This is a genomic window from Maritalea porphyrae, from assembly GCF_030159895.1.
Taxonomy (GTDB): Bacteria; Pseudomonadota; Alphaproteobacteria; order Rhizobiales; family Devosiaceae; genus Maritalea; species Maritalea porphyrae.
This window is the reverse complement of sequence record NZ_BSNI01000002.1, coordinates 1,941,026-2,402,398: the sequence shown is the minus strand read 5'-3', so window position 1 is coordinate 2,402,398 and position 461,373 is coordinate 1,941,026. Positions and strand designations below refer to the sequence as shown.

Below are 461,373 nucleotides of genomic sequence, written 5' to 3'. Positions count from 1 at the left end.
ACGGCGGCAAGAACGACAGTACCAAATGATGCGGATATGAGTGCGACCCAAACAAGGGACCCAGGAACTTCGCCAATCAATGGCAATGCTGTGATCTGTTGGGAAAGTCCCCAGAGAATAGGTAGGAAAACTGCAAGTGTCATCATTGCATAGACGAAGTTTACGCCGAGCGATTCAACTCCGTCAGCGAACCGCATTGCATCTTCCTGCACACGCTGTGACGCGCCTTCAATATGCCTAAGATGCGGCCAGAAATTCATGTAGTAGAAGTTCATAGCGGTACGCCAGCGAAAGACATAGTGGCTCGTTATGAAATTGATCAACACAATCAAAAGAATGTTTGGCGCCGCAACATAGGCTACGAATATCAGGTTCCCCCAATAGTCTTCAGGGGCAACACTGCCTGGGCTGGTAAGGGCAGTTTGCAGGAGATTAAAGAAGTCGCCGTACCAATCGTTTAGCCATGCCTGTACCTGCACGTTTGCGAACAGCATCAAGATAATCGTTGCTGAGCCGACAACCGACCACCAGTACCATCTGTGCCTTTGGATAAAGTACCAGGGCACGCAAAACAGATACACACCCATGACCACATATTGATATAGCCATGCTTTTTGGTTGGTTAGAAAGGGCGTTGAATCATCGCCTGCATTTGGGGTTATTAGCGGATCGAGACTGATCACGCTTTGCAGTGCTGGTCCAGCAGTGAACCAAATCAAAAAACAGATTGCTGTCCAGATGACTGCGGAGCCAAAAAACACCTTTGGCATTGGAAAGAATGATCGAAACACAAGCTACCTCCCATTTGTGGTTCGTTTGTGAGTGTCATCCTTCCTTCATATTCCAAAAGACGCAAGCAAATACCTGAATCTATTAATATGTTAATGAAAATGCATGGCTTTTTGAGGTTCAAAAATGCGTGATAGATAAAAAGCGGTCTATTTGTTTCCAGTTTTTTCACTCTATTTAAATAAGAGTTTTGTTATTAACCGTATCGAAGCGATGTCTATGCGCATACTGGTGGACAACAATGGCGTAAAAAACGCTCATTGATCGTGGTAGGGAATATTAATGCGAATTGGATTTGATGATCTTATGGACCGGATCCCCGGTCCCCCGACGAAAAAGTGGCCTGACGGTGTCTGGTTCGCTCGGGCGTTCGCAAGTGATACCCTGTCGGTTCAGCTCTATACGCCAAAGTCCGGCATGTATCCGGTTCCGCCCGGGGTTCACATCATTTACATTGTTATGCGTGGCCGCGCCCATCTTAAGGTGGGCAACAAGAAGCATGACATGCAGCCAGGCGATGTGGTGCCAATTGGCGTCGATGTTGTGCATGAGTTCGAAAACTTCACCAAGGATTTTGCGACCTATGTGATTTTCTGGCGTTCGCTGGAAGATCTGCGCAACATGAAGTTGAAAGAGCAGCAACAAAAAAGTGTTGCCTAAAGACGCGCTGTCTTGCCCCTTTTCAAAAGCAACTAAACAACGTATCGCTGCACCCACAAAAAAAATTGGGACAGTGTTGAACCATGACAAATGCGCAGCAGCAAATTGGCGATGAATTCACCAATCTGTATCGCGATATTCCACAGAGCGTTGAATTCAAGAAACTGCGCAAACGCTTGCTGCGGCAAACGCGTGAGGCATTGAACCAGTTTGGAATGGTGGAAGAGGGTGCGCGCTGGTTGGTTGCACTTTCCGGCGGCAAAGATTCCTACAGCTTGCTGGCACTTCTGATGGATTTGAAAGCCCAGGGCTTGCTACCTGTTGAGCTTGTGGCGTGCAATTTGGATCAAGGGCAGCCGGGCTTTCCCCAGCATATTTTGCCTGACTATTTGAACCAACTGGGCATTGAACACCATATTGAGTATCGTGACACCTATTCGATAGTGAAAGAAAAGGTGCCAACCGGCGCGACTTACTGTGGCTTATGCTCTCGTTTGCGACGCGCCAATCTTTATCGCATTGCGCGCGAGAAAGGATGCTTATCAGTTGTGCTCGGACACCATCGAGATGATATCCTTGAAACGTTTTTGATGAATATGTTCCATGGTGGACGGATGGCAGCGATGCCGCCCAAGCTTCTCAATGATGATGGTGACCTTACTTTGTTGCGCCCTTTGAGTTATTGCGCTGAGGACGATCTGCAAAAATTCTCTGACGCAATGCAGTTTCCTATCATTCCGTGCAACCTTTGCGGTTCGCAAGACGGATTGCAGCGCGTGATGACGAAGAAAATGCTTGCGGACATGGAAAAGGCTGACCCAGGGCGCAAGGACCGGATGATGCTCGCCTTGGCCAACATCAACCCTTCACACATGCTCGATGCGCAATTGTTTGATTTTGCTGAGCTCACGCCCGCAAAAATCTAACTATTGCGCTGGCATGGCCGCTTGGAAACGTTCGGATCGTTTTTCGCTAATCGGAATATGCAATGCGGTGGCCGCTAGACCGAGTAGAATGCCGAGATACCAAACAAGGTCATATGAACCTGTGCGGTCGAACACGATGCCGCCTAGCCACACCCCAAAGAACGAACCAACTTGGTGGGATAGAAAAGCAAAGCCATAGAGCATGCCCATATACTTCGGGCCGAAGAAGCCTGAAACCAGTGCCGCAGTTGGCGGGACCGTTGCTAGCCACAGCAAGCCGGTGAACGCGGCGAACAAATAGGCTGAAACTTCGCTGACTGGAATCAGCAGGAACAAGCCCGTGACCACGACGCGCGAGAGATAGATGGAAGCGAGCAATAGCTGTTTTGGCACCTTTCCGCCTAAATAGCCAGCGCCGAGCGAGCCCACAATGTTGAATAGACCGATAAGCGCCAGCGCCCAGCTGCCAACATCTGGCGAAAGGCCACACTGCACCAAATAAGCGGGCATGTGCACCGTGACGAAAGCAAGGTGGAAGCCACAAACGAAAAATCCCGCAACAAGTAGATTGTAAGAACGATGCTTGAATGCCCGTCGCAGCGTTTCAACAACGGAGAGGTCTTCGGTGTCTTCGGCGGAATGCTCGGTTTTGCCTTTCAGCGCAAACGATAAGGGCAAGATCAGCATCAGAACTGCGGCAAAGTAAATCAGCGTCGTTTGCCAGCCGAAGGAATTGATGAATTGCTGCCCGATTGGAGCGAACACAAACTGACCGGCTGACGAGGCGGCTGTGGCAATACCGAATACAAAGCTGCGTTTTTCTGCAGGCACCGCACGACCAAACGCGGCCATTACAACGGCGAAAGACGCCGTGCCTATGCCAATGCCAGCAAGGACACCACCACCAAGATAAAGGCTTGCTTCAGTTCCACCAAGTGCCATTAACAGCAGGCCCGCGGCATAGATCAGTGCGCCCGCGGACAGCGTTTTGGCGGTGCCATATCGATCTGCCATGCCGCCAGCGACTGGCTGTATGAGGCCCCATACAAGGTTTTGAATCGCTAGGGCGAGGCCGTAGACTTCGCGACCCCAACCAAACTCAGCGGTAACGGGCAGGGTGAATAGCCCAAATGTTGAGCGCACCCCAAATGAAGCCATCGCGATGAAACAGCCTGCGACAATAATGATTGGCAGCGCTACGCTAGCTGCGGATTTGGAGTTTGTCATGGTTCTCACCCTATCAAAAGCGGTTGCTGACGGTAGCGCTGGGGCGCGTCAGCCACAAATCAATTTATCGAATTGAGCCATCAATAAATCAGATGGGGTCGTGATGCGCTTGGAATAAAGTGCCATTTTCGGCAATTAGAACAAGTATCACACTGATGGAGCCAAAAATCAGATAGCCGAGGGCGATTGGCAGCACTGTGCCGTCATATGATTGGCCAATCAACGTGCCCAACAGCGCGCCACCTGCGGTTTGCATGAAGCCAAATACAGAAGCTGCCGTGCCAGCAACTTTGCCTAATGGCTCCATGGCCAGCGAGTTAAAGTTTGTCCCCGTTAGGCCAAACAGGAACATGATTGGCGCTTGCAGAGCGATGAACAACCAAAGGGGTAGCGCATCAAAATAGGCTAGCACCGACCAAACTGCGCTTAAGGCGACAAAGCCTAGCAAGGCGGCATGTGAAAGCAAACGCATGCCAAATCTGCCCACAAATTGCGAGTTCACGAAAGATGCGCTGGCCATCACTAGAGCAATGAAGCCAAATGCGACGGGGAACAATGCGCCAAGTTCGTATAGTTCGCCATAGATTTGTTGCGACGCTGTTAGGAAGCCAAAGAGTGCGCCGATTTTCACCATATTGGCCAAGCCGTACATTAGCGCAGATCTGTTGGTGAACACGATCCTGAACCCGTCAATCACCACATCTGGTCGGTATGCGCGGCGATTTTCTGGCTTTAGAGTTTCGGGCAAACGGAATGTCACCCAAACTAAGGCAACAAGCGCGATTGCGGCCATGGCGATGTAGATCCATTGCCATGGGCCGACCATAATAATCAACTGCCCAAACGCTGGTGCCAAAACGGGCATAACCATAAAGACCATCATAATCAGCGACATGACCTCTGCCATCGCGCGGCCCGAGAAACTGTCTCGAACCATGGACAGCGCAACGACGCGCGTTGCACCCGCGCCGATGCCTTGAATGACACGCATGGTAATCATGGCTGCAAAACTTTCAGTCATTGAACCTAGAACCGCTGCGATAATGTAAATCGTTACGCCGATGAAAAATGTTTTGCGCCGTCCTATGGCGTCGCAAAGCGGACCAAAGAACAGTTGGCTGATGCCAAAGCCAATGAGAAAACTTGTGATCACATATTGCCGATGATTCTCGCTAACGACCGCGATTGCATCGCCAATGTCTGGCAAGGCTGGCAGCATAATATCGATGGCCAGCGCGTTGAGCGCCATGACCAGGGCAGCTAGCGCGATGAACTCGTATCGGTTGTTGGTGATGTCTAGTTTTGCGATTTTCATTTATGCTCCAGAGAACCGTCGGCGCAGCCGCAAGATTGGCGGCTGTTGGTTGGGCTTGATTGATCTGTCGGTAAGTGCAGGGCCGCTAGGGTAAGTGGCGCACATCAATATGTCTTGTTGGATAATGTCAGGCGAAAACGGCCTTGGCAATAGGTTTGACCAATTTTGAACTATCGTTGACACCCGCATAGTATGGGCGTAGCGATATAAAACCTGCCAATTTCCTAGCCCCATTTGTCACTGAAGGAAGCCCCATGCTCACCGCATTCGAGAATATTTTGCCAATTTTTGCGCTGGTTATGATTGGTTTTGGCTTACGCAAAAGCAATTTTGTCGAAGCAGATAAATGGCAAATTGTTGATGAATTGTGCTTTTGGGTGCTGTTTCCTGCGCTGCTCGCGCATACTTTGATCAAAGCGGATTTTAGCCAAATACAGCTTGGTGCCGTCACAATTGTAATGTTGATGGCAGTCTTTCTGACGACTATTTTGTTGCTCGGGTTACGCGCGGTTTTGCGCGCCGTGTGGGGAACAAAAGACCCTCAATATACGACAATATTTCAAACAGTTAGCCGATATCACGGCTTTATCGCGCTTGCGATTGTGCTCGAGTTATTTGGTGAGGCGGGTGCAGCTGTTATCGCGCTTTCATTTGCCGTTTTGGTGCCGATCAATCAATTCATTAATATCGTTGTTTTGGTGGTTTATAATGGCAAGGGCGATTTCAGCGTCAAAAACGTCGCGGTGACCGCCTTTAAGAATCCAATCTTTATGGCTGCAGTTGCTGGGTTGTTGATCAGTTTGTTTGGCATTCCCATTTGGAAACCCGCTGTGACCATGTTGGACCTGTTGGGCAAGGCCGCGTTGGGTCTCAGTTTGTTGGCGCTTGGCGCTGGTCTGAGCCTGAAGGCTGCGCTTAGCCCGAGTAAAGAAATGTGGGTTGGTGTGCTTGGCCGTTTGATCGGCATTCCAACTTTGACCGCAGGTTTGTGTTTGATCTTTGGCGTTTCCGGGCTCTCTGCGCAAGTGATGCTGATCCTTGCGTCGGTGCCAGCTGCTATGAATGGGTATGTATTGGCAAAGAAGATGGGTGGTGACGCAGAACTTTACGCTTCGACGCTGACGGTGCAGACCGTATTGTCGTTCCTCACGGTGCCGATTGCAATTTGGGTAGGTGAAGTTTACTTCGCTTAGTTTGCGGGTTCAGCCTGCACTTCTTTTGGTTTTGACAAGAGCATTAGCGTAAATGCAATCACACCGCACAGCGTAAATCCTAGTGTGACCGGCAATATTGTGCCGTCATAGAAATAGCCGATGCCCGCGCCGACGGCAGCGCCACCAGCTGTTTGGAAAAAGCCGATGGTCGACGATGCTGTTCCAGCAACTTTGCCTAATGGTTGCATAGCGCATGTGATTTGGTTGGTTCCAGCAAAGCCAAAACACAACATCAATGGTTGATGAAAGGCGATAAACATCCACAACGGTAATATGCCGATTTGCCATGCCGTTGCGCTCCAAAGAGCGGCGAGAATGGCAAAGCCAAGGGTTGCCGAAATGGCTATCCTTTCGGGGCCAAATTTCCTTACAAGCCTTGAGTTGATCAGCGAAGCAATTGCCAAGCTGGATGCAGTGAATGCGATCATGAGCGGGTAGAGCACGCCAAGATCGTAAATGTTCAAATAGATCAATGGCGAAATGCCCAGAAATCCAAGTACAGTGCCCAACAAGAACATGTTCGCTAGCGTTTGCGAAATTGCGTATCTGTGTCTCAGCACCAAGGAAAAGCTTGTTGCAACCGATTGAAGTGAAAAGCTTTTCCTTTTGTCTGGTGGCAGCGTCTCTGGAAGTCTGAAATAGGCCCAGCATAGGGTGATTATTGCCATGGCGGCCATGAACAAAAATGTGAAATGCCACGTGCTCACTATGATTATGACTTGCCCCAAACTTGGGGCGATTATGGGCATTGCCATGAAAATCATCATGATCAATGACATGATTTCCGCCATCGCGCGACCTTCAAACCTGTCTCGGACAATCGAGGTGGCAATGACCCGAGATGCTCCCGCGCCCAACCCTTGGAAAAAGCGTAAGGCCAAAAGGGTGCTGTAGTCAGGCGAAAATGGTGCAACAGCGACGGGCACAAGAAACAGAATGGTGCCGATAAAGACAACGGGTCGACGGCCAATTGAGTCCGATAGCGGTCCATAGAAAAGCTGCGATAATCCGAATCCAACAAGATAGAGCGTCAGCATAAGCTGCTGGTCGTTGTCGCTTTTTGCGCCCAGCTCGTCGCCAATGATCGGCAGGGCAGGCAGCATAATGTCGATCGCAACGGCGTTTAGGGCCATCATCAAAGCGATAAGGACAATAAACTCAACTTTGTTCTTATGTGGATTGAGGTGCATGGGGGCAAAGACTTTAAGGAGGGAGTGCCCCGAAAGTGAATGGCGGGCGCAAAGAGCGCAAGCCCGCCAATTCAGTATTCGTGTAAATTAGCCTTTTGGCATGTCACCATTGATGACATAGGAAAGAATTTGGACCGCTTGCGCTGGTGTTTCGATAACCGCTAGCGCTGCAGCATCGACTTCTTTGAGGGCATGTTGATGATCATCACCATGCATCACAACAAGAGGTGTGCCTGACGCTGCTGCGAACCCAGCATCAAATGCAGCGTTCCACTGTTTGTATTTGTCGCCAAATCTAACAATGACCAAATCGGCTTCTTCTATCAGCGTGCGGGTGCGGATGGCGTTCAGCTTTGCACCCTTGTGGTCGTGCCAAAACTTCTTGTCTTCGGCACCCATAATGGCCACACCGCAATCATCGCTGTCCGCATGATTGGTGTTTGGTGATGAGAACGAAACATTAAGGCCAGCTGCTTCCGCACCAGCCTCAATTTCTTGTCGCCAATCGGTATGAATTTCGCCCGATAGATAGACGTTCCAATGCCGCATTAGCTGGCTTCTTTAACAGTGATGCCATTCGTGGTCATGTGCGACTGCAATTCGCCCGCCTGGAACATTTCGCGGATAATGTCGCAACCGCCAACAAACTCACCTTTGACGTAAAGTTGCGGAATCGTTGGCCAGTTGGTGTAGGTTTTAATGCCTTCGCGCAATTCGTCGCTCTCAAGAACATTGGCGGAAGCATAGTCAACACCAAGATAGTTCAAGATTTGCACAACTTGACCGGAAAACCCGCATTGTGGGAAATCTGGTGAGCCTTTCATGAACAAGAAAACGTCGTTGTTTTTAACTTGCTCTTCGATGAATGCGTTGATGTCGCTCATTGTTTTGTCCTTTTGCGTTCCTTTGATCAAGCAGACGCAAGGGTACGCCGCCCGCAAATGTGAATTTCGTTGTCCACTATTTAAGTGATCAATATTCAATTGTCGAGAATGCTCTCTTCACCTTTTGTTGCACGTGTTTGCAATTGCGCAATGAATGCGTCGATCGCTTGTGGTGAATAGTCGAGCAATTTGCCGATTTTTCTTTCCCAATTGTAGTCTGGCGAAGAATGCCTTTTTGCGACTAGCTCCATGAACTCCTCGACCCGAGCTTCTTCACCCGGAAGGTAGTAAATGGCCGCAACCTCAATAACAGCGCCTTCGCGGATGTTTTCTTTGAACTGCTCATAGAAATTTCGGGTGTAGTCATACCACGCAAATCTGCAAATTACGCCTTCTTCAACATACGGGGCGAACACGTCAATTGGGTCCAGATCAGCAAACCAAGCTAGGCGCTTCTTGCCTTTAAGCATTAGCGACAGTTCGCGGTTTTCGTGTGGCCCTATGAGGTCGGAGTATTCGATTTCGCCCGAGGTCATATCGAAGGCGTTGAGTTTGACGCCGCCGCGCGTATCGTGCGTGACTTCTCTTTCAACTCGATAGCCAAAATGCTCGTAGAACTGGACTGCAGGTGCGCTGGAACTGACTATGATTTTTTCCGGTTGTTTCTGAAACATGTTTATGCAGGCGCGGAAAAAAAGCCGTTTGCCAATGCCGCGCCCCTGATGTTCAGGGGTGACGTAAAGTCCGCATATCTCATTGTCTTTGTAACCACAAAAGGCGAAGGGCTTGTCATTCTCATCAACCGCTATGATGAAGTTTTCACCGCTGGCAGCGCTTTTTGCGTAGCCTTCGCCGGTAAGCCCGTGTGCCCAGCTTTCGCGTTGCTCTTTTGTGTAGAATTCGTCGCTTGTGGCAAGGATAGCGCGCCTGTGCAAAGCTGCCATGTCTTGGCCATCTTCCTCATCCCAAGAGCGGATGATGAAGCCATTGTCCCAAGGGTTCATGCTGTGTTTCATATTTGCGATTCTTTTTGAGGGGGTGGTATGATACGCGCAGTGATCGGCATATCAAATTAGTCTTCGCGACGATTTCGCATGCGCTCTAAAAAGGCTTTTATCGCGTAGCTTGGATAACCTAACAACTCACCCATTTCCAGCTCTTCCGCGCTGTCATATTGCCCTTCAATCATGTGTTTGTGCAAAAGCGCTACAAGTCGGTCTTTTTGGTTTTCAAACTGCGCAAGGTAGTAAATCACCGGGGCAACAGGATTGATGTCCAACTCGCCATTGTCTTGCAGTTGTTGCTTTAGATGATCCGCACGATCCTGCCAAACGAAGCGTTTAACCTCACCTGTTGTTAAATGGGGCCGAAACTGTTCAATTGGGTCACTATCTTCAAAGTAGGCGATGTTCTTCTTGCCTGCTTGCATCAGCTCAACTTCACGACCTGTGTGTGGTGGAGAGGATATTGGGGCCTTCATGTCAAAAACCGGCATAAATGCGCCGCCCCGGGTGATTTCTTCCCGTTCTTGCAAGGTGACAAATCCTTGCTTTTCGAAGAAAGCGAGTGCGGTGTAGCTGGTGGTCAACGTGATTTGCGCCGGGCGTCCTTTCAACAATTCGTCAATGGCCTTGTTATAAAGGGCTGTGGCAACACCTTTGCGCTGGTGGTCTGGTGCTACAAATATTGCGGTGATCTCATACCCACGAAAACCGCAGAAGCCTATTGGGTTTTCGCTGTCATCGAGCGCGACGTGGAATACTTCTCCGTCTTCTGCTGAATGAATATATCCCTCGGGGATAAGGCCCGTTGCCCAGCTTTTCCTGGTGCTTTCGTCATAAAACTTGTCGGGAACCGCAAGAATCGCGGCACGGTGAATATCGGGCAACTTTACCCAATGATCATCAGCAATTGGGACAATTTTTATAGTCATTTTCTCCAAATCTGTTTCGCTTGCGGAAAATGAAGAATGCTATTTTTTGAATAAAGTCTAAGTACGATTCGAATCCTCGCTCGGGTTCAGCATCTATCTTTTTTTGCTAAACGTCAAAGAGCACAGACTTGCGGACGGCGTGGACAGATCGATTTCTGCACTTTTTGTCCCAGCTCCTCGGTAAGGATAGGAGTTCAGGATCGCGTGTTACTCTAGTTGCTCTTTGACCCAAGGGTGGCTGAAGAAGTCGTTTTCCGTGAGGAAATGTACGCCCTCCCAACCATGATTAGTCGCAGCTTCAACATTGCCTTTGCTATCGTCAAAAAACAATGGGGCAGTGCTTTGGTCGCCAAGCAGCGCAGTCACCTTTTCAAAGTAAGCTGGGTCCGGCTTTTTGCAGCCTAATCTTGCGGAGTAAAACATGTCATCAAATATGTGACTTAACTTGAGCTCGTGCCATAAAAAGAATGCGCGCAAGTGTTCCTGATTGGTGACAAGATAGAGCTTCACATCGGCTTTGCGCTGGAGTTGTTTTATGCCGTCGAGTAGGGGACGGTTCAGCGGCGTGTCGTTTTTAAACCAGTATTCCAAGAGGTCGAGGCTGTTGACATGTTCTGCGCCTATTGTAGGCAGAAATTCGTCCAAAGCTGCCACGATAGAGCGTTCACCCGTGGCTACACCTTGATAGTTGGTTTGGAAGAACTTTTTGAAGTCTTCTACGGCGATGCCAAAATCCATCTCCAGATGCTGTTTCCAGTTTCGAATTCGGGAGGCATCTGGATGGAATAGGGAGTGGATGAGCACGCCATCCACATCAAAAAGGACGGCACGCACCGAAATTATTCCGGTGCGTTGGTTTTAAGAGCGAGGGCGTGCAACGCGCCGCTATCTAACACTTCTTTTAGCGCAGCATTGACCATTTGGTGCTGCTGCACGCGGGTTTTGCCTTTGAACGCATCTGCAACAACAGTTGCTGTATAGTGATGACCATCGTCAGTTTCCGCATGCACATCTGCGCCGGGGATTGCTTCGGTGATCAAGCGTTCAATTTCTGCGGTGCCAATAGACATAAATTGCCTTTTCCCTTTGATTTTTTGCGTTGCAGCTACTGCGCTGCTTCCGCCGTCATGTAGTCAGGGAACCAGCTTTCGTGTGCTACACGCATATCTGTTACCTTCAGGCTTAACGCATCGCCAAACATCAAGCGGTCTCCGCCAACTGTTCCCAATTGGACGATGGTGACATTTTGCTCAGACGCGCGCGCCAGAATTGAGTCGATATTAGCAGAATTAGCTGTAATGCAATAGCGCGCTTGGTCTTCTCCAAACAAAGTTTGTAGATCTGTGCTAACATTTATTGTCGCACCCAAATTGCCTGCAATCGACATTTCTGCCAAAGCAACCGCCAGCCCACCATCTGATAGGTCATGCGATGCAGTTAGCAGCTCGGCATCGATCAAGCCGCGTACGAATGCACCGTTCTTTGCTTCTTCGTCCAAGTCAACTTTTGGCGCGTCACCTTCAATCCGTCCAAGGCAGTCGCGCAAAAATGCAGACTGACCAAGATGGGTGCCATTTTTGCCAATCAAAAGAATCACATCGCCTTCGTTTTTGAAGCTTTGAGTCATCATTTTTGACCAATCGGCCATCAAGCCGACGCCGCCAATGGCAGGGGTTGGCAGAATGCCAATACCGTTTGTTTCGTTGTACAAGGACACGTTTCCAGAAACGATTGGGAAGTCGAGTGCGCGGCACGCATCGCCAATGCCCAAAATTGATTGGGCGAACTGTTCCATGATTTCAGGCTTTTCTGGATTGCCGAAATTGAGGTTATCAGTTGAAGCCAAAGGAAGGGCACCCACTGCCGATAGATTACGCCAGCATTCAGCGACTGCTTGCTTGCCACCTTCGCGCGGATTTGCTTCACAATAGCGCGGGGTCACGTCCACTGAAAAGGCGAGGGCCTTTTTGCCGTCTGCGCCTTCAACGCGTACCACACCGGCGTCACCGCCTGGGATTTGCACCGAGTTGCCTTGGATGAGCGTATCATACTGTTCCCAGACCCAGCGGCGAGATGCGCCATTGGCATTGCCAATTAGCGTCATAAGTGACGCAGCAGGGTCAATATCGGCTGGAATATCACCAAGGGCCGGAGGCGCTGGATATTCAGAACGAGGACGATCATATTCTGGTGCTTCGTCGCCAAGATCTTTAATTGGCAAGTTTGCCACTTCCATGCCGTCATAAATACAGCGGAAGCGCAAATCGTCGGTTGTTTTGCCAACGATTGCGAAATCCAATTCCCATTTTTCAAAGACAGCTTTGGCGATATCTTCTTTTTCGGGGTCAAGAACCATCAACATGCGTTCTTGGCTTTCGGACAACATCATCTCGTATGGTGTCATGTTTTCTTCGCGCGTTGGCACATCGTTGAGGTTCAATTCAACACCAAGGTTGCCTTGTGCGCCCATTTCAACAGCCGAGCAGGTAAGACCAGCTGCGCCCATGTCTTGAATGGCGATCACCGCGCCGGTGGCCATCAATTCAAGGCATGCTTCTAGCAAGCATTTCTCAGTGAACGGGTCACCAACCTGGACGGTTGGGCGCTTTTCATCAATGTCATCGCCAAATTCAGCAGAAGCCATTGTAGCGCCGCCAACGCCATCACGGCCGGTTTTGGCACCAAGATATACGATGGGCAGACCAACGCCTTTTGCGGCGCACAAGAAGATTTTGTCGGTGTCCAACAGACCAGCAGCAAACGCGTTTACCAGGATGTTGCCATTGTAGCGCGGGTCAAATTCAACTTCGCCGCCAACTGTGGGTACTCCGAATGAGTTGCCGTAGCCGCCAATACCTTCAACAACGCCGGATACAAGGTGGCGGGTTTTCTCGTGCTCTGGTGCACCAAAGCGCAGAGCGTTCATCGCAGCGATTGGGCGTGCGCCCATGGTGAACACGTCGCGAAGAATACCGCCGACGCCGGTTGCTGCGCCCTGATATGGTTCAATGTAGGATGGGTGGTTGTGGCTTTCCATTTTGAAAGCAACTGCCTGCCCGTCACCAATATCAACAACACCAGCGTTTTCACCTGGTCCATGGATTACTCGGTCACCTTTGGTCGGCAAAGTCTTGAGCCAGATCTTTGACGACTTGTAGGAACAGTGTTCGTTCCACATTGCAGAAAAAATGCCAAGTTCGGTGTAGGTTGGTTCGCGACCAATCAGTTCGAGGATTTTTGCATATTCCTCATCATTAATGCCGTGTTCAGCGATAAGGTCTTTGGTGATTTCGATGTCGATATTCTTGAGCATTTATGCCACCGCTTTCACAAGGCTTTCAAAGATGAAACGGCCTTGGATGCCGCCATGCGCTTTTTCAATCAGGTTTTCAGGGTGTGGCATCATGCCAAGCACATTGCCGCGCTTATTGAGTATGCCTGCGATATTGTCGATTGACCCGTTTGGATTTGCCGCTTGCGATGTGTTCCCATCCGCATCGCAATATCTAAATGCAATCCGATCATTATCCTGCAATTCTTTCAAACCGTCTGGATCAACTTGATAGTTGCCATCATGATGGGCAATCGGGCAGGGGAACACTGGTGCTTCAGCATATTGGTTGGTGAATGCGCTTGTTGTGTTTTCTGCCTTTAGATGGATTGTCTTGCATAGGAATTTCAAATCGCGATTGCGCATCAGCGCGCCGGGGAGCAGACCCGCTTCAGTGAGGATTTGAAAACCGTTGCAAACACCCAATGTCAAACCGCCAGCGTCTGCGTGCTTCTTCACTTCGGCAAGTGCTGGGGACCGTGCTGCGATGGCGCCTGCGCGCAAATAGTCGCCATAGGAAAAGCCGCCAGGTACGACCACCAGGTCGACTTTGGGCAATTCGGCGTCACCGTGCCAAATAGCATGTGGCTTGTGTCCGGTGATTTTTTCTAATGCGGCAAGCATATCCCGGTCGCGGTTCAGACCAGGAAAGAGAATCACAGCTGATTTCATGTTCAGTCCCCATTGGGTGTTGAGTGCTGGATTGGGCGTGGCATGACGTAAAAAAAGGCGACGGCCACTTTTGCCCTTCTTTGACGGAAAACTGAGGTAAAAAGCAAGAGGCCCAGCGGTGTGCTGAGCCTCTTTTTTTGCTTTTATGACATTTTATTGATCGGTTATTCTGCGGGCGCACCATATTTGATTGAATGGTCAGATTTTTTGCCGTTTTGAGACAGTGTTGCCCATTGCGGTCTGTTGAACAAAAAGCCGCCAAATCCGACCTTTTGAATGACCCAATAACCGGCAAGCGGCACAATCAGTGCAATGATCATGGTCACTGCGCTCAACATGGTGGTGTCAGAAATTAGCCCGAGTTTCACCAATGCCAAACGTGAGAATCCAAGTGGAATAACGAAGGCGACATAGATTGCCAAGGAACGCTGGCCAATTAATGTGAGCCAGCCCATCCATTTTGCCTTCGAGAGCAATCCAGCTAGAACACACAGCGCAATTGAGCCTGACAGTGCGAGTGCAAACTCGAGCAATGGGTTTTCTGCCAATCCCATGGTGAAATGCCCAGGCTCAGCCACAAAGCCCGGTGTGAATACCAGAGCACCATTCAACGCTGCCCATGCCAGTAATCCAGTTGTTGCAATAACAGGAGCTGCGATAGCGCGGCTAACGAGTTTGAAGATCACTGGTGCAAGCGCGTAGCCTGCGTAGAAGAACACGAAGTAGCGAGCGAATTGGTCAAACGCATAGCTTGGCGTATCGAACTGCGCCATCGATAGGGCTGCAGCGCCGGCAAATGTCAGCCAATGCGGTATGCGAAGTTCGGTAACAACTTTTGCTGCAATGCCGGTTAGAGCAAGCACGTAGATGAACCACAAAACGCCATAGGGTTGAACCAAAGCCCAAACAAACTGTTGACCGGCTCCAACAGGGTCAGCAGATGCCAATCCAACTTTCAAAATGAGATGGATGGCTGCCCACAAAAGGTAGAAATAGAGGTAGTGAACGACGCGCCGGTCGGCAAACTTAGCCCAAGGGCGTGCGATTACATTTGCGAGGAACAAGCCTGAGATCAGAAAAAACTCTGGCATGCGGAAAGGGGTTGCGAACCCAATAATATAGTGAAATGCACCAACGCCGTTTGTCGCTTCGCCCGCGCCATTGGTGGCGTACAGCATCACCACAAGCAGGATTGATATGCCTTTTGCTGCATCAACCCAATCAAGCCGTTTCGTCTGATCCATTTCAACGCTCCTCATTACATATGCGTTGAATTGAATTTACCAGATTTTAACGATAGGTGCGATCACGAGGATGTGAGAGAGGCAGGTTTTGGTGAGTGTGATTAACGGGTAATCTTAACGCGTAAAACTTTATCGAATTGGTATCTGAAATCTGGTTTAGGCGGGCAAAGTCCCATAGGCGGCGACCCAAATACCCATTGCTAGAAAAAACATAAGAGACAAAGAAATAGATTTTAACATGACAACTCCAACGTGCCCAAAGCCGATGCCTTGAGCATTTAATTCAAATTCATAACAGGAATATTTCAGTTTGGCTGAACGCAAACTGAATGCGTGGTTAATCGCGCAGCTCGATTGAATAGTTTTCAATCACTGTATTGGCAAGAAGCTTTTCGCACATTTTTGCAATCTCTGCTTCTGCTTCTTCTTTTGAAGAGGCATTGACCTTGAGATCAAAGATTTTGCCTTGGCGAACCGCGTCAACACCTTCAAAACCAAGGCTATCAAGTGCGCCTTCGATTGCTTTGCCCTGAGGGTCAAGAACGCCATTTTTTAGGGTGACGAATACACGTGCATTCATTTGATGTACCATTCAATTCATCTATTGGCCCGATGGCCAGTTATTTTACCAAACGCGGGCCGGTGGTCAGCGCGTTTTCTGATTCAACAAGGATGCCGAGGCGCTGCGCGACTTCGCGGTAGCTGTCGACAAGATCGCCAATTCCTTGGCGGAAGACGTCTTTATCTAGCTTTTGCTGGGTCTTTGCGTCCCATAGCCGGCAATTGTCTGGCGAGATTTCGTCAGCCAAAACAATGCGCATTGTGTCGTCTTGATAAAGGCGACCACATTCGATTTTAAAATCGACAAGTTGGATGCCGGCGCCCATGAAAAGGCCAGACAAAAAGTCGTTGATGCGCACAGCCAAAGTCATGATGTCATCAAGCTCTTGAGGGTTCGCCCAACCAAAAGCGGTGATGTGCTCTTCTGAAACAATTGGATCGTTCAGCGCGTCATCTTTATAGTAGAACTCGATAATCGAGCGGGGCAGGCGAGTGCCGCTTTCAAGACCCAAACGAGGGCAAATCGAACCAGCCGCGATGTTGCGAACAACAACTTCAAGCGGTATGATTTCGACTTCGCGAATAAGCTGTTCGCGCATGTTCATACGGCGAACAAAGTGGGTTGGAATGCCCAATTCGTTTAGCTTGGTGAAGATGTATTCTGAAATACGGTTATTCAGAACGCCTTTGCCTTCGATGATCTCGTGCTTGGCGCCGTTGCCCGCAGTTGCGTCATCCTTGAAGTGCTGAACCAGCGTGCCTGGTTCTGGACCTTCATAGAGGGTTTTGGCTTTGCCTTCGTAGATTTTGCGGCGACGGTTCATCTTGTTCCCCGTGATTCTGAACTCAGTTAAAAGCTGTTGGGCGCTTCATGCGCCTTTTTGGGGTTTAATTGCAAGTAATTTATCACTGATTGAGGCGAGAACAGTTGGCGTTCCACGTAAATTTGACCCCAATCAATGCGAATTCGATCAAAACCAGTAAAAATCACCTCGGAAATGGTCAATGTATCGTTGATTTATTCGCCTATTAGCTCTATCTCGTTGGTAACGAGGCCAAAGGGCTCAACCCTTATAAACGGAGACGAACATATGTCCGGATTTGATGATCGCGAAAAGGCAGCAGAAGCAAAGTTTGTGCATGACGAAGCGACAAAATTCAAAATTGAAGCGCGCCGCAACAAGCTTTTGGGTCAGTGGGCGGCAGAACAACTGGGCATGAGCGCTGCTTCTGAGATCGAAGCTTACGTTGGTGAAGTTATCTCTTCTGACTTTGAAGAAGCTGGCGACGAAGACGTTTTCCGCAAAGTGCGTGGTGATTTTGACGCAAAAGGTGTTTCAATTTCAGACGATGATTTGCGCAGCAAAATGAAATCGCTTTACGCAGAAGTCGCAGAGACATTTAAGCCAACCAACTAAGTCGGCCAAATCTACAAGTTTTGAAACGGCCCTGCATTTGCGGGGCCGTTTTTCTTTGCGTTTTATTGCGCGCTATGCTGACATCACAGAAAAAAGTGGTGGGGATATGAGCGGCAAACGTTCGATTTTTCAGAATGTTACTTTTCGCAAACTCTTTGGTGCGCAGCTTATTGCTTTGGCGGGTACGGGCCTTACGACCATCGCCTTGGCATTGTTGGCATACGAGATTGCTGGTGAACGCGCTGGGCTGGTGCTTGGCACCGCACTAGCAATCAAAATGATCGCCTTTATCTTCGTGGCGCCAATAGTCGGCGGATTGATCCGCCCACAGGGTCGAAAAACGCTTTTGGTTGCGCTTGATGTTGCGCGCGCCGCATGTGTACTGTTGTTGCCTTTCGTTACAACCGACTGGCAAATCTACATTCTGATCTTTGTCTTGAATGCTTGTTCGGCTGGTTTTACCCCGACATTTCAATCGATCATTCCGCAGATATTTGAGGACGAAGAAGACTATACCAAGGCGCTATCGATGGCGCGATTGGCATATGATCTTGAAAATCTCTTGAGCCCGACAATCGCCGCTGCGCTATTGTTGGTCGTCGGTTTTGACGTGTTCTTTGTCGCGAATGCAGCAGCATTCGTTGTGTCTGCAGGTCTCGTATTGTCTGCGACTATGCCGATGGTTGTTGATATGCAAGACAAAGCGATGTCGGCACGCGAAAAGATTGCGCAGGGATTTAAAATATATCGCAAGACGCCACGGCTGATGGGCATGTTAGCCATGTTTTTGGTTGTGGCCGCGGCTGGTGCGATGGTTATTGTGAACACCGTTGTGTTGGTGCGTGTGCAATTTGGCGGCGGTGAAAGCGAAGTTGCCATCGCCATGAGTGCGTTTGGTCTTGGCTCGTTGATTGCTGCGCTGATGGTGCCGCGTTTGGTCAATCGCTTGGGTGATCAAGCTGTGATGCGGCGCGGTGGGTGGCTGTTGGCTTTGATGTTGGTTCTGGCTTCATATGTGAGCCAATTTGAATTGCTGTTATTGGCTTGGTTTGCTCTTGGTATTGGGTATTCATTGGTGCAAACACCCGCAGGACGAGTGTTGCGTCGCTCTGCAAATGACGAAGATTTGCCAAAATTGTTTGCCGCTCAGTTTACGTTGAGCCATGCCTGTTGGTTGTTAGCCTATCCGGCCGCTGGTTGGTTGGCAAATGTATATGGTTTCAATGCAGCTTTTATAATTTTTGCGATTGCATCAATTCTTGCAATGTTGCTTTCCCAGCAGCTTTGGCAAACTGACGATCCCGCTGAAATTGAGCATCAGCATGATGCACTTTACCATGATCATCTGCACTATCATGGGCCGCACCACCAGCATGAGCATGAGGGGTGGGAGGGGCCAGAACCGCATCGCCACCCGCATAAACATGAGGCGGTGCGCCATAGCCATAAATATGTGATTGATGGCCACCACACGGAATGGCCAGCAAAAACCAATTAGAGCTTTTTCATCAAGTTGGCGAATGCCATTAGCCCTTCGGGCCAAGCGCCAAAACCGGATGCTGGGTTCACATGGCCCAATTCACCTGGCACATTGAATGCTGAACCCCATGCGCTGGCCATTTCCGCGGCAGCCTCTACCGAGCAGAACGGATCATTTGCGGACGCGATGAAAGATGATGGGAATGGCAGCGGGTTGTGCGGTATCGGGGCAAAGCCTTTGATTTGCTTCGGAATGCCCTTTTTCTGATCAAGGTCGGGTGCAGCAACCAGCAGTGCACCGGCAACCTTGCTATCTGTCAAGCGTTCTGCGACGTGCGCGATTGTGGTGACCCCAAGGGAGTGCCCTACAAATACTACCGGCCGGGTCGACATCAGTACTGCCTGATGTACATTTTCGACCCAAGATTGGAGGTCAGGCTTGTCCCAATTATCTTGTTCGACAATTTGGGCTGTTGGCATTTTTTGTGCCCAGCCATGTTGCCAATGTCCCTTTGGGGAGCCTTGATAGCCGGGAATGATAAGAATGTCTGCGTCTGCTATTTTCATGTGCCTTAGGTGCACAATCTGCGCAATGGATGCAAGCACAAAGTACTTGACTTAATAGGTTAGTATATACTAACGGTTAGTAATGACTAACCTATATAAAGTTGATACAGAAAACGCGATGTGGTTGGCGCTGGGCGACCCAACAAGGCGTGCTGTGTTTGAAATTGTCGCGCAAAAACATAGCGGTGTGCAAGAAATTGCCGATCAACTGCCTGTGTCGCGTTCGGCTGTGTCACAACATTTGAAGCTGCTTGGTAATGCGGGTTTGGTGCACGCGAGAAAGGTCGGACGCAATCGCATCTACGCGGCGCATCCGGAAAAGCTGCAAGAATTGCGCGAATGGTTGGATGTCTATTGGACGAAAGCCATGCAGGACTTTGCCGATGCTGCCGATAAAGATGAGGAGGTAAGAGATGATTGAACCTGTGGTCGTTGATGTGAAAACAAAGAAATCGCCCATAGATGCATTTGAGTTTTTCACCAAGCGGATGCATGATTTTTGGCCAATGGGGCATTCAATTTGCAAGGAACCGCGAACTGGTTTGGTTGTTGAGTTGAAGCTGGGTGGCCGTTGGTATGAGGTGTGTGGTGAACAGGAATGTGATTGGGGCAGGGTGTTGGAGTTCACGCCCGGCGAGCGCATTCTATTTGCTTGGCATCTCAATGCGGAATGGGAATTTGATCCGGAGGTCTATACCGAAGTGTTGGTGACCTTTTCAGCAACAAGTGATGGCACAGCTGTCAGGCTTACCCATTCAAAGTTGGAACGTTATGGCGAACGTGCAGCGAGCGTGCGTCAGTCGCTGGGCGCAGAAACAGGGTGGCCGGATATTATAGGAGCTTTTGAAAAACTTGTTAGCTGACAAGTTTGGTCTTCCATAACCCAAATTTGCTACCAAAGATGTTGATGGCCAAACCAACAAAGATCACGAGTCCGCCAATAATAGCAGGCACACTCATGGTTTCGCCTAAAAAGAGTACGCCGGAAAAAACGCCGAAGATTGGTACAAGCAATGAAAATGGTGCGACCAAACTGGCGGGGTGCTTTTTAAGTAACTGGTTCCAAATGGCAAATCCGACGATGGTTGCCGGGTACGCTTGAAACAGAGCGGCGCCGATTCCCAACGCAGTAGGATTTGTAAATGTCGCGACGATAGCATCGTGATCCTCAAAGAGCCATGAAAGCAGAAATAGTGGAATAACGGGCGCGATGCTTGTCCAGATGGTGAAGGCAAACATATCAATTTGACCTGCCTTTTTGGCGATCACATTGGCTAAGCCCCAGAACACGGCACCAATCACCAAAAGGATAAATGGTAAGAATGCTGAGCCGCCTAAGCGTTCGATTCCCATTATGGCAATGCCGGAAAAGGCAATGGCAGCACCTGCGAGTTGCCAGGGCTTTGGCTTTTCACCGAGCAGGAGGACGGCGAAACCCATCGTGAAAAACACTTGAAGTTGGGGAATGATCGAAGACATGGATGCATTTACGCCAAGCTTCATGCCGAGAAAGAGCAGCCCGAACATCAGAACACCTAAGCTTATTCCATAGCCAATAATGTTCGCCCAACTTGTTGCTGGGCGTTTTATGAATAGCATTAGTGGAAAAGCGGCAAGCAGGAATCTCAACCCGGTCAGCAGCAAAGGCGGCACTTCCGCAACGCCAACTTTGATTACGACGAAGTTGAAGCCCCAAATGGCGACGACAAGAATGGCGAGCAACACGTCGCGAATGGGCATGAGAAGGACCTAAAGAAAAAGGGCGGGCAACTCTGCCCACCCTTTCAATCATATTCAATATGGTCAAGATCACATCAAGACAATTTGATGGATAGATTATGCCTCGCCAAAAACTCGAGTGAAGATCGTGTCCACATGTTTGAGATGGTAGGCATCATCAAACATATCATCGATTTGAGCATCGGTGAGGGCGCTAGAAACCTCTTCATCGGCTTTCAAGAATGCTGCAAATTCGCCTTCGCCGCGCCAGACTTTCATGGCATTGCGTTGTACGGCGCTGTAGCTGTCTTCGCGTGACAAACCAGCTTGGGTGAGAGCAAGCAACACACGCTGTGAATTGTGCAGGCCACCAAGTTTGTCCATGTTGGCCTTCATATTTTCAGGATAGACAACCAAGTTTTCAACTACGTTGGTCAAACGGATCAGTGCGAAATCCAAAGTGACGGTCGCGTCCGGGCCAATCATGCGCTCAACAGAAGAGTGTGAAATGTCGCGTTCGTGCCAAAGCGCTACGTTTTCCATCGCTGGTGTTACCGCGCTACGTACGATCCGCGCCAAACCAGTGAGGTTTTCAGTAAGGATTGGGTTGCGCTTGTGTGGCATGGCCGATGAGCCTTTTTGGCCCTTAGAGAAGAACTCTTCAGCTTCCAAGACTTCGGTGCGTTGCAGGTGACGGACTTCGACAGCCAAACGTTCAATTGATGAGGCAACAACGCCAAGAGTTGCGAAATACATTGCGTGGCGGTCACGAGGGATCACTTGGGTTGATACTGGCTCAGATGCCAAACCCATTTGTTCCGCCACATATTCTTCAACACTTGGATCGATATTGGCGAAGGTGCCGATGGCGCCTGAAATTGCGCATGTGGCAATCTCTTCACGCGCGTTAATCAAGCGCTGTTTGCAGCGATCAAACTCTGCATATGCCTGCGCCAACTTAATGCCGAATGTGGTTGGCTCGGCGTGAATGCCGTGGCTTCGGCCAATGGTGATTGTGGTTTTATGCTCAAATGCGCGTTTTTTGATGGCAGCAAGCAACTTGTCCATATCTTCAAGCAACAAGTCGGTCGCTTTGACCAATTGCACGTTAAAGCATGTGTCCAAGACGTCAGATGATGTCATGCCTTGGTGTACAAAGCGCGCTTCAGGCCCAACGATTTCAGCTAGGTGCGTCAGGAATGCAATAACGTCGTGTTTGACTTCGCGTTCAATTTCATCGATGCGCTCAACATTGAATTGTGCGTCTTTGCCTTTTGCCCAAATCACATCGGCTGCTTCTTGCGGCACAACGCCTTGTTTAACCTGCGCCGAGGCTGCATGTGCCTCGATGTCGAACCAGATTTTGAATTTTGATTCAGGCGACCAGATTGAGGTCATTTGTTCGCGAGAGTAACGAGGAATCATGGGCTTAGCTGTCTTTCTGAAATTTTTGATTCAGGATTGGATTAGCCGCGTCCCGAAAGGGCGGCGTTGCGGATCGCATCCATGCGCGGTCCATATGTGGTCGGATCATTGCCTTTATAAACGGCAGAACCAGCAACTAGTGCATTGGCACCAGCGGCCGCGATTTCTGCAGCGTTGTGTTCTGTCACGCCGCCATCAACTTCGATGTCGATTGGACGGTCGCCGACAAGGGCTTTGGCTTGACGGATTTTTTCAATCGCTTGCGGGATAAAGGCTTGTCCGCCAAATCCTGGGTTCACACTCATGATCAAAATGAGGTCCAAACGATCAATCACATTTTCGATCACAGAAACGGGTGTTGAAGGGTTTAGTGAAACGCCAGCCTTTTTGCCCATGTTGCGAATGGCCTGCAAGGAGCGATCTAGGTGAGGACCGGCTTCAGCGTGAACGGTGATGATATCTGACCCAGCTTTTGCAAAAGCTTCGAGATAAGGATCAGCGGGTGCGATCATGAGATGAACATCCAAGATCTTCTTGGTCACGGGACGGATCGCCTCGACGATCATTGGTCCGATGGTGATGTTTGGCACAAAGTGTCCGTCCATCACATCAACGTGGACCCATTCGCAACCAGCGTCATCAATGGCTTTAACTTCTTCGCCAAGGCGCGCAAAATCTGCGGAAAGGATGGAAGGGGCGATCTTGATCGGCAAGTCGGTCATCACACTGTCCAATATGTATCATAGGGGGTTATGAGGCGCGGGTTAGCACATGTTTTGCACGCTGCCAATTGGCCGAAGGGCGAAAGCGGCGGATTTCTGGCATTTTGCGAGATTCTCAACAAGATTCACAATCGCTTGAGTGCGACAGTGAGGTGCTTGCGCGTTTGGTGTTGATCGGGCAATAGAGGGGACAGAATGGAGCACTTATGATCTCTTTGAGCATTCCTGTCATTTTCGGCGCCGGTATTTTGAGTTTCCTGTCACCGTGCGTGTTGCCGCTGGTGCCGCCATATTTGAGTTATATGGGGGGAACAACGTTTGAAGAGTTGCGCCGTGAAGGAAGCACCGGGAGCGCTGTTTGGTGGCGCACTGTTCTCACTTCATTCTTCTTCATTCTTGGCTTCTCGACAATCTTTGTTGGCTTAGGTGCTACCGCGACCCTGTTTGGGGAAATGCTGCGCTCGTCACTTTCCTGGCTCACTTCTCTTGCTGGCATAGCCATCATTGTGATGGGGCTTCACTTTTTGGGCGTCCTGCGCATCGGGTTTTTGTATCGACAAGCCAAGTTTGATGGGCCGTCCAAAGCATCTGGTCCGCTCGGGGGATATTTGCTCGGTCTCGCTTTTGCGCTGGGGTGGACACCTTGTATCGGCCCGATATTGGCGGCGATTTTGCCAGTAGCAGCGAACTCTGAAACCGCTTGGCAAGGTGCCGGGCTTCTTGCTGTTTATTCAGCGGGTTTAGGCGTGCCGTTTTTCTTGGCGGCATTAGCGGTTCGCCCATTTATGAGCTTCTTCTCAAAGTTCAAGAAAAACCTAGGAATGGTCGAGAAAGTTATGGGAGTGTTCTTGATCATCACCGGCATTTTATTTCTTACCGGCGACTTCACACGGATTAGCTTTTGGCTGCTTGAAACATTCCCTGTGCTGCAGAGCTTTGGGTAATATTAACCCTAAAGCAAATTGTTCGCTTATCTAGAGCCCAGCTTTGCTATCGTTTGCGAAGGTTTTAAGGGTTTTGGTGTGAGGATGCTCCGCGATATTTTAGGAGCATGCTGTGAAGTTGGCTGACGAACATAAAAATGGGAAATCTGCATTGGTGCATGATGGTTCGCCTTCAGATTGGAAGCCCATGTTCACCGTTACATCGGACATCTACGAAGTAGAGCCGCAATGGCGCGCGCTAGAGGCCTTTGGCATCCAGTCGCCTGGGCAAAGCTTTGATTTTGTGCGCTCGTGGGTAGAGCAGTGCGAAATTCCACTGCAACGCCAGTTCTATGTCACCGCATACTGCAACCGAGAACCTTTTGTGGTTCTGCCGCTCATGATGACCCGGCGCTTGGGCGCAACAGTTCTGACGTGGTTCGTGGGCTCGCATGTGGCCTGCAATGGTCCGTTAATCAACACGGCCATCATGTCCAAACTGTCCGAAGACGATCGAAAAGAATTCTGGCGGACCTTGGTGCGCGCATTGCCGCCCTCAGATGCGGTTTATATGCCTGGCGTGCTCACGGGCGAGAATATTGAGTTCGAAGCATTCGAGGGACAGAGCAAGAAGCCTGTTTGTGATTATGTTTATCGAACTGAGTTTGACAGTTGGGAAGAAGCGGATAAGGAACGCAGGGACCGTAAGCGCCGCCGTCGCGACAAGCAGCATCGCCAAAAGCTAGATGCACTCGGCAAAGTTGAGCTGAAGAGCTTTGAACTTCCCGGTGAGATAGTGCATCCGCTCAAAACTGTATTTGCGCAAAAGCGCGTTCGATTTGAACAGCTCGACATTGAAGATCCGTTTGCCGATGAAAAGGTGCGTGCTGCTTATGCGGATGTGTTCGCGACGGCTAATTCTGTTCGCCCAATTATCTATGCATTATGCCTTGATGGTGAAGTGATTTCTGCGCGCTATTGTATCGCACATCAGCGCAAATTGTTTATGCTGATTTCGTCAATGACCGATGATGCGGGTGTCATGGCTGGATCGCCAGGCAATCAATGCCTTCTCGAAGTGCTAAAAACTGAGTTGAATGACGACGGTTTTAACCTTGTTGATATTGGTGTCGGCGAGGCTGATGAGAAGCGGCGCTGGTGCAACGTTATGCAACCAGTATGCACCTGTTTTATTCCGCGTACTGTAAAAGGGTGGGTCTTCTTTGTCGCCCAAGCCGGGATTGAACGGCTTAAGATGGTCGTAAAAGGAAATGCAAAGCTATTCGCTTTTTACAAAACGATTAGAGGCATATTGCCGCCTGTCCTTAAGACTTAAAATAGCTTCAGCCCCCGCAATGACGCATGCCCGTCTTTTGCAATAATAATATGATCGTGCACGGTGATACCAAGCGGCTTGGCGATCTCATCTATCGCGCGGGTCATTTGAATATCGGCATTTGACGGGGTTGGGTCGCCTGACGGGTGATTGTGCAATAGAATCAGCGCTGTTGCGGATAATTCTAATGAGCGTTTGATCACTTCGCGCGGATAGACGGGCGTGTGGTCAACAGTGCCAACCTGCTGCACTTCATCAGCGATCAGTTTGTTCTTCTTGTCTAAGAATAAAATCCGAAACTGCTCTTTGTTTTCATATGCCATTTGTGCATGGCAATAGTCGAGAAGCTCGGACCATGACCCAAGTGTTGGGCGTTCAGGAACTTTTGATTTGGAAAATCGCTGCGCTGCGGCCTGAATGACTTTAATGTCTGTTGCCGCTGTCGGGCCCAAACCGTCTATTTCTTGCAAGAGATTTGGTGGCGCTGACAATACCTCAGAGAAACTACCAAATCGGTCAATTAGGGCTTTGGCTATGGGTTTCGTGTCGCGGCGCGGCAGAATGCGGAACAGAAGTAATTCGAGCAATTCATAGTCCTGCATGCCTTCCGCGCCTGCTTTCTGAAAGCGTGCGCGTAGTCGGTCTCGGTGGCCATGATAATGTGGCTGCGGCGCCTCAGACATGCCAGACAACTTGTTTTTGTCGGACTGTTTCGGGCCTTGATCCATTATCTGCTCGCCTCAAGCGGGTTGAACAAGCCGTTTGGACTTTGTGTGAAGATTTCACATCCGTGCTCGGTTATTCCAATGGAATGCTCGCACTGTGCAGAGAGTGTGCGGTCACGTGTCACCGCGGTCCAGCCGTCAGCCAAAACTTTTACATGTTGTCGGCCCAAATTGATCATTGGCTCGATGGTGAAAATCATGCCGGGTTTCAATTCAGGGCCAGTGCCGGGCGTGCCAAAATGCATGATGTTTGGTTCATCATGGAATAGGCGTCCAATACCGTGGCCAACAAAATCGCGAACAACAGACGTGCGCTCGCCTTCGGCAAAAGATTGAATTGCTGCCCCAATGTCGCCAGTGGTGTTGCCGGGTTTTGCCACCTCAAGTGCGCGCGCAAGACTTTCATAGGTCACTTCAATTAGGCGCTCTGCTTTTCTTGAAATGTCACCAATTGGGTACATCCGGCTCGTGTCGCCGTGCCAGCCATCAACGATCAGAGTGATGTCAATGTTGACGATATCACCATCTTTGAGCGCTTTTTCGTTTGGAATGCCGTGACAAACCACATGGTTGATGCTGGTGCAGATTGAATGCCGATAGCCGCGATAGTTCAATGTGGCAGGCACGGCATTGTTGTCTTTGGCAAACTCAAATGCAATTCGGTCAAGTTCAGCTGTGGTGATACCGGGTTTGGCGTGCTCATACATGATGTCGAGCGCCTGGGCAGCAAGTGCACCAGCTTTGCGCATGCCTTCAAAGCCTTCTTCGCCATGAAGCGGGATGATGCCAGGTGTGCGCTTTTGATATGGTTTTGCGGATGCGTAGGTGACCATTAGTTCTTCTCAATTCGATTTGAGCGCAAACTAGCTTGAAGGCAATAAAATTGGAAGCCTTGAAGCAAGACGAATTTCATTGCGGCTGATGTCGCAATCATAGCACAAAAATTCAACCCCTTCATCGTGGGCTTTGCGGACCGCATTTGCATATTTGGGCGCCAAGTCTTGCGCAAACCCGAAACGATCACAATCCGTGCGCTGGACCAGATAGAGATTTATCGCCCGATGTCCCGCAGCCACCATATTCGCAAGCTCATTCAAGTGTTTGACGCCTCTTTCCGTTTCGCAGTCGGGGAACTCCGCTAAGCCATCACCGCGTGCCAAGTGTACATTTTTGACTTCTAAATAAGTCATTTGGTTCGCTTTTTGGTTGAGAAGGAAGTCGATGCGCGAGTTTTCGCCATATTTGACTTCTGCCCTGAAGTCCTCAATTGGGTTTAACTCCGAAATGGCGTCCTCCGAAAGCGCTTCACCAACAATTTTGTTTGGGTAGTTGGTGTTGATCCCCACAAGGCCAGTTGGGAGCTCTACCAATTCAAGCGAATATTGAAGTTTGCGTTTTGGGTTGTCAGACTTGGAAACAAATACAGGCAGGCCGGGCATGTTAAGTCCTAGCATTGCGCCTGGATTTGCACAGTGGGCAGTGATCAACTCGCCGCCTTCTAACGTTATGTCTGCAAGGAAACGTTTGTATCGTTTAATCAACGTGCCACGCAAAAGTGGCGAGGGAAGGCGCAAAACTGAACTCCGGGGTAGGATGATGGTGCCGAACAGGCTTGCAATTGTTCTTAGGCTTGGGCATTCAGTCAAGCAAAGAGTTAGGTGAAACATATGGCTGATGCGAATAACCAGAAACGAGTGACTGCCGGCATGCTGGTGATTGGCGACGAGATTTTGTCCGGGCGCACGAAGGACAAGAATATTGGCACAGTTGCAGACTTTTGTGCCGACCTTAACATTGAGCTTTGTGAAGTCCGGGTCATCGCTGATGAGATTGATGAAATCGTTGATGCGTTGAACGCGCTGCGCAAGAAGTTCACTTATGTCTTTACAACAGGTGGCATTGGCCCCACGCACGACGACATCACCGCCGACGGCGTGGCTAAAGCATTTGGTGTGGCACTGAAAGTGGATGATCGTGCCATCAAGATGATGCAAGATAGGTTCACCGACTATCCAATGAATGAGGGACGCTTGCGCATGGCACGCATCCCTGATGGTGGCGAGTTGATCCCCAACACCGTTTCTGGTGCGCCGGGTATTCACATCGGCAATGTCTACGTGATGGCTGGCGTGCCAAAGATCATGCAGGGCATGCTCGAAGCAATTGCGCCGAAATTGGAAACGGGAATAGAGGTCTTTTCGGCCAGTTGTGACTCACAGGTTGGGGAAAGTTCACTATCTGAGCCACTTGCGGCATTGCAAAATTCTTACCCAACGGTCAAAATCGGCTCTTACCCTCAAATGGGGTCGGACAAATATGTAACGCAAATTGTGTTGCGCTCCGCCGATAAGCCTTTATTGGATGAAGCGACGCAAAAAGTTCGGGACATTATTGCTGCGGCAACGAAGAACAAATTGAAAATCTAAAGAGGTTGGCCATGAGCGCACCGCAAAATAAAAGCTTTCCCGTTTCATGGGACCAATTTCACCGCGATTCGCGCGCATTGGCGTGGCGATTGAACTCCGAAGGGCCGTTTGACGCCATAGTTTGCATCACCCGCGGTGGTCTTGTGCCTGCAGCAATCATTGCGCGTGAGCTGGGTATCCGTGTGATTGAGAGCGTTTCGATTTCCTCATATGAGTATAAGGATCAGGGCAAGCTACAAGTGCTCAAATCCATCGCAGATGACATCCTGGCGCTTGATGCGGCGGATGACAAAAAGGTATTGATTGTTGACGACCTTGTCGACACCGGCAAAACGGGACGCGCCGTGCGGGCAATGCTGCCCAATGCGCACTTTGCGACCGTTTACGCGAAGCCATTAGCACGCGACCTAGTGAACAGCTTTGTGACGGAAGTATCTCAGGACACTTGGATCTATTTCCCATGGGACATGGACGTTTCGTACGCGCCACCAATTCATGGGTCGGATGACTAAGCGGCAACCAATTAGGCAAACAAGCGAAGGCGCCCTGCGGGGCGCTTTTTTGTGCGTATGCCACAAGACTATGGGTACAGTTCCAAAAATCGTTTGCATCTTCGCATTGCAGAACCATGAGCCAAATCAATGCGCCTTGTTGAGTGACGGACCAGACTGATTTTTGCTTCCAGTTTTGCGGTGATGTGGTGAGGCATGCTGGTGTTGTTGTTTGCTAATTGGTGTGCTTAGGGAGGTATTGTTATGCTTGCAAATCGGCGGAAAAAGCGTCTGCAATACTTAATGGAAAATGCAGGGCCGACAATTCGTCATCTCCTTTTTCAGCGATTTGATATTGGCAGCAACGAAGAACGCACAAGCAATTACGAGGAAATGTTGGCACTTCCTGAAGTCGCAAAATGGCGGAGCCTTATTCCAAATGAAATATCTGCGTCCACTTTGTTGGGCAGTAACGATGGTTGTTTTGAAAATGCGTTTGGCAAGCTGCTGCAGTTTGGCCTTGCAATCGAAGATATTCTAACTGCAAAGCAAAGGCGCGAATATCTTCGCTATCTGGAGGTATCAACAAATGACGACATTTATGCGTGGCTCGCTCGGTATGTCGTCGCCAGCTATTTCTGCATCACAGGTGAAGTTCATCCAACGGCAGTGACCATTGTTACGGACAGGTTGCAGTCACTTCACTCGTTTGTAAGGAGTCCATCTCAACGCCATAACATTTTTGTTGATAGCTTGCATGCAAAATTGCCGAAGGCATATGAAGGTCGAAAATTGATTAATCCAGGTCTTTACGCAAGTGGTGAACTTTGCCTGCCACTTGTTCATGATGTATTTGTCTTTTCGCACCTCTATGAGCAATTTGATAATGAACAACGTAGACAGGTGGGCGACATAATAGATTTCATTGCCGATAAAAAATACCAGTCGATTGATTATGGTTATGGCATGGTGAGGTCAAATAAGAACAAGTGGCATGCGATGGGGTGGAGTGCGCATATGCCCCTTTTCAATGAGCAGTTGTCGACAGCATACTTCCACAAAGGTCTTGTGTTTCGCGCAGGTCTTTTTTCCCGTCTTAGAAACCAGAAGAGTAGTAAGTGGCTGGCTAGCGTTTTCAATACATTTGAGAAGTTCAAGATTGATGATTTTAGGTTTTCGTTTCCTGGCGAACTCATGCCGGAGACACCAAACTCATACTATCTGAATGGTCGGCATCTTGGACTTAACGAGAACAGGCGCCAAAAAGAGGGGCGGATCATTGAGTCTACCTACTACGCTCACCTTGTAGATATTGATGGCTAACGAAAGTGTCGTTGAATTAGTATTGCATTATTTGGTGCGGACGACGGGACTTGAACCCGTAAGCCGGTTAGGGCGAGGGATTTTAAGTCCCTTGTGTTTACCAATTTCACCACGTCCGCGAATTTGAGCGACAGAACAGTCACTGGCGTCGGTTTGTCATAAAATTGACACCATTTCAATGGGTAAGTTGCCAACAATACATGATGTGCTTTGACGTTATCAAAATCTGGATAAATAGGTTGGCAATTCAAATTTGCATTGGTATGGAAATGACGATATTCGGTAATCTTTAGATCTAAAATTGGAGTTTTTCATGTCGTGCAGTGTTGGGCGTATCGTGCCGGTAATCCTTGCGGGGGGCAAAGGAACGCGGCTTTGGCCAATTTCTCGGTCTGCGCGGCCAAAGCAATTTTTGAACCTCGCTGGCGATAACAGCCTTTTCCAACAGACGCTTGAACGTGTTTCAGATCGTGAAAAATTCGCTGAACCCATCGTCATCACCAACAATGAATATCGTTTTTTGGTTGCTGAGCAGGCGCTTGAAGCTGGTGTTGAACTTAGTGCTGTTTTGTTAGAGCCAGTTGCGCGCAATACAACCGCTGCTGTGTTGGCTGCAGCAAAGTATCTGGCAGGGCAGCAAAGTGAAGACACACTGATTTTTGTTTTGGCCTCAGATCATCGCATTGTCGAAGATGCAGATTATGCCGCAGCTGTTGATGCGGCAGCACTATGCGCAGCAGCTGGCAATTTGGTTACATTCGGAATTAAACCAACAGAACCTGCAACGGGCTATGGCTATATCGAGCAGGGTGAGGCCATAGAATGCGGCGGCTTCAAAGTTGCGAAATTTGTTGAAAAACCAAATCAAGACGTCGCTGAACAGCTTGTGGCTGGCGGCCAGCATCTTTGGAATTCTGGCATGTTCTTGTTTGAGCGTGATGTGATTATCGCTGAGTGTGAGGCATTGGCGCCTGATGTTGCAAGGGCGGTTGCTGCCGCGGTTGAAAAAGCGGACAAAGACTTGGACTTTGTGCGTTTGGACGAGGCTTCATTTGCGCAATCCCCCGACATTTCAATCGATTATGCGATCTTTGAGAAAACCAAAAAGGCAGCGGTTGTGCCTGCGCCCATCGAGTGGTCTGATTTGGGAAGCTGGGATGCTGTTTGGAAAGTTGGCGCTCAGGACCAATTAGGCAACGTCGCTGTTGGCGATGTCATGCTCAGCGAGACAAAGAATTCACTCGTTTACTCCGAAACGGGGCAGGTTACCGTCAACGGTCTGGACGATGTGGCTGTCATCGTTAGTGAAGATGCGATCTTCGTCGGTGCGCTTAGTGATGCGCAAAAAGTCGGCGCGTTGGTGAAAACGCTTCGTAGCGATGCGCGTACTGCGCCGCTGACTGAAACACACCGCACATGCTATCGCCCGTGGGGTGGATATTCTTCTTTGGTTGTGGGTAATCGCTTCCAAGTGAAACGGTTGTTCGTGAAACCTGGCAAAAAGCTTTCGTTGCAAAAGCACCACCACCGATCAGAGCATTGGGTTGTGGTTAGCGGTACGGCTGAAGTGACTGTCGACGATAGCGTGAAGACGCTTAGCGAAAATGAATCAGTTTATATTCCGCTGGGCGCAGTTCACCGGCTCGAGAACAAAGGCAAGATTTTGCTGGAGTTGATTGAAGTGCAAACGGGCTCATATCTAGGTGAAGACGACATTGTACGCATCGAGGACGAGTTCGGCCGCGCATAGCAACGTTTAAGACGGTTTGTTGGTTGCGCCGTGCAACATTGTTGCACGGCGTTTCCTTTGCATGGCAATTTTGGATAAAATATACAAAACGAACTAAATTGATGATTTGTGCGCTTGAAAATTGTTATGCGATGCTGTCGACTGGGTGTGAAATCTAAGAGGTCTACATGCAAATTCCATTTATTTCTATTGAAGAAGTTGAGCACAAACTGCGCTGGCGAGAGGTCGCTGACGCCATGCTTGCAGGGCACAGGCAAAACAAAGCCCGCCTTGGAGACCTTGCGCTGGAGCGTGGTACACAGTCTATGCTCAACCGTGCGGCATGGATTGATGGATTGGGGTTAGCCCTTAAGTCGGTGACAATTTATCCCGACAACGCAGACCGGAAGCCGCCATTGCCAACAATCGAATCTGTTGTTGTGTTGTTTGATGATGAAACAGGCGCAATTCGCGCGCTGATTGACGGTCAGCTGGTAACCAAATGGAAAACTGCGGGCGACAGTGTATTGGGTGCACGTCTATTGGCTCGACCAGATTCTAAGCGCTTGCTGATTGTCGGTTCCGGAACCGTTGCGGGTTCACTTGTTGATGCGTATCGCGAAGTCTTTCCTGCGCTTGAAGAAGTTCACATTTGGAGCCGCAACTTGGACAATGCACGTGCGCTTGCAGATACAAAAGGTTGCTCGGTGGCAGATGACTTGCAGCGGGCTGTTGAGCAAGCAGACATTGTTTCGACAGCCACTATGGCGCGACAGCCGATCATAATGGGTGACTGGGTTCGTCCCGGTACGCATGTGGATCTGATCGGCGCATTTCGATTGGACATGCGCGAAGCGGACGATGTTTTGATGCGGAAGGGCAAGTTATTTGTCGATTCTCGCGACACAACCATTCATGACATTGGTGAACTAAGCATTCCAATTGCTGCTGGCGTGTTGTCAGAAGGCGACGTGATTGCCGACTACTATGATTTTGCAAATGGTGAGGCTAGTGGGCGTGGAAGTGCCGAAGACATCACTGTTTTTAAGAACGGCGGTGGTGCCCATCTTGATCTAATGGTCGCCAAACTCATTTATGACAAATGGTCAGCCTAATTTTCTGCTTCGCCAGTTTTCGCTGATTTGTTTTTCTTAGAGAATAATCCTGAACGTACAGTGGCTTGGAAGAAGATTGCGGAGCCGACCAAAATGGCGATGCCAGCGGCAAAAAACGCAACGCCTGGGAAGTATGCTGGCGCATTTGGCGACATCGTGAAGTAGGCAAACAATTGCGTCGCGGCGAGGGGGCCAAGAATTGCGGTGATGGAATTCACCGCATTCACGCCGCCTTGCAATTCGCCTTGCGCGTTGTCTGCGACACGGTTGGACATGAGGCCGTTAAGCCCAGGACCAACGAATCCACCTAAAGCACCGGGGAGCAGGAAGATATAGAGCCCCACTGCAGTATCGATAAAAGCCATGCCAAAGAACCCGATAGCTGCGAAGGCGAGTCCAAGTACAACAGTCCAGAGTTCACCAAAGAACTTAATTGCTGGGCGCATTAGTCCGCCTTGCACCACCGCGAACATAATTCCAAAGACTGAAAGCGAGATGCCAATTTGCCCTGGTGACCATTGGAATCGCTCGATGGTGAAAAAGCTCCAAATGCTTGGATAGGCTTGGCCGGCAAGCGAGAAGAAGAACAGTACGCCAAGGAACGAGATTACGAATGGAAACTGCTTGAGAGAGAGAATTGTGCCAAGTGGATTGGCGCGCTTTACGTCAAAGCGGCGACGTTTGCGCATGCCTAGGCTTTCGGGCAGCACAAAGTAGCCATAGATCAGATTAAGGAACGCAACGCCAGCAGCTGCAAAGAACGGTACGCGCGTGCCAAATTCACCAAGCTGACCACCAATGGCGGGGCCGATAATGAATCCTGCGCCAACCGCAGCACCGATTAGGCCGAAGTTTTGGGCGCGTTTTTCTTTTGGTGAGATGTCGGCAATATAAGCGGTCGCTGTGGAAATTGCAGCGCCCATAATGCCCGCGACAATGCGACCAATGAAGAGCCAGACGATGGTTGGTGCGAAGCCCATCAAAAGATAATCAAGTGTGAGCCCAAGCAGTGAGGCGAGCAGCACCGGGCGACGCCCAAATCGATCGGATAGATTTCCTAGAATCGGCGAAAAGATGAATTGCATCAACGCATATGCCGAAATCAAAAAGCCACCATATGCGGCAGCGCTTGAAACTTTCTCTGCGGTCAGCTCTTCAAGCAGACCAGGCAGCACTGGCACAATGATCCCAAGGCCAAGAATGTCGATAAATACGGTGACCAGAATAAAGATCAGCGCAAGCCGGGGGTTTTTCACTGCCGTCATCGGATTTCTTCAGCCTTGATTGATTATTTGGGGCAATTGACACGTCCAATATAGGATTTGCAAGCGCTTTGTTTAGGGGCAGGCGCGTCTTTTTGACCGTGCTGTCAATTTGGGTGCAACAGTCAATTGCAGTTTTTCGCATCTATTTGATGACGCTACTGCGCATTGCCATGCTATTATAATCTAAGGTTGTGTTTTCTAGGCGAAGAATGTTTTGATGTCACAGGTTACGGGCCGCCGCGCCAAGCGTATTCATTATTCCCAAGATATTAGTGAGGCAAAATCGACGCATGTGCATCGATTTGTGGGGGGGCAAAGTGTTGAGCATATTGATCCAGTTTTGTTGCTCGATGTGTTTGAAATGCAAGTTGGCGCCACTGCGGCAGGGTTTGAAGCACACCCGCACAAGGGATTTGATACGTTGACCCTTGTGCTATCCGGCGCGGTCGATCACAAGGATAATCAGGGCAACTCTGGGTCGGCTATTTCGGGCGACATGCAGTGGATGCGGGCTGGCAATGGTGTCATTCATGAGGAAAAACTACGCGATGGTGATGACGGGGTCGGCGCAAAAGGCGTGCAGCTTTGGCTAAACCTTAGTAGCGCAGAAAAAGGTCAGCCGCCGCAATACGCGCTCATCAAATCAGACAGAATTGTTCAGACGAACAAAAAGGATGGTGTTGTAGTCAAAGAGCTTGGCGCTGCGTTGCCCGTGCAATCTGGGTTGCCCGAGAGAATTGAATTTCTTGATGTGTCATTTCGACCAGGTAGTCGGATTCATCGGGAAATTGAAGCATCGTCGCTACTGGGGTTAGTGATAGAAGGCACCGTCTGCGTGCCAGACAATGATGGCGGCACCATAATTGTGGGTCCAAACGCAATGGTTGAATTTGAACCCACATCCGAAGCGGTCGATATCGATAGTGATACAGGTGGGCGTTTGCTGCTGATTGGTGGCACACCAATTGGCGAACCGATTGTGCGAAAGGGCCCATTTGTCATGAACAGTCGCGAAGAATTGAAACAGGCGTTTGCGAATTATTCTTCAGGTGGATTTGGCCCGACCATACCTTCAAACGGGTCGTGAGCGTATATCCAGTCCAAGCGTTCTAGATGAGCTTCTGCACTTTTGCCAGCGACCACTGCGTCCCGACCCCAGCTAAGCGGTGGAGACATGTGAAATACGAATCCGTTTTTCTGGCTCTGATCTTGAACCTTGGTTGCACGAGCATGTCGTAGATTTTGCCATTTGCCAAATGCCGTCGCGTTGTCGGTTTCGCTGGCAAGAATCGTTGCCATAAGACCCGCATCTTCAATTGACATGGCCGCACCTTGCGCCTGGAAAGGCAGCATTGCGTGAGCTGCATCACCAAGGATTGCCACGTTGCCTTTGTGCCAAGTCTCTGTCTTTACGCTAAACAGCGGCCATGCGGTCCAAGGATCAGAAATTGATTCCATAATCGCAGATAACTTACTGTTTTTGCGCAGAGATTTGTTGCTGATTTCCGGCGTGTCACTGTCTTCAAGTGGCAATGCAAACTCGGTGACGAGCACTACATTGAATTGATCGCGTTGTGGCAGCGGATAGACAACCATGTGGTAGTCAGTGCCCCAGAAAAGGGATGTGCGATCCTTCGGCAGCAAATTGCCAAGTTGCTCAAGATCGGCCATGGCACGCCATGCCACATAACCGGAATATTGTGGACGTTGACCGCTGAGCGATTCAGTACGCGTTACGGATCGAACTCCATCCGCACCGATTTGCGCGCGCGCCGTCAGCGGATAACTTGGTTTACCTTCGCGCTCTATCATTACGGATACAGCGTCTCCCAAATCTTCGACACGCGTTTTTGTGACGCCAAAAAGAATTTCGATATTTGGAAAAGCTTTGGTCGCTTTGTAAAGCTGTTGAGCGAGATCAGCGCGATGCATTACGGCGTAAGGGGTGCCCTGGTAACGCTGTTTGGCGAATTGACCGAGTTTGACGTGAGAAATTGGATCGCTTTTACCGTGCCGGTAAATGTCGATGCCTTCTGGCTCAAAACTGTGAGCAGTAATTGCATCATCTAGACCAAGCTCGGTGAGAACCCGGCGCGCGTTAGGGCTGATTTGCATCCCTGCGCCAAATTCAGAAATCTCATGATGCTGTTCCGCGATGACCACGCGGAACCCAAATTTTGCGAGCGCAAGCGCCAGCGTTAAGCCAGCAATGCCAGCCCCATTGATTGAAATCGTCTTTTCGGGGCCCATGTTTTTCCTCGTTTGCTACGCCTTGTGGGCGTCGTAAACGGCTTCTTTTGGAGAAGATGCTGCGGCGCCCAGATTGCCATTGTGAATATAATGCGTAGAGCAGTAGGGGCACACAATGTCACTATCATCGCCCATATCCAAAAACACATGTGGATGATCAAATGGCGGCAATGCGCCCACACATTTAAACTCTTTGGACCCAATTTCGATTTTTTGGACGCCCATTGCGTTGTGGTAATGCGGTGTTGTGCCGTGTGCCATATTGCTCTCGTTTTTTCAAAAATGGTCTCGTGACAAATTAGGTTGAAACATATCCAAACCCAATCGCGTTGACCAGCGTATAACGCCTGCCGATCAAGTTGACAATTTGCCAAAACACATTTTGCTGATATTGAGCGGTGCAAATGCAACTAAATAGGGTCCAAAATGCCGCACTTCCAATCTGAAGGCTATGAAATTGCCTATTCCATCTATGGCGAAGGGCCATCAATATTGCTTGTTCATGGATTTGGCTCGAACGGCAAAGTGAACTGGGTTGATACGGGCTGGGTCGATTCTTTGGTGCGCGCTGGCTATCGGGTAATCACGATTGATAATCGGGGACACGGAAAATCCCAGAAGATTTATGACAGTGACGCCTATCCTTCGAGCGAGATGGCCAAGGACTCGGTCAATCTTATCAAGTTTCTTGGACTCAAGCAGATTGCAATAATGGGTTATTCCATGGGCGCGCGCATATCCGCTTACGTTTCAATGTCTGCGCCGGAATTGGTCAAATGTGCGGTATTTGGCGGTTTGGGCGAACGAATGACCATCGGCATGACAACTTCTGGGGTGATTGTTGATGCATTGTTGGCACCAACTTTGGAAGAAATTACGGACAAAACCGGTCGGATGTTCCGCATTTTTGCTGATCATACAAAGAGTGACCGTCGGGCACTGGCTGCTTGCATGGCTTCGTCGCGGCAACGTATTACAGAAGAAGATATTTCAAAGATCGAATTGCCCGTGCTCGTGGCTGTGGGCAGCGAAGACGAGGTTGGCGGTCGCCCAGAGCCGTTGGCTGCGTTGATGAAACAGGGCGAATCTTACGTAATTGAAGGTCGCGATCACATGCGCGCGACGGGGGATAAACAGTTTAAGCAAGCTGTGTTATCATTCCTAGAGCGCCAATATCCAATTTAGTGCGCGTTGGGTGGAAATCTAGGATTTGATCACCCATATAGAATTGAGTTGAATTAGGAGATCTCCGATGGCTGAGACAAAGCTGCAATCGCAAAAACCGACAATTGTAGACCCGGTTTGGCGCTCAATTTGCAGCGATGCGGAGCAAATGATGGCGAATGAGCCAGCGTTTTCAGGCTTTGTCATCGCCAATGTGCTGAACCACGAGCGGGTGGAAGAGGCGATAGCTTATCGTGCGTCGGAGCTATTGGACCATCGGGATATGCCTGCGGCGATTATCCGTCGCGCGTTTTTTGATGTGCTTCGGGACAACCCGGCGATTGCCGACAACATACGTACAGATTTGGCAGCAACACTTGAGCGTGATCCTGCATGCAATCGTGCAATCGATCCGGTGTTGTTCTTCAAAGGCTTCCAAGCCATTCAAACCTATCGGTTTTCTCATGAGTTGTGGAAGACGGGCCGCAAAGACTTCGCAAAATATCTGCAAAGCAGAGCATCGCAAGTATTTCAGGTGGACATTCACCCCGCAGCTGTAATTGGACGCGGTATCATGGTCGACCATGCAACTGGTTTGGTTATCGGTGAAACTGCGCGTGTTGGAAATGACGTTTCCATTTTGCACGCTGTGACGCTTGGTGGAACAGGCAAAGAAGACGGCGATCGCCACCCAAAAATTGGCTGTGGCGTTATGATTGGTGCTGGCGCAAAGATTTTGGGCAACATTTCAATTGGGGATTGCGCACGAATTGCTGCTGGTTCAGTAGTTTTAAAGGATGTTCCTGCTAAGACCACTGTTGCTGGCGTTCCCGCCAAGGTTGTGGGAGAGGCCGGTTGCGCCCAACCTGCATCCAGAATGGACCAAATGATTGTCGATGATAGCGGTAAATCCAAATCAGAATGAGCTTACAGCAACAGAACAAGATATAGTTGATCAGATATGGCAACGGGAAGAGCAGTTGGCGGTGCCTTCTGCTACGTCCGGAGACGTTGCCAATATGGTCGCGTCTGATTTTGTCAGTTTTGATGCGCAGGGCAACACTGTTGCCAAGCACGAGTATGTTGATCAGTTGAACAATACCGACTCGGAGCGCACAGGAATCACGCGCTTGTGGGCGCATTTTGGGTCTGAGAATAGTTGTTGTCTTGCCTATATGCGCGAAGCTGAGCGGACGCAGCCTGATATTTGCATGGCGCTATGGATTGAACGCGATGGGGCTTGGCAAAAAACCTTTCACCATCAAAACGCGAAATTCGGCTAAGGTTGGGGAAAACCAAACTAGCTGTTGAGCAATTGGGTGATCTTGTTAGTTTCGCCCTCTAACTTTTAACGCCAAAAGCGGTGGTCAAAATGACAAAAGAAGAAATCGAAAACCTCACCAAATATTTGCGCGGCAAATTTGGAAATCCGGCGTTTGAAGTGCGCGCGCGTCCAAAAAAGGATGATTCTGCTGAAGTTTATCTCGGCGATGAATTCATTGGCGTAATGTATTTGGATGAAGATGAGGGCGAGCGTTCTTTTAACTTCCAAATGGCAATTCTTGATATCGATTTGGAAGAATACGCCTAATTTGCTTGTAGTGATGCCAAGCGCCGTTCCATCGCAACTGAGAATGGCCGCCAATAGGGCATCAGGCTTTGTTCAAACTGAATAAGCGCGGATACGCGCTTATTGACCAACACGGTTGTAATACAATTCTTTGCATTCGTGTTTGCCGCCTCTTCGTTGAGGCATTTGGCAACAAAAGGGCTGGCGCTTAGCGCATCGTACCAGATCGACTCATCCTCATATCCTGCTTCGTTACGCAGCTTTTTCACAACAAGGCCAAACCGTTGATCGGAAGGGCCGGGCGCGAAATTGTGAATGTAAAGGGAATCGAGCAGATACGCGCTGGGCGCTGCACGAGCTGCAGGTAGCAGCGTGGTTGTTACCTTAATCGAAAAGTCTTCAATCTCAATTGGTATGCTCAATTGCAGCAAGTTCACCACTGATTGCTCTTCATTGAAATCGGAAGTGATCCACGTTCTTGGCGCCTGCATTTTTGTTGCCGAAATTGAAAACTCCACCAACTTATTGTCCGCTTGGCGTTGGATGTTTCGGGTTTCTTCAAAAAAATCTAATGCGTAGACCGTTGCCAAACCCAGTAGGCTTAGACAAATAAGAAGGATTAAGATGTTGGTTCCTAAGCCATTTTTCGCTTTTTGGGAGCTTGGTTTGGTCATTTCTCTCCAGTTGCGGCGTTAACCATTTCGCGTGCTCTTACGTGACAAGTGATAGCGCCAAGAATATGTTTAACAAATCGTAAACGTGCGCACGTTGTTTGGGCGGGAGATAGTTGTGGCCAACGAGTTTTTGATTTCTTTGTATATTATAGCTGTGGGCATGGCATTTGCCGGCGGGGCTACATATTTTTACCAATGGGTGTGGAAACAAGAAGCTGTACTGCGATTCGATGGTGCGAATGTGTTTGGCACAGCGGCTCATTTGATGATGAGTTTTGTTTGTGGCCCGTTCATCATGCTCAACATGGGTTGGCGACGTGACAGTGCTGGTGGTTTGCACATGAGTCAAGCGCTGCTTTCTGCTTTCATCGCGTTCGGTTGGAGCTTTATCATCGGCCTGTTCGTTCTATACACCTATATCGGCGTTTTAGAGCTGTAAGCACGTGCAATACTCATTTGAAGGTGATGTGCCGCAAATCGCATCTGACGCATTTGTTGCCGACAGTGCAGACCTAATTGGGCGCATTGTGGCTAAATCCAAGTCAAATATTTGGTATGGCTCGGTACTGCGCGGGGATATCGAACCGATCATTGTTGGCGAAAATGCCAATATCCAAGACCTCACTGTGATTCATACTGATGCAGGATTTCCAGTCGAAATTGGTGAATACTGCACAATTGGCCACCGCGCAATCTTGCATGGCTGCAAGTTGGAAGAAGGTGTGCTCGTGGGGATGGGCGCAACTATCATGAACGGTTGCGTTATTGGCAAGGGTTCGATTGTTGGGGCAGGGGCTGTTGTGACCGAAGGTCAGATTATTCCGCCATTTTCAATGGTTTTGGGCATGCCTGGCAAGGTCAAGAAAGAACTAGATCCATCAAGTTTTGATGATCGCATCGCGCATGCAATGGGTTATGTGGATCGCGGTCAGCACTATTTGACAGCTGTTAAGCCCCTTTAGGGCCAAACGGTATCCAAAAAGGCCAAAGACCAGCCTCGGGGAAAGCTGGTCTTTGTGTTTCGGCCGGTGTCAGGGTTGGAAGTTTGGCCGAAAGTTGGGGAATTTATTGAGCGATTAGTTGCTCGCTAGAGTTATGGTTCTGTTATCCGAAAGCTCCATCCAGCGGCCCGCATGTATCTGCGATTGGCGCTTGATGTAGGCGTACGGCGTCTCACTCCAAACTTTGATTAGTCCTTCTTGGTTATCCAGAATTAGGTCACCTCTGTCCGTTCGCACTGTCAGCACCGCGTGTCCTTCGCCCGATTGTTGGCGTACAACCGTTACGAGCAGCGTGCTTGGTGCCCAACCGGCTTGGATCAAGGCTTTTCGCTTAGCCAAGACATAGTCTTCGCAATCGCCATACCCGCGTGGATAGGTCCAGTATTCTTCGGTTTGGTACAAATCGATGTCGTTGATCGGCTTAATTTCGGTATTAAACTTGGCGTTGACGTTTAAAAGCTGCTGCCACTTGGCTTGCGTAAGCTTTTCATAAGATACGAAATGTGTGTTCTGTGCGCATTCGGATGGACGCGTTTGACAAAAGGCGGCGTGCCCCATCGGTATTGAGGTTTCACGTACTTCTGCAACGAATGCATCGTTGGATGAAATAGCAAGCGCAGGCGAAGCGAATGCCGCGAGCGCGGTCATGCCTATCATGCAGTTGCGAAATAGCTGTTTTAAATTCTTCATTTGTAGTCTCCCTGACGAGGACCACTATGGAGATCGGAAATTTCCGGCCTGAAAAATAAAACGGCAGACTTTTATTCAAAAACAATGGGTTAGATTCAGGTGCTGTTAAGCATGGTGGGAGAGCCGTTGGGCAACACCTGCAGGTTTGCATTTAAACAACGCGCACAAAAAAGCCCGCTCAAAATGGCGGGCTCAATTCAATGCAGGATTGATTATCTTATTCGGATCGTAAGTTTGCCTGAACGACTGTAAAGATCTCTTGGACAGAAGAGAACTCAACCGCAATACCGTCGTCGAAGTGGCGAACAACGCGGGCGCGCATTCTACCCAATGTAATTGGTGTGCCCATGGCGGGTTTTACGTCTATTTCAACGGCAGCGCCTGAAAGCGAGATATCAACAATCTTACAACGATAGTTGCGACCATCCTCCAAAATGATACGTGAGTGACGAATGTCAGGTACCTGACGTTCATGTCTACGATCTTCTGGAAGATTGAGAATGTCTTTGTTGGCGAACCATGTTAGCTGCGCGGCAAGTTTGTCGCGTTTGCGCGGCGAAGCGTTTACGCTGATAACAAATCCGCCTTCTTCTTCACCTTGAATTGTGCCTTCAATCCGGCCGAGATGATCAATATAGGCGATAACTTTTTCGCCCAGTTTGCCTATCTCAGGTGCGATAATAACTGCATCACCCGGTGACATTTCGACAACCTGACAAGGGAACTCGCGGCGGTCCGCCAGCATGTAGCGACCAAGTAGCGATATCTTGACGCGTTGAAATCTGCCAGGTTCAACCTGGTTTGGATGCTCTGTTCTCAACGCCTGGGTGTGCATAGGGCATTTGCCATATTGTTCTGATCAACTATAGCAAAGATAACACCTAGTTAGTTAACCGAGTGTAATGGCAAATGTACTTTGATTACTGTTTTCCGCCATCAATTACCGACAGATGAGCGTAACGTCTTGCATTAATACCAAATACTTTGGCTGATTGCCCAAAAGAAGATCGAATATCAATGACATCTGCGTCGTCATCCGCTGCGACTTCTGTGCTAAAGTCTTGGCCAGCAAACTCATTTTGATGGTCGTCTGGCCAAATCAGTCGAAGACCAGAAATACGTTGTTCCATAATAGGTTGAGTGCCAAACCAGAGCGGTTCGTCGAAAGCGGTGATTGAGCCGATGATCCGGTTGTTTGTTGCACCATTGTGGCGAAGTGGCAAAAGCAATGTTTCGAACGTCAGCTGCGCATTGTGCTGGCTTGTTGCGTTGAACGTAACAAGCGCTGCGGCGTGATCGTCGGTGACAGCTTTGATCAAGGTTTCAATCGCATCTTTGTCGCGACGGTGCCAAAGGTCGATGAATGAGCGGTTCTTTAGCTCACGGCAATAGGTCGAGCAGATATGCGAACCGGCGAGACGGAAATTGAAGGTCTCGTGGTCAGGGGAGGCTTCCAGAATAAAAGTGTTCGCCAAAGCGTTGCGAATCTTAGTCGGATCCACGTCACGGCGTTCAGGCGCACTGCGTGTGCCCCGCAATTCGTTCCAATATTTATAGAGCCGCTGCGTGCTTTGCATCTGCATATTCGTCATATTCCCCGCATAAAACTGGCTGGCACCGTTTGCTCGGTGCTCAGTTCGGCCTCATTCGTCAATTTCAGTGGAGCCAATTTGGACCAAACCGCGCAAAAAATCGCCCTTAAAGCTTTATTAAGGTTAACGCGGCGGGTGATTGTGGAAAAGTACGTAAAAGACGGGCATAAGAGGGGGAAGGAGTATTTATGAACCAACCAACTGGACAGGACGAAGCGCCTGAACCGAGCAAAAATCCACCAGCGTTCAACTTGCCTTTAGTTGTTGGGGCCACGATTGGCCTTTTGTTTCTTATTCATTTGGCTGCTGAGCTGGTTTTGACGCCCGAATCATACCGCAATTTCTTTTTGCAATTTGGCTACATTGCGCAGCGGGACCTCTTGCCTGATGAGTTTAGAGGTGGTGAGTTGGCGCGCTATTACACCTTGTTTTCACACGCTTTTTTGCACGCTGGGTGGCAACATCTGCTATTTAATATTGCTTGGTTGGCCGTGTTTGGAAGTCCAATTGCTCGCCGGTATGGCAATCTTGGATTTTTTGGTGTGTTCTTTTTTGGCTCGGCAAGTGGGGCAATCGTATTTGCCTTTTTCACAGGTGCTCAGTTTTCGGTGCTCATCGGTGCATCAGGTGCCGTTTCTGCGCTGATTGGTGGGGCAACACGATTCGTGTTTCAGCCTGTGCAAACGCTGGTTGATGAGGACACGGGCCAAGTGCATGTTTTGGGCCGAAAACTGGCAACATTGACTGAAATTGTTAAGAACAAGCGCTCGCTAAGCTTCGCGGGCTTTTGGTTGGGACTAAACATCGTTTTTGGCTTGATGCCGGGTTTGATGGGCGTTGAAGGCGCTATTGCGTGGCAAGCGCATTTGGGTGGATATCTTGCAGGATACTTGATGGTCGCGTGGTTGGAACGCCGACCATTCTAGGCAATCACGATTTGTATTTCTCAGCCGGATCAAACAATTGTGGCATGTCCAGCGATTGCAGCCTTACATCCCCATCTGCCATGAATACTTTTCGGTAGAGGCAGGACTTGCGGCCGGTGTGGCATGCAGCCCCTGTGCCGGTTTGGATGGCTAAGACCTGTAAAATGTCCTGATCGCAATCGGTGCGCATTTCCACGAATTCTTGCAACTCACCTGAACTTTCGCCTTTTTTCCAAAGGCTTTGGCGAGAACGTGAATAATAATGCACGAACCCGGTCTCAAGGGTAAGGCGAACCGCTTCCTGGTTCATATAGGCTGCCATCAACAATTCATTTGTGTTGGCATCGCACGTGATTGCGAGAATAAGTTCGTTCTCATCGAATCGTGGTGCGAAAACGTCACCGGACTCCAGTTCGGACTTAGTCAGTTCTTTTGGGTCGGCGAAAATGGACATTCTGTACTCGTGATATTCGGTCAATCCGAGATTCCGGATTAGCTTTTTTGCATATTTAGAAGCGAGAAGAAGCGCTGCTGTTCAGCTGTTTCTTCGGCAAAAACACCCGTGAAGCGTTGGGTGATTGTGGATGCGCCATGTTTTTTAATGCCGCGCATCGACATGCACATATGTTCCGCTTCAAGCATAACTGCAGCGCCGCGTGGATTAAGCGCATCATTGATCGCGTCAATGATTTGAGCGGTCAGGGTTTCCTGGGTCTGCAAACGACGCGCAAAGACGTCGGTTACACGCGCCAATTTTGACAGCCCAACAACGCCTTCGGTTGGCAGATAGGCAATATGCGCCTTGCCAACAAACGGTACCATGTGGTGTTCGCAATGGGAGAAGAATGGAATGTCACGCACAAATACGATGTCGTCATAGCCACCAACTTCATCAAAAGTGCGGCTTAGAATTTCGTGTGCGTTCTGCCGATATCCTTCATAGAGCTCTTCATAAGCCTTGACCACGCGCTTCGGCGTGTCCAGCAAGCCCTCGCGTTCTGGGTTGTCGCCAGCCCATGCGATTAGGGTTTTTACGGCAGCTTCTGCTTCTGCGCGAGTGGGACGCTGTACTTCGGGTTCCACTACTAGAGCAGGTTTAATTGGTTTGGCGGTCGCATCCATAATCATCTCCTGATGGCGTCGACCTTTAATACTCACGCAGCGACTGAACGGTTCACTATTTCGAACGCCTCATCGAAATAACCGAGCACTGGTGTTTTCTCAACTCGACCCTATATAAGGTAATGGTGTAACAATAAACAAGTGTGTACCCAACTTTGTGATGAACGCGCGATGAGCATCAACCAAATCTATAGCGACAAAATTCTTGAACTGGCGGGCAACCTGCCACAATTGCCGCCGCTTGACGCGCCGGATGCTACAGCGCGCCGCGTCTCTCGGGTTTGCGGATCGTCAATTGATGTCCAATTGGGAATTGAAGATGGCCAAATCACGCAATATTCGCACGAAGTAAATGCCTGTGCGCTGGGGCAGACCGCTGCTTCGGTTATGGCGCAGCACGTTGTCGGTTCAACTTTTGATGAATTGCGCACCGTTCGCACTCAAATGGTGGCCATGCTCAAAGCTGACGGTCCGCCGCCAAGTGGCCGGTGGGAAGATCTAAAATATCTTGAGCCTGTAAAAGACTACAAACCGCGCCACACTTCGACCTTGCTGGTGTTTGAAGCGGTGGTTGATGCCATTGACGAATATGAGCTAAATCGAACTGAACGCGCCGGATAATGCTGCGGATTATTGGCCAGATAATTGACTTTCCATTCCGATGGCTCGCCGTCGGGTTTATCCTTGTTTATCGTTATTCGCTTTCTGCGTTTATGGGCAGAACTTGTCGCCACGCGCCAAGTTGTTCTGAGTTCACAATGGACGCGATTAAGCGATTTGGTTTCTGGCCCGGTGGCTGGATGGGGGCGGGACGTGTCTATAGGTGTCGCCCGGGCGGTAGTGACGGATTTGACCCAGTCCCAGAAAAATTACCTTCAAATGGCCGTTGGTACGCGCCATGGCGTTTTGGGCGCTGGAAATAATTCCAAAACATGTTAAAGCAACTTTTCTGACCGAATGCGGGGCAATAGTGCTGCCGCGACGATTTTATATGAAATGGAGAAAGATCATGGTCAATGTGTCGTTTCCTGATGGTGCTGTTCGAGAATATCCTCGGGGTACCACCGGCACCACCATTGTAAACTCCATTTCCAAGTCATTGGCTAAGAAAACTGTAGCCATGCGCGTTGATGGCGAACTTGTTGATTTGGCTCAGCCGTTTGAGCACGATGGTGCAATTGAATTTGTATTGCGTGATGACGATGCAGCGCTTGAGCTCATTCGTCACGATTGTGCGCACGTTCTCGCTGAAGCGGTACAGGAATTGTGGCCAGATACACAGGTCACAATTGGTCCTTCAATTGAAAACGGCTTTTACTACGACTTTGCACGTGATCAGCATTTCACCGAGCAAGATTTTGAAGCTATCGAGAAAAAGATGCGTCAGATTATCGAACGTGGCGCGGAGTTTACCAAGGAAGTTTGGGACCGCGATGAAGCAAAGCGCGTGTTCAAGTCCAAGGGCGAAGACTACAAGGTCGAGCTAATAGATGCGATTCCTGAGGATGAAAGCGTCAAAATCTACAAGCAGGGCCAGTGGATGGATGTCTGCCGTGGACCGCATATGCGTACCACAAAAGACATCGGCACCGCATTTAAGCTTACGAAGGTAGCGGGCGCTTATTGGCGTGGCGACAGCAACAATAAAATGCTGTCTCGCATCTACGGCACAGCATGGGCAAACCAGAAGCAGCTTGATGCGTATCTTCATATGATTGAAGAGGCTGAAAAGCGCGACCACCGCAAACTTGGCAAAGAGTTGGACTTGTTCCACCTGCAAGAAGAAGCACAGGGGTCAGTATTCTGGCATCCAAAAGGCTTTACCATCTACAATCAGATGGAAGAGTATATTCGTCGCAAGGTACGCGGCGCTGGCTATGGTGAAGTGAAGACGCCACAATTGATGGACAGCAAACTTTGGGAGCAATCTGGCCACTGGTCTAAGTTCCGCGAAGACATGTTTGTTGTGCCTGATATTGAATTTGCCTCTGACTCAGAGCATTTGGAAATTGAGCAGGACGCAAAACTATTGGCGCTTAAGCCAATGAACTGTCCCGCCCACATCCAAATCTTTAATCAGGGTATCAAATCTTACCGAGATTTGCCGCTTCGATTGGCTGAATTTGGCTGTTGTCACCGGAACGAAGCACATGGTGCTTTGCACGGTTTGATGCGCGTGCGCCAAATGACCCAGGATGATGGACATATTTTCTGTCGTGAAGATCAAGTGACTTCTGAAACAGAGGCGTTCTGTGCGTTGCTGGATTCCGTATACGAAGATATGGGTTTCACCGAGGTCAAAATCTTGTTGGCGACACGCCCCGAGATGCGTGCGGGTACCGACGAAGTTTGGGATCAGGCTGAAAAAGGCTTGGGTGACGCTTTGCGTGCTACAGGCCGTGAGTTCGAGATTGCTGAAGGTGAAGGCGCGTTTTACGGGCCTAAGCTTGAGTTCCACTTAAAAGATGCGATTGGTCGCTCGTGGCAGTGTGGCACTTTGCAGCTTGATTTCGTTTTGCCAGAGCGTTTGGGCGCGACTTATGTGGCGGAGGATAGCTCTCGCCAGATGCCTGTGATGCTACACCGTGCGATCTTGGGTTCACTTGAGCGCTTCATTGGCATTTTGATTGAAAACCATGCGGGACGTATGCCTGTTTGGTTGGCGCCAACCCAAGCGGTTGTGGCAACGATTGTTTCAAGCGTTGACCCAGCAGCATTGGCAGTGGTTGAGAAACTGAAAGCTGCGGGTATTCGTGTTGAAACCGATTTCCGCAACGAGAAGATCAACTACAAGGTACGCGAACACTCGACAAATAAAGTGCCGGCGATTCTTGTCCTCGGCGAGCGTGAGGCGAACGAAGGAACCGTTTCCGTCCGCCGCTTGGGGGAACAAGGCCAAAAGGTCATGCCCGTCGAGGACGCAATTGCTATGTTGGTCGCAGAGGGAACCCCTCCAGACCTTCGCTAGCAATATCTTGATTGATTAAAGAGCGGCGCTTATTTTCTTGGCTTTGTCCTTGGAGTAGGCGCCGCTTACTGTTGCGAGCACCTTTCCATTTCGATCGATTACGATCGCATGGATTGTGCTCTTGCCGCTCACACCAACAGCTCGGTTGAACTTTGATACGTTTGTGTAAAGCGTAATAGTTTTCGCGCGTGTCGATTTGCTGGTTATGCCAGAGCGCATACCATTATCGATGAAGCCACTCATTAGTTTGTAGCCAGATGATATCACTGGCGTTTCGTAGTATTTGACGCCTGATTTTCTAGCCATTTGATCTAGAAAAGGCAGCCAAGTATTCACATCGTCTTGCTGCTTTTGAGTATATGCGATCATGACAATCGAGCGACGGGCACCGAAGTCTTGCGGCAGATTCATCTCGACTTTATTTAGGTTTTCCGCTGTTATCGTTGGAAATTGGCCAGCGATCGCGCTTGATGCAATGCTCATCGCGCCGATCAAAGCTGCAGCAATAATGGTTCGCTTTTTCATCTTGTTCTCCCACATGAAGTTGGGGAGGTTACGCAGGAGTGATAGAACTGGATCAGTTCGCTTCCGCTAATAATTCAATTTCTCTGGGAAGACCGGGTACAATTTCGAATTCGCGGTTGAATACTCGGCTTCCAAGTTTTCCAATGAGAATATATTCGCCTTGTTCCAGAACTGTTTGCGGAAATGCGTTTTTCTCCTGAAACACTGTCTCACCGTCTAGGGTTTTAATGATCCAAGATGTATCGGCGATGGCTTCGCCGCCCGGTTCAGAAACCAGTTTGAACGTCACTTGAGCCGCTTTATGATAAAGGGTGGCTGCAGTGAGTTGGCCCGGTTCTACCCGCAAATCAGCGCGCGCGCTGGCGTTTACGTCGCCGAAGTGAGATACCACACTATAGACGCCAGAATTCAAATAGAGTTTTCGGCCCGGCGCGACGGCTTGTGCAACAATCTTCTTTCCGCCGCCATTTGGGCTTTCCCCATAAACCGTGAAGCGCAGCCAACGGCGAGGAATTGGAATATCGCCAACAACGGCGGCGTTCAATTCCAGTCCGCCTGCATCCAAAATGATCTCAATTTGGTTTGGACCATTTACAACGGTTACCGTGTCTGACGCTTGGGCGCGGCCATAGGCAGCGTGGGCGATGTATTGGCCAGCTGGTAGTGAAAAGCTCGCGATAGAATCGCTTGAGCGTGCCAATAGGTCCAGCTCACCTTTTTCGTTTGGTGTGATTGAGTAGATGCGCCACTCTACGCCGGAAGGAATAAAGGGACCATCTTCTGCAACGCGCGCACTCATAGTAACCGGTTGAGGTGGGCCATCACTTGCCGGAGGGACAACCGTTTCAGGGCCTTCGTCTGGCGCATCCATCAGCTCTTCTGGTTCTTCAGCGTTCTCATCCTGATTCTGGTTTTGATCAGAAGGGCTTGAAATATCTAAATAATCCGGTCGAACAGGCGGAACAGGCGCGGTCTCTTGTGCTAAGCTTGGAGACACCAGCCACAAGCCGATCATGAGGGCAGAAGTTAATCTAATTTTGTTCATGTGCGCCGCATTCGCCATTCCACAATTGTTGATCGCAGCTTATGCCTTTTCGACCAAACAAACTATGAAGCTTTTGGATTAAGTTTGCGGCCAAGCTATGGCATAAACAATCCAAATTTTCAAAGTGACATGGGGATGAATCGCGAAATGGGCAAAAACCAACAAATGATCGACTATCTCAAATCGCGCCGTTCGGTAACATTGCCGTTTTTGTCCGAGCCAGGACCCAACGAACAAGAGTTACAGACTTTGCTGGAGATTGGCACACGTGTGCCTGATCACGGAAAGCTGGCGCCTTGGCGGTTGATTGTTATTGCAGGGGATCAGCGCGCGATTGCGGGCGAAAAACTTGCCGCATTAGCAAAGAAGCGCGATCCTGATATATCGGATGATTTGTTAGATGCGGAATATAATCGGTTTTTGCCAGCGCCACTGACCATTGGCGTGATCTCGGCTACTCAGGCGCATCCAAAGGTGCCTCAGATTGAACAGCAACTCTCAGCTGGTTGTGTGTGTTTCAATCTTGTTCATGGCGCTCATGCACTTGGATTTGCTGCGCAGTGGGTAACCCGTTGGTACGCATTCGACGCTGAAGCTGCCGTAATCTTTGGTGCCAAAGAAGGTGAGTTTTTCGCGGGTTTTGTTCATATTGGAACTGCTTCAATTACCCCGCAAGAGCGCCCAAGGCCGGATATTGATGCAGTGGTCGAATATTGGTGCGGTTAATGATTGCTTAACAGCATTTATGTTTTGTTAAGATGTTGATCGAGCAAGGTTTGATTTTGCAATGCCAAGTGTAAAACCGGTTCAAGTTCCAAACCATCTTACCCAGGCCCTGACGCGGGCAGGGGACAAGAATGGTGTGGATTTTGACTATTTGCTGCAAACAGCCATTCGTGAAAGTTCTCTCGATCCACATGCTAAAGCAAAGACTTCTAGTGCAGTCGGATTGTTTCAATTCATTGAAGGCACTTGGCTCGAAGTGCTCAAAGAAGAAGGGCCAAAGCTCGGCTACGGCTCAATTTCGGACAAGATTGCGCGTACTGACGACGGGTATGAAGTAAAAGACCCAAAGATGCGGGATGGCATTTTGGCATTGCGCGAGAATCCAGAAATGTCGGCTGATCTGGCGGCAGCTTTTACGCGGCGAAATGGGGCTTATTTGCATGACAAGTTTGGCCGTATGCCGTCTCCGGGGGAGCTATATATTGCTCATTTTATGGGCGCGCGTGGGGCTGAGAAATTTTTCAATCTGGGCCTAACTAGTCCCAATGCCAACGCCGTTAAGCATTTTCCAGCACAGGCGCGCGCAAACGAGGCGATCTTTTACGACAAGGGTAAGCCGCGCACGATAAAGCAAGTATATCAAGTGCTTGTTGCAAAGCACCGGGCTTTGAGTGTTGAGGCGCCGGGCACTCAAACTGCGGCATTTGCCGCTCAACAGATGGCAACATCAAATCAAGGCCCATTCTCAGTTTCGCAAACCCAAGGCCCTGCATCTCCGTTTGCGATGCTCTATAGAGCCGCGCCAAGCGTTGAAATACAAAGTAGGGTAGGCGCTGGTGCTACGGCGGTGCCGACTTCGCAGCCTGCTGTGCTTTCCCAAGAAGAAATTGACGCGCGTCGCCAAAGCTTTTTTTCACGCTTTTATTCAAAATAGACCTCCTACATTTATGGTGAACGCTTCATTAAGTCTTCCCGGGTAGTCTTTGGGTAACCGCTTGATGGGGTTAGTTGTTTGAAGGCGTAGGCGTGCTCGGTTTCCACGAATATCATAGATTATCGCAGTCTGCTCATAGTGAGCAACGCGGCCAAGCTGCGCGTATTGCTGCGCGAGCATATTTGGAACATGACGGCCCTGCCGATGAGCAAGCAGCTCTTTATGCCGCAGTTTTGAGCTTTCTTGATGATAGTTCGGTGAAAGTGCGGGCAGCGCTGGCATATGAGTTGCTGCGATCGCCCAATGCACCTCGTCCCGTGATGTTTGCGCTGGCGCAGGATGAGGCGATTATCGCCGCCGCGGTTGTTCAATTTTCCCCTGTATTGCTTGATAGCGATTTGGTTGCCCTGGCGCGCAAAGGGTCTACGCGAATTGCAGAAGCGATTTTGTCTCGAGCGCGGGTCGGTCTCAATGTTTGTCGCATTTTGGCCGAAGAACACTCTCGATCAATTGATGAGATGTTGTTGCAGCGACGGGATTTGGCGTTGCCTTATGATTTGCTGATCGAGCTTGCTGACCGGTGGTGCGATGACGCTGCAATGCGTGGAACGTTGCTCAACCGTGATGATCTGCCAATTGCGGCGCGTTTTCTGCTCACCGAACGTATTGCCGATGCATTGCTTGGCGCACGTATCGTGAAGGGAAGTATCCAAAAGCAGCGGCTTTCACGCTTGATGCGGGATCAACTCGATAAAGCAACGACGGGTTTGGTAAATGGTGACCCAACTGCTGAACATTACAATTATCTTGATGCCCTTTATCAATCGAACCGCTTGACGCCGCGATTGCTCATCAACTCCGTTGTAAATGGTCGGCTGCAGTTCTTTGTTACCGCTTTGGCCGTATTGGCAGATTTGCCCACGCGAAAGGCTGAAGGCATTCTGCGATCAGGCACACGTCGCGCACTACATGCTCTGTTTACCCGATGTGGATTTGAACCCTCTTTGCGAAACCTAATGGCACGCTTAACAATTTTGGCACGCGATGCTTATTTAGAAACCGATGTGGCGGCACGCCATTTTGTGGTTTCTCAGCTCATTTCGGCTCTTATCGACGATCATGATGGCGATATTCCGGAGAGCTTGGAAAGCGTATTTGGGTATTTGAACGAGCAGAATGTCTCATTGGCGCGCGAAGCCGCGCGCGGTGTCATGGCAAGCTTTGTCGAAGAGGCAAGTGAAGACGCTTCAATTTCTATTTCGCATTTGCGCGACGAACAGCTTGCGTTACCTGCGGCTTAACATCTTTTAGTAGTCGAATTGCTCATTGAGCACACGTTCATCAAGGCTGTGCCCCGGATCAAACAGTAGCGTCACTGAATGGGTCCGCGATTCACTCACCTTTACCTCGACAACGTCATTGATTTCTTTGCTGTCCGCGACCGCGTTCACGGGGCGTTTCTCGATTTCCCGAATTCGGAATGTGACTTCAGCGCGATTTGAAAGAATCGCTCCGCGCCAGCGTCGCGGGCGAAATGGCGATATTGGCGTTAGCGCCAGCAACGGCGCCTCAATTGGCAGAATCGGGCCGTGCGCCGAAAGATTGTAGGCTGTGGAGCCAGCCGGTGTGGCCACCAGCACGCCATCGCATACCAATTCTTCTAAGCGTGGTTTGCCATCTATGAGAATTTCGATTTTTGCGGCTTGATATGACGTTCTAAGCAATGAAACTTCGTTGAGGGCAAGGGCTGTGTGCTCATTGCCACGCGTGTCTGTTGCGGTCATGCGCAAGGGATGAATGACGGTCGGTTCCGCATTTGCTAGGCGCTCAGCAAGATTGTCAGCGCCATAGTCGTTCATCAAAAAGCCAATAGAGCCAAAATTCATGCCATAAACAGGAATGCCGTTGTCCATTACGTTGTGCAGCGTTTCGAGCATCAGGCCATCACCGCCAAGGGCAACGATTACTTCAGCTTCGTCCATTGAGCAGTTGCCGTACTTTGCGCTCAAAACATCGCGTGCCTGTTCAGACTCCTTGGAACCAGAAGAGACGAATGTAACTTTGTCTGTTGAGAATTTAGGCAAAATGGCGCTCCAAAAAGGCTGCTCGATTTATTGTGTTGCACCGTGCCACAGCTTGAGCGCAATCGAAAAGCCCCAATTTTGACAAATGGTTCTAAGTTTTTCGCAGGTGGTGTGAAAAATCTCTACAATTTTGAAAATTGATGCTTGCACCAAATCAAATCATTATGTATCAAGCGCGCGTTGCCGGTTTAGCTCAGTTGGTAGAGCATCTGATTTGTAATCAGAGGGTCGGGAGTTCAAGTCTCTCAACCGGCACCACTTTTCTCCCCTTATTGTTATAATCTCTTCGCATCCGGATCTGTTTTGACAGCTCGTGTTTGGCCAAAAAAATCCAATGCTGTTTGGCACTGGTTAACGGGTGCCAGTGTATGTTGGACTTCATAATAGGAGTATATGGCCCCGTGGGTTCGGTCATTATTGTACATGGTTTGGTGCTTATTTTGGGCTGCCTAATGGGGGCGGGCCTGGTTTACTATGCGCGAAAGCATTTGCGAACCCGAGCAGCGTTTCGTAAGAAAATCAGAGCGTTAAATAAAGAACTTCAGAACACGCGTAGTGAAAATACGATCATGGAATTGATCGTTAATAACGCGAATGATGGGATTCTGATCCAGGATTTGGAAGGTCGAATTGAATGGTCTAACCCAGCCTATTCTAGGATGACTGGGTTTTCAGCTGATGAGATTCGCGGGAAAAAACCGCAAGAGTTTGTGATCCCACCGGAATCGCGGCCAAGTCCTGAAGAGATTGAAGAATTCCGCTACGATATCTCATCTGGGCACTTGGAAGATTTTGAGAGCATTCTCAACATTCGAAAGAATGGCGAACTCTTTTGGAACCAGCTTAGTTTTGCGGTTGCTACCTTTGAAGAGGGGGCAGAGCCTAAGGTTGTCATCATCGCGCGCGAGATCACGGAGCAGCGCGAGCATGAAGAGGAGCTTAAGCGTTCCGAGAGCCGTAATAAGGAACTCGCTGAATTTGATTCTTTGACCGGATTGCCAAACCGAATGAAGCTGTCCAAACATTTGGAAGCAGTTGTTGCCAGTGCAATGGAAAGCGGAAAAACGGCTGGCTTGCTCCACATCGATTTGGATCAATTCAAAACAATCAATGACACGCTCGGCCATTCGGTGGGCGATAAGGTGCTTATTCACGCTGCGGAGCAAATGACTGCCATTGTGGGCGAAATGGGCATGGTTGGTCGATTTGGCGGTGACGAGTTTTTGGTGGTTTTTGAAGAAACGTTCGGATTTGAGCCACTCAAGGAAATAGCCAAGAAAATTCTAAATGCGTTAGAGCAACCATTTCAGTCTGGCGATCATGTTGTTCAATTTGGCTGCAGCATCGGCATCGCTATTACGGGCGACCATGCAAAAACCGCTAATGATCTTATTAAGCACGCGGACGTTGCGCTTTATGAAGTGAAGCGGAGCGGTAGGCACAATATTTCGTGTTTTAACAAGGTGTTGGGCACGGTCTATGCGCGTCGAATGGAATTGTCTTCGCAGCTCGCGAGTGCAATTGAAGAGGGGCAGTTGTGCGTTGAGCTTCAGCCCCAGTATAATCTTGAGCGTGGAACGGTACATGGGTTTGAAGCGCTCATAAGGTGGCATCATCCCAAATATGGCAAACTGCCGCCACAAGAGTTCCTGACCATTGCTGAGCAAAATGGATTGATGTCGCAAGTCGATAGTGTTGCTATGCATGGTGCACTAGATGCGTTGCGTGCGATGGATGATGCCGGTCATCATGATTTGCGCATTTCCATCAATGTTTCCACCGCAACGCTTAATCAGCCAAACTACGTTAAAGATCTGTGCTCTGCGGTAAGTTCTCGTGAGTTGAGCAATGACCGCGTTACGCTTGAAGTGCTCGAAACAAACCTTTTGGAAGGCATGAATGGGTCCAATTTGGAGGCCATTCGCGAGGTCAGCAATGAAGGATTTAAGGTCGAGCTGGATGACTTCGGTATGGGCTATGCCGGTCTTGCGCACCTGACACGCATTACCACACATGGGGTTAAGATCGATCGTTCGATGGTGCGCAATATGTTGCTTGATCCTGCAACGCTGACAATTGTGCGGACGATCATCGCTTTGTGCAGTGAGTTGGGCATGACTGTCGTTGCTGAAGGCATCGAAGAGATCGAGCAGGCTGAAGAGCTTCAAGCAGCGGGTTGCACTGTTATTCAGGGATTTGGTGTTGGTCACCCAATGCCGCTGAGCCAGGCACTCAAGTGGCTGCAGCGATCTGAGGTTTCGCCAATCATTGCCAATATCTCGCCGACTTATAAGCAGTTCGACGAGTTGCGCGATTTTCTGACCGCGAAATAGTTTTTCGATAAGTCCTTAGAACAGTATCTCTACCGCTTGATCGAGGAATGTTTCCTCAGAATACGGATTTCCGTTCATCAGAATGACAAAGGCTGCTTTTGATTTCGGATAGTATCGCACATCAGCTTCGTATCCGTCATACGAGCCTGCGTGTCCAAACCATTCCCCTATACGATCCGTTTCGTAGCCAATACCCAAGCCATAGCTCTGCTCGTGTGTTGATCCGGAAAGCATTTCGATGAGCGTATCAGGACCAATGAGGGTTTTGTTCTGCAACAGCGCGAGCATGAACTTGCCAACATCTTGAGCAGTTGAAATGACAGGTCCGTCACCCATCACACTTGCTCGGGCTTGTGCTGTGGCGTTTTCCCCAAATTCGTCAAATCCATGGGCGAGCGAGCCGTCACTTTGGTCTGTGCCAACAGTGCTCTTTCGCATGCCTGCCTTTTCGAAAACACGAGATTTGAGAGAAGCACTCAAAGAGCCGTCAATTTGCGCCAGGATGTGGCCAAGCAATATGTAGTTTGTATTGGTGTATTCAAACGCAGTTCCGGGTGGAAAGGCTGGTTCTAGATCAAAGGCAAATGGCAATGCCTCCGCTGCTTTCCAGCGTTTTGTTGGTTCCATTTTGCTCGCGTCATCAAACTCGTCGCCCAAATACTCCGCCAATCCAGAAGTATGGTTCAGTAATTGACGCAAAGTGACCTTGTCTGCGTTTGCAAGCGCTTTAACTCCATCAATCTCTTTAATGTGTGGCCAGATAGGTGCATCAAGTTTCAGCTTGCCTTCTTCTACCGATGAAAGGATGGCGGCGGCGGTCATCATCTTGCCTGTCGAGGCAATATAGAAACGAGTTTCATCTGTTGTCGGTGTCGTTTGGCTTTCGTCAATTGTCCCAGCAGCGATCTGTAGCACCTTGCCATTGATGTTCGCGTAAAACACAGCGCCATCAATGTCTTGATCATCGATATATGCAGTCAATGCGCGTTCTAATTCAGCTGTCTGGGCATGCGCTGGCGCGCAAATAGCGCAAATAGCGAGGCAGATCACTGCAATTGTTATCTGGATATTCATTTGGGCGTCAGCTTTGGTTGTTCAGTTGGGAATGTCTAGTTTAAGCAAAATCGTAGTGGCGTTTTTTGTGGAGCTATTCGGCGATATTGTGCAACCCGACATCGTTTATGTCACGCTCGCCACAAAGGGCCATTGTGGTGTCCAATTCTTTTGCCAATATCTCGAGCGATTTCGTAACACCCTGTTTGCCCATTGCACCAAGTCCATACAAATAGGGACGCCCGATATAGACGCCCTGTGCGCCCAACGCGCGGGCGCGCATTATGTCTATGCCCGTACGCACGCCGCCGTCCATATGTACTTCGATATCGCCTTGTACAGCGTCTAAGACCCTTGGCAGCATAGAGATGGCTGAATGTGCGCCATCAAGTTGGCGACCGCCATGGTTTGAAACAATAATCGCATCCGTACCGGTCTTAATCGCAATTTGAGCGTCTTCGGGGTCTAAAATGCCCTTTAAGATCAATGGGCCATCCCATTGTTCTTTGATCCACTCCACATCTTGCCAAGACAATGTTTCGTCAAATTGTTTGGCAGACCATTCGTGCAGCGACGCCAAATCAGTAACGTCTTTGATATGACCATAAATGTTGCCAAACTGATGCCGCTTGGTTTGAAGCATTTGCCAGCACCAGCGCGGGCGCGTGGCGAATTGCAAGAATGTGTTTAAATTGATTTCTGGCGGGGCTTTAAGGCCGTTGCGCAGGTCTTTGTGTCGTTGCGCAAGTATTTGCAGATCAAGTGTCAGGACCAGCGCAGAACAGCCTGCTGCTTTTGCACGTTCGATCAACCGCTTATTAAAGTCGCGGTCTTTCATCACGTAAAGTTGGAACCACAATGGTTTGGTGGTTGCTGCGGCAACATCCTCTAGTGAACAAATGCTCATTGTGGAGAGCGTGTAGGGCACCCCAAACTCTTCAGACGCCTGAGCCGCCAAGATTTCGCCATCGGCGTGCTGCATGCCCGTTGAACCTGTTGGCGCGATTGCAAGTGGCATCGAAACATCTTGGCCAATCATAGTGGTGGCAAGCGAGCGGTTGCTCATATCCACCGCAACACGTTGGCGTAGTTTGATTTTTTCGAAATCAGATTCGTTTGCGCGGTAGGTGCCTTCAGTAAATGACCCGCTGTCCGCATAGTCAAAGAACATCTTTGGGACCCGCTTTTGTGCAAGTCGTTTCAAATCGTTGATTTCAAGAATTTTCATAATGCTCTCCCGCCGGGTCAATTTTCTATAAATGTCGCCAAGCGGCAAGGGCCTTAAACGAATTATCTGTGGTTGTTTTACGCGTTGCTCATTCGCGCAATGACCAAAACAGATGGAAGGTTCGATTGCCCATAATATCTTGTTAACCCCGTTATGTGGAAAAGTGCGTGAAATCACCTTCTTAAACTTTGGTAAAACCCTGCGATTGCATTGTAGAAAGCTGGATAGAGTTTGTTTAACTCAACTTTGAATTGCAATCCGAGATGGAGTTACTTGTGGTTTTTGCAACTGACTGTGAAAAGCAGGTGAAAGATTTGCGTGTCCTTTTGGTCGGCGATGATATGCGTTCGTTCCTTGCTTGTGCACGGGCTTTGGGGCGTCGCGGGGTCGAAGTGCATGCCGCTCCGTTTAATTGGTCAGCGCCTGCGCTTAAGTCCAAATATGTGCGTGAAGTTCACAGGCTGCCGCGGCTTGGCCGAAGTGCAAATGTTTGGGTTAATGCGGTGCGTGAACTGCAGGCCGATCATTGTTTTGATTTGGTTGTGCCATGCGATGAACGCGCCCTAATTCCGTTGTGTGCTGTACCGGAAGAAATGCGTAATTTCAAAGTTGCGGAACCGGGCGCGAAAGCACTCAAGTATTTATTTGATAAAGCAAAGACCCGCGAGTTGGCGCAGAAATTGGATATTCCAATTGCGTCTGGAGAGTTGGTCGACCGCCACTCCAATGCAGAGCTGTTGGTTGCTCAGCTTGGACTTCCGATGATGTTCAAAGCGCGCGAATCTTACTCCGCGGAGGATTTAGAGGATCGCGGTGAGGTGTTCGCGGTTCATTCGGTCGAGCAATTGGACGATGAGTTGCGTGCGCTTTTGGAAGATGATGTCTTCTTGGTTGAAGGGTTTTTCCCCAAAGAAGGTGGCGCTGATGGCATTGGTGTATCAGTCGCTGCGCGCAATGGTGAGATATTGGCGGCATTTCAACATCGCCGATTGATTGAAAAGCCAGGCGGTGGCAGCAGTTCTGTGCGGATTAGCGAAGATCTAGATATGGATATGCTGGATGCCGTGGAAAAAATGTGTGCTGCAACCGAGTTGAACGGCGTTGCAATGTTTGAATTCCGCCAGTCTGTTGAAACCAAGGAATGGATTTTGTTGGAAGTGAATGCGCGCCCGTGGGGCTCCATGCCGCTGCCATTGGCGCTAGGCGTTGATTTTCCAACTATGTTCTTGGATGTCCAACTTGGACTTAACGCCGAATATGATGGCGAGTACAAATCTAGTGTTGTCGGTAAAAACCTTGTTTTGACGCTGCTGCATAAGTTTCAGGGGCGCAGCAAAGGCGCGATTCCTCTTGTGTTCTCCTGTCTTGGAGAGACGGTGGCACATGTTTTGAATTGCGCGCGTGGTCGCGAGGTTTCTGATAGTTTTGTGTGGGATGATCTACGGCCTGGTATTCACGAGTTTTCAGCATTGCTGAGGCGCGGGATTGATCGGGTTGTTTGGAACAAGCAAGGTCAACCTGAACGCAGAGCTGGTGACATCAATGCCCCGACACAGAATAAAACCCATTCTGCACAAGCTGATAGTGAGCGGGCGAAAGAGAAGCACGACATTGCCAGCTAACACCGGGTGTTTTTGAGGGCAGGGCCGTGAGCATCATCTCTAAGTTGAAGAGCAAAATTACGGGCGATACATCCACCGGACTTGCCACGCTTTTGGTTCGCGTGATGGGTGCTGGGATTGGCTTTTTATCGCACTTGCTGCTTGCGCGGCTTCTGGACCCATCTGAGTATGGTGTTTATGTTTTTGCTTGGACAATTGTGGTCTTGCTTGGCACATTTTGCGGCATTGGCTTGCCCGTTGCAGCCACAAAGTTTGTTTCCACCTATCAGGATCAAGACCAGCCCGCGCGGCTAAACCTGTTTTCACGTTTCTCTGTGCTTGTGGCACTCGGCGTAACTGTTGTTGCAGCAGTTCTTGTCATTCTTGTCCTTAACATTGTGCCCACAACTCTGATTGAAGCGGTTTATCGGCCAGCCTTATTTGTAGGCGCATTCTGTATTCCTCTGTTCACGCTTACCGAGATCGGCAAAGGGCTCGCTCGCGGTCTGGGGCGGAATGTAATTGCATATGCGCCTGGTTTTTTGTGGCGTCCTATTTTGTTGGGTGCCGGTGTCGTGGCGCTTTACTATTTCGGTGTTGAATTGAACGCCGGACAGGTCATGCTCTTGTGCGTGGCGGTGCTATTGGTTGCGTTTGTTTGGCAGTTGTGGCACCTGCGCGCCATGTTTGGGAAAACTTCAGGTGAAGGGGCCGTAAAGGGGCAAAAACGCGAATGGTTGATGACGGCGCTACCGCTAACCACCATGGAAGCCTATAATATCTTGCTGGCAAACACGGACATTTTGGTGCTCAAATTCTTTGTGTCACCAGACCAGTTGGCGTTCTACTTTGTTGCGACGAAAATTGCCGCTCTTTTAGGTTTCATTACATTTGCGGTTAGCGCAACGGCAGGAAAGCCAATTGCGGCTGCTTACGCAAAAGAAGACCATCAGAAAGTGCGCAGCTTGATGTATCAATTCACGGCGATGGCGTTCTGGCCGACGCTGTTGGGTTTTGTTGGGCTGTTCGTGTTGGGCGGCTATCTGCTTTATTTGTTTGGCGATGTTTATGCGGTTGCGCACGGCCCGCTGCTCATTTTGGCATTTGGCCTGTTGGCGCAAAGCTATTCTGCAGTTACTCGTTTCGGCCTAGCCATGACAGGTGGGCAGCAGGGCTTGTCGATCATTCTGATCGTATCGTTGGTGCTCAACGTCGTCTTTAATCTAGCGTTGGTCCCAACATTTGGCATTTATGGTGCAGCGAGTGCAACGCTTGCCACCACCTTGTTCTCAGTAGTTAGTTTGTTGATTTTGACCAAAAAACGATTGGGTTTTTGGGCTGTTGCAGGCTGGCCAAAACTAAGCCTTCAGTGATCGCAAGAGTTTCACGAATGCTGCCGCAATTGCCAATTCAGTGATAATTGCAAATAGAATACCGAAACCAGCAAATCCGCGCGCCAGTTCAAATATCCCGACGGACGCCAGTCCAAGCATCATGACGATGGTTCCAAGTGAAAATGCACGCTGCGTTTGCGGCGCATTCGCGCCTCGGAAGTTCCACGACAAAACTGCAACGCCTAAAAACAGCATCGCTGCACGCCTTGCCAACAAATCCGCGCTTTCATGGGCAGGAATGGCAAAAATCGAATAGATGAGCGGCGGGTAAAGCAGCAGAATGGCAAATAGGCTGATCGACAAAGCAGCTGTCAGCAAACAAAGCGTTCTAAATGTCATTTTTTTGCTCCCAAACCATCCATAAACATACGCTAGCGTACTTTATCCGTAGCTTGGACCTGACAAACTGTCGCTATTTTCTAGTTGCGGCAAATAAAGCGATTGCGGCAGCATTTGACACATTGAGGGATTTAATTGGCCCGGGCATATCCAAACGTACCATTTGGTCGCACAGTTCGCGCGTACGCTGACGAAGGCCTTTGCCCTCGGCGCCCAATACAATAGCGAGTTTGTCGCTTGTGCCACCCGCTTGCAGCTCTTCTGGTGCCTCTGAATCAAATCCAAGGCAGGTGAAGCCCATATTTTTGAGTTCTTGGATGGCATTGCCAAGGTTGCGCACCTCAATCATTGGCGTCCAATCAAGGGCACCAGAAGCAGATTTGGCCAAAACGCCAGATTCTTGCGGGGTAAATCGGGCAGGGGTCACCACTGCATCGGCACCAAAAGCACAAGCGGAGCGCAAGATTGCCCCCACATTGTGTGGGTCGGTAACCTGATCAAGTATCAACAATAGCTTGGCATCTTCTAATCCGTTGAACGACTGGCGTTCAATCGGTTTGCAGTGGAGTGCTGCACCTTGGTGTACCGCGTCTTTGCCCAACATTTCGTCAAGGCGTTTTGGCGTAACGTCTTTTACTTTGACGTTGATTTCCGCGCCTTCTTCTTCCAAACGACGGATGGCGTTTGGAGTGGCATAAAGGGTGTGTTTCACACGCCCTTCGTTCGCCAAAGCGGCTTGAACAGGGTGCAGTCCATATATATAGAACTGGCCCTCATCAATTGGGTTGCGTTTAGGTTTCCGGCGGGGTGCGAAGCGCGATTTATCTTTCATATCACGCTCGGTAACGTGAAAGTTCAGTGAGGTCCAGCACATTTCGATAATTCATTGTCGTGCAAAAGCGCGGGAAACTGGGCGTGAAGTAAAAAGGTTCACAAAAACAACATATTTGGTGTTGACAGATTGCGCCGTGGTGACCATAAACCGCGCGTTAGTTTGTTTCATTTATTTGTGCAAACCAACAAGACTCGGTCCCGAGTTGCATTGAATAAATGTGGAGGGGTGGGTGAGTGGTTAATACCACCAGACTGTAAATCTGGCGCCTTAGGCTACACTGGTTCGAATCCAGTCCCCTCCACCATTCAATGATTTAAGCGGACCGAACCGGACGCGGGTATAGCACAATGGTAGTGCAGCAGCCTTCCAAGCTGAATATGCGGGTTCGATTCCCGCTACCCGCTCCAAGGTTTCATTAAATCCACGGTTTAACGCACAACATGCACAAGCGCGGCTTGTGCATGGGTTTTTCGCGAGGCGTGTTCGCTACCGCTTCATCACCACAAAGCTAGTGAACAAGTTAGATCTAAACGCGTTTTTGCGCTCAGAGGTTGCTTCGGTTGAGCAGGGGGCGTCTTTGTCTACGGGTTTCTTGTCGCAAGTTGTGGTTTTGCCGTCATGCGTGCAGCTATAGGTTTTCTTGCCGTTTCTTGTTTTGCCACCGTCCAACATGCAGTTCTGGAACAATTGCCCATCATCAAATGTGATCTCCGGCGCTACATTGTCTGCGGCTTGGGCAAATGTGATGCCTGATAGGCTAAGAGTAAGTGCGAGTAGTGTGGCTGAAGTAATGTTTTGAATTGTCATGATATTCCCCAATGGTTGTGTGTTTTGATAGGGAGCACATTAGGCTGCGCGAAATGAGTGGAATGGGAACGTGGTGTTCATTTTGGGTTCATATGGTGCCGGCGCGCCCTGTGATTTGCTTAACCCTTTAAAAACCATGTCTTTTAGCGCCGAATTCAGCTTCCCAGATTAGATTATTCGTAGGATTTCGGGGAGTTTAGCTATGGCTGCTGCAAAAAGTGGTTTCAAATTCAACTTGGCAATCGGCATTTATGTGCTCTGCGCGGCTATTGTTGTGGGTTTTGCCGGGTCAAACTTCTACGTTTTGAGCACCGCTGGCGATGTCGCCAACAAGGTGCAACATGAGGCAGAGGCGAACCTCGTTGCTAAAGAAGTCCAACTCGAACTTCAGGACCTTGCGGACGACCAATCCGACATTTCGTACTGGGATGAAAGCGTTTATGCGTTTTACCGAGATGATATCGACATGGATTTTGTCGAGGAAGAAATCGTTGATGGCAGTTGGGACGAAATGGATTTGGAGCACGTCATCGTCGTTGATGAGGAAGGGCGCCCCGAAGTTACAGTTTATCGTGACCAGTTGATGGATCCCAACGATGGCTTGGCAAATATTGTTGCCAATTTCGATTTGATACAACGTGCACGCACAAAATATTTCGCTAATCGCAAGGTGCGCGGCAAAGGGTTTGTCACCATTGGTGATCCTGTGTGGTCAAAAACTTCAATCTATGCGGCGGACTATCGGATTGTCGAAGGACAGTTGGGTATGGCCGTTGCGCAAGCAATTGTCCCAGACATTTTAGAGGTTCTGCCAGACGGAAATCCAAAAGTATTGTTCACCTTCCGCCCGCTCAACAAGTTCGCTTTTGCGCAAGTGCGTGACCAGTTGGGGTTGAGCCGGTTTGCCATTGTTGAGCAATCAGAAGCGAGCCCGGAACTGGATCAAATGGTAATCGGTGGGCTGGGCAATGACAAAATCGTTGCGGTGTGGCAGGCGACAAAGCCTTCGACCAATATTTGGGATCAAACCATACCATTTTTGGCGGGATTGTTGGGCTTGATTGCTGTGGGTCTTGGCTTCATTGGCTATAGATATTCCAAGATCGTTACGCGTATTCAAATTAGTGAAGAACGCAATCGATTTATGGCAGAGCACGACGCGTTGACTGGGCTGCCGAACCGGCTGCAGTTTGACAATCAACTAGATGACATTATCGCCAAAGGCGAATTGGACCGTTGTGCAATTATCTGTACCGACCTTGATAAATTTAAGGCGGTCAATGACACCTATGGTCACCAAGCCGGTGACGCGGTGATCAAAACGGTTGCGAACCGAATTGCAGATATTGTTGGCGATAAAGGTATGGCTGCCCGCGTTGGTGGTGATGAATTCATCATATTGCTGCGCAATGGATTGGACGAAGACAGTGTGATGATGCTGTGCGACAGCATAATTGAAAGCGTGTGTGAAGAGGTGGTCTTTGACAATGGCAGCGCCGCTGTTGGCGCCAGCATTGGCGTTGCATGGTGGCCAGACGACGCTTTGACCGCCAAAACTGTAATCCGCAGTGCGGACCAAGCCCTATATCGTGCTAAAGAACTTGGGCGCGGTCAGACGGTTCGTGCAGCCGCGCCAAACGATCATCCGGACCGTCGGAACACTATTGATCGCCGCAAATTTGTTTAGCTCTTGAACTTGCTTGCCAAGTTGCGCATTGCATTGGCATAGGCCGTTACGTCGATGCCAACTGCAACAAATGTTGCGCCGAGTGCCATGCATCTATTGGCGAACGTTTCGTCCAGGGTGAGGATGCCAGCCGCTTTGTCTGACGCTGCGATTTTTGAAATCGCATTTTCAATTGCGCTGATAACCTTTGGTTCCTTTGGGCTCCCGAGATAACCCATATCGGCCGCGAGGTCCGCTGGCCCGATAAACACACCATCAATGCCTTCCACCGCCAGTATATCGTCGAGCGCATCCATGCCAGCTTGGCTTTCAACCTGCACCAGCAAACATATCTGTTCGTCTGCGGTGGTTAGATAGTCAGGAATGCCGCCAAAGTTTGAGGCGCGGGCGAGGGAAGCACCGACACCGCGTACGCCGTTTGGCGGGTAGTGGCAGGCTTTGACCAACTTTCGTGCTTGCTCAGCGCTCTCCACCATGGGCACAAGAATCGTTTGTGCCCCGGCATCTAAGGCCTGTTTGATCATCCAGGTTTCGCCAATGGGCAGTCGTACGGCAGCTGACGAATTTGATTTTTCGATTATTTGTAGTTGCGTAAGCATTGAGCGGAGATCGTTAGGTGCGTGTTCGCCATCGACCAAAAGCCAATCAAATCCTGCACTTGCGGCAATTTCTGCACAATATGAATCGGCAAGGCCGATCCAGCAACCAATTTGCTTTTCGCCATTTTTGAGGGCCTGTTTGAACTTGTTTGTTGGTGCGGGCATTTGGTTTCCTCAAGTTCTAGAATGTGCAATTGACATGACCGAACGGTCCAAAGTCTGCATGAATTTTGTCGCCGTGCTGTGTTTCAACTGGCCGAATAAATGAACCGGAAAGTACGACGTCACCTGCGCTAATAGACTGATTATATTGTGCCAGACGATTAGCGAGCCAGACAATGCCCATCACTGGGTCATTGAGAACACCTGCGCCAAGGCCGGTTTCTTCAACTTCATCATTCGTGGCAACAATTGCGCCGACCCAGCGTAGGTCGAACGCGTCAATCCCGTGCTTTTGCTCGCCAAGCACAATTCCAGCGTTCGCTGCATTGTCGGCTATCGTATCAAAGATTTTGCGCGGTGTTCCGGTTGATGGATCTTGGCGCAATATGCGCGTGTCCAAAATCTCGAGGGACGGGCAGACATAATCCGTTGCGGCAATCACGTCTTCACGGGTGATATCTGGTCCGGTGATTGCAGATTTCATCACAAAGGCAATCTCTGCCTCAATGCGTGGTTGGATGAAGCGGTTGCGCGGAATTTGGCCGCCGTCGGCGAAGAACATATCCTCAAACAAAATACCACTGTCCGGAATGTCGATGCCCAGAGCAGATTGCATGGCTTTCGATGTTAGACCGATTTTCCAGCCGCGCTGTTTGCCGCCTGCTTCAAGCTTCTTCCCAACGAGTGCAGACTGAATGGCGTAGGCATCATCCATTGTCATGTCCGGGTGGGCGAGTGAGATCAGGCCCGTTTGTTGGCGCGATTTCTCTGCCGTAAACAGGGCGTCAGCGGCTGTTTGGATTTGCTCCGGTGTCATTGCTCATCCTCAACGCCGTTGATGAGCGTGCCCACGCCGGACACTTCAACTTCAATATTATCTCCGGGCTTTAAGAACTGCGGAGGGTCCAGCCGCGCGCCAGCGCCTGTTGGTGTGCCGGTGACGATGATGTCGCCGGGTTCAAGTGTGGTAAATGTGGAGATATATTCGATTTGCTTACGGATCGGGAACAACATGCGAGTCGTATTGTCTTGTTGGCGGATTTCGCCATTTACGCGGGTGATAATGTCTGCGTTTTCAACCTGTTGCGGATTGCTGAATGGCACAAGCCAAGGGCCCATGGCGCCAGATTTGTCGAAGTTCTTGCCTTGCGTGACGTTGAATTTTGCGTGGCGTACCCAGTCGCGAATTGTGCCTTCGTTACAAATGGTTAGGGCTGCAATGTGATCAAGAGATTCACGTTGCGAAATGTGCCGACCGCCTTTGCCAATGACGATTGCAATTTCGCCTTCATAGTCGAGTTGGTGCGAAGCTTTTGGTCGGATTAGCGGTGAATTGTGGCCGGTGAAAGAGCTTGGAAAACGCACAAACAAAGACATGTTTGGAGGGGCCTCTTGCCCATCTTTATACTCTTCATTGCGGGCCGGGAAGTTGACACCAACGCAGATGATCTTGCCCGGATTTGGTATTGGAATGTCGAGAACTGTTCCGGTCAATTCACGCGAAATCTCGCACTTTTCTGCCAATTCAAGTGCTTCGTTCTGGGCATTGAGCTGGAACACATCGCGCAAGGTTGGAAATTGTGTCATGAGGGGCGATAGGTCGACAATGTCTTTGCCATCAGTTGCGCCCCACATCGGCGTGCCCTTGATGGTGTAGGAGATAAATCTATCCATCATAGCTGCGCTGCCATTTGTGTGATCACATCGTATGCAAATTCCATATCGCGTTGTTCCATATCGAAAGAACCGCACTGGAAGCGGATGACAAATTGCCCCTCAATTTTTGTTTGGGTGAGGTAGATGCGACCATCATTATTGATGTTGGTGATCAGCTTCAAATTGAGCGCATCAAGATCATCAACCCCTTTTGGCGCATAGCGGAAGCTGAACAGCGATAGCATCGGCTCCGTGATCATTTCAAAGTCAGGATGAGCAGACAATTTGTCAAAAAGCTGCTGCGACCAATCCACATGGTTGCGGATCATTTGGCGCAAACCCTGAAGCCCATATGCACGTAGCAAGAACCAGATTTTGAGCGCGCGAAAACGCCGACCTAGCGGTACGGACCATTCAGAATAATTGATGATGCCATCGGTGCCGTGGGTCTTGAGATATTCCGGTTTGATCGCCAGCGTGCTGACAAGTGCGTCAGGATCAGCAACGAAATGGGCAGAACAATCAAATTGTGCGCCCAGCCATTTGTGCGGGTTGAAGACAATACTGTCAGCGCCTTCAATGCCCGTCCAGAAATGACGGAACTCGGGGCAAATCATTGCCGCACCGGCCCATGCCGCATCAATATGCGTATATAGGTCTTCAGCTTTGGCGACAGCAATAACGTCTGCAATATTGTCGGTTGAGCCGACAGACGTACCGCCAACGCAGGCTATGATACCTGCAGGGATGAAACCAGCGGCGCGATCTTCGGCGATTGCTTTTTTGAGTGCGTCCACATCCATGCCGCGCAATTTGCCCTTGTGCGGAATGCGGACCAAGTTTTCTTCGCCGATGCCCGCAACCCAAATAGCGCGGTCAATGGAGGTGTGCACCTGGTCAGAGCAATAAATGCGCAGCTGCTTGTGCGCAGCCAATCCTTTTGTGTTGCCTTGCCAGTTCAGTGCGCGTTCGCGCATGGTCAAAACGGCGGCGAGGGTGGCTGAAGAGGCGCTGTCTTGGATCACGCCTGTAAACCCAGAGGGCAGGCCAATGGCTTGGCGCAACCAATCAAGGACTTTTGTCTCAACTTCTGTGGCGGCAGGTGATGTTTGCCACAACATGCACTGCGCCGCGATTGAATTGACCAACATTTCAGCCAACACAGAAGCTGGAGCGGCATTGGCCGGAAAGTACGCAAAGAACCGCGGGTGCTGCCAATGGGTGATGCCGGGCATCATTTTTTCTTCAAAATCAGCAAAGATCGCTTCCATATCTTCGCCCTGTTCAGGCGGGGTGTCTGGGAGTTGCGCAATAATTTCGCCGGGCTTTGTTTGCGCCCGTACGGGGCGGTCGCGCAGGTTTTCGCGATAGTCTGCGCCCCAATCGACAAAGCGTTTGCCCCATTGGCGGAATTGGTTCCAGTCCATAAATGCTCCTATGGCGCAATGATTGGTGTGGCGTTCAGATCAGACATCACGGGCTCCACATTGGCGAAAGTGCTGCCATGTTCAAACCAGCTGCGCGGCGCTGCCGCTCCCCACAAGGTTTGGCGCTGTGGGTCTTTTAGGTCCCATTTGATTGGCTCAAGGTCCGGGTCAACTGTTTGATAGTCTGAGCAATAAATTTCAATTCGGTGACCGTCTGGGTCCAAGATATACAAGAAAAACGCATTTGAAATGCCGTGCCGGCCGGGGCCGCGCTCAATATTTGCGACATAACCAGTGGTCGACATCAAATCGAGCAGGTCGATAATGTTGAGTGGGTTTGGTACCCAAAAAGCGGTGTGGTGCAGGCGCGGGCCTAGACCGTTTGTGAAAGCCATGTCGTGCACGCCGCCTTTGCGGTGCATCCACGCGGCCCAAAGGCGTTTGCTTTCCTCGTCTTCGGTATATTCGGTGGTGCGGAAGCCAAAGTCTGCGTAGAAGGCAACGCTTTCATCGACATTTTGCGAGAATACGTTGAAGTGATCGATGCGCAGCGGCTTCACCCCATTATAGAGCTTGTATTTCTGGTGAATCGGTTCCAACCGATCCATTTTGAAATAGAACTCAAGCGGAATACCATGACAATCTGATGTGCGAAGTGTCCGACCCTGGAATGGGCGTTCAATCCATTCGGTTGGACGGCCCTTTGATTGGAAATAACTCTCTGCCTTGTCCAGTTCTGGCTCGTCATAGACCTTGAAGCCCAAAACATTGGCTTGGGCTTTCTCGCCCTTTTGCAAGATGATGCAATGGTGACCGCGCTCTTCCATGGCACGTAGATAAATTTCATTCTCGTCTTCGTGGGTGACTTGTAGGCCCAATGTATCAACATAGAATGCGCGGCTGGCTGCCAAATCGGTTACGACGAATTCAACATGGCTTAGGCGCAGCACATTGAAGGGCGGATAAAGATTATGCTCTGGCAATGGCATGAATTTTCCTCAACTGTTCGCGCGCATGACTCTCCCACATGCTCGCATTGTATTTTGCGATCATCCACCTAATTTTGGGATTCTGTGATCAGTTGTCGCAAACGCGACATTTTTTGTTTCCATGTAGAAGTCAAACGACCAATCGCCGCCATCTCGACCAATGCCTGATGACTTGACGCCGCCAAAGGGTGAGGGCAGGTGTCGGGAGTTTTCGGAGTTTACCCACACCATGCCCGCTTGCAATTGATCGGACACACGGAAGGCGCGAGTGACGTCATTGGTCCAGACATAGCCTGCAAGGCCATAATCAATGTCGTTCGCAATTTCCAATGCTTCGGTTTCATCTTTGAATGGAATAGCGGCGAGTACCGGTCCAAATATTTCTTCTTGCGCGATCCGCATATTGTTGTTGGCATTGGTGAACAATGTCGGTTGCACATAGCAGCCGCCGCCTGGCCCATCATGTTTTTTGCCGCCCAAAGCGATGGTCACCCCATCTTGCTTGGCGATGTCGAAATAGCTGAGCACTTTTTTCTCATGCTCTGGATGGATTAATGGGCCAATGGTCGTTGCGGGATCAAGCGGATGCCCGACTTTGATTTGGCTGGCTTTTTGTGCAACTTTAGCGGTGAATTGCTCGTAGATCGATTGTTCCACCAGTAGCCGTGATGACGAAGTGCAGCGTTCGCCATTGAGCGAATAGATCATGAACACAGCGGCTTCGGCGGCGCGGTCTAGGTCAGCATCTTCGAACACGATGACGGGGTTCTTGCCGCCCAGTTCAAAGTGTACGCGTTTCAAGGTTGGTGCGCCTTGCGCCATAATCATTGATCCGGTGCGGCTTTCGCCGACAAATCCAATTGCTTTGATCAATTTGTGTTCGGTCAATGCTTTGCCTGCATCCTCGCCAAACCCGTTCACAAGGTTCCATACGCCTTTTGGTAGGCCCGCTTCTTCGGCGATTTCCACAAGCAGGCGCGCTGTTATGGGCGAAAACTCTGCTGGTTTGTGCACAATTGTGCAGCCGGCGGCTAATGCAGGGGCGATCTTCCAGGTGGACAACATGAAGGGCGTGTTCCACGGGGTGATGACGCCCACTGGACCAATAGCGCTGCGCGTGGTCATGTTGATCTGACCTTCTTTACGCAACGACTGGCCATCTTGCGCCATTGGCGCACGGTCAGCAAAAAACCTAAAGTTTTCCGCGCCGCGCAGGGCTGCTTTTGACATGAAGCGCATAGACTGGCCGGTGTCCATTGTCTCAATTAGGGCGATTTCTTCCGCCCGTGCTTCAATGCCATCAGCGATTGCGTGCAAAATGCGCTTGCGCTCGGTGCCGGGCGTTGTGGACCAGTTTTTGAAAGCGGCGTGTGCTGCTTTCGCGGCAAGGTCAATGTCTGCGGCTTTGCCGCGTGCGACGTCGCAAAGTTTTGTAAGATCAATCGGGGTGATGTTTTCAAAGGTTGCGCCATCTTGTGCGGGGCATGCTTCCCCATTGATGTAGTTGCTTACACCTTCAGCGCGGAAACGTTCCAAATAGCGATTGGCTTTATCCAAGTTGGATTGAAAACTGGTCATAAAATCAGTCCTATTTGGGTTGGTTTTTCAGGCGCGGGTGAATGGAGTTGGTTTTCCAGCTGAACTCTGGATTGATCTCGACAATCTCGAGCGACAAAGCGAAATGGGGGGTCGCGAGCAAATTGGTGCATTTTGCTTCGAGCTTCTCCGTCAGCTTGTTGCCGACCATGTTTTTTTGCTCTTGTGACCTGCCAACGCCGATGCGCAATACAGCGTCCAAGAAACTATTCTCTTCGTGATTATCGGCGATAGAATATACGGCGACGGGAATGGCGCGGACGCGAATGCCCCCAACAGGAAATAATTGAGTGTCGGCGAGCGTTGAATTTAGATCCCGGCACAGTTGCGCGAAATCAATGCGGCTGGGCAAATTGTCAGAATACTGAAGTTGAAGGTGTGGCATATTCGCTCCTAACAATTAACATGTTAAGTAAACCTGTTGGTATTGTCAATATGCGCAATTGGTATGTTTTCTTGCAAATTCGTGAGATTTCAGCAAACCCTAGTATATGGAAAATGAGAATCACAGCATGACGTCAGAGCAATTATTGGAAACTACAAATCGGTCATTGCCCATTGTGTTGTTGCGAGCGCGCGAAGCGGTTATGGCACATTTTCGGCCCATGTTAGCAGCGCACGGGCTGACAGAGCAGCAATGGCGTGTATTGCGGGTTCTTAGTGAAATGGGCGAGCTGGATGCGAGCCATCTGGCGCATCATGCCTGCATTTTGCCCCCAAGCTTGACGCGGATGCTGAAAACGCTTGAGGCAAACGGTTGGATTGAAGGGCGACGCGACAAAGATGATGGTCGGCGGATGCTTTTTTCTGCGACCGAAGAGGGAATGCGTTTTATTGCAACGGTTTCGCCAAAGGGTGCTGCCATCTATCACGATCTTGTTGACGCCTATGGCGAAGAAAAGCTGCGCCAGCTCGTAGATCTACTCGACGAATTGCAAACAAGCGTGAATGGCGTCGCCAAATAGCGACGCCTTTATTGCTAGGCGTTGGCGGCAGCCGATAGCCCTTTATCAATTGCATCGACAATTCGGGAAACATCAGTCGCGGTGATGACCAATGGAGGCGACAATATAATGTTGTTGCCGGACACCCGGATGGTCACGCCTGCTTCATAAGCGCCGTCAAACGCCGCCCCGACAGCCGCTTTTGATGCTGGCGCTTTTGTGTCTCGATCAGCAACCAATTCCACCGCCGCCATCAGGCCGATGCCGCGTGTGTCGCCGACAATTTGGTGTTTATCTTTGAGTTGGGCCAAGCCAGCTTGTAACTCAATGCCGCGGTCCTTGGCGTTTTCCCAAACGCGGGCCTTTTTTGTTTCGGCCAAGGTTGCAAGAGCGGCCGCACAACCCACCGGGTGGGCTGAATAGGTGTAGCCATGGCCGATGCTGCCTGTCGCGTCTTTGTTGCTTTCAAAGGCTTCGGCGACTTTTTCGCCAATCATTGCCGCACCAAAAGGAAAATAAGAGTTTGTGACCGCTTTTGCAGTACACATCATATCTGGTGCAACACCCCAAAGGCGCGAACCGTGAACGTCACCCGTACGCCCAAATGCGGTAATGACTTCGTCCGCGATCAGCAAAATGCCGTGCTTGTCACAAACATCGCGCACCATTGGCATGAATGTCTCATGCGGCACGATAACGCCACCAGCACCCAGCACCGGCTCCATAATCATTGCAGCAATAGTATCCGCGCCTTGGAACGCAATTTCCTCTTCCATCAACGCGATGATGCGATTGGCAATTTCTTGGGCGTCGTCTGTGCCAAACGGATTGCGATAGGTCCAAGGGGCAGGGAGTTGGAAACAGCCCGGCAGCAGGGGTTCGTAATTGCGTCTAAAATTTGCGTTGCCATTCACCGATGCGCCGCCAAAGTGGGTGCCGTGATATCCCTTTTTGAGGCTAATGAACTTGGTGCGTTCGCCTTCGCCGCGCACTTTGTGATATTGCCGGGCAAGGCGCAGGCAGGTTTCAACTGAATCTGAACCGCCGGAGGTGAAAAAGGCGCGCACCAGTTTTTCGGGTTTAAACCATTCCATCAACTCATATGACAGCTCAACCGCCTTGTCGTTGCTGGTGCCACGGAACGCGGAATAGTAGGGCAATTCCATCAATTGCTCAGTCATTGCGTGTTTGATGCTGTCTACTGAATAGCCAAGATTTGCATTCCAAAGTCCGCCCACAGCATCAAGGGTTGTGTGCCCGTCGATGTCGGTAATCTCGACGCCTGAAGCACCGGTGATCATTTTTGGCGGATTGGATCGCATGTCAGCCGGGTGCGCCATTGGGTGCCACATATGTTTGGCGTTGTTTTCTTTCAGGAAATTTGAATCGCGCATAATTTGCTCCCTAGACAACTACTTGTTGGCAGATTTTTGTTAGTCAGCTTCATGTAATTAGCTGCTGTACGTTTGGGTGGACGACGCCACCAATTGCGGTTGTGATGCGGGCAGAAGCTGCTGCCACATGGCGCTTGGTTTTCTCAACAATTTCGTTTGTTTTTCGATTGATCGGCATGGCAACAGCAATAGCGCCAGCAGCAGAACCGTCTGCATTGATATAGGGGGCGGCAATGCCCGCAACTTCGGATTCAAAGCCATGCTCATTGAGATAGAACCCATCATTGCGTGCTTGGTCTATCCGCTTGCGCAGCACTTCAGGATTGGTTTCGGTTTGATCCGTATGGCGGTGCAACTCTTGGGCAAACACTTTTTCGATCAGGCTGTTAGGGCTGAAAGCTAAGTAAGTGATTCCGGATGCTGTCGCGTGAAACGGCAGTGGTTCCGTTGGGTCGATCATCACCACAGTGCCACGGTTTGGCTCTTTGTGCGCGACAGTGATTAAGGCGTCCGGTCCGGCGACGCTCGCATGGGCGGTTTCGCCGGATATTTCGCAAAGCCAATCAACCGTTTGGTTCGCAATGGCTGTTATTGGCGTTGTTGCCTCGCGTATGCGCGCCAAGTGCAAGAAGCCGCTGCCCAGCCGATAGGCTTTGGTGAGGCCGTTCTGCTCGATGAAATGGTGATTGCTGAGTGAAACGAGGATGCGTCGCGTGGTTGCCTTATCAAGGTCAGCAAGGCGCGCCAGCTCCGATAGGCCAATCTCGGGTTGAGATGGCGTGAAGTAGCTTAGAAGGCGCATCGCTTTGTCGACAGTTTTCATTGGCGAGAAACTCAATTCATTCACATGATAATAAAAATCTTGACTCAGATTGTTTCACAATGCAACCATTAATTGTACCGATGGTGATAATAATGAACCAGTTGGTGTGCGAACGCAGTAGGGGAGGACATTATGCGTGCGATGATTTTGGCGGCTCTATTAGGAGCTGCAACAGTAGCGGGGGCGGTTACGCCAAGTTTTGCTGAATATCCAGAAAAGCCAGTTTCATTTGTGGTGCCATTTCCACCAGGTGATTTGGAAGATGTTTTGACCCGCATGATCGCGGAAGAGTTTCAGTCTATGTATGGCGTGCCAGCGGCGGTCGTGAACAAGCCCGGCGGTGGCGGCGGCCCATTCCCAGGCGCTGCCGAAGTGGCGCAAGCGCCAGCGGATGGCTATACAATTGGCTCGTTCGTTGTGGATGTGCCACTTGTCGGTCCTTATGTGGGCATCCCAGCGCTCAACCCAGATCCGTTTGAGCCAGTTGGCATTTTCCTCACTTATCCATTTGTGATCGCAGCATCCAAGAATGCGCCTTATCAAACAATGGATGAGTTGGCGGCTTATTCAAAAGACAACAAAATGTTGCTTGGGCATTTCGGCTCGTTCCTCATTCCGACCCAAGTAACAATGGCCTTGGGTGAGGCAAACGGCACATCTTACTATTCTAACGCTGCGTTTGATGCGCTCGATTGTAACACGCTTGCTTCTGGCGATGCGGATGTGATCAACACAACGCTTCAATTGATTTTGCCTTGCTTGGACAAAGTGAATGTCTTGGCGACGGTCACTTCAGAGCGTATTCCGCTGGTGCCAGATAGCCCAACCGTTGGCGAGTTAGAGCCTTCGCTTAATATCGCGCTTTGGAACGGGTTGTTTGTGCATAAAGACACACCAGCTGACGTGCGCGAAAAGATTGCGGCGGCGGCCCAAAAAGCACTTGCAAGCGATGCGGCCATGAAGTTGGCGGCAGAAACCGGCGCAGGTGTTTATTGGAAAGGCGCAGAAGAATCTGTGGCGCAGATAGCAGCGGATAGCGTGATCGCTGACTCTATTGCCAAATTCGCCGAATAGATATGCAATGCTTGTCGGGGCTACATGCCCCGGCAGATGCTGAAACAGGTTTATTCGGGTTATGATCCAAGAAAATGAGATTGGGGCGAAAACAAATCGGCAAGGCAAGGTCGAAGATTACTTCATTTCGCCTTACAGCTCGGCGCTGGTTTGGTTTGGCGTTTGCACTTTCCTTGTGGCGGTGTTTCTGGCCAGTCAGTTGGGCAGTCAAACTAAGTTCTTTGAGGGTATGCCACTCGAAAAACAACCTGGGCTTTGGGCCGCCATTGGCATAGTGGGCATGCTGATATTTGGCTTTTTCCAAATGGTTCAATTCTGGTTTCACCGCAACGGTTTGCAAGCGCCCGGATTTGTTGCTGAAGTGCTGATTTGGGCGCGCGCCGGCGAGTATGTGCTGTGGTTCATGATCTACGTTTCGTTGGTGCCGCTCGTTGGCTATTTGCCGACAACGCTTGGATTTTTGCTGTTGATGTCGTGGCGTCTTGGCTATCGCAAAACAAAGTATTTTGCGTCTGCAATTTTGGCCGGGGTTCTGATCGTCGTGGTGTTCAAAAGCTTCTTGCAGGTCAAAATTCCGGGCGGGGCCTTTTACGAGTTTTTGCCTGACGCACTGCGCAGCTTTGCCATTTTGTATTTGTAGGAGCAGTCAGTGGAACTCCTTTTGACAAGTCTAAGTGCGTTGGCCCGAATAGATGTGGCGATCGCGCTGCTAATCGGCTCGATTGGCGGCGTGGTAATCGGCGCCATTCCTGGGGTTGGGCCCGCAATCGCGATTGCAATATTGTTGCCGGCAACCTTTGCCATGGAACCAATTGTTGGGCTGACCTTATTGCTCGGTGTTTATGGTTCTTCCATGTATGGTGGCGCCATTCCAGCCATCTTGGTCAACACGCCCGGCACGGCAGTGAATGCACTCACCACTTATGACGGTTTCCCAATGACCAAACGCGGCGAGGCGACCCGTGCTTTGTCACTCGCGTTTGGAGCGAGTTTTTGCGGTGCAATCATTTCCATCATAGCGCTCATTTGCTTGTCGCCGGTTTTGGCAGCCGTTGCACCTATGTTTGGCTCTCGCGAGATATTCCTTGCAGCGTTGTTGGGTATGGTTTTGGTGGTCGTCACCCATCGCGGACAAGCACTTGCTGCAGGGGCGCTGCTTTGCCTTGGCATTTTCATCAACACGATTGGTCTTGAATCAATTCGCTACACCCAACGCTTCACGTTCGAGCAGGCGTGGCTTGCGTCAGGGATTGACCTGATCGTTGTAGTCCTCGGCCTATTTGCGCTGTCTCAAGCATTTTTACTTTTGGTGGGAGAAGATGAAGACAACAAACCGCCCGCAATTGTTGGGCGCTTGTTCGACGGTTTCAAGGAAGTATTGCGGATGCCAAAAATTGTGCTGCCATCTGCCAGTTTTGGCGTTGTGATGGGCATGATCCCCGGCGTCGGGGAGTTTTTGGCTCAGTTCTTTTCTTATTCGCTTGCGCGCAAAACATCTGGCAATGGCGAAAAATTCGGCAAAGGCGCACCGGAAGGCTTGGTTGCATCTGAAGCGGCGAACAATGCGGTGCCTGCAGCGGCGATGATCCCATTGTTGGCGCTGGGCATCCCAGGCGAAGCGCTGACCGCGATGATGCTTTCAGTGTTTTACGTCCATAACGTCATTCCCGGGCCGCAGCTCTTCGCCAATGAGTTCGATTTTATCCTCAGCCTTTATTTGGCGTTGATTGCATTGAATGTTCTCGCCTTTGCCTTTTTGCTGGGTGCGACGCGCTGGCTAACTCACGTTGTGCGCATCCCCAACCGATTTTTGGGCATGGTGATTTTGGTGCTCAGCTTTGTCGGCGTCTATTCCCTGCGCAACTCGATCATCGACTGCGCCATCGCGGCGGCTTTTGGCATGTTTGGACTGATGCTTAAGTGCCTCAAATTGCCGATTGTGCCGATCATTTTGGGCATGGTTCTCGGCGGTATCATGGAAGTGAAGTTTCGCACCAGCATGGCGCGAGTGGAAACCGCATGGGATTTTATAGAACGGCCAGTGGCGCAAGTCATTTTCGGCTTAATAATCATTGTACTCGGTGCGCATATCTTCTCGCTATTGCGCACTAAGCCATCAAAGGGAACTGCCAAATGATTACGCAAACAGAAATTGATGCGCTTCGGCACAAAGAGATCAAGCCGCAACAATTGCTGATCAACGGCAAATGGCAAGACGCTGAAAATGGCGCGGAGATCGATGTTGTCAGTCCAATTGATGGACAAAAGATCACAACGATTGCTGCCGCATCAGCAGCTGATGTGGATGTCGCCGTTTCTTCCGCACGTAATTCATTTGAGCGCGGTGATTGGTCCCGCATGGCGCCGCAGGGTCGCATGAGAATTATGCACCGCATTGCTGACCTGATCGCTCAGAACGCAAAGGAACTGGCGGTTTTGGGCGTGCGCGACAATGGCACAGAAATTTGCATGGCAATAAAAGCTGAGCCGGGCTCTGCCGCTGGTACATTTCGCTTTTACGCAGAGGCAATCGACAAGGTCTATGGTGAAATTGCGCCCACGGCAGACAATGTGCTGGCGCTGGTGCATCGCGAACCAGTGGGCGTTGTTGGAGCCATCGTGCCGTGGAATTTCCCTTTGATGATTGGTGCTTGGAAAATTGCGCCCGCCTTGGCGGCAGGTAATAGCGTTGTGCTCAAACCTTCAGAAGCCGCGTCGCTAAGCTTGTTGCGATTGGCGGATATATGCCTTGAAGCTGGATTGCCGCCCGGCGTTTTGAATGTGATTACTGGCAATGGCGCTGTGGCCGGTGAAGCGATGGGGTTGCACAATGACATTGATATCATTGCATTTACGGGCTCAGGCGGTACCGGGCGGCGCTTGATGGAGTATGCGGCGCGCTCAAATATGAAGCGGCTCTATTTGGAACTGGGGGGCAAATCCCCAAACGTGATTTTTGCCGACGCTGAAGACTTGGACCAAGCCGCCAAAGTTTCGGCTGCGGGCATATTCCGAAATTCGGGTGAAGTTTGCGTCGCGGGTTCGCGGATACTTGTCGAGCGAGCTATCTATGATGAGTTTATTGAAAGGCTGAAAAACCAAGCCGAAAAGCTGAAGGTTGGCGATCCACTTGATCTCGCCAATAACATCGGCGCGATTAGCACCAAGCAGCAGCTTGAAGGTGATTTGGCCTTTGTTGAACGCGCCGTTGCGGAAGGTGCGCGACTGGTTTGTGGTGGTCAGCAGCTTCATGCAGCAAGCGGTGGCTACTATATGCAGCCCACCATTTTTGCTGACGTGAGGCCGGAGATGGACCTTTTCCAACATGAAGTGTTTGGGCCGGTTGTTGCTGTCACGCCATTCGAGAATGAAGAAGAAGCTGTTGCGCTGGCGAATGGCACAGACTTTGGCCTTGCTGCCGCCGTTTGGACGTCCAAACTATCTCGCGCGCATCGAATGGTCCGCAACATCAAATCAGGCGTTGTGCATGTGAATACTTATGGTGGAGCGGGCAACAATGTGCCGTTGGCGGGAATGAAGCAATCTGGCAATGGGGCAGATAAGTCGCTTCATGCGCTGGAAAAATATGAAAACCTAAAAACCGCATGGATCAGTTTGTGAGGGGCAGATAATGACAAAGACGATTTTGGTGATTGGCACCTACGACACAAAATCTGACGAATTGGATTATCTTACGCAAGCCATCAAAGAGCAAGGCGGCAATGTGCTCACTATGGATGTGAGCGTGTTGGGCGATCCGCCCGCGCCAACGGATATTTCCAAGCATCAAGTTGCGGAAACAGCCAATTCATCTATTCAAGAAGCAATTGACAGTGGAGATGAAAACACTGCCATGCAGATCATGGCGCGCGGGTCTTCTGCCCTTTGCCGAATGTTATATTCTGCTGGTCGAATTGACGGGATGATCGCCATGGGTGGCTCCATGGGCACAGATTTGGCGCTGGATTGCGCGCGGGCATTGCCGCTTGGCGTGCCCAAATACATTATCTCAACCATTGCGTTTTCAACACTCATTCCAGCAGAACGTTTGGCAACCGACATCCAGATGATTTTGTGGGCGGGTGGATTGTATGGTCTCAATTCTGTTTGCAAAGCGTCGCTCAGCCAAGCGGCGGGTGCCGTATTGGGCGCAACGAAAGCGGTTGAGTTGCCGCAAAAGGTGCCAATGGTTGGGATGACAAGCCTTGGCTCATCTTGTTTGAAATATATGAAGGTGTTGAAACCCGAGCTTGAGGAGCGGGGCTTCGAAGTCGCCATATTTCACGCCACGGGAATGGGCGGCATGGCGTTTGAGAACCTGGCGCGGGAAGGGGCGTTTGCCTGCGTCATGGATTTTGCGCCGCAAGAAATGGGCAATCACCTAATGGGGTCGTCAGTCAATTCCGGCCCAGATCGATTGCGCGGCGCCGCCGCTTCTAAAACACCGGCGATCATTGCGCCCGGTTGTGTGGATTTGGTGGACTTCCCTGGCTGGCAGAGTTTTCCAGAGCAATTTAGGGATCGCTCGTTCCATGCTCATAATCGGCTTTTGTCATCTGCTACCTTGAACGCGGACGAACGGCGACAGGTAGCGCGGGAGTTGGCAAAACGTGCAGCTGAAAACAAAGCGCCGACGCATATCATTTCGACCATCAAGGGCGTTGAGGAGTGGGACAAGCCGGGCGAGCCTGCGCATGAACCGGAAAATCACGCGGCTTTTGTGAAGGAATTGGCAAGTGCTGTTCAGCCGTCAGTGGGTTTCTCAGAATTGGATTGTCACATCAACGATCGGGAATTTTGTTATGAAGCGCTGCGGGTTTTTGATAGCTGGCTCGAAAACGGCACCGTCAAATCCAAATCAAACTAAAATGGCCACCCCTAGATAATCCTCTGAACTAAAACAAAACTCAATGCCATATTGGCCAGAATATTTGCGATTTTGGCAATTTTTGCAGTGGTTGAATTTTTAGTTGGTTGCTACCGTCTGTTCACTTGAGAACAGGGATAGACTTATGCGCCGCGATTTTTCATTGCCCCAAGGCACCATTCACCGCATCAAAGTTCAATCAATTGCGTTAGAAGCCAATATGCTTGACGACCACACGGTGCGCGAAGTTGATGTGTATGTACCGCATGGCCATGATGGTAAGGACCTTCCGCTGATCGTGGATTTGGCCGGTTATACGGGTAGCGGCCTGTCGCGCACGAACTGGAAGGGCTTTGACGAAAATGTGCCCGCGCGTTTGGATCGCTTGATTGCAAAAGGCGAGATGAAACCTTGTGTGATGGCATTCCCGGATTGCTTCACCCGGCTTGGCGGCAATCAATATATCAACTCAGCAGCCATGGGGAACTGGGCTGACTTTTTGATCAAAGAGATGTTGCCGCAGGTTGAAGCCCAGTTCGGCTGTGGCGGTGCTGGTAAGCGTGGGGTGATGGGCAAATCATCTGGTGGCTATGCGGCGATGATCCACGGCATGCTCTATGCAGACACTTGGTCGGCAATTGCTTGCCATTCAGGCGATATGGGCTTTGACGTTGCTTATCTGCCTGATATGCCAAAGGCTTTGCGCGCATTGGCTAAGCATGAAGGATCAGCTGAGAAATTTGTGCGTGCGGTTGAGGAAAACCACAATCCCGGGCACGATGACATTCATGCGCTGATGATTTTGGCGATGGGCGCAACATATGATCCAGACCCCGATGCGTTTTGCGGCATTCGATTGCCGGTGGATCACGACACGTGCGAGTTGGATGAGACTCGTTGGGCTGAGTGGTTGAAATGGGATCCTCTGCATGTATTCGACGATCATGTTGATGCACTTAAATCCCTCAAGGGCTTGTGGATTGATTGCGGCGATGTAGATCAGTTCAACTTTGTTTATGTGGCGCGCCGCATGCAAAGCAAATTGAAGGGAGCAGGGGTTGATCATGTCTATGAAGAGTTTCCGGATGATCACTTCTCGATTGACTATCGCTATGATCGCAGCTTGCCCTATTTGGCTGACAGGCTCAGTTAGATAGTTTTACCCCGATAAAATATTTTACCCGGGTATTATTGACTCTTTAGTTTTACCCCGATAAAACTCTCGCAACTTAACGCGGAGACTATTGTTGTGTCTTATTCACCAGATTTGGAATGCGCGGCCTTTGTTGGCCATCAACTGATCGCCAGCGGTGCGCTGGCTGAAGTGGTGCATGAAGTCAAACGCCATTACGACCAGAATCCAAATGATCTGATTTTGGTTTTTGAGAACAAAACGTCAAATGTCATCGAGCTCGATTTGCGTGGGTCAATGGATGAAGTTTTTGCTCGGCTTGAGCAGTCTGTTGCGCCCCAGCGGTCACAAACAAAGGTCAAGAAACCGGGGCGACCAAAACTTGGTGTCATCAGTAAGGAAGTGACCTTGCTGCCCCGCCATTGGGAGTGGCTAAAAGAGCAACGCGGTGGCGCTTCGGTGACTTTACGCAAGCTAGTTGGCGAGGCAATGCATGCTGCTGACGATGATCGAGTGCGGCGGAAATCGCAGCAAAATGTCTATCACCTCATGACAGCAGTTGCAGGCGATTTGCCCAATTATGAAGAGGCTATCCGTGCGCTGTTCGCGGCTGATGGCGACAAATTTTATGCGCAAATTGCGGATTGGCCGGACGGGCTGCGTTCACATCTGAGCCAGCTTTCCGCAGATGCATTTGCGCCTCAATAGCAATATTTTGTTTTAAGGAATTGAATCATGAATGATACGCAAGTGTCTGAAGATAATAACTATTTAACGCAGCCCATTGGGCGCTTGTTTCTTTCAACAGCATTGCCGATCATTTTGGTGATGTTGGTCAATGGGCTGTTCAACTTGGTGGATGCCTATTTCCTTGGGATATTTGTGGGGGCAGCGGCACTGACCGCCGTCACCATCATGTTCCCCGTGCAAATGCTGATCTATTCGCTGACCACCATGATCGCCAACGGTTTCGCTTCTATCGTGGCGCGACGCTTGGGGGCAAAGGACATGCGCGGCGCAGCGGAGAGTTTTGCCGTGGCTATTGTCATGGGCGTCGGCCTGAGTGTCATAATGATGATTGCGTTTTTATTGTTTGGCGAAGCGCTGGTCTCTTGGGTGACCAATGGCGATCAAGAACTCACCGAAATGGCGTGGACATATATGTCGATTATGATGTTCACGTCGCCACTTATCTTCATCTTGTCTGTGCAATATGACGGGCTGCGCAGCGAAGGCAAGATTGGCTTTATGACCTTGGTTTCGCTTGGGGTGACCCTTTCGAATGTGGCGTTCAACTATGTCTTTATTGTCATTTTGCAGTGGGGCGTTGCCGGGTCCGCTTGGGGCACAGTTGCTGCGCAAATGATGTCGTTGATTGCCATTATGGTCTATCGGCTGCGCGGTCAATCAAAACTTGGCTTTCACATGCCAACTGGCCCAGTGTTCCGCAAAATTGCGAAAGAGAATCTAGCTCTCGGCGCGCCACTGAGCCTAAATTATCTCTCGATTTCACTGATCGCTGGCAGCGTTGTGGCCATGCTTAAGCTTTATGGCACCGACAATTATACGGTGACCGTTGGTGCCTATGGCATCGTCACTCGCTTGTTGACCTTTTCATTCATGCCACTCTTGGGTTTGTCGATGGCATTCCAATCCATCGCGGGCAACAATTTCGGTGGCAATATGGCGGGCCGGGTGAACTTTAGCACCAAAACGGCGTTGCTGGTTTCCTTGGGCTATTGTTTGGTGATCGAGTTCACCTTCATGCTGTTTCCCGGTCAGTTGGCAGGGTTGTTTGTTCAAGACGCTGGCATGATCAGTGAGACGGCGCGCATATTGCCATACTTGATGATCATGTATTTCACCGCCGGGCCTGCGATTGTCTTGTCGGGCTTTTATCAAGCGATTGGTGATGCAAAGCGCGCGGCGATCCTAAGCTTGTCGCGCAACTACCTGATAGGGTTCCCACTTTTGATGGTGATGCCGCGCTTGTTTGGCGAACCAGGTATTTGGTATGCGTCACCGATTGGGGACATCATAATGGTGTGTTTAACCATTGCGGTGCTTGTGGTTGCGCAGCGGCGAAAAGGCTATCGGGGTGGGGTGTTTCTTCCACAAACTGCTTAACAACGCCTAGTTGCGCCAGATCAATTTGGCGCAACTATTTTCTTGTCATGATGGGTGCAACCAAAAAGGGGTACCATTATGCGTGATTTAGAGATCTACAAAAACCGTCTGCTGGCGCGCAAGGCCGAGCTTGATGCGCGTCTGCACAAAATTGAAGACCAGCTTGACGATACGCCAAACCCAGACGCGGAAGAGCGTGCGGTTGAGCGTGAAGACGACGAAATGCTTGAAGGCTTGGGCAATGCTGGGCTTAAAGAGCTGAAGAAAATTGATAACGCCTTGTCTCGCATGGAGAATGGTACATTTGGCATTTGCGCAAATTGTGGCGAAGAGATATCTGACGCGCGGCTTGATATTGTTGCCTACGCCACCAAGTGTCGGCATTGCATGTAGTCACATTTCTTGACATCTGGGGTTGGGCGTAACATAGCCTCTAAGGCAATTGGAGGTTCTATGTCTAAACTACCCATTATCATTGATTGCGATCCGGGCCAGGATGATGCCCTCATGTTGTTCTTGGCGCTCAATGCGCCAGAATTGGATGTGCGCGGCGTTGTAGCGTGTGGCGGCAATGTGCCATTGGCACGCACCGAATTGAACTGTCGGATATTGGTGGAGATGGCGGGGCGCACCGATGTGCCGGTGTTCGCCGGATGCGAAGGACCGATGGTTGAACCCTTGTTCACCGCGGAGTATGTCCATGGTGAAACGGGCATTGATGGGATCGACTTCTTCGAGCCAACAATTGAGAAGCAAGCGCAGCACGGTGTCGATTTCATCATCGAAACGCTACGCGCAGCTGAAGACAATGAAATCACCTTGGTGCCAACTGGGCCTTTGACCAATATTGCGATGGCGCTGGTGAAGGCGCCGGACATTGCGGCAAAGATCAAGCAGATCGTTTTGATGGGCGGTGCGAGCTTTGAGGGGGGGAATGTAACCCCTTCTGCTGAGTTCAATATTTATGTGGATCCGCACGCAGCAGACGTGGTGATGCGTTGTGGCCGCCCGATTGTGATGTTCGGGCTCGATGTTACTCACCAAGTGATGACCGACGACAAAGTGGTTGCGGATATGCGGGCGCTCGATAATCGGGTGGCACACGCATCTGCGGGCATGCTTGAGTTCTTTGGCCAATATGATGCCGCAAAATATAGCGCTGATGGTGGCCCTTTGCACGATCCATGCACCATTGCTTGGCTGTTGGAGCCTGAGATTTTTGAGCTCAAAGCGTGCCATGTGGCCATTGAAACGCGCAGTGAGCTTACGCGCGGACACACTGCGGTCGACTTTTGGGGTGTTACAGGAAACACGCCAAATGCAATGTGGGCATACAAGGCAGATCGAACGCGATTCTTCGCATTATTGACTGAGCGGTTGGCCCAATATTAACAGCTTCTTACATCATGCAAAATTAGGGCTTTTGTTCGCTCAATTTTTGCGCTAAGAGACCCCCGAAATTCCGGCAGGGGTTGGTCCCTTTGTTTGTTAATTAGCCGGATGCTAAGCGAACGGAGAAATTACGCATGGCGAAGGAAAAGTTTGAGCGGAACAAGCCGCACGTAAACATTGGGACAGTTGGTCACGTTGACCACGGCAAGACAACATTGACAGCAGCGATTACGAAAGTATTGGCTGAGGCTCAAGGTGGTACAGCTACAGCGTTTGACGAGATTGACAAAGCGCCTGAAGAAAAAGCACGTGGTATTACCATTTCCACTGCTCACGTTGAGTATGAGACAGACAACCGTCACTATGCGCACGTTGATTGCCCAGGGCACGCTGACTATGTGAAAAACATGATCACTGGTGCGGCTCAGATGGATGGTGCTATTTTGGTTGTTAACGCAGCTGATGGCCCAATGCCACAAACACGTGAGCACATTTTGCTTGCACGTCAGGTTGGTGTTCCAGCACTTGTTGTGTTCATGAACAAAGTTGACCAAGTTGACGACGAAGAGTTGCTTGAGTTGGTTGAGATGGAAGTACGTGAGTTGCTTTCTTCTTACGAATTCCCTGGTGACGACATTCCAATCATTGCAGGTTCTGCATTGGCAGCTTTGGAAGGCCGTGACGACAATATCGGTAAAGAGAAGATCCTTGAGTTGATGGCTGCAGTGGATGAGTACATCCCAACACCAGCACGTCCTAAAGATCAGCCATTCTTGATGCCAATTGAAGACGTATTCTCAATTTCTGGTCGTGGTACAGTTGTTACCGGCCGTGTTGAGCGTGGCGTGATCAATGTTGGTGAAGAAGTTGAGATCGTTGGCATCAAAGACACGCAGAAAACAACAGTTACTGGTGTTGAAATGTTCCGTAAGTTGCTCGACAGCGGTGAAGCTGGCGACAATATCGGTGCTTTGATCCGTGGTGTTGACCGTGAGCAAGTTGAGCGTGGCCAAGTTCTTTGTAAGCCAGGTTCAGTAACGCCTCACACCAAGTTCATTGGTGAAGCGATTATCTTGACCAAAGACGAAGGTGGTCGTCACACACCATTCTTCAACAACTACCGTCCACAGTTCTACTTCCGTACAACTGACGTGACTGGCGTTGTGACATTGCCAGAAGGCACCGAAATGGTGATGCCTGGTGACCGTGTTGAGATGAATGTTGAATTGATCGTGCCGATCGCGATGGAAGAGCAACTCCGCTTTGCTATCCGTGAAGGTGGCCGTACCGTTGGTGCCGGCGTCGTTTCAAAAATCATCGAGTAGATTTAACAGCGCAAAGGCGGCGCGTTCATTAACGTGCCGCTGACGCGTATTTTTAGGAAGCATCGACATGAATGGTCAAAACATTCGTATCCGGCTTAAAGCGTTCGACCATCGAGTACTCGATAGTTCAACGAGCGAGATCGTAAACACTGCTAAGCGCACAGGCGCTCAAGTTCGTGGCCCGATCCCGTTGCCAACACGAATTGACAAATACACTGTCAACCGTTCGCCGCACATCGATAAGAAGAGCCGCGAGCAATTTGAAATTCGGACTCACAAGCGTCTTTTGGACATTGTTGAGCCTACTCCACAGACAGTGGATGCACTCATGAAGTTGGATCTGGCGGCCGGTGTGGACGTCGAGATCAAACTTTAAGATAAAAGAAAAAGGTGTAAACCGATGCGTTCAGGTGTGATCGCACAGAAGCTGGGCATGACCCGGATCTTTACTGAGGATGGTCAAGACATCCCTGTAACGGTTCTTGGTCTTCAGAACTGCCAAGTTGTCGCTCAGCGGACGGCGGACAAAGATGGTTATACAGCGCTCCAATTGGGTGCGGGTACAGCCAAAGTAAAGAATGTAACAAAGGCAAGCCGTGGACATTTCGCGGTTGCTAAAGTTGAGCCAAAGCGCAAGCTGGCTGAATTCCGTGTATCGGAAGACAACATGATTGATGTGGGCGCCGAAATGTTGGCTGACCACTTTAATGTTGGTCAGTTGGTTGACGTTTCAGGTACTTCAATCGGTAAAGGTTTTGCCGGTGCGATGAAGCGGCACAACTTTGGCGGCATGCGTGCTACTCACGGTGTTTCGATCTCTCACCGTGCGCACGGCTCGACTGGTCAGTGTCAAGATCCAGGTAAAGTCTTCAAAGGTAAGAAGATGGCTGGTCATATGGGTGCTGTTCGGACAACAACTCAGAACCTTAAAGTGGTTAAAACTGACGTAGAACGCGGTTTGATCATGGTTCAGGGTGCTGTTCCAGGCTCAAAAGGTGGCTGGATTATGGTTCGCGATGCTGTGAAAAAAGCAATTCCTGCTGATGTGCCAACTCCTGGTTCATTTAAAGCGGTTGTTGTTGCAGCTGAAGCTTCAGAAGGGGGCGCTGAATAATGGAACTTTCAGTTCAAACCCTTGAGGGCAAAGCTGCTGGTAAAGTTGAACTTGCAGATGACGTGTTCGGTCTAGAGCCACGCGCTGACATTTTGCACCGTATGGTTCGCTATCAGCAGTTGAAAAAAATGGCTGGTACTCACGAGACCAAAGGTCGTTCTGACATTCGCGGCACAACAAAGAAATTTGTTCGCCAAAAAGGTTCAGGCGGCGCTCGTCACGGTAACCGTAAGGTTCCACAATTCCGTGGTGGTGGTCGTGCTTTTGGACCAGTTACTCGCTCACATGCGATTAGCTTGCCGAAAAAGGTACGTGCATTGGCGCTTAAACTTGCTTTGTCTTCTAAGGCAAAAGCGGGTGACCTTGTGATCCTTGATAAAGCTGAAGCAAAAGAGCCAAAAACAGCTCAATTGAAAAAGTCTTTTGGTGCACTTGGTTTTGACAACGCATTGATCATTGGTGGTGCTGAGCTAGACGAGAACTTTGCTCGTGCGGCGCGCAACATTCCACATATCGATGTTTTGCCTGCGCAAGGTATCAATGTTTATGACATCCTTCGTCGCAATAAATTGGTCTTGACCAAGGCGGCATTGGAAAGCTTGGAGGCACGTTTCTCATGAGCACCGAACGCGCATATGACATCATTCGCAACCCAGTTGTGACTGAAAAATCAACTTATGCTTCTGAGCATAACCAAGTTGTTTTTGACGTCGCGATCGACGCAACCAAGCCTGAAATCAAAAAGGCGGTTGAAGGTTTGTTCTCTGTTAAGGTTCAAGCCGTTAATACGTTGATCCGCAAGGGTAAAGAAAAGCGTTTCCGTGGCCGGGTTGGTCAGCGTAAAGACGTGAAAAAGGCAATCGTTACATTGGCTGAAGGTCAGTCAATTGACATTGCTACCGGACTTTAAGGCAGGGACGATTAGAAAATGGCTTTGAAGCAATATAATCCCACCTCGCCAGGCCAGCGTGCCTTGATCGGTATCGATCGCTCTGAACTACACAAGGGCGGTCCGGTCAAGAAGTTGACGTCAGGTCTGACATCTAAGGGTGGACGAAACAATTCTGGTCGCATCACCATGCGTCGCCAAGGTGGTGGCGTGAAGCGTGCCTACCGTTTGGTAGACTTCAAGCGTCGCAAATATGACGTTGTTGGTACTGTTGAGCGTTTGGAATACGATCCAAACCGTACAGCCTTCATCGCTCTTGTGAACTATGAAGATGGCGAGCAAGCCTATATCTTGGCTCCACAGCGTTTGGGTGCTGGTGACAAAGTTGTCGCTTCACGCAACTCAGTGGACATCAAGCCAGGCAACGCAATGCCACTTGAGCGCATGCCGGTTGGTACAATCGTACACAACGTTGAAATGAAGCCATTGAAGGGCGGTCAGATCGCTCGTTCAGCTGGCACATATGTTCAATATGTTGGTCGTGACCAAGGTATGGCTATCCTTCGCTTGGGTTCAGGTGAAACACGTTTGGTTCCAGGCTCTTGCATGGCAACAGTTGGTGCGGTATCTAACGCCGATCACTCCAACACAAACCTTGGTAAAGCTGGCCGTAAACGCTGGTTGGGCAAACGTCCTCAGGTTCGTGGTGTGGCCATGAACCCGATCGATCACCCACACGGTGGTGGTGAAGGTCGTACTTCTGGTGGTCGTCACCCAGTGACACCCTGGGGTAAGCCAACTAAGGGCAAGCGTACCCGCTCTAACAAATCAACGGACAAATTTATTGTTCGTTCACGTCATCAGAAGAAGGGCAGGTAGGTCACATGACACGTTCTGTTTGGAAAGGTCCGTTTGTAGACGGATATCTGATCAAAAAAGCCGAGAAGGTCCGGGAATCTGGCCGCAACGAGGTTATCAAAATCTGGAGCCGTCGCTCTACAATTTTGCCTCAGTTCGTTGGATTGACCTTTGGCGTTTACAATGGCCAGAAACACGTGCCTGTGAATGTGACTGAAGAGATGATTGGCCACAAGTTTGGCGAATTCTCTCCGACCCGCACATATTACGGCCACGGCGCCGATAAGAAGGCGAAGAGGAAGTAACAATGGGTAAGGCAAAGCGTGAGCGTACGCTGAAAGACAACGAGGCACGGGCAGTGCTGCGCCAAGTGCGCACCAGCCCTCAAAAGTTGAACCTTGTTGCAACAACTATTCGTGGCAAGAAAGTCGAAAAAGCTTTGGCTGATTTGGCATTCTCACCAAAACGAATTGCCAAAGACGTGAAAAAGACATTGGAAAGCGCAATTGCCAATGCTGAAAACAACCACGGTCTGGATACAGACGCGTTGATCGTTGCTGAAGCATATGTTGGCAAGTCGCTTGTGATGAAACGTTTTCGTCCGCGTGCACGTGGTCGTGTAGGAAAGATCTTGAAACCTTTCTCTCACTTGACAATCGTTGTGCGTGAAGTTGAGGAGGCTGCATAATGGGCCATAAGATCAATCCAATTGGTTTCCGCCTCGGCGTAAACCGCACTTGGGACAGCCGCTGGTACGCCAACAAAGGCGAATTCGGCACGTTGTTGCAGGAAGATCTGAAGATCCGCAAAATGCTTGAGAAGACTCTTAAGCAAGCTGCAGTTTCTAAGATTGTTATCGAACGTCCACACCGTAAGTGTCGTGTGTCTATTCACACAGCGCGTCCTGGTATCGTGATCGGTAAAAAAGGCGCTGACATCGAAAAACTTCGCGCAAAAGTGCGCAAGTTTACAGATTCAGAAGTGCACTTGAACATTGTTGAAGTTCGCAAGCCTGAAACTGACGCAACTTTGGTTGCGCAAGGTATCGCACAGCAGCTTGAGCGTCGGGTTTCGTTCCGTCGCGCTATGAAGCGTGCCGTACAAACAGCAATGCGCATGGGCGCTCAAGGCATTCGTGTGAATGTTGCGGGTCGTTTGGGCGGTGCTGATATTGCGCGGACTGAATGGTACCGTGAAGGCCGTGTGCCGTTGCACACTCTTCGTGCTGATATCGACTATGGTACAGCAGAAGGTGAAACAACTTTCGGCATTATCGGTGTAAAAGTTTGGATCTTTAAAGGCGAAATCCTTGAGCACGATCCAATGGCACACGAACGTCGCGCTACAGAAGGCTCAGGCGAAAAGCCTCAGCGTCAGCAGCGTCGTCAGAACGCCGGTTAAGGAGCATATTGAAAAATGTTGCAACCTAAACGCACCAAATTCCGCAAAATGCACAAAGGCCGTATTCGCGGCGTGGCAAAAGGCGGTAGCGCATTGAACTTTGGGTCTCACGGCCTTAAAGCACAAGAGCCAGAACGTGTGACGTCTCGCCAGATTGAGGCAGCTCGTCGTGCGATGACCCGCCACATGAAGCGTGCGGGCCGTGTTTGGATCCGCATCTTCCCTGACGTGCCTGTAAGCACGAAGCCGACAGAAGTTCGGATGGGTAAAGGTAAAGGTTCGATCGATTATTGGGCCGCTCGGGTTAAGCCTGGTCGGGTCATGTTTGAGATTGACGGTGTATCGGACGAAGTTGCACGTGAGGCTTTGCGCCTTGCAGCAATGAAGTTGCCGATCAAGACACGTGTTGTTACACGTATCGCCGACTAAGGGATCGATAAGATGAAAGCGAATGATGTGCGGGCTAAGACCGCAGATGAGCTGAAGCAAGAATTGCTGGACCTTAAGAAAGAGCAGTTCAACCTGCGTTTCCAAGGTGCAACGCAACAGCTTGAAAACACCGCGCGAGTTCGGCAAGTACGCCGCGACGTTGCACGGGTTAAAACAATCCTGCGCGAAAAAAGCGTAGCGGGCGAGTAGGAGCGGCTTAAATGCCTAAACGTATATTGCAAGGGACAGTAGTCTCTGACAAGAACGACAAAACGGTTGTTGTGCGCGTCGAGCGTCGCTTCACACACCCACTACTGAAAAAAGTGGTACGTCGTTCGAAAAAATATCAGGCTCACGACGAGGCGAACACAGCGAAAGCTGGCGATATTGTTCAAATCCAAGAATGTGCGCCGATTTCGAAGAACAAAAGATGGGCCGTTATTCAAGCTTCTTAAGAGCTTTGAACTTCGGACTTTGGATTTAAGTAGAGGTTGGCATAAACCAACCAACAATTAAGAAGGCTACCAGTCATGATTCAGATGCAGACGAATCTCGATGTCGCGGATAACTCCGGTGCACGTCGTGTTATGTGCATCAAGGTGCTGGGCGGCTCTAAGCGTAAATACGCTTCTGTAGGCGACACAATTGTTGTTTCCGTTAAAGAAGCTATTCCGCGTGGCCGTGTTAAAAAGGGACAAGTTATGCGTGCAGTTGTTGTACGTACAGCTAAAGACATTCGTCGTCCTGATGGTACCACGATCCGTTTTGACCGCAACGCAGCGGTTTTGGTGAACACTAGTGAAGAGCCAATCGGCACACGTATCTTTGGCCCAGTTCCTCGTGAACTTCGCTCAAAGAACCACATGAAGATTGTTTCGCTTGCACCGGAGGTGCTCTAGCAATGGCTGCGAAAATTAAAAAGGGCGACAAGGTTATTGTCCTCACAGGTCGCGACAAGGGTAAAACCGGCGATGTGTTGAGCATCAACCCAGGTGACAACCGTGCGGTTGTCCAGGGTGTGAACCTTGTTAAGCGTCACCAGCGTGCGACCCAAACTGAAGAGGGCGGCATCTTTACAAAAGAAGCGCCAATTCATTTGTCAAACATCGCGCTTGTTGATCCTAAAGAGAACAAACCAACTCGTGTTGGCTTTGTTGTTAAGGACGGCGAGAAAAAGCGCGTTGCAAAACGTTCGGGAGAAGTGATCGATGGCTGAGAACTACGTCCCACGCCTGCGCACGCACTATGACGAAGTTGTTCGTGCAGCGCTGATCGAAGAATTTAACTACAAGAACCCAATGCAGGTTCCTAAGCTCGACAAGATCGTGCTGAACATGGGTGTTGGTGCAGCAGTTAATGACAGCAAAAAAGTGAAATCAGCAGCTGCTGATTTGGAAGCAATTGCTGGTCAAAAAGTAGTGATTACTAAAGCTAAGAAATCTATCGCGGGCTTTAAAGTTCGTGAAGAGATGAACTTGGGTTGTAAAGTAACTCTACGTAAGACGCAGATGTATGAATTCATGGATCGTTTGGTAAACATTGCTTTGCCACGTGTACGTGACTTCCGTGGTCTGAACGAGAAAAGCTTTGACGGTCGTGGCAACTTTGCTATGGGCATTAAAGAACATATCGTTTTCCCTGAAATCAATTACGACAAAGTCGACCAAATTTGGGGCCTTGACGTGATTGTTTGTACGACTGCAAACACAAATGAAGAAGCGTTGGCGCTTCTTAAGGGCTTTAACTTCCCGTTTGGGCAAACAGCCTAAAACGTGACAGTCGGATAAGGACGAGAGAAGAATGGCAAAGAAAAGCGCCGTAGAGAACAATGAGAAAAAGCGCCGTTTGGTAGCACGTGATGCTGAAAAACGCGCGGCTCTCAAGGCGATCACGAAAGACGCTTCACTTCCACTGGAAGAGCGGTTCCAAGCACAGCTAAAATTGGCTGCGCTACCTCGCAATGGTGCAAAAGTTCGCTTGCGCAACCGTTGTGAAGTAACTGGTCGCCCACGTGGGTATTATCGCAAGCTCAAAATGTCACGTATTGCACTACGCGATTTGGGCAATAAGGGAAAAATCCCTGGCCTCGTGAAATCGAGCTGGTAAGGAGAATTAAGCGATGAGTTTTACTGATCCGCTTGGTGATATGCTGACACGTATCCGGAATGCGCAAATGCGTAACCGGACTAGTGTCAAAACACCTGCATCTAAATTGCGGGCTCGTGTGTTGGATGTTTTGAAGTCTGAAGGCTTTATTCGCGGCTACACCGTTACTGAATTTGAAAACGGTTCTGCAGAATATGACGTTGAGTTGAAATATCTCGACGACAAGCCTGTCATTCGCGAAATCCAGCGTGTTTCTAAACCTGGCCGTCGCGTGTATGCTTCTGTGAAGAATATTCCACAAGTTGCGAATGGTTTGGGCGTTTCGATCGTATCTACACCAAAAGGTGTGATGGCTGATCACGAAGCACGTTCCAATAATGTTGGTGGGGAAGTGTTGTGCCGCGTCTTTTAAGGCGTTCACAATTATCCTCTTTAAAAGCTACGGTTTGATCCGAGAAGGCAAAAGAAAATGTCTCGTATTGGCAAGAAACCAGTCGCCCCAGTTGATGGTGTGACGGTCACAATCGAAGGCCAGACGGTTAAGGCAAAAGGCCCAAAAGGCGAATTGTCTGTCGATCTGGTGGATCTCGTGACTGTTGAAATGACCGACGAAGGCGTCAAGGTCACTCCTGTGAACGAAACGAAAGCTGCTCGTTCTGCATGGGGAATGTCACGCACATTGGTACAAAATATTATTACCGGTGTGAAAGATGGATTTGAAAAGAAGTTGGTAATCAGCGGTGTTGGTTATCGTGCGCAAATGCAAGGTTCTGACCTTAAGTTGGCGCTAGGCTTCTCACATGACGTGATTTTCAAAGCCCCAGAAGGTATTCAACTTCAGGCGCCACAGGCGACTGAGATTGTTATCTCTGGCATTGATAAACAAGTTGTTGGGCAAGTTGCCGCAAACATTCGTGAATTCCGGCCACCGGAGCCTTATAAAGGCAAGGGTATCCGTTATGAAGACGAATATATCTTCCGCAAAGAAGGTAAGAAGAAGTAAGGACGCGAAAACATGGCGAACCGCAGCCAATCTAAGGACCGCCGTAAGGCGAGGGTACGTCGCGCAGTTAAGTTGCGCGCTAATGGGCGTCCTCGTTTGTCGGTATTCCGCTCTGAGAAAAACATTTATGCTCAGGTCATCGATGACACAACAGGCCGCACGGTAGCTGCTGCATCAACATTGGACAGCGATGTCAAAGTTGATAAAGGCTCAAACCAAGCAGCTGCGACTGAAGTAGGCAAATTGCTTGCTGCACGTGCAGTGAAAGCCGGCGTTGAAGACGTTGTGTTTGACCGTGGTGCATATCTTTATCATGGCCGCGTGAAAGCTTTGGCAGAAGCAGCACGCGAAGGTGGTCTTCGCTTCTAATGAATGCGATGACTGAATTGAGAACAATTGAGAAGAATTGGTTGAGACGATGAGAGACAATCAAGAGCGCGATAGCGAATTTGTTGATCGCCTGGTCCACATCAATCGCGTGGCGAAAGTGGTAAAGGGCGGCCGTCGTTTCGGCTTTGCTGCACTTGTTGTGGTTGGTGATCAGAAGGGCCGTGTTGGCTTTGGTCATGGTAAAGCACGTGAAGTGCCTGAAGCGATCCGCAAGGCAACTGAGCAAGCTAAACGTCAAATGATCCGTGTGCCACTACGTGAAGCACGTACATTGCACCACGATGTAAATGGTCGCCACGGCGCCGGTAAAGTTCTGCTTCGCGCAGCTCCTGCTGGTACTGGTATCATTGCTGGTGGTCCTATGCGTGCGGTTTTTGAAACTTTGGGTATTTCCGACATTGTTGCGAAATCTCAAGGTTCAGCAAACCCATACAACATGGTGCGCGCTACCTTTGATGCTTTGAAAAACCTTGAAAGCCCACGTTCAGTTGCTGCACGTCGTGGTTTGAAAGTTTCTGAAATCCAAGGTCGCCGTCGTGAATCTGACGTTGGCGAAACAGCAAGCGCATAATATAAGCGTTTGAACTGGAGTTGAGACATGGCTGATAAAACAGTAACAGTAGAGCAGATTGGTAGCCCAATCCGCCGCACTCAGGACCAACGCGCTACGCTTGTTGGTCTTGGCTTGAACAAGATGCATCGTCGTAAAACACTGGAAGATACACCAGCTGTTCGCGGGATGATCAACAAAGTTTCCCACCTCGTTCGCGTTGTCGACGAGAAGTAATTAAAGGGTTTGTCATGCGACTGAATGAGTTGGCCGACAATCAAGGCTCTACAAAAAGCCGTACACGCATTGGTCGTGGTATCGGTTCTGGCAAAGGCAAGACAGGTGGCCGCGGTGTTAAAGGTCAAAAGTCACGCTCAGGCGTGTCTGTAAATGGCTTCCGCGGTGAACAGACTAACCTGATCCAGCAAATGCCTAAGCGTGGATTTAACAATCCTTTCGCGAAGAAGTTTAATGCTGTGCGCTTGGATCGCATTCAATCAGCTATCGATGCTGGTCGTTTGGACGCCAAGGGTGTGGTTGATGTGACAGCTCTCGTTGGTGCAGGCGTTATCCGTCGTGCTAAAGACGGTGTGCGCTTGATCGCTGGTGGCGAATTCACTGCGAAAAAAGTGACATTTAAAGTTGATCACGCATCAAAGGGCGCTTTGGCGGCCGTTGAAGCTGCTGGTGGTAAAGTAGACCTTCCTGCAGCTGAGTAATAACGAACATTTTTCCTTGAGTTAAGGACTGAGCTATATGGCTTCGGCAGCAGAACAACTTGCCCGGAACTTAAATTTTTCGACCTTTGCCAAGGCAAAAGATCTTCAACAGCGCATCTGGTTTACCCTAGGTGCGCTTTTGGTCTATCGGCTCGGCACATATATTCCTATTCCAGGAATTGACGGCGACGCATTTGCTGCGACGTTTGACCGTGCACAATCTGGCATTTTTGGCATGTTCAACATGTTTGCCGGTGGTGCGGTTGAGCGTATGGCGATTTTTGCCCTCAACTTGATCCCTTACATTACGGCTTCGATTGTTATCCAAGTGATGACCACCGCTTCGCCAACGCTTGAAGCGTTGAAGAAAGAGGGTGAGCAGGGGCGTCGTAAGATCAACCAGTACACCCGCTATTTGGCAGTGGTTTTCTGTGCGTTGCAAGCATATGGCATTGCTGTTGGCTTGGAAGCGAGTGAAGGCGTTGTGTCTAACCCGGGCTGGTTCTTCCGAATTTCAACAGTTGTGACACTCGTTGGTGGCACTATGTTCTTGATGTGGCTTGGTGAACAAGTGACATCGCGTGGTGTTGGTAACGGTATTTCGCTGATCATTTTCGCCGGTATTGTGGCAACACTCCCTGCGGCGATTGCACAAACTCTAGAGCTTAGCCGTACAGGCGCATTGCCAACAATTGGTGTTGTTGGGCTCTTGGTTCTTGCGGTTGTGGTGATTGCGGTGATTGTGTTCTTTGAACGAGCGCAACGTAAGCTGTTGGTGCAGTATCCAAAGCGCCAGGTTGGCAACAAGATGTTCCAAGGCGATACATCTCACTTGCCGCTTAAGCTGAACACAGCTGGTGTTATCCCAGTGATCTTTGCTTCGTCTTTGCTGTTGCTGCCGGCCACAATGGCTTCGTTTGCAGCACAAGGTGACGCGCCAGGCTGGTTGACAACAACCGCTGCTGTGTTGGGTCGTGGACAGCCGGTCTATCTTGCTATCTTTGCGTCATTGATTTTCTTCTTTGCGTTCTACTACACCTCAATTGTGTTTAACCCGACTGAGACAGCAGACAATTTGAAAAAGTCAGGTGGGTTCATTCCGGGCATTCGCCCAGGCGAGCGCACAGCACAGCACATCGACTATGTGTTGACGCGGATCACGATTGTGGGCGCCATTTATTTGACACTCGTCGCTCTTATTCCTGAGGTCCTTGTGTCGCAGTTGAACGTTTCGGCGTTCCTTGGTGGGACATCGTTGCTTATTATGGTGACGGTAACACTTGATACAATTTCACAGGTCCAGTCGCATTTGATTGCGCAGCAATATGAGGGCTTGGTGAAAAAATCACGTTTGGGAGGACGGCGGAAAAAATGAGGCTAATTCTTTTAGGACCACCAGGGGCAGGCAAGGGTACTCAGGCTCAGTTTTTGATTGAGAAGTACGGTATCCCGCAATTGTCTACTGGCGACATGCTTCGTGCAGCCATTGCTGCAGAAACAGCGCTCGGGCTTGAAGTTAAAGACATCATTGCGCGTGGGGATTTGGTTCCTGATGAAGCAGTGGTTGGAATTATTTCTGATCGTTTAGACGAATCAGATTGTGCAAACGGCTTCATTCTAGATGGTTTTCCTCGCACAACAGCTCAAGCCGAGGCGCTTGAGGAGTTGTTGAGTGATAAGGGAATTGCCTTGGATGCTGTTGTAGAAATCCAAGCAGATGCGGACACGCTCGTTGGCCGTATTTTGCAGCGTGCAGCTGAATCTGGCGGTGCTCGTGAAGACGACAACGAAGAGGTTCTTCGCAATCGTTTGGACGTCTACCATGAGCTTACAGCTCCTTTGGTGGATTTTTATTCGAAGAAGGGCCTTGTTAAAACCGTTGACGGCATGGCGGGAATCGACGAAGTCACTGCATCAATAATGGCGGCCTTGGACGCTAACTAAATATCAGCTTTCTGTCGGGTCAACCTAGCTGTTGACTTTGGTCAGGAAACTCGGTTATGAACCGCGCTTAGTTATACGCATTGGTGCGACTGGGCTCGGTTTCTTGAAAATTGCAAGAGATCGAATGCTGGTCTGTTGCTGTTGTGTGGACGCAGATCATGGTGATTCTGCAGAGAATTTAAGGAGATCAGCAACGTGGCTCGTATTGCTGGTGTGAACATCCCAACGAATAAGCGTGTAGAAATTGCGCTTCAATATATTCACGGGATTGGTGCAAAACACGCATCTGAAATTTGTGAAAAAGTCGGCATTCCTGCTGAACGTCGCGTGATGGAACTTTCCGACGCGGAAGTTATTCAGGTTCGTGAGACAATCGATCGTGATTACATGGTAGAGGGTGACCTTCGTCGCTCAGTTGCTATGAACATCAAACGATTGATGGATATGGGTAACTATCGCGGTCTTCGTCACCGTCGTGGTTTGCCTGTGCGTGGTCAGAACACGCACAACAACGCTCGTACTCGTAAGGGTCCAGCGAAGCCTATCGCAGGTAAGAAAAAGTAATTTTGGTGCCCTGAATTGGTCAGGGCACTATTTGTTTCGGTGGAGCTACCGTCTGAGAACGGTGGTGATGAGATCGCATAAGGAAAAAGCATGGCTAAAGAAGCACGCGTAAAGCGTCGCGAGCGTAAAAACATCACTTCTGGTGTTGCGCACGTAAACTCAACATTCAACAACACAATGATCACCATCACTGATGTACAGGGCAACGCGATTGCTTGGTCATCAGCGGGCACAATGGGTTTCAAAGGCTCTCGTAAGTCTACTCCATATGCTGCACAGGTTGCTGCTGAAGATGCTGCTAAAAAAGCACAAGAGCACAACATGAAGACATTGGAAGTTGAAGTCTGCGGTCCAGGTTCTGGCCGTGAGTCAGCATTGCGCGCTTTGCAAGCTGCTGGATTTACAGTCACAAGCATCCGCGATGTGACTTCAATTCCACATAACGGATGTCGTCCACGCAAACGTCGTCGCGTTTAGTTCATATTACTGCCCGTTCGGCCAAACGGGTGGGTGTGGAATTTTACATTTCATGCGGCTATTGGCGGATAGTCCGCATTATTGAAAGGGTGTAAACTATAATGATCCAGAAAAACTGGCAGGAACTGATTAAGCCGACAAAACTGGACATTGTACCGGGAAATGATCCGGCACGGGTTGCCTCAGTTGTCGCTGAACCACTAGAGCGTGGTTATGGTTTGACATTGGGTAACGCTTTGCGTCGGGTATTGTTGTCTTCACTTCAAGGGGCTGCTGTTACTGCAATCCAAATTGATGGCGTATTGCACGAGTTTTCCTCTGTGCCTGGCGTTCGTGAAGATGTCACCGATATGGTGCTCAACGTAAAAGAAATTTCTATTCGCATGGAAGAAGAGGGACCTAAGCGTCTTACTCTTTCTAAGAAGGGCCCTGGTGCCGTTCTTGCCGGTGATATTGAAGTTTCTGGCGATATTGAAGTTCTGAACCCTGAGTTGGTTCTTTGTCACCTTGATGATGGTGCTGAGATCAATATGGAATTCACAGTTGAGACTGGCAAAGGTTACGTACCTGCTGATCGCAACCGTCCAGAAGATGCACCAATTGGCTTTGTGTCAGTTGATGCGTTGTTCTCACCAATCAAGCGTGTGTCATACAAAGTTGAGAACACCCGTGAGGGACAAGTTCTTGATTATGACAAGCTAAACTTGACTGTTGAGACAGACGGTTCAGTTTCACCTGAAGATGCTGTGGCTTTTGCTGCACGTATTTTGCAGGACCAACTGAATGTGTTCGTGAACTTTGAAGAGCCTGAGAAGGAAGTGGTTGAAGATGCAACGCCTGAGCTTGCATTTAACCCAGCTCTCTTGAAGAAAGTTGACGAGCTTGAATTGTCTGTTCGTTCTGCAAACTGCTTGAAGAACGACAACATCGTGTACATTGGTGATTTGATCCAGAAGTCGGAAGCGGAAATGTTGCGCACACCGAACTTTGGCCGTAAATCACTGAATGAAATTAAAGAAGTTCTGGCGCAAATGGGCCTACATCTTGGTATGGATGTAGCCAACTGGCCGCCTGAAAACATTGAAGATCTCGCGAAGCGTTTTGAAGATCACTATTGATCTTTTTCGCTTACCGCATTGAGTTGACAGGAGAATAGAATGCGCCACCGTAAAGCTGGTCGCAAGTTGAACCGGACAGCAAGCCATCGTAAAGCGATGTTTGCTAATATGTCTGCATCGCTTATTAAGCACGAGCAGATCGTTACAACTTTGCCTAAGGCCAAAGAACTACGCCCAATCGTTGAGAAGTTGATTACACTGGCGAAAAAGGGTGATCTTCACTCTCGTCGTATCGCAGCATCTCGCATTGGTGATGAAGCACAAGCAAAGAAATTGTTTGATGTTTTGGGTCCACGTTATCAAGACCGTCAAGGCGGCTACACACGTGTTCTTAAAGCTGGCTTCCGTCATGGTGACAATGCACCAATCGCTGTGATTGAGCTTGTTGATCGCGATGTTTCTGCAAAAGGTCAGGACTCTGGCCCAACAGCAGATCGTCAAGAAGAGACAGAAGAAGCCGCAGCATAAGTCTTCGGCTATCTGACAAGAATTAAGGCGTCCTTCGGGGCGCCTTTTTTTGTATTTGCCTCTCAAAACTGCCCAAGTCTGATGCTATTTGTTTTGCAATAAAGTGATTCAGCTAAGTGGGATAAGTCTATGTTCCGTCATCTGTTTATAACTTTTGTGCTTCTGTTTGGTTGTGTTTGGCCGGTGGCAGCGCAGGAAAAGCAAGTGCCTCAATCTAAGGTGCAAATTGATTTGTCATTCGCGCCGGTTGTGAAGAGCGCGGCGCCATCTGTGGTGAATGTTTATGCCATCAAGATTGCTGCCCAGCGGCAATCTGTGTTTAACGATCCATTCTTTGATCGGTTCTTTGGTCAAGACAGCCCATTCTTTGAACAGCGCCCGCGCAAGTCGCAGTCTTTGGGTTCAGGGGTAATCGTTGATCGTTCTGGGATCATCCTAACCAACCACCACGTGGTGGAGGGTGCGCAAGATATTCGGATATCTCTGGCGGACGGTCAGGAGTTTCATACTGAACTAGTCCTCGCAGATGAAAAGACCGATTTGGCCGTTTTGAAAGTGAAAAACCCACCTGCTGATGGTTTTGTTGAGCTGCCATTTGCTACTGATGAGAGTCTAGAGGTGGGTGATTTGGTGTTGGCAATTGGCAACCCATTTGGCGTTGGACAAACGGTTACCAGTGGCATCGTATCGGCGTTAGCACGCACTGGCGTTGGGGTGAGTGACTTTCAGTTCTTCATTCAAACCGATGCGGCGATCAATCCAGGTAATTCTGGCGGGGCGCTTGTGAATATGCGCGGCGAGCTTGTTGGCATCAACACAGCGATCTACTCGCGTTCAGGTGGTTCGAACGGCATTGGTTTTGCCATACCGTCGAGCATGGCGAAGTTCATTGCGACTGCTGGCATTAATGGTGGTGAAATTGTCCGTCCGTGGTTGGGCGCTAGATTGCAGGCCGTGTCCAGCGATTTGGCCGCAGGATTGTTGCTTGGTCCGCCACGCGGCGCATTGATAACCGATGTTTATCCGGGTGGTCCTGCTGAAATCGCCGGTTTGCAATCTGGCGATGTGATTTTGGAGGTTGATGGACGTCGCATTGAGGACCCTGGCGCATTTGAATACCGTTTCTCAACTCAGCCAATCGGTGATCAGGTGCAGCTTTATGTGGCGAGGGGCGGGGACGCGATTGAAATTAATCTGCCGCTTATTCCACTTGATGCAAGCCTAGATGGCGATCAGTTGATGCTGCAACAGGCTGGGCGCTTTTCTGGTGCTTATGTGGCAGACATTGGTCCTGCGGCGATTGAGGAGTTTGGCCTACCGTACAATTTTTCCGGTGTGATCATCAAAGCGTTGGCGGACAACTCACCGGCGCAGCGATTGGGCCTACGCGAAGGCGATATCATCCTAGCGCTAAATGGCACTGAGATTCGTGATGTGCGACAATTGGAGAAAATTGTGCAACAGCGGGTCAATAGTTGGCGGCTCACCGTGCGGCGTGGTAATCAGGTCATCAATAGCTTTGTAAGCGGATGATATGACCGACCTGTTTGTTGATGAATTGCGACAAGAACCTGATCAAGATCGGCCTTTGGCCGATCTTCTGCGTCCGCAATCTTTGACAGATGTGGTTGGGCAAGACCATTTGTTGGGTGCAGATGGTGTGCTGACACGGATGATCAATTCGGGTCGACTTGGTTCGCTGGTATTTTGGGGACCACCTGGGTCGGGCAAAACCACGGTCGCGCGTCTGTTGGCAGAGAATGTCGACTATCATTTCCATCAGATTTCGGCAATTTTCTCGGGTGTTGCGGAACTCAAAAAAGTCTTTGAACAGGCAAAGGATCTCAAAAGGTCGGGCAAGCGCACTTTGCTATTTGTTGATGAGATCCATCGTTTCAACAGGGCACAACAAGATAGTTTTCTGCCCGTGATGGAAGATGGCACTTTGGTGCTGGTTGGTGCAACCACAGAAAACCCTTCTTTTGAGCTCAACTCCGCTTTGCTGTCGCGAGCGCAAGTTTTGACCTTCAAGGCGCATGATGAAGATGCTGCTGCACAGCTTTTGGCACGCGCTGAAGCGCATATGGGGCGTGAGCTGCCACTAACCGCAGATGCTCGTATATCGCTCGCAGAGCTTGCTGATGGCGATGGGAGGGCATTATTAGGGCTGGTCGAAGAGTTGTTTGCCGCGACGAGCGAAGGCGACGAACTTGATCGCGAAGGGTTGGAGCGGGTCGTACAACGCCGTGCGCCGGTTTACGATAAAGGGCAAGACGGTCACTACAATCTGATTTCTGCGCTTCATAAGACGGTTCGTGGGTCTGATCCGGATGCCGCACTTTATTATTTGACGCGTATGTTGGTATCGGGCGAAGACCCGATGTTTCTTGCGCGTCGTCTTATCCGGATGGCGGTTGAGGATATTGGTATGGCTGACCCGCAGGCGCTGAACCAGTGTGTTGCGGCACGGGACGCCTATCAAATGCTTGGGTCGCCAGAAGGCGAGTTGGCGCTTGCGCAAGCTACGGTTTATTTGGCGACGGCGCCAAAATCCAACGCCGTCTATACGGCATATAAACAAGCAACTTCGTTTGCCAAGCAAACAGGTTCGCCAATGCCGCCAATGAATATATTGAATGCCCCGACCAAACTGATGAAAAATGAAGGTTACGGCGAAGGGTATATTTATGACCATGACACGCCCGAAGGCTTTTCTGGTCAAAACTATTTCCCTGACGATTTGGGGCGACAAGAGTTCTATCATCCTGTAGAACGCGGGTTCGAACGAGATGTTCAAAAGCGTATGGACTATTTCAAGCGCTTGCGTCTCAATAAAAGCACAGGCAAAAACTAGCCTGAAGAATGAAGTGAAAGACAGTTAGATGTCGTATTTGCTTGTCGGTTTGGGCGGCGCACTTGGCGCTATGGGGCGACACGGTGTTGGTCAATTGGTGCTGCGCCTTGGTTTTACTGGGTTCCCTTACGCCACCATGATTGTGAATGTGCTTGGCTCATTTATCATTGGGTTGGTGATTGGCTATTTGGCCAAATCAACACCTGAGTGGAGTCAATCTGCACGCCTTTTGTTGGCGACAGGATTTTGCGGCGGCTTTACCACATTCTCTGCGTTCTCGCTCGATGCGTTTGTCTTGTATGAACGCGGACAGGTTTTGGCGGCCGCTGGATATGTTGGTTTTTCAGTTGTGCTTTCTATTGCAGCATTGTTTGGCGCATTGGCGCTTATGAGAGGTTTAGCCCTATGAGTGGCGTACAGCAACGAATTGTGAGTGCAGAAGAAGAAGGCATGCGGCTTGATCGCTGGTTTTCAATTCATTTCCCAGATCTTCCGTTTTCGCGTTTGCAGCGGATTATTCGCAAGGGTGAAGTGCGGATTGATAAAGGTCGAGTGAAAGCCAATACACGGCTGGCCAAAGGGCAGACAATTCGTGTGCCACCGATTGGGGATTTGCCAGAGTCTCATCGTGAATATGTGCCGCGCATTATTGAAAAAGATGTGCGATTGCTGCGCGACATAACACTGTACGAAGATGATACGATCTTGGTGATAAACAAGCCTCATGGTCTTGCTGTGCAGGGCGGTAGTGGCACCAAATATCACGTCGACAAGTTGCTTGAGAGCATTCCCAACAAAAAAGGCGAAAAGCCTCGACTTGTTCATCGCTTGGATAGAGATACGTCAGGCTGTTTGTTGATTGCTAAAACACGCCAAGCTGCATCTCATTTCGGGAAGGTTTTCCGCTCACGTTCTGCGCGCAAGATTTACTGGGCAGTAACCGCATATGTTCCGCACCCGAAACAAGGCAAGATCTCATGTTTTGTTGCGCGTCAACAAACTGAAGATGGTGAGCAAATGCGTGTGGTTGCAAATGGAGTTGATGGCGCGCAGCATTCGCTGACCCACTATTCGGTTACTGAAGATGCCGGCGGCAAATTTGCTTGGGTCACGCTAAAACCAGTTACTGGTCGTACGCACCAGTTGCGTGTGCATATGCAGCAAATGGGCACACCGATCATCAACGATCCGCGTTATTTTGATATCGAGAATTGGGAAAAGCCTGACGATTTGGGCGAAGGTTTGCATTTGCATGCGCGAAGGCTCGCTTTGCCTTTGCCGGGCGGTAAACGCTTGGACATTACAGCGCCTTTGCCGCCACATATGCAAAAGACATTCGATATGTTTGGATTCAACACCAAGCACTATGATCCGAGTGAAGAAGACGCCTTAGACGAGGATTGATCTCATGCCAAATTTAAGCCATTTCGACAAGTTGAGTGAACCAGTCGCAGCGATTGCACATGCCGTTTACGAGATGGTGGCTGAAATCAATCCTGATTTGGCTCGCATGAAGCGTTGGGGTTTTCCCGGTTTTGTCGGCAACTCGACGATTTGTACCGTTTGTGGGCAGCCCAATCACGTCAATTTGCAGTTTTTCTATGGGGCGCATTTGCCTAACCCTGAAGGCTTACTCGAAGGGACGGGCAAAGATTTGCGACACATCAAATTTCGCTCGATGTCGGACCTGGCACGTGATGGCTTGAGGGACGTTGTTTTGGCAGCAATTGAACATGACAAGTCTTTGAAAGACGAAGGTTTGCGAGCAAGGGCGGAAACTCAATGAGGCTGGCAATATTCGACGTAGATGGCACTATCGTTGATAGCGCTGCGCATATTGTAGATACGGCGCAATATGTGTTTCGTCAGAACGAGTTGACCGTGCCAACTGATGCGGATGTGCGCGGTATTATCGGCCTGAATTTGGAAGTTGCGATGCTAAAACTTTGCCCTAGTCTTAGCGAAAACGAAGCTGAAGCGTTGGCACAAGACTATCGCGACCACTTCAATAACAAAATTGAAAATGGTTTGATTGAAGAGCAGCTTTATGACGGTGCAATAGCGACGATTGAAACGCTTGCAGGTCAAGATGAAACCTTTTTAGGTATCGCAACCGGCAAACGTCTGAGGGGCGTTGAACGGTTGTTCAAGGACTGGGGATTTGGCCACCATTTCCACACGCTCCAAACGCCAGATAATAATCCATCAAAGCCTCATCCTGGCATGATTGAAACAGCGATGTCGGATACTGGCATCGACCCGAACAAAACAGTGATGATCGGCGATACATCTTATGATATGGCCATGGCCAAGTCCGCTGGTGTGAAAGCGATCGGCGTGAATTGGGGATATCATGATCATTCTACCTTACGCGAAAATGGCGCGGATTTGGTGATTGATCACTATCATCAGCTTATTGATGCAATTGACGAATTAACAGGATAGACCAGATGCGTGAGATTTTGGAAGACGCACAGGCGCATATCGAAGATGGATATGGGCGCGCACAAAAACACCAAAAACAACAATTGCCCAAACGCTTTTATAAAGAAGCAAGTGTGGGTGAGCGCGATGGTGGTTTCGCTATTTTGCTTGATGGTAAGAACATCAAGACGCCCGGTAAAGTCAATGTGGTTGTTCCAAGTGAGGAGCTGGCTAATTTGGTAGCCAAAGAATGGGCCGCGCAGGAAAAAGAAATTGACCCGGCGACGATGCCTCTCACTCGGTTGGTCAACACGATTGTTGAGCGCGGGAATAAAGCACTTGATGATGTGAAGGCTGAAATTGTGAAATTTGCTGGTAATGATCTACTGGTTTATCGCGCAGATAGTCCGCAAGAATTGGTCGATTTGCAAACCAAGCATTGGGGCGGCGCGCTCGAGGCTTTTTCAAAACGTTATGACGTGTCATTCAACGTTATTACTGGCGTCATGCATCAAGACCAACCGGCTGAAGTTCAGGCGCGTATAGGCGAGATTATCGCTCACTATAGTGACTTTGAAGCTTGCTCAACGATGTCCATCACTTCGATTACTGGTTCTGCTGTACTTGCGATTGGTTTGAAAGAGGGGTTGTTTACCCCTGCGCAAGTTCTTGAAACGGCTTATGTTGATGAAGACTACCAAGCTCAACACTGGGGCGAGGACGCAGAAGCGACACGCATGCGTGCCTTCAAGCGTCAGGATTTTGACGCGGCAGTTACGGTTTTGGGATTAGTTGCTGCTTAGTGCTCAAGCGTTTGCTTGTTTTTTTATCCATTCAACGACAGATGGTGCGATCTCTTCGAGGGGATCGATAACAAATGCGCGTTCATGTGCGTGTGGATGAGGAATAGTCAACCGTTCGGATTGCAGTATGGACTGCCCAAATGCGATTACATCGATGTCGATGAGGCGTGGGCCCCATTTTTCTTCGCGCTTGCGGCCCATTGCCTCTTCGATCATCAAACATGAATCAAGCAGGTCGATTGGACCAAGCGCGGTTTCAACCTCGATTGCCATGTTGAGAAATGGGTCTTGGTCGGTTTTGCCCCAAGGGTCTGTTTCAATAATCCGGGATTTGCGGGTGATGTGAATGTCAGGATGTGCATCGAGACGGCGCAGAGCTTCCAGCAATTGTGCGCGTGGACGACCAATGTTGGCACCTAGGCCCAGCCAAGCTTTTCCCATTATGCCTGCTCCCGATCACGCACCATTTCAACGGCAAATTCACCGGCAACAACGGGAATAGGCGCTTCAGGTTTGCGTACACGTACTTTGACCCATTCGATTGTTGTGAATGTTTCAAATAGTCCGTCGATAATGTGTTGCCCCAAAGCTTCAATTAGCTTGAAGCGTGTTTGGGTGACCCGCTCGTTGACGAGGTTGAAAATCTGATCATATGAAATCGTGTCTTCGACTTCGTCGGACTGTCCAGATTTTGACAGGTCGACACCGCATTCCAAATCAATCCGAAAGCGCTGCCCGAGGTCGTTTTCGGCCTGCATAACACCATGGTAGCCATAGAAGGCGAGGTCTGCGAGAACGATCTTATCTTCTGTTCGATTTGGGTTCGACATAAGTTCAAATATCCTGAGCGGGCGGTGGGCCATAAGTGGTTGCGCGAGCAACCTGCAAGGCATCAAAGTTTTCTCGCACATCATGAACGCGGAAAATATGCGCGCCTTGCCCATATGCTAGTACAGTGGTTGCACCAGTTGCCGCAACCCGTTCTTTAGGCTCAACCCCCAAGAGTTTCCCCAATGTGGATTTTCGTGAGAATCCTACTAGAACAGGGTAGCCCAGTTCTACAAGTTCGTCGATCCGGCCGAGCAATTCAAAGTTTTCTTCGTAGGATTTTGCGAAACCAAACCCTGGATCTAAGACTACTTGGCTTTTAGATAATCCCGCATATTCAGCTATTTGAATACTTTTATCAAAGTAACGCTTTAATTCGCTGATGATGTCCCTTGCTACGTCGCGTTCAGGGTCCCAGTGCATCAGAATCGAAGGTGTTTGATAGTGTGCTGCAACGTCAGCAAGTTCAGGATCGCGTTGGAACCCCCAAACATCGTTGATGATGTTTGCACCCGCCTGAATAGCCTGATGACCAACAATCGCTTTGTAGGTGTCAATCGAAATTGGCGCCTCGATTCCCGCTGCCTTTAGCGCATCCAGGGCTGGCATGACCCGATCAAGTTCGGCCTGTGCGCCCACTTCATCAGCGCCGGGTCGAGTGCTTTCACCGCCAACGTCAATTATGTCAGCGCCCTGTGCGATCATGCGCTTGGCTTGCTCTGCAGCCTCTGAGGCAACATTGTGGTCGCCGCCGTCAGAAAAACTGTCCGGCGTAACGTTCAATATGCCCATAACCAATGGTTTTGGGCCCAGTTCCAAAGTCTTATCGCCCATTTTGAGGGAGAAAGACTTATGCATCTGGTTTGACCTGATACTGTGCTTCAGCTGGTGCACCGAACAGATCATATTCGTCAGAATCGGTGATCGTGACTTTGACCATGTCGCCGGGTTTGATGTTTTGTGCGTCGTCGATGAACACTTGCCCGTCAATCTCTGGCGCATCCCACTGGCTACGTCCCAGCGCGCGATTGTCTTCTGGAGCGACATCGTCAATCAAGACGTCAATTGTTCTGCCAACTTTTTGGCCCAGACGATCAATTGAGATCGCTTGAGCTTTTTCCATCAAGCGGCCATAGCGCTCTTGTTTGACCTCGTCTGGGACGACGCCTTCTAGATCATTTGCCGGCGCACCAGCGACAGGTTCATAGGTGAATGCACCAACACGATCGATTTGGGTTTCGTCCAACCAATCAAGCAGTTGTTGGAAGTCTTCTTCGGTTTCACCAGGGAAGCCAACGATAAATGTCGAACGGATGGCCAGGTCTGGGCAGATTTCGCGCCACGATTTAATGCGGTCAGCGGTTTTGACTTGATTTGCAGGGCGGCGCATTGCTTTGAGCACATTCGGTGCTGCATGCTGGAATGGAATATCCAGATATGGCAGGATTTTGCCTTCAGCCATCAGATGAATTGATTTGTCCACATGCGGGTAGGGGTAGACATAGTGCATGCGAATCCATGCATCCATATCACCCAATTCGCGCGCCAAGTCATGAAAGCGAGCATCAATGTCGCGCTTGTGGAAGCGTGATTGCGCGTATTTGATGTCCTGGCCATATGCGCTTGTATCCTGCGAGATGACCATGATTTCTTTCACGCCAGCTTTGACCAAGCGTTCTGCTTCATAAAGAACGCTGGCAATTGGGCGAGACTGCAAATCGCCGCGAATGGCGGGGATAATGCAGAAAGTACAACGGTTTGAGCAACCTTCTGAAATTTTCAAATAGGCATAGTGCCGCGGAGTTAGGCGCAAACCATCGGCAGGAACCAAGTCTTCGAAAGGCTTGTGCACAGGCGGTAGATTTTCATGAACCGCTTCAACTACCGCTTCATATTGATGTGGACCAGACACGGCGAGAACTTTGGGGTGCGTGTCACGGATCAGTTGTTCTTCAGTTCCCAAACAACCCGTAACTACGACCTTGCCATTCTCATTGATCGCTTCGCCAATTGCTTCCAAGCTCTCAGCTTTAGCGCTATCCAAGAACCCGCACGTATTGACGATCACAAGGTCTGCGCCTTCATAGTCGTGCGAGAAATTGTAACCTTGTGCACGCAGTGTTGTCAGAATGCGTTCTGAATCAACAAGCGCTTTTGGGCAGCCGAGGCTAACAAGTCCGATGGTTGGGTTCTGGTTCATCCAATTTGCCTTTTCGAAGGATCAAAGCGCTTTCTAACGCTTTCATGCCGTACGTCAAGCAAAGTCGGCCATAACCTTGTCCAAAGTATCACACAAGAAGTCAGCGTTGGCGCGGCTAAACACCATTGGCGGCTTGAATTTTAAAACATTTTCGAAGGGACCATCTGTCGAAAGCAAGATTGCCCGTTCGCGCATTTCATTGACGATCTGGCCCGCAAGGTCTGTCGCGGGTTCGAGCGTTTGACGATCTTTCACCAATTCGATGCCTAAAAACAAACCGTGGCCGCGGACGTCGCCAACAAATTCGTATTTGTTTTTTAGCGACTGCCAGCGATCTAAGATGTAGGCGCCGAGTTCTTTTGCGTGGCTTTGCAGGTTCTCATTCTCGATGACGTCCATTACCGCCATACCGACGGCCATTGAAACGGGGTTGCCACCAAATGAATTGAAATATTCCATGCCGTTTGCGAAATTCTCGGCCAGTTCGCGCGTTGTTACTACAGCGGCGAGGGGGTGGCCATTGCCGATTGGCTTGCCCATTACCACAATGTCAGGCACCACATCCTGCAATTCGAAACCCCAGAAATGGTCACCAACGCGCCCAAACCCACACTGCACTTCATCAGCAACGCAAATACCGCCTTCGGCGTGTATCGCTTCATATGCCGCTTTTAGATAGCCTTTGGGGTAGGCAATTTGACCGCCAACGCCTGAAATAGACTCAGCGATAAAGGTTGCGGCTCCATTGCCTGTTTTTCCCTTGATCGTTGATACACACTCGGCAACTGATTGCGCATAAGCTTTGCCTGAATTCTCAGAATAGCCTTTGTGTGCACCGCGATAGGGATCTGGGAAGTCGGCAATTTCCACAAAGTCAGGTTGCGGGAAGCCACCTTTGCGCTTGAATTTGTAAGGGCTAATATCCACGGCACCTTGTGAGTTACCGTGATATGCCCAATCCAAGACAACTGTGTTTTTCTGCCCTGTCGCTTGGCGTGCGATGCGCAAAGCGAGTTCGTTGGCTTCTGTGCCTGAGTTTACGAAGAATGCAACCGAAAGCGGATCTGGTAGTTTTGAGGTGATGCGCTCTGCATAGTCGAGTACCAACTCGTGCAAGTAGCGGGTGTTCGTATTTAGGATTGCTGCTTGCCTGCTGATTGCCTCCACCAAATGAGGGTGGCAGTGGCCAATGTGCGTAATGTTGTTGACGCAATCGAGGTGGGCGCGACCAGTATGGTCATAAAGGTGAGCCCCTTCGCCACGCACAATTTTTAGCTTGTTTTTGTATGAAACACTGAGCGAAGGGCCAAGCAACTTGTTGCGGCGCTCCATCAGTTTTTCAGGGCCGGCATTGTCTATATTGTATGTTTCACTTGCTTGGCCGAGCATAAGATCAGGGTCAATGCAGATTTGTTGCCAAATATGCCAAAGACTTTTGTGTCCAACCCCGTAGAAGTTTTCGGTATGCCCGAACATATCCGTCATGATTTGGAAATGTAGATGTGGCGACCAACCGCCATTAACATCCCAATCGCCGATATGTCCGATCAATTGTCCTGGCTCAATTTCATCGCCGACTTTGTGCAGATCAAAGATTGATGGAGAAAGGTGGCCGTAAAGCGAGTAGAAGGGGATCCCTTCATCCGTCTCGTGACGCAAAATTAGAGTTGGGCCATAATCGAGATGAAAAGCGTTGTTGTGAACTGTGTAAACCGTGCCAGCAATCGGAGCGTACAATGGTTCGTCGGCGTCCACGAACACATCAAGGCCCATATGCACCGTTCGGCGCTCAGGTGAAGCAGGTGAAGTGAACGCCGCTGACTGATAGACTGATCGATCTTCACCGTAGCGTCCAACACCGTAGCGTGCACCGGTTCGCTTGCGCTTGGCGTTGAACCAGCTGTCGAAGTTTTCGGCTGAAATGTCCGGCACCGTAGGGTCGCTGCCATCTGCAGGGATAACGAAGCGTCGTTGATACTTGAAGTCAGGCATAAACATTGGCGCGAGGTGGGATCGTTGAGCCTTCAAGTAGGCGGCAACCGCATTGCCACCTCTAATTGCTTCCATTCCTGCAGCATCGCGGAACAAAGCCGTCATAAAGCCAACGTCACCAGAATCCAGTCGCTCAAGCAGTTCAAATGCTGGTGCCTGCGAAATGGTGAGATATTCATTGTCAGGATACTTTTTGGCCTGACGAGAGGACATGCAAACGCTGGAGACGAGCCGCATTCGCGCCAAGTCGAACAGCACTTCAAGCTCATTTTCGGTTAGCGGAAACGCTTTTGTGTAACCGCGCACTAAGGCGTGAGAAGCGGTGTAGATGTCTTCCTGGCCCAACAGCGCGTAGGCAAGGCATACGGCCAATTCATTGACCTGACGCCCAAAACACATATCGCCAAAATCGAAAACCCCTTTGATTTGGAATGTATCATTCGGGTCAACGATGATGTTGTTGTCATTGGCATCTTGATATAGGACGGCATTGCGCAGATTCTTCAATTTTGGTGCGACAACTGAGTGATAGCGTTCAAACAAGTCGTTGACCCGTTTGCGATTTGCGTCATCGACGATGTCGTCGCACATCGATTGAAGCGCTCCAACATTGTCGAGATTCCATTCAAAATCTGGACGATTGGCTGCTGAATGTGAGAACCCTTGCAATGCTGCGGACAATTCACCAATTGCTGCACCAAGGTTTTCTAACGTTTGGATCGTTGGCTTTGACGCGCTAAGTAGCGGGCCATCAATGAACGAAATCAAACGTACCGCATGCGTCTTGCCGTCTTGCTCGACGGTAAAGATGTTTTTCCCGTCACGATTTTCAATTTGAGTGGGCGCAAATTGATAGCCTGCATTGGCCAGGTGAGCCATTGCTTGGGATTGTAATTCTAGAAACTCTAAGTCTTCTTCGCCATGTGCGATTTTAAGAACAAATTTTGCCTTGGCGGTTTGCACGGCGATATTCTGGTCGCGCTCGCTCTCAAGCATTTTGTGCTCGCCACTTAGTCCAAAGTGATCACGCAGGATCTCATCGATTTGGGTGGAGCTGAAAGCTGGGGGAGGAATATCAAACGCAGACATAGGCGACCCGAGATGTTAGATTGTATCCAATGTCGGCAACATAGTGGAAATTGCGGTTGCTCGACAGTGGGAAGTGGGGCCGCTGGTGCGAATTCTTTTAATGGGTTGATGCACAAACCGCATCAACCCAAAGATTTGTATTTGCTATTCTGATTTGGCTTTAGTTGTGCGGCTACGCGCTGCGGTTGTTCGCTTGCGCGCTGGTGCGCGTTTAGCAGCTGGCTTTTTCGCAGGCGCTTTTTTAGGCGTTGGTTCAATGGCTTTTTGCTCTTCAAACTCAACATCGTCTTCGGCAAGCTCTTCCAACGCGTCTTTCACATCATCAAATATGCTGGTTGCCGGACGTACGCTGGCGGCCAATGTGACGTGCTCTTCGTTCTTTTTGAAAAACACCAATAGTGTTTCGCAAATTACGCGAAGCAAGACAAAGCTACCTAGGCCAATAACGCCAATTTCCAGTAGACCCCAAATGCCGTCTGCAAATGACTGCCCAAATGTGCCAAATAGGTGTCGAATTGCCCAAATCGCAATCGTGCCAAGCCCTAAGAGATAGAGCATTTTGATGATTTTTGGTGCGATCATTCGGTCGAGATTAAAAATGGTGCCGCTCGTGGCGAGCTTCTTTAGGTCATCGAGTGTCATTGTTTTGCTCAAAATCTGATTTGTTGGTGGATTGGCCAGTTCTATTTCTATCAGAATGGCAGTTCGTTATCTAGAATTTTGCTTTGCTGATTTCAATTGGGCCAAAATGCCGTTCAAAGCTGAGTTTTAGTGCGGAATCGAGTTCGGGCATTGACGCCAATTGACCAAGATCCTCAAAGCTTGTGACGCCTTGATCAGTTATGCCACATGGCACGATGCCTTTGTAGTCGCCTAAATCTGGATTGAGATTGATAGAAATGCCGTGAAAGCTGATCCATCTAGACACGCGAACGCCAATTGCAGCGATTTTGTCTTCTTTGCCGAACCCCTTGTCCGGTCGTTTGACCCAAACGCCGACGCGGCCGTCGACTTGATAACCTTCAATGTTAAATTGAGCGAGAGTGTCGATTACAAGTGATTCCATCGTCCGCACGAATGCACGCACGTCTCTACCGCGCTCGCGAAGATCGAGCATGAAGTAGACCACTCTTTGGCCCGGACCATGATAAGTATATTGTCCACCGCGCCCGGCTTCAAAAACAGGCAGAAAATCTGGGTCAGTTAGATCGTCTGTTTTGGCTGATGTACCTGCTGTGTAGAGTGGTGGGTGTTCAAGCAACCATACCCGCTCCTGTACGCCATTTGCCGCCATTTCGGCCACTTGATTTTTCATTTTTTTAAGTGCAAGCGGGTAGGGCACAAGCTCGTCTTCTATCTGCCATGCTACCGGTTTGTCGTCTGTGCGAAAAAGAGTTGCATCTGGCATAAGCTTGGTGTTCTAACCTATTCAAAATGGTGCAGGTGATTTGCTGTTGTTAATGGTTCGCTAACTATAAATTCAGCATAGTCATCTTTGTGGAGTCTGATTTAGGGCAATTCTGCCGTGGCTTCAATTGTCTATTGTATCAAGATTTGGTGTTGGCAGTTTCATGGATAGGTTAAAAGCGATCGAGGTTGATATAACGGTTGAACTTGGTGCAACCGATATGCCGATCCACCATTTGCTGCGCATGGGCCGTGGCGCTGTGATTGAACTTGATGCAACCGAGCATGATCCATTGAAAATCTATGCCAACAATACGCTGGTTGCGATTGGTGAAATCAAGATTGATGATGGCCAGCTTTCGGTGGATATTACCGAGAAGATTGTGCGCCACAAATAGGCAGCTGGAAAGTTCTCATAAAATCAATCAAATCGCTTGTCACCTGCAAATGCATTTGCTAATTGGTGGCGCGCTCGCGTGATTTGCGAGCCATTCTACCGGATGCGGTCGTGGCGGAATTGGTAGACGCGCAGCGTTGAGGTCGCTGTGGGGTAACACCCGTGGAAGTTCGAGTCTTCTCGACCGCACCAATCAAAAAAGCCCTGTGAAGCTTAATTGCTCACGGGGCTTTTTGGTGTTTTGGGATGATATATGCTTTTTTAGCCGAACTCTTGGGTTGCTGCCCGTTTGGTTTTCTTTTCTCTTAGTGTTTCTTCGATCAACCTGCGCATGTTTTTTTCAAAGCTGTCAACAGAGAATAGATCAGCTCGTGACTCGCAATCTTTGCGCATTGTTTTGGCGACAGCAGGAGACAGTTGTTGGACTGCGTTTATAACGTCCATCGTTTTGAAGGTTGAAGGAAGGAGTATTCCGGTCTTTCCAGGCACCACAGTCTCCACCAAGCCACCTTCCGCAACTCCAATGACGGGTTTACCAGCCGCCATAGACTCAACCGGTGACATTCCAAAGTCTTCTTCTCGCGCTAGATAAACAGTTGCAATTGCTTCTGAAACTAATTTCTTCATTTCATTGTCAGTTACCCAACCCAACACTTTAATGTTTGGTGCGGTAGCTGACATTGCCTTAATTTTGTCGAGTTCTTCGCCACCAGATGCAACTATCAGTTGTACATCTGGCAATTTGCGGAACGCTTTGACAATTTCGGTTACTCGCTTCAGCGGAGTGAGGCGCGCATTCGACAGATAATATCCCTTTGCTGGCTGCCAGTTAAAAGACGTTGTCTCGACTGGCGGATATACTACGACCGCGTCGATGTTTAGGAATTCTTTTACTCGTCTCTTAATGTTCTCAGAATTCGCAACGACGACGTCCATGTTTGAGACCGCTTTTTCGTAACGAGTTTTATACCAGGACAGTATTGGGGGCGCTATGACTTGGTTAAGCGGAGAAAGATTGGCGTGGTAGAATTCTTTCTGATCAAAAACAAAACGCGGCGGTGTGTGACAATAGTACAAGTTTATGCCAAGTTGTGTTTTGGTGGCAGCCATGGGCGCTGCCACGCCAGAGAAGATCCTGACGTTGTGACGTGTTGAAAGAGCAGCTTCTTTCCCAAAGGCACTGCATAGCGACAAAAGTCTGGTTCCTTTTCTACGCAGCGCCAGCGGAATGTCGAGGGATTTGGTGGCTGCAGGAAAGCGATCTAGCGCGTAGGATTGTTCCGTTATATAACCAGTGGTCAAGGCACAATCTTGCAACGATTCAGCGAGTGTTAGAACGAGTTTTTCGCCGCCCCCCCTAATATCAAAATAGTCGTGGTAGATTACATTCTTCGGCATCTAAAGCGCTGCCTTAGACGGGTTGTGCATTTCTGAGTTTCTTCTGCGTTTTTCGATAAGCTGTTGGTAGAGATCACCGTAACTATTGGCCATTTTTTCGACGGTAAACAGGTCCATGAATCGCCTTCTGGCTCCAATGCCTAGTTGGTGTGACAGATGTTGGTTGTAAAAGAGCTTTTCCATAGCTTCTTTGATCGATATGGGATCAGCTGGCGGCACGGTAATGCCGGTTCTGCCATTGACGTTCACAAAACTTGTTCCGGTGCCAATTTCGCAGCTGATCATTGGTTTTCCAGCACGAGCTGCTTCCAATAGCGATATGCCGAATGCTTCTGAGCGAAGATGTGACGGAAGAATGAACGCCTTGCACAGTTCGAGCAATGCTTCTTTATCAGGATCTGAAACATTGGTAATGTGTGTGATGTTGTCAGGAAGAGGTGCCTTGCTGGATGTCTCTAGTGCGCCTTCGCCAACTATCACAATCGGAATGTTTGTCAGGCGAGAAGCTTCAATCAGGTATCTAATGCCTTTGTAGTATCTGAGCGCACCGACAAAAAGAATGAAATCATTACCTAGTCTTTCTTGCCACTTACCTACCAGTTTGTTGTTCAATTTCGGTCTCTCAGCTAAACCGATTGGGATCGTAGTCACTTTGTTTCGGAAGTTTTGCAGAACGGGGCTTGATTCTGCATAGTTTACTGATGTCGCAACAATTGAATCGGTCCTGTTTAGGAACCACTTCATTAGTGGATTGTAGATTTTGGACAAAGACTTCTGTTTTACGATGTCCGAGTGATAAGTAACTAATGTCGGCAAATTGTGTCGATGCGCGAGTTCGAGCAAATCGCCCGCCGGCCATGGGAAATGATAGTGTATGATATCAACGGATTGCGCCAATTCTGCGAACTTGCCAAAAGCCTCTCTGGAGAAGCTTGTTGAGGCTATTTGGATGTCGCGCTTTGCAAGGTGGACTTGATGACTATCGACCACTATTGGTTTGGGATTACAGCCTTTCGATGTCGCCAAAACGACCGTTTCGACAGACCGAGAGGTCAGCCCTTCCGCAATGCTGTGAATAACCCGTGGCACACCTGTGAAGTCCTCGGGGCGGTATACTTTGTAGACTTGCATCACGCGCATTGAGATTTCCTAAGGAAAACAAATCACTTCAACCGAAGCGCAGGAGCGTCTTTGACACTCTTTGTGTCTGACACAGTGAGTGCGAACGGATTCGCTTAATAACCAAATAGCACATTCGAACGCAATGTCTAATAACATCAGAATGTGTGAATATTTTTCTTGGAACTGCTATTTGTATTCGATAGGTTGCGGCCAATTGTTGAGCGGATTTGCAGAATGCCGTGACCAATGTGGTTATGGTCCACTTGCGAGCGGGTTGTTAGGCAAATCTCTAAGCTTGTTAAAGGGTGATGTTTTGTTGGAATTGCTTAGGTTGGAGTTGAGCCAAGCGCTCAAACGGCTCGATCTTGCCCTATATTTGGCATGGAGTGATACCCGAACACGTTACCGCCGCAGTGTTCTTGGCCCATTTTGGCTGGTCCTGGGAACTGCAATCGGCGTCGGTGGTTTGGCATTTGTTTGGAGTACTCTTTTCGATGTGAATCGAGAGGAGTTTGTTCTGTCGTTAACCATTGGGTTGGTCGTTTGGTATTTTCTGTCAGCGACAATCGTCGAGTCTTCTTCCGTTTTCTACAACAGTAGGCAATTGATGTTGAACTTACCAATCTCCTCGTTTCTGGTTTCAATTCAATTGCTTATGCGTCAGCTTGTAAACTTCGCCCACAATTTGGTGGTCGTAATGGTGGCGGTGTTTCTATTTCCGCAACATCTCGGATTTGAAAACTTAATCGCATTTCCTGGAATGTTCTTGGTGGCGCTAAACATGCTCGCTGTTATTCAGCTGGTTGGCTATATTGGCGCTCGATATCGTGACCTAGAACCTTTGCTTGCAGCAATTATGCAGCCATTGTTTTTCTTGACACCGGTAATTTTTCGACCACAGCAATTAGGTGCAAACGAGTATATTTTGAATTTTAATCCGTTTGCGCACTGGTTGAAATTGATCAGAGGCCCGCTGATGGGAGAGGTTCCGCCAGTAGAGACATGGCTCATCGTTGTTGTCATGACGGTGGTGTCATGGATTGCGGCACTGTGGATGACCGCGGCCAAGCGACGACGTCTAGCATATTGGGTGCATTAGTATGGCGTTTATCAAGTTTGAAAATGTTTCTGTTGAGTATCCGATTTATAGTGCGGGAAGCATGAGCTTGCGAAATACTTTGGTGAAGGTGGGAACCGGCGGTGTAGTTCAACGCGGCACCAACAATATCATAACCGTCAAGGCACTCGATAACGTTTCGTTTAGCATTCAAGACGGAGACCGGGTTGGCCTTGTAGGTCACAACGGCGCCGGAAAATCGACATTGCTCCGCACCATGGCTGGGATCTATTCGGTAACGCAGGGTACAGCCGCGACAGAAGGTAAGATTTCGACAATTTTTGATTTGGGTGCCGGGCTTAATACTGAGTTGAGCGGATATGAGAACATTGTTCGGATGGGAATGTTTTTTGGTGCCAGCAAGAATACGGCAGAAAGCTTTGTGCCAGATATCGAAGAATTCACTCAGTTGGGCGACTTTCTGAAAATGCCTGTACATACGTACTCGGCGGGTATGATGACGAGGCTTTCTTTTGGGGTCGCAACGGCTGTAAAACCTGACATTTTGCTAATTGACGAGGTGCTTGGCGCGGGCGACGCAGAGTTTCAGCAGCGGGCCAAAGTACGTATGGAAAACTTGATTGACAGTGCAAAAATAATGGTGCTTGCGTCACATTCTGACGACATCATCTCACACTATTGCAACAAAGTGATGAAGTTTGAACATGGGCGATTGGTTTCCCCTGGGTCACCAAAATCAATGGAGATCTAATGATGACAACTAATAGCTCAACTCGACGCTTGTTTCTTGTCGATCATATGTGCGTACTCCCTTTTGGACACAACCTTAATGCAATGGTGTTGTTCGAGCGAGAGCTCGGGCGCTTTTTTGAAGGCACAATGTGCCTCGCATGTAGCGCGTTGCCCGATTATGCGGAACAAGCAAATCAAGTGAGACGAGAACTGAGTTTTCCATACGACGGAGTACTAGAGCGTGCTGCGGCAACCAAGAGAAGTGATGGCGTTGCAGTCAACAAGACTCAGCTGGGTATTCGACCGTTGCTAAACAATCGCTTGGTACGCAAGGCTCTTTACACAGCGTCGTTTGAATTCTTGGGTATAGACATAGTTTCCGGTAGAACGCTTTCGGATTGGAAATCTATTTTCAGACGACACAAAATCTCGAGAGCAGATGCGATTTTTTTCCCGAGTGCTGAATTCTATGGATGCGTGACGCTGTTGGAATTGCTGGGTCAATTGCCTGAAACGGAGCGCCCTTCGGTTCACTTTAGGTTTATTGGCGTTGGGGAAAATGTAAAGTATTCGTTTTCACAGGCACGACCCATTTTTTTAGATGCGATCCGTCGTGCAAAATTGAATGGCACTCGTCTTAGTGTTTCAGCCGAGACTCCAAGATATGTTGAGTATTTGCGAAATATTTTGGATATTGATGTTTTGTTTGTGCCTTACCCACTTGCGTCAGAGAGTGCTTCAATTCCTTGGCGACAAAACAAAACCATAGCGTCACCAGGACAGGGGCGAGCAGACAAAGGCTTTTTTAGATTGAACTCAATAATTGGTGAGATCGCTGAGCATTATCCTGAAGTTCGGTTCGAGTATGATGTTCAGAATATGCGGACGCGCGACCGCGACTACCGTAGTCGGTACGAAAGCGGTCTTGCCCGAATTCCGAGAATGAACCTGCGGCCAGAACGGCTTAGTCAGGATGAGATTAATTCTGTATATGAGAAGTCTGATATTATGCTCTTGCCTTATGACGCGGAAACTTATGCCATGCGGGGGTCAGCAGTTTACCAAGAGACACTTGCTGTCGGTCGGCCGGTAGTTTGCTCGCGTGATCTCGGCTTTAGCGATCTGGTTGTGAGATATGGCAACGGTCTTTTAGCTGAATCTGACACTGAATTTGCCGATGCGCTAGTAGAGTTATCCAGCTGGGATAAAAAGAAGGTGGAAAAAGCATGCCGCGATGCAAGAAACCTATTTGAACGGGATGTGGAATCGGCGTTTACGCAGGTTGCGGAGATTTTGCAGTCATGAGCAAACACAAAATCGCTTTTTTGGATTTACCCTTTCATAGAAAAACACGTTCGTCTTCATTCTTTGTTGAGCTTCTAAGTGAGGAATTCGAGGTTGACGTTTTCTATGTAGACACGGATCCTAGGGCCACCTTGCAAGAGTTGGCGCAGTCTTCGTATGAGACTATCATTTGCTGGCAAACTGAGTTTGCTGCCCCCTATTTTTTATTAGTGGGAAAACGAGTTGTTTGCGTGCCCATGTATGACGGCGTTGCAACGGCACCAGATTGGTATTGGACTGCCATGGCGCAAGCTCGCTTTGTTTGTTTTTCGACGACACTGCATAATAGGCTGAAACGACTAGGATTAGACTCGCTCTCTGTCCAGTATTTTCAAGGAGCAGGAGACACTAAAGCACAGTCAAAATTTGAGACCCTCAATGGATTTTTTTGGCAGCGAAGACCTGAAGAAGGTTTGGATCACCGTTTTGTTCAAAAACTGATTGGTCGGGTTGTGCAGAGGTTGCACATTCACAATGCACCCGATACTGAAAATGCGAGAGATTGGACGCCTTCAGGCGATGTTTCTGTCTCCCATTTTACCGAATCGGGGGATGAGTATAAAGCCGCACTTACCGCTTCAAACATATATGTAGCTCCGAGAATGACTGAAGGAATTGGTCACACAATAACCGAGGCGATGTCACGTGGGATGTGCGTGGTTGCACATGATGAGGTGACGGCAAATGAATACATTGTCGATGGTGTAAACGGTATCCTGATCGACTATGGTAATCCGCCTCAGTTTGTCCGCTATCCTGAGCGAACCGCAGTCGAAAAGGAAATAGTATTAACTCCGGCAAAGGCTAACCGGCTTGGCGAGTCAGCACGTAGGAGCTTTGAAAAAGGCTTAGAGACTTGGACACAGGCTCGGCACGCTGTTCTATATTACGTATTAACAACACCCAAGGCAGATTTCGGCCCAAATTCAAACGAGTTTGTGCAAAAGTACTTGGCTCTAACAAAGTATGCACGTTCAGATTTTGGATTGTTTTTGGCTCGGTTGGCCAGCTTTTTGCGATCTGGATATGACCCTCGCGAGTATGCGACTGTTTCGTTTCTTGAAGCGCTTTCGTTCAGATTTAGGGCCCTGCCAGGTGTTCAGAACTTAGCAAGAATTGCAAAAAAGGTACTCACCTTCAGGCGGTAGCAAAAACCTTGGCTCAGTGTTTTGCTAAGGATTTCATTCCCGCGGTGGCTAATATAAAAACAAATCGGAATGAAAATGAGTGATACAAACCGAATTACAATAGGCCGGGCCACTCTACGTTTGCCCGATGATCATACTCTGAGAGAAATATATCTAGCGCATCCATCATATGATTTTGTTCACTGGAATATTATCTCATCGTTGGTAGCCGAAAACGGGTTGTCAAATATCGGTTTGATAGATGTTGGTGCAAATGTCGGCGACTCCATCGCACATTTTCGCCGCAGGCACTTGGGGCGCATAATTGCAATTGAGCCGGATGAGGTTTTTAGAGGGTTCTGTCAAGAAAACTGCAATCAGTTCAACGACGTTTCGGTATTGCAGTCATTGGTCTGCCCGCAGGAGTATCAAGGTGCTGTTTCTTTCGAGAAGATTGTTCAAACAGGAAGGACTGTTCTCGGTGACGGCGAGGTTTATCGCGGGTCATACATCTCGGTCAGTCAGTTGCTCAAGAGAATACCTGGCCCGTTAGTGTTCAAGACGGATACCGATGGTTTCGACGCGGAGATTTTATGTGAATTAGTCAATTGTATTGAGCAAGGTGACGGACGTGTAAAGGTTATTTCGTTCGAAGGACCAACAGAGGAACAGATGAATTCTGGATCTTTTGGTCAGTTTCTAGATCCGATAAAAAGGCTTCAAGCATTTGGCTACAGAGTATTGATTCTTTCGAACTTGGGTTTCCCTGTAGCTTTTCCCGGGCGAGATTTTGGCCAAGTTGATTGGCACCTAAATCGATTGCACATTGAATCGAAGTATGGGCGAGCATCATGTCATTACTTCGATTTTGTTGCCATTGCGCCAGATCTAAAGTGTACGACATGCAATTTTGACTGTTGTGACATTTTTGATGACGTTTACGCTGAATAGAAATTTCGCGAATTGGAGAATAATATGGTAAAACGTGCTCTCATTACCGGTATTACGGGGCAGGATGGATCGTATCTAGCAGAGTTACTGCTTGAAAAGGGGTATGAGGTACATGGTGTCAAGCGGCGTGCTTCGTCCTTCAATACTCAGCGCATTGATCACATTTACGATGACCCACACAATCGGGAAGCGCGGCTAATACTTCATTATGGCGATTTGACTGATACCTCAAATCTCACTCGCATACTGCAAGAAGTAGAACCAGACGAAGTCTACAACCTTGGAGCGCAGAGTCATGTCGCTGTGAGTTTCGACAGTCCAGAGTATACCGCTGATGTAGACGCTATTGGCACACTTCGGATACTCGAAGCGATAAGGTTTTTGGGCCTTACTGCGAAAACGCGGTTTTATCAGGCATCAACTTCAGAGCTATTTGGAAAAGTTCAGCAAATTCCCCAAAGTGAGAATACGCCATTTCATCCGCGAAGTCCTTATGCCGTTGCCAAGCTCTATTCATACTGGATCACAGTGAATTATCGTGAAGCATACGGTTTATTCGCGTGCAATGGAATACTATTCAACCACGAAAGTCCTCGCCGCGGGGAGACGTTTGTTACGAGAAAGATCACGCGCGGGTTGTGCAATATCGCACAGGGGTTGGAAGACTGTTTGTACATGGGCAACATTGATTCTTTGAGAGATTGGGGGCACGCAAAGGATTATGTAAGAATGCAATGGATGATGTTGCAGCAAGAAACTCCGGAAGATTTTGTGGTTGCGACAGGTGTGCAACATTCGGTGAGAGATTTCTTGCGCTGGACAGCGTTCGAGCTTGGAATCAAATTGCGATTTGAAGGGGAAGGAGTGGATGAAATAGCCAAGGTCGATGAGATTGATGGTGATTTGGCACCTGCATTGAAAGTTGGCGATACGATAATGCGTATCGATCCGAGGTATTTTCGTCCCGCGGAAGTGGAAACACTTCTGGGAGACCCGACGAAGGCGAAGCTGAAATTAGGCTGGGAACCTGAAATTGACGTCAGAACCATGTGTCGGGAAATGGTTAATGAGGATTTGATATCTGCAAAACGACATTCACTACTTAAAGCCCACGGCATGGAATTACCGGTTGCCTTGGAGGATACTGGTAGATAGTTAGAAAACGAACGGCTTCATGATGATTAGCAAAAAGTAACACGGCAATTTGGAGACTATTCAATTGGATTTTGATGATAAGATATTTGTTGCAGGGCATCGAGGCATGGTCGGTTCTGCAATTTTTCGAGCATTAACCAAAGCCGGATATCAAAACGTAATCACCAGAACACGTCAGGAATTGCCGTTAGACAATTCTAATGAAGTTGAATCGTTTTTCGCAGTGGAAAGGCCAAAGTATGTGTTTTTGGCGGCTGCAAAAGTTGGTGGCATACAGGCGAATAAGCTGTACGGTGGCGATTTCATCCGCGAAAATCTTCAAATTGAGGTCAACATTATTGATGCTGCATATCGACATGGCGTGGAGAAGTTCTTATTTCTGGGTTCCTCTTGCATTTATCCAAAATTCGCAGAACAACCCATTCAGGAAACATCTCTGCTGACCGGTGAACTGGAAGAGACAAATCTGCCTTATGCTGTTGCGAAAATTGCCGGGACAGTTATGTGCGATGCCTATCGCGAACAATTTGGTTTCAATGCATTTACTGTTATGCCTCCGAATGTCTATGGCATTGGTGATAATTTTCACCCTGAGAATAGTCATGTTGTCGCGGGATTAATGCAGAGGTTTCATAAAGCAAAAGTCAATTGCTTACCCGAAGTTGTTGCTTGGGGTACCGGTAGTCCGCTTCGTGAACTTATCTATTGCGATGATCTGGCTGAGGGGTGCATCTATTTGATGCAGAACTACGACGACGGCGGCATGATTAACGTTGGAACGTCAGACGAATACACTATTCGCCAAATCACCGAACTTGTTGCTGACGTTGTTGGTTATGAGGGCAAGATAGCGTGGGACAAAAGTAAACCTGATGGCACTCCCCGGAAAATCATGAACAACGAAAAGATTTCCCAGCTCGGATGGAAAGCAAAGACAGAATTTCGCACTGGTCTCGAAATGATGTACGCGTGGTACATGCAAGAATGTGAAGTTGGCTAAGCGATTGTTCTGTCGACCACTCGCCCTGAATCAGGGCGAGTGAAAGATGTGGTGCTGAGTTTATGCGAGTGCTTTCAACAGATTTTGTTATCTCTGTTTTCAGAGACCTTCTAAGAGAACAAGAGGTCCGTGGCGTCGATGTTTTCTGTGTGGCCAACTAGGATAATCTGATCTGAAATTCCATCGAATGTGATGAGGGTATCCGCTCCACCATTTGTCAGCGAAAAGTTTGCGTCGCTTGCTTGAATAGAAGTGTTTTGCAGGTCAAGGAATTCAGTGCCTTCTTCAAAGTCAAGAATTGTATCGATCCCCCATAGATTGTCAAAAATGAACTGATCAATGCCTGTACCACCTGAAAGCGTATCATTCCCCGTACCACCGTTCAGCACATCGTTGTTTTGCTCGCCAAGCAAGGTATCCGAACCGGCATCCCCATTCAACACGTCATCTCCGGTCCAACCTGCCAAGTGATCGTTATCCTCACCGCCGGACATTGCGTCATTACCGTCTCCGCCAAATAGAGCATCACTTTCTTGTTCGCCGAGCATCGTGTCGTCACCGGCGCCACCAATCATCGTGTCTTGGCCGGTCCAGCCCGCCATATGATCATTGCCGTCTCCGCCGTCCATGTAATCACTACCATCGCCGCCGAAGAGTGCATCATTGTCTTGTTCACCCAGCATCCAGTCACCACCGGCGCCACCAATCATCGTGTCTTGGCCGGTCCAGCCCGCCATATGATCATTGCCGTCTCCACCGTCCATGTGGTCACCACCATTGCCTCCAAAAAGTGCGTCATTGTCTTGTTCGCCAAGCATTACGTCACCGCCATCGCCTCCGACAAGGGTGTCGTTTCCAGTGCCCCCTTCAATTCTGTCGTTGCCGTCACCAGCAGATAAATAGTCACCACCATCGTCGCCAAAGAGTTGGTCTGTTCCTTCATTGCCCCAAAGTGTGTCGCCTCCGGCGCCGCCACGGAGGGTGTCATCACCCGTTTCGCCCCAAAGGGTGTCATTTCCGCTGCCACCAAGCAGCGTATCGTTGCCTTCCTGCCCGGAGATGTTGTCGTCGCCACCTCTGCCATCAAGCACATTGTCGGCTTGATTGCCCATGATATAATTACCGCCATCGCCCCCTATGGCGTTTTCTATAAGCGAGCGATCGTCATCGTTGTGTGTCAGAGCGTTATAGATGTTGCCCTTAGCGTAAACGTTGTTACCTAAATGTGCTTTTTGGTTCGACAAAAAGGTGGATGAATCGCCCGGACGCAGATTAATATCGAGATAGCCAGAATAAGCACTTAGATCGTAAGTATCTATGCCGCCGCCGTCCCAGATGGTCGCAAAAATCTTGTTGTCGCCGGGGGCGATTGCCACTTCGCCATTCACATATGTGTTGCCGCTATCTGGCCGCCAGCTGTAAACTGTGTCGCCAGAATTTGTGGTATAGTCGGCTCCATACATGTGTTGTAGCGCTGCAATGTCCGCCATCATAAAGGTTTGAGCGAAACCGTATGTCTCGTTGGTGTATCCGCCACTTGTGCTTTGTCCTACATAAGAGCGATAGCTCATGACTGAGTATTCCATTGCATCGTAGTTTGATGGCAGAGTCCCGTATTCGAAACTGTCATGACCATGGCTTAAACCCAAAGCGTGGCCAATTTCGTGGATCATTGTAAGCCAGGAGTAGTTACCAGCTGTTGGGTTTCTGTAGTTGTACTGCGTACCGAACCAAACGTCGCCGTTGTCTTGAATGGACGATGAAGCATCATTGCCGGGAAAATCACCGACCATTGCGGTTGGCAAAGCGCTAAACGAGGTTTCAGCAAATCGTATTTCGGCGGTTGTGCTGTTGGTGTTGCCTAGATTATTCACCCCTAGGTTGGTGAAACCTTCGACTGAGAAACCATCATCAGCACTATTGCCATTATCCATATCAAGCGCAAACAAGGCCGCAGACTGTTGAGCCGTTGACACTGTCGCAAAATTTGCGGGAAGATCCTCCAAACCCGTGCCCGAGTAGCTGTATGGTGACGAACTTTGTGAAAACGCAATGTCAATCGTCGTATCGGCCCAAGCAGTATCGGTCAGTATTCCATTGATCAAAGCAGATCCACTTGATGGCACAAACTTTGTCGTGTTCAGGTACCCAGTCATAAATAGTTCCTAATTCAAATATTTTTCTTATGCGTGCGACTAGTTAGAGCCGCAACACCAGTTTGTTTTTCAAGGTATAAAGGCGTTAAATGCCCAAATTCCGGCCATCAGTGAAATACGGATTCCAGAAGATGAATATGTTTATGGTTTGAATGTAGGGTATGTCAATTCGAGAAAGCAAATTGGCGGGCGTATGACGCACTTCGCAAACCGCAAGTTTTGCGTGTTTCGCTTCGAGCTTGCACATTTCTTCGAGTTGCCTCAAACTCAGCGCATATTTATTTGATACTTTGGGGATTGCCATGAAGGGCATAATACTGGCCGGTGGGCAGGGTGCACGTATGTATCCGCTTACATTGGCCGTTTGTAAGCAATTGCTTCCTGTGTATGACAAACCTATGATTTATTACCCGCTAAGCACTTTGATGCTTGCCGGTATTCGCGATATCTTGATCATATCGACACCGCGCGACCTTCCGCAGTTTGAAGCGCTATTTGGCTCTGGAGAGGAGTTTGGCTTGCGACTGCATTATGCTGAACAAGCTCGTCCGAATGGCCTCGCAGAGGCGTTCATAATTGGCGAAGAATTCATCGGAACTGACAGCGTTGCGATGATTTTGGGTGACAATATCTTCTTCGGCGTCGGGTTGCCCCAAATTTGCGCAAATGCGCTCAAGAATAATGAAGGTGCATCCGTTTTCGCCTTTCATGTTGAAGATCCTGAGCGATATGGCGTGGTGCAGTTCGATAAGAATACAGGAAATGCGCATTCGATTGAGGAAAAACCAACGCAGCCAAAGTCGAGTTGGGCTGTGACGGGGCTATATTTCTACGACAATGATATTGTTGACATAGCAAAGTCAATCAAGCCTTCCGCACGGGGTGAGCTGGAAATCACAGATGTCAATAATTCATATCTGAAGCGCGGAAAGCTCAGCGTTCAACAGCTAGGACGTGGATTTGCTTGGTTGGATACGGGAACGCATGCAAGTTTGCATGAAGCAAGTGCATTTGTAAGGACGATTGAGCATCGACAAGGATTTAAAATTGCTTGTCCCGAAGAAATTGCGTTCGACAAAGGCTGGGTTGACGAGAGCACCGTTTTAAGACGCGCGGATATGCTTGGCAAAACTGAATACGCAAAATATCTGCGTCGCTGTGTTGCTGAGAAGGCTAGTGCATATGCAGGTTAGTTCGCTGGGCCTAGATGGCGTATATGAAATTTTCCCAAACAGGTTTGAGGATGAGCGCGGTTTTTTCTCCGAGACTTACAATCGTAATGGTTTGCTTGACGCCGGCATTGAAACTGAATTTGTGCAAGACAATCAATCATTCTCAACTGCTGTTGGTACAATGCGCGGCTTACATTTTCAGAAATCGCCCAAAGCGCAGTACAAACTCGTGCGCGTCATAAAGGGGCGCATTTTCGATGTCGCAGTTGATATTCGACGCGGTTCAAAGACGTTTGGCGAATGGGTTGGACTGGAGATTTCTGAGAAGAAATGGAACCAAATTCTAGTCCCAGAAGGATACGCGCATGGTTTTGTTACATTGGAAGCAAATACCATTGTGGCTTACAAAGTTAGCGATTTCTATTCAAGGGAACATGAGCGCTCAATTCGTTTTGACGACCCGCAGATCGGTGTGAATTGGCCAATTGGTGCAAGACGGATGATTGTTTCTGCAAAGGATGCCTCGGCGCCGTCTCTGGAAGACAGCGACTTGGAATAAGGGGGGGAATGTGGCTAAAGCGCACAAAACAATTTTGGTCACTGGCGGCGCAGGTTTTATTGGTTCCGCTGTATGTCGTTTGCTTGTTTCCCGTCCAAACACAAATGTGGTGAATGTAGATAAGTTGACTTATGCAGGAAACCTCAATTCTCTGAAAAGTGTAGAGAATAGTTCAAACTACACGCACGCCAAAGTCGATATTTGCGACACCCATTCAATTTCAAGATTGCTTAGATTGCACAAAGTAGATGCGGTGATGCATTTGGCGGCTGAAAGCCATGTGGATCGAAGCATTGATGGCCCTGAGACATTCGTGCAGACGAATGTGGTGGGCACTTTCCATCTGCTACAAGCGACATTGGAGTACTGGCGGGGCCTGCCCGTAGCACAGCAACAAGCATTTCGGTTTCATCATATATCGACTGATGAAGTATTTGGGGATCTGCCATTTGAACGAGGTTCATTTACTGAAGAAGCGGCCTACGCACCGTCATCGCCCTATTCGGCGTCAAAGGCGGCATCAGATCACTTTGTACGTGCGTGGCATGAGACCTATGGGTTGCCTGTTGTACTGTCCAATTGCTCAAACAATTACGGCCCCTACCATTTTCCAGAGAAGTTAATCCCGCTCGTTATCCTCAACGCATTGGATGGCAAGGAATTGCCCATCTATGGTAAGGGTGAAAATGTGCGCGATTGGCTGCATGTGGAAGACCATGCGCGCGCGCTTGAAGCCGTCGTGATGCGAGGCGTAGTCGGCGAGAGCTACAATATTGGCGGCAACGCCGAACGCACAAACCTACAAGTGGTAGAAACGATCTGTTCTCAATTGGATCAAAGGCGCCCCAAGCGAGAGGGCAAATATGCTGATAAGATTGTTTTTGTGGGCAATCGGCCGGGGCATGATCGTCGATATGCAATTGATTGCAGTAAGATCGAACGTGAACTGGGCTGGGTTGCTCAGGAGACATTTGAGTCTGGGCTATTGCGAACCATTGATTGGTATTTGGACAATGATTGGTGGTGGAAGCCTATTCGAGAGGCCAAATATGCTGGTGAAAGGCTGGGCGCAGCCACGGCTTCGAATGCAGCATCATGAGAATTCTAGTCACGGGACATTCGGGACAAGTCGCGCGTTGTTTGGCGCAGGTTGCTAACGATCAACCAAATTTGGATATCGTTTTTTTGCATCGGCCGGACTTTGACCTATTGGAGACATCTTCCGTCGAAGATCAAATCTGCCGCTATTCGCCCGATATTGTGGTTTCTGCAGCAGCTTATACCGCCGTTGATTTGGCAGAAGACGAAGAGGACTTGGCCTTCGCGATTAACGCTGTTGGCGCTGGAGCGGTCGCGGCTGCTGCAAAAAAATGTGATGCGCCGATTATACACATTTCTACCGACTATGTTTTTGACGGCACCAAGGATGGGGCGTATAGCGAAACTGACGTGCCAAGCCCTAAAACAGCCTATGGTCGCACGAAGCTAGCCGGGGAGAGGTTTGTTGCTGGTGCCAATCCTGAACACATTATTTTACGCACTGCTTGGCTATTCAGCGTATTTGGGCAAAACTTCGTCAAAACTATGCTCCGCATTGCGAAAGAAAAAAATATAGTTGGTGTGGTAAGTGACCAGTTTGGCAACCCAACCAGCGCATATGAGATCGCAAAGGCAATTATTGCCGTTGCCAAGTTGATTGTTGAACCTGAATTTGACTCGTTTGGAGTTTACCACTTTGCTGGCCCGGAAACGATGAGTTGGGCTGACTTTGCGAAAGTTGTGTTTGAACAAAGCGCTGCTCAAGGTGGCCCCATCTGTTCAGTAACAGAAATCGATACATCACAGTTTCCATCAAGAGCAGTTCGGCCAAAAAACGCGGCGATGGACTGTTCGAAATTTGAGGCCGTTTTTGGACGTGACGTTGCGCACTTAGATATAGACGTGCGCTTGAGCGTTAGTGAAATCATCAAAAATAGCCATCGCCGAAAGAACCCGGCGATGGCATTGAGTCGCTAGAATTATTCAGCCGTTTTGGCTGTGAAATCGTCCCAAATTGCTTTGAGCGCCTCTTGGTTTTCACCAGCCGCTTGGATTGCAGCTTTGAGCAATGATTTTTCGACATCGCCAAGGTTGGAATCGTCAACAGCTTTGGTCAATGATTCAACCGATAGAGCTTCTTGGACGGCATCGACCGTTTCGGACACTTCTTCTTGCACCGCGTTAGCAGCGTCCTCTGCCGCCTTTGCTGCATCTTCCGCCGCCTGTTTGGCTGCTTCTTCAGCGGCTTTGGCTAGGTCAGCCTCGGCTTTTGCCTTCGCTTCAGCCTCTGCCGTTGCTTTGGCTTCTGCTTCAGCTTTTGCAGCAGCTTCAGCCTGTGCTTTCTCTTCGGCGGCTTTTGCTTCTGCAGCAGCTTTCTCGGCTGCTTCTTTTTCTGCTTTGGCCGTTGCCTCTGCTTCAATGCGTGCTTGTTCTGCTTTTTGACCGCTATCGTAAATGTAGTAGCCGCCACCAATTACGATGACTGCTGCGATAATAGCTAATACTGTCTTGTTCATCTGCCTTGCCCCGTTGGGTTCCCATTGCTCTGATTTGCGCATGAGTAGTCGTTTACGCGACTTCAAGGCGCAATTGTGGCAAGTGCGAGAGATAAAGGGGAAGGCCACGCAAACAGCGTGGCCAAAGGGCAACTATTTTAGTTTCAGGACGCGGCGCACGCCTTCGTCCAGCGAGAACATGCCGGGACCGGCCACGATAATACAAATAGCAGCAAGCGCCCAGCTACCATGAATCATCCAAGCGCCGGGGTAAACGAGCTGAATGACAGCGGTCATGCCCAATAGGCCAAGTGCAGCAAATCGTGAGAATAGGCCAGCGATTAGAAAGACGGGCAGGATAACTTCCCCTAGGCCCGCAAGGTGGGCCATGACATCTGGTGCGGGAAAAGGAATTTGCGCACCAAAAATGTTCAGCCGATATTCTTCAGCGAATAGGTATTTGGCTGAGGAATTCGTGCTGAATGGAAACTGAGACCATTTCGTCCAGCCCGAGTTCCAATAAGGCATGCCGAGAAAAAAACGCACCCATAAGAGCACTGCCGAAGCAATAATCGCGCCGGGCATTCCAAACATGTGTAGACGATCAAAGCGTCCAAATACGGTTCCTAGCATTATTTGTTCCCCTCATTATTTATCTTGATGTCGGCGATTGCGCCTGATTGGATGAGAAGCGCCAACATGGCAGAGAAATCAAAGTTCTCATTCTTTGTTATGCCAGTTTCTGCGGCTTCATTAAGTGTGTTGCCATCAAGCAATGCTTGGATGGATGGTCCAAAGCTCGCATCAATGTTGTGAACATTCACATCGAGTGTCGGTCGCACAATCAAGACAGATTCGGCAGCCCCGGGGGCGATCGCATCCAGCGGCTGCAAAGAAATTGCTGCCTGCCAAAGCGCATGTACAGGAAAAGGCGAAGTGATAATTGCGACTGATGGTAAAAAAACTAGTTTGGCGTCGCCGAGTTGTTCGGGCGGCAGTTTGCCCAATCTATCCCGTGAAATTGGTGCAATATCGGCGCTGTGATAAGCCAATCGCCAAGCACGTTCAACGCGCGCCACATCCGGTAGAAACGGAATCTGTTGCGCTGGCCCATATCCGGCAACAAAGCTGGCGAAACCTTCGCCAAACAATATCATCAGCTGAGAGTTTGGCGGCTTCTTCTGCAAGTATGCACGTCCGATGGCGTTGAAGAATTCCTCACCAACCAGATTCTTGCAGGCAGGGTAGGCCGCTGCGAGTGCTTCAAGATAGCTGACCACCACATTGTTTTTGTAAACTGAGTAGCGCTTTGGCGCCGGGTTGCCTGCGGGGTCGACAACACCAGCAGGCGCTGGGGCGTCTGGATCGAAGAGATTGGTGGCGAATTCTGTTTGCGAAAACTGCATTTTATTGAGCGGCATGTGTATTTGCCCCGATTTCGGCCATCAACGACTGCGCGTCGGCGGCTTCCTGATACAATGTTGGCCAATCTGGCACATCATTGTCCCATTCGATGAGCGTTGTTATTTCGCCTGTCTTTTGAATAACATGCCGGTACAAGTCCCAAACATCGGGTGCAATTTGTCTGTCGTGTGCATCAATGAGCAGTTTATCGCCGCTATCATCGACATCTTCTGCGTGGCCTGCGAGATGAATTTCACCAACGGACTGTGTTGGAAAAGCATCAAGATATTCAAACGCATCCATTTTTTGATTATTTGCGGAAATGTAGACGTTGTTCACGTCAAGGATTAGCCCGCAACCCGATCGTTTTTGCAGTTCGCTGATGAAGTCAATTTCACTCATTTGTGTGTCAGAGAACGCAACGTAAGTTGAGGGATTTTCGACAAGGATTTGTCGCCCAAGGGTTGTTTGTGTTTGGTCAACATGATCGACGACACGGTCGAGCGTTTCCTGGGTATAAGGAATAGGCAACAAGTCGTTGAGGAAAAGAAGGTTTTTCGCTTCGTCGTGGCTAGACCAGGCAAGATGCTCGGAAACGAGCGCGGGTTGATAGCGGTCCACGACGTTTTTCAGGCGGTGCAAGTGTTTTTGGTCCAGTTCGCCCATAGTGCCAAGGGAAAGGCCAACACCGTGAACGCTGAGTTGGTAGCGTTCGCGCAACGCTGAAAGCATGCGGTGAGGGACGCCGCCATCGCCCATATAGTTTTCGGCATGGACTTCGAAAAAGCCAAGATTGGGATGAGATTCAACGATGTCTTTGAAGTGCTCAGGTTTGAAGCCGACGCCGACGCCGTGATATTTGCCAATCATCTCCATCTCCGCCCAGCTTTTTGAATAGTTGATGAAATCAAAGTTGCGGGGCGGCCGAAGCCGCCCAACATGTTGTCTTGGCTTAGCCAACCATATCGCGGTCCAAAGCTTCCAATGAACCTGCGCGGTCCCCTGGGATTACTTTAGCCCAGAAATCAGCATTTTCGCAAAGACCGGCAGGAACCAGTGTCCATGCATTGCCTTGATAGTCTACTTTTGAAGTGCCTGCACATGTTGTGCCTGGGCCAGCTGCACAATCATTTTTGCCGGCAACTGAAACGCCGTAGCATTTTTCCATTGCGCCTTCAGCATGTGCTGGTGCAACTGAAGCAGCAGTTGAAATAGCAGCAGCCATTGCAGACGCAACAACAAGACCCGTAGCAGTTTTTGACTTAGACATTTGATCCTCCGAGGGAATTTTCACGTTTTAAAATAATTTCGAACAGCTCTGTTTGGCTGCCCTAATGTTTTGGCTGAAAACATCACTGAGATAAAATAACGGCTGCTCAAATCGATGTGAGCGGCGCGTGATGACTACAAATTTTGAAAAAAGATGTCGTTGCGGCCAATGAAGTAAAACATTGGCTAGCCAGCGTTTCGCGAATTAGTTACACCCTAATTAGAGTGGGTGATACAAAGTCGTTTGCGGAGGCGATCATGGTTCAAGAACAGTCTCAGACAGCACTATTAAATGATGGTTTTGGCGACATTCCGCCGCTCCGTGAGGAAGATGATCAAATTAATCGTGATTGGGTTGATCAACTTGTTGATCTGATCGCGACAGATGATTCTGACGAGGTCAAAGCCTTCATGATGCCGCTTCATGCGGCAGACGTTGGTGATGTGTTGGAAGTTTTGTCTGCAAATGATCGAATGGGTCTCATTCGGTTGCTTGGCGATGAATTTGACTATTCAGCGCTAACTGAGATTGATGACGGTATTCGTCTTGATTTGATGGACGAGTTGCCCAACGCGGATATTGCGCGCGGTGTGCAGGAACTCGACAGCGATGATGCTGTCTATATTTTGGAAGATATTGCAGGCCCAGACCAGGCCGAGATTCTAGCAGCTCTGCCAACGTTTGAGCGTTTGGCGCTTCGCAGAAGCCTTGACTTTCCCGATGAAACCGCTGGTCGGCGTATGCAGACCGACTTCATCGCCATTCCGCCTTTTTGGACCGTAGGGCAAACAATTGACTATATGCGGGAAGCGGAAGACTTGCCGGACGATTTCTATCAAATCTACGTCGTTGATCCTACATACAATTTGCTTGGTACGCTTGCGCTCGACCGTATGTTGCGCGCGAAACGACCAGATCGCATTGAATCGATCATGAATAACAATGTGATCGATGTGCCCGCCGAAGAAGACCAAGAAGAAGCTGCTCGTTTGTTCGAGCGCTATGACTTGGTTGAATTGGCGGTGGTTGACGATAGCAACCGGATGGTTGGCGTGCTCACCATTGATGACATTGTTGATGTGATCCAAGAAGAAGCAAACGAGGACATCAAGCGTTTGGCTGGTGTTGGTGATGAAGAAGTATCAGATAATGTTTGGGATGCGTTGCGCAGCCGTGTCACGTGGTTGATGGTCAACCTTGTGACTGCGGTTCTGGCATCAATGGTGATTGGTTTGTTTGACGCGACGATATCGCAAATGGTTGCGCTTGCCGTTTTGATGCCGATTGTCGCGTCGATGGGGGGGAATGCGGGTACACAAGCCATGACGGTGACGGTGAGGGCCCTTTCGACCAAAGAGCTTGACCGGTTCAACATCCGACGACTTATTACACGTGAGGTGCTTGTGGGCGCCCTCAACGGTGTGATCTTTGCCTTGATCATCGGCCTGGTGGCAACGGTGTGGTTTGCAAGTCCTTTGCTCGGCGGCGTCATTGGCGTTGCGATGGTGATCAACATGTTTGCTGCCGGGGTTTCCGGCATTTTGATTCCAATCGCGCTGGACCGCATGAATATTGATCCGGCTGTTGCTTCGACCGCATTTGTTACGACCGTCACCGATGTCGTTGGTTTCTTTGCGTTTTTGTGGCTAGCAGGGCTGGCGTTTGGGTTGCTCTAAGCGAAGTTGTTCACCATTTTATGCACAGCAGCCATGCGTTCGCGACTAACGCTTGCCATAGGGCTTATAATTAATTATGTCTTAAGGCTCTGGTGGCGCTGAAAAGCGATATCAGAGGGGCGAAACAGAAATAGGAGACTGCATGCGCAGCCAATCTAAGGCGGTATGTTGGCGGGCAGCGACTTGGACATTTATTTGTCTGCTGTCAGTTGGACTACTCGTATCAGTCATCGTCGGCGGCTAGTGTCTTAGAAGACATTAAGTCAGCTGACATCAGTTGAACGGGGCGCGATCGAAAATGATCTGCGCCCCTTCTTTTTGGCTTGTTTGTTCTTTCTAAGCTTGCAAGATTCACTTTATGATTCATCTCATCAAACTCTCAGTCGGCACATCTTCCATTGAAGGGCTTGCATCATATCGCGCGGCGCTAGTTCAAAGTGGATTGGGTCGCGCCGATGGTTATGCTTGGCACCGCACGCGGATGATGCCAAAGCGCCAAGCAGAGTTGCTAGATGGCGGTTCAATCTATTGGGTGTTTGGTGGCAAAATCCAATGCCGTCAACGTATTGTCGGCCTTGAGGCGGGCACGCAGCCTGATGGACGACCTTTTTGCGACATTGTGATGGACCAAGAGTTGATTGCCACAGTGCCTCAGCCTAAGCGACCATTTCAGGGTTGGCGGTACCTAAAACCAGAAGATGCGCCCAATGATTTGGTAGCCCACGATGGCGAGGAAAAGCCACCCGAGGAGATGGCACAAGCGCTTGCCGAGTTAGGACTTATTTAACGCGTTTACCTCAATCATTAAGTTAGATTTCATTAACTATAAAATCTGTCTTGTTGAAAGCCCATACTATCGGCAATATTGCGTTGGCTAACGAGGGATAATAAATGCTTGAGCGGTCTGGAGCACATTTGATTGTGCTGGGCAATGAAAAGGGAGGGTCGGGTAAAACCACGACGGCGTTCCATCTTGCCATCCAATTGCTCTATCAAGGCTACAATGTCGCAACAATCGATACCGATAGTCGTCAGCAAACCTTTACCCACTATGTGAAGAACCGGCGCAATTGGGCGCGCAAGCATGGTGTTCGTATTCCGCATACGACGCATTATCATTTGCCGATTGCACGTTCTGACAGTCAAAAAGAGAAAGAGCGGATTGAGTTTTCTCTTTTCCGGCAGGCGGTTGGGGAAGTTGAAAAACACGCAGACTTCTTGATTGTTGACACCCCCGGTTTCGATACTCATCTCACACGACTAAGTCATTCGCTGGCCGATACACTGGTCACGCCTGTTAATGACAGCTTGATCGACTTGGATGTGTTGGCGGATGTTGATCCAGTTACGCTGGAAATTCGCTCGATCAACCACTATGCGCGTTTGGTGCAGCAATCACGTAAAGAACGTTTGGCGCTTGATGGGCGTACAATTGATTGGGTCATTGTGCGCAACCGGATCGCGTCACTGTCTTCTCGCAATATGCGTAATGTGCAGTCCGCAATTGAAAGAATCTCAAATCGGCTTGGGTGCCGAATGGCTGAGGGTATTGCTGAACGTGTTGCGTTCAGGTCTCTTTTTTCTTCTGGATTGACCGTCTTTGATCCGGCAAGCGATGAGGTTTTACTTGGTGGCGGTGTTTCTCAAGTGAGTGCGCGTCAAGAGTATCGAAAGCTAGTAGACGCGCTAAACCTGCCTGTTCGCGAACGTATCGAAGAGAGACGGGCCCGCAGAGAAGAGTGGCGGGCGCGGGTCATGGAAAACGAGGCATTTCAACATGTGGCGGCAAACTAGCCGCCCACAGTGTTAGCGTTCGCAGTGCCCAAACTCTAGGACAACGGCGCGCGATCCATCCTGATTGAATACATCCAATTCAACATTTACTGGCTCATGCAACACGCGACGTGTTCTTGCAGATATTGCCATGACGGAATTGAGCATTTCAGCAACTGAGCTTTGCTGGCTGCGTTCGGCAATGTTTTGCGCAATGCGTAACAAAGTCGATTTGCGCTTGTTGGCGTCGCTTGAAGCTAATTCAGATTTTGGCTCAAAACTCGCCAATGCCTTTAGCTGTTCTAAATCATGCATTGAGTTACTCCGATACTATTTACTCATGCGGTACTTTTCTAGCCGGGTAGGGCTAGACACTTAATGTCTCTTTCTTTCAGGGCGTCGCACGCCATTGCTGCTTCTGCCTCACCCGTAAAACCGACAAATCTTGCGCGGTAAAAACTCTGACCATTACGCGTTACGGTTTGGATGGTTGGGCGATAATCTTTCAAAAGCGCGAATTTCTGATTTGCTGATGCAAGTAATTTGTCTGCTTGATCGTGGTCTCTGGTTGCACCGATTTGAACCGCCCAGATTTTTGGTGCCTGAGTGTTGGGCGTTTGAACCGCGCTAGTTGTTTGCGGATCAATACTACCAGGCGGAATTAGACCTTGCGGCGGTGTTGGTGGTGCGGATCTAGTTGAAGGTCCGTTTCGGTTGATCAGGTTGCCAAGCAAATCCAATGGCGTGAACGCGTTCGCTTGTTCCAGTGTTTGACGTAGTGGTGCAGGGGCTTGCTGGTTGATCGCGATTACACCAAGTTGTTGTGGTTTTGTGCCTGCAAGTAAGTCTTCTGGCCGCGATGGCGGCGTAGGTATTTCGGTAACGGCAGCCACTTCTATTTGCTCATCCTCTCGAGCAGGCGCTGCTGGCGCAGGCTTGAGAGCAACGGTAAGCGGCTCTGGAACCGGCGGTGGCGTTACAGCTTGTGCAATTTGCACGCCGCCACCAAGGTGAGCGGGTCGTGCTGGTGGAGTTCCTTTGAGAGCGACAGCAATTGCAGGCGCCGAGCCTCTAGCCACACCAGGTTTTCCGATAGAGGCTTGTTTCCAATAGCTGCCTTTATGCGCTTTTGGCAGATACTTGTTCACTAGTTGGGTGACCTTGGTGTTTCGTGATCCACCAGAATCAAAGCCGAAGCCGGCAACAATAATGTGACGATTGCCGTGCCGAGCGGACGTGAGCAAGTTAAAGCCAGACGCGCGTGTATAGCCCGTTTTGATGCCATCAACGCCCCTGACATTGCCCAGAAGGCGATTGTGATTGCCATAGGCGTTGCCGCGATAGCGGAATGAGCGCGTTTTGAAATATTTGAAATATTGTGGGAAGTGCTGGAAAATCGCCATTCCCAGACGCGCCTGATCGCGAACAGTCGTGATTTGCGCAGAATTTGGCAGACCTGACGGATTTTTGTAAGTCGTGCGGCTCATGCCCAGACCGCGTGCAGTCTTTGTCATGCGATCGGCAAATTTTGGCACAGAGCCTGATATGTTTTCGGCAACAACGCGAGCGACGTCGTTTGCTGACTTAGTGACCAATGCCTGAATAGCGTCGGAAACTGTGATTGAAGTTCCGGGCTTCAAATAAAGCTTTGATGGCTCTGCGGACGCTGCGTATTTTGAAACAGTCAGTTTTGAAGAAAGCTTTAGACGACCTGCCGCTAGTTCTTCGAAAACAATGTAGAGTGTCATCACTTTTGTGACAGAAGCTGGATATCGCTTCGAATCTGCACCATATGAATAGAGTGTCTTGCCTGTTTTCGCGTCAACAACGATTCCTGCATATTTGCGCAGATTTGCAGCTTGCGCAGGCATGGGCGCCAATACAGTCGTCATCACGAGAACAATGGACGCCAAAATAGACGTGAACGCGCGGCGTCGATTTAAAAGATCAGAGAGGAAATCCACCCTGTACTCCATACAAATCGGGCCGATACGCAGGCCCGTACTCAATACTAAACACACGCTCCGCGTAACCAATCCGCCTTGGTTGGCGGTGGGAGCAAATTCTTCTGGAGTTCAAAATACGGGTGGCATCTTACGAATGAGTAAAATTGTTTTGATTTGTTTGAAAAAGTGCAGCGTATTTTAATCATCTTGTGCAAATGTTGTGGTGTGAGTTTTTGACCGTTGTGGTCTTAACATTGGCCATAATTTGCATACATAATGGAACTAGGATTCACTAGCAGAGAACGACACCGAATTAGCTATGAACGAGACGCATAAAATCTACCTGTCTTCGAATGATCAGAATGATGATGATTCTGGTGATGGCATTGGTGTTGCAACCAAAACGCGGTCAAAGGTCAAAAGACCAGGGCTGTACCGCGTATTGTTGCTGAATGATGACTATACGCCGATGGAATTTGTGATCGCTGTTTTACAGCAAGTGTTCAATAAGAACCAAGACGAAGCAGTTTCAATCACAATGCATGTGCACAATCACGGCGTGGGGGAGTGCGGCATTTTTCCGTACGAAGTGGCAGAAACGAAAGTTACTCAGGTCATGGACGCGGCCAAAAGAAACCAACATCCGTTGCAGTGCGTAATGGAAAAACAGTAGGAGTAAACTATGCCTTCATTCTCCCGAGGTTTGGAAAAGGCTCTACACAATGCCATGAATTTGGCGCGTGAACATGCGCACGAAATGGCAACGCTTGAGCATCTATTGCTAGCGCTAACCGATGATGATGATGCGGTCGCCGTGCTTGATGCATGTGAAGTTGATCGCGAGTCGCTTCGCCAAGATCTAGAAGAGTTTATTGAAGACGAACTGTCTTCGCTTGTTGTTGATGGTGATGTTGATTCAACGCCAACTGCTGCATTTCAACGGGTTATTCAACGCGCAGTTATTCACGTTCAGTCATCTGGTCGTGACGAAGTAACCGGTGCCAATGTGCTCGTTGCAATATTTGCTGAGCGGGAAAGCCATGCGGCCTATTTCCTCGAGCAGCAAGAAATGACGCGGCTTGATGCGGTAAACTACATTTCGCACGGCATCACGAAATCTGGTGTAACTGAGACGCGTCCGATACGCGGTGCCGAAGAAGAGGGCGAGGGCGAAGCCGCCGGTGGTTCGTCACCATTGGACGAATTTTGCGTTAATCTCAATGTTAAAGCTGAATCTGGCAAGATTGACCCACTAATTGGACGCGCTTCAGAATTGCAGCGCACAATTCAGGTCTTGTGTCGTCGTTCCAAAAACAACCCACTTTATGTGGGTGATCCCGGTGTTGGCAAAACAGCGATTGCTGAAGGATTAGCCAAGCGCATAGTTGAAGGTGATGTACCAGAGGTGCTTAAGCCTGCGACGATCTTTGCGCTAGATATGGGCGCTTTGCTTGCTGGAACACGTTATCGTGGTGACTTTGAAGAACGTTTGAAGTCAGTCGTCAAAGAACTTGAAAAAATGCCTGACAGCATCTTGTTCATTGACGAAATTCACACGGTTATTGGTGCCGGCGCTACCTCTGGCGGTGCCCTTGATGCGTCAAATCTCTTGAAGCCAGCCCTGGCGTCCGGCGAAATTCGTTGCATTGGTTCAACGACTTACAAGGAATATCGTCAGTTCTTTGAGAAAGATCGTGCGCTTGTACGTCGCTTCCAAAAAATCGATGTGGCAGAACCTAGCGTTCCTGACGCAATTGATATCATGAAAGGCTTGAAGCCTTATTATGAGAAGTATCATGACGTCGAATATACCAACGAGGCGCTTAAGTCTGCGGTGGAACTGAGTGCGCGCTATATCAACGATCGCAAGCTGCCGGATAAGGCGATTGATGTTGTTGATGAATCCGGCGCGGCACAGCGTTTGCTGCCCGAAAACGAGCGCAAGAAAACGATCGACGTTGAGGACATCGAAGCGACAATTGCGACAATGGCGCGAATCCCGCCGAAATCAGTTTCTAAGTCGGATACTGAGTTGCTTTCTGGCCTTGAGAGTAATTTGAAACGGGTTGTATTTGGTCAAGACAAGGCGATTGATGCGCTATCGTCTGCGATCAAATTGGCGCGTGCTGGTTTGCGTGAGCCAGAAAAACCAATTGGTTCATATCTGTTTACCGGTCCGACTGGCGTCGGTAAAACTGAGGTTGCTAAGCAGCTTGCAGACACATTGGGTGTTGAGTTGCTGCGCTTTGATATGTCCGAATATATGGAGCGCCACACAGTTTCTCGTTTGATCGGTGCACCTCCTGGATATGTTGGATTTGACCAAGGTGGTTTGTTAACAGATGGAGTCGACCAAAACCCGCACTGCGTTGTTTTGCTTGATGAAATTGAAAAGGCGCACCCTGACTTGTTCAACATTTTGTTGCAGGTAATGGACCACGGTAAACTGACGGATCACAATGGCAAGGAAGTGATGTTCCGCAATGTCATTTTGATTATGACGTCGAATGCTGGTGCGGCTGACCTTGCGCGTGCGCCCGTAGGCTTCACAAATGAAAAGCGGACCGGTGACGATGAAGAAGCGCTGAAAACCTTCTTTACACCTGAGTTTAGAAACCGTTTGGACGCGATTATTTCGTTCGCGGCTTTGCCGGGCAAAGTTGTTTCGCAGGTTGTTGAAAAATTCGTTATTCAACTCGAAGCGCAGTTGGGTGAGCGTGGGGTGACCATTGAGTTGACGCCCGCGGCGAACAAATGGATCGCTACGCGAGGATATGATGAGCAAATGGGCGCACGTCCGCTGGGGCGCGTGATCCAAGAGCACATCAAGAAACCGCTCGCGGATGAAGTACTGTTCGGCAAATTGCAGAATGGTGGCACCGTGAAAGTGGATGTTAAGCGCGGCGCGGATGAGTTGGTGTTGAAGTTCTTGCCGCCAACGCCTGCCAAGCCAAAGGCCATTACTGGTCCGGAGAAGCGCAAAGCGATTACCAAGCGAGCGCGCAAAAAGCCGACATCGAGCAGTGCAAGGGTGCCATCAACGCCCAAGCGGAAGCCAAAGAAAAGCCCAGAGAAGAGCTAACAACAAGAAGGCCGGTCAATTGACCGGCCTTTTTTCTTAGAGAAATGATTTGATATGTTCGCAGATCTCAATCAGATCTTCTTCAGAAGTCTTTACTTCGCCATGTCGATTGCGCCTTTGACCCGCATAGCAAGGAATAATGTGGAAGTGCAGGTGATAGACAGTTTGTCCGGCAACTTCTTCACTTGATTGGCGCAATAGGATTCCGTCTGCATGCATCGCCTTTTTTACGGCAACTGCAATACTTTGAACTCGTTTCATCACGTCGCCAAGCACTTCAGGGTCAGCGTCGATAAGATTGCGTGAGCCTTGTTTTGGTATCACCAATACATGCCCACGGCTTTCGGGCATGATATCCATGATTGAAATACAAACATCGTCCTCAAACACTTTGTGGCTCGGAATGTCGCCGGCAATGATTTTCGTGAAGATGTTGTTTGGATCGTAATGGCCAGCCATGGTGCGCTCTTTGCCTTTGATGAAGCGAAAATTGTTGTCTTACAGGTGCAGAATTTCGTGATTCTTGTCAATTGCAGAACAAAAACCCGGGTCATTTCTTGAACGGCGTATAGGCCCGCATTTCCAACTGATCTAGGGCGACATGTTCTCGTTCGTTTTCCAAGTAGTCGGCAATCGCTTCGCGGAATGCTGGGTGAGCGATGTAGTGGGCGGAGTAAGTTGTGACGGGTTCATATCCTCTAGCCAATTTGTGTCCGCCTTGTGCGCCTGCCTCGACGCGGTCGAGGCCGTGTTTAATCGCAAAATCAATGGCTTGATAATAACAGAGCTCGAAGTGCAAAAACGGCACATGGGTATTGCACCCCCAATATCGGCCAAAAAGCGTATCTGCTCCGATGAAATTGAGCGCACCTGCAATCGCTCGTCCGTCTTTGATGGCGAACATCAACAGAACATCATTGCCCATACTTTCACCGATCATCGAAAAGAATGTTCGATTTAAGTAAGGCGAGCCCCATTTGCGATTTCCCGTGTCTTGGTAAAACTCAAAAAACACGTCCCAATCACTTTCTGTAATCGATTCTCCGGTTTTCCATTGCACTTCTATGCCACCGGACAGTGCTTCGCGTCTTTCCTTGCGGATGGCTTTGCGTTTTCGCGACGTTAGCGTTTCCAGAAAATTGTCAAAGCTTGAATAGTTTCGGTTCGACCAATGAAATTGCTGATCATTGCGTTCAAGCCAACCTTTTGATTTGAAGACTTCCAGTTCGCCCTTTGTCAAGAAAGTCGCGTGTGCCGAAGAACAACCCAATTGAACCGTTGCAGATGCGGCTGCATCGGGCAGGGCGCTTGCTACAGCAGTGGGGGCATCGCCGCGCACCAAAAGTTTTGGCGCGGAGGCAGGGGTGAATGGCACACTTATTTGCAATTTTGGATAGTAATTACCGCCCGCTCGCGCATAGGCATCGGCCCACGCGTGATCAAAAACATATTCGCCTTGCGAGTGGCTTTTGATATAGGCGGGCATGATCGCTTGGACTTGATCGTGCGCGTCTACAATTGCAATGTGCTGAGGGTGCCAGCCAGATAAGGAAGTCGCGCTACCGGATCTTTCAAGCGCATCAAAAAACGCATACTTCACAAAGGGGTTGCTAGCGCCTGCACATGCGTTCCAATCCAATTCGCCAATCTCTGCGACGGAGGCGAAAGTCTTTGCAATGATTGGATTTTGGGGATCAGACACTTCGTTCTTTTCAAATCATTGTAGTGATGCTGCCTTCAAAAACAATTTGATCGGCATGTGTGTGTGCAGCAAGCAAATCGGCTTCGTCTTTTACGGTCCAGGTCATGACACTAAACCCCAATGCTCTGAAGAAAAGAACCATAGGAAGTGTTAGATCATCAACATTGCACGATAGGAAATCAAATTTTGTCGAGGGATAATGAAGGAGATGCCGAAGGACAAATCCTTGCGCCCAAGTTGCTTCCGGCGGCTTTTCCTTTTCAAGGACGATGCCGAGGGGCCATTTGCAATTCAAATCTCTTAGTGCACCTAATAAGCGTGGATCAAAGCTCTTGAATACGAGGGCCCCCGAGTAGTCTTTTGCGGCTTGCAGCACGCTTTCAGCAAGAGCCAGATTTCGTTCGTTCTGTGATTTTAACTCGACAATTAGAGGCACCTGGCCATCAATTTGGCTCAGAAACTGCGAAAAAATTTGTGGTGCTGTGTTGCAGCCCGTAAGCGATATGCGGGCCAGTTGGTCAGCGCTTATGTCGCGCAGTTTACCTTTCTGCGCGGTAAGCCTGTCCAACGAGTAGTCGTGAAAGACAACAGGGATATCGTCGCCCGTGAGCTGAATATCGCATTCAATGGCATAGTTGGAATCAATCGCTGCAGCAAATGCACTTTGACTGTTTTCAATAATGCCTGCATCGCGATCATGAAGACCGCGATGCGCTATAGGTCTGCTAAATGCAGCAGAGAGAATGCTCACTAGTCGTTGATCTCAACAATTGCTTCAATTTCAACCATTGCACCTAGTGGAAGGGACGGCACGCCAACCGCGGCGCGCGCGTGCTTGCCTTTTTCGCCGAGAATTTCGCCGATCAGGTTGGATGCGCCATTGGCGACCAGGTGATGCTCAATAAATGTGTCTGTACACGCAACGAAAACGCCAAGTTTGATGACTTGTTTGATGTCGCCAAGGTCAACACCAAAGGCCTTGATCTGCCCAAGGATATTGAGCGCGCAGATTTGAGCAGCCTTTTGCGCATCTTCCACGCCAACATTGTCGCCAAGTGTACCTTTGCGCAAACCTTCGCTGTCCATTGGTAGCTGTCCGGAAATTTGCAGCAAGTTCCCCGTTCTTTGCACTGGAATATAGCTGGCGAGCGGCGCGACTGGCTCTGGCAGTTCGAAGCCGAGTTCATTGATTTTCTGTTCTGGTGTCATGATCAAACCCTAAGTTGATTTTGGTTTTGGCGATTCTGTGTCGCCTTTTGCTTCTTCTTTTTTGACGCTCATCAGTTTTCCGCGCAAGACCGCTTTTTTGCCAAAGCGGTCGCGTACCTTGTCCATTGCACGTTCGGCTGCGGCTTTTCTGGCAATCTTTGGGTCAATAAGGTCTACTGGGTCGCTGGTGGGCGCTTTGCATAGACCGGAAACGCCAATGCCAATTAGCCGAAAACTGGTCATGCCCACTTCCTTTTCCAGCATGGCTTGGCCTGTTTCATAGATGGTGTAAGCGAGCTGGGTTGGTGATAGCAACTGTTTGCGCCGCGTGCGTGTGGCGAATCCCGCAGTTTTGAGTTTTAGTGTGACGGTGTCGCCTGCCAAGTCCTTTTTCTTCAACCGCGCGCTGACTTCCTCGGATAGGCGAAGCATAACTTTAGAAAGCTCGTCAAAGTCATTTATATCTTTAAAGAATGTTGTTTCATTTGAAACTGATTTTACACCGCGTGACCGCTTAACGAGGCGTTTGTCCTCGCCGCGAGCGAGGTAGTACAATCGCGCACCAATTTCACCATAGCGACCTGCTAAATCTTTCAGGTCCATATCCTGCAGTTGGCCGATGCGCGTGATGCCATCACGTTCTAGTCTTTCGCCAAACTTCTTGCCGATGCCATAGATTATGGTGACTGGTTTGTCGGCGAGAAAGTCAACGGTTTCTGCTTTGCCAATCAGTGCCATGCCGCGCGGCTTGTCCAGGTCCGACGCAATCTTGGCGAGAAATTTATTGTGTGAAAGACCAATCGAGATTGTTACGCCGACTTTTTCTTCAATCGTACGGGCGAGTTTTGCAAGGCTTTGGGCGGGACTTGCATGATGAAGCTTTTGCGTTCCAGAAAGGTCCAGAAATGCCTCATCGATGCTCAATGGCTCGACTGAAGGTGTTAGTTTGTCGAATTCTTCGCGTATTTGTTTGCTGGCCTTCACGTATTCAGCCATTCGCGGTGGCACAAAAACGGCGTTTGGGCAGAGCCTTTTTGCTTGAAAAGAAGGCATGGCAGAACGTACGCCGCTCATCCGCGCGATGTAACAACATGTAGAGACGACGCCGCGTTTGCTGCCGCCGACAATAACCGGTTTGTCGCGCAATTCTGGGTGGTCCCGCTTTTCAACAGACGCATAAAAGGAATCGCAGTCCACGTGGGCGATTGAGAGTTCATCGAGCTCGTTGTGCGTGATGGTGCGCCGAGACATGCAGTTGGGGCAACGCGAGAACTCTTTCTCGTTTTGTTGATGTCCGCATTCTTTGCACAGCGACGCCATTTGATTATCCGCTTGGGTTTAGCTTGTAGTAGGCGCGCATAAACTGTTCTGTGCTGATTTGTGCATTAGCGCAAACTGAAAGCAATGCGGGCTCATTGTGCGCGAAAAAATCAAGCAAGCCCGTTGTCACGTTTTCGTTTAGTCCTGAACGCAGTTCGTTGGGTCCCGTGCCTGTTTGCGCCATGAATTCGCCTAGTAATTCTGGCTCATTGATCAAATGGCTTAGGCAAGCGTTGGCGATTTCGTCTACAAAGTGCTCAGAAACAAGGCTCATAAATTGGGTCCCATTACGTCTTTCGTAAGATTTTGAATGTTAAATCAAATACATCATAAATTCGATTAGTCATGTGAACTTTTGATCCGGGAAAATTATGTCAAAAACGGTGATGATTGTTGAAGATAACGAGCTCAACATGAAGCTCTTCAATGATCTATTGGAATCGCGTGGCTATCGCACGATACAAACACGGAATGGCCTTGAAGCGCTAGATATTGCGAAAGAGCATCATCCAGATTTGATTTTGATGGATATTCAACTGCCTGAAGTTTCCGGGTTGGTTGTGACCAAGTGGATCAAAGAGAATGATGAGTTGGCCCATATTCCGGTGATTGCTGTGACAGCGTTCGCCATGAAAGGCGACGAAGAGAGAATTTTGGAAGGTGGGTGCGAGGGGTATATTTCTAAGCCAATTTCGCTGCCGCACTTCTTGGAAACCATTGAAAGTTTTATCGGACCGGGAAAGTAAGCCGGGAAAAAGAGTAGGGCGTAATCATGACGGCGCGAGTATTGGTTGTTGATGATATTCCAACGAACATTAAGCTGTTGGCCGCGCGGCTGACAGCTGAGTATTTTGATGTGCTTGAGGCAAGCAACGGCGCTGACGCGATTGAAATCTGTCGTCGCGGTGAATGTGATTTGGTGCTTTTGGACGTAATGATGCCAGATATGGATGGTTTTGAAACCTGCCAGCGGCTGAAGTGCGATCCAAAGACACAGCACATACCTGTTGTGATGGTCACAGCATTGGATCAACCATCGGACAAGGTCCGCGGTCTCGAAGCCGGTGCCGATGATTTTCTTACGAAACCCGTTGACGATGTTCAATTGATGGCGCGGGTTAAAAGCTTGTCCCGTTTGAAAGGCTTGACCGATGAACTTCGTTCGCGCGCTTTGACAGGGCAGGCGATCGCAATTGAAGATATAGTCGATATGACCGCTGGGATTGAACCAACTGGTGGTGAGATCCTTGTAATTGATTCTGATGCGCACAACGCAAAGCGCTTGCTTGAGGCGCTCGATGTAGAGCACAAGGTCACGCACCTGTCGACACCTGAGGACGCAGCTTTCCATTTGGCTGACAAAGACTACGAAGTTGTCGTTGTTTCAATGGCGATGGGCGATATTGACCCGCTCCGTGTATGTTCACAAATTCGGACATTGGAGCAAAGTCGATCTATTCCAATCATTCTTGTTGCTGACGTGCCGGACAAGCCAAAGGTTGTGCGTGGTTTGGAACTTGGCGTGAATGACTTTATTCTTCGTCCGGTTGAGCGAAACGAATTGGCAGCACGCGTTCGCACGCAATTGCGCCGTCATCGTTATTCAGCTGAGCTGCGCAAGAATTTGTCGAGCACGGTTGCAATGGCAGTGATCGATGGCCTGACTGGGCTTTACAATCGTCGTTATTTTGATCGTCACATGTGTGTGCAGCTTGATAAGGCGAAAGAGGGCGGTCGTAGCTTAGGCTTGATGATGTTGGACATCGACTATTTTAAGTCGGTCAATGATACGCACGGCCACGCGGCTGGCGATGAAGTTCTAAAAGAGTTTGCCGAGCGTTTGCAGCGCAATATCCGAGGCGTTGATCTTGCTTGTCGTTATGGCGGTGAAGAGTTCGTCGTTATGATGCCAGATACAGATTTGGTTCACGCGAAGAATATCGCGGAGCGTATGCGCCATGCTGTTGCGAGTGAGCCTTTTGAAACAGGTCTAACTGATCCACTGAACATAACCGTCAGTGTTGGCATTTCAATCAACGAGCTTGATGATGACACGCCGGAACAAATGATGAAACGCGCTGACATTGCGCTTTATCGCGCTAAGCGGGAAGGGCGCAATCGCATCGTTTATGACGCTGCGTAGGGCCCAAAGTCGCCTCAACTAGTTACAAGTTTATCTATCAAGGTTACCGCTTAGGATTAAGCCGTAACCTTAATGGTGCGCGTTAAGGTTAAGCCTTTAACATACAAAGCGAAATCAGGCTGAGATTCGCCGCATTTGGTTGGAAAAACTTCTTCGTAGGTGTAGGTAAGATGGTAAGCGGTTCGTTAAGAGCCCGACTATTCCTACGGAGATTTCTCAGGTCCGCCGCAACTTCCTGGGTCCGTAGGTCGGGCGAGTTCAACCTAGCGTTAGAGTGGCCTCTTCTTGCTGGGTTGAACTGCCCACTAAAAAACCCCGCCTTTCGGCGGGGTTTTAATTTTTTCGCACAATCAACAGATTTCTAAAAAGAAACCTTACTTGATTTTGGATTCTTTGAATTCAACGTGCTTGCGTACAACAGGGTCATACTTTTTCAAAGTAAGCTTTTCTGTCATTGTACGCGAATTCTTCTTGGCAACATAAAAGAAGCCTGTGTCAGCTGTTGAAACCAGCTTGATCTTGACGGTGTTTGACTTGGCCATGCCTGCAATCCCAAATAAATGGCCACGCGAATTATACGCGCGGCACAAAATCGATATCGGGCGCAAACTAGGCATTTAGCGCAAAAAGTCAAGCGTCCGCGTGATGTTTTTGAAAAATGGTTATTCTACTGCATGTCTGTCGCAGGGGAGAAGTTTGGATCGAAGCCATGCAAGTAGTTTGCCCACTGGATAGCTACAATCATTCCCTTTATCGGTCGCAACAAGCCCAGCGAAAGCACAAGCATTGTCGGTATCGACCAATAAAGGTGCACCATAGGTTCAATCTGATAGCTTGTTTCAAGGTGAAAAATTCCACCAACAACGACGTGACCAACAATGGCCATTGTGATGTATGGCGGGGCATCATCCGCTCGGTGGTGGTGAAAGGCTTCGCCGCAACTCGAACAGCCAGAGTTCACCCTTAGATAGCCTTTAAACAATTTCCCCTTTCCGCATTTGGGGCACTTGCCGACTATTCCATTTTTCATTGCAGCCCAAACGCTGCGCTTGGGCTTATCAATCGCGTTTATTTCAATGCTCACTTAGCATTCCCTATCGTTTGTTTCGGCGACCGCCAAATGTCTTTTTGACAGGTCGACGCGAACGACGGCCCTTTGGTGGTTTGACACGCTCACCGCGTGTAAGCATTTCAAACCGCAAAGAACCCGCCAATGGTTCAGCTTCCATCAGCCGGACTTCAACTTGATCGCCGATCCGATAACGCTCTCCGGTACGTTCTCCAATCAGCGCCTGTTGACCTTCATCATGGATGAAATAGTCCGTGCCAAGGGTGCTTGCGGGTATAAAACCATCTGCGCCCGATTTATCCAATCGGACAAATAGTCCCGCCCCAATAACGCCCGCAATTCGCCCAGGGAATCGAGCGCCAATCTGGTCGGCAAGGAAATAGGCGAGCAAACGATCTGTGGTTTCGCGCTCAGCGGCCATTGCGCGTCGTTCGGTCATTGAAATCTGTTCGCCGATGACCGCGAGCTTGTTGTCTGTTTCTTTTGGCAGACCATCATCACCCAGTTTTAGTGCTCTAATCAGCGCGCGGTGGACAATTAAATCGGCATAGCGGCGAATAGGCGAGGTGAAGTGAGCATAACGCCGCAAGTTCAAACCAAAGTGTCCATAATTCTCATTTGTGTACTCGGCCTGCGCCTGCGCGCGCAAAATCATTTCATTCACCAGATGCGGATTGTCACTTTGTTCTGCGACAGCCAAAATACGGTTGAATTGTTCTGGCTTGACCGTGTCACCCGGATTGAAATTGAGCTCCATGGTGGAGAGTGTTTCTTTTAATCCGATCAATTTCTGTTGGCTTGGCGCATCATGAACACGATAGAGCAGGGGCACTTTGTGCTGCTCAAGTGTCTCTGCAGCACAAACATTTGATTGAATCATCATTTCTTCAATCAACTTGTGTGCCGTCAGCCGCTCAGGAATATGTACGTCTTCAACCAAACCGTCGTCGTTGAGGATGATTTTTCTCTCTGGCAAGTCCAGCGCCAACGGTCCACGCTTCTTTTGTGCTTTTTCCATCGCCTTGAATGCTGCAAAAAGCGGCTTCAAGATTGGTTCAAGCAGTGGCTCAGTTTTGTCGTCGGGGTGCCCATCAATTGCTGTTTGCGCTTGTTGGTAGCTCAGTTTTGCCGCTGAGCGCATCAATACACGATGGAAGCTATGACCTGTTTTTTCGCCATCAGCGTTGAACACCATGCGCAAGCCCATTGCGGCGCGGTTCTGGTTTTCCACCAAAGAGCAAAGATTGTTTGAAATCTTTTCTGGCAGCATTGGGACAACGCGGTCAGGGAAATAGACTGAATTGCCGCGCAATAATGCCTCGCGCTCCATGTCCGAACCGGGGCGTACATAATGCGCGACATCGGCGATCGCCACATAGACGATAAATCCGCCCTCATTGTTCGTATCATCGTCTAGATGTGCGTACACCGCATCGTCATGATCTTTTGCGGTTGCAGGGTCGATGGTAACGAACGGGAGTTCTCGCCAATCTTCGCGCCCAGAGATATCCGCAGGCTGAGCTGCTTCCGATTCTGCTACTACAGAATTTGGAAATTTGTGTGGAATTTCAAGGTTGTGTAGTGCGATCAAGCTAACCGCTTTTTCGCTCAGCGGGTTGCCAATAACGTTGACCACTTTGGCTTTTGGTACCATTGCACGGCCAGACACAGCCTGTTCAACTTCCACTAAGTCGCCATCTTTGGCGCCATTTAAGTCGCCTGCGTGGATTTGCATTTCGCGGCCTTTGCGTTCCACTGGTATCAACCGCGCACCACGTTCGACCAAGCGCACAACGCCAATCAAAGATTTTCGAGGCGCATCAAGCACCTTCATTGGTTTTGCGATATAGGCTGGGCCTTCGTTGTCGTCGTTTTTGCTGATACGTGCCAACACACGGTCGCCGGGGCCGGGGACTGCTTTAGCGTCTTTGCCGCCAACAATCAAAACGCCGGGTCGTTCACCGTCGTCGTCATCCCATTTGGCCGGGTGACCAACCATATATTCCGGGTCCGCGTCGCTTGGGATTTCAATGACGGTGACAGATGGAAGTACGGCTGTGCGCTTATATACTTTGCGGGACCTGTTGATGATCCCGTCATCTTCCATTTCCTTCAGAAGCGCTTTGAGGATAATTCTGTCGTCGCCCCGAATACCAAACGCTTTCGCAATATCGCGTTTGCTGGCATTGTTGGGATTGATATCCAGATACTCAACAAGTTGCTCACGCGTTGGGATTTGCCCATCGCGGTTTTGTTTTGCGCGGGTTTGGTGACTGCGTCGCTGATCTGGAGCTTCGGGCAGGCGACCCTTGTTGTCTCTTCGGGCCATCTGGACCCCTTCTTACGTCTTGGCGGCTGTCTTCTTTGCCGCTGGTTTTTTCTTTGCTGGCGCTTTTTTCTTCGCCGGTGCTTTGCGTTTCTTCGCTGGCGCTTTTGCCGCTTTTGCTGCGATCAATTCCAACGCTTGTTCCATAGTGACACTTTGCGGATCAGTGTCTTTGGGCAGAGTTGCGTTTATCTTGCCATGATTCACATATGGGCCATAGCGTCCGTCCTTGACGGTGATTGGACCGCCATCTGGATGATCGCCCAATTCTTTAAGCGTGGCGGCTGCGCCGCGACGTCCGCCACCAGCTGCTTTTTCGGCCAAAACTGTCACAGCGCGGTTCAACCCAACACTGAACACTTCTTCAATGTCCGGAAGGTTGGCGTATTTGCCATTGTGCAACACAAATGGCCCATAGCGGCCAAGGCCCGCAGTAATCATTTTGCCGTCTTCTGGGTGCTCACCAACTTCGCGAGGTAGCGAAATCAGCTTTACGGCTTTTTCCAAGTCGATGGTCTCGGGTGCCCAGCCTTTCGGCAGTCCGGCGCGCTTCTTTTCGCCTTCGTGGACCATTTCAAGATATGGACCAAATCGACCTGACTTCATTTCAATGTCGACACCGAATTCGGGGTGCTGACCAATTACGCCAACGCCAGCAGTTTCAGCGGCTTGTCCTGTCGCGCTTTCTGCAAGTTGGCGTGTGTGATTACATTCTGGATAGTTCTCACACCCAATAAATGCACCATAACGGCCAAGCTTGAGCGATAGCATACCAGTATCACAATCCGGGCATTTGCGCGGGTCAGTTCCGTCTTCCTTTGGTGGGAAGATGTGTGAACCGAGCAAAGTGTTCAGTGCATCTAGAACTTCAGATACCCGAAGGTCTTTAATCTCGACAACATGCGCGGAGAAGTCGCGCCAAAACTTGGTCAGAACGTCTTTATATTGGACGTTGCCTGCAGAAATTTCGTCGAGCTGTTCTTCAAGGCCAGCTGTGAAGCCATATTCGACATAACGCTCAAAGAAGCTTTCTAAGAACGCTGTTACCAACCGGCCTCGATCCTCAGGTATGAGCGTGCGCTTTTCAAGGCGGACATAGTCGCGATCCTTGAGAACCCCAAGCGTCGCCGCAAAAGTAGAAGGGCGGCCAATGCCAAGCTCTTCCATTTTTTTGATCAAGCTTGCTTCTGTGAAACGAGCAGGTGGCTTTGTGTGGTTTTGCTCGGCCAATACGTCGAGCAGCGCTGGTTTGTCACCAGTATCCAGTTTCGGCAACTCTTTTGAGTTTTCATCGTCTTTGTCGACAGTGCTCACGCCATAAAGGGTCATGAAGCCTGGGAATGTAACAACCGAACCGACAGCGCGAAGATCGATCAATCGCTCGCCACCAACGCGCAAATCTGCAGTGGTGCGTTCGATCTCCGCAGCGCGCATTTGGCTAGCCATTGTGCGCTTCCAAATCAATTCATATAGTTTTTTCTGGTCAGGATCAGAGTTTTTGAGCTGCGCAGGTGTTTTGGACAAGTCTGTAGGGCGCACAGCTTCGTGCGCCTCTTGAGCGTTCTTGGCTTTAGACTGATAAATGCGTGGCTTTTCAGGCAAATAGTTGTCGCCAAACTCACGAGCGATTTGTCGACGTGTTGCGTCAATTGCCTCGGGTGCCATTTGAACGCCGTCAGTACGCATGTAAGTGATTGAGCCATCTTCATAAAGGCGCTGCGCGATCTGCATGGTGCGTGACGGTGAAAAGCCTAGACGACTAGACGCGTCTTGTTGCAGCGTCGAAGTGGTGAAAGGCGCGTAAGGATTGCGTTTGGTTGGCTTTTTCTCAACGCTATCAACAACAATATCGCCGGCTTTGATCGCTGCTTGTATAGCTTCTGCTTCGGCTTGGGTTTTAATGTCGTGCTTGTCGACTTTGTTGCCATCGAGCGCATAGAGACGGGCATCGAACTTGGTGCCGTCCTTTTCAAAATTCGACGTAACTGTCCAGAATTCTTGCGGCTTAAATTTCTCAATTTCGGTTTCTCGTTCGCAAACCAAACGAAGTGCAACAGATTGCACACGACCAGCGGAGCGCGAGCCTGGAAGCTTGCGCCATAGAACTGGCGATAGGGTGAAGCCTACAAGATAATCGAGCGCACGGCGAGCAAGATATGCATCAACTAGCGGCTCGTCCAAATCGCGTGGATTAGCCATGGCGTCGAGAACAGCATTTTTGGTAATCGCGTTAAACACGACACGCTTAACCGGTTTGTCTTTAAGCGCTTTTTTTTGTTTCAGTACTTCCAAAACATGCCAAGAAATCGCTTCACCTTCGCGATCAGGGTCAGTCGCTAGGATCAGTTCGTCAGACGCTTTTACAGCGCGCGTTATCTCTGTTAGTCGTTTTTTTGACGCCGCATCAACTTCCCATTTCATTTCAAAATCATGATCTGGATCGACGGAGCCATCTTTAGATGGCAAGTCGCGCACGTGTCCAAAAGACGCGAGTACCTCGAAATCTTTTCCGAGATATTTATTGATTGTCTTAGCTTTTGCGGGGCTTTCGACAATAACAACTTTCATCGCGTATTTCCTTAAATTTCGTGCGGTGGGCGGTGCGCAACATGGTCTTGTTTGGTGTTGAATGTCAATCACTCAACATACCTGCCGATGTGCTCACCTAGTGGAGAAACAAGACGATTTCAAGTGAATGTTTTATTTCACGCGGTCAATTTTAAGTTCACAAGCTGTCCTGAAGAGCGTTCAATACGTCCTGCGATTTCAAGATCGAGTAATACCATTTGAACCGCTTGAGCAGGTAGATTGGTCGCTCTTATCACTTCATCAATCGCGATCGGTGTGTGGCTTAGTGCGGATAAGACTTGTTCGGTCGCGTCAGGTACTTGTTCGATATCCCAATCAGCAATCAATTCATCTTCGTCTTCGCTGAACAAAGTCGGTTGGCTCAGTTGAAATCTTGTCAGTTCTTCTAGGATATCGTCGATATTGCGTACAAGTGTGGCGCCGTCGCGGATCAGTTTATTCCCACCCGCCGCGCGCGGGTCCAATGGAAAACCGGGAATAGCCATCACGTCGCGATTTTGTTCGTTTGCCAGACGAGCGGTGATCAATGAGCCGGATCGTATGGCCGCTTCAACAACCAAAACACCCAGCGACATTCCCGCAACAATGCGGTTTCTCCGTGGGAAATCGCGAGCGATAGGCTTGGTGCCAATCGGCATCTCGCTGACCAAAAGCCCGTTATTGTCGACAATTGATTGGGCAAGATCGCGGTTTTGCTCTGGATAGATATGGTCAACGCCGCCAGCGAATACGGCCACTGTGCCAGACTGGACGCTGGCCACGTGTGCGGCACTGTCTATTCCTCTAGCGAGACCCGACACCACAGTATAGCTATTTTGTCCAAGTTCGGCGGCCAACTGCCTGGTTAGGGCCATTCCAGCAGCTGATGCATTTCGCGCGCCTACGATGGCGACAGTTTTGTTTAAGTCCAAGCGCGCCTGCCCCAACACGGAAAGCAGGGGTGGCGCGCCTGACGCGTGAGCGAGCAGGGGAGGAAAGTCTGGTTCGCCCAACGCGATGAGTTTGCCCCCAATTTGATGCAGCCTTTCAATTTCGTGCATCGCTTCGTCTTCGGGGCAGATCTTAATGGGTTTGGCGGCGCCGCCGCGCGCCGCCAAAGCTGGCAATGCTCCCAGAGCGGCATCTACGGTACCGTAGCGGTTGATCAAGCGCTTAAATGTTGCGGGTCCAACATTTTCGGAGCGGATCAGCCTTAGCCAAGCCAGCTTTTGATTGTCAGTGAGATAGGTTTTGGGTGGTTCAGGCTCGTCGAATAGCTGCATTAGCTAGCCGATTGAGACTTTTCACCACCTATTTTGGTTTCAGTTCCATTCATAAGGCGTAAAATATTCTCTTTGTGTCGATAGTATAAAAATATGGAAATAAAGGCGCATGCAGCGCTTAGAGATGGGCCAGACCAAATCCAAGCAAAGACTGGTGCAGCCGCAGCGGCGGAAAGTGCCGCGAGTGAGGAATAACGACGGGCAAATGCCACAATTGCCCAAGTAAGACAAACAAGTAGACCCACAATCCAATTCAGTGCGAGCAGGGTGCCGATGAATGTTGCAACGCCTTTTCCGCCTTTGAATTTGAGCCAAATTGGCCAGCAATGCCCAGCAAATGCGGTAACGCCCGCAATTAGCGCTGCATTCTCACCCAAGAAATAGCGGGCAACTAAAACGGCAATGCCACCTTTTCCTGCATCAAGCAGCAATGTTGCAAGTGCCAAATCTTTGCGGCCAGTGCGCAAAACATTGGTGGCGCCAATATTGCCAGAACCAATTTCGCGTATGTCGCCCAAGCCGGCCAAACGGCAAATGACTAAGCCAAAAGGGACTGACCCAAGCAGATAGCCACCAAGTGCTGCAATGATGAGATTTAGATATTCCATAAATGCTTTATGCCAATTCGTATATCTTTGTGCCGCTTACAATGGACGTGGTGACCTTACCACTAAATCGCGCACCTTCAAATGCTGTGTTGCGTGAGCGTGATTTGAGATCATTCTCGGAAACGACCCAAGGGTAGTCTAAATCGATTTCAATCAGGTCTGCCTGTGCGCCTTTTGTAATTCGCCCAGCATCAATGCCCAACAAGTCAGCCGGGTTGCACGTCATGGCGCGCAACAGGGTAACAAGGTCTACCTGATCTTCGTGCACGAGGCGCAATGCAGCGCTGAGCATGGTTTCTAGACCAACAGCACCATCGACAGCTTCGGCAAACGGACGGCGTTTGCCTTCCATATCCTGTGGATCATGCGCGGAATGGATCACGTCAATTGTGCCATCAGCCAAAGCTGCAATCATTGCCTGGCGCTCATCTTCGCTGCGGAGTGGCGGAGCCAGTTTGAAATATGTGCGGTAATCGCCAATGTCATTTTCATTTAGGCAAAGATTATTGATCGATATGCCTGCCGAGATTCGGTCAGAGTTGGCTTTTGCGCGCTTGATTATCTCAGCAGATGTGCCGCAAGAGATTTGCGCCGCGTGATACCGGACACCGGTAGCTTCGGCCAATTGAATGTCCCGATCCAATGGGATTGTCTCTGCAATGTGCGGAATGCCTTTTAGGCCAAGTCCAGTGGCAAGCAATCCTGCATTCATAACGCCACTACCAGTCAATGAAGCGTCCGACACATGATGGATTACCGGCATGTCAAAGTTTAGGGCATAGGTGAATGCCGTTTTCAGAAGTGCTGGGTTCTGAATTGAGTTGCGACCATCTGTAAGTGCTTTTGCACCAGCTTCTTTAAGTAAGCCAAATTCTGAAATGTCTTCGCCTGCAAGACCTTTTGAAATCGCAGCTGCTGGGTAGAAGTTGATATCCGCATTGTCGCGCGCGCGCCGAGCGACAAAGTCAATTAGTGCTGCGTCATCCAATACGGGATTAGTGTCCGGCATAATTAGGGCGCTGGTAACGCCGCCAACTGCCGCCGCGTCCGATGCGCTTTTTAGCGTTTCGCGATATTCACGGCCTGGTTCGCCTGTGAAAACGCGCAGGTCCACAAGTCCGGGAGCAATTATGCGACCTTGAGCATCATGTATGTGGGCACCTTCTGGCGCAGATATATCGCCTTCTGCAATTTCTGCGATTTTGCCCTCTTCAATGAGGATCGCACCCATCTTGTCAGTTTCAGATGCAGGGTCGATGATGCGTGCATTTTTGATGACTAATTTGCTCATGCTTGCACCTCATCATTCGCAAGAAGCGCCTCTAATACCGCCATCCGCACCGCGACGCCCATTTCAACTTGCTCTGTAATTACGGAGCGGTCGCAATCAGCAATCGCGGGGTCTATTTCAACGCCACGGTTCATCGGGCCGGGATGCATGACGATTGCGTCGGGCTTTGCAAATGCGAGTTTTCGCTCGTCTAGACCATAGAAGCGGTAGAATTCGCGGACCGATGGAATTTGTTGACCGGAGGCGCGTTCGCGCTGGATGCGCAACATCATCACCACATCGGCGTCTTTTAGGCCTTCTTCCATATTGGTGAAGACTTCCGCTGCTATGTGCTCGATGCCGGAGGGCAGCATTGTTTTTGGTGCTATAACTCTTGTACGCACATTCATTGCGTTCAGTAGCATTAAGTTGGAGCGTGCGACTCGCGAGTTTGCAATGTCGCCACATATCGCCACGGTTAAGCCGTTCAAGCGACCTTTGTGGCGTCTTATGGTCAGGGCATCCAATAGTGCTTGAGTGGGGTGTTCATGTGTCCCATCGCCCGCGTTGACCACCGAACATCCCACTTTTTGGGATAGCAGTTTCACTGCGCCGGAAGAGGCGTGGCGAACCACGATCACGTCGGGTTGCATAGCGTTCAGCGTTGCGGCGGTATCGATCAGCGTTTCACCCTTTTTCACGCTTGAGGTGCTCACTGCCATGTTAAGAACGTCGGCGCCAAGACGTTTGCCGGCAATCTCGAATGAGCTTTGGGTGCGGGTAGAGTTTTCAAAGAACAGGTTGATTTGGGTGCGGCCTGCAAGCGTGTGCTTGGCCTTTTTCTGCTGCCGCGAAACCTTGACCATGGTCTCGGCACGGTCGAGCAATTCCGTGATCTCAACTGGGTTAAGATCAGCAATGCCTAAAAGATGCTTCTGGGAGAATGCGTTATGGCGTGGCGAAGTGGTATTCATATGCCTCGTTCCAAGTCGGTTTCCCCGGCATACCTTAAGCCCCAGTTAGGCTCAAGGGAAAACAGCGCATTTCACACCAATTACCTATTCAGCCTTAACGGCGGCGGTCAAGTGCGCCCTGAAGGATAAAGCTGGCGGCAAGTTTATCGACCACTTTTGCCTGTTTAGCGCGCGAAATATCAGCTTCTACCATTGTACGCGTGACAGCTGTTGTTGAAAGCCGTTCGTCCCAAAAAGCCATGGGAAGGTCGCACTTTTGCGAGAAGTTTCGCACAAAGGCTCGTGTTGATTGGGCGCGGGGACCTTCTGATCCGTCCATATTGAGCGGTAACCCGACGACGACACCAACACATGCGTTAATTGCGATCAGTTCAAGTATTCGTTCGGCGTCCAAACCAAACTTCTTGCGTTTGATGGTTTCGTTGGGGGTTGCAGTCATCTGCAGGCCGTCTGAAATCGCAACGCCTATAGTTTTGGTTCCCAGGTCTAAGCCGATTAGGCGACCAGTGGTGGGGAGTGCGTCGAGGGAGAACTGATCTTCTTGTGACAAGCTAAGCTCTTTTGCTGGCAAATTGATTGAAACTTCCCTAGCGTCTCATGCAGTTGAGTACAAGCAAATAGGGTGCAAATGCGTATTACCTGGTTCGGCGGCAGATGTTTTCGCATTAAATTCAGTGAAAATGACTTCGTTTTTTACCCAAAAGAAGCGCGAGCGGACTTCAATGCAGCGGCGCTTGTGGGGGACGCAATCGCTGTCGAGAACGCTTCGCATGAAATGTTCACGCCGTTGATTGCGTCACCGGAAACATCAAATTCTGGACGGTTGATTGATGTGATGGATGATCCTGAACGCTTTCTAAGCGGTGAGGGGCAGTTTGTTTTGGATGCGCCGCCTGATGAGCGTTTGGTAATCAAGGATTTGTCTGCGGCCATGCGCGACGAAGTTGGCAGTTGGCAAAATGGTGCAGTTGTTCTGAGTGTTGGGAGTTTTGAACAATGCCTTGCTCAACTTAATGACGGTTCACTGAATACTGCTCGGCAGTTGATTTTCGCTGTCGTTGATCCGCAGGCGCTGGATATGGACAGACTTGCTGCCGCGGCGGGTAAAATGCGCATTCAGTTGGCGGAAATTGGACTAGCGATAGAGCTTTAGTGCACTTTTGCGTCAAATGAGTACAAAAACCGCGTGCTTTTGGTTGTCAGGCCTTATTGGCATTGCTAAAAGCGCGGGAACCTTTCCTGATTTATTGAGGAGTCTCATATGTCGGTCGATGCCGATACAGTGAAGCGTATTGGGCGCCTTGCCCGTATCAAAATTGAAGATGGCGATGTTGAAAAGCTCAATGGCGAACTCAACACCATTCTTGAATTTGTTGAGCAGCTTTCTGAAGTTGACGTTACTGGGGTGGAGCCGATGACTTCGGTTGCGCCGATGGCTTTGCGTCGTCGTGAAGACAAAGTAACCGATGGCGGATATCCAGAGAAAATTGTCGCAAACTCTCCCCTGAGCGAAGACAACTTCTTCATGGTGCCGAAAGTCGTCGAGTAGTCCAAAGATGGCCGTAACAGTATTTGTTGAATCTCCGTTGCAAGATGATGTGCGCAATTTGATTGCCGCGCTCAATGCTCATATTGAACCGCTTGCGCCTGCCGAGTTTAACTTCTGCATGACCGTGGAAGATATGGCGGATGACACAACTACCGTTTTTGTTGCACGCGATGATGACGGCAATGCCGTGGGCATTGGTGCGCTAAAAGATCACGGCGAAGGACTAGGTGAAGTGAAGCGCATGTTCACTCTACCGGAAGTTCGGGGGCAGCGCGTTGGTGTTCGACTGCTTAACGCCATACAAGACAAAGCGCGGGTTAGCGGCCATAAACGTTTGGTGCTCGAAACAGGTACTGGCGAAGGCTATGCCGGCGCCTATCGGCTTTATGAGAATGCTGGATTTACAAAGTGCGGACCAATTCTGGATTATCCAGAGAGCGATTATTCCGCCTTTTTTGAAAAAGAACTCGTGATGGGCGGGTTTGAGGAATTATTTCAATGACAACTGATCTAACTCGATTGAGCCTTGCGGAAACCGCAAAGGGCCTCAAGGCAAAAGATTTCACTTCAAAAGAAGTCACTGCCTCTTATCTATACGCAATTGAAAAAGCTGAGGCATTGAACGCCTATGTAGCTGTAACCTCTGATCAAGCGTTGGATATGGCTGCGCAGAGTGACGAGAAGTTGCAAAAAGGCGAGGGTGGTGCGCTGGAAGGTGTGCCGCTAGGCATTAAAGACTTGTTCGCCACCAAGGGTGTGCACACACAGGCTGCCAGTCACATTCTTGATGGCTTCAAACCCGAATATGAAAGCACGGTCACACAGAATTTGTGGAATGACGGTGCGGTGATGCTTGGCAAACTCAATATGGACGAGTTTGCGATGGGGTCATCAAATGAGACTTCATACTACGGGCCAGTAATTAACCCATGGCGCGCAGAAGGTTCAAACGCTGATTTGGTGCCAGGTGGTTCATCCGGTGGTTCAGCTTCTGCTGTAGCTGGCTGGCTTTGCGCTGGTGCAACTGCAACTGATACTGGCGGGTCAATCCGGCAGCCTGCTGCTTTCACTGGTACAGTTGGTATCAAGCCAACATATGGTCGCGCGTCGCGCTGGGGCACTGTTGCCTTTGCTTCTTCTCTTGATCAAGCGGGACCTATTGCACGTACCGTTGAAGATGCAGCGATCATGACCACTTCGATCTGTGGCTTTGATCCAAAAGACTCAACGTCTGTTGATATGGCTGTTCCTGATTTCGCGGCGGCTGTCGAGCGTGGCGTTAAGGGGCTGACCATTGGTGTGCCAAAAGAATATCGCATGGACGGCATGCCAGCCGAGATCGAAAAGCTTTGGCAAGAAGGTCTTGCATGGCTCAAAGCTGAGGGCGCAACGATTAAAGATATTTCGTTGCCACACACCAAGTACGCGCTTCCAGCGTACTACATTGTTGCACCTGCGGAGGCGTCTTCAAACCTCGCGCGATATGATGGTGTGAAATACGGCTTGCGTGTTCCGGGCAAAGACATCACAGAGATGTATGAACTAACGCGCGCCGAAGGCTTTGGCCGTGAAGTACAACGTCGTGTGATGATTGGCACCTATGTGCTGTCGGCTGGTTACTATGATGCCTACTATGTTCAGGCTCAAAAAGTGCGCACATTGATCAAACGTGACTTTGAAAATGTGTTCAATGATGGCGTTGATGCGATTTTGACGCCAGCAACGCCTTCTGCTGCATTTGGTGTGGCTGATCAGGAAATGAAGTCAGATCCAATCAAAATGTACCTGAACGACATTTTCACGGTGACGGTGAATATGGCCGGATTGCCAGGCATTGCGGTGCCAGCTGGTAAAGATGGTCAGGGCTTGCCATTGGGCTTGCAGTTGATCGGTAAGCCGTTCGATGAAGAAACATTGTTTGCGGCAGCACGTGTGATTGAGAAATCGCATGGTTTGGACTTCACACCCAATAAGTGGTGGTAGCAAAAAGGGCGGGCATGATGACTGAGCGGATGAAAACACCAGCACAATGCGAAACGAAGCAAGATGTACGTTCAGAGATTGATCGACTAGATCAAGAATTGATCAATTTGTTCGCTGAGCGCCATGGCTATGTCATCCGCATGGCCGCGATTAAGACCGACCCGCATGAAGCTTACGATAAGGCGCGGATTGAAACGGTAATCGAAAAGGTGCGTGCCCGCGCGCTGGAGAAACAATTGGATGAGGATCAGGCCGAATTGATTTGGCGTACCCTTATCGACTGGAATGTGAATTTTGAAAAAGGCGTTATCGCCGCCCGCCGTAGCCAAGGCTAGACCTTCGCCAACAGGCAGCAATAAAGAGCAAAGAATATGACACTTGTTGATACACGTACGCCGGACCCAAAGAAATTTATCAAAGGCGCCACAGGCGACTGGGAAATGGTGCTTGGTCTTGAGGTCCACGCGCAAGTAACATCGGAATCAAAGCTGTTTTCTAGTTCATCTACTGAATTTGGCCAACCGCCCAACAATAATGTGAGTTTTGTTGATGCGGCGATGCCTGGCATGTTGCCGGTGATCAACGAAGAATGTGTGCGCCAAGCTGTGCGCACGGGTTTGGGGCTTAAGGCCAAGATCAATAAGCGGTCTATTTTTGACCGCAAAAACTACTTTTATCCCGACCAACCACCTGGATATCAGATTTCTCAATATCTCGATCCGATTGTCGGGGAGGGTAAGGTTTTGCTCGATATGGGCGAAGACGGTGAAGTTGAAATTGGTGTTGAGCGGCTTCACCTTGAGACTGATGCGGGCAAACTAATGCACGATCAGCATCCAAATATGAGCTTTGTCGATCTCAATCGTGCCGGTGTGGCGTTGATGGAGATCGTGTCTAAACCCGATCTACGTTCGTCCGATGAAGCCAAGGCTTACATCAGCAAGTTGCGCACAATTTTGCGCTATTTGGGCACATGTGATGGCAACATGGAGCAAGGTTCCATGCGTGCAGATATTAACGTATCAGTTCGTCGGCCAGGTGGCGAGTTTGGCACGCGGTGTGAAATTAAAAACGTCAATTCCGTGCGTTTTGCCGGGCAGGCGATTGAATATGAAGCACGTCGCCAAATTGACATTTTGGAAGACGGCGGGGAGATCGATCAGGAAACACGTTTGTTCGATCCCAAAACGGGTGAGACGCGGTCAATGCGCTCAAAGGAAGATGCACAAGATTATCGCTATTTCCCAGAGCCAGATTTGTTGCCGCTAGAATTTGATGATGCATTCATCGAAGAGTTGGCAAAAGACCTTCCAGAGCTTCCAGACGAAAAGCGTGCGCGTTTCATCAAGGAATTTGGTCTTACTGCATATGATGCAAATGTTTTGGTTGCAGACCGCGACAGCGCGGCATTCTACGAAGCTGTTGCTGAAGGTCGTGACGGCAAGCTGGCAGCGAACTGGGTAATCAATGAGTTGTTTGGCCGATTAAACAAAGAAGACTTGGCCGTAACTGCAAGCCCCGTTTCTGCAGAACAGCTTGGCGGCATTGTCGATTTGATCTCAAAAGGCGACATTTCTGGCAAAATTGCCAAAGACTTGTTTGAGATTGTTTGGACAGAAGGCGGTGACCCAGCGCAGCTCGTTGAAGAACGTGGCATGAAGCAGGTTACTGACACCGGCGCGATTGAAAAGATCGTTGATGAAATTGTTGCCGCAAACCCTGATCAGGTCGCAAAAGCACAAGAGAATCCAAAGCTGATGGGCTGGTTTGTTGGTCAGGTGATGAAAGCATCGCAAGGTAAGGCCAACCCACAAGCGGTGAACAAAATCCTCAAGGACAAGCTTGGGCTTTAATAATGGGTGCGGATCAAAGACCATTTTCGATCCGCGCTGCCAAGCAAAATGATGCACAAGAGCTTAGCGCCATGATGGTAACATCGTGGCGCGAAGCTTATGTGGACATAATTTCTGCTCCAAAGTTGGACGAAATTTGTTCAACCTGGCTGACGCCACAAAAATTTGCAGAACGCTTGGTCGATCAGAATGCGTGCAATCTGGTGGCCGTTTCCGACAGCCTTATTGTCGGGCACACGCACGTTCTGCCACGCGAGAATAATTCGCTTCTGGTCGCTTATCTTTATGTTTTGAAAGCACATGCGCGACGTGGAATTGGCGAGACACTTCTAAATTCGGCAATAGAGTGTTTTCCAGGCACGTCTCACGTCGAGCTGGGTGTATTGCAACAAAATCACGCCGCTATTGCCTTTTACAAATCCATTGGATTTTATGAAGCGGGTCCCGAACCCACTCCTGCAGATGAGCCTTCAAGTATTAAGATGACGATGGCACTTTAAAAATAGCGTTCGTTAAATGAGCAAAACAACCATTCGAGCTACCCAAGTTGAAGATGCTGCAGAGTTAAAAACTGCATTGTTGAATATCTGGCACAACACTTATGATAGCTTTTTGGGCGTAGAGCGCGTGACGAAGCTAGCAGCTGGCTGGCACACGCTTGATAAATTGCGAGCAGAAGCACAAGCAGACGACATTTGCAGCTTGGTTGCGGTATGCGATGGTTCAATTGTTGGCCACGCTTTGATGTATGAAGCGCAACCACGAACAATTCATCTTGCAAGGCTATATTTGGACCATTCATTTCACGGCAAAGGTATTGGCAAACGATTGCTGTCTAATGCAATCGACGCATTTCCACATGCACACAATGCATATTTGGAAGTCTATGAGCCCAACCAACGTGCAGTAAGATTTTATCAGGGGCAGGGGTTTGAGGTCGTTGCGAGAACGCGCGATGCTTACACCGAAGATGTACTTTACGAATACAAGATGGAAAAGAAGCTGGTTGATAATGACAAATAGTGTTTCGCGCGTTTTTATACGATATTAGCAAATGATGTTGGTGAGACTGCAGATTTCTACTGCGCGATATTGGATTTGAAACGCCACTTTGACAGTGATTGGTTCATTATTCTGACACCTGCCGATGGACCGCTGATAGAGCTGGCAATCCTTAATGTCCAAAACCCAATTGTGCCAGAAAACATGTCGCAAAGAGCGACTGGAGGTATACTGACATTCGTAGTTGAAAACGTGCATTTGGCCCATGACGCGGCTAAGGCAGTTGATGCAAAAATCGTGTCTGGACCAACGGCAATGCCTTACGGACAAGAGAGATTGTTGATTGAGGATCCAAATGGGCAGCTTATTGATATCTCGTCTCCTACCGCCCCTTTAACGAGTGCGGGCTAAGCGCGATAGATGCCTAGAATTTGCGAAGAATTGATCTCCGTGCTCATAATCCATCTATGAATTCGATTCGAATTATCGGAATTGCGTCTTTGGATTGAGGTCTAAAGTGTTCCGCCCAACTGGCGATGGAGGGTGGTAAATGATCAGAGTACTGTATTTCAGCACCGCAAAAACGGTTGTAACGGCGTCTGAGGTCAATCAAATCGCAGCAGCTTCCTCTGTTGAAAATGAGAAGCGCTCAATTACAGGTGCATTGGCGTTCAATGGTAGCACATTTGCACAAGTGCTTGAGGGAGATGAGGCGGTTGTTGACCCTCTGATGAATGCCATCATGGCTGACCCTCGGCATACCGGCGTGCGCGAGGTGATGCGCAAAGAAATCGATCATCGTGAATTTGACGGATGGGGCATGAAGCTTGTTGGCGGCCTTGAATTCGATTTGTTGCTCGATTCAATGGCCAAATAGCAAAGTATCGCGAGATGCTGAGAGGTGGCGCATTTCACCACCTCCAATCCAACTTGCGGAGCTTTAGGCTGCTTCTGCCGGTGATCGTTTAGCATTGGGGAAGAATTGAGCTGAAACCCTGTCCAAGAAGTCACTTAGATTCTTGTGTCCGGCTATATGCTCTGCCAATGGTGTGGGGACTGGGTTCTGCACAAGGTTTATCAAACAGCCATAAACGCTCGCATCGATTGATGTTGGTTTTTCTGACAGAAAATAGGTGCTGTCGTCCAGTATCGTAGCAAGATCATCAATTATGCGTTTGCCAAGTATGTAGGTTTCCTCGGTCGAATGACGCCCGATTCCTTGTCCGCGCAATGCGTTTTGCATCATATCAAGGGCCTGCGGCGCAATTTGCTGTCTTGCTTCTTCTGGCATGTGACCGAAGAAGATTTCTTCCATGATTGGCCAGTTGGTTTCCACCTGCCAGCGTGAATAGACGAGAATGAAATAGAGTTGTTCTTCGACTGTGCCCATAATCATGTGGCCAATCGCTTTGTCGGTTGGTGATAGGTGGGCTAGCAAATCTACACCATGGTCTGCGTTGAGTTTAGCTTCGATAAACTGCGTGTCGCCCACACGTTTATTACTATCAGCAATAAATGGCACCTTCTGTTTTGGGCCCTCGCGTGGATCCATTACTAACTCGCGGCTGAACTCTAGGCCGGATAGTTGAAGGATCATATCCAGTTTGGTGCAGAAGGGGCTCAGGTTTGGCGCGCCTTGTTCGGTAGGTGGCTGAAAAAATTGGATGGTCATTCGCATCGCTCCTTGTCTGGGTTGCTATGGCTGAACAATACTGACATCATGCTGACAGCGTGGTGTCAGCATGGAGTAACAAATGCGCCGAGCAGATAGGTTGTTACAAATTGTGCAGATCTTGCGGCGGTCCAACGGGCAGCCAGTTTCTGCTGGCCAAATTGCGCAAGAGTTAGAGGTGGCCAAACGCACAATCTATCGCGATATGGTTGCACTTGAATCGATCAATGTGCCCGTGCGAGGCGAGGCAGGGGTTGGCTATGTTCTCGAAGGTGGTTTGGATTTGCCGCCATTGATTTTCAATTCAACTGAGTTGGAAACACTAATGCTGGGTGCGCGGTGGGTTGAGGTTCACGGCGATTTAGATCAACAGCTTGCAGCAAAAGATGTGGTTGCCAAAATTGCGGCGGTCTTACCTCAAGAGTTGCGTGAGGAATTTTTCGGCGTATCGCTTTATGCACCTGCTAAGACGAAACAGCGATATGAAGGGCATGTTTCCTCTCACGAATTGCGCAAAGCGCTTAAAGCGGAGAGGGTTGTAGAGCTGGAATACACCGATGAACAGGGGCGGTTAAGCGCGAGGCGCGTTTGGCCAATCTCTATTGGCTATTTTGACTTCAAGCGATTGATGCTTTGTTGGTGTGAGCAACGCGAAGCATTTCGAGCGTTTCGCGCAGACCGAATATCAAAACTTGAAGTGCTTAATGAACGAATTCCCAAATCGCGTGCCGCGCTCAAGAAGCTTTGGTGGGAGGAAGAGCAAAGCAATCCGCGAAGAACTCAAATCGACAAAGCATTTTCAGATGAGATGACCCGACGATAAATTGAAGTGTCGAATTTGTTGACCTTCATACGACATGGGTTGAGAACAGGAGAAAGCCAATTGAATGGAATTGTTATCAACTACACATATTCGGGCGATGAGAAAGAATGGGAGAATGTTGTCGGCACGTTTGTGTCGGCACTTGATGCTGATACCGAGATTGGGGAAGGATTTAGCTACATAGTTTCGAAGTCTCGGGAAAGCAACAGACGAACCCACATTGGCCGATGGAAAAGCCAAGAGATACTTACGCTCGTCCAATCACGCGACTATTTCAAGATTTTCGCGGCCCGCCTCAAAGAACTAGCAGGCGACAGCTTGTCGCCTGAGCCGATGGCCGTGACGGTGCAAACGCAGTCGGCGTGATCTGAATTAACGCCTAGGCGGCCGGCTTTGCGTGCTGGAAAAGCTTAAACAGTCGACCGTCTATTGCCAAAATGCCTACGAAGATGACGGCCATGCCTGCAACATGAATTGGCAGGATGTTTTCGCCCAAGACGATAAAACCCAATATTATTGCCGATATGGGGGCAACAAATGTTGTTGTAGACATGTTTGTTGCGCCAACCCGCTCCAAAATTCGGTACACCACCAAGAACGTGAATGTGGTGGCGATGAAGCCGATATAGAACAAAGCGCCCCAAGATTCTGCTTTTTGGATTTGCGGCATACCTTCAATCATTAGCACAAATGGCAGTAGCGCAATTGTTGCCCCTGTGAGTGCTATTGTGGCAATGAAGGAAGGGTTTAGATGCTTGAACGATCGCGTATAGTTGAGCGCGATGCCGTAAAGGAATGTTGCGAGAATCATTAATCCAATTGCCCACAATTCCGATTGCCCGCCTGATTGCACGGCAGGCAAAGCAATCAGAGCAACGCCACCAAATGCAATCGCAACACCAATTGATTTTGCTTTCGTTGCTTTTTCGCCGCCGGGCCAGAATTGCGAAACGATCACGACCATGATTGGTGTCAACGCGTTGACGATTCCTGCAACGCCGACATTTACGTGTGCTTGGGCCAATGGGAACAGTGCAAATGGAATCGAAAAATTGATGATGCCGAGCAAGGTGAGGCCCGCGTAAATCCGCCAGTCCGAGGGAAGTTGTACCCTTGTGGCCAAAAGGTAGGCCCAACAGCCAATTGCGGCCACACCAACGCGGCCAAGGGAAACTGAAAGTGGTCCCAATTCGCGGATAAGGATGGCGTTAAACAGGAACGAACCGCCCCAGATAAACCCCATGCCGATAATGATCGCCCAATCTGATATTTTCACGTGGCTGTGCTTTCGACTTTGTGGAGCGCCAACCTATGCTCAGTTGCGTGTCGCTGTCGAACCGAAAAATACGATTTTACCATCACAAAAATTGATGAGCTACCAAGCGTGTGGTTCACCGTTCCATTTGAAGAACTTGCCGGTATCTGCAAGTACAAGCTTTTCAAAGCATTGGAAAAGGCTGTTGGCGCTTTCTGGCGGCGTTATGTCAGCTTGCTGACCGCCCATGTCCGTCTGTACCCAGCCCGGATGGTACATGGCTACAATTATGCTTTCAGATCGCAATTGGCTGGCAAGCAAAGTCATTGCGCGATTTAGCGCTGCTTTTGACGAATTGTATGCAAACCGCCCTTGGGTTTGATACTGCATTGCGCCCAACTGACTTGAAATGGCAACAATCTTGCCATTGTCGCTTTTGCGAATGTTACTGATCAGCGCTTCAGTGACGCGAACAGGGCCCAGCGTGTTGATCGCAAGTGTTTCCATCCACTCATCGTAGTCGATGTCACCCAAAGATTGGTGATCGCCACCGATCACTCCAGCATTATTGATCAAGACATCAATTTTCCGGTCACCAATTGCACTTGCAAACGCGGCAACAGAATCGGCATTTGCAACATCGAGCTGTACAATCTCGATGTCACCGTCGGTCGCATCCGCAAGGCTATTCAGGGCCTTTGCACTTTCGGGTGATCGGCAGGCTGCAATAATGTGCCAATCGCCGTTTGCGAGGTAGCATTTGACCAACTCAAAGCCAATTCCGCGATTGGCACCTGTAATCACAACAGTTTTGGTCATTTTGCTTTCCTCCTAGTTGGGCCAAACGAGCGACGTCTGGTCAGCGGTTTCAACGTCATTATTTGGACGTTTCTCGATATATTGCTTGAGCGCCAGTGGGTAGATTTGATGTTCAACTTTAAGAATGCGTGCCGCAAGCGTGTCGGCATCGTCGCTATCCAACACAGGAACGACAGCCTGCATGACTGGCGGGCCGGCATCAAGTTCTGGCGTTACTTCATGCACCGTTGCGCCTGCAATTTTCACCCCTGCATCCAATGCCTGCTGCTGAGGATGCAGGCCCTTGAATGACGGCAATAGGGAGGGGTGGATGTTGAGCATTTTTCCAAGCCACTTTTGAGCAAAGCTGTCCGCGTGTATACGCATGTAGCCCGCATGGACTAATAGCTCGGCGCCCCATACTTCAAGTTGTGCATCAAGTGCTTCACAAAATGATTCACGGCTATCAAAATCTTTGTGAGAAATCACTGCTGTCTGAATGCCTTCGCTTTGAGCATAGGCGAGGCCCGCTGCATCTGCGCGGTTCGAGAATACACCAATTATTTCAGCAGGATAGTCTTTGTCTTTCGCAGCTTGAATCAGGGTGCGCATGTTGGAGCCGCGTCCCGAAATCAGAATTGCGACCTTGGTTTTTGCGCTCATAGTGATAGCTCACCCGAATAGACCACGGCGTCACCGTCGCGCTCAACCAGTTCGCCAAGAACGAGTGGCTCTTCACCGGCTGACTTGAGTTCTTTGATTAGCGCGTCTTTTTCGTCAGCGCTTGCCACTAAGACCATGCCAACGCCACAGTTGAATGTGCGCATCATTTCGTCAGCTTTTACGCCGCCTTGATCTGCAAGCCAGCGGAACACAGGCGAGGCAACAATCGCAGAGCGATCAATTGACGCTGCCAGCGTGTCTGGCAATACACGCGGGATGTTCTCTGTAAACCCGCCACCCGTAATGTGGGCGAGGGCTTTGATCTTCACGCCGTTTTTGAGCGCTGCAAGAATTTGGCGAACGTAAATGCGCGTCGGACGCAGCAAGGCTTCACCAAGTGTAACCCCGTCTTCAAAAGGAGCAGGGGCATCCCATGCCAAACCTGATAGCTCGACAATTTTGCGCACAAGCGAGTAGCCATTTGAATGGACGCCAGAAGAACGTAGACCAATAATCACGTCGCCTATGGAGATGTCGTTTGTTGGCAGCATGTTGCCGCGCTCTGCCGCGCCGACACAAAAGCCAGCGAGGTCATAATCGCCTTCTTTGTACATGCCTGGCATTTCAGCGGTCTCCCCGCCAATAAGGGCGCAATTTGCATCCCGACAGCCTGCGGCGATCCCTTCAACCACCGCAACAGCAACATCATTTTCTAATTTGCCGGTTGCATAGTAGTCGAGGAAGAAAAGTGGCTCAGCGCCTTGAACGATCAAGTCGTTTACGCACATAGCCACAAGGTCGATGCCTACTGTGTCGTGCACACCGCTATCAATAGCGATTTTTAGTTTTGTTCCCACACCATCATTGGCGGCAACAAGGATTGGATCTTTAAAGCCTGCCGCTTTGAGGTCAAACAGCCCACCAAAGCCGCCGATTTCGGTGTCTGAACCGGGGCGTTTTGTGGATTTAACTGCTGGTTTGATGCGCTCGACAAGTTCGTTGCCTGCGTCAATATCCACGCCTGCGTCGCGATATGACAAACCGTTGGTTTTTTTTGATGCATTATCTGGCATTTTGTGCCCCAATCCCTATTTTTAGGCATGTTCGCGCTGAAAGGCGAAAATGTTGATGCGATCAGCCATATCTGGTTGAATATCCGCATTCAAAACGATATCAGCGCTGATAAAGGTTTGAGCACATTCACGCAAGAGGCGGGGCCCGATATGACACTGCAAAATCAGATAAAAGCGTGGGTTGTGATGCTCGCCGTGTTCATTTTGTTCATGTGGGTGTTCCGCGGCATACTACTGCCGTTCATTGCGGGCATGATTTTGGCCTATTTGCTGGACCCGGTTGCCGATTTGCTTGAGAAGATCAAATTCTCCCGGTTTTGGGCTACGCTGACTATCCTTGTGGTTGCTGTTGCGTTCTTTATTGGTTTGTTTTTGTTTATCGTACCGCCGTTGATCAACCAACTTGTTGGTCTCGTGGCCCGTTTGCCCGAATATATTTCGCAATTGCAGGTTTTCGCCACTGAGTACGGAAACAAGTATGCCCCAACAATCATTGAGCGGTTGGGCGAGGAACGCGCGGCCGAATTCCAGCAATGGCTAAATCAATTGCTTAATCAGGGCATTGGCTTTGCTGTGGATGTAACGACGCGAGTTGCGCAGAGCGGTTTGACTTTGCTTAACGCACTTGGCCTGATGATTGTTACGCCCGTTGTTGCGTTCTATCTTTTGCTCGACTGGGACCAGATGGTTAAGCGGATTGACGAATTGTTGCCGCGTGAGCATCGCAAAGAAATTCAGTATGTTTTTGGCGAAATTGATGTCGCAATGGCAGGCTTTGTGCGCGGGCAAAGCTCGGTTGTCATGATCTTGGCGGCATTCTATGCCACGGCCCTGACCCTTGTAGACCTAAATTTTGGCCTCGCCATTGGTTTGGCGGCTGGTTTCTTTAGTTTCATTCCTTATGTCGGTTTTCTGGTTGGCTTTGTCCTTTCTATCGGTGTTGCAATTGTTCAATTCTGGCCTGATTGGTTTATGGTCGGCGTCGTGTTCGGCATATTCATGGTCGGTCAGTTTATTGAAGGTAACATTTTGTACCCTAAGCTCGTGGGGCGTTCGATTGGCGTGCACGCGGTTTGGCTAATGTTTGCACTATTTGCATTTGCGCTGCTTTTCGGCGCAGTCGGTGTACTTTTGGCGGTGCCTATGGCTGCGATTGCTGGGGTGCTTGGCCGCTACGCGGTCAAAAAGTATCTAGAAAGCCCGCTATATGATGCGAGTAATGGGCCAAAGCCTAAAGTGATGCCATCTGCCATCGCTGAAGACCAAGAAGAAGCAAGTAAAACAACAGAAAGCGCAACAAGCTAGCGCATGGCAAAAGACAAGAATGCGACCCAAATAAACCAGCAATTGGTGTTGGACCTACCTGTTGAAACAGCGATGGGTGAGGCTGATTTTGTGGTCGGTGCTGGCAATAAGGTCGCCTACGACCATTTTCTAGTGGCTAACGAATGGCCAGCTCAGGTCAGTGTGCTTTTTGGTCCGCCAAAATCGGGGAAAACGCACCTAGCTGGAATTTGGGCAAAGCATATGGCGGCTGTTCGACTTTCCCCGGGTGATGAATGGCCGGAGTATTTGGAAAGCGATTTGCTCGTGGAAGCAGCCGACACGCTATGGATGGGCGAAACAGCTTTGTTCAATTTGCTTAATCAAGCTATGCGCTCAGAGTTTCGCGTTGTGCTTACAGCTATTGCGCACCCAAACGAATGGGACTTGCGGACAAACGATGTCCGCTCACGCCTTCGTCTTGCGCATTCGGTGGAAATTGCAGCGCTTGATGATGCGCATTTGATGCAACTATTTGTGAAGCTTTTTGATGATCGTCAAGTGCAAGTCGATCCATCTCTGATAAGCTATATCTTGCCACGGATGGAGCGATCTCCAGCGCAGGTGGTGGCACTCGTTGAGAAGATGGACGAGCTGGCATTGGCACAGGGAAAAGCCATTACAAAGCGCGTGGCAGCAGAGGCGCTCGAGGACTTGGCTAAGGCGTAGTTTAGGCAACGCAATATTGTAACGTTATTGCCATAAATCTGGGCTAAGTTTTTGAGTGAAAATGATTTATTGAGGCGCGAAATGTCGTGCCTGATTTGAGGCAACACATGGACAATATGACAACTGAAGACCTTGCTCCTGAAGTCGATGCATTGTGGAACAGCCCTGCGCGATTTGTGAACAGGGAGGTGTCTTGGTTGCAATTCAATATGCGCGTGCTTGAAGAAGCTGGTAACACAGCGCATCCTTTGCTTGAACGACTGCGTTTTGTTTCGATCTCTGCTAGCAACCTTGATGAGTTTTTTATGGTCCGCGTTGCGGGGTTGAAAGGCCAATTGCGGGCAGGGGTGACGCGCTTAAGTGCGGACGGCATGTCGCCTGCCGAGCAACTGGATGAGATTGCCGCTCTTGCGCAACACTTGCATCTCGAACAACAGGACAGTTGGCAAGAAATTCGTGAAGCGCTTGAGAAAAAAGACATTGTGTTGCATGAGGCCGACGAATTGTCGGATAAACAGCTCGAATATCTTGAGCAGATGTTCAAGGATGAAATCTTTCCTGTTCTTACCCCAATGGCAGTCGACCCTGCTCACCCATTTCCGTTCATTCCAAACTTAGGCTTTTCGTTAGCGTTTGAACTGAAACGTCCAGACGAGGACGAGACACTTACGGCGCTTGTTCGGGTGCCGAACAATGTTGAGCGTTTTGTCTTTATTCCTGAGGAGTTGACGCTGGGCAAACGTATCGAGATGGTCACCATCGAAACCCTCATCAACTTGTTCTTTGAAGGCATGTTTCCGGGGCATGATGTGGTTGGCGCCGGTGCGTTTCGTGTCATTCGTGACAGCGAAATGGAAATCGATGATGAGGCTGCTGATCTTGTTGTGGAGTTTGAATCTGCTTTGCGGCAACGCCGTCGTGGTCAGGTGATCCGGCTCGAAATCGAGCGCTCAATGCCGCGCAAATTGCGTAAGCGGATCGCCGACGAGTTGCGTGTGGGGCAGGAAGATACGTTCGAGGTTGAAGGCTTTTTGGCGCTTGCGGATGCGTCAAGCATTTGCTCGATTGACCGCTCGGAATTGAAGTTTAAGCCGTTCAATGCGCGTTTTCCAGAACGCGTGCGGGATCATCATGGTGACTGTTTTGCGGCCATCAAGCAAAAAGATATCGTAGTACAGCATCCCTATGAAAGCTTTGATATTGTTGCGCAATTCTTGATGCAGGCGGCGAGCGATCCGGATGTGGTGGCGATCAAGCAGACACTTTATCGCACGTCTAACAATTCTCCGATTGTGAAAGCGCTTATTCAGGCAGCAGAAGCCGGTAAGTCTGTAACCGCGTTGATCGAATTGAAAGCGCGGTTCGATGAAGAAGCCAATATTCGTTGGGCGCGAGACCTTGAGCGCGCAGGCGTTCAAGTGGTGTTTGGTTTTATCGAATGGAAAACCCACGCCAAATTGAGCCAGGTCGTGCGACGCGAGAAAAAAGGCAAGTTGGTTTCTTACTGTCATATCGGAACAGGAAATTATCACCCGATTACGGCGAAGATTTATACTGACCTTAGCTATTTTACGACCAACTCAACGATTACACGTGATGTGGCACGGGTGTTCAACTTCATTACGGGCTATGCGCGCCCGACAGCGCTTGAATGCATTTCGGTTTCACCGATGTCGTTGCGCAGCACTTTGTTGCAGCATATCGATAAGGAAATTGAACATGCTGAGGCTGGCGAGCCTGCCAATATTTGGTTCAAGATGAATTCGTTGGTGGACCCTAAGATTATCGATGCGCTCTATCGCGCGTCGCAGGCCGGGGTACAGGTTGAACTGATTGTACGAGGCATTTGCTGTTTGCGCCCCGGGATTCCAGGTTTCTCCGACAATATTCGGGTAAAAAGCATTGTTGGTCGTTTCCTTGAGCACTCACGAATCTTCTGCTTTGGGCAGGGCCACGAAATGCCATCGCGCAAAGCGGCAGTTTACATTTCTTCCGCTGATTTGATGCCGCGCAACCTTGATGGACGGGTTGAGGTGTTGGTGCCGCTGTTTAATAAGACAGTGCAGCGACAAGTGCTTGATAGGATCATGGTCGCGAATATCAATGACAATCAGCAAAGCTGGGAAGTGCTTCCGGATGGTACTTCGCGACGAATCGAGCCACAAGAAGGGGAGGTTGCGTTTAACGCGCATGAGTATTTCATGACCAACCCAAGCTTGTCGGGCCGTGGCAGCGCTTCAGCAAGCGACGGGCTTGTTGAAGAGGACGATGATTGATCCGGTCTTTTGTTAAGTCGCTGAAAGCACCGACAGCCCAAGGTCGTATCACCGAGGGGCAGCCGATTGCTGTCCTTGATATCGGGTCCAACTCCGTTCGACTGGTCATTTACGAGCGTCATATTCGTGCGCTAACCCCGATCTACAACGAAAAAGTGGCTTGCGGTTTAGGGCGCGGTATTGGCCAAACCGGGGCGTTGGCGCAAGACAGTGTGGATCGTGCTTTGATCGCAATGCGCCGTTTTGCGCTTGTTTGTCAGATGACCGGCGTTGGAAACCTGCATATTCTTGCAACAGCTGCTACGCGCGACGCGAGTAATGGCGCAATGTTTATTGCAGGTGTCGAAGAAATTATGGGCGCGGCGGTTCGGATATTATCCGGCGAGGAAGAAGCTCACTTTGCGGCGCTTGGAACGATCGCTGGTATGCCGCAACAACAAGGGATGCTGGGTGATTTCGGCGGTGGCAGCCTCGAATTGGCAATTCTCGACGGTCAGCAACCCGGTGAAGGTGAAACGCACCCGCTAGGCGCTATTCGTTTGCAAGACGACAGCGGGAATTCTGCTGCTAAGGCACTTAAAATTGCACGCAAGGCGCTGTCCGCATCGAGCTTAATTGGCAGCGTAAAGCGCACCGAATTCGTTGCTATTGGTGGCACGTGGCGTGCCTTGGCAAAGGTTCATCAAATTCGTACAAACTACCCGTTGTCGATGGTTCAAGGATATCGGGTTGACGCTTCGGATATGAGTGAATTGTGCAGTCAAATCATTGAATTGTCGCAGAAAGGCGAATTGCCTGAGGAAGCGCAGCGTCTTTCAAGCAATAGACGTGATTTATTGAGTTATGGTGCGGCAGCACTTCAGGCTGTATCGGAAGTTGGGAAGTTCAAAACGGTAAAGTTTTCGGCGCTTGGCGTGCGTGAGGGCTATCTATTTGGCCAGCTTGATGATGCGGAGCAGCAAGTTGATCCTTTGCTTCAAGCCTGCGAAGAGCTGTCTATCTTGCGTTCGCGTTCTCCCCAACATGCTCAGGATCTAATCGAGTTCTCCGCAGCATTCCTGGACGCAATTGGTTTTGAAGAAAGCGATGCACAGCGGCAATTGCGAAATGCTGCTTGTTATCTTTCTGACATTTCTTGGCGTGGGCACCCAGACTACCGAGGTGTACAAGCAGTTGACGCAATCGCTTATGGATCATTTGTTGGTGTTGATCATGGGGGACGTGCTCATTTGGCCAGATGCTTGGCGGTACGCTATTTGGGGCTCAAACGAAAACATTTGGAAAATGACGCAGTGCTTGCCTTATGTGCTGAAAAGCACGCGCAACATGCGGACATGATCGGTGCACTGTTCCGAGTGGCATATTTGTTGTCGGCAGCGATGCCAAATGTATTGCCACAAATTAGCTGGCAAAAGACCGAGGACAAGTTGCAGTTGGTTTTGCCCGCTGGGTTTGAAGTGTTGGCGGCCGAGAAGATGCTCAGACGGCTTAATCAGCTGGCCACCTTTTTGGACTTAGAAGCTGAAGTAGTTTCTGCCTAGTCGTTGACCTCGAGATCAACTTTGATCGGAACGATGCCTTCCGGTGTTGCGCCAAGCGCTAGTTTGCCATTCTTGATGGCCAACGCCTTGTCGCCGAACACGTCGCGACGCCAGCCAGAAAGCGCAGGGACATCAGCGTTGCTGTCCAAGACGATTTGATCGATGTCGTCACTTGAGGCGATAATGCGCGGCGCGACGCCTTCGCTTTCGCTAACGGCCTTTAGCAATACACGAAGCAAATCGCCGATTGCCCCTTTGGGCGACGGGCCATTTGGTTTTCGCGGCACTTTGGGTAGATCGTCTTTGTCGATCTTTTGAACTTGGGTGACGATTTTGATGATTTCATCTGCCGAAGATGAGCGGCCAAAGCCTTTAGAGAATGAGCGCAAACGATCAAACGCTTTTGGCGACGTTGGCTGTTGCTGCGCTAACTCGTAGATCGCATCGTCTTTGACTACACGGCCACGCGGTACGTCTTGCTGCTGCGCTTTACGTTCGCGCCAAGCGGCGAGTTCTTTCATCATCGCTAAATCACGCGGCCGATTGACTTTCATTTTCAATCGTTTCCACGCATCTTCTGGTTGCACGAGATAATTGTGGCGATCCATCAACGCTGCCAATTCGGCTTCAATCCAAGGCAGTCGGTTCTTTTTCTCCAATTGCTCAAGAATGTGCGTGTAGCAATCGCGCAGGTGAGTCACATCGCCAAGGGCATAGGTAAGCTGCTTGTCGGTGAGTGGACGATGAGACCAATTGGTGAAGCGTGAGCTTTTGTCCACCTGGGTGCCGGTGATCTGGCGGACCAAATTGTCATAGGAGATGCTGTCGCCGAAGCCGCAAACGGCGGCCGCCACTTGTGTGTCGAACACAGGTTGTGGTGCGTTGCCGGACAGTTTGACGAAAATCTCTATGTCTTGCTTCGCTGCGTGGAAGACTTTGACAACCGACTTGTCTTGAAAGAGATCGAACATTGGGGTGAGGTCGATATCCTCGACCATCGGATCAACGATCACCGCATCTTCAGGCGTGGCCATTTGCACCAGACAAAGAATTGGCCAATACGTTGTTTCGCGCAGGAATTCTGTATCTACTGTGACAAAATCAAAGGTTTTTGCTGCATTGCAGAAGTTGGCCAAGTCCTTCGTGGACGTGATGATTTTCATATTATTCTTTTTATCCGGTTGCGCGTTTGAAACGGCGTCGTTTTTGGTTTATTGGTTGCGCGCTAGTGTGCGGTTTTTCTAGCAACTTGCAACCCTTGATATGGCTTGAACTCATATGAGCCGGACGATTTGGGTGCAGATGCTTGACAAATGGCGCACATCATGCGCTTTTCCGCGCAAAATTTCCCAAACGGATTACCGGGATTGGTATTGAAAATGCATCGCTATCGTAGCCATACTTGTGCTGATTTGCGCAAAACTCATGTTGGTGAAACTGTTCGGCTTTCAGGCTGGGTACACCGTGTTCGAGATCATGGCGGGGTTCTGTTCATTGACCTCCGCGACCATTACGGCATGACACAATGTGTTGTTGACCCAGATTCGAATGCGTTCGGCTTGGCTGAAACATTGCGCTCAGAATTTGTTATCCGATTGGATGGTGAAGTTAAGGACCGCGCAGAAGGCACAGCGAACGCAGATTTGCCCACAGGCGATGTGGAAGTGTTCATTCGCGATATCGAAGTACTTGGCGCTGCAAAAGAATTGCCAATGCCCGTGTTTGGCGATCAAGAATACCCCGAAGATATTCGACTTAAACACCGCTTCTTGGATTTGCGTCGCGAACGGATCCACAACAATATCGTGATGCGTTCTAAGATCATTTCCCACCTGCGTTCAACCATGGTTGAGCAAGGCTTTATGGAATATCAAACGCCAATCCTTACGGCTTCTAGCCCAGAAGGCGCGCGTGATTTCTTGGTGCCATCTCGTTTGCATCCCGGTAAATTTTATGCGTTGCCACAAGCGCCGCAGCAGTTCAAGCAATTGCTGATGATCTCCGGCTTTGACCGCTATTTCCAAATCGCGCCGTGCTTCCGCGACGAAGATGCGCGTGCTGACCGTTCACCGGGTGAATTTTACCAGCTCGATATTGAAATGAGCTTTGTGGAACAAGAAGACGTGTTCCAAGCAATTGAGCCTGTTTTGCGCGGCGTGTTTGAAGAGTTTGGTGAAGGCAAGCCCGTCACTAAAGAATTCCCACGCATTCCATACGCAGAATCGATGCGTAAATACGGTAACGACAAGCCAGACCTGCGTAACCCAATTGAAATGGAAGCGGTAACAGAGCACTTCGCGGGGTCTGGTTTTGGTGTTTTCGCCAACCAAATTGCGAACGACCCAAAAGTTGAAGTTTGGGCAATCCCAGCACCAACTGGCGGATCACGCGCATTCTGTGACCGTATGAACAAGTGGGCACAGGGCGAAGGTCAGCCAGGTCTTGGCTACATCTTCTTCCGTGACGGTGAGGGTGCTGGCCCGATTGCTAAGAATATCGGCCCTGAGCGCACCGCAGCGATCCGTGATCAGCTTGGTCTTAAAGATGGCGATGCGGTGTTCTTCGCATGTGGCGTCCCATCCAAATTTGTAAGCTTTGCCGGTGCTGCCCGCACAAAGGTGGGTACAGATCTCGACTTAATCGACAAAGACCGCTTTGACCTCTGCTGGATCGTTGATTTCCCAATGTTTGAGTGGAACGAAGACGAAAAACGCGTCGACTTCTCTCACAACCCATTCTCAATGCCACAAGGTGGCTTGGATGCTTTGGAAAACCAAGACCCTCTGACCATCAATGCCTACCAATACGACATTGTTTGCAATGGCTTCGAGCTAAGCTCTGGTGCGATTCGGAACCACCGTCCGGAAATTATGAAAAAAGCCTTCGACATCGCTGGTTATGATGAAAGCATTTTGTATGAGAAGTTTGGCGGCATGTTGCGTGCTATGGAATATGGCGCGCCACCGCACGGTGGTATTGCACCAGGCATCGATCGTATCGTGATGCTGTTGTGTGGCGAAGAAAACTTGCGCGAAGTGACAGCATTCCCAATGAATCAGCAAGCTGAAGATTTGTTGATGGGCGCGCCATCTGACGTTTCGGCTCGCCAGTTGCGCGAATTGAGCATTCGGCTGAACTTGCCGAAGGAATAGCGGTTTCGCTAAGTCTTTGATATTTAATGTATTGGCGGCGCCGTGAGAGATCACGGCGCCGCCTTTGGTTAATTCGGTGTTAATCCTAGTTCAGTACAAGCTAGGTGTAGTCAACAGTTACGTTGCGTGGCCGATTTGAAATCACGGATTTCACATGTCCTGATGTTCTTCAGTGCGATCCTTGCGTTCGCGCCGGTTATCTCTGTCGACTATTTGATGGACGCTTATGTGCGCATGCGCGGTATGCAAGAGATCAAAATGTCAATTAATGGCATTGTTGAGGAAACACAGCGCACCGTCGAATCCGCTACAGAATCTTTGCAGAGCCTAACCGCCCGTAGCCCTTCATTGTGCACACCTACCTTTTATCGCGCGGCGGCGGCTGAAATGCGCGCAAACTATTTGATGCGTCAGTTGATCGTGAATTCGACGGATGGGGCGCTGCAGTGTGCGCTTTATGGCGATAAGTTCAGCTATACTGCGATTACCCCGACCATGAGCATGCCGGGCGGGCCGCAGGAAATGACGGTCGTCCGCATCGACGACAATGCGTTTCCGCTGCTCAAAGTGTCGTTGCGGGTGCGTCCAGGCAAAGAAGTTTCAACATTTGTGCCGATTAACGCACACATGTTTGATGATGGTCATGGTGCGGTTGAAAAGTCGATCATGACGCGTTTCGCGCTCACCAGCGGCCTGACAATTTTTGAGTTTGGTGATCCGGCGCGCTATTTTGACGATCCACACCCTCAAGAGAACTTTCTGTTTGCACAGCAAGTGGCGCAAAATGTGCCAATTTCTGTATCCGCTGCGATCCCTCTTGATTTGATTGCAGCAGAATATGCGGACCTTCAGATTGGCTTCACGCTTGTTGCGAGTTTGGCGAGCTGCATTTTCTTGTGGCTATGCGTGCAATATGTACGACGCTCACAAGCGCCCACATTTGATCTTGAGCGCGCAATCAATGATGGAGAGCTCCGTCCGCGCTACCAGCCAGTGATCGATTTGCAGACGGGCCATATTGCCGGTTGTGAAGTATTGATCCGTTGGGAGAAGCCAAATGGCGAAGTCATATCACCGGGCGCATTCATCGAATATGCAGAGCTAAGCGGCTTGGCGATTCCAATGACTTTGTCATTGATGGAGCAGGTGCGAGACGACTTGGAAGATTTATGCGATCGCCATGCGCACCTTAAAGTTGGCATCAACTTGTTTGAGCGTCATTTCCGTGATGGTTCGATCGTTGAGGATGTGCAATCGATTTTTGGTGCTACCAATATTCGATATAGCCAATTGGTATTTGAAATTACCGAACGGCAACCATTGTCCGACATGGGCGGTGTAAATGCGGTGATTCACGCATTGCGTGATCTTGGTTCGAAGGTTGCGCTTGATGATGCAGGCACCGGGCACTCGAACCTTGCTTACATCCAAAAGCTTGGTATCGACATTGTGAAAATTGATCGTGTTTTTGTCGAACTGATCAAGCATCGCAACCAACCCGTTCCCGTTGTTGATGCACTGATTAGCATGGCCAACGATTTGGGTACCGAGATCATTGCTGAAGGTGTTGAAACTGAAGAGCAGGCGCTCTATTTGCGCAAAAAAGGCATACGCCAGGCTCAAGGATTTTTGTTCGCGCCTGCGCTGCCTGTCGATGCCTATCTGGCACTTGCCGAGCGCATGAACAATGAAGAAGTTCAGCTTATTGACGAACTGGATCAAGCCAAGGTCGATGACCTTGTTGGCTTTGTTGATGATGAACATCGCGAAATTGGTGTCGACTATGGCGACATGCCGGGAATTGAGGGCGCAGCCGAACTAGAAACAAGTGAAGCGACGGGCGCCGATGATGATCCGGATTATGTGGCGCCCGTTGTTGAGCAAGAAGAAGAAATCATGATTGGCGGTGATGAATCGTCCGACAATGAGGGTGAAAAAGCTGCGGCCTCGTAGTGCTTGCCTGTATCCAAAATCATACTAAAGTATAAATTGGGCGTGAAAGCTGATCTGACGCTTTTCTTTTTGCCGGTTTAGTGGCAGACCAGATCAGCAATTTCAAAGAGGTAAGCTTGATGACGCAAGATCCACGTGATGCGCAAAATTCAATTCACGAAGCAGCACTGCATTTTCATAAATATCCGAAGCCGGGTAAACTGGAAATTAGACCCACAAAGCCTCTGGGTAACCAACGCGATCTAGCACTAGCTTATTCACCAGGTGTTGCGGCACCGTGCGAAGAAATAGCCAAAAATCCGGCTACCGTTTCTGACTACACGTCACGTGGAAATCTTGTTGCCGTTATTTCAAACGGCACCGCAGTTTTGGGTCTTGGTGCGATCGGCGCGCTGGCTTCTAAGCCCGTGATGGAAGGAAAGGCTGTCCTTTTCAAAAAATTTGCCGGCATTGATGTTTTCGACATTGAAATCGATGAAGAAGACCCGGGCAAACTTGTTGATGTCATTGCACCGCTTGAGCCAACATTTGGCGGTATCAACCTAGAAGACATCAAAGCGCCTGAGTGTTTTGAAGTCGAAGAAGCGCTGCGCGAGCGCATGGAAATTCCGGTATTCCATGATGATCAGCACGGTACCGCCATTATTGTGGCCGCTGCTGTTATCAACGGTTTGCGACTAGCCAAAAAGAAGATTGAAGACGTCAAAATCGTCACATCAGGGGCAGGGGCTGCAGCAATTGCCTGCTTGAACTTGTTGATAAGCCTTGGTGCGAAACGCGAAAATATTTGGGTGGCGGACCGTGATGGTTTGGTGACCAAAAATCGCTTGAATTCGATGGATCGTTGGCGGGCAGCTTTTGCGCAAGACACAGATAAAACCACCATGGCGGAAGTCATGGACAACGCCGACGTGTTTGTTGGATTGAGCGCTGCGGGCGTATTGAAGCCTGAATTGCTCAAAAAAATGGCGCCGAATCCCTTGGTAATGGCTTTGGCCAACCCAATTCCTGAGATTATGCCTGAATTGGCGAAAGAAGCGCGTCCAGATGCGATGATGTGCACTGGCCGCTCTGACTATCCGAACCAAGTGAACAACGTTTTGTGCTTCCCGTTTATGTTCCGCGGCGCGCTAGATGTTGGCGCAACCGCCATCAATGAAGAAATGAAGATGGCGGCGGTACACGCCATTGCCAAACTGGCGCATGAGCCTGCGCTTGAGGCATCGACAGCAGAAGCAGGCGCAACGTTCGGCCCAGAATACCTAATTCCAAATCCATTTGATCAGCGCTTAATCTTGCGTATTGCTCCTGCGGTTGCCAAAGCGGCAATGGAGAGCGGCGTTGCAACTCGCCCCATCGAGGATTTTGACGCATACCATGATCGTTTGAACCGTTTCGTGTTCCGCTCAGGTATGGTGATGAAGCCAATTATCGATATGGCGCGGTCAAGCAACAAGCGCGTCGTCTATGCAGATGGCGAAGATGAGCGGGTGTTGCGTGCAGCGCAGGTTGCACTTGAAGATGGCATTGCCAAGCCAATTCTTATTGGCCGTCCAGCAGTGATTGAGCACCGGATTGAAAAGTTTGGCCTGAACCTTGAGTTGGGCAAAGATGTTGAAGTGATCAACCCCGAAGATGATCCGCGTTATCGCGATTATGTTGATCTGTTCCACTCACTTGTTGGCCGCTCTGGCGTGACACCAGATACTGCGCGGACGATTGTGCGGACCAACACCACTGTGATTGGTGCGCTTGCGGTTAAACGTGGTGAAGCGGATGCTTTGATTTGTGGCTTGCAAGGGCGCTACATCAAGCACGTGCGCGACATCAAGTCGATAATTGGTCTCGATGAGAGCGCCAGCGATGTCTCCGCGCTTTCTATGCTGATTATGCGTCGCGGTGTGTTCTTCTTCGCTGATACTTATGTGACCATGGATCCAAGCCCAGATGAGCTTGTGGAAATTGCCTTGCAGGCGCAGGATCACTTGAAGCGCTTCAACATTGAAGCCAAGGCCGCGTTGCTTAGCTATTCGAACTTTGGCTCGCGTGATGGCGAAACCTCTAAGAAGATGCGCTTGGCCTACAATAAGCTGAAAGCTGCGGCACCTGAAATGATCATTGAAGGTGAGATGCAAGGCGATTTGGCGCTCAACCAAATGTTGCGCGAACGCTATATTCCGAGCAGCGATTTGAAAGGTGAAGCCAACTTGCTGTTGTTCCCGAATCTGGACGCTGCCAACTTGTCGATGACACTCATTAAAGAGCTTAACGACGCTTTGTCCGTTGGTCCGATTTTGATGGGCACGGCAAAACCCGCGCACATCTTGTCGCCATCTGTTACCAGCCGCGGCATCGTCAATATGACCGCCGTCGCTGTGTCAGAAGCAGTTGGTGCGGACGCGAAGTAACGTCCGCAACACCTTGCAAAGCCTACTGAAATGCCGTTTCCGCGAACGATCTGAGTTTGCGGGAATGGATTGAGTGGGCGGGCTGTTGACGCAATATTTCCATTGCGCGTATGCCGATTTCCAAGTGTTTTGAAACTTGGGTGCGGTAGAAATCGCTGGCCATGCCAGGCAGTTTCAATTCGCCATGTAGCGGTTTGTCTGAAACACACAAGAGCGTGCCATATGGTACGCGGAACCTAAAACCGTTCGCAGCGATCGTTGCACTTTCCATATCTAGTGCGATAGCACGTGATTGCGACAATCGCTGTGCAATTTCGTTTTGGTCGCGCAATTCCCAATTCCGGTTGTCAAAAGTCGCTACCGTTCCAGTGCGCATGATCCGTTTTTTGTCCATTCCGGTAAGCTCGGTGATTTCACCGACCGCCTGTTCTAGGGCGACTTGAACTTCAGCAAGGGCGGGAATCGGTACTGAAATTGGTAGATCCGCATCGAGAACGTGGTCTTCGCGCACATAGGCATGGGCAAGAACATAGTCACCTAACTCCTGCGAGTTTCGCAGCCCAGCGCAGTGCCCAAGCATAACCCAAGCGTGAGGGCGCAGCACTGCAATATGGTCAGTGATGGTTTTGGCATTTGATGGGCCAACACCAATATTGACCATCGTAATACCAGATCCGTGCTTTGCTTTGAGGTGATAGGCTGGCATTTGCGGTTCCCGTGGCGGTTTTTTGCCAGTAGGGGCTTCGCCTACATTTTTGTTGTGCGTGATGACGTTTCCAGGCTCGACAAATGCGTGGTAGTCGGGGTGACCTTCTTCCATCCATTTGTGTGCTAGGCGGCAAAACTCTTCGATATAGAAGCTATAGTTGGTGAACAGCACGAAATTTTGGAAATGCTCGGGCTGCGTTGCGGTGTAGTGCGACAAGCGATGCAACGAATAGTCCACGCGCGGCGCTGTAAATGCTGCCAACGGGTAGGGGCCTCCCTGTGGAGGAATGAACGTGCCGTTGGCGATTTCATCGTCCGTATGTGCCAAATCTGGCGCATCGAAAATGTCGCGCAACGGGATGCCCAATGCGTTGATAGCTTCGCCATCCAGTGTTGTAGTCGGGTCGAGCGCAAAATGGACCGGAATCGGTGTATCTGACTCACTAATAACTATCTCGCACTCGTGATTCTTCAAAAGCTGGGCGAACTGCGCGGTGAGATAGTATTTGAAGAGCTCAGGTTCAGAAATAGTTGTTTGATAAATACCAGGCGAGTGCAGAAAGCCATACGGCAAATGTGAATCGATCTTTTGGAAACTGCGTGAACGCACTTTTGCCATCGGATATGTTGCCCGAACACGCCCTTTTGGCGGGTTGCCTTTGGAAAGTTCTTGCACCGCGTCGCGAATAAACTGCGTATTGCGGTTGTAAATCTCAGCCACATAGTCGCGAGCCATATAGGGGTCACTGAAAGATTTTTCCGGCAAAGGTTCTGGGCGAAGTATATCCATTTGAACTCCATTATTGTTTTTGTTTTTTTCGTTCTGCTGCACCAAGCAATTGGTTTTGGTGCCAACATTGCGAAAGCATATCTGGTGTTTTTGGTTTTGTCTTTATGCACAATCAGAAGATTTTTTGATCACAAGAATGTGACGCCTCTTTAATCACAGAATGGGAGCACCATATCGGTTTTGTGCGGTTGGCTTATTGCCCTTTGTCGACCGCTTAGGTCGCTGTCGGACATGTCCCCCTTTGCAGCCCTCAACCATGTCCGATGGCGACCCAAACCAAGATCTCCAATATTTGGCCAATGCATTAATTGCATTGGCTTTTTTCGTTTATGGTGGTTAGTCTTTGTGAACATATGACCGTTTCGGGATAGGGATATGCCTTCGCAACTGCGCAAGATTGATGAAAATATTTGGGTTGTTGAAGACAGTTTCGTCATTCTGGGCGTTAAAGGTTCCGTGCGCATGACCATTGTGCGGTTCGGGGATGGTCAATTGTTCATCCATTCTCCGACGATGATTGATGATCAGTTGAGCGACCAAATCGAAGCGCTTGGCGCGGTTGCACGCATTGTGGCGCCAAATCTGTTTCACCACCTTTTCTTTATGGCTTGCGCCAAGAGATTTCCGAACGCTCAATGCTGGGCGCCTAAGGGTTTAGCCGAAAAACTAAAAGGCGAATTACCAGACCATCAATTGTTGGACGACGGCAATCCAGTGGTGAGCAGCGGTGAACTTGAGCAAATTGCTCTCAAAGGACACGGCATTCGAGAAACGGTGTTTTTTCATTCGCCAAGCAAAACACTAATCACTGCGGATATGATTTATCACTATCAAGGTGATCAGTATCCCAGTGAGACATTGTTCTTTCGGTTGGTCGCGAAATTCGGCGAATTGTCACTGCCATTTTACCACAAGTTTGCCGCCGGCGATAAATCGGTGTTTCTTGCCGGCATTGAACGTGCAAAGGCGTGGCCATTTGAGCGAATTATCATGTCTCACGGTGCGATTTATGAAGGCATTGCCGCACGGGAAAAGTTTGCCCAAGCGTGGGTCGGTTTGTTGCGTTAGGCGGCTTCTTTTGAGCGCCGCTCAGCCTCTTCGCCTGCTTGGATCAAATCCTTTTCCATCAAATCAGCGACTGTCGAGATCATTTTCGAAAACAACGCTGCGAGGATTTTTGAGATAATAGTCTGAGGCGTCGCTTTAAAGGTGAGCATCACCTTTGAGCCATCGTCTTCCGGCTCAATATCGTAGCTGGTCACATATTTGGTGCCGTGGCTAAATGCTTCTACGACAAAACGTGAAGGGCGATCCATCACCGTGACTTCCATCACTTCACTGGCCTCGCGGCCCATCATGATGCGGGTTTCTTTGACTTTTGTGCCAATAGCGACGGGGCCATCGGTCAGCATTTTCACCTCTTTGATGCCATCAACGAACTGTGCGGCGTTTGGGAAATCAGAAACTGTGTCGAACGCGATTTCGGGTGAGGCGTTATAGTGCTTTGAAATAGTGATGGTTGGCATGCTTGGTTCCTATTCTGGATATTTCTCAGCCATATAGGCCACTGATCGCGTAATGATTTCTTCGAGAACTGATTCATCCAAATCGCTCAAGCGTTTGATGTATAAACAGCTTTTGCCGTGTTTGTACGGGCCCATTTTTTCAAGCAAGGCTTCATACTCCGAAAAGCCAGCCATAATATATAGAACAATGTTTGCTTTTCGTGCCGCAAAACCAGAGCGCATGAAGTCACCTTCGCGGCCACTTTCGTATTTGTAGTGATAGTTGCCAAATCCAATGATAGCGGTTCCCCACATTTTTGCCGGCGCGCCGACAATGCGTTCCATCATCTCTCTGATTCTAAAGCAATCTGCTCGCTTTTCATCGTTCTCAATTTGCATGAGATATTCATCAACGCTTGCATCGGTTTCTTGCGTCTTATTTTGATTTTTCGCCATCTCTTTATCCCCTGCGATTGATGTAACCACAAATTGCTGTGGCTTTCCAGTTCGCTAGGCTATTCGGTCACTTCGCTGCGATTGCCAAACTCTGAGACCGCACGCTGAATCAGCGCTTCAAGAACTGATTCATCCACATCGCTTAATCGCTTGATATATAAGCAACCTTTGCCCACCTTGTGCTTGCCAAGGCTTGCAAGTAGTGGGTCATCCTTGTCCGGATACCAAAGGATATAGAGCGTTATCTGGGTTTTGCGGTTTGCAAAGCCGATACGGAAAGTTTCGCCGGAATGACCACTCTTATACTTGTACTTATAGCTTGAATAGCCAATGACGCAGGGGCCCCACATCTTGGCATCCCAGCCAGAAATACGCGCCATCATTTCGTGGATTTTGTTGCAATCTTCTTGTCGGTTTTTGTCTTCAATTGAAGCCAAGAACTGTTCTGGTGTTTTCTGTTCTGTCATGGGGCCAATTTTCACATTGCGTACGCTTGGGTCAAGATTTTCCTTGTTTCCAGTTAGTCAATAAGCTAATTGACTAAATCATGGACGAAGATTTTGCATTTGTCGCCAACGCATTGGCGCATGAGAAACGACTGAAAGTACTTGAGTGGTTGAAAGACCCGGAAGCGCATTTCCCGCCGCAGGTCGACGGGGATTTGGTCAAAGATGGTGTCTGTTCCGGGTTCATTGCTGACAAGTTGGGTGTGAGTGCCCCCACAGCATCTGCTCATTTGGCTCTGCTGCGTGACGCAGGGTTGATTGTGCCTAAGCGCATTAAAAAATGGACATTTTACAAACGAGATGAAGAAGCCATTCAAAAAATGGCAAAGCGCGTTGCCGCAGAGTTGTAGGGGAAAATTGTGATCGAGATTGACTTGATGAATAAGGCGGATCGCTTTGCTGCTGACTATATCGCCAGCGTGAAAACGCGGCGTGTTTTTCCAGATGATGCGGCAATTAAAGGTTTGACGCGTTTTGATGAGGAGTTGCCAACCCAAACGAGCGACCCAGCCGACACGCTTAATTTGCTTGATGAATTTGGCACGCCAGCAACAGTTACTTCGAATGGTGGCCGATATTTTGGTTTTGTCATTGGCGCAACACTGCCTGCCGCTGCTGCTGCAGAGCGACTCGCGTCTGCATGGGATCAATGTGGGTCTTCTTTTGTGAATTCGCCGGTGGCCGCAAAAATTGAAGATGTTGCGACCAAATGGGTGCTCGACATTTTGGACCTGCCACGGGAAAGCCGAATTGGTTTTGGCACCAGTGCAACGGCGTGTGGGCTTTCTATGCTTGCGGTGGCACGCAGGGCATTGCTGAAACGCAAAGGTTGGGACATCGACGCAGATGGGCTTATCGGCGCGCCAGAGGTCAAACTGATGGTATCGGAAACCATTCACATCACCATCAAGAAAGCTGCAAGATTGCTTGGGTTTGGCCTCAACCGGCTCATAGTTGCGCCGACCAATCATGATGGCTTGGTGGACTTGGCCAAGTTGCCCGAAATCGATGACATGACCATTGTGTGTTTGCAAGCTGGTGAAGTAAACAAAGGTGGATTTGATCCATTTACCCAAATCATCGACATTGCCCACAAAGCTGGCGCTTGGGTGCACGTGGATGGTGCGTTTGGGTTGTGGGCCCGCGCGAGTGCTGCGAAGAAGCATTTGACGACTGGGGTTGAGCTTGCCGACAGTTGGACGACTGACGGACACAAATGGCTCAACACGCCCTATGATGGGGCAATGGCAATCTGCAAACATGCCGATGAATTTGCTGAAACGCTGAACTCGGATGCCGTGTACTCCACAGCAGAGCCTTTTGCTCAAAAGAACTTGGTGCTTGAGTTTTCGCGACGTGCGCGGGGAATTCCCATTTGGGCCGCTTTGCGTTCCTTGGGGCGTCAGGGGGTTGACGACATGGTCACGCGCCATTGTGAGCAAGCGCAGCGATTGTCACATGGTTTGCGTGGTATCGGTGTGACCGTGCTGAATGATGTTGCTATCAATCAAGTGCTTTGCACACTTGGCGATAGCCTGAAAAATGAAGCGTTGCTGAAGTCGATTAGTGCAAGTGGTGAGATTTGGTTTGGTCCTTCTAAATGGAACGGTGACGACGTATTTCGCTTGTCTGTTTCTTCTTGGCGGACCACTGACGAAGACATTGATCGGGCCATTGCCGCAATTGAGAAGGCGTTGGCAACAATCTAGCGTTTGACGTCGATCATTTCGCACAGATTAACCAGATCCTATGCTTCACCTTGTGTGGAGGGTTTAGGCAATGAACGACGACGAGATTATCGACTGGCTGCACAGTGGCGATGTTGCAGTTGAATTTCAAACGCGTCGTGATTTGCTTGGCGAAGACCGCCCTGATTTGCAGGCCCGGATCGCCACCGAAGGGTGGGGCAAACAGTTTATGGATGCCCGCAATCCCAAAGGTGGTTGGGGGCAGTCCTACTACCAGCCCAAATGGGTCTCCTCCCATTATACCCTTCTTGATTTGTGTAACATCGAGATTTCACCCGAGATTTCAGCCATCAAGTCCGACATTGCCCATGTTCTGAGCCACAACAAATCGAAAACCGATGGTGGCATGTTGCCAATTGGCAAAGAGGGCAAAAGCGATGTTTGCGTGAATGGCATGTTTTTGAACTTTGCTTGCTATTTTGGTGCTGATGAAACTGAGTTGCGCTCTATTGTCGATTTTGTGTTGGCCCAACATATGGCCGATGGCGGCTTTAACTGTCGGTCTAACCGCGGTAAGCCGCACCATTCCTCCCTCCACACCACCTGTTCTGTTCTTGAGGGCTTTCAGCGCTATTTGAATGGTGGCTATCGCTATCGAAGTGACGAAATTATAAGTGCCATGGGGCATTCGGAAGAGTTCTTGTTGGTGCATCAACTGTTTTTGTCGGACAGAACAGGCGAGGTGATTGATCCACGGTTTTTGAAATTGTCCTATCCTTACCGTTGGTACTACAGCATTCTGCGCGCCCTTGATTACCTGCAACGCGCAGATCATCCTTGGGATCAACGTTTGCAGCCGGCGATTGAAGTCTTGCAGCAGAAGCGGCGCAAAGATCGACTTTGGAATGTGCAGGCAAAAATTCCTGGGCAATCTCACTTCAATATGGAGCGCGCTGGCCAACCCAGTCGCTGGGTTACGTTATTTGCAATGCGGGTATTCAAGCACTTCGGGGTTGAATAATCTGGCATTTGTAGGCATAACCCCCGCGCAGCATCGCAATTTGCACCTATTATAAGTTGTAATAAGGTGGCGAGGATAAGTTTTTGAGCGAAGCGGCGGGCATCTCAGTTGATTGGGCTGCCGAAAAAAGGAGCTCACATGCAACTGGCATTTGTAATTCCGGCCTTTAATGAAGAGGGCCTAATCGGACGTTGTTTGGAATCTGTGACCAAACGAGTGAAAGAGTCTGGTGTTGAATGCGAGATTATCGTGGTCAACAATGCATCCACGGATCGCACCAAAGAAATTGCTGAAGGTTTTGACGGCGTAACTGTTGTCGATGAGTTTGATAAAGGCCTCGTCTATGCGCGTCGCGCGGGGTTCAATGCATCAACTGCCGAGCTAGTTGCCAATCTGGACGCGGACACCGAGCTGCCAGATGGTTGGATCGAAACCGTCATGTCGACATTCGAAAAGCAGCCCGAATTGGTTGGGTTGAGCGGCCCATATATCTATTATGATCTTTCACTATGGAACCGCTTCCTAGTGCGCTTGTTCTACTATCTGTCCTACATGGTTTATCTGCTCAATCGTTTTGTGCTCAAAGTTGGTTCGATGATCCAAGGCGGCAACTTTGTGATCCGCCGATCCGCTTGGCTGAAGGCTGGTGGATATGACACGACAATTTCATTTTACGGCGAAGACACAGATATCGCTGTGCGGCTATCAAAGGTTGGTCCTGTGAAATGGACATTTAAATTGCCTATGCGCACCTCAGGTCGTCGCTTGGCGGAAGAGGGCGTATTCCAGACCGCTGGCGTCTACGTTTTGAACTTCTTCTGGGTTACATTTCGCGGGAAACCGGCGACCAAGGACTATACAGACGTTCGCCCTGGTGGTGAAAACTAAGCAAATTCAAGCATTTTGTGCCCAATAAGGCAGTAAATGTGGCATTTCAAGGCATCCAATTGCAATAAAACGCGGTTGGGTGCCTTGTTGTTTGCTCATTATTTCCCACATCCTTTGGTAACAGTGCAGCAAAGGAGACCGATGATGGTTGATGACAAGCGCAAGAAATCTGACGAGCCCAAAGATGGTTGGGAAAGCTTTGCAGAAGAAATAGAAGTGGCAGGCAGCAAGCTTGTTGAAGAGATCACGCGGTTGGTCTCAGAGGGCAATGTACGCAAGCTGCGAATTCGATCTGCGAACGACGATATGATGATCGAAGTGCCATTGACCGGCAGTGTGGTTGTCGGCGGCGTGGTGGTGCTTGCGGCGCCCTGGTTGGCCATTCTTGGTGGCCTTGCGGGCGTGTTGGCTAAGGTCAAGATCGAAGTTATCCGCGATGCAGAAACAGAGCCTGGTGAATCAGATGCAGAAGATGCGCCTAAAAAGAAAAAGAAGAAGAAGGCAAAGTCTTAACTTTTGCTGGCCTAGCATGAAGACAACTTAAGATGACCTCCCAAATATTGCCCCGGTTTTTGCCGGGGCTTTTTTTGTGCTGGATGCAAAAACGCCCGACGCAAAGGCCGGGCGTTTATCGAATTCAAGGGTCTAATTGGACCTATTCGAAATGCCAGTTAGCTGATGCACCGATGCTGTGGCCGGTGAAGCCGGTATTGGACCAGCCCCAATACTTGTATTCGGTGTCGATTGTCACGTTATCGCCCACGACGAACTCAGCACCAAGACCAACAGTTGTGTACTGACCACCAGCATCGAAGTGATAACGACCAACGCCGGTGTAGATCAGCATATCCGGATTGGCGAGGTAACCAACACGTGCTTCAACGCCGCCGCCGGTTCCGGTTGATGAGGAGTCAGCGTATGCGCCAATCCAGCCTTCAAGTCCGAAGAGAATTTGGTCATTGGTTACGTTGAAGCCGATAATGGCATCGACGAAGCCAACTGTTTCGGCAGGGCCGCCATTTGAAAAGCTGGTGCCGGTTACGCCAACACCAGCGTAGAAACCATCCCAATCAAATCCGGTTGACGGGTTCGCCACAGGATCTGCTGCATATGCTGATGTCGATATTAGAGCTGCTGCTGTCGCAAGCAATGTTGATTTTAGAAAAGACATAACGCCCCCATAAACATATTCATAAATTGTTAATCATGAATTTGTTTACGGTAGTGTTCGTTTTTGGTCAACAGTGAAAGGCAAGGATTTGGGCGATATGTCGCATGTTTTTCAAGTCTTTCTGTGTTTTGGTTAAGACTGAATTTGCCAGTAATAGTATCTACGTACGTGCATACTTAGCGTGCATTTGTGAACAGTGAGCATGCCTAGCTACCCGAGGAGCAGAATCGCTTCATCGGTTTTGCAATAGTTGCGGATGCACGAGGCGTTTATGATCTCGTTCAAATTTTGATTCTAAATGAGACGATAAACGCCTCGTGCTATTGAGTTTTTCGCAACCGCAATTTTGCCCCGGAGTGCTCACCCATCTATCTCCTTTAGCAACATCATGATCCGTTGATAGATCATTGGGAGTTTTTGTACCTCACGGGGCGCACCACAATTTACATGACGGTCTAAAACCGACCTATGCAAATTGTTGCCCCTCCGGCGGGGCGGCCAAAAAGTTGGCCGAGGTCCTCGCCTTTGGCTCGTCCGTCATTTACCTCGCTTGTCCAGCGCTTGTGAAAAGCACCAGTTGGCGGGGGTGCCGGGGTCGGGAGCGCGGCGTGAGCGCTAAAAAGCGCTGAGCGAAAGCGACCAACGGCGGCACGAAAAACAACGAACCCCCAAAAATTTCCAGAACAGCTTCAACATGCTGCCCGATGATTTACGCCTGCCTTCGGTGTCAGACTGGACATAATTGCATTGCGACCCAAATCAGCGACCCGATTTGGTCTCAATATCCTCTTGTTTGAGCCGCCGTCGTAAGCTTCGCTTACTTGCCGCCTTTTGGTGCCTGCTAGCTGGCGCCAATGGTTATCGGGGCTAAGAGCAGCTCAAACCGCTTCACCATCCGTCGATGGCCGCTGAAGCGAAGATGCGATCCAGTATAGTGTGGTCGGTGTGGGCGGGGATAAGTATTTGGAGATGCTTTTTAGATTCAGAGTGTTATTGTTCTGTCGGCGTTGGGTTCGTCGGATGACAATAGAGGTTGTGTCCGCAGTTTTCGCTTGGAACTTATGCGAATGAAAACGAGAAAGCCAAGCGAAGTGGCTTCGAAATGACGCGCCGTCATCCCTGTTGTTTTTTCTCGCTCACGCTGCGCAGGCAGGCAGGGATGACGAAGGTGGTTGAACAAGCCCAGTTGTGGAAACGGGACATGCTTCATGGACCCTCGGGTCAAGCCCGAGGGTGACGAAGAGGGCGGCTTGTGCTCCAACGATCCACACTTTTGTGTGGCCGTGATTTTGAGCGGCCGGACTCCCTTTTCGCACCGTCCCGGACTTGATCCGGGACCTCTCTTTGGTCTGCGCGAGTGCAAGGTGGTGCGGGTGGAGAGTTTTGCCTTCCACATGGGACGCTTGCAGATGATTGGTGCTGCTTGCCCAACCTCACAACACCCTCGTCATACTCGGGCTTGACCCGAGTATCCATGCAGCCTCACAATTATCCAATGAGCTGTTGAGTTTGCATTATGACGAACAAGCCAAACGGGGGGGCACCGCTGTTAATTTGATTTTTTCTCAATTTCTCTCATTGCAGCATGGATTGTCGCGAGAAAAAAATAGAACATCCAGCTATGCCAAATGGCTTGATCGTAATTCGTCTTCTGCTTGTGATTGTGATGACGGATACTGAAGTTATTTAGGAGGTCAAAAAGTGCCATTTCGTCATTCTTGACCATCACCTTTTTAAGTTTGGGTCTTATGAATTCAAATGCGTCTGCTAGTTCGCGCACAGCGTCTTTGCGATCCTCAAAAGTGGAGCTTCTCAGCCTATATTTACGGATTGCAGAATTCACTTGGTTTTCGATATTCTCTGATTTTGGCGGAAGTCTTGCATCTAACAGGCTCCCCAACCCAGTTTCAGGTAATTCTTCAATTTCACCCTCTTCATTCAACCTGTATCCGTTGAGATAGTGCGCTAGAAGGCCATTAACATGATTTCGAAATCTAGCTTTTCCTTTTGCGGCGTCAAATTCGGTATAGTGCCACCCGCATTCCATATAGTCGTGATGCCAGCCTTTTGTGGGAAATGATGCTTTGTCATGCAAGAACTCAATCACATCAAACACGTCTTCTTCGTTATAATGATCGATGCTCTCGTGGATAGGCCAGAGACTATCTTTTTGAGATCGAATCATTAGCTCAAGGGAGACGTCGACAGTCTTGCCTTGAATTTCCCCATGGTCGATGCATTCATATCCCAGTTCCTCCTGAAACAACCCTTCGTTTTGACAAACCTGAAAGATTTTGCCGAATGCAGATTTAAGGACCTGCAAAGTCATTTGCGACTTTCCGTCAGTATGGCTTTTTCGCAATGAATACAGTTTTTTCAAAACCATGTTGCCTGCTCCTAAAACAAACCCCGGCCAACTTGCGCCGACCGGGGTCAATATCATTACAATATATCGCTTCGCATAGTGCGATCAGGCTAGCCTGTTAGCTACAACCTGTGGTGCTTCCGCAGGTGTCACACTTTAGGCAGGTGCCGTTGCGCACAAGGGTGAAGTTGGCGCATTCGGGGCAGCTTTCCCCTTCATAGCCTTTCATCCGGGCTTGGGCGCGTTGGGTGTTCACATCGGCAACGGGGGATGGATTGAGTTCCATTTCCTGAGCGGAATGTGCTTCTGTTTTCAACGCGGTGGCGGCTGAAGTGTGCAGCATGGTTGCAGCGTTTGACTGCATAGAAGCCACAGGGTTTGTGGTGGCCGCTTGTGGTTCGGAAGAAACAAGCATCAAGTTTTTGTCTTTCACGCGACCACGGGTAAGGCCTTTGGACACAAAGCGTTCGGCTGCGACTTGTTCTGGTGCGTTGCCGGCGGCTTTATCTTCCGCCACGCCGCCAGAAAGAGCGGTTGAGCTCATATTTTCTGGGGTCACGTGGGCCAAGTCAGACCGCTCTAGGTAAGAGATAGCCAACTCGCGGAACACATAGTCCAAAATGGAAGTTGAAGACTTAATTGCTTCATTGCCGATCACCATGCCCGCAGGTTCAAAGCGGGTGAAGGTGAAGGCTTCAACAAACTCCTCAAGTGGCACACCATATTGCAGGCCAAGTGACACAGCGATGGCGAAGTTGTTCATCATGGCACGGAAGGCTGCACCTTCTTTGTGCATATCAATGAAGATTTCGCCCAAACGACCATCGTCATATTCGCCAGTACGCAAGTAAACTTTGTGGCCGCCCACGACAGCTTTTTGCGTGTAGCCTTTGCGGCGATCTGGCATTTTTTCGCGTTCGCGCATCCGCTCAACCACACGTTCCACAATGGTTTGTGTGCGCTCAACGGCTGATTTTGCCACCAACTCTTCTGCCGCATCGATGGCATCGTCATCATCATCCGCCAACAATTGAGCATTGAGTGGCTGAGAAAGCTTAGAGCCGTCGCGGTACAAGGCATTGGCTTTCAAAGCGAGTTTCCAAGACAGCATGTAGCTTTCTTTACACTCTTCAACCGTTGCGTTGTTTGGCATGTTGATGGTTTTAGAAATCGCACCAGAAATGAATGGCTGTGCTGCTGCCATCATGCGGATGTGGCTTTCAACGCTTAGGAAGCGTTTGCCGATCCGGCCACAAGGGTTGGCACAGTCAAACACATTATAGTGCTCTTCTTTAAGGTGAGGGGCTTTTTCAAGCGTCATCGCACCGCAAACGTGAATGTTGGCTGCGTCGATTTCTTCTTTGGTGAAGCCGAGTGCTGCGAGCATGTCAAAATTCATGTCGTTGAGCTGCTCGTCGGTCAAGCCAAGTTCGTTTTTGCAGAACTCTTCGCCCAAGCTCCATTTGTTGAAGGCGAATTTGATGTCAAATGCGCTTTCCAAACCAGCATTGATTGCTTCAACCTTCTCATCAGTGAAGCCTTTGGCTTTCAATGTGGTTGGGTTGATGCCTGGTGCTTGGTTCAGATTGCCGTGGCCAACCGCGTAGACTTCAATCTCTGCGATCTGGTCTTCAGCATAGCCAAGGGTGCGCAATGCTTCTGGCACAGCGCGGTTGATGATTTTGAAGTAACCACCACCGGCAAGCTTTTTAAACTTCACTAGTGCAAAGTCAGGCTCGATGCCGGTTGTGTCACAATCCATCACCAAACCAATGGTGCCGGTTGGTGCAATCACAGAGACCTGCGCATTGCGGTAGCCGTGCTTTTCGCCAAGTTTAAGCGCTTTGTCCCAAGCTTTTTTGGCGTGGTCCACAAGGCGTGTGTCTGGGCAGTTTGCGTGGTCAAGTGGCACAGGGTTAATGGACAAATCTTCGTACCCATCGGCTTTGCCGTGCGCTGCTGTACGGTGGTTGCGGATAACGCGTAACATGTGCTCGGCGTTTGGCTTGTAGCTTGGGAACGGGCCCAACTCTTTCGCCATTTCCGCAGATGTTGCGTAAGAAACACCGGTTAGAATTGCTGTGATGGCACCGCCAATGGCGCGGCCTTCATCAGAATCATAGCCAATGCCCGATGTCATCAACAAGCCGCCGATATTTGCGTAACCAAGGCCCAAAGTGCGGAACTCAAATGAGCGTTCTGCAATTGCTTTGGATGGGAATTGCGCCATCATCACAGAGATCTCAAGCACGATGGTCCACAAGCGAACAGAATGCTCAAAGTCTTCAATGAGGAATTCACCGTCTTCGCCGCGATATTGCAGCAAGTTCAAAGAGGCAAGGTTACACGCTGTGTCGTCCAAGAACATATATTCTGAACAAGGGTTTGACGCACGGATGTCGCCAGACGCCTTACAGGTGTGCCAGTCATTGATGGTAGTGTGATATTGGATGCCTGGGTCAGCACATGCCCAAGCGGCATAGCCAACGCTGTCCCACAATTCACGCGCTTTAAGGGATTTGGTGGTTTCACCCGTAATGCGCCCCTTGAGGTCCCATTCGCCATCTTGCTCAACAGATTCCAGGAAACCATCGGTGACGCGGATTGAGTTGTTTGAGTTTTGACCCGCAACGGTGAGGTAGGCTTCACTATCCCAATCTGTGTCGTAAACTGGGAATTCAAGGTCGGTATAGCCTTGCTCTGCGAACTGGATCACGCGCTGAATGTAGTTTTCAGGCACCAACGCTTTTTTCGCCGCGCGGACTTCGCGCTTCAGGGCAGGGTTCTTTAGTACATCAAAGCAATCATTGCCTTGACCTTCGCAATTCACGCAGGCCTTCATGATGGCTTTCATATGTTTGGAAACGGTTTTGGAACCAGTGACGAGAGCGGCAACCTTTTGCTCCTCTTTCACCTTCCAATTGATATATTCCTCAATATCTGGGTGGTCGATGTCAACAACCACCATTTTTGCCGCACGACGAGTGGTGCCACCAGATTTGATGGCGCCAGCAGCGCGGTCACCAATTTTAAGGAATGACATAAGGCCAGATGACTTGCCGCCACCTGAAAGGCTTTCGCCTGCGCCACGAAGGGCAGAAAAGTTAGAGCCTGTGCCTGAACCATATTTAAACAAGCGCGCTTCACGCACCCAAAGGTCCATGATGCCGCCATCGCTGACAAGGTCGTCGTCAACCGACTGGATGAAGCAAGCGTGCGGCTGTGGGTGCTCATAAGCGGAATTGGAGCGCACAAGCTCGTGGGTGAATGGGTCCACATAGTGGTGGCCTTGGCCCGGACCATCAATGCCATAAGCCCAGTGAAGGCCTGTGTTGAACCATTGTGGGGAGTTTGGCGCACATTTTTGCGTCGCTAGCATATATGCCATTTCGTCAAAGAAGGCGCGGGCGTCTTCTTCTTTGTTGAAATAGCCACCTTTCCAGCCCCAATAAGTCCAAGTGCCAGCGAGGCGATCAAAAACTTGTCGGCTGTCAATTTCAGAACCGTAGCGCTCTTCTTCGGGGAGTTTTTCGAGCGCTTTTTCGTCAGGTACCGAGCGCCACAGCCATGAAGGAACAGTGTTTTCTTCAACCTTCTTCAGCTTGGCGGCAACGCCTGCTTTGCGGAAGTATTTTTGCGCGATGATATCAGCGGCAACTTGCGACCAGCTTTGAGGAACATCAATATTATCAAGCCTAAATACAATCGACCCGTCAGGGTTTTTGATCTCACTCGTGGCCTTACGGAATTTAATACCCGCATACGGTGATTGATTTGGCTTGGTGTAACGCCGCTCTATGCGCATTTGTAGTCCCCGCTGTAATTGGACGCAGCATTTGCGTCCGATGAACCAATATGGTTCTTCGATTTTCTGTTCGACTTTGCCCGTTAGGCGTAGGAAATGAGCCTTTCCTACATGGCCTAGTTAGCCCCGTTATTTTCATTTTAGGCCCCCCAACATTTAGTTGTTGGTTCAAGTCCTAAAACAAGCGTGAAATTGGGTGATCGCTTGTCAACGTTCTGATTTCGCTACTTAGGTAGTTTTGCTTACCGTTGCCCGCGTCGTCAGAAAAACCGAAACAAAATGATCCGCCGCCCACCTAGTATTCTGTGGGATTTGATACGCATTTTGCTGGTTTGTAGCTTTTACTCAATTTGCAGTATCAAAGCCTACCCATTTCCAAAAAATCGTCAACCACATAGATTTGCAATTTTCACAATCCCTAGTGTCTATCACGCTCATTATGACCATATCTGGTATATATGGTGTGAACAATGGGGATAAAGTAAACAGTGTGATTCGGATGCGTTGTGGAATGGTGGCGGCAAAATATGCCTGTCAGAATAGCCGCTGAATCACATCTAGAAATCGAAATATGTTCCGGAAATATCGACGTTTTGCGGCAGCATTTGAACAATTGGTCAAACCAAAGGTTAACGATTTCGTGTCCGTGGAAGTGCCATTGGTGTCCATGCCAACTTTTCACACAACCCTGTCAAGCGCATTATTTGGTGAGTATTTTAGTATTGCGTTTAGGTTGTATTTCATGGGTGTTCATGCGCCGAACCGGGCCGACGAAACTAAAGGGCCCTCAGTGGTGGTGATTGAGACCGCCAGACATATGCAAGTTCTCTATAGATCAATGCTTTCGGGCGCGGCGACACGGGCGCTGCGCATTTTTAGCGACCCCAAATATGCGATTCCCTCGATTCTTTCGGACCCACCTGATGTGATCTTGGTTGATTGGGAAGCAGACAGTTTGCCGGGCAACCGATTCTTAAAACAATTTCGCTCTAGGCAGCTTTACCCCATATGTTTGACCCCAGTTATCATGGTGATGTCTGAGGTGCGCCAAAGGGCATTTGAGCAAGCCATAAAACTTGGTGCCCATGCTGTCCTGGCGAAACCAATATCAACGAACCGACTTTTTGAGTACATCACTTGGGTTTCTTCAGAGCAGCAGCAAATGGAGCTGGTGGGCGATAAGTATGTTGTTGGCAATCTAGTTGATCGAATTGAGAACCAGAAACTAGGTCCCACAGGCTTCGAATCAAGCGGCTTCGTGCAAGATGAGCAAATGGCGCAGGTCGAATCGTTGCAATCAGACGTGGATCGTATTCTGAAGTCATCATTTTATTGATGTGCGGCCATCGCAAAGAAGGCACTTGTTCGTCTTAGGCTAATTTGCCGCTGAAATAGTGCCGCTTTTGGCTGGCTCTTGCCACAAAGAGATGTTAAACGCTTCCAAAGACAATAATTGCTTTCATTTGGGGGCAATTGGGTGGTTACGATCTTGGAGCTGATATGAAACAGCTATTTGCAGAAATCTTCATTTGGTGGCATGGCCAGACCATGGGTACCCGTTTGTTCACTGCGCTAAACGGCAAGTTTGTTGGCGAAGACGATGCGGGCAACAAGTATTATGTATCCAAGAAGGACCCTAAAAAACGTTGGGTCACCTATAATGGCCCTGCAGAAGCTTCTGCAATTCAGGCAGGTTGGCATGGCTGGATGCATGGCCGTACCGATGTGCCGCCGACTGAGCAAAACTACCAGGCCAAAGCTTGGGAAAAGCCTCACCACGAAAATCTAACCGGCACAGCCGCGGCCTATCGCCCGAAGGGTAGCTTGTTGGAAGACGGTAAGCGCCCGAACGTGACCGGCGATTACGACGCTTGGTCGCCTGAATAGTATCGAATTGATGACAAGCCACAACTTGTTCAGTTTACGCGCATTTTTTGCGGTCATGCTTTTTGCTGTGACCGCTTTGTCTTTTGCGCCTTCTGCACGTGCTGAAACGGTGGCCAATCCAGTGGTGGTTTTCGCTGGACTGGACAAGATAACCGGCCGGATCATCAATTTTGACGTCTATATTGATGAAACGGTTCAATTTGGTGCGCTGCAAATCACGCCCAAAGCCTGTTACACACGGCCTGCAAACGAAACACAGCGCACAACTGTTTTCGTTGAAGTTGATCAGGTTTCTTTGAAGCAGACGCTGAGCAGAATTTTCACGGGTTGGATGTTTGCTGACAGTCCGGCGCTAAATGCCATTGATCACGCGGTTTATGACATTTGGCTTGTTGACTGCAAACAATCATCGGATATTCCACCACCATCCAGCCGATAGAAATCGGCGTCAATCTGTAGCGCTCTTTGTAGATGCTGGTGGTATTGCGCGCGCGATATCTCAACAGCGCCTAGCGAGCGCAGGTGGTCGGTAATAAATTGCGTATCCAGCAGATGAAATCCACCAACATTTAGTCGATCTACAAGATGGGCGAGGGCGATTTTTGATGCATCTCGTTCTTTGTGGAACATGCTTTCGCCAAAAAATGCGCCGCCTATCGCGATGCCATATAGCCCGCCGACCAGATTGTTCTGTGACCAAACCTCAACAGTGTGGCAATGCCCTGTGCGAAACAAAGAGTGATAAAGCTCAATAATCTCGTCATTGATCCAAGTATCTGCACTGTCGCGTCGTTCAGCTGCGCAATTGGAAATGACAGACATAAAGTTTGTATCGACACGCACTTCAAACAAGTTGCGGCGCATCTTCTTTTTCAGGCTCTTGGAAATATGAAAGCCGTCAAGGGGGATGACCCCGCGCTCGTCGGGATCGACCCAAAACAAATCATTTGACTTTGCGCTTTCCGCCATTGGGAAAATGCCATGTGCGTATGCGCTCAGTAGCATTTCGGGCGTCAATTTCAGCGCGTAAGGATCATTAGGTTCCATAATTGAAAACAGGGCCAAATTGGCCCTGCATCTCTTTACATCCCAAGATATTTTTCGAGCCAGTGAATATCGTAATTACCGGCAATCACATCAGGCTCTTTGATTAGTTTTCTAAAGAGCGGCAATGTGGTTTTGACCCCATCAACGACAAACTCATCCAGGGCACGATTGAGGCGTTGTAGGCACTCAGCGCGCGTGCGTCCGTGGACAATAAGCTTGCCGATTAGGCTGTCATAGTATGGTGGGATTTTGTAACCTTGATAGACGCCACTATCTACGCGCACGCCTACGCCACCAGCTGGGTGGTAGTATGAAATTGTGCCAGGAGAAGGTGCAAAAGTCTCAGGGTCTTCTGCGTTGATCCGCACTTCAATGGCGTGACCCCAGAACTGAACGTCCTCTTGCTTGACCGTCATTTCCATACCCGCAGCAATGCGGATTTGTTCGTAAACGATATCGACGTTGGTGATACGTTCGGTCACAGGGTGTTCCACCTGCAAACGCGTATTCATTTCAATGAAATAGAACTCGCCATCTTCATACAAAAATTCGACGGTGCCAGCGCCAGAATACCCCATTTTGGCGACCGCATTGGCGCAGATCATGCCAATAGATTCGCGCTCTTCGGGGGTAATTGAAGGTCCGTTTGCCTCTTCCCATACTTTTTGGTGGCGGCGTTGCAACGAGCAATCACGTTCGCCCAAATGCACCGCGCGACCTTTCCCGTCGCCCAACACTTGCACTTCGATGTGGCGCGGTTTGCCGAGATATTTCTCGATGTAAACAGCATCATCGCCGAATGCAGCTTTGGCCTCTGTACGGGCAGTGGAAAGCGCTACGCTGATTTCTTTCTCATTTTTGGCAACTTTCATGCCGCGGCCACCGCCGCCAGATGCTGCCTTAATGATCACTGGATAACCAATTTCTTGCGCGATGCGCTTGGCTTCGCCATCGTCGGTCACGCCACCCTCAGAACCGGGAACCACGGGGATACCCAACTCTTTGGCGGTGCGTTTTGCTTCGATCTTGTCGCCCATAATATCGATATGGTGAGACGAAGGACCGATAAAGGCGATGTTGTGCTCTTCCAGAATCTGCGCAAAGCGAGAATTTTCGGACAAAAAGCCATAACCTGGGTGTACGGCTTCTGCGCCGGTGATCTCACACGCAGCAAGAATAGATGGGATATTGAGGTAGCTGTCTTTTGCAGGGGCGGGGCCAATGCACACGCTTTCGTCTGCAAGGCGCACATGCATTGCATCGGCATCTGCCGTTGAATGCACCGCAACTGTTTGAATACCCAGCTCTTTACAAGCGCGCAGAATTCGCAAAGCGATTTCGCCGCGGTTAGCAATGAGAACTTTGGAGAACATATTGGTTTCTCCTATTCAATCACAACGAGTGGTTCACCGAATTCAACAGGCTGCGCGTCGTCCACAAGAATGCGGGTTACAGTTCCTGCTTTATGGGCTGGAATTTGGTTCATGGTTTTCATCGCTTCGATGATGAGAACTGTTTGGCCTTCGGTCACCTTCGCGCCAACTTCAACAAAGTTTGCTGCGCCAGGTTCTGGCGCCATATAAGCAGTGCCAACCATTGGTGATGTCAATGTGCCAGGGTTCGACCCCAAATCTTCTGCAGCTGGTGCTGCAACCGGTGTTGGTGCCGCCGCAGCAGCAGGGGCTGCTGGTGCAGGTGCTGCAGCCATCATTTGCGGCGCATAACCCATCGGAGATGGCATGTGGACAACTTCTTGAGCATAGGATCGTGTAACGCGGACGCGGAAATCGTCTTTTTCAATTTCAACTTCTGCGAGATCTTGCTCGTTCAACAATTCAGCGATCGTGCGGATTAGATCGCGATCAATTTGTGAACCTTTGGTCATTTAGGTTGCTTCTCCGATTTATAATTACTCTGGGATCTGCGTCGCCAGTGCCCCAATTGCGAGGATATATCCAGTTGGGCCCAAACCGCAAATGGTTCCGGTAGCCACTGGAGATACAAATGATTTATGGCGGAACTCTTCTCGCGCATAAATGTTGGATAGATGAACTTCAATTGTTGGAATAGCGATGGCGCGTATTGCGTCATGGATCGCAACAGAAGTGTGCGTATAAGCTGCTGGGTTGATAACGAGACCGTCGCAGGCTGCACCTGCTTGTTGAATCAAGGTCACCAATTCGCCTTCTGAATTGGTTTGCAAGAATTCAAGCTCAAAATCAAAACGCGCGCATTCGTCAGCGCAGGCAGCTTCGATCTCTGCTAGGCCGATATTGCCATAAATGTCGCCTTCGCGGTTCCCCAACAAATTGAGGTTTGGTCCGTTCAGAATTGCGATTTTCTTGGCCATTTACGCCGCCTTTTTATGCCGTTCGCCACAAAAGTGTGATGTGACTATACGAAATTGAGCGAAAAGGCAAAGGGTTGCAAGCTAATCCTATGCGCTTTTCGACAAATTATAGATAAAATGGTCCGATTTTATAGATTACACGTCGCTTTGCCGCATTTGCGCATGTTTTTGACCTTTTCACGCATCTCATCAATGCCGACTGCGCCACGCAGCAACTCGTCACCAACGATGAAGTTGGGGGTAGATGATATTCCCAGTGCCTCAGCGAGCTGGTAGGAGCGGCTGATAACATCGGTCACCGATTGATCCCCCATTTGCAATTCTAGATCGACTGGGTTTAGCCCCAAGCTTTGGGCGGCCTTTAGCGCTGCGCCTTTGTCAATCTGACCGCGTGAGGCGAAAAGCTGCGTGTGGAAATCAAGGTAGCTTACGTCTTTTTCGCGCTGCACAAGGACAGCAATTCGCGCCGCGTCAACGGAACCTTGGCTCAGTATCGGGAATTCTTTCAAGATCACGCGGACATTTTTATCTTCGTCCAAGAGTTGCATTACGTCAGCGAGTGCTTGACGACAGAAGCCACAATTGTAGTCAAAGAACTCAACAAGGGTCACATCGCCGTTCGGGTTTCCAAGAACAACATGGTCAGGATCATCGTAAATCTGACTTTGCAAAGACGCCAATGCAACTCTTGCCTGTTCGTTTTGCGTACGTTCGGTCTCTGCCTGAAGTGCAACCGACATGCGTTGCAGAATTGAAGGGTTCGCCATCAAGTAGCTTTCAATTGCGGGCCCAAGGTCTGAAGTATCAACTGGCGTGCTTAGTGCTGGTGCCGTTTCGCTCGGCGCAAGTTCTGCAATCTTGTTCTCAATTGCTTTGTCGATCAATTGTTCAATGTCTGATTGGGAAAGCTGCGCTTGCTGTTGTTGGTTGGTTATCGATATCACCGCAAAAAGGATGGCAGCTGCCAGCAACAATGCGCCGGTAATGAAGTAAATAGAACGAGCTTGCATGAGAAGTCTTTCGAATCAGAATTTGTTAGCGGCTATGTTAGCGACAAAATGTCATCGGAACGTAACCAGGCAGGTGTGCCTTTAGTGAGTTTCTTTTGAGCTTTTTTCGCCAGGCCACGGGCAAGCCCAACATCTCCGTTCAGCAACGCAGCTTCAGCCGCCGCAAGATCTGCTTGACCTTCGTCGCCTAGTTTTGCGTAAGCACGAGCGAGAATTGCAAATGGACGTGCCGAGCGAGGGGACGTTGCCGAAACACGCTTGAGCTGACGAATAGCTTCTTGAACATTCGCTTGCGAGCCAGTGTCTGCGAGCGCGAGCGCGTAAATCATACGGAATTCTGGCTCTTTAGGTGCCAGTTCAACGGCACGTTCAAGCGGCGACAATGCTTTGCTTGGTTGGCCGGTTTCATAATACATTTGTCCAAGCATCTCGCGAAAGTTTGGATTGCTCGGGGAAGCTTTGACCAATGCTTCCATCTGTTTAATCGCACCGATACCAGCGCCAGCTCGATAGCCAGCAATGGTGCGTGCATATTTGGCTGCGAGTGACTTATCTGAATTTGGATAGCGATTTAGCACTGTTTGGCTGCGCTCTAGAAAGCCCGTCAATTTGGCTTTTACTAGTTCAAAGCGCTCGACATCTTTCTTGTTGTCCCGCTTCTTTCGAAATGGGCTGCTTGCAGCGCGGTTCTGAACTTGGTTGATGCGGTCTTCTGCCAAAGGATGTGTGCCTAGATAACCAGAAGCACCAGCGCTTAGACCCTGGTTGTTCTTCAGAGTGGTCAACACGTCAAGCATACCATCCGGCGATTGTTTGGTGCGTTCGAGATATGAGATTGCTGCGGCGTCAGCCGCGCTTTCTTCCGAGCGGCGATAAGCCATAAAGGCATTTTGACTTGCCGAAGATGCGCCGATGATGAATGCACTCGCCATGCGACCGATATCTTCGCGGTTTTCTTGTCCCGCAGCGGCAGCGAGTACACCAACGCCCAAGAGCATTGAGACAGCCTGCACGCGTGCTTGAACTTCAGCTTGTTCTCTAAGTCGTTGCAAATGTCCGCCGGCAAGGTGGCCAATTTCATGGGCAAGTACGGCTTTGAGCGCGTTTGGTGTCTTGCTGTCGAGAATGGTTCCGTAGTTGATAAACATGGAACCGTTTTCGATTACAAACGCGTTAAAGCGTCGATCATTGACGATATAGATCGGCAGATTTTGATTTTGAATGCCAGCGGCCTTCATTAGAGGCGCGGAAAAATCGCGGATCATGGATTGGGTTTCTGCGTCGGTAATTAGCCGCAACGTCTGCGCTTGAGCAGCAGAGCTTCCAAGAAATACGCACAAAGCAAAAAGAAGTGTGGAGAGAACTCTACCCATTGATTAGTTGACCTTTGCGCCCCATTCGAATTATGGCCTGATACCGAAGAGTCTTTGACCCTAATGGCCTTTATGCCACCAAATACAGGAAAGTTGGGCAGTTTAATGACCAATTCACAACAGTTTGATGCGCTAAGGCCTTTCTATGCCATGGAGATATTGGCTCAAGCCAAGCAAAAAGAAGCATTGGGCGAGAAGGTTTGCCACCTAGAAGTCGGTGAGCCGGGCGCTCAAGTGGCGCCGGAGGTGCGTGAAGCGGTGGCAACAGCGGTGTTGAACAAACCGCAGGGATATACCCATGCGAAGGGCAATGCGTCGTTGCGCAATGGTTTGGTTGAGTATTATCGGCAGCAACACAAGGCGATTGTTGACCCGGATGATATCTTGATAACCAATGGCTCCTCCGCTGGCTTTATCTTAGCCTTTCTTTCTGGCTTTGAGCGTGGTGCAAAAATCGCGGTAACGCGCCCTGGGTACCCAGCATATCTAAATATACTGAGCAGTCTTGGGTTTGAGGCGGTCGAAATTGAATTGTCGCCAGACCAAAGTTGGCGGTTGGATGCAGAAGCGGTACGCGATGCACATAGCCGAAACCAATTTGATGGGCTTTTGTTGGCATCACCATCTAACCCCACAGGTGCCATGATCGAACGCGACGAGTTTAAGCAAATTGTTGAAGCGTGTCGTGAGCTTGATGTTCGGTTTATCTCCGATGAGATTTACCATGGCCTAAGCCACGGGATGAATGAAACAACGGCGCTTGAATTTGGCAATGATGCGATCGTCATCAATAGTTTTTCCAAATATTACTGTATGACCGGTTGGCGTTTGGGCTGGATGGTTTTGCCCAAGGATTTGGTGCGTCGAACAGAGATAATGGCGCAAAATATGTTCATTTCAGCACCAAGTATGTCTCAACTTGCAGGTGAAATAGCGCTTAAATGCCGGGACTATTACGATGCTCAGAAAGTGCAGTACATATCTAATGGATTGTTGTTGACACGTGCGCTCCAAGAAATGGGGTTTGCGGATGTCTGTCAGTCCGATGGCGCGTTTTACGCCTATGCGGATATTTCCCCATTTTCAAACGATAGCGTCTATTTCTGTCAAAAACTGCTGGATCGGGGCGATGTTGCCGCCACGCCGGGCGTTGATTTTGACCGCGTGAATGGCAATAAGTTTGTGCGCTTTAGCTATGCGGGTTCGCGCGAAACAATAGAAGATGCGATCGAAAAAATGGCCGGCTTTTTGAGCCGACCATTGTAATTTCTATTTCGTTTTCTTGAACGCTACCTAGTTGCCTAGGATGTTGCGTTGCCACCAGCCTTTTTTGACCTTCTTGACCGGCTCAGCCGTCTCACCTTCGTTTGAAGATGGCGAAGAGGAGGTAACGATTATGCCTTCCTCAGGCAATTTCTTTTCAGGTCGAGCAGGGCGCTCTGCCTTTTCCTCTACAATCTTCGCAGGTTTTTCTTCAACCTTTGGTGCCGCTGCTTTTTCTGGCTCAGAAGCTTTGTCTGCGGTTGATTTGTCCGCGGCAGCTTTTTCAGCTTCAATTTCTGCCTTGGATTTTCGACCACGACGACGCTTTGGCTTCTCTTCAGGCTTTTCGTCTTTGGCTTCAATCTGGGTATTGTCTTCTTGAACAACAACTTCAGCTGACGTTTCAGCTGCGTTTGTATCTTGTTCGTCAGATTTTTTCTTACGCGAACGGCGCGGACGCTTTTTAGGCTTCTCGTCAGCTTTTGCTTCAGCGTTGTCGCCTTCGCTCACAGAAGGGGCGGATTCAATTGCTGCCGCCGCTTCGGCATCCATTGCTGGAGAGTCTGCTTCGCCTTCGACAGTTGATGCTTCTTCGCCTGCGTTTTCTGCTGCATTGTCTGAAGCTTGGACATTGTCATCCTGGCTGCGACGATTGCGACGACCGCCACGACGACCACGACGGCGGCGCTTTTTAGGCTGCTCATCATCATTGTCTTCGTCTTTGTCTTTTTCGTCAGCGCGTGCTTCTCCAACTGCATTTGATGTTTCGGCCGCATTGTTGTCACGATCACGGTCGCGTCCGCCACGACGACGTCGTTTGCCACGGCGACGGTTTGAACGCTCTTCTTCTTGCGTTTCTTCTTTCTCTTCTGTGTCATCTTCATCGATGTCGATGAGGATTGGCGCAGAATCGACTTTGACGTGATTTGTTTGACGCGCAACGCTTGTGTCGTACGGATCGCCTTTTTCGATTGTGAACTGGTCACCAAGTAGATGGCTGTCCGCGGTAATGGCGATGGCTAGGCCAAAACGTTGTTCCAAAACAAGGATTTGGCTTCGTTTTGCGTTCAACAGATATAGTGCAACTTCGGTCGGCACTTTTACGTTGATTGATTGACCTTGCTTGCGCATCACTTGGTCTTCGATTGCGCGCATGACCATGAGGGCCAAGCTATCAACTGAGCGAACCAAGCCAGTTCCTGTGCAAACAGGGCAGGTAATTGTTGAGCTTTCCAGCACGCCAAAACGGATGCGTTGTCGTGACATTTCGAGCAGGCCGAAATGTGAAATCCGACCAACTTGGATGCGTGCACGATCAGTTTTCAACGAATCCTTGAGTTTGCGTTCAACAGCGCGAATGTTGCGCTTCTCTTCCATATCGATGAAGTCGATCACCACGAGACCGGCCATATCGCGCAGACGCAATTGGCGGGCCAACTCGGCAGCAGCTTCAAGGTTGGTTTGGAGCGCAGTGTCTTCAATATTGTGTTCTTTGGTCGCTTTACCAGAGTTCACGTCAACTGAAACAAGCGCTTCGGTCGGGTTGATCACCAAGTAACCACCAGAAGGCAATGTTACCTGCGGTGAGAACATAGAATCGAGTTGCTCTTCCACGCCATGGCGGGAAAAGATTGGCTGCTCTTCGCGATAGGGCTGAACATTTTTCGCGTGCGAAGGCATGATCATTCGCATGAAGTCTTTGGCTTCGCGGTATGCTTCTTCGCCCGAAACCAACACTTCTTCGATTTCTTTATTATAAAGATCTCGAATAGAGCGTTTGATTAGGCTGCCTTCTTCATAGACAAGACAGGGGGCTGTGCTTTCAAGCGTTAAGCTGCGCACATTTTCCCAAAGGCGAAGCAGATATTCAAAGTCCCGTTTCACTTCGGCTTTGGTCCGGCTTGCGCCGGCGGTACGCAAGATTACGCCCATGCCCTTTTGAACGTCGAGCTCGCTTGCGACTTGCTTGAGGCGTTTACGGTCGGCCGCATTGGTGATTTTGCGGGAGATGCCGCCACCACGAGCCGTATTCGGCATTAGAACTGAATAGCGACCTGCAAGTGAAAGATAAGTTGTTAGCGCTGCGCCTTTGTTGCCGCGCTCTTCTTTTACAACCTGTACCAGCAAAACTTGCCGGCGTTTGATCACTTCTTGGATTTTGTAGGTTTTTGCTTTTTTCTTCCGACGACGCTGCGGAACTTCTTCCATTGCGTCTTCAGCCCCAACTTCGTCGACTTCGTCTTCTTCTGACTCAGTATTAGCTTCTGCATCGGCATCCAAAATCTTGGCAGCCTCAGCTTCCAGATCTGTTGAACCGTCTACGACTTCGTCGCTTGCAACGCTTGGCGTATCCACATCAGCGGCTTGTGCAGATTTATCTTCACTGTCCGCCTCAGCAGCGGTTTCATCGTCTGCAGGCTCTTCGATATCCAATATGCTTGGTTGATCAGCGCCACTTAGGTCGTCTGCATGATTTTGAGCGACTTCATCTTCTTCTTCCTCAGCCAGAAGCGCTTCGCGATCGGCGAGGGGAATTTGATAATAGTCGGGGTGAATTTCTGAGAAAGCGAGAAAACCGTGGCGGTTGCCGCCATAGTCAACAAATGCAGCCTGCAAAGACGGCTCAACGCGCGTTACTTTGGCAAGATATATGTTGCCGCGTAATTGTCGGCGTGCGGCGCTTTCAAAGTCAAATTCGTCTAGGCGTGATCCGCTAGTTACTACTACTCGTGTTTCTTCTGGGTGGATTGCATCCACCAGCATTCTTCTTGTTGCCATAAATTGTTACTCCACGCCGCCGTGCGCTTCTGCGTTTCACTCTATCTAATAAAGAGTGACGGCCAGTGCGCTTCGGTGCGTATTCTATATGTGAGCCACAGCCGGAGTTAGCGGCGGGGCGATTGTTTGGGGAAAATGTGTGGCACACAAAACTAGCCTGTCGCGCGCTTAGCGTGCGTTCGCTATTTTGATCGAGATGCCTCATCACAATTTCTTTCTTCATGCTCTTTGAATTGAAGGGAGGTCCAAAATAAAGAGCGGGCCATTCGGCCGAATTCTTCTACTTTTCAGTGAACTAGCTCGATGCCAGCGTCTCGTCAGTTACCCCAAATATAGGGTTTTAGGTACACGCTTCAATGGTTGGCCACGTTGGCGATTGTTGCCTCTGGGACACGAACATTGGGCAAAGTTGCACCAGTCCACAATTTAAGTGTTTACGTTCGAATTCGAAATTTAGCAACTAATATGTTCCATTTGCGGGCGCTAGCGCTTCGTGTTGCCCAGAATATGGCCGTTTTGTGCGTTAAGAAAACTGTGTGGTTTGAATGTTGGATACAGCCATACGCTGCACGAAGAGAATCATTTATACAAGTTGCGAAACATTTTAGTGAGGTGCCCATGCGGCATTGGGGATTAGTTCGGGTATTCGCCGCATTGGTGTTGAGCCTTGTTACATGCGGTCTTGTCATTGCACAGCAGGCGACGGTTGAAGCAAGAATTCTTGATGCTCGTATTGCATCCGCTCCTGAACGTAGCCGCATTGTTTTCGATTTGTCGGCTGAAGTTGGCTACTCCACGTTTCCTATAGATCAACCAGATCGTTTGGTTGTTGAGTTTAGCGTCAGCGATGTTGCAGACGCCGCGCCAACGACCATCGAGGGTTCAGGGCTGTTGTCTAAAATGAGCCTTGGGATGATCGATGACGGTCTGGCGCGTGCGGTCATCTTCCTCAACGAACCTGTGCAGGTTGCGGATATTCAAATCGTTGCAGCAGAGGGCGAACAGCCAGCTCGCTTGGTGATTGAATTAGCGCCGGGCACACGCGATGTGTTTGACGCAGCTGTTGAAGCGATTAAGACGCAGAACCAGCTGGCCGAAGTGCAGCCTGATCCAGAAACATCCACGTCTCAGCCGTCGGCAAACCAAGAACCACAAGTAGCTGGTGAGGTGCGCCCATTGATATTGATCGATCCTGGGCATGGCGGCATTGATATGGGGGCTAAGGGCGTCACAGGTGAGTATGAAAAGGACATCGTTTTGCAGGTCGCAAAGCGGTTGCAGGCCGAGCTTGTTGCGCTCGACCGGTTTGATGTAGCGCTAACACGAGACGGTGACAGCTTCTTGACGTTGAGTGAGCGCGTGCAATTGGCTCGCGACAATCAGGCAAATTTATTCATTTCACTTCATGCGGATTCCTTTGATCAGCCTTTGGTGCGCGGTGGTAGCGTTTATACGCGGGACGAAAACGCAACAGATGTGCTGGATAAGGTTTTAGCTGAGAATGAAAACCAGGCGGACTTGGTTGCGGGGTTTAGCCCACCAGAAGTCGACAATGGTGTTGTCGACATCTTGGTTGACCTGATGCGACGTGAGACCCGACGACAGTCCTATGTGGCGGCGCAACAGATTGTACGCCAAATGAGTGGACGCGTAACCATGCGCCCACATCCATTGCGGCAAGCAGACTTTTTTGTTTTGCAATCGCCTGAGGTGCCATCGGTGCTCATTGAGCTTGGATTTTTATCAAACGAGGATGATTTGCGAAACCTGTCGCAAGCGGAATGGCAGCAAAAAGCTGCGCTGACGCTTGCTCGGGGAATTGCCAAATATTTTGACGTTAGCGTTCAACCATGATTAAAGCCCGGGAAAATGCTTTTGAAAGCTGCAATTGGTCACATTCTGGCCGAATCGAGCAGTTATCGCGAAGGTCGAGTTACAATTGTGGTGCGGATGGGGCAAATGTCGCGCTGCGCCAAGATGGTCAATGCTGATCAGGAATTTATGACAAGATGCTAAGATTTTTGGGTTGGTTGTTTGGTTTTGGCGTGTTTGTCGGCTTTTTGGCGCTCGGCGCCGTTGGCGTGTTTTTGTGGAATTTGTCGCAAGATTTGCCCGACTATACTGTTTTGAAAGACTATCAACCGCCTGTAACGACCCGCGTACACGCCGCTGATGGAACGCTATTGGGTGAGTATGCCCGTGAAAGACGCCTGTTCCAACCAATTGAAACGATCCCACCATTGGTTGTGAATGCCTTTATTTCCGTCGAAGATAAGGATTTCTATTCTCACGGCGGCTTGGCACTTGATGGTATTGTTCGTGCGTTGCGCGACAACATCCAGAAAAAGCTAGATGGCTCAACCGGACCGCTGGTGGGTGCGTCAACGATCACACAGCAGGTTGCAAGAAACTTCTTGCTGACGCTTGATCAGACTTGGGACCGGAAAATTAAAGAGATGCTGCTTGCGATCCGCATCGAGCAAACATTCTCTAAAGACAAGATTATGGAGTTGTACCTCAACGAGATTTTCTTGGGGCTTAATTCTTACGGTGTTTCAGCGGCGGCTTTGAACTATTTCGATAAAGCCCTTTATGAGCTTACAATTGCTGAGGCCGCGTATATTGCTGCGCTGCCAAAAGGGCCGGCAAACTACCACCCAATTCGACGCCCAGAAGCTGCGATAGATCGCCGGAATTACGTGATCGGTCGCATGGCAGAAGAGGGATATATTACTGAAGCGCAGGCAGATGCTGCGAAGCAGGAGCCTTTAAACGTGTTTCCGCGAACTTCAGGATCGCAGATTTACTCAGCTGAGTATTTTGCCGAAGAGGTGCGACGTAGGCTTTCAAGCATATATGGCGACGACCAGCTTTATGGCGGTGGCTTATCCGTGCGCACAACGATGGAGCCGAAATTGCAAGCCTATGCCCGCAAGGCATTGATGGATGGCTTGATCGATTTTGACCAAAAGAATGGCTATCGCGGACCTGTTGCAACGATTGAGCTAGATGACGATTGGGGCGACGATCTCGCCCAGATCGATCCATTGTCAGATGTGCCTGAATGGCGACTTGGTGTTGTTATTGAATTGGGGCAAAACTCTGCGGTTGTCGGGTTGCACCCGGGCAAAGACATCCAGAAGAATGTGAATCCGGAACGCGACACTGGGCAATTGCCAGGCAAAGAACAGAAATGGATTTCCAAGCCTTTGTCTCAGGTGTTGAACTTGGGCGATGTGATCTATGTTGAGCCGGTTGAGGGCCAAGAAGGCGTTTATCAAATGCGTCAACCACCAGAAATTGAAGGTGGTTTGGTTGCGATGGACCCGCGTACGGGGCGCGTTCTTGCTATGGTTGGCGGGTTCTCATTCGCCAGTTCTCAATTCAACCGTGCAACCCAAGCCCTGCGCCAGCCAGGATCTTCGTTTAAGCCGTTTGTATATGCGGCAGCGCTAGATAATGGCTATACACCAGCTTCTGTGGTGTTGGATGCGCCTTTGGAAATTCAGAATGCTGATGGTTCAACTTACAAGCCAGAGAACTATTCGGTTCAGTATTACGGGCCACAAACGCTTCGTCGTGGTATTGAGCGTTCGAGAAACGTGATGACCGTGCGCTTGGCGCAGGATATCGGTATGCCGCTTGTGTCCGAATATTCTCGGCTTTTTGGCATTCATGATAATCTGCCGCCATATTTGGCCATGGCTCTTGGAGCGGGCGAATCCAGCGTTTTGCGGATGACCGCGGCTTATGCAACTATTGCAAATGGCGGCCGTAAGATCAGCCCGACCCTTATTGACCGTGTGCAGGATCGATATGGCAAAACCGTTTTCAAACACGACGAACGTATTTGTGATGGGTGCGTTGCTGATGGGTGGCAAAATCAGGCTGAGCCATTGGTCATTGATAATCGAGATCAGGTTTTGGACCCGATGACAGCCTATCAGATCACATCGATGATGGAAGGCGTTGTGAAGCGCGGAACAGGTGCACGGGTGAGGGCGCTAGGGCGCCCAGTAGCGGGTAAAACTGGAACGTCAAACGATTATAAAGATGCTTGGTTTGTTGGATTTACACCAGAAATGGCTGTAGGCGTCTATGTCGGTTATGACACTCCTAAAAACATGGGCCGTTCGGCAACCGGTGGCGAACTTGCAGCGCCAATTTTTACCGCTTTTATGCAGAAGGCGCTCGCCGGCAAGCCGCCGACACCGTTTAATATTCCCGCCGGCATGACGCCATATTGGATCGACCCGAAAACCGGCGTGAAGGTTTCTGGTGGTGAAGGGGCCATTGTTGAGGCCTTTAAACCTGGCACGGGCCCGAACTTGATTACATCTGTGATCGGTATCGATTCTGAAGTGTTCCAGGAGATTGAAGGCGGCACCAGCCAAGACTTTAACGCTGGCCGCGGCGGCTTGTTCTGACGTCACTTACAAGATGGGCCTGTGTGCGGCAGCGCTTGCAGCGACCCAGCAAATTCGCTAGACGTTCAACCACCAAATTATTCGTGAGTTAATCAATCTTATGCGCGCAGAAATCCAATCCGTAGTGGACGAAATTAAGCAGGCAATGAGCCTGCTGAGGAGGCATCTTTGACTGGGATACTGCCCAGTCTCGTCTCGATGAGCTGAACCAGAAAGCCGAGGACCCTGACCTTTGGAATGATACCGAAAAGGCGCAAGCGGTTATGCGTGATCGCACCTTTTTGGAGGGTCAAATCAACTCGATTAATGAACTTCAGTCGACCTTGACCGACAATATGGATTTGATCGAACTGGGTGAGATGGAAGACGACACCGAAGTCGTCGCCGAGGCCGAAAAAGCGCTTTTGGAGATGAAGGTCAAAACTGACCGGATGCAGATTGAGACACTATTGTCCGGTGAAGCTGACGGCAATGATTGCTATTTGGAAGTTCACGCAGGTGCTGGCGGTACCGAAAGCCAGGACTGGGCCAACATGCTCTTGCGTATGTATACGCGTTGGGCGGAGCGCCGTGGTCACAAGGTAGAAGTGATCGAAATGCATGATGGCGAAGAAGCCGGAATCAAGTCCGCGACTTTGCTCATTAAAGGCATCAACTCATATGGCTGGCTGAAAACGGAAAGCGGCGTTCACCGGCTTGTTCGCATTTCGCCATATGATTCTCAGGCTCGCCGACACACGAGCTTTTCGTCGATTTGGGTGTATCCCGTGATCGATGACAGTATCGAAATTGAAGTTGCCGAATCTGACGTACGCATTGATACGTACCGGGCGTCGGGCGCAGGTGGTCAGCATGTTAACACGACCGACAGCGCGGTTCGGATTACGCACATCGAAACAGGTATTGTGGTGCAGTGTCAGAATGATCGCTCGCAGCACAAGAACCGCGCAACGGCATGGCAAATGCTTCGTGCGCGCTTGTATGAGGCCGAACTTCAAAAGCGTGAAGAAGCGGCAAATGCAGAGAGTGCACAAAAGTCTGACATTGGCTGGGGGCATCAGATCCGCTCTTACGTCCTGCAGCCATACCAGATGGTAAAAGACTTGCGCACCAATGTGGAGAGCACGCAGCCAGCTGACGTGTTGGATGGCGACCTTGATAAGTTTATGGAAGCTGCCTTGGCCTTACGCGTAGGCAAGGACGACGACGAATAGTTTCTAGTTGAGGAACGCTGCTAGTTTCGCCCCGGCTGTGATAAAGCGGTCGGGGTTTAGCGGTTTATCATTTTTTCGCACTTCAAGATGCAAATGAGGGCCGGTGCTTCGACCGGTTGAACCAACCAGTCCCAACATATGGTTTGGATTTACCGTTTGTCCTTTTTTTACTCGGATCGCGGAGAGGTGCGCATAGCGCGAAACCAAGCCATTAGAGTGTGTGACTTCCACTGTGTTTCCATATCCGCCTTTGCGGCCAGCAAACGTGACACGTCCCGCGCCGATGGGCGTGACCTTTGCGCCTTGCGGTGCGCGGAAGTCTAATCCCGAATGAAATGCGGATTTGCCTGTAAATGGATCACGCCGGTTACCAAAGCGCGAACTGTATTTGTGTTTCCACGCTAGCGGACGGTGGATTGGCGCCGCCGACAGTGCGTTCCTTGCATGTTGAAAGCGCGTCAATGCGCTCATCGCCGCATTGGCCGCGTCGATATGGTCCATGTAATCGACGTCCAAACCTAAGTTACTTCGAGGTGGCATGTAGGGGCCGCCTGTTGCGTCTGGGAGGCTTATATTTAGTCCCGCGCGTTTGAGTTCAGACGCTATTTTGTCTGTGCTGGACTGTGCCGATTGTGCGATAGCAGTTAGTGCATATAGGCTATCTTCTTGCATTGAAATGATATTTTCGGTGACGCTTGCAATATCTGTGACAGCGTTGTTAGCGAATGTAGGCGCATTGGGCGCTCTAAATGCAGCGCTCTTGTTCGACTTCACATCAAGGCCAAGCGATTTTGCTTTATCCGCCAGCGATTTCACATAGTCGTGTTGTTCAATCAGCAGCTCTTGCTGTGCGGCCAATTCTTGCAATTGCAAATTGATATTGCCAGATTTTGCGAACTGCCGTGAGTGCAAGCGATCCAGCTCTGTGCGCAGATGCGCAATTCTGTTTTCGTACGCCGCTAGTTGAATCTCTGAAGCGGAGGACAAAGCCGCGGCGATTTTTGGGCTCTTGTAGAGTGCAATAGCCAGCAAAACATTTGAAGAAAACAGAACGGCCACCAGCGCATATATCCAAAAATGTTTGAAGCGCTCGCCTTTAAAAAAGGCAAGTGATGGCAGTGGGTTGGCCTTCTGGCTGGTCGTTGCAAAACTACGCACGAAATACTCACTCGACAGACAAATCAAATTATTCGCAACTGTGAACGAGTATGGTTAATAAAGCGCGAAACCTTTAGCCGATAATTGGCGCGAGTGGTTTGTAGAATTGTGGTGTGAGGCCAGCGGCGCTGCGAACTTTGTCATTAAAGGGAGGCTTCAACGCGCCGCGGAAATGGTTGCGCACCAGTCCTTGGAATGTCTCAACCGGCTTTTTGCTCTCTAAGTCGCACATATAGCGAAACCATTTTGCGCCGAACGCAACGTGGCGTTTTTCATCGTTATAGATGGTTTGAAGAATTTTGGCCGTTGCGAGATCACCATGTAATTTGGTTCTTTCAATCATGATGGGCGTTATATCGAGCCCGCGTGCTTCCAAGACCAGCGGGATGATGGCAAGCCGCGCAAGAAGGCTGTGCGCGGTTTCAGCGCAAGATTGCCACAAACCATCGTGGGCAGGGAGGTCGCCATATTCCATGCCGATTTCCTCTAGCCTAGTTTCGAGCATTCGAAAGTGCTTTGCTTCTTCCATCCCAACCTGCACCCAATTGTCGAAATAGGAGCGGGGTAGTTTGGTTCCCGCTGATCGAGCGATCAAGTCCCAAGTGAGATCGACCGCGCTCAGTTCGATATGTGCCAACGCGTGTATATGGGCTTGTCGACCTTTCTCATTATTGAGATTGCGCTTCGGCATCTTACCCGGTGGCAATAATATTGGTTTTTCGGGGCGGCCTGGCAACTCCGGCAATTGGGAAGCGTCAAAGCGGCCTTTTCCAATCCGGCGATGGAACCAATCTGAGCCGAGCTTTAGCGCTAAATCCGTTTTTTCGCTTAAGTCGTTGGCTTTTACAACCGCCACCGCGCCGTCAAACAAATCATAGTTTTGCATTAGGCAGATTGCCGAGCTTTGACTTCGTCAAGGACAGCCTGCGCGTGTCCCTTTGCCTTCACTTTGCGCCAAATTTGCGCCAGATTTCCCTTTTCATCTACGAGAAATGTTGCGCGTTCGATACCGAAATGGGTTTTGCCATACATCTGCTTTTCGACCCAAACGCCATATTGTTCAATAACTTGTTTGTCCGGATCTGAACCAAGAATCACCCTGAGATCATTTTTGGCGCGAAAATTCTCATGGCGTTTTAGGCTGTCCGCAGAAATGCCGATTAGTACAGTGTTTGCAGCCTCAAACTCTGACATTAGGGCGGTAAAATCGACATTTTCGATGGTACATCCGCTCGTGCTGTCTTTGGGATAAAAGAAAATCACAACGTTTTTTCCCCGCTGATCGCTTAAAGAAAAAGTACCTGTCGAATCGGTTGGAAGTTTAAAAATGGGGGCTGGTTGTCCTACTTTGAGTTCGCTCATAGTTTTCCCCTTTATCAGTTACAAAAATGATGTGATATTTGCTTTGATTATCAGTGCCTTAGAACGGTCAACTTTTCAAGTCAGAGATGCCACTTGTGATCCATCATTGGGATTGACTATCAATAGGGTGGGGTTAGGCAAAGATGCGGGCTAGATGACAAACCAATCTGCAAATAGCAGTGATGCTTCGGCGCAACCAAAACCATTTTGGCAACGGCAGAGATTTATTTGGCCGATTGCTATTGTGGTCGTTTTGGTTGGGTTGTTCATTCGGGTAATTGTCGCGCCCCTAAGTCTACCTTGGATTGACGACGCCATCAGGAGCCAATTTGCGGCTCAAGTCACCGAAGGTGAATATGAACTGGTGTTCGCCAAGTCCGGCATTCAGCTGCAAAATGGTTGGATGCCTACAGCAAGGCTTGATGATGTTGAATTGGTCCACATCTCCAGTGGTGCACGCGTGGCCATCAACAATGTGCGGTTCGCTTGGTTTACCCCAGCACTTTTCACAGGGAAACCGACACTAGAGATTTTGGTTGATGAGCCAAATATTCAGCTCGTACAAGATTATAGTGGCATCCGGTTGGCAAAAGTCGAGTTTGACGATGAAAGCGAACAGCAGCCCATCGTTCGATTGCAATCCGAAAGTGTTGATGCGCCGACGATAACCGTTACGAATGATGGCGTTGTTGCTGATGAAAAAGGCGAGCAGAGCAACGCGCCAATTAAATCGGACAATGCCTGGGCAATCGAAGGTGTCGAAGCACTTGAGCAGGTTTTCGCACTGTTTGCGCAAGAAAGCGCATCTGCGTCGTTCCGTACGCTAGAAATTCGACGTGCAAATGTTGAAGTTCTAGATCGCATTTATCAGCTCTATCGGCAACTCGACAGAGTTGATGTGAAAATGGAGGCATTTGGCGCAGACGTGCAAATGGACCTCAAATTCACAACCGGTGGGAGGCGGACATTTGGCCAGTTGCTATGGGCGCAAATGGAGGGTGCCAAACGACGTGTCGACGGCGAATTTGAGAATATTGACTTAGCGCTTGTTCTCCCGTTTCTGGATGATCAGGATGGCCTGTTCGCGTTAAAGGGCGGCACCAACATGGCGGTTGGGGTGGATTTTGATGAAGACGGTGTGGTTCACGGTGCCTTCGATATCGATATCTCTGACACTCTCGCTTCTATCCAAGGTGATCTGTTTGACGTGGAGGCAAAGCCTGCGCAAGTTGAATGGTTTCCTCGCGAAGCGCGGTACAAATTGGCACCATTTGCGGTGCGAATTGGACAGTCTTCAAGTCTGCTCGATGGCGAATTCGTTATGGGGCTAGATGACAGTTATGGCCCAACTGTTGGTTATTCGATCCGATTACGTGATACCTACCTACGCCCTGATGATTTGGACGCTCCAACCAATGTCTTGGATACAATTACGGTATCGGGTTGGTCCGCACCTCTTTATGGCGCGATGGGGATCGATCAACTTAGCTTCAGAGATGATCAGCTTGAACTCGATGGGCAGGGTCGGATTGATGTGCTGCAGAAGGGGTTAGGGTTTGATCTTACGTTATTCGGCAAAGGCGCAACTGCTGACGATTTGAAGCGACTGTGGCCATACTTTTTGGCGACTGAAGCGCGCGAATGGTTTGTTGAAAATGTAACAGGCGGTCGGATTGACGAAGCAAAAATGCGTTTCAACTTTCCCGTTGGCACAATTGGCAAACCGGGTGAGGATCGACGGATTCCGCAAGGCGGTGTGTTGATTGAAGGTACAGCCAAGAATGTCGAACTTGTTCCGCTGCCCGGGTTTCCGATAATCGAGATTGATGGCACGACCAGCGTTTCAGTCAAGGACCATCACATGGTGATGGGATTTGATACGGCTGTCGTACGTGATGACAGCGGTGAGGTCACGATCGAAAATGCTGCCTATTTGAACCGAGATAATGGTGCAAAGGAACAGATCTTTGAAATCTCTGGGCAGCTGAAAGGCGCAGTTGGAACACTTGTTGCGATTGCGAACAAAGAACCGCTCAACCTTCTAAAGGATTTCGATGTTGAATACCGTCCTGAGGATTTAGATGGTGTAGCCGACGTGCAGGTAATCGCCACGGTTTCGCAAGACGAAGGGGGCAAACCAAAAGGCCTCGATTATACGCTAAACGGCTCTGTGCAAGACTTCGCGTCGAAGTTTCCGATTGAAGGGCATGTGGTCTCAGATGGCACGGTACAGTTTACTGCCTCGCAAGCTGGATATCGGGTTGCCGGTCGGGCCAATATTGATGGGCTTGGCGCAGATATCTTGGTTGAGGCCGAAGATGATGCCGCACCGGTGATTACTGCAAGCGCTACATTGACCGAAAAGGATCGGAAAGCATTAGGCCTCGACCTAAGTCAGTTTGTTGAAGGGCCGTTGCGCATTGTTGGGCGGCCGTCTGGTGAAACGATCCAGCTTGCAGTTGATTTAACGGATGCGCGTGTGAAATTTGCCGAACTGGGCATCAACAAGAAGCCTGGTGTAAAGGGCCAAGTGAATGCAACGCTGCTCCTTGATGGCGACTTGGTTGATGCGCAAACCGTTGATATGCGGTTTGACAAGGTGCGGGTCGCTGGGGCGTTGCAGTACGATCTCAAAGACGGGTTGTTGTCTGCCAATATTGTCGACTTAGTGTTGAATGAAGGTGATCGCGCCAGTGTGTCAATGAAACCCATAGAGGGGGGCTTTGCTGTCGAGGTAATTGGCGAACAGCTCGATCTCAAACCGATGCTCAAACGCTTCCTAGGTTTGGACGAGCAAGCAAGCAGCAAGGCGACGTCGAACGCGGAAAACCAGATTATCGACATTAAAGTAAAACTAGATCGCGCGCTCGGATTCTATAAAACAACTGCTTTTGGTATGGATGCACATTTGCGGTTTAAAGGCGCGGACTTTATTCGTGTGGATGTGCAAACATCGCTTGGCAACTCTAAGGTCGTGTCAATTGCGACAAATCCTGTGTCTAGGGGCCGTTTGATGTCAGCCGCAACAAATGATCTGGGCACTCTTCTGCGATTTATTGGAATGTACTCACAACTACTCAATGGCGAGGGCAGTCTGGTTTTGAACATTCAGAACGCGCCCTGGCAGGTTAGCGGTGAATTCGCGCTAAATGAGTTTTCAATTGTTGATGAGGACAAGGTTGCGCAAGTTATGGGTAACCACCGCGACAGTCGTGCGCTGATCCAGCGTGAAAATCGAGTGAATTTCAAGCGTGGTGAGGCCAAATTTGTCGGTTCAGATGGCGTAATCACGATTAGTGACGGCGCGCTTGATGGTGGTACAATTGGTGGAACGTTGCGCGGAAACATCCTCACCAAGACCCGACAATATGACCTTGTTGGCACCTACATCCCATTATTTGGCCTTAACAATATTTTCCAGAAACTGCCGCTCCTGGGTAAGTTGCTTGGCGGACGGGACGGCGAGGGGTTGATTGGTGTAACTTTTGCCATTCGTGGAGACTTGGACAATCCGAAATTCTCCATCAACCCGGCCTCAATTCTGGCACCAGGTGTTTTCCGCCGTATCTTTGAATTTAAGGCACGATCAGGCGATGAAGAAGCACGTCGTGCCCTTGAGGCTGTGGGAAGCACTGGCAATTAAAAAAAGGCGGTGCTGAAGCCCCGCCTTCTAAAAATGCTGATCAGCTGCGTGTTTGAAACTAAATCGGCTTAATCAAAACGTGACGTTTCTTGCCAGCAGATAGTTTAATCACACCCTCTGCCAATAGATCCGTTTCTGAAACGGTGCCACGCTCGTCGTCAACTTTGGCGTCATTGAGTTTTAGAGCGCCTGATTTGATCAAGCGACGTGCTTCACCGTTTGAACCCGCCAGACCTGCCAAAACAGCGGCATTTAGCATGCCAATGCCGGCATTGAGTTCAGCAGTTGAAACTTCAACAGTTGGCAATGACAAGTCGATTGCGCCCTGTTCAAAAGTCTGACGTGCGGTTTCGGCTGCAGCGTCTGCCGCATCCTGACCATGAATGAGAGCGGTTGCAGCGGTGGCCAAGATTTTCTTGGCTTCGTTCATCTCGCCGCCTTCAAGGCCCTCCCAACGTGCAATTTCGTCGAGGTCCATCGTCGTGAACATGCGAGCGAATTTGGTGACGTCAGCGTCGCCTGTATTGCGCCAGAATTGCCAATAGTCGTAAACCGAGAACATATCTGGCTTTAGCCATACCGCACCAGATACAGACTTACCCATTTTTGAACCGTCAGATTTGGTTATTAGCGGCGTAGTGACTGCATAACATTCAGCACCATTGAGTTTGCGTGCCAAGTCCACGCCAGAAATGATGTTGCCCCACTGGTCGGAACCACCCATTTGCAAAGTGCAGCCGTAACGGCGGTTCAACTCAGCAAAGTCGTAACCCTGCAAAATCATGTAGTTGAACTCTAGAAAGCTCAGCGACTGCTCGCGGTCCAGGCGCTGTTTTACAGATTCTCGTGTCAGCATTTGATTGATGGAGATTTTGCTGCCAACTTCTCGCAAAAAGTCGACATAGTTGAGTTTCATCAACCACTCGGCGTTGTCGAGCATTGTGGCATCAGTTGAGCCTTCGCCAAATTCGAGCAGTCCGTCGAAGATTTCGCGAATGCTGGCCTTGTTGCCTTCAATGATTTCAGGCGTCATCATTTGGCGCATTTCGTCTTTACCAGACGGGTCGCCAACCATTGATGTGCCGCCACCCATAAGGACAAGCGGCTTATTGCCGGTTTTCTGTAACCAATAGAGCAGCATGATTTGCACGAGGTTGCCCACGTGCAAACTCTTGGCTGTTGCGTCAAAGCCGATATAACCCGTTACCGGTCCTTCACACAGTTTCTTGTCCAAGGCTTCTGCATCAGAAAGCTGATACAAAAATCCGCGGCTCTCAAGAGTGCGCAAAAAATCGGATTTGTAGGTCATTTTGGCTTTTCCTTATTGGTTACTAAACTAACGGCCGCCGCCGGCCGCAATATCTGCCCGGCGTCGATCTAGGTATTCAGCGCAGCGCTCTGTCAGATCTTCGATCTTGTCTTGGAAGAAATGATTTGCACCTTCCACAATTTGCTGCTCGATGGTGATGCCCTTTTGTGCCTGCAGCTTGTCTACAAGTTTTTGTACAGAATCAGGCGGTGCAACTCGGTCTTGTTCGCCATGGATAATCAGGCCAGAAGAAGGACAAGGCGCGAGGAAAGAGAAGTCATAAAGGTTTTCTGGTGGAGCAACTGATATAAAACCTTCAACTTCAGGACGACGCATCAGCAATTGCATGCCAATCCAAGCACCAAAGGAGAATCCGGCGATCCATACGCCTGGGCTTTCTTTGTTCAGCGTTTGCAGCCAATCAAGTGCAGCGGCGGCATCGGAAAGCTCGCCAAGGCCATGATCGAAAGCACCCTGTGAGCGGCCAACACCTCGTGAATTGAAGCGCAGGACTGAAAAGCCGCGCTCAACAAACATGTAGAAGAGGTTGTAGATAATCTGGTTGTTCATGTTGCCACCGAACTCAGGGTGAGGGTGCAACAGGATTGCGACGGGCGCGTTTGGCTCCTTGGACGGCTGGTAACGACCTTCTAGGCGACCGGATGGGCCATTGAAAAAGACTTCAGGCATAAAGTTGACCTTCTTTCGCGCTTAATTCTTGTCTTTGACTTTTTGCAACTAACTCACACAAAAGTTGGGTGTGGGTTATGGGGAAAAAGGTTGACGAATGGTTGCGTGCTTCCTAAAACGTGAGGGCAAAATACCAGTTTAGAATTATTCAAAACTAGTTTTTTGGTCCAATTAGTCCGACTTGAGCGATCCTTTTACCTATTTAGGGGGCGGAATTTCAAGAACTGATTGGATTATTTGGCCAAATGAGTGAACGAATTTCGATAAAATGACCAACATTGTCACATATCTGGACCATCACGCCTCTGCGCCGCTGCTGCCCGCAGCGCGCGACGCTATGGTTGAGATGTTGGATGTGGTCGGAAATCCGTCGTCAGTGCACGCAAATGGACGCAAATTGCGCGCCGCAATTGAAACAGCGCGAGATCAAGTCGCATTGGCTGCTGGCACAATCCGCAGCCGTGTCGTATTCACCGGCTCTGCAACCGAAGCATTGACGCAAGCCATTGTTGGTGGCGCAAAAAGTGCAGGTGTTGCGCGTATCATTTATGGTGCTGGCGAACATATGGCGGTGATCCGTGCTGTTGAAAGCTGCGAGCAAGAAGCCGTAGCAATGCCTATGCTGACGAATGGCCTTTATGACATTGATTGGCTTACTGATGTGATTGCGAAAGCAAACGCGGCAGAAGAGCGTTTGATGATCGTAATTCAGCAAGTGAACAATGAATCAGCTGTGATACAGCCAATTTCGGATGTCGAAGATTTGGTTCGCGATACTGATCATTTGTTGATCTTGGATGCAGCGCAAGGTTTCGGCAAAACCCAGTTCTTTTTTGATCCATCTCGCGTTGATGCAATGGCAATATCTGCGCACAAAGTTGGCGGACCGGTTGGCGTTGGTGCGCTAATTGTGAAACCAGCTATGGACAGTGCGAAGCTTATTCCGGGTGGTGGCCAAGAGCAGGGCAGACGTGGCGGCACCGAGAGTGCATCATTGATCGCAGGGTTTGGAATTGCGGCGGAAAGCGCTAAGGCGCATTTTGACGCAGTGCGCGAGGCAAAACTGATTGATTTTGCACAGACAGAGCTGTTGAAAATTGCTGCCGACGCAACCATCTTTGGCACAGAGGTTGATCGCACTGGCACGGCAATGTGTTTTGCGATTCCAGAGTTGAAAAATAACATTAGCATGATCAATTATGATCTTGAAAATGTTGCGCTATCGGCGGGATCAGCTTGCTCGTCGGGTAAGGTTTCTCGGTCACATGTTCTTTCAGCAATGGGCGTTGATGATGCCTTGGCTGATTGCGCATTGAGGATGAGCGTGGGGTGGAACTCCACAAGGGATGATATTGAGAGATTTCTGGCGGTAACAAAGAAAATTGTTGATCGCCACCAATCAAATCGTGGCGCTGCTGCGTAATGGTTGGAGAACGTTTAGGAGCGAATGAATGGTAGCTGTTCAAGAAACAATCGATCACGTCAAAGAGATTGACGTAGACAAATATAAATATGGGTTCAAAACCGATATTGAAATGGACATGGCGCCTAAGGGCCTGAACGAAGATATTGTGCGCTTTATTTCTGCGAAGAAAGAAGAGCCAGAATGGATGCTTGAGTGGCGTTTGGATGCTTTCCGCCGTTGGCAACAAATGGAAGAGCCTAAATGGGCGCGTGTCGATTATCCTGAGATCGACTTCCAAGACTTGTACTATTACGCAGCGCCAAAATCGACGCCGGGGCCAAAAAGCCTTGATGAAGTTGACCCTGAGTTGCTCGAAACATACAAAAAACTCGGCATTCCGTTGCAAGAGCAAGCTGTGTTGGCTGGTGTTGAAGGCGCGAAAATCGCCATCGATGCTGTGTTTGACAGTGTATCTGTTGTCACCACGTTCCGCGAGGAATTGGCAAAGCACGGCGTGATCTTCTGCTCGATTTCAGAAGCGCTGAAGGAATATCCAGATCTCGTGAAAAAGTATCTGGGCTCAGTTGTACCAGCGACAGACAATTTCTACGCGACGCTAAACAGTGCTGTGTTTTCAGATGGTTCGTTTGTCTACATTCCTAAGGGTGTGCGTTGCCCAATGGAATTGTCGACCTATTTCCGGATCAATGAAGAAAAGACCGGACAGTTTGAACGTACATTGATTATTGCCGAAGAGGGCTCGTATGTGAGCTATCTTGAAGGCTGTACGGCGCCAATGCGCGACGAAAACCAACTGCATGCTGCTGTGGTTGAATTGGTTGCGCTTGATGATGCTGAGATCAAGTACTCGACTGTTCAGAACTGGTACCCAGGCGACAAAGACGGCAAGGGCGGAATTTACAACTTTGTGACCAAGCGCGGTGATTGCCGTGGCAAAAATTCAAAAATCTCTTGGACACAAGTTGAAACCGGCTCTGCGATCACTTGGAAATATCCAAGCTGCATTTTGCGCGGAGACAACTCTGTTGGTGAATTCTATTCAATTGCGATTTCTAACGGCCACCAGCAAGTTGATAGCGGCACGAAGATGATCCATTTGGGCAAGAACACATCAAGCCGGATTATCTCAAAAGGTATTTCCGCTGGCGTGTCGCAGAACACTTATCGCGGTCAGGTTTCAGCCCATGCGAAGGCAACAGGCGCGCGGAACTTTACCCAATGTGACAGCTTGTTGATCGGCGACAAATGTGGCGCCCATACCGTTCCCTACATTGAAAGCAAAAACTCATCAGCTGTATTTGAGCATGAAGCGACAACATCAAAGATTTCTGATGATCAGATGTTTTATTGCCAACAGCGTGGCCTAAATGAAGAAGAAGCGGTTGCATTGATCGTGAATGGCTTTGTGCGGGACGTGCTACAGCATCTGCCAATGGAGTTTATGGCGGAAAGCCAAAAGCTGATTGGCATTAGCCTTGAAGGTAGTGTGGGTTAGATCAAATGGAAAAACTGCTTTTCGCATTAGCTGTTGGCGCGGGTATGGGCTGGTTGGTCGCTGGCCGTGTCAAAAAAGAAGAGCCTGAAATGTATAAACAAATCGGGCTTATTGCTGGTGTGATTGCGACAGGCATTGTGTGGGCCGTAGCAGTTTTTGTTTGGTAACTACAGATTTTTACGCAGTGAGTGCTGCGAGTTGAACAACGCCCAAACGGGCAAAAGAAATGACAGGCCGACCGGGATGACGGCCGAACATGAAGGACAAAGATATGACAACGCCAATTCTTGAAATCAAAGATTTGCACGTAAAGGTTGAGGAAGAAGACAAAGAGATCCTCAAAGGTGTAAACCTGACGCTTCCAGCGGGCGAAGTGCACGCGATTATGGGTCGTAACGGCTCTGGTAAGTCGACCCTTTCATATGTGCTTGCGGGCAAAGATGGCTACGAGGTAACGCAAGGCGAAATCTTGTTCAACGGCAAAGACTTGTTGGAAATGGAAGCGGATGAGCGCGCGGCGGCTGGCTTGTTCTTGGCATTCCAATACCCGATCGAAATCCCGGGTGTTGCGACCATGACGTTTTTGAAAGCAGCTTTGAACGCGCAGCGTAAGTCGCGCGGCGAAGAAGAGCTTAAAATCCCTGAATTCATGAAAATGGTAAAAGAAGCGTCCGCGAAGCTTGAGATCAAGCAAGACATGCTGAAGCGTCCATTGAATGTTGGTTTTTCTGGTGGCGAAAAGAAGCGTGCTGAGATCCTTCAGATGGCTCTGATGCAACCTTCACTATGCGTTCTTGATGAGACCGACAGTGGTCTAGACATTGATGCGTTGAAAATTGTTTCAGAAGGCGTGAACCACTTGCGCGCCGCCAACCGCTCTATGCTTGTGATCACCCACTACCAGCGTTTGTTGAACTATATCGTTCCAGACCGCGTGCACGTGTTCTCTGATGGCCGCATCGTTGAAAGTGGCGATCGCGAATTGGCACTTGAACTCGAGAGCAAGGGCTATTCTTCATTTGATGGCCACGCGGCATAAGGCGAGGGCAGTTTTGTGAACCAACAAATTATCAAATTGAGTGGCGCCGAGGAGCAGCTGAAAGCGCTTCTTTTGGCACAAGGAAAAGACGAGGCGGCGACGCAATTCGCTGCAAATGGTCTACCTACACGCCGAATTGAGGCTTATCACTATACCGACCTCAAAACTTTGTTGCGCGATGTGCCTTCAGCACTTGCGCAAGCAAATGATGGCAACAAAGCCGCGCGTTCAGAATTTGCAGGTACTGCACGTGTTGAAATCGTCAACGGCGAACTTGCTGGCGACTTTGATCTGGAAGGCGTGAGTGTCGCAACAAGTGCCAATGCAGCATCAGGTGACGATAGTGTTGTTTTGATCAGCGAAGCGCTTGTAGGTGACACAGTTGAAATCAAGGTTTCAGGTGAACTTGATCAAGTTTTACACATCGACCGGATTATTGACGGTGATGCAGCGATTAATGCAGACAAAGTAACCGTTGAGGTTGCAGACGGTTGCAAAGTGACATTGCTTGAGACCTTTAATGGCTCGGATGCAGCGCATTTGGGCCTAGCAACAACTGAAATTTCACTGGGCGAGGGCGCTCAAGTTGTGCATTTGCAGCTTGATGGCAACTCAAATGAGACACGCCATTTTGCAAATAACCGCTACTCTTTGGCGGCGGACAGCTTGTTGCGCACATTCGTGCAGCATACTGAAACGCCACTTAGTCGGACGGTTGTAACTGCCGATTTTAACGGTGGTGGCGCCCATGCGGATTTTGCCGGTTTGAATCTTCTGGCTGGCAAGCAACATGCGGATATTACCTTGAACGTCAACCACTTGGTGCCAAATACCACCAGTACTGAGATGTTCAAAAACGTCGTGCATGATGGTGCAAAGGCAGTTTTCCAAGGTAAAATTGTTGTTGCTAAGGATGCACAGAAAACTGACGCTCAAATGATGAGCCAGGGTTTGATCTTGTCTGAACGTGGCGAAGTTTTGGTGAAGCCGGAACTTGAGATCTTTGCTGACGATGTGATTTGTGCGCATGGTGCGACATGCGGCGAATTGGATGAAAACTCTTTGTTCTATCTCATGAGCCGCGGCATTCCGCGTAAGGAAGCAAAGGCGATGCTTATTCGTGCTTTCTTGGCTGAAATGTTCGAGCCAATTGAGGTTGAAGCCGTAGTTAAACAGCTAGAAGCCCGTGTTGATAGCTGGCTAGATGATCGAGAAGAGGCGTAGACGCCAATTATGTTTGATTTGGAACGCGTGCGTGCAGACTTTCCGATTTTGCAGGAAGAAATCCACGGCAATCGGTTAGTATATTTGGACAGCGGTGCCTCGGCGCAAAAGCCAAAGCAGGTGCTGGATCGGATGATGCATGCCTATAGTCACGAATATGCCAACGTGCACCGTGGCTTGCACACGCTTTCCAATCGAGCAACGGAAGCCTTTGAAGATGCACGCGAAAAGGTGCGTGCATTTATCAATGCACCAAGCGTTGACCAAGTGGTGTTTACGCGGTCCGCGACAGAGGCGTTAAACCTCGTTGCTTCAAGTTTCGCAGGTCCTCGGATTTCAGAAGGCGATGAGATCGTCATCACCAAAATGGAACACCACTCCAATATCGTGCCGTGGCATTTTCATAGAGAACGCAACGGTGCGGTGATCAAGTGGGTCGATGTGGCTGACGATGGCAGTTTCGATATTGATTTGTTCGAAGCAGCTTTGAGCAACCGGACTAAAGTCATCGCGCTAACTCATATGTCAAACGTGATGGGCACAGTGGTGCCGATCAAACGTGTGTGTGATATTGCCCATGCGCGCGGAATCCCTGTGGTGGTTGATGGTAGCCAAGGTGCGGTCCATGAAATAGTCGATGTTCAAGATCTTGATGTCGATTTCTACATAATGACTGGCCACAAGCTCTATGGTCCCACCGGTATTGGTGTTCTATACGGCAAAAAAGAGTTGTTGGCGGAAATGCAGCCCTATCAAGGGGGCGGCGAAATGATTAGTGATGTGACCTTGGATGAGGTGACATACAACGAGCCGCCGCATCGTTTCGAGGCTGGCACACCGCCAATCGTTCAAGCAATCGGGCTTGGGGCGGCGATCGATTATATCAATTCGATTGGTCGAGAAAACATCAAGGCGCATGAAGCAGAAGTTGGTGCATATGCACGTGAGAAGTTAAGCAAAATCAATTCTTTGCGATTGATTGGCGACGCACCGGGCAAAGGTGCTATATTCTCATTTGCGATTGAGGGTGTGCATGCGCATGATTTGAGCACGATTTTGGATCGCTATGGTGTTGCTGTTCGTGCCGGTTCACATTGTGCTCAACCACTATTGCAGCGGTTTGGCGTGACATCTACATGCCGCGCTTCGTTTGGCGTCTATAATGGCACAGACGACGTGGATGTTTTGATTGAAGCGATTGAAAAAGCGCAGAAGTTTTTCGCTTAAAGGAGCGTATCAATGAGTGAAGAAGCAACTAACACCGCAAATGAGCCTGCTGTAAATGCAGCTGATATTTCTATCGGCGGTGGATTGCAGGATGCTGAAATCCAGCGCTTTACAAACGATATCGTTGCGGCGCTCAAAACAGTATATGATCCTGAGATCCCGGTTGATATTTACGAACTTGGTCTTATCTACAAGGTAGACTTGGACGAAAACCGCAATGTTACAATCGACATGACTTTAACGGCGCCCGGTTGTCCGGTTGCTGGTGAAATGCCAGGTTGGGTTGAAAATGCGGTGCGCACTGTTGAGGGCATTCAAGATGTTGCGGTCAACATGGTGTTTGAGCCGCCTTGGGGGCCTGATCGAATGTCAGAAGAAGCGCAGGTTGCGCTGAATTGGTGGTAATAACGAGATGAGAATCCTCTCCATTACAGAAAAAGCTGCGGAGCAAGTTAAAAGTATTCTTGCCCAATCTGGTGATGAAAGCGTCAACGCTGTGCGCGTTGGTGTCAAAAATGCCGGCTGCGCAGGTATGGCTTATACGCTGGATTATGTGAGTGAGCCGGTGCAGGGAGACGATCATGTTTCCGAGCATGGGGTTGAAGTCTATATCGACCCCAAAGCGACGCTGTTTTTGCTCGGAACTGTGATGGACTACAAGGAAGATATTCTCAAATCTGAATTCACGTTCGAAAACCCAAACCAAACAGGTTCTTGTGGGTGCGGCGAAAGTGTGATGCTCGAACCAGCTGATTTGCAAGAAATAGCCAAAGCACGAGCTGCTGGCGGCAATTAGGCCGCCACTTTCATTGAATCTATTTGCTAAGAAAACCTAGTACGTAATTGTAACTAGGCGACTTTTGAGTTTCGGAATACTTCGTCAGTTTCACAAACAACGCGATTTCGGCCTTCACGTTTTGCTGTGTAAAGGCATTCGTCTGCGCGTTCGATAAGCTCATGAATTGACTCGTCACGATGCACTTGTGCAGCACCAATTGAAATGGTGATCCTGCCCAGCTTTTGGTTTGTCGAGCGTTTCAGCAATTCCTTGGCGTGAACGGCTTTACGGATCTTATCCGCAATTTGACGCGCGCCTCTGATATCGGTGTCAGGCAGAATTGCAGCAAATTCTTCGCCGCCATATCGAGCTGCGTGATCGCGACCCTTGATATTAGATTTCAGCGTCATGGCAACAAGGCGCAACACTTGGTCGCCTGTTTGGTGTCCATAATTGTCGTTGAATGCTTTGAAGTGGTCGATATCCATCATCAACAAGCTAAATTGCTTGCCGTGCTGCTCGTAGGCTTCAAATTCCTGTTTTAGTCGCTGATCAAAGCTCTTCCGGTTAGGAATCTTGGTCAGCGCGTCAAGCATTGTCTCACGGCGTGCCGTGTCCAAATCGCGCTTGAGGCTAGAAATGTCTTGTTTTGAAACCTTGAGTTTCTCTTCCAGGTTCTGGTTGGCTTCTTGCATCTGCTTTGTTTCTGCTAGCAGTTTTGCGGCCAGTTTTTGCAGTGCAGCTTCATCCAACTTGGTGTTGAGTTTGTTGGCAGCGCCCTCCAAAGAACCTGAATAGCCTTCGGCAGTGTCGATCGCTTCGTCCATCGCGCGGTTAACCGCGTCAATCTTATATGACATTTCCTGACTAACGTTAGTCAGTTGAGACTCAAGATCAGAGGGGTTGTCGAAAAACTCGCGGTAAACTTGTAATACGTTTTCCATCGACAGGGCGTTGTCTTTGCCCAATAGCATATTCAAGCGCTCGTTGAGCTGCTCATTGATGCCTGATGCATACGTATAACAAAGTTCGTAAAAGTGCGGATAGGGTGGAATTTTCGCGCGTTTCAGCATCCCCAATGCGGAGAACGAATATTCAAGCGTCCGCTGATAATCATGCTCAGATACAAGCATTATCTAAATGGCTCCACCCAACGACATCATGCGTATTGCTACACACTTATTCTTTAATATTCTTGCATGCCTTAATGTCTCAAAAGGTTAAATTTTGAGTTAAGGATGCTGTTAACTGGCTTGCCTCACAGGCCTAAGCAGGAACGCAGGTACTTGATCTGATTGGCCAAATGGCATTGCGTCTTGATTTTTATTGTGTGATTTGCGCCGGTTCTTTTGATTGGATGAAACTTTGTTTTCTTGTGCATCAAAATTTTCGACATTCGAGCTTTTATTGCCTGATTCTGATCCATTAGCGACTGGTTTTTGCGCCTTGCGCTTTTTGTCGCGTTTCTGTTTTTCAGGTTCTTTTTGCTCTTTTTTTGCAGTCTCGACCCACTCGAGTTTTTTCTCGATTAGAGTTTCGATTGCGGTGAGATATTTTGTGTCGGCTGGCGCAACCAGCGAAACAGCGACGCCAGACCGTCCGGCACGACCTGTTCGGCCGATTCGGTGGACATAATCTTCAGCATGTGTCGGCACGTCAAAGTTAAAGACATGGCTGACGTCTGGGATGTCCAAACCGCGCGCAGCAACATCGCTTGCAATTAGAAACGTGATTTCGTTCTTTTTGAAGCCTTCTAGTGTTGCCATCCGGGATTTTTGGTCCATGTCGCCGTGCAAGGCGCCTGTGTTGTAACCATGGCGTGTCATTGAGTTTTTCAATGTCGCGATATCGCGCTTACGATTGCAGAAAATAATCGCGTTTTTCAATCCTTCACAAGCATCAATCTGCTGGCGTAGGGCTGCGCGTTTTTCAAATGGCTTTGAACCGACCTTCATCACTTTTTGCGCGATCGTATCTGCAGTTGAGTTTTGACGTGTTGTCTCAACGCTTACTGGGTCGTTCAAGAACTTTTTGGTCAATCGCGCGACTTCATCCGGCATAGTGGCGGAGAAGAATAGTGTTTGGCGACGTTTTGGTAGCAATGATGAGATTCGCTCGATGTCTGGGATGAATCCCATATCCAGCATGCGATCTGCTTCATCAATCACGAAAACATCGACACCTGTCATTAGAAGGCGTCCGCGTTCAAAATGATCGATAAGGCGGCCAGGCGTCGCTATCAAGACGTCAGCGCCACGATCAAGCTTTTTGTTCTGTTCTTCAAAAGAAACGCCGCCGATGAGTAGGGCGACGGTCAGTTTGTGGTTTTTGCCGTATTTCTCGAAGTTTTCGTGCACTTGAGCTGCGAGTTCACGCGTTGGCTCCAGAATAAGTGTGCGCGGCATCCGCGCGCGGGCGCGGCCTTTTTCGAGCAAGGTCAACATGGGCAGAACAAACGATGCTGTTTTGCCTGTGCCTGTCTGTGCAATACCAACCACGTCTCGTTTTTCGAGAATGTGTGGAATGGCTTTTTGCTGAATATCTGTCGGGGTGGTGTAGCCAGCATCGATTACCGCGTTGGTAACAGCTGTGCTCAGCCCCAATTCTTTGAATTTTTCACTCAAGTAAATACGTCCACTTTGCCGATTACGGTCTAACTAGAAATAATTAGTGGCCCCGCGCCAAGGACAATAGCGTGCGATGCCTTTAAGTCAATGCGCTTATTGCATTTTTGTTAACAAAGCTAATGCGTCCCGGGGCAATGTTGCGTGAAACTCACACTTTCTAGTAGATTTTACGTATTTCAATCCCAGGTTGCAATTGCATTGCAGTACTAAATATCAAGATCGCTAGCGAACTCAGCATTCTCTTGGATGAATTGGAATCGTAATTCAGGTTTGTTGCCCATTAAACGGTCGATAGAATCCTTTGTTTCAGCATGTTGTTGTGCCACGCTGATTTGAACAAGGCGACGAGAGCCAGGCTTCATTGTTGTTTCTTTGAGGTGTTGGAACGGCATTTCGCCCAAACCTTTAAATCGCGTGATTTCAACTTTGCCACGACCGGTGAACTCAGTCTCCATGAGCTGATCTTTGTGATCATCATCATTTGCATAGAGCGTTTTTGCGCCCTGCGTGATCCGATAGAGCGGAGGCATAGCCAGATAAAGGTGACCTTCATCAATCAATTGCGGCATCTCTTGGAAAAAGAACGTCATGAGAAGGGAGGCAATGTGCGCTCCATCCACGTCCGCATCGGTCATGATGATGATTTTATCGTATCGCAAATCGTCTGATTTATATCGATCCCTGGTGCCACATCCGAGTGCTTGTACAAGATCGCCGATTTGCTGGTTGGCAGTAATCTTGTCTCTGGTGGCACCCGCAACGTTCAATATCTTACCGCGAAGCGGCAGAATTGCTTGGTTTTTACGGTTGCGCGCTTGTTTGGCGCTGCCGCCCGCGCTGTCACCCTCAACAATAAAGATCTCCGCGCCTTGCGCTGCGCCTTGGGAACAGTCGGCCAGCTTGCCCGGCAATCGAAGACGACGAGTTGCGGACTTGCGGTCAATTTCTTTTTCTTTGCGGCGGCGAATGCGCTCTTCTGCGCGATCAATGGTCCAATCAAGCAATTTTGCTGCTTGGTTGGGCGAGGCGGCCAGCCAATGGTCAAAGGCATCGCGGATTGCGTTGTCGACGATTTTCGTTGCTTCGCCGCTTGAAAGCTTGTCTTTGGTCTGACCTACAAATTCGGGTTCGCGCACAAACACTGACAAGACTGCGCTGCAGTTTGCCAAAATATCTTCTGCCGTGATCACGGAGCCGCGCTTGTTGCCGGTTAGTTCCGCATAGGCTTTCATTGCGCGGAGTAGGGCTGTGCGTAGTCCAGATTCGTGCGTACCACCATCTTGGGTTGGGACTGTATTACAATAGGAGTTGATGAAGCTGTCACCCAATGTGAATGCAATCGCCCACTCAACGGAGCCATGTTTGCCTGCGCCGCCCTTGCGCCCCGCAAATGTTTCTTCAACAATTCGCGTTTTGCCTTCAACGCGGCCCTCCACATAGTCCTGAAGTCCATTGGGGAACAGAAATGTGGTTTTGGCCGGAATATCGCTACCCTCGACCAATGCTTCGTCACAAGACCAGCGAATTTCCACGCCCGCGAAAAGGTAAGCTTTTGCTTGGCTCATGTCGTGAATGCGTTTGGGAGAAAACTTTGCTTTCTCGCCAAAGATTTGCGGGTCTGGGTGGAACTTTGTACTTGTGCCGCGCCGGTTGCGCACTGGTCCGTGATCGATAACGCCTGTTGTGGCCAGCCCGCGGGAGAAGCTTTGTGAATATAGGTTTTGGTCTCGTGCGACCTCAACGATCATATCATCAGAAAGAGCGTTGACGACGGACACGCCCACGCCGTGCAGGCCGCCTGATGTTTCGTACGCCTTGGAATCGAACTTTCCGCCGGCATGTAGCGTTGTCATAATGACGTCGAGCGTTGAGCGGTCTTTGAATTTGGGGTGAGGTTCTACTGGAATACCGCGACCATTGTCAGTTATGGTCAAATAGCCTTCTGCATCTAAATGCACTTCAATGCGAGACGCGTGTCCGGCAATCGCTTCGTCCATCGAGTTGTCGATGATTTCAGCAAATAGATGGTGCAGCGCATTAATGTCAGTGCCGCCAATATACATGCCTGGGCGACGTCGGACGGGTTCCAGACCTTCAAGGACTTCAATGTCGTCAGCGGTGTAGGTGCTGCCATCATTTGAAGATGGCTTAGGCGCAGCAGACTTCGGCGCTGGCGCAGCAACTGGTTTGGCTGCGGCCGGCTTTGGTGTCGCAGGAGGCGTCAAATTTGGCTCGCTTTTCTTTTTTGGCGGTTCATCGCCAAATTTTCCGAAAAGATCATCACCGTTGTCCATGCCGCGCCTTCATAAGTTCGAATCAAATTAGTGAATTTCGTTTATCACAATAGCATCATTTGTTGCTCATCATTTCAAATTGAGTTTGACAGTTTTCCCTAAGCTTTCTGGCGGTTTAGGTGGCTTCGTTTTCGGTATGTTCTATGCGATTTTGAGAGGGGTTTGCGTTTATCTTTCTAAACAAAAGATTATCGACTGTGCCGTTAAGCGACGGAAATTATTGATAAAATCTAACTGGAGCGTCAGCACTTTTTTAACAACGTGGTGCTAGAACTATATACATACGGTTTGAGAGTATGGAGTTCCCGTATATGGTCGCTAAAGCAAAGGTCAGCGTATCGGACCGCCCGGCTGAGGCGACTTTTTATTGGTTGGCGCAAGTCGGATTTGATAGTTTTGCGTACCGGCTTGCCCGCTGGCCAATTTCCCGCAATATGCTTTTATGGACCTTCACTGGGTTCTTTGTGTTTGTTTAGCTGCGGGTTCGTTCTAGTTCTTGCCAATCCCAAATTGCTACGTTAGCTTCTTGCGCATTGTTCAATTGATCTAACGCGGGGAGAGCAAGATGATTATGGCGCATCGCATTTGCTTATTATGGTTTGGCCCGCGTTTTGCCCTGCATGTTTCTTCTTAATATGTAGGGCTGGCCAATAATTCTCGTATCAGTGTGAAAATGATTTGGTCCGCCCAGTTCGGCTGCGCCTAGCAGCTTATTCAATTCGACAAGATTGTCGACCAGGGCAACAAAATGGCTTCTATTCAACTCAAAGACGTGAGCGCAATTGCGCAAGCTGAACTTTTCAAAAATCTAAATCTCTCTGTTTCCAACGGCGAAAGCGTTGGCCTTATCGCTGCCAATGGGCGTGGCAAAACCACACTGTTGCGCTTTCTGGCAGGGCAAAGCGAACCAAGTAGTGGTCAAATTGCATTTTCTCGCGGTGCGCGCGTTGGTTATGTTGAACAAGAAGTTGAACAAGACCAACTTGATCAATCCGTTTATGACTTTGTTGCTTCTGCACTATCAGACGAACAGCGGGATTATGAGATTTGGCGGGTCGATGTTGCCCTTGCGGAGTTTCAGGTGCCCGAAGCGCAATATCACGAACCGTTGCGCAAACTCAGCGGTGGATGGCGGCGGTTGATCATGATTGCCCGTGTTTGGTTGACTGAGCCGGACATATTGTTGCTCGATGAGCCAACCAACCATTTGGATTTGGCGAAAATCGTTCAACTCGAGAGTTGGATAAAGCAAACATCCGCTCAAGTGCCAATGATTGTAGCCAGCCATGATCGTGCGTTTTTGGACAATTGTACGAATCGCAGTCTGTTTTTGAGGCCCGGAATTTCGCGCTATTTTTCCGTTCCATATTCTGAGGCACGTGCTGCTTTGGAGCAGGAAGATGCGGCGGCAGAAAAAGTTTTGATAAAAGAGCAGAAACAAGCCAAACAATTGCGAGAACAAGCGGCAAAGCTCAATAATGTTGGCATAAATTCTGGGTCAGATTTGCTTCAAACGAAAGCCAAGCAGCTTCGCAAGCGCGCAAGCGATATTGAAGATAATCTCAAAGACTTGCACAAAGAGCGGCATGGCGACATTACGCTGGCCAATCGCGGCACGCACGCCAAAGTGATCATGTCATTTGAAGATGTGACAGTTTGCGCACCCAATGGCGATAAGCTTTTCAGTATTGAGAAAGAACTGATTTATGCGGGTGACCGCATTGTGGTTTTGGCTGAAAATGGCGCTGGCAAAACCCAGCTCATCAAGAAAGTCCATCGCGCGTTTCAATCTGAGGGTTCTGAGTTGGGGATATGGGGCACGCCTTCGACCGTGCTGGGGTATGCTGACCAAGAGATTTCGCAGCTGCCAGTTGATGAAACGCCTGAGAACTTCATCTTGCAACACAAAGGCGTTGGCAATGCACGGTGTCGTTCTTTGCTCGCCAATATTGGATTTGAGTTTGAAAAGCAGTCAAAGCCAATAGGGCATTTGTCCTATGGTCAGCGTTCGCGCTTGGCGCTTTTAAGCCTTAGATTAATTGAGCCAAATTTTTATTTGTTAGACGAACCAACTAACCATGTTGATATTCCCGGGCGTGAAATGCTGGAAGCCGAAATTGTTGAAAAAGGGGCAACGGCCATTATTGTTTCGCACGACCGAGAGTTCGCAAGGTCTGTTGGTACAAGATATTTTGAAATTGAAAAACGGCGGAAGCGTTTGGTGGAAGTCGCGTCACCTGAACCATTTTTTGAGCGCATGTCGCATTGATTTTTTAGGTAATTTTGGGAGTTTTTCCGATGAAAGCGGAAGAGATAATTGGTATTTTCACAAGCGATGCTCCCGGAATTCACGAAATTGTGGGGCTCTATATAGGTGGCAGCTACGGTGCTGGATGTGCTGACAGATTCAGTGACTTTGATTTTGTCGCGATATCGGAGCCAGAAAACACTCCGTTGGTGGTCAAAGCTTGGGAAGACCTTTGCCACAGTCATTTTGATGTTGTTTTTTGCCGTAAGCAGGTCGGAAAGGCCGCACTGGTCAATATGATAACTAGTGGGTGGACACGCATTGACTTGTATGTCGAAAGCAAAGACGATTTCTTAAAACGCGCTCAAGATCAACTGAAACCAGTTTTCGAGCGTGAGCAATTGTTTGACAAACTTTCTAATCTTGAACCGCCGTATAAAACGTCAGTGGCAAAACTTGAGTTTTTGGCAAACGAGTATCTACGAACTCTGGGATTACTAGCGGTTGGCATTGGGCGAAACGAATTGTTCTTGTGTGACGTTGGTTTGGGACATCTGAAAAGTCTGTTCATGAGCTTTGCCATCGAGACTGAGCGGAGCAGGGAATGCGGCGCGTTGAACTTGCGTCGTTCGCTAACCAAACAAACTCATGAGCTGTTTGAGAGCCTGCCAAACGCCGGCGCGGAACGTCGAGACATAATTGCTGCGCATATGGAGACTACGCGCATGTTTTTAGAGTACGCAAAGCCAGTTTTCAAAGAAATGGAGCTTGATTGGCCAGGGCGATTTGAAATTGCGACGCGCGCCCACTTAGTGCAGGCACTTGGCGAAGAAGTGAGTTTTTAGCCATGGCGGAAAGGGCAGATTGGCTGAGTGTTGATGACGCTCGCCAGCTATTGGAAAAACATCTGGCTGGTAGCCAGAAGGTGCTCCATTGTGAAGTGGTCGCGTACATCATGCTTGGTATCGCAGCGGAACTCAAAGAGGGCAAGGAGTTGTGGGAGATTGTGGCGCTTTGCCATGATTTGGATGAAGAGCAAACTAAGTATGAAAGAACCAAACACGGTTTGCTGACTGCTGATTGGCTCGAGGGGCGGTTGCCACTTGAAGCGTTAAACGCCATTCGTGCGCATGACCACCGGACAGGGTTTGTGGCGAATTCTACTTTGGCGCTTGGATTGCGCCTTTCGGATGCACTTGCGATTGCCGACCAATTTGCTGGGCGTGCATTGATATCAGGATTGGCCGACGGCACTGGGCAAGAGCATTTGCGATCTGCGTTGGATAGCCGCCCATATTTAGTTCCGATGATTTTGGATATCAGCAATCAATTGCAAATTGATGTTGGTCGACTCGCAGATATTGTTGCGGATGCACCTCATCAGAACGCGTAAAATTGATTTCCATTGGCATGCGGGTTGTGCGAAAGCGCTTGCAGCCTTAAATAGAGGCGAATTGTAGTTCTTGAGGATCAAAAATGTCGCAAAAGCCAGCCACCCCTTTGTATTGGATCGCATCTTACCCGCATAGCGGTGACCAATTGGTGCGCTCGTTTTTGCAGCATCTGGCGAAGAATTTTGGCTATCGCCCCCAAGACCCAGCAGCGATTGAACTGCTAGATCGCGACCTACCATGGGACGTGCATGCGCATTTTTATGAAACCGTTTTGGGCAAGCATCCGCGCGAAATGAGTGAAGAAGAAATTGCCGCTGCTCGGCCAAAGGTACACGAGTATATCTCAAAGACTTACCCTGGAATTCCAGTTGTGAAAACTCATGCGCCACGTGCTGAGTTTTATGGCGTGCCGAGCATCAATATGAACGTTTCGATTGGTTCGGTCTATTTGATCCGCAACCCGCTGATGCTAGCGCCAATTTTTGCAACTGTTGGCAAAAAGGACGTGGTGACTGCTTTGAAACTGCTGGCGACAAGCGAATATCGTCAACCAACAAGCGAAACGCATGCGCTTGAGCCATGGGGCTCATGGTCGCAAAATGTTATGAGCTGGACTAACGCGGATGAAGATGGCGACCTTTTGGTGCGTTTTGAGGACATCGCCGCCGATCCACACGGTCAATTGGGTCGGATTGCCAAACACCTAAAAATGCCGGTAGACGACGCGCAAATCGCTGATGCGGCAGATAAGGCGTTGGCGGTGCACGGCATGGCGGGCAAAAAGCCTCAGCCGAACGCATGGAAAAACGCTATGAGCAAAGACCATGTTCGTGCGCTTGTTGAAATTCATGCGCGACAAATGTCGCGTTTTGGCTATTTGACCAACGATGTGCTCAATTATGCGGGATTGACCCGAGAAGTTGCGCTCAATTCGTCAGCCAAGTTTGAAGAGTTGGCGCGCACGCCGGTAGCGCCTGTCGGGCACGCATAGAAGTATCCCTAAACGAAGGAGGGGCAGACCAATTTGCTGAAACGTCTTAGTGCAGTTTTGCTCATTGGTTGTCTCTCCATGTTGTTTGGCGAGGTATTTGCAGGTTCTTCTCGAACTTGGTTCGTTGACCCGTGGGGCTTGTTGGTTACGTTTCCCTTATATCTCGGTCATGTTCTGTTGCTGCTGATGGTGGCGTTAAAATCGAACCGAGTTTCACTTGTCTCGCTATACTGTCTTGGTATGGTCTTTGCGCTCTATGAAGCGGCGCTGACCAAGGTGCTTTGGGCTGGCTATTGGGATTCGACGGGCGAGGGGTTTGGCCATTTTGCGGGCATCAGCCTCGCTGAGTTTCCGATGTTGGTGTTTTTCTGGCATCCGGTGATGTCTTTCATTCTGCCCATTGTCGCGTTTCAATGGCTGACGGGTGCGCAATTGATCGCTGATCACCACCGTTTCTTGCGTTTTAGCTCATCAAAGTTCTTGTTGTTGATTGTGTTGGCAGCAACAATCTCATCATTTTTGGCAAGTGGCTCAGGGTTTGATCCTGTATCTGCCAATGCTGCATTTTTTGGCAGTGTCCTTTTGATTTTGGCATTGGCAAGGGGTGCACTTGGGGTGGGCTTGTCCGCGCTAGTGTTCGGCCGACTCGGTAATGCAATCCTGATTGCGTTGATGATCGTCACTTATGTGATTTGGTTGTTTTTGGTGTTTCCAGAGCGCTTACCTAGTGAACCGATTGCCTATTTGGCGATTGGGATCAGTTATTTAGTTGCAATCTATTTGTTCTTGCGTTTGGAACCTGCCGAATCTGCGCCAAAGGTGGTGCGGGAAATGCAGCCTTGGCATCTTCTTTTGTTGATTGGTGTTTATGTCGGCAGCCTAAACTATTGGCTGGTGGCACCTGATGCTGCGAGCAGCGTGTTAGCTGTGCTTTACTTGGTTCTTTATGGAGCGGGGACGCTTTTCTTTTCTTGGCTCATATTCCGGCTTGTGAAAAACAGTTTGCTTGCCAAACGTTCTCGCTGAATTCACCACAGAGCCTATTGCTTTTGGCGGCTTTGCCGAGACACCATTTGTTTATGTGCGACTTTGACCATGCGCTGAAAGCTTTCACATTCAAGGTGTGAAGGGGCAGGGCAATTGGCAACGTGTTTTAGAGAGTCACGCAATGCTGTCAGCTGTTTGATTTGCTTTCCAAGATCCTCAACCTTTGCCAAGATCTCTTCTCTATCGATTTCTGGTTTGCCGTCGACATTGAACATTTTCTTGATTTGAGAAAGCGAAAAACCAGCCGTTTTCCCCATATTGATCAGTGTAAGTTGAAGAACCACATTTGCTTCAAACTGGCGGCGTAGACCATGCCTACCCACCGATTCTATTAGGCCTTCATCGTCGTAATAGCGCAGCGTTGATGGCGCGATTCCCGTCATTTTCGACACCGTTCCAATATCGAGAGTTTTCATGCTTGACCTCAAGTTGACTTAAGTTCGTACCGTGACTCACGGCTCGATATTGTTCAAGGAGAAAATCATGACAACAACCGCTTATGTGGGCAGAAAAACAAACCCCTTTTGGCGTTTCGCCGCTTTGGGAATTGCAACCTTGCTACCAACATTTGGAATGAGTATTTCCAATGTTGCGCTTCCAACCCTTTCAACTGCTTTTGCCGCTGAGCTAACGATCGTACAGTGGGTCGTTTCAGCTTATCTGTTGGCGCTCACGCTGTTTTCGGTCCTGGCGGGGCGCGTGTCAGATTCTATTGGCGCAAAACCCTCGTTGCTTCTTGGATATGCAGTGTTTCTATCAGGGGCGCTGATATGTTGGGGATCGCAGACTTTGTGGATGCTGATAGCTGGCCGGATCGTTCAGGGCGTTGGCGCAGCATTTTTGGCCGTGGTCGCAATTGCGCTGGCAAAACAAAGTTCAGTGAATAATTCAATTGGTCGCGCGATGGGACTATTGGGGGCAATGACCGCGGTGGGAACCGCGCTTGGGCCTTCCGTCGGAGGAATCATAATTGAGTTTTTTGGCTGGCGTTCTCTGTTCGTATTGCTGGGGGCGTCTGCTGTTGGTGGTGCGCTATTCTCGTTTCTTGTGCTGCGTGATGAAAACGAAGACCGCGTGCCGGTGGTTCGAAATGCAAGTCCGACAGTTGATTTGGTGAGATATGTTGCGCCTGCAATCGCCAACAGTCTTGTGGCAGTGATCATGATGACCACATTTATCGCAGGGCCATTCTATCTGACCTATGCTTTAGGTTATAGCGAAGGTGCTGTCGGCTTGGTGATGGCCGTTGGGCCCGCTATTTCGATTCTTTCTGGTTTCCCATCAGGCGTGTTGGTTGATCGACATGGCGCACAAAAAGTGACGCAAATCGGATTAGGCTTTGTGTTTTGTGGTGCGCTTTGCTTTGCATTTTTGCCAAATTTTGGGGCGCTTGCTGGATATATTGTTGCGTTGGTGGTCCTTACCCCGGGCTATCAGATGTTTTTGTCCGCCAATAACACGGCAGTCATGAGCAACGTTGCTGATTCACGTCGCGGATTTGTGTCTGGCTTGCTCAATATGTCACGCAATGCTGGATTAATCATTGGAGCAACAGTGATTGCCACCATTTTTACGATTGGTGCAGGCACTTCAGTTTTGGCAGATGCAGCTGCCGATTCTATAGGCAACGCATTTCAACTCGTGTTTTTCATCAATGCGGGATTGATCGTTCTGGCATTCATAGCGCTGAGGTTCGGTGTTGCAAGACGGCGTTAGGTGCAGACAAAAAAAGAGGGCGCCCGAAGGCGCCCTAAGGTATAGGTATTGCTACCTAGGGGATAGGAGGGAATCCTATGCAGAGTAGTACATGTCGAACTCGACCGGGTGTGGCGCCATTTCGAAGCGCTCAACTTCTTCCATCTTCAATGCGATGTAAGAATCGATCTGGTCGTCGTCAAATACGCCGCCCGCTTTTAGGAACTCGCGGTCTGCGTCCAAAGCTTCTAGAGCTTCACGAAGTGATGCAGAAACCGTTGGGATCTCTTTCAATTCTTCCGCTGGCAATTCATACAGATCTTTGTCCATAGGGTCACCTGGGTTGATTTTGTTCTTGATGCCGTCAAGACCAGCCATCAACAAGGCAGAGAACGCCAAGTATGGGTTGGCAAGCGGATCAGGGTAACGCACTTCAACACGCTTAGAAGCAGGTGAAGAGCCGAATGGAATGCGGCAAGAAGCAGAACGGTTACGCGCTGAGTATGCCAACAATACTGGTGCTTCATAACCTGGAACCAAACGCTTGTATGAGTTGGTTGAAGGGTTAGTGAATGCATTTGTTGCCTTAGCGTGTTTGATGATACCGCCGATAAAGTGCAATGCAGTTTCAGACAATCCAGCATAGCCGTCGCCAGCGAATGTTGGCTTGCCGTCTTTCCAGATTGAAAGGTGGCAGTGCATGCCAGAACCGTTATCGCCAAATACTGGCTTTGGCATAAAGGTTGCTGTTTTGCCGTATGCGTGTGCTGTTTGCTGAACGCCGTATTTGTATGTCTGAACTTGGTCAGCGATACGAGTTAGCGTGTCATACTTGATACCGAGCTCGTGCTGTGCAGAAGCCACTTCGTGGTGATGCTTCTCAACTGTCACGCCCATTTCTTTCAATACAGAAAGCATTTCCGAACGGATGTCTTGTGCACTGTCCACAGGTGGAACAGGAACATAGCCGCCTTTAGTTGCAACGTGGTGACCCATGTTGCCTGCTTCATATTGAGCGTTTGTGTTTGTTGGCAACTCGGTGTGGTCTAGTGAGAAGCTGGAGTGGTGAGGGTCTGTGCTATAGCGCACATCGTCAAACATGAAGAATTCAGGCTCTGGACCAACTACAACTGTGTCACCAATGCCAGATGATTTCACATAAGCTTCAGCTTTACGCGCTGTCATGCGTGGGTCACGGTTGTAAGCTTCAAAAGTGCTTGGCTCCAGTGTGTCACAGTTGATGACCATTGTTGTTTGACCAAAGAATGGATCGATAGCGACAGTGTCCAAGTCTGGCATCATCACCATGTCGCTTTCATTGATGGCTTTCCAGCCAGCAATTGATGAACCGTCAAACATGACGCCATCTTCAAACATGTCTTCATCAACAACAGACGCGTCCATTGTCATGTGGTGCAGCTTGCCGCGTGGGTCTGTGAAACGAAGGTCAACGAATTTTACGTCTTCGTCTTCGATTTTTTTGAGAACGTCACTCACAGTAGTCATATGCTTATCCCGCTTATATAGAGGTATTTTTTTGGGTTGTTCTTTTAGACCGCTTCGTCGCCGGTTTCACCGGTCCGAATGCGGATTGCTTGATCAATCGTGGAGACAAAAATCTTTCCGTCTCCGATGCGGCCCGTCTGCGCTGCGTCGCGAACCGCTTCCACGGCCTTGTCCACAGCGTGATCAGAAACCACGATCTCGATTTTTACTTTTGGAAGAAAGTCCACGACGTATTCTGCGCCGCGGTATAGCTCTGTGTGGCCTTTTTGGCGTCCAAAGCCTTTAACTTCAGTAACTGTAATGCCCTGAAAGCCGGCCTCTTGAAGTGCTTCTTTGACTTCGTCGAGTTTAAACGGCTTTACGATGGCTTCAATTTTTTTCACTGATCTTTACTCCGAAGGACCTGATCTTGCGTCTGGCACTATCAATGCAGGTTGCGTGCCAGTTTGTGTCTTCTGGACAAAATCGAGTATTAATAAAGGGTTACGCAGTGGTCGCTGAATTGTGAGGCAGTGCGTGCACAGTTGTGGTGCATAAATTTTGTGCATTTTGCATAAATTTTGGGCAGGTGGTGGCGCTTTTTCGCGTGGTGCCCGGTTTTTGGACAGGGCAGGCGAATTGAAATGCGTTTTCAAAGGTTTTTTCAAAAAAAATGCGAAAAGGGCTTTGACTGTTTGGATAGTATGGGTTAGACCCCGCTTCGACTTCGTCGCTGAGGTTTAAAGGCGGGTGTGGTGAAATTGGTAGACACGCTAGATTTAGGTTCTAGTGCTTCACGGCGTGGGGGTTCAAGTCCCTCCACCCGCACCATTTTTCCTCAGCAGACATTTCGATCGATCGAATAGTAGATATTGAAGACGGGAATTTCCTAATGCAGGTCAATGAAACCCTCAATGAAGGGCTCAAGCGTACATTGGAAATGTGCATTCCGGCATCTGAGCTTAGCCAGAAGCTTGACGACAAGCTGAATGAGCTTAAGGGCACTGTGAATCTTAAAGGGTTCCGTCCGGGTAAAGTGCCGTTTGCGCACATGAAAAAGACATATGGCCGCTCTGTTATGGGCGACGTAATGCAAGACGCAATCAATGTTGGCGTGCAGTCGACATTGGAAGAGCGCAAAGAAAAAGCTGCAATGCAGCCTAAAATCGACCTTCCTGAAGACGAAGCAATTTTGACAAAAGTATTTGAGGGCGAAGCAGACCTTGAATTCACAATGTCATATGAAGTTTTGCCTGAAGTTGAATTGGGCGATTTCAAAAAAATCAAAATTGAGCGTCCTGTCGTTGAAGTAGACGAAAAAGACGTTCAAGAGCAGTTTGATGCGATTGTTGAGCAAAACCGTCCTTACGCAGCGAAAGCTGAAGGTGAGGCGGCTGCTGAAGGTGATCGTGTAAACATCAAATTCTTGGGTAAAGTTGACGGCGAGCCTTTTGAAGGCGGCGCATCAGAAGGTTCACCATTGGTGATTGGTTCTGGTCAGTTCATCCCTGGCTTTGAAGAGCAGCTTGTTGGGCTAAAAGTTGGTGACGAGAAAGTTGTGGAAGTTAAATTCCCTGATGAGTACCGCGCTGAAAACCTTGCTGGTAAAGATGCAACATTTGATGTTGAAGTTTTGGGCATCGAAGCGCCATCTGACGTTGAAGTGAATGACGAATTCGCCAAAAATCTTGGCCTTGAGTCTCTCGATCAACTTCGCGAAATGATCAAAGATCAAATCGGTGGTCAGTTTAAGCAGATGACACAAACACGCGTTAAGCGCTTGGTGTTGGATGCTTTGGACGAAACACACAAGTTTGACGTACCTGAGCAGCTTGTTGAGCAAGAATTCAAAGGCATTTGGGACCGCGTGATGCACGATATCGAGCACCACGGTCGCAGCTTTGAAGATGAAGGCACAACCGAAGAAAAAGCACGCGAAGAGTATACTGCAATTGCAGAGCGTCGCGTTCGCCTAGGTTTGGTTATTGCTGAAATCGGCAACAAGAACGACGTTCAAGTGACCGAAGAAGAGCATCAACAAGCGTTGATCGCCGAAGTTCAGAAATATCCTGGTCAAGAGCAGCAGGTGTATGACTACTTCCGCAACAATCAACAAGCGCTTGCGGGCCTTCGCGCACCAATCTTTGAAAACAAAGTCATCGACTATGTTGTTGAGTTGGCTGATGTTGAAGACAAAACAGTCACTAAAGAAGAGTTGGTGAAGCTGGTTGAAGAGAGCCAAGAAGAAGATCTTGAACCTCACCACCACGACTAAGCTTTTTTAGTTTTGAATTTTAGGAAGGCCGTCCATTTGGGCGGCCTTTTTTTGTTTTCAGTTGTATTTCTGCTTGAAACTAGCTTGAGGGAAATCAAAGCAGTTTGTTCGTCTTGTGGTTTATTGGGTTTGTTTGGGCAGACCTTCAGGTTTCTTCGATGATTGGAAAAAAACAGATAAACGATATCACCGCGGCATTGCAGTCCGATGATGTGTCTACGCGTTTGCAGGCGGCACTAGGGATCGGCATGAATCCACAACCTGAATTCCTTGATTTGCTGGTTGATCGTTGTTCGGTTGAATCTGATTTTAGCGTTAGGGAACAGCTGACATGGAGCATTATTCGTTTCCCAAAAGAGCTGGTTGTCCCGAAACTTGTGACTGCGGTTTCCTCAAATATCAAACAAGCTCGCAGTCAAGCGTTGCACACACTTTCAAAGATTGAAGGTGCCGACGCTTGGTTTGTAATCACAAAGCAATTGCTCAATGATCCATGCGACGAGGTTGCTCAGGCTGCATGGCGTGCTGCGGTAACGCTTGTTCCTTCTGGAGAAGAGCAAGGTTTGGCTAGTGATTTGTGTGCGCTTCTTGGGCGTGGGGGGCGAGAAGTGCAAAGGAGTCTAAGTGTCTCTCTTGCTGCGCTTGGCGAAGCGACCGTATCTCCGGTGTTAAAAAAGGTGATAATGGGCGACGATGGAGCTGCGCGAGATCATGCACTTTTTACTCAGAGAATTTTCACTGAACCTGATCTGCGTTCCGACTATGCCGTCGATCAGGTCAAGATTTTGTTGGCACCGCGTCCAAAAGACTAAAACGGCATAGAGTCTACTTTTTCATCGGTACACTCAACGCATAGCTCTCATCCAACCATCGCGTCCAAACATCCTCAGGCATTGGCTCCTCATTTGAAAACCGCGCGGTGACCCAGATATTTGTGCCGATTTGATAGTTGTCGGGATATTTGCCGGCGAGTTTTTGGGCTTCGTCCCGCGACTCTTTTAGTTTGAACATAGCCTTGTATCGCCCACCTTGTGGGCCAGCGAACAAAAAGGCCTTGCCTTTCACTTTGAACGAGCTTTGGGTGCAGGCCGTGCCTTCATCTACGCCGGGGTAGGTACATGCCTTTTCGCGCATTGCGAGTGTTGGATCGTTGTCGGACATAGCGGTGTCTCCAGATTTGCGCCAAATCATGGCACAAAAGGCGCTTTGTTGTGAAGCTATGGGGCTTTGCAATTAAGCGGAAAGGCGCAAGACTGAATTTATGAGCTATTTTGATTCCGAACTTACGCTTTTGACGCCGGAAGAAATGGGCCGTGCTGATTCCTTGTCTATTGAGGCGGGTACAAGCGAAATCGAGTTGATGGGCAATGCCGGGCGTGCCGTTGGCCAATATATTGTCGAACATTATCCGCGTGCCCCGGTTTCAGTTCTGTGTGGTCCAGGCAATAATGGTGGCGATGGCTTTGTGATCGGCTGCTATTTGCGGGATCGCGGTTGGCCCGTTCGGTTGGTCCAGTTTGGCGACAAGGATCGTTATTCTGCTGCCTCAATGTACTATTTGCAGCAATGGGGAAATCCAGAGACGTACAGTCCAGAAATCATTGAAGATGCATCGCTTTTGGTTGATTCACTATTCGGCGCAGGGCTCGACAGACCGATAGCGGGAGCATTCGCTGATATTGTTCGATTGGCGAACGAAACTCTTGCGCCAACAGTTGCAGTGGACATGCCAACCGGTGTGCATGGTGCTACGGGGCAGGTATTGGGGACTGCAATTCAAGCAGACGCCACTATCACCTTCTTTCGAAAAAAGCCGGGGCATCTATTACTGCCTGGTCGCGAATTGTGCGGCAATGTTGCGCTGCGTCAGATTGGGATAGAAAAACAAGTCCTAAGGCTAATTGAGCCGCAGACGATCGAAAATCATCCGAAAAATTGGCGCCTGCCAACGGCAAATGTAGCCGGCCACAAATATTCGAAGGGGCATTGTGTGGTCGTTTCTGGCCCACGCGGCGCAACTGGTGCGGCGCGCATGTCGGCACTTTCTGCTTTGCGGGCAGGGGCGGGGTTGGTGACCATTAATGGTGAGCGTGCAGCACTTAAGGAACATGCAAGTCATTTGACGGCAATCATGTTGCGCGATGAGCCTTTGTCTGAGTTGCTCAACGATGAACGTTTTAATGCATTGGTGGTGGGGCCCGGCAACGGCGTATCAGATGCCACCTATCACAATGTGTTGACTGCGATTGCGTCTAACAGGGCCTTGTTGCTCGACGCAGATGCACTAAATTGTTTCAATAGTGATCCAGAAACGATTTTCAACGCTATTAAGAAGACGAATGGCAATGTGGTAATGACGCCTCATGCAGGAGAGTTTGGACGACTTTTTAAAAATGTCGAATTGAGTGCTGGTAAAGTAGAGGCGGCTCGGAAAGCCGCAGAAATTTCAGGTGCTGTGATTGTGCTTAAAGGTGCAGACAGTGTTATTGCTTCGCCGGATGGTCGGGCTGCAATCAATTCAAATGCGCCCCCTTGGTTGGCAACCGCTGGGTCCGGCGATGTTTTGGCCGGTATAATTGGCGGATTGCAGGCTCAGGGCATGGAAGCATTTGACGCAGCGTGCGCAGGGGTTTATGTGCATGGGCTGGCTGCAGCGCAGTATGGTGGTGAGGGGATGATCGCCACCGATTTGCCCCAATTGGTGCCTAGTGCACTGGCTGTGGCGAGATGAAAAATTAACTCTATCTTGAACGGATAGAGGGCAAGACCTATCTAGCGGTTTTACCGCACGTTAAGACGCATCATATCTGATCGGAAATAAGGCCGATTCGATTCACCAAGGATGAGACTTATGAAAGATCCGATTGATACATATATGAGCACGCTGGTGCCGATGGTTGTTGAGCAATCCAACCGTGGCGAGCGCTCATTTGACATTTTCTCGCGTTTGCTGCGTGAGCGCATCATCTTTGTGACCGGTCCGGTTGAAGACCATATGGCGTCTTTGATTGTGGCTCAGCTATTGTTCCTTGAATCGGAAAATCCGAAAAAGGAAATTGCGATGTACATTAACTCGCCCGGCGGTGTGGTGACATCTGGTTTGTCGATTTACGACACGATGCAATTTATTAAGCCTGAGATCGCCACGCTTTGTGTTGGACAAGCGGCTTCCATGGGCTCGTTGCTTTTGGCCGCTGGTTCAAAAGACATGCGCGGCGCGCTGCCAAATGCTTCTGTGATGGTGCACCAGCCATCTGGTGGTTATCGCGGGCAGGCGACTGACATTCTGATTCACGCAGAGCACACTGCGAATTTGAAGAAGCGTCTGAACGAGATCTATGTGAAGCACACGGGGCAGGATTATGAAACGATTGAGCAAGCGCTTGATCGCGACAATTTCATGACAGCTGATGCTGCTAAAGAGTTTGGATTGATTGACAAAGTTTACGAAAAACGCGGCGGCGGTGACGTTTCTGCGTCGTAGGATTTGTTAAGCAAGAAGTAGAATTCCCCGCACGAGGGGTTGGCAATTAAGCTTTTGTGCGGGATTTGTAGGCCAAGATCATACTAACGATCGAATTTAGCTTACTGTTTGTTTATGTGCAGGTGCTAGCATTTGTAGATAAACTGAGTGAAGAATGCACATTCAGGAGTGCTTTGAATGACAAAAGACACCGGCAACGGCGACAGTTCAAAAAATACGCTTTACTGCTCATTTTGCGGAAAATCGCAACATGAGGTGAGAAAGCTCATCGCTGGCCCGACTGTTTTTATCTGTGATGAATGTGTTGAGCTTTGCATGGATATCATCCGTGAAGAAAGCAAATCTTCCACAGTCAAATCAGCTGATGGTGTAATGACGCCGGCAGAAATTTGTGCGGTGTTGGATGATTATGTGATTGGCCAAGGAAGAGCAAAACGCGTTCTGTCTGTGGCGGTGCATAACCACTATAAGCGTCTCAATCATTCATCGAAGAGCCAAGATATTGAATTGGCTAAGTCAAACATCTTGCTTATTGGACCAACTGGTTGCGGTAAGACCTATTTGGCGCAGACATTGGCGCGCATCATTGATGTGCCGTTTACAATGGCCGATGCGACCACGCTGACCGAAGCTGGTTATGTGGGTGAAGATGTTGAGAACATCATTCTGAAGCTGCTGCAAGCATCTGACTATAATGTCGAAAAAGCGCAGCGCGGTATCGTTTATATCGATGAGGTCGATAAGATTTCTCGCAAGTCTGACAATCCTTCTATTACTCGGGATGTGTCGGGTGAGGGTGTTCAACAGGCTCTGCTCAAGATCATGGAAGGCACAGTGGCCAGCGTTCCGCCGCAAGGTGGTCGCAAGCATCCACAGCAAGAGTTCTTGCAAGTGGATACAACCAACATTCTGTTTATTGTTGGTGGCGCGTTTGCTGGCCTTGAAAAAATCATTACCGCGCGCGGTGAGGGTACGTCGATTGGCTTTGATGCCGATGTGAATGATCCAACTGATCGTCAGGTCGGCGAAATCTTCGCTGAAGTTGAACCAGAAGATTTGACCAAGTTTGGTCTTATCCCAGAATTTATTGGCCGTTTGCCAGTAATTGCGACGCTTGAGAACTTGGATGAAGATGCGCTTGTGCAAATCTTGACCCAACCAAAGAACGCTTTGGTGCGTCAATATCAACGATTGTTCGCAATGGAAGAAGTCGAACTGACCTTCCAAGACGAAGCATTGAATGAAATTGCAAGACACGCAATTCAGCGCAAAACAGGCGCCCGTGGTCTACGTTCGATCATGGAAGGTATTCTTCTCGACACAATGTATGACCTCCCATCACTTGAAGGTGTTGAGGAAGTTGTGATCAGTGCCGATGTGGTAAATGACAAGGAAGCACGCCCGCTTTACATTTATGCCGACCGCAAAGAAGAAGCGGACGCAGGCGCATAAAATAAAGTTTGCAAAATGGCCCGACGCGTACTTGTCGGGCTGGCAAAACTTCCTATCTAGTAGTTTCAATTGAGTCTTCGTTGACCCCAGTAGGGTTGATGACCGTGGCGCGCCTCCCTGCGCCGAGTAACGGTTGTGTCGTTGCCGCTTTTTTTGGGACTTCACAGCCGGTTGATGAAAGGATCATCTATGTCCGACAAGGATAAAACTGACACTTCAATCGAACCCGGCGAAGGCCGCGTTTATCCCGTATTGCCGCTTCGTGACATTGTCGCGTTTCCTGGCATGATTGTGCCGCTATTCGTAGGTCGGGAGAAGTCCGTCAAAGCGCTTGAAGAAGTGATGCGCGAAGACAAGAACATCCTTGTCGTTACGCAAAAAAGCGCTCAAGAGGATGACCCAACCACAGACGACGTTTTCGACGTTGGTACGATTGCCTCTGTTCTTCAATTGTTGAAATTGCCAGACGGTACCGTGAAGGTGCTGATTGAAGGTATTTCGCGCGCCAAAATTTCGAATTTTGTGCGAGCTGACGAATATTTTGAAGCCGAGGCGGTGCCTTTTGAGGCCGAAGAATTTGACGAAGTGGAAGCGGAAGCATTGGCTCGCTCTGCGGTCAATGAGTTTGAAAACTACGTCAAACTGAACAAAAAAATATCACCAGAGGTTGTCGGTGCGGTTTCGCAGATCGACGATCACTCCAAGCTGGCAGACACGATTGCTTCGCATCTTGCGGTTAAGAACCAAGAGAAGCAGGAAATCTTGGCTATCAACTCTGTTACCGGGCGTTTGACCCGTGTGCTTGAGTTGATGGAAGGCGAAATCGGCGTGCTTCAAGTGGAACGCCGTATTCGTACGCGCGTTAAGCGTCAAATGGAGAAAACCCAACGCGAATATTATTTGAATGAGCAAATGAAGGCCATTCAAAAGGAATTGGGTGATTCTGAAGACGGCACCGACGAGTTGACTGAGCTTGAAGAGCGGATCAACAAAACGAAGCTCTCCAAAGAGGCAAAAGAAAAGGCCAATGCTGAGCTGAAAAAGCTCAAGCAGATGAGCCCAATGTCGGCGGAAGCGACGGTTGTGCGCAACTATCTTGATTGGATGCTTGGCTTGCCTTGGGGCAAGAAGTCGAAGATCAAGAAAGACTTGGCTTACGCTGAGAACGTGTTGGATACCGAGCACTACGGACTTGAAAAAGTCAAAGAGCGAATCGTTGAGTATCTTGCCGTTCAAGCGCGTACAGGAAAACTAAAGGGACCCATTTTGTGTCTTGTTGGCCCTCCAGGTGTTGGTAAGACATCGCTTGGCAAGTCTATTGCCAAGGCCACTGGCCGTGAGTTCGCTCGGATGTCTTTGGGTGGTGTTCGTGACGAATCTGAGATTCGTGGTCACCGACGCACTTATATTGGCTCGATGCCGGGTAAAGTCATTCAATCGATGAAGAAGGCTGGGAAAACCAACCCGCTATTCTTGCTCGATGAAATTGACAAGATGGGCCAAGATTTCCGTGGTGATCCTTCATCTGCTTTGTTGGAAGTGCTGGATCCAGAGCAAAACAACACTTTTGCGGATCACTATTTGGAAGTTGATTATGATTTGTCAGATGTGATGTTTGTCACAACAGCAAATACGCTCAATATTCCAGGTCCATTGATGGATCGGATGGAGATCATCCGTCTCTCTGGTTACACGGAAGAAGAAAAAGCCGAGATTGCGCGTCGCCACTTGATTCCTGATTCCATGAAAGAGCATGGCTTGAAGGAAACTGAGTTTGAATTGCCTGATGAATCGCTGACATTTTTGATTCAGCGCTATACGCGTGAAGCTGGTGTTCGGAACCTGAAGCGCGAGATCGCGAATCTTTTGCGCAAGGTGGTCAAAGATTTGACCTTGGACAAGAAACTCAAAGCCGTGAAACTTGATCTGGCCAAGGTTGAAGACTATTTGGGGCCTCCGCGTCACCGTCACGGCGAAATTGATGATGAACCACAAGTTGGTGTGGTGAATGGGCTTGCTTGGACTTCGGTCGGTGGTGAATTGCTGACAATTGAAGGCGTGACTACCTACGGTAAGGGCAAACGAACAGTTACCGGCAACCTTAAGGATGTGATGAAAGAATCAATTTCGGCCGCCGCCACCTATGTGCGTTCGCGAGCGATTGATTTTGGCATTGAGCCGCCTCTGTTCGATTCGCGTGATATTCACGTGCATGTTCCCGAAGGTGCCACACCAAAAGACGGTCCGTCCGCTGGTGTCGGCATGGCTACAGCGATCGTATCGGTGATGACCGGTATTCCGGTGCGCAATGATGTTGCTATGACAGGTGAGATCACCTTGCGTGGTCGTGTTTTGCCAATCGGCGGTTTGAAAGAAAAGCTTCTGGCAGCGCTACGTGGTGGAATCAAAAAAGTATTGATTCCGGAAGAAAACGTGCGGGATTTGGTTGATGTGCCTGACATCGTGAAAGAGGGACTAGAGATCGTGCCTGTTTCTCGAATGGAAGAAGTCGTCAAACACGCATTGGTTGAAGAGCCAAAAGCGATCGAGTGGGATTTCGAAGCTTATGCTGAGAGTTTGCGTCAACAAGGCGATTCTACGACGAATCTGACGGCCCATTAACAAAATCGCTAATTTCAACTCGTATTTGAGGGTCGGGACATTGTTTTCGGCCCTTTTTTTTGGCGAAAACCGCCGGAAAGCACCGGATTTCCTTGCTTTAGTCAAAGAATCGAAGAAATGTAACCCCCGCACACCCTAGGCAAATAGCCATGGGTTTAGATATGAGGATAGAAGAATGAACAAAAATGATCTGGTTGCAGTAGCTGCAGAAAAAGCAGGCATCACCAAAGCTGACGCCGCTTCAGCCGTTGACGCAGTTTTCGATGCAATCGAAAGCACATTGAAAGATGGCAGCGAAGTTCGCTTGGTTGGCTTCGGCACATTCTCAGTGTCACACCGTAAAGCAACAAAAGGCCGCAACCCAGCAACTGGTGCGGAAATTGATATTGCTGCTACAAACGTGCCTAAATTCAAGCCTGGCAAACAGCTTAAAGAAGCTGTGAATAGCTAAGCTAAAAAAATAATACATTTTTTTGAAGGTCTCGGTGAAAATCGGGACCTTTTTTGTTGACGTGGGCAAAGATACGAATTAAACGATGCACACCTTCTTAGGAGGGCGGTTAGCTCAGTTGGTAGAGCGCTTCGTTTACACCGAAGATGTCGGGAGTTCGAGTCTCTCACCGCCCACCATTTTCTCCCAAACATGATCCACCTAGACAGATACATCGATTTGCTAATCGATTGTTTTGATTTGTCTTATCTCCAAAATCATTGTGGAGCAGGGGCTTTTTGGGGTTCTTCACATCCATTGTAAAAAAAGCATCATAAACTGTAATTTATGTGCTTGACTTAGAACTGGATCACTCTTAAACAACGCACATCTTCAGCGGATCACAACGATACGCGAAACGTTGGGGGTGTAGCTCAGTTGGTTAGAGCGCTGGCCTGTCACGCCAGAGGTCGCGGGTTCGAGTCCCGTCACTCCCGCCACTTTCTTCTCATAGAAATTGTAGGCTTTTTACGAGCGTGTGCCACCTCGAGCGAAGAGTGGGCATTTGACGTTTGATGTTCATATCGACTAATCTTTATTTAAGCATAAGATAAAGTGCATAATGGAGGAGTCGAAATGAAAAAGAGATTAGGTCTGGCCGCAACATCCTTGTTGATGCTTTCTGGCCCAGCGCTAGCAGCAGATTACAGTAGTTCAGGATTTGACTGGGACGGGTTTTACGCGGGCATTGGTGTGTCTGGTTCTGCTTGGTCGAACGGAGAAACAGTGTACTCCGTGGATGGTATCGCCGGTTTTAACGTGGTCAACGACGGTATTTTGTTCGGTGCAGAGGGGTTCTTTGGCTATGTTGTTGATAGTTCAAGCCTGACCGGAACTGAGGGGGGCGTGAACGCACGCCTAGGTTACCTGGTATCAAACGACGCTGTTGCATACATAACTGGTGGTGGTGCCTATATGAGTCTACCTAACGATTGGCATGCAACAGTTGGTGCTGGTATCGAATTTGCAGTTTCTGAAAACACCACAATGGATTTCAAGTTCGAACACTGGCGCGGTTCTACATTTACCGCGAATAGAATCGATGCTTCAATCAATTGGTATTTCAACTAGTCCCATATCATCGGAAAGGCCCCGCATAGTCTGCGGGGCTTTTCCATTTTGATTTATACTAAGCCCAGTTCTTTATCGGATTGGGAGACTCCATACTTGTTCTTATTCGGCCATGGCCGCTCGCGCCAATGTGGTTCGAACTCAAAACTTGATTTTGTGCGACCAGGCAACAAAGCGCCATTGCCTGCACCTTTTGCATAGTCGTAGTACATTTTCACCACTTCTTCTTTTGACGTTTGCTGTGCCGCCGGATGGTTGAGGCAAGCGTCACGCCATTTCGCTACTCTGTGGTACTCAACACTGTTGGGTAGCTCGAAACCTTCATAATACTCAAGAAACCAAAACCGAGCGAAGAGCGGCGTGAACACAGTTTCTGCAAAAGAAAAGTTGTCGAAAAGGTATTCACCTTCGGGATTGTACTTATTTAGGAAAAAGTTCAGATCAGCATAGAGCTTCAACAAACGGTCAGAAAACTCACTCTTTTTGGCTGGGTCTTGGTTCATCACCATTGAGTAGCCTGCAAAGGTCAATGCTGATTCCTTTGCAACCAACATGCTTTCTATTGCTCGCTTTAACGGGTCAGCTTGGGCAATTTGTGGGCCCGCAATCACAGTGTCGAGATAATTCAGTATGACAAGGCTCTCCTTTATGATGTCTCCTTTTGTCGTCTCTAAAACGGGCAGGGCGGTGGTGCCATCGGTTTTGCGCAAGAGTTCCTTGTCACGAGGTTTGGTAATGTCGACCACTTGAAATTGGACAGCTTCAGGTTGGTTCTTCAACTCGAGCAAAATTTCAAGCCGTTGGCAAAATGGACAAACAGGGATGTGATAAACGATAGATTTTGAGAGCATTGACTTGCCTTGGTAGTTGTACTTCTTGCAAAACTATTCGGATGTAATTGCATTTGCGAACTTGATTTTCTTATTGTGAGAATTGGCATGGTGAATTTTGCTACATTTGATCTAAACCTGTTGCGCGTTTTAGATGCTTTGCTCCGTGACCGTTCAACGATCAAAGCAGGCGAGCGTTTAGGACTGTCACAGCCCGCAGTTTCTGCAGCGCTTGGCCGACTGAGGCACGCCCTAAATGACGATATTCTTGTTCGTCAGGGCCAAAGAATGGTACCAACGGATTTCGCAAATAGGCTCACGGGTCCGTTACGCGAGGAGTTGTTCCGACTTGAAACCCTTTTTGTGGAGCCGGCATTTGAACCTGAAACTGCCAATATGACGTTTCGAGTTTGTGGCAGCGATTTCTTTGCCGACATGTTGATGCCGGCCTTGATTGAGCGGACCCAAGAAATTTCTCCGTTTATAAAAATCCAATTAGTCGATCTCGTTCCTGATAGTTATGTCGATACGCTTGATCGCTATGGTGCTGACGCCGCACTTGTTCCGGATGCAGACTTCCCTGATTGGATTGAGAAGCAGGTACTATTCCGTTCGCCATTTGTCGTGATTTCAGCTAAGGACAATCCGCATACAAAAGCTGCGAAACTAAAAGCCGGGGATACGTTCCCGTTGGATTTGTTCTGTGCGCTCAAGCACGCGCTTTTTTCACCTCAAGGCAATATTCGGTCAATGGGTGATGACGCGCTTGATGCAATTGGGCGTCAGCGCGACGTTGTTGCGACACTGCCGGCGTTTTCTGGCGTGTGCAGAACAGTGGGCAATTCGGATTTGATTGCCCTTGTGCCATGTCAGTATGCTCAGAATTTGGGTGGCCTGTTGAATATCCGAGCTTACAAGGCACCTATCGACGTGGTTGTGCCCAAGATTTCTCTAATTTGGCAGCGCCGACTTGATAATGCGCCATCGCAGGTTTGGTTTAGGGAACTTGTCTCATCAATCTTAAGTCCGCTTGATACCGATGCGGAAAGCTGGCTGTGACCATATAGTCACACATACTCCTTCGTCACAATTTGGCCACCAAGCTTTCACGAAAAAGACGGTTTGTTAGGGAAGTAGTAACCAGCCGATACGTTTTACGCCTGAAATGGCGAAAGTGATGAAGCTACACATTGAATAAAATGCTATGCTTCTTACATCGGTGAAGTAATTTAGTAAGTGGTTATCTACGGAGGCCGAAAATGACTTTGATGAAGAAAATTTCCATTGCAACACTAGCAGGTGTCGCGATGACGGCAGGTGCCTATGCGGCAGATCCTGTGGTAAATTATGCAAATGATCCTGCGCCTACATATGCTGCGCCTGGATTTGACTGGAACGGCTTTTATGTGGGTTTGAACAATGCCTATGTGAATTCTGGCGGTGCTGAATGGGCCGTTGGTGGTTTGGCTGGTATCAATATCCAAGATGGTTTCTTGGTTTATGGTGCTGAGTTGGAAGCTAATGCATTGATTTCAGGTGGCGCAATCACTGGCGGGCTTTACGAAGCAACCGCGCGTGCAGGTTATCTGGTGAGTGACGATGTGTTGCTTTACGGCGTTGGCGGCGGCGGTTTCGATAACGGAACTGGTGTTGCTCTAGTCGGTGGCGGTATGGAATTTGCCGTTACTCAAGAACTGACGCTTGGTGCAGAATATAATTATCTCTTCAATTCCGGCGGCACAGTGGGCCACGAAATTGACGGTAAAGTTCGCTGGTACTTTAACTAGCCAAAACAATAAATACTCCAACTGGGAGGCCGTTGCATGTGCGACGGCCTTTTTTTATGTCTGTTCACTCTTTGCGTAAAAGTAGAACAGTGCCCGCGGGATCAGAAGTCCACTGACCGTTTCCATCTTTGATTTCCTCTAGTTCATTGCGAACCGGGCTTCCTAATTGTTCTAAGGCTTTGTTTGTCGAGTCTGTGAACAACTCAAGCCATATATCTGTTTGACTTTGTGCGGGTACGCAATCAATCCACAGTGTAATGTCCCCGAATGCAAAGGCTACGCTTTCTTTGGATTCATGAGTTTGTTCAAGGCCAACTTCATCGCGATAGAAACTGACGGTTTCGGCCCACTTAAAGGTGGGTACTTTCATCGCTATGTTGTTTCCCGGTTTGATCATCAATCTCTCCAAAGCTCCTTCGTTTGGTAGACGTTAGCAGGTCGAAGGAGCGATTCAAGTTGTGGGATCGGTGGTGTGGGGGCCTTGTCTATGCGAATCGCAGTTGCAGATAGCTTCAATATCTGTGATAATTTAATTGGAGTATAATAGTCATATTTATTTGATATTGTTGATTTTTATCACGCATGCGGCAATTCGACCATAAAGATGGTATGGGACGATAATTCCTCTTGAATCGAAGAAACTGCTACGTTAAGCCGTAGCAACGATGATTTGGGCCGAATTGTGACTTTGGTTCATGCATTTTAATTCCCAGGCCGGATAAACCGGTCAACACTAAAGGCAAGGCAATTATGAACGAATTGCTCCTCAATTATCTGCCTGTAATTATCTTTATCGGGCTATCTGCCGTTATCGGCCTCGCGCTTTTGGTCGCGCCTTTTCTAATCGCTGTTAAAAATCCAGACCCTGAAAAGGTATCTGCCTACGAATGTGGCTTTGATGCTTTTGATGATGCACGCATGAAGTTTGACGTGCGTTTCTATCTGGTGGCGATCCTTTTCATCATCTTTGATTTGGAAGTTGCCTTCCTCTTCCCATGGGCTGTCGCCTTTAAGAGTGTAGGGTGGTTTGGCTTCTGGGCGATGATGGTGTTCTTGGGTGTTTTGACCATTGGCTTCATCTATGAATGGCGGAAAGGGGCTTTGGAATGGGATTAAGCGACAATTCAACTTTGGTTGCGCCGCAACCAAAGGGCATTATCGATCCGAAGACTGGCAAGCCGATGGGCGCCGAAGATCCATTCTTCCTCGATATTAACGACCAGCTAGCCGATAAAGGCTTCTTGGTTACCACAACCGATGATCTTATCAACTGGGCGCGCACTGGCTCTTTGATGTGGATGACATTTGGTTTGGCCTGCTGTGCGGTTGAAATGATCCAGATGTCGATGCCGCGTTATGACGTTGAGCGCTTCGGCACTGCGCCGCGTGGTTCGCCTCGCCAATCAGACGTGATGATTGTTGCGGGTACGTTGACCAACAAGATGGCACCTGCGCTTCGCAAGGTTTACGACCAAATGCCAGAGCCGCGCTATGTGATCTCTATGGGATCATGCGCGAATGGCGGCGGATACTACCATTATTCTTATTCAGTCGTGCGCGGTTGTGACCGGGTTGTGCCTGTGGACATTTATGTTCCGGGTTGCCCTCCGACTGCCGAGGCCCTTCTTTATGGCATCTTGATGCTGCAGAAGAAGCTTCGTCGTACTGGCACAATTGAGCGATAGGGCGTGATTATGGACACAACGCTTGCAGAGCTTGGCGAATATATCGAAGCAAAGTTGGGAGATGCAGTTCTCTCAACTGATATGGCTTTTGGTGAACTGACAATCAATATTGTGCGTGATGAAGTTGTAAACGTCATGCGCTTTTTGAAGGAAGACAGCCAGTGTCAGTTCTTTAGCTTTATTGACGCTTGTGGTGTCGACTATCCTGCGCGACCTGAGCGCTTTGATGTTGTCTACCATTTGCTTAGCCCAACACGGAACGTGCGCATTCGCATCAAGTTGACTACAGACGAGAAGTCGACTGTTAAATCCATTTGTGAAGTGTTTCCCGGCGCCGATTGGTTCGAGCGGGAAGCCTATGATATGTACGGCATCTTGTTTGTTGGTCACCCAGACTTGCGGCGTTTGCTGACCGATTATGGTTTTGAAGGCTATCCGTTGCGCAAGGATTTCCCTGTCACTGGTTTTGTGGAAGTTCGTTACAACGAAGAGTTGAAGCGCGTTGTCTATGAGCCTGTGAAGCTTACGCAGGAATTCCGGAATTTTGATTATCTCTCACCTTGGGAAGGCACTGATTATGTGCTGCCCGGTGACGAAAAAGCGCAGAGCTGAGGTTTATCATGGCAGAAGCTCAGGTAAGAAATTTTAACATCAACTTCGGCCCGCAGCACCCTGCGGCGCACGGAGTGTTGCGTCTGGTTCTTGAATTGGACGGCGAGGTTGTAGAGCGTTGTGATCCGCACGTTGGGTTGTTGCACCGTGGTACGGAAAAGCTGATTGAGCAAAAGACATATTTGCAGGCTGTTCCCTATTTTGACCGTCTCGACTATGTGGCGCCAATGAACCAAGAGCACGCGTTCGCGCTTGCTGTTGAGAAGCTGTTGGGTATTGAAGTGCCGCGTCGTGGTCAATTGATCCGCGTGCTTTACTCAGAAATTGGCCGTATTCTCAATCACTTGCTCAACATCACAACACAAGCGTTGGACGTTGGTGCGCTAACGCCACCGCTTTGGGGTTTTGAAGAGCGCGAAAAGCTGATGATTTTTTACGAACGCGCATGTGGTGCGCGTTTGCACGCAGCTTACGTCCGTCCTGGTGGTGTGCACCAAGATCTGCCGCCTGAATTGCTCGACGATATTGAAGCATGGTGTGATCCATTCTTGAGTGTTGTCGATGATATCGAAGGCCTTTTGACTGAAAACCGAATCTTTAAGCAACGTAACGTCGACATTTGTAATGTTGCACTGGACGATGCTTGGGAATGGGGCTTCTCTGGCGTCATGGTGCGTGGTTCTGGTGCGAAATGGGATTTGCGCAAGTCGCAGCCCTATGAGTGCTATGAAGAGATGGATTTTGATATCGCTGTTGGCAAAAACGGTGATTGTTATGATCGCTACCTGTGTCGTATTGAAGAGATGAAGCAGTCAGTGCGCATAATGCGCCAGTGTATCGACAAGCTTCGTCTTCCAGAAAACCAGGGACCTGTTTCTTCTACTGACGGCAAGATTGTTCCGCCGAAGCGGAACGAAATGAAGCAGTCTATGGAAGCACTAATTCACCACTTCAAACTTTACACCGAAGGCTACAAAGTACCGGAAGGCGAAGTTTACGCCTCTGTGGAAGCGCCCAAGGGTGAGTTTGGTGTGTATCTCGTATCAGATGGGTCAAATAAGCCATATCGCTGCAAAATTCGTGCCCCCGGGTTCGCACATATGTCAGCGATGGATTTCATTAGTAAGGGCCACATGCTTGCTGACGTTTCAGCGATTATTGGTACCCTTGATATCGTATTTGGTGAGGTGGACAGGTAATGTCAGTACGTCGTCTCGCAGAGGATCAGGTTCAGCCAGAAGGTTTTGCGTTTAACGCGGAAAACCAAAAATGGGCTGAACAAACGATCGCTAAGTATCCTGAAGGCCGTCAGCAGTCGGCAGTTATTCCGTTGTTGATGCGGGCACAGGACCAAGATGGTTGGGTAACCAAACGATGCATTGAGCATGTCGCTGACATGTTGGAAATGCCTTATATCCGCGTTTTGGAAGTTGCGACATTCTATACTCAGTTCCAGCTTAAGCCGGTTGGCACAAAGGCGCATATTCAAGTGTGTGGCACCACGCCTTGTATGTTGCGCGGCTCGGAAGAGTTGATCAAGGTTTGCAAATCCAAAATCAATGAGAAGCCTTTTGAGACCAACAAAGATGGCACTTTGTCTTGGGAAGAGGTCGAGTGCCTTGGTGCATGCGTTAATGCGCCAATGGTGATGGTGTTTAAAGACACCTATGAAGATCTTACGCCAGAACGCTTTGAAGAAATGATTGATGAGTTTGAGGCGGGCAAGGACGTTAAAACCGGGCCGCAAATTGACCGTCAATTCTCTGCACCTGAAGGTGGCATGATCACCTTGACGGAAGTACCGGATCGCAAAGCGACCATAGTTGCAAAGGCACCGGCGAAAAAAGCGGCAACTAAAACAAAAGCGGCTGCAAAGCCTAAGGCGACAAAGCAGGCAAAAGCCGAAGCGCCAAAAGTGCCTGTTAAAAAGCCTGCTGCAAAGTCAGATGACAAGGCTCCATTGTTTGAAGCGCCTGCCGGTGAAAAGGATGACTTGAAGCTTATTTCAGGCGTTGGGCCGGTGCTTGAGCGCAAATTGAATGAGCTGGGCATTACCAAGTTTGAGCAAGTTGCAAAATTCACCAAGAAACAGATTGCGGAAGTTGATGATCGATTAAGCTTTAAGGGCCGGATCGAGCGCGACGATTGGAAAGCACAAGCTAAGGCTTTGGCCAAAGGCGGTGCTGAAGAATATCGCAAAGTCTTTGGTAAGGATCCACGCTAATGGCACAGAAAATCATGGGCATTGAAATGACGGGCCGCAATATCTTGATCGCAGTTGCGTTCATGGTTGCGACCTACATCGCCATTCGATTGGTGGGTACCTTTGCGATTGTACTTACGACTGGTCTTTTGGGCTTTGTGGTTAGCGCGGTCGTTGGTTTCTTGCTGTTCGCAGCTTACATGCGGGGGCGCTAAAATATGTTGTCAGATCAAGACCGTATTTTCACAAACCTTTATAACCAAGGCGATTGGGGCCTTGAGGGCGCGCTGAAGCGTGGCTCTTGGTCGCAAACCAAGTCGTTTATCGATAAAGGTCGTGATTGGATCACGGAAGAAGTCAAATCATCTGGCCTTCGTGGTCGTGGTGGTGCTGGCTTCCCAACTGGTTTGAAATGGTCATTTATGCCGAAAGTGAGTGACGGTCGTCCTCACTATTTGGTGGTGAATGCCGACGAATCTGAGCCCGGCACATGTAAAGACCGCGAAATCATGCGCCATGATCCGCATCACCTTGTTGAAGGGTGTTTGTTGGCTGGTCGCGCAATGGATGCGCATCACGCTTACATCTATGTGCGTGGTGAGTTTGTTCGTGAGCGCGAAGCATTGCAGGCCGCTGTCGATCAAGCATATGACGCGAACCTAATCGGCAAGAATAACGTGCATGGGTGGGACTTTGATATCATCGTCCATCATGGCGCGGGTGCCTACATTTGTGGTGAAGAAACTGCGCTGCTTGAAAGCCTTGAAGGCAAAAAAGGTCAGCCCCGTTTGAAACCACCATTTCCTGCGGGTATGGGCCTTTATGGCTGCCCAACCACAGTGAACAATGTTGAATCAATTGCGGTTGTGCCTGAGATTTTGCGGCGCGGCGGCTCTTGGTTTGCTGGGCTTGGACGCGAAAACAATACGGGTTCCAAACTATTCTGCGTATCTGGTCACGTAAATACGCCAGCAACATTTGAAGAAGAAATGGGCATCACTTTCGGCGAGTTGATCGATAAGCATTGCGGTGGCATTCGCGGTGGTTGGGACAATTTGCTTGCCGTTATTCCTGGTGGCTCTTCAGTGCCATGTGTGCCAGGCGATAAGATGCGCGACGCAATTATGGATTTTGATGGTCTGCGTGAAGTTGGCTCTTCACTTGGGACCGCGGCCGTGATCGTCATGGATAAGTCCACGGATATTATCGCCGCGATTGCCCGCCTATCATATTTCTACAAACACGAGAGCTGCGGCCAGTGTACACCTTGTCGTGAGGGTACAGGCTGGATGTATCGCGTGATGGAACGCATGGTGCGCGGTGAAGCGCAAAAGCGTGAAATTGATATGTTGTTTGAAGTCACCAAGCAGGTTGAGGGCCACACAATTTGTGCGCTCGGCGATGCTGCGGCGTGGCCAATTCAAGGTCTAATCAAAAACTTCCGCCCTGTGATTGAAGAGCGGATTGATCAATACACCCACAATGCCAAAGCGGATGGGGCTGTTCCATCCATTGCAGCGGAATAGGCGGCAAGTATGGCCAATATTAAAGTAGACGGACAGGAAATCGAAGTTCCCGATCACTACACGCTAATGCAAGCGTGTGAAGAGGCGGGCGCTGAGGTTCCTCGTTTTTGTTATCACGAACGGCTTTCTGTAGCAGGCAACTGCCGCATGTGCCTTGTTGAAGTAAAGGGTGGGCCGCCAAAGCCTGCCGCGTCCTGCGCGATGAGCGTGCGCGACTTGCGCCCTGGGCCAAATGGTGAAGCACCTGAAGTGTTTACCAATACGCCGATGGTGAAAAAGGCGCGCGAAGGGGTGATGGAATTCTTGCTCATCAACCACCCGCTTGATTGTCCGATTTGCGACCAAGCTGGTGAGTGTGACCTGCAAGACCAAGCCATGGCATATGGTGTAGATAGCTCTCGTTACCAAGAAAACAAGCGCGCTGTTGAAGACAAATATATCGGGCCTTTGGTGAAAACCATAATGACCCGTTGTATTCACTGTACGCGTTGTGTGCGTTTTACGACTGAAGTGGCTGGCATTTCTGAGCTTGGCCTAATTGGCCGTGGCGAGGACGCGGAGATTACTACATATCTTGAGCAGGCGATGACGTCTGAACTTCAAGGCAACGTGATTGATCTTTGCCCTGTTGGTGCTTTGACTTCGAAGCCTTACGAATTTACCGCTCGTCCGTGGGAATTAAACAAAACCGAAAGCATCGACGTGATGGATGCTGTGGGTTCAAACATTCGCGTTGATAGCCGTGGTCGTGAAGTGATGCGCATTATGCCGCGGATCAACGAAGCGGTGAACGAAGAGTGGATTTCAGACAAAACCCGTTTCATTTGGGATGGCTTGAAATCGCAACGTTTGGACAAGCCTTACGTTAAGAAAAGCAAAAAGCTGCAAGCTGCGAGCTGGAACGATGCATTTGCGGCCGTTTCTCGCGCCGTAAAGAAAACATCTGCTGACAAAATCGGTGCAATCGCCGGCGATCTTGCAGGTGTTGAAGAGATGTTTGCGCTCAAAGGCATTATGGAGCAATTGGGTGTCAATAACCTTGATTGTCGTCCAGCCGGTTCCGCGCTTGAACCATCAAAAGGTCGTGCAAGCTACATTCTCAATGCAGGTATTGCTGGTATCGAAGATGCAGACGCAATTCTTATTGTTGGGTCTAACCCACGAAAAGAAGCCGCTATTGTGAACGCGCGTATTCGCAAGGCTTGGCGCGCATCTGGTGTGCCGATTGCAGTGGTCGGCGACCAAGATGATTTGAAGTTTGACTATGAGTATCTTGGCAAGGGTGTTGAAAGCCTTGCTGCTGTTGCGGCGGGTGACGTTGAATTCGCTAAAACGCTTGCAAACGCAGAACGCCCAATGATCATTGTGGGCGAGGGCGCGTTGACTGGCACAGCCGGCAAAGACGTGTTGGCGCTTGCATCAAGCATTGCCAAAGGCAGTGGTGCATTGAGCGCTGACTGGAACGGTTTTGCGGTCTTGCACAACGCGGCGGCGCGTGTGGGCGGCTTGGATGTTGGTTTTGTCCCAGCAAAGGGCGGTCTTGATCGCGCTGGCATGGACAAAGCGGCGGCAGGTGGTGATTTGGACGTCGTGTTCTTGCTTGGCGCTGATGATATAGACATGGAAGCCTATAAAGACGCGTTCGTTGTCTATATCGGCTCTCACGGAGACGTTGGTGCACACGCAGCAGATGTAATCCTGCCGGGCGTGACCTATACGGAAAAAAGCGCAACCTATGTCAACACGGCTGGATTGGTTCAACAAACCACTCGCGCGGTGTTTGGTCCTGGTGACGCAAAAGAAGACTGGGCAATTCTTCGTGCCTTGTCAGCGCATTTGGGTGAGGCATTGCCTTATGACAATCTAAATCAGTTGCGTGGAGCGCTTTATGCGCAACATCCACATTTCGCTGATATTGAAGCACCTGCGCAAGAAGATGCGAAAGCAATTGAGAAACTGGCGAAAGTTCCTGCGAAAATCAAAAAGGCAGCGCTTTCAACGCCAATCAACGATTTCTACCTCACCAACCCGATTGCACGGGCATCTGCTGTCATGGCGGAATGTTCGCAATTGGCTGCTGGTGGCGTGAACGAAGCGGCGGAGTAGAGAATTATGTGGGACTGGATACTCCTAGCATTGGACTATTTGCTCGGTGTGCCGATCTTCGGTTGGGGCACAATGGTCGGCTTTGTTTGGAAAGCACTTCTGTTGCTCGTCGTATTGTTGGTTTTTGTTGCCTACTTCTTGTTGGCAGACCGTAAAATTTGGGCTGCGGTGCAAATCCGACGCGGACCGAACGTGGTTGGTGCCTTTGGTTTGCTGCAAAGCTTTGCTGATTTGCTCAAATTTGTTTTCAAAGAGCCAGTAATTCCAGCGGGTTCAGACAAAGTGCTATTTTTGATGGCGCCTTTGATCACCGTGCTGGTTGCTTTGGCTGCTTGGGTCGTAATCCCGCTCGATGAGGGCTGGGCATTGGCTGATCTCAATGTTGGCGTTTTGTATGTGTTGGCGATTTCGTCGCTCGGCGTATATGGCGTTATCCTTGGTGGTTGGGCGTCGAACTCGAAATACCCATTCCTTGGCGCACTTCGTTCCGCCGCGCAGATGGTTTCATATGAGGTTTCCCTTGGTTTCGTTATCATCACCGTGTTGCTTTGCGTTGGCTCGTTGAACTTGACGGACATCGTGGTGGCGCAACGCGAAATGGGCTTGGCGCATATGTTGGGCATACCATGGGCATCGTTCCTGAACTGGTTCTGGTTGCCGCTGTTCCCAATGTTTGTGATCTTCTTTATCTCTGCATTAGCGGAAACAAACCGCCCACCATTCGATCTACCTGAAGCTGAATCGGAATTGGTTGCTGGTTTCATGGTGGAATATGGCTCAACACCATACATGATGTTCATGCTCGGTGAGTATGTGGCGATTGTGTTGATGTGTGCGATGACCACCATCCTATTTATGGGCGGCTGGTTGCCACCACTCGATATTGCACCATTCACTTGGATCCCAGGTCTTGTATGGTTCATCATCAAAACGTGCATGGTGTTCTTCATGTTCGCGATGGTGAAAGCGATTGTACCGCGTTACCGCCATGACCAACTGATGCGCCTTGGCTGGAAAGTGTTCTTGCCAATTTCCATCGTAATGATTTTTGCCGTTGCCTTTGTTCTCCAGCTGACTGGCTGGGGATGGCATGGCGGCGTGGCATAAGGAGAAACGATAAAATGCGAGCCATGCAGTTTCTCAATTCGCTTTTGCTCAAGGAGTTCGTTTCGACGTTCTTCTTGGCGATGCGCTATTTCTTTAAACCAAAACCGACGATCAACTATCCGTTTGAAAAAGGATATGTAAGCCCACGTTTTCGGGGTGAGCACGCGCTACGGCGCTATCCAAACGGGGAAGAGCGTTGCATTGCTTGTAAGCTTTGCGAAGCGATTTGCCCGGCACAAGCGATCACCATTGAAGCTGGTCCGCGCCAGAATGACGGCACACGCCGTACCGTGCGCTATGACCTGGATATGGTGAAATGTATTTACTGTGGTTTTTGCCAAGAAGCTTGCCCAGTAGATGCGATTGTTGAAGGTCCAAACTTCGAGTTTGCAACTGAAACCCGTGAAGAGCTCTATTTCGATAAAGAGAAATTGCTTGCTAACGGCGATCGGTGGGAGCGTGAAATCGCTGCGAACCTCGATGCTGACGCGGCATATAGGTAGGAAAAACAGATGACACTAGAAATTGCTTTTTTCTATTTGTTCGCTGCCACTGCGATCTTAAGCGCGGTAATGGTGATTTCGTCACGTAACCCGGTTCACTCGGTTATGTTTCTCATCCTCGCATTTGTGAATGGGGCAGGTATCTTCATGCTTGCTGGCGCTGAGTTTCTCGCGCTGCTGCTCATCGTTGTTTATGTGGGCGCGGTGATGGTGCTGTTCTTGTTTGTTGTGATGATGCTGGATGTTGACTTTGCGCAATTGCGCCAAGGCTTTTTGCAATATGCGCCTCTCGGGGCAATGGTTGGCGGCATTTTGCTCATTGAGCTGATTATGGTCGCAGGCTCGTTCTTGGTGGCGCCGGAAGTTGCCGGTTCGAGCGTTGTGCCATTTGTTGAAGGCATGTCAAACACTGAGGCATTGGGCAATGTACTTTACACGCGCTACGTCTACCTATTCGAAGCTGCTGGCTTGATCTTGCTGGTGGCGATGATCGGCGCGATCGTTTTGACCTTGCGTCATAAACCACACGCAAAACGCCAAGACATTGCAGCCCAAGTGGGCCGTAAACGAGAGGACGCAGTTGAAGTTGTGTCTGTTGAAAGTGGCAAAGGGATTTAATCGGGGGCTCAAATGATACCAGTAATTCCACTAGGTCATTTTTTGACCGTCGCAGCCATATTGTTCACCATCGGGGTGTTTGGCATTTTCCTTAACCGGAAGAACGTCATCATTATCTTGATGTCTGTTGAACTGATCCTTTTGGCCGTCAACATCAACTTTGTTGCATTCAGCGCACATCTGCAGGATTTGGCAGGACAAGTATTTGCCTTGATGATCCTAACAGTTGCGGCGGCTGAAGCCGCGATTGGTTTGGCGATCCTTGTGGTCTTCTTCCGTAATAAAGGTTCCATCGCGGTTGACGATGTGAACATGATGAAGGGTTAAGGGCATGAACCATACACTCCTTCAACTCATCGTATTCCTACCGCTTCTTGGTGCGCTGATTGCAGGTCTATTGGGGCGTTCAATTGGGCACCGCACTTCTGAAATTGTAACGTCTGGCCTTTTGGTCTTGGCGGCACTGTTCTCATGGATTGTTTTCCTACAGTGGACCATGGGTGGCGGCGAAGCCGCTCACCATGCTGAAGCTGGTCATGGTGGTGATCATGCATTTGTTGCCGCTGAATCAGTCAAGGTAGAGTTGTTCCGTTGGATTTCGACCGCTGGTCTTGATCTTAAATGGATGATCCGTGCTGATACGCTGACAGCTGTTATGTTGGTGGTTGTGACCTCGGTTTCAAGCTTGGTGCACATCTACTCAATTGGCTATATGCATGAAGATCCGCATCGTTCGCGCTTCTTTGCGTACCTTTCACTGTTTACATTTGCGATGTTGATGTTGGTGACAGCGGATAACTTCCTGCAAATGTTCTTCGGCTGGGAAGGTGTGGGCGTTGCCTCATACTTGTTGATCGGCTTCTGGTACAAAAAACCTTCTGCGAACGCAGCGGCAATGAAAGCGTTCATCGTCAACCGTGTAGGCGACTTTGGCTTTGCGCTCGGTATCTTTGCTGCCTTCATGATGCTTGGCTCGATCGACTTTGATAGTGCGTTTGCTCATGTGGCCGACATGGAAGGCAAGAACATTTCCTTCCTATGGGCTGAATGGGACGCGATGACAGTTATTTGTTTGCTGTTGTTCCTTGGTGCGATGGGTAAGTCAGCGCAGTTCTTGCTGCACACTTGGTTGCCAGACGCGATGGAAGGCCCGACACCTGTGTCAGCCTTGATCCACGCTGCGACCATGGTGACAGCGGGTGTGTTCATGGTGGCGCGTTTGTCGCCCATGTTTGAAGCATCTGAAACAGCGATGACTGTTGTCGTCTATGTCGGCGCGATTACAGCGTTCTTTGCGGCGACCGTTGGTCTAGTGCAAAACGACATCAAGCGTGTGATTGCTTATTCAACTTGTTCGCAGCTTGGCTACATGTTCGTGGCACTTGGCTTGGGCGCATATTCAGCTGGTATCTTCCACCTGTTCACACACGCATTCTTTAAAGCGTTGTTGTTCTTAGGCGCGGGTTCGGTGATCCATGCGATGCATCACGAACAAGACATGCGCAAAATGGGTGGCATCAAAGATAAGGTCCCATTGACCTATTGGATGATGATGATCGGTACTCTGGCGCTAACAGGCGTAGGCTTGCCATTGCACTTGTTGGTTGATGCGTTGCCAAACATCGGTTTTGCAGGCTTCTATTCAAAAGACAGCATCATCGAAGCGGCTTACGGCGCGCACACTGCCGCTGGCGGGTTCGCATTCTGGGCGTTGGTTGTGGCAGCCTTGTTCACAAGCTTCTACTCTTGGCGCTTGGTGCACCTTACATTCCACGGCGAAACACGTGCTTCGAAAGAAACATTCGATCACGCGCATGAGAGCCCAATGGTTATGTTGGTGCCATTATTTGTGCTGGCAGCGGGTGCAGTGTTCGCTGGTTACATCTGGTATGACAGCTTCTTTGGCCATGCCGAGCACGTTGAGCACTTCTTCAAGGGCGCGGTTGTTGTCGATGCAGAGTTGATCGATGCAGCGCACCACGTTCCAACTTGGGTGAAGCTATCTGCGACATTTGCGATGATCATCGGTTTCGTGGCTGCTTGGTATTTCTATATCGCGAAGCCCGAGACACCAAAGACATTGGCGAAAGAGCATGCAGGCCTTTATGCCTTCTTGCTCAACAAATGGTACTTCGACGAGTTGTATGACTTCTTGTTCGTACGTCCTGCCAAGTGGATTGGTACTGCGCTATGGCGTGGGTTCGATGATTGGTTCATCGACGGCGTGATCGTCGGTGGTATCGCAAGACGGGTGAAGGACATCACCTCGCAGGTCGTGCGGTTGCAGTCCGGCTATCTTTATCACTATGCGTTGGCAATGCTGATTGGTGTTGCAGCGCTTATAACCTGGGCGATTGCTGCAGGGGGCCTCCTAGGATGAATATCATAAACAACAACATCCTCACGATCCTTACGTTCCTGCCGCTGGTTGGCGTATTCTTTGTGTTGATTGTGCCGGGCAATGATGCTTTGGCGAAAAACAACATGCGCTACATTGCGTTGGCGACGACCACTGTGACCTTTGTTTTCTCATTGGTCATGTGGTGGATGTTTGATCCGACAAATGTAGATTTCCAATTTGTTCAAAACCACGCATGGATTGGCGACGTTATTGGCTACCGCATGGGCGTTGATGGGATTTCCATCCTGTTTATCGTGCTCACCGCGATGTTGATGCCGCTTTGTGTGTTGGCGAGTTGGGAAAGCATCGATAAGCGCGTCAAAGAATACCTGATCGCATTCCTATTGCTCGAATTCTTGATGATCGGCGTGTTCGCAACGCTTGATTTGGCCTTGTTCTACATCTTCTTTGAAGGTGGTTTGATCCCGATGTTCTTAATCATCGGTATTTGGGGCGGCAAAAAACGTATTCAGGCAAGCTACAAGTTCTTCTTCTATACCTTCGCGGGTTCTGTGTTGATGCTATTGGCCATCATGGCCATGTACTGGCAGGCAGGCACGCTTGATATTGCGCAGTTGCTCAAATTCAATTTCTCACCTGAAGCACAGTTCTGGTTATGGATTGCCTTCTTCGCTTCTTTCGCGGTGAAGATGCCAATGTGGCCATTCCACCGTTGGTTGCCAGAAGCGCACGTGGAAGCGCCGACTGCAGGTTCGGTTATTCTTGCAGCGGTCTTGTTGAAGATGGGCGGATACGGGTTCTTGCGGTTCTCATTGCCAATGTTCCCAGATGCATCTGCTTACTTCTCGGACTTTGTGTTCGCACTGTCGGTAATTGCGATCATCGCTACATCGCTTGTAGCTCTTGTGCAGGATGATATCAAAAAGCTAATCGCCTATTCCTCCGTTGCCCATATGGGGTACGTGACGATGGGTATCTTTGCTGGCAATGCGCTTGGTATTCAGGGCGCGATCTTCCAAATGATTTCACACGGTATCGTTTCTGGTGCGTTGTTCCTGAGCGTTGGCGTGATTTACGACCGGATGCATACACGCGAGATTTCAGCCTATGGTGGTCTTGTTGAACGTATGCCGAAATATGCGTTTGCCTTTATGGTGTTCACCATGGCCAACGTTGGTTTGCCCGGTACATCGGGGTTCGTGGGTGAATTTCTCGTTCTGATCGGTATTTTCCAAGTTAATACTTGGGTGGCGTTCGGCGCGGCATTTGGTGTGATTTTCTCCGCTTGCTATGCGCTGTGGCTATATCGTCGAGTAATCTTTGGAGCGCTCGAGAAAGACACATTGAAGTCGATCTTGGACATGAGCCCGCGTGAAATGGTCATAATTGTACCTTTGATCGTTCTCACCATCTTCTTTGGTTTCTATCCAGCGCCAATTCTTGATGCAACGGCTGCATCGGTTGAAGCATTGGTCTCACATTATCAAGCAGGCCTAGGACAGGTCGGTGCGCTCGCTGAAGTTGCGCACTAGGAGGAACAAATGTCATCTGATCTAACTAGTTTTGTTGCTCTTGCTCCAGCATATCCCGAGCTTCTGCTCGCGATAGGAGCGATCATCTTGCTGATGATGGGCGTGTTCAGCAATGAGAAGACCGGCAACACCATGATTGTTGGTGTCGCTATCGGATTGTTGGCCGTCACTGCTGTTTTGGTCGCAATTCACCCCGCTGAAGGTGTGTTGTTCAACGGTGCGTTCATTCAAGACGGTTTTGCACGCTTCATGAAGGTGCTGGTTCTAACTGGCTCTGCTTTTGCGCTTGTGTTGTCCGTATCTACGGCATCTGACCATAACTTGAACAAGTTCGAATATCCGGTGCTCGTCATCCTTGCCTCTTTGGGCATGTTGATGATGATTTCAGCAAACGATTTGATCTCGCTATATATCGGTCTTGAACTGCAGTCTCTGTCTCTTTACGTCATCGCTGCGTTTAAGCGTGACAGCGGTCGTGCAACTGAAGCTGGCTTGAAGTATTTCGTACTTGGCGCCTTGTCGTCGGGCATGCTGCTATACGGTGCCTCAATGGTTTACGGCTTTACGGGCCAAACCCAGCTTGATGAAATTGCCAAAGTGATATCACTTGGCGAGCCTTCACTTGGTTTGATTGTTGGTTTGGTGTTCTTGCTTGCTGGCTTGGCGTTTAAAATTTCAGCTGTGCCGTTCCACATGTGGACACCAGATGTTTATGAAGGTGTGCCGACACCGGTAACTGCTTTCTTTGCATCAGCCCCAAAAGTGGCAGCAATGGCGTTGTTCATCCGGGTCGTATTCGACACGTTTGAGCCGATTGCCAAAGACTGGCAACAGATCGTCATCTTTGTTTCAATTGCATCGATGGTTCTTGCAGCCTTCGCTGCGATTGGTCAAAAGAAGCTCAAGCGATTGATCGCATACTCTTCTATCGGTCACGTTGGTTTTGCACTTGTTGGTTTGTCGGCAGGTTCACAAACAGGCGTTGAGGGTGTTTCCATCTATATGGCGATTTACCTGACCATGACCATTGGATTGTTCGCGTGTATTTTGGCACTGCGCACTGATCAGGGTTATGTGGAAGATATTTCTGATTTGGCGGGTATTGCTCAAACACGTCCATTCATTGCTTCCGGCATTGCAATTATCATGTTCTCATTGATCGGGTTGCCGCCATTGGCTGGTTTCTTCGCAAAGTGGGAAGTGTTCCTTGCAGCCGTTGAAGCGCAACTGTTCGTGTTGGCTGTAATCGGTGTGTTGGCAAGTGCGATTAGCGCATTCTATTACTTGCGCGTTGTGCGTACGATGTTCTTTGATGAGCCAAACCATCAGTTTATCAAAACACCAAACGAGCTGAATGTTGTGATTGCGCTGACTGCTGCGTTGATTGTGACATACGGCCTTACTGTTGGCGGCTTCTTGAAAGACGTAGCAGGCATTGCCGCGGGCAGCTTGTTCTAGGTGGTGCATTTAGGCGAACGGGCAGCGCAAAACGGATTTAGCCTGAAACATGTTGAAACAATAGATTCAACAAGTTCAGCGTTGATGAAGGATGCGCTCGCCGGTGCTACTGGCCCCATGTGGCTGGTGGCGGACGAGCAAGTAGACGGCAAGGGCCGTCGTGGTCGTCATTGGAATTCGCCCAAGGGCAATCTTTATGCCTCTTTGTTGCTTTGTGACCCTGCGCCATCTGAAAAGGTAGCGCAGTTGTCGTTTGTGATGGCGCTTGCGTTGCGAGATGCTGTGGAAGCGATCAATGAGCCTGGCGTTGGGCCCAAGGATGATGATATTGAGGTCAAATGGCCCAACGATCTGATCCTTTGCGACAAGAAATGTGCTGGCTTGCTGCTTGAAGGCGGCATGAAAGGTCAATCGAGATTTGTTGTTGTTGGGCTTGGTGTGAATATCATCTCACATCCAGACAAAACCAATCATCCTGCTGGAAATCTCAATGAATGGGGCATTCATACATCCGTTGAGCACTTTTTTCCGTATCTAAGTGATGCAGTGGCGTTGCGTTTGGAACAATGGTCAATGGGACAGGGGTTTCAATCAATTCGGGCGGATTGGTTGGCGCATGCCTATAAGGTTGGGCAAGATATGCGCATAAACACAAGTACAGATAGTTTCGTTGCACGGCTTGACGGTGTCGACGAGGCAGGAAATTTATTGGTCGACCATATGGGGCGGCCGCGAACAATTACGGCGGGCGAGATTTTCCCGCTGGATATGAATTTTGAAAGCAATAATTGATGAGTGATCAATTGGTTTTCATCCCGCTTGGTGGCGTGGGTGAAATCGGCATGAATTTTGGCCTTTATGGTTATGGCGCGCCACAAGAGCGCAAATGGTTGATCGTTGACTGTGGGTTGACCTTTGCCAAGCCAGACCTGCCTGGCATTGATCTGGTAATGCCAGACATCCGCTTTTTGGAAGATGAAGTTGAGCATATTGAAGGTCTTGTGATCACGCATGCGCACGAAGACCACTACGGCGCGCTTTTGGACCTTTGGCCTTATTTGGAGTGTCCTGTATTTGCAACGCCGTTTGCCAAGGCGATGACGGATAGCAAGGCACGTTCAAACAACTTTACGGACACTATTCCAATCACGGTCGTCAATGCCGGTGAGAAGTTCAAAGCTGGACCTTTCTCGCTTGAGCTGGTGAATGTGGCGCACTCAATTCCTGAAAGCTGCTCGCTTTATATCGAAACTGATGCGGGCAGGGTGGTTCACACTGGTGATTGGAAGCTTGATCCATCACCTGTGGGCAACGAACAAACAGACGAGAAACGATTTCGAGAGATTGGTGCGGATCCGCGTCCTTTGGCGGTGGTTGGCGACAGCACCAACGCTATTCGTGAAGGATCAAGCCCGGGCGAAGGCGAAGTGGCCCAAACGCTTGATCAACTGATCGCAGAAGCGCCGAACCGGGTTGCAGTGACTATTTTTGCCTCAAATGTGGGACGGATGATTTCAATTGCGCGTGCTGCGCAAAAGGCAGATCGACACGTCGTTGCCGCGGGACGTTCGGTGCACCGTGTCAGCGAGATTGCACGTGACCTTGGTCTAATGGAAGGCTTGGAGCCGTTCCTTGACCAAGATTCTTATGGGTATTTACCACGTGACAAAGTTGTTTTGATCTGCACGGGGTCGCAGGGCGAAAGTCGTGCTGCGATGGCGCGAATTGCGCGGGACGATCACCCAGTTATCACTTTGGCGAAGGGCGACCGTGTTATCTTTTCGTCAAAGGCAATTCCTGGCAATGAACGTGACGTCAACGACATCCAAAATATGTTGATCAACCAGGGCGTTGAAGTGATCACTGATCGAGATGCGCTGATTCACGTTTCCGGCCACCCGCGCCGAGATGAACTGCGCCAGCTTTATGATTGGCTAAAGCCAGACATTTTGGTTCCAGCTCATGGTGAAGCGTTGCATTTGGACGCGCATTTGAAGTTTGGGCAAGAATTGGGCATCAAGAATTGTCTAGGTGTTCGCAATGGCGATATGGCCCAGCTTTACCCCGTTGCCAGCGTCAATAAAGGTGAAGTGCCAAACGGTCGCGTTTATCTTGATGGTGAGATATTGTGTCAACCAGACGAAAGCGGTGTGCGAGAACGACGTCGCCTTTCATTTGGCGGAACTGTAAATATCTCCATGTGCATCAATTCCAAGGGCCAAATTGTTGGTGAACCGGAATTTGAGCTGGTTGGGTTGCCAGCACTTGTTGATGAAGATGGTGATTTTGACGAAGTGGTGGAAATGGCAATTGCCGCCACGGTTAAATCAATGCCGGCGAAAAAACGTGCGGATCGAATGGTATTTGCTGAAGCGCTTCGACGCTCGGTGAGATCGGAGATTAATCAACTCTGGGGCAAGAAGCCGCATGTGAAGGTTTTCGTCCATCGCGTATGAGGTTTCCGATAGGGGAAAAATCACATGGATTTACTCAGTTCAATAGCACTATATTTTGTTCTTTGGTGGCTTTGCTTGTTCATCGCGTTGCCTATTGGCGTGCAGTCTTCACATGAGGCTGGCGAACATGTGGAGGCAGGCAACGAACCTGGTGCACCCACGCGCCCTAAGCTCTTAATCAAGATGGGCATTGCCACAATATTGGCGTTTGTTCTGCTGTATTTGGTGCGGCTTGGACTGTCCAGTGAGTGGATAAAGAACTACTGGAGCTAATTCATTCAACTTGTTGAATTCAAAATAAAAGCAGAGCCGAAGCTCTGCTAAAAATAGTGTCGCGACAATGCATTGGTCTTATGCGTTCAAGACGTTGCCAATGTTCCTCCCTTGACCTTGTCAGCGAGATGGGATCGCCGTTTGAAAACCGGTAACCCTCTTATTGGGATTGGACACTAACAACAGATTCGGCGGGTGTCATCACCTTTTTGTGTCCATCATGCATTTTTTGGCATGTTTGGTTTACTGCGGTGCTTAATGGCCAAAATCGTGGTTTTGGCTTGATAAATATATCCATATGGCGTTTTCTCGCCTCTGAACCTTCAACTAACAATCTTCGAGTCGAAAAGAGCAGCTTTCAATATGCGCCTTTCCCGTTATTTTTTGCCCGTCCTGAAAGAGACACCTAAAGAAGCTGAGATTGTTTCGCACCGGCTGATGCTGCGTGCTGGCATGATCAAACAAGAAGCGAGTGGACTCTACGCTTGGTTGCCGCTTGGCTATAAGGTCTTGCGAAAAGTACAAGATATTATCGAGCAAGAGCAGAACCGGGCAGGGGCGATTGAATTGCTTATGCCAACTTTGCAGTCTGCTGACCTTTGGCGCGAAAGCGGTCGCTATGATGATTATGGCAAAGAGATGCTGCGGATTGAAGATCGTCATGGTCGCGATTTGTTGTACGGACCAACAAATGAAGAGATGATCACCAACATCTTCCGCTCGCATGTGAAGTCCTACAAAGACTTGCCTTTGAACCTCTATCACATCCAGTGGAAATTCCGGGACGAGATTCGCCCACGTTTTGGCACTATGCGCAGCCGTGAGTTCTTGATGAAGGACGCCTATTCCTTCGACTTGGACAAAGAAGCGGCAGTTAAATCCTATCATCGTATGTTCGTTGCCTATCTTCGGACATATAAACGCATGGGGCTAACCGCTATTCCAATGCGGGCTGAAACTGGTCCTATTGGTGGTGACTTGAGTCATGAATTCATCGTGCTTGCTGACACGGGCGAGAGTGGCGTTTTCTGTGATCGCGATTTGCTGGAAAAGCCAATTCCAGCTGCGGACATCGACTATGATGGTGACTTAAGCGAGATCGTTGATGACTGGACGTCGCTTTATGCGGCGACTGAAGACATGATCGAAATGGACAAGTTTGAGGCTGACGTGCCTGAAGATCGTCGCATTGCTGCTCGCGGTATTGAAGTTGGTCAAGTATTCTACTTTGGTGAAAAATACTCTGAGCCAATGGGCGCGAAAGTGCTTAACGATGAAGGCAAAGAAGTCGCTGTACATATGGGCTCCTATGGTATTGGCCTAACACGCGTAGTTCCAGCAATTATTGAGGCCTGTCACGATGAAGATGGCATCATTTGGCCGGTTTCTGTGGCGCCGTTTGAACTTGGATTGATCAATCTGAAGACATCGGACGATGCGAGCGTCGAGACCTGCCAGAAGCTCTATAGTGAGCTGAAAAATGCTGGCATTGACGTTCTCTATGATGATCGTGACATGGGTGCAGGTGGCAAGTTTGCCACAGCGGACCTAATTGGATTGCCTTTCCAAATGATTGTTGGGCCACGCGGCCTTAAAAATGGCGAAGTTGAAATCAAAGATCGCAAAACGGGTGAGCGTTCAAACGTTTCGATTGATACTGCGGTTGAGCATATTCGTGCCATTATTGAACCACTTCGTTTGGACAAGATATAATTTATGACGACGCGCAGCGCGACGATGATCGAAAAAAACAGGCCGTTTTCGCCGTTTGAATTTATGGTTGCGTGGCGCTATTTGCGTGCGCGTCGTGAAGAAGCGTTTATCTCGGTCATTGCCGCGCTTACGTTGACTGGGATTGCTATCGGCGTTGCCACTTTGATTGTGGTGACTTCGGTAATGAATGGCTTTCGAGCAGAGCTTCTCGACAAGATCCTTGGTCTAAATGGCCATTTTACTGTTTTTCCGATTGAAGAGCAGTTTGAGGACTACAACGATGTCGTGTTGCGCATGGAAGAGGTGGACGGAGTCACATCTGTCGTCGCTTTCGCTGAAGGGCAGGCGCTTGCATCCGGTGTTGGTCAGTCGACCGGAGTTTCAGTCCGCGGGATGGCCCTTTCGGATATTCAAAAGCTGCCCTCCTTGCCAAATGCTGCGATCTTAGGTGGTTTTGATGGTTGGGACGACAGTCGTGGCGTTGCCATTGGTATTCGGCTGGCCCAGAAGCTGGGCGTTTCAATTGGTGACCCTGTCACTATAATCACGCCTGATGGTGTTGTGACACCATTTGGAACGACGCCGCAGATCCGTTCTTATCCTGTAACTGTGATTTTTGAATTGGGGATGGTGGAGTTTGATAGCTTCTTCGTCTTCATGCCGTTGCAGCAGGGGCAAGACTATTACCAGCTTTATCGTGACGTGTTGAAAGATGGGCAGGAACCACTGCCACTTGATGCAACCGACGAGCAAATTGATGCAGCGTACGAACGCATTTATCGCGTGAGTGCCTTGGAAGTCTTTTTGGATGACCCTGATGCGACGACGGCTATGCGTGACCCGCTTCAGTTGGTTGCCGGTCGACCGATGATTTTCACTGATTGGCAGCGACGAAATGAGACGTTTTTCTCCGCGCTTCAGGTGGAGCGTGTCGTGATGTTCGTCATTCTGTCGATGATTGTGCTTGTGGCTGTGTTTAACATCATTTCGTCACTCGTGATGCTTGTGAAGGAAAAGAATGCCGATATCGCGGTGCTGCGCACTATAGGGGCGACCCGGGCCTCAATTATGCGCATTTTCTGCATGACAGGCACAGCAATCGGTGTAGCGGGTACATTAATTGGACTTGTGGTTGGCTTAGTTGTAGCAGCCAATGCTGAAAACTTGCGTGCATGGATTTCCGATACGATTGGTATCGCGTTGTTTCCACCAGAAGTTTTCTTTTTGTCAGAATTACCATCGAAAACTGACCCAGTAGAAGTCACTTTTGTTGTGGCAATGGCGTTGATTTTGAGTTTCCTCGCTTCACTTTATCCTGCTTGGCGTGCAGCGCAATATGATCCGGTGGAGGCTTTGCGCTATGGTTGATCGACACGTGAAGCTTAAACTTGAAAGCATTAATCGTACTTACGCGCAGGGCGCAGGCGAGCTTAGAATTCTGCAAGGCGCTGATCTTGAGATTTTGAGTGGTGAGATTGTTGCGCTTGTTGCGCCATCTGGCGCGGGTAAGTCGACGCTGCTGCACGTGTCGGGCTTGTTGGAACGCGCTGACTCGGGAAGTGTTACAATTTGTGATGTGCCAACCGATGACTTGTCGGATCGGGAGCGCACTTTGGTTCGACGACAGCATGTAGGTTACATTTACCAGTTCCATCATTTGTTGCCTGAGTTCAATGCAACGGAAAATGTGATGATGCCACAATTGATCGCTGGACAAGCGGACAGAGTGGCCAAGGCACGCGGTGAAGAACTGTTGTCCATGATGGGGCTAAAAGATCGTGGGACACATCGCCCAGCTCAGTTGTCGGGCGGTGAGCAACAACGTGTGGCCATCGCGCGTGCTCTTGCAAATTCTCCTGGGTTGATCTTAGCGGACGAACCGACTGGGAATTTGGACCCCGAAACGAGTTCAGTGGTGTTTGATCTGCTTGCAGATTCAATTCGCAATCATGACGCGGCAGGTTTGATCGCAACCCACAACCACGACATTGCCAAAATGGCTGATCGGGTACTCACCCTAAAAGACGGAAAATTGGTTCCTTTTACGTTTTAGAACCAAAACCGCGATTTCTCATTCTTCGCTTATTGAAAAGCTCAGAACTGGCAATAGCCAATAGTTCTGGGCTTTTGCGTACGTGCATTTACCATAATTGTTTTCACTGGGGATCATTTGTGGAAAGAATGTGGACAAGAACAAAAAGGGAATATATAAGAACAAACAGGCAACAAGGAGATGAGTATGACACACTTGATTAAAGACGTGATGGCCCTTTGTTCAATCACTGCGTTTAGCGCAGCTACACTTGTTTGGCTTGATATCCTAGCCACTTTGTCCTGACACTTGTGCATGAATAAAGATACTCACTTGGCGTGGGGGCGAGCCTCTTTTACAAGTAAAGCATGATGACAAACGGTCCCGGCTTTATTCACCTGCATGCGCACTCAGCTTATTCGCTTCTCGAGGGAGCAATAAAGCTGCCCAAATTGATCGATCTGGCAATTGCAGATGATCAGCCCGCGCTTGGAATTGCAGACACATCCAACCTTTTTGGGGCGCTGCAATTCTCGACAATGGCTAGTGGAAAAGGGCTTCAACCTATCGTTGGGTGTGAAATCCCGCTTCAGTTTGAGCCGCCGGAAGATATCCCGGGCAAAGAGCGCAAAAAGTTTGCAAAAGAATCGATTGTCCTGATTGCTCAATCTGAAAGAGGATTTGAGAATTTAAGCGAGTTGGTGTCTCAGGCATACCTTCAGAGCGCTGACGGTCTAGCCCAGTTGCACCTTGATTGGCTGGATGGTGAACTCACCCATGATTTGATTTGCCTTAGTGGTGGTTTAGAAGGTGGCATCGACCCCGCTTTTGCACAAGGTTACGACGCTGTGGCCCTTGAGCGTCTCAATTCGCTTAAGGAGCGTTTTAGAGATCGCTTCTATATCGAGCTGCAACGGCACGACATTGAGCGTCAAAAGATTTCAGAACCGCAACTCATCGATTACGCCTATGCGAATGGCATTCCTTTGGTGGCGACTAATGAGCCGTTTTTCGCAAAGTCTGATGATTTTGAATCCCACGATGCATTACTTGCTATCGCAGAGGGTAGCGTGCTGGCGCAAACAGAGCGGCGAAAGCTATCGCCTGAGCACTATTTTAAGTCGCGTCAGGAAATGTGCGACTTGTTTGCTGACCTTCCTGAAGCGCTAGAATCTACCATTGAGATTGCGCAGCGCTGCCACTTTAGCCCGCAGGAGCGTGGCCCGATCCTTCCAAACTTTGCTGCACCTGCAAATCTGAGTGCAGATGAGGCTGTTGAAGCCGAAGGGCAGGAGTTGGCGCGCCAAGCAAAAGAGGGGCTTGATCGCTTTCTCGCAGAGAATGGACCAGCAGAGGGCCTTACAGAACAGGATTATCGCGATCGACTTGAGTTTGAGTTGAACGTGATTGTGAACATGAAGTTCCCTGGTTACTTCCTGATCGTTTCTGACTTCATTAAGTGGGCGAAAGCGCACGGCATACCCGTGGGACCAGGCCGAGGGTCTGGTGCGGGTTCGCTTGTCGCTTATGCTTTGACTATTACCGATCTAGATCCGCTGCGTTACGCATTGCTTTTCGAACGGTTTTTGAACCCCGAACGTGTGTCCATGCCCGACTTTGATATCGATTTTTGTCAAGATCGGCGGGAAGAGGTGATCCGCTACGTTCAAGACAAATATGGCGCTGAGCAAGTTGCACAGATTATCACATTTGGGTCGTTGCAAGCGCGTGCGGTTTTGCGCGACGTTGGGCGCGTCTTGCAAATGCCATACCCGCAAGTTGATCGCATTTGTAAACTCGTCCCGTCCAATCCGGCTAATCCTGTCACGCTGAGCGAAGCAATTGACGGTGAACCGCGTTTGCAAGCGATGCGCGACGAAGAAGAGGCGGTGGCAGATCTGTTGCAGATCGGGCAAAAGCTTGAAGGGCTTTACCGCCACGCTTCGACCCACGCTGCCGGTATCGTGATTGGTGATCGACCTTTGCAGCAGCTGGTGCCGCTATATCGTGACCCGCGTTCGGACATGCCTGTTTCTCAATACAATATGAAAGTTGTTGAGAATGCAGGTCTGGTTAAGTTCGACTTTTTGGGACTGAAGACCCTGACGGTCATTGATTATGCGGTGAAAAATATCAACCGCAATGGTGGTGATTTTTCCATCGAGAAAGCGCCTCTGGACGATGAACTGACTTATTCGCTCTATTCAAAAGGCGAAACTGTTGGGGTGTTTCAGGTTGAAAGTCCGGGGATGCGGCGAACGCTGTTGGATATGAAGCCTGACCGTTTTGAAGATATTATTGCGCTTGTGGCGCTTTATCGTCCCGGTCCTATGGACAATATCCCAAGTTTTTGCGCGCGTAAGCATGGCACTGAAAAGCCTGATTACATGCATGAAAAGCTTAAACCCATTCTTGAAGAAACTTTTGGCATCATTGTTTATCAGGAACAAGTGATGCAGTTGGCGCAAGTTTTGTCTGGCTATTCACTTGGCGAAGCGGATGTTCTTCGTCGTGCCATGGGTAAAAAGATTAAGTCTGAGATGGACAAGCAGAAAGCTTTGTTCGTGGATGGTGCAGTAAAGCGCGGCGTGGATAAGGCGCAAGCTGCGAATATTTTTGAATTGGTGGCGAAGTTTGCCAACTATGGTTTTAACAAATCGCACGCAGCCGCCTATGCTTTGGTGTCCTATCAGACTGGGTACCTAAAGGCGCATTACCCCAAAGAGTTCCTTGCGGCGTCTATGACGTTGGATATGGGAAACACAGAAAAACTGAATGATTTCAAACGTGAAGCGAATAGACTTAATGTTGAAGTTAAGCCGCCTTGCGTGAACACTTCAGAAGTTCATTTTTCGGTCCATGGTGAAGCCATTCACTATAGTCTTTGTGCTGTTAAAGGCGTGGGACGTAACGTCGCTGAGCATATTGTTGAAGTGCGCGGCGACGTACCATTTACGGATTTGGCAGATTTTGCCTCGCGGGTGGATCCAAAGATTGTAAACCGGCGGACACTTGAAACGCTTACATGTGCTGGCGCTTTTGATCAGATGGGTTTGCGCCGAGAAGATGTGATGAGTTTGGTCGATACCATTATCTCCTCGGCTCAGCGTGCGACAAGCAATCGGCGCGAAGGCGTGATTGATATGTTTTCAGCAGATCGGCCTGAACCTATCGAGCCAGCCAAAGGAATAAAGCCCTGGCCACTATCCGAGCGATTGGCGAAAGAGTTTTCTGCAATTGGCTTTTATTTGTCAGCTCACCCCTTGGACGATCATAAGTCGCTATATACTGAGAATTATGTGCAGAGTTGGTCGTCTTTTGAGAAAGCGGCGCGCGGCGGTGCTCGTGCGGGTCGACTTGCAGGAACCATTGCGTCACGGAACGACCGTAAGACAAAAAAGGGGTCAAATATGTCGATCCTTACTTTGTCAGATCCGTCAGGCACTTTTGAGTGCCTTGTTTTTTCCGAACAGCTTGACCGTTTTGATAGCCTCTTAACGACAGGACAATCTGTCGTTTTAGAAGTGGAGGCCGACGCGCAACCTGATGGTGTGCGTTTACGCCTGATCAACTTGCACTCGATAGACAAAGCGGTTGCGCGCATGGCGAACAAGATGACGCTTTATCTGGAAAGCACAGACGGTTTGTCTTCACTTCAAAACCAGCTCATTCGCGGTGGTGAGGGGCAGGTGAGTGTTGTTGTTATGGGTGAAGACAAGACCAAAGAATATGAAATTGAGCTGCCCGGAAATTATCGACTTTCCCACGAACTTGCCAGTTCACTCAAAGTGGTGCCGGGTGTCGAAGACGCAAAGGTGAGCGTTCAAAAAGCCCAATAATTGCTCGTTTTCGTCGGTATTCGCGCCTAAATGCGTTTAGGCGTTTTTGGCTGTTGCTATTGCTGGCAAGTTGATGTATCTCGGCGCTGTTAAATTCACACGCAGGGTCGGGCTTCCTTTTGATGCCTACCGGTGACACCTAAGAGTGTTGCAATGCCCTGCGGAGGACATAACCGGTTTAAAAGGAGAGAAGGCTAATGGCACTTCCAGATTTTTCTATGCGTCAATTGCTCGAAGCGGGCGTACACTTCGGTCACCAAAAACACCGTTGGAATCCAAAGATGGAAAAATTCATCTTTGGTGTTCGTAACGACATCCACATTTTGGATCTCGGTCAAACGGTTCCAGCTTTGCACCGTGCACTTCAGATGGTTTCTGATACTGTTGCTGAAGGTGGTCGTGTATTGTTCGTGGGTACAAAGCGTCAGGCGGCACCAGTTGTTGCTGAAGCTGCTCAGCAATGTGCGCAATATTATGTGAACTCACGCTGGCTCGGCGGCATGCTGACCAACTGGCAAACAATTTCTAAGTCAATTGCGCGTTTGCGTGAATTGGAAGAAAACCAAGACCTTGCTGGTTTGACTAAGAAAGAACGTTTGCAGCGTTCACGCGAGCAAGAGCGTCTTGAGCGCGATCTTGGCGGCATCAAAGACATGGGCAATGTGCCTAACTTGTTGTTCGTTATTGATACCAACAAAGAAGCAATTGCATTGCATGAAGCACGCCGTTTGGGCATTCCTGTGATCGCGATTTCAGATACAAACTGTGACCCAGAGTCAGTTGACCTACCAATTCCTGGTAATGACGACGCTGCTCGCGCGATCGAGTTGTATTGCTCATTGGTTTCAAAAGCTGCTTTGGACGGCATTTCACGTTCATCTTCACAGTTCGGTGTGGATTTGGGTGAAGCGGTTGAGGTTCAGGAAGAACCTGTTCTTGAAGCTGTAGCTGAAGAAGCTCCTGCTGTTGAAGCTGCACCTGCGGCTGAAGAAGTTGCTGCGGACGCACCATTGTTTGCAAAGCCTGAAGGCGAAGCTGATGATTTGAAAAAAATCTCAGGCGTTGGCCCAGTGCTTGAAGGTAAATTGAACGAGCTTGGCATTTACACATATGCGCAAGTTGCGGCATTTACCGCAGAAGACATTGCAAATGTTGATGAGCGTTTGAGCTTTAAAGGCCGCATTGAACGTGACGGTTGGTTGGGTCAAGCTGCAGAGCTTGCAAAATCAGCGTCATAATTCGCGCTTAATAAGCCACAGATTGAAATTTGAATTGCCGGCTCTGTCCGGCAAGAAGGAGTGATAATATGGCTATCACAGCTGCTCTTGTTAAAGAACTACGCGAGATGACCGGCGTAGGCATGATGGATTGTAAAACTGCACTTGGCGAAACCAATGGTGATTTGGACGCTGCGGTTGATTGGTTGCGTACAAAAGGCTTGGCGAAAGCTGCGAAAAAGGCGAGCCGTGTTGCGGCTGAAGGTCTTGTTGCTGTTGCGACTGATGGCAATGTTGGTGCTGTTGTTGAAGTTAACTCAGAAACTGACTTTGTTGCGCGTAACGATGAGTTCCAAGCAATGGTTGGCGAAATCGCTAAAGTTGCTTTGACCGAAGGCGCTGACGTTGAAGGTCTTGCTGCTGCAAACTTCCCAGGTGCTGATCATTCAGTTGCTGAAGAAGTGACCAAAAAAGTTGCAAAAATCGGTGAGAACATGAACCTACGTCGTTCTGCTCGCATCGAAGTTGAAAGCGGCATTGTTGGCTCATACATCCACAACCCAGCTGGTGAAGGTATGGGCGCAATCGGTATTCTTGTTGGTTTGAAAACAACAGGCAAGACCGATGGTTTGGCTGCTTTGGGTCGTCAATTGGCGATGCACGTTGCAGCGGCCGATCCAGCACCATTGGCTGTTTCGCAAGATGGCGTTGATCCTGCTGTTGTTGAAAAAGAGCGCGCTGTGTTTGTTGAGCAAGCTGCCGAATCTGGCAAGCCTGCAAACATCGTTGAGAAAATGGTTGAAGGTCGCGTTCGCAAATTCTACGAAGAAGTTTGCTTGCTATCACAAACCTATGTAATCGACGGCGAGAGCAAAATCTCAGACGTTTTGAAAGCTGCTGAAAAAGATGCTGGTGCACCAGTTGAAGTGACAGAATTTGTTCGCTTTGCAATCGGTGAAGGCATTGAAAAAGAAGAAGCAGACTTTGCAGCTGAGGTTGCAGCAGCGGCTGGTACAGCCTAACCTTTGCACAAAGAGATTCTCTTTCTCATTGTGTAACAAAAGGTTGGGGTGGCAATGGCCTCTCATTCGCTTAAGCGTATATTGATTAAAGTCTCCGGCGAAGCACTTGCCGGAGACAATTCATTTGGGATTGAACCCGAATTTTTAGACCAAGTTGCAAAGCAACTGTGGGACCTCTCCAAATCAGGTTTAGAAGTGGCAATTGTTGTCGGCGGGGGGAATATCTTCCGCGGCATGGCTGTTGCCGCTGGTGGTGCTGACCGTGTGGTTGGTGACCATATGGGCATGCTCGCAACCGTGATTAACTCGCTGGCTCTTGGTGATGCGATCAAGCGGTGTGGTGGTCAGGCCAAAGTCTATTCAAACATTGCAATGCCTGCTGTTGCGGACACGTTCACTGTACGTGATGCGCGTCGCGCTTTGGCCGAAGGCAAGATAACGATTTGCGCCGGTGGCTCTGGCAACCCATTTTTCACAACGGATACCGCTGCAGCACTGAAGGCTGTTGAGTTGCAATGTGATGCTCTCTTTAAGGGTACCCAAGTTGACGGCGTGTACTCTGCAGATCCTAAACAAGTTGCGGACGCGGAGAGATATGATCGCATTAGTTACGACGATGTGATTGCAAATGACTTGAAAGTCATGGATATGGCTGCATTTGCTCTAGCGCGAGACAACAATCTGCCGATATATGTATATCAGCTCGATGTTGACGGGGGCGTGCGTGCGGTGATCGATGGAACGGCGGTTTCAACGTTGGTCACTGGAAGTGCGGAATAAAGGAAGAAGAAATGTCAGAATTTTCAATTAGTGATCTTGATAGCCGGATGAAGAAGTCAATTGAGGCTTTGAAATCTGAATTTGGCGGTTTGCGCACAGGTCGGGCAAGTCCCAGTCTGTTGGAGCCTGTGATGGTTGACGCCTATGGTTCGAAAATGCCGATTAGCCAGGTTGCGACTGTTTCAGCGGCGGACGCGCGCTTGTTGACAGTTCAAGTTTGGGACAAGTCTATGACCCAAGCTGTTGAAAAAGGTATCCGCGAAAGCAATCTCGGCCTTAATCCTGCCGCAGAAGGAACGCTTATTCGCGTTGCATTGCCGGAACTGAATGAAGAGCGTCGCAAGGAATTGACCAAGGTAGCGCATCAGTATGCTGAGCAGGCCAAAGTTGCAGTTCGTCACATTCGTCGTGACGGTATGGATGCTTTGAAGAAATTGGAAAAAGATGGCGACATCGGTAAAGATGATATGCACGCAGAATCTGAAAAAGTGCAAAAACTTACTGACGGCGCGGTCACAGAAATCGACAAGCTTTTGGCGGCCAAAGAAGCCGACATCATGCAGGTCTAACTGACGGAAGCCTTTCGTATGGACAGTGCCCTCGCCAAATCATCCGCTATAGAATTTGCGCCGGAACAGTTGCCGGCGCATATTGGCGTGATTATGGATGGCAACGGTCGCTGGGCGCAGGCGAGGGGCAAACACCGCACTGAGGGCCATAGAGCTGGTGTTGAGGCGCTACGGCGCCTCATTACATGTGCTGTCGAATTTGACATTAAATATCTCACCATTTTCAGTTTCTCTTCGGAGAATTGGCAACGGCCCCAAGACGAAGTGAATACGATACTGGGGTTGATGAAAAAATTCGTCGCCTCAGATGTCGGCACATTTGTTAAAAACAATGTCCGCATTCGTATTTTGGGCAGCCGCGATGGGTTGAGTGCATCTGTGCTCAAAATGATAAGCGATGCGGAGGGCCGCACCGCGCATTGTACTGGCTTGCAGTTGAATGTTGCTTTCAATTATGGCGCCCGAACAGAGTTAGTGGATGCGGTGAAAGCCATTGCAGCGCGCGTGGCAGATGGTTCGCTTGGTATCGACGAAATTGACGAAGAGCAGTTGAGTTCAGCGCTTTATACCGCTGAACTGCCTGATCCTGATGTAATTTTTCGCACGAGTGGTGAACAACGGTTGTCAAATTTCTTGCTGTGGCAAGCGGCCTACTCAGAATTCGTTTTTTCGGAAGAGTTTTGGCCCGACTTTGATCGCACATCATTTATTAGCTTGCTCGACGCTTATGCAAACCGCAAGCGTCGTTTTGGATGTGTGGGGTAGTTGAGATTGTCTGGGGAGACGGAGAGATCGGCTACTGCTAATGCAGGGCGTAACTGGGGTGATTTGCGGCAGAGACTTGTGTCTGCTATCGCGCTTATCCCAATTGTGGCTGCTGCTATTTTTATTGGGCATTTAGCTGTTGCAGCTTTGATCGCCGGGGTGCTTGTGGTCGCCTATCATGAATGGTCAATGATGACCAATGGTGGGAAACTGACACGGTTCAACTATTTTACCATGGGTATGTTGGCCATGTCGTCCATCGCTTACCCCGCGATTGGATTTTGGGGCAGCCTTGGATTGTTCATATTCACCGCGTTTGCGACCACCATATTGAGTGACCGTTGGGGGAAGTGGCCAACGGCAGGACTGGCGACCGGTTTTCTTGGCTTTGCTGGGTTGTGTGTTCTTGCGTTACGCGGAGATACAAATCTTGGCATTTTGGCAACCGTATATCTGACGACTGTGATTTGGCTTACCGATAGTGGTGCATTTTTCGCCGGACGCCAGTTTGGCGGACAGAAGCTCGCGCCAATTGTATCGCCATCCAAAACCTGGTCAGGCGCTATTGGTGGACTAATTATTGGTACGATCGGTGGCACAATCGTTTGGACGCTTGGAAACCTGTTGCTGCCAAGTATGAACTCCCCAATCTGGATTGGAACTTTGATTTCGGCAGCGATTAGCGTGTCTGCCCAACTTGGTGATTTGGTTGAAAGTGCACTAAAGCGCCATTTTTTGATCAAAGATAGCGGCGATATTATACCAGGCCATGGTGGCATTCTGGATCGGATTGATAGTTTTACGGTGGGTGCCGTGCTGTTGTATTTTATTGGCGTCGCGCATTTCACATCGGATCATGTCGCCGAGGGCGTGCTGCTTTGGTAGCAGATGCTAACGACTGCTTTTTTGAACATGAAGGATAAGTTTTGGAAAACCTGATTGCGTTTTTTTCAGTGATCGTGCCGTTTCTTGCGGTGTTGACCATCATCGTGTTTGTTCACGAGATGGGGCACTACCTTGTTGCGCGATGGAATGGCATTGCTGTGCAGGTGTTTTCCATTGGTTTTGGACCCGAGCTAGTTGGTTTCAATGACAAGAACGGCACCCGTTGGAAGGTATGCGCTATTCCGTTGGGCGGGTATGTCAAGTTTTTGGGTGACATGAATGCTGCAAGCGTTCCCGATCATAAAGAACTTGGCCAAATTGATCCGCAAACCAGATCCACTCTGTTTTATTACAAAAATGTTTGGCAACGTATCGCCGTTGTCGTTGCTGGGCCAATTGCAAACATCATTTTTACGTTCATCGTGCTTTATGCCCTGTTGCTTGGCCTAGGCCGTTATACGCTTGAGGCAACAATTGACGGCGTTGAGCCACAGTCGCCTGCTGAGATTGCTGGATTGATGTCAGACGATAAAGTTGTTCGTGTGGATGGCTATCTGATTAGAAGCTTCGGCGATTTTCAGCGTATCGTGGCGACCAGCCCAGAGCGAGAAATAGCAATTGAAGTCGAGCGTGCCGGAAAAAATGTTAGCTTGAATGTGGTCACTGGTTCTACTGAGCGCACAGATCGTTTCGGCAATGTTTCTCGAATTGGCTATTTAGGTGTTTCGCGCACAGCGGAGCAAGAGGATGTTATTTTTGTTCGGCCAAGTCCAGTCGAAGCGGTGTTTATCACCTTCGATGAGATGGTTTTGATTGTTGACCGCTCATTTAAGTTCTTGGGCGAGCTTATTCTTGGCAAAGGTGATGTTGACCAGCTTGGCGGTCCAGTTAAGATCGCAAAAATATCAGGTGAGGCGGCCTCAATCGGGATTTTTACCCTGATCAATCTGATGGCGCTTCTTTCGTTGAATATTGGTATATTCAACCTATTCCCCATACCAATGTTGGATGGCGGTCATTTGGTCTACTATTTGTATGAAGTTGTGCGCGGCAAGCCCTTAAGTCCGAAAATCCAAGAAATGGGTTTCCGTTTTGGTTTGTTCCTCGTCTTGTCGTTGATGGTGTTTTCCGTATTCAACGACGTTTTTTAAAATTTGATCTGTTCGCTTAGGTGTTTAGAAAGTGTTGCGCAAGGGGTGCAGTGCACATCTTTTGGTAACGTAAAGGTCTATTTGGTCTTGCGTTTGGCTTAAGAAACAGTAAAACAGATCATGGAGTTAGTGTCGCAAACGGCAGGGGTTGCTGTGTTTGCGCGGGAAGTGCTGAAAGGCGTCAGGGAACAATGATTGCAAAAGCAAAGCTTATACCAAGTCTCGTTTTGGGTTTAATGCTGGTGGTAGGCGCACCTTTAATGCCTTCACAAATCAGCGGTTTACTTGGTGTTGAAGCCGCTTACGCTGCCACCGTTCGCACGATTAGTGTGACCGGGAATGTGCGCGTGGACGACAGCACAGTGATTTCATTCTTGGCGCTAAGAAAAGGTGACAACGCAACTTCGTCAAAAATCGACGAATCGATTGATGCTCTTTATCAGAGCGGATTGTTCTCTTCAGTTAGCGTTTCAATGTCTGGCAATACATTGCGTATTGTTGTTAAAGAGAACCCGATCGTTTCTTCGGTATTGTTTGAAGGCAACAATAAATTCTCTGATGCTAAGCTTTCGGACATGATCGAGATTTCGTCTCGTGGTGTTTATACCGAGGCTGCGGTTGCCCAAGACGCCCGTAATATCGAACTTGCTTATGATCAAGCAGGATTTAATTCTGTTTCTGTGACAACCCGCACAGAGATTGGCGATAATTCACGCATCAAGGTTACGTTCGTTATCAACGAAGGTGATCGCGCAAGCATTGCGAAGATTAGTTTCACAGGAAACCAGTCAATCGGTGATATGCAGCTTAAGGCGATTTTGCGTACGCATGAATCACATCTTTTGAGCTGGCTCTTCCGTGACGATGTTTATGACGAAGACAAACTGAGCGTAGATAGCGAACTCGTTCGCTTGTATTATGCTGATCGTGGCTTCCCTGATGCGCAGGTGCTTTCTGCAGTCGCGGAGTTTGATGCTGATCGCAACGCTTACTTCATCAACTTCACAATTGATGAGGGTGAACGTTACGAATTTGGCAATATTGACATTGAAACCAGCATTGCCGGTCTTGATGCTGCGGCGCTGAAATCTTCAATTCGTACACAAGAAGGGCGTCGTTATTCACTTACTGCGCTTCAACGTTCTGCGGCTGACATGTCGCGTGATGCGGCTCACCAGGGTTTCTCTTTCGCAGAGGTTCGCCCGCGTCTTGACCGTGATGTGGAAGCGAAACGCTTCAATGTGACTTATCTGGTGGACGAGGGTGCGCGTCTTTATGTTGAACGTATCAATGTTTACGGCAACACACGCACACGTGATTTCGTAATTCGTCGCGAATTCGAGTTTGCTGAAGGCGATCCATTTAACCGCACATTCTTGGCTGCTGGCCGTGAAGCGTTGCAAGCGCTCGGTTTCTTCTCTCGCGTTCAAGTGAACGTGGAACAAGGAACGTCTGCAGACCGCGTTGTGATCAACGTTGTGGTTGAAGAAAAATCAACAGGTAGCTGGGGCGGTGGCGCAAGCTACTCACCACAATCCGGCTTTGGTGTTGAGTTGACTTTGGAAGAACGCAACTTCCTTGGTAAAGGTCAGCACCTGAAACTTGCTGTTGGTGGTACTTTCGGTAGCCGTACTTATGATTTCTCATTCACAGAGCCTAAATTCATGGGCTTGGATGTGTCTGCTGGCATCGATGCTTATCGCCGTACAATTGATGAAGGCACCAACTATAACTACGGTACAGACTCAACCGGATTCCAGGTTCGCGTAGGTGCACCGGTTGTGGATAATCTGAGTGCTTCATTGTTCGCTGGTTTCGATCAGACGACCTACACAGATACCAATGCTGATGCGCCGACTTACATCACAGGGCTTGGCGGCGCTGTGAACAAAGCATTCGTTGGCTATAGCTTGAATTACACTGACGTTGATAATCAGCGTGACCCAAGTGAAGGCTTTGCTTTGAACCTGACACAGCAATATGTGGGTATCGACCACAACTTGCTGAAGACAGAAGTAAAAGGCCGCTACTACATTCCTGTACTGCCTGATCATGGCGTTATCGCCAGCATCAAAGGTCAAGCTGGCATGATCAACGAACTTGGTGGCGGCACTGTGCACCCAACAGAAACATTTGTACCTGGTCCACAGATCATCCGTGGCTTCAAGTCATACGGCTTTGGTCCGAAGAATGGCACAAACGTTCTTGGTGTGACGGAATATGTTGCAGTGTCGGCTGAAGTTGAGTTCCCGCTTCCAGTTGTGCCTGAAGCTTATGGCTTGTCTGGTGCGGTTTGGGCAGACGCTGCATATCTCGGCGCCTCTGGCCTAGACGGCGCGTTGATCACCAGTGGCAATGGCGTGCAAACACGTACATCGGTTGGTGCAAGTATCTTGTGGGATTCTCCACTTGGTCCGTTGCGCGGCGACTTTGCTCATGTGATCGACAAAGACACAGCAGACGATACTCAAGTGTTTGCGCTTACAATTCAGACATTGTTCTAAGCAACAATAAACTTGACGGTATAAAGGGATCGCGGACACAATCTGCGATCCTTTTTGTTTAGGACGCCAAATGGTTGATACCCGTTTTTTTCCGCTCAAAGACCAGCCCACGCTCAGCGCGTTGGTGTCATCCTGTTCTGGTGAGTTGGACTGCGATTTCAGCCGCGCCGACATGGCGCAGAACATTGTCGGTGCCGGCACAGTTCCCTTTTTGACTGAGGGCGAGTTGGGCTTTGTGGGTGACAAGGCCTATGTCGACGGACTGAAAACGCTGCAATCGGGCATTGTAATTGTCACCAAAGACTTGGTGGAACATTGTTCCGACGGTGTACAGGTCATTGTTTCCCCAAATCCCTACAAGGCGTTTACATCGCTCGTTGGTGTTCTCTACCAAGATGCGTTGCGCGGGCAATATCTGGATCTATTGCCCTGGCGCGAAGCGCTTGATGCTGGTGAGATAACGATCGGCGAGGGATGTGATCTTGCGCCAAATGTGATGGTTGGTCCTGGCGTTGAGATCGGCGACAATGTGTCCGTTGGCCCCAATTCTGTTTTGGGGCGGGGCGTCACTATTGGTCGGGGTACGCGCATTGCGGATAGTGTTTCGATTTATTTTGCACACATTGGTGACGACAACCTCATTCATTCGGGTGTTCGCATCGGTGCTGATGGATTTGGGTTTATTCCCACCGCGTCTGGTCCACAAAAGATACCGCAGTTGGGGCGTGTGCTTATTCAAGATGGTGTCGAAATTGGAACCAACACCAGCATCGATAGAGGAACGCTTGACGATACAGTGATTGGTGAACAAACAAAAATTGATAACTTGGTTCAAATTGCCCATAATTCGGTTATTGGGCGCTTTTGCCAATTGTCAGGACATGTTGGTTTGGCAGGTTCAGTGGTTTTGGGCGATGGTGTTTTGCTTGCGGGTCGCGCTGGCATATCGAACAAGGTGAAAGTTGGCGATAAGGCTGTAGTATATGCTTGTTCGTTGGTCACCAAAGATGTACCAGCGGGCAGCATGGTTGGTGGCTCGCCAGCAACAGAGATAAAAATGTGGCGCAAAGAGGTGGCGGCCATCCGGCGGTTGGTTCGCACAAAAAAGTAACGGGGTGCTTTATGACAGAGCGTGAGATGACGGCGTTGGATATTAGTCGTGTGTTGGAGTGTTTGCCACACCGATATCCTTTCTTGATGATCGACAAGATCATCGATGTAGATGGTGATGAGTCCGCTACAGGTATTAAAAATATCACGTTCAATGAGCCGATTTTCCAAGGCCATTTTCCGGGCAAACCGATTTTTCCAGGTGTTTTGATCCTTGAGGGTATGGCGCAAACCGCTGGGGCGATTGTTATTGCTGAGGAGCAAAAGAAGGGCGACAAATATACAGTTTTCCTTTTGACCATCGACAAGGCAAAGTTTCGCAAGCCAACTGAACCAGGCGATGTTCTGGAATATCACATTAAGAAAGCTCATCGACGCCGCAATGTCGGGCGCTACGAAGCAAAAGCAATTGTGAATGGTGTGGTCGTTGCTGAAGCTGAAGTTGGGGCAATGATCGTACGAGAAGAGGATCAATGAGTTTGATCCACCCAACCGCTATTATTGGCGATGAGGTGACGCTGGGCAATAATGTCAGCGTTGGCGCATATTCTGTTGTTGAAGGCAAGACGACGCTGGGTGACGACACGGTATTGCATTCTCATGTGGCCATTGCTGGTGAAACTGAGATTGGCAGCGGCTGCGAGATTTTTCCGTTTGCATCTGTCGGGCATCAGCCACAAGACAAGAAATATGCGGGCGAACGTAGCCGACTGGTCATTGGTGACCGATGCACAATTCGTGAAAACGTGACGATTAATCCGGGCACCAGTGGCGGCGGTATGGAAACGCGCATTGGCAATGATGTGTTGCTGATGGCAGGTGCACATGTTGCCCATGATTGTCATTTAGGTGACCACGTGATCCTAGTAAATCACGTTGCGCTTGCAGGCCATGTGACAGTGGATGAACATGCCATCGTTGGTGGGCTAAGTGGCGTGCATCAATTTGTGCGTATTGGTGCGCACTCAATCGTTGGCGCCATGAGTATGGTTGAAAACGACGTCATCCCGTTTGGATCCGTTCTGGGCAACCGTGCCTATTTGGGTGGGCTAAATCTTGTTGGCCTAAAACGACGCAATTTTGACCGTGAAGAAATTCATACACTGCGTGCCGCGTACCGGATGATCTTTTCAAATGAAGGTACATTGCGCGAGCGTGTAGAGGATGCCGCGGAGATTTTTGAAGGGCACGAGCTTGTCGATATCGTAGTATCGTTTGTCCGCAAACCATCTGAACGCTCGCTATGTATGCCTAAAAACGGCGTGGACAATCATGACTAAGCTTGCCCTTTTGGTTGGGCGCGGCGATTTGGCCAATGCGGCTCAACAAGCGATCAAGGCACACTACGATGGTGCGTATTGCGTTTGGTCGATGGTTGGTGAATCGGCTGATGAAACCAAAAATATCGATGTGGGTCAGCCACTAGAGCTTATCGATCGCTTACGTGCTGACGGCATAACGACGCTATGCGCTGTGGGCAACGTTGATTTGTCTCCGCAGTTGCGCGCCAATGTTGGCAAGTATCTTGTTGAGCATTATCAGGGCAAACTCGATGTTAGCGACATGGGTTTGGAAACTGCATACCGGACTATAGCTAAAGACGCGCGTGTTGACATCAAAGGCATTCACGAACTGATCCCGGAATTGTTGGCGTTGACTGGAGACATTGCTGGGCCCTCGATTGCGGCAAAGGCTAGCGATGTTGAGCAGTTGATACGTGTTGCTCGATCTATCGCGCGCACTGATCTGGGTCAGTCGGTTGTTTTTCATGCAACCAGACCGATCGCTGCAGAAGATGCGTTGGGCACCGACAGTCTTTTGTCACGGGCAAAGGAAATTGCTGACCGCATACGCATTACTAAAGGTGAAATGGTGCTCGTTAAAGTTGCAAAACCACAGCAAAGTGGGCTGGGCGATTTGCCAACCATTGGTCCAAGGACAATTGAAATGTGTGCAGATGCTGGCATCGGCGCCATTGTGGTCGAAGGTGGAAAGTGTTTGATTGCGGAACGTGAGATGTTTTCCAAGATGGCCGAAGAGCACAAAATTAGTGTGGTTGGGTGGGGCTAGGTGCGACTATTCATCGTTGCTGGTGAAAGCTCTGGAGACCAGTTGGGCGCTGACTTGGTGCATCAACTGCGCCAACATTCAGAAGTTGAAATTAGCGGCGTTGGCGGTGTTGCGTTAGCGTCAACCGGCCTGAAATCACTTTTTCCAATGTCTGATTTGGCTGTTATGGGGTGGCGTGACGTCTATTTGCGTTTGCCATTGTTGCTGTATCGTTTAAAACAAACCGTTGATGCCATTGTCGCGCAAAAGCCTGACATTGTCGTGCTGGTGGATGCGCAGGAGTTTTCAAATCGTGTTGCTGCCGGTGTGCGCAAGCGTTTGCCCGATGCCAAGATCATCCTATATGTGGCGCCGTCCGTGTGGGCCTGGAAGCCAGAGCGCGCGAAGGAAATAAAACCACTCTATGATGAGATTTTGGGTGTATTGCCGTTTGAGCCGCGTGTTTTTGCGGAGTTGGATGGTCCGAAATGCACCTATGTTGGTCACATGGCCGAGCAGCTCAGCCTCAAGGAACTACATCGATCACCCAGAGATCATTTTCTTCTGCTGCCTGGAAGCCGCGAAAGTGAAATCAAACGCAATTTGCGGGAGATGAAGTCTGCACTGAACTGGCTCAAGCAGATGCATGGCGAACAAACGCTAGGGTTGGCGGCTGCGCCGGGACGAAAAGAGCTGGTTGAAAAACTGTTGAATGATCCCGACGTGGAAATCGGCGAAGGACGCGAAGAGTTCAAGTCACTTCTTGTTAGATCAAAAATGGCTATTGCCGTTTCGGGCACAGTGACGTTGGAGCTTGGATTTGCAGATGTTCCGCATGTGACAAGTTATTTGGCGGAACCAAAGCAGATCAAGAATTACGAAGATCATGGCCGTCCATTGATCAATTTGAACAATATTGTTGTTGGTCGAAAGATCATTCCTGAGGTCATTGGTACACGTGATCTGGCGCCGCAGATATTGCGCGAGACGCAAAGCCTTTTGGGAAGTGATGCGCCAATGGCAATGCAGCGCGAAGGGCTTGAGGAAATGCGGGCGAAAATGAAAGAAGGGGAGCCAAAGGCTCCCCGTCAAAATGCTGCAGAATGTGTTCTTTCGCTAATTTCTTAGCGTTTAGAAATTTCCACATAATCGCGTGACGTCGCTCCAGTGTAAAGCTGACGTGGACGACCAATTTTTTGTTTTGGATCTTCGATCATTTCAGCCCACTGTGATGTCCAGCCAACAGTCCGTGCCAAGGCAAAGATTGCTGTAAACATTTCAGTTGGGAAGCCAATCGCGTCCAAAATAATGCCAGAGTAGAAGTCTACGTTTGGATAGAGTTTCTTCTCGATGAAGTACTCGTCTTCCAACGCAATCCGCTCAAGCTCTTGGGCCACTTGCAATGTTGGGTTATTCGCAACACCAAGTTCGGCAAGAACCTCTTTGGCAGTTTGCTGCATAACGGTCGCACGCGGGTCAAAGTTTTTGTAAACCCGGTGTCCAAAGCCCATCAAACGGAACGGATCGGACTTGTCTTTAGCGCGTGCCACAAACTCTGGAATACGATCAACAGTGCCAATTTCGCGTAGCATCTGCAAGCAAGCTTCGTTTGCACCGCCGTGGGCAGGTCCCCAAAGTGACGCGACACCAGCTGCGATACATGCAAATGGGTTTGCGTGCGATGAACCAGCAAGACGCACAGTCGAGGTCGATGCGTTTTGCTCGTGATCAGCATGAAGTGTGAAAATCCGATCCATTGCTTTCGCGATGGTTGGAGATACTTCATAATCCTCAGCCGGTACGGCAAAGCACATGCGCAAGAAGTTTGAGGCGTAGTCCAAATCGTTGCGTGGATACACGAATGGTTGCCCAATTGAGTATTTATAAGCCCAAGCTACGATTGTAGGAATTTTAGCGATCAAACGGTGAGACGCAATTGTGCGCTGCTCAGGGTCAGTGATGTCAGTTGAATCGTGGTAGAACGCTGACATAGCGCCAACAGCACCACAAACAATTGCCATTGGGTGCGCATCGCGGCGGAAGCCTTCGAAGAACTTCACCATTTGCTGATGCAACATGGTGTGGCGTGTCACTGTGTCTGAGAAAACGTCAAATTCTTCTTTAGAAGGCAGTTCGCCTTTGAGAAGCAAATATGCAACTTCCAAGAAGCTTGATTTATCAGCCAATTGCTCGATTGGGTAACCGCGATACAAAAGTGTACCTTTGCCACCGTCAATGTAAGTGATTGCTGATTCAGTCGAACCGGTAGATGTATATCCAGGATCGAATGTGAAGTGCCCGGTTTGGGCATAAAGGGAGCGGATATCGATAACGTCAGGACCAACTGATCCTGAAATTATGGGGAATTCATAGCTATTGCCATCAATTTCTAATTTTGCAATCCGATCGGTCATTAAGAGGCCTCCTTCAAGATTTCAAAAAAAAGACTCAGCAAATCGTCCCCACAAACGTTAGCATCGTCGAAACCTGCAAATCAGGTTGTGCATGAGGTATCGGATTTGGCGCAAAATCGCAAGCGATGAACGCCAAACCAGACACAATATGCGTGTTTATACCGCAGTTGTTTCGCGCAAACGCGACAAAGTTTCATCGCGACCCAGCAGCAAGAGCACATCAAAACAACCTGGAGATGCATTTTTGGCCGTAACAGCGGCTCTAAGCGGTTGAGCTACCTTGCCAAATTTAAGATCTTGGGATTCTGCGAATGCGCGCAATGCAGCGTCAATGCCGTCATGCGACCAGTCGTTTAGCCCCTCCAACACAGGTTCGACGCTGCGCAATATCTCTAGGGCATCGCCCTCGATTGCCGCCTTAGCCTTTTCTTCAAATTCGAGTGGACGTGCTGGATAAATGAACTCAGCAGACTTGACCAATTCTACAATTGTTTTGGCCCGGGTTTTGAGTGCGGGAAGGGCCGCCTTCACGGTGTCCGCGTGTCCCTTAAGTCCATTGAGCGCGAATTCATCGTTCAACTCTTCCGCCAATGCGACCATCAAGTCATAAAGTCGTGAATCATCACAGGTCTTGATGTAGTGGGCATTCATGTTCTCAAGTTTTGCGAAATCAATACGGCTAGCGCCTTTATTTAGGCCGGCAAATGAGAACCACTCGACAAACTGATCTGATGAAAAGATTTCATCATCGCCGTGTGCCCAACCCAATCGGGCAAAGTAGTTGCGGATGGTTTCAGGCAAATACCCCATGCGACGATAGTCTTCTACGCCTAGTGCGCCGTGACGTTTTGACAATTTTGCACCATCAGGGCCGTGGATGAGCGGGGTGTGGGCCATCACAGGGATATCCCAACCCATTGAATTGTAGATTGTGATCTGACGCGCTGAATTCACGAGATGGTCGTCGCCACGCATAATATGGGTAACGCCCATATCGTGGTCATCAACCACCACTGCCAACAAATATGTTGGGGTGCCGTCTGATCGCAAAATCACGAAATCATCCAGATTTTCAGCCTTGAAAGTCACATCGCCTTGCACTTTGTCGTGCACAACAATCTGCCCCTCAGTTGGCGCTTTTACACGCACAACATATGGCGCGCCTACAGGTGCATCGCCTTCTGGACGGTCGCGCCAACGCCGGTCGTAGACCATCGGGCGGCCTTCCGCTTTCGCCTTTTCGCGCATCTCAGTGAGTTCTTCTGGCGTGGCATAACACTTATAGGCTTTGCCTTCGGCGAGCAGTTGCAGGGCAACTTCGGTGTGGCGATCTATGTTTTTGGATTGATAGATTGGGTCTCCCGCATAATCGAGCCCGAGCCAGTCCATCCCCGAAATAATTGCAGCAATGGCCTCATCCGTTGAGCGTTCACGGTCCGTGTCTTCGATGCGCAACAGCATTTCTCCACCCATCGACTTGGCCAAAGCCCAGTTAAATAGGGCGGTGCGGGCGTTGCCGATATGCAAAAAGCCTGTTGGAGATGGGGCAAATCGCGTGATCACTTTATCAGTCATGTGGACGTTCTCGAATTTGTCAAAAGAGGAACTTCGCCAAGTCCAGAATGCGCAAACAACGCGAATTTGGCGAATTTTGATGGCATGTGTAACATAAGCGGAATATTGCGCAAGATAGGGCCACGCATATGGCCGCTTTCGATAGCGAAACGATACTTAAAAGCGATACTAAACCGCCTCCCAAAAGGGGCGTGCCGAAAGTTGTGCGCAAAAAAGGGACCTCAGGAGGGCCCTCTCAAAGAATTGAGTTTGCGCCACTCGAGCAGAGTATTTCGGACGCGCTTTATCATCGCCAATATGTGGTACTTGTCCCTTTTGCATTGATTTTTGGCATTTCGATTTATCGCTGGGTTGCCATTGAGCCCAATATTTGGGCCAGCCTGTGCGTTTTGGTCGTGCTTGCAGCGATTACACTATGGCAAACGAGCCGAGGGCAATCCTGGCAGTTGCCGGGTTTGGTTACCTCAGTGTGGCTTGGGTTCTGTTTAATTGCGGGTTCAGCGCATTTTTACGGCACAAAGCTTGTGTCTTACCCCTTTGCGGTCGATCAGCTAAAAGGGGAAGTCGTTTCGAAATCCAACAATGCTTCAGGACATTTGCGCCTTGAAATTGCGCAGCCAAGTGGCGATAGCAAGTTAAGTGGTGTCGCTGGATTGCGCCTCACCATCAAGCCTGAGCACTTGCCTGAAGAACTTACAGTAGGGGTAGGTGATCAAGTTGTGGTTCGTGCACGAATATTGCCGTTACCCAAACCGGTTTATCCCAAAAGTTACGATTCACAGTTTCATGGTTTTTTTGACGGTATTGGCGGCTATGCGAGTTCGCTTGCCCCCCTGCAATTTATACCAAATCAAGATTTCTCCTTGTTTCGCAGCGTTGATCAACTTCGCTGGCAAATTGGTGATCGGCTCGCCGTTTATTTGTCGGCGCAGCAGGAAGGGATCGCGCGGGCTCTTATCATTGGAGATCAGTCTGGCATTGAAGACGCGCTGCGCGAGAGCATTGCCAATGCAGGGTTGGCCCACGTTCTGGCGATTTCAGGTCTGCATTTGACGCTGGTGGTTGGCTCGGTTTTCTTTCTTATCCGGTTCATTGTTGTTCAATTTGCGCGCCGCGACGGCCTCGTCAAACCAATCGCGGCAATTGGTGCCATGGTTGTGGCTGTTGGTTATTTGATGATTTCGGGTGGAAATTTAGCGACCCAGAGGGCAACGTAGATGTTGCTGTTGGCATTTGCTGCCATATTGGTGGGGCGACGTGCAATAACGATGCGCAATGTGGCTCTGGCTGCTATTGTGATGATTGTTCTGTTTCCAGACGAAGTGTTTAAGCCTGGTTTTCAATTGTCCTTTGCGGCTGTGGTTGGCCTTGTTGCCGTTTATGCATTTCTGGGGCGAAACACGCTGCAAATGCCATTCATTGCGAGATTATTTGGCGGATTAGCATTGACCAGTTTGATTGCCGGACTTGTCACCGCACCAATTGCTGCTGCGCATTTCCAGCAATTTGCCCCATTAGGGCTCGTTGGCAACTTGATCGTTGTGCCCATTGTGGGCTTCTTTGTACTGCCCGCCGGGCTTGCTGCTGTTCTCTTGATGCCTTTGGGGCTAGAAGGGCCTTTTCTGCTCAGCATGGGGTTGGGCATCGACTTGATTGTTCGTGTCGCCAATGAGATTTCCGCGCTGAGCGCTGAATATACGCAAACACCGTTGCTCGCGAGCTGGGTGCTACCGGCAAGTGGTGTTGCGCTTGCTTGGTTGGCATTCTTCCGAGGTAAGATCAAATTTGTGGCGCCCGCCATTTTCTTTGGGGCGCTATTGTTATTGGGCAAGGCGACATTGCCGGCTTTTGTGATCTCCGACAGCACGCAAGCTGTGATTGTTCGTGTTTCGGACAGTTATGCGCAATTGGGCCGCAGATCTCGCAGTTTTACGACACGTGCGTGGGCGGAGCGGTTCGGCGCGTCACTCCTGGATGATGAAGTGCTAGGGCAATGCGATAAATCTGGTTGCAGTGCAATAATTGGCGATCAATTGATCTCAGTCGTTAAGGACAGCGCCGCGTTGTATGAGGAGTGCGGCCGTGCAGACATTATAATTGTGCGGCAACGCCGAGAGATGAACTGTGACCATACTCTGGTGATAACGCAACGAGAGTTGGACCGCCGTGGTGTTGCAACGGTTTTTGAAAACAAAGATGGTACATATCGTGTGATTTGGGCCGTTGATGACTATTTGCGCCCTTGGCGTCCCTAGGCAGATTGGCAAATAGTGGCTGCAAAAAAGACCCGGTCAACCAAAGGCTGCCGGGCCAAGTGTTCGCAATCGGGGATAGTTAGAGCGCATTGCCCTAACGGGGTCAGTACTTGCGAAATAAACCAACCAATCGACCTTGAACCGCCACTTGGTCAGGGCCGAAAATTCTTGTTTCATATGCAGGGTTTGCAGCTTCAAGCGCAACAGATTGGCCTTTCTTGCGCAACCGCTTCAATGTTGCTTCTTCGCCATCCACAAGTGCCACAACAATCTCGCCGTTAGCAGCTGTAACCTGCTTTTTGATCAACACCGTGTCACCGTCAAAAATTCCAGCGTCAATCATAGAGTCGCCGCGCACTTCAAGCGCATAGTGTTCGCCGCCAGCCAACATTTCGGGTGGCACTGAAATTGTGTGACTTTGTGTTTGAATAGCTTCAATTGGCACACCCGCAGCAATGCGACCCATAACCGGAATGGCGACTGGCGCATTTGCACCATCATCAATCGATTGTGGTGATGCTGTTGGGGCAGGGGCACGGCCCAGATCGCCCTCAATAACGCTTGGTTCAAACTTGGACTTCTTACCACCCAAAGATGGGTTCATACTGTCTGGCAAACGAACGACTTCCATTGCGCGCGCCCTGTTGGGTAGACGCCGAATAAAGCCGCGCTCTTCAAGAGCTGTGATAAGGCGGTGAATGCCGGATTTCGATTTCAAATCCAGCGCATCCTTCATCTCATCAAATGAAGGTGGGACGCCACTTTCCTTCATACGCTCGTGAATAAACATGAGCAGTTCATGTTGCTTACGGGTCAACATTTTGAAGTCCTTTGCAGCCTGAATAGAATCGGAACAAATGTTGAACAACTATAGCTGTTCTTTATATGTTCCGCAAGTGGTGGCTGAAGTTCAGGGAAACCGGGGCTTTGCTAAGCCTGTGTTCAAATTGCAACAATTCGCGTTGGTGTGCCAAATTGTCTCATTTTTTGATTGTATTGGGGTAGATCGAGGGGTATTGGACGATTGTCTTTTACTCAGGCTGGTCTCGCCAGCCGCAACGCCAAGGAGGTTTTAATATGTACACATTCATCGAAACGCTTCTGGCAACTCGTTTGCCAGTTTAACACTAGCGCAACCGATCCTACATGCGGCGTCCTTGCTGCAGCGTTGTAGGCTCTAATATTCACCTTTTTGATCAGCGTTTTCGCCGTTCAATCAACTTACATCATCGCCATAGCTTCGCGTGACATTTGTCGTGCGTTGGATTTGGCATTTACGTATCCAAATTTTAGGAGCGGCGGAGCCTTAATTGGTTTTTGCCGAGCAATGACACATGAAAAAACAACATGCATTATCAGAGCAATATTTCGAGCGATTAGGCCGGGTTGTCCAATTTTTGTTGAACAATCTGGAGGCACGTCGAAAACAAAGAGAAATTCGTGCCCTATACATGAATGCGGGGGATCTAAGTCCTCACATTCGCAAGGATATCGGATTAGATCATGTACAAGACAGGCATAATTTGCGGTAATCAAACCGTAAAGGGGCGGTCCATTGGGCACCGCCCCTTTTTTTATGTCTAGTTTGTTGCGTTGAGTTCTGCACCAGATAGCTTTTTCGCATTTGGTGACAAGAAAAACGCAATAATGAACAGAATAGTCATCAACAATACAATTGTGGGTGCAGGTGCGCTGTCTATGAAGAATGAAAGATACACGCCAAAGAATGCGGAGCTGATAGATAAGCCAACAGCCCATATGAGCATTTCACCAATTCGACGGGTGATCAGGTATGCAATGGCACCGGGGGCGACAAGCAATGCGATCGCCAGAATAATGCCGACTGCTTTGAGGGCTGCTACGACACTGAGTGAAATGATGGCAAGTAGCCCGTAATGCAAAAGCCGAACAGGTAAGCCAATTGCGCTAGCGTGCTGTGGATCGAAAATGTAGAGCAGCAAATCGCGCCACTTGAAGGCAATTGCGCCTGCGATGAACAGCGAGATGAGGCCAGTTTCAATGATGTCTCCATAGCCAACGCCGAGCATGTCACCGAAAAGGATATGGTCCAAATGCACGTCTGTTTCGATTTTCGTATAAAGCACGATGCCAAAGCCAAACATGCCTGAGAAAACAACGCCCATTATCGTATCTTCTTTGACCCGAGAGTTTTCGGTAAAAAATCCAGTAGATATGGCGCATGTCATACCAGCAAGGAAAGCGCCAATGGCGAGGGGAATGCCCGCGATATATGCCAAAACGACGCCCGGTAGAACAGCGTGGGAGATGGCATCACCCATAAGGCTCCAGCCCTTTAAGACCAAAAAACAAGATAGGAGCGCCGCCGGTATGGATACCAAAACTGAGATGATGAAGGCGTTGCGCATGAATTCGAATTGGAATGGCTGAAGTGCCACATCGATGAATTCCATCATGATGTTGCCTCCGGTTCCTGATTGCGTCGCGCCCGCTGCGCCAGCATGCCGTGTTTTGGGGCAAAAACGAAAGCTGTAAGGAAGGTAATAGTTTGCAGCACCACGATGATACCGCCCGTTGCGCCATCCAAGAAATAGCTGGCATATGCTCCAATGAGCGCACTAAGCGTGCCAATGGCGACGCTGACCATAATTAGACGCGGAAAGCGGTCTGTCAGCAAATAGGCGGTGGCGCCTGGGGTTACCACCATTGCGATCACCAAAAATGCCCCAACCGTTTGCAATGCCGCTACCGTGCAGGCGCTTAACAGCGTGAAGAACAATATTTTCAGAGCTGTTGGGTTGATGCCGATCGAGCGCGCATGTGCTTCGTCAAAGAAGGTGATCATGAGATCTTTCCACTTGGCGAGCAATATGAACAGTGAAATCACAGAGATAATCACCAACTGCACAGTGTCCGCTGGCGTCACCGCAAGGATGTTGCCAAGCACAATGGTTTGAATGTTCACCGAAGTGGGAGACAGGGAAACCATGAACAAGCCGAGGCCAAAAAAGGACGTAAAGATCAGCCCGATGATTGCATCTTCGCGCAATTTGGTGCGCTGATTAAGAAACAGCATGGATGCAGAGGCGAGGGCGCCAGAGAAGAATGCACCGACGGAAAATGGCAGGCCCAACATATAGGCGCCCGCAACTCCGGGCACGATTGAGTGAGAAAGTGCATCGCCAATCAGCGACCAGCCTTTGAGCATAAGGTAAGCCGAAAGGAACGCGCAAACGCCGCCAACAAGCGCACTAACCCAAATGGCGTTGCGCATATAACCATAGGATAATGGCTCGAGCAGAAGATCAATCATCGTCATTGGTTCCGCTGCGCCGATGTTCCATATTGTCTTTGTCGCCGTACATCACTAATGGCCGCTCGTCGTCAGTGATCACTGCGATATGACGTGCATCTTCATCGTCATGCAGATCTGTGCCGCCAAACACAAAGTGCCGCAATACGCCACCAAATGCTTTTTCCAAATTGTCTTGGGTGAACACTTCTTGCGTGTGGCCATATGCCAACACGGTGCCTTTAACCAACACGGTGCGGTCGCAAAACTCAGGGACAGAGCCAAGATTGTGAGTGGATACCAGAATTACCTTGCCTTCGTCGCGCAGGGCGCGGAGCAGGGCGATTATTGTATCTTCGGTTTTTACATCAACGCCGGTGAACGGTTCATCCAGCAGAATTACTTCGCCTTCTTGGGCAAGTGCGCGCGCCAGGAAAACGCGTTTCTTTTGGCCGCCAGACAATTCACCGATTTGGCGATGTCGGTAGCCACGCATATTCACGCGTTCAAGCGCCTCAGTGACTTTATCCTTGTCGATTTGGCGGGGGCGGCGAAAAAAGCCCATATGGCCATAGCGCCCCATCATCACCACATCTTCGACCAGAACTGGGAAATTCCAATCCACATCTTCGGTTTGCGGCACATAGGCAACAAGGTTTTCTTTGAGCACTTCGCGTACAGGCCGATTGAGGATTTGCACATCACCATCTGTGACCGGTGCAAATCCCATAATCGACTTGAACAATGTTGATTTACCGCTGCCATTAACGCCCACAAGGGCGCAAATGGTGCCGCGTGGCAACTGGAATGACGCATCCCGAATGGCGGTGTGTCCGTTACGGTATGTCACGGTCACATTTGCAACGCTTAGGCCGGAATTTGGGGCGAAAGTTTCTTTCGCCCCGGTCATATCATTCATTGTGAAAGCCCATCTGCAATGGTTTGCGAGGTTACCCGCAATAGATCGATAAAGGTTGGTACTTCGCCGTTTTCGTCCGTTAGCGAGTCAACGTAGAGAACACCAGCGTACTCTGCGTCTGTTTCACGCGCAACTTGTTGCGCTGGTGCTGGCGAAATGGTGCTTTCGGAGAAAACAGCTTTGATATTGTTGGCGCGCACTTGGTCAATCACATTGCGCACCTGTTGCGGTGTGCCCTGTTGATCGGCGTTGATTGGCCACAAATAGAGCTCTTTCAAGCCAAAATCACGAGCGAGATAGCTGAATGCACCTTCTGATGAAACCAACCAGCGTTGCTCCTCTGGAATTGAATTGATAACCGCGCGAATAGGCTCAACAACAGCAGTAATTTCGGCCTTATAGCTTTCGGCATTTGCATAATATGTGTCAGCATTTTCTGGATCATGCTCAGCAAACGCCTTGGCAATATTGTCAACATAGATCAACGCATCGCTTGGTGACATCCACGCATGGGGATTTGGCTTGCCAGTGTAAGGACCGTTCGCAATACCCATCGGCTCAATTCCGTCGGTCAGTGTGGCGCTCGGGACATCTTTTAGATTGCGGAAGAACTTTTCAAACCACAGCTCTAAATTTAAGCCGTTCCACAAGATCAAGTCTGCATCTTGCGCGCGGATGATATCACGAGGCGTAGGTTGGTAATTGTGGATCTCAGCGCCCGGTTTGGTGATGGATTCTACAATAGCGGCATCGCCTGCAACGTTCTGTGCCATATCAGCAATGATTGTGAAGGTTGTTACGGCTTTGAACTTGGCAAGTGCCGGCGTGGTCGCAAGTGAAAACGCACTGGCCACAATTAGAGCCGCAGCGAAAACTGGCTTTTTGAATTTCATGAATGTCCCCGTCAACTGAACTAAATCTCGTTGACTGAAATCAGTAGTGCAATTGCAAATCACTTGCAACAACTTTATTGCGAATGGTTTGCAAAAAGGTTCCTAGTGACGGCAGCAAGAAGTATTCGTAGTTCTAACTTGAATGGATTTCTTCAAACTGCATAATCGGCGACCCGACTGGTGCGCAGTTTCACAAGACCGTATTTCACAAAGTCGACCTTATTACGCCAAAGGGGCCACATGCTCGACTATTGCCTTCGCAACAACCTCATTCAATCGACACTGAAAGCGCCACGTAACATATTGATGTTGGCGATTGCGGTATGCCTTATGCTGTCTCAGCGCGTGCTGAGTGTGTATTTGCCGTTTCTGTTTGGCGACTTTGTACAGGCACTGATTGAGGATCCGTCGACAACTGTTCTGTTTATCCAAATGGCTTGCACCTACGCAGGCGTGCAATTGTTGATCCAACTGTTTTCAGCGGTAAGTGATCATTTAGCAGATCGCGTGCAAACCAAGTTTATTTTGGCGCTGCGCAAACTTAGCTTTTCGCATCTCATGTGGCACTCGGTGTCGCGTAAGGACAGTCGAACCGGTGCATTAATAGAGTTGTTGTCACGCGGCCTGTCAGCAGTGCACGATTCCATTGAAGCGATTGTCTATTCTATTGCCTTGCCAATATTTGCGCTCGCCATGGGATTTGCGGCGGTGTTTGCGGCACTTGACCCAATTTTGTGCGGCATCATGCTTGTTGGCTCCGCTTTCTATTTCTTGTGGCTTCTATATGTTCAAAAATACATTCGTCCTGCCATTCGCCGCGCCAATAGGCTGGATGAAGAGGTGACAGAACAAGGGCTAGACCAGTTACGAAACCGGCAAGTTTTTCAAGTTTTTCGCGCAACTTATCAACTTAAGGACCGTTTCTTTGGCTCAGCCGATGATCAGCGAGAAAAGCAACTCAAGGTGCAAGTGTTGCAGCAAATTTGGGGATTTGGAAACGCGGCGATTTCGAGCATCACCTTGGGCGTGATGCTAATAGCCGCTGTTTTTTTGCTTCAACAGGGAAAGCTAAATGCCGGTGACATGGCAACCATTATGGCATTGTCTTTTTCAATGTTCGGTCCGATTGGTCGAATAAATAGAGGGGTCATGCGGTTGCGTAATAATGTGGTTGCGGCGGAGCGTTTGTCTGAACGGTTGGAAGAAGGGCAAACTGACTATCAATTGGCGATGCAAAAGCCAGTGATCAATGATATTGGTGAAATCACTGCGCAAGATGTTCGCATTAAACGTGGCGAGAACATTGTTATTGACGGGTTTGATCTTGCATTGAAAGCTGGCGAAAAACTGTTGTTCCGTGGTCCAAGTGGCAAAGGCAAAACAAGTTTTGCCGATATTCTCGCTGGGCTAGACAAGCCCAACGATGGCAATATCGCTATCGAAACATTGGATGGCGAGCAGTTCGACCTTATTGATGTGCATCCGGCAATCACATATGCGAGCCAGGACGAGAATATCCTCAATTTGTCGATTGCAGACAACATTATGTTGGGCGACACCGACGAAGAAAGGTTGGTTTGGGCAGTTGATAAGGCTGGTTTGTCTAAACAGATGCTAAAGCGAATTAAATCAGGCGAAAGCATTGGTGAGGGCGGCAGCAACATTTCTGGTGGTGAGCGCAAGCGCATCATGATGGCGCGTGCACTGTATCACATGAACAATGTCGTGATATTTGATGAATCGCTGAGCAATCTCGACAGCGCCACACGTGATCTGATTTTGGACCAATTGCTTGGTGAGCAAGACCTTACCTTATTGTGTATTTCCCACGATGATGCGCTGGTTGAACGGTTTGATCGTGTTGTTGAAATTGGCAATTGATGCCACGTGATAGCCGATTACCAACTCTGTTCGATATTTAACCAAATTGGAATATGTCACCGTACCAATTCTTAGATTGCATCAAATACGCTGCCTTTAATGACGAATTGTAGGAGGCAGTGATGAAGATTAGAATGGCAATAGTAATTCCAGCAACATGTGCTTTTCTTATGGCAGGTGCGGTCGCACACGCAGACACGAGCCAGCGAAGCTTTGACTATGGCCCAATTGGAAAAGTTGGTTTTGAGGTTGGCCCGATTGGTAAAAGGGGCTTCGAAACTGGTCCAATTGGCAAACGAGGGTTTGATGTTGGTCCTATTGGAAAACGCGGTTTTGAAACCGGGCCAATAGGCAAGCGTGGATTTGAAACAGGACCAATTGGTAAGAAATGATTTTTGTCGGCGGCGATTCATGCCGCCGTTCGCTTTTAGTATTTCTTGAGATATATCAAGTTTCAGGTTTCTTGGAGCGAAAAAGTCAACTACTGTTGTGCGCGTACTCTTAATGAAAGCGAATAAACAGTAATGAGATTTACAAGTAAGACGAAACAAACTGCAGCTGCAATCGCGGCCGCGGTACTAGCAAGCGTTGGCAGCACAGGTATTGCCCAGGCAGCGCCATATTACTTTCAAGATCAAACTAGTAATCCGCAGGCTCTTTACACCAACCCGAGCTGCGACGGTGAAACCGACAGCTGTATTGGATTTGGCACGAAATGCGGCGTTGATATGTACTACAGCAGCTATTCTCAGCAACGGGCACTCGAAATGTGGAAGTACAAAGGCTATATCAAAATTCGGCAAAACTCCGGCAGCCATCCGGTGGTTTGTGAGTTGATTCGTTGACCGGGACTTCCTCTAACTGACCGCCCAAGGCATAATCAACACATCTACTAATTCACCCTCAGCTTTGCCTTTGCAAAGCGGGGGTTGCACCACAAATGAATCGCTTTGTGAAAGCGAGGTGAGGTGCGCACTATCTGACTGCATGTTTGGGTCGACGCCCAACGTGGCATCAGGTTTAGTAACAAGCTTTGCGCGGCGGTAATGCTGGCGAGGGCCGTTGCTGCTCATATCTGTAGTAAGTGGCAGTTGAACAACCATATGTTGAGGTGATTGCCCCAGTTTTGCTTTGATTGCGGGCACAACAAAAACAGTACCCGTAACGAGGGCGGAAACCGGATTGCCTGGTAGACCAAATATGGTGGTTTTGCCTTTGGTGCCGAACATCAATGGTTTGCCTGGACGGACTGCAATTTTCCAAAAGCTTAAGTCTACGCCAAGCTCTTCCAGCACTTCTTTCACATAATCGCGGTCGCCAACACTTGCACCGCCAGTGGTCACCAAGATATCGGGCTTCTCATCCAGCAAACGCTTCAATTCATTCTTGAGCGTTTCGCGATCATCTTTAATGATCCCACCGTCTTTTACGTCAGCACCAAAATGGGTGAACAATGGGGTGAGACCAAAGCCGTTGGAAGCGATGATTTGATCTTTTTGCAGTGTTGCCCCGGGTGGCACCAGCTCGTCGCCTGTTGCAACCAAAGTCATTTTTGGCGCTTTGCGCACCTGCAAAGTGGGATGGTTTGCGGCAGCGGCCAAAGCAAGGTGGAATGGTGATAGTTTGGTATCCATACCAACCAACACATCACCCAAAGCAAAATCATTGCCTTTGTCGCGCACATTCTGCCCCGCAGCTACGTCGTCTTCCAAGGTGATGGTATCACCGTCGCGGGTGATTTTTTCTTGCATGATGACTGCATTTGCGCCTTTTGGCATTGGTGCGCCGGTATATATGCGCGTGCATTGTCCGGTTGTCAGTGTGCCATCGAAGGCCTCGCCAGCCGCAGATATGCCGACGACTTCAAGTTTTGCGCCCAGTTGTCCGTCTGTTGCGTTAAGCGCGTATCCGTCCATCGCGCTGCCGTCGAATGGGGGCTGATCAAACACCGCCGCAATATCATGTGCAAGAATGCGACCATTGGCTTGGCTGAGTGGCACCACTTCATTTTTGGTGGGCGAAATTGCATCGATTATGGTTTTCAGCGCGTCAGCAACAGGCAGCAAAGACATGGGTTTTACTCGCGATTGTAGTCGCCGGACTTGCCGCCCGACTTTTGTTCCAATTGGGTAGGGCCGATCACCATTGATTTGTCCACGGCTTTGGCCATATCGTAAATGGTCAGCGCCGTCACAGAGGCTGCCGTCAACGCTTCCATTTCAACACCGGTTTTACCTTCAACGCGTACCAAAGCTTTGATATCAAAGCTTGATGTTGTGTCGTCTGGCTCAATCGAAATCTCGATTTTGGTCAGCATTAAGGGATGGCAAAGAGGGATCATTTGAGACGTGTTTTTCGCTGCCATTATGCCAGCAACACGTGCCACGCCCAGGGCATCGCCCTTTTTCAGATTACCGTTTTTCACAGCATCAAATGCAGCTTGGCTCATTGATATTTTTGAAGTCGCGACCGCTTGGCGCTGGGTGACGTTTTTGTCGCCCACATCCACCATGTGGACTTCACCATCTTCATTGATATGGGTGAGTTTATCGCCCATTTATGCGGCCTCGCCGGTCAACAGAAGCCGTGTCGCCGCAGTCACATTTGGCTGACGCATTAGGCTTTCACCGACCAAAAATGTCCCAACATTGGCTTTTGCTTCCAGCATCTGCACATCTTCAAAGGTGAAAATGCCGCTTTCGCTCACGAGCAAACGGTCGTCCGGCACGTTCTTTGCCAATTCAATGGTTGTTTCAAGGCTTGTTTCAAATGTGCGCAGATTGCGGTTGTTTATACCGATTAGCTCGGCATCCAATTTCAGGGCGCGTTCAAGTTCAGCGGCGTCGTGCACTTCAATTAGCGCGTCGATGTTCCAATATTTGGCAGCAGCGTTCAGGTCTTCTGCCAGCTTGTCATCAACCGCGGCCATAATGATCAAAATACAATCAGCACCCCATGCACGCGCTTCGGCGACTTGGTAGGTGTCGTACATGAAATCCTTGCGCAAAACGGGCAGGGAGGTTGCTGCACGCGCTTCCTTCAAAAATTCAGGCGCGCCTTTGAACGAAGGTGCATCAGTCAACACAGAAAGACAAGCCGCGCCGCCAACTTCATAGTCAGAAGCGTGTGCGGCAGGGTTGAAGTCTTCGCGGATTAGCCCTTTTGATGGGCTTGCTTTTTTCACTTCTGCGATCAATGCATATTGATCATTGGAACGCTTGGTTTTCAGAGCATTTAGAAACCCGCGCGGCGCATCTGCGTTCTTAGCGAGAATTTCAAGGTCGCCGAAAGGTAGATCGAGTTTTGCAGCAGCAATTTCTTCGCGCTTATAGGTTTCGATTTTTTGCAAAATGTCAGTCATTATTTCGCCACCTCGTTCGACACCCGAACCAATTCGTCTAGTTTTGATTTCGCTGCGCCGCTATCCACTTGCTTCGCGGCGAGTTCTACACCTTCTTTGAGGTCTTTGACTTTGTCCAAGATCAAAAAGGCAGCGGCAGCGTTTAGCAATGCGATGTCGCGATAGGCTGACTTCTTACCGTCAAACAATTCGCGCATGGCGGCCGCGTTTTCTTGCGGTGAGCCGCCCAAAATGTCTTTGGTTTCAGCAATTGGCAAACCTGCATCCTCTGGCGAGATCTCAAATTCTTCTATTTTGCCGTCTTTGATTTGCGCCACTGTGCTGGTTGTCGTCGTGGTCAATTCGTCAAGACCATCATTACCGAACACAACCCATGCGGATTTCGCGCCGTTTTTCAGAAGCGATTCTGCGACTGGACGTACCCATTGTTTGTCGAATACGCCAAGTAGATAGTGTTTTACGCCTGCGGGGTTGGATTGAGGGCCGAGCAAATTGAAGATGGTACGTACGCCCATTTCTTGGCGTGATGGCCCCACAAAGCGCATCGCAGCATGGTGATTAGGCGCGAACATGAAGCCAATGCCAGCGCGCTCAATGCAGGCCGCAATGCCCGCAGCAGGCAAATCAAGTTCGACGCCAAGTGCCAGCAATGCCTCTGAGCTGCCAGATTTGGAGGAGAGGGCCTTGTTGCCGTGCTTTGCGACTGGATAGCCCGCAGATGCGACGATGATCGAAGCCGTTGTGGAAATGTTGTATGTCCCAACGCCGTCGCCTCCCGTGCCTACAATATCGATTGCGTTGGCAGGGGCTGAAACGGTACTCATTTTTTCGCGCAAAATAGAAACCGCACCAGCGATTTCTTCAACCGTTTCGCCTTTGACCCGCAGCGCCATAAGGAAGGCGCCGATTTGTGACGGTGTCGCTTCGCCAGACATGATCTCATTCATGACAGCGCGCATTTGGTCGAAACTCAAATCATTGCTGTCAGCAAGGTGGTTGAGCGTTTCTTTGATGTTCATGAGGCGCTCCCATTTTTGGCGGTGTTGAACGCATTGGCGATATCAATAAAGTTTTGCACCATTTGCGTTCCGCTTTCGGATGCAATGCTTTCTGGGTGGAACTGCACCGAATGCAGCGGCAGTTCCTTATGCATGATCCCCATAATCATTCCATCATCTGACGTCGCCGTTACTTCAAGTTCGCTTGGCAAACTATCAGGGTCAATTGTCAAGGAATGATAACGGGTTGCGGTAATACCGTCGCCATTCAATCCCTTAAAAACGCTTTTGCCCTTGTGGCGAATGGTCGAGGTTTTTCCGTGCATCAATTGAGATGCGCGTACCACATCTGCACCAAATGCTTGCCCAATTGACTGGTGACCTAGGCAAACGCCAAACATGGGGATCTCGGATTTGAAACGCTCGATCATTGGCACGCAAATGCCAGCCTCTGTTGGCGTCTTTGGTCCAGGAGAAATCACAATGCCATCTGGTGACATTTTTTCAATGTCTCCAATTGTGATTTTGTCGTTGCGGACAACTTCCATCTCAACATTTTCCAATGCACCGATTAGGTGCACCAAATTGTAGGTGAAGCTGTCATAATTATCGATAACGAGCAGTTTGGTCATTGGCCCATCTCCGGCTCATCGGCATAGCGCAACGCCTCTTGCGCGGCGCTTGTGAGCGCTCTGGCTTTGTTCTCGCATTCAAGCTGTTCAAGTTCTGGCTTGCTGTCGGCTACAATGCCCGCGCCAGCTTGCACGTGTATCTTACCATCTTTGATGATGGCGGTGCGCAACACAATACAGGTATCCATCCACCCGTCAGCGCTGAAATAGCCGACACAGCCCGCATAGATACCGCGACGGTGCTTTTCCAACTCATCAATGATTTCCATCGCGCGTACCTTTGGCGCGCCTGAAACCGTGCCTGCTGGGAAACCAGCAGCCAATGCGTCGATATTGTCGAGGCCAGATTTCAGCTTGCCTTCCACGTTGGAAACAATGTGCATCACATGGCTATAATATTCGAGGAAATAGCTGTCAGTGACTTCCACGGTGCCAATCTCAGCGACGCGTCCAACATCGTTGCGGCCTAGATCCAGCAACATGAGGTGTTCTGCTAGTTCTTTGGGGTCATTCAGCAATTCGTCTGCCAACTCACGATCACGCTCTGGCGTTGCACCGCGTTTACGGGTGCCAGCGATTGGTCGAATGGAGACTTTTTCGTCCTGAACCCGCACCAAGATTTCGGGACTTGAACCAGCAATAGCGAACCCTTCAATGTCCAAGAAATACATATATGGACTTGGGTTGGTACGACGCAGCGCGCGATAAAATGCTACCGGCGGCAAAGTGAAGTCGGCGGTAAACCGCTGACTTAGCACAACCTGGAAGATGTCACCGGCACGAATATACTCTTTGGCGGCGTCCACCATGCCCGCAAACTCTTCGCGGCTGGTGTTGCTTTCAAACTCAATGGTCTCAACGTCACCACGCTCTTTGGCAAGCGGTGCGGTGCTGGAAAGACGCGCCACAGCGCTGTCTAGCCGTTCTTGCGCCGCTTCAAAGGCTTCTTGATCTGCAACGCCTTCTTTTGGGCGAACAGGGGTCGCAAAATACAATTCATCCTTGATGGTGTCGAATACCGCCAACAGAGAAGGGCGCATCAAAAGGGCATCAGGTGCGCCAATTGTGTCATCGTTCTCATCAGGTAATTCTTCTATCTCGCGGACCATGTCGTAGCCAAGATATCCAAAAATACCTGCGGACATTGGCGGCAAGTCTGCCGGGATTTCAAGCGCCGAGCACTTAAGCAACGCCCGCAACTCATCGAGCGGCGCATCGGGCAACGATTCGTAACTGTCAGGGTCCAATTGTGGATTGAGATTTACCGAAGCTTTGCCGCGCTCGATCTTAAACAGCAAGTCAGGTTCAAGCCCGATCATGGAGTAGCGACCGCGAGTCGCGCCACCATGAACGGATTCGAGTAGAAATGTGTTCTTGCGTCCTTGAGAGAGCTTTAGATATGCACCCACTGGGGTTTCGAGGTCGGCCACCACGCGACGCCACACCACTTGCGATTTGCCTTGATTGTAGATTTCAGCAAAGGCGGCATAGTGTGCGTCATGCATCTCAGTTCCCTATTTTGGTTATTGTCCGTTCGCGTCAAGCGATAGGAGTTGGTTGATGGCGCCTTGGTTGATATTGAACCCAAGGTCGTCACGTTTTGCTGTGATAAACTGCTGATAAACATTATCCGCAAGCCCTGCAGCAATAGATTGTTGCATTTGTTCATCGATTTCTTGCGGTGCAGCCGCGTTGAGCCACGTCACTTTGAAAATCACATGATCACCATCTGAAGTCTGTGCAGATCCAACGTGTCCTTCGCCACCTTGGAACGCAGCCGAAGCGACAGAAGAGGCGATCTCTGCACCACCTTGACGGGTGATGTTGAGGGCCGTTTGTGTTTCAACACCAACAGAAGCGGCAACTTGCTTAAGCTCATCGCCATTCTCAAGTGAGGCAACTAGCTCTTCGGCTTTCTTGCTCAACGCTTCGTCTTTTTGCTGTTGAACCCAAGATGCGGTGACCAATGGTCGAACTTCGTCCAGCGTTTGGTCCCGCGCTTCAGTGATCTTGTTCAGATCAAACCAAGCCATTTCGTCAGCACCCAAGCTAACCGCTGGCAAAAGTTTGTCCAATTCAGCCGACGTAATAATTGGCAATAGGCGTGAAGTTGCGCCCGAAGGTAAATCTTCAAGTCCGCCCAATCCGCCGCCAGAAGTTGTAACGTCAACATTTACTGTTGTCAGACCAAATTCAGCCGCGATTTCTGTGATCGGCTTCAATGTGGCGCGAAGCTCTTCGATTTCGTCGATCTTATCAAGAATGACGGTCTTGGCGGCGCGCGTCGCTGCCGCTTGAGCTACTTGCTCGCGAACAGCATCCAGAGGTTGCTGGCCACCCTCAACAATGTTGGAAACCAAAATCGCCTTGGTGCCTGTTTCACCAACAACAACGGTCAAACCGGCTTCTTCCATGCCGAATGCGGCGTCTGCAATTGCAGTGTCCGCAATCGCGTCTTTTGCCACTTGGCCGAGATCTTCCAAGCTATCTGCCAAGCCCATAGAGGCAAGCAGATTGTCAAATGCAGCATCACTAAGTGAAAGACCAGACAGCAATGATGACTGGCTAGCGTCGTTCAGAGTGACCACTTTGATGTTGCGGGTTTCAGGAGCGATGTAGTTTGCACCAGTCTTGGCATATTCAGCTTCAATTTCGGCATCAGACACTTCAAGCGTCTTGCCCAATGTTTCAGGTGTCAGCACCAAAATATCGATATTGCGGGTTTCTTCCGTTCGATAAAGGTTTTGGTTCTCCACCATGAAGGCCGTCAGCTCTTCGTCGGTTGGCGCTGCGATTTCACCCAATGCCGCGTCAGTCAAAGTGAAGTAATCAATTGAGCGCGTGTCATTTTGGAATCGGTTTGACATTTCAAGGATGGTTTTTGGTGCTGAAATGCCGCCGAATAATCCGTTGACGATTTGGTTGCGGCGCACGCTTTCTGCCTGCGCGTTCACATATTCGCTCTCAGTGTATCCGCTTTGGCGCAGGATTTGATTGAAGCGTGTGCGATCAAACAGGCCAAGTGTGCTGGAGAAGTTTGGATCATCAGCCACAACTTTTGCAACCATGTCGTCAGATGCGCCGACGCCGAACTCTTGAACCAGATTGTCCAAAGTAGCGTTTCCGCCAAGTTGCGTGAGCACAGAACCTGGAATGCCAAAGGCCACCGCTTGTTCTGGAGTTGGTACGCGACCATATTGCTGGGCGAAATTATTCAGCTGTCCACGATAGGCGCGATCAAAGTCGACTGCAGATATAGACACATTGCCTACACGCGCGACACTTGTACTCCCTAGATTTGTGAACACATTTGCGATACCGAAGAGGCCAAAGCTCAAGATCAACAATCCCATGAGGATTTTTGCGACCCAGGTATTTGAATAGCGTTTGATGGTATCTAGCATTTCGCATCCGTTTATTATTATTGCCAATTTCCAGCTGAGAATTGCCCCAGCTTGGAGCGGCGCATAATAGACAGGGTGTGATCAAAATCGCAAGAGACAGATTGGGCAGTTTTCGCTTAAGACTAATTTTATTTCGTGAGGGACCAACATGACACAAAAAATCACACCTTTGATTGCCGGAAATTGGAAGATGAACGGCGACGCTGGCTCATTTTTGGAAGTGGAAGTGATCAAAGATCATTTGGCCGCAAATGAAGTCAATGCTGAGGTTGTGATTTGCCCGCCCGCGACGTTGCTGCATCGGGTAAGTGTTGCGCTTAGTGAGAGTGTCGCCAAAACCGGCGCACAGAACTGTCATTCTGCCGCAAGTGGTGCCTACACAGGCGACATCAGCGTTGCAATGGTCACTGAAGCAGGTGGCGAATTTGTGATTGTTGGCCACTCAGAGCGCCGAGACGGCTATAACGAATCTAACGAAGATGTGCGTGCAAAGGCGATTGCCGCGCTTGAAGGCGGTGTTGTGCCAATCGTTTGTTGCGGAGAATCGCTGGAAGTTCGGGAGAGTGGCAAAGCAATTGATGTGGTGGTTGAGCAAATCATTGCGTCATGCCCTGATTTCACCAACGAACAAGAACTCGTTGTTGCTTATGAGCCTATTTGGGCAATTGGCACCGGCAAAACCGCATCATCTGCTGATGTAGATGAAATGCATAACGCCATTCGCGCGGCATTGGTTAAGCGTTTCGGCGAGCAGGGCGCCGCAATCAAAATTCTTTATGGTGGTTCGGTGAAACCAGCGAACGCAAAAGAATTGCTTGGCGTTGAAAACGTCAATGGTGCACTGGTGGGCGGTGCGAGCCTAAAGGCTGATGATTTTTGGGGCATTATTTCGGCGGCTTAGGCCCACATATGCATAAATTGCGGTTTGGCTCTGGCCAAGTGCGATTTTAGTGTGTAGAACCCCAAAATTCTGAAAACAAATTCAAGAGAAGATTTCCGAAGATGGAAACAGTTCTTATTGTTGCGCACTTGTTCATCGTTATTGCGCTTATCGCGGTTATTTTGTTGCAGCGCTCTGAAGGCGGCGCGTTGGGCATTGGCGGCGGTGGCGGCGGTGGTGGACTTATGTCTGCACGTGGTTCAGCGAACCTATTGACCAGAACAACAGCTATTTTGGCGGCGCTATTTTTTGCGACTTCAATTGGCCTGACTGTTTTGGGACAATTGAACAATGAATCATCATCGATCCTTGAGCGGGCAACCGAGCAAACAGATGGCGATGTCACCGTTCTTGACGCTCTTAATGACTTGAGTGGCGAGACTTCGGGCGACGCATCTGGACTTGATCTACCGGTGCCAGCGGCGGAAACACCGGCCTCTGATACACCAGAGGCACCGTCGCAATAAGCGTCGGAAAATATGAGAAGAATTTAGGCGGGGGTTTTGGCCCCCGTCTTTTTTTGGGTTTAACGCGAAGTTTTGACTTCGAATCAATGAAATTCGGTTGTAAGGTAAAGTCCCATGGCTCGGTATATTTTCATTACTGGTGGCGTGGTTTCTTCATTAGGTAAGGGGCTAGCTTCAGCTGCACTAGGTGCGGCACTTCAAGCACGTGGATATAAAGTCCGCTTGCGCAAGCTTGACCCTTATTTGAATGTTGATCCCGGTACAATGTCACCCTATCAACATGGGGAAGTGTTCGTGACCGATGACGGCGCGGAAACTGACCTGGATCTTGGACATTACGAACGGTTTACGGGGCGTTCTGCAAATCAGCAGGACAACATCACCACAGGCCGTATCTATTCAAACATCATCGCAAAAGAGAGACGAGGCGATTATCTCGGGGCGACAGTGCAGGTTATCCCGCACGTCACAGACGAGATTAAGAACTTTGTGCTTTCTGACAATGATGAGTTTGACTTCGTGTTGTGCGAAATTGGCGGCACGGTTGGCGATATTGAAGCGCTGCCGTTCTTCGAAGCCATTCGCCAGCTTGGCAACGAATTGCCGCGCGGCGATGCGATTTATGTGCATCTAACACTGATGCCGTATATCCCAAGCGCGGGCGAATTGAAAACCAAGCCGACGCAACACTCTGTGAAAGAGTTGCGCTCAATCGGCATTCAGCCAGACATTCTGCTTGTGCGCTGCGATCGCCCAATTCCAGAAGGCGAGCGCAAAAAACTTTCGCAGTTCTGTAACGTCCGCGAGAGTGCTGTTATCCAAGGTTTGGATGTTAAGAGCATTTACGATGTGCCAATCGCCTATCACGATGAAGGCTTGGACGTTGAAGTGCTTAAAGCGTTTGGTTTGGAAGCAGATCAAAAGCCAGATCTTTCAAAATGGCTTGAAGTATCCGACCGCATTCACAACCCAGATGGGGAAGTGAACATCGCCGTTGTGGGTAAATATACAGGTCTTTTGGACGCGTATAAGTCGCTCAATGAGGCATTGATCCACGGTGGCATTGCCAACCGCGTGAAGGTCAATCTTCAGTGGATCGACAGTGAAATCTTTGAAAAAGGCGACCCGGCCCCGCATCTTGAAGGCATTCACGGCATTATGGTGCCGGGTGGTTTTGGCGAACGCGGGTCTGAAGGCAAGATCGCAGCAGCAACATTTGCGCGGTTGCGCAATGTGCCATATTTCGGGATTTGCTTTGGCATGCAGATGGCCTGCATCGAAGCTGCGCGCAACACAGCTGGCATCAAAGATGCCGGTTCAACGGAGTTCGGTCCGACCAAAGAACCAGTAGTTGGTTTGATGACTGAATGGACCAAAGGCAACGAAAAGCAAGAACGCGATGATGAAACGGATCTTGGCGGGACAATGCGGGTAGGGGCTTACCCTGCGCAGCTTGTTCGGGGCAGCCGTGTGGCCGACATTTACGGCACGACTGATATTTCGGAACGTCACCGCCACCGTTGGGAAGTGAATATGGAGTACCGTAAGGTGCTTGAGGCGAATGGCTTGTTGTTCTCCGGGCTTTCCCCTGATGGCAAATTGCCTGAAATCGTGGAGCGTACGGATCATCCTTGGTTTATTGGTGTGCAATATCACCCAGAGCTGAAATCGCGTCCGTTTGAGCCGCATCCATTGTTCTCATCGTTCATTTCAGCGGCGGTTGAGCAAAGCCGGTTGGTGTAAAGGAACAAAGCGGATGGCAGAAATTGTCAATCTTCGACAGATGCGCAAGAAAAAGGCGCGTCAAGACAAGGAAAAGACAGCTGACGCCAACCGCTTGAAGTTTGGACGCACCAAAGCGGAGCGTAAACAAACAGAAGCGGAAGCCAAGCTTGAGGCCAAAAAACTGGACCAACAAAAGCTCGATAAAGATTGAAAAAGGCCGCCATTGAGGCGGCCTTTTTGTTAGGGTTTAGCCCTTGGTGATTGGCCAGAAAATATCTGTTTTCCAATCGGTGGGATTTGGGTGTTCCGCCGGGGAAGTCACATAGCATTCCCAAATGGGGCCATTGTTCTTCCAACCATTTTGTTGAACCCACTCCTCTATGACGGCATAGCTTTCTGGCAATGTGTCATATTCGCCTTGGTGGGTAGCAACAGCGGTTGGTCCGGCTTGCAGCGTCCCAGCTTCAATTTCACCTTCGGATTGAGCTGCGGAAGCAATAGGGATGGCGCAATCCACGGTCCATTTGCCGGTTCCGATCGCAACATAACGCGCTATGGGCTGTCCTGCCATCTCGATCCCGTTTGCCATGCAATGGCCATAGAGTTTGGGGAAGCACTCCGCGAAAAGGGCTTGAAGTTGGGTTTGCGGCACTTGGCGTTGAATAAAGACGATTGGCTGCGCGGCTAAATCTTTGTTTTCAATGTCTGAAGTTGGCATGATCTGCCTCCCAATATGTTTTGTCGAAAGATGAAATAGTCCCACACATGGCCCAACTGAGCGGGCTATTTGTGCGTTCTTCAAATACTGCGTTGAATCGTTCTGGCCATATTTCGCCCGATAGGCGCGCGGGCTGATATTGAATTGGCGTCGAAATGCGCGGCTAAAAACCTCGTGGCTCGAAAAGCCGGTTTCGAGAGCAATATCAACAATTTGCTTGGTACTGGATTGCAGCAACACGGCAGCACGTTCAACACGTAAACGCAATTCAAATTGTTTTGGTGTTTCACCAGTCACCGTTTTGAATTGGCGATGAAAATGAAAGCGTGACCAACCCGACAATTTGGCCATCTCGACGAGAGTGTGTTGCTTTTCTGTTTGTGAAAAGCCTTTATTGAGCACTCCGAGTATGTCCTGTAGGGGCAGCATGGCACGCCTTGAAATTGATGCGATTAATTAAGGCTAGCTTATTTCATCCGCGACTTCTTGACGATTCTTGCTTTGATTTGTGGTTAGACCACATAAACGGGCGCAAATCCGCCGCCGGTCGTGCGGAAATTGGTCGTTTGTCCCTGATAGAGCCGAGCAGCGGCCAAAATCATTTCGCCTTTGTAGGTGAACAACCGGATATCGGACTTGAGCGTCATCGTGCCTTTTTCGCAATCAGATTTGGCGTTTCGCACGCTCGGCGCAACCGTTTCTTGGGCTACATAGTCATGCTCAAGTATGTGTGCCCATGTTTTTTTCGTGATTTTGTCACCACGATAGACAGCCTTGCCGCCATGCCCAGCGAGTGGCTTGAAGAAAAGCTTTTTCCGTTTCGACCAAAGCTCATCAGCGTTTTCTGTTCTGACTATTTGTGTTTTTGGCACCGACGCGAGCGCTGAAATCTGCTCCTTTGTTGCGCCAAGTGCTTCAAGTTGTTCGTCGTCGGATAGAATGGTGAGATTCTGTTTGGCTGCGAAAAGGGCATGATGATGTGGGTTTGGCGTAATTGCTGCCGCTTTGTTTTCAAACGCAGCTTGCAATGCAGCATGACTTTGTTTTTCAAGATAGAAATCAACCGATCGATTATAGACCAAGTCGATTTTGACATCGAATAACCACAGCTTGTTTTGCTCAAACGTGAAGTCACTTGGGTCTGCAATCAATATTTGAAACCCTTGTTCTTCAAGCATTTCTTTTGCGATCAAAAACTCGCCATAAAGGAATTGTTCTGTCGGCTCTTCGTCAACAATAGCAATAGTTTTCAACGGGTCTGTTTTTCCCGTTTTTTGCCATTCTTTTCGGAACATATTTGCAATCGTTCCTGCAAAGTCCGGATTTTCTTTTGGCTCTCCTTCCCAACAACAGACATCTTGGGCGCGGTACAGCGCATCAACCAAAAATGCGCCGCCGGCATTGGTATTGATCTCAATGAGTTTGGGACCTTCATCACTCATATGAAAGTCATATCCCATAAACACGCCGTGTTCTCCATTGTCCGTCTTGGCAATGGATGGAGAAGATGCAAGCACCAATTGTTTATACGCGGGCAGATCGACGATCGATTCCAGGGTTTTGATTTGCGATTCAATTTGCGCAAATTCAGTTTTGGAAAGGAATACAGGTGTTTGAGAAAACAACAGACCTGCCGCCTCTAATTCTGGCAGCATTTTGCGTTCAAGTGATGTGCATGGGCAATTCTTGTTGAGCCAATCTGCTCGTGAGAACGGGTTCCGCGATAATGTTTCTAGGGTCTGCATTTTGCTCTCTTTCGCTTTCATCGTAATATGGCGATGAAAGGGCTGAAATGCAAGTTCAAGATTTCGCATGCTGTGGCGATGATTAAAAACTTATCCCCGTTCTTTGACCCTGTGCGATGATGTTCTCACCTTTTCTTGAAACCGTTCAGGACATTGACGAATGTCGGACGGTGAGGAAGTTTTTTGAGGCGTTGGGTTCTTTCCTTCGTCATGCTCGGGCTTGACCCGAGCATCCATGTTGCGGTGCTGTGTGGTAAAGCCGCTGCAAAGCTAACAATGCTTTGCCACTTGTCCGCTCACCATGGACCCTCGGGTCAAGCCCGAGGGTGACGACAGGAGAGATTAGCTAACGACGCCAATAGGTCTCGCATCAGCCTCTCGTGGCGTAAACGCCACTTAGTTGTGCGGGACGGTGCGGGAGATGCAAATCTCCACCCGCACCACCCCGGACTCGATCCGGGGTCATAAAACAACCTTCAAAGAAAAGGGGATGGTTGAAAGGCAAGACGTTTGCCTTTCGCTTGAAAGTAAATGTCCAGTCTGACGCCGAAGGCAGATGTCAGTCATTAGTGGGTTGGTTCCCATTGGATCAGCAATGATCTGCAATCTTGAGCAGCAATGTTCATAACCACGGATTGTGATGCATTTAAAGAGGATAGAAGGGTGAGCACCTCGGGGCATTTTCTTTTTAAGCAGCAAGCCATTTGCGCGAGGCGTTCTACGTCTCATTACTAACTCAATAGATGACGAGACCTAAAACGCCTCGCGTCCTGAAAATCAAAACTCAAAGCAAGGAGCTGTTGAGCACATTGTTGTGCGCTGTTTTCAAACTACACGATTTGGAAAGCGAGGTGTCAAAGATTTGATTTCGTGGCAGTATCGTTTGGACATAAGATTAGATCGTATTAATTCCCTCCAAAGGACAATGAAAATGAAAACAGCGCAAGACTATTTGGAAGAAGCAAACGCCATTGTGAAACGTGTGCCTGCCGAGGAAGCAATTGCCTTTCATGGCAAAGCGGACAGCGTGTTTGTTGATGTGCGTGACAGTGGCGACATTGCCAAGTCGGGCACCGTAGCGGGCGCGTTGCGGATATCGCGCGGGTTCATTGAATTCGCCGCTGATGACAAGACGCCACATCACAATCCGGCAATGAAGAAAGATGCCAACATATTTGTGTTGTGCGCTGTTGGCGGGCAGGCGGCACTGGCGGGCAAGACATTGAAGGAAATGGGCTACAGCTCTGTCACCAATATTGGCGGGTTCAACGACTGGAAAGAAGCTGGCGGACCAACAGAGGGATAGCAGAGCTTAAAGAAACAGGGCCTTGGCGTTGATCGATGGTTGATCTTGCCGCTTGCAAGGCGGGAAACGCGCAATAAGACTTTGCATTGTCATGATTTGGGGGTATGACAGCCTCAAAATCACCAACCCCCACTAGGAGATAATATATAATGTCAGCCATTATTGATGTAACTGGCCGTCAAATTTTTGACAGCCGTGGCAACCCAACCGTTGAAGTTGATGTTGTATTGGATGATGGCTCATTTGGCCGCGCGGCGGTTCCTTCTGGTGCGTCTACTGGTGCGCACGAAGCTGTTGAGCTGCGTGATGGCGGCGATCAATATATGGGCAAGGGCGTTACCAAAGCCGTTGATGCGGTGAACACCGTTATCTTCAATGAAATTCAAGGTATGGATGCGCTTGACCAACGTTCAATCGACCAAGTGATGATTGAACTTGATGGCACGCCAAACAAAGCCAAGTTGGGCGCCAACGCTATTCTTGGTGTTTCGATGGCTGTGGCGAAAGCTGCTGCTGAATCATCAGCGCTTCCACTGTACCGCTATGTTGGCGGCTCAAATGCGCACATTTTGCCTGTGCCAATGATGAACATCATCAATGGTGGTGAGCATGCGGATAACCCAATCGATATTCAAGAATTCATGGTTATGCCTGTTGGTGCAGAAAACATTGCGGACGCTGTGCGTATTGGTTCTGAAATTTTCCACACATTGAAAAAAGGCCTTTCAGCTGAGGGCCACAACACCAATGTGGGTGACGAGGGTGGTTTTGCACCAAACCTTTCTTCAACAACTGCAGCGCTTGATTTCATCATGCAGTCGATTGAAAAAGCTGGCTACAAGCCAGGTGAAGACGTCTATTTGGCCATGGATTGCGCATCATCTGAGTATTACAAAGATGGCAAGTACAACCTAAAAGGCGAAGGCAAAGTGTTGGGCAGCGACGAAATGGTTCGCTACCTAGAAGATTTGGTCGGCAACTACCCAATCATTTCAATTGAAGACGGCATGGACGAAGATGACTGGGACGGCTGGAAAGCTTTGACACAAGCGATTGGCAATAAGTGCCAATTGGTTGGCGATGATTTGTTCGTGACCAACTCTGAGCGTTTGAAGTCTGGCATCAAGATGGGTGTTGCAAACTCTATCCTAGTTAAAGTGAACCAAATTGGCTCGCTGACAGAGACTTCTGAAGCTGTGGATATGGCGCATAAGGCCAACTACACTTCAGTAATGTCTCACCGTTCTGGCGAAACTGAAGACGCAACTATTGCTGACCTTGCGGTGGCGATGGGTTGTGGCCAAATCAAAACTGGTTCTTTGGCGCGGTCTGACCGGTTGGCAAAGTACAACCAGCTGATCCGCATTGAAGAACAGCTTGGTTTTGCTGCGAAATATGCTGGCCGCGATATCCTGAAGGGCTAGTTGATAAGCTCTTGTGTGGCCAAAAGGATTTACTTGTCCTCGGCAACAAAACATTGAATATAATATAGACGTCGCCCTTAGCTGGGGCGGCGTCTTTTTGTTTTAAGCAATTTTTTGAAGTGAGAATGATGGAAAGTTTTGTTGAGGATTATGCGTTTTTCGCCATTTTTGGGTTTGCCATCCTGATGGTGGTAATTAAGTTCTTCGGATACTCCTATTTCGCATTTACAAATGGCTATTCTTTGAATGAATTCATGTTTGGCAGGGAGGAAGAATTGTCTTTCGTGGCTGATGATGGTTTGGCTCACGATAGCGGCATCCCTGAATTTGAGCTCACAAAAATGCTCGATTTCATGATGAAACATAACATGGTTTCAGCAGATTACGACTGGATCAAGATTTCATCAGAGGCTTTCGAAGATTGGGATGATGATTTTTTGTCTCTGGTTTTGGGAATTGACGAGTATGTTGTAGGACTCGCAAGCGCCTCGTCGGAGATGACGAGTGCCAATGTTCGCGCGGCGCTGCCAGGCATGTGTGAAATTCCACTTAAACTTGAAGAGACAGCTGAAAATTACAAAGAAGTCCTGGAGGACTTAATCAGTATTTCGGGCGGTGCTTTGCCAATTGAAGGTTTGCAAGTTGTACATGTGCCGGTTGGTGACGACCAAGAAGACGACTATTACGAAGCTTGTGTGGTGACATTTCAAATTGGACAGGAGCAATTTGAATGGGAATACGAGACCGAAAAGAACTATGGAAAGTGGTTGCACACCGATATGTATTATCGTTTTGGTGAGTTGCTTCGTCGGCAAAACTCGGGCCTTTGCTATGCTTTCTTGGGTCATGATCAAAGTGCACATGCGTTCTTGATTCATGAAGCTGAATTTGATGAATTTTCCAACCTAATGGGGGAGTATGGCAGCTGCCTTGAGTTGCTCAGCAGCAAAACAGTCATTGGTCCGTTGTCGAGCAGGGAACAAGGATCAGAGTATTGGAATGGACACTTTTGAAACTAAATAAATGATGGCAACTCAGCATTAATAGCTTTCGTGCATATTGGGTAAAATTCAAACTATGTACCGGACATTTTATGCCCACACGTCTTAAACGCCCGAAACTGCGCAATAAGTTGGCCATAGCCGCTGTTTTGATCGCGTTTCAGGGGTATCTTGGCTACCATTTGATCGAGGGTAAATTTGGCATCGCCTCGCAGGCAAGGTTTTCTCAGCAGGTTATTGAGTTGCAGGACCAGCGCGATGCGCTTGCTAGACGCATCGAAGTGGCGCAAAATCGGAATTCCTTGTTGGCTGCCGATCGGCTCGACCCTGATCTGTTGACAGAGCGTGCGCGCCATCTGCTAGGATGGGGCAACCCAAGCGACACAATAGTCCCTACACATAACAAGTAACGTAAATTCAGTTAATTGTATCGTTTAACCTAGATCAGGTTATCGGCGTAAAACTGTTTAATTGCAGTATTTTACCAGTTTAGTTTCAAGTAAATCGAGATTTCTAAATCAACTCATCCGGCGCTATGATGCGCCAAACTTGTATGCGGAAAAGCCGCGCGATCCCAGTTTTGGGATTCGGCCAGGCTTAAAGTTGGAGAAGCGAATGTCAAAAAAGTCCGATAACAAGGCGGTTTCGACGAAATCGAATGCGCCTGAGTTCACGAAAGACGAAGATCTTTACGCCTATCGTGAAATGCTTTTGATCCGCCGTTTTGAAGAAAAAGCGGGCCAGATGTACGGTATGGGTCTCATTGGCGGCTTCTGCCACCTCTACATCGGACAAGAGGCAGTTGTTACTGGGGTGCATATGGCCTCCAAAAAGGGCGACGCTTCGATAACTGGTTATCGTGATCACGGTCACATGCTGATTGTTGGGCTAGATCCGAAAGCGGTAATGGCTGAATTGACCGGACGTGCAGGTGGTTTGTCCAAAGGCAAGGGCGGCTCCATGCACATGTTCTCCAACGAAGAACGCTTTTATGGCGGTAACGGAATTGTTGGCGCGCAGGTTAGCCTTGGTACAGGCCTTGCGTTTGCTGCAAAATATCGCGGTGAAGACAATGTAAGCTTGACGTACTTTGGTGACGGTGCTTCGAACCAGGGCCAGGTGTATGAGAGCTTCAACATGGCAAAGCTTTGGAGCTTGCCGGTTATCTACATCATCGAAAACAACAAATACGCGATGGGAACAAGCCTAGAGCGTGCGGCTTCGACCACTGATTTGTCGCAGCGCGGCGCTTCATTCGGCATTCCGGGCGAGCAAGTGGATGGCATGGATGTGCGCATGGTGCGCGAAGCGTCTGAGCGGGCGATCAAACATGCGCGTGAAGGCAAGGGCCCATACATCCTTGAAATGCAGACTTATCGCTATCGCGGACACTCGATGTCTGATCCAGCAAAATATCGTTCAAAGGACGAAGTTCAGTCGATGCGCACAGAGCGTGACCCGATCGAGCAAGTTAAAACACGGATTTTGGACAAGGGCTGGGCAACGGAAGACGAGTTGAAAGCCATTGATAAAGACATCCGCGCGATTGTTTCAGAAGCGGCTGACTTTGCCACAAACGATCCAGAGCCAGATGTGTCTGAGCTTTACACAGAGATTACAGTTTAGAGCTGACGGACCAGGAGAAATAATATGCCAGTAGAAATTTTGATGCCTGCTCTGTCACCAACGATGGAAGAAGGCAACCTTGCCAAGTGGCTCGTAAAAGAAGGCGATAGCGTTACCGCAGGTGATGTGATTGCTGAAATTGAAACCGACAAAGCAACTATGGAAGTTGAAGCGGTTGATGAAGGCATTATCGGCAAAATTTTTGTCGAAGAAGGCGCGCAAAACGTCAAAGTGAACACGCCGATTGCTGCTCTTATTGAAGAGGGTGAAAGCGCTGACAATATTCAAGCGTCATCAGCTCCCGCTGCATCCGAAGAAACCGCCACTGCACAGGACACCGTTCCTGCAACGGAAGCTCCAGCTGAACAGCCAGCTGCCGCACCGGTGCCGGCTGCACCTGTGTTTGAAGCGCAAGCGGACAGCGAAATTCCTGAAGGCACTGAAATGGTGTCGACAACTGTTCGCGAAGCATTGCGTGACGCGATGGCTGAAGAAATGCGTGCTGACGGCGACGTGTTTGTGATGGGCGAAGAAGTTGCCGAATATCAGGGTGCTTACAAAGTCACACAAGGTTTGTTGCAGGAATTTGGCGACAAGAGGGTCATTGATACACCGATTACCGAGCATGGCTTTGCAGGTTTAGGAGTTGGTGCTGCCTTTGCTGGTTTGAAGCCAATCATTGAATTCATGACATTTAACTTTGCTATGCAGGCGATTGACCAAATCATCAACTCTGCTGCGAAGACGCACTACATGTCTGGCGGCCAAGTGACATCGCCAATCGTGTTCCGTGGCCCGAATGGTCCAGCATCTCGCGTTGGCGCGCAACACAGCCAAGATTTCTCAGCATGGTACGCACATGTGCCGGGCCTGATTGTGGTTTCACCATATTCAGCGGCGGACGCAAAAGGCTTGCTAAAATCTGCAATCCGCAGCCCGAACCCGGTCGTCTTCTTGGAGAATGAATTGCTTTACGGCACATCGTTTGACGTTCCAAAACTTGACGATTGGACAGTGCCTTTGGGTAAAGCCAAAGTTGTTCGTCAAGGTTCTGACGTCACGGTCGTTTCTCACTCTATGGGCATGCGATATGCAACAGAAGCAACTGAAAAGCTTGTCGCTGCAGGAGTAGATGTTGAACTGATCGATCTGCGTACTCTACGTCCGTTGGACATGCCTACTGTTGTTGAATCTGTTAAGAAAACCGGCCGTTGCGTGACTGTTGAAGAAGGTTGGCCGCAAGGTTCCATCGGTTCTGAGATTTCTGCACGTTTGATGGATGAGGCATTTGATTATTTGGATGCGCCAGTGACGCGTATTACCGGCAAAGATGTGCCGATGCCATATGCTGCAAACCTAGAAAAACTAGCACTGCCGAATGTTGACGAAGTCATCCAAGCGGTAAATTCAGTTACTTACCGCTAGTCGGAGATTCAGGGAAGAGAGGATCGAACATGACGATCAATATTACAATGCCAGCCCTGTCTCCGACAATGGAAGAGGGCAATCTTGCAAAGTGGAACGTTAAAGAAGGCGACACAGTTTCCGCCGGTGACGTCATCGCGGAAATCGAAACCGATAAAGCCACGATGGAAGTTGAGAGCATCGACGAAGGTGTTGTTGGCAAAATCTTGGTGGAAGAGGGCGCGCAAAACGTCAAAGTGAACACTGTGATTGCGGTTTTGCTTGAAGATGGCGAAAGCGCATCGGATATTAGTGACGTTGCTGCGGCACCTGCCGCTGCACCGGCCGCGGCTGCAGCGCCTGCAAAGGAAGAGCCGAAGGCAGAGGCGCCTGCGCCAAAAACTGAGCCTGGGCCTTCTGCCGCACCAGCATTGCCAACTGCGGCTGCTGCGTCAAAGGCGAATGGTGAGCGCACATTTGCTTCACCATTGGCGCGTCGTTTGGCCAAGGAAGCCAGCATTGATGTGACACTGCTTTCAGGTACTGGTCCGAAAGGTCGCGTTGTCAAGCGAGACATCGAAAAGGCTCTGCGTGAGGGCGTTCCACAAGCTGCACCTGCGGCAACCGCTTCTGCAGCACCATCGCTTTCATCCGGCATGGCCGATAAAGATGTGATTGGCCTTTATGAAGAAGGCACATACGATTTGGTGGCCAATGACGGCATGCGCAAAGTAATTGCTGCACGCTTGACCGAAGCCAAACAAACTGTTCCGCACTTCTATATCAGCATGGATGTCCGGTTGGACGATTTGCTCGAGGCACGTGCTCGGATCAACGCAACTGCGAAGAAAGACGAAAATGGTCGTCCTGAGTTCAAGCTTTCGGTGAATGATTTCATCATGAAAGCTTGGGCAATGGCTTTGCAAGAAGTGCCAGATGCGAATGCATCTTGGGCAGGTGAGCATACGCTAAAGCATCACCATTCTGATATTGCGGTGGCGGTTTCTGTTCCAGGTGGTTTGTTTACGCCAGTTGTGAAAAAGGCAGAGCAAAAATCGCTTCGTGAAATTTCTGCTGAAGTAAAAGATTTGGCCAAACGCGCTAAATCGAAAAAGCTCGCGCCGCATGAATATCAGGGCGGCAGCAGCTCCGTATCCAATCTTGGCATGTTCGGCGTGACCAATTTCCAAGCAGTCATCAATCCACCACACGGTTCAATTTTGGCCGTTGGTGCTGGTGAAGAACGTGTTGTTGTGGAAAACGGTGAAATCGCTGTTGGCAATTTCATGACAGTTACAATGTCATGCGATCACCGTGTTGTGGATGGCGTGCTGGGTGCTCAAGCACTCGGTGTGTTCAAACAACTCATTGAAACGCCGGTGATGATGCTGGCGTAAGTTGGTAAAATTGGATGGTTCTGAAAATACTATGAAAAGAATATTTTTGTTTTTAAGCGTGCTGGCGCTGACGATTGTCAGTGCGCACGCAAAAGATATTAATGCGGAAAAAATATCAATTCGCCAGGCGCGAGATATTGGTTTTATGAGTGAGAGTGCCGCTCGCAAAGAATTTGCCGGCTACACCTTCACTCTAAAACGCCCGAAAGTTAAAGCTAATGCGCTAAAAGATGTGTTCCCGTTCCGAGGCACTGTAGTGGCCTACTTTGCGCCTAACGGGCGAATCCTTGTTTGGGAAGGCAAGGCAGAAAAAGTAGCCGTTGGCGCATGGGGTGTTGGTGCTCCACTCGATAAGGCGTCTAAAGCTGGTAACCTGGTTTGCTTCGATTTTTCGGGCAAAAGTAAGAAATACCTACCTTGTCCAATTATCAAGGTTTACGGCAAAAGCATGTATGAGCGCGCAAAAGGCAATGTCTTCAATTTGCGTGCTGGAGGTAAAGTTCCGAAAGTCGTGAAGTCGATTGATCGCAAACTTCAAAAACTGCACGACAGTTTGGGCAAGTAGAATGAAAAACGTGCTTGCCTTTGGTGATTCATTGACGTGGGGAGCGGATGCTAAATCTGGCGGTCGCCACGCGTTTGAGGATCGCTGGCCGAATGTGCTTGAGGCACAATTGGCAGGGCAAGCACGTGTTTTTGCTGAGGGCTTAAATGGCCGTACGACAGTCTTTGATGATTATTCAATTGCCACAGAACGTAATGGGGCAAAGGCATTGCCAAGCTTGTTGGCAACACATGAGCCATTAGATTTGGTGATTATATTTTTGGGTACCAACGATATGCGCACCCACATTTGTGGCAATGCTGCTGGTTCGGCCATGGGTATTACAAGGCTGATCACTATCGTGAAGACGTTTGCGTACAAACCGGGCCATCCGATACCGGACATTCTGGTTCTGTCGCCGCCGTTGGTTGAGGCGGGTGCGGATGCGCTGTTCAACGATGTGATGGCTGGCGCCGCAGAGCTTTCGACGGCGTATGCGGCCAAATATCGTCAAATTTGTGAGCGCGAAAATGTCAACTTTTTTGATGTTGCGCCAATTGTGCAACTCGACCCAACGGATGGCGTACATTTGGACGCTGCGAACACAAGAAAAATAGGATTGGCGCTTGCGCCAGTCGTAAAAGAACTATTGTCGCTGAACTAAGTACTAGCGGCTAGAAACCCAAGGAAAAGAATATGGCAAATCAGTATGATGTGATCATTATCGGCGGCGGACCCGGTGGTTATGTCGCGGCAATTCGCGGCGCGCAATTGGGCATGAAGGTCGCTGTGGTTGAGCGCGAGCATCTTGCTGGTATTTGCTCCAACTGGGGCTGTATTCCAACCAAGGCGCTTTTGCGTAGCGCTGAGATTTACAGCCATATGGGGCACGCAAAGAATTTTGGTCTCGAGGCCGGTGAATTCACGTTTGAGATTTCTGACGTTGTGAAACGCTCACGCCAAATCGCCAAGCAAATGAATAATGGCGTTGGGTTCTTGATGAAAAAGAACAAGATTGACGTGATTTGGGGTGAAGCGGAAATCACCAAACCTGGCGAAGTCAAAGTAGGCGAGAGCTCCAAGCCTGTTATGGAGCCGTCTGTGCCCGCGCCAAAAGGCGTGTTGCCACACGGCACGTACAAAGCCAAGCATATCATTATTGCCACAGGTGCGCGGCCACGGATTTTGCCTGGCATTGAGCCCGACGGTAAAAACATCTGGACATATTTTGAAGCGCTTGTGCCGCAAGAAATGCCAAAGTCCTTAGTAGTTATGGGATCAGGCGCAATCGGTATCGAATTCGCATCGTTCTATGCGTCCATGGGCGCGGATGTGACCGTTGTCGAATTGATGAGCCAAATCATGCCGGTGGAAGACGAAGAAATTTCTGCTCATGCACGCAAGCGACTTGAAAAGCGCGGCATCAAAATCCTGACTGAAGCCAAAGTGGCGAAAGTTGAGAATTCATCTGCTGGCGTGAAAGCGCACATCGAATTGAAGGATGGCCAAAGCCAAGTCATTGAGGCTGACAAACTGATTTCTGCCGTGGGTGTTCAAGCAAATATTGAAAATATTGGTTTGGAAAAAGTCGGTGTGAAAACTGAGCGCGGTTTCATTGCAATTGACGGTTTCTGCAAAACCAATGTTTCTGGAATTTACGCCATTGGTGACGTTGCTGGTGCGCCGATGTTGGCGCACAAGGCCGAGCATGAAGGCGTTTTGTGCATCGAAAAGATTGCGGGCAAAGATGTCCATCCGATGAACAAGAACCAGATTCCAGGTTGTACTTATTGTGAGCCGCAAGTCGCAAGCGTTGGCCTGACGGAAAAAGCGGCAAAAGAAGCAGGCCGTGAGATCCGTGTCGGTCGGTTCCCGTTTATGGGCAATGGCAAGGCAATTGCATTGGGCGAGCCTGAAGGTCTAGTTAAAACAATCTTTGACAAAAAGACCGGCGAATTGCTTGGAGCACACATGGTTGGCGCTGAAGTGACAGAGCTTATTCAGGGCTTTGTTGTGGCCATGAATTTGGAAACGACCGAGGAAGAATTGATGCACACAATCTTCCCACACCCCACATTGTCCGAAATGATGAAAGAGAGTGTCCTTGACGCATACGATCAAGCACTCAATATATAGGTCAAAATTGCTGTCGTTTGCGACAGCGACCTATTGATCTGACACAAAGGAGCATCCCATCGTGGTGACTTTGGTTGATAATACGAATAAAGCGCGTCCTCGGCACCCTGAAAAGGCGAACCGTCCGGACACAGAGGTGTTGCGTAAGCCAAGCTGGATCCGCGTTAAGGCACCGGGTTCCAAGGGTTATGGCGAAACACGCAAGATCGTAAAAGACAACGATATCGTCACCGTGTGTGAAGAGGCTGGTTGTCCCAATATCGGCGAATGCTGGGACAAAAAGCACGCCACTATGATGATTATGGGCGAGATTTGTACCCGCGCTTGTGCGTTCTGTAACGTACGCACAGGCTTGCCAACGGCGCTTGACCCCAAAGAGCCGATGAATGTGGCCAACACGGTCAAAACGCTGGGTCTAAAGCACGTTGTGATTACATCGGTTGATCGCGACGACCTAGCAGACGGCGGCGCTCAACACTTTGTTGAAGTGATCCAAGCGGTGCGCGAGGTCTCGCCAAGCACGACGATTGAAATCCTCACACCTGATTTCTTGCGCAAAGATGGTGCATTGGAAAAAGTCGTTGCGGCAAAACCTGACGTGTTCAACCACAATCTTGAGACAGTACCATCAAACTATCTTACGGTACGGCCCGGTGCGCGTTATTTCCACTCGATCCGGCTCCTGCAAAAAGTCAAAGAGATCGATCCAACAATGTTCACCAAATCCGGAATCATGGTTGGTTTGGGCGAAGAGCGGAACGAAGTCTTGCAGTTGATGGACGATTTGCGGGTAGCGAATGTAGATTTTCTGACCATCGGCCAATATTTGCAGCCCACAAAGAAGCACCACAAGGTGGATCGGTTCGTCACGCCTGACGAATTCAAGGCGTTCGAACGCATTGCCTACACAAAAGGCTTCTTGATGGTGTCATCTAGCCCGCTTACGCGTTCATCTCACCACGCTGGTGATGATTTTGAAAAGTTGCGCAAAGCACGCGAAGCCAAGTTGGGCTAAGCGGACCATTATTTGATGACAAAAATTGCCTTTGAACGCGAAGTGCCACACTCGCCAGAACAGATGTTTGATCTGGTGAGTGATCTGGCGCGCTATCCATCGTTTGTGCCGAATTGCTCTGATATGCAGATCACCAACTTACCGGAAGAAGGTAAGTGTCTGGCGCGTATGCTTATTTCATTTGGGCCGATCAATCAGTCCTATGAGAGCAATGTGCATGCTGATCGTGAACGCATGAGTGTACGGGCGGTTTCGGACGATGATCCATTTTCCTATTTGGAAAGCGAATGGCGTTTCACTGAGACTGAAGCGGGCACACATGTGGACTTCTCAGTAGATTTTGAGATGCGCAATCGGTTTATCGCAGCGATTGCCGAACCGCTTTTCGTTGAAAAACAACGTGAAATTGTTGATGCCTTTATGGATCAAGCACAACGCCTTTATGGCAAGTCACGCTGATCAACACAGGCAAGCACAAGGGTAAGAGCGACGCGAACCGTTTCTTCGCGAACTTCCTCGCGTCCGATGTCGCCGAACTTGCGCACAATATGACTTGTTTTGGTTCCGTCAGCACACGCAAAATGCACTGTTCCAACAGGCTTTTCTCGGCTGCCGCCGGTTGGGCCGGCAACACCTGTTACTGCGACGGCTAGGGATGTGCCGGTTTCTCGCTGTGCGCCTTCAGCCATGGCGCATGCAACTTGCTTGGAAACAGCACCATGTTCTTCAATTAGTTCTGGGTTGATGCCCAACATTTCGGATTTTGCGCGGTTCGAGTAGGTCACAAACCCACCATGTACCACATCGGATGATCCGGGTATGGCGGTAAGTGCTCCGGCGATTAGACCGCCGGTGCAACTCTCCGCGGTGGTTAGGGTGACGCCTTTTGATGTGAGTTGTTCGATTGCAATCTGAGCTAGGTGTAAAACATCATCCTCGAGCATCTTCAGTCCTTTGACGGCACTTCAATTGATACAACAGCTTGAGCGGCAATACCTTCTCCACGACCGGTGAACCCCAGCTTTTCAGAAGTTGTGGCCTTTACCGAGACCCGCGAGTTCGCAATTTTACAAATATTCGCAATATTTTGCCGCATTGCGACGCAGTGTGGACCAATTTTTGGTTGTTCGCAAATGATCGTTAGATCGACATTCACAAGTCGCCCTAATTGCGCGTTGATCAATGATACGGCGTGCTCAAGAAACACAGCAGAATCCTTGTTTTTCCATTTATCATCGGACGGAGGGAAGTGTTGGCCAATGTCGCCAGCGGCGAGGGCACCATAGATGGCATCAGTAATTGTGTGCAGCGCCACGTCTGCATCAGAATGCCCCTTTAGTTTCTTATCGAAAGGGATATGAATACCGCCCAAAATGACTTCGTTGCCGGGTTCAAACGCGTGAACATCATATCCGGTGCCGACCCGAGTTTCGAGTTTGTTATTATCATTCATTTTGGTACGGGCCTCCGCTAGGTCCTCAGCAAATGTGATTTTCTTATTATTTGGGTCGCCTCTGACGATGGCGACATTGAGGCCCGCCCACTCAGCAATCGACGCGTCATCGGTGAATTCCACATCTGATTGTAACGCAGCTTTTTTATGCGCGGATAAGATTGGATCAAAGTCAAATGCTTGTGGCGTCTGCGCTGCGAAATGCTGGCTGCGATCCAATGTCTTTGAAATTTGTGTTTTGTTTGGCGCGAATTTCAGGGTGTCGGTGATCGGCAGTGCCGGAATTGCACCGCCATTTTTAGAAGACTTGATTACATCACTAATGATTTGTGCGCTGACAAATGGTCGTGCAGCATCATGTATAAGAACAGTTTTGATTACCTCTGCGTCAATCGCATTAAGTCCTTCAAATACAGAGGCTTGCCGAGAAGCACCGCCGATAATGGGGGCAGATAGCTTGGGATGTGACAGCGCTAGAGACTGATAAATTGACGAATGCTCGCGACTAATTACGGGCAATATGATGTCGATGTGCGCGTGTGAGGCGAATGCGCTGATGGTGTGTTCAAGTACAGATTTCTCGTCAAGCAATTGATATTGCTTGGGAAGGTCAGTCGTCCCATTGTTCAACCTTGAGCCGGAACCAGCGGCCACAATAATGACCGCAGTTTGTGGTTTGCTTTTAGGCATGACGCTTCCAAAATAAAAACTGTAACAGTCTTCCGTTTAACCGCAACAATTTGCTATCGCAAGCAGCAAGCCAGAGTTAACCCAAACTAGCAATTGGTCATTTGCTTAAAACTTAATCTCTGTCTATTATTCAGTCACGTTTTAATGTTGCGCAAAAAATATGCAAGAACAGCTCAAGCCAATTCAAATTGGCAATCATATTTTCCCGTCAAATGCCTTCTTGGCGCCTTTGTCTGGGATAACGGATAAATCTTTTCGCACTATAGCTGCGCGCTATGGAGCGGGTATGGTTGTGTCTGAAATGATTGCAAGTGCAGCGCTGACCAATGGCCATGCCGATATGGCGCGACGTTTGGGAAAACCCGAGAAATTGCCAAATGTTATTCAGTTGGCTGGTTGCGAGGGCCATTGGATGGCTGAGGGCGCGCGAATTGCCGAAGACAGCGGTGCAGACATTATTGATATTAATATGGGGTGCCCATCAAAACGCGTGACCAACGGCTACGCTGGGTCTGCATTAATGCGCGTGCCCGATAAGGCACAGGATTTGATTGAAGCGGTTTTGGCTGCAACAAACCTGCCCGTAACACTCAAGATGCGCCTTGGCTGGAACGACGAAAGCATCAACTCGCCTGATATCGCTCGGGCAGCAGCTGCTGCAGGTGTACAGATGATCACCATTCACGGTCGCACCCGCCAGCAATTCTATAAAGGATCGGCCAAATGGCGACCTGTACGTGATGTTGTTGAGGCTGTTGACGTTCCGGTTGTGGTGAACGGCGATATTGTGGACATAAAAAGCGCCAAAGAAGCGCTTAGGCAGTCCGGCGCAGCGGCCGTGATGATCGGGCGTGGCGCGCAAGGGCAACCGTGGCTCCTTGGGCAGGTTGGTGCCGCGCTGCACAACAAACCGGTTCCTGAGACACCCACGATGGCGACCCGTTTAGACCTGATGAAAGAGCACTATGCCATGATGATGGCAGAGTATGGTGAAGCATTGGGCGTTCGTTGCGCAAGGAAGCATTTGGGTTGGTATATGGATATTCTCAGTGAAGAAACTCAGATTAGCGCTGAAACTCGCAAGCGTATTCTGACTGAAGGTGACGCGGCGCGCGTGCCCGCCTTGATTGATGAATTGTTCGAAGGATTGATGGAGAATGCGGCATGAGCCCAACATCATATGAATTGGCATTTTCGGCATTCCAATCCATGACCCAGCCGGTTTTGATTTGCGATTCTGCAAACCAAATCGTTATGGCCAATTATGCTGCCCAGAGCTTTTTCCAAACGTCTGAGAATTTGTTGAAGCGCCAAAAAGTCGACGACCATGTGGCGCCTTCATCGCCATTGTTGGGCCTTTTGGCGCATGTGCACGAACGCCAAGCGGCTTCAAGCGAGCATAAAATCGCCATCGGCAACGTAAATTTGCCGCATGAGCGCCTTGTTGACGTGCATGTGGCACCAATGGGCTCTGACCCAAATTTGGTTGTGGTTACGCTATTCGAGCGCACTATGGCGGATAAGATCGACAAGCAGCTAACCTCGCAAGGCGCTGCGCGACAGGTAAGTGGACTAGCAGCCATGTTGGCGCATGAAATCAAAAATCCGCTATCTGGCATTAAGGGGGCGGCCCAACTGCTTGAGCAAAGTGCCAGCGATGATGACAGACCCCTGGCGCGTTTGGTGCAGCAAGAAGTTGAGCGAATTGTAAAACTTGTCGATCGCATGGAAGTTTTCGGTGACGAACGTCACCCTGAACTTTCATCTATCAATATTCACGCAGTTTTAAACCATGTGTTGTTGTTGGCTGAAAACGGGTTTGCCAAGGGCCTAACCATTGAAAAACAATTTGACCCCAGCCTTCCACCGGTTTTGGGAAATTGGGACCAATTGGTGCAGGTCTATCTCAACCTTGTTAAAAACGCGGCAGAAGCTGTGAAAGGCGAAGCGGGTTCGAAAATTAAGATCTCCACGGCTTACCGACCTGGAATTCGGGTAGGGGTTTCGGGAACGCGCGAGCGTTTGTCTTTGCCACTAGAAATAACCGTTGAAGATAACGGCCCGGGAATTGATCCGGAAATGCTTCCCCACATTTTTGAACCGTTCGTTACGTCCAAAAAGACTGGCGGCGGTTTGGGATTGGCGATGGTGGCCAAGCTTATTCGCGGGCAGGGTGGCATCGTTGATGTGGACTATGTCGGGGACCGCACGATCTTTAAAACCTTATTGCCAATGGCGAAAGCTACAAAGTCGAACCACAAAGAGGATGCTTTGAATGAGTAAGCGAACGATTTTGGTTGCTGATGATGATGCCTCAATCCGCTTGGTCTTGAGCCAAGCGCTTACCCGGGCCGGATATGAAGTATTGCCCATGAGTAACATCGCGACACTTTGGAACCATGTCTCGCGTGGTGAAGGCGATTTGTTGATCACCGATGTGATGATGCCAGATGGTAGTGCGTTTGACGTTTTGCCAAAAATTCAAAACCAAAGACCCGATTTGCCAATCATCGTGATGAGCGCACAAAACACCTTCATGACTGCCGTAAAAGCAAGTGAAGCTGGGGCATATGAGTATTTGCCCAAGCCGTTTGACCTTGTTGAGGTCACCAATACGGCAGAAAAAGCGCTGCAGGAGCGCGAAAACAAGGCAAGTCGCTCAACTGACGATAAAGTGGAAGATATGCCGCTTGTGGGCCGCTCTGCGCCTATGCAGGAGGTTTATCGGACCATGGCGCGTCTCATTCAGACCGACCTGACTGTCATGATCTCTGGAGAAAGTGGTACGGGCAAGGAAGTGGTTGCCCGTGCACTGCACGAATTTGGTAAACGCAAAAACGGTCCGTTCAATGCCATCAATATGGCAGCGATTCCGCAGGATCTGATTGAATCTGAATTGTTCGGGCACGAAAAAGGCGCATTTACTGGGGCCAATGCCCGCGCGCCTGGTCATTTTGAACTGTCCGCGCGCGGTACGCTATTTTTGGACGAGATTGGCGACATGCCAATGGCGGCGCAGACCCGACTGTTGCGTGTGTTGCAAGAAGGTGAGTTTACTCGGGTTGGTGGACGCGAAACCATTCAAACGGATGTGCGGATTATCGCTGCAACGCACCGCGATCTTAATCAGCTTATTCGACAAGGCTTGTTCCGTGAGGATTTGTATTATCGATTGAATGTTGTGCAGTTGCGGATGCCCGCATTGCGGGAAAGACCCGAAGATATTGCTGATTTGGTTCGGCACTTCATCGAAAAGTATTCTGAAGAAACAAAACTGCGCAAATCTATATCCAGCGAAGGTCTTGCTGTTCTCTCAGAGCACAACTGGCCAGGCAATGTGCGTGAGTTGGAAAACTTAATTCACCGATTTGTTGCACTTTATCCTGAGGAAGTCATTTCTGCAGATATGGTGAAATCGGAGCTGGGTCAAAGCGCAGCTCAGCAAGCCGCATCTTCCCCTGCCGGTACCGAAGGGCAAACGCTGCAAGAAAGTGTTGAACGCCATTTGATGCGACTATTTTCTCAGGCGGAGCCGGGATTGCCTGCCGACGATTTGTACCATCGGATACTGGATGAGATCGAAGTGCCATTGCTGGAGATTTCGCTTACGGCTTGCAACGGCAATCAAGTGAAAGCGGCCGAACTATTGGGGTTAAACCGTAATACTCTGCGCAAAAAACTGAACCACCATCAAATTCGTGTCGCAAAAAATGCCAGCCGATAGGTGGTGATGTCACATTTTTGCAACAATTGTCTTGATCACTGAGGGGAAACGGGTAAGTCTAACGGACTAGGTGTTACTTTTGTGGCACAGTTGGGCATTCCAGCACCTTAAGGATCATTTTAGGTTGAGCGACACAGAAGTACCACGCGTCCGGCAATTGTTTTTGCGGCGAAATCGGTTTTTGCGCATCCTCGGCATTGTGCTGGTGCTGGCGGCGATTGCCTCTGCGTCAGCGTCATTTCTAATTCTGACCGGCGCAACGCCTGTTGAGCCCGATCCATCGCTTTGGCCCTTTATCTGGCTAGTAAACGGCGTCTTGATCCTGATGGTGATCGCGCTCTTGCTCACTGAAGCATACCTTTTGTTGCAATCACGTTTGAACAAGCAGGCAGGTTCTGGGCTCCATGTGCGGTTGGTTTCCATGTTTGCGGTCGCTGCCGCGGTACCGGCATTTATTGTGGCGGTTGTTGCAACGATCGCCCTAAACCAGGGCTTGGATCACTGGTTTTCTGAGCGTTCCCGCGCGATGGTGGAAAGCTCGCGGTCGGTAGCAAACTCGTATCTGAGCGACCAGGCCGCCGTACTGAGAAACGAGATTTTGTCGCTCGCCAGTGAGCTTGAAAAAATCAACGATGTTTTTGTAAATGATCAAGCTAGTTTCACAGATATTTTTACGTCACTAGCACAAAGCCGCTCGTTGCCATTTGCTTACATATTAAATGATCAACAGGTTGTTGTTCTGCGTGCGCGTTTGCCATCTTCGTCGACACCGCCAACCTTGCCTTCAAATCTAATTGAGGACGTCGTTGAAAAACAACCCGACCTAATTCGACCGGGGCGGGATAATCTGGTTGGCGCTGTAATCAAACTCACAGGCTATGACAATTATTACCTATTCGTTGCTCGCGGGGTAGATCCACAAGTCCTTGAATACACTCGCTTGGCGGAGCAGAACGTTGCCGAGTATCGTGAATATGAATCCAATCGTTTGGTTTTTCAGATCACATTTGCCTTCATGTATGTTGGCCTCGCTTTCGTTGTATTGTTGGCGGCGGTGTGGCTTGGAATCGCTCTAGCGAACCGGCTTGTGGCGCCGATTCGGAACTTGATGGTTGCGTCAACCAAGGTATCCGAGGGTGAACTGGATATTCGGGTGCCGGTAAAAGGTGTGTCGGGCGATATGTTTGATCTGTCGAGCCGATTTAACCGCATGACATCGCAACTGCGCGCACAGCACGGGGCTTTGCTGTCAGCGAATGAGACCATCGATCAGCGGCGTCAATTCACTGAGGCGGTGCTTGAAGGCGTTAGTGCGGGGATTGTGGGGCTTGACCCAGACGGGGTCGTGACAATCGTCAACGCAAGTGCGGCAGAAATGTTTGAAAGCAAACCAGAAAAGCTGGTAGGCAAGCAGATTGTAGATGTTGTGCCAGCGCTCTCAGAGTTCGTTTCTACGGCAATGCAATCTCAGCGTGAACAAAACCAAGAACAGGTGGAGATCAAATCCAAACTGGGTGAAGAGCGCACATATCAGGCGCGGATTACGCGGGAAGGTACCAATGAGAACTCAAAAGGTTATGTGATTACGCTTGATGACATTTCCGACCTGATAGCAGCGCAAAGAACCAGCGTTTGGGCCGATGTCGCGCAGCGCATTGCGCACGAAATCAAAAACCCACTCACACCGATCCAATTGTCAGCCGAGCGTTTGCGACGGCGCTATCGCAAAAAGCTGGATGGCGACTTTGATGTCTTTGACAAATGCACTGACACCATTATGCGCCAGGTTGGTGACATTGGTCGCATGGTGGATGAGTTTTCAACTTTTGCGCGAATGCCTTCTGCAAACCTAGCATCAGCGAACCTGAAGGAAACCATCAAGCAGGCGGTTTTTTCAGAAAGTGTTCGGCATCCTGAAATCAAAATTAAAACTGAACTGCCAGACGAAGACTTGGTGTGCGAGTTTGACGAGCGGTTGATTTCTCAAGTTTTAACAAACCTAATTAAAAATGCATCGGAAGCCCTTGAAGGAACTTCTAATTTCAATGATAGAAAGCCTATGATTGTTGTCCGTTCTCAATTGCTGAATGGGCATATTGAGGTCTCGGTGCAAGACAATGGACCCGGATGGCCGAGCGAAAACCGTTCGCGTCTTCTGGAGCCTTACATGACGACGCGTGGCAAGGGCACGGGGCTCGGTCTGGCGATTGTTTCGAAAATTATTGAACAGCACGGCGGGCAAGTTGAGTTGTTGGATGGGGAACCGGATGAAAGTGGCAATGTTGGTGCCTGCTTCAGGTTCACCTTGCTCGCTAGCCCCGCACCAAAGACTAAAAAGAATAAACAAGACAAAAACCAAGAAAGCACTGAGATAACTCAGGCAGTGGATGAGTAGATGGCACAAGACGTATTGATCGTTGACGATGAAGAAGACATTCGTGAGTTGATCTCGGGGATACTGGAAGACGAAGGATATGAAACTCGCTTGGCCCACGATGCAGATTCAGCATTGGAGGCGATTGAAGCGCGGCGTCCCGGGCTCGTGTTTCTTGATATTTGGATGCAAGGGTCTCGGCTTGATGGGCTGCAATTGCTTGATGCCATTCAAGATCGCCACAATGATATTGCTGTGGTGATGATATCAGGACACGGCAACGTGGAAACAGCTGTTTCTGCCATCCGGCGTGGGGCATTCGACTATATTGAAAAACCCTTTAAAATCGACAGGTTACTTTTGGTTGCACAACGCGCGTTCGAGAACCGTCGACTTAAGGATGAGGTTCAGGATCTAAAAGTCCGATCCGGAGCGGAAAGCGATAAATTCGTTGGGGTGTCACCTGCCTTTATGAATATCAAGGCCGCTTTGGCAAAGTGCGCTATGACCAATTCTCGTGTTTTCCTTACTGGTCCTTCTGGTACAGGCAAAGGTTTGTGTGCTCGTCATTTACATGACCTGTCCCACCGCGCAAAAGGGCCCTTTGTCGAAATCAACTTGGCCATGCACGGGGAAGAAGAATTAGCGGAGGCACTATTTGGCCGCGAAGTCGCCGAAAATGGCTCCAAGAACATCGTTGCCGGCGCATTTGAGCGCGCTCATGGTGGAACGCTCTATTTGGCGGAAGTTGAGGTGCTGTCTCCGGCGATGCAAGCACAGTTGTTGCGTGCCATTGTTGAAAACAAGTTTTCACGCATAGACGGTGAAACACGTGTTGGGGTTGACGTGCGTATTGTTGCGTCTTGTTCAACGAACGTTGCTCGCTTGGTTGAGGAGGGTGCCTTTAGGGCGGACCTGTTCCACCGACTGGCAGTTATTCCATTGGCGCTGCCAGCGCTTAAGGAGCGACGCGAAGACATTCCTCTGCTGGTAAATCAACTTACAAAAACGTTGATGCAGGTACACAACCTCAAAAAGTTCAGCGTTGCAGATGATGCGATGGCGGTACTTCAAGCCCAGGATTGGCCAGGCAATGCTCGCCAGTTGCGAAATTCGCTTGAGCGCTTGATCATCATGCTCAATGAGAATTTTCCTGAGGACGGGTGCGTAACTGCGGAAATGCTGCCAGCTGATATTGGCGAAGTGTTGCCCTCCGTGGATGAGAGCAGCGATAGCCCACATTTGATGACTTTGCCATTACGAGAAGCGCGCGAAGTTTTTGAAAGGCAATATCTTGTGGCTCAAATTGAAAGATTTGGGGGCAACATCTCGCGGACGGCGGAGTTTGTTGGTATGGAACGTAGCGCCTTACACCGAAAACTGAAGTCGCTGGGCTTGTAGAGCAGCCAAAATTAGGGGGCATTTATGCGCGTAATTATTAGTGGTGCTGGACAAGTTGGCTATGGCATTGCCGAACGCTTGGCGATGGAATCCAATGAAGTGACGGTGATTGATAGCAACCCCGAGTTGGTGCAACGGGTGCGCGACACATTAGATGCGCGTGGCGTCCATGGTCACGGTTCGCACCCTGATGTTTTGGCGCAGGCTGGGGCACGCGAAGCGGATATGCTGATTGCGGTGACGCAGGTTGACGAGGTCAATATGATCGCCTGTCAGGTTGCGCACTCAATTTTCAACATCCCCACGCGGATTGCGCGTATTAGGGCACAAAGCTATCTCAAATCAGAGTGGAGCGATTTGTTTGCGCGAGACCACTTGCCGATCGATGTGATCATTTCGCCTGAAGTCGAGGTAGGTGACTTGATATTGCAGCGCATGGCCTATCCCGGCGCGCTTGATTTGGTGTCGTTTGATGATGATCAGGTCTTGGTTATTACCGTTGCTGTAACCGAAGATTGCGCCATTATCGATACACCATTGATGCAACTCACCGACCTTTTTCCAAATCTGGAAGCAACGGTGATGGGTGTGCGGCGTGATGGCAATATGCTGGCCCTTAAATCTGATGACTTCTTGATGTCAGGTGACGAAGCCATTGTCGCTGTTGGGCGCTCGCAAGTTAATCGTGTCTTGGCGATGTTCGGCAAGGATGCACCGTTCCCCAGCAAGGTTGTGATTGGCGGTGCGGGCAATGTTGGCCAGTACGTTGCGCGCAAGCTTGAAGAATTGGGTGAGGGCATTTCTGTCCGACTGATCGAAAATAACCGAGAAACAGCGCAACGGGCTGCCGAAACACTGAAAGATGCGATTGTTGTTTACGGGGATGGCTTGCATGAGGACATCATGCATGAGGTTAGCATTCAAAACGCGCAAATGTATCTTGGGCTGACAAATGATGACGAAACCAACATTTTGTCATCTGTTTTGGCCAGCGAATTAGGCAACGCGACGACGATTGCGTTGGTAAATCAACCACAATATCCGCGATTTGCGCGACGTTTAGGCGTGGATGCCTTTTTGAACCCAAGAACTGTGACGGTTTCAAAGATCCTTCGACATGTCCGCCGTGGTCGAATTAGGGGTGTTTATACACTCTACAATGGTGCCGCGGAGCTTTTGGAAGCTGAGGCGCTCGAAACGTCGCCACTGGTTGGAAAGCCGTTGAAGGACTTTGACTTCGGCACCGGTGTTCGAATTGGTGCAATTATCCGCGGCCGCAAGATGATTGTGCCGACAGGTCAAACACGCGTGGAAGCAGGTGATTTGGTGATTGTGTTTGCTTTAGCGGATGCCGTGCGTCAAGTTGAACAGATGTTCCGCGTTAGCATCGACTTTTTCTAGGGTCATAGATGTCAGCCATTTTTTCAATTTGCAGTATGGTTTTGTTTGGATTTGCGTTTTGCTTATCTGCGCCATTCGCGGTTGCAATTATGGGGCAAAACATAGCGCAGATTGAAGGCTTCGGTCTTATCATGATTGCCTATTTGTTTCTGTCTATGGTGGTTGTTTTGGCGTTTAACCGCCAGGCCAAACGGCTGACGCGTGGCGGTATGTTTGTGCTTGCCTGCTGTTGCTGGATAACGCTGGTTTTTGCGGCAACCTTACCATTTGTCGTGCTTGAAAATATGACGTTTGCGGCCGCACTTTATGAAGCTAGTTCCGCCGCGACAGCGCTAGGCACGACTATGTTGGCACCGGAAGCAATTTCGACGCCAATGAAAGCATATAGAGCGATTACCGCATGGTTTGGTGGGCTAATGACATTGGCCCTTATCGTATATGTATTGAGCCCATACAGGGTAGGTGGGCTGCCAAACCGCGATTTGCGCTTTCTTTTACATGGAACGGGCACTGGTGGCCCGCAATTGCTGCGTACACTCGCCGAAATTGCTCTGCCGTATTTTGCGCTCACCTTCATCTGCCTTCTGCTTCTGCTCGTGCAGGGCGTGAGGCCGTTGGACGCTGCATTGGCTTCAACCGCTGCACTGTCAACCAACGGTTTCCTGCCCACCCAATCGGGTGGCACAGTATTCAATAATCGTGGCGCGGAGATTACGCTGATTTTCTTCATGATGGCTGGTGGTACGAGCATCATATGGCACCGAATGATTTTGGCCCGTCGGTTTGAACTGCTTTGGCGTGAACATCGCGAAAGTCTCGGTGCCATAGTGATCATGCTGACGTTCGGCGGACTGATTTCATTGGTCAACGGCATTTTGCGTGACCAGCCATTTGAGTTGCTACGTCACATATTTGACGTAACAGCGATTATGACGACCACAGGCATTACCCACCATTCATCCCATGCTTCAAGCATTCCAATATTGCTTGGGTTCATGTTGGCAATGGGCGGCGCAACGACATTTTCAACGAGTGGCGGGATCAAACTCTATCGGCTCGGGGTGATGTTGTTTAATTCAATTGCTGAAGCACGCCAGTTGGTTTTTCCAAACGCCATTTTGGCGGGAAGAATGGACGAGCGTTTCGGTCGCTCCGGCGCAACTAAAGCCATTTGGAGCTACTTCTTTCTCTTCATTTTGACACTCTGTGTTGGCTTTTTGGGATTTGCCGCACTTGGAATGGACTTTGAATCTGCGTTTTCTTCGGCAGTTGGAAGCTTAAGTTCAGTGGCAAACTTGGTCGATGGGGCCGCGGTCCGTGCTGAAAATGGTAATCTGGTTGGCCTGTGGATTGCGGCGCTTGCTTTGGCCGGTCGACTGGAAATCTTGGTGATTTTGGCTGCAATTAGCGATATTCGGCAACGATAATTCTTAAACTGATTGACAGTTCATGTGGCATTGCGTACCCATTTAGTGCGGTGTTTTTATTAACTCTTTGTTCAAGCCTAGTTGTTGGAACGAGTTTTAGGATATAATCTTGGTCACAAGGGCGAATGTTGCCGCTCGTGTTACCTTTAAAAAAAGAGGCCCCCAGAATGCCCAACGAAAAAAGTCAGAACTTGCAAGATTCATTCCTCAACAATGTCCGGAAAAACAAGATCCCAGTGACCATTTTCTTGGTCAATGGCGTTAAGCTGCAAGGCGTTATTACGTGGTTCGACAACTTTTGCTTGTTGCTACGCCGCGAGTCCCAATCGCAGTTGGTCTATAAACACGCGATTTCGACCATCATGCCTGGCGCGCCAATTCAATTGTTTGATCCAGAGACTGACAATAAAGGCTAACTAGTCTGTCCAGAAACAATGAAAATCCTGAACAGGTAGGCGTAGAGTTCCGTAAAGGAAGTGCCGCTTACCATGATCGACGTGTGGCTGCCACACGTACACTATTGGTATGTCCAGATGTTGCTCGGCAACCATCTCGTCGCACCATTGAAGCGCGGCTTGAGGAGTTTAAAAGCCTCGCCAGCGCTATCAATCTTGAAATTATTGACTCGCAAGTCGTCAATGTGCGCGAGGTTAAACCCGCTACTTTTCTAGGCGGCGGCCACGTTGATACGTTGCAAAAATTTGTCGAAGAGGAGAGTGTTGCACTGGTCTTAATTGATGTGCAGCTTTCCCCAATTCAGCAACGAAATCTTGAAACAAGGCTTGGTGCAAAGGTTTTGGACCGCACGGCATTGATTTTGGAGATTTTTGGTGATCGTGCTGCAACACGTGAAGGTGTGCTTCAGGTCGAACTTGCGCACTTGAATTACCAGAAAGGGCGTCTTGTGCGATCTTGGACCCACTTGGAGCGTCAGCGTGGTGGACTTGGATTTGTCGGCGGTCCAGGTGAAACACAGATCGAATCTGATAGACGCTTGCTGCAAGAACGGATCAATTTGCTGACCAAGCGATTGGGCAAGGTACAACGCACACGCTTTGAACAACGCAAGTCGCGTCAGTCGATCCCGTTTCCAATTATTGCGCTTGCCGGATATACGAACGCTGGCAAGTCAACATTGTTCAACGTCCTAACCGGTTCAGACATCAAAGCTGAAGATCAGTTGTTTGCAACGCTAGATACGACTGTGCGTCGCGCAATCCTGCCACATAAACGCGAAGTAGTGTTTTCCGACACCGTTGGATTTATCGCCGATTTGCCAACGGATTTGATTGCTGCTTTCCGTGGAACGCTTGAAGAAGTGACAGAGGCGCATATTGTTTTGCATGTGCGCGATATCGCTAACGATGACTATATGGCTCAATCGCAGGACGTTAATGACGTTCTGGCTGATTTGGACGTAACGCCGGAAAAAGTGCCGTTTATCGAGGTATGGAACAAAGTCGACATGCTTTCAGAAGAAGAACTGGAAGTTCGTCGTCGCCACAAAAGCAAGACCATTCCGGTCGTTGAAATCTCCGCTCATACGGGTGAGGGAATTGATGAATTGTTAGCGACCATTGAAATCGAGCTAGGAAAAACAGCGCGTTTTCAAACTGTGTTGCTGCCGCATAGTGCTGCGCATACTGCCCATTGGCTTTACGAGCATGGTGAGGTCATTAGTGCAACGCCAAGCGAAGACAACGAAGCAATTCAATATGAAGTGCGCGTGTTGAAGAACAAGATGTCGCCATTCTTGGAGAAGTTCGACAAATTTATTGTTGAGCCCAAAGGCACTGCTTAGTTTTCAATCTTATCGGTCTTGCGAATTTCGGTCCAAAAACCCTCTAGTTTCTCTAAGCCCGCATCTTCAATTTGGATGTTTTCATCGCGGCAACGCTTTTCAACATGTTGAAAGCGGCGGATGAATTTCTGGTTGGCATTTGACAATGCCTCTTCTGGATCGACGTTGAGTTTTCGGGCGAGCGAGGTCATCGCGAACAAAAGATCGCCAATTTCTTCCTCGATTTTAGCTTGATCTCCTGATCGGATTTCATCTGCAACTTCTTTAGTTTCTTCAACCACCTTATCGAGGGCGCCTTGTGCATCGGGCCAGTCAAATCCAACGCGCGCTGCACGTTTTGCCAGTTTGTTGGCGCGTGTCAGCGCTGGCAATGCGCGCGGCACATCATCGAGCACCGATGGGGCCTTGCCGCTTGTACCTTTGGACTTTGCTGCCCGTTCAGCGGCTTTAATGTTTTCCCAGTTGGCGTTGACGCCTTGCGCATTATCTAGGTTCAATTCTTCGAAAACGTGGGGGTGCCGCCGGATGAGCTTTTCGCAAATGCCATAAACGATGTCGCCGAAATCGAATTCATCGATCTCATCAGCCATCTGCGCGTAGTAAATGGGTTGGAACAGCAGGTCGCCAAGTTCGGCCTTTAGATCAGTAAAGTCATTTCGCTCAATTGCATCAGCTACTTCATATGCTTCTTCAATTGTATGCGGCTTTATTGAATTGAAGTCTTGTTCTAGATCCCAAGGACAACCGCCATTTGGATCGCGCAAACGGCGCATAATCTCAATCAATGTGGCGATGTCGCGACTTGGTTTCATTATTTGGTTCTCTTGTTTTTGTGATAGGTCAGTGCCATTGCAATAATGTGTTCTAGAGGCTCGGAAACCGCTGACAAGTCATTAGGCAGCACAATTTCACGTGCGCCAACATATGTGAACATATTCGGATAGTGTGCGCTTGCTTCAGCGATCATGTTTGAATTGCAATTCACATATAGAGACAAAGTGCCGGTGGCATTTTTGTCGATGCGTAGGGTAGTGCCGGATTTTGGTTTTTCAGTCAAAAAACTAATTTGACCCCATTTTAGGGCTTCAACAATTTGCCCGCATCCTTGAGTGCTTGCTGCTACCTTGTGAACCATTTCGCGCACTGATTGGATCAACATTTTGCTTTGTTGATCATATTGAGCAATTTTTTGATCTACTGAATTCATCTGATGGACTTGCTTTTGGAATATGCTGACAGAATTGCTGTTGTTGGCACCTTAGATTCAATCAGCTGAATCGTTAAGCTTTGAATTGGGGCTAGCCAATCAAAATGGCGCGAAAATCATTCACGTTTGTCAGTGTTGGCCCTGTCACCAGTTGTTCTCCCAGCTTTTCAAAGAAGGTGTGCGCATCGTTTCTTTCCAGATGGGATTGGGCATCCAAACCCAATTCTGTTGCACACCTTCCGCTTTGCGGGGATACAAATGCACCAGCTACTTCGGCAGCTCCATCTACGCCATCAGTATCAGCAGCAAGCAGATGGATGTTTGGTGCGCCATTGAATGCAATCATAGCGGAAAGGGCATATTCTGCGTTGGGTCCGCCAATGCCGTCGCCCGTTCTTGTGACAGTGCATTCTCCACCTGATAGCAGCAGCAAGGGTTTGTCGGTCTTTGTCCTCGTTTTTGCGATATCCATCGCTAGGCGCGCATGTTCCGCGCCCAATGTGCGCGCTTCGCCTTCAATGGCGTCGCCCAGAATTTTGACGTCACAACCATGGCTTTGCGCCAAGGCTTTAGCAGCTTCGAGTGACTGCGAAGGAGCGGCAACAATTCTGTTCGTGACTTCGTTCTGCGGAACTTCAGGCGAATTGTGACGCTCGGCAATCCGCAGAATGTGAGGATCGATGTTGATGTTCCATTTCTCTAATATTGGTATGATCGATACGTCTTCGATTTGCGAGGGAACTGTGGGGCCCGACGCAATGATGTTCAAATCGTCGCCAGCGACATCGGAAATGACAAGTCCACAAACCCGAGCAGGGGCACAAGCTATCGCCAGTTTGCCACCTTTTACTGCAGAGAAATGCCGGCGAACGACATTCATCTCAGAAATCGGCGCACCGCTTGCAAGTAGGTTTTGGTTGATCTGTTGTTTGTCGTCTAAAGAGATTCCATCAAGCGGCGCGCACAATAGTGCAGAGCCTCCGCCAGAAATAGGAGCAAGCACGAGGTCGTCCTGCTTCAAGTCGCCAACAAGAGCCAACATGCGGCGCGTGGCATCTACACCTGCCTGATCAGGCACAGGATGCGCGGCTTCGACAATTTCGATGTGCTTGGTTGGCCGTGCGTAGCCATATCGCGTGATTACCAATCCTTCAATGTCGCATTTATAGTGGCGTTCAACTGCTTCAGCCATGCGGGCACTGGCCTTACCTGCGCCGATAACAATGAGGCGACCAGCTGGGGGCGGGGGCAGATGCTTTTCCAAGCAACTGATTGGATCTGCAACAATAACGGCTTCATCGAAAAGCGCGCGAAGTAACTCTTTGGGTGATAATGACACGTGTGGTTTGCCCAGATGCTTTTTGCTATGAGAACTGAGCTTACGAAACCCGTAAGCCGTCCTTATCAAAATAGCTTATCTTTTCCGCATCAAAGCTCAAGCCCACTTCATCGCCAATCTGGCAGGCTGTACCGCCAACGCACCGCACGTTGATTTTGCCCAATGGGCCACAATCCACAATTACGAAACTGTCTGACCCCAGATATTCGATCAAATCCACCTTGCCATCGCATTGACCGCTACCTTTTGCGCTGAGTTCAATATGCTCAGGGCGTACACCCAGTTGCGTTGCAGGTTGCTCAAATGGATATTTACCACCACGCGCTTGCAGTAAGTTATAGGTGCCGCCCTTTGTCGAGCAATCCATCAAATTCATCTTTGGGCTTCCAATGAATTGCGCAACGAACGTGTTTTGCGGCCGTTCATATAGCTCACGTGGCGTACCGACCTGTGCGATTTTGCCAAATTCAAGAACCACAATGCGGTCTGCGAGAGTCATGGCTTCGACTTGGTCGTGGGTCACATAAATCATTGTGGATTTGAGCGATTGGTGAAGCTTTGCAATTTCATGCCGCATTTCAACCCGCAGCGCCGCATCGAGATTTGACAATGGTTCGTCAAACAAAAATGCAGTGGGATCTCGTACGATAGAGCGCCCGATTGCGACGCGCTGACGTTGTCCGCCTGAAAGGTCTTTGGGGCGTCGCTCAAGATATGGCTCAAGCTGTAATGTCTTAGCCGCATAATCCACTTTTTCGGCAATTTCTGCTTTTGGTGCACCCGCGGTTTTAAGTCCAAACGCCATATTGTCGCGTACCGACATGTGCGGGTATAGGGCGTAACTCTGGAACACCATTGCGAGGCCACGCTTTGCCGGTGGGTGCGCGGTAACGTCCTCACCGTTAATCTCCAATGTTCCGCGTGAGATGTCTTCCAGCCCACCAATCATTCGCAGAAGGGTGGATTTTCCGCAACCTGAAGGCCCTACAAAGACAACAAATTCGCCTTCATTAATGGATAGGTCGATGCCCTTGATTACCTGTGCCGATCCGTACCATTTTTCAACGGATTTGAGTTCAATTGATCCCATCGTTGCCTCCTTGGTTTTCACCGGCCCAGCTCAACCAGACTGCTGCTGTCCACGTAAATGCTTGTCCACCTGCGGGTGTGCCGTCTTGCGGATCGAAATATTCAGCAAAACCGTTCTGTTCGATTAGTGCGCGTGTTGCCTGTCTTAAACGCAATGCAAGGGGATGTTTCATCTCTTCAAGCCCCAACCCGATCAGCAAGTTCATCACCGCCCAAGTTGGCCCGCGCCAATAGCGTCTACCGTCAAACTTAGGGCTTTCTGGATCGTGACTTGGCACGCCAAATTGCACTTTATCCAGTACTCGCTGTAATTGTTCTGATTGGCCCGCTGAATCGATGCCTGCGTACCAGCAAAGGAACGAGGCATTTGAAACGCAATTCGCCCATTCGCCGGTTTTAGTATCCCGTGCATCATAGCTTTGGATGTTGTTGTTCCAAAGAGAGGCCGCACCTTTTTCAAGTGTCGCTATTTCAACGTCGAGCCCGTTGACATCCAGACCAAGTTCCACACCGAGCGCGAGCAAGTCTCGTTGGGCGCGCAACAGCGTAAACGTCATCGTTGGGTCCGCGACACGGAAAGGATTTTCTTCCAATAGTTGCTGTTGGTCCCAATTTAGCCGTTTGCCCATCTGGACCAGCCAGATATAGCGATCATAATCAAACTTGGTTGGGCGCATGGAGCCGTCAACATGTTTGGTGTCGCGCCTCTCATACTCACCAACGCCGATAGGATCGATCCGTTCCATCGGTCCATCCCACTCTGGCGTATTGTCTCTGCCGGCTTCCCATGGGTGGGTCACGCACACTGCGCCTTGATCAAGCCGCCATTGCATAAACCATTGATGCCATGCGCGCATCTTTGGGAACAGTGCGCGGATATGTGCTTCTCCTGCAGTCTTGTCTTTTTCAAAAATGAGCCGCGCCATGGTTGCTGCAATTGGTGGTTGCGTTATGCCCGAAGAAGGCAATGGACCAATTCCGCCCCAAACATCCGGTCCAGGATAGTATCCGGGGTCTGATTTGTGGAATACGATGTGCGGCACCATTCCGTCGTCCCATTGAGCCGTGAAAAGTGTATCCAACTCTTGCCAGGCTCGGTCGATGTTGAACTGTGCAAAACCAAGCGCTGCAAAGGCACTGTCCCAATTCCATTGATAGGGATAAAGCCCTTTAGTGGGAATGGTATAGCCACCACGATCATTCATTTTGAGGATGTCGCGTGCTTGTTTGTGCAAGTCTATTGTCGTTGTCATAAATTACCCTTTGACGGAGCCTGCGGTCAGGCCTTTGGTCATGAATTTTTCTAACCCTAAGAACAACGCCATGATCGGGACCGTCGCAATGACGGCACCGGCCATGAGATGTTGTCGGGGAATTTCTGAGGAATTGAGGCTGGCAATGCCACGCGTCAACGTGAATTTTGTGGGGTCATCCAGCAGCATGAAGGCGAGCAAAAACTCGTTCCAGGCGATCATGAAGACATAAAGCGAAACCGAGGCTATGGCTGGTAGAGATAGTGGCAAAGTGATCTTCCAGATCACTGCAAGTCTGGAAAGACCGTCCATCAAACCCGCTTCTTCAATTTCGCCAGGAAGGCCGCGGAAATACCCTTGCAACATGTAGAGCGCCACCGGAATTGTCGTTACCGGATAAATCAGGACGATACCCAAAATCGAATTGCGCAGGCCCGTGATGGAAAAGGCGATGTAAATCGGCAGTGCCAGCACGATCATCGGCACCATGTAAATCAACAAGATGGAGCGCGAAAATGCCGCTCGCCCTGAGAACCTAAGACGTGCCACGGCATAAGCACCGGGGATGGAAAAGGCGAGGGTGATAAACACAGTCACTACCGAAATGAATAGAGAATTTGCCATGTATGTGCCGAATTCAAAGTTGGCAAATAGCTCATAGTAGGACCGGAACAAATCCCATCCTTTGCCTAAATCAAGCGAAAAATCTAATGGATTTTGAACAAGTTCTGACTGGTTCTTAAAGCTCGTCATAAGCATGACGTAGAATGGGATCACCACAATTGCTGTGAAGAAGACGTAGCCGATGGCTGTGCAAAGTCGTATGATCACATCTTCAAATTCGTGACGTGTCAGTGGTCCGTTTGGCGCAGTGATCGTTATTGCATATGTCCCGCCAACAGCGATAGTCGTTGCGACAAGATGCGTAAAAAGATTGGCGACCACGGCAGAGGAATCAGCTGCACTGACGATGCCAAGACCAAGCGGCGCTATCACAGCGAGAGCAATGGCTGTCCCAATGGCGACCCAACGTCCTCTGGTAACGGCCAACCCTGCCAAAATACCCCAGATTAATATCCAAAGTGGTTCTGGCCGATAGGGTAAGCCCGTCGCAAAGCTAACGGCAATTGCCGTTATCGTTGCCGCAATGAAAGTCCAGATAATCCCAGAGGTTGCTGCGGTGATTGCTTTGGTGCGAAGTCTAATCATAGCCCTTCCTCCTGTGAAATAAAGCGGAAGAAAAACAACGAGAACACGACAAGGCAGATAAAGATAACCACTGCAACAGCCGCACCTGCGCCTATGTTTGAAATGGCAAATGCTTGTTCATAAACACTAACGGTTAGTGTTCTGGTGCCGGCATTGCCGCCGGTTAGCAAAAAGATGTCGTCAAATTTGTTGAACGTCCAAATGAAGCGCAGCAGAAAGAGCACAGATAGGATGCCAAGCAATTGAGGAATGGACAAATACCAGAACTTTTGGAAAGGGCTGGCCCCGTCCATATCGGCAGCTTCATACATTTCACTGTCGATTGATTGCATGCGCGCTAGAATGAACAGGAATGAGAGTGGGAAATATCGCCAAATCTCAAAGACAGTCACCATGATGAGGGCGAGGGGACGCTCACCAAAGAAGTTGATGGCTTGGTCGGTCACGCCCATTTGAATGAGTAATGCGTTGGCGGAACCGGAAAACGGATCAAACAGGATCAGCCACGAAAAGGCGACGGCGATCACTGGGGCGACGTAAGGGAATAGATATAGGCCGCGCAGGATGCCTTGTCCGGTAAATGATTTGTTGAGCAATAGGGCAGCAAACAGTCCCACGACGAGCGCACCAATTGTGCCAAAGACGGTGTAAAACATCGTCACGCCAAATACTGAAATAAATTGGTCGCCATCAAACACTCGGGCGAAGTTTTCAAGTGTAAACTCGAAGTTTGTCAGGATGTTATCCGCAGTGCCCGAAACTGTCGGGTCGGTTTTTTCAACCGCGATTTCGGCTGCGTCTTCATTCGTCGCAGCGACAGAGATTACAAGTTTTTCATTGTATCCTGGTGCTAACTCGCTGAATGAACAAAATATTTTACTGTTCTCGAGCACGCATTCAGCGGGTACTTCACCAAGGACTTGAATGTCTTGCGGGATATGATCGGCGATGGTGACATTGTAAATCGGTTTTGTGCGACTAGAATTGCGCACTCGATATTCAATTCGTAGCTTTTCGCCGCTTCCCCGCAATGCTTCTTTGACAATTGGTGCAGGTGGTCGAAGGTCAGAGAGCCCAATAGGTTTGAAGCTTATCCAGAATATTGCGATCAGTGGCAACAGCACCACAAGCGCGACGCTGATCAGTGTGGGCGCAAGCAGGCCCCAAGCTAATCGTTCTTCGCGTTTCGCCAAAGGCGTCTTTTCGGTAGGTTGCACTGGAATATCGGACATTGTTTTTGAATTCTCTTTAAGGGTCTCCGGCGCCGAAGCGCCGGAGAGGAAGATTTTATTCTACTTTAGACAATTCGTCGTTCATCGCCTTAACAGCGGCTGAAGCATCAACCTGACCATCAAGATATTCGCGAACCACACGGTTGATGATTTGCGAGTTGATAATCTTTGAAGCAAGGCTGAGTTGGCCTTCTTTTACGCCCCAACGTTGCGCAACATCCAAACCACCAACGATCTCGTCGATCATTTCTTGCGCGTAGAGGTCGCCCAATGGAGCTTTACGATCAACGCCAACTGGCAGTTTTGACCATGCGTCAACAAATGCCGTTGGGTTTTCTGCGTTGCCGCGACGCACAGGGAACTTGCCCTCTGGCGCAATAGATAGTGTTTGCGTGTATCCCTCATCCATTGAGAACTTCACAAAGTCCATCGCCGCATCGGTGTCGGCATCCGCCGTGATGCCGAAGTATCGGACATCACCCCAAGCGGCGCCATCAGCATTTGATGGACCAGCAAACGTGGTCACAACGCCAGTTTTAGACGCAAGTTCTGGTGATGTTGGATCATCATTGATGGTTGGCGGAGCACTATCACGCAACCCAGCCAATTCATCCAAAATGAATGGAGACCAAATGATCATTGCTGCATTGCCAGAGAAATAAAGCTCGCGAGACTGTTTCCAGTACAGATCGCCTGGAGGCGAAGCTTCAACAATTGCCTTGTAGAATTCCAAGACTTCCGTCGTTTTTGCTTCGTCAAGCGGTGCGAAACCATCTGAAGAAACAGGGGTCACGCCGTTTGCAAGGAATACATGTTCAAGCACTTGGGACATGAAGTTTTCATCGACCTTTGTGGCAGCGACAAAGCCAAACATCTCAGGTGGGTTGTGCAGTGCGGCCAATGCGGCTTCAACATTTGCAAAGGTTGTTGGTGCTTCAAGGCCATTGGCTTCAAACAAGTCTTTGCGATAGACAATCATTTGTGTCCAGCCATCGACCGGAACAGATGCTGTGCCGTCTTCAAATGCTGCCATTGCGATTGCGCCAGGCGCGAACGTATCCACACCAAGGTCTTCGATTACTTCGGTCGCCGCATCAGTGTCCAAAATACCAGCTTCGGCCCATGGAAGAGCATATTGAAGCGTGTGATAGATAACATCTGGCAAATCACCCGCTGCAAAAGCTGCGGTTGCGCGTGTGCCCAGCTCGTTTTCTGAAACTGGAATAACTTCGACTTCTGTGCCAGTTTCCGCCTTGAATTGAGCCGCCATCTCTTGCTGTTTAGCAAGGCGTTCTGGTTGCTCTTCGGTTGTCCAAAAACGCAGTGAATCTGCGTAAATTGATGTGCATGACATCAAAACCGCAATTGCGGCGGTTGTCATGAGTTTGGTCTTATTGGTCATCTTATTCCTCCCGATGATCTGACTTTAGTTTGATGAGTGCTGCAAGGTCATTCGACGTCAGCAGACAGGGACCGTGAGAACCTCGGTCCAAAAATCGTGCATTTCCAATTTCGCGCAGTGTTTGGGCAGCTTCGCCGCGCACGCGCCGGATCAGCAATTCCGCGAGACGGGCGCCAGCGTGCTTGGTATCAACGGCATAAGTTGAAAGCTGCGGATTGAGTACCGCGCCTTCGGGTACACCGTCGTAGGCAATGATCGAAACCTCTTTGCCGACCTCTAGACCGCAAGAACGGATTGCGTCATAGGCACCGATTGCGGCGTGGTCGACCGAACAAAGAATGGCAGTTGGCGGTTCACTTTGCAGCAACAGCTTTTGTGTCGCATCGGCACCTTGTTGTTTGTTGACCGCGTTCGGGCCAATCAGGGCAGGGTCTTGGCTTAGACCAGCTTGTGCTAGTCCTTCCAAATAGCCTTCAGTCCGCAACTTTGTGTAATTATATCCTTCGCCACCGGGCAAGAAACCTATGCGGCGATGTCCTAGTCGAAAGAGTTCGGCAACGGCTTCTTGCATAGCAGTTTCACCAGCGATGTCGTACCAAGCGCATTCTGCAATATCTTCCGTTCGTCCATAAAGAACGAATGGCACGTGCCCATTGCGTAGCGCATCAATGCGGCGGTCTTGCAGGTATGTCCGTGGTAGGATGAACCCGTCCGCTTTTCGTTCCTGCGAGAGCTTTTCCAATAGGCGAATGGTGTCCGTGGTGCTGCTTGCCGTGGCCAAGGTCAGGGTCCAATCGTGCAGTGCCGCACCTTCAGTAATTCCAGCTAGAAAGTTTGCCAAAAAGGGGCGATGCCCATCGTGCTCTGAAACTTGCAACACCAAACCTATTGAACGCACGCGACCAGTTTTGATGGCTTGCGCGTGAGATAAGGGGCGATAGTTTTGCACACTCGCCGCATGGCGTACGCGAAGACGGGTTGCTTCCGAAATATCTGGATAGTCATTAAGCGCACGACTGACGGTGCTTTTGGTCAAGCCCAAAGACTTTGCCAAGTCGTCAATTGTGGTGCGTTTGCCAATGGCATTCATGCGCTTTTTCTCCTCCGTGGGTCCTAAACAAATTTCCGAAACCGGTTTCGGCAAGGGGAGAATAGCAGATTTTTTGAGTTTTTTTTGACTTTCGCTGGAAATGGCAGGTTATGCCAAGGAGCATCGTAGACAGATGTTCTTTGAAACGCTGTCGGTTTCGTTCACGACAATCAATTGATGGGACAGACGATCAATTGCGCGGCTATTTGGCGCCAATACCGTTGGTCAAGAAGGAGAGGTATGCCTTGGCAATCTCTTCAGGTGACAAGCTGCCTTCTTCGGTATGCCATTTGGGAATCCAGTTTACACCACCCATAATGAAACGTGTGATGATGGGGGCGAGGTCAGCGCGAATTGAGCCATCCTTTGCACCAAGAATTGCCAAACCCTCCAAACCTTCGGTTAGGGCACGAGAGCGAGCGCGCACATCTGCCTTGGCCTCAGTCGGCAGTGCGTCAACATCACTGACCACAGCAATTGAGCCGTTCGAGCAATGCAAGACAATCAAATTTTCAATGAAGTAACTTAGTTGGTTGAGCCCCGAGCCTTCTTGCTTATTTGCAAGTTCCAAGAGCTCCTCGCAGATGTCAAGCGTGCGTTCATAGCAGCCGAGCAACAATTCGGACTTGTTTTTGAAATAGTAGTAGATAGATGGCTTGGATATGGACAATACAGCGGCTACTTCATCCAAAGAGGTCGCTTCAAATCCATTTTTGTTGAACAAATCACTCGCAGCGCGGCACATAAATTCCAGCTTTTGGCTGCGTACATCTTCTCGCCGAAACGGCGAGGCGAGTTGGCTTTTGTTCACATTCATGTGGTTCATCTCGCATCCATCTCATTTGATTGTTTATGCAGCAATATCGAGTTGGCTTTGGCCAATCTCAACTGTGCACATTAACGCTCGCGTGCAGGCCATAGCAGAGTTTTACACAAAGGTACAATAACAGAGAATGGTCAAACGTACAGGGTTTTTGACTTCAAAATTTACTATTTGACTTCAGAGTCAGATTGATCCTAAACTTCTTGCTAACCTAAAAATGACGGAAAAACCGCGTTAGGTTAGATGAGGGAGGATTGCGTGCTGTCGGTTGCGGACGTGCATTTGTCTTTTGGTGGCCTGAAGGCTCTTCAAGGAGTGTCTTTTGACGCGGCCGCGGGTGAGATAACCGGCATAATTGGGCCTAACGGCGCTGGTAAAACTTCCCTTTTTAACGTGATATCTGGGTTCTACAAACCAAATCAGGGACATATCCTGTTTGAGGGCAAGGATGTATCTGGACTTAAACCAGACGCGCGCGCCCACAAAGGAATGTCGCGCACGTTTCAGAACATTGCACTTTTTCGTGGCATGACAGTCTTGGACAATATCAAATTGGGTTGTCACACCAATTTATCGGCAAACGTGTGGTCTAGTCTTTTGTATTTCGGCAGCGCACAACGCGAAGAGTTGAAAGCGCGCAAGGAGATTGAAGAGGAAGTTATCGACTTCCTTGAAATTGACCACATACGCAAAGCGCCAATCACAGCATTGTCTTATGGCCTGCAAAAACGCGTAGAGTTGGCGCGTGCTCTTGCGATGCGGCCAAAGCTTTTGATGCTGGATGAACCAGTGGCAGGAATGAACCGAGAAGAAACGGCAGACATGGCGCGGTTTATTCTGGATGCCCAAGCGCGATTTGGCACAACAATATTGCTGGTTGAGCATGACATGCACTTGGTCATGGATATTTGCGCCAAGGTCGTGGTGCTCAACTTTGGGAAACAAATTGCTGATGGTGTTCCGCACGAAGTCGCACACAATCAAAATGTAATTGATGCGTATCTAGGGCAAGCGGGGTAGGGCGATGCAATTTGTACAGTTCGTGATCAACGGTTTGATGGCTGGTGCGCTCTATGCCTTGATCGCGATTGGCATTGTCGCCGTTTATAAGTCCACTCGTGTTGTCAATTTCGCGCACGGTTACATGATCATGATTGGCGCATATCTATACTACACATTTGCAGTTCTTTTGCCTGACGCGTCATGGGCACCTGCTTGGCTTTCAGGCTGGACGCCAGAATGGGTGATTGCGGGTAAAAACAGCGCCAAAATGTTTTCACCCGCCGCTGCATTTTACGACTGGATACCAAACATTCCGCGCATCATCTTTGGACTTGTCTGCGCAATTCTTGGATCAGGTTTGTTGGCGTTGATCATTGAGCGTTTCTTGATGCGTCCGCTGCTAGGGCAGTCTAATTTTTCGATGATTATGATCACCGTGGGTCTAATCTCGGTTCTATCAGGCTTTAAGAGCCTGTTTTGGACGGGCGATGCCGCGTCGGTTCCGCATTTAACGCCCAATCCTGCTTTCCGTTTGGACTTGTTTGGCACGCCCATATTCATTTTCGGTGCAAATTTTATGTCGATGATTATGGCGGCATTGATATTTGGGTTTATCGTTTATTGGCTTCGCCATTCATCGGCAGGTGTTGCCATTAGAGCGGTTTCCGAAGACCAGTCCACCGCCTATTCAATGGGTATCAATGTGCCGCGCGTGTTTGCGCAAGCTTGGTTGATAGCAGCGGCAACTGGTGCGGTCGCTGGTGCCGTGCTTGCCGCACGAGACGGTGTTTCGCCGTCGCTTGGGCTATTTGGATTTTCTGTGTTGGCGATTGTTTTGATGGGCGGGCTAGATAGTTTTGTCGGGGTGTTCATCGCGGCGATGTTGGTTGGCGTTTTAGAAGCCCTCGTGCAATGGCAACTGGGCGGCACATGGGTAGAGATTGCGCCCTATGTTGCAGTTCTGGTGGTCATATTGATCCGACCATATGGGCTAATGGGGCACCCGGAGGTTGAGCGCATATGATTATCGGCAACCGAAAAACTTCGTACCTTGAGGACGAAAAAATCCTCAACAACAATTACAAGAAGGCTTTCGTTTTTGGTATGATTGCGCTGGCGATTGCGCTGCCGTTTTTCGCTGATGATTACACAATCTTGATGGCTTCACTTGTGGGGATTATGCTGATCGCCGTTGTGGGGGTGAATGTTGTCATCGGCTATACCGGACTTTTGTCCTTGGGCCATGCCGGATTTGTCGCCATTGGGGCGTATAGCGTATCAATCATCCACAATCTGCTTGGCGAGTGGGGCGTCCCTGATGTGTTGCAACCTTGGTTGGCGCTACCAGGCGCGATGGGCGTCGCAGCACTCATCGGGATCCTAGTTGGACTTCCATCACTCAGAGTGAAGGGCATCTACCTTGCGGTTGCCACCTTAAGTGCGAATTTCATCATCATCTTTCTTATTGAAATCGACACTTTCTCTCAATGGACAGGCGGCCGATTAGGACTAACCACACCGGACCCAAATTTCTTCGGATGGGTACTTGATAGCCAGCGTGAGGTTTATGCGCTCATCGCGTTTTGCGCCTTTGCAACCATCCTGATGGTGCAGAACCTATTCAGGACGCGTGTTGGACGGGCGTTTATTGCCATTCGAGAAAAAGACTATTCCGCCGAAATACTTGGTGTATCATTGTTGAAATACAAGCTGACAAGCTTTGCCATTTCGGCCGCTTGTTGTGGACTTGCTGGCGCAATGGCTGCTTATTTTTATGCCAAGGTTTTGCCAGAGCAATTTGAACTGGCGCTCTCATTGCAGCTGGTGGCAGCGCTAATCGTTGGTGGCATGGGCCGGACTATGGGGCCCGTTTTTGGCACGATTATTATCGTATTGGTGCCAGAGATTTTGAAAATATCAATGGGTGCAATGATGGGGAGTTCCATCGAAGCAGCGCAATTGCGCGCGCCCATTCAGGAAATTGTTTTTGGTGGCTTGATCATCGGGTTCGTTCTGTTCGAACCATTGGGCATATCTCAGATCATGGACCGTTTTTTCCGCGCATTGAACAGATGGCCGTTCGCGCGTGGCTAGGTGATTAAAAGGAGGAGACAATATGACTTTAGGTAAGAGCAGTATTTCACGACGCAGATTTATCAAGTCTGCAGCGGCAGCGGGCGCGGCAAGTTTGGCAATGCCGGCGATCGTTCGAGCGCAACCTTCACATTACATCATTGGTGCGTCGTTGCCGATGACGGGACCATTTGCAACGGCGGGGCAGTTGATTGCGCCATCGTTGAAGATGTTTGAAGCATTCACCAACCAAGCCGGTGGCATCGGCGGCGTGCCGATTAAGGTCGCAGTGGAAGATTCAGGTTATGTGGCGCAAAATGCGCTGGCGAACTACCAACGCCTGTTGGCATCAGAAGGCGACGCGGTGATCGGCTATTTTGGCGATTCTACCGGTTTCATGAAGCTTGTGGCACCTGAATTAAAAGGCGAGCAGGCACGGTTGATGTCGTCAACCTCTTTCGCTTCAGAACTGGCGAACCCTGAAACTAACCCATATCAGTTCATGGCTGGCCCGACTTACGAAGATCAGTTTGATATTCTGTTGCAGAACATCGCGGCGGAAGGTGGCAAGTCAGTTGCCTTTATTCATTCAAACACCGAATTTGGTCTCGACCCGATTGAGTTTGGCAAGAAACGCGCAGCCGAATTGGGCATTGAAGTCAAGTTGATTGAGGCGACCAAGCCGCAGGGTGCTGATGTTGCTACCCATGTGACCAAACTTGCACAAGCCGACGCTGAATATTGTATTTTGCAGGGCTATGTAACCGGCGTCTGGCCACAACTGATTGGTGGCGCTCGACAATTTGGATTGCCTACGAAGTTTATGGGCACATTCTGGGGCATGGAAAAGTTGATCGCGGATCGGGTGACTGCGGAAGCAGGGCCATTCCTTGATGGCTATCAGGGTGTGATGCCGTACCGCTATTTCTATGATTCAGAAGATGCACCACGTTACCAACAAATGGCAGCCTTCTCGAAAGAGCATTTTGCTGGCACACCGCTTGAGAACTATATGCCGACTTGGGGTCTGCAGGCGATGCTGTCGCTTGACCTTTTGGCTCTCACACTGGCTAAAACGGCGGAAGCGGGCAAAGAGCTAACTGCGGATAATGCAGCGGCTATGCTTTCCGAAATCAAAGACCACGACACGGGTGGATTCTTTGGCCCCAATGCAACGATCAAAAACAACAAAATCGGCATTGGGCGTGTCTATCAATACTCTGCTGAGAGCAAGCTTTTCACGCCAACTTCGGATTGGTTGGAAGTCTAACAATTAGAAGAAGCGGCGCAGCCTGTCTGTTGCGCCGCCCCTATAGCAAACAACGAGTTGGCGAATTGCAATTATGCTGAGTGTTGAAAACATCGATGTTGTTTATCACCATACGGTGCAAGCTTTGCGCGGTATGTCGCTGGACGTCCCGAAAGGCAAAATTGTTGCGCTTTTGGGTTCAAACGGTGCCGGGAAAACGACGACACTCAAAACAGCTTCCAATCTGGTTCAGCTTGAAAATGGACACGTTCGGGAAGGACGTATTCGGTTCAAAGATCAAAATATCGCGCAGTTGTCGGCGGATGCGTTGGTACATCAAGGGTTGTTCCATATTCGGGAGGGCCGGCGGATTTTCTCAGAACTGACTGTGGACGACAATCTTGTTGCGGCATCATATGCCCTCAAGGGCCGAAATATTCGACCCGACTATGAAAAGATATACTCGTTCTTTCCACGCCTGAAAGAACGTCGCAAACAGGTTGCCGGTTACCTTTCAGGTGGCGAGCAGCAAATGCTTGCTTTTGGACGGGCAATGATTGCGGCGCCTGAAATGATCTTGATGGATGAACCTTCATTGGGGTTGGCACCAAAAATTATCACCGAGATTTTCGATACTATTCGCAGACTAAATGCTGACGATGGCATTACGATTTTGCTTGTCGAACAAAACGCACACCTTGCGTTCTCCATCGCTGACTATTCCTACATCATGGAAAGCGGGCAGATAGTAATGGAGGGCCGATCCGAAAAACTACGAGATGATCCAGATGTGCGCAGCTTCTATTTGGGTGTCGGCGATGAGGGCAGCGAACGAACAAGTTTTCGCGATGTGAAGCACTATAAGCGCCGCAAGCGTTGGTTGAGCTAGGTGGGCAAATTTATGGCACAAACAGCAACACTGACACAGAATTATAGCGATGGCGTTTTCAAAACAGCCAATACGGTTGTGCATAATCTTGCTAAAGCAAATCCTGATCGTGTGGCCATCCGGCAGAAACGGTATGGGATTTGGAATGAATATAGTTGGGCCGATGTCGATCGGTTGACGCGCGAACTGGCCGCAGCACTAATTGAAATGGGCGTCAAACGCGGATCAAAAGTCGGCATATTGTCGGAAAACCGCTGCGAGTGGGTATTGGCACAGTTCGCAATTCAGGCGGCGGGGGCGACGGTCGTTGGGATGTATCCAACTAGCCCATCCTTTGAAATTCACCACTTGGTTGACGCGTCTGACACAGAGTTTTTGTTTATTGAGGATCAAGAACAATTTGACAAAATTGTCGAGTTGGAAGGCAAAACGCCGCGTCTCAAAAAGCTGATGGTATTTGATCCTAAGGGTTTGCACGACGAGGAGTTTTTGGGTCTGCAATCTTTCTCTGACCTTGCTGAAATTGGAAGAAGTGCCATTGAACAGCATGCCAAAGAGATTGAAGCACGGATAACTGACACAAAGGCAGAAGATACCGCGCTCATGGTGTTTACTTCGGGCAGTACTGGGGCACCAAAAGCGGCGAAAATTAGCCATGGCAACTATTTTGCTGCTGGGAAATTGATCGACAATTTCTTTGGTGGTCATGTTCTGCAAGGCTCCAACATCCTAAGCTATCTGCCGCTTTGCCATATTGCGGAACAGGATATGACGGTGGTCAATGCATTGGCCGCCAATCACATTATGAACTTTGGCGAGAGCTTGCGCACCATCACCCTCGACTTGCGTGATGCGGCACCCGATTTGTTTTTTGGTGTGCCGCGTATTTGGGAAAAAATGCAAGCGGGATTGATGGTGCACATTAAGACAGCGCACCCGATCCAGACTTGGATATCTGAGATGGCGCTACGTTCTGCCGAGAGGCTATCGCACACCCCAAGGTCCAAATGGACAATTTGGCAAAGAGCAGTCAATCAATTCTGGGACGTATTGGTGTATCGGCATTTGCGCAGCTTCCTCGGGCTAGGGCGAGTGAAAATAGCAATTACGGCGGCGGCACCGATCTCGCTTGATTTGCTCACTTTCTTTCGCGGCATTGGCGTTAATATCTGCGAGATTTGGGGTATGACCGAAACGACTGGGGCTGCCTGCATGCAGCCTGATTGGGGAGAATCAGATGGTCGCGTTGGTTTCTTTCCCGAAGGCGTCGAGGCAAAATTAGCGGACGATGGCGAACTGTTGGTGAAGGGTGGAATAGTTTTCAAAGGCTACTATCGCAATCCTGAGGCGACTTCATCAACATTGGTAGATGGTTGGCTGCACACCGGTGACATAGCTGCATCACATCCTGATGGTTCGTTTTCCATTGTTGATCGCAAGAAAGACGTGATGATTACCGCGGCGGGTAAGAACCTAACGCCATCGCTTATTGAAAACACGATGAAAGCGTCACCCTACATCAAGGAATGCATTGTCATTGCGGATAGGCGACCTTACCCGGTCGGGTTAGTGCAAATTGACTTTGAGACAATGCGCGTTTGGGCGGAAAAAGCTGGCATTACCTATACGACTTTTCGCTCATTGGCGGAGAATCCGGCAGTGGTAAGATTGATCAATGATGAGGTTCATCGCTTGAATGAGCGTTTGGCGCGTGTCGAACAAATCAAAAAGGTTAGGCTTTTGACCAAGGAGCTTGACCATGACGATGGCGAGGTTACCGCGACGCTGAAAGTACGGCGAGCAAAGATCAATGAAACATATGCGGAAGTAATTGAATCATTGTATGAAGAACAAGCCGTAAGTGCTTGATGTATCCGGTGACTGCTGGAAACGCATAGGAGAATTTTGAATGCCGTTTAAAGCCCCTGTTGAAGACATGTTGTTCGCACTGAACAATCTTTGTGGCCTAGAGGATATTGCCCAACTTCCAGGATATGAGGATGCGCAACCAGATATGGTTGAAGCCATTTTGGCTGAAGCAGCAAAGTTTTCGCAAGAGGTGTTAGCGCCGCTAAATACCATTGGTGACCAACAAGGAGCCAGTTTTGCAGATGGCAAAGTGGCAACAGCGCCTGGCTGGGCAGATGCCTATAAACAATTGGTGGAGATGGGTTGGAACAGCCCGAAAACGAGCGCTGAACATGGCGGAATGGGCCTGCCAGCGGTGGTGAATGCAAGCATCCAAGAAATGTTTACGTCGGCAAACACCTCATTCATGTTGGCCCCTTTGCTGACCCAAGGTGCAATCGAATCAATTGCAGGCTTTGCCTCAGCGCAACTTCAAGAAGTGTTTTTGCCGAAGTTGGTGACAGGCGAGTGGACCGGCACTATGAACCTAACTGAACCACAAGCGGGCTCTGACCTTGCGGCTATTACCTCCAAAGCTATTCCAAACGGTGATCATTATCTAATTTCGGGCCAAAAGATATTCATCACTTATGGCGAGCACGATATGAGCGACAATATTGTCCACTTGGTGTTGGCACGCCTGCCTGATGCTCCCGAAGGGGTGAAAGGCATTTCGCTGTTTATTGTACCCAAATTTCTAGTCAATTCAGATGGCAGTCTGGGCGACAGGAATGATGTTGAGTGTATCTCGATTGAGCACAAGCTTGGCATACACGCTAGTCCAACATGCACCATGGCATATGGCACAAACGGCGGAGCGATCGGATATTTGGTTGGCGAACCTCATGATGGGCTCAAATACATGTTCACAATGATGAATGCAGCGCGTTTGGGGGTTGGCCTTCAAGGTGTTGGTATTTCAGAACATGCAACCCAACACGCAATTCAATATGCGCTAGAGCGCAAGCAGGGCCAAACGCCAAAAGGCTCCGAACAAACAATTATGGGACATCCAGATATTCGGCGCATGCTAGGCTTGATGAAAGCGCGTACCGAAGCGGCGAGGGTGCTCGCGTACCGTGCTGCTGCCGCTGAAGATCTAGCAGAAAAAGCGCCAGACGCTGAGAAACGCGCATATTACCAACGACGCTTAGATCTGCTTATTCCAGTTGTAAAAGGTTGGTCGACCGAACTTGCAGTTGATACCTCGTCGCTCGGCGTGCAAATTCACGGCGGCATGGGCTTTATCGAAGAAACCGGTGCTGCTCAGTATTTCCGTGATGCGAGAATTACAACTATTTATGAGGGCACAACAGGCATCCAGGCGCTTGACTTGGTTGGCCGAAAGATCAAACGAGATCAGGGTGCAGCAGCAATAGAATTGGTGCAAGAAATACGAGACACCGCCCGAAACGCGAAGCAGCAAAATAACACCGTTGCAGATTGGACAAAGCTATCTGCTATGGCCGACGACGCGGCTCAGACTATCGAAAATGTGACAAAGTGGTTGGTGGAACGAAATGACCTTTCGCCGCAGGCCGCGGCCGCGAATGTGCTTGAGCTATTTGGCATTGCGCTGGGCGCTTGGGTGATGGCCGATGCCGCCATTGCAGCGTCTCAGAAGTCAGAACGAGAAGGCGCGAGTGATTATTTGCAATCAAAGCTAAAAATGGCGGCGTTCTACGCTGGCCACGTCTATCCAAAAGCTGCAATGCTTAAAAAGGTCGTGTTTGAAGCAAACGACGAGGTGCTTGATCTAAATGCACAAGACTTTGAAGTTGCGTAGGCGCATCTTTCGATTGCTGGGAGCTGCATTTAGCTCTTGATAATTCGGTATTGACTTGAATTTATGCCGCTTTCAACCAATATACGGTTGGCAAGGAAAAAGGGGCAGAGCGAATTGTGCGCAAAATATCATTGGCAGCTTTACTGATTTCGCTCTCAATTATCCCGTTGTTCTATTGGTGGTTTCAGCCAAGCTTGGTTGTGTTGGCAGGTTTTGGGGCGTTTTCTATTGTCTCCGCGTTTGCTGTGCCTTTCAGCTATCATTTGTTGGGGTATGAAAAGCGTGACCAACAGCGTGTTTTGGCGGCCAAGGAACAAGCGAATTACGAACGCATTTTGGCGGAAATTCGCACAATTTCGCATGATCTCAACGAGATCGGCGAAGAAGAAGGTTCGCGCCAAACCGAACGTTTGCTCGGCATGGTCGATGATTACCATGAGGTGATCACCAAACGATTTGCTGATTCCCCGCTTTCGGTCAGCGCACATGCTGAGATTGCACAAAGGGTGCAAAACATCGTTGTGCAAAATCTATCTGACCTGGTGGTAGTGGCACGCAGCGTTGCAGGCATTGATAGAGACGATCTGGTTGCAACGAAAGCCGATGTTGGTGCTGACGCTGCCATTGAACGTCGACTTGAGCTTGTCGATACGCAGCGAACCAAAATGCGCGAAATTATTGAGGCCAATCGAACATTGTTGACAGCCTTGGCTGAAACACTGGTTGAAGTGGCCAACATACAAAAACTTGGTAACGCTGAGCATGAAGAGGCAATATTGCGCCTCCGTGAACTCGCTGCACGCGCCAAGAAATTTCAAATTTAGGCGTCATCTGACGCAAAGGAGTGGTTTGATGAATACGATGGCAAAATCCTTTTTGGGCACCGCGCTAGTTGCAGGCGTGTTGACGCTGTCTGCTTGTGGCGGCGCACCAATCGAAACCACTGAAGCGGCGCATGAGAACATTGCCAAGCTTGTGAAGGAGCAAATCAAACCTTCTCGGCAAGAGAACCGTGTGCGCGCGAATATTGAATTAACGCCGACAAACCTGTTGTCGCTGCTTCCGAACATTGACGAGTATCCGATAACCATTGCTGCAAATGATAGCGCGACAGTTGAAGCCGTCGAGATTTTTACCAGCTCTGAAAAGTCAGGCAGGGGAACCGACGGTCTCTATAATGATTTGGCCGAGCGTTTTAATCGACAAAACAATAAGATCAGCAACGGCAAATTTGCAAAAGTTGCAATCCGTAAGATGCCTTCAGGGCTTGGGGCGCAGTTCATTCTCGCTGACAAGCATGTGCCAGATGCATTTTCACCTTCCAACAAGCTTTGGGGCAAGATGATTGAGTCTCAAGGCGTGGTTGCGGATGAAATCAACCCAGTCACTGCGCCCAATACCGCTGGTATCGTCGTGCGCAAATCAAAACTCGATCTTGTGACAACAGATGGCAAGCTTGATCTTCAAAAACTGCTTACCGAGGTAACTAGCGGCGAGTTTTCGATGGGGTATACGAACCCATATCAATCAAGCACCGGTTTGAACTTCTTGATGATGGTTTTGCATTCGTTTGCGCAAGGCGACGAAGTGGAGTTCCTCTCGCCAGATGTGGCGAGTGCGTTTGAAGCATTCCAACTCGGTGTGCCTTTTGTGGCACAAAACACGCTGCAAATGCGCGATGCTGCGGTTGGCAGTGGCGTTCTTGATGCATTGGTGATGGAACATCAAACTTGGGTCAACGTAACCGGAATGGCGGATTACGAGTTTGTGCCGTTTGGTGTGCGCCACGACAGCCCACTTTATGCCCTGCCGCAGGCGGACGAAGCAGAACGCGAAGTTCTAGCAGCTTTCAATCAATTCATTGAAGCAAACAAAAATGAGATTTCAAAGTTTGGTTTTGGCAACAACGCTGACTATACAGCGAGTTACGACATTGAAGATGGATCATTGATCCAACAGGCGCAAAAGCTTTGGAAAGACAAGAAGTCTGGTGGCAAGCCGATTGCGGCAATGTTTGTGGCAGATGTGTCCGGCTCAATGGATGGTTCGCGGTTGAAAGAACTCAAGCAGGCTTTGGTTGATTCTTCTGATTTGATCGCTGCAAGCAATGCGATTGGTTTGATTAGCTACAACGACTCGGTGAATATCGATTTGCCAGTTCGCCAGTTCAATTTGCAGCAGAAATCATTGTTTATCGGCGCAGTGGAAAGTCTGGTCGCTGGCGGCGCAACTGCAACAAACAACGGTGTAATTGTTGCCGCCAATGAGTTGCTGAACTTTGCGGCGGCAAACCCAGACCATAAGCTCGTGATTTTTGTCCTTAGTGACGGCGAGACAAATGAAGGCTTGGAGTTCGCGACCGTCAAAGAAACATTGCGTTATGCGCGCATTCCAATCCACTCAATTGCTTATGAATTGTCTTCTGACCATTTGAAAGAAATGGCTGGGCTTGTTGAGGCCGCATATATTGAATCAAGCGTTGGCTCTGCGTCTTATCGCATTGGCAACCTATTGAATTCGGAGATGTAATTTGGCTTGGATCAAGTCTTTTACCGCATTTGTGTTGCTCCAGGTTTTCGCCTGGGGCGGCGCACATTTCTATTATTCAACAAACCCGAAACAGGTCTTGCTGGTTGTTGATACCTCATACGCAATGAAGCCGCATTTTAGTGAAGCGCAAAGCTGGATTGATGATTTTGTCAGTGGCACTCGATACACGCATATCGAAGTCGGTACAGACAAAGTTGCATTGGGCGATCTTGCGGACCTGCGATCACGTGACATTTTGTTCAGAACGGCATTTGGTCGCATATCGACTGAGAATGTGGCTGGGCTTTATTCTAATGTGGATGTTGAACAAAAATATCTACTAACGAGTGAGCCCATCGAATTGGATGGCTGGACAGTTGTAAGCTGGTAAATCCCGCAACAATGTAGCGCTCCTTATTCGAACCCGTGGTTTTGGCTGCAATATTGAATTGCAATGCGCTCAATCGCTATTTGAATTATTCAAGGCTGGACAAAGCAACAAGCTTTGCGTTTAATCCTCCCCAAGCGTGCACAAAGTGCGCATGACAAAACAAAGACTACTCTGGGGACACGGATATTTATGACATATAAGTCAGACATTGAGATCGCGCGCGCCGCGGTCAAAAAACCTATTGCCGAAATCGGCGCAAAACTCGGCATCGACAATTCTCACCTCCTGCCATTTGGTCACGACAAAGCAAAGATTTCTGAAGAGTTCATCAAGTCACTTGAAGGCAAGAAAGATGGCAAACTGATCCTTGTGACCGCCATCAACCCAACACCTGCGGGCGAGGGGAAAACCACCACCACCGTGGGCTTGGGCGATGGCCTAAACAAGATCGGTAAAAACGCAACAATCTGCATTCGCGAACCATCACTTGGCCCATGTTTTGGCATGAAAGGCGGCGCTGCAGGCGGTGGATATGCGCAAGTCGTGCCGATGGAAGACATTAATTTGCACTTCACAGGTGATTTCCACGCTATTACCTCGGCGCATAACCTGTTGTCAGCAATGCTCGACAATCATGTATATTGGGGCAATGAAGAGCAAATCGACATTCGCCGTATCACATGGCGTCGAGTGATTGATATGAACGACCGTGCTCTGCGTTCAATTGTGGCTTCGCTTGGTGGTGTCGCCAATGGTTATCCGAGAGAAGCGGGTTTTGATATTACCGTGGCTTCCGAAATCATGGCCATCCTTTGTTTGGCTAATGACTTGGAAGATCTACAAAAACGCCTCGGCGGCATCATTGTAGCCTATCGACGGGACAAAACACCGGTTTATTGTCGTGACATTAAAGCTGATGGGGCGATGACCGTGTTGTTGCAGCAAGCAATGCAACCAAACCTGGTGCAAACGCTCGAGAACAACCCAGCATTTATTCACGGTGGGCCGTTTGCCAATATCGCGCATGGGTGTAACTCTGTAATTGCGACAAAGACTGCGCTAAAGCTTGCAGACTATGTGGTTACAGAGGCGGGATTTGGTGCCGATTTAGGCGCTGAAAAATTCTTCGACATTAAATGCCGCAAGGCGGGACTCGAACCCTCTGCAGTTGTCATCGTTGCGACTATCCGCGCGCTCAAGATGAATGGCGGTGTGGCAAAAGATGCATTGGGTAATGAAGATGTGGATGCTTTGGTTCGCGGCTGCGCAAACCTTGGTCGGCATATTGAAAACATCCAGAAATTTGGCGTACCTGCAGTTGTCGCCATCAACCACTTTGTTTCAGATACTGATGCCGAAGTGCAGGCGATCAAAGATTATGCAAGATCAGTTGGTGCAGAAGCAATCCTTTGCCAGCATTGGGAAAAAGGTTCTGAAGGCACAATTGAATTGGCAAATCGGATCGTCGAAATTGCTGAAAGTGGTGAAAGTAACTTCAAACCGCTTTATGAGGATGATCTGCCGCTTTTGGGCAAAATTGAAAAAATCGCCAAAGACATCTATCGCGCAGACAAAGTTGTGATCGATAAAAAGATCGAGAATCAACTGCGTGAATGGGAAGCCGCTGGTTATGGAAATTTGCCAGTCTGTATGGCAAAAACCCAGTATTCCTTCTCAACCGACCCGAATTTACGCGGCGCGCCAACTGGACATGCAATTCCTGTGCGTGAAGTGCGGCTTTCTGCTGGTGCAGGCTTTGTTGTTGCTGTATGCGGTGACATTATGACAATGCCCGGTTTGCCACGCAAACCATCGGCCGAGGCAATCCATTTAGACGCCAATGGCGAAATACAAGGGTTGTTCTAGCGGCGCAATCGGAGGATGATTAAGGTGACGAGACAGTTTCAATCCAATGAAATCATCTCCCGCCTTATTCCGCTTGGCGATCATGCGTTGCTAATCCGTTTTGGCAATACGCTTGATCTCAAAACCAATTACAATGCTCAGGCATTTGCTGAGATTTGTCGCGCCAAACTTGGCGCGGCAATTGAAGGTTGTGCTTCTAATCTGGTGTCGGTGATCGTGCATTATGACCCAAAGAAAACGCCCGTTGCCGATTTGAAAAATCAAATCATGCTTTTAATGAGTAATTTCAATGGCAAAGAGAGAATTGAGCCGCCAGTCCAGCACGTGATAGATGTAAAATATGGTGGCGACGAAGGGCCATGTTTGGCTGAAGTGTGCGAAACGCTGGGGGTTCAAGCCGAAACATTTGTAAACAACCATATTCGCGAGCCGCTGCATGCGCTGGCGTTAGGGTTTTCTCCCGGATTTCTTTATCTCGGATTGCATGATGAGGATATGCGTGTTTCTCGCCGGGACAAGGTCCAGGAAAATGTGCCAGCCGGTTCGATATTGTTCGCCGCTGGCCAGACGGCCATCACGTCGCGGCCTATTCGAACAGGGTGGCATGTTATTGGGCAATCCAATTTTCGAAATTTTGACCCAACGGCCGAAAAACCAATTCAAGTAAATCCAGGCGAATTAGTACAATTCCGAGCGGTGAATTCTCTATGATCAGTTCAATCAAAATTGAGCGCATTTCGCCGAACTCTACCATTCAAGATGCAGGGCGCCCTGAAGGGCTCCTATTTGGTTTGTCCGCAAGTGGCCCGATGGACCGCCGTGCCTTCTTAAACACCGCCAACGCATTAGACGGGCAGGGCAGCCAATCTGTTATTGAATTCACAATGCTGGGCGTCGAGTTTACCTATTCTGGACCGCCAATGGAGTGCGCCGTCGACGGTGGCGAATTTCAAATCACGCAAAATGGTGAAGTAAAAAACTGGCCGTCGCTGCTGTTACTCACAGGTGGCGATCGGGTTTCAATAACCACAGGTAGGGCTGGGAACTACGGCTATATTCGGTTTGCGGAAAGCCTCGACATACCATTGGTGATGGGAAGCAAATCAACAAATCTTGCCGCAGGTGTTGGCGGGCTAGATGGGCGCGCGCTTGCCAAAGGGGATGAAATCACGTTTGGCGAAGGCGTGGTGTTAAGAGAAAATGCTGGGTTCGCAAAGCCTTCAAATGGGCGAACAGGCAATGTGGTTCGTGTGCTGGCAGGGCTGCACGCGGATCTTCTGGGACCTCAGATGTGGGCTGCATTGTTCGAAGCGCCATTTAAGATATCAAACTCCATTGACCGTATGGGCTTTCGGCTAAACGATGACCGACGGCGATTTGATATTTCTGCACATAAAAACATTGTGTCAGACGCGGTGGTGCCAGGGGATATCCAAATCCTTGGTGATGGTACACCGGTCATTTTGATGCGCGACCATCAGCCCATTGGTGGATATCCACGCATCGCAACGATTATCGATGCCGATCTGGATTATGTCAGTCAATTGCGACCAAACACCGAAATCAGCTTCGTCTCAACGACACTTGAGAAAGCCCACAAAGCAATGATGGGGGCATAAGAGGGATGCGGTGGATTGATCTCAATGCGGATTTGGGTGAAGGCACCGGGAACGATCCCCAAATGATGAACTATGTCTCGAGCGCCAATATCGCATGTGGTGGACATGCTGGGGACGATGAGACAATCCAACGGTCTATATCTTTAGCCCTGGAAAATGATGTGGCAATTGGTGCGCATCCCGGATTTGAAGACAAAGAGCATTTTGGCCGGCGACAATTGGAGCTTTCCGCTGACGAGTTACAAGATCAGATCGTAAGGCAGCTCGAACGCTTTGAGCATTGGGCACAAAAAGCTGGCACTTCCCCCTCGTACGTTAAATTACATGGCGCTCTTGCCAACATGACGGCTGCAGATCGCGACTTGGCCGAGAATGCATATCGCGCTGTAAAATCTGTTCGCTCCGACATGCCAATTCTGACCATTGCCAATTCAAAACAAGTAGACGCGGCGACCAATCTTGGTTTGCCTGTGATTGCGGAAGCATTCGCTGATCGGGCGTATACTGACGAAGGTTTGCTTGCGTCTCGGTCGATTGAAGGCGCTGTCCTTACAAAGGACAAAGACGTCGTCAGCCATGTCGAACAACTTCTGACTTCAGGAACGGTCACAACGATTTCAGGAAATCAGATAAACCTGCCCGCACAGTCTTTGTGTTTGCACGGCGATAATGAACATGCCGTTCAACTTGCCAAGCGCATTCGGGAAACAATTGAACAGTTGGGTATCATCGTAAAATCATTTGCTAATGAATAATCTAGGGTGAAAAAATGACAGCAAAGATTATTGACGGAAAAGCGTTCGCGGCCGGTTTGCGGGAACGGATTGCAGAGCATGTTGCACGTCTTAAAAGCGAACATGGGATTACTCCGGGGTTGGCCGTAATTATTGTGGGCCATGACCCGGCGAGCCAAGTCTATGTGAACAACAAGGCGCGCCAAACCAAAGAAGTGGGCATGAATTCATTTAAATATGAATTGCCTGAGGACGTATCGGAAGATGAAGTGTTGGCACTCATCGAAGAGCTCAATAATCGCGACGACGTCAATGGAATACTGTGTCAGTTGCCTGTGCCAAAGCACATCGATGAAAACAAGATCATTAATGCACTTAGCCCAGCAAAAGACGTTGATTGCTTTAGCCCAGAAAATGTTGGCAAAGTCGCCATTGGTTTACCAGGTCCCGTGCCATGCACCCCATTGGGCAGCTTGATGCTGTTGCGTGACGAACTAGGCGACTTAAGTGGCAAAAATGCCGTGGTGATTGGTCGTTCTAATCTAGTCGGCAAGCCCATGGGCGCGTTGTTGCTGCGCGATAGCGCTACAGTGACAATTGCGCACTCACGCACGCAAGACCTACCCGCCATTTGCGCCGCGGCAGATATCATTGTTGCCGCCGTTGGTCGACCAGAAATGGTGAAGGGCGATTGGATTAAGCCCGGTGCTACCGTAATCGACGTGGGCATCAACCGCGTTAATGCGCCTGAAAAGGGTGAAGGCAAAACGAAACTTGTCGGCGATGTTGAATATTCGGAAGCTGCGAAAGTCGCGGGCGCAATTACCCCTGTACCCGGCGGTGTTGGACCGATGACGATTGCATGCCTTTTGGCAAACACTGTTACAACAGCATGTTTGGCTAACGGGCTAACACCTCCCAGTGATTTAACGGCGTAAAGAAATAATGCACATTGCTATTGGAACTGATCACGCGGGTTATGATTACAAAGAGAAGATCAAAGTCCTGCTGCGCGCTCTGGGTCACGAAGTGACGGACCACGGCGCCTTTAGTGACCAGTCCTGTGACTATCCGGATTTCATTTTTCCCGTTGCCGACGCTGTCGCAGCGGGAGACGCTGATCGGGGCATCGTGTTAGGTGGTTCTGGCAATGGCGAAGCAATCGCTGCAAACAAAGTCAAAGGAATACGGGCGGCTGTCGTTTGGGATGCACTGTCTGCAGAAATGTCACGCCGACACAATGATGCGAACGTTTTGTCGCTTGGCCAGCGCATGATTGCGGAGGCTGATCTTGATTTGATTGTGCGCACTTGGCTTGATACGTCCTTCGAAGGCGGTCGACATCAAAGGCGCATTGACAAGCTCGAAGCTCGCTAGAAGCACAACGAACCTTATCTTGAACGATTGCGACCGCGACGACGCGGTCGTCCGCCTTCGTTGGTGCTTTCAGCGGGAACAAAGTCTTGCATTTCAAAATGCGCTCGTGTGCGCACGAATGGGTCTTGGGAGTTAGGCAGCCCCATTGCGGCGACAAACAAATCTTGGAAGGAAGCTTCCAACGCTGTTTCGACTTTGGTGACCTGCCGCACAGTCTCTTCAATCCGCTCGCGCGCGTTCACGTCGAGCAACGCAATGAGAGCGCCTTGTCCCGCGGCGTTGCCAACGGCCTTGACCTTATCGACATCACAATCGGGCACGAGCCCCAATAGCATTGCATAAGCGGGATTGATGTAGGATCCAAATGCGCCTGCAAGCCGAATTTCGCCAACTTCCGTAATGCCGGACTTCTGCATCAATAGCTTCACACCTGCATACAAAGCTGCCTTGGCCAATTGAATTGCGCGCACATCGTTTTGCGTCACCTCAATATGCGGCGTGCCTTCATTGACAATGAAACTCCATGTCCGTCCATTCGGCTTTAATACAGCTTCCTCGACTTCATTTTGTGGCGAACGGATAATACCATCTTGCGATAGAATGCCGGCCAAGAGCATTTCACCAATGATCTCAATTATGCCTGAACCACAAATACCGGTGACGCCAGTTTCTTTTGATTTTTCAGCAAACTCAGGATGGTCTGACCATTCTTCAGTGCCGATAATCTTGTACCGGCATTTCAGTGTTTCACGATCAATGCGAATGCGTTCAATGGCGCCTGGTGCAGCTCGTTGTCCGCACGACGTTTCCGCCCCTTCAAAAGCGGGGCCCGTAGGAGAAGAAGCAGCCAAAAGCTGTCGGCCATCCCAAAGCGCAATTTCAGCGTTGGTGCCTACATCCACAACTAATGTCGGGTGAGGGGCCGTTTCTGGATGTTGCGCCAACAGCACAGCCGCCGCGTCAGCGCCCACATGGCCAGCAATAAGCGGCAATAGATAAACTGATGCACCTTGGGGCATGTTCAAGCCGATGTCGGCAGCGCTGCAATGCACTGCATCAGATTGCACCAATGCAAAGGGAGCTTGGCCAATTTCTGTCGGGTCCCAACCAAGGAACAGGTGATGCATTACTGGGTTTGCAACAAAAACGGCATCCAGAAGGCTTTCGCGATCTTTTCCAGCTAATTCGAGAAGTTGGTCAACCAAACCATTGACCGCGTCCACCACGGCCTTTGTGAGGTTTTCTTGGCCGTTGTCATTCATCATCACATAGGAAACGCGCGACATTAAGTCTTCGCCAAACCGTATCTGTGGGTTCGCGACACCTGCTGAGGCCAGAATTTCGCCACTCATCAAGTCGGTTAAATGGGCCGCAATCGTTGTTGATCCAATGTCGACAGCCAGTCCTGATAAATTCTCAGAATATCCCGGAAAGATAGCCACGATTTCGGGACGCTGATCTGGGTTATGAATGGCTACCGTGACTTCCCAATTTGCTTTGCGAAGCAGTTTCTGCAAATCACGTTTCAGGTGATGTGCAACAGATATCTCGCCCAAATCGAACCGCTCGCGGATTGCCTTGATCAGCCGCTCAGCATCGCCCAGCGGGTTGTGCATGTCAGGCTTCTCAACCTCAACATAATAAAGGCGTACCGCGGGCTGCCGCACCATACCGATAGTGTCTGCGTCCTTGCGGATCGTTTGCCCGGCGACCTTGAAAGCATCTGGTATTTCAATGACGACGTCGCCTTGAAGTGTCGCGGAACAGGAGAGGCGATGCCCATCTGCCAGACCACGCTTTTCATCATAGCGTTGTTCTTTAAACCCTTTCTCCGAAAGGGCATTTTCGCGGCTTTCAATGTTGAATTTTGCGAAATGCCCTTCCGCGACAGACACTTGGCACTTTCCGCAGATGCCTCGTCCGCCACATACGCTCTCTACGTAAACGCCCAACTCACGCGCAGCATCCAGCAATGGCGTTCCAACAGGGAAACGACCCTTGCGGCCCGACGGCTGAAATACGACTAGTGCATCAGTTTGTTGAGCGTTCACAGTAGCTTATCCCCGACGCCGACGGCCAGAACGACGGCCACGACCGGCTACTTCTTCGCCTTCAACCACAGGGCGGTTGGCACGCAACCATTCGGCACAATCTGGGTCCAATCCGTTCAATACATTGGCTGCTCGGACGGCGTCCATCTGCTCTTTGTGCAAGGGGCTCATAATTGCGGAAGTCATGCCGTGGCCAGCGGCCATAGCGATAAAGTGCCCTGTCATCAATTGACGATTTGGAATGCCAAATCCGACATTGGATGCGCCACAAGTTGTGTTCACCTGCAGTTCTTCACGTAAACGACGGAGTAGTGCAAAAACCTGCTTACCTGCATCATTCATCGCGCCAATAGGCATAACGAGCGGATCAACAACCACGTCTTCTTTTGGAATTCCATGGTCTTGGGCGCGTTCGACAATCTTCTTTGCAACGGCGTAGCGCACGTCTGGATCAGTTGAAATGCCCGTCTCATCGTTGGATATTGCAACAACGGCAGCGCCATATTTTTTCACCAACGGCAAAACGCGTTCTAAAGACTCGTCTTCACCGGTCACAGAGTTCACAAGGGGTTTGCCTTGATAAACAGCTAGGCCAGCTTCAAGCGCGTCGATGATTGAGCTATCAATTGAAATTGGAACATCTGTCAGGCTTTGCACGAGCTGAATGCATTCAGCCAGAATTTTTGGTTCGTCTGCCAAAGGCACACCGGCATTCACGTCCAAAACGTGCGCGCCTGCGGCAACTTGGGCCAAAGCATCGGCTTGCACAGTTGTGTAGTCGTGCTCTTTCATTTCAGCTGCCAGCTTTTTGCGCCCGGTTGGGTTGATGCGTTCACCAATCACACAAAATGGTTGGTCGAAACCAATTGCAACTTCTTTGGTGGGTGATGAAAGGACAGTGCGTACGGTCATTTTGGCTTAGCTTTCTATTAGGTGGCCGCCATTGCGGGCGATATCTGCAAGTGTTTTGGTTGGAAATTGCTCTTCAAGCTCATTTGCAATGCGCTCTACCGCATCTGTCGGCGCTTCTTCCCCAATTTCTATTGTTTCACGACGCCATTCTTCCAAGTAGCTTTCGGTATCTTCAGCGCCGCTTTCCATTGCGGCTTTGTCGACAGCGACCATGAACCGATCGGCGAGGGGGCGTTTTATCGCCTTGCGGCCTTTGCCAAAGGTGACTTGAGTTGGAATATCACGCCAATAAATTACGATAACTGACATAATTCATGCCGCTCCTTTTATGAAATCGTCGAGCAATCCAAATTGTGTATTTTGGTGTTCAAATCGAAGGCCAAGTCGACCCGCGGCCTCTTTGGCTTTGTCTACCAGTTTGTGATCCTCAGTCTGAGCCAGATAGACGAGCCGTGTGTAGTTGCCGAAATATGCCTCTAAAAGCTCTGGATGCCTATCGAGGCCGAGCGGTTTGAAAACAAGAGTGTCAAACTGACGAACCAAATAGTCTGTTAGATAGAAGGTGCCCGGTTCGCTTTCCTGCAAACTGTCAAACTGCTCAAGGCCAAGAAAAAACGCATAGCAATGCGCGCCGTCAATCCGCGAAGCATTATGCTTTTCAATGACTTCATCGAGCTTTCCGGCTGTGCCGCAATCGCCGTAACCGACTAAGAGCCGATCACAGCTTTCGGACAGCTCTTCCAACACACCATCCACAGCAGCGGGGATTTCGCTAGGTCGATTATGCAAGCTGGCAGGTAAAAAACGTGTTTCGAAAACATCCGTTCCCAGCTGTTTCTGGATCGTCAGGATTTCGCGGGCCAACGCACCACAAGCCACAAGGCCCGTCTTGCCGACATTTGAAACCAAGGTTTGATTGTTCATTTTGCCTTAAGCAGCTTGTGAAACTAGGCGTTTCGCCGTTTCAACCGCAATCGCTGCATCCTTACAATAAGCGTCAGCGCCAATCGCTTCGCCAAATTCCTCATTGAGTGGCGCACCGCCAACAATAACAAATAGGTCGTCGCGAATACCTTTTTCTTTCAGCGTCTCAATGACCACTTTCATATAGGTCATTGTTGTCGTGAGCAGCGCAGACATGCCGAGAATGTCGGGTTTGTGCTCATCAATTGCGGCTAGGAATTGGTCAACATCAGTATTGATACCCAAATCGATGACTTCAAAGCCTGCGCCTTCCATCATCATGCCAACAAGGTTTTTGCCAATATCGTGGATGTCGCCTTTAACGGTCCCAACAACCATCTTGCCCATTTTGGGCGCGCCAGTTTCGGTAAGCAACGGACGTAAGATGCCCATGCCGCCCTTCATAGCGTTCGCCGCCAGCAACACCTCAGGAACAAACAAAATGCCATCCCGGAAATCGTCACCAACTGTCTTCATGCCAGCGACAAGCACTTTGGTCAGAATATCGTATGGTGCCCAACCACGCTCTAGAAAGATGTTCACACCTTCCATGATTTCGTCTTTGAGACCATCATAAAGGTCATCTTGCATTTGTTCAGCAAGCTCTTCGTCGCTGAGTTCAGACAGGATGATATCGTCTTCTTCGTCGGCCATAATCAAAAATCCCTATCAACAAATACTGAAGCGTTACGAGCGACGGCGGCGTCTTGAGCTGCGGTCGGTTGTTTTTTCTGACTTTGGCGACACCAATGGCCCCAATGTCTCAATGATATCTTCGGCGGTTGGTGCATCGCCGCCATTGTGCGTACGCACGGCATCTGCCATCGCTTTTACGTGGGCCGGACTGTTACCGCAACACCCACCAATGATGGACACACCCAAATTCATCGCAAGTTTTGCATAGTCGCCCATCAATTCTGGCGATCCGGAATAAACAACTTTGTCGCCCGCGATTTTTGGGATTCCCGCATTTGCTTTTGCGACAACTGGAACGCCACCAGAATGCGCGACCAAATCGATTGCGGCGACCAACAAATCAGATGCACCGACGCCACAGTTTGAACCGAAGGCGAGGGGTTTTGGATCTTTTGCGCTCATTGTGTCACCGAAGTCGGCCGGTGACAGGCCCATCATTGTTTTACCAGCGGTATCAAAACTCGCGGTCACAACATAATCAAGGCCAACCTCGTTTGCCGCTTCAATTGCTGCATCAATTTCTTCGGGGGAGGACATAGTTTCAATCCACGCGACGTCAGCTCCACCTTTTTTGAGACCCGTCATCTGTTCGATAAAGGCTTCGACCGCACCTTCATAGGTGAGTTCTCCGAGCGGAAACAGCAAATCGCCGGTTGGACCAACAGAACCTGCAACCACAATTTCGCGTCCAGATTTCGCAACAAGATTGCCTGCGATTGTTGCGGCAGCTTCGTTGACTTCGACAACGCGATCATCAAGTTGGTGGAGATGGAGACGACGTGCCGTTCCGCCAAAACTGTTCGTGACAAGGATATCAGAACCCGCATCGATAAATGATTGGTGAAGTGTTTCAATCCTGTCAATGTGATCGAAATTCCATGCTTCAGGAGCTTGGCCAGAATCCAAACCCATCGGAATCAGATTTGTCCCGGTGGCGCCGTCAGCCAGCAAAATGCCGCGTTCATCTAGCAGTTTCTGAAGTTTATTCATGTCTGGTTGTCACTTTCACGAGTCATCTTGTTGGTTCTAATACCACATTTTAGATATAAAGAAAGCTTTATATCATCATTTTTGATGCACGATGGTGACACATGTTCGCCTTATTTCTAGTTAAGAAAGCCAAAATTAAGTTTGCGGCAACCATGCTGGCGATCGTCGTTGGTAATTAAGGGCCAAAAACATGTATAAAATTGGTCATATCGGTTGGAAGTTTTGTGTACGTACCTATGATTTTTAAGAACTTGAAACGAAATGCTCGTTTGGCGATCCTGCTTGGCTTAGCGCTACCTACGCTTGCAGCTTGTGGCGGGACAGATGCGCTGTTCAACAATCCATTGGTCAATAACAAAACCAAATTCTCGTCTTCCGAGTATGGCGTTGCTGCTTCTCCACGTTTGACCAGCGGTGCTCGCGTCAAAAAGGGCGGCGGTCGATATCAAGTCGGCAAACCATACAAAGTTGCTGGCAAATGGTATCACCCAAAAGAGCAACCCAACTATGATAAGACTGGCACGGCTTCTTGGTATGGACCAAATTTTCACGGACGCCTAACAGCGAACGGCGAAATTTATGACCAAAACATGCTTAGTGCAGCGCACCCAACATTGCCTTTGCCGTCATATGTTCGCGTAACCAACCTTTCGAACGGGCGATCCGCGCTAGTTCGCGTTAATGATCGTGGGCCGTTTGCACATGGTCGGTTGATTGATCTTTCCAGCAAAACCGCTGATGTCTTGCAGTTTAAACAACAAGGCACAGCAAAAGTGCGCGTACAATATGTGGGTAAGGCGCCGCTAAACGGTGACGATACACGTTTCCTACTGGCGAGCATCAACAAACCAACCGATATGGAGCGCGGCCGCATTCAATTGGCATTTGCAGGTTCAAAACTAGCCAGCATGTCATTGGAACAACTCCAAACCACCGCCGCGGCACCAACACCGCCAACAAGAACGGTTATGACCGAAATGCCGGGATTTGACAGCGACGCGTTTGACTTACTTGTTTCATCATACACTCAAACGGGAGCAGAGCCGGTCAATGCAGCGCATGCGGCGATCGAGAATATGGGCTCGACATCGGTTGAACTTGACGCTTGGCGAGAACATAAAGAGCGCGGCTTCTTGAGTGTAAATCGTTCGGTTGGCGTATTTTCTTCGGACGAAGCTGCGCACAGAGTTGGGCAAGAACTTGCACTGCTGGGCATCGTTGACTTGCGCCCAACAACAGTTGCCGGCAAACCAGCGACCCAAGTGTTTTTGGAAAAACTACGCCCTGGCGTGAGCAACCAAGATGTAAATGATCTTGCACAACACCTTGGCCTAAGCGACTTCGTGCTGTAATAAATCTAAAAAGCAGAATATCAATATATTCGATTTGACCTGCGGGAGGACCTGCGCGGGCAGGTAAATAGATTTATGACGGCTATGTTTTGCCGCTTGAGTAGATTTGTATGTTTGGGAACCGCGATCTGGATCGCGCTTTTGAGCAATGCCTTTGCTCAGCTTGAATTTGATACTAAAGCCAAGTTCGCCGTGCTGATGGATTATCAATCTGGCACAGTACTTTACCAAAAGAATGCTGATGAGCGCATGGAACCTGCTTCCATGGCTAAGCTGATGACCATTGCAATCGCCTTTGAACAGCTCAAGCGCGGCCAGCTGCGCATGGATGATGAGGTCTTTATTTCTGAAAAGGCATGGCGAGAAGGTGGCGCGGCTTCTGGTGGGTCGACAATGTTTGCGGAGCTGGACAGCAAAGTTGCAGTTGAAGACATCATACGCTCTATCATCATCCAATCGGGAAATGATGCCAGCATTGCGATAGCTGAAGCCATTGGTGGAACTGAGTTGTCGTTCGTGAGGATGATGAACGAGAAGGCCCAGGACCTTGGATTGGAGAATTCTGAGTTTGCAAATTCAACGGGATTGCCGGACCCAACAATGTACGTATCTGCCCGCGATCTAGGCAATCTAGCCCGATATATTATCAAGAACTATCCAGAGTATTATCCAATTTTTGCCGAGCCAGATTTTGAATGGAACAACATCAAACAAGGAAACCGAAACACATTGCTTGACGATGGAATCGGCGTTGATGGGCTGAAAACAGGACACACAGAATCTGCAGGATATGGCATTGTAGCCAGTACGACAGAAAACGGACGTCGACTTATTGCCGTTTTGCATGGCATGTCCTCAAAAAAGGAACGAAGTGAAGAAGCAAGGAAACTTGTTACTTGGGGGTCTCGCAACTTTGAACGATTTGAGGCATTTGACGACGGCGAACTCGTTGGTGAGATACCTGTCTATGGTGGGGAAAAACCAAAAGTTGGCTTGACCGGTGATGGGCGAATTGACCTTTATGTACCCAAGGGTTCAAAGCGCTGTTTATCTGCAAAAATTGTGTACAATGGGCCATTGATTCCACCGATCGACCAAGGTCAGGAAGTGGCATCGCTCCAAGTTTGGTGTGACGACAACCTTATACAATCCTCGCCTCTTTATGCCGCAGAAACGGTGGAGCAGGGTGGTCTTGTTCGCCGCGCTACGGATGCTTTAAAAGAATTGGCTTTTGGCTGGCTTTGATTGCACTCAGCCAAGTAAATGGACACAGAGGTTGACCGCACTCAAATGACGGCGAAATTTATTACATTTGAGGGTGGCGAAGGTGTTGGCAAGTCCACGCAGATCAAACGATTGGTCGCCAATCTCATCAAGCGCGAAATAGAAGCGGTGCGCACGCGCGAACCGGGTGGGACGCCAAGAGCAGAAGCCATTCGTTCGTTTCTGTTACAAGGCAAATCGGAGCAATGGGGCCCAAGTGCTGAGGCAATTTTGTTTGCCGCCGCGCGTCTTGACCATGTCAACTCGATGATCAAGCCAAATCTTGAAAGCGACAAATGGGTTTTGTCAGATCGCTTTTGCGATTCAACGCGGGCCTACCAGGGGCTAACTGGTGGCGTGCCAGACGAATTGATCGATGCGCTTGAAACATTAGCCTTAAATGGCGCGACACCGGATTTGACCATTCTGATCGACATGGACCCTGAACTAGCGTTTGAGCGCGTCCGGAAGCGTGCCGCAGAAGATGGATTGAATCTGCCGCCTGATCGCTACGAAAAAGAAAATATTGAGTGGCACCGCCGCTTGCGTAGAAATTTCTTGGACATTTCGCGCTCGAACCCCGAACGGTTCGTCGTTGTTGATGGCACGCAGAGTGTGAGCGATATGGAAAGCGACATCTGGGCAAAAGTCTCTGAGCGCTTTTCAGAATTGGCAGCCTAATGGCGGAGCAGGAATACGCTCAACACGCTGATCAGCTGCCGGGCATACCGCCGCCGGAAGTCCAGCAATCGCTTGTCGGGCACGTTGACGCAAAAGCAATGCTGTTGGACGCACATGCAGCAGGAAAATTGCACCATGCTTGGTTGATTTCCGGCCAAAAGGGCATTGGCAAGGCGACATTTGCGTTTGACCTAGCGCGAGAACTTTTCACGCTTACTGGAGACGAAACACCGACTCGTGTAGCCGAGATGGTTGCAACAGGAGCGCACCCCAACCTGAAAATCATTCGTCGGGCATTCAACCACAAAACGGGGAAATTCGCGGCCAATACCGGAGTTGATGTTGTGCGCAATGCGATGAAGTTCTTTCAGACCAGTGCAGCGACCGCGGGCTTACGTATTTGCATTGTCGATAGCATTGACGACCTAAACGCAAATGCGGCGAATGCTCTTCTGAAAACACTTGAAGAACCGCCTGCAAATGCCTTGTTTTTACTTACGTGCAATCAATTGGGACGGATATTACCTACAATCCGCTCACGGTGTCGATTGTTGCGACTTGGTGTCCTCTCTGATGAGCAAGTGACGCAAGTGGTTTCAGAATTTTCGACACCTGAAATTGATGCAAAAATGACGTCGATTTTGGACATTGCACGCGGTCGGCCTCGAAAAGCGTTGGAGGCGGTACTTGCTTCCGCTGACCCAACGCTTCGTGCACTTGGCAACTGGCTGCAACAACCATCGATGGGCGGTGATGCTGACGTGCTGCAAATTGGAGCATCCTTGGCGCAATCCAAAGACGAAGCAATATGGCCGATGGCGCTCGAAATGCTCGAGAATTCCATTGCTTGGCGAATTAAACATCTTGCAGTGACCGATCGACAAAATCCGGTGCTTGCCAACGCTTTGTCTGTATGGGAAAAGACAGGCGAACAGCTGCGAGATCAAGCCGTTTTCAATCTCGACAAGAAACAAACAATAATCATGATATTGGACGCAATTCGCGACTTAGATCGCGCGGCGCCCATAAACGTTGAACCGAGCACATGACCGACAAAACCTATTACATCACAACCGCGATCCACTATCCAAATGGCGTGCCGCATATTGGCCATGCTTATGAGATGGCGGGCACCGACGCCATGGCTCGATTCAAACGACTTGATGGATATGACGTACGATTTTTGACCGGCACTGACGAACACGGAATCAAAATGGCCCAAACGGCTGAGGCTCAAGGCATGACGCCAAAGGAGTTGGCAGACAAAAACTCAGCCCAATTTCAACGCCTTGCAGAAGCGTTGAACCTATCTAACGATGTGTTTATTCGCACAACCGAGGAACGGCACCACAAGGCCAGCCAAGCCATTTGGAACAAGATGCTAGAAAATGGCGACATCTATGAAGGCAAATACGCCGGCTGGTATTCGGTTCGCGACGAAGCATATTATGACGAGAGTGAACTTGTTGAAGGTGAGGGCGGTGAAAAACTCTCGCCTCAAGGGACAGCCGTTGAATGGGTGGAAGAAGCAAGTTTCTTTTTCCGGCTCTCAGCGTTTGGCGATCGCTTGCTTAAGCTCTATGAGGATAATCCAGATTTCATAGGTCCTGCATCACGCAAGAATGAAATCACCTCGTTTGTGAAGTCTGGCCTAAACGACCTCTCGATTTCGCGCACCACGTTTGATTGGGGAATTCCCGTGCCAAATATTGATGGGCACGTGATGTATGTTTGGGTTGATGCACTCACCAATTATTTGACTGGAGTTGGCTATCCAGACATTGAAAGTGCCGATTTTAAGAAATATTGGCCTGCAGATGTTCATGTGATCGGCAAAGACATCATTCGTTTTCATGCGGTCTACTGGCCCGCGTTTTTGATGTCTGCCGGTATCGAGTTGCCAAAACGTGTGTTTGCGCATGGCTTTTTGACCAATGACGGACAAAAGATGTCAAAGTCGCTTGGGAATGTCGTTGATCCATTTGAAATTATTGATGATTTTGGCGTTGATCCGGTGCGCTTCTTCTTCTTGCGCGAAGTAAATTTTGGCAATGATGGCGACTATGGCCGAGAGAAGTTTATTCTGCGCTGCAATGCCGATTTGGCCAATGATTTTGGAAACTTGGCGCAACGGTCTTTGTCGATGATCGCAAAAAATTGCGAGGGCAAAGTCCCCGTGCCAGGCAATTTGACAGACGATGACAAAGAGCTTCTAAAAGCTTGTGCAGATGCGATTGATGTTGGTCGTAAGGCAATCGATCGAAACCATGTTCATGCTGCCGTTTCTGCAATTTGGGACGTCGTGGGAGAGGCAAACCGCTATTTTGCAAATGCGGAACCATGGGCGCTGAAAAAAACCGATCCAGAACGTATGAACACCGTGCTTTATGTTACCGCTGAAGCAATCCGACGGCTTGCCATTCAGGCACAAGCGATTGTACCGGATTCTGCCGCGAAGTTTTTGGATATGCTGGCTATTGAACAAGACAAGCGCATGTTTGCACATGTTGGCGATGACCACATGATCGCTTCAGGTACCGAATTGCCTGCGCCGAGCCCCGTGTTCCAGCGATTTGACAAGGACGCGTAAGGACTTCAATGCTCGTTGATAGCCACTGCCACTTAGACTTTGATGCACTTCAGGATGACTTTGAAGGCGTTCTGGCGCGTGCCAAGGATGCTGGTGTCGACCGCATGGTGACCATCTGCACGCGCGTCAAAAAGTTCGATCAAATCAAACGTATCGCTGAGCAAAATGACAATGTGTTTTGCTCTGTTGGCACGCATCCACACAATGCAGACGAAGAGCTCGACGTCACCACCGAGCAGCTCGTTGAATTGGCGCAGCACCCCAAGTGCATTGCGATCGGCGAGGCAGGTTTAGATTATCATTATGACAATGCGCCACGCGATGCCCAAGAAGTTGGTTTTCGTCGCCACATTGAAGCTGCGCGTATCACCCAATTGCCGTTGGTGATCCACACTCGCTCAGCAGACGACGACACAATCAAAATCCTGCAAGAAGAAACCAAAAAGGGGAGCTTTCCCTTTGTTTTGCATTGTTTTTCTGCTGGGTTGGAGTTGGCCAAGATCGGCGTTGAGCTAGGTGGATATGTTTCATTTTCAGGCATTGCAACGTTCAAATCTGCACAATCCATTCGTGATGCGGCCCACGCGGTTCCAAATGAGCGTATTTTGGTAGAAACCGATGCACCGTATTTGGCGCCCGTTCCGCATCGCGGCAAGTCCAACGAGCCGAGTTTTGTGCGCCACACCGCTGAATATTTAGCGGCTGACTTAGGTGTCTCTTACGAGGAGTTTGCAGCGCAGACTACCACCAATTTTGACCGTTTGTTCTCAAAGGCGGCCGGATGAGTTCTAGGCAAACCATCGATGTGACAATCCTTGGCTGCGGATCCTCTGGCGGCGTGCCACGTGTTGGCGGGAATTGGGGAGATTGCGACCCGACGAACTCCAAGAATCGGCGGCGGCGGTGTTCGCTTCTAATTACTGCAACGGCTGAAAATGGCGGTCAAACCAATGTGTTAATCGACACCGGGTGCGATATTCGAGAGCAGCTACTTGATGCGAATGTGCCAAGTGTTGACGCCGTTTTTTATACACACGATCATGCCGACCATACACATGGCATAGACGATCTGCGTGTGTTGGCGTTGAACGATCGAAAACGTGTTGAAGTTTATGCAAACAAGCCAACTTTAGATCGTTTGCACTCGGCATTTGGTTATTGTTTTCAGGCACCTGTCGGTAGTCCATATCCGCCAATTCTCAACGGCAACGAGATTGTCGCTGGTCAGTCGGTAAAGATTGACGGTGAGGGCGGTGCAATCACCCTGCACGCTTTTGACCAGGAACATGGCAGTATCCGTTCGCTTGGATTTCGCATCAAGAATCTCGCATATTCTTGCGACGTTTCGGACATTCCAAATTCTTCGTTCAGTGCACTGAGTGGTCTAGATGTCTGGATTATCGACGCGCTGCGGCGCACACCACATCCAAGCCATTTTTCGCTCGACGATGCTTTGCATTGGATCGTACGGTTCAAACCTGGACAAGCATATCTTACAAACATGCATATCGACTTGGACTACGAGACCGTGCGGAATGAAACACCGGAACATGTTGAGCCGGCGTTTGACGGTTTGCGGATACGTATCGCCGGATAATACCTAAGAAGCGCAATTGGTTCTCGTGCGTAGCAGGAACCTAATCTAATCAAGTCCTTGCTGTAACAACACTCGGCTTTACCTATAAGTTCCATAATATATATTATGCGAAATTGCAATTTGCTGATGTGCGTAGGCCCTTGGTGTCTTTGTTTGCTAAGAGTTCTTACCGTCTAACCCCAATGGCAGACTACATGACGCTCACAAGTGCTGATGTTCAAACAGCAACCCCATAAATTGATCGAGCATTCTCTGAGAATATCTTTGATTGCGTTTCGATCGTTTCTTCGCCCAAGATGCGCTTCGTTACGTTCAACCAGTCAGGCAGACCTTCTGCCATGTTGACGACTGGCCAATCGCTGCCCCAAACGCAACGATCAGCACCAAATTGTTCAACGACAAATTCAATATATGGCCGGACAGCGACTTCACGATCCTGATCAGGTGCGCAATACGCAACCAAGCCCGATATTTTGCAAGCTACGTGATCCATTTTTGCGAGTTCTGCAATTTGTGATTTCCAAAACTTGTAATCGCCATTTGCAATATTAGGCACACCACAATGGTCAAGAACAAGTTGGGTATTGTCACATGCTGCGGCAAATGCATTCGCCACATCGAGTTGCGCTTCTAGAAAACACATATCGAATGTCTTTTCGTGCGCACCAATTCGACGCACATTTTTGCGAAACGCAGCATCTTTCGAAACAGAATTGTCCACGACATGCAAAATTCTGCGATAGCCCAGTATCAAAGGCTCATCGACGGTTTGTTCAAGCCACTGTTCAAACTCTTCTGTATGCTCAGGAAACGCTGCGGCAATTACACCAACGGTGTTGTTCGACGGATCGCGAGCGAGGCTGATTGCAAACTCAGTCTCGTCGCGATAGTCATTTTCATCAACACCTGTTTCCATAAAAACTGATGCAGAAACTTGACCACCTGCCAACGCTTCGTACGAAGAGACATCATACTGTTTCTCATGAAGAACTGGCAGTTCATTTGCCCACGAATAACCGAATTGCTTCGGGTACATTAGATGTTGATGCGTGTCGATTAATGGGGACATGGCGACCTCTCCTATCCTTGAATGACAGTTTGTTGCTGTTCACCCAATCCCTGAATACCAAGTTTCATTTTATCACCTGGCTTAAGGTAAACTGGCGGGTTCATGCCCAAACCAACGCCCGGAGGTGTGCCGGTTGAAATAATGTCGCCGGGTTGTAGGCTCATAAACTGAGAAACATAAGCCACGAGGTGCGCAACCCCATACACCATGGTTTTAGTATTACCGCTTTGATGGCGTGCACCGTTGACTTCTAAGTACATATCTAGGTTTTGAGGGTCAGCAATTTCGTCTTTGGTCACGAGATATGGACCAATTGGCCCAAATGTATCTGCAGATTTTCCTTTGACCCACTGCCCTTGCCGTTCTATCTGGAATTCGCGCTCGGACAGATCGTTGATCACGCAGTAGCCAGAAACATAGTCAAGGGCGTCCGCCTCTTCCACATACTTAGCCTCTTGGCCGATCACAACACCCAATTCGACTTCCCAGTCCGTTTTGGTAGAGTTGCGCGGGATTTCAACATCATCATTTGGGCCGATGATAGCGGAAGTTGCCTTCATAAACATCACGGGCTCAGATGGAACATCAAGGCCCGACTCTGCTGCGTGGTCGGCATAATTGAGCCCTATGCAGATAAATTTTCCAACATTGGCGACACATGCACCAATGCGCTCATTCGCATCTAACTCGGGCAAAGTCGACAAGTCCAACGCTTGTAGTTTTGTGAGTGTTTCAGCGCCCAACTTGTCTCCCGTTAGATCACCAATGTGAGCGGAAATGTCCCGATAAATACCGTCTGCATCAAGAATGACGGGTCGTTCTTGCCCCTTCGGACCAACACGCATAAGTTTCATTTTTTCTTTCCCTAAATTGTCCAGCCGCCATCAATGGCAAGCGCTTGTCCTGTGGTGTATGCCGCGAGATCACTGGCCAAATATGCTACCAATTCTGCTATTTCTTCTGGCTCGCCGATACGGCCCATTGGCTGTCGGGCAATAAACTCAGCTCTTGCTTGTTCATAATTGCCATCAGCAGACAATCGTCCCTCCAGCGACGGCGACTGCACAGTACCGGGGCATATGGCGTTACAACGTATTCCTTGCGTAACGTAATCTGCAGCAACGGATTTGGTGAGGCCAATGACAGCGGCCTTTGAAGCACTGTACGCACATCGGTTCGGCACACCTTTGAGACTGGATGCTACAGAAGACATGTTGATGATTGAGCCGCCGCCATTATCCAGCATTTTGGGCAGAAATGCTTTGATCATTTGATACATGGCTGTCACGTTCAAAGAGAATGAAAAGTCCCAATCCTTGTCTTCACTTTCAAGAATTGAACCATTTGCAACAAAGCCAGCGCAGTTAAACAGAACATCTATGGACCCAAGGTCAGCAGCCAGGTTGGCGATTGCCTGACTGTCCAACACGTTCAACACCGAAACTCTGCATTCAGTTTCACCGACCAACGAGTTCAGACCCTCTTCATCTATATCTGTCGCAATTACTTCTGCCCCACCCTCAATAAGGCGCAAAACACTAGCACGGCCAATACCTTGGGCCGCGGCTGTAACCAAACACTTCTTTCCTTTAAGTGAAGTCATATCATTCTACTCTTCTATGCGTGCGGCAAACATGCCGGTCCAATGGGCTCAAAACTCTTGTACGTCAAAACAAACTCTGTATGACCCAGCTCCTCAGAACAGGTCATTTGGCCACGGCCAACCTTGCCAACTAGATCAAATATCTCATCACCCACCTCATCTAGCGAGCCGTCACCGTCCAATATTCGTCCAGCGTTTACATCCATATCCTCGGATAAGCGCGAATAGGTCAGCGGATTTGCGCAGACTTTGATAACAGGTGATATTGCGGACCCAACGACCGAACCTCGACCCGTTGCAAACAAGATTACATGTGCCCCGCAGGCGATGAGCTCTACAATTTCGGCATTGTCGACAATGTTTGGGAAGCCAAACCGTACCTCGCCATCTGGGACAACATCTAGCAAATATAACCCGCCAGCTGGCGCCAAATCACCAGGCTTCAACAATCCTGAAATCTTTGACTTTCCGCTCTTGGCATATGCACCCATTGATTTCTCTTCGATGGTCGAAAGCCCACCATCCGCATTGCCAGGCGCAAAGCTAGGATACCCTAGTGTTTCATAGTAGCGTGCGGCTTTTTCAACGGATTTAGTTAGCTCTTCGCCTAGCTCAGGCGTGATGGCTCGCTGCGCCATATGCGTTTCACAGCCGATCAATTCTCCGGTTTCTTCAAAAATGCACGTTGCATCTTGTTCAACGAGCTTATCAAAAGCCCGGCCGATTGCCGGGTTCGCCGTCAAACCGCTCGTACCATCCGAGCCACCGCAAATGGTGCCAACGACCAATTCAGAAACGTCCATCGCTACAATTGGAGTTTCATCAAGTCTCTTCTTCGTTTTTTGGACCCAGTCAATGCCCTTTTGGACAGTCGAGCGTGTGCCCCCCTCACCTTGTATTGTTAGAACATCAACAGGGCGATCGCTCTGTGCGATAACATCCTTAAGCCTTAGTTTGTTGAACCCTTCACACCCCAAAGACACAATTAGAATTGCGCCAACATTTGGATGTGTGCAAAGTTTCTCCATCATCGACTGCGCGTATTCATTGGGATAACAGCCTGGAAACCCAACGACTTGAACATGTTGGGGCGTAAATTTCTGCGCAATCTGGCGCGCCACGTGATGCGCACACTCCACCAAATACACCACAAGTGTCACATTTCGGATGCCCTTGCGGCCATCAGAACGTAGGTAACCATTCATGAATTGTTGTCCTCTTGTGTTCCCGCTAGCACTGTATTTGCCAAATAGTTGGACTGGGTGTTGTGCACGTGCACCAACTGCCCCACCGATATGTCAGAACTTGCAGTGCCAATCACCGCGCCATATTTTTTGATCTCATCACCTTTTTTGATTGGTTTTCGTGCGATTTTGAAGCCAATGCCAGCATTGCGATCCAACCGTACATATTCGCCATCAATCGGGATCGCTTCCCCAGCCCGGATCGGGCGCGCTACCCCCAAAACGTTGTCATCATCATCCAACAACAACAGCCGATTGTCAGTCGGTTTAGAGAGCCGTTTTTTTGTATCATCGTTCATAGTCTAGAACTTTCCAAACTCGAGATAGGCTTCTTGGGGATCCATGCCACCAAGGATTGCAGTTCGCACTTTGCTCTCTGTCTGCATTGCCATAACTGACTTGGCGGTAATGTCTTGCACTTTAGCCTTGGGCACACGCACCAACCCGTCCAGATCACCGAGGAGAAAATCACCTGGCTGAATGAGGACGTCACCTATAATGATGTCGACGTCGAAACCCGTCGGCAACCAATGACCAACGACGTCTCTTGGCGTGTGAAACCTCCGCCAAGCTTGAAATCCTTGTGCTTTCAAAAAGTGGGTATCGCGGATTCCCCCATCCACAACACAACCCAAAACACCTTTTGATTTTAGCGTTTCAGAGGACAACTCGCCCATGTGCGCAATTGTGCGGTCATTTGGTTGAGATACCCAAATGCGACCTGGTTTTGCTCTTGAAAGCAAACCCGTCCACTCCAACAACGTCTGGTGTCCGTCAGCGGTCTCATCAACCCGCCCTTCAATGGTGAACACTGGGCCGCAAAGCACTTGATCGGGCAAAAGCGCAGTGATTTCGCTTGGAAATGTGAAGTTTCGGAAACCTTCTTTGCGCATGATGTCGTGGACAACGCCGGTGTAGCATTTGGACAAATCATCCGTGAGTTTTTTCAATTCAGGCATGGTAGAAAACCTCTTCCATCATTGCCCACCACTCACCTTCTTTGCGGGTGTCGAGCGCCTTCTGGCATGGAATGCAAACATCCCACCATTCTTGGGTAATTGGCAGACTGGCCATCTTCTGCATATCTGCTTCGAAATCGTCACCGACGTACTCCCAATAACCGAACAGCAAGTTCTCCGGTTCACGCAGGAATATTGAATAGTTAGTCACGTTGCAGTCTGACAAACTTCGCAGGATCTCCGGCCAAACATCAGCGTGTAGGGCTTTATATTTTTCGATGAACTCTGGTCTGATACCAATGACCATTCCCATTCGTTCCATTGTGAACTCCCTAGTTTATGACCGCTTCAGACCCATCAGCTTTAAGTCTTGCGATTGCCTCGAAATCCCAATCAATGCCCAAGCCAGGTTCATCAGATGGCACGCCAAAACCGTCTTCAATTTTCATCGAAGAATTCGTCAAACGGTCAAGCTGCGGAATGAATTCAAGCCAGTTGGAATTTGGGACAGCGCAGCAAAGCGAAACATGCAATTCCATCAGAAAATGCGGACACACTGCGACGTTGAATGCTTCTGCCACATGAGCGACCTTTAACCAGGGTGTGATGCCACCAATGCGCGCAACATCCACTTGAATAATCGAGGCAGCATCGCGGCGTAAATATTCATTGAACTGGGAGATCGAGTACATGCTTTCACCAACCGCAATAGGAATACTCGTGGATGCGGCTAGGTTTTCGTGCGCGCCGACATCATCGGCGTGCAATGGCTCTTCAAACCACCCAATGTTGAATTCTTCTAGCACCCGTGCACGACGGCGCGCTTCGGAAAGACTGAAGCTTTGGTTTGCATCCGTCATGATTTCAAAGCGATCGCCAACCGCATTTCTCACCGCGCTCAACCTTGCAGCATCGTCGGCGGCCAATTGATGACCAATTTTGATCTTTGCGCCCTTAAATCCTTCGGCTTTTCTTGCCTGTGCATCCTCGACCAGTTGTTCGGGTGAAAGGTGCAACCATCCACCTTCCGTTGAGTAAAGCTGGATACGTTCCTTTGCACCGCCTGCCATTTTGTGCAGCGGTTGATTTAGTTTTTTACATTTCAAGTCCCAAAGGGCTGTATCGATTGCTGCAAGTGCCAGAGATGTAATAGCACCAACACTAGTCGCATGAGTTGCAAACAGCATATCGCGCCAAATCTTCTCTATTTGCATGGGATCACAGCCGACCAGCTTGGGCAACAAAGTGCGCTCTAAGAGTGACATGATGGCCGGACCACCCTGCCCGATTGTGTATGTGTAGCCGACCCCGATTGCGCCATCGCTATCCGTGATTTTGACAATCGGTGTCTCTTGACTTTCGAAACTCTGGATGGCGTCAACCCGCTTCACCTTTGGTGGCAGGTCGACCATCAAGATTTCAATGCGCTCGATCTTAGCCATTGGCATCGCCAAGTACGTTTTGGCCGCTTGCTGCGTCGAACAAATGAACACGATCCATCGCCAAATTGAATGTAAGGCGTTCATCAAGTTCAATCGGACGAGGGTTAAGCATTTTGCCCTGTACTTCTTTTGCTCCAATTGAGGAGAAAAGAATTGTTTCAGTGCCTAGTGGCTCGGAGATAGAAACCGTAAGATCAAAACTCACCGTTTCGCCGTCTTCCTTCATGCCATGTCCTACTGGTGTCAGATCGTCAGGACGGATACCGACAGTGATGTCCTGCCCTACGCTGACACGGTTTTTCGAGCGCTTTGGAACCGGAATTAGGATGTTGTCGGCTAGCGTGATCTGCAGACCTGATTTTCCACCATCAACAACTTTTCCTTCCAACTGGTTCATAGGAGGACTGCCAATGAATGATGCGACAAATGTATTCACGGGATGGTCGAACACCTCTAGCGGTGTCCCCACCTGCTCTATATGGCCGTCGCGCATTATCACAATCCGGTCGGCCAGCGTCATCGCCTCCACTTGGTCGTGCGTAACGTAGACGATGGTGTTGTTAACCCGCTTGTGTAGCTTCTTGATTTCCGTGCGCATTTGCACGCGCAGCTTCGCATCTAGGTTCGACAAAGGCTCATCAAACAGGAACACATCGGGATTGCGTACAATCGCGCGCCCCATGGCCACACGCTGACGTTGTCCACCTGATAGCGCTGCTGGCAAACGATCCATCAGCATACCAAGTCCCAAAATTTCAGCTGCTTCTTCAACCCGATTTTGAATTTCGCTTTCTGGGTGTTTTGCGATCTTCAAACCAAACCCAAGATTGTCGCGAACAGTCATGTGCGGATAAAGCGCGTAGTTTTGGAACACCATCGAGATGTTGCGATCACGCGGTGCCAATTTATTGACGACTTTGTCGCCAATCTTAATGGTGCCACCCGAAATCTCTTCAAGTCCTGCAATCATCCGTAATGTTGTGGATTTTCCACATCCTGACGGACCGACTAAAACAACAAACTCTGAGTGTCTGATTTCAAGGTCGATGGCATGAACAACTTCCAGTTGTCCGTAACGTTTTACAACTTGGCTGAGTGATACTTCAGTCATTTTTATCCCTTTACGCCGCCGAACGTCAGGCCGGCAATGAGGTGTTTTTGAACAAGGAAAGTCAGGATCAGCGCTGGCACGATAATGATAAATGCCATTGCGCACATGCCCGCCCAATCCGTCGTGAATTGTGCAATGAAGTCGGTTAAGCCAACTGGTAGTGTCTTGCTGTTTGTGGACCGCGTCAGATTGCTTGCGAGGGCAAATTCGTTCCAGCTCGTTAGGAAAGCAAAGATTCCTGCGGATGCGATTCCGGACTTGGCGAGCGGAAACTCGATCTTCCAAAATGCCTGCCAACGCGTACATCCATCAACTTCGGCTGCTTCTGCGAGTTCCTTTGGAATCTGGCGGAAAAACCCATCAATCAACCAGATCGTGAACGGCACGTTTAGCGCGACATAAACAAGGATCAATCCAAACTGTGTGTCTATCCAGCCAAGGCGAGCCCATACAATGAACACTGGTAAGCTAAGTGCAATTCCAGGGACGGTGCGAGACAGCATCAACCCCAAGAACAGCGTATCTTTGAACTTAAAGCGATACCGCGCGAATGCGTAACCGCCAGAAATACCCACGATGATTGCAATCGCCGTGCTGGTGGTAGCGATGATTATCGAGTTGCGGAAATACGCCAAAACTGGGATGGCAATCTGTGTTTCACCAATGCCAAATATGGCATAGAAATTGTCTAGCGTTAGGCGCTGAGGTATCCATATTGCCGGTTTCGCTAGGATTTCTTGCAAGGGCCGGAAACCGGAAAGGATGACCCACAGACCTGGCATCGTGATGATGAGCATTACGATGAAGGTGACAATCCAGCTGATGATGGCTTTTGTTTGAGTGCTCATTAGAGTGCGCCTCCCATGTAACGTCGGGCAGCAACGAGTTTAGAAAAGAAGTAATATGTGAAAGCGATCGAGAGAATGATCGACACATAGGCCATCGCATTCGCCATACCCATGTTCGCGCTGTCGTACCCTGTTCGAGCGATAAGTGTCCAAAGCAGCTCCGTGCGCCCCGCAGGCCCGCCTCCGGTCATAGTGTCCACCACGTCATAGGCACGGGCGACATCAAGTGAGCGAATAGTCATCGCGATATAGGCAAAGGGCATCAAAAATGGCAGCGTGATGTGTCGAAAAGTCTGCCACGCATTGCACCCATCAACTTGGGCCGCTTCAAGAGGGTCTTTTGGCATCGCGAAAAGGCCAGCGAGCAACAGAATGGCAAAAATACTTGTGCTCATCCAAATCTCAGCGAAGGCAATCGCTCCCATGGCGAGCCAACCATCAACGAGCCAAGGTATTGCAGCTTCCGTGATCCCAAGCCCCTGCAACGCATTATTCAAGATGCCGACATTGTCGTTGAAAATGAATTTGAATTGAAAACCAACCAGAATGGGCGAAAACATCATGGGAAACATCATGATGGTGCGCATCGTGCGTTGTCCCCACGTGATCTTGTTGATCAGAAGTGCGATACCAAGCCCAAGTAGGAACTCGAGATTAATCACAACAGCGAGAAATCCGACGGTCCTAAAAAACGCGACCCAAAAATCCCAATCGCCAAAAATTCGGACATAGTTCCTGAAACCAACAAGCTTAAAAAGCGTATCGGGTCTAGTTAATTTGTACCCAGTGAAACTGGTGTAAAGCGAGAAGATCAACGGAAACAAAACAACGATCAAAATCATGATCACTGCCGGCAACAACAACACATACGGTGTGGCCTGTTCCGAGAATAGTTTTCTCTTTATGTTTGTCATGACTGACATGATTTCTCCAACGACTATATGCCAGATAGGTGGCAAATGAGTGGGGTCGTAACCCCACTCCTAGTTCTGAGGTTGCGGCCAGAGGTCAGCCTTCATCCTCGATGAGTTGGTTTGCAGCGGCAGCTGCATCATCCAACGCTTGTTGCGGTGTTTTTTCACCAACGATTGCGGCCTGAAGCTCAGGGAAGAGCTCATTTGAAATTGGAATCCACAATGGTGTTGAAGGAACCGCGAATGCGTCCTCAGCCATGGAAGCCCCATAGGTTTCAAACACCTCCACCAGCCAGTCGTTGCCAGCAGCACGTGACTCTTCGATTACAGCTGCGATTGCATCTGGACGCGTTGGCAATAACCCTGTGCGACCTTCAAGCAATTGACTGTCAAAGTTGGTTAGGAAGGTGACAAAAGAAGCTGCTGCTTTTTTGTTGTCACAGGCCTCAGTGATTGAGAATGAGTGTGAACCTGACCAACCAGTACGCTTGCCGCTGGAGCCTTTTGGCGCGCGGATGAGCCCAACATCGCCTTGGATTTTGCTGTCCGCACTGTTGAAGAAGGTTGCCCAACCACCCCAATCAAGGTTTAGGGCGACCGTACCTGAAGCAAAGCCTAGACCTGTTTCATCCCACAGGTAGTTTGGAACCCCAGCTGGAACAGCTTTGGCTTCGTAAAGGTCAACGAACCACTCAAGTGCGCGAACACCTTCAGGCGAATTAAATGCAACTTTGCCGTCGGTTCCAAAAAACGTTCCGCCCTCTGCCACAAGCATTTCATAGAAACGGCCCGAGATGCCTTCGTCCTTGCCCACATATTGTGTTCCGTAGAAGTTCGGTGGATCAGCAAAGAAAATTGCCTGGTCTTTCACCTGGTCCCAAGTCTCAGGCGGCATAAGATCATAGCCATACTCGGCCTTAAAATCGGCCTTGTTCTGCTCGTCTTCATAAAGCGATTTGATGTAGTACAAGTTCGATACGTCAGAGTGACGCGCCAGTTGTACCAAGCGGCCATCAACCATGCTTGAATTGTTGACGTTTTCGGAAATGGCGCCAACTACATCTTCATCCAAAACAACGCTTAGATCGATATAGAGTGAGCCATATTGTGGTGCGAAGCTAGTGTGGTTCGAGCCAACACACCAATTGATTGAACCCGAAGCGATATCCTGTTTAATTTCGCGGTCCAACTCAAAGTGGTTTTTCCGTGATAAAATTTCTACTTTCGCGCCCGTTGCTGCTTCCCATTCCGGAATTCGCGTGTACAAAGGCTCATATTGCGCACCACCGATAAGCTTCACCTTCAGCGTGTAGCCATCAAATTCGCCCGCGCTCGACGCGCCGGCAAACATTGTGACGGCTGTGGCACCTGCCAACAGCACAGTCGATAGTTTACTTAACAATCTCATCATATCCTCCCTTGGTGATAGATTGGTCGTTCAAAGTCGTGAGGTCAAACTCACGGTCGATTTCAGCATTGTGCTGGCCAATGATCGGCGCCGGTTTTGTGCTCTTGAGCACCTCGCCATCCACCCTTATTGGAGAACGCATTGCTGTCATGGAAGCGCCTTTTCCAAGGTCAATTTCTTGGAAAAAGTCGAGTTCTTGAAAACTTGTTGATTGGAACAATTGCGGCCAATCCAAAACTTCTGATGCCCACACATCGTGCGCAACGAAGAGCTTCATCCAGTGTTCTGATTTTTCGGATGCAAGGTGCTGGGCAAGGATGCGCTTTATGTGATCGCGTTGCTCAAACCATTGAGTTTCATCACTAAATGCCTCGAGTGCCGCGCAACTGATAATCTCACCAAGCTTGACGACTGACATCATCGCCAATGCAATGAAACCGTCCTTCGTTGAATAAACGCCATATGGGGCAGAAAGGTAGGCATGTGCATTATTGAAGCTACTTCGTTTGGGCAGTCTCTTCTTTTGGTCATTTACATGCGTAGTCAGCACTTCAAATTGGAAGTCGACCAAAGCCTCAAGGAGGCTGGTCTGAATATGCGCGCCCCTGCCCGTTCTGCCGCTCTTGATAAGTGCGGCCAGGATACCTTGCACGGCAATATTTCCAGCGAGTTGATCAGCTACTGCCAATCCCATAGCGGTAGGCGCATCGCCATCATCACCTGAGAGCCATAGTAAGCCCGACTTTGCTTGCGCCAATAAATCTTGCCCAGGCAAGTCTTTCCAATCACCTTGCTCTCCATAGCCAGAAATTGAAGCGTAGACCACGCCCGGGTTGATCGCCCTTATCTGTTCGTAGTCGAGACCAAGCCTTTGCATAATGCCGGGGCGAAAGTTTTGAATGATGACATCAGCCTTCGAACAGAGCGTACGAACGCGCTCAAGATCATCGCTGTTTTTCAGGTCGGCAGAGTAGCTTTGTTTGTTTCGGTTGATTGCATGAAACAGCGTGTTGGCGCCATCCACTTCGACGTCAGTCAGGTAAAGATAGCGGCACAAGTCACCAACTTCCGGCCGTTCAATTTTTATGACGCGGGCGCCCATATCGGCGAGTTTAAGGCCTGCCAGTGGACCGGCGAGGAACTGCGAAAAATCGACCACTAGCAGGCCATCCAACATCGCATTTTCATTTGCGTTGTAGAGATTCATAATCAAAAACTCCTCTGATAGAGGACATTGATTTTTCGCGCCGCTTCATTTTCCGATATGGCGCCCATTAAGCAATCACGCACGATGTCGCCAGCGACATCTTGAAACGCCATATATCCTTTGTGGCGGGGTCGTAGGTATGAATTTTCCAGCGTTGCTATTGTATTTGCGAAGAAATTTGAAGCACCGGCGTTACAGCGCTCATCCGTCCAAGCTACGTTATTTGCCGGTTGACCACCTGCATCAAAAAACAAGCCTGACTGACACTCTGCCGATGCTATCCAGTACGCATATTCCAACGCCAAGTCTTTGTGTTTGGTGCGCGCAGAAATCGCTATTCCTGTTCCACCGATTGGAGACCCAATTGGACCGCTTCCTGCAAACGAGGGAATGTTCGCAACGCTAACTTGATTTGGCCGGAAGCCTTGGCGAGAGTAGTTTGTATAGCCGTAAAGATAGGGACAATATGAATGGCTATTTCGACAAGACAACCATTCATAAGCGCCAATTGGGTCGAGAAAGAACGACTCTTGAGGCACATGATCACTAACCCGTTTCATTTGGCGTAAGGCGTTTGCGCCGACTTCCAAATCTACTCCGGTCGGTTCAGCTCCAAAGTCAGAACCGCAGTTTGAAAGCACATTGAAGTAGCTCATAAGGGCATTGATTGGGATTAAGGGCCAAATAACCTGACCGGCCGAAGCCAATGCTACAACCTCATCCCAGCTTTTTGGCGCGCGCTCTAAAATGTCAGCGCGGTACGCCGAAATCGGTGTGGCGGCATCAATTGCTAACGCCCACTGGCGGCCACTGAAGTTGTATGACGGATGCGAAACGCCAACAGATTGTTCTGAAAGGACCTGCAGTTTGTCATCATATCCCTGCCCATCGAGCGGCAGCAATATGCCTGTCGAAGCGATGTCACCAACGTGCGGGTGATCGATCACCATCAAATCGTATTCGTTCGCCATATCTTGGATTGGCCGATCTGCGAAGGCCTGAAGCGAGCGTTTTTCCCAAACGATTTGCACTGCGGGTGAACGTTTTTCGCAAAACACTTCAGACGTAACAACCATCGGATCATAACCGCGCGCATGATCCCACGTCATGCCCTTCAGCGTGATGAATTCCTTTCCCATTTACGCCTTTCCTGCCGCGCGATTTGCACTGCTTTGCAATGTTGTGGCGTCCTGGTACTTCACGGTCATTAGATGCTCGCAATAAAGCACCTGCACGCCTTCCTCTTTGAAGACGCTGTAGCTTACCTTCACCAAACCCATGTCATCATACTTGGGCTCCTTAGAAAGGTTTTCGCGAATTGTGTAGATCGTGTCGCCAATGAATACTGGCTTGATGAACCTTAGGCGGTCGTATCCATAAGAGAACGAGTTCAAACAGTTTGTTGCTGCAAGACCCAAGCCGTAAGAAAACACCTGCGCCCCTGCTACGAGCCGTTTGCCAAATACACCTTCTTTTTCTGCAAAGTGCTGATCAGCCACATATGGGTGCAGATCCATGACCATCATATTGAATTGCATCGCCTCACCTTCTGAGATGGTGCGCCTTAAGCTCCTGATCTGATCTCCAACAGTGAAGTCCTCGTAAAACCAGTTCTCGGCATTCCAAACAGGAATCGCGCCATGCTCCTTAGGCATATCTACCGGCGGCCTTACATGACTTCCTATTTGAACTGACATTGTTCGCGTGCTCCCTGAATTTTCCTCAACTTAAACTTGACTATTTTATATGTCAAATCTATTTTTATATACAAAAGTAGAAGGATATTTGTAATGCACGAAGAGCCCAGATATTTCGAGAGTTTTGAACTCGGGGAGCGGCGAACAACACTTTCACGAACCATAACTGAGACGGACTTCGTCGTTCACGCGGGGCATAGCGGAGATTTTTTTCCCCATCACATGGACGAGGAGTTTTGTAAGACCCAACCATTTGGCAAACGAATTGCGCACGGAACAATGACATTTGCGATTGGGATTGGCTTAACAGCCACCATCATCAATCCACATGCCATGACCTACGGATACGAGCGCCTGCGCTTCCCGAACCCAGTTTTTATCGGCAACACAATTCACACTGAGATTGAGATTTCACGAGTTTTGGATGATCCAAAACGACCCGCATTTGGCCAAGTTATAGAGAGCTGTTCAGTCAAGAACCAAAAAAACGAGACAGTTTTGTTTTGCGAACATATTCTGCTTGTAAAGAAACAAGGGAGCCATTGATGCAACTCCAACAAAAATGGAAACTGCCGTCCCGAACCACTCCAATTGTGATCATAGGCGCTGGCGGCATAGTGACTGACGCGCACCTCCCTGCTTACGCTCAGTCTGGCTTCACTGTTCTGGGCATTTTTGATCTAGACCCAAAACGCGCAAGCGATGTCGCCAAAGAATGGGCGATTGAAAACACATTCTCTTCGCTTGAAGACGCCATTAGATTCGGCTCGGAAGTGATTTACGACCTTGCATTGCCACCTGCCGCAATTGCGCCCGTTCTGAGCAAGATCCCTTACGGGGCGACAGTCCTTATCCAAAAACCAATGGGTGCCGATTTCGCACAAGCTTGTGAGATACTAAGAATTTCTCGAGATAGAGACTTGAATGCAGCTATAAATTTCCAACTACGTTTCAGCCCCCAAATGCTCGCTGTTCGCGACGCGATTGAACAAGGCGTGCTTGGCGAACTGCTAGAAATTGAAGTGAATTTGAATGTAAACACGCCTTGGCACCTTTTTCCATTTCTAAAGACAATGGATCGCGTGGAGATCGCGGTGCATTCAATTCACTATTTGGATTTGATCAGATCACTCGTTGGCGCGCCAAAGGGCGTGTTCGCCCGCACAATGGGTGACCCTCGCTCCCCAGATATGGCACAAACACGCACGACGGCCATGCTAGATTATGGCGACCAGTTGCGATGTGTGCTCTCGATCAATCACAATCATGATTTTGATCCCAAATTCCAAAATTGCAAATTTCGTTTTGAAGGCACGAAAGGTGCACTCATCACACAAATCGGCGTTAACTTGAATTACCCTGAAGGTGAGCCCGACGAACTATGGCATGCAAAGTCTGGCGGCGAATGGGCGCAAATACCACTAGAAGGGTCTTGGTTCATCGACGCATTTGTCGGTGTCATGAGTAACGTGCAACGTTTTCACACAGGAGAAGACAAGTTCCTTGTAACATCAGTGGAAGATTGCATTGAAACCATGGCCCTAGTTGAAGCCTGTTTTGAAGCGAACGAACTGGCATCACACAGGCTGCCATCTGCTGATATTTAGTCGCTGTGCCGAGCGGGTCCACCTAGCTGAACCGAAATCGTGTCGGCGGCATCCAGCAAATGCTGTCGACATTCTTCTATGGGTACGCCGCCGTGAAAACGACCTATGTAGGGAATTGTCAGTGCCGCCGCAGCGAAACCATCAAACCCCAAAATTGGCGCGCTGATGTTTTCAACCCCTTTAACGACAAAGCTCTGCATTTGCTCAAAACCCATCCGAGCGCTTTCGGTTAGCTCTTTGCGCAACGTCGCAATTGAAATGCCATCCGGATGCGGAATTGTCTTGAATGCGTTTTCGAGTTCCGCAGGATCGCTATTAGCCAAGATTACCCGACCAGAGGAAGTGCGCCATAGATCAATTCGGGCCCCCATACGAACGCTTAGAACATTGTTGCCAGGATTATCGACCTGCCCAACAATTACAACGCTATGCTCTGAGCGAACCGCAAGGTGGCATGATTGGTTACACTTCTTGGCGAGCTGTTGCATTACTGGAGCTGCGGCAACAGTAAGACGTTTGACAATGGGTATACGGTGAGCAAGCTCAAATAAGTGAGTGGTGAGGTGATAACGATCACTTTGCTCATCAAGCGCAATCAAACCACGTTTGCGCAGTACATGTAGCATCCGAAATATTTCACTGACTGAACGTCCAAGCCTGCTTGCAATTTCCCCTTGCGTAAGACTGGTTCCTTCAGATGCCAGGATCTCGATGATATCAAGACCTTTATCAAGAGCTGGCGCCTTATATTTATCGGACTGTTCCATACGTGCCTCTTTCTTCGCACTTTCATATATGAAACGAATATGGAAGAAACTCAAGACAAACTTATCTCGGTCGCCGATGATAATTCAGCGCAGGACGAAACTTTGTCTGATCAGACATCAGTTGCAATAGATGTATGGATTTTATCATGGCGGGTGGGGAGGGATTCGAACCCCCGGAACGCTTGCACGCTCGCCGGTTTTCAAGACCGGTGCATTCAACCAGCTCTGCCACCCACCCGCAATGATGGAGCGTGATCTAACCCAGTGAGACCGAAGTTGCAAGGGGAAATGTTAGATAAAAATCGAATAAATCCACAAGGGCAACAAATGTCGCCAATCACAGGGGATTTGGCTGCAAAGAAAACTTGCGAACGCACAGGCAAGTCCCCTCGCCTATGCGCCCATGTCTCTGGGTTTAGGCCTGTCTTTGTTTCTTTTTGCGCATTGAAATCAACACATTGATCGATTCGACTGACACCGAGAACACCATGGCAAAATAGATATAGCCTTTGGGAATATGGAACCCTATGCCATCGGCGACCAACGACATGCCAATCAACATCAAGAATGCCAAGGCGAGCATTTTAGTCGTTGGGTGTTCAGCGATGAATTTCGAAATCGGTATGGACCCAATATACATGACGATCATCGCAATAGTCACTGCAGCAACCATAACCGGCACGTGTTGTGCCATCCCAATCGCTGTTACAATGGAATCCACAGAAAACACGACGTCGATGATTATGATCTGGCCAATAATTGCTGCAAATGTAGCGCCTGCTTTTGATTTCGGCGCGTGGTCATCGGGATCTTCGACGGCTTGGTGGATTTCATGCGTTGCTTTGTACAAAAGGAACAACCCGCCAGATATCAATATTATGTCACGCCAAGCGAAGTCATGACCAAAAGCTGTGAAGAGCGGCTGCGTTAGCCCAATGATCCAAGCGAGCAACGCAAGCATAACAATTCTGGCAAAAAGCGCGAGCGCAAGCCCGATCTTTCGAGCTTGATCGGCTTGTTTTTCAGGTAAGCGTGAAACCAGCACCGAGATAAACACAATATTATCGATGCCAAGGATGATCTCCATGACAGTCAGCGTTGCAAGGCTGGCCCAAATGGCCGGGTCTGAAATCCATTCCATTATCGCGAATCCCTTATCCTTAAACAGAACTAAGTAAGGAGCATAATTGAATTCGAGACAGTATGCAGTACCTGTGTTTCGTCTCCACATACCGCTCCACTGCGGCAATCTAGTAATTGGCACAAGTCAATAGATGAGGCATAAGAGGCCGAGGTCAAAACAAAAAGATGTGGCGAAATGCATTACGATATTGCGGTAATTGGTGGTGGATTAACCGGCGTCGCAGCTGCACGATTGGCTGCCGAGCGCGGCCACAAAGTGGCTCACTTTGCGCCCAAATTCGCTAAGGACTATCGCACTTCGGCGCTGATGATGCCTACTGTGGATTTCATGAAGTCCTCAGGACTGCTCGCAGGGGACGTTGCATTTGGCACACCACTGCAGAAAATCCGGATTATTGACGCCACCAATCGACTATTGCGCGCGCCAGAAGCGTTATTTGATAGTGCTGAAACCGGTCGAGCCGCATTCGGTTACAACTATGCGAACAGTGACTTGCTTGGTGCGTTTTCCAAAACATCTGCCAAGAAGCGATCTATCAATGCAGTGGTTTCAAGCATCAAACGAGTCGGTGAAGGTTACGCGATAGAAACTGAGGATGGCCGAGCGGTCTCGGCAACTATGGTGCTGGGTGCAGATGGGAAAAAATCACGCGTCCGCGACAGTCTTGGTTTTTTGTCGCATATGACAGAGTTTGGACAATCCGCGCTTGTCGCTGACATCGAATTTGAGCGGGTCGAGCCTGAGACATCTGTTGAATTTCACTATGAAGATGGTCCATTCACGCTGGTTCCCGCTGGCGATAGAAAAATCAATCTTGTTTGGCTGGACAAACACGAAATCGTTGCTGCGGCAGCCCGAGGTTCGCAAAATGAATTTGAGCGTGCGCTCGAAGAAAAGTCACATCACCTATTCGGCCATGCCAAGGCCTTGACGAAAGCGTTCGTGTTTCCACTAAGCAACTTATCAGTGCCGTGCGTTGGCAAGAACGGCGCCATGCTTGTTGGCGAAGCCGCCCACGCGTTTCCACCAATTGGGGCCCAGGGGCTAAACCTAGGTCTGCGTGACGTTGAAAACTTCGTTTCAGCAATAGATGAGTTGGAACCAGGCTTCAGCGTTGAAATGGCGGAGAAAGCAAGCATTCGGTACGATCAACAACGTCAGCATGATCTAAGACGTACAGGCGGCTTCGTGGACGGGCTGTTTCGCTCTTTGCTTTCGGACTTTGTTGGAGCTCAGGGATTACGCCAGACAGGCGTTTGGGCGCTTAAGACCATTTCCCCACTGCGAAAGTTCGCTTTTCAATTTGGTATGGGCAATTAAAAAGGGCCGCGCGTGCGACCCTTTTAAGCAATTCATACTGCATTCGAATTTAGTTGCCGTCTGATGTAGCAGGTGTCTCACTGCCCTGCTTTTCCTGACGGATTTTTTCAGCTGCTTCTTGCAACTGCTGCTGCAACGCGCTTTGTCCAGAAATCTGACTTTGGAATTGTGTTGGCGTCAAGAATTTGTCGCCTTCATAAACGGCTGTAAAACCATTTAGGTCTATTGCAACAGGCAAATCCTTAAATGCACGATTCTTGGCCGTCATTGTAAGCTTCGCTCCGCGCTTGAGCGCTTCGAGAAAGGCTTTTGGCATATTTGAATGGCTTGTACACTTGGTAGGATCGCAAGTCGCCCAAGGCGTGTAAAAGGGCTTCGCACCATCGATCTGCCATTTTAGGTTGAACAACAATGAAATTGCGAGCGGCATTTCTGCCTGCACAAAATAGCGGTTCTTTGAAGATGGATCATCACGGAAGGTGAATGCGCCAATCTTGGTGGTACCAGCGAATACGACTTGTCGAACAATACAAGCCTTCTCGCCAGATTTAAGCGTGTCGCAAACTTTTACCCAATTGTCTTCCGGGTTAACTTTGGGCTTTTCAGCCGCATCCTGCGCATTTGCTGTGCCAATGGTCAGTGCCAATGCGGCAATCGCTGCGAGTTGTGAGAATTTGTTCTTCATCTTTTGCATTGCTTTTCCCGGTTGCGTCGCTCGAGGATACGTTATTTCCGCAATCACTCGCCGCGCTAAATTTTCGTCCCTTTTTGAACCCTCAATTCGGGCAATAACATGACGCTGACCTCAATCCAACGATTTTTCTTGCAAATGGTTGATAGCATAGAGAAATCGCATAGGCTGTCAGCTAGCTGAAGTCGCCAGCTTGGCCAATTGAGTTAGTATTCTTGCCGCCCCCATAAGTTTTTTGTTGGCGTCGGGCCAATTACGCGAAAACACTAACTTTTGATCCGGGCGCACTTTAGCGTGTTCTTTGGGATCTGCAACCAGTTGCACCAATGCGTGAGGATTTGGGAATATCCCGTTCCTTAAGGTGATGACCGCACCTTTGGGACCCGCATCAACTTTTTCGACATTCGCAGTTCGACAAAGTGATTTAACCAACACAATTTTGAGTAGATGCTGCACTTCCTCAGGTAGCGGACCAAACCGGTCTATCAACTCGGAACCAAAGGCGTTGATTTCCTCTGACTCGGTCAAATCGCCCAACCGGCGATAGAGCTGCATCCGCACTTGCAAATCTGGCACATATGTCTCTGGAATCATAACCGGCATGCCAAGCGAAATCTGGGGAGACCACTTGCCGTCTTCTTCGTCCAAATTGCCGCCACTTTTGAGCGTGGCCACGGCTTCTTCCAACATTGCTTGGTAAAGCTCATAGCCCACTTCTTTGATGTGCCCGGACTGCTCTTCACCCAAAATATTGCCGGCACCACGTATGTCGAGGTCGTGGCTCGCCAGTTGGAACCCTGCCCCCAAGCTATCGAGTGACTGTAGAACCGTCAGTCGTCGGGTCGCAGTATCAGTAAGTTTCTGATGGGTTGGCGTGGTGAACAAGGCGTAAGCGCGAATCTTTGACCGGCCGATGCGTCCACGTATTTGGTGCAGTTGTGAAAGTCCAAAGTTATCTGCGCGGTGAACGACCAACGTGTTCGCTGTCGGAATATCGAGCCCAGATTCGACAATTGTGGTGGCGATGAGAACGTCAAACTTCCCATCGTAAAAGGCGTTCATGATGTAATCAAGTTCGCCAGGTGGCATTTGACCATTTGCGACCACGTAGGAAACTTCTGGTACGTGTTCGTCGAGAAATCTAACAATCTCAGCCTGGTCTTTAATACGCGGCACCACGTAGAAAGATTGACCGCCCCGGTATTTCTCTCGCAGCAACGCCTCACGAACGACCAACGGGTCAAACGGAAGAACAAAGCTTCGAACGGATAATCGATCAACTGGTGCGGTTGCAAGCAATGAAAGATCACGAACACCCGTAAGCGCCAATTGAAGAGTACGCGGAATTGGCGTTGCAGATAATGTCAGAACGTGAACGCTTGACTTCAACTCTTTAAGTCGTTCTTTGTGCCCCACGCCAAAATGCTGTTCTTCATCGACAACAAGCAACCCCAAGTCTTTGAACTTTATTGTCTTTGCCAGCAATGCGTGGGTTCCAATGACAATGTCAACGCTGCCATCGGCAAGGCCATCTTTGGTCAATTTTAGTTGCTTGGCCGAGACCAAACGTGAAGCTTGGCGCACACGAACAGGCAGGTCGGCGAACCGCTCAGAAAACGTTTTGAAGTGCTGACGCGCCAGCAATGTCGTGGGCACAACCACCGCAACTTGTTTGCCAGAAAGAGCAACAGCGAAGGCCGCACGCAATGCAACTTCCGTTTTTCCAAAGCCAACGTCGCCACATACCAATCGGTCCATCACTCGACCAGACGTAAGGTCGCCAAAAATTGCATCGATAGCTGTTAGTTGGTCTTCTGTTTCCTCATAAGGAAAACGCGCACAGAATTCCTCATAAACGCCCATTTGTGGTTCAACCACATCGCCCTTCGACATTGTACGTGCGGCAGCGATTTGAATGAGTTGTTCCGCCATTTCGCGGATGCGTTTCTTGAGTTTGGATTTTTTGGCTTGCCAGGCGACGCCGCCAAGTTTGTCCAAAATCCCATCGCCTGCATCTGACCCATATCGCGAAAGCAGTTCAATGTTTTCGACTGGCAAATAAAGGCGATCATTTTTCGCATACTCAATTTCCACACAATCATGCGGTGCGCCCATCACATCGATTGCCTTTAGCCCTACGAAACGGCCGATGCCATGGTCGACATGCACGACCAGATCGCCGGAAGCTAATCCCGTGGCCTCGGTAAGTGCTTCAGCACCCTTTCGACGTTTCGAGGCACGAATAATCCGTTCACCAAGAATATCCTGTTCAGACAAAACGAGGATTTCTTCGGTTTCAAAGCCGCTTTCAAGCCCCAAAACTATAAGACCAACTTCGCCGATATTTAGCGTTGAAACCTGAGGCCAGTGTTCGATCAACTTAGTCTTGGTGACATCGTGGTCCTTAAGCACCTGCGCCATGCGGTCACGCGTGCCTTCTGTCCAACAAGCAATCACGACACGGCGACCATCTCTTGCGCGCGCTCTTGTTGTCGCAATGACAGCTTCAAATAAGTTGATATCCTCAGCTTGTCGCTCTTTCGAAAAGTTCGGCGCTAACTGCCCATTCCGGTTTTCACTTGATTTGAGATCACTCTCAAGCGTCGAAAACGGCGTTATTTGAATCACGTCGGCATTATTTGCGAGCGCGAGTTCGTCGCCCAACATATATAGCTGTTCGGCAGGCAAGGGTTTGTAGACTGACCCTACGTCCCCTTCTTCAAATGCTTCCCGGCGCGCGTCGTAGTAATCGGCAATTTGGGTCCGACGCTCGGCGATTGCCTGGTTGGCTTGTTCATCAAGCGCAAGTGGTGCTTGATCCAGAAAGTCAGGAAGGCTGCCCATTTCGGTATGGAACAGCGGCAACCAGTGTTCCATACCTGCAAAACGCTGCCCGGCACTAATCGCAGCATAAAGGGGGTCATTTGCGGTATTGCCACCAAAACTGGCCGTGTAGCCACGTCGAAATCGTGAAACCGTTTCATCCTGCAATACAATTTCACCCATCGGCACCATTGTTGCCGCCTTTTGTTGGGCGATTGTACGCTGGGTCTCGGGATCGAATGTTCGAATGCTTTCTAGGCTTGAACCGAAAAAGTCAAACCGCACAGGGTTCTCAAACCCGGCCGGAAACAAGTCGATCAGTCCGCCACGAACCGCATATTCGCCAGGCTCGCGCACCGTTGGCACGCGCATATAGCCATTGACTGTGGCCCATTGAACCAGTTTTTCGGTTTTCACATCTTGACCTGATGTAACGCTAAAAGAAAACTCATCAACAAATTGTGTTGAAACAGTTTTCTGCACAATAGCATTCACAGCTGTCAGAACTACAGCGCCTTTGGTTTGAGCGTTGCGAAGTGCCGCCAATGTTGTCATCCGCTCTGCCAACACAGCCGCGTTGGGAGAAACACGATCATACGGAAGGCAATCCCAAGCGGGAAACAAATATACACTATGTGCGGGCATCAGCTTCTTAATAAGCTCCGCCATCTTTTGCATCCGACGACCGTCGCGCGCGACAAAGCAGACAGACACTTTTCGATCTGGATTGGCAGCACTTTCGCTTTCAATCAGACGCGCGAGTTCAATCGGTTGCATGCCGTCAGGCACTCCGGTTATGAACCGATTGGGCGACAACGCATTTACGTCTAAGCGTTTATCATGTGAAAGCGTATGTTCGTCGATGTCTGCCATTATTCGTCAGAAACACGACTGTGTTGGTATTTAGCAATCTGTTTCAACAAATCAGGATGTGGGGCTTTGTCGAGCGGCTCTTTGCCAATAATCCAATTATACAGGTCCGCATCTGTTTCCCCCATCAACGATTCAAGGTCGTCAAGTTGCTCAGGACTGTAGTCTGCGATAACGCCGTCAACAAAACCGCCCAAGATAATATCCATCTCCTGGGTGCCACGGTGGTGCGCTCGGTATTTGATTTTCTTCAGGCGATCCTGATGATTTTCACGTTTTGTACTTGTCACAAGCTGCCACCATATGCGTTGCTGAATTGGAACTTTCATTTACGCGGTTAATTTGGATTTGTCAGCCTTCCGCCCAGCAGAAAATCAATATAAATTGCTCAAAACATCGAGAACTAGGAACAATCCTTGGCCCGCCCGGACATTCTAAACCCACTTTTTGCTTCTGTTAGCACCGTAAAAGGCGTCGGCCCGCAGCTCAGCAAGCTAATGGCGAGCTTTTTTGGTGCACCAGAGAATCAAGATGCGGTATTGTTAGACGTGCTGATGCATATGCCGTCTGGCATTATAGATCGAAGGCAACAACCGGGCGTTCAGTTTGCGCAACCAGGCGCGATTTCGACATTTCTATTGCATATTGATCGTCATTTACCGCCGCCGCGCAACAACAAACGGGTGCCTTATCGGATTGAAGCGCATGACGAGAGCGGTGAAATCACAATTTCCTATTTCGCTGGTCGTGCTTCCTGGCTTGAGAAAACTTTGCCTGTTGGCGAAAAACGCTACGTTTCAGGACCCGTCACGTTTTACCATGGCATGGCGCAACTTAATCACCCAGACTACATCGTTGCCGAAGACAAGTTTGATGAGCTACCGCTCGTGGAACCTGTTTACCCACTCACGCATGGATTAACCTCCAAAAAACTGCAGCTGGTCACGCAATTTGCATTGTCAAAGCTGCCATCAGTTCCAGAGTGGATAAGCCCTGCACGCATTCAAATGAATGGTTGGCCCTCTTTTGGTGAAGCGATGCATCAAACGCACAACCCGAAGACACCGGCTGACGCAAAAATTGAAGGGGCTGCGCGCGCGCGCCTCGCCTATGATGAATATTTTGCGGGTCAACTGGCGCTACAGTTGGTACGTGCGACGATGACACGAGAAAGTGGTGTTCAGCGGCAACTTGATGGAACAATCACCGCAAAAGTGCGCAGTGCACTTCCCTTTGCGCTTACTGAAGGCCAGGATCAGGCCGTGCTCGACATTGAAAAGGACCTAGAATCAAACCGCAAGATGGCGCGCTTGGTGCAAGGCGATGTCGGCTCAGGCAAGACAGTTGTCGCCTTAATGGCAATGGCCGCAATGGCTGAAGCTGGACATCAGAGTGCCTTGATGGCGCCCACTGAAATTTTAGCAACGCAACATTATGCGACCATTTCGGCAATTGCTGAACAAGCAGGTCTTCGAGCTGCTCTTTTGACAGGAAAAATGCCGGTTGGCGAACGTCGAGCTATCCAAGCGCGTATTGAGTCTGGCGAAATTGATATCGTAGTTGGTACGCACGCGCTCTTCCAATCAAGCGTTCTCTTTAAGTCATTAGGGCTCACCGTTGTCGACGAGCAACATCGTTTTGGCGTCCACCAGCGGCTTGCGCTTTCTGAAAAGGGACGCAAGACAGAGTTGCTGGTGATGACAGCAACCCCTATCCCTCGAACGCTTGTACTTACGCACTTTGGGGACATGGATGTCAGTTTGCTCAAAGAGAAGCCAGCAGGCCGTCAACCAATCGACACTGCAGTATTGGCCGCAAGCGAATATGACCGCGTCATTTCACGACTAAAGGCGAAAGTCGCTGAAGGCGCGCAGGCGTTTTGGGTCTGCCCCTTGGTTGAAGAGTCCGAGAATCTAGACGTTATTTCGGCAGAAGACCGACATAAATCGCTCGCAAATGTTTTCGGAAATCGCGTTGGACTTGTGCATGGTCGAATGAAGGCCGACGAAAAACAGGCCGTTATGGAGCGTTTTCAAAACAACGAACTCTCTATACTGGTGGCCACGACCGTAATTGAAGTTGGCGTAGACGTCCCAAACGCAACCATCATGATCATAGAACATGCTGAACGGTTCGGCCTATCGCAGTTACACCAGCTGCGTGGGCGCGTCGGACGTGGCAGCCAAAGATCAGCTTGTCTTTTGTTGCACGGCGAAAAGCTTACAGAAATGGCGGAAGCACGACTAATAACCATCCGAGCGACAGAAGATGGATTTGAGATCGCCGAAAAAGACCTTGAGTTGCGAGGTCAAGGTGATTTGCTGGGCACACGACAATCGGGCATGCCTGGCTTCAGAATCGCCATACCGGACTTTCACAAAGACTTGCTTGAAGTTGCTCATGAAGATGCGATTGACGTATTGGAACGCAATCCGGGCTTGCAGGGTGAAGAGGGTCAGGCAATCCGAACGCTATTGTATCTGTTCAGAAAAGACTTGGCGATCCCACTGATCCGCGCAGGCTAGCGCTTGCTCTTTTTTGCAGCGCCAGATTTCTCGGCTAATTCTGCTGTTTTCTTTTGATATTCTGGAGCAACCAGTCCAGCAGAAATCACGAGCTTTGCACCATCTTCAACACTCATATCGAGAATATGAACTTCTTCTTTTGGCAGGAACAACAAGAAGCCAGATGTTGGGTTTGGCGTGGTCGGTAGAAACACGCTGGTAATGCCTTCGCCTGCAACTTTCTCAGCCACCTCACCTTTTGCATCGGTTGAAATGAAAACCAATGCCCAAAGTCCTTTGCGCGGATATTCGATCAAGCCAACTTGCTTAAAGTTGGAATGACTTTGACTTACAACAGTCTCAAAAATCTGCTTCAAACCACGATAAAGGACTGAAACAAAAGGCATTTTGTGCAAAATGGACTCACCAAATTGTACAAGCGTCCGTCCGACAAGATTCGCCGTCAGGAAGCCAAGCATTACAATCGCGAATGCAGCGATTACCAATCCAAAGCCTGGAATATTCACAGGCAAATAGGTATCTGGATTATATTGTGGTGGAATGAGCGGTTTGACGAAATTATCGACAAACTGAATGATCGACCAAGTGATATAAATCGTCAGTCCAACCGGCGCAGCTATCACCAAACCTGTCAAAAAGTAGTTGGTCAGGCGGCGTCCTGCCGTGACCTGATGGGCGTGATGATCTTCGTCGTGACTATTGTTTTCAGGTTTTTCGCTCATAGTCTGATCTATATAGAGCGCCCTCAAGATTGTGCAATGCCTGATTGATACATAACCGATCAGACATTGCTAAATTTTGATCAACTTGTGGCGACTGCTTACTCTACGGTCACTGATTTTGCCAAATTACGCGGTTGGTCCACGTCAGTGCCCATAAATACAGCTGTGTGATATGCGAGCAGTTGGACAGGCACTGTTGCAACTATCGGTTGCACGAGTTCGTGGACCTCTGGCATCAGGATGATCTCGTTGATGTCCGGCCCGGCTTGTTTGGCACCTGCTTCATCGGTGATCAGAATGATGTTTCCACCACGTGCAGCTACCTCGTGCATATTCGACAGCGTTTTCTCAAGCAACGCATCTGACGGTGCAACGACCACGACGGGCACTTTTTCGTCAATCAATGCGATCGGTCCATGTTTTAGTTCGCCCGCTGCATAACCTTCTGCGTGAATATAGGTGATCTCTTTGAACTTAAGTGCACCTTCGAGCGCAACAGGATAGAGCGCGCCGCGCCCCAAATAAAACACGTCTTTTGCCTTGGACAAAGATTTGTCCAAACTTGCAATTTTTGGCTCCGATGCCAGCGCTTTAGACATGGCACCCGGCAACTTAGCTAGAGCATCTACCATTTCTGCTTCTTGAGCGTCGCTGAGTATTCCGCGTTGCTTGCCTGCAGCAATAGCCAGCGTGGCCAAAACGGTTTGCTGCGCAGTAGTTGCTTTGGTTGAGGCAACGCAAATTTCAGGTCCACATAAGGTCGGGAACACAACATCGGATTCACGAGCAATCGTGCTCTCGGCAACGTTCACAATCGAGGCAATATGCTGGTCTTGAGAAACACAATAGCGAAGGGCTGCAAGCGTGTCCGCAGTCTCACCCGATTGCGAAACAAACAACGCCAAACCGTCTTTTTCCATCGGCGGTTCGCGATACCTAAACTCTGATGCAATATCGACTTCTACAGGCAAGCGCGCATATTTTTCGAACCAATATTTGGCAATCATTGCCGCATAGTAGGATCCGCCACAACTTGAAATAGTCAGTCGTGAGAGCTTTGCGAAATCAAACGGCAATTCTTGCGGCAGTTGCACTTTGCGTTCAGCAAAATTCACATAATTGGAAAGCGTGTGCGAGATCGTATCCGGTTGCTCATAGATCTCCTTCGACATGAAGTGCCTATGGTTGCCTTTGCTCACAGATTCAGCGCCGGTATTCGCTGTCGAAACTGGGCGATTCACTGGATTACCTTCGCGGTCAAAAACGCGCATATCGGATTTGGTTATTGCAACCCAATCGCCCTCTTCAAGATAGGTGACCTTGTTGGTGAAAGGCGCCAATGCAATTGCATCAGATCCCAAAATCATTTCGCCATCACCGTGGCCGACGGCAAGCGGCGCACCTTGTCGCGCACCGATGATCAGGTTTTCTTCACCCTTGAACATCATTGCCAGCGCAAACGCGCCATCTAGGCGTTTGATGACTGCTGCCGCAGCATCAAACGGTGCCGCGCCGCGATCCATTTCACGCGTTACCAACAACGCAACCATTTCTGTGTCAGTTTCAGAAATCGGCGCATATCCGTCGATAGCCAATTCGTCTTTTAGTTCGCGAAAGTTTTCAATTATACCATTGTGGACCACTGCAACCTTGTCGGTCATATGTGGGTGAGCATTTTCTTCGGTTGGAGCGCCGTGCGTTGCCCATCTTGTGTGGCCAATACCGATGTTCCCGGCCAGGGGTGATTCTTCCATGCGTGCTTTTAGGTTTGTCAGCTTCCCCGGCGCACGACGACGGTCCATTTTACCCTGATCAAACGTTGCAATTCCCGCGCTATCATAACCGCGATATTCAAGTCGTTTGAGCGCGTCTGCAATTCGATCGGCGACAGGCTTGTCGCTAACGATTCCAACGATTCCGCACATAGTATTCCCTCTAGTCTTTTTTCTCACTCCAACGACGCCTAATCGTGTTGGCGTAATCGGGTTTATTAGTTTGCTTGGACCGGCCAATTGCCAGAGCATCTTTTTCTACATTGTGCGTAACAACACTTCCCGAAGCGACATATGCACCGTCTGCAATCGTCACAGGTGCCACTAGCGCACTGTTCGATCCGATAAATGCGTTCTCTCCGATGTTTGTTTTATATTTGTATCTCCCATCATAATTGCAGGTGATGGTTCCTGCGCCGATATTTGAACCGGCACCTACCTCAGCATCGCCAATATAGGTCAGGTGATTGATTTTTGCGCCGACGCCAATGTCAGATTTTTTGACCTCAACGAAGTTCCCCGCTTTGCTTTTTGCGCCCATATTGGCGCCCGGTCGCAGTCGCGCGTAAGGTCCAATTTGAGCTTCTTCACCCACATTTGCGCCTTCCAAATGACTGAACGCGTGAATAACCGCACCGCTTTTGACAGTCACACCTGCGCCGAAAACTACATTCGGTTCAATCACGACATCATTTTCGATTTTGGTATCATGGGAGAAGAAAACGGTCTCAGGCGCGATCAGGGTGACCCCGCCAATCATCACCTTTTCCCGCATACGCTGTTGGAATGTGTTTTCCGCCATCGCGAGTTGTCGACGATCGTTGACACCTAAAACCTCTGCTTCTGGACTGGTCGAGGTTTTCACCACAAACCCATTATCGCGAGCGATTTGCGCTGCATCGGTGAGATAGTACTCGCCTTGAGCGTTTGCATTATCAATCTTGTCAATAATTGCATTCAGGCAATCGGTTTTAAAACCCATAATGCCTGAATTGCAAAAGCCGATTTGGCGTTCTTGCTCAGAGGCGTCTTTTTCCTCAACGATCCTCACCAACTGATCGCCTTCCATTACCAGTCGACCTAAGCCAAATGCGTTTTTGGGCTCATATCCGACAACTACGAGGTCAGCACCGTCATCCAATACGGCTTTCGCGCGTTCAATTGTTTCCGGTTGAATCATGGGATTGTCTGCAAAAAGGACGAAGACATAGCCATCCATTTTTTGCCAATGTTGGCGCGCCTGCATTGCGGCATGTCCGGTACCCAATTGCTCATGCTGCGTGACCGTTTCAATGCCCGCATTCAATTTTTGAATATATTCTTCTGATTCTTGATGTTTTGGCCCAAGAACTACTGCAATTTTATCCGCCCCGGCGCGCTGGCAACTGTTCACCACGTGTGCCAGCATTGGCAAACCGCCAACCTTGTGCAGAACTTTTGGTGTTTTTGATTTCATGCGCGTGCCCTCACCGGCCGCGAGTACAATCGTCAAAATAGCAGTCATGTGCGGATATTGCTCCGAAATTGAATATCTGTCGTTCACTTATTGCAAGAATGTGTTGGCAAAATGGAAACATCCAAGCAGCCCATGAACCAAATATTCAACTTATGCAATAATGATTACAGTTGCATCGCGATTCGTGCGGGGTTTTCGGCGGACATGGGAGACGAATTTGGCATCGACTGAATTCAACCGTTTTGAGCAAGCTGACGTTAAGATATGGGGCTTCATCGCTGTAGGTGTGGTCACCACAATGCTGCTCTTATCAAGCGTTGCGAACTTTGTGCCTTCGCAATATCTCAACGCTTTACGCGAAACACGTCAGACTTCCGGCACGATCAACCAACTGCATGCCGAATTGACAAAGATCCGCCTGGAATTTGCATCTATTAAGCGCGAAAACTCCATCGCCGGAACGCGTATTACGTTGGGTGAAGAGTCAAATTCGAAGTTCTCGCGTCGCGTCCGCGCCCTTGAATCTAGCATTCCAATGCTGCTTGAGGCCTTGCCAGCTGACGCAACTATTGACCGCTCGCTGATCACCGCGTCAATCAACGAAGCAAATGGCGAAGAGATCATAAAAAGCGACGAAAACGTAAAAGTCACTCAGTCGAACCTGTTTGACAATCGACCGATGTCAGAGGCCGCACCCGCGACACTGCAGCAAGCATTACCTGAAGCTGTCGACGACAGCGAGATGATGACAGAGGAACCCGTCGAGAAAATGCCCGTGGTTGAGATTAGCGCGACTGAATTTGGGCTGATCATTGGGCCATCTCTCGAGATGAACAGTACGTCTGTTGCTTGGGAAAAGTATAAAGCCAATATAGGCACATTGCTCATTGGATTAGAACCACGTGCTTTGCCGGTTGGAAATGATTCTGAAAAATGGCGACTAATCGCTGGTCCTATTGCGGACATCTCAGAAACGATCTCGTTATGTTTGCAGATTTCTCAAACCGGTTTGACGTGCGAAGCTAGCGGTTTTGGTGGTGTTGAACTAGGTCGCTAAATGGGTTGGAAAGAAAAATTCAAAAACTTCGATTTTTCTTGTTGACTTAGCAGCCAATAAAACTATTGTCCGCGCTGTTCGCAGATGAACACTAAGTGCCCGTAGCTCAGCTGGTAGAGCATCCGACTTTTAATCGGACGGTCGAAGGTTCGAATCCTTCCGGGCACACCATTCTCCCAAATTCGATAAATTCATTAGTTCAACGGCTTGCATTCACTTCTTAATGTGAATTTGCAAAGCAATAGTGGTTTTACTTTTTCGCCAACCAGTTGACTGTTGTTTGAAATGCGGTCGCCAAGTTCTTATCGACGGTCGGTAGAAGCTCGGTCCAATCTTCATAGACTTTGAGCTCTTTTGGTCCGTCACTAATGCCGCGAAGCACGATTAAATCCAAATCATAAGACTGACAGACGCGCTGAACCGCGTAGCTTTCCATATCGACCATGTCTTGCTCGATCAGATCGAACTGATCCGTGAGAATGATGTTGCCGCCGGTCGACAATGACACACTCGGTATGTCCGGCACAGTATGTGGCAAGTGAATTATTGGCGGCTGTTCAAGAAACGGGGTTTGGCCAGGTGCAAAACCAAGAGGCGTCGCATCCATGTCGCGATAGCTTACGCTTGATGCCTGATAAACTTCGCCCTGCCCCAAAATTGCTGAACCTGCCGAGCCGAGCAACACCACAAAGTCAGGTGTTACCTGCAGGCGCTCAATGATGCGGCAGGTGTTGATTGCTGCTTCAACCGGACCAACACCGACGATGGCCGGATTAATAAGCTTTTTGAGCTCAGATAGGTACTCAGCTGCAGTGGCCATCAATGGAAGAACCGTTTTGCCGTTTGCAAGCTCTAACAACTCGTAATTCTTGTTACCGGGACGGTCATGCATAGATTAGTCTTTTCAAATCAGTGGGAGAATTTTCTGTTCGTCGAAGTTCGCGCCGCACAATAAGACTATGTTGGTCTGTCCGCGATATTTTTCCGCGTTCTTAACTAGCCCCGCCAATGCCAATGCAGCCGCGCCCTCAACGATTTGGTGTTCCTTGCGTGCTAGCAACTTTAGCGCCGATGCAATTTCAGCTTCATCACAAACAACTAGTTCATCTATCACGGCCGACGCAATTGGAAGTGTCAGGCTATCTTCATCCATCGCGCCAGCGACACCATCTGCCAATGTATCAAGGTGCGGCACATCGACCACAGATCCATTTTTGATCGCAGCATCTAATGCGGCAGAGTTTTTGGCTGAAACGCCGATTACATTGATGTTTGTGCCAAATGCCTTGAACACTGAACCAATGCCGCTGACTAACCCGCCGCCGCCGAGCGAGATAAATACGTTATCCACCTCTGGAACTTGCTCTACGATTTCTAGACCGATGGTGCCCTGACCCGCCATAATCTCGTAGTCATTATATGGAGAAACATAGGTTAGGTTTTCATCTGCTGCGGCCGCGGCGCGTGCAATGACTTCTGACTGGCCAGAATCGCTGCCTTTAAGTACGACGTCCACGCCAAATGACTTGATCTTATCAAGTTTTGCAGGTGATACGCCTTCAGGCAAATAGACGGTAAGATTGTGCCCCAGGACAGATGCTGCAAATGAAGAGGCAATCCCATGATTTCCAGAACTCGCAGTAACCACCCTCTGATCGGTCGGCAATGTCGTGAGTTTGCTCAACGCGCCGCGTAGTTTAAACGAGCCTGTCTTTTGAAAGTTTTCCGCTTTGAAGTGCAGATCACACCCAAGCACTTCGCCGAGCAATTTGGCAGGCAGGCAAGGCGTCATATAAATGTGGTCTGCAATCCGCCTTCGCGCTCGAACAGATGCTGCAGCTGATTGACAAATTTGATCTTCCACGCGGTCGTCTCCTATTTAGCTTCAGCTGAGATAATCATAAACAATACATTTTGTCTAATATAGACTTTTAATCTCGCTCTATCCACGATATGGTTGCGCAACTCGGAGGACACGATGGATATTGTAGAATTCTCAATTGAGCGCATTCAATCGCTATACGAAAACACTGTCGACTATAATTTGTCGGATAGCGGCGTTCACCCCTACTCATTGCGTGAATTGCTTTCAAGTGCAGAGATTGAAAAACTGCTTGATGTAGAATTGGGCTATGGGTGGACAAATGGCGGCGTTGAACTGCGTCAATCCATCTCAAAACTTTATGAAAACAAGTCCACAGACAACGTGATTGTTACCAATGGATCAGCCGAAGCAAATTTTGTCTTGGTTATGGGGATGCTCAACGCAGGCGACGAACTCGTTGTAGTTGTGCCTAACTACTTGCAAATGTGGGGCTGGGCGAAGGCACTTGGCGTCAAGGTTATTGAGGTGCCTCTCCGTGAAGAGAATGGCTGGTTGCCCGATCTGGATGAGCTGAAGTCTGCGATTACCGCCAAGACTAAAATGATAAGCTATTGTTCGCCAAACAATCCGACCGGTAGCGTTATCCCTACTGAGATGCTGACGGAAATCGTGAACCTTGCACGCCAATACGACATTTATGTCCATGCTGACGAAGTCTACAAAGGGTCCGAGCTAGATGGCAATGAGGGACCAAGTATCGCCGATATCTATGAAAAAGGCATAGCCACCAACGGGTTATCCAAAGCGATGGCTCTGCCCGGTCTTCGCGTTGGCTGGTTGTGCGGTCCAACCGAAGTTATTGAGCGTGCATGGCACTGCAAGGACTATACCTCAATCACGACAAGCGCGGTTAGCGAGTTCGCTGCAAACATTGTAGTGCAACCAGAAAAACGAAATGAGATTTTGGCGCGCAGCAGGACAATCCTGAATGAAAACGTAGCGATGCTCGATAATTGGGTTAAAGCGCATCACGAGAACTATTCGTGCCGTCTACCTCAAGCTGGTGGTATGGCATTTGTTCGATACAATATGGGCATCAATTCAACTGACTTGGTACATCGCATGCGCGAGCAACGCTCCATCATGCTCTTACCCGGAGATTGTTACGGCATGGATGGATATATTCGGATTGGCGTTGGGGCCCCAAAATCACATCTGGAAGCAGGCCTAGAACAGCTAGCCGAGTTTACCAAGGGAATGAACAATTGACCCACAGCGCCGCAATACAAAATGCAGTGAACGTAGCGGATGGCGTCGCGACCTTGTTGGCGCCAAATGCGGAAGTGATCGTGCATGACATAGCGACCGAGTGCGTAATCCATATTGCGAACAATTTCTCAAAGCGTGAAATCGGTGATCCATCAAATCTGAAAGAGATAGAATTTGATCCCCAGGAACAGGTTATTGGACCATACGACAAAGTAAACTGGGACGGTCGATTGATCAAATCCATCTCAATTGTCATTCGCGACGAAGATGGAAGCGCTGCGGCGTTGGTTTGCGTCAATTTAGATCTTTCCCAGTTTGACCAAGCACGGCAAATCTTGACCAGTCTAATGAACTTGCCGGGTGACAAAGCAAAACCGGAAAAGCTTTTCAATGACGATTGGCATGAGCAAATCAATGCGTTTATCAACGCCTGGGCGACGGAGCAAAATCTCGCGGTTGAACGTTTGGATCGCGAACAAAAAAAGGCGCTTGTGGTCGCACTTGACCAAAAGAAGGCGTTCGCTGCCAAGCACTCAGTGAACTATGTTGCACGCGTACTCGGGTTGGGTAGAGCTACAATCTACAATTATTTGAAGGAATCCTGAGCCATTACGAAACACCGGCAGCCTTCAAGACTGTTGTTGCCGCAGCGATATCTTGGCTAGCAAGGCCCGTCATGTCAGCAATGCTAACTTGTTCGTCATTTTGCCGCCCACCTGCGCTCCCCGCCAGAACCTCACCCAGCTCAATAATACGAGTTTTATCGAGCGCAGCATTAGAAAACTCACCATGATCAAGGCATTGATCGACCTTGTCTGCCACCAACAATTGCGCACGTTGCACCAGTGCGGGATCAAGTTCACACTTGCCCGGCGCATCGGCCCCTGAAGCCGTTATGTGCGTCCCTGGCGCAATCCAATCAGATTGGACAATTGGTTCAACGCTGGGTGTTGTCGTCAGAATTATGTCAGCGGCCCGACATTCCTCTTCCAATGCGTCTGAAGGATTTGCCGCTATGCCACGCTTCGCTAATTGCTGCGCCAACTCAGCTGCTTTGTCTTTGTTGCGCGCCCAGATTGTCGTTTTAAAATCTCGCTCAGGCAGGAACCGGTTGTGCGCCAAAGCTTGTTCACGCGCTTGAATGCCAGCACCAATAATCAGCAGTTTTTTGGCGTTTGGCCGCGCCAGTGCTTTGGTGGCAATGGCAGCCCCTATCGCGGTCCGAACATCCGTTAAATAACCTTCATCTTGTAAAACAGCCAAAACCTCACCTGTCTTGGCTGAGAGTGCCACCATCATGCCATTGCTTGTCGGCAAGCCCAGCTTTGGGTTGTTGTAAAATCCCGTAGCAATTTTGATGACGAACACGTCGTCACCATGCAAATGGCCAAATTTGATGTGGCAGTCACCATTTTGCTCAGGGAACTGAATATAGCCGACAGGCGGAATTGTTGCTGATCCAGACGATACAGCGACATATGACCGTTCAATGGCACTTGCCATTTCGTCAAAGTCACACAATGAAACAATTTCTTCTCGCTGCAATATACGCACGGCACCACCACTTTTAGACTCTTTGTCTATAGTGGCCTTTTTGTCTACCAAGTCAAGTGTTCGTCGAACAAGCCGCGTCAACGTGGCAAATGACGACGGAACCCATCTTTAAAGGCGACCAACATTGCACCCAACAATATGAAAGGCAGCGCAAAATAGAAACTGATCGTCGGCAAATCGCCAAATATGGCGAAACCAGTTCCAATTGCCCAAATCAGAGATAAGTAATCAAATGGTGCCAGTTTTGATGCTTCGGCATATTTGAAACTTAGCGTCATCGCAATATGTGCGAAGCCACCAAATAACCCCGCGCCTATCAGTGCAAGCAAGCTTGGCATAGACGGTTGTGTCCACCCAAATGGTGCAGTCATCAATCCTGCAATTGCGCACACCAAGGCAAAGTAGAATGCAATTGCCCCGGCATTTTCGGTTCTTGCCAAGTTCCGAATTTGGATAATTGCAAATGCCGTAACGATTGCCGTAAATACGCCAAGGCCAATGCCAAAAGCATAGTTTTGGTCAACTTCGCCTGTAAGTTGAGGTACAATGAGGACGAGTGTGCCGATTACGCCTAGGGCAATCCCCATCCATCTTGTGCTATTCACATCTTCCTTTAGAAAAACCGCTGCGAGTATCGCCACCAGGACGGGTGACAGATAGGTCAAAATTGTCGCTTCGGCGATTGGCAAATAGCTAAGAGTAGCGAAGCTGCCAAACATAGCCACACACCCAGTCAAACACCGCAAAAGGTGCCCGATTGGCTTCTTTGTATATAGGCCCGATGGGAACTCTCGCGTGATTACAAGGAACAAAACCAACGGAATTAACGCAAACGCGCTGCGGAAGAACACGATTTGTCCCGTTGGTGATTCCGAGGTCGCTGCAAGCTTTACGCAAGCGACCATTCCCGCAAAAAGCAGGCCAGACCCTACCCTTAGGGCAATTGCAAAGCTATCATTTGACATGGTGTTCTCAAGAACGAGATGGGAGTAGTTTAAAGCTAGTCTATCCAAATAAACCTGCAACACAATTTATTTCTATCCAAGTATTTTGGTCGTGATAGGCTTAATCCTATGCGAGTGAGAATTCGACTGTTTGGCTTTTTGATTGGCATTGCATTCAGTTCGGTTGCGGTGGCCGAACAACTTGTGCCATTTGGCCCCACCGCTTTTTCACTTGCAGACCCAGCTCTCAACTCATCCGATTTGGCCAAGTTTAACTACGGTCGCGGCCTATTTCACCATGAATGGCAAGTCCATCGACACGCGAATGGAAGCCAGAGTGGATTGGGCCCAATTTTCTCTGCGAACGCCTGTGCAGCATGCCATATCCGCGGTGGCAGGGGTAAAACGCCAGAAAAAGGAGAGAGACCAACCGCCTATGTCATTGCTGTAGGTATCCCTTCTGCCCTGTATGGAACACTCCCCGACCCAATCTATGGCGCACAGATCCAATCAAATGCCGTGGGCACACCAACTGAAGCAGAGGTTTTCGTGTCATATAAAGCAACGCTGGACCGCCTGTCAGATGGCACGCCAGTTGAGTTGCGCACGCCTATATTTGAAATTGGCGCCGCAAATTACGGACAATTGCATGAACACGCTGAACTTTCAGGTCGACTTCCCCAGCAAATAATCGGCCTAGGGTATTTGGAGCAAATAGGGTTCGAAACGCTGAGCACATTTGCTGATCCTGAGGATGTCAATGGCGATGGTATTTCGGGCAGAATATCATTGATGGAAAATGGTGAAATTGGGCGGTTCGGATGGAAAGCAACAGCGCCAACTGTTTTGCATCAGACAGCAAAGGCTGCGAGCAGTGATATGGGCATATCAACGCCACTATTTCCAGCATATGCGGGGGATTGCACCCAAAAGCAGGTTGAGTGTCTTGAAGCTAGTCTCGAGCAGCCGCAGAACAAAAAAACCGAGCTAGATGTGAATGAAGCGCGCATTCTTGCGCTCTACAGCGCAAATATACATGTGCCGCCGCGTCGCAATGCCTATGATCCGGAAGTGCGCCGTGGCGAAGGCATATTCTCCGCAATCGGCTGCGCATCATGCCATGTTCCGGTGTTTTCGGAATCTCAAGAATATCGCGGGGCTTACACGGATATGCTCTTACACGAAATGGGTATGGGCCTGAGCGATCCTACTTATGGTGAGACCGAATTAGCGCGCGAATGGCGGACACCGCCACTTTGGGGAATTGGCTACACTGAAGAAGTAAATGGCAATCAATTCTATCTGCACGATGGCCGGGCCCGCGACCTGATAGAAGCAATTATGTGGCACGGCGGCGAAGCTGAGCGCACAAAAGAGACTTTCCGCTCACTTTCAACAAATGAGCGGAACGCCCTTATCGCTTTTCTGAACTCGCTCTAGCGCAACGCATGGAAGTGCTCAAGCAGGCCCTGTGTCGAACTATCATGATCTTTCGCATCAGCACTTCCTTGCACCTTTGGCAGAAGCGCTTTGGCCAATTGCTTGCCCAACTCGACGCCCCATTGATCGTATGAATTCACGTTCCATATGGCGCCCTGCACAAACACCTTATGTTCATAAAGCGCGATTAGGTTACCTAACGTTTTTGGCGTAAGCTTCTGATACATAATGGTATTCGAAGGTCGATTACCTGGAAACACCTTATGCGGAGTCAATTCTTCAATTTCGCTATCGCTCAAGCCTTGCGCTTCAAGCTCTGATCTTACTTCGTCAGCGGTTTTACCCAACATCAACGCTTCAGACTGCGCAAAACAGTTGGCAACCAGCTTTTCGTGATGTTCCGGGTAGTCCGTTTCGCCTTGCGCAGCGATCAAAAAATCGACAGGAATAACGTCGGTGCCTTGGTGGATCAATTGGTAGAATGCGTGTTGTCCGTTGGTGCCAGGCTCACCCCAGACGATTGGACCAGTGGCATAGTCCACCGTACTGCCATCGCGTTGAACGGACTTCCCGTTGCTCTCCATATCCTGTTGCTGAAGATAGGCTGCAAAACGGCCCATACGCTCGTCATATGGCAGGACGGCATGGGTCGAGTACCCAAATGCATTTCTGTACCAAACACCGAGTAAAGCCATGATAACAGGCATGTTTTTATCAAGTGGCGCGGTGAGGAAATGCTGATCCATTTCAGCTGCACCGGCCAAGAACTCGTCAAAATTCTCGGGCCCGATTGCCAACATCACCGAAAGGCCGATGGCGCTCCACACAGAATATCGCCCGCCGACCCAGTCCCAGAATCCAAAGATTCGATCCTCTTGAATGCCGAACTCAGCGCACGCATCCAAGTTGGTTGATACCGCAACAAAGTGATCACCTACAGCCTTATCGCCCAGTGCTTCTGCAAGCCATTTGCGTGCAGAATTAGCGTTTGTCATGGTTTCATCAGTGGTGAAGGTTTTCGACGCCACGATGAATAATGTCGTTTCCGGATCTAGGCCAGCAAGTGTGTCTGCGATGTCTGATCCATCAACATTGGAAACAAAATGCGGTTTTATTTCAGAGACATATGGGCTTAGTGCGCGAACGACCATTGCTGGCCCGAGATCAGATCCGCCAATGCCGATATTGACCACATCGGTAATCTTAGTTCCCGTTGAGCCCGCGATTTCACCGTTTCTGAGCTTTGCTGAATAGCTGCGCATTGCCGCCAAGACAGTGCGAATTGGTGCTGAAACATTCTCACCGTCGACATGTAAATCGTCGTCGCCTTGATGGCGCAGTGCCATGTGCATGACAGCACGATCTTCAGTTAGGTTGATGTGTTCGCCAGCCCACATCTTGTCGCGGAGCTGCTCAACACCAGAATTACGCGCCAGGTCAAGCAGAACATTCATGGCTTCTTGGTCGACGATGTTCTTCGAATAATCGAGAAAAAGTGTGCCAGAATTTAGGGAGAAATTGCTAAAACGTTGCGGATCATTCTTGAACATTCTTCGCAAATGCTCGCGACTTAACCGATTTTGTTCTGCTTTTAGCTTCGCGAGATTCTCAGCAACGTTTTTGGGCATATTTTCACCTATTCTATGGGGTCGATGTCGCCTCTTTCCCATCCCGCACGGGTTTCAGCGACGTAATCGTCATATCTGTTTTCTGCGATTGCAGCGCGCGCGCCCTGCATCAATTCTTGGTAATAAGCCAGATTGATCTGGCTTAAAAGCATCGCACCCAACATTTCGTTCGCTTTCATCAAATGATGCAAATAAGCGCGCTGAAAACGACGACAATTTTCATTTGGCGACTGTTCATCCAGCGGACGGCTATCTTCTTTGTGCCGTGCATTCTTGATATTGATAACACCGAACCGCGTATAGGCATGGCCATGGCGGCCGGCGCGCGTTGGGTGAACACAATCGAACATATCGATTCCGCGTTTCACAGCACCTAAGAGATCGTCAGGTTTGCCAACGCCCATCAAATAGCGTGGTTTATCGGTTGGCAGTGCGGGCGTTGTGTAGTTGAGTACTTCAAACATAGTTTCTTGCGGCTCGCCCACAGCAAGACCACCAACGGCGTAACCGTGAAAACCAATGCCTGTCAGTTCTTTAGCGGATTGCAGGCGCAACACTTCATTGTCGCCGCCCTGCACAATGCCAAATAGTGCATGACCTGGTTGTGTGCCAAACGCTGTTTTTGATCGTTCCGCCCAGCGAACAGACAATTCCATTGCGCGTTTGATTTCAGAAAGTTCGGCTGGCAGTGCCACGCACTCGTCGAGCTGCATTTGGATGTCCGCGCCGAGCAAGGTCTGAATTTCAATCGATCGTTCAGGGGTCAAAAGATGAGAAGAGCCATCAATATGGGACTTAAAAGAAACACCATTTTCATTGAGTTTTCGCAATTTTGCCAAAGACATAACCTGGAAACCGCCACTGTCAGTCAGAATTGGCTTTTTCCACTGCGCAAACTCATGCAAACCACCCAATTTTGCCATGCGTTCCGCGCCAGGACGCAACATCAAGTGATATGTGTTGCCAAGAATAATATCCGCTCCAAGCGCTTCCACTTGTTCGGGATACATACCTTTTACGGTGGCGGCAGTACCAACAGGCATAAAGGCAGGTGTGCGAATGTCGCCGCGCGGCGTCGAAATATTGCCTAAGCGCGCACCATTGTCGGTGTTTTTCAATTCAAATGAGAATGATTGCTGGCTCATTTTTGTTCCCGAAACAGAAGCGACGCATCGCCGAAAGAGTAAAAGCGATATTCGTTATCAATCGCATGTTTGTAGGCATTGCGCATATTGTCCAGACCTGAGAAGGCGCTAACAAGCATAAACAAAGTGCTTTTGGGCAAATGGAAATTTGTCATCAACACGTCAACTGCGTTGAATTGATAACCTGGTGTGATGAAGATTTCGGTTTCGCCACAAAACGGTTTGAGTTCTCCATCAAATGCCGCAGATTCAAGCACTCGCAAACTTGTGGTGCCAACAGCGAATAACCGCCCACCATTTGCCCAACATTTTTTTATTTTTGCCACAGTTTCGGCGCTGAGTTCGCCCCATTCTGCGTGCATTTTATGGTCATCAGTGTCTTCGGCTTTGACCGGTAAAAAAGTACCGGCCCCCACATGCAGCGTCGCATAATCAATTTCGACGCCTTTGCTGGCAATGTTATCCAACAATTCATCCGTAAAATGCAAACCGGCGGTTGGTGCAGCTACTGCGCCATCGTGTTGCGCATAAACCGTTTGATAGTCAGTATCGTCCTGATCATCATGATCACGTTTTGCACTGATATAGGGTGGCAGCGGCATCGCGCCGCGCGCCTTGATCGCCTCATCAAGTTCTGCGCCAGCAACTTCAAAACGCAAGAGAACTTCGCCCGCCTCGCCTTTTTCTTCGCAAGTAGCGATTAGCGGCTCCATGCCTACAGCCTCAAAAGCGACTTGCTCACCAACTTTGAGTTTTTTGGCAGGTCGCGCGAAAGCACGCCAAAGATCTGTGGCGTCGCGTTTGTGCAGATTGACGGTGACTTTGGCAACTGCCTCGCCGCGCGTACGCTTTCCCACCAATTCCGCAGGTAGAACCCGCGTATTGTTGGCGATCAGAATATCCCCCGGGCGGAGAAAATCCAGTAGATCCGTGACGACATGATCAGCTGGCGGTTCGCCAGCTGACATTTTTGCTGGGTCAACAACAAGCATACGCGCGCTATCGCGTGGCACAGCGGGATGCAGTGCCACACGGTCAGCGGGCAGTTCAAAATCGAACTGATCGACGCGCATGTTGGTTTTTCCGGGGTTTTAGTTAGTCAGCAGCAACGCGCATTGACAAGATTTGATCTGGGTCTTGCACTGGCTCGCCTTTTTTCAAAGCATCAACTGCATCCATACCGTCAATCACTTGTCCCCAAACTGTATACTGACCGTCCAAGAATCCTTGGTCGCCATAGCAGATGAAGAATTGTGAGTTGGCAGAATTCGGGTCCATTGTGCGTGCCATGGAACAAGTGCCGCGCTTATGAGGTGTTTCGTTGAATTCTTGGGCCAAATCTGGCTTGTCTGATCCGCCAGTACCTGTGCCTAGAGGGCAACCAACCTGCGCCATGAATCCATCAATTACACGGTGAAACACGATTCCGTCGTAGAAATTTTCGCGAGCAAGCTCTTTGATCCGCTCAACGTGCTTTGGCGCAACGTCAGGATACATTTCAATGACGACGCTGCCTTTTGACGTTTCAAGCAACAATGTGTTTTCGCGGTCTTTGATTTCAACCATGGTAATCTCCTTTGTTGCCGCCTACTTATACGGACAAGAGCTAATGTGCTAGCCCCATTCTTTGACTATTTGGTCGCGGATTGCCTATTGATCGAGAACTTTGAGTGAAATCATCTGGTCTGGATCCTTCACAATTCCGTTTTGGCCGACGCCTTTTTTGATTTGGTGAATGTGTTCCATACCTTCACGCACATAACCCAAGACAGTGTATTGACCATCTAGAAACCGTGCATCTTGGAATGTAATGAAAAATTGCGAGTTGGCCGAATTTGGATTTTGGCTGCGCGCCATGCCGATTGTTCCGCACTGATAGGGTGTATCGGTAAACTCAGAAGGCAAATCTGGCAGGTCAGAACTCCCCATTCCGGTGCCGGTTGGATCACCCGTTTGCGCCATAAACCCATCGATTACGCGGTGGAAAACTATGCCGTCATAGAACCCTTGTTTGGCCAATGTGGTTAGACGTTCAACATGTTTGGGTGCCAAATCTGGACGAAGCTCAAGCTTTACGTCGCCAGTTTTTAGCTTGAGTTGCAGGTTGACGACTTCTACGCCTGCTGGCGCAACCGGGGTTTCGCAAGCCGCATACTCAGTCGGCTCAACTGGTGTCGGCGCCGATGTCCGGTAATTGACGAAAAGCATATAACCAACAACGGCAAGCAAGCCGACAACTAGAAGTGTGACGGCTACGTTGTTTGATTTAGGTGTTTCACTCATTTTTTGTCTGCCAATAGTTTGAGAACGGCCGCAGGCACAAACGCAGAGATGTCGCCATCCATTTGTGCTATTTGGCGAACTAACGTTGCTGAAATATGGCGCACGTGCGGGCTAGATGGCACAAAAACAGTCTGCTGGTCTGGCGCCATTTGCGCGTTCATGCCGACCATCTGCATTTCATAATTGTAGTCGGTTGTGTCGCGCAATCCGCGCACGATGATATTTGCGCCAACATCGCGCGCAGCTTGCACCATCAATTTGTCAAATGTGACTAGCTCAAGTTCAGTATTGTTGCGCGCGGCGATTGGGCCGGTAGTTTGCTGCAGCAATTCAAATCGTTCTTCAGTTGTGGTCAACGGAGACTTGGAGTGATGTACGCCGACGCCGACAATTAGTTTGTCAACCAAACGACACGCGCGTTCGATGACATCCAAATGGCCATTGGTTATGGGATCAAATGAGCCGGGATAGAAGCCTACTTGCTTTGTCATCGAGTTTCCTTCCTAAATTTTGCGTTGCAGCGCCAACCATGCGCCACCGACAATCAAGAGCGACCCTGAGATTTTGTTGACTATTGAAAGTCGTTGTTGGGTCAAAAACTTGCGCGTGCCACCTGCAGCAACTGCATAAATGCTGTCTAGAATTGTAAATACCAGCATGGTTATAAGCCCTAAGCCTATGACTTGCGGCGCGGTTGCTGCTGAAGGTTCAATAAACTGTGGTAAGAATGCACCCAAAAATAGCAGCGCCTTGGGATTTGACATCGTGACCACGAAGCCCTGAACGACCGATTGGTGGCCACTTTTGACAGTTGTGTTTTCGTCAAATACCAAACCGGACCTACTGGTGATCATCTTATAACCGATCCACAACAAATAGGCGGCACCAACTAGCTTCACCCAAAAGAATGCCCAACTCATAAATCCAATTACCGCTTGAAGGCCAAGTGCGACGACAATCACCATTAGGAATATGGCGATTTGCGCACCCAGAACTGTCAGAAGGCCAGCAACGGGGCCTCTTGCGAGAGCATTAGCGACGATCAAAGTGACGGTTGGTCCTGGAACGATGGCCAAGAAAAAGCACGCTGTAATGAATGCGATAAACGCAGATGGCTCGAGCAAAATCATAGACTAGTCCCCATAACGGGCAGGAATGCGTCTATTCGCTTTCCTTACCATCTCCATTTACGTCCGACTGATCATCACCGTCAACTTGGTCTTCATCGTCTGGTTCAGGTTCAGAAATACGTTCGACGGAAACAACTTGTTCGCCCTCTGCAGTATTTAGAACTGTCACACCCTGTGTGGCGCGCCCAGCAATCCGGATGCCATCAACTGGCACACGGATCAACTTGCCGCCATTGGTAACCAACATAATTTGGTCATCATTTTCAACAGGGAAAGACGCAACGATTTCGCCATTCCGCTCGCTCATGGCCATCGCAGTGATACCTTTACCGCCGCGACCAGTTTTACGATATTCGTAGGCTGATGAACGTTTACCGTAGCCATTTTCTGAAATTGCCAGAATAAACTGTTCAGCGGCGCTCATTTCAGCATAACGCTCTTGGCTGATTTCAGCGTCGCTCAACGCTTCATCTTCATCTGCTTCACTTGAATCGCCTTCAATCAAGCGGCGCAGCTTAAGGTAAGCCGTGCGCTCATCCGAAGTCGCATCAAAATGTCCAAGAATTGACATCGCAATCACTTCATCGCCGTCAGCGAGCTTAATGCCGCGAACGCCAACCGAGTTGCGGCCAGCAAAGACACGCACCTCGTCGACACCAAAGCGCATGGCTTGGCCCATCTTCGTGGTCAAAAGAACATTGTCTTGTGGCGAGCAAGTCTCAACGCCGACAATGCCGTCGCCGTCGTCAAGTTTCATGGCAATCTTACCGTTGCGGTTAACCTGCACAAAATCTGCAAGCGAATTACGACGCACGGTGCCGCGCTTCGTTGCAAACATAATGTCGAGATCTTGCCAAGTATCCTCGTCTTCGGGCAAAGGCATAATTGATGTGATACGCTCGCCTTCTTGCAACGGTAGAATGTTTATGAGCGCTTTGCCACGAGAGTTGGCGGCACCAACAGGCAGGCGCCAAACTTTGAGTTTGTAAACAATCCCGCGTGAAGAGAAGAACAAAACAGGCGTATGGGTGTTTGCTACAAACAGGCGCGCCACAAAATCTTCATCGCGTGTGGACATGCCAGAGCGACCTTTGCCACCGCGACGTTGAGCGCGATATGTTGATAGTGGCACACGCTTGATGTAGCCACCGTGCGACACGGTAACAACCATCTCTTCGCGGGCAATCAAATCTTCATCGTCAACATCGCCAGCAACATCCAAAATTTGCGTGCGACGCGGTGTACCGAAGCGATCGCGAACTTCAATCATTTCGTTGCGAATGATTTCAATAATGCGTTCACGCGAGCGAAGAATCTCAAGGTAGTCCTTGATTTCTTCGCCAAGCTTATTCAATTCGTCGCCGATTTCGTCACGACCCAGAGCGGTCAAACGCTGTAGGCGCAAATCTAGGATCGCTTTTACTTGTTCCTCAGAGAGATAATATGTTCCCTCATCCGTAACGGTGTGGCGTGGGTCATCAATCAGCTTGATAAGTGGTTCAACATCGTGCGCTGGCCAGGCACGTTCGAGCAAGCGCGCACGGGCGGTTGCAGGATCAGGCGAAGTGCGGATGATCGAGATAACTTCGTCAACATTGGCGACAGCAATTACCAAACCAACCAAAATGTGAGCACGATCTCGCGCCTTGTTGAGCAAGAACTTGGTGCGGCGGCTAACAACATCCTCACGGAAGTCGACAAATGCCTTCAATATCTGGCGCAAGTTTAGCTGTTCAGGCTTACCGCCATTCAATGCAACAAAGTTACAACCAAAGGAAGTTTGTAGCGGCGAGAAACGATAAAGCTGGTTCAGCACGACATCTGCGAAGGCGTCGCGCTTAAGTTCAATCACGACGCGCATACCATTGCGATCTGATTCATCGCGAATATCTGAAATGCCTTCGATCCGCTTGTCGCGCACCAATTCAGCAATCTTTTCGATCATGGTGGCTTTGTTCACTTGATACGGAATTTCCGTGATGATCAAAGCTTCGCGGTCTTTGCGAATTTCCTCGGTCGTGACGACGCCGCGCATCAGAACTGAGCCCCTGCCCGTTTCATATGCGGAGCGAATGCCATGGCGGCCAAGAATAATACCGGCGGTTGGGAAATCTGGCCCTTGGACGATTTCCATCAGTTCTTCGGTTGTGATCTCTGGATTGTCCATAATGGCGATCGCGCCATCAATTACTTCAACAAGGTTGTGGCTTGGAATATTTGTCGCCATACCAACCGCAATACCGCCGGAACCATTCACCAAAAGGTTCGGGAAACGCGCTGGCAGGATAGATGGTTCGCTTTCCGTATTGTCGTAGTTGTCTTTGAAGTCGACCGTATCCCGATCGATATCTTCCAAGATCATGGTCGTGACGCGTTCCATGCGCACTTCCGTATAACGCATCGCAGCGGGCATATCGCCATCGATTGAACCAAAGTTACCCTGACCATCAATCAGCGGCAAACGCATTGAGAAGTCTTGCGCCATACGAACCATGGCGTGATAGATCGCCGTATCACCGTGTGGGTGATATTTACCGATCACGTCGCCAACGACACGCGCAGACTTGCGGTATTGCTTATTCCACTCATAGCCATTTTCGTGCATCGAATAGAGAATTCGACGGTGCACAGGCTTCAAACCATCTCGCACATCTGGCAGAGCGCGGCTCACGATCACGCTCATCGCGTAGTCGAGATATGAACGGCGCATCTCATCAGTGATAGAGATCAATGAAATGTCAGAATTTGGCTGTTCGGACTTATTGTTGTCCTCAGGTGTATCGCTCACGGTGATATTATTCTTCGTTGCGTTAATTGGTTGATTGTTTTTAAGTGATTCCACGCCGCGTGGCCAATCAGAACGTGCATTTGCGCACAGTGAAGGCGTATTTTTCGACCGTTTCGCGTTTCTTTTCCCAAAATCTGAGATTTTGGCCGTAAATCTTGTTTGATCCGCTAGACTTTGCGTGGCGTTTTCGCCTAGCTATTTAGTAATTGCCGCCGTCTATGGGCGGCTTCATGTGTATTGGGGATGAGAAACTTGTCGATTGGTTTTGGTTTGGAGCGTATTGGGACCGCCACAATGCGGCACCCAAAAATTGTTACTGTCGTACTGCTTGCTTTCACAGCACTTTGCCTCCTCCAAATTCCAAAAGTCTCTATCGATGGCGACCTTTTGCGCCTCTATAAGAATTCAGGCATCCACTATGATACTTATGTCGAGATTGGTGAAACCTTCGGCACGTTCGAAAATGATGCGTATTTGTTGGTTAAGTCGGATAAACTGACCGACCCTGCGGTAATTGAAGCCCTACGCGAATTCGCGCTCGAATTGGAGCTAAACAGCTTCGCACGCGGCACACTTTCACCATTCTCGTTGCGCAAGCCCGCAAAAGACGACGGCGCCACCCGCCCTGCGGTTCCTGAGAATATGCAGTCTCCTGCAGAAGTGGCTGCGGCGCTTGAAGAGTTGCGCCAAAATGATCCGATGATGCGGAATTTGATCGTTGAGGACTTGAGCGGACTAGTGATGCTCATGTTCCCCGACGATTCTGCGCTTAAGGAACGCGGCGAAGCAGCGATGATTGATGAATTGCGTGAACTCATGTCGTTTTATGAGGATCCTCGATTTACAATTCAGCTCACCGGCCCACCGCTTTGGAAGGCCGAACTGCTTAACGCGAGCCGCTCCGACCAGATTAAGTTCACTATGTCAGGGATTATCCTTGGTTTCCTGACTGCATTCTTGGCATTCCGGACATTTTGGGGGGCTGTGCTTGCAACCCTTACGCCATTTATTTCAGTGGTTTGGGTGGTCGGCACCGTCACGATGCTGTTTGGTTCGTTCACGTTTCTAACCAACATTCTAACGGCACTGGTGCTGGTGATCGCTTTCGCGGAAAGTATGTTCTTCTGTTTCCACTGGCTGCGGCTTTCACGTGAGGGCATGGAACATGAAGACGCGATCAAAGAAACGATCCTGCGGGTCAGCCCGGCCTGTGCCCTGACTTCTATCACCACGATCATTGCATTCCTTTCGCTGGCAATTACCCCGAGCCAAGGCATTTTTGAGTTTGCGATAACTGGCGCACTGGCCATACCGTTGGCATTCTTGGCCCTTGTGACATTCCTGCCGCTGGCAATTCGTTTGGCGATCAAACTTGGCTACAAGCCGAAACAGGCACCGAGCGTCGCCCTAACCGCAGTAATCCCAGCGTTGACGAAACTGGCAAATAGCTTTGGCAAACCAATTGCAGTGCTTTCAGTTATTGCCTTCTTTGCGATGATTTATCCGCACACACAATTGCAGCCTAGCTTCTCTTTCCAGCAATTTTTGCCAAAGAAATCTGAAGCAATGGCGATTTCTGCGACCATCGACGAAGGGGTCGGCGGTGTGGCGCCATTGTATATCACCTTCCCACTCTACGACGCAGATCCAAATGTGTCCGATGCAGATTTTGGCCGTATGGAAACGGTGCACAATGTTGTGCAAGACGTTTTTGGCCAAGGCAAAGTTATTTCTGCCGCTAGCTTCACCCACTACAATGATGCCGGATTCACACGGCAGCAGATTTTTGATGCGGTTGGTCCATTTATGAAACGCCGCTTCATCACCGACGATGCTTCGATCGCAATGGCAACGTCCTTTGTTCCAACGGGTCTGTCTTCGAAAGATGTACGCGAGCTGGTTGAACAAACTCAGAAACAACTTGTTGAGGCCGGCATCACGGACGCAAAGATTTCAGGGTTCCGCGTGCTCTCCGCTTATGAAAGCGTGAACATGATCAAAAGGCTACAGGACGGCTTGTCGCTCGCCGTAGTCTTTTCTATTTTCATTATTGGCTTTGCATTCCGGTCCTGGCGCGTTGCACTGATATGTATCATTCCGAATTTCGCGCCGATTCTAGGTACTGAGCTTTATCTTTGGGTATCGGGAGCTGGGCTGCAATTGACGACAGTAATCTCGCTCACGATTGCATTTGGCATCGCAGTGGATGATACAATTCACTTTATGAACCATTATGTTCGCGCACGCGATCAAGGTTACAATCACAGAGATGCGGTTAATCGCACACTCGACAGAGTTGGCCCTGCGCTTATCGCAACAACGCTGATCCTTTGTGCTGGTACGACCGTAGTAATTTTCTCAGTGTTGCCACAAGTTGCCCTTTTTGGCGCGCTATGTGTGCTTACATTGGTTTTGGCACTGTTGGGCGATTTGATTATTTTGCCTGCTCTGCTGGTCGCCGGGGGGCGCCTGATGAAGAATGTCGGAGGACAACAAAATGAAGATCACAAGTGAAGTGACCAAATTCGGGATCGCGCTCTTGGCCGCAATTTCGATTCAAACGATGGCGACACCGGCCTATGCCGCAAAAGCCGATCTTGAGCTATTGCAGTCCTATGTGGGTGATTGGCGTGGTAAGGGCCAGGTCAAACTCGCTTCGACTGGCGACAACGAAACCGTGCTTTGTAAAATGAAGTTCACGGAATCAAGTGACAGCAAAATCGGTATGGATGGCCGCTGCTCGTTAGCAGGGTCAACCCTGGCTATGCGCGGCACCGTTGGCTATATCGAAGCTCGGCGTAGGTTCGAGGCTGTTATGTCCTCAAATACCAGCTTTCAAGGCGTAGCCGTGGGCAAACGTTCAGGCAAAAATCTTTCATTTGCCTTGAACAACATAAAATCAGAAACAAACGACGCGTTCGACATTGGCGTATCTTTGAAATTGGTCGGCGGAAAGATCAATGTCCAGTTTGATATTTTGCACAAAGCAAGCGGTGGTAAATCCGTTGCGAATATTCCATTTAGCAAACGCTAAGTCGAATTCAACGCATTAAAAAAGGCCGCCAAATTTGCGGCCTTTTTTTTTGCGTCTGTATAACCATTAGAACGGGATATCATCGTCCATACCGCCGCTATCAAAGGCTGGCGCGCTTGCTTGAGGACGGCCACCGCCGCCCATATCATTTGAACGTGAACCGCCGCCATAGCCGCTGCTATCGTTGTTGTCGCTGCGACCGCCAAGCATAGTCAATGTTGAGTTGAAACCCTGCAGCACGATCTCAGTTGAATAACGGTCGTTTCCATCTTGGTCCTGCCATTTGCGAGTTTGCAGTTGGCCTTCAATGTAAACTGTGGAACCTTTGCGCAAGTACTGTTCTGCAACACGGCAAAGACCTTCAGAGAAGATCACAACGCGGTGCCACTCAGTTTTTTCACGCTGCTCACCTGAGTTTTTGTCGCGCCACCGTTCAGATGTCGCGATGCGAAGATTGACGATCGGACGACCATCTTGCGTGTTGCGCACTTCTGGGTCTGCACCCAAATTGCCAACCAAAATAACCTTGTTTACGCTTCCTGCCATCTTGTCATTCCCTTCAATGCCGAAATACGGCAAACCCAATTGGGTTTATTATCAATCCGCCGCATCATTTTGTTCGTTGTCTCTTATGTACACATGATTGTTCAATCTAGAAGAATTGATTGACACTCATCCACAAGCCACTTGACGTCGCCGCGCGTGTTCTATTTATGTTCTTATGAAAACAAATGCGAGTCAATAATACGTTCAATCAGACAAAGCCAGTCAAAGGCCAGCTTGAGCGTGAATTTCTTCGATATGGAAGTTTAGTATGCCAAAATCTTCGTCCCTAAATCGTGACATTGTTATCCGTGGGGCCAAAGAGCACAATTTGAAGTCCGTGGATCTAACCTTGCCACGCGATCAGTTGATCGTAATGACGGGGCTATCGGGGTCTGGGAAGTCCTCACTTGCATTTGACACGATTTATGCGGAAGGACAACGTCGCTATGTCGAAAGCCTTTCTGCATATGCTCGCCAGTTCTTAGAAATGATGCAGAAGCCAGATGTTGAACAAATTGATGGCTTGTCTCCAGCTATTTCGATTGAGCAAAAAACAACATCGCGAAATCCACGCTCGACTGTTGGCACAGTTACCGAGATTTATGACTATCTGCGTTTGATGTTTGCCCGCGTTGGCATTCCCTACTCGCCTGCAACCGGACTGCCGATTGAAAGTCAAACAGTCAGCCAAATGGTGGACAAGGTTCTGGCGCTTGAAGAGGGCACGCGACTTTACTTGCTGGCGCCGATTGTTCGCGGGCGTAAGGGCGAGTACAAAAAAGAACTCGCAAGCTTGATGAAACGTGGGTTTCAGCGGGTCAAAATTGATGGCGAATTTTACGAAATAGCTGACGCACCGGTGTTGGACAAGAAGTACAAGCACGATATTGAAGTGGTGGTTGACCGGCTTGTCGTCGGCCCCGATCTGCAGTCGCGACTGGCTGAGAGTTTTGAAACGGCATTGCAGTTGGCAGATGGGTTGGCAATTGCCGAACTGGTTGCCAAAGAGGGCGACAATGAGCGCCTGATTTTCTCAGAGAAATTTGCTTGTCCGGTTTCTGGCTTCACTATTGAAGAAGTTGAGCCGCGCCTATTTTCGTTCAACAACCCGTTTGGCGCTTGTCCCACATGTGATGGTTTGGGAACCGAAGCAAAAATGTCGCCAGATTTGGTTGTCCCCGACAACTCAAAGAGCCTCAAAGGTGGAGCAATCCTGCCTTGGTCAAAGACCTCCGCTCCCTATTACATCCAAACGCTTGATGCGGTCACCAAAGCATTTGGCGCGTCATTGGATACGCCGTGGTCGGAATTATCTGACGATGTGAGAGATGCGGTTCTTTTTGGCACCAAAGGCAAAAAGATTGTCTTTGTCTATGACGACGGCTTGCGATCTTACAAAACCGAAAAGCCGTTTGAAGGTGTCATCGGCAATCTTGAGCGTCGCTACCGCGAAACTGAATCTGCTGGTATGCGCGAAGAGATCGAGAAATACATGTCACGCGCACCTTGTGAGGTTTGCGAAGGTAATCGGTTAAAACCCGAAGCGCTTGCGGTAAAAATTGATGGTTTGCACATTGGCGATGTGTCCCGAAAATCAATTCGTGAAGCTTATGAATGGTTTTCTGACCTGGGTGATCGCCTCAATCCGACGCAGAGGGAAATTGGCGAACGGATCATGAAAGAGATTCGGGATCGCTTAAACTTCTTGGTTGATGTGGGCCTGGACTATCTGTCGCTATCACGTAATTCCGGCACCCTGTCAGGCGGTGAAAGCCAACGGATCAGACTGGCATCACAGATTGGTTCAGGTTTGACTGGTGTGTTGTACGTTCTCGATGAGCCTTCAATTGGCTTGCACCAGCGAGACAATGCTCGACTGCTCGAAACGTTGCGTCGTCTGCGTGATTTAGGCAACACAGTCATAGTCGTGGAGCATGACGAAGATGCGGTGCTAACCGCGGACTATGTGGTTGATATTGGCCCAGGTGCAGGTATCCACGGCGGGCAAATTGTTGCACAAGGCAAACCGCAAGACATCATCAAAAGCAAAAAGAGCTTAACCGGGAAATATCTGTCGGGCGAATTGGGCGTAAAGATACCAGCGGAACGTCGGCCACTATCTGACTCGCGACGTATCAAGATCACCGGCGCGACGGGCAATAATCTGAAGAACGTTTCAGTCGATATTCCGTTGGGCACATTTGTGGCCGTCACCGGCGTATCTGGTGGTGGCAAATCAACATTACTACTAGACACAATGTACACAGCAATCGCGCGAAGGCTGAATGGTGCACGTGTCACCCCTGCTCCGCATGACCAATTGTTGGGTCTGGAGTTTTTGGACAAAGTCATCGACATCGACCAAAGCCCAATCGGGCGCACGCCACGCTCTAACCCTGCCACCTATACGGGCGCCTTTACGCCAATACGTGAATGGTTTGCCGGATTGCCAGAAGCAAAAGCGCGCGGGTACGCACCTGGCCGTTTTTCGTTCAACGTTAAGGGCGGACGTTGTGAAGCCTGCCAGGGCGACGGCGTTATCAAAATCGAAATGCACTTCCTACCGGATGTGTATGTGACCTGCGATACCTGTAAAGGCAAGCGGTACAATCGTGAAACGCTTGAAGTCATGTTCAAAGAAAAATCCATTTCTGACGTTTTGGATATGACGGTAGATGAAGCTGTAGAGTTTTTTGCAGCGGTTCCATCCATACGCGACAAGATGTTGACCTTACAACGTGTGGGCCTTGGCTATGTTAAAGTGGGACAACCCGCGACGACCCTTTCTGGTGGCGAAGCGCAACGGGTCAAGCTATCCAAGGAACTATCAAAACGCGCAACCGGTCGAACACTTTACGTTTTGGATGAACCAACAACGGGCCTACACTTCCATGATGTCGCCAAATTGCTTGAGGTGCTTCACGAACTCGTCGACCAGGGTAACACCGTGGTGGTTATTGAGCATAATCTTGAAGTAATCAAAACCGCAGACTGGGTTATCGACCTTGGTCCTGAAGGTGGCGATGGCGGTGGTGAGATTGTTGCTGAAGGTCCGCCTGAAGCGATAATCGAGGTCGAGCGATCTCACACTGGGCGGTTCTTGAAGGAATTGCTAGATCGACGCCCGGGTCAGCGATCCGCAGCTGAGTAGCATAGCTGATTCATATGACAGCAAGTTGCTGACCGTTTGTGACTAGCGCATAGCTGTTCAGCGCAATGGATGGTGGTGCACACTCGCGCCAATTGGTACCTTCAAGCATACTTTGATGCATGATTGGAGAGCCCGATGAAACGTGCACCGCTATTTTCCTACTTTGAACTACTGAATATTCGCCAACAATTGCGCGAACTTGATCCTCACATTCACGACGAAGCCAGCAAACTTGGTATCTACGCGCGCGAATTTCGGTTGCCAAATCAACAACTAGGCAAGAATTTTGAACTGACAAGATAGGGTTAATAAAGGCCTGCAGTTTTTGCATGGGTGATGTGCGAGAAATCAGACTACTAAAAAAATTTAGATAACCCTATATCAGCGTCATCGAAACAATAACCAATGCATTCAACAGGAGAATGATCATGGCTTTGACAAATTCACTACGCCGCTGGGCTTCTTACCGTAAAACTGTTCGTGCGTTGAACGCACTTGACGAGCGCGGCCTAAATGACCTCGGTATCAACCGTGGCGACATTGTAGCTGTTGCGCGCTCACAAGCAGAACGCATCTAAGCAAAAACTGATACGGTCCAACGACCATCAGACGATATCAAACACCCGCTCTTCTTCATTGAAGTGCGGGTGTTTTGTTATTGTTTACCGGACCTTATTGCAAGCCATGCACAAAACGCATAGACGAATTGCACTTTTTCTATCTACTCAATCGATGATGATCGGCCTATCTTCAGGACAACAAAACAAACACACCATTTAATCGAAGGAGATGAACAATGGAATTCGGAAAAACACTACGTCGCTGGGCATCTTACCGTCAAACTGTACGTGAGTTAAGCGCTCTTGATGACCGTGAATTGCACGATCTAGGCATCACTCGCGGTGACATCCAGCCTTTGGCACGTGAGCAAGCTGCTCGCATCTAATGCGGGTCGCCTCACAAAGAACTGACCTCCCAATATTCTAAACACCCGCACTTCAAAAGAAGTCGCGGGTGTTTTGCTATTCACTGCATTTTTAGTTGCTCAACAATTGCATTGATTGTATGTGCGGCCCTATGACAAATTCTTCAAAGATTATTCACGTTGTTGGCGGCGGGCTCGCCGGATCAGAAGCTGCATGGCAAGCCGCGCAGATGGGTGCGAAAGTAGTGTTGCACGAGATGCGCCCTGTCCGCAAAACCGATGCCCACCAAACCGATGGTTTGGCCGAACTGGTTTGTTCCAACAGCTTTCGCTCTGATGATCACGAATACAACGCCGTCGGATTGCTTCATGAAGAGATGCGCCGGTGCAATTCGATCATCATGAAATCTGGAGATAAAAACAAACTGCCAGCTGGTGGAGCGCTTGCGGTTGACCGCGATGCGTTTTCGGATGATGTGACGGCTGCGCTTGAAACACACCCAAACATTGAAATTGATCGTTCTGAAGTCGCCGGATTGCCACCCAAAGAATGGGACAATGTGATTTTGGCGACTGGCCCGCTTACCTCACCTGCATTGGCTGAAGGCATTCAATCAATCACCAACGCAGATTCACTCTCATTCTTTGATGCAATCGCACCGATCATCCACAAAGACTCAATCAATATGGATATTGTTTGGGCGCAATCTCGCTACGACAAAGCTGGCCCTGGGGGCACTGGCGCTGACTATCTGAATTGCCCTATGGATGAACAGCAATACAATGATTTCATTGATGCGCTGCTGGCGGGGGAAAAGACGGAATTCAAAGAATGGGAAAACGTACCTTACTTTGATGGATGTCTACCCATTGAGGTCATGGCAGAACGCGGCCGCGAAACCTTGCGTTTTGGGCCAATGAAACCAGTTGGTTTGACTAATCCACGCAACCCAGAAGTAAAGTGCCACGCTATCGTGCAATTACGTCAAGACAACGCTCTTGGCACGTTGTGGAACATGGTCGGGTTTCAAACAAAGCTAAAATATGGCGCACAGGCAGACATTTTGCGGATGATCCCTGGTTTGGAAGACGCACAGTTTGCACGCCTTGGTGGCCTGCATCGCAATACGTTCCTCAACTCACCAGAATTGCTTGACGATCAACTACGCCTTAAAGCTGAACCGCGTTTGCGCTTTGCAGGTCAAGTGACCGGCGTCGAGGGCTACGTAGAAAGCGCTGGGCTTGGTTTGGTGGTTGGTCGATTGGCGGCCGCGCAAGCTCTTGGCATAGAAATGAGCCCGCCACCAGGCACCACCGCTATGGGCGCTTTGGTGCACCATATTACTGGCGGACACTTGGCTGATGAGACAAACGGCATTAAGTCGTTCCAGCCTATGAACGTGAACTTTGGTTTGTTTCCACCAGTCGAAAAGCCGACCAAACCTGAAGGTCATGTGGGGCGCTGGCGTGGACCAGATAAAGCAAAAGCAAAGAAGCTTGCGATGACAAAGCGCGCGCTTGAGGATTTGAAAAGCTGGGCGTAGGCGCTTAGTTTTTTGCCGCGAACGCAAACATGGATGCCATTTTCCGCCAATCGGACCGTCCAGGTCCGACAAGGAATGGATTATCCATTTTATTTTTCAAATATCGCAACTGAATTGCACAAACCGCCGATTCAGCAAACGCCAATCGACTATCTTTGGGCAGAAGGTTGATCGCGGATTGCGCCTTACTTAGGTGCTGCTTTGCCGCTTCGTGGTGTGCTAGCATGGCCTGCCGAACAGATTCGGTATTTTGCCCTGCAAGAATAGTCTTATCGTCGACGCCGAAAGACTGGAAAACGGAAATGGGCAAATATATCTGCCCTTTGGATGAATCGCGACCGAAAGAGAGCATTCGCTCAATGTAAGTCGCTGCCACTCCCAAATGCCCCGCTGCATCGGCAAAAACACTTGGGTCGTCGTCTTTGCAAATCAGCATAGCAACGAATTGGTATATAGCAGCACGTGTTTCGCCTGCGTAACCTTCGAACTGGTTCACATCTGTCATCGGGTCATCGTAAAGGTCAAAACGATGCGCAGCGATCATACGCAATAGTGGCACTTTTGGCAGTTTGTATTGATCAATGGCGTTTAGAAGCTGATCAGCAATTGGGTTGGCGCGCACCGCGCCGTGCCCCTCACCATTCAATGCATCATGCCACCATTGCAGTCTAATCTCGCCAGGGGTTGGCTCTGAAACCCGTTGCCGGACAACGCTTAGCTCCGCCGAAAAGGCAAATAGTGATTGCGCCGCGACGCGAACGTTTTCAGGCAAGAACAACGTCACGAGATAATCGTTGCGATTGAGCTTGTTCAGCTCATCCGCAACATGCCGTTGATTTTGATTGAGTTTCATTGCTACTTCGCCCTATCAACGGCGATAAACCCAGCGGATACCGCACGTTTCTCTGCCATCAAGACGTTGTAAGTTCTAACAGCAGCACCCGTACTCATTGGCTCAAGAATTATTGATCGGTCTCGAAACTCTCGTCGAACTGGCTCATCAATGAATGCGATATCTTGCCCTGTGCCAAGTAAAAACACATCAATCTTTTCAGCCTGTTCAAACACAAATTTAAAATGATCGATGGACAAAAGCGTGATGTCTTCAATCGTCCATTTGTGCATACCAGATGGAAGACACAGCAATGAACCAATGTGAGACATATCATCAAAGCGAAACCCACCGTTGCCATAGGCATCGATGGGTGCTTGATATTTGTAGTGTCCGTCAGCGATTTCTGCCACGAGAACTAAACCGATGCCCCGTCTTCACGCTGTTCTTTTTTCTCTTCAACCGCACGTGCCGTGAGTTTGAAATTGATCAGCAGTGGCGCAGCAACAAAGATTGATGAATAGGTACCAACCAACACTCCCCATGCCATTGCAAAGGTGAAGCTGCGGATCACTTCGCCGCCAAAGATCACCAAAGCACCAAGTGCCAACAAGGTGGTAATCGACGTCAGGATTGTGCGCGACAGCGTGTTGTTTATCGACATATTCAAAAGGTCGGAAATCGACATCTTGCGGTATTTACGCAAGTTTTCGCGCACTCGGTCATAGACGACAACCGTATCGTTGAGTGAGTAACCCACAATCGTCAGAATTGCGGCGATTGAGGCGAGATTGAATTCGAACCCTGTAATGGCGAACATGCCGATTGTTAGCACGACGTCATGCACCAACGCCGCGACAGCCCCTAGAGCAAATTGCCACTCAAATCGCATCCAAATGTAGCCAAGAACAGCTATAATTGCGGCGATAACGGCGATTGTACCCGTTTGTGCCAGCTCGCCAGAAACTGTTGGCCCAACAACCTCAGTCCGACGCACATCATAGTCGGTTTGAACCGTATTGATGACTTTGTTGACAGCTTCCTGTTGCGCAGTGTCGCCACCATCCTGCGTTTCAATTCGGATCAACACATCTTTTGGCGTACCAAATTCTTGCACTTGAACATCACCAAGGCCAAGCGCGCCGACACGTGAACGGATATCAGCAATGTCAGCATCGCCTTCAAGTGCTTGAACTTCGATGGACGATCCACCTTTAAAGTCGATACCGAGGTTCAAGCCCTGCGTGAAAAACAAGCCCAACGAACCAACAAGCAGAACGGATGAAAATACAAATGCAATTACCTTGCGACTCATGAACTTGAAATCAGTTCCATCTGGCAAAAGGTGCAACAGATGTACTTTGAGCTCTTTCGGACGGCGCCAAGCGAACCAACGCGCAATCAAAAACTGTGACAACAAGTATGCGGTGAACATTGTGGTCACGATACCGATGGCCAAAGTAATGGCGAAGCCGCGGATTGGGCCAGAACCAAGGAAAAATAGAATCACAGCCGCAATCAAAGTTGTGACGTTTGCATCTACGATGGTCGCAAAGGCTCGCTTAAAACCGGCCTCGATAGCTTGAACAACCGAACGCCCTGCCCGCTTTTCTTCTCGGATGCGTTCATAAATCAAAACATTGGCATCAACAGCCATACCGATGGTCAGAACAATGCCTGCAATACCCGGCAGAGTAAGCGTTGCGCCCAGCATCGACAAAGCGCCCATGACTAGGAAAATGTTTATGATCAGCGAGATATTTGCGAAGATGCCAAACACGCCGTAGGCGGCTAGCATAAAGCCAATAACCAGAATTCCGCCAACCAATCCGGCTATTTGACCGGCCTGAACGCTGTCAGCGCCAAGGCTTGGGCCAACTGAACGTTCTTCTATGATGTCTAGCGTTGCTGGCAAGGCACCCGCGCGCAGCAACACGGCCAAGTCGTTTGCGCTCTCTGCAGTAAAGTTGCCAGTAATCTGTCCAGATCCGCCTGGAATTGCTGTTTGAATTGTTGGCGCGGTGATGACCTCACCATCCAAAACAACTGCGAAACGTTGGCCAACATTTGCGCCAGTTAGCTCGGCAAAGACCACCGCGCCGCGCGTATCGAAGCGGAAGGTTACGATTGGAAGGCTGGATTGTGGGTCAAATCCTGGCTGAGAATCTACGAGCGATTCACCACCAATGGAAACATCTTCCATCAACAATTCGTCGCCACCATCTTGGCTAGGCAAAATCATTGTACCCGCGGGCAATCCCTGCACGCGCGCCTGAGCCGCGGTTATGGTTGGGTGCACCATGTGGAAAGTTAGACGGGCGGTTTGAGAAATCAATTCCTTCAAACGTTGCGAATCGTCAAAGCCTGGTACTTGCACCAAAATCCGGTCAGACCCTTGGCGCTGAATTGTCGGCTCTGTCGTGCCCAATTCATCAATACGACGTCGAACAACTTCAATAGATTGCGCAACGACCGACGAAAGCCGTTCTTCAACGCCTTCGTCCGTAAGTTGCATTGTCAACTTGCCATCAGCGGTTTCACCAAATGCAATTTCACTAACGCCACCAATACCACCAATAGTCGTCGAGATCGGAATATCCAACTCTTTCAGAGCTGTTTTTGCTTGTTCGAACTGGCTTTGGTCCGTCAATTCGATGGTGAGCAAAGTGCCGTCTGTTTTGATGATATGCCCGATGGCATTGTCATTTGCCAACAAAGAGCGCGCCTCACGACGCAGCTCTTTGACCCGCTCAGTTAGAAGCTCTTCCCTGTTCACTTGCAATAGCAAGTGCGACCCGCCTTGCAAATCAAGGCCCAAAACAATTTGCTGCTTTGGCATCCAATCTGGCAGGGCATTTACAGTTTGCTGCGAAACAAAGTTTGGCAGTGTGAACAGAATACCTGCCAAAGACACGATAAGTATCAACGCAGTTCGGATGGGAGAGAATTGCAGCATGAGCGGATCAGATCTTCTTGTCTGTTGGCTAGATTATTTCTTGGCAGCTGTTTTGTTGTCGTTGACAGGCTCAGCTTTGGTGCGCACATCAGCAACCATTGAACGGACAACCTTCACCCGGACGTCTTTCGCGAGTTCAACTTCCAGCTCGCCTGCTTCTTCATGCACGCGAACAACTTTGCCAACCAAACCGCCGCTTGTGACGATTGTATCGTTGCGACGGATAGCTTCGAGCATATTTGCTTGCTCTTTCACACGCTTTTGCTGTGGCCGAATAATCAAAAAGTAGAAAATCGGGATAATCAGCAAGATTGGCATCAAGCTGGTCAAATAGTCGGCGGCGCCTGGTGCTGCAGCTTGTGCAAATGCTGGTGTTACAAACATACGGATACTCCTTAGATCGACTTTTAAACCACAATCAAATCCCATTTAATGGGATCAAACATGGCCGTCGCGTTTGGTCTTTAGATCGTGCGGGAATATATAGGTGCAAATTTGCAAATGCAAAGCCTAACAAGGCTTTTCGCCCAAAGATTGGATATAAAATGAAAAAGAAACAGGTGCTTTTGGATATTGCCCGCTCTTTGGCGGTTCTTGCTGGGCGAGATTTGCACCAAAAAGCCGAGTTAACAAATGCAAACGCCTATCAATGGGACGGTCAAAACCAGATTCTACTCCCAATCGAAAAGGTGAACTACATTGATTTGGCGCTGTTATTGGGAATCGATAATCAAAAAGCAATCCTTGCGGCAAATACGGAGCAGTTTGCACGTGGCCATGGTGCCAATAGCGCGCTGCTGTGGGGCGCAAAAGGCATGGGCAAGAGCTCCATCGTCAAAGCACTGCATGCGGACATCAACCAAAAGGCAGCATCAGATTCAAGTTTCAAGCGTCTCGTTTTGGTTGAAATCCACCGGGAGGACATACAAACCCTCCCCTCCCTTATGCGTTCAGTTGCCACACTGAGTGCTCAGTTCTTAGTCTATTGTGACGACTTGTCGTTTGACAAAGACGAGATGGATTACAAAGCCTTGAAGTCCGTTCTGGATGGTGGCCTTGAGGGTCGCCCAAGTAACGTACTGTTTTATGCAACATCAAACAGACGCCATTTGATGCCCCGCGACATGGTTGAAAACGAAACACGCGCCGCAATCCATTCAAATGAAGCAATCGACGAAAAAGTCTCGCTCTCTGACCGGTTTGGCTTATGGCTAGGCTTTCACAATTGTGATCAGCCAACTTATCTTGAGATGGTCGCTCACTATTGTCGGCATTTCGACATTCCGATCGAAGACGACGAGCTTCGAGCTGCTGCCATCGAATGGGCAGCGACACGTGGCGCGCGTTCCGGGCGAGTTGCCATTCAGTTTGTGCGGCAATTAGCCGGCAAAAAAGGCCAGTCCATCAATTAGGACCGGCCCTCAAATCTGCAATCTGTAATCCTGATGCGATTAGCTTGCCAGCAATGGCATTGGATCCACCGGGGTTGCGCCTTTGCGCAATTCAAAGTGCAACTGTGGACGGCTCACCGCACCAGTCATACCGACTGTCCCGATCGAATCACCGCGGTCAACAATTGCGCCTTTGGCAATTGTAATGTCTTTGAGGTGTGCATAAGCGGACACAAATCCATTGCTATGCTTGATCAAAACGAGATTGCCAAAGCCCTCTACAGCGTTGCCGACATAGATGACCTCGCCGTTTTCGGTTGCTCGTACTGACGAACCTTCAGGCACTTCAATATTCACACCCGTGTTCTTTGACGCTTTAAAGTCTGCGATCACACGTCCCTTAACAGGCCAGCGGAATGAACCTGAAGCTGCTTTTGGCTCCTTAGCCACGGGCGCAGCAACTTTCACCGGATCAACTGAAGCTGTAACAGTCACTTTGTCCGTAGGCGCAGGTTTTGGCGCCACATTTTTCACTTCAGCGACCTTGGGAGCTGTTGCAGGCAGGCTGGCGGGGCGCGCGATTGGAATAGGTGCGATTTGCTGCGGCTCCACTTCAGCAGTGCGTGTTGGCGCTACAGGCGTCGTCGCAGGTTTGGTCAAAACCGGGGCGGCAACATTTGTCTGGTCGGGAATTGAAGCGGGAGGTGTTGTCACCTCCGCAACTTTCACCGGCTTAGACGCCTCTTCCTTTGCAGCGATGCTTTGCGGTGCAGAGATTTTTGGCGCAACCATTCCAGGGCGACCTGGTATAATCACATCCTGACCGACGAAAATCTTGTCCGGGGACGTAAGGCCGTTCGCTGCCACAATCGAATCTGTTGTGACATCGTACTGTCGTGCGATCGCGTAAAGCGATTCGCCGGCAGCGATCTTGTGAATAAAGGCATTGTCCGGCACAGCACGAGGCGCTGCGGCGATACTTGCGGTTGTGGTGTTATCGATTTTTGGCGCTGTGGTGAGGTCGACCTCAGCAAGAGATGGCATTGCGGGCATTGACTGGGTACTCGTTACTGGATTTTGGGTCAAAGTGGGCAACTGTCGGCGAACAACTTGCGGTTGTTGCACCGCGACTTGCCCCATATTTGGGGCTGCCTGAACCTGTGGGTATGCGCCCGAAGCTAGCGGGTCTCTTGTATCAAATGTTTGTGTGTTGGATTGCCCCACCGAAGCAGCTGGAATGTATGGCGCGCGTGAATTGTTTGCGCTTAGATACTGTCCTGCTGGTGGCAATTGCGTTGCAGCAACAGCATCAGGCATTGCCTGATTGATGTCAGCGTTTGCGGCGGTGTTGACAGAGCTAGTGGTAAGCGGGCTGGTAAACCTGCTGGCCATGCACCCAGAAAGCAGTGCCGCGCAGGACAGTGCACCAAGGATTGCAACTGAGGACTTCAAAGCCTCTGACCGAAACCGGATACTCATGCGATTACTCTTACTCAATACAATACAACGGATTTGAGTATAGATGCGTTAAGGTAAAGGGGAGTTTAAGGAGCTGTACTTTTTCCGGATTTGAGTGCGGGCAACCGGATTGTGCCCATTACAGATGTATCTAGTTGACCATCGACCTTGATAATCTTTGATATTTTTTGAACTTCGCTGGGCGCACCAATCGCAGCAACCAGCACTCCGTCTTCGCTCAACTGTTCAATGATTTCGATAGGTACCTGCTGCACGGAACCGTTTAGTATTATGCGGGAAAATGGAGCTTGATGTGACCAGCCAGCCAAACCGTCCTCGTTTGCTTCAACAATATTTGAAATGCCTACCTTTTTCCAACATGCCGTGGCAGCCCGCAGCAAATGTCGATCGCGTTCGACTGTAAAGACACGTTTGCAAAGCTTTGAAATCAAAGCCGTGCCATATCCACTTCCCGTGCCAATTTCCAAGACCTTTGTTGGCATATCCGCCAAATCAAGTGCAACGAGCATTTTTGCCAACTTAATTGGCGAGATCATTGACTGGTGATTGTCCAGTGGAATGGAAACATCGCGGTAGGCATGTTCGATATACTCATCAGGCACAAAGGCTTCGCGTGGCACCGATTCTAGCGCCTTGAGAATGTGGCCATCCATAATGCCTGTTTGTCGCGCCTGAAGTACAAGCGACGCTCGAGCCCAATCTAAGTTTTGCTCATCGTCAGACATTCTGCCTCTAATCGGCTAAGGATAGCTTGCCATCTAGTGCATTTATCGCTTCAAAATCAGTCTGCTGCAACTTCATTGGCGTCACGGTGACAGCATTATGCTCCAACAAACGGACGCAATCGGCGTCATCATCTAGGGGCGTTGGTGTTTTTAAGATCGTGACGAAGAAGTGCCCCTCATTGTCGCTTGGATAATACTCAAATGCAGAAGTTGAAAACCGCTGGTGTGGCACCAACTCTATACCCGAGACATCATCTGCGGCACATCTTGGGAAGTTGACGTTGTAGTAGATGTCTTGGTTGCGATGATTTTCTATGATTGAGCGAATAGCTGCTACGCCGTGGCGTTCGGAACACTCCCACTCGATCAAATGCTCGTTGCTAAAGTCCATGCTTTGGCTTAGCGCGATGCCGAGTGCGCCCTGCAATGCCCCTTCCCGCGCCCCGGCGGCGGTGCCCGAGCAATGGACAATGTCGGCAATATTTTGGCCGCGGTTTATACCAGACAAAACCACATCTGCTGGTTTGTCTTTGAGAACATGTGTCATGCCAATCGCGACGCAATCAGCAGGCGTGCCGTCGATTGCGAACGTTTTTCGGTCGCGTTGGTCCAAAGACAACTCCGTCGCGAGGGTAAATTTGTGACCCACCCCACTTTGATTGCCTGATGGCGCGACGACCCAAACATCACTTGAAATCTCGTGAGCGATTTTCTCAAGTAATTTGATTCCCGGCGCATCCACGCCATCATCATTTGTGACCAGGATGCGCAAGGGTTCAGTCATCATTTTGCCGCTGAGATTTCAGTCTGCCCGCCCATATATGACTGCAAAACTTCAGGGATGGCGATAGAGCCATCTTCTTGCTGGTAGTTTTCCATGACAGCAATTAGTGCTCGACCGGTGGCGACACCTGAGCCGTTCAAAGTGTGAACATATTGCGGCTTACCATTTTCGTCTCGATAACGAGCTTCCATACGGCGCGCTTGATAGTCACCTGCAACAGAAACAGAAGATATCTCGCGGTAAGTATTTTGCCCAGGCAACCAAGCTTCAATGTCGAATGTGCGCATCATTGTGGCGCCCATATCGCCCGAGCAAAGACGCATCACACGATATGGGATATCAAGGCCCTTCATAACAGCCTCGGCGCAACCGAGCATACGCTCATGCTCTTCCAAAGACTTATCAGGCGCAGTAACAGCAACCATTTCCACTTTGTAAAATTGGTGCTGACGCAGCATACCGCGCGTATCGCGACCGGCAGACCCGGCTTCTGAACGAAAGCAAGGTGTGAGCGAAGTGAAACGCAGCGGCAATTCTTCATGGCTCAACATGGTTTCACGAACAAGGTTGGTCAATGACACTTCAGAGGTTGGGATCAACCAACGATCATCCGTAGTCTGGAACGCATCCTCAGAGAACTTCGGAAGCTGGCCTGTGCCGAACAATGCTTCTGAACGCACAAGCAGCGGCGCAATCACTTCGGTAAAACCGTGTTCGCGCGTGTGCAGGTCCAGCATATACTGACCAAGCGCACGCTCTAGACGTGCGACATCGTTTTTAAGAACAACAAATCGTGAACCAGCGATCTTTGCTGCAATCTCAAAGTCCATCTGGCCCAGTTGCTCGCCCAATTCGTAATGCTCTTTTGGCTCAAAGTTAAACTGGCGTGGCTCAGAGAAACGGCTTTTCTCAACATTGTCGTTTTCATCAGCCCCATCGGGCACATCATCCAGTAACAAATTCGGCAAACCAGCAAGCAATTCATTGAGTTCCGCGGTTTGAGTGCGCTCTGTCTCTTCGCCTTGCTGAACCTTTGCTTTTAGGTCAGCAACTTCGGCGAGCAATTTCTGTGCTTTGTCTTCATCGCCCTGCGCTTTTGCCTGGCCAATCTGCTTGGAAGAAGCATTTCGGGTGCCCTGCCATTCATTCAATTGCTGCACCGTCGCCTTGCGCGCATCATCAAGGGCTAATACATGCGCTGATTGTGGCTCTGCACCGCGCCTTTTTAGGCTGGCATCAAAGGCTTCAGGATTGTTTCGTATCCATTTTACGTCAAACATCTAGTCGCTCCGGCTCTTGCCGATCAAAAATACTGATCTTTGTTTATCTAATTGCTGAATTTTTTGGTTGTTTACTACGCATCGTTTTCAGATGCGGCTTCACGGTTTGCCCGCGATCGTTCAACAAATCGAACAGCAAAGATGGAAAGCTCGTAAAGTAGGAACACAGGAACAGCAAGGCCAATCTGGGTCATCGGTTCAGGTGGTGTGAGGAAAGCAGCAACCGTCAGAATTGCAACAACCGCATATTTTCGCCACGACTTCAAATTGTCTGCTGTGATGATCTCTGCGCGCGCCAACAACGTCAAAATAACAGGCAGCTGAAAACACAGTCCAAATGCTAACAACAGCGTCATGGTTAGCGACAGATATTCACTAACGCGCGTCATATTCTGAATTGTCGCCTGTCCGGCGCCAGATTGCTCAAATGATAAGAAGAAACGCATCGCTAGCGGCATCACGCCGAAATAGACCAATGCGCCGCCGATAAGGAACAATACCGGGGTCGCGATCAAATAGGGAATAAATGCAGAGCGCTCTCGTTTGTACAGGCCCGGAGCGACAAACATATAGACTTGGCTCGCCAAGACGGGAAAGGCCAAGAAAATAGCGCCAAACAATGCAACCTTCAGCTCCGTGAAAAACGCTTCTTGCGGCGCTGTATAAATCAGGCTGACATCTTCAACTGATCCACCAACTGCTTGTACAAACGGCCCAAGCAAAACAGCATAGATTTCGCCAGCTAAGAAGAAACAAACAACAAAGAGAACTGCTATCGCTGCAAATGAATAGATCAAGCGAGTGCGCAATTCGATCAAATGCTCAAGCAGCGGTGCTTCGCTTTGGTTCACTTCGTCATCAGGGTTTTCAAGCATCTTATTCATCTATGCTTCCCCTTTGGGTGCGCGCTGCAATTTCGCTGCTGTTTTGGCTGGAATTCCACCCTTGTTCGCAACCGCCGTTACAGGCTTATCCGCCTTTTCTGCAGCTGCCTTGCTTGCCGCAGCCTTTTTCGTAGCAGGCTTTCTTGCAGTCGTTGCCTTGCTCGCCGCGGATTTGGTGGCAGTTGTGCGCTTAGTGGGTGCCCTTTTTGCAGCAGGCTTCTTTGCCGCTGGTTTCCGTGTTGTGGAGGTCTTTGCACCAGTTTTGGCAGCAGCTCGCTTGCGTGGCGCCGCTTTCTTCTTAGCGGCGGGCTCTGCCTTGGCTTCAGCTTCAGCAGCTGCTTTTTCTGCAGCGGTCGCTTCCGCTCGCGAAATCGCCGCTTTCATGCTCGCCGCTGCGGCCGCCGGGTCTGGGGCAGCGCTCGATTTCATACCTGCTGACTCACGGATTTCGTCCGCAACACTCTCTTGCCCTTCGACTGAAGGCTTTATTGCGCCTGAAGGCTCAACGCTACCGTCTTTTCCAATTGCATTGAATTGGTCGGTCAACTCTTTGTTGGTGTCTTCGAGCGGCTTTGTAATCGAGTTTTTTATGTCTTTGACTTCATCCAAAGCCGCAACTTTGTTGATTTCAGACTTAAACTCGTTGCCCATGCGCCGCACAGTGCCGAACACGCGGCCCAATTGCCGCAGCATTGCTGGCAAGTCCTTTGGACCAACCACAATAAGTGCGATCGCCGCAACGATCAGCATTTCGCTCCAGCCGATGTTCAGCATCAAGCCACCCTTAACGTTGTAGCATCAAGAAAAGACTAGCTTTTGTCTTTTTCAGATTCTTCTTTTTTGACTTCGATCTCTGCCGTTGGCTTTTCATCGTCAGCCATACCTTTGCGGAAAGCTTTGATGCCAGAAGCGACTTCGCCCATCATGCCGGAAATCTTACCGCGGCCAAAAAGCAACAAAGCTGCTACAGCAATGATTAGAATTCCCCAAGGACCTGGATTCATGATTTTACTCCTCTCATCCGCGCGACTGTCGCGCGAAAAAACTTGTTGCTATTCAAATATGTTCAAATGGCGTCAAACACAAGGACGCGATTTGGGTTTATCGCGATATTTACGTCTTGTCCCGGATACACATCGTCGCTGGCTGGACGTCTTACGCGCACAGGCTGATCAATTCCCGACACGGCCACCTCAATTGTATCAATGCCAATTGCAGTGCGTTTATTGACAACGCGACCCATTGCCCCCTCGCCCTTTTCGACCAAATTTGCAGAAGCAACTGGCCGCATTGCGATAATGATTTTCGCGCCGTCAGATCGGCCATCCACTTTTAGCTTACCAAGGGGCGTTTCGGCATACCCATTTGCCACAGTAGCGTGCATTTCAGAAATTGGCGAAAAGAAGCGCGCGACGCTCAGATCAAGCGGGGCATTGTAGATTTCATCAGACGTACCAATTTGCGCAATCGTGCCATCGCGTAAAAGAGCGATTTTATCACCAAACAACATCGCTTCTTCGGGATCATGCGTAACAATAACACAGGTCGCGCGCGTTTCGCGAAGAACTGCTAGGGTTTCCGCACGTACGCTTTCACGCAATCGCGCGTCCAGTGACGAAAACGGCTCATCCAATAACAAAAGCCCCGGCTTTGGAGCAATAGAACGTGCGAGCGCTAAACGTTGTTGCTGACCGCCTGAGAGCTTTGAAGGGTAATCCTCGGCTCGATCAGCCAAACCGACGCGTTTCAGGGCATGCATCGCCTGCACTTTTGCTTCCTCGCGGCCTAGGGACTTCAACCCATATTCAACATTTTGCAAAACCGACATATGTGGGAACAGCGCAAAATCTTGAAACATCAAACCGATGCCGCGTTTTTCTGGTCTAACAGAAATCGACGCGGATGCCACAACCTTTTTATTGATCGAAATTGTTCCAGCAGAAATGTCCTGTAAACCTGCAGTTGCCCGCAGAATTGTAGACTTTCCCGAGCCTGATGCTCCAAGTAGGCACAATATTTCACCCGGCGCAGTTGAAAAATCTGTGCCGCGCAAAACCTCGCGTCCACCCATTTCACAATGGACCTGGTTAAACTCCAAGGCCGCAGCAAAACTGATACCGGCAGTGCCACGCGGCCCCCATTCCTGGTCTACCCCGCCAGATTTGGTCTCAGCATTAGTGATCGAAGTCATCTTGGCTCAATTCAGTCAACAAGTCGTCGCCGTCGTCATCTGCATCAAGCGGGTCTTCATTGTCAAATAAATCCCCATCATTTGGTGCTGGAACAGCAAAATCAGGCGGCAAATTGGCTGAAAGTAGCCCTGTGCCCTTCAATTCGTTCAATCCAGGCAGATCGGTAATTGCTTCGAGACCAAAATGGTCCAGAAATTCGGGTGTTGTACCGTACGTTACAGGCCGTCCGGGCGTACGTCGGCGGCCGCGCATGCGCACCCATCCAGCTTCCATCAAAACATCAAGCGTGCCTTTGGATGTTGCGACGCCGCGTACCTCTTCGATTTCCGAACGCGTAACAGGTTGGTGGTAGGCTATGATTGCCATAATCTCGAGTGCGGCGCGGGAAAGTGGCTTGCGTTCAGTTTCTTCGCGTCGCAGCAGGAAGCCCAAGTCTTCTGCAGTGCGGAAGGCATAGGCTTCGCCTCGTTTGACCAAGTTCACGCCCGAATGCTTATATTTCTCGCTTAACTGGGCAGCCAAGTCTTCAATGTTGGCACCATCGGACAGAAATGGCTTTGCCTCCTCAAGGTGTAATGGCTCTTTCGCAGCAAACAGCAGTGCCTCTAGCACACGCAGATTTCGACCCGTGATTTCTCCGATGTCGTTATCATCATCAATGACTTGGCCAGTGTTTTGATCCATTTTGATGTCCTATTCCACCGATTTACGGCGCACCATAAGCGGTCCGAACACTTTGCTTTGCCTCAATTCTAGCTGTCCTTGCCTCACCATCTCGAGCGATGCGGTGAAACTAGAAG

Annotated in this window: 455 protein-coding genes, 10 tRNA genes and 1 pseudogene (2 of these 466 only partly in view); 266 read left to right on the top strand and 200 right to left on the bottom strand. The window is 49.5% G+C overall.

From position 1 onward, the window contains the following. Positions 1-791, bottom strand: the 5' portion of a protein-coding gene (gene sbmA / locus QQL65_RS15230) for a peptide antibiotic transporter SbmA (protein ID WP_284365867.1). The gene continues 433 nt to the left of window position 1, outside the view; 791 of the gene's 1,224 nt are visible here — the first part of the coding sequence; the start codon lies at positions 789-791; the stop codon falls past the left edge of the window. 280 nt (positions 792-1,071) lie between these two features. Here sbmA and QQL65_RS15225 point away from each other — a divergent pair, with 280 nt between their 5' ends. Together QQL65_RS15225 and ttcA are read left to right on the top strand one after the other, a co-directional pair. Then, positions 1,072-1,449, top strand: coding sequence for a cupin domain-containing protein (locus QQL65_RS15225; protein WP_284365864.1), 378 nt, complete (start codon positions 1,072-1,074; stop codon positions 1,447-1,449). Positions 1,450-1,532: 83 nt separating this feature from the next. Further along, complete coding sequence (gene ttcA, locus QQL65_RS15220) at positions 1,533-2,375, top strand: tRNA 2-thiocytidine(32) synthetase TtcA (RefSeq protein WP_284365863.1); 843 nt, start codon at positions 1,533-1,535, stop codon at positions 2,373-2,375. Here the strand turns inward: ttcA and QQL65_RS15215 are convergent, their stop codons facing one another. Together QQL65_RS15215 and QQL65_RS15210 are read right to left on the bottom strand one after the other, a co-directional pair. Further along, positions 2,376-3,602: an MFS transporter gene (locus tag QQL65_RS15215; RefSeq protein WP_284365862.1), complete on the bottom strand. Its 1,227-nt coding sequence runs from the start codon at positions 3,600-3,602 to the stop codon at positions 2,376-2,378. Positions 3,603-3,690: 88 nt separating this feature from the next. Further along, complete coding sequence (locus QQL65_RS15210) at positions 3,691-4,917, bottom strand: multidrug effflux MFS transporter (protein ID WP_284365861.1); 1,227 nt, start codon at positions 4,915-4,917, stop codon at positions 3,691-3,693. 254 nt (positions 4,918-5,171) lie between these two features. Between QQL65_RS15210 and QQL65_RS15205 the strand changes: the two genes are divergently transcribed. Further along, positions 5,172-6,110, top strand: coding sequence for an AEC family transporter (locus QQL65_RS15205; protein ID WP_284365859.1), 939 nt, complete (start codon positions 5,172-5,174; stop codon positions 6,108-6,110). Here QQL65_RS15205 and QQL65_RS15200 read toward each other — a convergent pair. From QQL65_RS15200 to purC, 12 genes are all read right to left on the bottom strand, one after another. Beyond that, entirely contained in the window at positions 6,107-7,321 is a 1,215-nt protein-coding gene (locus QQL65_RS15200; protein WP_284365857.1) for a multidrug effflux MFS transporter, read from the bottom strand. The genes QQL65_RS15205 and QQL65_RS15200 overlap by 4 nt on opposite strands. A gap of 87 nt (positions 7,322-7,408) precedes the next feature. Beyond that, positions 7,409-7,870 carry a YtoQ family protein gene (locus QQL65_RS15195; protein ID WP_284365854.1) on the bottom strand — a complete coding sequence of 154 codons (462 nt, stop codon included), beginning with the start codon at positions 7,868-7,870 and terminating at the stop codon, positions 7,409-7,411. Further along, a complete protein-coding gene (gene grxD, locus QQL65_RS15190) occupies positions 7,870-8,205 on the bottom strand; it encodes a Grx4 family monothiol glutaredoxin (RefSeq protein WP_284365851.1) in 336 nt (111 codons plus the stop codon). Before grxD ends, QQL65_RS15195 begins: the two co-directional genes overlap by 1 nt. A gap of 95 nt (positions 8,206-8,300) precedes the next feature. After that, entirely contained in the window at positions 8,301-9,221 is a 921-nt protein-coding gene (locus tag QQL65_RS15185; RefSeq protein WP_284365850.1) for a GNAT family N-acetyltransferase, read from the bottom strand. Positions 9,222-9,277: 56 nt separating this feature from the next. Then, positions 9,278-10,138 carry a GNAT family N-acetyltransferase gene (locus QQL65_RS15180; RefSeq protein WP_284365849.1) on the bottom strand — a complete coding sequence of 287 codons (861 nt, stop codon included), beginning with the start codon at positions 10,136-10,138 and terminating at the stop codon, positions 9,278-9,280. 207 nt (positions 10,139-10,345) lie between these two features. Then, positions 10,346-10,972, bottom strand: coding sequence for an HAD-IA family hydrolase (locus QQL65_RS15175; RefSeq protein WP_284365847.1), 627 nt, complete (start codon positions 10,970-10,972; stop codon positions 10,346-10,348). Positions 10,973-10,977: 5 nt separating this feature from the next. After that, entirely contained in the window at positions 10,978-11,208 is a 231-nt protein-coding gene (locus tag QQL65_RS15170) for a BolA family protein (RefSeq protein WP_284365846.1), read from the bottom strand. 35 nt (positions 11,209-11,243) lie between these two features. Beyond that, complete coding sequence (purL, locus tag QQL65_RS15165) at positions 11,244-13,451, bottom strand: phosphoribosylformylglycinamidine synthase subunit PurL (protein ID WP_284365845.1); 2,208 nt, start codon at positions 13,449-13,451, stop codon at positions 11,244-11,246. After that, positions 13,452-14,141, bottom strand: a complete 690-nt coding sequence (gene purQ / locus QQL65_RS15160; protein ID WP_284365844.1) for a phosphoribosylformylglycinamidine synthase subunit PurQ — start codon at positions 14,139-14,141, stop codon at positions 13,452-13,454. A gap of 164 nt (positions 14,142-14,305) precedes the next feature. After that, the gene (locus tag QQL65_RS15155; RefSeq protein ID WP_284365843.1) at positions 14,306-15,385 is read right to left on the bottom strand and encodes an acyltransferase family protein; all 1,080 of its coding nucleotides are present in this window, start codon (positions 15,383-15,385) and stop codon (positions 14,306-14,308) included. A 337-nt stretch (positions 15,386-15,722) separates the two neighbouring features. Then, positions 15,723-15,965 carry a phosphoribosylformylglycinamidine synthase subunit PurS gene (gene purS, locus QQL65_RS15150; protein ID WP_284365840.1) on the bottom strand — a complete coding sequence of 81 codons (243 nt, stop codon included), beginning with the start codon at positions 15,963-15,965 and terminating at the stop codon, positions 15,723-15,725. A gap of 40 nt (positions 15,966-16,005) precedes the next feature. Then, positions 16,006-16,770, bottom strand: coding sequence for a phosphoribosylaminoimidazolesuccinocarboxamide synthase (gene purC / locus QQL65_RS15145; protein ID WP_284365838.1), 765 nt, complete (start codon positions 16,768-16,770; stop codon positions 16,006-16,008). Between the two features lie 267 nt (positions 16,771-17,037). Between purC and QQL65_RS15140 the strand changes: the two genes are divergently transcribed. Both QQL65_RS15140 and QQL65_RS15135 read left to right on the top strand, forming a co-directional pair. Beyond that, the gene (locus tag QQL65_RS15140) at positions 17,038-17,364 is read left to right on the top strand and encodes a DUF1476 domain-containing protein (RefSeq protein ID WP_284365836.1); all 327 of its coding nucleotides are present in this window, start codon (positions 17,038-17,040) and stop codon (positions 17,362-17,364) included. Between the two features lie 106 nt (positions 17,365-17,470). Beyond that, positions 17,471-18,862 (top strand): MFS transporter, encoded by a 1,392-nt coding sequence (locus QQL65_RS15135; RefSeq protein WP_284365835.1) that lies wholly within the window; start codon positions 17,471-17,473, stop codon positions 18,860-18,862. On the opposite strand, the gene QQL65_RS15130 is transcribed toward QQL65_RS15135, so the two are convergent. Continuing rightward, positions 18,859-19,410, bottom strand: a complete 552-nt coding sequence (locus QQL65_RS15130; RefSeq protein WP_284365834.1) for an RBBP9/YdeN family alpha/beta hydrolase — start codon at positions 19,408-19,410, stop codon at positions 18,859-18,861. The two genes, QQL65_RS15135 and QQL65_RS15130, sit on opposite strands and share 4 nt — an antisense overlap. Before the next feature lie 82 nt (positions 19,411-19,492). On the opposite strand from QQL65_RS15130, the gene QQL65_RS15125 reads away from it, so the two are divergent. Then, a complete protein-coding gene (locus tag QQL65_RS15125) occupies positions 19,493-19,831 on the top strand; it encodes an ArsR/SmtB family transcription factor (protein ID WP_284365833.1) in 339 nt (112 codons plus the stop codon). Further along, positions 19,824-20,273, top strand: coding sequence for an SRPBCC domain-containing protein (locus QQL65_RS15120; protein WP_284365832.1), 450 nt, complete (start codon positions 19,824-19,826; stop codon positions 20,271-20,273). Before QQL65_RS15125 ends, QQL65_RS15120 begins: the two co-directional genes overlap by 8 nt. On the opposite strand, the gene QQL65_RS15115 is transcribed toward QQL65_RS15120, so the two are convergent. The 3 genes from QQL65_RS15115 to rpe all read right to left on the bottom strand — a co-directional run bounded on the left by QQL65_RS15115 (position 20,266) and on the right by rpe (position 23,276). Then, on the bottom strand, positions 20,266-21,150 hold the full coding sequence (locus QQL65_RS15115) for an EamA family transporter (protein WP_284365830.1): 885 nt from the start codon (positions 21,148-21,150) through the stop codon (positions 20,266-20,268). The genes QQL65_RS15120 and QQL65_RS15115 overlap by 8 nt on opposite strands. 96 nt (positions 21,151-21,246) lie before the next feature. Beyond that, positions 21,247-22,554 carry an adenylosuccinate lyase gene (gene purB, locus QQL65_RS15110; RefSeq protein WP_284365828.1) on the bottom strand — a complete coding sequence of 436 codons (1,308 nt, stop codon included), beginning with the start codon at positions 22,552-22,554 and terminating at the stop codon, positions 21,247-21,249. Between the two features lie 41 nt (positions 22,555-22,595). Continuing rightward, positions 22,596-23,276 carry a ribulose-phosphate 3-epimerase gene (gene rpe / locus QQL65_RS15105; protein ID WP_284365827.1) on the bottom strand — a complete coding sequence of 227 codons (681 nt, stop codon included), beginning with the start codon at positions 23,274-23,276 and terminating at the stop codon, positions 22,596-22,598. Positions 23,277-23,482: 206 nt separating this feature from the next. Between rpe and QQL65_RS15100 the strand changes: the two genes are divergently transcribed. Further along, positions 23,483-24,220, top strand: coding sequence for a cytochrome c biogenesis CcdA family protein (locus tag QQL65_RS15100; RefSeq protein ID WP_284365826.1), 738 nt, complete (start codon positions 23,483-23,485; stop codon positions 24,218-24,220). Between the two features lie 112 nt (positions 24,221-24,332). Beyond that, a complete protein-coding gene (locus QQL65_RS15095; RefSeq protein ID WP_284365824.1) occupies positions 24,333-25,535 on the top strand; it encodes a GNAT family N-acetyltransferase in 1,203 nt (400 codons plus the stop codon). Here the strand turns inward: QQL65_RS15095 and radC are convergent. From radC to sfsA, 3 genes are read right to left on the bottom strand one after another with little or no spacing between them, the layout of a single operon-like run. Next, positions 25,532-26,263: a RadC family protein gene (gene radC / locus QQL65_RS15090; protein ID WP_379863203.1), complete on the bottom strand. Its 732-nt coding sequence runs from the start codon at positions 26,261-26,263 to the stop codon at positions 25,532-25,534. The genes QQL65_RS15095 and radC overlap by 4 nt on opposite strands. Continuing rightward, a complete protein-coding gene (gene map / locus QQL65_RS15085; protein WP_284365822.1) occupies positions 26,263-27,093 on the bottom strand; it encodes a type I methionyl aminopeptidase in 831 nt (276 codons plus the stop codon). Before map ends, radC begins: the two co-directional genes overlap by 1 nt. Before the next feature lie 30 nt (positions 27,094-27,123). Then, positions 27,124-27,834 (bottom strand): DNA/RNA nuclease SfsA, encoded by a 711-nt coding sequence (gene sfsA, locus QQL65_RS15080; protein WP_284365820.1) that lies wholly within the window; start codon positions 27,832-27,834, stop codon positions 27,124-27,126. A gap of 93 nt (positions 27,835-27,927) precedes the next feature. Here sfsA and QQL65_RS15075 point away from each other — a divergent pair, with 93 nt between their 5' ends. From QQL65_RS15075 to QQL65_RS15065, 3 genes are all read left to right on the top strand, one after another. Beyond that, entirely contained in the window at positions 27,928-28,686 is a 759-nt protein-coding gene (locus tag QQL65_RS15075) for a competence/damage-inducible protein A (protein ID WP_284365817.1), read from the top strand. 11 nt (positions 28,687-28,697) lie between these two features. After that, on the top strand, positions 28,698-29,198 hold the full coding sequence (gpt, locus tag QQL65_RS15070; protein WP_284365816.1) for a xanthine phosphoribosyltransferase: 501 nt from the start codon (positions 28,698-28,700) through the stop codon (positions 29,196-29,198). A gap of 243 nt (positions 29,199-29,441) precedes the next feature. After that, on the top strand, positions 29,442-30,500 hold the full coding sequence (locus QQL65_RS15065) for a hypothetical protein (RefSeq protein ID WP_284365814.1): 1,059 nt from the start codon (positions 29,442-29,444) through the stop codon (positions 30,498-30,500). 32 nt (positions 30,501-30,532) lie between these two features. On the opposite strand, the gene QQL65_RS15060 is transcribed toward QQL65_RS15065, so the two are convergent. Next, positions 30,533-30,619: transfer RNA gene (locus QQL65_RS15060), tRNA-Leu, on the bottom strand. Between the two features lie 194 nt (positions 30,620-30,813). On the opposite strand from QQL65_RS15060, the gene QQL65_RS15055 reads away from it, so the two are divergent. Continuing rightward, positions 30,814-32,250: a mannose-1-phosphate guanylyltransferase/mannose-6-phosphate isomerase gene (locus tag QQL65_RS15055; protein WP_284365812.1), complete on the top strand. Its 1,437-nt coding sequence runs from the start codon at positions 30,814-30,816 to the stop codon at positions 32,248-32,250. A gap of 167 nt (positions 32,251-32,417) precedes the next feature. Next, positions 32,418-33,344: an ornithine cyclodeaminase family protein gene (locus QQL65_RS15050; RefSeq protein ID WP_284365810.1), complete on the top strand. Its 927-nt coding sequence runs from the start codon at positions 32,418-32,420 to the stop codon at positions 33,342-33,344. Here the strand turns inward: QQL65_RS15050 and QQL65_RS15045 are convergent. Next, positions 33,341-34,609 carry a TCR/Tet family MFS transporter gene (locus tag QQL65_RS15045; protein WP_284365808.1) on the bottom strand — a complete coding sequence of 423 codons (1,269 nt, stop codon included), beginning with the start codon at positions 34,607-34,609 and terminating at the stop codon, positions 33,341-33,343. The genes QQL65_RS15050 and QQL65_RS15045 overlap by 4 nt on opposite strands. Positions 34,610-34,826: 217 nt before the next feature. On the opposite strand from QQL65_RS15045, the gene QQL65_RS15040 reads away from it, so the two are divergent. Then, on the top strand, positions 34,827-35,696 hold the full coding sequence (locus QQL65_RS15040; RefSeq protein ID WP_284365807.1) for a pirin family protein: 870 nt from the start codon (positions 34,827-34,829) through the stop codon (positions 35,694-35,696). Here QQL65_RS15040 and QQL65_RS15035 read toward each other — a convergent pair. Both QQL65_RS15035 and QQL65_RS15030 read right to left on the bottom strand, forming a co-directional pair. Further along, on the bottom strand, positions 35,648-36,859 hold the full coding sequence (locus QQL65_RS15035) for an FAD-dependent monooxygenase (protein WP_284365806.1): 1,212 nt from the start codon (positions 36,857-36,859) through the stop codon (positions 35,648-35,650). The genes QQL65_RS15040 and QQL65_RS15035 overlap by 49 nt on opposite strands. A gap of 15 nt (positions 36,860-36,874) precedes the next feature. Then, on the bottom strand, positions 36,875-37,120 hold the full coding sequence (locus QQL65_RS15030) for a zinc-finger domain-containing protein (RefSeq protein ID WP_284365804.1): 246 nt from the start codon (positions 37,118-37,120) through the stop codon (positions 36,875-36,877). Positions 37,121-37,285: 165 nt separating this feature from the next. On the opposite strand from QQL65_RS15030, the gene QQL65_RS15025 reads away from it, so the two are divergent. The 4 genes from QQL65_RS15025 to QQL65_RS15010 all read left to right on the top strand — a co-directional run bounded on the left by QQL65_RS15025 (position 37,286) and on the right by QQL65_RS15010 (position 39,614). Then, complete coding sequence (locus tag QQL65_RS15025) at positions 37,286-38,044, top strand: alpha/beta fold hydrolase (RefSeq protein ID WP_284365803.1); 759 nt, start codon at positions 37,286-37,288, stop codon at positions 38,042-38,044. 67 nt (positions 38,045-38,111) lie between these two features. Beyond that, positions 38,112-38,948 carry a serine O-acetyltransferase gene (gene cysE, locus QQL65_RS15020; RefSeq protein WP_284365801.1) on the top strand — a complete coding sequence of 279 codons (837 nt, stop codon included), beginning with the start codon at positions 38,112-38,114 and terminating at the stop codon, positions 38,946-38,948. Beyond that, positions 38,920-39,306 carry a hypothetical protein gene (locus QQL65_RS15015; RefSeq protein WP_284365799.1) on the top strand — a complete coding sequence of 129 codons (387 nt, stop codon included), beginning with the start codon at positions 38,920-38,922 and terminating at the stop codon, positions 39,304-39,306. Before cysE ends, QQL65_RS15015 begins: the two co-directional genes overlap by 29 nt. 89 nt (positions 39,307-39,395) lie before the next feature. After that, entirely contained in the window at positions 39,396-39,614 is a 219-nt protein-coding gene (locus QQL65_RS15010) for a DUF3126 family protein (RefSeq protein WP_284365798.1), read from the top strand. Here the strand turns inward: QQL65_RS15010 and QQL65_RS15005 are convergent. Then, the gene (locus QQL65_RS15005) at positions 39,611-40,267 is read right to left on the bottom strand and encodes a hypothetical protein (protein WP_284365797.1); all 657 of its coding nucleotides are present in this window, start codon (positions 40,265-40,267) and stop codon (positions 39,611-39,613) included. The genes QQL65_RS15010 and QQL65_RS15005 overlap by 4 nt on opposite strands. A 115-nt stretch (positions 40,268-40,382) precedes the next feature. On the opposite strand from QQL65_RS15005, the gene QQL65_RS15000 reads away from it, so the two are divergent. Both QQL65_RS15000 and QQL65_RS14995 read left to right on the top strand, forming a co-directional pair. Beyond that, the gene (locus tag QQL65_RS15000; protein WP_284365795.1) at positions 40,383-40,706 is read left to right on the top strand and encodes a DUF6949 family protein; all 324 of its coding nucleotides are present in this window, start codon (positions 40,383-40,385) and stop codon (positions 40,704-40,706) included. Between the two features lie 4 nt (positions 40,707-40,710). Next, the gene (locus tag QQL65_RS14995) at positions 40,711-41,229 is read left to right on the top strand and encodes a gamma carbonic anhydrase family protein (protein ID WP_284365794.1); all 519 of its coding nucleotides are present in this window, start codon (positions 40,711-40,713) and stop codon (positions 41,227-41,229) included. 114 nt (positions 41,230-41,343) lie between these two features. Here QQL65_RS14995 and QQL65_RS14990 read toward each other — a convergent pair whose 3' ends face one another. From QQL65_RS14990 to QQL65_RS14980, 3 genes are all read right to left on the bottom strand, one after another. Beyond that, entirely contained in the window at positions 41,344-41,958 is a 615-nt protein-coding gene (locus QQL65_RS14990; protein WP_284365792.1) for a transglutaminase-like cysteine peptidase, read from the bottom strand. 217 nt (positions 41,959-42,175) lie between these two features. Next, entirely contained in the window at positions 42,176-42,793 is a 618-nt protein-coding gene (locus tag QQL65_RS14985; RefSeq protein ID WP_284365790.1) for a PilZ domain-containing protein, read from the bottom strand. A gap of 85 nt (positions 42,794-42,878) precedes the next feature. Beyond that, the gene (locus QQL65_RS14980) at positions 42,879-43,550 is read right to left on the bottom strand and encodes a PAS domain-containing protein (RefSeq protein WP_284365789.1); all 672 of its coding nucleotides are present in this window, start codon (positions 43,548-43,550) and stop codon (positions 42,879-42,881) included. A gap of 188 nt (positions 43,551-43,738) precedes the next feature. Between QQL65_RS14980 and QQL65_RS14975 the strand changes: the two genes are divergently transcribed. Then, positions 43,739-44,476, top strand: a complete 738-nt coding sequence (locus QQL65_RS14975) for a rhomboid family intramembrane serine protease (RefSeq protein ID WP_284365788.1) — start codon at positions 43,739-43,741, stop codon at positions 44,474-44,476. A gap of 4 nt (positions 44,477-44,480) precedes the next feature. Here QQL65_RS14975 and hisI read toward each other — a convergent pair whose 3' ends face one another. Together hisI and folE are read right to left on the bottom strand one after the other, a co-directional pair. Beyond that, a complete protein-coding gene (gene hisI, locus QQL65_RS14970; protein WP_284365787.1) occupies positions 44,481-44,930 on the bottom strand; it encodes a phosphoribosyl-AMP cyclohydrolase in 450 nt (149 codons plus the stop codon). Positions 44,931-44,968: 38 nt separating this feature from the next. After that, on the bottom strand, positions 44,969-45,598 hold the full coding sequence (gene folE / locus QQL65_RS14965) for a GTP cyclohydrolase I FolE (RefSeq protein WP_284365786.1): 630 nt from the start codon (positions 45,596-45,598) through the stop codon (positions 44,969-44,971). Between the two features lie 171 nt (positions 45,599-45,769). Here folE and QQL65_RS14960 point away from each other — a divergent pair, with 171 nt between their 5' ends. The 3 genes from QQL65_RS14960 (at position 45,770) to thrS (ending at position 48,566) form a co-directional block, all read left to right on the top strand. Further along, on the top strand, positions 45,770-46,219 hold the full coding sequence (locus tag QQL65_RS14960; protein WP_284365784.1) for an iron-sulfur cluster assembly scaffold protein: 450 nt from the start codon (positions 45,770-45,772) through the stop codon (positions 46,217-46,219). Next, entirely contained in the window at positions 46,219-46,521 is a 303-nt protein-coding gene (gene yidD, locus QQL65_RS14955) for a membrane protein insertion efficiency factor YidD (protein WP_284365782.1), read from the top strand. Before QQL65_RS14960 ends, yidD begins: the two co-directional genes overlap by 1 nt. A gap of 86 nt (positions 46,522-46,607) precedes the next feature. Continuing rightward, complete coding sequence (thrS, locus tag QQL65_RS14950; protein ID WP_284365780.1) at positions 46,608-48,566, top strand: threonine--tRNA ligase; 1,959 nt, start codon at positions 46,608-46,610, stop codon at positions 48,564-48,566. Positions 48,567-48,581: 15 nt separating this feature from the next. Here thrS and QQL65_RS14945 read toward each other — a convergent pair whose 3' ends face one another. Next, positions 48,582-49,091 carry a hypothetical protein gene (locus QQL65_RS14945; RefSeq protein WP_284365779.1) on the bottom strand — a complete coding sequence of 170 codons (510 nt, stop codon included), beginning with the start codon at positions 49,089-49,091 and terminating at the stop codon, positions 48,582-48,584. 52 nt (positions 49,092-49,143) lie between these two features. Further along, complete coding sequence (locus tag QQL65_RS14940; protein WP_284365777.1) at positions 49,144-50,136, bottom strand: hypothetical protein; 993 nt, start codon at positions 50,134-50,136, stop codon at positions 49,144-49,146. A gap of 135 nt (positions 50,137-50,271) precedes the next feature. Between QQL65_RS14940 and QQL65_RS14935 the strand changes: the two genes are divergently transcribed. The 3 genes from QQL65_RS14935 (at position 50,272) to QQL65_RS14925 (ending at position 53,097) form a co-directional block, all read left to right on the top strand. Then, positions 50,272-50,862 carry a nitroreductase family protein gene (locus QQL65_RS14935; RefSeq protein WP_284365776.1) on the top strand — a complete coding sequence of 197 codons (591 nt, stop codon included), beginning with the start codon at positions 50,272-50,274 and terminating at the stop codon, positions 50,860-50,862. A 61-nt stretch (positions 50,863-50,923) separates the two neighbouring features. Then, the gene (locus tag QQL65_RS14930) at positions 50,924-51,796 is read left to right on the top strand and encodes a transglycosylase SLT domain-containing protein (RefSeq protein ID WP_284365775.1); all 873 of its coding nucleotides are present in this window, start codon (positions 50,924-50,926) and stop codon (positions 51,794-51,796) included. Between the two features lie 74 nt (positions 51,797-51,870). After that, positions 51,871-53,097, top strand: a complete 1,227-nt coding sequence (locus QQL65_RS14925) for a DUF2336 domain-containing protein (RefSeq protein ID WP_284365773.1) — start codon at positions 51,871-51,873, stop codon at positions 53,095-53,097. Positions 53,098-53,103: 6 nt separating this feature from the next. On the opposite strand, the gene QQL65_RS14920 is transcribed toward QQL65_RS14925, so the two are convergent. Beyond that, the gene (locus tag QQL65_RS14920) at positions 53,104-53,883 is read right to left on the bottom strand and encodes an NAD kinase (RefSeq protein ID WP_379863711.1); all 780 of its coding nucleotides are present in this window, start codon (positions 53,881-53,883) and stop codon (positions 53,104-53,106) included. A 179-nt stretch (positions 53,884-54,062) separates the two neighbouring features. On the opposite strand from QQL65_RS14920, the gene QQL65_RS14915 reads away from it, so the two are divergent. After that, positions 54,063-54,138: transfer RNA gene (locus QQL65_RS14915), tRNA-Thr, on the top strand. A 311-nt stretch (positions 54,139-54,449) separates the two neighbouring features. After that, on the top strand, positions 54,450-56,213 hold the full coding sequence (locus tag QQL65_RS14910; RefSeq protein ID WP_284365769.1) for a putative bifunctional diguanylate cyclase/phosphodiesterase: 1,764 nt from the start codon (positions 54,450-54,452) through the stop codon (positions 56,211-56,213). Positions 56,214-56,228: 15 nt separating this feature from the next. On the opposite strand, the gene QQL65_RS14905 is transcribed toward QQL65_RS14910, so the two are convergent. Beyond that, positions 56,229-57,287: a serine hydrolase domain-containing protein gene (locus QQL65_RS14905; RefSeq protein ID WP_284365767.1), complete on the bottom strand. Its 1,059-nt coding sequence runs from the start codon at positions 57,285-57,287 to the stop codon at positions 56,229-56,231. Between the two features lie 73 nt (positions 57,288-57,360). Next, positions 57,361-58,497, bottom strand: coding sequence for an alpha-hydroxy acid oxidase (locus tag QQL65_RS14900; protein ID WP_284366306.1), 1,137 nt, complete (start codon positions 58,495-58,497; stop codon positions 57,361-57,363). A 272-nt stretch (positions 58,498-58,769) separates the two neighbouring features. Here QQL65_RS14900 and QQL65_RS14895 point away from each other — a divergent pair, with 272 nt between their 5' ends. Then, positions 58,770-60,116, top strand: coding sequence for a carboxylate--amine ligase (locus QQL65_RS14895; RefSeq protein ID WP_284365765.1), 1,347 nt, complete (start codon positions 58,770-58,772; stop codon positions 60,114-60,116). Between the two features lie 26 nt (positions 60,117-60,142). Further along, on the top strand, positions 60,143-61,468 hold the full coding sequence (locus QQL65_RS14890; protein WP_284365763.1) for an oligosaccharide flippase family protein: 1,326 nt from the start codon (positions 60,143-60,145) through the stop codon (positions 61,466-61,468). On the opposite strand, the gene QQL65_RS14885 is transcribed toward QQL65_RS14890, so the two are convergent. After that, entirely contained in the window at positions 61,454-61,828 is a 375-nt protein-coding gene (locus tag QQL65_RS14885) for a hypothetical protein (RefSeq protein WP_284365761.1), read from the bottom strand. The genes QQL65_RS14890 and QQL65_RS14885 overlap by 15 nt on opposite strands. A gap of 73 nt (positions 61,829-61,901) precedes the next feature. Further along, positions 61,902-62,660, bottom strand: a complete 759-nt coding sequence (gene rlmB, locus QQL65_RS14880) for a 23S rRNA (guanosine(2251)-2'-O)-methyltransferase RlmB (protein ID WP_284365759.1) — start codon at positions 62,658-62,660, stop codon at positions 61,902-61,904. Between the two features lie 222 nt (positions 62,661-62,882). On the opposite strand from rlmB, the gene QQL65_RS14875 reads away from it, so the two are divergent. Both QQL65_RS14875 and QQL65_RS14870 read left to right on the top strand, forming a co-directional pair. Then, a tRNA-Tyr gene (locus QQL65_RS14875) sits at positions 62,883-62,967 on the top strand. Between the two features lie 29 nt (positions 62,968-62,996). Then, a tRNA-Gly gene (locus tag QQL65_RS14870) sits at positions 62,997-63,070 on the top strand. A gap of 79 nt (positions 63,071-63,149) precedes the next feature. On the opposite strand, the gene QQL65_RS14865 is transcribed toward QQL65_RS14870, so the two are convergent. Next, positions 63,150-63,470, bottom strand: coding sequence for a hypothetical protein (locus QQL65_RS14865; RefSeq protein ID WP_284365758.1), 321 nt, complete (start codon positions 63,468-63,470; stop codon positions 63,150-63,152). 202 nt (positions 63,471-63,672) lie between these two features. Here QQL65_RS14865 and QQL65_RS14860 point away from each other — a divergent pair, with 202 nt between their 5' ends. Further along, complete coding sequence (locus tag QQL65_RS14860; RefSeq protein WP_284365757.1) at positions 63,673-65,157, top strand: diguanylate cyclase domain-containing protein; 1,485 nt, start codon at positions 63,673-63,675, stop codon at positions 65,155-65,157. Here QQL65_RS14860 and hpaI read toward each other — a convergent pair. From hpaI to QQL65_RS14825, 7 genes are read right to left on the bottom strand one after another with little or no spacing between them, the layout of a single operon-like run. Then, positions 65,154-65,921 (bottom strand): 4-hydroxy-2-oxoheptanedioate aldolase, encoded by a 768-nt coding sequence (gene hpaI / locus QQL65_RS14855; RefSeq protein ID WP_284365756.1) that lies wholly within the window; start codon positions 65,919-65,921, stop codon positions 65,154-65,156. The genes QQL65_RS14860 and hpaI overlap by 4 nt on opposite strands. Before the next feature lie 16 nt (positions 65,922-65,937). After that, on the bottom strand, positions 65,938-66,735 hold the full coding sequence (gene hpaH / locus QQL65_RS14850) for a 2-oxo-hept-4-ene-1,7-dioate hydratase (RefSeq protein ID WP_284365755.1): 798 nt from the start codon (positions 66,733-66,735) through the stop codon (positions 65,938-65,940). After that, positions 66,732-67,592: a fumarylacetoacetate hydrolase family protein gene (locus tag QQL65_RS14845; RefSeq protein WP_284366305.1), complete on the bottom strand. Its 861-nt coding sequence runs from the start codon at positions 67,590-67,592 to the stop codon at positions 66,732-66,734. The genes hpaH and QQL65_RS14845 overlap by 4 nt, the downstream gene beginning before the upstream one ends. Beyond that, the gene (locus QQL65_RS14840; protein ID WP_284365754.1) at positions 67,592-69,001 is read right to left on the bottom strand and encodes a pyridoxal phosphate-dependent decarboxylase family protein; all 1,410 of its coding nucleotides are present in this window, start codon (positions 68,999-69,001) and stop codon (positions 67,592-67,594) included. The genes QQL65_RS14845 and QQL65_RS14840 overlap by 1 nt, the downstream gene beginning before the upstream one ends. 8 nt (positions 69,002-69,009) lie before the next feature. After that, a complete protein-coding gene (gene hpaD, locus QQL65_RS14835; RefSeq protein WP_284365753.1) occupies positions 69,010-69,990 on the bottom strand; it encodes a 3,4-dihydroxyphenylacetate 2,3-dioxygenase in 981 nt (326 codons plus the stop codon). Positions 69,991-70,050: 60 nt separating this feature from the next. Beyond that, positions 70,051-71,568 carry a 5-carboxymethyl-2-hydroxymuconate semialdehyde dehydrogenase gene (gene hpaE, locus QQL65_RS14830; RefSeq protein WP_284365751.1) on the bottom strand — a complete coding sequence of 506 codons (1,518 nt, stop codon included), beginning with the start codon at positions 71,566-71,568 and terminating at the stop codon, positions 70,051-70,053. A gap of 10 nt (positions 71,569-71,578) precedes the next feature. Further along, a complete protein-coding gene (locus tag QQL65_RS14825) occupies positions 71,579-71,971 on the bottom strand; it encodes a 5-carboxymethyl-2-hydroxymuconate Delta-isomerase (protein ID WP_284365750.1) in 393 nt (130 codons plus the stop codon). A 127-nt stretch (positions 71,972-72,098) separates the two neighbouring features. Here QQL65_RS14825 and hpaR point away from each other — a divergent pair, with 127 nt between their 5' ends. After that, entirely contained in the window at positions 72,099-72,551 is a 453-nt protein-coding gene (gene hpaR / locus QQL65_RS14820; protein ID WP_284365749.1) for a homoprotocatechuate degradation operon regulator HpaR, read from the top strand. 14 nt (positions 72,552-72,565) lie between these two features. Here hpaR and QQL65_RS14815 read toward each other — a convergent pair whose 3' ends face one another. Together QQL65_RS14815 and QQL65_RS14810 are read right to left on the bottom strand one after the other, a co-directional pair. Beyond that, the gene (locus QQL65_RS14815; protein WP_284365748.1) at positions 72,566-73,924 is read right to left on the bottom strand and encodes an aminotransferase class III-fold pyridoxal phosphate-dependent enzyme; all 1,359 of its coding nucleotides are present in this window, start codon (positions 73,922-73,924) and stop codon (positions 72,566-72,568) included. 49 nt (positions 73,925-73,973) lie between these two features. After that, positions 73,974-74,747 carry an IclR family transcriptional regulator gene (locus QQL65_RS14810; RefSeq protein ID WP_284365747.1) on the bottom strand — a complete coding sequence of 258 codons (774 nt, stop codon included), beginning with the start codon at positions 74,745-74,747 and terminating at the stop codon, positions 73,974-73,976. A gap of 132 nt (positions 74,748-74,879) precedes the next feature. Here QQL65_RS14810 and QQL65_RS14805 point away from each other — a divergent pair, with 132 nt between their 5' ends. The 45 genes from QQL65_RS14805 (at position 74,880) to QQL65_RS14585 (ending at position 106,775) form a co-directional block, all read left to right on the top strand. Further along, a complete protein-coding gene (locus tag QQL65_RS14805; protein ID WP_284365746.1) occupies positions 74,880-75,821 on the top strand; it encodes a tripartite tricarboxylate transporter substrate-binding protein in 942 nt (313 codons plus the stop codon). Positions 75,822-75,882: 61 nt separating this feature from the next. Next, complete coding sequence (locus QQL65_RS14800) at positions 75,883-76,461, top strand: tripartite tricarboxylate transporter TctB family protein (protein WP_284365745.1); 579 nt, start codon at positions 75,883-75,885, stop codon at positions 76,459-76,461. 9 nt (positions 76,462-76,470) lie between these two features. Continuing rightward, complete coding sequence (locus tag QQL65_RS14795; RefSeq protein WP_284365744.1) at positions 76,471-77,958, top strand: tripartite tricarboxylate transporter permease; 1,488 nt, start codon at positions 76,471-76,473, stop codon at positions 77,956-77,958. Continuing rightward, positions 77,955-79,442, top strand: coding sequence for an aldehyde dehydrogenase (locus tag QQL65_RS14790; protein WP_284365743.1), 1,488 nt, complete (start codon positions 77,955-77,957; stop codon positions 79,440-79,442). Before QQL65_RS14795 ends, QQL65_RS14790 begins: the two co-directional genes overlap by 4 nt. A gap of 10 nt (positions 79,443-79,452) precedes the next feature. After that, positions 79,453-80,688 (top strand): Tm-1-like ATP-binding domain-containing protein, encoded by a 1,236-nt coding sequence (locus tag QQL65_RS14785; protein WP_284365742.1) that lies wholly within the window; start codon positions 79,453-79,455, stop codon positions 80,686-80,688. Positions 80,689-80,833: 145 nt separating this feature from the next. Further along, complete coding sequence (locus tag QQL65_RS14780) at positions 80,834-81,841, top strand: alpha/beta hydrolase (protein ID WP_284365741.1); 1,008 nt, start codon at positions 80,834-80,836, stop codon at positions 81,839-81,841. 96 nt (positions 81,842-81,937) lie between these two features. Continuing rightward, positions 81,938-82,528 carry a DUF2239 family protein gene (locus tag QQL65_RS14775; protein WP_284365740.1) on the top strand — a complete coding sequence of 197 codons (591 nt, stop codon included), beginning with the start codon at positions 81,938-81,940 and terminating at the stop codon, positions 82,526-82,528. A 27-nt stretch (positions 82,529-82,555) separates the two neighbouring features. After that, entirely contained in the window at positions 82,556-83,947 is a 1,392-nt protein-coding gene (locus tag QQL65_RS14770) for an MATE family efflux transporter (protein WP_284365739.1), read from the top strand. Between the two features lie 78 nt (positions 83,948-84,025). Further along, positions 84,026-84,340 carry a TraR/DksA family transcriptional regulator gene (locus QQL65_RS14765; protein ID WP_284365738.1) on the top strand — a complete coding sequence of 105 codons (315 nt, stop codon included), beginning with the start codon at positions 84,026-84,028 and terminating at the stop codon, positions 84,338-84,340. A gap of 60 nt (positions 84,341-84,400) precedes the next feature. After that, positions 84,401-85,339: a nucleoside hydrolase gene (locus QQL65_RS14760; RefSeq protein ID WP_284365737.1), complete on the top strand. Its 939-nt coding sequence runs from the start codon at positions 84,401-84,403 to the stop codon at positions 85,337-85,339. A 134-nt stretch (positions 85,340-85,473) separates the two neighbouring features. Further along, positions 85,474-86,664 carry an elongation factor Tu gene (gene tuf, locus QQL65_RS14755; protein WP_284365736.1) on the top strand — a complete coding sequence of 397 codons (1,191 nt, stop codon included), beginning with the start codon at positions 85,474-85,476 and terminating at the stop codon, positions 86,662-86,664. A gap of 67 nt (positions 86,665-86,731) precedes the next feature. Beyond that, entirely contained in the window at positions 86,732-87,040 is a 309-nt protein-coding gene (gene rpsJ / locus QQL65_RS14750; protein ID WP_269393995.1) for a 30S ribosomal protein S10, read from the top strand. A 24-nt stretch (positions 87,041-87,064) separates the two neighbouring features. Beyond that, a complete protein-coding gene (rplC, locus tag QQL65_RS14745; protein WP_284365735.1) occupies positions 87,065-87,778 on the top strand; it encodes a 50S ribosomal protein L3 in 714 nt (237 codons plus the stop codon). After that, positions 87,778-88,398, top strand: coding sequence for a 50S ribosomal protein L4 (gene rplD, locus QQL65_RS14740; protein WP_284365734.1), 621 nt, complete (start codon positions 87,778-87,780; stop codon positions 88,396-88,398). The genes rplC and rplD overlap by 1 nt, the downstream gene beginning before the upstream one ends. Next, positions 88,395-88,688: a 50S ribosomal protein L23 gene (locus QQL65_RS14735; RefSeq protein WP_284365733.1), complete on the top strand. Its 294-nt coding sequence runs from the start codon at positions 88,395-88,397 to the stop codon at positions 88,686-88,688. Before rplD ends, QQL65_RS14735 begins: the two co-directional genes overlap by 4 nt. A gap of 18 nt (positions 88,689-88,706) precedes the next feature. Further along, positions 88,707-89,546, top strand: coding sequence for a 50S ribosomal protein L2 (gene rplB, locus QQL65_RS14730; RefSeq protein ID WP_284365732.1), 840 nt, complete (start codon positions 88,707-88,709; stop codon positions 89,544-89,546). A gap of 5 nt (positions 89,547-89,551) precedes the next feature. After that, positions 89,552-89,830, top strand: a complete 279-nt coding sequence (rpsS, locus tag QQL65_RS14725) for a 30S ribosomal protein S19 (protein ID WP_284365731.1) — start codon at positions 89,552-89,554, stop codon at positions 89,828-89,830. A gap of 2 nt (positions 89,831-89,832) precedes the next feature. Continuing rightward, a complete protein-coding gene (rplV, locus tag QQL65_RS14720) occupies positions 89,833-90,213 on the top strand; it encodes a 50S ribosomal protein L22 (protein WP_284365730.1) in 381 nt (126 codons plus the stop codon). Then, on the top strand, positions 90,213-90,926 hold the full coding sequence (gene rpsC, locus QQL65_RS14715; protein WP_284365729.1) for a 30S ribosomal protein S3: 714 nt from the start codon (positions 90,213-90,215) through the stop codon (positions 90,924-90,926). Before rplV ends, rpsC begins: the two co-directional genes overlap by 1 nt. Positions 90,927-90,941: 15 nt before the next feature. Beyond that, a complete protein-coding gene (gene rplP / locus QQL65_RS14710; RefSeq protein WP_284365728.1) occupies positions 90,942-91,355 on the top strand; it encodes a 50S ribosomal protein L16 in 414 nt (137 codons plus the stop codon). 12 nt (positions 91,356-91,367) lie between these two features. Continuing rightward, on the top strand, positions 91,368-91,565 hold the full coding sequence (rpmC, locus tag QQL65_RS14705) for a 50S ribosomal protein L29 (RefSeq protein WP_284365727.1): 198 nt from the start codon (positions 91,368-91,370) through the stop codon (positions 91,563-91,565). Between the two features lie 11 nt (positions 91,566-91,576). Next, a complete protein-coding gene (gene rpsQ, locus QQL65_RS14700) occupies positions 91,577-91,810 on the top strand; it encodes a 30S ribosomal protein S17 (protein WP_284365726.1) in 234 nt (77 codons plus the stop codon). A gap of 75 nt (positions 91,811-91,885) precedes the next feature. Continuing rightward, entirely contained in the window at positions 91,886-92,254 is a 369-nt protein-coding gene (gene rplN, locus QQL65_RS14695; RefSeq protein ID WP_284365725.1) for a 50S ribosomal protein L14, read from the top strand. Positions 92,255-92,256: 2 nt separating this feature from the next. Continuing rightward, positions 92,257-92,571 (top strand): 50S ribosomal protein L24, encoded by a 315-nt coding sequence (rplX, locus tag QQL65_RS14690; RefSeq protein ID WP_284365724.1) that lies wholly within the window; start codon positions 92,257-92,259, stop codon positions 92,569-92,571. Beyond that, the gene (gene rplE, locus QQL65_RS14685) at positions 92,564-93,124 is read left to right on the top strand and encodes a 50S ribosomal protein L5 (RefSeq protein WP_284365723.1); all 561 of its coding nucleotides are present in this window, start codon (positions 92,564-92,566) and stop codon (positions 93,122-93,124) included. Before rplX ends, rplE begins: the two co-directional genes overlap by 8 nt. 31 nt (positions 93,125-93,155) lie before the next feature. Further along, on the top strand, positions 93,156-93,461 hold the full coding sequence (gene rpsN, locus QQL65_RS14680; RefSeq protein WP_284365722.1) for a 30S ribosomal protein S14: 306 nt from the start codon (positions 93,156-93,158) through the stop codon (positions 93,459-93,461). 13 nt (positions 93,462-93,474) lie between these two features. Further along, positions 93,475-93,873, top strand: a complete 399-nt coding sequence (rpsH, locus tag QQL65_RS14675; RefSeq protein WP_284365721.1) for a 30S ribosomal protein S8 — start codon at positions 93,475-93,477, stop codon at positions 93,871-93,873. A gap of 57 nt (positions 93,874-93,930) precedes the next feature. Further along, on the top strand, positions 93,931-94,464 hold the full coding sequence (rplF, locus tag QQL65_RS14670) for a 50S ribosomal protein L6 (RefSeq protein WP_284365720.1): 534 nt from the start codon (positions 93,931-93,933) through the stop codon (positions 94,462-94,464). A gap of 12 nt (positions 94,465-94,476) precedes the next feature. Next, the gene (gene rplR / locus QQL65_RS14665) at positions 94,477-94,833 is read left to right on the top strand and encodes a 50S ribosomal protein L18 (protein WP_284365719.1); all 357 of its coding nucleotides are present in this window, start codon (positions 94,477-94,479) and stop codon (positions 94,831-94,833) included. 49 nt (positions 94,834-94,882) lie between these two features. Continuing rightward, positions 94,883-95,425 (top strand): 30S ribosomal protein S5, encoded by a 543-nt coding sequence (gene rpsE / locus QQL65_RS14660; protein ID WP_284365718.1) that lies wholly within the window; start codon positions 94,883-94,885, stop codon positions 95,423-95,425. Between the two features lie 27 nt (positions 95,426-95,452). After that, on the top strand, positions 95,453-95,641 hold the full coding sequence (rpmD, locus tag QQL65_RS14655) for a 50S ribosomal protein L30 (RefSeq protein ID WP_284365717.1): 189 nt from the start codon (positions 95,453-95,455) through the stop codon (positions 95,639-95,641). Between the two features lie 14 nt (positions 95,642-95,655). Next, on the top strand, positions 95,656-96,123 hold the full coding sequence (gene rplO / locus QQL65_RS14650; RefSeq protein ID WP_284365716.1) for a 50S ribosomal protein L15: 468 nt from the start codon (positions 95,656-95,658) through the stop codon (positions 96,121-96,123). A gap of 37 nt (positions 96,124-96,160) precedes the next feature. Beyond that, positions 96,161-97,498, top strand: a complete 1,338-nt coding sequence (gene secY / locus QQL65_RS14645) for a preprotein translocase subunit SecY (RefSeq protein ID WP_284365715.1) — start codon at positions 96,161-96,163, stop codon at positions 97,496-97,498. Continuing rightward, complete coding sequence (locus tag QQL65_RS14640; RefSeq protein ID WP_284365714.1) at positions 97,495-98,067, top strand: adenylate kinase; 573 nt, start codon at positions 97,495-97,497, stop codon at positions 98,065-98,067. The genes secY and QQL65_RS14640 overlap by 4 nt, the downstream gene beginning before the upstream one ends. A 195-nt stretch (positions 98,068-98,262) precedes the next feature. Beyond that, entirely contained in the window at positions 98,263-98,631 is a 369-nt protein-coding gene (gene rpsM / locus QQL65_RS14635) for a 30S ribosomal protein S13 (RefSeq protein WP_284365712.1), read from the top strand. A gap of 90 nt (positions 98,632-98,721) precedes the next feature. After that, positions 98,722-99,108, top strand: a complete 387-nt coding sequence (gene rpsK, locus QQL65_RS14630; protein ID WP_269394019.1) for a 30S ribosomal protein S11 — start codon at positions 98,722-98,724, stop codon at positions 99,106-99,108. 101 nt (positions 99,109-99,209) lie between these two features. Next, positions 99,210-100,226 (top strand): DNA-directed RNA polymerase subunit alpha, encoded by a 1,017-nt coding sequence (locus QQL65_RS14625; protein WP_284365710.1) that lies wholly within the window; start codon positions 99,210-99,212, stop codon positions 100,224-100,226. A gap of 39 nt (positions 100,227-100,265) precedes the next feature. Beyond that, complete coding sequence (gene rplQ, locus QQL65_RS14620; RefSeq protein ID WP_284365709.1) at positions 100,266-100,694, top strand: 50S ribosomal protein L17; 429 nt, start codon at positions 100,266-100,268, stop codon at positions 100,692-100,694. 129 nt (positions 100,695-100,823) lie between these two features. Continuing rightward, complete coding sequence (locus QQL65_RS14615; protein WP_284365708.1) at positions 100,824-102,227, top strand: DegQ family serine endoprotease; 1,404 nt, start codon at positions 100,824-100,826, stop codon at positions 102,225-102,227. 1 nt (position 102,228) lies between these two features. After that, a complete protein-coding gene (locus QQL65_RS14610) occupies positions 102,229-103,548 on the top strand; it encodes a replication-associated recombination protein A (RefSeq protein WP_284365707.1) in 1,320 nt (439 codons plus the stop codon). 28 nt (positions 103,549-103,576) lie between these two features. Then, complete coding sequence (gene crcB, locus QQL65_RS14605) at positions 103,577-103,957, top strand: fluoride efflux transporter CrcB (protein WP_284365706.1); 381 nt, start codon at positions 103,577-103,579, stop codon at positions 103,955-103,957. Further along, positions 103,954-104,952, top strand: a complete 999-nt coding sequence (locus QQL65_RS14600) for an RluA family pseudouridine synthase (protein ID WP_284365705.1) — start codon at positions 103,954-103,956, stop codon at positions 104,950-104,952. The genes crcB and QQL65_RS14600 overlap by 4 nt, the downstream gene beginning before the upstream one ends. Before the next feature lie 4 nt (positions 104,953-104,956). Continuing rightward, complete coding sequence (locus tag QQL65_RS14595) at positions 104,957-105,334, top strand: DUF1801 domain-containing protein (RefSeq protein ID WP_284365704.1); 378 nt, start codon at positions 104,957-104,959, stop codon at positions 105,332-105,334. Continuing rightward, on the top strand, positions 105,331-105,993 hold the full coding sequence (locus QQL65_RS14590) for an HAD-IA family hydrolase (RefSeq protein ID WP_284365703.1): 663 nt from the start codon (positions 105,331-105,333) through the stop codon (positions 105,991-105,993). The genes QQL65_RS14595 and QQL65_RS14590 overlap by 4 nt, the downstream gene beginning before the upstream one ends. A gap of 5 nt (positions 105,994-105,998) precedes the next feature. Next, positions 105,999-106,775 carry an ATP12 family chaperone protein gene (locus QQL65_RS14585; protein WP_284365702.1) on the top strand — a complete coding sequence of 259 codons (777 nt, stop codon included), beginning with the start codon at positions 105,999-106,001 and terminating at the stop codon, positions 106,773-106,775. Positions 106,776-106,778: 3 nt separating this feature from the next. On the opposite strand, the gene folK is transcribed toward QQL65_RS14585, so the two are convergent. The 7 genes from folK to lipB form a co-directional block, all read right to left on the bottom strand. Further along, a complete protein-coding gene (folK, locus tag QQL65_RS14580) occupies positions 106,779-107,216 on the bottom strand; it encodes a 2-amino-4-hydroxy-6-hydroxymethyldihydropteridine diphosphokinase (protein ID WP_284365701.1) in 438 nt (145 codons plus the stop codon). Continuing rightward, entirely contained in the window at positions 107,216-107,605 is a 390-nt protein-coding gene (folB, locus tag QQL65_RS14575) for a dihydroneopterin aldolase (RefSeq protein WP_284365700.1), read from the bottom strand. The genes folK and folB overlap by 1 nt, the downstream gene beginning before the upstream one ends. A 4-nt stretch (positions 107,606-107,609) precedes the next feature. Further along, positions 107,610-108,461 (bottom strand): dihydropteroate synthase, encoded by an 852-nt coding sequence (gene folP, locus QQL65_RS14570; protein WP_284365699.1) that lies wholly within the window; start codon positions 108,459-108,461, stop codon positions 107,610-107,612. Continuing rightward, on the bottom strand, positions 108,454-109,803 hold the full coding sequence (gene rimO, locus QQL65_RS14565; protein WP_284365698.1) for a 30S ribosomal protein S12 methylthiotransferase RimO: 1,350 nt from the start codon (positions 109,801-109,803) through the stop codon (positions 108,454-108,456). Before rimO ends, folP begins: the two co-directional genes overlap by 8 nt. 54 nt (positions 109,804-109,857) lie before the next feature. Next, positions 109,858-112,884, bottom strand: a complete 3,027-nt coding sequence (locus QQL65_RS14560) for an aminotransferase class III-fold pyridoxal phosphate-dependent enzyme (RefSeq protein ID WP_284365697.1) — start codon at positions 112,882-112,884, stop codon at positions 109,858-109,860. Positions 112,885-113,028: 144 nt separating this feature from the next. Further along, positions 113,029-113,526 carry a DUF4282 domain-containing protein gene (locus QQL65_RS14555; protein ID WP_284365696.1) on the bottom strand — a complete coding sequence of 166 codons (498 nt, stop codon included), beginning with the start codon at positions 113,524-113,526 and terminating at the stop codon, positions 113,029-113,031. A gap of 70 nt (positions 113,527-113,596) precedes the next feature. Next, positions 113,597-114,292, bottom strand: coding sequence for a lipoyl(octanoyl) transferase LipB (lipB, locus tag QQL65_RS14550; RefSeq protein ID WP_284365695.1), 696 nt, complete (start codon positions 114,290-114,292; stop codon positions 113,597-113,599). Between the two features lie 163 nt (positions 114,293-114,455). On the opposite strand from lipB, the gene QQL65_RS14545 reads away from it, so the two are divergent. After that, complete coding sequence (locus tag QQL65_RS14545; RefSeq protein ID WP_284365694.1) at positions 114,456-114,689, top strand: FliM/FliN family flagellar motor switch protein; 234 nt, start codon at positions 114,456-114,458, stop codon at positions 114,687-114,689. A gap of 104 nt (positions 114,690-114,793) precedes the next feature. Further along, positions 114,794-114,880 (top strand) — tRNA-Leu (locus tag QQL65_RS14540). Positions 114,881-114,949: 69 nt separating this feature from the next. Here QQL65_RS14540 and QQL65_RS14535 read toward each other — a convergent pair. Together QQL65_RS14535 and QQL65_RS14530 are read right to left on the bottom strand one after the other, a co-directional pair. Next, positions 114,950-116,086: a glycosyltransferase gene (locus QQL65_RS14535; RefSeq protein ID WP_284365693.1), complete on the bottom strand. Its 1,137-nt coding sequence runs from the start codon at positions 116,084-116,086 to the stop codon at positions 114,950-114,952. Further along, a complete protein-coding gene (locus tag QQL65_RS14530) occupies positions 116,087-117,226 on the bottom strand; it encodes a glycosyltransferase (RefSeq protein ID WP_284365692.1) in 1,140 nt (379 codons plus the stop codon). A 298-nt stretch (positions 117,227-117,524) separates the two neighbouring features. Here QQL65_RS14530 and QQL65_RS14525 point away from each other — a divergent pair, with 298 nt between their 5' ends. The 7 genes from QQL65_RS14525 to QQL65_RS14495 all read left to right on the top strand — a co-directional run bounded on the left by QQL65_RS14525 (position 117,525) and on the right by QQL65_RS14495 (position 124,595). Beyond that, positions 117,525-118,307 (top strand): ABC transporter permease, encoded by a 783-nt coding sequence (locus QQL65_RS14525; protein ID WP_284365691.1) that lies wholly within the window; start codon positions 117,525-117,527, stop codon positions 118,305-118,307. Between the two features lies 1 nt (position 118,308). Continuing rightward, positions 118,309-119,037 carry an ABC transporter ATP-binding protein gene (locus QQL65_RS14520; protein ID WP_284365690.1) on the top strand — a complete coding sequence of 243 codons (729 nt, stop codon included), beginning with the start codon at positions 118,309-118,311 and terminating at the stop codon, positions 119,035-119,037. Beyond that, positions 119,037-120,323: a glycosyltransferase gene (locus QQL65_RS14515; RefSeq protein WP_284365689.1), complete on the top strand. Its 1,287-nt coding sequence runs from the start codon at positions 119,037-119,039 to the stop codon at positions 120,321-120,323. The genes QQL65_RS14520 and QQL65_RS14515 overlap by 1 nt, the downstream gene beginning before the upstream one ends. Then, the gene (locus QQL65_RS14510; RefSeq protein ID WP_284365688.1) at positions 120,320-121,510 is read left to right on the top strand and encodes a glycosyltransferase; all 1,191 of its coding nucleotides are present in this window, start codon (positions 120,320-120,322) and stop codon (positions 121,508-121,510) included. The genes QQL65_RS14515 and QQL65_RS14510 overlap by 4 nt, the downstream gene beginning before the upstream one ends. A gap of 75 nt (positions 121,511-121,585) precedes the next feature. Further along, positions 121,586-122,440, top strand: coding sequence for an FkbM family methyltransferase (locus tag QQL65_RS14505; protein ID WP_284365686.1), 855 nt, complete (start codon positions 121,586-121,588; stop codon positions 122,438-122,440). Between the two features lie 24 nt (positions 122,441-122,464). Further along, positions 122,465-123,595 carry a GDP-mannose 4,6-dehydratase gene (gmd, locus tag QQL65_RS14500; RefSeq protein ID WP_284365684.1) on the top strand — a complete coding sequence of 377 codons (1,131 nt, stop codon included), beginning with the start codon at positions 122,465-122,467 and terminating at the stop codon, positions 123,593-123,595. Between the two features lie 64 nt (positions 123,596-123,659). Further along, positions 123,660-124,595, top strand: coding sequence for a GDP-L-fucose synthase family protein (locus tag QQL65_RS14495; RefSeq protein WP_284365683.1), 936 nt, complete (start codon positions 123,660-123,662; stop codon positions 124,593-124,595). 110 nt (positions 124,596-124,705) lie between these two features. Here QQL65_RS14495 and QQL65_RS14490 read toward each other — a convergent pair whose 3' ends face one another. Further along, positions 124,706-126,751, bottom strand: a complete 2,046-nt coding sequence (locus QQL65_RS14490; protein ID WP_284365682.1) for a M10 family metallopeptidase — start codon at positions 126,749-126,751, stop codon at positions 124,706-124,708. Positions 126,752-127,053: 302 nt separating this feature from the next. On the opposite strand from QQL65_RS14490, the gene rfbA reads away from it, so the two are divergent. From rfbA to rfbD, 4 genes are read left to right on the top strand one after another with little or no spacing between them, the layout of a single operon-like run. After that, on the top strand, positions 127,054-127,944 hold the full coding sequence (rfbA, locus tag QQL65_RS14485) for a glucose-1-phosphate thymidylyltransferase RfbA (protein ID WP_284365681.1): 891 nt from the start codon (positions 127,054-127,056) through the stop codon (positions 127,942-127,944). Next, the gene (gene rfbC / locus QQL65_RS14480) at positions 127,934-128,482 is read left to right on the top strand and encodes a dTDP-4-dehydrorhamnose 3,5-epimerase (protein ID WP_284365680.1); all 549 of its coding nucleotides are present in this window, start codon (positions 127,934-127,936) and stop codon (positions 128,480-128,482) included. Before rfbA ends, rfbC begins: the two co-directional genes overlap by 11 nt. 10 nt (positions 128,483-128,492) lie before the next feature. Next, entirely contained in the window at positions 128,493-129,581 is a 1,089-nt protein-coding gene (gene rfbB / locus QQL65_RS14475; RefSeq protein WP_284365679.1) for a dTDP-glucose 4,6-dehydratase, read from the top strand. Continuing rightward, complete coding sequence (gene rfbD, locus QQL65_RS14470; protein WP_284365678.1) at positions 129,578-130,498, top strand: dTDP-4-dehydrorhamnose reductase; 921 nt, start codon at positions 129,578-129,580, stop codon at positions 130,496-130,498. Before rfbB ends, rfbD begins: the two co-directional genes overlap by 4 nt. Before the next feature lie 2 nt (positions 130,499-130,500). Here rfbD and QQL65_RS14465 read toward each other — a convergent pair whose 3' ends face one another. From QQL65_RS14465 to QQL65_RS14445, 5 genes are all read right to left on the bottom strand, one after another. Further along, positions 130,501-131,037: a hypothetical protein gene (locus QQL65_RS14465; RefSeq protein ID WP_284365677.1), complete on the bottom strand. Its 537-nt coding sequence runs from the start codon at positions 131,035-131,037 to the stop codon at positions 130,501-130,503. Between the two features lie 132 nt (positions 131,038-131,169). Continuing rightward, positions 131,170-131,649, bottom strand: coding sequence for a DoxX family protein (locus QQL65_RS14460; RefSeq protein WP_284365676.1), 480 nt, complete (start codon positions 131,647-131,649; stop codon positions 131,170-131,172). Beyond that, complete coding sequence (locus QQL65_RS14455) at positions 131,649-132,437, bottom strand: HvfC/BufC N-terminal domain-containing protein (protein ID WP_284365675.1); 789 nt, start codon at positions 132,435-132,437, stop codon at positions 131,649-131,651. Before QQL65_RS14455 ends, QQL65_RS14460 begins: the two co-directional genes overlap by 1 nt. Next, entirely contained in the window at positions 132,424-133,290 is an 867-nt protein-coding gene (gene bufB / locus QQL65_RS14450) for an MNIO family bufferin maturase (protein WP_284365674.1), read from the bottom strand. The genes QQL65_RS14455 and bufB overlap by 14 nt, the downstream gene beginning before the upstream one ends. A gap of 82 nt (positions 133,291-133,372) precedes the next feature. After that, positions 133,373-133,690 (bottom strand): BufA1 family periplasmic bufferin-type metallophore, encoded by a 318-nt coding sequence (locus QQL65_RS14445; protein WP_284365673.1) that lies wholly within the window; start codon positions 133,688-133,690, stop codon positions 133,373-133,375. Between the two features lie 257 nt (positions 133,691-133,947). On the opposite strand from QQL65_RS14445, the gene mgtE reads away from it, so the two are divergent. From mgtE to QQL65_RS14430, 3 genes are all read left to right on the top strand, one after another. Continuing rightward, positions 133,948-135,366 (top strand): magnesium transporter, encoded by a 1,419-nt coding sequence (gene mgtE, locus QQL65_RS14440; RefSeq protein ID WP_284365672.1) that lies wholly within the window; start codon positions 133,948-133,950, stop codon positions 135,364-135,366. A 358-nt stretch (positions 135,367-135,724) separates the two neighbouring features. After that, positions 135,725-136,153, top strand: a complete 429-nt coding sequence (locus QQL65_RS14435; protein ID WP_284365671.1) for a DUF1489 family protein — start codon at positions 135,725-135,727, stop codon at positions 136,151-136,153. Positions 136,154-136,257: 104 nt separating this feature from the next. After that, the gene (locus tag QQL65_RS14430; protein ID WP_284365670.1) at positions 136,258-137,160 is read left to right on the top strand and encodes a division plane positioning ATPase MipZ; all 903 of its coding nucleotides are present in this window, start codon (positions 136,258-136,260) and stop codon (positions 137,158-137,160) included. 12 nt (positions 137,161-137,172) lie between these two features. Here QQL65_RS14430 and QQL65_RS14425 read toward each other — a convergent pair whose 3' ends face one another. Then, positions 137,173-137,454 (bottom strand): hypothetical protein, encoded by a 282-nt coding sequence (locus QQL65_RS14425; RefSeq protein WP_284365669.1) that lies wholly within the window; start codon positions 137,452-137,454, stop codon positions 137,173-137,175. A gap of 38 nt (positions 137,455-137,492) precedes the next feature. Next, positions 137,493-139,103: a serine hydrolase gene (locus QQL65_RS14420; protein ID WP_284365668.1), complete on the bottom strand. Its 1,611-nt coding sequence runs from the start codon at positions 139,101-139,103 to the stop codon at positions 137,493-137,495. Positions 139,104-139,404: 301 nt separating this feature from the next. Here QQL65_RS14420 and clpS point away from each other — a divergent pair, with 301 nt between their 5' ends. Together clpS and clpA are read left to right on the top strand one after the other, a co-directional pair. Continuing rightward, the gene (clpS, locus tag QQL65_RS14415; protein ID WP_284365667.1) at positions 139,405-139,758 is read left to right on the top strand and encodes an ATP-dependent Clp protease adapter ClpS; all 354 of its coding nucleotides are present in this window, start codon (positions 139,405-139,407) and stop codon (positions 139,756-139,758) included. Positions 139,759-139,767: 9 nt separating this feature from the next. Continuing rightward, positions 139,768-142,167: an ATP-dependent Clp protease ATP-binding subunit ClpA gene (clpA, locus tag QQL65_RS14410; protein ID WP_284365666.1), complete on the top strand. Its 2,400-nt coding sequence runs from the start codon at positions 139,768-139,770 to the stop codon at positions 142,165-142,167. 36 nt (positions 142,168-142,203) lie between these two features. On the opposite strand, the gene QQL65_RS14405 is transcribed toward clpA, so the two are convergent. The 6 genes from QQL65_RS14405 to QQL65_RS14380 form a co-directional block, all read right to left on the bottom strand. Next, the gene (locus QQL65_RS14405; RefSeq protein WP_284365665.1) at positions 142,204-142,626 is read right to left on the bottom strand and encodes an HIT family protein; all 423 of its coding nucleotides are present in this window, start codon (positions 142,624-142,626) and stop codon (positions 142,204-142,206) included. Between the two features lie 91 nt (positions 142,627-142,717). Beyond that, positions 142,718-143,869, bottom strand: a complete 1,152-nt coding sequence (locus QQL65_RS14400) for a GNAT family N-acetyltransferase (RefSeq protein WP_284365664.1) — start codon at positions 143,867-143,869, stop codon at positions 142,718-142,720. A 10-nt stretch (positions 143,870-143,879) separates the two neighbouring features. Then, the gene (locus QQL65_RS14395; protein ID WP_284365663.1) at positions 143,880-144,620 is read right to left on the bottom strand and encodes a glycerophosphodiester phosphodiesterase family protein; all 741 of its coding nucleotides are present in this window, start codon (positions 144,618-144,620) and stop codon (positions 143,880-143,882) included. Then, a complete protein-coding gene (locus QQL65_RS14390; RefSeq protein ID WP_284365662.1) occupies positions 144,620-145,078 on the bottom strand; it encodes a RidA family protein in 459 nt (152 codons plus the stop codon). The genes QQL65_RS14395 and QQL65_RS14390 overlap by 1 nt, the downstream gene beginning before the upstream one ends. Before the next feature lie 9 nt (positions 145,079-145,087). Beyond that, positions 145,088-146,398 (bottom strand): DNA polymerase IV, encoded by a 1,311-nt coding sequence (locus tag QQL65_RS14385; protein WP_284365661.1) that lies wholly within the window; start codon positions 146,396-146,398, stop codon positions 145,088-145,090. A 4-nt stretch (positions 146,399-146,402) separates the two neighbouring features. Beyond that, entirely contained in the window at positions 146,403-146,672 is a 270-nt protein-coding gene (locus QQL65_RS14380; protein WP_284365660.1) for a DUF3572 family protein, read from the bottom strand. Positions 146,673-146,769: 97 nt separating this feature from the next. On the opposite strand from QQL65_RS14380, the gene QQL65_RS14375 reads away from it, so the two are divergent. Beyond that, positions 146,770-147,144, top strand: coding sequence for a response regulator (locus QQL65_RS14375; protein ID WP_284365659.1), 375 nt, complete (start codon positions 146,770-146,772; stop codon positions 147,142-147,144). 26 nt (positions 147,145-147,170) lie between these two features. Next, positions 147,171-148,541 (top strand): PleD family two-component system response regulator, encoded by a 1,371-nt coding sequence (locus QQL65_RS14370; protein WP_284365658.1) that lies wholly within the window; start codon positions 147,171-147,173, stop codon positions 148,539-148,541. A gap of 374 nt (positions 148,542-148,915) precedes the next feature. Here the strand turns inward: QQL65_RS14370 and rpmG are convergent, their stop codons facing one another. The 9 genes from rpmG to ruvX all read right to left on the bottom strand — a co-directional run bounded on the left by rpmG (position 148,916) and on the right by ruvX (position 159,189). Next, positions 148,916-149,083 (bottom strand): 50S ribosomal protein L33, encoded by a 168-nt coding sequence (rpmG, locus tag QQL65_RS14365; RefSeq protein WP_284365657.1) that lies wholly within the window; start codon positions 149,081-149,083, stop codon positions 148,916-148,918. Between the two features lie 125 nt (positions 149,084-149,208). Beyond that, positions 149,209-149,625, bottom strand: coding sequence for a DUF983 domain-containing protein (locus tag QQL65_RS14360; protein ID WP_284365656.1), 417 nt, complete (start codon positions 149,623-149,625; stop codon positions 149,209-149,211). Between the two features lie 10 nt (positions 149,626-149,635). Then, positions 149,636-151,939: a ribonuclease R gene (rnr, locus tag QQL65_RS14355; RefSeq protein ID WP_284365655.1), complete on the bottom strand. Its 2,304-nt coding sequence runs from the start codon at positions 151,937-151,939 to the stop codon at positions 149,636-149,638. A 12-nt stretch (positions 151,940-151,951) separates the two neighbouring features. Continuing rightward, positions 151,952-154,504, bottom strand: coding sequence for a type I DNA topoisomerase (topA, locus tag QQL65_RS14350; protein WP_284365654.1), 2,553 nt, complete (start codon positions 154,502-154,504; stop codon positions 151,952-151,954). A gap of 137 nt (positions 154,505-154,641) precedes the next feature. Next, a complete protein-coding gene (gene dprA / locus QQL65_RS14345) occupies positions 154,642-155,787 on the bottom strand; it encodes a DNA-processing protein DprA (protein WP_284365653.1) in 1,146 nt (381 codons plus the stop codon). Beyond that, positions 155,787-156,395: a glycerol-3-phosphate 1-O-acyltransferase PlsY gene (gene plsY / locus QQL65_RS14340; RefSeq protein ID WP_284365651.1), complete on the bottom strand. Its 609-nt coding sequence runs from the start codon at positions 156,393-156,395 to the stop codon at positions 155,787-155,789. Before plsY ends, dprA begins: the two co-directional genes overlap by 1 nt. A 7-nt stretch (positions 156,396-156,402) precedes the next feature. Further along, positions 156,403-157,686: a dihydroorotase gene (gene pyrC, locus QQL65_RS14335; protein ID WP_284365649.1), complete on the bottom strand. Its 1,284-nt coding sequence runs from the start codon at positions 157,684-157,686 to the stop codon at positions 156,403-156,405. Then, the gene (locus tag QQL65_RS14330) at positions 157,683-158,639 is read right to left on the bottom strand and encodes an aspartate carbamoyltransferase catalytic subunit (RefSeq protein WP_284365647.1); all 957 of its coding nucleotides are present in this window, start codon (positions 158,637-158,639) and stop codon (positions 157,683-157,685) included. The genes pyrC and QQL65_RS14330 overlap by 4 nt, the downstream gene beginning before the upstream one ends. Before the next feature lie 94 nt (positions 158,640-158,733). Continuing rightward, entirely contained in the window at positions 158,734-159,189 is a 456-nt protein-coding gene (gene ruvX, locus QQL65_RS14325; protein ID WP_284365645.1) for a Holliday junction resolvase RuvX, read from the bottom strand. A 78-nt stretch (positions 159,190-159,267) separates the two neighbouring features. Between ruvX and QQL65_RS14320 the strand changes: the two genes are divergently transcribed. The 10 genes from QQL65_RS14320 (at position 159,268) to QQL65_RS14275 (ending at position 165,903) form a co-directional block, all read left to right on the top strand. Beyond that, positions 159,268-159,792 carry a hypothetical protein gene (locus tag QQL65_RS14320; protein ID WP_284365643.1) on the top strand — a complete coding sequence of 175 codons (525 nt, stop codon included), beginning with the start codon at positions 159,268-159,270 and terminating at the stop codon, positions 159,790-159,792. A gap of 108 nt (positions 159,793-159,900) precedes the next feature. Further along, positions 159,901-160,188, top strand: a complete 288-nt coding sequence (gene gatC, locus QQL65_RS14315; RefSeq protein WP_284365641.1) for an Asp-tRNA(Asn)/Glu-tRNA(Gln) amidotransferase subunit GatC — start codon at positions 159,901-159,903, stop codon at positions 160,186-160,188. Positions 160,189-160,195: 7 nt separating this feature from the next. Next, on the top strand, positions 160,196-160,690 hold the full coding sequence (locus QQL65_RS14310) for a GNAT family N-acetyltransferase (RefSeq protein ID WP_284365639.1): 495 nt from the start codon (positions 160,196-160,198) through the stop codon (positions 160,688-160,690). Next, positions 160,687-162,171: an Asp-tRNA(Asn)/Glu-tRNA(Gln) amidotransferase subunit GatA gene (gatA, locus tag QQL65_RS14305; protein ID WP_284365638.1), complete on the top strand. Its 1,485-nt coding sequence runs from the start codon at positions 160,687-160,689 to the stop codon at positions 162,169-162,171. The genes QQL65_RS14310 and gatA overlap by 4 nt, the downstream gene beginning before the upstream one ends. Before the next feature lie 17 nt (positions 162,172-162,188). Beyond that, positions 162,189-162,506, top strand: coding sequence for a chorismate mutase (locus QQL65_RS14300; RefSeq protein ID WP_284365636.1), 318 nt, complete (start codon positions 162,189-162,191; stop codon positions 162,504-162,506). A gap of 36 nt (positions 162,507-162,542) precedes the next feature. Next, entirely contained in the window at positions 162,543-164,024 is a 1,482-nt protein-coding gene (gatB, locus tag QQL65_RS14295) for an Asp-tRNA(Asn)/Glu-tRNA(Gln) amidotransferase subunit GatB (protein ID WP_284365634.1), read from the top strand. A 2-nt stretch (positions 164,025-164,026) separates the two neighbouring features. Beyond that, positions 164,027-164,524: a GNAT family N-acetyltransferase gene (locus tag QQL65_RS14290; protein ID WP_284365633.1), complete on the top strand. Its 498-nt coding sequence runs from the start codon at positions 164,027-164,029 to the stop codon at positions 164,522-164,524. Positions 164,525-164,540: 16 nt separating this feature from the next. Next, positions 164,541-165,047: a GNAT family N-acetyltransferase gene (locus QQL65_RS14285; protein WP_284365632.1), complete on the top strand. Its 507-nt coding sequence runs from the start codon at positions 164,541-164,543 to the stop codon at positions 165,045-165,047. A gap of 21 nt (positions 165,048-165,068) precedes the next feature. After that, complete coding sequence (locus QQL65_RS14280; RefSeq protein ID WP_284366303.1) at positions 165,069-165,437, top strand: VOC family protein; 369 nt, start codon at positions 165,069-165,071, stop codon at positions 165,435-165,437. A gap of 139 nt (positions 165,438-165,576) precedes the next feature. Beyond that, entirely contained in the window at positions 165,577-165,903 is a 327-nt protein-coding gene (locus QQL65_RS14275; protein WP_284365631.1) for a BLUF domain-containing protein, read from the top strand. Positions 165,904-165,966: 63 nt separating this feature from the next. On the opposite strand, the gene QQL65_RS14270 is transcribed toward QQL65_RS14275, so the two are convergent. Further along, a complete protein-coding gene (locus tag QQL65_RS14270; protein WP_284365630.1) occupies positions 165,967-166,698 on the bottom strand; it encodes a glutathione S-transferase family protein in 732 nt (243 codons plus the stop codon). 82 nt (positions 166,699-166,780) lie between these two features. Here QQL65_RS14270 and QQL65_RS14265 point away from each other — a divergent pair, with 82 nt between their 5' ends. Together QQL65_RS14265 and QQL65_RS14260 are read left to right on the top strand one after the other, a co-directional pair. Continuing rightward, complete coding sequence (locus QQL65_RS14265; protein WP_284365629.1) at positions 166,781-167,521, top strand: helix-turn-helix transcriptional regulator; 741 nt, start codon at positions 166,781-166,783, stop codon at positions 167,519-167,521. Positions 167,522-167,581: 60 nt separating this feature from the next. Continuing rightward, positions 167,582-167,887, top strand: a complete 306-nt coding sequence (locus QQL65_RS14260) for a hypothetical protein (RefSeq protein WP_284365628.1) — start codon at positions 167,582-167,584, stop codon at positions 167,885-167,887. A 13-nt stretch (positions 167,888-167,900) separates the two neighbouring features. Here the strand turns inward: QQL65_RS14260 and QQL65_RS14255 are convergent, their stop codons facing one another. The 4 genes from QQL65_RS14255 to purM all read right to left on the bottom strand — a co-directional run bounded on the left by QQL65_RS14255 (position 167,901) and on the right by purM (position 171,310). After that, complete coding sequence (locus QQL65_RS14255; RefSeq protein ID WP_284365627.1) at positions 167,901-168,797, bottom strand: DMT family transporter; 897 nt, start codon at positions 168,795-168,797, stop codon at positions 167,901-167,903. A gap of 99 nt (positions 168,798-168,896) precedes the next feature. Beyond that, entirely contained in the window at positions 168,897-169,595 is a 699-nt protein-coding gene (locus tag QQL65_RS14250; RefSeq protein ID WP_284365626.1) for an SDR family oxidoreductase, read from the bottom strand. A gap of 12 nt (positions 169,596-169,607) precedes the next feature. Continuing rightward, positions 169,608-170,237 (bottom strand): phosphoribosylglycinamide formyltransferase, encoded by a 630-nt coding sequence (gene purN, locus QQL65_RS14245; RefSeq protein WP_284365625.1) that lies wholly within the window; start codon positions 170,235-170,237, stop codon positions 169,608-169,610. Next, a complete protein-coding gene (gene purM, locus QQL65_RS14240; RefSeq protein ID WP_284365624.1) occupies positions 170,234-171,310 on the bottom strand; it encodes a phosphoribosylformylglycinamidine cyclo-ligase in 1,077 nt (358 codons plus the stop codon). The genes purN and purM overlap by 4 nt, the downstream gene beginning before the upstream one ends. 150 nt (positions 171,311-171,460) lie before the next feature. On the opposite strand from purM, the gene QQL65_RS14235 reads away from it, so the two are divergent. The 4 genes from QQL65_RS14235 to QQL65_RS14220 all read left to right on the top strand — a co-directional run bounded on the left by QQL65_RS14235 (position 171,461) and on the right by QQL65_RS14220 (position 177,119). After that, complete coding sequence (locus QQL65_RS14235) at positions 171,461-172,615, top strand: AI-2E family transporter (protein WP_431357091.1); 1,155 nt, start codon at positions 171,461-171,463, stop codon at positions 172,613-172,615. A 3-nt stretch (positions 172,616-172,618) separates the two neighbouring features. Beyond that, positions 172,619-173,302: a P-loop NTPase family protein gene (locus QQL65_RS14230; RefSeq protein ID WP_284365622.1), complete on the top strand. Its 684-nt coding sequence runs from the start codon at positions 172,619-172,621 to the stop codon at positions 173,300-173,302. Positions 173,303-173,409: 107 nt separating this feature from the next. Further along, the gene (locus tag QQL65_RS14225; protein ID WP_284365621.1) at positions 173,410-175,578 is read left to right on the top strand and encodes an RNA degradosome polyphosphate kinase; all 2,169 of its coding nucleotides are present in this window, start codon (positions 173,410-173,412) and stop codon (positions 175,576-175,578) included. Next, the gene (locus QQL65_RS14220; protein ID WP_284365620.1) at positions 175,575-177,119 is read left to right on the top strand and encodes a Ppx/GppA phosphatase family protein; all 1,545 of its coding nucleotides are present in this window, start codon (positions 175,575-175,577) and stop codon (positions 177,117-177,119) included. The genes QQL65_RS14225 and QQL65_RS14220 overlap by 4 nt, the downstream gene beginning before the upstream one ends. Here the strand turns inward: QQL65_RS14220 and rnd are convergent. Then, positions 177,116-178,282, bottom strand: coding sequence for a ribonuclease D (gene rnd / locus QQL65_RS14215; protein ID WP_284365619.1), 1,167 nt, complete (start codon positions 178,280-178,282; stop codon positions 177,116-177,118). The genes QQL65_RS14220 and rnd overlap by 4 nt on opposite strands. A 216-nt stretch (positions 178,283-178,498) precedes the next feature. Between rnd and aspS the strand changes: the two genes are divergently transcribed. From aspS to QQL65_RS14200, 3 genes are all read left to right on the top strand, one after another. Next, complete coding sequence (aspS, locus tag QQL65_RS14210; RefSeq protein ID WP_284365618.1) at positions 178,499-180,271, top strand: aspartate--tRNA ligase; 1,773 nt, start codon at positions 178,499-178,501, stop codon at positions 180,269-180,271. A gap of 126 nt (positions 180,272-180,397) precedes the next feature. Next, on the top strand, positions 180,398-182,224 hold the full coding sequence (locus QQL65_RS14205) for an EAL domain-containing protein (RefSeq protein WP_284365617.1): 1,827 nt from the start codon (positions 180,398-180,400) through the stop codon (positions 182,222-182,224). Positions 182,225-182,343: 119 nt separating this feature from the next. Continuing rightward, positions 182,344-184,632, top strand: coding sequence for an NADP-dependent malic enzyme (locus QQL65_RS14200; protein WP_284365616.1), 2,289 nt, complete (start codon positions 182,344-182,346; stop codon positions 184,630-184,632). Between the two features lie 22 nt (positions 184,633-184,654). Here QQL65_RS14200 and QQL65_RS14195 read toward each other — a convergent pair whose 3' ends face one another. Further along, entirely contained in the window at positions 184,655-186,130 is a 1,476-nt protein-coding gene (locus tag QQL65_RS14195) for an AMP nucleosidase (RefSeq protein WP_284365615.1), read from the bottom strand. 375 nt (positions 186,131-186,505) lie between these two features. On the opposite strand from QQL65_RS14195, the gene QQL65_RS14190 reads away from it, so the two are divergent. Continuing rightward, entirely contained in the window at positions 186,506-187,198 is a 693-nt protein-coding gene (locus QQL65_RS14190; protein WP_284365614.1) for a DUF4336 domain-containing protein, read from the top strand. Here QQL65_RS14190 and QQL65_RS14185 read toward each other — a convergent pair. From QQL65_RS14185 to QQL65_RS14175, 3 genes are read right to left on the bottom strand one after another with little or no spacing between them, the layout of a single operon-like run. After that, a complete protein-coding gene (locus QQL65_RS14185) occupies positions 187,195-187,656 on the bottom strand; it encodes an SRPBCC family protein (RefSeq protein WP_284365613.1) in 462 nt (153 codons plus the stop codon). The genes QQL65_RS14190 and QQL65_RS14185 overlap by 4 nt on opposite strands. Positions 187,657-187,665: 9 nt before the next feature. Further along, positions 187,666-188,091, bottom strand: coding sequence for a DUF1801 domain-containing protein (locus QQL65_RS14180; RefSeq protein WP_284365612.1), 426 nt, complete (start codon positions 188,089-188,091; stop codon positions 187,666-187,668). Between the two features lie 59 nt (positions 188,092-188,150). After that, positions 188,151-188,558, bottom strand: a complete 408-nt coding sequence (locus QQL65_RS14175; protein WP_284365611.1) for a DUF1801 domain-containing protein — start codon at positions 188,556-188,558, stop codon at positions 188,151-188,153. A gap of 80 nt (positions 188,559-188,638) precedes the next feature. On the opposite strand from QQL65_RS14175, the gene QQL65_RS14170 reads away from it, so the two are divergent. The 5 genes from QQL65_RS14170 (at position 188,639) to QQL65_RS14150 (ending at position 192,707) form a co-directional block, all read left to right on the top strand. After that, positions 188,639-188,947 carry an ArsR/SmtB family transcription factor gene (locus QQL65_RS14170; RefSeq protein WP_284365610.1) on the top strand — a complete coding sequence of 103 codons (309 nt, stop codon included), beginning with the start codon at positions 188,639-188,641 and terminating at the stop codon, positions 188,945-188,947. Positions 188,948-188,956: 9 nt separating this feature from the next. Then, entirely contained in the window at positions 188,957-190,306 is a 1,350-nt protein-coding gene (locus QQL65_RS14165) for a pyridoxal phosphate-dependent decarboxylase family protein (RefSeq protein WP_284365609.1), read from the top strand. 70 nt (positions 190,307-190,376) lie between these two features. After that, the gene (locus QQL65_RS14160) at positions 190,377-191,306 is read left to right on the top strand and encodes a hypothetical protein (RefSeq protein WP_284365608.1); all 930 of its coding nucleotides are present in this window, start codon (positions 190,377-190,379) and stop codon (positions 191,304-191,306) included. A gap of 138 nt (positions 191,307-191,444) precedes the next feature. Beyond that, positions 191,445-192,194 carry a glycosyltransferase family 2 protein gene (locus tag QQL65_RS14155; RefSeq protein WP_284365607.1) on the top strand — a complete coding sequence of 250 codons (750 nt, stop codon included), beginning with the start codon at positions 191,445-191,447 and terminating at the stop codon, positions 192,192-192,194. Positions 192,195-192,335: 141 nt separating this feature from the next. Further along, positions 192,336-192,707 carry a DUF4342 domain-containing protein gene (locus QQL65_RS14150; RefSeq protein WP_284365606.1) on the top strand — a complete coding sequence of 124 codons (372 nt, stop codon included), beginning with the start codon at positions 192,336-192,338 and terminating at the stop codon, positions 192,705-192,707. Between the two features lie 142 nt (positions 192,708-192,849). Here QQL65_RS14150 and QQL65_RS14145 read toward each other — a convergent pair whose 3' ends face one another. From QQL65_RS14145 to QQL65_RS14135, 3 genes are all read right to left on the bottom strand, one after another. Beyond that, a complete protein-coding gene (locus QQL65_RS14145) occupies positions 192,850-193,365 on the bottom strand; it encodes an outer membrane protein (protein ID WP_284365605.1) in 516 nt (171 codons plus the stop codon). 1,549 nt (positions 193,366-194,914) lie between these two features. Then, positions 194,915-195,751, bottom strand: a complete 837-nt coding sequence (locus QQL65_RS14140; RefSeq protein ID WP_284365604.1) for a hypothetical protein — start codon at positions 195,749-195,751, stop codon at positions 194,915-194,917. Between the two features lie 97 nt (positions 195,752-195,848). Next, a complete protein-coding gene (locus QQL65_RS14135) occupies positions 195,849-199,535 on the bottom strand; it encodes a vitamin B12-dependent ribonucleotide reductase (RefSeq protein WP_284365603.1) in 3,687 nt (1,228 codons plus the stop codon). Positions 199,536-200,106: 571 nt separating this feature from the next. Between QQL65_RS14135 and QQL65_RS14130 the strand changes: the two genes are divergently transcribed. The 3 genes from QQL65_RS14130 (at position 200,107) to QQL65_RS14120 (ending at position 201,861) form a co-directional block, all read left to right on the top strand. Further along, complete coding sequence (locus tag QQL65_RS14130; protein ID WP_284365602.1) at positions 200,107-200,871, top strand: response regulator; 765 nt, start codon at positions 200,107-200,109, stop codon at positions 200,869-200,871. A gap of 164 nt (positions 200,872-201,035) precedes the next feature. Beyond that, positions 201,036-201,422 carry an NADH:ubiquinone oxidoreductase subunit NDUFA12 gene (locus QQL65_RS14125; RefSeq protein ID WP_284365601.1) on the top strand — a complete coding sequence of 129 codons (387 nt, stop codon included), beginning with the start codon at positions 201,036-201,038 and terminating at the stop codon, positions 201,420-201,422. A 10-nt stretch (positions 201,423-201,432) separates the two neighbouring features. Beyond that, positions 201,433-201,861 (top strand): DUF2155 domain-containing protein, encoded by a 429-nt coding sequence (locus QQL65_RS14120; RefSeq protein WP_379863226.1) that lies wholly within the window; start codon positions 201,433-201,435, stop codon positions 201,859-201,861. On the opposite strand, the gene aat is transcribed toward QQL65_RS14120, so the two are convergent. From aat to QQL65_RS14090, 6 genes are all read right to left on the bottom strand, one after another. Continuing rightward, entirely contained in the window at positions 201,798-202,487 is a 690-nt protein-coding gene (aat, locus tag QQL65_RS14115; protein ID WP_284365600.1) for a leucyl/phenylalanyl-tRNA--protein transferase, read from the bottom strand. The genes QQL65_RS14120 and aat overlap by 64 nt on opposite strands. Positions 202,488-202,504: 17 nt before the next feature. Next, on the bottom strand, positions 202,505-203,842 hold the full coding sequence (accC, locus tag QQL65_RS14110) for an acetyl-CoA carboxylase biotin carboxylase subunit (RefSeq protein ID WP_284365599.1): 1,338 nt from the start codon (positions 203,840-203,842) through the stop codon (positions 202,505-202,507). Positions 203,843-203,853: 11 nt separating this feature from the next. Then, positions 203,854-204,354 carry an acetyl-CoA carboxylase biotin carboxyl carrier protein gene (gene accB / locus QQL65_RS14105; protein ID WP_284365598.1) on the bottom strand — a complete coding sequence of 167 codons (501 nt, stop codon included), beginning with the start codon at positions 204,352-204,354 and terminating at the stop codon, positions 203,854-203,856. Positions 204,355-204,378: 24 nt separating this feature from the next. Continuing rightward, the gene (gene aroQ, locus QQL65_RS14100; RefSeq protein WP_284365597.1) at positions 204,379-204,819 is read right to left on the bottom strand and encodes a type II 3-dehydroquinate dehydratase; all 441 of its coding nucleotides are present in this window, start codon (positions 204,817-204,819) and stop codon (positions 204,379-204,381) included. 128 nt (positions 204,820-204,947) lie between these two features. Beyond that, positions 204,948-205,829 carry a DsbA family protein gene (locus tag QQL65_RS14095; protein ID WP_284365596.1) on the bottom strand — a complete coding sequence of 294 codons (882 nt, stop codon included), beginning with the start codon at positions 205,827-205,829 and terminating at the stop codon, positions 204,948-204,950. Between the two features lie 32 nt (positions 205,830-205,861). Next, on the bottom strand, positions 205,862-207,202 hold the full coding sequence (locus QQL65_RS14090; RefSeq protein ID WP_284365594.1) for a M48 family metalloprotease: 1,341 nt from the start codon (positions 207,200-207,202) through the stop codon (positions 205,862-205,864). Positions 207,203-207,307: 105 nt separating this feature from the next. Here QQL65_RS14090 and QQL65_RS14085 point away from each other — a divergent pair, with 105 nt between their 5' ends. Continuing rightward, a complete protein-coding gene (locus QQL65_RS14085) occupies positions 207,308-208,468 on the top strand; it encodes a pyridoxal phosphate-dependent aminotransferase (protein ID WP_284365593.1) in 1,161 nt (386 codons plus the stop codon). 27 nt (positions 208,469-208,495) lie between these two features. Here QQL65_RS14085 and QQL65_RS14080 read toward each other — a convergent pair whose 3' ends face one another. Then, a complete protein-coding gene (locus tag QQL65_RS14080; RefSeq protein WP_284365590.1) occupies positions 208,496-211,243 on the bottom strand; it encodes an Rne/Rng family ribonuclease in 2,748 nt (915 codons plus the stop codon). Between the two features lie 618 nt (positions 211,244-211,861). Between QQL65_RS14080 and QQL65_RS14075 the strand changes: the two genes are divergently transcribed. The 3 genes from QQL65_RS14075 (at position 211,862) to prfB (ending at position 216,884) form a co-directional block, all read left to right on the top strand. Further along, positions 211,862-213,097, top strand: a complete 1,236-nt coding sequence (locus QQL65_RS14075; RefSeq protein ID WP_284365588.1) for an N-acetylmuramoyl-L-alanine amidase — start codon at positions 211,862-211,864, stop codon at positions 213,095-213,097. 155 nt (positions 213,098-213,252) lie between these two features. Continuing rightward, positions 213,253-215,670, top strand: a complete 2,418-nt coding sequence (locus QQL65_RS14070; RefSeq protein WP_284365582.1) for a penicillin-binding protein 1A — start codon at positions 213,253-213,255, stop codon at positions 215,668-215,670. A gap of 100 nt (positions 215,671-215,770) precedes the next feature. Then, a protein-coding gene (prfB, locus tag QQL65_RS14065) for a peptide chain release factor 2 (protein ID WP_284365580.1) occupies positions 215,771-216,884 on the top strand; the annotation gives its coding sequence in 2 pieces (ribosomal slippage) (positions 215,771-215,839 and positions 215,841-216,884; 1,113 coding nt in all). Between the two features lie 3 nt (positions 216,885-216,887). On the opposite strand, the gene QQL65_RS14060 is transcribed toward prfB, so the two are convergent. The 3 genes from QQL65_RS14060 to QQL65_RS14050 all read right to left on the bottom strand — a co-directional run bounded on the left by QQL65_RS14060 (position 216,888) and on the right by QQL65_RS14050 (position 219,404). Then, positions 216,888-218,042: a M23 family metallopeptidase gene (locus tag QQL65_RS14060; RefSeq protein WP_284365578.1), complete on the bottom strand. Its 1,155-nt coding sequence runs from the start codon at positions 218,040-218,042 to the stop codon at positions 216,888-216,890. A gap of 73 nt (positions 218,043-218,115) precedes the next feature. Then, entirely contained in the window at positions 218,116-218,928 is an 813-nt protein-coding gene (locus QQL65_RS14055) for a ferritin-like domain-containing protein (protein ID WP_284365576.1), read from the bottom strand. Next, positions 218,928-219,404 (bottom strand): peroxiredoxin, encoded by a 477-nt coding sequence (locus QQL65_RS14050; RefSeq protein WP_284365574.1) that lies wholly within the window; start codon positions 219,402-219,404, stop codon positions 218,928-218,930. Before QQL65_RS14050 ends, QQL65_RS14055 begins: the two co-directional genes overlap by 1 nt. A 154-nt stretch (positions 219,405-219,558) precedes the next feature. On the opposite strand from QQL65_RS14050, the gene QQL65_RS14045 reads away from it, so the two are divergent. Further along, positions 219,559-223,047 carry an AsmA-like C-terminal domain-containing protein gene (locus QQL65_RS14045; RefSeq protein WP_284365572.1) on the top strand — a complete coding sequence of 1,163 codons (3,489 nt, stop codon included), beginning with the start codon at positions 219,559-219,561 and terminating at the stop codon, positions 223,045-223,047. Between the two features lie 58 nt (positions 223,048-223,105). Here QQL65_RS14045 and tyrS read toward each other — a convergent pair whose 3' ends face one another. Both tyrS and QQL65_RS14035 read right to left on the bottom strand, forming a co-directional pair. Next, on the bottom strand, positions 223,106-224,356 hold the full coding sequence (gene tyrS / locus QQL65_RS14040; RefSeq protein ID WP_284365570.1) for a tyrosine--tRNA ligase: 1,251 nt from the start codon (positions 224,354-224,356) through the stop codon (positions 223,106-223,108). 27 nt (positions 224,357-224,383) lie between these two features. Beyond that, entirely contained in the window at positions 224,384-225,046 is a 663-nt protein-coding gene (locus QQL65_RS14035) for an alpha/beta hydrolase (protein WP_284365569.1), read from the bottom strand. Between the two features lie 268 nt (positions 225,047-225,314). Between QQL65_RS14035 and QQL65_RS14030 the strand changes: the two genes are divergently transcribed. The 8 genes from QQL65_RS14030 to QQL65_RS13995 all read left to right on the top strand — a co-directional run bounded on the left by QQL65_RS14030 (position 225,315) and on the right by QQL65_RS13995 (position 232,253). Then, on the top strand, positions 225,315-226,469 hold the full coding sequence (locus QQL65_RS14030) for a cysteine desulfurase family protein (RefSeq protein WP_284365567.1): 1,155 nt from the start codon (positions 225,315-225,317) through the stop codon (positions 226,467-226,469). 28 nt (positions 226,470-226,497) lie between these two features. Then, positions 226,498-227,967, top strand: a complete 1,470-nt coding sequence (gene sufB / locus QQL65_RS14025) for a Fe-S cluster assembly protein SufB (protein ID WP_284365565.1) — start codon at positions 226,498-226,500, stop codon at positions 227,965-227,967. A 5-nt stretch (positions 227,968-227,972) separates the two neighbouring features. Next, positions 227,973-228,134 (top strand): hypothetical protein, encoded by a 162-nt coding sequence (locus QQL65_RS14020; RefSeq protein ID WP_284365563.1) that lies wholly within the window; start codon positions 227,973-227,975, stop codon positions 228,132-228,134. Positions 228,135-228,250: 116 nt separating this feature from the next. Beyond that, complete coding sequence (gene sufC / locus QQL65_RS14015) at positions 228,251-229,006, top strand: Fe-S cluster assembly ATPase SufC (RefSeq protein ID WP_284366301.1); 756 nt, start codon at positions 228,251-228,253, stop codon at positions 229,004-229,006. Positions 229,007-229,021: 15 nt separating this feature from the next. Next, positions 229,022-230,230, top strand: a complete 1,209-nt coding sequence (gene sufD, locus QQL65_RS14010; protein WP_284365561.1) for a Fe-S cluster assembly protein SufD — start codon at positions 229,022-229,024, stop codon at positions 230,228-230,230. A gap of 9 nt (positions 230,231-230,239) precedes the next feature. Further along, a complete protein-coding gene (locus QQL65_RS14005; protein WP_284365559.1) occupies positions 230,240-231,457 on the top strand; it encodes a cysteine desulfurase in 1,218 nt (405 codons plus the stop codon). Between the two features lie 12 nt (positions 231,458-231,469). Further along, entirely contained in the window at positions 231,470-231,862 is a 393-nt protein-coding gene (locus tag QQL65_RS14000) for an SUF system Fe-S cluster assembly protein (RefSeq protein WP_284365557.1), read from the top strand. Positions 231,863-231,869: 7 nt separating this feature from the next. Beyond that, a complete protein-coding gene (locus QQL65_RS13995; protein WP_284365555.1) occupies positions 231,870-232,253 on the top strand; it encodes a HesB/IscA family protein in 384 nt (127 codons plus the stop codon). 53 nt (positions 232,254-232,306) lie between these two features. Here QQL65_RS13995 and QQL65_RS13990 read toward each other — a convergent pair whose 3' ends face one another. The 3 genes from QQL65_RS13990 to parE form a co-directional block, all read right to left on the bottom strand. Next, the gene (locus tag QQL65_RS13990) at positions 232,307-233,368 is read right to left on the bottom strand and encodes a GGDEF domain-containing protein (protein ID WP_284365553.1); all 1,062 of its coding nucleotides are present in this window, start codon (positions 233,366-233,368) and stop codon (positions 232,307-232,309) included. 111 nt (positions 233,369-233,479) lie between these two features. After that, the gene (locus tag QQL65_RS13985) at positions 233,480-234,859 is read right to left on the bottom strand and encodes a DEAD/DEAH box helicase (RefSeq protein WP_284365551.1); all 1,380 of its coding nucleotides are present in this window, start codon (positions 234,857-234,859) and stop codon (positions 233,480-233,482) included. A 209-nt stretch (positions 234,860-235,068) separates the two neighbouring features. Next, positions 235,069-237,156, bottom strand: coding sequence for a DNA topoisomerase IV subunit B (parE, locus tag QQL65_RS13980; RefSeq protein WP_284365549.1), 2,088 nt, complete (start codon positions 237,154-237,156; stop codon positions 235,069-235,071). Between the two features lie 311 nt (positions 237,157-237,467). On the opposite strand from parE, the gene QQL65_RS13975 reads away from it, so the two are divergent. The 6 genes from QQL65_RS13975 (at position 237,468) to QQL65_RS13950 (ending at position 242,815) form a co-directional block, all read left to right on the top strand. Then, complete coding sequence (locus QQL65_RS13975) at positions 237,468-237,632, top strand: hypothetical protein (RefSeq protein ID WP_284365547.1); 165 nt, start codon at positions 237,468-237,470, stop codon at positions 237,630-237,632. Positions 237,633-237,904: 272 nt separating this feature from the next. Continuing rightward, the gene (locus QQL65_RS13970; RefSeq protein WP_284365545.1) at positions 237,905-239,425 is read left to right on the top strand and encodes an ATP-binding cassette domain-containing protein; all 1,521 of its coding nucleotides are present in this window, start codon (positions 237,905-237,907) and stop codon (positions 239,423-239,425) included. Between the two features lie 29 nt (positions 239,426-239,454). After that, on the top strand, positions 239,455-240,249 hold the full coding sequence (locus QQL65_RS13965; RefSeq protein ID WP_284365543.1) for a nucleotidyltransferase family protein: 795 nt from the start codon (positions 239,455-239,457) through the stop codon (positions 240,247-240,249). A gap of 2 nt (positions 240,250-240,251) precedes the next feature. Then, entirely contained in the window at positions 240,252-240,797 is a 546-nt protein-coding gene (locus QQL65_RS13960; protein ID WP_284365541.1) for an HD domain-containing protein, read from the top strand. Between the two features lie 83 nt (positions 240,798-240,880). Further along, positions 240,881-241,789, top strand: coding sequence for a sulfotransferase domain-containing protein (locus QQL65_RS13955; RefSeq protein ID WP_284365539.1), 909 nt, complete (start codon positions 240,881-240,883; stop codon positions 241,787-241,789). Between the two features lie 33 nt (positions 241,790-241,822). Then, positions 241,823-242,815 carry a hypothetical protein gene (locus QQL65_RS13950; RefSeq protein ID WP_284365537.1) on the top strand — a complete coding sequence of 331 codons (993 nt, stop codon included), beginning with the start codon at positions 241,823-241,825 and terminating at the stop codon, positions 242,813-242,815. 14 nt (positions 242,816-242,829) lie between these two features. Here QQL65_RS13950 and QQL65_RS13945 read toward each other — a convergent pair whose 3' ends face one another. Then, positions 242,830-243,252, bottom strand: a complete 423-nt coding sequence (locus QQL65_RS13945; RefSeq protein ID WP_284365535.1) for a helix-turn-helix domain-containing protein — start codon at positions 243,250-243,252, stop codon at positions 242,830-242,832. Positions 243,253-243,319: 67 nt separating this feature from the next. Here QQL65_RS13945 and QQL65_RS13940 point away from each other — a divergent pair, with 67 nt between their 5' ends. Then, positions 243,320-244,552, top strand: a complete 1,233-nt coding sequence (locus QQL65_RS13940) for an MFS transporter (RefSeq protein ID WP_284365533.1) — start codon at positions 243,320-243,322, stop codon at positions 244,550-244,552. A 75-nt stretch (positions 244,553-244,627) separates the two neighbouring features. On the opposite strand, the gene glnA is transcribed toward QQL65_RS13940, so the two are convergent. Both glnA and QQL65_RS13930 read right to left on the bottom strand, forming a co-directional pair. Beyond that, positions 244,628-246,037 carry a type I glutamate--ammonia ligase gene (glnA, locus tag QQL65_RS13935; RefSeq protein ID WP_284365531.1) on the bottom strand — a complete coding sequence of 470 codons (1,410 nt, stop codon included), beginning with the start codon at positions 246,035-246,037 and terminating at the stop codon, positions 244,628-244,630. Between the two features lie 44 nt (positions 246,038-246,081). Continuing rightward, a complete protein-coding gene (locus QQL65_RS13930) occupies positions 246,082-246,420 on the bottom strand; it encodes a P-II family nitrogen regulator (protein ID WP_284365529.1) in 339 nt (112 codons plus the stop codon). A 342-nt stretch (positions 246,421-246,762) separates the two neighbouring features. Between QQL65_RS13930 and QQL65_RS13925 the strand changes: the two genes are divergently transcribed. From QQL65_RS13925 to QQL65_RS13915, 3 genes are all read left to right on the top strand, one after another. Further along, a tRNA-Leu gene (locus QQL65_RS13925) sits at positions 246,763-246,847 on the top strand. 61 nt (positions 246,848-246,908) lie between these two features. After that, positions 246,909-248,291 (top strand): trigger factor, encoded by a 1,383-nt coding sequence (tig, locus tag QQL65_RS13920; RefSeq protein WP_284365527.1) that lies wholly within the window; start codon positions 246,909-246,911, stop codon positions 248,289-248,291. A 158-nt stretch (positions 248,292-248,449) separates the two neighbouring features. Next, complete coding sequence (locus tag QQL65_RS13915) at positions 248,450-249,103, top strand: HEAT repeat domain-containing protein (protein WP_284365525.1); 654 nt, start codon at positions 248,450-248,452, stop codon at positions 249,101-249,103. 13 nt (positions 249,104-249,116) lie between these two features. On the opposite strand, the gene QQL65_RS13910 is transcribed toward QQL65_RS13915, so the two are convergent. Then, positions 249,117-249,452, bottom strand: a complete 336-nt coding sequence (locus QQL65_RS13910) for an MmcQ/YjbR family DNA-binding protein (RefSeq protein WP_284365524.1) — start codon at positions 249,450-249,452, stop codon at positions 249,117-249,119. 100 nt (positions 249,453-249,552) lie between these two features. On the opposite strand from QQL65_RS13910, the gene QQL65_RS13905 reads away from it, so the two are divergent. The 8 genes from QQL65_RS13905 to QQL65_RS13870 all read left to right on the top strand — a co-directional run bounded on the left by QQL65_RS13905 (position 249,553) and on the right by QQL65_RS13870 (position 257,410). Next, positions 249,553-251,022 carry an NAD(P)H-hydrate dehydratase gene (locus QQL65_RS13905; protein WP_284365523.1) on the top strand — a complete coding sequence of 490 codons (1,470 nt, stop codon included), beginning with the start codon at positions 249,553-249,555 and terminating at the stop codon, positions 251,020-251,022. Positions 251,023-251,142: 120 nt separating this feature from the next. After that, entirely contained in the window at positions 251,143-251,775 is a 633-nt protein-coding gene (locus QQL65_RS13900; protein WP_284365522.1) for an ATP-dependent Clp protease proteolytic subunit, read from the top strand. A 177-nt stretch (positions 251,776-251,952) separates the two neighbouring features. Next, positions 251,953-253,227, top strand: coding sequence for an ATP-dependent Clp protease ATP-binding subunit ClpX (gene clpX / locus QQL65_RS13895; RefSeq protein WP_284365521.1), 1,275 nt, complete (start codon positions 251,953-251,955; stop codon positions 253,225-253,227). A 189-nt stretch (positions 253,228-253,416) separates the two neighbouring features. Beyond that, positions 253,417-255,849: an endopeptidase La gene (gene lon, locus QQL65_RS13890; protein ID WP_284365520.1), complete on the top strand. Its 2,433-nt coding sequence runs from the start codon at positions 253,417-253,419 to the stop codon at positions 255,847-255,849. 175 nt (positions 255,850-256,024) lie between these two features. Beyond that, a complete protein-coding gene (locus tag QQL65_RS13885; protein WP_284365519.1) occupies positions 256,025-256,300 on the top strand; it encodes an HU family DNA-binding protein in 276 nt (91 codons plus the stop codon). Positions 256,301-256,403: 103 nt separating this feature from the next. Beyond that, positions 256,404-256,479 (top strand) — tRNA-Val (locus QQL65_RS13880). A gap of 223 nt (positions 256,480-256,702) precedes the next feature. Further along, positions 256,703-256,779 (top strand) — tRNA-Asp (locus tag QQL65_RS13875). 136 nt (positions 256,780-256,915) lie between these two features. Further along, the gene (locus QQL65_RS13870; protein ID WP_284365518.1) at positions 256,916-257,410 is read left to right on the top strand and encodes an outer membrane protein; all 495 of its coding nucleotides are present in this window, start codon (positions 256,916-256,918) and stop codon (positions 257,408-257,410) included. A gap of 53 nt (positions 257,411-257,463) precedes the next feature. On the opposite strand, the gene QQL65_RS13865 is transcribed toward QQL65_RS13870, so the two are convergent. Beyond that, on the bottom strand, positions 257,464-258,261 hold the full coding sequence (locus tag QQL65_RS13865; protein WP_284365517.1) for a glutathione S-transferase family protein: 798 nt from the start codon (positions 258,259-258,261) through the stop codon (positions 257,464-257,466). Between the two features lie 87 nt (positions 258,262-258,348). Between QQL65_RS13865 and QQL65_RS13860 the strand changes: the two genes are divergently transcribed. Next, the gene (locus QQL65_RS13860) at positions 258,349-259,299 is read left to right on the top strand and encodes a LysR family transcriptional regulator (RefSeq protein WP_284365516.1); all 951 of its coding nucleotides are present in this window, start codon (positions 258,349-258,351) and stop codon (positions 259,297-259,299) included. 200 nt (positions 259,300-259,499) lie between these two features. After that, complete coding sequence (locus QQL65_RS13855) at positions 259,500-260,027, top strand: outer membrane protein (protein ID WP_284365515.1); 528 nt, start codon at positions 259,500-259,502, stop codon at positions 260,025-260,027. A gap of 64 nt (positions 260,028-260,091) precedes the next feature. On the opposite strand, the gene QQL65_RS13850 is transcribed toward QQL65_RS13855, so the two are convergent. Continuing rightward, a complete protein-coding gene (locus QQL65_RS13850; RefSeq protein WP_284365514.1) occupies positions 260,092-260,424 on the bottom strand; it encodes a hypothetical protein in 333 nt (110 codons plus the stop codon). A gap of 353 nt (positions 260,425-260,777) precedes the next feature. Here QQL65_RS13850 and QQL65_RS13845 point away from each other — a divergent pair, with 353 nt between their 5' ends. The 35 genes from QQL65_RS13845 (at position 260,778) to QQL65_RS13675 (ending at position 299,232) form a co-directional block, all read left to right on the top strand. Continuing rightward, positions 260,778-261,143: an NADH-quinone oxidoreductase subunit A gene (locus QQL65_RS13845; RefSeq protein ID WP_284365513.1), complete on the top strand. Its 366-nt coding sequence runs from the start codon at positions 260,778-260,780 to the stop codon at positions 261,141-261,143. Next, positions 261,134-261,712, top strand: a complete 579-nt coding sequence (locus QQL65_RS13840; RefSeq protein ID WP_284365512.1) for a NuoB/complex I 20 kDa subunit family protein — start codon at positions 261,134-261,136, stop codon at positions 261,710-261,712. Before QQL65_RS13845 ends, QQL65_RS13840 begins: the two co-directional genes overlap by 10 nt. Before the next feature lie 9 nt (positions 261,713-261,721). Then, positions 261,722-262,324: an NADH-quinone oxidoreductase subunit C gene (locus tag QQL65_RS13835; RefSeq protein ID WP_284365511.1), complete on the top strand. Its 603-nt coding sequence runs from the start codon at positions 261,722-261,724 to the stop codon at positions 262,322-262,324. An 8-nt stretch (positions 262,325-262,332) separates the two neighbouring features. After that, positions 262,333-263,523, top strand: a complete 1,191-nt coding sequence (locus QQL65_RS13830; RefSeq protein ID WP_284365510.1) for an NADH-quinone oxidoreductase subunit D — start codon at positions 262,333-262,335, stop codon at positions 263,521-263,523. After that, positions 263,523-264,548 (top strand): NADH-quinone oxidoreductase subunit NuoE, encoded by a 1,026-nt coding sequence (nuoE, locus tag QQL65_RS13825; RefSeq protein ID WP_284365508.1) that lies wholly within the window; start codon positions 263,523-263,525, stop codon positions 264,546-264,548. The genes QQL65_RS13830 and nuoE overlap by 1 nt, the downstream gene beginning before the upstream one ends. Continuing rightward, entirely contained in the window at positions 264,548-264,742 is a 195-nt protein-coding gene (locus QQL65_RS13820; protein WP_284365506.1) for a hypothetical protein, read from the top strand. The genes nuoE and QQL65_RS13820 overlap by 1 nt, the downstream gene beginning before the upstream one ends. Positions 264,743-264,745: 3 nt before the next feature. Next, positions 264,746-266,053 carry an NADH-quinone oxidoreductase subunit NuoF gene (gene nuoF / locus QQL65_RS13815; RefSeq protein ID WP_284365504.1) on the top strand — a complete coding sequence of 436 codons (1,308 nt, stop codon included), beginning with the start codon at positions 264,746-264,748 and terminating at the stop codon, positions 266,051-266,053. Positions 266,054-266,062: 9 nt separating this feature from the next. Next, positions 266,063-268,159, top strand: coding sequence for an NADH-quinone oxidoreductase subunit NuoG (gene nuoG / locus QQL65_RS13810; protein WP_284365502.1), 2,097 nt, complete (start codon positions 266,063-266,065; stop codon positions 268,157-268,159). 72 nt (positions 268,160-268,231) lie between these two features. Next, complete coding sequence (gene nuoH / locus QQL65_RS13805; protein ID WP_284366300.1) at positions 268,232-269,266, top strand: NADH-quinone oxidoreductase subunit NuoH; 1,035 nt, start codon at positions 268,232-268,234, stop codon at positions 269,264-269,266. Positions 269,267-269,280: 14 nt separating this feature from the next. Beyond that, positions 269,281-269,769: an NADH-quinone oxidoreductase subunit NuoI gene (nuoI, locus tag QQL65_RS13800; RefSeq protein ID WP_284365500.1), complete on the top strand. Its 489-nt coding sequence runs from the start codon at positions 269,281-269,283 to the stop codon at positions 269,767-269,769. A 9-nt stretch (positions 269,770-269,778) separates the two neighbouring features. Further along, positions 269,779-270,387: an NADH-quinone oxidoreductase subunit J gene (locus QQL65_RS13795; RefSeq protein WP_284365498.1), complete on the top strand. Its 609-nt coding sequence runs from the start codon at positions 269,779-269,781 to the stop codon at positions 270,385-270,387. 12 nt (positions 270,388-270,399) lie between these two features. Continuing rightward, entirely contained in the window at positions 270,400-270,714 is a 315-nt protein-coding gene (gene nuoK / locus QQL65_RS13790) for an NADH-quinone oxidoreductase subunit NuoK (protein ID WP_284365496.1), read from the top strand. Positions 270,715-270,718: 4 nt separating this feature from the next. After that, a complete protein-coding gene (nuoL, locus tag QQL65_RS13785) occupies positions 270,719-272,767 on the top strand; it encodes an NADH-quinone oxidoreductase subunit L (protein WP_284365494.1) in 2,049 nt (682 codons plus the stop codon). Then, a complete protein-coding gene (locus tag QQL65_RS13780) occupies positions 272,764-274,281 on the top strand; it encodes an NADH-quinone oxidoreductase subunit M (protein ID WP_379863240.1) in 1,518 nt (505 codons plus the stop codon). Before nuoL ends, QQL65_RS13780 begins: the two co-directional genes overlap by 4 nt. Positions 274,282-274,290: 9 nt before the next feature. Beyond that, positions 274,291-275,739 (top strand): NADH-quinone oxidoreductase subunit NuoN, encoded by a 1,449-nt coding sequence (nuoN, locus tag QQL65_RS13775; protein ID WP_284365492.1) that lies wholly within the window; start codon positions 274,291-274,293, stop codon positions 275,737-275,739. Then, positions 275,740-276,531 carry a biotin--[acetyl-CoA-carboxylase] ligase gene (locus tag QQL65_RS13770; RefSeq protein WP_284365490.1) on the top strand — a complete coding sequence of 264 codons (792 nt, stop codon included), beginning with the start codon at positions 275,740-275,742 and terminating at the stop codon, positions 276,529-276,531. It abuts the gene before it with no gap. Beyond that, entirely contained in the window at positions 276,531-278,195 is a 1,665-nt protein-coding gene (locus QQL65_RS13765) for a ribonuclease J (RefSeq protein WP_284365488.1), read from the top strand. Before QQL65_RS13770 ends, QQL65_RS13765 begins: the two co-directional genes overlap by 1 nt. 24 nt (positions 278,196-278,219) lie before the next feature. After that, positions 278,220-278,468 carry a DUF1467 family protein gene (locus QQL65_RS13760; protein WP_284365487.1) on the top strand — a complete coding sequence of 83 codons (249 nt, stop codon included), beginning with the start codon at positions 278,220-278,222 and terminating at the stop codon, positions 278,466-278,468. A 363-nt stretch (positions 278,469-278,831) separates the two neighbouring features. Continuing rightward, entirely contained in the window at positions 278,832-280,181 is a 1,350-nt protein-coding gene (gene proS, locus QQL65_RS13755; protein ID WP_284365485.1) for a proline--tRNA ligase, read from the top strand. Positions 280,182-280,184: 3 nt separating this feature from the next. Beyond that, complete coding sequence (locus QQL65_RS13750; RefSeq protein WP_284365482.1) at positions 280,185-281,549, top strand: ABC transporter permease; 1,365 nt, start codon at positions 280,185-280,187, stop codon at positions 281,547-281,549. After that, on the top strand, positions 281,542-282,234 hold the full coding sequence (locus QQL65_RS13745) for an ABC transporter ATP-binding protein (RefSeq protein ID WP_284365480.1): 693 nt from the start codon (positions 281,542-281,544) through the stop codon (positions 282,232-282,234). The genes QQL65_RS13750 and QQL65_RS13745 overlap by 8 nt, the downstream gene beginning before the upstream one ends. A 350-nt stretch (positions 282,235-282,584) precedes the next feature. Beyond that, on the top strand, positions 282,585-286,052 hold the full coding sequence (gene dnaE / locus QQL65_RS13740) for a DNA polymerase III subunit alpha (protein WP_284366297.1): 3,468 nt from the start codon (positions 282,585-282,587) through the stop codon (positions 286,050-286,052). Between the two features lie 197 nt (positions 286,053-286,249). After that, on the top strand, positions 286,250-287,290 hold the full coding sequence (rpsB, locus tag QQL65_RS13735; protein WP_284365478.1) for a 30S ribosomal protein S2: 1,041 nt from the start codon (positions 286,250-286,252) through the stop codon (positions 287,288-287,290). 68 nt (positions 287,291-287,358) lie between these two features. After that, entirely contained in the window at positions 287,359-288,291 is a 933-nt protein-coding gene (tsf, locus tag QQL65_RS13730; protein WP_284365476.1) for a translation elongation factor Ts, read from the top strand. Between the two features lie 54 nt (positions 288,292-288,345). Continuing rightward, positions 288,346-289,071: a UMP kinase gene (gene pyrH / locus QQL65_RS13725; RefSeq protein ID WP_284365474.1), complete on the top strand. Its 726-nt coding sequence runs from the start codon at positions 288,346-288,348 to the stop codon at positions 289,069-289,071. A gap of 11 nt (positions 289,072-289,082) precedes the next feature. Continuing rightward, complete coding sequence (gene frr, locus QQL65_RS13720; RefSeq protein ID WP_284365472.1) at positions 289,083-289,640, top strand: ribosome recycling factor; 558 nt, start codon at positions 289,083-289,085, stop codon at positions 289,638-289,640. Positions 289,641-289,658: 18 nt separating this feature from the next. Beyond that, on the top strand, positions 289,659-290,405 hold the full coding sequence (uppS, locus tag QQL65_RS13715; RefSeq protein WP_284365470.1) for an undecaprenyl pyrophosphate synthase: 747 nt from the start codon (positions 289,659-289,661) through the stop codon (positions 290,403-290,405). 78 nt (positions 290,406-290,483) lie between these two features. Then, positions 290,484-291,290 carry a CDP-archaeol synthase gene (locus tag QQL65_RS13710; protein WP_284365468.1) on the top strand — a complete coding sequence of 269 codons (807 nt, stop codon included), beginning with the start codon at positions 290,484-290,486 and terminating at the stop codon, positions 291,288-291,290. A 41-nt stretch (positions 291,291-291,331) separates the two neighbouring features. Beyond that, positions 291,332-292,441 (top strand): RIP metalloprotease RseP, encoded by a 1,110-nt coding sequence (rseP, locus tag QQL65_RS13705; protein ID WP_284365466.1) that lies wholly within the window; start codon positions 291,332-291,334, stop codon positions 292,439-292,441. Between the two features lie 260 nt (positions 292,442-292,701). Continuing rightward, complete coding sequence (gene bamA / locus QQL65_RS13700; RefSeq protein WP_284365463.1) at positions 292,702-294,945, top strand: outer membrane protein assembly factor BamA; 2,244 nt, start codon at positions 292,702-292,704, stop codon at positions 294,943-294,945. A 70-nt stretch (positions 294,946-295,015) separates the two neighbouring features. Next, positions 295,016-296,056, top strand: a complete 1,041-nt coding sequence (gene lpxD / locus QQL65_RS13695; RefSeq protein WP_284365461.1) for a UDP-3-O-(3-hydroxymyristoyl)glucosamine N-acyltransferase — start codon at positions 295,016-295,018, stop codon at positions 296,054-296,056. 11 nt (positions 296,057-296,067) lie between these two features. Beyond that, on the top strand, positions 296,068-296,532 hold the full coding sequence (fabZ, locus tag QQL65_RS13690) for a 3-hydroxyacyl-ACP dehydratase FabZ (protein ID WP_284365460.1): 465 nt from the start codon (positions 296,068-296,070) through the stop codon (positions 296,530-296,532). Continuing rightward, the gene (gene lpxA / locus QQL65_RS13685) at positions 296,529-297,335 is read left to right on the top strand and encodes an acyl-ACP--UDP-N-acetylglucosamine O-acyltransferase (RefSeq protein ID WP_284365458.1); all 807 of its coding nucleotides are present in this window, start codon (positions 296,529-296,531) and stop codon (positions 297,333-297,335) included. Before fabZ ends, lpxA begins: the two co-directional genes overlap by 4 nt. Then, entirely contained in the window at positions 297,328-298,125 is a 798-nt protein-coding gene (lpxI, locus tag QQL65_RS13680) for a UDP-2,3-diacylglucosamine diphosphatase LpxI domain-containing protein (RefSeq protein WP_284365457.1), read from the top strand. Before lpxA ends, lpxI begins: the two co-directional genes overlap by 8 nt. After that, positions 298,126-299,232: a lipid-A-disaccharide synthase gene (locus QQL65_RS13675; RefSeq protein WP_284365455.1), complete on the top strand. Its 1,107-nt coding sequence runs from the start codon at positions 298,126-298,128 to the stop codon at positions 299,230-299,232. It begins immediately after the preceding gene. Here QQL65_RS13675 and gltA read toward each other — a convergent pair. Together gltA and gltX are read right to left on the bottom strand one after the other, a co-directional pair. Further along, on the bottom strand, positions 299,229-300,518 hold the full coding sequence (gene gltA / locus QQL65_RS13670; RefSeq protein WP_284365453.1) for a citrate synthase: 1,290 nt from the start codon (positions 300,516-300,518) through the stop codon (positions 299,229-299,231). The two genes, QQL65_RS13675 and gltA, sit on opposite strands and share 4 nt — an antisense overlap. 156 nt (positions 300,519-300,674) lie before the next feature. Further along, positions 300,675-302,093, bottom strand: coding sequence for a glutamate--tRNA ligase (gene gltX, locus QQL65_RS13665; RefSeq protein WP_284365451.1), 1,419 nt, complete (start codon positions 302,091-302,093; stop codon positions 300,675-300,677). 128 nt (positions 302,094-302,221) lie between these two features. Between gltX and QQL65_RS13660 the strand changes: the two are divergent. Continuing rightward, positions 302,222-304,348: pseudogene (locus QQL65_RS13660) on the top strand (ComEC/Rec2 family competence protein). Positions 304,349-304,451: 103 nt separating this feature from the next. Here the strand turns inward: QQL65_RS13660 and lexA are convergent. The 5 genes from lexA to QQL65_RS13635 form a co-directional block, all read right to left on the bottom strand. Next, positions 304,452-305,168, bottom strand: coding sequence for a transcriptional repressor LexA (gene lexA / locus QQL65_RS13655; protein ID WP_284365449.1), 717 nt, complete (start codon positions 305,166-305,168; stop codon positions 304,452-304,454). A gap of 760 nt (positions 305,169-305,928) precedes the next feature. Beyond that, the gene (locus QQL65_RS13650; protein WP_284365447.1) at positions 305,929-306,783 is read right to left on the bottom strand and encodes a metal ABC transporter permease; all 855 of its coding nucleotides are present in this window, start codon (positions 306,781-306,783) and stop codon (positions 305,929-305,931) included. After that, on the bottom strand, positions 306,780-307,640 hold the full coding sequence (locus QQL65_RS13645) for a metal ABC transporter permease (protein WP_284366296.1): 861 nt from the start codon (positions 307,638-307,640) through the stop codon (positions 306,780-306,782). Before QQL65_RS13645 ends, QQL65_RS13650 begins: the two co-directional genes overlap by 4 nt. Further along, positions 307,633-308,529 carry a manganese/iron ABC transporter ATP-binding protein gene (locus QQL65_RS13640; RefSeq protein WP_284366295.1) on the bottom strand — a complete coding sequence of 299 codons (897 nt, stop codon included), beginning with the start codon at positions 308,527-308,529 and terminating at the stop codon, positions 307,633-307,635. The genes QQL65_RS13645 and QQL65_RS13640 overlap by 8 nt, the downstream gene beginning before the upstream one ends. 5 nt (positions 308,530-308,534) lie before the next feature. After that, positions 308,535-309,431, bottom strand: coding sequence for a metal ABC transporter substrate-binding protein (locus tag QQL65_RS13635; RefSeq protein WP_284365445.1), 897 nt, complete (start codon positions 309,429-309,431; stop codon positions 308,535-308,537). 240 nt (positions 309,432-309,671) lie between these two features. Between QQL65_RS13635 and QQL65_RS13630 the strand changes: the two genes are divergently transcribed. The 3 genes from QQL65_RS13630 to QQL65_RS13620 all read left to right on the top strand — a co-directional run bounded on the left by QQL65_RS13630 (position 309,672) and on the right by QQL65_RS13620 (position 312,157). Continuing rightward, complete coding sequence (locus tag QQL65_RS13630; RefSeq protein WP_284365443.1) at positions 309,672-311,312, top strand: ABC transporter transmembrane domain-containing protein; 1,641 nt, start codon at positions 309,672-309,674, stop codon at positions 311,310-311,312. Positions 311,313-311,434: 122 nt separating this feature from the next. Further along, positions 311,435-311,704 carry a hypothetical protein gene (locus QQL65_RS13625; protein ID WP_284365441.1) on the top strand — a complete coding sequence of 90 codons (270 nt, stop codon included), beginning with the start codon at positions 311,435-311,437 and terminating at the stop codon, positions 311,702-311,704. Between the two features lie 132 nt (positions 311,705-311,836). After that, positions 311,837-312,157: a hypothetical protein gene (locus tag QQL65_RS13620; protein WP_284365439.1), complete on the top strand. Its 321-nt coding sequence runs from the start codon at positions 311,837-311,839 to the stop codon at positions 312,155-312,157. 12 nt (positions 312,158-312,169) lie between these two features. On the opposite strand, the gene QQL65_RS13615 is transcribed toward QQL65_RS13620, so the two are convergent. The 7 genes from QQL65_RS13615 to QQL65_RS13585 are packed head-to-tail and all read right to left on the bottom strand — an operon-like array spanning position 312,170 to position 319,707. Further along, positions 312,170-313,384, bottom strand: a complete 1,215-nt coding sequence (locus QQL65_RS13615; protein ID WP_284365436.1) for a molybdopterin molybdotransferase MoeA — start codon at positions 313,382-313,384, stop codon at positions 312,170-312,172. A 5-nt stretch (positions 313,385-313,389) separates the two neighbouring features. Then, positions 313,390-313,869, bottom strand: a complete 480-nt coding sequence (gene moaC / locus QQL65_RS13610) for a cyclic pyranopterin monophosphate synthase MoaC (protein WP_284365434.1) — start codon at positions 313,867-313,869, stop codon at positions 313,390-313,392. Beyond that, a complete protein-coding gene (gene trpC, locus QQL65_RS13605) occupies positions 313,870-314,673 on the bottom strand; it encodes an indole-3-glycerol phosphate synthase TrpC (RefSeq protein ID WP_284365431.1) in 804 nt (267 codons plus the stop codon). It lies immediately after the preceding gene. Continuing rightward, positions 314,673-315,692 carry an anthranilate phosphoribosyltransferase gene (gene trpD, locus QQL65_RS13600; RefSeq protein WP_284365426.1) on the bottom strand — a complete coding sequence of 340 codons (1,020 nt, stop codon included), beginning with the start codon at positions 315,690-315,692 and terminating at the stop codon, positions 314,673-314,675. The genes trpC and trpD overlap by 1 nt, the downstream gene beginning before the upstream one ends. Continuing rightward, positions 315,689-316,303, bottom strand: coding sequence for an anthranilate synthase component II (locus QQL65_RS13595; protein WP_284365424.1), 615 nt, complete (start codon positions 316,301-316,303; stop codon positions 315,689-315,691). Before QQL65_RS13595 ends, trpD begins: the two co-directional genes overlap by 4 nt. Next, positions 316,300-317,808, bottom strand: coding sequence for an anthranilate synthase component I (trpE, locus tag QQL65_RS13590; protein WP_284365422.1), 1,509 nt, complete (start codon positions 317,806-317,808; stop codon positions 316,300-316,302). Before trpE ends, QQL65_RS13595 begins: the two co-directional genes overlap by 4 nt. An 18-nt stretch (positions 317,809-317,826) precedes the next feature. After that, complete coding sequence (locus QQL65_RS13585) at positions 317,827-319,707, bottom strand: peptidylprolyl isomerase (RefSeq protein ID WP_284365420.1); 1,881 nt, start codon at positions 319,705-319,707, stop codon at positions 317,827-317,829. A gap of 148 nt (positions 319,708-319,855) precedes the next feature. Here QQL65_RS13585 and tpiA point away from each other — a divergent pair, with 148 nt between their 5' ends. The 4 genes from tpiA (at position 319,856) to QQL65_RS13565 (ending at position 323,050) form a co-directional block, all read left to right on the top strand. Further along, positions 319,856-320,608 carry a triose-phosphate isomerase gene (tpiA, locus tag QQL65_RS13580; RefSeq protein ID WP_284365418.1) on the top strand — a complete coding sequence of 251 codons (753 nt, stop codon included), beginning with the start codon at positions 319,856-319,858 and terminating at the stop codon, positions 320,606-320,608. 101 nt (positions 320,609-320,709) lie between these two features. Continuing rightward, positions 320,710-321,114 (top strand): preprotein translocase subunit SecG, encoded by a 405-nt coding sequence (gene secG / locus QQL65_RS13575; protein WP_284365416.1) that lies wholly within the window; start codon positions 320,710-320,712, stop codon positions 321,112-321,114. Between the two features lie 114 nt (positions 321,115-321,228). Continuing rightward, complete coding sequence (gene pyrG, locus QQL65_RS13570; RefSeq protein WP_284365413.1) at positions 321,229-322,857, top strand: CTP synthase; 1,629 nt, start codon at positions 321,229-321,231, stop codon at positions 322,855-322,857. A 13-nt stretch (positions 322,858-322,870) separates the two neighbouring features. Further along, positions 322,871-323,050, top strand: a complete 180-nt coding sequence (locus QQL65_RS13565) for a DUF4169 family protein (RefSeq protein WP_284365410.1) — start codon at positions 322,871-322,873, stop codon at positions 323,048-323,050. A gap of 36 nt (positions 323,051-323,086) precedes the next feature. Here the strand turns inward: QQL65_RS13565 and QQL65_RS13560 are convergent, their stop codons facing one another. Together QQL65_RS13560 and QQL65_RS13555 are read right to left on the bottom strand one after the other, a co-directional pair. Next, positions 323,087-323,986, bottom strand: coding sequence for a helix-turn-helix domain-containing protein (locus QQL65_RS13560; protein ID WP_284365408.1), 900 nt, complete (start codon positions 323,984-323,986; stop codon positions 323,087-323,089). 83 nt (positions 323,987-324,069) lie between these two features. Then, complete coding sequence (locus QQL65_RS13555; protein ID WP_284365405.1) at positions 324,070-325,302, bottom strand: ATP-grasp domain-containing protein; 1,233 nt, start codon at positions 325,300-325,302, stop codon at positions 324,070-324,072. 931 nt (positions 325,303-326,233) lie between these two features. Here QQL65_RS13555 and QQL65_RS13550 point away from each other — a divergent pair. From QQL65_RS13550 to QQL65_RS13495, 12 genes are all read left to right on the top strand, one after another. Then, a complete protein-coding gene (locus QQL65_RS13550; RefSeq protein ID WP_284365403.1) occupies positions 326,234-326,608 on the top strand; it encodes a rhodanese-like domain-containing protein in 375 nt (124 codons plus the stop codon). Between the two features lie 149 nt (positions 326,609-326,757). Then, positions 326,758-328,032 carry a phosphopyruvate hydratase gene (gene eno, locus QQL65_RS13545; protein ID WP_284365401.1) on the top strand — a complete coding sequence of 425 codons (1,275 nt, stop codon included), beginning with the start codon at positions 326,758-326,760 and terminating at the stop codon, positions 328,030-328,032. A 125-nt stretch (positions 328,033-328,157) separates the two neighbouring features. Further along, entirely contained in the window at positions 328,158-329,045 is an 888-nt protein-coding gene (locus tag QQL65_RS13540) for a hypothetical protein (protein ID WP_284365399.1), read from the top strand. 80 nt (positions 329,046-329,125) lie between these two features. Beyond that, positions 329,126-329,443 (top strand): FtsB family cell division protein, encoded by a 318-nt coding sequence (locus QQL65_RS13535; protein ID WP_284365397.1) that lies wholly within the window; start codon positions 329,126-329,128, stop codon positions 329,441-329,443. A 205-nt stretch (positions 329,444-329,648) separates the two neighbouring features. Further along, positions 329,649-330,659: a pyruvate dehydrogenase (acetyl-transferring) E1 component subunit alpha gene (gene pdhA / locus QQL65_RS13530; protein ID WP_284365396.1), complete on the top strand. Its 1,011-nt coding sequence runs from the start codon at positions 329,649-329,651 to the stop codon at positions 330,657-330,659. Between the two features lie 24 nt (positions 330,660-330,683). Next, positions 330,684-332,084 carry a pyruvate dehydrogenase complex E1 component subunit beta gene (locus tag QQL65_RS13525; protein ID WP_284365395.1) on the top strand — a complete coding sequence of 467 codons (1,401 nt, stop codon included), beginning with the start codon at positions 330,684-330,686 and terminating at the stop codon, positions 332,082-332,084. Positions 332,085-332,113: 29 nt separating this feature from the next. Further along, on the top strand, positions 332,114-333,460 hold the full coding sequence (locus QQL65_RS13520) for a pyruvate dehydrogenase complex dihydrolipoamide acetyltransferase (RefSeq protein ID WP_284365394.1): 1,347 nt from the start codon (positions 332,114-332,116) through the stop codon (positions 333,458-333,460). 10 nt (positions 333,461-333,470) lie between these two features. Beyond that, on the top strand, positions 333,471-334,025 hold the full coding sequence (locus QQL65_RS13515; protein ID WP_284365392.1) for a hypothetical protein: 555 nt from the start codon (positions 333,471-333,473) through the stop codon (positions 334,023-334,025). Position 334,026: 1 nt separating this feature from the next. Continuing rightward, positions 334,027-334,668 (top strand): SGNH/GDSL hydrolase family protein, encoded by a 642-nt coding sequence (locus tag QQL65_RS13510; protein WP_284365390.1) that lies wholly within the window; start codon positions 334,027-334,029, stop codon positions 334,666-334,668. A gap of 32 nt (positions 334,669-334,700) precedes the next feature. After that, positions 334,701-336,140: a dihydrolipoyl dehydrogenase gene (gene lpdA / locus QQL65_RS13505; protein WP_284365388.1), complete on the top strand. Its 1,440-nt coding sequence runs from the start codon at positions 334,701-334,703 to the stop codon at positions 336,138-336,140. A gap of 61 nt (positions 336,141-336,201) precedes the next feature. Further along, the gene (lipA, locus tag QQL65_RS13500) at positions 336,202-337,155 is read left to right on the top strand and encodes a lipoyl synthase (protein ID WP_284365386.1); all 954 of its coding nucleotides are present in this window, start codon (positions 336,202-336,204) and stop codon (positions 337,153-337,155) included. A gap of 15 nt (positions 337,156-337,170) precedes the next feature. Further along, the gene (locus QQL65_RS13495; RefSeq protein WP_284365385.1) at positions 337,171-337,614 is read left to right on the top strand and encodes a type II toxin-antitoxin system RatA family toxin; all 444 of its coding nucleotides are present in this window, start codon (positions 337,171-337,173) and stop codon (positions 337,612-337,614) included. Here the strand turns inward: QQL65_RS13495 and QQL65_RS13490 are convergent. Then, positions 337,596-338,099 (bottom strand): CinA family protein, encoded by a 504-nt coding sequence (locus tag QQL65_RS13490; protein ID WP_284365384.1) that lies wholly within the window; start codon positions 338,097-338,099, stop codon positions 337,596-337,598. The two genes, QQL65_RS13495 and QQL65_RS13490, sit on opposite strands and share 19 nt — an antisense overlap. A gap of 2 nt (positions 338,100-338,101) precedes the next feature. Beyond that, positions 338,102-339,298 (bottom strand): bifunctional 2-C-methyl-D-erythritol 4-phosphate cytidylyltransferase/2-C-methyl-D-erythritol 2,4-cyclodiphosphate synthase, encoded by a 1,197-nt coding sequence (locus QQL65_RS13485; protein WP_284365383.1) that lies wholly within the window; start codon positions 339,296-339,298, stop codon positions 338,102-338,104. 160 nt (positions 339,299-339,458) lie between these two features. Here QQL65_RS13485 and dusB point away from each other — a divergent pair, with 160 nt between their 5' ends. The 9 genes from dusB to hflX all read left to right on the top strand — a co-directional run bounded on the left by dusB (position 339,459) and on the right by hflX (position 351,426). Next, entirely contained in the window at positions 339,459-340,466 is a 1,008-nt protein-coding gene (dusB, locus tag QQL65_RS13480; RefSeq protein WP_284365381.1) for a tRNA dihydrouridine synthase DusB, read from the top strand. After that, positions 340,463-341,581: a two-component system sensor histidine kinase NtrB gene (locus QQL65_RS13475; protein ID WP_284365379.1), complete on the top strand. Its 1,119-nt coding sequence runs from the start codon at positions 340,463-340,465 to the stop codon at positions 341,579-341,581. The genes dusB and QQL65_RS13475 overlap by 4 nt, the downstream gene beginning before the upstream one ends. Next, positions 341,574-343,022 carry a nitrogen regulation protein NR(I) gene (ntrC, locus tag QQL65_RS13470; protein WP_284365378.1) on the top strand — a complete coding sequence of 483 codons (1,449 nt, stop codon included), beginning with the start codon at positions 341,574-341,576 and terminating at the stop codon, positions 343,020-343,022. Before QQL65_RS13475 ends, ntrC begins: the two co-directional genes overlap by 8 nt. 124 nt (positions 343,023-343,146) lie before the next feature. Next, positions 343,147-345,417 carry a sensor histidine kinase NtrY-like gene (locus tag QQL65_RS13465; RefSeq protein ID WP_284365376.1) on the top strand — a complete coding sequence of 757 codons (2,271 nt, stop codon included), beginning with the start codon at positions 343,147-343,149 and terminating at the stop codon, positions 345,415-345,417. Next, entirely contained in the window at positions 345,418-346,797 is a 1,380-nt protein-coding gene (gene ntrX, locus QQL65_RS13460; protein ID WP_284365375.1) for a nitrogen assimilation response regulator NtrX, read from the top strand. A gap of 24 nt (positions 346,798-346,821) precedes the next feature. Continuing rightward, the gene (gene trkA, locus QQL65_RS13455; protein ID WP_284365373.1) at positions 346,822-348,198 is read left to right on the top strand and encodes a Trk system potassium transporter TrkA; all 1,377 of its coding nucleotides are present in this window, start codon (positions 346,822-346,824) and stop codon (positions 348,196-348,198) included. An 8-nt stretch (positions 348,199-348,206) separates the two neighbouring features. Next, positions 348,207-349,625 (top strand): hypothetical protein, encoded by a 1,419-nt coding sequence (locus QQL65_RS13450; RefSeq protein ID WP_284365372.1) that lies wholly within the window; start codon positions 348,207-348,209, stop codon positions 349,623-349,625. Positions 349,626-349,792: 167 nt separating this feature from the next. Next, positions 349,793-350,041, top strand: coding sequence for an RNA chaperone Hfq (hfq, locus tag QQL65_RS13445; RefSeq protein WP_284365371.1), 249 nt, complete (start codon positions 349,793-349,795; stop codon positions 350,039-350,041). Positions 350,042-350,124: 83 nt separating this feature from the next. Continuing rightward, positions 350,125-351,426, top strand: a complete 1,302-nt coding sequence (hflX, locus tag QQL65_RS13440; protein WP_284365369.1) for a GTPase HflX — start codon at positions 350,125-350,127, stop codon at positions 351,424-351,426. On the opposite strand, the gene mazG is transcribed toward hflX, so the two are convergent. The 10 genes from mazG to QQL65_RS13390 form a co-directional block, all read right to left on the bottom strand. Then, complete coding sequence (gene mazG, locus QQL65_RS13435) at positions 351,423-352,238, bottom strand: nucleoside triphosphate pyrophosphohydrolase (protein ID WP_284365368.1); 816 nt, start codon at positions 352,236-352,238, stop codon at positions 351,423-351,425. The genes hflX and mazG overlap by 4 nt on opposite strands. Further along, complete coding sequence (locus QQL65_RS13430) at positions 352,238-352,633, bottom strand: DUF1801 domain-containing protein (protein WP_284365366.1); 396 nt, start codon at positions 352,631-352,633, stop codon at positions 352,238-352,240. The genes mazG and QQL65_RS13430 overlap by 1 nt, the downstream gene beginning before the upstream one ends. A gap of 91 nt (positions 352,634-352,724) precedes the next feature. Beyond that, positions 352,725-353,972, bottom strand: a complete 1,248-nt coding sequence (locus QQL65_RS13425; protein ID WP_284365364.1) for a glycerate kinase type-2 family protein — start codon at positions 353,970-353,972, stop codon at positions 352,725-352,727. Between the two features lie 40 nt (positions 353,973-354,012). Next, complete coding sequence (locus QQL65_RS13420; protein WP_284365362.1) at positions 354,013-355,062, bottom strand: ABC transporter ATP-binding protein; 1,050 nt, start codon at positions 355,060-355,062, stop codon at positions 354,013-354,015. Next, positions 355,049-356,314 (bottom strand): MGH1-like glycoside hydrolase domain-containing protein, encoded by a 1,266-nt coding sequence (locus QQL65_RS13415; protein ID WP_284365361.1) that lies wholly within the window; start codon positions 356,312-356,314, stop codon positions 355,049-355,051. The genes QQL65_RS13420 and QQL65_RS13415 overlap by 14 nt, the downstream gene beginning before the upstream one ends. A 3-nt stretch (positions 356,315-356,317) precedes the next feature. Continuing rightward, complete coding sequence (locus tag QQL65_RS13410; protein ID WP_284365359.1) at positions 356,318-357,523, bottom strand: carbohydrate ABC transporter permease; 1,206 nt, start codon at positions 357,521-357,523, stop codon at positions 356,318-356,320. Beyond that, positions 357,520-358,755: a carbohydrate ABC transporter permease gene (locus QQL65_RS13405; protein WP_284365356.1), complete on the bottom strand. Its 1,236-nt coding sequence runs from the start codon at positions 358,753-358,755 to the stop codon at positions 357,520-357,522. The genes QQL65_RS13410 and QQL65_RS13405 overlap by 4 nt, the downstream gene beginning before the upstream one ends. 55 nt (positions 358,756-358,810) lie before the next feature. After that, complete coding sequence (locus QQL65_RS13400; RefSeq protein ID WP_284365354.1) at positions 358,811-360,157, bottom strand: ABC transporter substrate-binding protein; 1,347 nt, start codon at positions 360,155-360,157, stop codon at positions 358,811-358,813. Between the two features lies 1 nt (position 360,158). Next, positions 360,159-361,247, bottom strand: a complete 1,089-nt coding sequence (locus tag QQL65_RS13395) for a LacI family DNA-binding transcriptional regulator (RefSeq protein WP_284365352.1) — start codon at positions 361,245-361,247, stop codon at positions 360,159-360,161. Between the two features lie 202 nt (positions 361,248-361,449). Further along, positions 361,450-362,073 carry a TetR/AcrR family transcriptional regulator gene (locus QQL65_RS13390; protein ID WP_284365350.1) on the bottom strand — a complete coding sequence of 208 codons (624 nt, stop codon included), beginning with the start codon at positions 362,071-362,073 and terminating at the stop codon, positions 361,450-361,452. 240 nt (positions 362,074-362,313) lie between these two features. On the opposite strand from QQL65_RS13390, the gene QQL65_RS13385 reads away from it, so the two are divergent. From QQL65_RS13385 to rpiB, 16 genes are all read left to right on the top strand, one after another. Further along, positions 362,314-363,090 (top strand): ABC transporter ATP-binding protein, encoded by a 777-nt coding sequence (locus QQL65_RS13385; RefSeq protein WP_284365349.1) that lies wholly within the window; start codon positions 362,314-362,316, stop codon positions 363,088-363,090. Positions 363,091-363,094: 4 nt separating this feature from the next. After that, positions 363,095-364,096 carry a branched-chain amino acid ABC transporter permease gene (locus QQL65_RS13380; protein WP_284365347.1) on the top strand — a complete coding sequence of 334 codons (1,002 nt, stop codon included), beginning with the start codon at positions 363,095-363,097 and terminating at the stop codon, positions 364,094-364,096. After that, positions 364,093-365,166, top strand: a complete 1,074-nt coding sequence (locus QQL65_RS13375; RefSeq protein WP_284365346.1) for a branched-chain amino acid ABC transporter permease — start codon at positions 364,093-364,095, stop codon at positions 365,164-365,166. The genes QQL65_RS13380 and QQL65_RS13375 overlap by 4 nt, the downstream gene beginning before the upstream one ends. A 22-nt stretch (positions 365,167-365,188) precedes the next feature. Beyond that, entirely contained in the window at positions 365,189-366,415 is a 1,227-nt protein-coding gene (locus QQL65_RS13370) for an ABC transporter substrate-binding protein (protein WP_284365344.1), read from the top strand. A gap of 73 nt (positions 366,416-366,488) precedes the next feature. Next, positions 366,489-367,283 (top strand): ABC transporter ATP-binding protein, encoded by a 795-nt coding sequence (locus tag QQL65_RS13365; protein WP_284365342.1) that lies wholly within the window; start codon positions 366,489-366,491, stop codon positions 367,281-367,283. A 12-nt stretch (positions 367,284-367,295) separates the two neighbouring features. Further along, positions 367,296-369,152: an AMP-dependent synthetase/ligase gene (locus QQL65_RS13360; RefSeq protein WP_284365340.1), complete on the top strand. Its 1,857-nt coding sequence runs from the start codon at positions 367,296-367,298 to the stop codon at positions 369,150-369,152. Positions 369,153-369,192: 40 nt separating this feature from the next. Continuing rightward, positions 369,193-370,977 carry an acyl-CoA dehydrogenase gene (locus QQL65_RS13355; RefSeq protein WP_284365338.1) on the top strand — a complete coding sequence of 595 codons (1,785 nt, stop codon included), beginning with the start codon at positions 369,193-369,195 and terminating at the stop codon, positions 370,975-370,977. 116 nt (positions 370,978-371,093) lie between these two features. Beyond that, positions 371,094-371,801, top strand: coding sequence for a hypothetical protein (locus QQL65_RS13350; RefSeq protein WP_284365337.1), 708 nt, complete (start codon positions 371,094-371,096; stop codon positions 371,799-371,801). A 28-nt stretch (positions 371,802-371,829) separates the two neighbouring features. Further along, positions 371,830-373,506 (top strand): vWA domain-containing protein, encoded by a 1,677-nt coding sequence (locus QQL65_RS13345; RefSeq protein ID WP_284365335.1) that lies wholly within the window; start codon positions 371,830-371,832, stop codon positions 373,504-373,506. A 1-nt stretch (position 373,507) separates the two neighbouring features. Then, complete coding sequence (locus QQL65_RS13340) at positions 373,508-373,897, top strand: hypothetical protein (RefSeq protein WP_284365334.1); 390 nt, start codon at positions 373,508-373,510, stop codon at positions 373,895-373,897. Positions 373,898-374,086: 189 nt separating this feature from the next. Beyond that, a complete protein-coding gene (locus QQL65_RS13335; RefSeq protein WP_284365333.1) occupies positions 374,087-375,763 on the top strand; it encodes a formate--tetrahydrofolate ligase in 1,677 nt (558 codons plus the stop codon). Positions 375,764-375,787: 24 nt separating this feature from the next. Continuing rightward, positions 375,788-376,474 carry a 5-oxoprolinase subunit B family protein gene (locus tag QQL65_RS13330; RefSeq protein WP_284365332.1) on the top strand — a complete coding sequence of 229 codons (687 nt, stop codon included), beginning with the start codon at positions 375,788-375,790 and terminating at the stop codon, positions 376,472-376,474. After that, positions 376,471-377,382 (top strand): 5-oxoprolinase subunit C family protein, encoded by a 912-nt coding sequence (locus QQL65_RS13325; protein ID WP_284365331.1) that lies wholly within the window; start codon positions 376,471-376,473, stop codon positions 377,380-377,382. The genes QQL65_RS13330 and QQL65_RS13325 overlap by 4 nt, the downstream gene beginning before the upstream one ends. A 5-nt stretch (positions 377,383-377,387) precedes the next feature. Beyond that, positions 377,388-378,137 (top strand): 5-oxoprolinase subunit PxpA, encoded by a 750-nt coding sequence (locus tag QQL65_RS13320; RefSeq protein ID WP_284365330.1) that lies wholly within the window; start codon positions 377,388-377,390, stop codon positions 378,135-378,137. A gap of 14 nt (positions 378,138-378,151) precedes the next feature. Continuing rightward, on the top strand, positions 378,152-379,054 hold the full coding sequence (gene folD, locus QQL65_RS13315; protein WP_284365329.1) for a bifunctional methylenetetrahydrofolate dehydrogenase/methenyltetrahydrofolate cyclohydrolase FolD: 903 nt from the start codon (positions 378,152-378,154) through the stop codon (positions 379,052-379,054). A gap of 7 nt (positions 379,055-379,061) precedes the next feature. Next, the gene (gene rpiB / locus QQL65_RS13310; protein ID WP_284365328.1) at positions 379,062-379,493 is read left to right on the top strand and encodes a ribose 5-phosphate isomerase B; all 432 of its coding nucleotides are present in this window, start codon (positions 379,062-379,064) and stop codon (positions 379,491-379,493) included. A gap of 14 nt (positions 379,494-379,507) precedes the next feature. On the opposite strand, the gene QQL65_RS13305 is transcribed toward rpiB, so the two are convergent. The 6 genes from QQL65_RS13305 to bmt are packed head-to-tail and all read right to left on the bottom strand — an operon-like array spanning position 379,508 to position 385,105. Then, positions 379,508-381,544, bottom strand: coding sequence for an ASKHA domain-containing protein (locus QQL65_RS13305; protein WP_284365327.1), 2,037 nt, complete (start codon positions 381,542-381,544; stop codon positions 379,508-379,510). A 6-nt stretch (positions 381,545-381,550) separates the two neighbouring features. After that, entirely contained in the window at positions 381,551-382,456 is a 906-nt protein-coding gene (locus QQL65_RS13300) for a dihydropteroate synthase (protein ID WP_284365326.1), read from the bottom strand. Between the two features lie 6 nt (positions 382,457-382,462). Further along, complete coding sequence (locus QQL65_RS13295; protein WP_284365325.1) at positions 382,463-382,765, bottom strand: virulence factor; 303 nt, start codon at positions 382,763-382,765, stop codon at positions 382,463-382,465. A gap of 3 nt (positions 382,766-382,768) precedes the next feature. Further along, entirely contained in the window at positions 382,769-383,380 is a 612-nt protein-coding gene (locus tag QQL65_RS13290) for a DUF1638 domain-containing protein (RefSeq protein ID WP_284365323.1), read from the bottom strand. A gap of 6 nt (positions 383,381-383,386) precedes the next feature. Next, positions 383,387-384,073, bottom strand: a complete 687-nt coding sequence (locus tag QQL65_RS13285; RefSeq protein WP_284365321.1) for a corrinoid protein — start codon at positions 384,071-384,073, stop codon at positions 383,387-383,389. A gap of 33 nt (positions 384,074-384,106) precedes the next feature. Continuing rightward, positions 384,107-385,105 (bottom strand): betaine--homocysteine S-methyltransferase, encoded by a 999-nt coding sequence (gene bmt / locus QQL65_RS13280; RefSeq protein WP_284365319.1) that lies wholly within the window; start codon positions 385,103-385,105, stop codon positions 384,107-384,109. A gap of 224 nt (positions 385,106-385,329) precedes the next feature. Here bmt and QQL65_RS13275 point away from each other — a divergent pair, with 224 nt between their 5' ends. From QQL65_RS13275 to QQL65_RS13245, 7 genes are all read left to right on the top strand, one after another. Further along, the gene (locus QQL65_RS13275; protein WP_284365318.1) at positions 385,330-386,457 is read left to right on the top strand and encodes a septal ring lytic transglycosylase RlpA family protein; all 1,128 of its coding nucleotides are present in this window, start codon (positions 385,330-385,332) and stop codon (positions 386,455-386,457) included. A gap of 141 nt (positions 386,458-386,598) precedes the next feature. Beyond that, positions 386,599-387,702, top strand: a complete 1,104-nt coding sequence (locus tag QQL65_RS13270) for a D-alanyl-D-alanine carboxypeptidase family protein (RefSeq protein WP_284365317.1) — start codon at positions 386,599-386,601, stop codon at positions 387,700-387,702. 45 nt (positions 387,703-387,747) lie between these two features. Further along, positions 387,748-388,401, top strand: coding sequence for a dTMP kinase (gene tmk / locus QQL65_RS13265; protein WP_284365316.1), 654 nt, complete (start codon positions 387,748-387,750; stop codon positions 388,399-388,401). Continuing rightward, entirely contained in the window at positions 388,401-389,450 is a 1,050-nt protein-coding gene (locus QQL65_RS13260; RefSeq protein WP_284365315.1) for an AAA family ATPase, read from the top strand. The genes tmk and QQL65_RS13260 overlap by 1 nt, the downstream gene beginning before the upstream one ends. Continuing rightward, complete coding sequence (gene metG, locus QQL65_RS13255) at positions 389,447-390,991, top strand: methionine--tRNA ligase (RefSeq protein WP_284365314.1); 1,545 nt, start codon at positions 389,447-389,449, stop codon at positions 390,989-390,991. The genes QQL65_RS13260 and metG overlap by 4 nt, the downstream gene beginning before the upstream one ends. Before the next feature lie 8 nt (positions 390,992-390,999). Continuing rightward, the gene (locus tag QQL65_RS13250) at positions 391,000-391,776 is read left to right on the top strand and encodes a TatD family hydrolase (protein ID WP_284365313.1); all 777 of its coding nucleotides are present in this window, start codon (positions 391,000-391,002) and stop codon (positions 391,774-391,776) included. Continuing rightward, complete coding sequence (locus QQL65_RS13245; protein ID WP_284365312.1) at positions 391,773-392,588, top strand: MBL fold metallo-hydrolase; 816 nt, start codon at positions 391,773-391,775, stop codon at positions 392,586-392,588. The genes QQL65_RS13250 and QQL65_RS13245 overlap by 4 nt, the downstream gene beginning before the upstream one ends. Before the next feature lie 217 nt (positions 392,589-392,805). Here the strand turns inward: QQL65_RS13245 and QQL65_RS13240 are convergent, their stop codons facing one another. From QQL65_RS13240 to QQL65_RS13170, 15 genes are all read right to left on the bottom strand, one after another. After that, the gene (locus QQL65_RS13240) at positions 392,806-393,657 is read right to left on the bottom strand and encodes an amidohydrolase family protein (RefSeq protein ID WP_284365311.1); all 852 of its coding nucleotides are present in this window, start codon (positions 393,655-393,657) and stop codon (positions 392,806-392,808) included. Positions 393,658-393,668: 11 nt separating this feature from the next. Next, positions 393,669-394,511: a fumarylacetoacetate hydrolase family protein gene (locus QQL65_RS13235; protein WP_284365310.1), complete on the bottom strand. Its 843-nt coding sequence runs from the start codon at positions 394,509-394,511 to the stop codon at positions 393,669-393,671. 11 nt (positions 394,512-394,522) lie between these two features. Continuing rightward, entirely contained in the window at positions 394,523-395,260 is a 738-nt protein-coding gene (locus tag QQL65_RS13230) for an SDR family oxidoreductase (protein WP_284365308.1), read from the bottom strand. 14 nt (positions 395,261-395,274) lie between these two features. Then, a complete protein-coding gene (locus QQL65_RS13225) occupies positions 395,275-396,465 on the bottom strand; it encodes a UxaA family hydrolase (RefSeq protein WP_284365306.1) in 1,191 nt (396 codons plus the stop codon). Continuing rightward, positions 396,462-396,803, bottom strand: coding sequence for a UxaA family hydrolase (locus tag QQL65_RS13220; protein ID WP_284365304.1), 342 nt, complete (start codon positions 396,801-396,803; stop codon positions 396,462-396,464). The genes QQL65_RS13225 and QQL65_RS13220 overlap by 4 nt, the downstream gene beginning before the upstream one ends. 3 nt (positions 396,804-396,806) lie before the next feature. Then, positions 396,807-397,463: an RraA family protein gene (locus QQL65_RS13215; RefSeq protein ID WP_284365302.1), complete on the bottom strand. Its 657-nt coding sequence runs from the start codon at positions 397,461-397,463 to the stop codon at positions 396,807-396,809. Then, the gene (locus tag QQL65_RS13210) at positions 397,456-397,785 is read right to left on the bottom strand and encodes an L-rhamnose mutarotase (RefSeq protein WP_284365301.1); all 330 of its coding nucleotides are present in this window, start codon (positions 397,783-397,785) and stop codon (positions 397,456-397,458) included. Before QQL65_RS13210 ends, QQL65_RS13215 begins: the two co-directional genes overlap by 8 nt. A gap of 10 nt (positions 397,786-397,795) precedes the next feature. After that, positions 397,796-398,905, bottom strand: coding sequence for a mandelate racemase/muconate lactonizing enzyme family protein (locus tag QQL65_RS13205; protein WP_284365300.1), 1,110 nt, complete (start codon positions 398,903-398,905; stop codon positions 397,796-397,798). After that, entirely contained in the window at positions 398,898-400,016 is a 1,119-nt protein-coding gene (locus QQL65_RS13200) for an ABC transporter ATP-binding protein (RefSeq protein ID WP_284365298.1), read from the bottom strand. Before QQL65_RS13200 ends, QQL65_RS13205 begins: the two co-directional genes overlap by 8 nt. A 2-nt stretch (positions 400,017-400,018) precedes the next feature. Beyond that, positions 400,019-400,864, bottom strand: a complete 846-nt coding sequence (locus QQL65_RS13195) for a carbohydrate ABC transporter permease (protein WP_284365296.1) — start codon at positions 400,862-400,864, stop codon at positions 400,019-400,021. Continuing rightward, complete coding sequence (locus QQL65_RS13190; RefSeq protein ID WP_284366294.1) at positions 400,864-401,778, bottom strand: carbohydrate ABC transporter permease; 915 nt, start codon at positions 401,776-401,778, stop codon at positions 400,864-400,866. Before QQL65_RS13190 ends, QQL65_RS13195 begins: the two co-directional genes overlap by 1 nt. 94 nt (positions 401,779-401,872) lie before the next feature. Beyond that, a complete protein-coding gene (locus tag QQL65_RS13185; protein WP_284365293.1) occupies positions 401,873-403,189 on the bottom strand; it encodes an extracellular solute-binding protein in 1,317 nt (438 codons plus the stop codon). Further along, positions 403,170-404,393 carry a CaiB/BaiF CoA transferase family protein gene (locus QQL65_RS13180; RefSeq protein ID WP_284365292.1) on the bottom strand — a complete coding sequence of 408 codons (1,224 nt, stop codon included), beginning with the start codon at positions 404,391-404,393 and terminating at the stop codon, positions 403,170-403,172. The genes QQL65_RS13185 and QQL65_RS13180 overlap by 20 nt, the downstream gene beginning before the upstream one ends. A gap of 2 nt (positions 404,394-404,395) precedes the next feature. Continuing rightward, entirely contained in the window at positions 404,396-405,532 is a 1,137-nt protein-coding gene (locus QQL65_RS13175) for an extracellular solute-binding protein (protein ID WP_284365290.1), read from the bottom strand. After that, the gene (locus QQL65_RS13170) at positions 405,533-406,090 is read right to left on the bottom strand and encodes a MaoC family dehydratase (RefSeq protein ID WP_284365288.1); all 558 of its coding nucleotides are present in this window, start codon (positions 406,088-406,090) and stop codon (positions 405,533-405,535) included. A gap of 93 nt (positions 406,091-406,183) precedes the next feature. On the opposite strand from QQL65_RS13170, the gene QQL65_RS13165 reads away from it, so the two are divergent. Continuing rightward, the gene (locus QQL65_RS13165; protein WP_284365286.1) at positions 406,184-406,636 is read left to right on the top strand and encodes a MaoC family dehydratase; all 453 of its coding nucleotides are present in this window, start codon (positions 406,184-406,186) and stop codon (positions 406,634-406,636) included. Beyond that, complete coding sequence (locus QQL65_RS13160) at positions 406,636-407,697, top strand: Gfo/Idh/MocA family protein (RefSeq protein ID WP_284365285.1); 1,062 nt, start codon at positions 406,636-406,638, stop codon at positions 407,695-407,697. Before QQL65_RS13165 ends, QQL65_RS13160 begins: the two co-directional genes overlap by 1 nt. Here the strand turns inward: QQL65_RS13160 and QQL65_RS13155 are convergent. The 3 genes from QQL65_RS13155 to QQL65_RS13145 form a co-directional block, all read right to left on the bottom strand. Then, positions 407,694-408,464, bottom strand: coding sequence for an IclR family transcriptional regulator (locus QQL65_RS13155; RefSeq protein ID WP_284365282.1), 771 nt, complete (start codon positions 408,462-408,464; stop codon positions 407,694-407,696). The two genes, QQL65_RS13160 and QQL65_RS13155, sit on opposite strands and share 4 nt — an antisense overlap. A gap of 147 nt (positions 408,465-408,611) precedes the next feature. Beyond that, positions 408,612-408,702 (bottom strand) — tRNA-Ser (locus tag QQL65_RS13150). A 177-nt stretch (positions 408,703-408,879) separates the two neighbouring features. Next, complete coding sequence (locus tag QQL65_RS13145; RefSeq protein ID WP_284366293.1) at positions 408,880-409,608, bottom strand: TerC family protein; 729 nt, start codon at positions 409,606-409,608, stop codon at positions 408,880-408,882. A 174-nt stretch (positions 409,609-409,782) separates the two neighbouring features. Here QQL65_RS13145 and QQL65_RS13140 point away from each other — a divergent pair, with 174 nt between their 5' ends. Further along, entirely contained in the window at positions 409,783-410,928 is a 1,146-nt protein-coding gene (locus tag QQL65_RS13140) for an FAD-dependent monooxygenase (RefSeq protein ID WP_284365279.1), read from the top strand. A 49-nt stretch (positions 410,929-410,977) separates the two neighbouring features. Here the strand turns inward: QQL65_RS13140 and QQL65_RS13135 are convergent, their stop codons facing one another. The 3 genes from QQL65_RS13135 to QQL65_RS13125 form a co-directional block, all read right to left on the bottom strand. Further along, entirely contained in the window at positions 410,978-411,622 is a 645-nt protein-coding gene (locus QQL65_RS13135) for an invasion associated locus B family protein (RefSeq protein ID WP_284365277.1), read from the bottom strand. Between the two features lie 168 nt (positions 411,623-411,790). After that, positions 411,791-415,315 carry a transcription-repair coupling factor gene (gene mfd / locus QQL65_RS13130; protein WP_379863266.1) on the bottom strand — a complete coding sequence of 1,175 codons (3,525 nt, stop codon included), beginning with the start codon at positions 415,313-415,315 and terminating at the stop codon, positions 411,791-411,793. Then, positions 415,315-415,602 (bottom strand): FAD assembly factor SdhE, encoded by a 288-nt coding sequence (locus QQL65_RS13125; protein ID WP_284365275.1) that lies wholly within the window; start codon positions 415,600-415,602, stop codon positions 415,315-415,317. Before QQL65_RS13125 ends, mfd begins: the two co-directional genes overlap by 1 nt. 126 nt (positions 415,603-415,728) lie before the next feature. Here QQL65_RS13125 and recG point away from each other — a divergent pair, with 126 nt between their 5' ends. Beyond that, positions 415,729-417,837, top strand: coding sequence for an ATP-dependent DNA helicase RecG (gene recG, locus QQL65_RS13120; RefSeq protein ID WP_284365272.1), 2,109 nt, complete (start codon positions 415,729-415,731; stop codon positions 417,835-417,837). On the opposite strand, the gene QQL65_RS13115 is transcribed toward recG, so the two are convergent. The 3 genes from QQL65_RS13115 to glmU all read right to left on the bottom strand — a co-directional run bounded on the left by QQL65_RS13115 (position 417,834) and on the right by glmU (position 421,835). Next, positions 417,834-418,559: a DUF502 domain-containing protein gene (locus tag QQL65_RS13115; protein ID WP_284365270.1), complete on the bottom strand. Its 726-nt coding sequence runs from the start codon at positions 418,557-418,559 to the stop codon at positions 417,834-417,836. The genes recG and QQL65_RS13115 overlap by 4 nt on opposite strands. Positions 418,560-418,657: 98 nt before the next feature. Next, positions 418,658-420,484 (bottom strand): glutamine--fructose-6-phosphate transaminase (isomerizing), encoded by a 1,827-nt coding sequence (gene glmS / locus QQL65_RS13110; RefSeq protein WP_284365267.1) that lies wholly within the window; start codon positions 420,482-420,484, stop codon positions 418,658-418,660. Between the two features lie 10 nt (positions 420,485-420,494). Then, the gene (gene glmU / locus QQL65_RS13105) at positions 420,495-421,835 is read right to left on the bottom strand and encodes a bifunctional UDP-N-acetylglucosamine diphosphorylase/glucosamine-1-phosphate N-acetyltransferase GlmU (RefSeq protein ID WP_284365264.1); all 1,341 of its coding nucleotides are present in this window, start codon (positions 421,833-421,835) and stop codon (positions 420,495-420,497) included. 169 nt (positions 421,836-422,004) lie between these two features. Between glmU and QQL65_RS13100 the strand changes: the two genes are divergently transcribed. Both QQL65_RS13100 and QQL65_RS13095 read left to right on the top strand, forming a co-directional pair. Next, on the top strand, positions 422,005-422,844 hold the full coding sequence (locus QQL65_RS13100) for a hypothetical protein (RefSeq protein ID WP_284365262.1): 840 nt from the start codon (positions 422,005-422,007) through the stop codon (positions 422,842-422,844). Positions 422,845-422,939: 95 nt separating this feature from the next. Continuing rightward, a tRNA-Lys gene (locus tag QQL65_RS13095) sits at positions 422,940-423,015 on the top strand. Between the two features lie 79 nt (positions 423,016-423,094). Here the strand turns inward: QQL65_RS13095 and QQL65_RS13090 are convergent. Then, a complete protein-coding gene (locus QQL65_RS13090) occupies positions 423,095-423,703 on the bottom strand; it encodes a 5'-methylthioadenosine/S-adenosylhomocysteine nucleosidase (protein WP_284366291.1) in 609 nt (202 codons plus the stop codon). Between the two features lie 45 nt (positions 423,704-423,748). Then, positions 423,749-424,708, bottom strand: a complete 960-nt coding sequence (locus QQL65_RS13085) for a pyridoxal-phosphate dependent enzyme (RefSeq protein WP_284365261.1) — start codon at positions 424,706-424,708, stop codon at positions 423,749-423,751. A gap of 114 nt (positions 424,709-424,822) precedes the next feature. Between QQL65_RS13085 and QQL65_RS13080 the strand changes: the two genes are divergently transcribed. Together QQL65_RS13080 and QQL65_RS13075 are read left to right on the top strand one after the other, a co-directional pair. Continuing rightward, the gene (locus QQL65_RS13080) at positions 424,823-425,938 is read left to right on the top strand and encodes an aminotransferase class I/II-fold pyridoxal phosphate-dependent enzyme (protein ID WP_284365260.1); all 1,116 of its coding nucleotides are present in this window, start codon (positions 424,823-424,825) and stop codon (positions 425,936-425,938) included. Then, positions 425,935-426,543 (top strand): helix-turn-helix transcriptional regulator, encoded by a 609-nt coding sequence (locus QQL65_RS13075; protein ID WP_284365258.1) that lies wholly within the window; start codon positions 425,935-425,937, stop codon positions 426,541-426,543. Before QQL65_RS13080 ends, QQL65_RS13075 begins: the two co-directional genes overlap by 4 nt. A 4-nt stretch (positions 426,544-426,547) precedes the next feature. Here the strand turns inward: QQL65_RS13075 and QQL65_RS13070 are convergent, their stop codons facing one another. Together QQL65_RS13070 and QQL65_RS13065 are read right to left on the bottom strand one after the other, a co-directional pair. Beyond that, positions 426,548-427,492, bottom strand: a complete 945-nt coding sequence (locus tag QQL65_RS13070) for an ornithine cyclodeaminase family protein (protein ID WP_284365256.1) — start codon at positions 427,490-427,492, stop codon at positions 426,548-426,550. Positions 427,493-427,569: 77 nt separating this feature from the next. Continuing rightward, complete coding sequence (locus tag QQL65_RS13065; protein ID WP_284365254.1) at positions 427,570-428,457, bottom strand: DMT family transporter; 888 nt, start codon at positions 428,455-428,457, stop codon at positions 427,570-427,572. Between the two features lie 108 nt (positions 428,458-428,565). Between QQL65_RS13065 and QQL65_RS13060 the strand changes: the two genes are divergently transcribed. Continuing rightward, positions 428,566-429,876, top strand: a complete 1,311-nt coding sequence (locus QQL65_RS13060; protein ID WP_284365252.1) for a di-heme oxidoredictase family protein — start codon at positions 428,566-428,568, stop codon at positions 429,874-429,876. Here QQL65_RS13060 and pgi read toward each other — a convergent pair. The 8 genes from pgi to gyrA all read right to left on the bottom strand — a co-directional run bounded on the left by pgi (position 429,873) and on the right by gyrA (position 438,850). Next, positions 429,873-431,504, bottom strand: coding sequence for a glucose-6-phosphate isomerase (gene pgi / locus QQL65_RS13055; RefSeq protein ID WP_284365251.1), 1,632 nt, complete (start codon positions 431,502-431,504; stop codon positions 429,873-429,875). The genes QQL65_RS13060 and pgi overlap by 4 nt on opposite strands. 8 nt (positions 431,505-431,512) lie before the next feature. Next, positions 431,513-432,649, bottom strand: coding sequence for a tRNA guanosine(34) transglycosylase Tgt (gene tgt / locus QQL65_RS13050; protein ID WP_284365250.1), 1,137 nt, complete (start codon positions 432,647-432,649; stop codon positions 431,513-431,515). Further along, the gene (gene queA / locus QQL65_RS13045; RefSeq protein ID WP_284365248.1) at positions 432,646-433,722 is read right to left on the bottom strand and encodes a tRNA preQ1(34) S-adenosylmethionine ribosyltransferase-isomerase QueA; all 1,077 of its coding nucleotides are present in this window, start codon (positions 433,720-433,722) and stop codon (positions 432,646-432,648) included. Before queA ends, tgt begins: the two co-directional genes overlap by 4 nt. Before the next feature lie 22 nt (positions 433,723-433,744). After that, positions 433,745-434,215 carry a peptidylprolyl isomerase gene (locus QQL65_RS13040; RefSeq protein ID WP_284365246.1) on the bottom strand — a complete coding sequence of 157 codons (471 nt, stop codon included), beginning with the start codon at positions 434,213-434,215 and terminating at the stop codon, positions 433,745-433,747. 84 nt (positions 434,216-434,299) lie between these two features. Beyond that, a complete protein-coding gene (locus QQL65_RS13035; RefSeq protein WP_284365245.1) occupies positions 434,300-434,932 on the bottom strand; it encodes a peptidylprolyl isomerase in 633 nt (210 codons plus the stop codon). Then, positions 434,929-435,423 (bottom strand): pantetheine-phosphate adenylyltransferase, encoded by a 495-nt coding sequence (coaD, locus tag QQL65_RS13030; protein ID WP_284365243.1) that lies wholly within the window; start codon positions 435,421-435,423, stop codon positions 434,929-434,931. The genes QQL65_RS13035 and coaD overlap by 4 nt, the downstream gene beginning before the upstream one ends. Before the next feature lie 12 nt (positions 435,424-435,435). Further along, complete coding sequence (locus tag QQL65_RS13025; protein WP_284365242.1) at positions 435,436-436,062, bottom strand: LysE family translocator; 627 nt, start codon at positions 436,060-436,062, stop codon at positions 435,436-435,438. A 31-nt stretch (positions 436,063-436,093) separates the two neighbouring features. Beyond that, entirely contained in the window at positions 436,094-438,850 is a 2,757-nt protein-coding gene (gyrA, locus tag QQL65_RS13020) for a DNA gyrase subunit A (RefSeq protein WP_284366290.1), read from the bottom strand. Between the two features lie 294 nt (positions 438,851-439,144). Here gyrA and QQL65_RS13015 point away from each other — a divergent pair, with 294 nt between their 5' ends. Further along, positions 439,145-441,364 carry an efflux RND transporter permease subunit gene (locus tag QQL65_RS13015; protein ID WP_284365240.1) on the top strand — a complete coding sequence of 740 codons (2,220 nt, stop codon included), beginning with the start codon at positions 439,145-439,147 and terminating at the stop codon, positions 441,362-441,364. Beyond that, positions 441,348-441,884 (top strand): hypothetical protein, encoded by a 537-nt coding sequence (locus QQL65_RS13010; protein WP_284365238.1) that lies wholly within the window; start codon positions 441,348-441,350, stop codon positions 441,882-441,884. Before QQL65_RS13015 ends, QQL65_RS13010 begins: the two co-directional genes overlap by 17 nt. A gap of 66 nt (positions 441,885-441,950) precedes the next feature. Here the strand turns inward: QQL65_RS13010 and QQL65_RS13005 are convergent, their stop codons facing one another. Beyond that, positions 441,951-442,430 carry a single-stranded DNA-binding protein gene (locus QQL65_RS13005; protein ID WP_284365237.1) on the bottom strand — a complete coding sequence of 160 codons (480 nt, stop codon included), beginning with the start codon at positions 442,428-442,430 and terminating at the stop codon, positions 441,951-441,953. Between the two features lie 268 nt (positions 442,431-442,698). On the opposite strand from QQL65_RS13005, the gene uvrA reads away from it, so the two are divergent. From uvrA to trmFO, 5 genes are all read left to right on the top strand, one after another. Next, positions 442,699-445,581 (top strand): excinuclease ABC subunit UvrA, encoded by a 2,883-nt coding sequence (gene uvrA, locus QQL65_RS13000; RefSeq protein ID WP_284365235.1) that lies wholly within the window; start codon positions 442,699-442,701, stop codon positions 445,579-445,581. A 135-nt stretch (positions 445,582-445,716) separates the two neighbouring features. Further along, complete coding sequence (locus QQL65_RS12995) at positions 445,717-445,884, top strand: hypothetical protein (RefSeq protein ID WP_284365232.1); 168 nt, start codon at positions 445,717-445,719, stop codon at positions 445,882-445,884. A gap of 125 nt (positions 445,885-446,009) precedes the next feature. Further along, positions 446,010-446,159 carry a DUF1127 domain-containing protein gene (locus tag QQL65_RS12990; RefSeq protein ID WP_284365229.1) on the top strand — a complete coding sequence of 50 codons (150 nt, stop codon included), beginning with the start codon at positions 446,010-446,012 and terminating at the stop codon, positions 446,157-446,159. Positions 446,160-446,377: 218 nt separating this feature from the next. Then, a complete protein-coding gene (locus QQL65_RS12985; RefSeq protein ID WP_284365226.1) occupies positions 446,378-446,527 on the top strand; it encodes a DUF1127 domain-containing protein in 150 nt (49 codons plus the stop codon). Positions 446,528-446,658: 131 nt separating this feature from the next. After that, on the top strand, positions 446,659-448,050 hold the full coding sequence (gene trmFO, locus QQL65_RS12980) for a methylenetetrahydrofolate--tRNA-(uracil(54)-C(5))-methyltransferase (FADH(2)-oxidizing) TrmFO (RefSeq protein ID WP_284365224.1): 1,392 nt from the start codon (positions 446,659-446,661) through the stop codon (positions 448,048-448,050). A 4-nt stretch (positions 448,051-448,054) separates the two neighbouring features. Here the strand turns inward: trmFO and QQL65_RS12975 are convergent, their stop codons facing one another. The 4 genes from QQL65_RS12975 to yajC are packed head-to-tail and all read right to left on the bottom strand — an operon-like array spanning position 448,055 to position 452,222. Further along, positions 448,055-448,903: a phytoene/squalene synthase family protein gene (locus QQL65_RS12975; protein WP_284365221.1), complete on the bottom strand. Its 849-nt coding sequence runs from the start codon at positions 448,901-448,903 to the stop codon at positions 448,055-448,057. Between the two features lie 2 nt (positions 448,904-448,905). Continuing rightward, complete coding sequence (locus tag QQL65_RS12970; protein WP_284365219.1) at positions 448,906-449,295, bottom strand: Mth938-like domain-containing protein; 390 nt, start codon at positions 449,293-449,295, stop codon at positions 448,906-448,908. Between the two features lie 5 nt (positions 449,296-449,300). Next, positions 449,301-451,838: a protein translocase subunit SecD gene (gene secD, locus QQL65_RS12965; protein ID WP_284365217.1), complete on the bottom strand. Its 2,538-nt coding sequence runs from the start codon at positions 451,836-451,838 to the stop codon at positions 449,301-449,303. 33 nt (positions 451,839-451,871) lie between these two features. Continuing rightward, positions 451,872-452,222, bottom strand: coding sequence for a preprotein translocase subunit YajC (gene yajC / locus QQL65_RS12960; protein ID WP_284365214.1), 351 nt, complete (start codon positions 452,220-452,222; stop codon positions 451,872-451,874). Between the two features lie 161 nt (positions 452,223-452,383). Between yajC and QQL65_RS12955 the strand changes: the two genes are divergently transcribed. Beyond that, positions 452,384-453,250 carry an ATP-binding protein gene (locus tag QQL65_RS12955; RefSeq protein WP_284365212.1) on the top strand — a complete coding sequence of 289 codons (867 nt, stop codon included), beginning with the start codon at positions 452,384-452,386 and terminating at the stop codon, positions 453,248-453,250. 39 nt (positions 453,251-453,289) lie between these two features. On the opposite strand, the gene QQL65_RS12950 is transcribed toward QQL65_RS12955, so the two are convergent. The 10 genes from QQL65_RS12950 to QQL65_RS12905 form a co-directional block, all read right to left on the bottom strand. After that, on the bottom strand, positions 453,290-454,708 hold the full coding sequence (locus tag QQL65_RS12950) for a peptidoglycan DD-metalloendopeptidase family protein (protein ID WP_284365211.1): 1,419 nt from the start codon (positions 454,706-454,708) through the stop codon (positions 453,290-453,292). A gap of 65 nt (positions 454,709-454,773) precedes the next feature. Then, positions 454,774-455,433, bottom strand: a complete 660-nt coding sequence (locus tag QQL65_RS12945) for a protein-L-isoaspartate O-methyltransferase family protein (protein WP_284365209.1) — start codon at positions 455,431-455,433, stop codon at positions 454,774-454,776. A gap of 7 nt (positions 455,434-455,440) precedes the next feature. Beyond that, positions 455,441-456,220: a 5'/3'-nucleotidase SurE gene (gene surE / locus QQL65_RS12940; RefSeq protein WP_284365207.1), complete on the bottom strand. Its 780-nt coding sequence runs from the start codon at positions 456,218-456,220 to the stop codon at positions 455,441-455,443. Then, a complete protein-coding gene (serS, locus tag QQL65_RS12935) occupies positions 456,217-457,497 on the bottom strand; it encodes a serine--tRNA ligase (protein ID WP_284365205.1) in 1,281 nt (426 codons plus the stop codon). Before serS ends, surE begins: the two co-directional genes overlap by 4 nt. A gap of 74 nt (positions 457,498-457,571) precedes the next feature. Beyond that, positions 457,572-458,381, bottom strand: coding sequence for a twin-arginine translocase subunit TatC (gene tatC / locus QQL65_RS12930; protein ID WP_379863276.1), 810 nt, complete (start codon positions 458,379-458,381; stop codon positions 457,572-457,574). Next, positions 458,382-459,155, bottom strand: coding sequence for a Sec-independent protein translocase protein TatB (gene tatB / locus QQL65_RS12925; RefSeq protein WP_284365202.1), 774 nt, complete (start codon positions 459,153-459,155; stop codon positions 458,382-458,384). It lies immediately after the preceding gene. Positions 459,156-459,190: 35 nt separating this feature from the next. After that, positions 459,191-459,385: a twin-arginine translocase TatA/TatE family subunit gene (locus QQL65_RS12920; RefSeq protein WP_284365199.1), complete on the bottom strand. Its 195-nt coding sequence runs from the start codon at positions 459,383-459,385 to the stop codon at positions 459,191-459,193. A 62-nt stretch (positions 459,386-459,447) separates the two neighbouring features. Next, positions 459,448-460,572: an ABC transporter ATP-binding protein gene (locus QQL65_RS12915; protein ID WP_284365198.1), complete on the bottom strand. Its 1,125-nt coding sequence runs from the start codon at positions 460,570-460,572 to the stop codon at positions 459,448-459,450. Further along, positions 460,556-461,257 carry an SMC-Scp complex subunit ScpB gene (scpB, locus tag QQL65_RS12910; protein WP_284365197.1) on the bottom strand — a complete coding sequence of 234 codons (702 nt, stop codon included), beginning with the start codon at positions 461,255-461,257 and terminating at the stop codon, positions 460,556-460,558. The genes QQL65_RS12915 and scpB overlap by 17 nt, the downstream gene beginning before the upstream one ends. A 9-nt stretch (positions 461,258-461,266) precedes the next feature. Beyond that, a protein-coding gene (locus tag QQL65_RS12905; protein ID WP_379863279.1) for a segregation and condensation protein A crosses the window boundary here: on the bottom strand, positions 461,267-461,373 show its end. It continues 685 nt past the right edge of the window; 107 of the gene's 792 nt are visible here — the last part of the coding sequence; its start codon lies beyond the right edge, outside the window; it ends in the stop codon at positions 461,267-461,269.

Coding starts and splice junctions, on each gene's coding strand:
- coaD (WP_284365243.1), bottom strand. CDS start 435,423: ATGACAAAGCAAGTAGGCTTCTATCCCGGCTCATTTGATCCCATAACC.
- rpsJ (WP_269393995.1), top strand. CDS start 86,732: ATGAATGGTCAAAACATTCGTATCCGGCTTAAAGCGTTCGACCATCGA.
- serS (WP_284365205.1), bottom strand. CDS start 457,497: ATGTTTGACGTAAAATGGATACGAAACAATCCTGAAGCCTTTGATGCC.
- tmk (WP_284365316.1), top strand. CDS start 387,748: ATGACGGCGAAATTTATTACATTTGAGGGTGGCGAAGGTGTTGGCAAG.
- cysE (WP_284365801.1), top strand. CDS start 38,112: ATGGCTGAGACAAAGCTGCAATCGCAAAAACCGACAATTGTAGACCCG.
- purB (WP_284365828.1), bottom strand. CDS start 22,554: ATGATTCCTCGTTACTCTCGCGAACAAATGACCTCAATCTGGTCGCCT.
- QQL65_RS13595 (WP_284365424.1), bottom strand. CDS start 316,303: ATGACCAAACTGCTCGTTATCGATAATTATGACAGCTTCACCTACAAT.
- QQL65_RS13420 (WP_284365362.1), bottom strand. CDS start 355,062: ATGGGATCAATTGAACTCAAATCCGTTGAAAAATGGTACGGATCGGCA.
- QQL65_RS13835 (WP_284365511.1), top strand. CDS start 261,722: ATGGACACAACGCTTGCAGAGCTTGGCGAATATATCGAAGCAAAGTTG.
- QQL65_RS14805 (WP_284365746.1), top strand. CDS start 74,880: ATGCGTGCGATGATTTTGGCGGCTCTATTAGGAGCTGCAACAGTAGCG.
- rpe (WP_284365827.1), bottom strand. CDS start 23,276: ATGACCGACTTGCCGATCAAGATCGCCCCTTCCATCCTTTCCGCAGAT.
- uppS (WP_284365470.1), top strand. CDS start 289,659: ATGGACAGTGCCCTCGCCAAATCATCCGCTATAGAATTTGCGCCGGAA.
- QQL65_RS13555 (WP_284365405.1), bottom strand. CDS start 325,302: ATGCAGACCCTAGAAACATTATCGCGGAACCCGTTCTCACGAGCAGAT.
- rplQ (WP_284365709.1), top strand. CDS start 100,266: ATGCGCCACCGTAAAGCTGGTCGCAAGTTGAACCGGACAGCAAGCCAT.
- QQL65_RS14595 (WP_284365704.1), top strand. CDS start 104,957: ATGCCAAATTTAAGCCATTTCGACAAGTTGAGTGAACCAGTCGCAGCG.
- hpaH (WP_284365755.1), bottom strand. CDS start 66,735: ATGACACCGGAGCAAATCCAAACAGCCGCTGACGCCCTGTTTACGGCA.
- rplE (WP_284365723.1), top strand. CDS start 92,564: ATGGCTGAGAACTACGTCCCACGCCTGCGCACGCACTATGACGAAGTT.
- tpiA (WP_284365418.1), top strand. CDS start 319,856: ATGACACAAAAAATCACACCTTTGATTGCCGGAAATTGGAAGATGAAC.
- QQL65_RS12915 (WP_284365198.1), bottom strand. CDS start 460,572: ATGACTTCGATCACTAATGCTGAGACCAAATCTGGCGGGGTAGACCAG.
- QQL65_RS13855 (WP_284365515.1), top strand. CDS start 259,500: ATGACTTTGATGAAGAAAATTTCCATTGCAACACTAGCAGGTGTCGCG.
- QQL65_RS13510 (WP_284365390.1), top strand. CDS start 334,027: ATGAAAAACGTGCTTGCCTTTGGTGATTCATTGACGTGGGGAGCGGAT.
- QQL65_RS14300 (WP_284365636.1), top strand. CDS start 162,189: ATGACTGAGCGGATGAAAACACCAGCACAATGCGAAACGAAGCAAGAT.
- QQL65_RS13240 (WP_284365311.1), bottom strand. CDS start 393,657: ATGTCCCCATTAATCGACACGCATCAACATCTAATGTACCCGAAGCAA.
- QQL65_RS13385 (WP_284365349.1), top strand. CDS start 362,314: ATGAGGGAGGATTGCGTGCTGTCGGTTGCGGACGTGCATTTGTCTTTT.
- bufB (WP_284365674.1), bottom strand. CDS start 133,290: ATGATTGGCAAATATCACGGCGTCGGCGTCGGCTTCAAACCTGAGCAC.
- QQL65_RS13065 (WP_284365254.1), bottom strand. CDS start 428,457: ATGTCAAATGATAGCTTTGCAATTGCCCTAAGGGTAGGGTCTGGCCTG.
- aroQ (WP_284365597.1), bottom strand. CDS start 204,819: ATGGCCAAGAAAATCGCAATTCTGAACGGACCAAACCTCAATTTGTTG.
- QQL65_RS13165 (WP_284365286.1), top strand. CDS start 406,184: ATGCACGAAGAGCCCAGATATTTCGAGAGTTTTGAACTCGGGGAGCGG.
- QQL65_RS14945 (WP_284365779.1), bottom strand. CDS start 49,091: ATGAAAAAGCGAACCATTATTGCTGCAGCTTTGATCGGCGCGATGAGC.
- QQL65_RS13905 (WP_284365523.1), top strand. CDS start 249,553: ATGAGCTATTTTGATTCCGAACTTACGCTTTTGACGCCGGAAGAAATG.
- gltX (WP_284365451.1), bottom strand. CDS start 302,093: ATGACTGATAAAGTGATCACGCGATTTGCCCCATCTCCAACAGGCTTT.
- secY (WP_284365715.1), top strand. CDS start 96,161: ATGGCTTCGGCAGCAGAACAACTTGCCCGGAACTTAAATTTTTCGACC.
- QQL65_RS13190 (WP_284366294.1), bottom strand. CDS start 401,778: ATGACAAACATAAAGAGAAAACTATTCTCGGAACAGGCCACACCGTAT.
- QQL65_RS14055 (WP_284365576.1), bottom strand. CDS start 218,928: ATGCAAAACTATGATTTGTTTGACGGCGCGGTGGCGGTTGTAAAAGCC.
- QQL65_RS14465 (WP_284365677.1), bottom strand. CDS start 131,037: ATGAACAAGACAGTATTAGCTATTATCGCAGCAGTCATCGTAATTGGT.
- QQL65_RS15005 (WP_284365797.1), bottom strand. CDS start 40,267: ATGACCAAACCAAGCTCCCAAAAAGCGAAAAATGGCTTAGGAACCAAC.
- QQL65_RS13860 (WP_284365516.1), top strand. CDS start 258,349: ATGGTGAATTTTGCTACATTTGATCTAAACCTGTTGCGCGTTTTAGAT.
- QQL65_RS14810 (WP_284365747.1), bottom strand. CDS start 74,747: ATGAAAACTGTCGACAAAGCGATGCGCCTTCTAAGCTACTTCACGCCA.
- QQL65_RS13970 (WP_284365545.1), top strand. CDS start 237,905: ATGGCTTCTATTCAACTCAAAGACGTGAGCGCAATTGCGCAAGCTGAA.
- QQL65_RS14845 (WP_284366305.1), bottom strand. CDS start 67,592: ATGGATAGATTTATCTCCTACACCATCAAGGGCACGCCGATGTGGGGC.
- purQ (WP_284365844.1), bottom strand. CDS start 14,141: ATGAAATCAGCTGTGATTCTCTTTCCTGGTCTGAACCGCGACCGGGAT.
- QQL65_RS14150 (WP_284365606.1), top strand. CDS start 192,336: ATGATGGTTGATGACAAGCGCAAGAAATCTGACGAGCCCAAAGATGGT.
- trmFO (WP_284365224.1), top strand. CDS start 446,659: ATGACAAATTCTTCAAAGATTATTCACGTTGTTGGCGGCGGGCTCGCC.
- QQL65_RS14865 (WP_284365758.1), bottom strand. CDS start 63,470: ATGACAATTCAAAACATTACTTCAGCCACACTACTCGCACTTACTCTT.
- plsY (WP_284365651.1), bottom strand. CDS start 156,395: ATGGAATATCTAAATCTCATCATTGCAGCACTTGGTGGCTATCTGCTT.
- QQL65_RS13235 (WP_284365310.1), bottom strand. CDS start 394,511: ATGAAACTTATGCGTGTTGGTCCGAAGGGGCAAGAACGACCCGTCATT.
- rpsS (WP_284365731.1), top strand. CDS start 89,552: ATGACACGTTCTGTTTGGAAAGGTCCGTTTGTAGACGGATATCTGATC.
- QQL65_RS14615 (WP_284365708.1), top strand. CDS start 100,824: ATGTTCCGTCATCTGTTTATAACTTTTGTGCTTCTGTTTGGTTGTGTT.
- QQL65_RS14625 (WP_284365710.1), top strand. CDS start 99,210: ATGATCCAGAAAAACTGGCAGGAACTGATTAAGCCGACAAAACTGGAC.
- QQL65_RS13170 (WP_284365288.1), bottom strand. CDS start 406,090: ATGTCAGTTCAAATAGGAAGTCATGTAAGGCCGCCGGTAGATATGCCT.
- QQL65_RS14140 (WP_284365604.1), bottom strand. CDS start 195,751: ATGGTTTTGAAAAAACTGTATTCATTGCGAAAAAGCCATACTGACGGA.
- QQL65_RS13585 (WP_284365420.1), bottom strand. CDS start 319,707: ATGCTAGATACCATCAAACGCTATTCAAATACCTGGGTCGCAAAAATC.
- lpxA (WP_284365458.1), top strand. CDS start 296,529: ATGAGTTTGATCCACCCAACCGCTATTATTGGCGATGAGGTGACGCTG.
- nuoH (WP_284366300.1), top strand. CDS start 268,232: ATGGTCGGCTTTGTTTGGAAAGCACTTCTGTTGCTCGTCGTATTGTTG.
- QQL65_RS14320 (WP_284365643.1), top strand. CDS start 159,268: ATGCGTATTACCTGGTTCGGCGGCAGATGTTTTCGCATTAAATTCAGT.
- tsf (WP_284365476.1), top strand. CDS start 287,359: ATGGCTATCACAGCTGCTCTTGTTAAAGAACTACGCGAGATGACCGGC.
- clpA (WP_284365666.1), top strand. CDS start 139,768: ATGCCTTCATTCTCCCGAGGTTTGGAAAAGGCTCTACACAATGCCATG.
- QQL65_RS13965 (WP_284365543.1), top strand. CDS start 239,455: ATGAAAGCGGAAGAGATAATTGGTATTTTCACAAGCGATGCTCCCGGA.
- QQL65_RS15185 (WP_284365850.1), bottom strand. CDS start 9,221: ATGAAACACAGCATGAACCCTTGGGACAATGGCTTCATCATCCGCTCT.
- QQL65_RS15015 (WP_284365799.1), top strand. CDS start 38,920: ATGATAGCGGTAAATCCAAATCAGAATGAGCTTACAGCAACAGAACAA.
- QQL65_RS14170 (WP_284365610.1), top strand. CDS start 188,639: ATGGACGAAGATTTTGCATTTGTCGCCAACGCATTGGCGCATGAGAAA.
- QQL65_RS15055 (WP_284365812.1), top strand. CDS start 30,814: ATGTCGTGCAGTGTTGGGCGTATCGTGCCGGTAATCCTTGCGGGGGGC.
- trpD (WP_284365426.1), bottom strand. CDS start 315,692: ATGAACATCAAAGAAACGCTCAACCACCTTGCTGACAGCAATGATTTG.
- rplV (WP_284365730.1), top strand. CDS start 89,833: ATGGGTAAGGCAAAGCGTGAGCGTACGCTGAAAGACAACGAGGCACGG.
- QQL65_RS14390 (WP_284365662.1), bottom strand. CDS start 145,078: ATGACACCAGAACAGAAAATCAATGAACTCGGCTTCGAACTGCCAGAG.
- QQL65_RS14960 (WP_284365784.1), top strand. CDS start 45,770: ATGAGCATCAACCAAATCTATAGCGACAAAATTCTTGAACTGGCGGGC.
- QQL65_RS14180 (WP_284365612.1), bottom strand. CDS start 188,091: ATGGCGAAAAATCAAAATAAGACGCAAGAAACCGATGCAAGCGTTGAT.
- bamA (WP_284365463.1), top strand. CDS start 292,702: ATGCCTTCACAAATCAGCGGTTTACTTGGTGTTGAAGCCGCTTACGCT.
- QQL65_RS14250 (WP_284365626.1), bottom strand. CDS start 169,595: ATGACCAAAACTGTTGTGATTACAGGTGCCAATCGCGGAATTGGCTTT.
- QQL65_RS13560 (WP_284365408.1), bottom strand. CDS start 323,986: ATGCTGCCCCTACAGGACATACTCGGAGTGCTCAATAAAGGCTTTTCA.
- QQL65_RS14505 (WP_284365686.1), top strand. CDS start 121,586: ATGAGTGATACAAACCGAATTACAATAGGCCGGGCCACTCTACGTTTG.
- proS (WP_284365485.1), top strand. CDS start 278,832: ATGCGCCTTTCCCGTTATTTTTTGCCCGTCCTGAAAGAGACACCTAAA.
- QQL65_RS13750 (WP_284365482.1), top strand. CDS start 280,185: ATGACGACGCGCAGCGCGACGATGATCGAAAAAAACAGGCCGTTTTCG.
- QQL65_RS15135 (WP_284365835.1), top strand. CDS start 17,471: ATGAGCGGCAAACGTTCGATTTTTCAGAATGTTACTTTTCGCAAACTC.
- QQL65_RS13995 (WP_284365555.1), top strand. CDS start 231,870: ATGAGAATCCTCTCCATTACAGAAAAAGCTGCGGAGCAAGTTAAAAGT.
- rfbA (WP_284365681.1), top strand. CDS start 127,054: ATGAAGGGCATAATACTGGCCGGTGGGCAGGGTGCACGTATGTATCCG.
- gmd (WP_284365684.1), top strand. CDS start 122,465: ATGGTAAAACGTGCTCTCATTACCGGTATTACGGGGCAGGATGGATCG.
- lipB (WP_284365695.1), bottom strand. CDS start 114,292: ATGCCAGATGCAACTCTTTTTCGCACAGACGACAAACCGGTAGCATGG.
- QQL65_RS12990 (WP_284365229.1), top strand. CDS start 446,010: ATGGCTTTGACAAATTCACTACGCCGCTGGGCTTCTTACCGTAAAACT.
- QQL65_RS15155 (WP_284365843.1), bottom strand. CDS start 15,385: ATGGATCAGACGAAACGGCTTGATTGGGTTGATGCAGCAAAAGGCATA.
- ntrC (WP_284365378.1), top strand. CDS start 341,574: ATGAGTAAGCGAACGATTTTGGTTGCTGATGATGATGCCTCAATCCGC.
- QQL65_RS14585 (WP_284365702.1), top strand. CDS start 105,999: ATGCGTGAGATTTTGGAAGACGCACAGGCGCATATCGAAGATGGATAT.
- ntrX (WP_284365375.1), top strand. CDS start 345,418: ATGGCACAAGACGTATTGATCGTTGACGATGAAGAAGACATTCGTGAG.
- QQL65_RS14910 (WP_284365769.1), top strand. CDS start 54,450: ATGGAATTGATCGTTAATAACGCGAATGATGGGATTCTGATCCAGGAT.
- moaC (WP_284365434.1), bottom strand. CDS start 313,869: ATGGGCGATAAACTCACCCATATCAATGAAGATGGTGAAGTCCACATG.
- nuoL (WP_284365494.1), top strand. CDS start 270,719: ATGAACCATACACTCCTTCAACTCATCGTATTCCTACCGCTTCTTGGT.
- QQL65_RS14200 (WP_284365616.1), top strand. CDS start 182,344: ATGACGCAAGATCCACGTGATGCGCAAAATTCAATTCACGAAGCAGCA.
- QQL65_RS13195 (WP_284365296.1), bottom strand. CDS start 400,864: ATGAGCACTCAAACAAAAGCCATCATCAGCTGGATTGTCACCTTCATC.
- QQL65_RS13650 (WP_284365447.1), bottom strand. CDS start 306,783: ATGATGGAATTCATCGATGTGGCACTTCAGCCATTCCAATTCGAATTC.
- rplP (WP_284365728.1), top strand. CDS start 90,942: ATGTTGCAACCTAAACGCACCAAATTCCGCAAAATGCACAAAGGCCGT.
- QQL65_RS13490 (WP_284365384.1), bottom strand. CDS start 338,099: ATGCTCGAGGATGATGTTTTACACCTAGCTCAGATTGCAATCGAACAA.
- QQL65_RS13520 (WP_284365394.1), top strand. CDS start 332,114: ATGACGATCAATATTACAATGCCAGCCCTGTCTCCGACAATGGAAGAG.
- QQL65_RS14385 (WP_284365661.1), bottom strand. CDS start 146,398: ATGGCGTCGCTGTGCAAAGAATGCGGACATCAACAAAACGAGAAAGAG.
- QQL65_RS13830 (WP_284365510.1), top strand. CDS start 262,333: ATGGCAGAAGCTCAGGTAAGAAATTTTAACATCAACTTCGGCCCGCAG.
- rplC (WP_284365735.1), top strand. CDS start 87,065: ATGCGTTCAGGTGTGATCGCACAGAAGCTGGGCATGACCCGGATCTTT.
- mazG (WP_284365368.1), bottom strand. CDS start 352,238: ATGAAACCAAGTCGCGACATCGCCACATTGATTGAGATTATGCGCCGT.
- QQL65_RS13975 (WP_284365547.1), top strand. CDS start 237,468: ATGGTCGCTAAAGCAAAGGTCAGCGTATCGGACCGCCCGGCTGAGGCG.
- QQL65_RS13415 (WP_284365361.1), bottom strand. CDS start 356,314: ATGACAACGACAATAGACTTGCACAAACAAGCACGCGACATCCTCAAA.
- tgt (WP_284365250.1), bottom strand. CDS start 432,649: ATGAGCCAGCAATCATTCTCATTTGAATTGAAAAACACCGACAATGGT.
- QQL65_RS13565 (WP_284365410.1), top strand. CDS start 322,871: ATGGCAGAAATTGTCAATCTTCGACAGATGCGCAAGAAAAAGGCGCGT.
- hpaD (WP_284365753.1), bottom strand. CDS start 69,990: ATGCCATTGCCAGAGCATAATCTTTATCCGCCCTTCAATGTGCTGCGC.
- QQL65_RS14285 (WP_284365632.1), top strand. CDS start 164,541: ATGAGCAAAACAACCATTCGAGCTACCCAAGTTGAAGATGCTGCAGAG.
- parE (WP_284365549.1), bottom strand. CDS start 237,156: ATGGACAACGGTGATGATCTTTTCGGAAAATTTGGCGATGAACCGCCA.
- QQL65_RS14230 (WP_284365622.1), top strand. CDS start 172,619: ATGGCAAAAGACAAGAATGCGACCCAAATAAACCAGCAATTGGTGTTG.
- QQL65_RS14935 (WP_284365776.1), top strand. CDS start 50,272: ATGAATCGCGAAATGGGCAAAAACCAACAAATGATCGACTATCTCAAA.
- surE (WP_284365207.1), bottom strand. CDS start 456,220: ATGATGACTGAACCCTTGCGCATCCTGGTCACAAATGATGATGGCGTG.
- QQL65_RS13485 (WP_284365383.1), bottom strand. CDS start 339,298: ATGCCTAAAAGCAAACCACAAACTGCGGTCATTATTGTGGCCGCTGGT.
- rpsE (WP_284365718.1), top strand. CDS start 94,883: ATGAGAGACAATCAAGAGCGCGATAGCGAATTTGTTGATCGCCTGGTC.
- QQL65_RS13260 (WP_284365315.1), top strand. CDS start 388,401: ATGGCGGAGCAGGAATACGCTCAACACGCTGATCAGCTGCCGGGCATA.
- QQL65_RS13375 (WP_284365346.1), top strand. CDS start 364,093: ATGATTATCGGCAACCGAAAAACTTCGTACCTTGAGGACGAAAAAATC.
- accB (WP_284365598.1), bottom strand. CDS start 204,354: ATGACCAAAGGTTCACAAATTGATCGCGATCTAATCCGCACGATCGCT.
- thrS (WP_284365780.1), top strand. CDS start 46,608: ATGGTCAATGTGTCGTTTCCTGATGGTGCTGTTCGAGAATATCCTCGG.
- hisI (WP_284365787.1), bottom strand. CDS start 44,930: ATGTCCATTTTCGCCGACCCAAAAGAACTGACTAAGTCCGAACTGGAG.
- rpmD (WP_284365717.1), top strand. CDS start 95,453: ATGGCTGATAAAACAGTAACAGTAGAGCAGATTGGTAGCCCAATCCGC.
- QQL65_RS13850 (WP_284365514.1), bottom strand. CDS start 260,424: ATGATCAAACCGGGAAACAACATAGCGATGAAAGTACCCACCTTTAAG.
- QQL65_RS14430 (WP_284365670.1), top strand. CDS start 136,258: ATGCTTGAGCGGTCTGGAGCACATTTGATTGTGCTGGGCAATGAAAAG.
- QQL65_RS13320 (WP_284365330.1), top strand. CDS start 377,388: ATGCGGTGGATTGATCTCAATGCGGATTTGGGTGAAGGCACCGGGAAC.
- QQL65_RS13990 (WP_284365553.1), bottom strand. CDS start 233,368: ATGCTTGTATCTGAGCATGATTATCAGCGGACGCTTGAATATTCGTTC.
- QQL65_RS12950 (WP_284365211.1), bottom strand. CDS start 454,708: ATGAGTATCCGGTTTCGGTCAGAGGCTTTGAAGTCCTCAGTTGCAATC.
- QQL65_RS14000 (WP_284365557.1), top strand. CDS start 231,470: ATGAGTGAAGAAGCAACTAACACCGCAAATGAGCCTGCTGTAAATGCA.
- rpsC (WP_284365729.1), top strand. CDS start 90,213: ATGGGCCATAAGATCAATCCAATTGGTTTCCGCCTCGGCGTAAACCGC.
- QQL65_RS13960 (WP_284365541.1), top strand. CDS start 240,252: ATGGCGGAAAGGGCAGATTGGCTGAGTGTTGATGACGCTCGCCAGCTA.
- QQL65_RS14860 (WP_284365757.1), top strand. CDS start 63,673: ATGGCTGCTGCAAAAAGTGGTTTCAAATTCAACTTGGCAATCGGCATT.
- rplB (WP_284365732.1), top strand. CDS start 88,707: ATGGCTTTGAAGCAATATAATCCCACCTCGCCAGGCCAGCGTGCCTTG.
- QQL65_RS13780 (WP_379863240.1), top strand. CDS start 272,764: ATGAATATCATAAACAACAACATCCTCACGATCCTTACGTTCCTGCCG.
- mfd (WP_379863266.1), bottom strand. CDS start 415,315: ATGGCAGACATCGACGAACATACGCTTTCACATGATAAACGCTTAGAC.
- QQL65_RS14030 (WP_284365567.1), top strand. CDS start 225,315: ATGACCAACATTGTCACATATCTGGACCATCACGCCTCTGCGCCGCTG.
- QQL65_RS14510 (WP_284365688.1), top strand. CDS start 120,320: ATGAGCAAACACAAAATCGCTTTTTTGGATTTACCCTTTCATAGAAAA.
- QQL65_RS13335 (WP_284365333.1), top strand. CDS start 374,087: ATGACATATAAGTCAGACATTGAGATCGCGCGCGCCGCGGTCAAAAAA.
- secD (WP_284365217.1), bottom strand. CDS start 451,838: ATGCTGCAATTCTCTCCCATCCGAACTGCGTTGATACTTATCGTGTCT.
- QQL65_RS14930 (WP_284365775.1), top strand. CDS start 50,924: ATGCCAAGTGTAAAACCGGTTCAAGTTCCAAACCATCTTACCCAGGCC.
- nuoN (WP_284365492.1), top strand. CDS start 274,291: ATGTCATCTGATCTAACTAGTTTTGTTGCTCTTGCTCCAGCATATCCC.
- QQL65_RS14940 (WP_284365777.1), bottom strand. CDS start 50,136: ATGAACAAAATTAGATTAACTTCTGCCCTCATGATCGGCTTGTGGCTG.
- QQL65_RS13395 (WP_284365352.1), bottom strand. CDS start 361,247: ATGAATGCCATTGGCAAACGCACCACAATTGACGACTTGGCAAAGTCT.
- QQL65_RS13035 (WP_284365245.1), bottom strand. CDS start 434,932: ATGAGTGAAACACCTAAATCAAACAACGTAGCCGTCACACTTCTAGTT.
- purM (WP_284365624.1), bottom strand. CDS start 171,310: ATGCCAGATAATGCATCAAAAAAAACCAACGGTTTGTCATATCGCGAC.
- pyrC (WP_284365649.1), bottom strand. CDS start 157,686: ATGAGCAAATTAGTCATCAAAAATGCACGCATCATCGACCCTGCATCT.
- rpsB (WP_284365478.1), top strand. CDS start 286,250: ATGGCACTTCCAGATTTTTCTATGCGTCAATTGCTCGAAGCGGGCGTA.
- rplX (WP_284365724.1), top strand. CDS start 92,257: ATGGCTGCGAAAATTAAAAAGGGCGACAAGGTTATTGTCCTCACAGGT.
- folD (WP_284365329.1), top strand. CDS start 378,152: ATGACAGCAAAGATTATTGACGGAAAAGCGTTCGCGGCCGGTTTGCGG.
- QQL65_RS14435 (WP_284365671.1), top strand. CDS start 135,725: ATGATTCATCTCATCAAACTCTCAGTCGGCACATCTTCCATTGAAGGG.
- rnr (WP_284365655.1), bottom strand. CDS start 151,939: ATGGCCCGAAGAGACAACAAGGGTCGCCTGCCCGAAGCTCCAGATCAG.
- QQL65_RS13060 (WP_284365252.1), top strand. CDS start 428,566: ATGCGAGTGAGAATTCGACTGTTTGGCTTTTTGATTGGCATTGCATTC.
- QQL65_RS14530 (WP_284365692.1), bottom strand. CDS start 117,226: ATGCGCGTGATGCAAGTCTACAAAGTATACCGCCCCGAGGACTTCACA.
- QQL65_RS14760 (WP_284365737.1), top strand. CDS start 84,401: ATGTCTAAACTACCCATTATCATTGATTGCGATCCGGGCCAGGATGAT.
- QQL65_RS13400 (WP_284365354.1), bottom strand. CDS start 360,157: ATGACCAATAAGACCAAACTCATGACAACCGCCGCAATTGCGGTTTTG.
- aspS (WP_284365618.1), top strand. CDS start 178,499: ATGCATCGCTATCGTAGCCATACTTGTGCTGATTTGCGCAAAACTCAT.
- QQL65_RS13115 (WP_284365270.1), bottom strand. CDS start 418,559: ATGAGCGAAAAACCTGAAAACAATAGTCACGACGAAGATCATCACGCC.
- QQL65_RS13220 (WP_284365304.1), bottom strand. CDS start 396,803: ATGAACGATGATACAAAAAAACGGCTCTCTAAACCGACTGACAATCGG.
- QQL65_RS13360 (WP_284365340.1), top strand. CDS start 367,296: ATGGCACAAACAGCAACACTGACACAGAATTATAGCGATGGCGTTTTC.
- QQL65_RS15040 (WP_284365807.1), top strand. CDS start 34,827: ATGTCACAGGTTACGGGCCGCCGCGCCAAGCGTATTCATTATTCCCAA.
- QQL65_RS13620 (WP_284365439.1), top strand. CDS start 311,837: ATGAGATTTACAAGTAAGACGAAACAAACTGCAGCTGCAATCGCGGCC.
- QQL65_RS14090 (WP_284365594.1), bottom strand. CDS start 207,202: ATGGGTAGAGTTCTCTCCACACTTCTTTTTGCTTTGTGCGTATTTCTT.
- grxD (WP_284365851.1), bottom strand. CDS start 8,205: ATGAGCGACATCAACGCATTCATCGAAGAGCAAGTTAAAAACAACGAC.
- tig (WP_284365527.1), top strand. CDS start 246,909: ATGCAGGTCAATGAAACCCTCAATGAAGGGCTCAAGCGTACATTGGAA.
- rnd (WP_284365619.1), bottom strand. CDS start 178,282: ATGAAAATCATCACGTCCACGAAGGACTTGGCCAACTTCTGCAATGCA.
- QQL65_RS13475 (WP_284365379.1), top strand. CDS start 340,463: ATGAGCCCAACATCATATGAATTGGCATTTTCGGCATTCCAATCCATG.
- QQL65_RS14195 (WP_284365615.1), bottom strand. CDS start 186,130: ATGGATATACTTCGCCCAGAACCTTTGCCGGAAAAATCTTTCAGTGAC.
- QQL65_RS13430 (WP_284365366.1), bottom strand. CDS start 352,633: ATGAATTCAGTAGATCAAAAAATTGCTCAATATGATCAACAAAGCAAA.
- QQL65_RS15030 (WP_284365804.1), bottom strand. CDS start 37,120: ATGGCACACGGCACAACACCGCATTACCACAACGCAATGGGCGTCCAA.
- QQL65_RS14405 (WP_284365665.1), bottom strand. CDS start 142,626: ATGGCTGGCCATTACGATCCAAACAACATCTTCACGAAAATCATTGCC.
- QQL65_RS13760 (WP_284365487.1), top strand. CDS start 278,220: ATGGATTTACTCAGTTCAATAGCACTATATTTTGTTCTTTGGTGGCTT.
- gatB (WP_284365634.1), top strand. CDS start 162,543: ATGACACTTGTTGATACACGTACGCCGGACCCAAAGAAATTTATCAAA.
- QQL65_RS12955 (WP_284365212.1), top strand. CDS start 452,384: ATGAAAAAGAAACAGGTGCTTTTGGATATTGCCCGCTCTTTGGCGGTT.
- QQL65_RS13795 (WP_284365498.1), top strand. CDS start 269,779: ATGACACTAGAAATTGCTTTTTTCTATTTGTTCGCTGCCACTGCGATC.
- purC (WP_284365838.1), bottom strand. CDS start 16,770: ATGAACCGTCGCCGCAAAATCTACGAAGGCAAAGCCAAAACCCTCTAT.
- QQL65_RS14980 (WP_284365789.1), bottom strand. CDS start 43,550: ATGACGAATATGCAGATGCAAAGCACGCAGCGGCTCTATAAATATTGG.
- pyrH (WP_284365474.1), top strand. CDS start 288,346: ATGGCCTCTCATTCGCTTAAGCGTATATTGATTAAAGTCTCCGGCGAA.
- QQL65_RS14560 (WP_284365697.1), bottom strand. CDS start 112,884: ATGTCTGCGTTTGATATTCCTCCCCCAGCTTTCAGCTCCACCCAAATC.
- rlmB (WP_284365759.1), bottom strand. CDS start 62,660: ATGAAAGATAAATCGCGCTTCGCACCCCGCCGGAAACCTAAACGCAAC.
- QQL65_RS13915 (WP_284365525.1), top strand. CDS start 248,450: ATGATTGGAAAAAAACAGATAAACGATATCACCGCGGCATTGCAGTCC.
- accC (WP_284365599.1), bottom strand. CDS start 203,842: ATGTTCTCCAAAGTTCTCATTGCTAACCGCGGCGAAATCGCTTTGCGA.
- QQL65_RS15170 (WP_284365846.1), bottom strand. CDS start 11,208: ATGTCTATTGGCACCGCAGAAATTGAACGCTTGATCACCGAAGCAATC.
- topA (WP_284365654.1), bottom strand. CDS start 154,504: ATGAAAGTTGTTATTGTCGAAAGCCCCGCAAAAGCTAAGACAATCAAT.
- QQL65_RS14290 (WP_284365633.1), top strand. CDS start 164,027: ATGGGTGCGGATCAAAGACCATTTTCGATCCGCGCTGCCAAGCAAAAT.
- QQL65_RS14825 (WP_284365750.1), bottom strand. CDS start 71,971: ATGCCACACCTTCAACTTCAGTATTCTGACAATTTGCCCAGCCGCATT.
- QQL65_RS13900 (WP_284365522.1), top strand. CDS start 251,143: ATGAAAGATCCGATTGATACATATATGAGCACGCTGGTGCCGATGGTT.
- lexA (WP_284365449.1), bottom strand. CDS start 305,168: ATGTTGACCCGTAAGCAACATGAACTGCTCATGTTTATTCACGAGCGT.
- hfq (WP_284365371.1), top strand. CDS start 349,793: ATGCCCAACGAAAAAAGTCAGAACTTGCAAGATTCATTCCTCAACAAT.
- uvrA (WP_284365235.1), top strand. CDS start 442,699: ATGCCAAAATCTTCGTCCCTAAATCGTGACATTGTTATCCGTGGGGCC.
- QQL65_RS14545 (WP_284365694.1), top strand. CDS start 114,456: ATGGATAGGTTAAAAGCGATCGAGGTTGATATAACGGTTGAACTTGGT.
- nuoE (WP_284365508.1), top strand. CDS start 263,523: ATGTCAGTACGTCGTCTCGCAGAGGATCAGGTTCAGCCAGAAGGTTTT.
- glmU (WP_284365264.1), bottom strand. CDS start 421,835: ATGACTGCTATTTTGACGATTGTACTCGCGGCCGGTGAGGGCACGCGC.
- QQL65_RS14155 (WP_284365607.1), top strand. CDS start 191,445: ATGCAACTGGCATTTGTAATTCCGGCCTTTAATGAAGAGGGCCTAATC.
- QQL65_RS15210 (WP_284365861.1), bottom strand. CDS start 4,917: ATGAAAATCGCAAAACTAGACATCACCAACAACCGATACGAGTTCATC.
- QQL65_RS15075 (WP_284365817.1), top strand. CDS start 27,928: ATGGCTGATGCGAATAACCAGAAACGAGTGACTGCCGGCATGCTGGTG.
- QQL65_RS14515 (WP_284365689.1), top strand. CDS start 119,037: ATGATGACAACTAATAGCTCAACTCGACGCTTGTTTCTTGTCGATCAT.
- trpC (WP_284365431.1), bottom strand. CDS start 314,673: ATGACTGACATTTTGCAAAAAATCGAAACCTATAAGCGCGAAGAAATT.
- QQL65_RS15225 (WP_284365864.1), top strand. CDS start 1,072: ATGCGAATTGGATTTGATGATCTTATGGACCGGATCCCCGGTCCCCCG.
- hpaE (WP_284365751.1), bottom strand. CDS start 71,568: ATGACCAGTTTTCAATCCAACTTGGATAAAGCCAATCGCTATTTGGAA.
- QQL65_RS13230 (WP_284365308.1), bottom strand. CDS start 395,260: ATGACTTCACTTAAAGGAAAGAAGTGTTTGGTTACAGCCGCGGCCCAA.
- lon (WP_284365520.1), top strand. CDS start 253,417: ATGTCCGACAAGGATAAAACTGACACTTCAATCGAACCCGGCGAAGGC.
- QQL65_RS14190 (WP_284365614.1), top strand. CDS start 186,506: ATGCCTTCGCAACTGCGCAAGATTGATGAAAATATTTGGGTTGTTGAA.
- QQL65_RS13135 (WP_284365277.1), bottom strand. CDS start 411,622: ATGCAAAAGATGAAGAACAAATTCTCACAACTCGCAGCGATTGCCGCA.
- purS (WP_284365840.1), bottom strand. CDS start 15,965: ATGAATGCACGTGTATTCGTCACCCTAAAAAATGGCGTTCTTGACCCT.
- rplD (WP_284365734.1), top strand. CDS start 87,778: ATGGAACTTTCAGTTCAAACCCTTGAGGGCAAAGCTGCTGGTAAAGTT.
- QQL65_RS14445 (WP_284365673.1), bottom strand. CDS start 133,690: ATGTCTAAGTCAAAAACTGCTACGGGTCTTGTTGTTGCGTCTGCAATG.
- QQL65_RS14185 (WP_284365613.1), bottom strand. CDS start 187,656: ATGCCAACCATCACTATTTCAAAGCACTATAACGCCTCACCCGAAATC.
- rplR (WP_284365719.1), top strand. CDS start 94,477: ATGGCGAACCGCAGCCAATCTAAGGACCGCCGTAAGGCGAGGGTACGT.
- frr (WP_284365472.1), top strand. CDS start 289,083: ATGTCAGAATTTTCAATTAGTGATCTTGATAGCCGGATGAAGAAGTCA.
- QQL65_RS13550 (WP_284365403.1), top strand. CDS start 326,234: ATGAAAACAGCGCAAGACTATTTGGAAGAAGCAAACGCCATTGTGAAA.
- QQL65_RS14520 (WP_284365690.1), top strand. CDS start 118,309: ATGGCGTTTATCAAGTTTGAAAATGTTTCTGTTGAGTATCCGATTTAT.
- QQL65_RS13840 (WP_284365512.1), top strand. CDS start 261,134: ATGGGATTAAGCGACAATTCAACTTTGGTTGCGCCGCAACCAAAGGGC.
- bmt (WP_284365319.1), bottom strand. CDS start 385,105: ATGAATAAACTTCAGAAACTGCTAGATGAACGCGGCATTTTGCTGGCT.
- QQL65_RS14815 (WP_284365748.1), bottom strand. CDS start 73,924: ATGCGCGATTCAAATTTCCTGAAAGAAAACAACGCCAAACATATGTGG.
- QQL65_RS13820 (WP_284365506.1), top strand. CDS start 264,548: ATGGCACAGAAAATCATGGGCATTGAAATGACGGGCCGCAATATCTTG.
- QQL65_RS14070 (WP_284365582.1), top strand. CDS start 213,253: ATGCTAAGATTTTTGGGTTGGTTGTTTGGTTTTGGCGTGTTTGTCGGC.
- QQL65_RS13200 (WP_284365298.1), bottom strand. CDS start 400,016: ATGACTGAAGTATCACTCAGCCAAGTTGTAAAACGTTACGGACAACTG.
- QQL65_RS15010 (WP_284365798.1), top strand. CDS start 39,396: ATGACAAAAGAAGAAATCGAAAACCTCACCAAATATTTGCGCGGCAAA.
- QQL65_RS13005 (WP_284365237.1), bottom strand. CDS start 442,430: ATGGCAGGAAGCGTAAACAAGGTTATTTTGGTTGGCAATTTGGGTGCA.
- QQL65_RS13450 (WP_284365372.1), top strand. CDS start 348,207: ATGTCAGCCATTTTTTCAATTTGCAGTATGGTTTTGTTTGGATTTGCG.
- secG (WP_284365416.1), top strand. CDS start 320,710: ATGGAAACAGTTCTTATTGTTGCGCACTTGTTCATCGTTATTGCGCTT.
- QQL65_RS13155 (WP_284365282.1), bottom strand. CDS start 408,464: ATGGAACAGTCCGATAAATATAAGGCGCCAGCTCTTGATAAAGGTCTT.
- QQL65_RS14375 (WP_284365659.1), top strand. CDS start 146,770: ATGTCAAAAACGGTGATGATTGTTGAAGATAACGAGCTCAACATGAAG.
- QQL65_RS13885 (WP_284365519.1), top strand. CDS start 256,025: ATGAACAAAAATGATCTGGTTGCAGTAGCTGCAGAAAAAGCAGGCATC.
- QQL65_RS14275 (WP_284365631.1), top strand. CDS start 165,577: ATGATCAGAGTACTGTATTTCAGCACCGCAAAAACGGTTGTAACGGCG.
- QQL65_RS14265 (WP_284365629.1), top strand. CDS start 166,781: ATGCGCCGAGCAGATAGGTTGTTACAAATTGTGCAGATCTTGCGGCGG.
- hpaR (WP_284365749.1), top strand. CDS start 72,099: ATGACGTCAGAGCAATTATTGGAAACTACAAATCGGTCATTGCCCATT.
- QQL65_RS14640 (WP_284365714.1), top strand. CDS start 97,495: ATGAGGCTAATTCTTTTAGGACCACCAGGGGCAGGCAAGGGTACTCAG.
- QQL65_RS14770 (WP_284365739.1), top strand. CDS start 82,556: ATGAATGATACGCAAGTGTCTGAAGATAATAACTATTTAACGCAGCCC.
- QQL65_RS13365 (WP_284365342.1), top strand. CDS start 366,489: ATGCTGAGTGTTGAAAACATCGATGTTGTTTATCACCATACGGTGCAA.
- QQL65_RS14270 (WP_284365630.1), bottom strand. CDS start 166,698: ATGACCATCCAATTTTTTCAGCCACCTACCGAACAAGGCGCGCCAAAC.
- QQL65_RS13225 (WP_284365306.1), bottom strand. CDS start 396,465: ATGAATGGTTACCTACGTTCTGATGGCCGCAAGGGCATCCGAAATGTG.
- QQL65_RS14765 (WP_284365738.1), top strand. CDS start 84,026: ATGCGTGATTTAGAGATCTACAAAAACCGTCTGCTGGCGCGCAAGGCC.
- QQL65_RS15100 (WP_284365826.1), top strand. CDS start 23,483: ATGATCTCTTTGAGCATTCCTGTCATTTTCGGCGCCGGTATTTTGAGT.
- QQL65_RS13345 (WP_284365335.1), top strand. CDS start 371,830: ATGAATACGATGGCAAAATCCTTTTTGGGCACCGCGCTAGTTGCAGGC.
- QQL65_RS14130 (WP_284365602.1), top strand. CDS start 200,107: ATGTTCCGGAAATATCGACGTTTTGCGGCAGCATTTGAACAATTGGTC.
- tuf (WP_284365736.1), top strand. CDS start 85,474: ATGGCGAAGGAAAAGTTTGAGCGGAACAAGCCGCACGTAAACATTGGG.
- QQL65_RS14885 (WP_284365761.1), bottom strand. CDS start 61,828: ATGACATTTAGAACGCTTTGTTTGCTGACAGCTGCTTTGTCGATCAGC.
- QQL65_RS13205 (WP_284365300.1), bottom strand. CDS start 398,905: ATGGCTAAGATCGAGCGCATTGAAATCTTGATGGTCGACCTGCCACCA.
- QQL65_RS13765 (WP_284365488.1), top strand. CDS start 276,531: ATGAGTGATCAATTGGTTTTCATCCCGCTTGGTGGCGTGGGTGAAATC.
- folE (WP_284365786.1), bottom strand. CDS start 45,598: ATGGATGCGACCGCCAAACCAATTAAACCTGCTCTAGTAGTGGAACCC.
- glnA (WP_284365531.1), bottom strand. CDS start 246,037: ATGACTACTGTGAGTGACGTTCTCAAAAAAATCGAAGACGAAGACGTA.
- rfbD (WP_284365678.1), top strand. CDS start 129,578: ATGAGAATTCTAGTCACGGGACATTCGGGACAAGTCGCGCGTTGTTTG.
- QQL65_RS14080 (WP_284365590.1), bottom strand. CDS start 211,243: ATGGCAACAAGAAGAATGCTGGTGGATGCAATCCACCCAGAAGAAACA.
- QQL65_RS14095 (WP_284365596.1), bottom strand. CDS start 205,829: ATGCAAGCTCGTTCTATTTACTTCATTACCGGCGCATTGTTGCTGGCA.
- QQL65_RS13250 (WP_284365313.1), top strand. CDS start 391,000: ATGCTCGTTGATAGCCACTGCCACTTAGACTTTGATGCACTTCAGGAT.
- QQL65_RS13525 (WP_284365395.1), top strand. CDS start 330,684: ATGCCAGTAGAAATTTTGATGCCTGCTCTGTCACCAACGATGGAAGAA.
- dnaE (WP_284366297.1), top strand. CDS start 282,585: ATGACAAACGGTCCCGGCTTTATTCACCTGCATGCGCACTCAGCTTAT.
- QQL65_RS14145 (WP_284365605.1), bottom strand. CDS start 193,365: ATGTCTTTTCTAAAATCAACATTGCTTGCGACAGCAGCAGCTCTAATA.
- QQL65_RS14075 (WP_284365588.1), top strand. CDS start 211,862: ATGCGGCATTGGGGATTAGTTCGGGTATTCGCCGCATTGGTGTTGAGC.
- pyrG (WP_284365413.1), top strand. CDS start 321,229: ATGGCTCGGTATATTTTCATTACTGGTGGCGTGGTTTCTTCATTAGGT.
- QQL65_RS13245 (WP_284365312.1), top strand. CDS start 391,773: ATGAGTTCTAGGCAAACCATCGATGTGACAATCCTTGGCTGCGGATCC.
- QQL65_RS14120 (WP_379863226.1), top strand. CDS start 201,433: ATGACAAGCCACAACTTGTTCAGTTTACGCGCATTTTTTGCGGTCATG.
- QQL65_RS15215 (WP_284365862.1), bottom strand. CDS start 3,602: ATGACAAACTCCAAATCCGCAGCTAGCGTAGCGCTGCCAATCATTATT.
- lpxD (WP_284365461.1), top strand. CDS start 295,016: ATGGTTGATACCCGTTTTTTTCCGCTCAAAGACCAGCCCACGCTCAGC.
- crcB (WP_284365706.1), top strand. CDS start 103,577: ATGTCGTATTTGCTTGTCGGTTTGGGCGGCGCACTTGGCGCTATGGGG.
- QQL65_RS14125 (WP_284365601.1), top strand. CDS start 201,036: ATGAAACAGCTATTTGCAGAAATCTTCATTTGGTGGCATGGCCAGACC.
- QQL65_RS14160 (WP_284365608.1), top strand. CDS start 190,377: ATGAACGACGACGAGATTATCGACTGGCTGCACAGTGGCGATGTTGCA.
- QQL65_RS13180 (WP_284365292.1), bottom strand. CDS start 404,393: ATGAATCTCTACAACGCAAATGAAAATGCGATGTTGGATGGCCTGCTA.
- QQL65_RS15045 (WP_284365808.1), bottom strand. CDS start 34,609: ATGACGGCAGTGAAAAACCCCCGGCTTGCGCTGATCTTTATTCTGGTC.
- pgi (WP_284365251.1), bottom strand. CDS start 431,504: ATGCCCAAAAACGTTGCTGAGAATCTCGCGAAGCTAAAAGCAGAACAA.
- QQL65_RS14780 (WP_284365741.1), top strand. CDS start 80,834: ATGCGCCGCGATTTTTCATTGCCCCAAGGCACCATTCACCGCATCAAA.
- QQL65_RS13540 (WP_284365399.1), top strand. CDS start 328,158: ATGATGGAAAGTTTTGTTGAGGATTATGCGTTTTTCGCCATTTTTGGG.
- nuoI (WP_284365500.1), top strand. CDS start 269,281: ATGCGAGCCATGCAGTTTCTCAATTCGCTTTTGCTCAAGGAGTTCGTT.
- QQL65_RS15195 (WP_284365854.1), bottom strand. CDS start 7,870: ATGCGGCATTGGAACGTCTATCTATCGGGCGAAATTCATACCGATTGG.
- trkA (WP_284365373.1), top strand. CDS start 346,822: ATGCGCGTAATTATTAGTGGTGCTGGACAAGTTGGCTATGGCATTGCC.
- QQL65_RS13945 (WP_284365535.1), bottom strand. CDS start 243,252: ATGAAAACTCTCGATATTGGAACGGTGTCGAAAATGACGGGAATCGCG.
- QQL65_RS13865 (WP_284365517.1), bottom strand. CDS start 258,261: ATGCTCTCAAAATCTATCGTTTATCACATCCCTGTTTGTCCATTTTGC.
- QQL65_RS15065 (WP_284365814.1), top strand. CDS start 29,442: ATGCTTGCAAATCGGCGGAAAAAGCGTCTGCAATACTTAATGGAAAAT.
- QQL65_RS13940 (WP_284365533.1), top strand. CDS start 243,320: ATGACAACAACCGCTTATGTGGGCAGAAAAACAAACCCCTTTTGGCGT.
- QQL65_RS13745 (WP_284365480.1), top strand. CDS start 281,542: ATGGTTGATCGACACGTGAAGCTTAAACTTGAAAGCATTAATCGTACT.
- clpS (WP_284365667.1), top strand. CDS start 139,405: ATGAACGAGACGCATAAAATCTACCTGTCTTCGAATGATCAGAATGAT.
- nuoG (WP_284365502.1), top strand. CDS start 266,063: ATGGCCAATATTAAAGTAGACGGACAGGAAATCGAAGTTCCCGATCAC.
- tatC (WP_379863276.1), bottom strand. CDS start 458,381: ATGAATAAGATGCTTGAAAACCCTGATGACGAAGTGAACCAAAGCGAA.
- QQL65_RS15035 (WP_284365806.1), bottom strand. CDS start 36,859: ATGGGCCCCGAAAAGACGATTTCAATCAATGGGGCTGGCATTGCTGGC.
- glmS (WP_284365267.1), bottom strand. CDS start 420,484: ATGTGCGGAATCGTTGGAATCGTTAGCGACAAGCCTGTCGCCGATCGA.
- QQL65_RS13635 (WP_284365445.1), bottom strand. CDS start 309,431: ATGAAATTCAAAAAGCCAGTTTTCGCTGCGGCTCTAATTGTGGCCAGT.
- rpsQ (WP_284365726.1), top strand. CDS start 91,577: ATGCCTAAACGTATATTGCAAGGGACAGTAGTCTCTGACAAGAACGAC.
- QQL65_RS13535 (WP_284365397.1), top strand. CDS start 329,126: ATGCCCACACGTCTTAAACGCCCGAAACTGCGCAATAAGTTGGCCATA.
- QQL65_RS14310 (WP_284365639.1), top strand. CDS start 160,196: ATGGCCGTAACAGTATTTGTTGAATCTCCGTTGCAAGATGATGTGCGC.
- pdhA (WP_284365396.1), top strand. CDS start 329,649: ATGTCAAAAAAGTCCGATAACAAGGCGGTTTCGACGAAATCGAATGCG.
- QQL65_RS14840 (WP_284365754.1), bottom strand. CDS start 69,001: ATGGACTGGAACCAATTCCGCCAATGGGGCAAACGCTTTGTCGATTGG.
- nuoF (WP_284365504.1), top strand. CDS start 264,746: ATGTTGTCAGATCAAGACCGTATTTTCACAAACCTTTATAACCAAGGC.
- QQL65_RS13615 (WP_284365436.1), bottom strand. CDS start 313,384: ATGTCTTTGCTGCCTGTTGCTGACGCGCTGAAAACCATAATCGATGCA.
- QQL65_RS13845 (WP_284365513.1), top strand. CDS start 260,778: ATGAACGAATTGCTCCTCAATTATCTGCCTGTAATTATCTTTATCGGG.
- mgtE (WP_284365672.1), top strand. CDS start 133,948: ATGGTTCAAGAACAGTCTCAGACAGCACTATTAAATGATGGTTTTGGC.
- QQL65_RS15050 (WP_284365810.1), top strand. CDS start 32,418: ATGCAAATTCCATTTATTTCTATTGAAGAAGTTGAGCACAAACTGCGC.
- QQL65_RS13630 (WP_284365443.1), top strand. CDS start 309,672: ATGCTCGACTATTGCCTTCGCAACAACCTCATTCAATCGACACTGAAA.
- QQL65_RS14425 (WP_284365669.1), bottom strand. CDS start 137,454: ATGCATGATTTAGAACAGCTAAAGGCATTGGCGAGTTTTGAGCCAAAA.
- purL (WP_284365845.1), bottom strand. CDS start 13,451: ATGCTCAAGAATATCGACATCGAAATCACCAAAGACCTTATCGCTGAA.
- rplO (WP_284365716.1), top strand. CDS start 95,656: ATGCGACTGAATGAGTTGGCCGACAATCAAGGCTCTACAAAAAGCCGT.
- QQL65_RS13870 (WP_284365518.1), top strand. CDS start 256,916: ATGAAAAAGAGATTAGGTCTGGCCGCAACATCCTTGTTGATGCTTTCT.
- map (WP_284365822.1), bottom strand. CDS start 27,093: ATGGTCACCTACGCATCCGCAAAACCATATCAAAAGCGCACACCTGGC.
- QQL65_RS14330 (WP_284365647.1), bottom strand. CDS start 158,639: ATGAATACCACTTCGCCACGCCATAACGCATTCTCCCAGAAGCATCTT.
- QQL65_RS13300 (WP_284365326.1), bottom strand. CDS start 382,456: ATGACCGTACGCACTGTCCTTTCATCACCCACCAAAGAAGTTGCAATT.
- QQL65_RS14085 (WP_284365593.1), top strand. CDS start 207,308: ATGACCAATTCACAACAGTTTGATGCGCTAAGGCCTTTCTATGCCATG.
- rplF (WP_284365720.1), top strand. CDS start 93,931: ATGTCTCGTATTGGCAAGAAACCAGTCGCCCCAGTTGATGGTGTGACG.
- QQL65_RS12975 (WP_284365221.1), bottom strand. CDS start 448,903: ATGAAACTCAATCAAAATCAACGGCATGTTGCGGATGAGCTGAACAAG.
- QQL65_RS14455 (WP_284365675.1), bottom strand. CDS start 132,437: ATGCCGCTCAATAAAATGCAGTTTTCGCAAACAGAATTCGCCACCAAT.
- QQL65_RS15130 (WP_284365834.1), bottom strand. CDS start 19,410: ATGAAAATAGCAGACGCAGACATTCTTATCATTCCCGGCTATCAAGGC.
- QQL65_RS13185 (WP_284365293.1), bottom strand. CDS start 403,189: ATGATGAGATTGTTAAGTAAACTATCGACTGTGCTGTTGGCAGGTGCC.
- QQL65_RS13410 (WP_284365359.1), bottom strand. CDS start 357,523: ATGATTAGACTTCGCACCAAAGCAATCACCGCAGCAACCTCTGGGATT.
- QQL65_RS14590 (WP_284365703.1), top strand. CDS start 105,331: ATGAGGCTGGCAATATTCGACGTAGATGGCACTATCGTTGATAGCGCT.
- QQL65_RS13390 (WP_284365350.1), bottom strand. CDS start 362,073: ATGAACCACATGAATGTGAACAAAAGCCAACTCGCCTCGCCGTTTCGG.
- QQL65_RS14735 (WP_284365733.1), top strand. CDS start 88,395: ATGAGCACCGAACGCGCATATGACATCATTCGCAACCCAGTTGTGACT.
- QQL65_RS13040 (WP_284365246.1), bottom strand. CDS start 434,215: ATGGTTGAAATCAAAGACCGCGAAAACACATTGTTGCTTGAAACGTCA.
- queA (WP_284365248.1), bottom strand. CDS start 433,722: ATGCGCGTCGATCAGTTCGATTTTGAACTGCCCGCTGACCGTGTGGCA.
- QQL65_RS13175 (WP_284365290.1), bottom strand. CDS start 405,532: ATGGGAAAGGAATTCATCACGCTGAAGGGCATGACGTGGGATCATGCG.
- QQL65_RS13290 (WP_284365323.1), bottom strand. CDS start 383,380: ATGAACAATCAAACCTTGGTTTCAAATGTCGGCAAGACGGGCCTTGTG.
- QQL65_RS13495 (WP_284365385.1), top strand. CDS start 337,171: ATGACAAAAATTGCCTTTGAACGCGAAGTGCCACACTCGCCAGAACAG.
- gltA (WP_284365453.1), bottom strand. CDS start 300,518: ATGACCGATCGGATTGCAAAATTAGAAATTGATGGCAATAGCTATGAA.
- rpsN (WP_284365722.1), top strand. CDS start 93,156: ATGGCAAAGAAAAGCGCCGTAGAGAACAATGAGAAAAAGCGCCGTTTG.
- QQL65_RS12945 (WP_284365209.1), bottom strand. CDS start 455,433: ATGTCTGACGATGAGCAAAACTTAGATTGGGCTCGAGCGTCGCTTGTA.
- rfbC (WP_284365680.1), top strand. CDS start 127,934: ATGCAGGTTAGTTCGCTGGGCCTAGATGGCGTATATGAAATTTTCCCA.
- lpxI (WP_284365457.1), top strand. CDS start 297,328: ATGACTAAGCTTGCCCTTTTGGTTGGGCGCGGCGATTTGGCCAATGCG.
- lpdA (WP_284365388.1), top strand. CDS start 334,701: ATGGCAAATCAGTATGATGTGATCATTATCGGCGGCGGACCCGGTGGT.
- QQL65_RS13285 (WP_284365321.1), bottom strand. CDS start 384,073: ATGGCCGACGAAGAAGACGATATCATCCTGTCTGAACTCAGCGACGAA.
- QQL65_RS15205 (WP_284365859.1), top strand. CDS start 5,172: ATGCTCACCGCATTCGAGAATATTTTGCCAATTTTTGCGCTGGTTATG.
- QQL65_RS14535 (WP_284365693.1), bottom strand. CDS start 116,086: ATGCCGAAGAATGTAATCTACCACGACTATTTTGATATTAGGGGGGGC.
- QQL65_RS13140 (WP_284365279.1), top strand. CDS start 409,783: ATGCATTACGATATTGCGGTAATTGGTGGTGGATTAACCGGCGTCGCA.
- QQL65_RS13160 (WP_284365285.1), top strand. CDS start 406,636: ATGCAACTCCAACAAAAATGGAAACTGCCGTCCCGAACCACTCCAATT.
- QQL65_RS14225 (WP_284365621.1), top strand. CDS start 173,410: ATGGACAATATGACAACTGAAGACCTTGCTCCTGAAGTCGATGCATTG.
- nuoK (WP_284365496.1), top strand. CDS start 270,400: ATGATACCAGTAATTCCACTAGGTCATTTTTTGACCGTCGCAGCCATA.
- radC (WP_379863203.1), bottom strand. CDS start 26,263: ATGGATCAAGGCCCGAAACAGTCCGACAAAAACAAGTTGTCTGGCATG.
- QQL65_RS14135 (WP_284365603.1), bottom strand. CDS start 199,535: ATGCGCATAGAGCGGCGTTACACCAAGCCAAATCAATCACCGTATGCG.
- gatC (WP_284365641.1), top strand. CDS start 159,901: ATGTCGGTCGATGCCGATACAGTGAAGCGTATTGGGCGCCTTGCCCGT.
- QQL65_RS14490 (WP_284365682.1), bottom strand. CDS start 126,751: ATGACTGGGTACCTGAACACGACAAAGTTTGTGCCATCAAGTGGATCT.
- purN (WP_284365625.1), bottom strand. CDS start 170,237: ATGAGCGCAAAAACCAAGGTCGCAATTCTGATTTCGGGACGCGGCTCC.
- QQL65_RS15115 (WP_284365830.1), bottom strand. CDS start 21,150: ATGCCCATTCGCGACGTGTTGCTCGCCATTCTTGTCGTCGCCATTTGG.
- QQL65_RS13295 (WP_284365325.1), bottom strand. CDS start 382,765: ATGTCAGTTATCGTAATTTATTGGCGTGATATTCCAACTCAAGTCACC.
- QQL65_RS15140 (WP_284365836.1), top strand. CDS start 17,038: ATGTCCGGATTTGATGATCGCGAAAAGGCAGCAGAAGCAAAGTTTGTG.
- QQL65_RS13370 (WP_284365344.1), top strand. CDS start 365,189: ATGACTTTAGGTAAGAGCAGTATTTCACGACGCAGATTTATCAAGTCT.
- QQL65_RS12995 (WP_284365232.1), top strand. CDS start 445,717: ATGAAACGTGCACCGCTATTTTCCTACTTTGAACTACTGAATATTCGC.
- folK (WP_284365701.1), bottom strand. CDS start 107,216: ATGGGAAAAGCTTGGCTGGGCCTAGGTGCCAACATTGGTCGTCCACGC.
- QQL65_RS13355 (WP_284365338.1), top strand. CDS start 369,193: ATGCCGTTTAAAGCCCCTGTTGAAGACATGTTGTTCGCACTGAACAAT.
- QQL65_RS13010 (WP_284365238.1), top strand. CDS start 441,348: ATGAAGATCACAAGTGAAGTGACCAAATTCGGGATCGCGCTCTTGGCC.
- QQL65_RS14800 (WP_284365745.1), top strand. CDS start 75,883: ATGATCCAAGAAAATGAGATTGGGGCGAAAACAAATCGGCAAGGCAAG.
- yajC (WP_284365214.1), bottom strand. CDS start 452,222: ATGTTTGTAACACCAGCATTTGCACAAGCTGCAGCACCAGGCGCCGCC.
- QQL65_RS15125 (WP_284365833.1), top strand. CDS start 19,493: ATGACTAACCTATATAAAGTTGATACAGAAAACGCGATGTGGTTGGCG.
- QQL65_RS14370 (WP_284365658.1), top strand. CDS start 147,171: ATGACGGCGCGAGTATTGGTTGTTGATGATATTCCAACGAACATTAAG.
- QQL65_RS14045 (WP_284365572.1), top strand. CDS start 219,559: ATGACAAACCAATCTGCAAATAGCAGTGATGCTTCGGCGCAACCAAAA.
- QQL65_RS13640 (WP_284366295.1), bottom strand. CDS start 308,529: ATGACCGGGGCGAAAGAAACTTTCGCCCCAAATTCCGGCCTAAGCGTT.
- QQL65_RS14905 (WP_284365767.1), bottom strand. CDS start 57,287: ATGAATATCCAGATAACAATTGCAGTGATCTGCCTCGCTATTTGCGCT.
- gpt (WP_284365816.1), top strand. CDS start 28,698: ATGAGCGCACCGCAAAATAAAAGCTTTCCCGTTTCATGGGACCAATTT.
- QQL65_RS14610 (WP_284365707.1), top strand. CDS start 102,229: ATGACCGACCTGTTTGTTGATGAATTGCGACAAGAACCTGATCAAGAT.
- tyrS (WP_284365570.1), bottom strand. CDS start 224,356: ATGACCTACAAATCCGATTTTTTGCGCACTCTTGAGAGCCGCGGATTT.
- fabZ (WP_284365460.1), top strand. CDS start 296,068: ATGACAGAGCGTGAGATGACGGCGTTGGATATTAGTCGTGTGTTGGAG.
- QQL65_RS12920 (WP_284365199.1), bottom strand. CDS start 459,385: ATGAATCCAGGTCCTTGGGGAATTCTAATCATTGCTGTAGCAGCTTTG.
- QQL65_RS14975 (WP_284365788.1), top strand. CDS start 43,739: ATGAACCAACCAACTGGACAGGACGAAGCGCCTGAACCGAGCAAAAAT.
- dusB (WP_284365381.1), top strand. CDS start 339,459: ATGCAAGAACAGCTCAAGCCAATTCAAATTGGCAATCATATTTTCCCG.
- QQL65_RS14380 (WP_284365660.1), bottom strand. CDS start 146,672: ATGAGCCTTGTTTCTGAGCACTTTGTAGACGAAATCGCCAACGCTTGC.
- rpmC (WP_284365727.1), top strand. CDS start 91,368: ATGAAAGCGAATGATGTGCGGGCTAAGACCGCAGATGAGCTGAAGCAA.
- eno (WP_284365401.1), top strand. CDS start 326,758: ATGTCAGCCATTATTGATGTAACTGGCCGTCAAATTTTTGACAGCCGT.
- QQL65_RS14460 (WP_284365676.1), bottom strand. CDS start 131,649: ATGCTAGGAACCGTATTTGGACGCTTTGATCGTCTACACATGTTTGGA.
- tatB (WP_284365202.1), bottom strand. CDS start 459,155: ATGCTGAACATCGGCTGGAGCGAAATGCTGATCGTTGCGGCGATCGCA.
- rpsH (WP_284365721.1), top strand. CDS start 93,475: ATGAGTTTTACTGATCCGCTTGGTGATATGCTGACACGTATCCGGAAT.
- QQL65_RS14555 (WP_284365696.1), bottom strand. CDS start 113,526: ATGACACTCGATGACCTAAAGAAGCTCGCCACGAGCGGCACCATTTTT.
- rpiB (WP_284365328.1), top strand. CDS start 379,062: ATGCACATTGCTATTGGAACTGATCACGCGGGTTATGATTACAAAGAG.
- ttcA (WP_284365863.1), top strand. CDS start 1,533: ATGACAAATGCGCAGCAGCAAATTGGCGATGAATTCACCAATCTGTAT.
- rpsK (WP_269394019.1), top strand. CDS start 98,722: ATGGCTAAAGAAGCACGCGTAAAGCGTCGCGAGCGTAAAAACATCACT.
- sufB (WP_284365565.1), top strand. CDS start 226,498: ATGGTAGCTGTTCAAGAAACAATCGATCACGTCAAAGAGATTGACGTA.
- dprA (WP_284365653.1), bottom strand. CDS start 155,787: ATGCAGCTATTCGACGAGCCTGAACCACCCAAAACCTATCTCACTGAC.
- QQL65_RS15200 (WP_284365857.1), bottom strand. CDS start 7,321: ATGCACCTCAATCCACATAAGAACAAAGTTGAGTTTATTGTCCTTATC.
- QQL65_RS13380 (WP_284365347.1), top strand. CDS start 363,095: ATGCAATTTGTACAGTTCGTGATCAACGGTTTGATGGCTGGTGCGCTC.
- QQL65_RS12985 (WP_284365226.1), top strand. CDS start 446,378: ATGGAATTCGGAAAAACACTACGTCGCTGGGCATCTTACCGTCAAACT.
- QQL65_RS14175 (WP_284365611.1), bottom strand. CDS start 188,558: ATGACAGAACAGAAAACACCAGAACAGTTCTTGGCTTCAATTGAAGAC.
- QQL65_RS14005 (WP_284365559.1), top strand. CDS start 230,240: ATGTTTGATTTGGAACGCGTGCGTGCAGACTTTCCGATTTTGCAGGAA.
- trpE (WP_284365422.1), bottom strand. CDS start 317,808: ATGCATGACGCACACTATGCCGCCTTTGCTGAAATCTACAATCAAGGC.
- QQL65_RS14985 (WP_284365790.1), bottom strand. CDS start 42,793: ATGCACACCCAGGCGTTGAGAACAGAGCATCCAAACCAGGTTGAACCT.
- QQL65_RS13955 (WP_284365539.1), top strand. CDS start 240,881: ATGTCGCAAAAGCCAGCCACCCCTTTGTATTGGATCGCATCTTACCCG.
- QQL65_RS13325 (WP_284365331.1), top strand. CDS start 376,471: ATGATCAGTTCAATCAAAATTGAGCGCATTTCGCCGAACTCTACCATT.
- hpaI (WP_284365756.1), bottom strand. CDS start 65,921: ATGCCCGCACCAACAAACAAGTTCAAACAGGCCCTCAAAAATGGCGAA.
- gatA (WP_284365638.1), top strand. CDS start 160,687: ATGACAACTGATCTAACTCGATTGAGCCTTGCGGAAACCGCAAAGGGC.
- folB (WP_284365700.1), bottom strand. CDS start 107,605: ATGTCGAACCCAAATCGAACAGAAGATAAGATCGTTCTCGCAGACCTC.
- QQL65_RS14050 (WP_284365574.1), bottom strand. CDS start 219,404: ATGAGCGAACTCAAAGTAGGACAACCAGCCCCCATTTTTAAACTTCCA.
- scpB (WP_284365197.1), bottom strand. CDS start 461,257: ATGGATCAAAACACTGGCCAAGTCATTGATGATGATAACGACATCGGA.
- rimO (WP_284365698.1), bottom strand. CDS start 109,803: ATGAACCAGAACCCAACCATCGGACTTGTTAGCCTCGGCTGCCCAAAA.
- QQL65_RS14785 (WP_284365742.1), top strand. CDS start 79,453: ATGACAAAGACGATTTTGGTGATTGGCACCTACGACACAAAATCTGAC.
- QQL65_RS13025 (WP_284365242.1), bottom strand. CDS start 436,062: ATGATTTTGCTCGAGCCATCTGCGTTTATCGCATTCATTACAGCGTGC.
- QQL65_RS13080 (WP_284365260.1), top strand. CDS start 424,823: ATGGATATTGTAGAATTCTCAATTGAGCGCATTCAATCGCTATACGAA.
- QQL65_RS15120 (WP_284365832.1), top strand. CDS start 19,824: ATGATTGAACCTGTGGTCGTTGATGTGAAAACAAAGAAATCGCCCATA.
- QQL65_RS13405 (WP_284365356.1), bottom strand. CDS start 358,755: ATGTCCGATATTCCAGTGCAACCTACCGAAAAGACGCCTTTGGCGAAA.
- QQL65_RS14790 (WP_284365743.1), top strand. CDS start 77,955: ATGATTACGCAAACAGAAATTGATGCGCTTCGGCACAAAGAGATCAAG.
- yidD (WP_284365782.1), top strand. CDS start 46,219: ATGCTGCGGATTATTGGCCAGATAATTGACTTTCCATTCCGATGGCTC.
- QQL65_RS15180 (WP_284365849.1), bottom strand. CDS start 10,138: ATGACTATAAAAATTGTCCCAATTGCTGATGATCATTGGGTAAAGTTG.
- QQL65_RS14235 (WP_431357091.1), top strand. CDS start 171,461: ATGACACTGCAAAATCAGATAAAAGCGTGGGTTGTGATGCTCGCCGTG.
- QQL65_RS13910 (WP_284365524.1), bottom strand. CDS start 249,452: ATGTCCGACAACGATCCAACACTCGCAATGCGCGAAAAGGCATGTACC.
- QQL65_RS15025 (WP_284365803.1), top strand. CDS start 37,286: ATGCCGCACTTCCAATCTGAAGGCTATGAAATTGCCTATTCCATCTAT.
- QQL65_RS14035 (WP_284365569.1), bottom strand. CDS start 225,046: ATGCCTGAAGTCTTTTTCAATGGCCCATCCGGTCGCCTAGAAGGTCGT.
- folP (WP_284365699.1), bottom strand. CDS start 108,461: ATGCATAAGTCTTTCTCCCTCAAAATGGGCGATAAGACTTTGGAACTG.
- metG (WP_284365314.1), top strand. CDS start 389,447: ATGACCGACAAAACCTATTACATCACAACCGCGATCCACTATCCAAAT.
- QQL65_RS13210 (WP_284365301.1), bottom strand. CDS start 397,785: ATGGAACGAATGGGAATGGTCATTGGTATCAGACCAGAGTTCATCGAA.
- QQL65_RS14990 (WP_284365792.1), bottom strand. CDS start 41,958: ATGAAGAATTTAAAACAGCTATTTCGCAACTGCATGATAGGCATGACC.
- QQL65_RS13215 (WP_284365302.1), bottom strand. CDS start 397,463: ATGCCTGAATTGAAAAAACTCACGGATGATTTGTCCAAATGCTACACC.
- clpX (WP_284365521.1), top strand. CDS start 251,953: ATGACAAAAGACACCGGCAACGGCGACAGTTCAAAAAATACGCTTTAC.
- QQL65_RS13645 (WP_284366296.1), bottom strand. CDS start 307,640: ATGATTGATCTTCTGCTCGAGCCATTATCCTATGGTTATATGCGCAAC.
- QQL65_RS13625 (WP_284365441.1), top strand. CDS start 311,435: ATGAAGATTAGAATGGCAATAGTAATTCCAGCAACATGTGCTTTTCTT.
- QQL65_RS14600 (WP_284365705.1), top strand. CDS start 103,954: ATGAGTGGCGTACAGCAACGAATTGTGAGTGCAGAAGAAGAAGGCATG.
- QQL65_RS14020 (WP_284365563.1), top strand. CDS start 227,973: ATGGAAAAACTGCTTTTCGCATTAGCTGTTGGCGCGGGTATGGGCTGG.
- rpmG (WP_284365657.1), bottom strand. CDS start 149,083: ATGGCCAAGTCAAACACCGTCAAGATCAAGCTGGTTTCAACAGCTGAC.
- rplN (WP_284365725.1), top strand. CDS start 91,886: ATGATTCAGATGCAGACGAATCTCGATGTCGCGGATAACTCCGGTGCA.
- QQL65_RS13015 (WP_284365240.1), top strand. CDS start 439,145: ATGCGGCACCCAAAAATTGTTACTGTCGTACTGCTTGCTTTCACAGCA.